Annotated in this window: 418 protein-coding genes, 4 tRNA genes and 6 pseudogenes (2 of these 428 running past the window's edge); 267 read left to right on the forward strand and 161 right to left on the reverse strand. The window is 70.0% G+C overall.

The window, feature by feature from the left end; translation table 11 throughout:
• Positions 1-382 carry the 5' end (the start) of a fumarylacetoacetate hydrolase family protein gene (locus BWO91_RS03425; RefSeq protein WP_079001250.1) on the reverse strand. 521 nt of this gene lie to the left of the window's left edge, so only the first 382 of its 903 coding nucleotides appear in the window; the start codon lies at positions 380-382; its stop codon lies beyond the left edge, outside the window.
• A 180-nt stretch (positions 383-562) separates the two neighbouring features.
• Here BWO91_RS03425 and BWO91_RS03430 point away from each other — a divergent pair, with 180 nt between their 5' ends.
• From BWO91_RS03430 to BWO91_RS03445, 4 genes are read left to right on the forward strand one after another with little or no spacing between them, the layout of a single operon-like run.
• Positions 563-1,852, forward strand: a complete 1,290-nt coding sequence (locus BWO91_RS03430) for an L-fuconate dehydratase (protein ID WP_079003822.1) — start codon at positions 563-565, stop codon at positions 1,850-1,852.
• Entirely contained in the window at positions 1,845-2,798 is a 954-nt protein-coding gene (locus BWO91_RS03435) for an aldo/keto reductase (protein WP_079001252.1), read from the forward strand. Before BWO91_RS03430 ends, BWO91_RS03435 begins: the two co-directional genes overlap by 8 nt.
• Positions 2,798-3,655, forward strand: a complete 858-nt coding sequence (locus tag BWO91_RS03440; protein ID WP_079001253.1) for an amidohydrolase family protein — start codon at positions 2,798-2,800, stop codon at positions 3,653-3,655. Before BWO91_RS03435 ends, BWO91_RS03440 begins: the two co-directional genes overlap by 1 nt.
• 48 nt (positions 3,656-3,703) lie before the next feature.
• On the forward strand, positions 3,704-4,120 hold the full coding sequence (locus tag BWO91_RS03445; protein ID WP_064297148.1) for an RbsD/FucU family protein: 417 nt from the start codon (positions 3,704-3,706) through the stop codon (positions 4,118-4,120).
• Between the two features lie 15 nt (positions 4,121-4,135).
• Here BWO91_RS03445 and BWO91_RS03450 read toward each other — a convergent pair whose 3' ends face one another.
• The 4 genes from BWO91_RS03450 to BWO91_RS03465 form a co-directional block, all read right to left on the reverse strand.
• Positions 4,136-4,546: a hypothetical protein gene (locus BWO91_RS03450; protein ID WP_079001255.1), complete on the reverse strand. Its 411-nt coding sequence runs from the start codon at positions 4,544-4,546 to the stop codon at positions 4,136-4,138.
• Positions 4,543-5,640 (reverse strand): serine hydrolase domain-containing protein, encoded by a 1,098-nt coding sequence (locus tag BWO91_RS03455; RefSeq protein WP_079001256.1) that lies wholly within the window; start codon positions 5,638-5,640, stop codon positions 4,543-4,545. The genes BWO91_RS03450 and BWO91_RS03455 overlap by 4 nt, the downstream gene beginning before the upstream one ends.
• A gap of 25 nt (positions 5,641-5,665) precedes the next feature.
• The gene (locus BWO91_RS03460) at positions 5,666-6,247 is read right to left on the reverse strand and encodes an ArsR family transcriptional regulator (protein ID WP_153303371.1); all 582 of its coding nucleotides are present in this window, start codon (positions 6,245-6,247) and stop codon (positions 5,666-5,668) included.
• Positions 6,248-6,321: 74 nt separating this feature from the next.
• Positions 6,322-7,788 (reverse strand): MFS transporter, encoded by a 1,467-nt coding sequence (locus BWO91_RS03465; protein ID WP_079001258.1) that lies wholly within the window; start codon positions 7,786-7,788, stop codon positions 6,322-6,324.
• Between the two features lie 109 nt (positions 7,789-7,897).
• Here BWO91_RS03465 and lanKC point away from each other — a divergent pair, with 109 nt between their 5' ends.
• The 18 genes from lanKC to BWO91_RS03550 all read left to right on the forward strand — a co-directional run bounded on the left by lanKC (position 7,898) and on the right by BWO91_RS03550 (position 28,980).
• Positions 7,898-10,552, forward strand: a complete 2,655-nt coding sequence (gene lanKC / locus BWO91_RS03470; RefSeq protein WP_079001260.1) for a class III lanthionine synthetase LanKC — start codon at positions 7,898-7,900, stop codon at positions 10,550-10,552.
• Positions 10,521-10,658: a hypothetical protein gene (locus BWO91_RS19580; RefSeq protein WP_153303372.1), complete on the forward strand. Its 138-nt coding sequence runs from the start codon at positions 10,521-10,523 to the stop codon at positions 10,656-10,658. The genes lanKC and BWO91_RS19580 overlap by 32 nt, the downstream gene beginning before the upstream one ends.
• Positions 10,659-10,780: 122 nt before the next feature.
• The gene (locus BWO91_RS03475) at positions 10,781-11,527 is read left to right on the forward strand and encodes an ABC transporter ATP-binding protein (RefSeq protein ID WP_079001262.1); all 747 of its coding nucleotides are present in this window, start codon (positions 10,781-10,783) and stop codon (positions 11,525-11,527) included.
• Positions 11,528-11,529: 2 nt separating this feature from the next.
• On the forward strand, positions 11,530-12,903 hold the full coding sequence (locus tag BWO91_RS03480) for an FtsX-like permease family protein (protein ID WP_167620432.1): 1,374 nt from the start codon (positions 11,530-11,532) through the stop codon (positions 12,901-12,903).
• 97 nt (positions 12,904-13,000) lie between these two features.
• Positions 13,001-15,583, forward strand: coding sequence for an ATP-dependent Clp protease ATP-binding subunit (locus BWO91_RS03485; RefSeq protein WP_079001266.1), 2,583 nt, complete (start codon positions 13,001-13,003; stop codon positions 15,581-15,583).
• Positions 15,584-15,926: 343 nt separating this feature from the next.
• A complete protein-coding gene (gene dnaK / locus BWO91_RS03490; RefSeq protein ID WP_064297153.1) occupies positions 15,927-17,789 on the forward strand; it encodes a molecular chaperone DnaK in 1,863 nt (620 codons plus the stop codon).
• Between the two features lie 2 nt (positions 17,790-17,791).
• Entirely contained in the window at positions 17,792-18,466 is a 675-nt protein-coding gene (locus BWO91_RS03495) for a nucleotide exchange factor GrpE (RefSeq protein ID WP_064297154.1), read from the forward strand.
• Between the two features lie 2 nt (positions 18,467-18,468).
• Positions 18,469-19,464, forward strand: a complete 996-nt coding sequence (locus BWO91_RS03500) for a DnaJ C-terminal domain-containing protein (RefSeq protein ID WP_079001267.1) — start codon at positions 18,469-18,471, stop codon at positions 19,462-19,464.
• A gap of 30 nt (positions 19,465-19,494) precedes the next feature.
• Positions 19,495-19,911, forward strand: a complete 417-nt coding sequence (locus tag BWO91_RS03505; protein WP_064297156.1) for a heat shock protein transcriptional repressor HspR — start codon at positions 19,495-19,497, stop codon at positions 19,909-19,911.
• A gap of 69 nt (positions 19,912-19,980) precedes the next feature.
• The gene (locus BWO91_RS03510; protein ID WP_079001269.1) at positions 19,981-20,625 is read left to right on the forward strand and encodes a hypothetical protein; all 645 of its coding nucleotides are present in this window, start codon (positions 19,981-19,983) and stop codon (positions 20,623-20,625) included.
• Positions 20,626-20,709: 84 nt separating this feature from the next.
• Complete coding sequence (locus tag BWO91_RS03515; RefSeq protein ID WP_079001271.1) at positions 20,710-21,102, forward strand: RidA family protein; 393 nt, start codon at positions 20,710-20,712, stop codon at positions 21,100-21,102.
• A gap of 43 nt (positions 21,103-21,145) precedes the next feature.
• A complete protein-coding gene (locus BWO91_RS03520) occupies positions 21,146-22,345 on the forward strand; it encodes a class I SAM-dependent methyltransferase (RefSeq protein ID WP_079001273.1) in 1,200 nt (399 codons plus the stop codon).
• Positions 22,346-22,538: 193 nt separating this feature from the next.
• Entirely contained in the window at positions 22,539-23,456 is a 918-nt protein-coding gene (locus BWO91_RS03525; RefSeq protein WP_079001274.1) for a DUF817 domain-containing protein, read from the forward strand.
• A gap of 168 nt (positions 23,457-23,624) precedes the next feature.
• Positions 23,625-25,346, forward strand: coding sequence for a sensor histidine kinase (locus tag BWO91_RS03530; RefSeq protein ID WP_079001276.1), 1,722 nt, complete (start codon positions 23,625-23,627; stop codon positions 25,344-25,346).
• 52 nt (positions 25,347-25,398) lie between these two features.
• A complete protein-coding gene (gene clpS, locus BWO91_RS03535) occupies positions 25,399-25,683 on the forward strand; it encodes an ATP-dependent Clp protease adapter ClpS (protein WP_056009029.1) in 285 nt (94 codons plus the stop codon).
• Positions 25,680-26,249 (forward strand): DUF2017 family protein, encoded by a 570-nt coding sequence (locus BWO91_RS03540; RefSeq protein ID WP_079001277.1) that lies wholly within the window; start codon positions 25,680-25,682, stop codon positions 26,247-26,249. Before clpS ends, BWO91_RS03540 begins: the two co-directional genes overlap by 4 nt.
• 52 nt (positions 26,250-26,301) lie before the next feature.
• Entirely contained in the window at positions 26,302-27,507 is a 1,206-nt protein-coding gene (locus BWO91_RS03545; RefSeq protein WP_079001279.1) for a glycosyltransferase, read from the forward strand.
• 9 nt (positions 27,508-27,516) lie between these two features.
• On the forward strand, positions 27,517-28,980 hold the full coding sequence (locus BWO91_RS03550) for an MGDG synthase family glycosyltransferase (RefSeq protein ID WP_079001281.1): 1,464 nt from the start codon (positions 27,517-27,519) through the stop codon (positions 28,978-28,980).
• A gap of 10 nt (positions 28,981-28,990) precedes the next feature.
• Here BWO91_RS03550 and BWO91_RS03555 read toward each other — a convergent pair whose 3' ends face one another.
• Positions 28,991-31,249: a beta-glucosidase family protein gene (locus BWO91_RS03555; RefSeq protein WP_079003824.1), complete on the reverse strand. Its 2,259-nt coding sequence runs from the start codon at positions 31,247-31,249 to the stop codon at positions 28,991-28,993.
• Positions 31,250-31,355: 106 nt separating this feature from the next.
• Between BWO91_RS03555 and BWO91_RS03560 the strand changes: the two genes are divergently transcribed.
• The 3 genes from BWO91_RS03560 to BWO91_RS19585 are packed head-to-tail and all read left to right on the forward strand — an operon-like array spanning position 31,356 to position 33,762.
• Positions 31,356-32,024, forward strand: a complete 669-nt coding sequence (locus BWO91_RS03560) for an ABC transporter ATP-binding protein (protein WP_079001283.1) — start codon at positions 31,356-31,358, stop codon at positions 32,022-32,024.
• The gene (locus BWO91_RS03565) at positions 32,021-32,995 is read left to right on the forward strand and encodes a hypothetical protein (protein WP_079001285.1); all 975 of its coding nucleotides are present in this window, start codon (positions 32,021-32,023) and stop codon (positions 32,993-32,995) included. Before BWO91_RS03560 ends, BWO91_RS03565 begins: the two co-directional genes overlap by 4 nt.
• Entirely contained in the window at positions 32,992-33,762 is a 771-nt protein-coding gene (locus BWO91_RS19585) for a hypothetical protein (protein WP_153303374.1), read from the forward strand. Before BWO91_RS03565 ends, BWO91_RS19585 begins: the two co-directional genes overlap by 4 nt.
• Before the next feature lie 112 nt (positions 33,763-33,874).
• Here the strand turns inward: BWO91_RS19585 and BWO91_RS03570 are convergent, their stop codons facing one another.
• On the reverse strand, positions 33,875-34,876 hold the full coding sequence (locus BWO91_RS03570; RefSeq protein WP_205847569.1) for an ABC transporter substrate-binding protein: 1,002 nt from the start codon (positions 34,874-34,876) through the stop codon (positions 33,875-33,877).
• Positions 34,877-35,167: 291 nt separating this feature from the next.
• Between BWO91_RS03570 and BWO91_RS03575 the strand changes: the two genes are divergently transcribed.
• The gene (locus BWO91_RS03575; RefSeq protein WP_153303375.1) at positions 35,168-35,737 is read left to right on the forward strand and encodes a hypothetical protein; all 570 of its coding nucleotides are present in this window, start codon (positions 35,168-35,170) and stop codon (positions 35,735-35,737) included.
• Positions 35,725-36,564, forward strand: a complete 840-nt coding sequence (locus BWO91_RS03585) for a hypothetical protein (RefSeq protein WP_153303376.1) — start codon at positions 35,725-35,727, stop codon at positions 36,562-36,564. The genes BWO91_RS03575 and BWO91_RS03585 overlap by 13 nt, the downstream gene beginning before the upstream one ends.
• Positions 36,565-36,583: 19 nt before the next feature.
• Here BWO91_RS03585 and BWO91_RS03590 read toward each other — a convergent pair whose 3' ends face one another.
• The 4 genes from BWO91_RS03590 to BWO91_RS03605 are packed head-to-tail and all read right to left on the reverse strand — an operon-like array spanning position 36,584 to position 40,454.
• Entirely contained in the window at positions 36,584-37,387 is an 804-nt protein-coding gene (locus BWO91_RS03590; protein ID WP_079001293.1) for an ABC transporter ATP-binding protein, read from the reverse strand.
• 1 nt (position 37,388) lies between these two features.
• Positions 37,389-38,432 carry a FecCD family ABC transporter permease gene (locus BWO91_RS03595; RefSeq protein WP_240555666.1) on the reverse strand — a complete coding sequence of 348 codons (1,044 nt, stop codon included), beginning with the start codon at positions 38,430-38,432 and terminating at the stop codon, positions 37,389-37,391.
• Positions 38,429-39,499 carry an iron chelate uptake ABC transporter family permease subunit gene (locus BWO91_RS20185; protein ID WP_079001295.1) on the reverse strand — a complete coding sequence of 357 codons (1,071 nt, stop codon included), beginning with the start codon at positions 39,497-39,499 and terminating at the stop codon, positions 38,429-38,431. Before BWO91_RS20185 ends, BWO91_RS03595 begins: the two co-directional genes overlap by 4 nt.
• Before the next feature lie 4 nt (positions 39,500-39,503).
• Positions 39,504-40,454, reverse strand: a complete 951-nt coding sequence (locus BWO91_RS03605) for a siderophore-interacting protein (protein ID WP_079001297.1) — start codon at positions 40,452-40,454, stop codon at positions 39,504-39,506.
• A gap of 121 nt (positions 40,455-40,575) precedes the next feature.
• On the opposite strand from BWO91_RS03605, the gene BWO91_RS03610 reads away from it, so the two are divergent.
• The 4 genes from BWO91_RS03610 (at position 40,576) to BWO91_RS03625 (ending at position 45,161) form a co-directional block, all read left to right on the forward strand.
• Positions 40,576-42,738, forward strand: a complete 2,163-nt coding sequence (locus BWO91_RS03610; protein ID WP_079001299.1) for an ATP-dependent Clp protease ATP-binding subunit — start codon at positions 40,576-40,578, stop codon at positions 42,736-42,738.
• Positions 42,739-42,962: 224 nt separating this feature from the next.
• Positions 42,963-43,940 (forward strand): PrsW family glutamic-type intramembrane protease, encoded by a 978-nt coding sequence (locus BWO91_RS03615; RefSeq protein WP_079001301.1) that lies wholly within the window; start codon positions 42,963-42,965, stop codon positions 43,938-43,940.
• Between the two features lie 87 nt (positions 43,941-44,027).
• The gene (locus BWO91_RS03620; RefSeq protein WP_064295513.1) at positions 44,028-44,447 is read left to right on the forward strand and encodes a hypothetical protein; all 420 of its coding nucleotides are present in this window, start codon (positions 44,028-44,030) and stop codon (positions 44,445-44,447) included.
• Positions 44,448-44,507: 60 nt separating this feature from the next.
• Entirely contained in the window at positions 44,508-45,161 is a 654-nt protein-coding gene (locus tag BWO91_RS03625; RefSeq protein ID WP_079001303.1) for a DUF1345 domain-containing protein, read from the forward strand.
• An 83-nt stretch (positions 45,162-45,244) separates the two neighbouring features.
• Here the strand turns inward: BWO91_RS03625 and BWO91_RS03630 are convergent, their stop codons facing one another.
• Together BWO91_RS03630 and acs are read right to left on the reverse strand one after the other, a co-directional pair.
• A complete protein-coding gene (locus BWO91_RS03630) occupies positions 45,245-45,826 on the reverse strand; it encodes a nitroreductase family protein (RefSeq protein ID WP_079001305.1) in 582 nt (193 codons plus the stop codon).
• A gap of 80 nt (positions 45,827-45,906) precedes the next feature.
• Entirely contained in the window at positions 45,907-48,003 is a 2,097-nt protein-coding gene (acs, locus tag BWO91_RS03635; protein ID WP_071262216.1) for an acetate--CoA ligase, read from the reverse strand.
• Positions 48,004-48,177: 174 nt separating this feature from the next.
• Between acs and BWO91_RS03640 the strand changes: the two genes are divergently transcribed.
• The gene (locus BWO91_RS03640) at positions 48,178-49,119 is read left to right on the forward strand and encodes an NADP-dependent oxidoreductase (RefSeq protein WP_079001306.1); all 942 of its coding nucleotides are present in this window, start codon (positions 48,178-48,180) and stop codon (positions 49,117-49,119) included.
• A gap of 137 nt (positions 49,120-49,256) precedes the next feature.
• On the opposite strand, the gene BWO91_RS03645 is transcribed toward BWO91_RS03640, so the two are convergent.
• The 14 genes from BWO91_RS03645 to BWO91_RS03710 all read right to left on the reverse strand — a co-directional run bounded on the left by BWO91_RS03645 (position 49,257) and on the right by BWO91_RS03710 (position 63,910).
• Positions 49,257-49,598 (reverse strand): hypothetical protein, encoded by a 342-nt coding sequence (locus BWO91_RS03645; RefSeq protein WP_153303377.1) that lies wholly within the window; start codon positions 49,596-49,598, stop codon positions 49,257-49,259.
• Positions 49,599-49,802: 204 nt separating this feature from the next.
• The gene (gene thrC, locus BWO91_RS03650; protein WP_079003826.1) at positions 49,803-51,248 is read right to left on the reverse strand and encodes a threonine synthase; all 1,446 of its coding nucleotides are present in this window, start codon (positions 51,246-51,248) and stop codon (positions 49,803-49,805) included.
• 92 nt (positions 51,249-51,340) lie between these two features.
• Positions 51,341-52,450, reverse strand: coding sequence for a threonine aldolase family protein (locus BWO91_RS03655; protein WP_205847570.1), 1,110 nt, complete (start codon positions 52,448-52,450; stop codon positions 51,341-51,343).
• Positions 52,451-52,603: 153 nt separating this feature from the next.
• Positions 52,604-53,041, reverse strand: a complete 438-nt coding sequence (locus BWO91_RS03660) for a hypothetical protein (protein WP_064295521.1) — start codon at positions 53,039-53,041, stop codon at positions 52,604-52,606.
• Entirely contained in the window at positions 53,038-54,189 is a 1,152-nt protein-coding gene (locus tag BWO91_RS03665; protein ID WP_240555667.1) for an ABC transporter permease, read from the reverse strand. Before BWO91_RS03665 ends, BWO91_RS03660 begins: the two co-directional genes overlap by 4 nt.
• Positions 54,186-55,070, reverse strand: coding sequence for an ABC transporter ATP-binding protein (locus BWO91_RS03670; protein WP_064295522.1), 885 nt, complete (start codon positions 55,068-55,070; stop codon positions 54,186-54,188). Before BWO91_RS03670 ends, BWO91_RS03665 begins: the two co-directional genes overlap by 4 nt.
• Positions 55,071-55,257: 187 nt before the next feature.
• The gene (locus tag BWO91_RS03675) at positions 55,258-56,262 is read right to left on the reverse strand and encodes an aldo/keto reductase family protein (RefSeq protein ID WP_064295523.1); all 1,005 of its coding nucleotides are present in this window, start codon (positions 56,260-56,262) and stop codon (positions 55,258-55,260) included.
• Positions 56,263-56,325: 63 nt separating this feature from the next.
• Entirely contained in the window at positions 56,326-57,033 is a 708-nt protein-coding gene (locus tag BWO91_RS03680; protein WP_079001312.1) for a response regulator, read from the reverse strand.
• The gene (locus BWO91_RS03685; protein WP_079003828.1) at positions 57,030-58,433 is read right to left on the reverse strand and encodes a sensor histidine kinase; all 1,404 of its coding nucleotides are present in this window, start codon (positions 58,431-58,433) and stop codon (positions 57,030-57,032) included. Before BWO91_RS03685 ends, BWO91_RS03680 begins: the two co-directional genes overlap by 4 nt.
• A gap of 133 nt (positions 58,434-58,566) precedes the next feature.
• Positions 58,567-60,000 carry a DUF6421 family protein gene (locus tag BWO91_RS03690; RefSeq protein WP_079001314.1) on the reverse strand — a complete coding sequence of 478 codons (1,434 nt, stop codon included), beginning with the start codon at positions 59,998-60,000 and terminating at the stop codon, positions 58,567-58,569.
• Positions 60,001-60,160: 160 nt separating this feature from the next.
• Complete coding sequence (locus BWO91_RS03695; RefSeq protein WP_079001316.1) at positions 60,161-61,000, reverse strand: ABC transporter permease; 840 nt, start codon at positions 60,998-61,000, stop codon at positions 60,161-60,163.
• Positions 61,001-61,031: 31 nt separating this feature from the next.
• A complete protein-coding gene (locus BWO91_RS03700; RefSeq protein ID WP_079001319.1) occupies positions 61,032-62,093 on the reverse strand; it encodes an aliphatic sulfonate ABC transporter substrate-binding protein in 1,062 nt (353 codons plus the stop codon).
• A 54-nt stretch (positions 62,094-62,147) separates the two neighbouring features.
• Positions 62,148-63,056 (reverse strand): ABC transporter ATP-binding protein, encoded by a 909-nt coding sequence (locus tag BWO91_RS03705; RefSeq protein WP_071262225.1) that lies wholly within the window; start codon positions 63,054-63,056, stop codon positions 62,148-62,150.
• Between the two features lie 131 nt (positions 63,057-63,187).
• Positions 63,188-63,910, reverse strand: a complete 723-nt coding sequence (locus BWO91_RS03710; protein ID WP_240555669.1) for a TetR/AcrR family transcriptional regulator — start codon at positions 63,908-63,910, stop codon at positions 63,188-63,190.
• Here BWO91_RS03710 and BWO91_RS03715 point away from each other — a divergent pair.
• Together BWO91_RS03715 and BWO91_RS03720 are read left to right on the forward strand one after the other, a co-directional pair.
• Entirely contained in the window at positions 63,909-64,295 is a 387-nt protein-coding gene (locus BWO91_RS03715; protein ID WP_079003829.1) for a DUF1304 domain-containing protein, read from the forward strand. The genes BWO91_RS03710 and BWO91_RS03715 overlap by 2 nt on opposite strands.
• A gap of 103 nt (positions 64,296-64,398) precedes the next feature.
• Positions 64,399-65,412, forward strand: a complete 1,014-nt coding sequence (locus BWO91_RS03720; RefSeq protein ID WP_079001323.1) for an NADP-dependent oxidoreductase — start codon at positions 64,399-64,401, stop codon at positions 65,410-65,412.
• 79 nt (positions 65,413-65,491) lie between these two features.
• Here the strand turns inward: BWO91_RS03720 and BWO91_RS03725 are convergent, their stop codons facing one another.
• Positions 65,492-66,589 carry a Glu/Leu/Phe/Val dehydrogenase family protein gene (locus BWO91_RS03725; protein WP_079001325.1) on the reverse strand — a complete coding sequence of 366 codons (1,098 nt, stop codon included), beginning with the start codon at positions 66,587-66,589 and terminating at the stop codon, positions 65,492-65,494.
• 164 nt (positions 66,590-66,753) lie between these two features.
• Between BWO91_RS03725 and BWO91_RS03730 the strand changes: the two genes are divergently transcribed.
• From BWO91_RS03730 to BWO91_RS03740, 3 genes are all read left to right on the forward strand, one after another.
• Positions 66,754-67,674 (forward strand): AEC family transporter, encoded by a 921-nt coding sequence (locus tag BWO91_RS03730; RefSeq protein ID WP_071262228.1) that lies wholly within the window; start codon positions 66,754-66,756, stop codon positions 67,672-67,674.
• A gap of 160 nt (positions 67,675-67,834) precedes the next feature.
• A complete protein-coding gene (locus BWO91_RS03735) occupies positions 67,835-69,427 on the forward strand; it encodes an amino acid permease (RefSeq protein WP_205847571.1) in 1,593 nt (530 codons plus the stop codon).
• 161 nt (positions 69,428-69,588) lie between these two features.
• On the forward strand, positions 69,589-71,169 hold the full coding sequence (locus tag BWO91_RS03740) for a DUF4832 domain-containing protein (protein ID WP_079001327.1): 1,581 nt from the start codon (positions 69,589-69,591) through the stop codon (positions 71,167-71,169).
• 27 nt (positions 71,170-71,196) lie between these two features.
• Here the strand turns inward: BWO91_RS03740 and BWO91_RS03745 are convergent, their stop codons facing one another.
• A complete protein-coding gene (locus BWO91_RS03745) occupies positions 71,197-72,072 on the reverse strand; it encodes an exodeoxyribonuclease III (protein WP_079001329.1) in 876 nt (291 codons plus the stop codon).
• 171 nt (positions 72,073-72,243) lie between these two features.
• On the opposite strand from BWO91_RS03745, the gene BWO91_RS03750 reads away from it, so the two are divergent.
• Positions 72,244-72,942 carry a DedA family protein gene (locus BWO91_RS03750; RefSeq protein ID WP_079001331.1) on the forward strand — a complete coding sequence of 233 codons (699 nt, stop codon included), beginning with the start codon at positions 72,244-72,246 and terminating at the stop codon, positions 72,940-72,942.
• Between the two features lie 90 nt (positions 72,943-73,032).
• On the opposite strand, the gene BWO91_RS03755 is transcribed toward BWO91_RS03750, so the two are convergent.
• The gene (locus BWO91_RS03755; protein WP_079001333.1) at positions 73,033-73,983 is read right to left on the reverse strand and encodes a LysR family transcriptional regulator; all 951 of its coding nucleotides are present in this window, start codon (positions 73,981-73,983) and stop codon (positions 73,033-73,035) included.
• 71 nt (positions 73,984-74,054) lie between these two features.
• On the opposite strand from BWO91_RS03755, the gene BWO91_RS20410 reads away from it, so the two are divergent.
• The gene (locus tag BWO91_RS20410; protein WP_255376692.1) at positions 74,055-74,177 is read left to right on the forward strand and encodes a hypothetical protein; all 123 of its coding nucleotides are present in this window, start codon (positions 74,055-74,057) and stop codon (positions 74,175-74,177) included.
• Between the two features lie 90 nt (positions 74,178-74,267).
• Here BWO91_RS20410 and BWO91_RS03760 read toward each other — a convergent pair whose 3' ends face one another.
• From BWO91_RS03760 to BWO91_RS03780, 5 genes are all read right to left on the reverse strand, one after another.
• Positions 74,268-75,032: a FadR/GntR family transcriptional regulator gene (locus BWO91_RS03760; protein ID WP_064295535.1), complete on the reverse strand. Its 765-nt coding sequence runs from the start codon at positions 75,030-75,032 to the stop codon at positions 74,268-74,270.
• 53 nt (positions 75,033-75,085) lie between these two features.
• Positions 75,086-75,874 (reverse strand): 3-oxoacyl-ACP reductase, encoded by a 789-nt coding sequence (locus BWO91_RS03765; protein WP_194718745.1) that lies wholly within the window; start codon positions 75,872-75,874, stop codon positions 75,086-75,088.
• Positions 75,875-75,956: 82 nt separating this feature from the next.
• Positions 75,957-77,312 carry an aldehyde dehydrogenase family protein gene (locus BWO91_RS03770; protein WP_064295536.1) on the reverse strand — a complete coding sequence of 452 codons (1,356 nt, stop codon included), beginning with the start codon at positions 77,310-77,312 and terminating at the stop codon, positions 75,957-75,959.
• Entirely contained in the window at positions 77,309-78,145 is an 837-nt protein-coding gene (locus BWO91_RS03775) for a gamma-glutamyl-gamma-aminobutyrate hydrolase family protein (protein ID WP_064295537.1), read from the reverse strand. Before BWO91_RS03775 ends, BWO91_RS03770 begins: the two co-directional genes overlap by 4 nt.
• Positions 78,132-79,499: a glutamine synthetase family protein gene (locus BWO91_RS03780; RefSeq protein WP_071262237.1), complete on the reverse strand. Its 1,368-nt coding sequence runs from the start codon at positions 79,497-79,499 to the stop codon at positions 78,132-78,134. Before BWO91_RS03780 ends, BWO91_RS03775 begins: the two co-directional genes overlap by 14 nt.
• Before the next feature lie 251 nt (positions 79,500-79,750).
• On the opposite strand from BWO91_RS03780, the gene BWO91_RS03785 reads away from it, so the two are divergent.
• The 3 genes from BWO91_RS03785 to BWO91_RS03795 all read left to right on the forward strand — a co-directional run bounded on the left by BWO91_RS03785 (position 79,751) and on the right by BWO91_RS03795 (position 85,676).
• Positions 79,751-81,307: an amino acid permease gene (locus BWO91_RS03785; RefSeq protein ID WP_079003831.1), complete on the forward strand. Its 1,557-nt coding sequence runs from the start codon at positions 79,751-79,753 to the stop codon at positions 81,305-81,307.
• A gap of 161 nt (positions 81,308-81,468) precedes the next feature.
• A complete protein-coding gene (pyrE, locus tag BWO91_RS03790) occupies positions 81,469-82,017 on the forward strand; it encodes an orotate phosphoribosyltransferase (protein WP_175116436.1) in 549 nt (182 codons plus the stop codon).
• A complete protein-coding gene (locus BWO91_RS03795) occupies positions 82,017-85,676 on the forward strand; it encodes a hypothetical protein (RefSeq protein WP_079001335.1) in 3,660 nt (1,219 codons plus the stop codon). Before pyrE ends, BWO91_RS03795 begins: the two co-directional genes overlap by 1 nt.
• A 24-nt stretch (positions 85,677-85,700) precedes the next feature.
• On the opposite strand, the gene BWO91_RS03800 is transcribed toward BWO91_RS03795, so the two are convergent.
• Positions 85,701-86,741, reverse strand: coding sequence for a zinc-dependent alcohol dehydrogenase family protein (locus BWO91_RS03800; RefSeq protein ID WP_079001337.1), 1,041 nt, complete (start codon positions 86,739-86,741; stop codon positions 85,701-85,703).
• A gap of 62 nt (positions 86,742-86,803) precedes the next feature.
• Positions 86,804-87,598: an HAD-IIA family hydrolase gene (locus BWO91_RS03805; protein ID WP_071262240.1), complete on the reverse strand. Its 795-nt coding sequence runs from the start codon at positions 87,596-87,598 to the stop codon at positions 86,804-86,806.
• 107 nt (positions 87,599-87,705) lie between these two features.
• Between BWO91_RS03805 and BWO91_RS03810 the strand changes: the two genes are divergently transcribed.
• Together BWO91_RS03810 and BWO91_RS03815 are read left to right on the forward strand one after the other, a co-directional pair.
• Complete coding sequence (locus BWO91_RS03810) at positions 87,706-88,374, forward strand: TrmH family RNA methyltransferase (RefSeq protein WP_079001339.1); 669 nt, start codon at positions 87,706-87,708, stop codon at positions 88,372-88,374.
• Between the two features lie 247 nt (positions 88,375-88,621).
• The gene (locus tag BWO91_RS03815; protein WP_079001341.1) at positions 88,622-88,942 is read left to right on the forward strand and encodes a hypothetical protein; all 321 of its coding nucleotides are present in this window, start codon (positions 88,622-88,624) and stop codon (positions 88,940-88,942) included.
• Between the two features lie 430 nt (positions 88,943-89,372).
• Here BWO91_RS03815 and BWO91_RS03820 read toward each other — a convergent pair whose 3' ends face one another.
• The 3 genes from BWO91_RS03820 to BWO91_RS03830 form a co-directional block, all read right to left on the reverse strand.
• Positions 89,373-91,250, reverse strand: coding sequence for a YhgE/Pip family protein (locus BWO91_RS03820; RefSeq protein ID WP_079001342.1), 1,878 nt, complete (start codon positions 91,248-91,250; stop codon positions 89,373-89,375).
• 70 nt (positions 91,251-91,320) lie between these two features.
• Complete coding sequence (locus BWO91_RS03825) at positions 91,321-91,977, reverse strand: hypothetical protein (protein ID WP_064295550.1); 657 nt, start codon at positions 91,975-91,977, stop codon at positions 91,321-91,323.
• On the reverse strand, positions 91,967-92,662 hold the full coding sequence (locus tag BWO91_RS03830; protein WP_079001343.1) for a TetR/AcrR family transcriptional regulator: 696 nt from the start codon (positions 92,660-92,662) through the stop codon (positions 91,967-91,969). The genes BWO91_RS03825 and BWO91_RS03830 overlap by 11 nt, the downstream gene beginning before the upstream one ends.
• A gap of 143 nt (positions 92,663-92,805) precedes the next feature.
• Here BWO91_RS03830 and BWO91_RS03835 point away from each other — a divergent pair, with 143 nt between their 5' ends.
• A complete protein-coding gene (locus tag BWO91_RS03835) occupies positions 92,806-93,264 on the forward strand; it encodes a DUF3151 domain-containing protein (protein ID WP_314140096.1) in 459 nt (152 codons plus the stop codon).
• 47 nt (positions 93,265-93,311) lie between these two features.
• On the opposite strand, the gene BWO91_RS03840 is transcribed toward BWO91_RS03835, so the two are convergent.
• Positions 93,312-94,064: an HAD-IIB family hydrolase gene (locus BWO91_RS03840; RefSeq protein ID WP_064295553.1), complete on the reverse strand. Its 753-nt coding sequence runs from the start codon at positions 94,062-94,064 to the stop codon at positions 93,312-93,314.
• Between the two features lie 252 nt (positions 94,065-94,316).
• Here BWO91_RS03840 and BWO91_RS03845 point away from each other — a divergent pair, with 252 nt between their 5' ends.
• The 8 genes from BWO91_RS03845 (at position 94,317) to BWO91_RS03880 (ending at position 101,943) form a co-directional block, all read left to right on the forward strand.
• Entirely contained in the window at positions 94,317-95,603 is a 1,287-nt protein-coding gene (locus BWO91_RS03845) for an adenylosuccinate synthase (protein WP_064295554.1), read from the forward strand.
• Positions 95,604-95,636: 33 nt separating this feature from the next.
• Positions 95,637-95,930: a winged helix-turn-helix transcriptional regulator gene (locus tag BWO91_RS03850; protein ID WP_079001345.1), complete on the forward strand. Its 294-nt coding sequence runs from the start codon at positions 95,637-95,639 to the stop codon at positions 95,928-95,930.
• A gap of 42 nt (positions 95,931-95,972) precedes the next feature.
• Positions 95,973-97,088 (forward strand): lactonase family protein, encoded by a 1,116-nt coding sequence (locus BWO91_RS03855; RefSeq protein ID WP_064295556.1) that lies wholly within the window; start codon positions 95,973-95,975, stop codon positions 97,086-97,088.
• A 49-nt stretch (positions 97,089-97,137) separates the two neighbouring features.
• The gene (locus BWO91_RS03860; RefSeq protein WP_079001349.1) at positions 97,138-97,770 is read left to right on the forward strand and encodes a GNAT family N-acetyltransferase; all 633 of its coding nucleotides are present in this window, start codon (positions 97,138-97,140) and stop codon (positions 97,768-97,770) included.
• 192 nt (positions 97,771-97,962) lie between these two features.
• Entirely contained in the window at positions 97,963-99,072 is a 1,110-nt protein-coding gene (locus BWO91_RS03865) for an ABC transporter substrate-binding protein (RefSeq protein WP_064296115.1), read from the forward strand.
• Positions 99,072-100,040 carry an ABC transporter permease gene (locus BWO91_RS03870; RefSeq protein WP_071262276.1) on the forward strand — a complete coding sequence of 323 codons (969 nt, stop codon included), beginning with the start codon at positions 99,072-99,074 and terminating at the stop codon, positions 100,038-100,040. The genes BWO91_RS03865 and BWO91_RS03870 overlap by 1 nt, the downstream gene beginning before the upstream one ends.
• Positions 100,037-100,849, forward strand: coding sequence for an ABC transporter permease (locus BWO91_RS03875; RefSeq protein WP_079003832.1), 813 nt, complete (start codon positions 100,037-100,039; stop codon positions 100,847-100,849). Before BWO91_RS03870 ends, BWO91_RS03875 begins: the two co-directional genes overlap by 4 nt.
• The gene (locus BWO91_RS03880; RefSeq protein WP_079001350.1) at positions 100,846-101,943 is read left to right on the forward strand and encodes an ABC transporter ATP-binding protein; all 1,098 of its coding nucleotides are present in this window, start codon (positions 100,846-100,848) and stop codon (positions 101,941-101,943) included. The genes BWO91_RS03875 and BWO91_RS03880 overlap by 4 nt, the downstream gene beginning before the upstream one ends.
• A gap of 22 nt (positions 101,944-101,965) precedes the next feature.
• Here BWO91_RS03880 and BWO91_RS03885 read toward each other — a convergent pair whose 3' ends face one another.
• Positions 101,966-103,120 carry an AI-2E family transporter gene (locus BWO91_RS03885; protein WP_079001352.1) on the reverse strand — a complete coding sequence of 385 codons (1,155 nt, stop codon included), beginning with the start codon at positions 103,118-103,120 and terminating at the stop codon, positions 101,966-101,968.
• A 127-nt stretch (positions 103,121-103,247) separates the two neighbouring features.
• Between BWO91_RS03885 and BWO91_RS03890 the strand changes: the two genes are divergently transcribed.
• The 3 genes and pseudogenes from BWO91_RS03890 to BWO91_RS03900 all read left to right on the forward strand — a co-directional run bounded on the left by BWO91_RS03890 (position 103,248) and on the right by BWO91_RS03900 (position 105,987).
• The gene (locus BWO91_RS03890) at positions 103,248-103,562 is read left to right on the forward strand and encodes a hypothetical protein (RefSeq protein WP_079001354.1); all 315 of its coding nucleotides are present in this window, start codon (positions 103,248-103,250) and stop codon (positions 103,560-103,562) included.
• A 102-nt stretch (positions 103,563-103,664) separates the two neighbouring features.
• Positions 103,665-104,341, forward strand: a pseudogene (locus BWO91_RS03895) (ABC transporter ATP-binding protein); the annotation flags it as partial.
• 251 nt (positions 104,342-104,592) lie between these two features.
• The gene (locus BWO91_RS03900) at positions 104,593-105,987 is read left to right on the forward strand and encodes an FtsX-like permease family protein (protein WP_240555670.1); all 1,395 of its coding nucleotides are present in this window, start codon (positions 104,593-104,595) and stop codon (positions 105,985-105,987) included.
• An 85-nt stretch (positions 105,988-106,072) separates the two neighbouring features.
• On the opposite strand, the gene aztD is transcribed toward BWO91_RS03900, so the two are convergent.
• From aztD to aztB, 4 genes are read right to left on the reverse strand one after another with little or no spacing between them, the layout of a single operon-like run.
• On the reverse strand, positions 106,073-107,320 hold the full coding sequence (gene aztD / locus BWO91_RS03905; protein WP_079001355.1) for a zinc metallochaperone AztD: 1,248 nt from the start codon (positions 107,318-107,320) through the stop codon (positions 106,073-106,075).
• 28 nt (positions 107,321-107,348) lie between these two features.
• Positions 107,349-108,281 (reverse strand): zinc ABC transporter substrate-binding protein AztC, encoded by a 933-nt coding sequence (aztC, locus tag BWO91_RS03910; protein ID WP_079001356.1) that lies wholly within the window; start codon positions 108,279-108,281, stop codon positions 107,349-107,351.
• A 2-nt stretch (positions 108,282-108,283) separates the two neighbouring features.
• Positions 108,284-109,609 (reverse strand): hypothetical protein, encoded by a 1,326-nt coding sequence (locus BWO91_RS03915; RefSeq protein WP_079001358.1) that lies wholly within the window; start codon positions 109,607-109,609, stop codon positions 108,284-108,286.
• Positions 109,501-110,499: a zinc ABC transporter permease AztB gene (aztB, locus tag BWO91_RS03920; protein ID WP_079001360.1), complete on the reverse strand. Its 999-nt coding sequence runs from the start codon at positions 110,497-110,499 to the stop codon at positions 109,501-109,503. Before aztB ends, BWO91_RS03915 begins: the two co-directional genes overlap by 109 nt.
• Before the next feature lie 50 nt (positions 110,500-110,549).
• Between aztB and aztA the strand changes: the two genes are divergently transcribed.
• From aztA to BWO91_RS03935, 3 genes are all read left to right on the forward strand, one after another.
• Positions 110,550-111,242, forward strand: a complete 693-nt coding sequence (aztA, locus tag BWO91_RS03925) for a zinc ABC transporter ATP-binding protein AztA (RefSeq protein WP_205847572.1) — start codon at positions 110,550-110,552, stop codon at positions 111,240-111,242.
• Between the two features lie 61 nt (positions 111,243-111,303).
• Positions 111,304-111,648, forward strand: a complete 345-nt coding sequence (locus BWO91_RS03930) for a chorismate mutase (RefSeq protein ID WP_079001361.1) — start codon at positions 111,304-111,306, stop codon at positions 111,646-111,648.
• 258 nt (positions 111,649-111,906) lie between these two features.
• Positions 111,907-112,848, forward strand: a complete 942-nt coding sequence (locus tag BWO91_RS03935) for an SDR family NAD(P)-dependent oxidoreductase (protein ID WP_079001363.1) — start codon at positions 111,907-111,909, stop codon at positions 112,846-112,848.
• Positions 112,849-113,053: 205 nt separating this feature from the next.
• On the opposite strand, the gene BWO91_RS03940 is transcribed toward BWO91_RS03935, so the two are convergent.
• Positions 113,054-113,746, reverse strand: coding sequence for a FadR/GntR family transcriptional regulator (locus tag BWO91_RS03940; RefSeq protein ID WP_071262252.1), 693 nt, complete (start codon positions 113,744-113,746; stop codon positions 113,054-113,056).
• A gap of 237 nt (positions 113,747-113,983) precedes the next feature.
• On the opposite strand from BWO91_RS03940, the gene BWO91_RS03945 reads away from it, so the two are divergent.
• The 5 genes from BWO91_RS03945 (at position 113,984) to BWO91_RS03965 (ending at position 119,580) form a co-directional block, all read left to right on the forward strand.
• A complete protein-coding gene (locus BWO91_RS03945) occupies positions 113,984-115,216 on the forward strand; it encodes an aminotransferase class V-fold PLP-dependent enzyme (protein WP_079001366.1) in 1,233 nt (410 codons plus the stop codon).
• 107 nt (positions 115,217-115,323) lie between these two features.
• Complete coding sequence (locus BWO91_RS03950) at positions 115,324-116,622, forward strand: ABC transporter substrate-binding protein (RefSeq protein ID WP_079001368.1); 1,299 nt, start codon at positions 115,324-115,326, stop codon at positions 116,620-116,622.
• A 6-nt stretch (positions 116,623-116,628) separates the two neighbouring features.
• The gene (locus BWO91_RS03955; RefSeq protein ID WP_064294152.1) at positions 116,629-117,609 is read left to right on the forward strand and encodes a carbohydrate ABC transporter permease; all 981 of its coding nucleotides are present in this window, start codon (positions 116,629-116,631) and stop codon (positions 117,607-117,609) included.
• Positions 117,606-118,442, forward strand: coding sequence for a carbohydrate ABC transporter permease (locus tag BWO91_RS03960; protein ID WP_064294153.1), 837 nt, complete (start codon positions 117,606-117,608; stop codon positions 118,440-118,442). The genes BWO91_RS03955 and BWO91_RS03960 overlap by 4 nt, the downstream gene beginning before the upstream one ends.
• 145 nt (positions 118,443-118,587) lie before the next feature.
• On the forward strand, positions 118,588-119,580 hold the full coding sequence (locus BWO91_RS03965) for an NADP-dependent oxidoreductase (RefSeq protein ID WP_079001370.1): 993 nt from the start codon (positions 118,588-118,590) through the stop codon (positions 119,578-119,580).
• 195 nt (positions 119,581-119,775) lie between these two features.
• On the opposite strand, the gene BWO91_RS19905 is transcribed toward BWO91_RS03965, so the two are convergent.
• From BWO91_RS19905 to BWO91_RS03975, 3 genes are read right to left on the reverse strand one after another with little or no spacing between them, the layout of a single operon-like run.
• Positions 119,776-119,916, reverse strand: coding sequence for a hypothetical protein (locus BWO91_RS19905; RefSeq protein ID WP_162852291.1), 141 nt, complete (start codon positions 119,914-119,916; stop codon positions 119,776-119,778).
• 34 nt (positions 119,917-119,950) lie between these two features.
• Positions 119,951-121,993 (reverse strand): YhgE/Pip domain-containing protein, encoded by a 2,043-nt coding sequence (locus BWO91_RS03970; protein WP_079001372.1) that lies wholly within the window; start codon positions 121,991-121,993, stop codon positions 119,951-119,953.
• On the reverse strand, positions 121,990-124,842 hold the full coding sequence (locus tag BWO91_RS03975; RefSeq protein WP_079001374.1) for an MMPL family transporter: 2,853 nt from the start codon (positions 124,840-124,842) through the stop codon (positions 121,990-121,992). The genes BWO91_RS03970 and BWO91_RS03975 overlap by 4 nt, the downstream gene beginning before the upstream one ends.
• 151 nt (positions 124,843-124,993) lie before the next feature.
• Between BWO91_RS03975 and BWO91_RS03980 the strand changes: the two genes are divergently transcribed.
• On the forward strand, positions 124,994-125,680 hold the full coding sequence (locus tag BWO91_RS03980) for a TetR/AcrR family transcriptional regulator (RefSeq protein WP_079001376.1): 687 nt from the start codon (positions 124,994-124,996) through the stop codon (positions 125,678-125,680).
• Positions 125,681-125,682: 2 nt separating this feature from the next.
• Here BWO91_RS03980 and BWO91_RS03985 read toward each other — a convergent pair whose 3' ends face one another.
• The 5 genes from BWO91_RS03985 to BWO91_RS04005 form a co-directional block, all read right to left on the reverse strand.
• Positions 125,683-126,138 carry a VOC family protein gene (locus tag BWO91_RS03985; protein WP_079001378.1) on the reverse strand — a complete coding sequence of 152 codons (456 nt, stop codon included), beginning with the start codon at positions 126,136-126,138 and terminating at the stop codon, positions 125,683-125,685.
• 86 nt (positions 126,139-126,224) lie between these two features.
• Entirely contained in the window at positions 126,225-127,421 is a 1,197-nt protein-coding gene (locus BWO91_RS03990) for an ABC transporter permease (RefSeq protein ID WP_153303378.1), read from the reverse strand.
• An 11-nt stretch (positions 127,422-127,432) separates the two neighbouring features.
• Entirely contained in the window at positions 127,433-128,164 is a 732-nt protein-coding gene (locus BWO91_RS03995; protein ID WP_240555671.1) for an ABC transporter ATP-binding protein, read from the reverse strand.
• Entirely contained in the window at positions 128,161-129,225 is a 1,065-nt protein-coding gene (locus BWO91_RS04000) for a peptidoglycan-binding protein (protein ID WP_079001382.1), read from the reverse strand. Before BWO91_RS04000 ends, BWO91_RS03995 begins: the two co-directional genes overlap by 4 nt.
• Positions 129,222-129,752 carry a hypothetical protein gene (locus BWO91_RS04005; RefSeq protein ID WP_079001384.1) on the reverse strand — a complete coding sequence of 177 codons (531 nt, stop codon included), beginning with the start codon at positions 129,750-129,752 and terminating at the stop codon, positions 129,222-129,224. Before BWO91_RS04005 ends, BWO91_RS04000 begins: the two co-directional genes overlap by 4 nt.
• A 190-nt stretch (positions 129,753-129,942) precedes the next feature.
• On the opposite strand from BWO91_RS04005, the gene BWO91_RS04010 reads away from it, so the two are divergent.
• Positions 129,943-130,605 (forward strand): response regulator transcription factor, encoded by a 663-nt coding sequence (locus BWO91_RS04010; protein WP_064294162.1) that lies wholly within the window; start codon positions 129,943-129,945, stop codon positions 130,603-130,605.
• The gene (locus BWO91_RS04015) at positions 130,605-131,939 is read left to right on the forward strand and encodes a sensor histidine kinase (protein WP_079001385.1); all 1,335 of its coding nucleotides are present in this window, start codon (positions 130,605-130,607) and stop codon (positions 131,937-131,939) included. Before BWO91_RS04010 ends, BWO91_RS04015 begins: the two co-directional genes overlap by 1 nt.
• Here the strand turns inward: BWO91_RS04015 and pnuC are convergent.
• Both pnuC and BWO91_RS04025 read right to left on the reverse strand, forming a co-directional pair.
• Positions 131,870-132,535: a nicotinamide riboside transporter PnuC gene (gene pnuC / locus BWO91_RS04020; protein ID WP_079001386.1), complete on the reverse strand. Its 666-nt coding sequence runs from the start codon at positions 132,533-132,535 to the stop codon at positions 131,870-131,872. The two genes, BWO91_RS04015 and pnuC, sit on opposite strands and share 70 nt — an antisense overlap.
• A 133-nt stretch (positions 132,536-132,668) precedes the next feature.
• Complete coding sequence (locus BWO91_RS04025) at positions 132,669-133,355, reverse strand: GntR family transcriptional regulator (RefSeq protein ID WP_079001387.1); 687 nt, start codon at positions 133,353-133,355, stop codon at positions 132,669-132,671.
• Between the two features lie 181 nt (positions 133,356-133,536).
• Here BWO91_RS04025 and BWO91_RS04030 point away from each other — a divergent pair, with 181 nt between their 5' ends.
• Positions 133,537-133,977 carry an FCD domain-containing protein gene (locus tag BWO91_RS04030; protein WP_079001388.1) on the forward strand — a complete coding sequence of 147 codons (441 nt, stop codon included), beginning with the start codon at positions 133,537-133,539 and terminating at the stop codon, positions 133,975-133,977.
• Between the two features lie 227 nt (positions 133,978-134,204).
• On the opposite strand, the gene purL is transcribed toward BWO91_RS04030, so the two are convergent.
• Entirely contained in the window at positions 134,205-136,538 is a 2,334-nt protein-coding gene (gene purL / locus BWO91_RS04035) for a phosphoribosylformylglycinamidine synthase subunit PurL (protein WP_121291584.1), read from the reverse strand.
• A gap of 241 nt (positions 136,539-136,779) precedes the next feature.
• Here purL and BWO91_RS04040 point away from each other — a divergent pair, with 241 nt between their 5' ends.
• From BWO91_RS04040 to BWO91_RS04065, 6 genes are all read left to right on the forward strand, one after another.
• A complete protein-coding gene (locus tag BWO91_RS04040) occupies positions 136,780-137,238 on the forward strand; it encodes an Asp23/Gls24 family envelope stress response protein (RefSeq protein ID WP_079001390.1) in 459 nt (152 codons plus the stop codon).
• Positions 137,235-137,426: a DUF2273 domain-containing protein gene (locus BWO91_RS04045; protein ID WP_056008790.1), complete on the forward strand. Its 192-nt coding sequence runs from the start codon at positions 137,235-137,237 to the stop codon at positions 137,424-137,426. The genes BWO91_RS04040 and BWO91_RS04045 overlap by 4 nt, the downstream gene beginning before the upstream one ends.
• Complete coding sequence (locus tag BWO91_RS04050) at positions 137,423-137,836, forward strand: hypothetical protein (RefSeq protein ID WP_079001392.1); 414 nt, start codon at positions 137,423-137,425, stop codon at positions 137,834-137,836. Before BWO91_RS04045 ends, BWO91_RS04050 begins: the two co-directional genes overlap by 4 nt.
• Positions 137,833-138,447: a DUF6286 domain-containing protein gene (locus BWO91_RS04055; RefSeq protein ID WP_079001394.1), complete on the forward strand. Its 615-nt coding sequence runs from the start codon at positions 137,833-137,835 to the stop codon at positions 138,445-138,447. The genes BWO91_RS04050 and BWO91_RS04055 overlap by 4 nt, the downstream gene beginning before the upstream one ends.
• Positions 138,444-139,067 (forward strand): hypothetical protein, encoded by a 624-nt coding sequence (locus BWO91_RS04060; protein WP_079001396.1) that lies wholly within the window; start codon positions 138,444-138,446, stop codon positions 139,065-139,067. The genes BWO91_RS04055 and BWO91_RS04060 overlap by 4 nt, the downstream gene beginning before the upstream one ends.
• Before the next feature lie 151 nt (positions 139,068-139,218).
• Positions 139,219-139,437: a hypothetical protein gene (locus tag BWO91_RS04065; protein ID WP_064294172.1), complete on the forward strand. Its 219-nt coding sequence runs from the start codon at positions 139,219-139,221 to the stop codon at positions 139,435-139,437.
• A gap of 75 nt (positions 139,438-139,512) precedes the next feature.
• On the opposite strand, the gene BWO91_RS04070 is transcribed toward BWO91_RS04065, so the two are convergent.
• The 5 genes from BWO91_RS04070 to BWO91_RS04090 all read right to left on the reverse strand — a co-directional run bounded on the left by BWO91_RS04070 (position 139,513) and on the right by BWO91_RS04090 (position 144,929).
• Complete coding sequence (locus BWO91_RS04070) at positions 139,513-140,289, reverse strand: amino acid ABC transporter ATP-binding protein (RefSeq protein WP_276207394.1); 777 nt, start codon at positions 140,287-140,289, stop codon at positions 139,513-139,515.
• Complete coding sequence (locus BWO91_RS04075; RefSeq protein ID WP_231884275.1) at positions 140,286-141,257, reverse strand: amino acid ABC transporter permease; 972 nt, start codon at positions 141,255-141,257, stop codon at positions 140,286-140,288. The genes BWO91_RS04070 and BWO91_RS04075 overlap by 4 nt, the downstream gene beginning before the upstream one ends.
• 2 nt (positions 141,258-141,259) lie before the next feature.
• The gene (locus BWO91_RS04080) at positions 141,260-142,153 is read right to left on the reverse strand and encodes an ABC transporter substrate-binding protein (protein ID WP_205847573.1); all 894 of its coding nucleotides are present in this window, start codon (positions 142,151-142,153) and stop codon (positions 141,260-141,262) included.
• A gap of 1 nt (position 142,154) precedes the next feature.
• Positions 142,155-143,858, reverse strand: coding sequence for an amidohydrolase (locus tag BWO91_RS04085; RefSeq protein WP_079001398.1), 1,704 nt, complete (start codon positions 143,856-143,858; stop codon positions 142,155-142,157).
• A gap of 213 nt (positions 143,859-144,071) precedes the next feature.
• Positions 144,072-144,929 (reverse strand): SDR family oxidoreductase, encoded by an 858-nt coding sequence (locus tag BWO91_RS04090; RefSeq protein WP_079001400.1) that lies wholly within the window; start codon positions 144,927-144,929, stop codon positions 144,072-144,074.
• A 116-nt stretch (positions 144,930-145,045) separates the two neighbouring features.
• Between BWO91_RS04090 and BWO91_RS04095 the strand changes: the two genes are divergently transcribed.
• Positions 145,046-145,417 (forward strand): winged helix-turn-helix transcriptional regulator, encoded by a 372-nt coding sequence (locus BWO91_RS04095; protein ID WP_064294176.1) that lies wholly within the window; start codon positions 145,046-145,048, stop codon positions 145,415-145,417.
• On the opposite strand, the gene BWO91_RS04100 is transcribed toward BWO91_RS04095, so the two are convergent.
• The 11 genes from BWO91_RS04100 to gabT form a co-directional block, all read right to left on the reverse strand.
• A complete protein-coding gene (locus BWO91_RS04100; protein ID WP_079001402.1) occupies positions 145,414-146,667 on the reverse strand; it encodes a four-carbon acid sugar kinase family protein in 1,254 nt (417 codons plus the stop codon). The genes BWO91_RS04095 and BWO91_RS04100 overlap by 4 nt on opposite strands.
• Before the next feature lie 103 nt (positions 146,668-146,770).
• Complete coding sequence (locus BWO91_RS04105) at positions 146,771-147,658, reverse strand: NAD(P)-dependent oxidoreductase (RefSeq protein WP_079001404.1); 888 nt, start codon at positions 147,656-147,658, stop codon at positions 146,771-146,773.
• 180 nt (positions 147,659-147,838) lie between these two features.
• Positions 147,839-149,110 carry an HNH endonuclease signature motif containing protein gene (locus BWO91_RS04110; protein ID WP_079001405.1) on the reverse strand — a complete coding sequence of 424 codons (1,272 nt, stop codon included), beginning with the start codon at positions 149,108-149,110 and terminating at the stop codon, positions 147,839-147,841.
• 132 nt (positions 149,111-149,242) lie between these two features.
• Positions 149,243-149,950: a FadR/GntR family transcriptional regulator gene (locus BWO91_RS04115; protein WP_079001407.1), complete on the reverse strand. Its 708-nt coding sequence runs from the start codon at positions 149,948-149,950 to the stop codon at positions 149,243-149,245.
• Between the two features lie 179 nt (positions 149,951-150,129).
• Positions 150,130-150,831 (reverse strand): phosphoribosylformylglycinamidine synthase subunit PurQ, encoded by a 702-nt coding sequence (gene purQ / locus BWO91_RS04120; protein ID WP_079001409.1) that lies wholly within the window; start codon positions 150,829-150,831, stop codon positions 150,130-150,132.
• A complete protein-coding gene (purS, locus tag BWO91_RS04125; protein WP_064294182.1) occupies positions 150,828-151,088 on the reverse strand; it encodes a phosphoribosylformylglycinamidine synthase subunit PurS in 261 nt (86 codons plus the stop codon). The genes purQ and purS overlap by 4 nt, the downstream gene beginning before the upstream one ends.
• A 105-nt stretch (positions 151,089-151,193) precedes the next feature.
• A complete protein-coding gene (locus BWO91_RS04130; RefSeq protein WP_079001410.1) occupies positions 151,194-152,771 on the reverse strand; it encodes an APC family permease in 1,578 nt (525 codons plus the stop codon).
• Complete coding sequence (locus tag BWO91_RS04135) at positions 152,768-153,664, reverse strand: universal stress protein (protein WP_064294184.1); 897 nt, start codon at positions 153,662-153,664, stop codon at positions 152,768-152,770. The genes BWO91_RS04130 and BWO91_RS04135 overlap by 4 nt, the downstream gene beginning before the upstream one ends.
• A 196-nt stretch (positions 153,665-153,860) precedes the next feature.
• Entirely contained in the window at positions 153,861-155,219 is a 1,359-nt protein-coding gene (locus BWO91_RS04140; protein WP_079001412.1) for a flavin monoamine oxidase family protein, read from the reverse strand.
• Positions 155,220-155,456: 237 nt separating this feature from the next.
• Complete coding sequence (locus BWO91_RS04145) at positions 155,457-156,923, reverse strand: NAD-dependent succinate-semialdehyde dehydrogenase (protein ID WP_079001414.1); 1,467 nt, start codon at positions 156,921-156,923, stop codon at positions 155,457-155,459.
• 146 nt (positions 156,924-157,069) lie between these two features.
• Positions 157,070-158,434 carry a 4-aminobutyrate--2-oxoglutarate transaminase gene (gene gabT, locus BWO91_RS04150; RefSeq protein ID WP_079001416.1) on the reverse strand — a complete coding sequence of 455 codons (1,365 nt, stop codon included), beginning with the start codon at positions 158,432-158,434 and terminating at the stop codon, positions 157,070-157,072.
• Positions 158,435-158,590: 156 nt separating this feature from the next.
• On the opposite strand from gabT, the gene BWO91_RS04155 reads away from it, so the two are divergent.
• Both BWO91_RS04155 and BWO91_RS04160 read left to right on the forward strand, forming a co-directional pair.
• Entirely contained in the window at positions 158,591-160,186 is a 1,596-nt protein-coding gene (locus tag BWO91_RS04155) for a PucR family transcriptional regulator (protein ID WP_079001417.1), read from the forward strand.
• 54 nt (positions 160,187-160,240) lie between these two features.
• Positions 160,241-162,292 carry a bifunctional lysylphosphatidylglycerol flippase/synthetase MprF gene (locus BWO91_RS04160; RefSeq protein ID WP_079001419.1) on the forward strand — a complete coding sequence of 684 codons (2,052 nt, stop codon included), beginning with the start codon at positions 160,241-160,243 and terminating at the stop codon, positions 162,290-162,292.
• A gap of 13 nt (positions 162,293-162,305) precedes the next feature.
• On the opposite strand, the gene BWO91_RS04165 is transcribed toward BWO91_RS04160, so the two are convergent.
• Positions 162,306-163,736: an alanine--tRNA ligase-related protein gene (locus BWO91_RS04165; RefSeq protein ID WP_079001421.1), complete on the reverse strand. Its 1,431-nt coding sequence runs from the start codon at positions 163,734-163,736 to the stop codon at positions 162,306-162,308.
• A gap of 58 nt (positions 163,737-163,794) precedes the next feature.
• On the reverse strand, positions 163,795-164,940 hold the full coding sequence (locus BWO91_RS04170; protein ID WP_240555672.1) for an alpha/beta hydrolase: 1,146 nt from the start codon (positions 164,938-164,940) through the stop codon (positions 163,795-163,797).
• Between the two features lie 262 nt (positions 164,941-165,202).
• On the opposite strand from BWO91_RS04170, the gene BWO91_RS04175 reads away from it, so the two are divergent.
• The 7 genes from BWO91_RS04175 to BWO91_RS04205 all read left to right on the forward strand — a co-directional run bounded on the left by BWO91_RS04175 (position 165,203) and on the right by BWO91_RS04205 (position 173,130).
• A complete protein-coding gene (locus tag BWO91_RS04175; RefSeq protein ID WP_079001424.1) occupies positions 165,203-166,123 on the forward strand; it encodes a phosphate/phosphite/phosphonate ABC transporter substrate-binding protein in 921 nt (306 codons plus the stop codon).
• Between the two features lie 138 nt (positions 166,124-166,261).
• The gene (gene phnC / locus BWO91_RS04180) at positions 166,262-167,257 is read left to right on the forward strand and encodes a phosphonate ABC transporter ATP-binding protein (protein WP_079001426.1); all 996 of its coding nucleotides are present in this window, start codon (positions 166,262-166,264) and stop codon (positions 167,255-167,257) included.
• Positions 167,257-169,014 carry a phosphonate ABC transporter, permease protein PhnE gene (gene phnE / locus BWO91_RS04185; protein WP_079001428.1) on the forward strand — a complete coding sequence of 586 codons (1,758 nt, stop codon included), beginning with the start codon at positions 167,257-167,259 and terminating at the stop codon, positions 169,012-169,014. Before phnC ends, phnE begins: the two co-directional genes overlap by 1 nt.
• Positions 169,011-170,273, forward strand: coding sequence for a TIGR03364 family FAD-dependent oxidoreductase (locus tag BWO91_RS04190; RefSeq protein ID WP_240555673.1), 1,263 nt, complete (start codon positions 169,011-169,013; stop codon positions 170,271-170,273). Before phnE ends, BWO91_RS04190 begins: the two co-directional genes overlap by 4 nt.
• Positions 170,270-171,067, forward strand: a complete 798-nt coding sequence (locus BWO91_RS04195; protein WP_240555674.1) for an HAD family hydrolase — start codon at positions 170,270-170,272, stop codon at positions 171,065-171,067. The genes BWO91_RS04190 and BWO91_RS04195 overlap by 4 nt, the downstream gene beginning before the upstream one ends.
• Before the next feature lie 19 nt (positions 171,068-171,086).
• Complete coding sequence (locus tag BWO91_RS04200; protein ID WP_079001432.1) at positions 171,087-172,214, forward strand: zinc-binding dehydrogenase; 1,128 nt, start codon at positions 171,087-171,089, stop codon at positions 172,212-172,214.
• A 211-nt stretch (positions 172,215-172,425) separates the two neighbouring features.
• Positions 172,426-173,130 carry a hypothetical protein gene (locus BWO91_RS04205; RefSeq protein WP_153303379.1) on the forward strand — a complete coding sequence of 235 codons (705 nt, stop codon included), beginning with the start codon at positions 172,426-172,428 and terminating at the stop codon, positions 173,128-173,130.
• A gap of 12 nt (positions 173,131-173,142) precedes the next feature.
• Here the strand turns inward: BWO91_RS04205 and BWO91_RS04210 are convergent, their stop codons facing one another.
• Positions 173,143-174,081, reverse strand: coding sequence for a phosphoribosylaminoimidazolesuccinocarboxamide synthase (locus tag BWO91_RS04210; protein ID WP_079001435.1), 939 nt, complete (start codon positions 174,079-174,081; stop codon positions 173,143-173,145).
• Positions 174,082-174,175: 94 nt separating this feature from the next.
• Here BWO91_RS04210 and BWO91_RS04215 point away from each other — a divergent pair, with 94 nt between their 5' ends.
• On the forward strand, positions 174,176-174,817 hold the full coding sequence (locus tag BWO91_RS04215; RefSeq protein ID WP_079001437.1) for a PadR family transcriptional regulator: 642 nt from the start codon (positions 174,176-174,178) through the stop codon (positions 174,815-174,817).
• A gap of 90 nt (positions 174,818-174,907) precedes the next feature.
• A complete protein-coding gene (locus tag BWO91_RS04220; RefSeq protein ID WP_079001439.1) occupies positions 174,908-176,482 on the forward strand; it encodes a DHA2 family efflux MFS transporter permease subunit in 1,575 nt (524 codons plus the stop codon).
• A 29-nt stretch (positions 176,483-176,511) separates the two neighbouring features.
• On the opposite strand, the gene BWO91_RS04225 is transcribed toward BWO91_RS04220, so the two are convergent.
• The 4 genes from BWO91_RS04225 to purD are packed head-to-tail and all read right to left on the reverse strand — an operon-like array spanning position 176,512 to position 179,674.
• On the reverse strand, positions 176,512-176,994 hold the full coding sequence (locus BWO91_RS04225; RefSeq protein WP_167620433.1) for a 2'-5' RNA ligase family protein: 483 nt from the start codon (positions 176,992-176,994) through the stop codon (positions 176,512-176,514).
• Positions 176,995-177,011: 17 nt separating this feature from the next.
• Positions 177,012-177,461 carry an MSMEG_6728 family protein gene (locus BWO91_RS04230; RefSeq protein ID WP_079001443.1) on the reverse strand — a complete coding sequence of 150 codons (450 nt, stop codon included), beginning with the start codon at positions 177,459-177,461 and terminating at the stop codon, positions 177,012-177,014.
• 57 nt (positions 177,462-177,518) lie between these two features.
• Positions 177,519-178,397, reverse strand: coding sequence for an alpha/beta fold hydrolase (locus tag BWO91_RS04235; RefSeq protein ID WP_079001445.1), 879 nt, complete (start codon positions 178,395-178,397; stop codon positions 177,519-177,521).
• 11 nt (positions 178,398-178,408) lie between these two features.
• Positions 178,409-179,674, reverse strand: a complete 1,266-nt coding sequence (gene purD, locus BWO91_RS04240; RefSeq protein ID WP_079001447.1) for a phosphoribosylamine--glycine ligase — start codon at positions 179,672-179,674, stop codon at positions 178,409-178,411.
• A gap of 38 nt (positions 179,675-179,712) precedes the next feature.
• Here purD and BWO91_RS04245 point away from each other — a divergent pair, with 38 nt between their 5' ends.
• The 3 genes from BWO91_RS04245 (at position 179,713) to BWO91_RS04255 (ending at position 182,189) form a co-directional block, all read left to right on the forward strand.
• Positions 179,713-180,078, forward strand: coding sequence for a sterol carrier family protein (locus BWO91_RS04245; RefSeq protein WP_064294203.1), 366 nt, complete (start codon positions 179,713-179,715; stop codon positions 180,076-180,078).
• A 21-nt stretch (positions 180,079-180,099) separates the two neighbouring features.
• Positions 180,100-181,101, forward strand: coding sequence for a glycosyltransferase family 2 protein (locus BWO91_RS04250; protein ID WP_240555676.1), 1,002 nt, complete (start codon positions 180,100-180,102; stop codon positions 181,099-181,101).
• Positions 181,102-181,184: 83 nt separating this feature from the next.
• Positions 181,185-182,189: an NAD-dependent epimerase/dehydratase family protein gene (locus BWO91_RS04255; protein ID WP_079001449.1), complete on the forward strand. Its 1,005-nt coding sequence runs from the start codon at positions 181,185-181,187 to the stop codon at positions 182,187-182,189.
• 7 nt (positions 182,190-182,196) lie between these two features.
• Here the strand turns inward: BWO91_RS04255 and zapE are convergent, their stop codons facing one another.
• Positions 182,197-183,342, reverse strand: coding sequence for a cell division protein ZapE (gene zapE, locus BWO91_RS04260; RefSeq protein ID WP_167620434.1), 1,146 nt, complete (start codon positions 183,340-183,342; stop codon positions 182,197-182,199).
• Positions 183,343-183,426: 84 nt separating this feature from the next.
• Here zapE and BWO91_RS20000 point away from each other — a divergent pair, with 84 nt between their 5' ends.
• The 3 genes from BWO91_RS20000 (at position 183,427) to purF (ending at position 186,544) form a co-directional block, all read left to right on the forward strand.
• Entirely contained in the window at positions 183,427-183,954 is a 528-nt protein-coding gene (locus BWO91_RS20000) for a DUF2273 domain-containing protein (RefSeq protein ID WP_205847574.1), read from the forward strand.
• A complete protein-coding gene (gene purM / locus BWO91_RS04270; protein WP_071262413.1) occupies positions 183,902-185,014 on the forward strand; it encodes a phosphoribosylformylglycinamidine cyclo-ligase in 1,113 nt (370 codons plus the stop codon). Before BWO91_RS20000 ends, purM begins: the two co-directional genes overlap by 53 nt.
• 72 nt (positions 185,015-185,086) lie before the next feature.
• The gene (gene purF, locus BWO91_RS04275; RefSeq protein ID WP_064294208.1) at positions 185,087-186,544 is read left to right on the forward strand and encodes an amidophosphoribosyltransferase; all 1,458 of its coding nucleotides are present in this window, start codon (positions 185,087-185,089) and stop codon (positions 186,542-186,544) included.
• 1,052 nt (positions 186,545-187,596) lie between these two features.
• On the opposite strand, the pseudogene BWO91_RS20190 reads toward purF, so the two are convergent.
• Positions 187,597-187,800 (reverse strand): annotated as a pseudogene (locus BWO91_RS20190) (2TM domain-containing protein); the annotation flags it as partial.
• 132 nt (positions 187,801-187,932) lie between these two features.
• Positions 187,933-188,148, reverse strand: coding sequence for a DUF3073 domain-containing protein (locus BWO91_RS04285; RefSeq protein ID WP_064294210.1), 216 nt, complete (start codon positions 188,146-188,148; stop codon positions 187,933-187,935).
• Between the two features lie 207 nt (positions 188,149-188,355).
• Here BWO91_RS04285 and BWO91_RS04290 point away from each other — a divergent pair, with 207 nt between their 5' ends.
• From BWO91_RS04290 to crcB, 4 genes are read left to right on the forward strand one after another with little or no spacing between them, the layout of a single operon-like run.
• Positions 188,356-188,940 carry an HhH-GPD-type base excision DNA repair protein gene (locus BWO91_RS04290; RefSeq protein ID WP_079001455.1) on the forward strand — a complete coding sequence of 195 codons (585 nt, stop codon included), beginning with the start codon at positions 188,356-188,358 and terminating at the stop codon, positions 188,938-188,940.
• Positions 188,941-188,944: 4 nt separating this feature from the next.
• A complete protein-coding gene (locus BWO91_RS04295; protein WP_079001456.1) occupies positions 188,945-189,469 on the forward strand; it encodes a universal stress protein in 525 nt (174 codons plus the stop codon).
• The gene (locus BWO91_RS04300; protein WP_346425819.1) at positions 189,466-189,900 is read left to right on the forward strand and encodes a fluoride efflux transporter FluC; all 435 of its coding nucleotides are present in this window, start codon (positions 189,466-189,468) and stop codon (positions 189,898-189,900) included. The genes BWO91_RS04295 and BWO91_RS04300 overlap by 4 nt, the downstream gene beginning before the upstream one ends.
• Positions 189,897-190,277, forward strand: coding sequence for a fluoride efflux transporter CrcB (gene crcB, locus BWO91_RS04305; RefSeq protein WP_056008696.1), 381 nt, complete (start codon positions 189,897-189,899; stop codon positions 190,275-190,277). The genes BWO91_RS04300 and crcB overlap by 4 nt, the downstream gene beginning before the upstream one ends.
• Positions 190,278-190,346: 69 nt before the next feature.
• On the opposite strand, the gene BWO91_RS04310 is transcribed toward crcB, so the two are convergent.
• Positions 190,347-190,637, reverse strand: a complete 291-nt coding sequence (locus BWO91_RS04310; RefSeq protein WP_079001460.1) for a hypothetical protein — start codon at positions 190,635-190,637, stop codon at positions 190,347-190,349.
• A gap of 59 nt (positions 190,638-190,696) precedes the next feature.
• On the reverse strand, positions 190,697-192,700 hold the full coding sequence (locus BWO91_RS04315; RefSeq protein ID WP_430929536.1) for an APC family permease: 2,004 nt from the start codon (positions 192,698-192,700) through the stop codon (positions 190,697-190,699).
• Positions 192,701-192,961: 261 nt separating this feature from the next.
• Between BWO91_RS04315 and BWO91_RS04320 the strand changes: the two genes are divergently transcribed.
• Positions 192,962-193,468, forward strand: coding sequence for a septum formation family protein (locus tag BWO91_RS04320; RefSeq protein ID WP_240555679.1), 507 nt, complete (start codon positions 192,962-192,964; stop codon positions 193,466-193,468).
• A gap of 87 nt (positions 193,469-193,555) precedes the next feature.
• Here the strand turns inward: BWO91_RS04320 and BWO91_RS04325 are convergent, their stop codons facing one another.
• The 3 genes from BWO91_RS04325 to BWO91_RS04335 form a co-directional block, all read right to left on the reverse strand.
• The gene (locus BWO91_RS04325) at positions 193,556-194,185 is read right to left on the reverse strand and encodes a PadR family transcriptional regulator (protein WP_064294217.1); all 630 of its coding nucleotides are present in this window, start codon (positions 194,183-194,185) and stop codon (positions 193,556-193,558) included.
• On the reverse strand, positions 194,182-195,039 hold the full coding sequence (locus BWO91_RS04330) for a DUF4097 family beta strand repeat-containing protein (protein WP_079001465.1): 858 nt from the start codon (positions 195,037-195,039) through the stop codon (positions 194,182-194,184). Before BWO91_RS04330 ends, BWO91_RS04325 begins: the two co-directional genes overlap by 4 nt.
• A gap of 170 nt (positions 195,040-195,209) precedes the next feature.
• Positions 195,210-195,824, reverse strand: coding sequence for a hypothetical protein (locus tag BWO91_RS04335; protein WP_079001467.1), 615 nt, complete (start codon positions 195,822-195,824; stop codon positions 195,210-195,212).
• A 205-nt stretch (positions 195,825-196,029) separates the two neighbouring features.
• Here BWO91_RS04335 and BWO91_RS04340 point away from each other — a divergent pair, with 205 nt between their 5' ends.
• Genes BWO91_RS04340 through BWO91_RS04350 form a run of 3 tightly spaced genes read left to right on the forward strand, consistent with a single transcriptional unit; the run spans position 196,030 to position 198,346 of the window.
• On the forward strand, positions 196,030-196,305 hold the full coding sequence (locus BWO91_RS04340) for a hypothetical protein (RefSeq protein WP_079001469.1): 276 nt from the start codon (positions 196,030-196,032) through the stop codon (positions 196,303-196,305).
• Positions 196,302-196,697, forward strand: a complete 396-nt coding sequence (locus tag BWO91_RS04345; RefSeq protein WP_079001471.1) for a hypothetical protein — start codon at positions 196,302-196,304, stop codon at positions 196,695-196,697. The genes BWO91_RS04340 and BWO91_RS04345 overlap by 4 nt, the downstream gene beginning before the upstream one ends.
• Positions 196,694-198,346: a hypothetical protein gene (locus BWO91_RS04350; RefSeq protein ID WP_079001473.1), complete on the forward strand. Its 1,653-nt coding sequence runs from the start codon at positions 196,694-196,696 to the stop codon at positions 198,344-198,346. The genes BWO91_RS04345 and BWO91_RS04350 overlap by 4 nt, the downstream gene beginning before the upstream one ends.
• Positions 198,347-198,441: 95 nt before the next feature.
• Here the strand turns inward: BWO91_RS04350 and BWO91_RS04355 are convergent, their stop codons facing one another.
• Both BWO91_RS04355 and BWO91_RS04360 read right to left on the reverse strand, forming a co-directional pair.
• Entirely contained in the window at positions 198,442-199,149 is a 708-nt protein-coding gene (locus BWO91_RS04355) for a response regulator (RefSeq protein WP_079001475.1), read from the reverse strand.
• Positions 199,146-200,804 (reverse strand): ATP-binding protein, encoded by a 1,659-nt coding sequence (locus BWO91_RS04360; protein WP_079001477.1) that lies wholly within the window; start codon positions 200,802-200,804, stop codon positions 199,146-199,148. The genes BWO91_RS04355 and BWO91_RS04360 overlap by 4 nt, the downstream gene beginning before the upstream one ends.
• 199 nt (positions 200,805-201,003) lie before the next feature.
• On the opposite strand from BWO91_RS04360, the gene BWO91_RS04365 reads away from it, so the two are divergent.
• On the forward strand, positions 201,004-202,326 hold the full coding sequence (locus BWO91_RS04365) for a cation:dicarboxylate symporter family transporter (RefSeq protein WP_079001479.1): 1,323 nt from the start codon (positions 201,004-201,006) through the stop codon (positions 202,324-202,326).
• Positions 202,327-202,390: 64 nt separating this feature from the next.
• On the opposite strand, the gene BWO91_RS04370 is transcribed toward BWO91_RS04365, so the two are convergent.
• Positions 202,391-203,056: a YczE/YyaS/YitT family protein gene (locus BWO91_RS04370; RefSeq protein WP_079001481.1), complete on the reverse strand. Its 666-nt coding sequence runs from the start codon at positions 203,054-203,056 to the stop codon at positions 202,391-202,393.
• Positions 203,057-203,119: 63 nt separating this feature from the next.
• Between BWO91_RS04370 and BWO91_RS04375 the strand changes: the two genes are divergently transcribed.
• Positions 203,120-204,562, forward strand: coding sequence for a PLP-dependent aminotransferase family protein (locus tag BWO91_RS04375; protein WP_079001483.1), 1,443 nt, complete (start codon positions 203,120-203,122; stop codon positions 204,560-204,562).
• Between the two features lie 144 nt (positions 204,563-204,706).
• Positions 204,707-207,868 (forward strand): annotated as a pseudogene (locus BWO91_RS04380) (efflux RND transporter permease subunit); the annotation flags it as partial.
• Between the two features lie 899 nt (positions 207,869-208,767).
• Here BWO91_RS04380 and hutH read toward each other — a convergent pair.
• Positions 208,768-210,456: a histidine ammonia-lyase gene (gene hutH, locus BWO91_RS04385; protein ID WP_240555681.1), complete on the reverse strand. Its 1,689-nt coding sequence runs from the start codon at positions 210,454-210,456 to the stop codon at positions 208,768-208,770.
• Between the two features lie 45 nt (positions 210,457-210,501).
• Between hutH and BWO91_RS04390 the strand changes: the two genes are divergently transcribed.
• On the forward strand, positions 210,502-211,254 hold the full coding sequence (locus tag BWO91_RS04390) for an IclR family transcriptional regulator (RefSeq protein ID WP_079001485.1): 753 nt from the start codon (positions 210,502-210,504) through the stop codon (positions 211,252-211,254).
• A 55-nt stretch (positions 211,255-211,309) separates the two neighbouring features.
• Here BWO91_RS04390 and BWO91_RS04395 read toward each other — a convergent pair whose 3' ends face one another.
• Positions 211,310-211,792 carry a hypothetical protein gene (locus tag BWO91_RS04395; RefSeq protein WP_079001486.1) on the reverse strand — a complete coding sequence of 161 codons (483 nt, stop codon included), beginning with the start codon at positions 211,790-211,792 and terminating at the stop codon, positions 211,310-211,312.
• A gap of 150 nt (positions 211,793-211,942) precedes the next feature.
• Between BWO91_RS04395 and BWO91_RS04400 the strand changes: the two genes are divergently transcribed.
• The gene (locus tag BWO91_RS04400) at positions 211,943-212,860 is read left to right on the forward strand and encodes an AraC family transcriptional regulator (protein ID WP_167620435.1); all 918 of its coding nucleotides are present in this window, start codon (positions 211,943-211,945) and stop codon (positions 212,858-212,860) included.
• Between the two features lie 26 nt (positions 212,861-212,886).
• Here the strand turns inward: BWO91_RS04400 and BWO91_RS04405 are convergent, their stop codons facing one another.
• On the reverse strand, positions 212,887-213,501 hold the full coding sequence (locus BWO91_RS04405; RefSeq protein ID WP_064294232.1) for a hypothetical protein: 615 nt from the start codon (positions 213,499-213,501) through the stop codon (positions 212,887-212,889).
• 65 nt (positions 213,502-213,566) lie between these two features.
• Between BWO91_RS04405 and BWO91_RS04410 the strand changes: the two genes are divergently transcribed.
• Entirely contained in the window at positions 213,567-214,052 is a 486-nt protein-coding gene (locus BWO91_RS04410; RefSeq protein WP_071262396.1) for an NUDIX hydrolase, read from the forward strand.
• A gap of 54 nt (positions 214,053-214,106) precedes the next feature.
• Here BWO91_RS04410 and BWO91_RS04415 read toward each other — a convergent pair whose 3' ends face one another.
• Positions 214,107-215,969 carry a glycoside hydrolase family 15 protein gene (locus tag BWO91_RS04415; protein ID WP_276207403.1) on the reverse strand — a complete coding sequence of 621 codons (1,863 nt, stop codon included), beginning with the start codon at positions 215,967-215,969 and terminating at the stop codon, positions 214,107-214,109.
• 244 nt (positions 215,970-216,213) lie between these two features.
• Here BWO91_RS04415 and BWO91_RS04420 point away from each other — a divergent pair, with 244 nt between their 5' ends.
• Positions 216,214-218,481, forward strand: a complete 2,268-nt coding sequence (locus BWO91_RS04420; RefSeq protein ID WP_079001491.1) for a DEAD/DEAH box helicase — start codon at positions 216,214-216,216, stop codon at positions 218,479-218,481.
• Positions 218,482-218,537: 56 nt separating this feature from the next.
• Here BWO91_RS04420 and BWO91_RS04425 read toward each other — a convergent pair whose 3' ends face one another.
• Positions 218,538-220,055, reverse strand: coding sequence for a carboxylesterase/lipase family protein (locus tag BWO91_RS04425; RefSeq protein ID WP_079001493.1), 1,518 nt, complete (start codon positions 220,053-220,055; stop codon positions 218,538-218,540).
• A 67-nt stretch (positions 220,056-220,122) separates the two neighbouring features.
• Between BWO91_RS04425 and BWO91_RS04430 the strand changes: the two genes are divergently transcribed.
• The gene (locus BWO91_RS04430; protein ID WP_079001495.1) at positions 220,123-220,545 is read left to right on the forward strand and encodes a GNAT family acetyltransferase; all 423 of its coding nucleotides are present in this window, start codon (positions 220,123-220,125) and stop codon (positions 220,543-220,545) included.
• Between the two features lie 68 nt (positions 220,546-220,613).
• On the opposite strand, the gene BWO91_RS04435 is transcribed toward BWO91_RS04430, so the two are convergent.
• The 5 genes from BWO91_RS04435 to BWO91_RS04455 form a co-directional block, all read right to left on the reverse strand.
• Positions 220,614-221,705 (reverse strand): Rv2578c family radical SAM protein, encoded by a 1,092-nt coding sequence (locus tag BWO91_RS04435; protein ID WP_079001497.1) that lies wholly within the window; start codon positions 221,703-221,705, stop codon positions 220,614-220,616.
• 47 nt (positions 221,706-221,752) lie between these two features.
• Positions 221,753-222,583 carry an energy-coupling factor transporter transmembrane component T family protein gene (locus BWO91_RS04440; RefSeq protein WP_079001499.1) on the reverse strand — a complete coding sequence of 277 codons (831 nt, stop codon included), beginning with the start codon at positions 222,581-222,583 and terminating at the stop codon, positions 221,753-221,755.
• Positions 222,580-224,283 (reverse strand): ABC transporter ATP-binding protein, encoded by a 1,704-nt coding sequence (locus BWO91_RS04445; RefSeq protein WP_240555682.1) that lies wholly within the window; start codon positions 224,281-224,283, stop codon positions 222,580-222,582. Before BWO91_RS04445 ends, BWO91_RS04440 begins: the two co-directional genes overlap by 4 nt.
• A gap of 45 nt (positions 224,284-224,328) precedes the next feature.
• On the reverse strand, positions 224,329-224,910 hold the full coding sequence (locus tag BWO91_RS04450; RefSeq protein WP_071259786.1) for an ECF transporter S component: 582 nt from the start codon (positions 224,908-224,910) through the stop codon (positions 224,329-224,331).
• Positions 224,911-225,023: 113 nt separating this feature from the next.
• The gene (locus BWO91_RS04455) at positions 225,024-225,974 is read right to left on the reverse strand and encodes a pirin family protein (RefSeq protein ID WP_079001503.1); all 951 of its coding nucleotides are present in this window, start codon (positions 225,972-225,974) and stop codon (positions 225,024-225,026) included.
• Positions 225,975-226,092: 118 nt separating this feature from the next.
• Here BWO91_RS04455 and BWO91_RS04460 point away from each other — a divergent pair, with 118 nt between their 5' ends.
• The 5 genes from BWO91_RS04460 to BWO91_RS04480 all read left to right on the forward strand — a co-directional run bounded on the left by BWO91_RS04460 (position 226,093) and on the right by BWO91_RS04480 (position 229,993).
• Positions 226,093-227,211, forward strand: a complete 1,119-nt coding sequence (locus BWO91_RS04460) for an AI-2E family transporter (protein WP_079001505.1) — start codon at positions 226,093-226,095, stop codon at positions 227,209-227,211.
• A gap of 47 nt (positions 227,212-227,258) precedes the next feature.
• Positions 227,259-227,687 carry a DUF3592 domain-containing protein gene (locus tag BWO91_RS04465; RefSeq protein ID WP_153303381.1) on the forward strand — a complete coding sequence of 143 codons (429 nt, stop codon included), beginning with the start codon at positions 227,259-227,261 and terminating at the stop codon, positions 227,685-227,687.
• 122 nt (positions 227,688-227,809) lie between these two features.
• Positions 227,810-228,424, forward strand: coding sequence for a hypothetical protein (locus BWO91_RS04470; protein WP_064294244.1), 615 nt, complete (start codon positions 227,810-227,812; stop codon positions 228,422-228,424).
• Between the two features lie 142 nt (positions 228,425-228,566).
• Entirely contained in the window at positions 228,567-229,334 is a 768-nt protein-coding gene (locus tag BWO91_RS04475; RefSeq protein WP_079001509.1) for a YcnI family copper-binding membrane protein, read from the forward strand.
• Entirely contained in the window at positions 229,334-229,993 is a 660-nt protein-coding gene (locus tag BWO91_RS04480) for a copper resistance CopC family protein (RefSeq protein WP_079001510.1), read from the forward strand. The genes BWO91_RS04475 and BWO91_RS04480 overlap by 1 nt, the downstream gene beginning before the upstream one ends.
• Before the next feature lie 127 nt (positions 229,994-230,120).
• On the opposite strand, the gene BWO91_RS04485 is transcribed toward BWO91_RS04480, so the two are convergent.
• Positions 230,121-230,780 carry a fasciclin domain-containing protein gene (locus BWO91_RS04485; RefSeq protein WP_064294247.1) on the reverse strand — a complete coding sequence of 220 codons (660 nt, stop codon included), beginning with the start codon at positions 230,778-230,780 and terminating at the stop codon, positions 230,121-230,123.
• Between the two features lie 208 nt (positions 230,781-230,988).
• On the opposite strand from BWO91_RS04485, the gene recQ reads away from it, so the two are divergent.
• From recQ to pip, 4 genes are all read left to right on the forward strand, one after another.
• Entirely contained in the window at positions 230,989-232,983 is a 1,995-nt protein-coding gene (recQ, locus tag BWO91_RS04490; protein WP_079001513.1) for a DNA helicase RecQ, read from the forward strand.
• A 161-nt stretch (positions 232,984-233,144) separates the two neighbouring features.
• The gene (locus tag BWO91_RS04495; RefSeq protein WP_079001514.1) at positions 233,145-235,226 is read left to right on the forward strand and encodes an acyl-CoA dehydrogenase; all 2,082 of its coding nucleotides are present in this window, start codon (positions 233,145-233,147) and stop codon (positions 235,224-235,226) included.
• Between the two features lie 90 nt (positions 235,227-235,316).
• Positions 235,317-236,204, forward strand: a complete 888-nt coding sequence (gene ypfJ / locus BWO91_RS04500; protein ID WP_079001516.1) for a KPN_02809 family neutral zinc metallopeptidase — start codon at positions 235,317-235,319, stop codon at positions 236,202-236,204.
• Between the two features lie 133 nt (positions 236,205-236,337).
• Positions 236,338-237,297: a prolyl aminopeptidase gene (gene pip / locus BWO91_RS04505; protein ID WP_079001518.1), complete on the forward strand. Its 960-nt coding sequence runs from the start codon at positions 236,338-236,340 to the stop codon at positions 237,295-237,297.
• Between the two features lie 87 nt (positions 237,298-237,384).
• Here pip and BWO91_RS04510 read toward each other — a convergent pair whose 3' ends face one another.
• The 5 genes from BWO91_RS04510 to BWO91_RS04530 all read right to left on the reverse strand — a co-directional run bounded on the left by BWO91_RS04510 (position 237,385) and on the right by BWO91_RS04530 (position 241,567).
• The gene (locus tag BWO91_RS04510) at positions 237,385-238,107 is read right to left on the reverse strand and encodes a polysaccharide deacetylase family protein (protein WP_071259758.1); all 723 of its coding nucleotides are present in this window, start codon (positions 238,105-238,107) and stop codon (positions 237,385-237,387) included.
• A gap of 101 nt (positions 238,108-238,208) precedes the next feature.
• Entirely contained in the window at positions 238,209-238,679 is a 471-nt protein-coding gene (locus BWO91_RS04515; RefSeq protein WP_064294253.1) for an adenylyltransferase/cytidyltransferase family protein, read from the reverse strand.
• Positions 238,680-238,827: 148 nt separating this feature from the next.
• Positions 238,828-239,550 (reverse strand): polysaccharide deacetylase family protein, encoded by a 723-nt coding sequence (locus BWO91_RS04520; RefSeq protein ID WP_079001520.1) that lies wholly within the window; start codon positions 239,548-239,550, stop codon positions 238,828-238,830.
• Complete coding sequence (locus tag BWO91_RS04525) at positions 239,547-240,527, reverse strand: glycosyltransferase family 2 protein (RefSeq protein ID WP_079001522.1); 981 nt, start codon at positions 240,525-240,527, stop codon at positions 239,547-239,549. The genes BWO91_RS04520 and BWO91_RS04525 overlap by 4 nt, the downstream gene beginning before the upstream one ends.
• Entirely contained in the window at positions 240,524-241,567 is a 1,044-nt protein-coding gene (locus BWO91_RS04530; RefSeq protein ID WP_071259750.1) for a glycosyltransferase, read from the reverse strand. The genes BWO91_RS04525 and BWO91_RS04530 overlap by 4 nt, the downstream gene beginning before the upstream one ends.
• Positions 241,568-241,795: 228 nt before the next feature.
• Between BWO91_RS04530 and BWO91_RS04535 the strand changes: the two genes are divergently transcribed.
• Both BWO91_RS04535 and BWO91_RS04540 read left to right on the forward strand, forming a co-directional pair.
• Positions 241,796-242,434 carry a hypothetical protein gene (locus BWO91_RS04535; RefSeq protein WP_153303382.1) on the forward strand — a complete coding sequence of 213 codons (639 nt, stop codon included), beginning with the start codon at positions 241,796-241,798 and terminating at the stop codon, positions 242,432-242,434.
• 214 nt (positions 242,435-242,648) lie between these two features.
• A complete protein-coding gene (locus BWO91_RS04540; RefSeq protein ID WP_153303383.1) occupies positions 242,649-248,327 on the forward strand; it encodes a PKD domain-containing protein in 5,679 nt (1,892 codons plus the stop codon).
• Between the two features lie 117 nt (positions 248,328-248,444).
• Here BWO91_RS04540 and BWO91_RS04545 read toward each other — a convergent pair whose 3' ends face one another.
• The 5 genes from BWO91_RS04545 to BWO91_RS04565 are packed head-to-tail and all read right to left on the reverse strand — an operon-like array spanning position 248,445 to position 254,716.
• Positions 248,445-249,380 carry a glycosyltransferase gene (locus tag BWO91_RS04545; RefSeq protein ID WP_079001526.1) on the reverse strand — a complete coding sequence of 312 codons (936 nt, stop codon included), beginning with the start codon at positions 249,378-249,380 and terminating at the stop codon, positions 248,445-248,447.
• On the reverse strand, positions 249,377-250,795 hold the full coding sequence (locus BWO91_RS04550) for a hypothetical protein (RefSeq protein ID WP_071259743.1): 1,419 nt from the start codon (positions 250,793-250,795) through the stop codon (positions 249,377-249,379). Before BWO91_RS04550 ends, BWO91_RS04545 begins: the two co-directional genes overlap by 4 nt.
• Positions 250,782-252,131, reverse strand: a complete 1,350-nt coding sequence (locus BWO91_RS04555) for an oligosaccharide flippase family protein (protein WP_071259741.1) — start codon at positions 252,129-252,131, stop codon at positions 250,782-250,784. The genes BWO91_RS04550 and BWO91_RS04555 overlap by 14 nt, the downstream gene beginning before the upstream one ends.
• Entirely contained in the window at positions 252,131-253,234 is a 1,104-nt protein-coding gene (locus BWO91_RS04560) for a glycosyltransferase family 4 protein (protein ID WP_079001528.1), read from the reverse strand. Before BWO91_RS04560 ends, BWO91_RS04555 begins: the two co-directional genes overlap by 1 nt.
• 39 nt (positions 253,235-253,273) lie before the next feature.
• Positions 253,274-254,716 (reverse strand): polysaccharide biosynthesis tyrosine autokinase, encoded by a 1,443-nt coding sequence (locus BWO91_RS04565; protein ID WP_079001529.1) that lies wholly within the window; start codon positions 254,714-254,716, stop codon positions 253,274-253,276.
• A gap of 251 nt (positions 254,717-254,967) precedes the next feature.
• Here BWO91_RS04565 and BWO91_RS04570 point away from each other — a divergent pair, with 251 nt between their 5' ends.
• The 4 genes from BWO91_RS04570 (at position 254,968) to BWO91_RS04585 (ending at position 258,953) form a co-directional block, all read left to right on the forward strand.
• Positions 254,968-255,603 (forward strand): hypothetical protein, encoded by a 636-nt coding sequence (locus tag BWO91_RS04570; protein WP_167620436.1) that lies wholly within the window; start codon positions 254,968-254,970, stop codon positions 255,601-255,603.
• 161 nt (positions 255,604-255,764) lie between these two features.
• A complete protein-coding gene (locus BWO91_RS04575) occupies positions 255,765-256,916 on the forward strand; it encodes a DUF1972 domain-containing protein (protein ID WP_079001533.1) in 1,152 nt (383 codons plus the stop codon).
• The gene (locus BWO91_RS04580; protein ID WP_197977383.1) at positions 256,909-258,051 is read left to right on the forward strand and encodes a Gfo/Idh/MocA family protein; all 1,143 of its coding nucleotides are present in this window, start codon (positions 256,909-256,911) and stop codon (positions 258,049-258,051) included. Before BWO91_RS04575 ends, BWO91_RS04580 begins: the two co-directional genes overlap by 8 nt.
• Positions 258,036-258,953 (forward strand): hypothetical protein, encoded by a 918-nt coding sequence (locus tag BWO91_RS04585; RefSeq protein ID WP_079001535.1) that lies wholly within the window; start codon positions 258,036-258,038, stop codon positions 258,951-258,953. The genes BWO91_RS04580 and BWO91_RS04585 overlap by 16 nt, the downstream gene beginning before the upstream one ends.
• A 96-nt stretch (positions 258,954-259,049) precedes the next feature.
• Here the strand turns inward: BWO91_RS04585 and BWO91_RS04590 are convergent, their stop codons facing one another.
• From BWO91_RS04590 to BWO91_RS04600, 3 genes are all read right to left on the reverse strand, one after another.
• Positions 259,050-260,261 carry a glycosyltransferase family 4 protein gene (locus BWO91_RS04590; RefSeq protein WP_079001537.1) on the reverse strand — a complete coding sequence of 404 codons (1,212 nt, stop codon included), beginning with the start codon at positions 260,259-260,261 and terminating at the stop codon, positions 259,050-259,052.
• Positions 260,258-261,052: a CDP-alcohol phosphatidyltransferase family protein gene (locus BWO91_RS04595; RefSeq protein WP_079001539.1), complete on the reverse strand. Its 795-nt coding sequence runs from the start codon at positions 261,050-261,052 to the stop codon at positions 260,258-260,260. The genes BWO91_RS04590 and BWO91_RS04595 overlap by 4 nt, the downstream gene beginning before the upstream one ends.
• 415 nt (positions 261,053-261,467) lie before the next feature.
• Positions 261,468-262,979 (reverse strand): sugar transferase, encoded by a 1,512-nt coding sequence (locus tag BWO91_RS04600; protein WP_153303574.1) that lies wholly within the window; start codon positions 262,977-262,979, stop codon positions 261,468-261,470.
• Between the two features lie 518 nt (positions 262,980-263,497).
• Between BWO91_RS04600 and BWO91_RS04605 the strand changes: the two genes are divergently transcribed.
• From BWO91_RS04605 to BWO91_RS04620, 4 genes are all read left to right on the forward strand, one after another.
• Complete coding sequence (locus BWO91_RS04605) at positions 263,498-263,983, forward strand: MarR family winged helix-turn-helix transcriptional regulator (RefSeq protein WP_231884389.1); 486 nt, start codon at positions 263,498-263,500, stop codon at positions 263,981-263,983.
• A gap of 270 nt (positions 263,984-264,253) precedes the next feature.
• Positions 264,254-265,555, forward strand: a complete 1,302-nt coding sequence (locus BWO91_RS04610; RefSeq protein ID WP_079001540.1) for a C40 family peptidase — start codon at positions 264,254-264,256, stop codon at positions 265,553-265,555.
• A gap of 4 nt (positions 265,556-265,559) precedes the next feature.
• On the forward strand, positions 265,560-265,937 hold the full coding sequence (locus BWO91_RS04615) for a DUF1801 domain-containing protein (protein ID WP_079001542.1): 378 nt from the start codon (positions 265,560-265,562) through the stop codon (positions 265,935-265,937).
• A 102-nt stretch (positions 265,938-266,039) separates the two neighbouring features.
• Positions 266,040-267,242 carry an SLC13 family permease gene (locus BWO91_RS04620; protein ID WP_079001543.1) on the forward strand — a complete coding sequence of 401 codons (1,203 nt, stop codon included), beginning with the start codon at positions 266,040-266,042 and terminating at the stop codon, positions 267,240-267,242.
• A 72-nt stretch (positions 267,243-267,314) separates the two neighbouring features.
• Here BWO91_RS04620 and BWO91_RS20550 read toward each other — a convergent pair.
• Positions 267,315-267,689 (reverse strand): annotated as a pseudogene (locus BWO91_RS20550) (iron chaperone); the annotation flags it as partial.
• 36 nt (positions 267,690-267,725) lie between these two features.
• Positions 267,726-268,697, reverse strand: coding sequence for an NAD(P)/FAD-dependent oxidoreductase (locus BWO91_RS04630; RefSeq protein WP_079001547.1), 972 nt, complete (start codon positions 268,695-268,697; stop codon positions 267,726-267,728).
• A gap of 109 nt (positions 268,698-268,806) precedes the next feature.
• Between BWO91_RS04630 and BWO91_RS04635 the strand changes: the two genes are divergently transcribed.
• The 4 genes from BWO91_RS04635 (at position 268,807) to BWO91_RS04650 (ending at position 271,012) form a co-directional block, all read left to right on the forward strand.
• Positions 268,807-269,418 (forward strand): helix-turn-helix domain-containing protein, encoded by a 612-nt coding sequence (locus BWO91_RS04635; RefSeq protein ID WP_064296059.1) that lies wholly within the window; start codon positions 268,807-268,809, stop codon positions 269,416-269,418.
• Entirely contained in the window at positions 269,415-269,843 is a 429-nt protein-coding gene (locus BWO91_RS04640) for a hypothetical protein (protein WP_079001549.1), read from the forward strand. The genes BWO91_RS04635 and BWO91_RS04640 overlap by 4 nt, the downstream gene beginning before the upstream one ends.
• Positions 269,844-269,883: 40 nt before the next feature.
• On the forward strand, positions 269,884-270,399 hold the full coding sequence (locus BWO91_RS04645; RefSeq protein ID WP_079001550.1) for a DUF427 domain-containing protein: 516 nt from the start codon (positions 269,884-269,886) through the stop codon (positions 270,397-270,399).
• Between the two features lie 124 nt (positions 270,400-270,523).
• Positions 270,524-271,012, forward strand: coding sequence for a hypothetical protein (locus tag BWO91_RS04650; protein ID WP_064296062.1), 489 nt, complete (start codon positions 270,524-270,526; stop codon positions 271,010-271,012).
• Between the two features lie 9 nt (positions 271,013-271,021).
• Here BWO91_RS04650 and BWO91_RS04655 read toward each other — a convergent pair whose 3' ends face one another.
• The 3 genes from BWO91_RS04655 to BWO91_RS04665 form a co-directional block, all read right to left on the reverse strand.
• Complete coding sequence (locus BWO91_RS04655; RefSeq protein WP_079001551.1) at positions 271,022-272,011, reverse strand: MBL fold metallo-hydrolase; 990 nt, start codon at positions 272,009-272,011, stop codon at positions 271,022-271,024.
• Positions 272,012-272,234: 223 nt separating this feature from the next.
• Positions 272,235-273,140 carry a LysR family transcriptional regulator gene (locus BWO91_RS04660; RefSeq protein ID WP_071259707.1) on the reverse strand — a complete coding sequence of 302 codons (906 nt, stop codon included), beginning with the start codon at positions 273,138-273,140 and terminating at the stop codon, positions 272,235-272,237.
• Between the two features lie 99 nt (positions 273,141-273,239).
• The gene (locus BWO91_RS04665; RefSeq protein WP_079001552.1) at positions 273,240-273,989 is read right to left on the reverse strand and encodes an NRDE family protein; all 750 of its coding nucleotides are present in this window, start codon (positions 273,987-273,989) and stop codon (positions 273,240-273,242) included.
• Between the two features lie 81 nt (positions 273,990-274,070).
• Here BWO91_RS04665 and coaBC point away from each other — a divergent pair, with 81 nt between their 5' ends.
• Both coaBC and BWO91_RS04675 read left to right on the forward strand, forming a co-directional pair.
• Positions 274,071-275,387 carry a bifunctional phosphopantothenoylcysteine decarboxylase/phosphopantothenate--cysteine ligase CoaBC gene (coaBC, locus tag BWO91_RS04670; protein ID WP_079001553.1) on the forward strand — a complete coding sequence of 439 codons (1,317 nt, stop codon included), beginning with the start codon at positions 274,071-274,073 and terminating at the stop codon, positions 275,385-275,387.
• 19 nt (positions 275,388-275,406) lie between these two features.
• Positions 275,407-276,702, forward strand: a complete 1,296-nt coding sequence (locus BWO91_RS04675) for a M23 family metallopeptidase (protein ID WP_079001555.1) — start codon at positions 275,407-275,409, stop codon at positions 276,700-276,702.
• A 21-nt stretch (positions 276,703-276,723) separates the two neighbouring features.
• On the opposite strand, the gene BWO91_RS04680 is transcribed toward BWO91_RS04675, so the two are convergent.
• Complete coding sequence (locus BWO91_RS04680) at positions 276,724-277,392, reverse strand: SGNH/GDSL hydrolase family protein (RefSeq protein ID WP_079001557.1); 669 nt, start codon at positions 277,390-277,392, stop codon at positions 276,724-276,726.
• A 125-nt stretch (positions 277,393-277,517) separates the two neighbouring features.
• Between BWO91_RS04680 and BWO91_RS04685 the strand changes: the two genes are divergently transcribed.
• From BWO91_RS04685 to BWO91_RS04705, 5 genes are read left to right on the forward strand one after another with little or no spacing between them, the layout of a single operon-like run.
• Positions 277,518-277,922, forward strand: coding sequence for a TOBE domain-containing protein (locus BWO91_RS04685; protein WP_064296069.1), 405 nt, complete (start codon positions 277,518-277,520; stop codon positions 277,920-277,922).
• Entirely contained in the window at positions 277,919-278,734 is an 816-nt protein-coding gene (modA, locus tag BWO91_RS04690; protein ID WP_079001558.1) for a molybdate ABC transporter substrate-binding protein, read from the forward strand. Before BWO91_RS04685 ends, modA begins: the two co-directional genes overlap by 4 nt.
• 52 nt (positions 278,735-278,786) lie before the next feature.
• Complete coding sequence (locus BWO91_RS04695; protein ID WP_079003843.1) at positions 278,787-279,554, forward strand: ABC transporter permease; 768 nt, start codon at positions 278,787-278,789, stop codon at positions 279,552-279,554.
• Positions 279,551-280,627, forward strand: a complete 1,077-nt coding sequence (locus BWO91_RS04700) for a sulfate/molybdate ABC transporter ATP-binding protein (RefSeq protein ID WP_079001560.1) — start codon at positions 279,551-279,553, stop codon at positions 280,625-280,627. The genes BWO91_RS04695 and BWO91_RS04700 overlap by 4 nt, the downstream gene beginning before the upstream one ends.
• A gap of 45 nt (positions 280,628-280,672) precedes the next feature.
• Positions 280,673-281,434 (forward strand): GH25 family lysozyme, encoded by a 762-nt coding sequence (locus tag BWO91_RS04705; RefSeq protein ID WP_079001561.1) that lies wholly within the window; start codon positions 280,673-280,675, stop codon positions 281,432-281,434.
• A gap of 26 nt (positions 281,435-281,460) precedes the next feature.
• On the opposite strand, the gene BWO91_RS19595 is transcribed toward BWO91_RS04705, so the two are convergent.
• The 9 genes and pseudogenes from BWO91_RS19595 to BWO91_RS04745 all read right to left on the reverse strand — a co-directional run bounded on the left by BWO91_RS19595 (position 281,461) and on the right by BWO91_RS04745 (position 286,245).
• Positions 281,461-281,601, reverse strand: a complete 141-nt coding sequence (locus tag BWO91_RS19595; RefSeq protein ID WP_153303386.1) for a hypothetical protein — start codon at positions 281,599-281,601, stop codon at positions 281,461-281,463.
• Positions 281,602-281,854: 253 nt separating this feature from the next.
• Positions 281,855-282,262: pseudogene (locus tag BWO91_RS04710) on the reverse strand (arsenate reductase ArsC); the annotation flags it as partial.
• Entirely contained in the window at positions 282,259-282,858 is a 600-nt protein-coding gene (locus tag BWO91_RS04715) for a TetR-like C-terminal domain-containing protein (protein ID WP_079001564.1), read from the reverse strand. The gene BWO91_RS04715 and the pseudogene BWO91_RS04710, both read right to left, overlap by 4 nt.
• A gap of 42 nt (positions 282,859-282,900) precedes the next feature.
• Positions 282,901-283,359 carry a hypothetical protein gene (locus BWO91_RS04720; protein ID WP_079001566.1) on the reverse strand — a complete coding sequence of 153 codons (459 nt, stop codon included), beginning with the start codon at positions 283,357-283,359 and terminating at the stop codon, positions 282,901-282,903.
• Between the two features lie 227 nt (positions 283,360-283,586).
• Positions 283,587-284,858, reverse strand: a complete 1,272-nt coding sequence (locus BWO91_RS04725) for an HNH endonuclease signature motif containing protein (RefSeq protein ID WP_079001568.1) — start codon at positions 284,856-284,858, stop codon at positions 283,587-283,589.
• A gap of 329 nt (positions 284,859-285,187) precedes the next feature.
• Positions 285,188-285,571 carry a hypothetical protein gene (locus BWO91_RS04730; RefSeq protein WP_205847576.1) on the reverse strand — a complete coding sequence of 128 codons (384 nt, stop codon included), beginning with the start codon at positions 285,569-285,571 and terminating at the stop codon, positions 285,188-285,190.
• Between the two features lie 256 nt (positions 285,572-285,827).
• Positions 285,828-285,900: transfer RNA gene (locus BWO91_RS04735), tRNA-Phe, on the reverse strand.
• A gap of 78 nt (positions 285,901-285,978) precedes the next feature.
• Positions 285,979-286,052, reverse strand: a tRNA-Asp gene (locus BWO91_RS04740).
• Positions 286,053-286,169: 117 nt separating this feature from the next.
• Positions 286,170-286,245 (reverse strand) — tRNA-Glu (locus BWO91_RS04745).
• 291 nt (positions 286,246-286,536) lie between these two features.
• Here BWO91_RS04745 and BWO91_RS04750 point away from each other — a divergent pair.
• Positions 286,537-287,832 carry a M23 family metallopeptidase gene (locus BWO91_RS04750; protein WP_079003844.1) on the forward strand — a complete coding sequence of 432 codons (1,296 nt, stop codon included), beginning with the start codon at positions 286,537-286,539 and terminating at the stop codon, positions 287,830-287,832.
• An 87-nt stretch (positions 287,833-287,919) separates the two neighbouring features.
• Here the strand turns inward: BWO91_RS04750 and BWO91_RS04755 are convergent, their stop codons facing one another.
• The gene (locus BWO91_RS04755; protein ID WP_064294335.1) at positions 287,920-288,411 is read right to left on the reverse strand and encodes an inorganic diphosphatase; all 492 of its coding nucleotides are present in this window, start codon (positions 288,409-288,411) and stop codon (positions 287,920-287,922) included.
• A gap of 129 nt (positions 288,412-288,540) precedes the next feature.
• Between BWO91_RS04755 and tilS the strand changes: the two genes are divergently transcribed.
• The 11 genes from tilS to BWO91_RS04810 all read left to right on the forward strand — a co-directional run bounded on the left by tilS (position 288,541) and on the right by BWO91_RS04810 (position 298,321).
• Positions 288,541-289,548, forward strand: coding sequence for a tRNA lysidine(34) synthetase TilS (tilS, locus tag BWO91_RS04760; RefSeq protein WP_240555684.1), 1,008 nt, complete (start codon positions 288,541-288,543; stop codon positions 289,546-289,548).
• A 62-nt stretch (positions 289,549-289,610) separates the two neighbouring features.
• Positions 289,611-290,162 (forward strand): hypoxanthine phosphoribosyltransferase, encoded by a 552-nt coding sequence (hpt, locus tag BWO91_RS04765; protein ID WP_064294334.1) that lies wholly within the window; start codon positions 289,611-289,613, stop codon positions 290,160-290,162.
• A gap of 154 nt (positions 290,163-290,316) precedes the next feature.
• On the forward strand, positions 290,317-292,335 hold the full coding sequence (gene ftsH, locus BWO91_RS04770) for an ATP-dependent zinc metalloprotease FtsH (protein ID WP_064294333.1): 2,019 nt from the start codon (positions 290,317-290,319) through the stop codon (positions 292,333-292,335).
• A gap of 5 nt (positions 292,336-292,340) precedes the next feature.
• Positions 292,341-293,003 (forward strand): GTP cyclohydrolase I FolE, encoded by a 663-nt coding sequence (folE, locus tag BWO91_RS04775; protein ID WP_079001574.1) that lies wholly within the window; start codon positions 292,341-292,343, stop codon positions 293,001-293,003.
• Positions 293,004-293,007: 4 nt separating this feature from the next.
• Complete coding sequence (gene folP, locus BWO91_RS04780) at positions 293,008-293,811, forward strand: dihydropteroate synthase (protein WP_079001576.1); 804 nt, start codon at positions 293,008-293,010, stop codon at positions 293,809-293,811.
• Complete coding sequence (gene folB / locus BWO91_RS04785; protein ID WP_079003845.1) at positions 293,804-294,193, forward strand: dihydroneopterin aldolase; 390 nt, start codon at positions 293,804-293,806, stop codon at positions 294,191-294,193. The genes folP and folB overlap by 8 nt, the downstream gene beginning before the upstream one ends.
• A complete protein-coding gene (folK, locus tag BWO91_RS04790) occupies positions 294,193-294,753 on the forward strand; it encodes a 2-amino-4-hydroxy-6-hydroxymethyldihydropteridine diphosphokinase (protein ID WP_079001578.1) in 561 nt (186 codons plus the stop codon). The genes folB and folK overlap by 1 nt, the downstream gene beginning before the upstream one ends.
• Entirely contained in the window at positions 294,750-295,229 is a 480-nt protein-coding gene (locus tag BWO91_RS04795) for a DUF3180 domain-containing protein (protein WP_079001580.1), read from the forward strand. The genes folK and BWO91_RS04795 overlap by 4 nt, the downstream gene beginning before the upstream one ends.
• Positions 295,189-295,800 carry a PH domain-containing protein gene (locus tag BWO91_RS04800; protein WP_079001582.1) on the forward strand — a complete coding sequence of 204 codons (612 nt, stop codon included), beginning with the start codon at positions 295,189-295,191 and terminating at the stop codon, positions 295,798-295,800. Before BWO91_RS04795 ends, BWO91_RS04800 begins: the two co-directional genes overlap by 41 nt.
• On the forward strand, positions 295,797-297,611 hold the full coding sequence (locus BWO91_RS04805; protein ID WP_079001583.1) for a PH domain-containing protein: 1,815 nt from the start codon (positions 295,797-295,799) through the stop codon (positions 297,609-297,611). The genes BWO91_RS04800 and BWO91_RS04805 overlap by 4 nt, the downstream gene beginning before the upstream one ends.
• Complete coding sequence (locus BWO91_RS04810; protein ID WP_064294399.1) at positions 297,608-298,321, forward strand: Rossmann-like and DUF2520 domain-containing protein; 714 nt, start codon at positions 297,608-297,610, stop codon at positions 298,319-298,321. Before BWO91_RS04805 ends, BWO91_RS04810 begins: the two co-directional genes overlap by 4 nt.
• A 71-nt stretch (positions 298,322-298,392) precedes the next feature.
• Here BWO91_RS04810 and BWO91_RS04815 read toward each other — a convergent pair whose 3' ends face one another.
• On the reverse strand, positions 298,393-298,890 hold the full coding sequence (locus tag BWO91_RS04815) for a DoxX family protein (protein ID WP_079001585.1): 498 nt from the start codon (positions 298,888-298,890) through the stop codon (positions 298,393-298,395).
• A 217-nt stretch (positions 298,891-299,107) separates the two neighbouring features.
• Here BWO91_RS04815 and lysS point away from each other — a divergent pair, with 217 nt between their 5' ends.
• The 7 genes from lysS (at position 299,108) to BWO91_RS04845 (ending at position 310,359) form a co-directional block, all read left to right on the forward strand.
• The gene (gene lysS / locus BWO91_RS04820) at positions 299,108-300,628 is read left to right on the forward strand and encodes a lysine--tRNA ligase (protein WP_079001587.1); all 1,521 of its coding nucleotides are present in this window, start codon (positions 299,108-299,110) and stop codon (positions 300,626-300,628) included.
• 41 nt (positions 300,629-300,669) lie between these two features.
• A complete protein-coding gene (locus BWO91_RS19600; RefSeq protein ID WP_153303387.1) occupies positions 300,670-300,816 on the forward strand; it encodes a hypothetical protein in 147 nt (48 codons plus the stop codon).
• A gap of 100 nt (positions 300,817-300,916) precedes the next feature.
• Positions 300,917-301,114: a hypothetical protein gene (locus BWO91_RS04825; protein WP_213014309.1), complete on the forward strand. Its 198-nt coding sequence runs from the start codon at positions 300,917-300,919 to the stop codon at positions 301,112-301,114.
• Between the two features lie 78 nt (positions 301,115-301,192).
• Entirely contained in the window at positions 301,193-302,662 is a 1,470-nt protein-coding gene (cls, locus tag BWO91_RS04830) for a cardiolipin synthase (protein ID WP_139205336.1), read from the forward strand.
• 139 nt (positions 302,663-302,801) lie between these two features.
• Entirely contained in the window at positions 302,802-306,341 is a 3,540-nt protein-coding gene (locus tag BWO91_RS04835; RefSeq protein WP_079001588.1) for an SdrD B-like domain-containing protein, read from the forward strand.
• Between the two features lie 179 nt (positions 306,342-306,520).
• Complete coding sequence (locus BWO91_RS04840) at positions 306,521-307,657, forward strand: hypothetical protein (protein WP_079001590.1); 1,137 nt, start codon at positions 306,521-306,523, stop codon at positions 307,655-307,657.
• Positions 307,658-307,830: 173 nt separating this feature from the next.
• Complete coding sequence (locus BWO91_RS04845) at positions 307,831-310,359, forward strand: ATP-dependent Clp protease ATP-binding subunit (RefSeq protein WP_064294324.1); 2,529 nt, start codon at positions 307,831-307,833, stop codon at positions 310,357-310,359.
• A gap of 127 nt (positions 310,360-310,486) precedes the next feature.
• Here the strand turns inward: BWO91_RS04845 and BWO91_RS04850 are convergent, their stop codons facing one another.
• Positions 310,487-311,413 carry a Ppx/GppA phosphatase family protein gene (locus BWO91_RS04850; protein ID WP_064294323.1) on the reverse strand — a complete coding sequence of 309 codons (927 nt, stop codon included), beginning with the start codon at positions 311,411-311,413 and terminating at the stop codon, positions 310,487-310,489.
• Positions 311,414-311,696: 283 nt separating this feature from the next.
• Here BWO91_RS04850 and BWO91_RS04855 point away from each other — a divergent pair, with 283 nt between their 5' ends.
• The 5 genes from BWO91_RS04855 to BWO91_RS04875 all read left to right on the forward strand — a co-directional run bounded on the left by BWO91_RS04855 (position 311,697) and on the right by BWO91_RS04875 (position 320,330).
• Positions 311,697-313,073, forward strand: coding sequence for a glucose-6-phosphate dehydrogenase (locus tag BWO91_RS04855; RefSeq protein ID WP_079001592.1), 1,377 nt, complete (start codon positions 311,697-311,699; stop codon positions 313,071-313,073).
• A gap of 255 nt (positions 313,074-313,328) precedes the next feature.
• Entirely contained in the window at positions 313,329-313,847 is a 519-nt protein-coding gene (locus BWO91_RS04860; protein WP_079001594.1) for an amino-acid N-acetyltransferase, read from the forward strand.
• Between the two features lie 260 nt (positions 313,848-314,107).
• On the forward strand, positions 314,108-319,021 hold the full coding sequence (locus BWO91_RS04865; protein WP_079001596.1) for an ExeM/NucH family extracellular endonuclease: 4,914 nt from the start codon (positions 314,108-314,110) through the stop codon (positions 319,019-319,021).
• Positions 319,022-319,131: 110 nt separating this feature from the next.
• On the forward strand, positions 319,132-319,797 hold the full coding sequence (locus BWO91_RS04870) for a hypothetical protein (protein WP_079001598.1): 666 nt from the start codon (positions 319,132-319,134) through the stop codon (positions 319,795-319,797).
• Positions 319,798-319,922: 125 nt separating this feature from the next.
• Entirely contained in the window at positions 319,923-320,330 is a 408-nt protein-coding gene (locus BWO91_RS04875; RefSeq protein ID WP_079001600.1) for an SseB family protein, read from the forward strand.
• A gap of 171 nt (positions 320,331-320,501) precedes the next feature.
• On the opposite strand, the gene radA is transcribed toward BWO91_RS04875, so the two are convergent.
• Positions 320,502-321,878: a DNA repair protein RadA gene (radA, locus tag BWO91_RS04880; protein ID WP_064294317.1), complete on the reverse strand. Its 1,377-nt coding sequence runs from the start codon at positions 321,876-321,878 to the stop codon at positions 320,502-320,504.
• A gap of 109 nt (positions 321,879-321,987) precedes the next feature.
• Here radA and BWO91_RS04885 point away from each other — a divergent pair.
• The 7 genes from BWO91_RS04885 to BWO91_RS04915 all read left to right on the forward strand — a co-directional run bounded on the left by BWO91_RS04885 (position 321,988) and on the right by BWO91_RS04915 (position 325,524).
• Positions 321,988-322,077: transfer RNA gene (locus tag BWO91_RS04885), tRNA-Ser, on the forward strand.
• Positions 322,078-322,185: 108 nt separating this feature from the next.
• Complete coding sequence (locus tag BWO91_RS04890) at positions 322,186-322,458, forward strand: hypothetical protein (RefSeq protein WP_079001602.1); 273 nt, start codon at positions 322,186-322,188, stop codon at positions 322,456-322,458.
• Positions 322,459-322,597: 139 nt separating this feature from the next.
• A complete protein-coding gene (locus BWO91_RS04895; RefSeq protein WP_079001604.1) occupies positions 322,598-323,563 on the forward strand; it encodes a nuclear transport factor 2 family protein in 966 nt (321 codons plus the stop codon).
• A gap of 198 nt (positions 323,564-323,761) precedes the next feature.
• The gene (locus BWO91_RS04900) at positions 323,762-324,139 is read left to right on the forward strand and encodes a hypothetical protein (protein ID WP_153303388.1); all 378 of its coding nucleotides are present in this window, start codon (positions 323,762-323,764) and stop codon (positions 324,137-324,139) included.
• Between the two features lie 100 nt (positions 324,140-324,239).
• The gene (locus BWO91_RS04905; RefSeq protein ID WP_240555685.1) at positions 324,240-324,743 is read left to right on the forward strand and encodes a GNAT family N-acetyltransferase; all 504 of its coding nucleotides are present in this window, start codon (positions 324,240-324,242) and stop codon (positions 324,741-324,743) included.
• 9 nt (positions 324,744-324,752) lie between these two features.
• Entirely contained in the window at positions 324,753-325,016 is a 264-nt protein-coding gene (locus BWO91_RS04910) for a DUF1653 domain-containing protein (RefSeq protein ID WP_079001610.1), read from the forward strand.
• Between the two features lie 16 nt (positions 325,017-325,032).
• Positions 325,033-325,524 carry an SRPBCC family protein gene (locus BWO91_RS04915; RefSeq protein WP_079001612.1) on the forward strand — a complete coding sequence of 164 codons (492 nt, stop codon included), beginning with the start codon at positions 325,033-325,035 and terminating at the stop codon, positions 325,522-325,524.
• A 13-nt stretch (positions 325,525-325,537) separates the two neighbouring features.
• On the opposite strand, the gene BWO91_RS04920 is transcribed toward BWO91_RS04915, so the two are convergent.
• Positions 325,538-325,855: a hypothetical protein gene (locus BWO91_RS04920; protein WP_079001614.1), complete on the reverse strand. Its 318-nt coding sequence runs from the start codon at positions 325,853-325,855 to the stop codon at positions 325,538-325,540.
• Between the two features lie 71 nt (positions 325,856-325,926).
• Between BWO91_RS04920 and BWO91_RS04925 the strand changes: the two genes are divergently transcribed.
• Both BWO91_RS04925 and BWO91_RS04930 read left to right on the forward strand, forming a co-directional pair.
• On the forward strand, positions 325,927-326,277 hold the full coding sequence (locus BWO91_RS04925; RefSeq protein WP_064294309.1) for a DUF6804 family protein: 351 nt from the start codon (positions 325,927-325,929) through the stop codon (positions 326,275-326,277).
• Between the two features lie 56 nt (positions 326,278-326,333).
• Entirely contained in the window at positions 326,334-327,617 is a 1,284-nt protein-coding gene (locus BWO91_RS04930) for an FAD-binding protein (protein WP_079001616.1), read from the forward strand.
• A 180-nt stretch (positions 327,618-327,797) separates the two neighbouring features.
• On the opposite strand, the gene BWO91_RS04935 is transcribed toward BWO91_RS04930, so the two are convergent.
• From BWO91_RS04935 to BWO91_RS04950, 4 genes are all read right to left on the reverse strand, one after another.
• Entirely contained in the window at positions 327,798-328,460 is a 663-nt protein-coding gene (locus BWO91_RS04935) for a pentapeptide repeat-containing protein (protein ID WP_079001618.1), read from the reverse strand.
• Positions 328,461-328,542: 82 nt separating this feature from the next.
• Positions 328,543-328,848, reverse strand: a complete 306-nt coding sequence (locus BWO91_RS04940) for a hypothetical protein (protein WP_064294306.1) — start codon at positions 328,846-328,848, stop codon at positions 328,543-328,545.
• A gap of 9 nt (positions 328,849-328,857) precedes the next feature.
• Positions 328,858-329,127: a hypothetical protein gene (locus tag BWO91_RS04945; RefSeq protein WP_240555686.1), complete on the reverse strand. Its 270-nt coding sequence runs from the start codon at positions 329,125-329,127 to the stop codon at positions 328,858-328,860.
• A 16-nt stretch (positions 329,128-329,143) separates the two neighbouring features.
• The gene (locus BWO91_RS04950; protein ID WP_079001621.1) at positions 329,144-330,637 is read right to left on the reverse strand and encodes an SDR family NAD(P)-dependent oxidoreductase; all 1,494 of its coding nucleotides are present in this window, start codon (positions 330,635-330,637) and stop codon (positions 329,144-329,146) included.
• Between the two features lie 193 nt (positions 330,638-330,830).
• Here BWO91_RS04950 and BWO91_RS04955 point away from each other — a divergent pair, with 193 nt between their 5' ends.
• Entirely contained in the window at positions 330,831-334,454 is a 3,624-nt protein-coding gene (locus BWO91_RS04955; protein ID WP_079001623.1) for a DEAD/DEAH box helicase, read from the forward strand.
• 63 nt (positions 334,455-334,517) lie between these two features.
• Positions 334,518-336,254 carry a cation:proton antiporter gene (locus tag BWO91_RS04960; RefSeq protein WP_064294303.1) on the forward strand — a complete coding sequence of 579 codons (1,737 nt, stop codon included), beginning with the start codon at positions 334,518-334,520 and terminating at the stop codon, positions 336,252-336,254.
• A 396-nt stretch (positions 336,255-336,650) separates the two neighbouring features.
• On the opposite strand, the gene BWO91_RS04965 is transcribed toward BWO91_RS04960, so the two are convergent.
• From BWO91_RS04965 to BWO91_RS05005, 9 genes are all read right to left on the reverse strand, one after another.
• Positions 336,651-336,890 carry a hypothetical protein gene (locus tag BWO91_RS04965; protein ID WP_079001625.1) on the reverse strand — a complete coding sequence of 80 codons (240 nt, stop codon included), beginning with the start codon at positions 336,888-336,890 and terminating at the stop codon, positions 336,651-336,653.
• A 113-nt stretch (positions 336,891-337,003) separates the two neighbouring features.
• A complete protein-coding gene (locus BWO91_RS04970; RefSeq protein ID WP_079001627.1) occupies positions 337,004-337,987 on the reverse strand; it encodes an SDR family NAD(P)-dependent oxidoreductase in 984 nt (327 codons plus the stop codon).
• Between the two features lie 103 nt (positions 337,988-338,090).
• The gene (locus BWO91_RS04975) at positions 338,091-338,858 is read right to left on the reverse strand and encodes a polyprenol monophosphomannose synthase (protein WP_217634971.1); all 768 of its coding nucleotides are present in this window, start codon (positions 338,856-338,858) and stop codon (positions 338,091-338,093) included.
• Between the two features lie 77 nt (positions 338,859-338,935).
• The gene (locus BWO91_RS04980; protein ID WP_079001629.1) at positions 338,936-339,607 is read right to left on the reverse strand and encodes a class F sortase; all 672 of its coding nucleotides are present in this window, start codon (positions 339,605-339,607) and stop codon (positions 338,936-338,938) included.
• The gene (locus tag BWO91_RS04985) at positions 339,604-340,788 is read right to left on the reverse strand and encodes a glycosyl hydrolase family 8 (protein WP_079001630.1); all 1,185 of its coding nucleotides are present in this window, start codon (positions 340,786-340,788) and stop codon (positions 339,604-339,606) included. The genes BWO91_RS04980 and BWO91_RS04985 overlap by 4 nt, the downstream gene beginning before the upstream one ends.
• Before the next feature lie 2 nt (positions 340,789-340,790).
• The gene (locus BWO91_RS04990; RefSeq protein ID WP_079001631.1) at positions 340,791-341,639 is read right to left on the reverse strand and encodes a DUF4397 domain-containing protein; all 849 of its coding nucleotides are present in this window, start codon (positions 341,637-341,639) and stop codon (positions 340,791-340,793) included.
• Between the two features lie 80 nt (positions 341,640-341,719).
• Positions 341,720-343,750, reverse strand: a complete 2,031-nt coding sequence (locus BWO91_RS04995) for an ArnT family glycosyltransferase (RefSeq protein WP_079001632.1) — start codon at positions 343,748-343,750, stop codon at positions 341,720-341,722.
• Positions 343,747-345,267 (reverse strand): glycosyltransferase, encoded by a 1,521-nt coding sequence (locus BWO91_RS05000; RefSeq protein ID WP_240555687.1) that lies wholly within the window; start codon positions 345,265-345,267, stop codon positions 343,747-343,749. Before BWO91_RS05000 ends, BWO91_RS04995 begins: the two co-directional genes overlap by 4 nt.
• Entirely contained in the window at positions 345,267-345,830 is a 564-nt protein-coding gene (locus BWO91_RS05005; RefSeq protein WP_240555689.1) for a GtrA family protein, read from the reverse strand. Before BWO91_RS05005 ends, BWO91_RS05000 begins: the two co-directional genes overlap by 1 nt.
• 399 nt (positions 345,831-346,229) lie before the next feature.
• Here BWO91_RS05005 and BWO91_RS05010 point away from each other — a divergent pair, with 399 nt between their 5' ends.
• The 4 genes from BWO91_RS05010 to BWO91_RS05020 all read left to right on the forward strand — a co-directional run bounded on the left by BWO91_RS05010 (position 346,230) and on the right by BWO91_RS05020 (position 348,715).
• On the forward strand, positions 346,230-346,592 hold the full coding sequence (locus tag BWO91_RS05010) for a hypothetical protein (RefSeq protein ID WP_064294294.1): 363 nt from the start codon (positions 346,230-346,232) through the stop codon (positions 346,590-346,592).
• Entirely contained in the window at positions 346,589-347,422 is an 834-nt protein-coding gene (locus BWO91_RS05015; RefSeq protein WP_240555691.1) for an SDR family NAD(P)-dependent oxidoreductase, read from the forward strand. Before BWO91_RS05010 ends, BWO91_RS05015 begins: the two co-directional genes overlap by 4 nt.
• Positions 347,423-347,493: 71 nt before the next feature.
• Positions 347,494-347,667, forward strand: a complete 174-nt coding sequence (locus BWO91_RS19605) for a hypothetical protein (RefSeq protein ID WP_153303389.1) — start codon at positions 347,494-347,496, stop codon at positions 347,665-347,667.
• Between the two features lie 58 nt (positions 347,668-347,725).
• Positions 347,726-348,715, forward strand: a complete 990-nt coding sequence (locus tag BWO91_RS05020; protein ID WP_079001634.1) for an SDR family oxidoreductase — start codon at positions 347,726-347,728, stop codon at positions 348,713-348,715.
• A gap of 35 nt (positions 348,716-348,750) precedes the next feature.
• Here BWO91_RS05020 and BWO91_RS05025 read toward each other — a convergent pair whose 3' ends face one another.
• Positions 348,751-350,355 (reverse strand): AMP-binding protein, encoded by a 1,605-nt coding sequence (locus tag BWO91_RS05025; protein ID WP_205847577.1) that lies wholly within the window; start codon positions 350,353-350,355, stop codon positions 348,751-348,753.
• A 72-nt stretch (positions 350,356-350,427) separates the two neighbouring features.
• On the opposite strand from BWO91_RS05025, the gene BWO91_RS05030 reads away from it, so the two are divergent.
• Positions 350,428-351,330: a hypothetical protein gene (locus BWO91_RS05030; protein ID WP_079001636.1), complete on the forward strand. Its 903-nt coding sequence runs from the start codon at positions 350,428-350,430 to the stop codon at positions 351,328-351,330.
• Between the two features lie 2 nt (positions 351,331-351,332).
• Positions 351,333-351,998 (forward strand): TMEM175 family protein, encoded by a 666-nt coding sequence (locus BWO91_RS05035; RefSeq protein ID WP_079001637.1) that lies wholly within the window; start codon positions 351,333-351,335, stop codon positions 351,996-351,998.
• A 133-nt stretch (positions 351,999-352,131) separates the two neighbouring features.
• Here BWO91_RS05035 and BWO91_RS05040 read toward each other — a convergent pair whose 3' ends face one another.
• Both BWO91_RS05040 and BWO91_RS05045 read right to left on the reverse strand, forming a co-directional pair.
• On the reverse strand, positions 352,132-352,905 hold the full coding sequence (locus BWO91_RS05040; protein WP_064294288.1) for a DNA-formamidopyrimidine glycosylase family protein: 774 nt from the start codon (positions 352,903-352,905) through the stop codon (positions 352,132-352,134).
• A gap of 80 nt (positions 352,906-352,985) precedes the next feature.
• A complete protein-coding gene (locus BWO91_RS05045; protein WP_079001638.1) occupies positions 352,986-357,830 on the reverse strand; it encodes an ATP-dependent helicase in 4,845 nt (1,614 codons plus the stop codon).
• Positions 357,831-357,982: 152 nt separating this feature from the next.
• Here BWO91_RS05045 and BWO91_RS05050 point away from each other — a divergent pair, with 152 nt between their 5' ends.
• A complete protein-coding gene (locus tag BWO91_RS05050) occupies positions 357,983-358,552 on the forward strand; it encodes an NUDIX hydrolase family protein (RefSeq protein WP_064294286.1) in 570 nt (189 codons plus the stop codon).
• Between the two features lie 37 nt (positions 358,553-358,589).
• On the opposite strand, the gene BWO91_RS05055 is transcribed toward BWO91_RS05050, so the two are convergent.
• Together BWO91_RS05055 and BWO91_RS05060 are read right to left on the reverse strand one after the other, a co-directional pair.
• The gene (locus tag BWO91_RS05055) at positions 358,590-359,084 is read right to left on the reverse strand and encodes a GNAT family N-acetyltransferase (protein ID WP_064294393.1); all 495 of its coding nucleotides are present in this window, start codon (positions 359,082-359,084) and stop codon (positions 358,590-358,592) included.
• Between the two features lie 109 nt (positions 359,085-359,193).
• On the reverse strand, positions 359,194-360,771 hold the full coding sequence (locus BWO91_RS05060; protein WP_071259610.1) for a DEAD/DEAH box helicase: 1,578 nt from the start codon (positions 360,769-360,771) through the stop codon (positions 359,194-359,196).
• Between the two features lie 478 nt (positions 360,772-361,249).
• Here BWO91_RS05060 and BWO91_RS05065 point away from each other — a divergent pair, with 478 nt between their 5' ends.
• From BWO91_RS05065 to BWO91_RS05135, 15 genes are all read left to right on the forward strand, one after another.
• Positions 361,250-363,268 carry a glycoside hydrolase family 127 protein gene (locus tag BWO91_RS05065; RefSeq protein ID WP_153303390.1) on the forward strand — a complete coding sequence of 673 codons (2,019 nt, stop codon included), beginning with the start codon at positions 361,250-361,252 and terminating at the stop codon, positions 363,266-363,268.
• Positions 363,269-363,345: 77 nt separating this feature from the next.
• Entirely contained in the window at positions 363,346-365,040 is a 1,695-nt protein-coding gene (locus tag BWO91_RS05070; protein WP_079001640.1) for an ABC transporter substrate-binding protein, read from the forward strand.
• Between the two features lie 45 nt (positions 365,041-365,085).
• A complete protein-coding gene (locus BWO91_RS05075; RefSeq protein ID WP_064294392.1) occupies positions 365,086-366,021 on the forward strand; it encodes an ABC transporter permease in 936 nt (311 codons plus the stop codon).
• A complete protein-coding gene (locus tag BWO91_RS05080) occupies positions 366,018-367,013 on the forward strand; it encodes an ABC transporter permease (RefSeq protein ID WP_064294283.1) in 996 nt (331 codons plus the stop codon). The genes BWO91_RS05075 and BWO91_RS05080 overlap by 4 nt, the downstream gene beginning before the upstream one ends.
• Complete coding sequence (locus BWO91_RS05085) at positions 367,010-367,891, forward strand: ABC transporter ATP-binding protein (protein WP_079001643.1); 882 nt, start codon at positions 367,010-367,012, stop codon at positions 367,889-367,891. The genes BWO91_RS05080 and BWO91_RS05085 overlap by 4 nt, the downstream gene beginning before the upstream one ends.
• On the forward strand, positions 367,888-368,766 hold the full coding sequence (locus tag BWO91_RS05090) for an ABC transporter ATP-binding protein (protein ID WP_079001645.1): 879 nt from the start codon (positions 367,888-367,890) through the stop codon (positions 368,764-368,766). The genes BWO91_RS05085 and BWO91_RS05090 overlap by 4 nt, the downstream gene beginning before the upstream one ends.
• Positions 368,763-370,076 (forward strand): alpha/beta fold hydrolase, encoded by a 1,314-nt coding sequence (locus tag BWO91_RS05095; RefSeq protein WP_079001647.1) that lies wholly within the window; start codon positions 368,763-368,765, stop codon positions 370,074-370,076. Before BWO91_RS05090 ends, BWO91_RS05095 begins: the two co-directional genes overlap by 4 nt.
• On the forward strand, positions 370,073-371,563 hold the full coding sequence (locus tag BWO91_RS05100) for an aminopeptidase P family protein (RefSeq protein ID WP_346425820.1): 1,491 nt from the start codon (positions 370,073-370,075) through the stop codon (positions 371,561-371,563). Before BWO91_RS05095 ends, BWO91_RS05100 begins: the two co-directional genes overlap by 4 nt.
• 41 nt (positions 371,564-371,604) lie before the next feature.
• The gene (locus tag BWO91_RS05105) at positions 371,605-372,282 is read left to right on the forward strand and encodes a GntR family transcriptional regulator (RefSeq protein WP_071259600.1); all 678 of its coding nucleotides are present in this window, start codon (positions 371,605-371,607) and stop codon (positions 372,280-372,282) included.
• Between the two features lie 118 nt (positions 372,283-372,400).
• The gene (locus BWO91_RS05110) at positions 372,401-373,597 is read left to right on the forward strand and encodes an NAD(P)/FAD-dependent oxidoreductase (RefSeq protein WP_079001649.1); all 1,197 of its coding nucleotides are present in this window, start codon (positions 372,401-372,403) and stop codon (positions 373,595-373,597) included.
• Positions 373,597-373,947, forward strand: a complete 351-nt coding sequence (locus BWO91_RS05115) for a (2Fe-2S)-binding protein (RefSeq protein ID WP_079001650.1) — start codon at positions 373,597-373,599, stop codon at positions 373,945-373,947. The genes BWO91_RS05110 and BWO91_RS05115 overlap by 1 nt, the downstream gene beginning before the upstream one ends.
• Positions 373,944-375,461 (forward strand): FAD-dependent oxidoreductase, encoded by a 1,518-nt coding sequence (locus tag BWO91_RS05120; protein ID WP_079001652.1) that lies wholly within the window; start codon positions 373,944-373,946, stop codon positions 375,459-375,461. Before BWO91_RS05115 ends, BWO91_RS05120 begins: the two co-directional genes overlap by 4 nt.
• Before the next feature lie 41 nt (positions 375,462-375,502).
• Positions 375,503-376,417: a dihydrodipicolinate synthase family protein gene (locus BWO91_RS05125; protein ID WP_079001654.1), complete on the forward strand. Its 915-nt coding sequence runs from the start codon at positions 375,503-375,505 to the stop codon at positions 376,415-376,417.
• Between the two features lie 55 nt (positions 376,418-376,472).
• Positions 376,473-377,474, forward strand: coding sequence for a proline racemase family protein (locus tag BWO91_RS05130; RefSeq protein WP_064294274.1), 1,002 nt, complete (start codon positions 376,473-376,475; stop codon positions 377,472-377,474).
• 26 nt (positions 377,475-377,500) lie between these two features.
• Complete coding sequence (locus BWO91_RS05135) at positions 377,501-379,030, forward strand: aldehyde dehydrogenase (NADP(+)) (protein WP_079001656.1); 1,530 nt, start codon at positions 377,501-377,503, stop codon at positions 379,028-379,030.
• Between the two features lie 34 nt (positions 379,031-379,064).
• On the opposite strand, the gene BWO91_RS05140 is transcribed toward BWO91_RS05135, so the two are convergent.
• Positions 379,065-379,592: a hypothetical protein gene (locus BWO91_RS05140; RefSeq protein ID WP_240555693.1), complete on the reverse strand. Its 528-nt coding sequence runs from the start codon at positions 379,590-379,592 to the stop codon at positions 379,065-379,067.
• A gap of 73 nt (positions 379,593-379,665) precedes the next feature.
• Here BWO91_RS05140 and BWO91_RS05145 point away from each other — a divergent pair, with 73 nt between their 5' ends.
• The 4 genes from BWO91_RS05145 (at position 379,666) to BWO91_RS05160 (ending at position 381,802) form a co-directional block, all read left to right on the forward strand.
• A complete protein-coding gene (locus tag BWO91_RS05145) occupies positions 379,666-380,139 on the forward strand; it encodes an EVE domain-containing protein (RefSeq protein WP_071259589.1) in 474 nt (157 codons plus the stop codon).
• Positions 380,140-380,336: 197 nt separating this feature from the next.
• On the forward strand, positions 380,337-380,987 hold the full coding sequence (locus tag BWO91_RS05150; protein WP_240555694.1) for a 2-phosphosulfolactate phosphatase: 651 nt from the start codon (positions 380,337-380,339) through the stop codon (positions 380,985-380,987).
• Between the two features lie 9 nt (positions 380,988-380,996).
• Complete coding sequence (locus tag BWO91_RS05155; protein WP_064296381.1) at positions 380,997-381,299, forward strand: DUF427 domain-containing protein; 303 nt, start codon at positions 380,997-380,999, stop codon at positions 381,297-381,299.
• Positions 381,299-381,802, forward strand: a complete 504-nt coding sequence (locus BWO91_RS05160) for a DinB family protein (protein ID WP_079001661.1) — start codon at positions 381,299-381,301, stop codon at positions 381,800-381,802. The genes BWO91_RS05155 and BWO91_RS05160 overlap by 1 nt, the downstream gene beginning before the upstream one ends.
• Before the next feature lie 27 nt (positions 381,803-381,829).
• On the opposite strand, the gene BWO91_RS05165 is transcribed toward BWO91_RS05160, so the two are convergent.
• From BWO91_RS05165 to BWO91_RS05185, 5 genes are all read right to left on the reverse strand, one after another.
• Positions 381,830-382,651, reverse strand: coding sequence for a TspO/MBR family protein (locus BWO91_RS05165; protein ID WP_079001663.1), 822 nt, complete (start codon positions 382,649-382,651; stop codon positions 381,830-381,832).
• A gap of 100 nt (positions 382,652-382,751) precedes the next feature.
• A complete protein-coding gene (locus BWO91_RS05170) occupies positions 382,752-383,318 on the reverse strand; it encodes a DUF1697 domain-containing protein (RefSeq protein ID WP_167620438.1) in 567 nt (188 codons plus the stop codon).
• Entirely contained in the window at positions 383,315-383,839 is a 525-nt protein-coding gene (locus BWO91_RS05175) for a SprT-like domain-containing protein (protein ID WP_079001664.1), read from the reverse strand. The genes BWO91_RS05170 and BWO91_RS05175 overlap by 4 nt, the downstream gene beginning before the upstream one ends.
• A 72-nt stretch (positions 383,840-383,911) precedes the next feature.
• Positions 383,912-385,144 carry a PQQ-dependent sugar dehydrogenase gene (locus BWO91_RS05180; protein ID WP_079001666.1) on the reverse strand — a complete coding sequence of 411 codons (1,233 nt, stop codon included), beginning with the start codon at positions 385,142-385,144 and terminating at the stop codon, positions 383,912-383,914.
• Positions 385,145-385,146: 2 nt separating this feature from the next.
• A complete protein-coding gene (locus tag BWO91_RS05185) occupies positions 385,147-386,001 on the reverse strand; it encodes a spermidine synthase (RefSeq protein WP_071259566.1) in 855 nt (284 codons plus the stop codon).
• Positions 386,002-386,057: 56 nt separating this feature from the next.
• Here BWO91_RS05185 and BWO91_RS05190 point away from each other — a divergent pair, with 56 nt between their 5' ends.
• From BWO91_RS05190 to BWO91_RS05215, 6 genes are all read left to right on the forward strand, one after another.
• Positions 386,058-386,846 (forward strand): LamB/YcsF family protein, encoded by a 789-nt coding sequence (locus BWO91_RS05190; RefSeq protein WP_079001668.1) that lies wholly within the window; start codon positions 386,058-386,060, stop codon positions 386,844-386,846.
• Positions 386,840-387,535 (forward strand): 5-oxoprolinase subunit B family protein, encoded by a 696-nt coding sequence (locus tag BWO91_RS05195; RefSeq protein ID WP_240555695.1) that lies wholly within the window; start codon positions 386,840-386,842, stop codon positions 387,533-387,535. Before BWO91_RS05190 ends, BWO91_RS05195 begins: the two co-directional genes overlap by 7 nt.
• Positions 387,532-388,401 carry a biotin-dependent carboxyltransferase family protein gene (locus tag BWO91_RS05200; protein WP_079001670.1) on the forward strand — a complete coding sequence of 290 codons (870 nt, stop codon included), beginning with the start codon at positions 387,532-387,534 and terminating at the stop codon, positions 388,399-388,401. The genes BWO91_RS05195 and BWO91_RS05200 overlap by 4 nt, the downstream gene beginning before the upstream one ends.
• 237 nt (positions 388,402-388,638) lie before the next feature.
• Entirely contained in the window at positions 388,639-392,130 is a 3,492-nt protein-coding gene (gene rpoB / locus BWO91_RS05205) for a DNA-directed RNA polymerase subunit beta (RefSeq protein ID WP_079001671.1), read from the forward strand.
• Between the two features lie 45 nt (positions 392,131-392,175).
• Positions 392,176-396,057, forward strand: coding sequence for a DNA-directed RNA polymerase subunit beta' (locus BWO91_RS05210; protein WP_079001673.1), 3,882 nt, complete (start codon positions 392,176-392,178; stop codon positions 396,055-396,057).
• A 172-nt stretch (positions 396,058-396,229) separates the two neighbouring features.
• Positions 396,230-397,000, forward strand: coding sequence for a hypothetical protein (locus BWO91_RS05215; RefSeq protein WP_079001675.1), 771 nt, complete (start codon positions 396,230-396,232; stop codon positions 396,998-397,000).
• Between the two features lie 96 nt (positions 397,001-397,096).
• Here BWO91_RS05215 and BWO91_RS05220 read toward each other — a convergent pair whose 3' ends face one another.
• On the reverse strand, positions 397,097-398,092 hold the full coding sequence (locus BWO91_RS05220) for an amidase domain-containing protein (RefSeq protein WP_079001677.1): 996 nt from the start codon (positions 398,090-398,092) through the stop codon (positions 397,097-397,099).
• 261 nt (positions 398,093-398,353) lie between these two features.
• Between BWO91_RS05220 and BWO91_RS05225 the strand changes: the two genes are divergently transcribed.
• The 62 genes and pseudogenes from BWO91_RS05225 to glmM all read left to right on the forward strand — a co-directional run.
• Positions 398,354-399,397, forward strand: coding sequence for a hypothetical protein (locus BWO91_RS05225; protein ID WP_153303391.1), 1,044 nt, complete (start codon positions 398,354-398,356; stop codon positions 399,395-399,397).
• 2 nt (positions 399,398-399,399) lie between these two features.
• Positions 399,400-399,888, forward strand: a complete 489-nt coding sequence (locus tag BWO91_RS05230; protein ID WP_079001681.1) for a DUF6121 family protein — start codon at positions 399,400-399,402, stop codon at positions 399,886-399,888.
• A 128-nt stretch (positions 399,889-400,016) separates the two neighbouring features.
• On the forward strand, positions 400,017-401,342 hold the full coding sequence (locus tag BWO91_RS05235) for a hypothetical protein (protein WP_079001683.1): 1,326 nt from the start codon (positions 400,017-400,019) through the stop codon (positions 401,340-401,342).
• Between the two features lie 132 nt (positions 401,343-401,474).
• Positions 401,475-401,753 carry a hypothetical protein gene (locus BWO91_RS05240; RefSeq protein WP_139205334.1) on the forward strand — a complete coding sequence of 93 codons (279 nt, stop codon included), beginning with the start codon at positions 401,475-401,477 and terminating at the stop codon, positions 401,751-401,753.
• Positions 401,753-404,149, forward strand: a complete 2,397-nt coding sequence (locus tag BWO91_RS05245; protein WP_079001685.1) for a hypothetical protein — start codon at positions 401,753-401,755, stop codon at positions 404,147-404,149. Before BWO91_RS05240 ends, BWO91_RS05245 begins: the two co-directional genes overlap by 1 nt.
• 82 nt (positions 404,150-404,231) lie before the next feature.
• Positions 404,232-404,765 carry a hypothetical protein gene (locus BWO91_RS05250; protein WP_153303392.1) on the forward strand — a complete coding sequence of 178 codons (534 nt, stop codon included), beginning with the start codon at positions 404,232-404,234 and terminating at the stop codon, positions 404,763-404,765.
• 95 nt (positions 404,766-404,860) lie between these two features.
• Positions 404,861-409,381: an FtsK/SpoIIIE domain-containing protein gene (locus BWO91_RS05255; RefSeq protein WP_079001688.1), complete on the forward strand. Its 4,521-nt coding sequence runs from the start codon at positions 404,861-404,863 to the stop codon at positions 409,379-409,381.
• 121 nt (positions 409,382-409,502) lie between these two features.
• Positions 409,503-409,799, forward strand: a complete 297-nt coding sequence (locus BWO91_RS05260; RefSeq protein ID WP_056008215.1) for a WXG100 family type VII secretion target — start codon at positions 409,503-409,505, stop codon at positions 409,797-409,799.
• A 119-nt stretch (positions 409,800-409,918) separates the two neighbouring features.
• A pseudogene (locus BWO91_RS05265) lies at positions 409,919-410,416 on the forward strand (hypothetical protein); the annotation flags it as partial.
• On the forward strand, positions 410,416-411,360 hold the full coding sequence (locus BWO91_RS05270) for a hypothetical protein (RefSeq protein WP_064296719.1): 945 nt from the start codon (positions 410,416-410,418) through the stop codon (positions 411,358-411,360). The pseudogene BWO91_RS05265 and the gene BWO91_RS05270, both read left to right, overlap by 1 nt.
• Positions 411,357-413,003: a hypothetical protein gene (locus BWO91_RS05275; RefSeq protein WP_079001692.1), complete on the forward strand. Its 1,647-nt coding sequence runs from the start codon at positions 411,357-411,359 to the stop codon at positions 413,001-413,003. The genes BWO91_RS05270 and BWO91_RS05275 overlap by 4 nt, the downstream gene beginning before the upstream one ends.
• Positions 413,003-413,551 carry a hypothetical protein gene (locus BWO91_RS05280; RefSeq protein WP_079001694.1) on the forward strand — a complete coding sequence of 183 codons (549 nt, stop codon included), beginning with the start codon at positions 413,003-413,005 and terminating at the stop codon, positions 413,549-413,551. The genes BWO91_RS05275 and BWO91_RS05280 overlap by 1 nt, the downstream gene beginning before the upstream one ends.
• Positions 413,548-414,369 carry a PP2C family protein-serine/threonine phosphatase gene (locus BWO91_RS05285; protein ID WP_064296716.1) on the forward strand — a complete coding sequence of 274 codons (822 nt, stop codon included), beginning with the start codon at positions 413,548-413,550 and terminating at the stop codon, positions 414,367-414,369. The genes BWO91_RS05280 and BWO91_RS05285 overlap by 4 nt, the downstream gene beginning before the upstream one ends.
• Before the next feature lie 10 nt (positions 414,370-414,379).
• Positions 414,380-415,738: an FHA domain-containing protein gene (locus BWO91_RS05290; protein ID WP_153303393.1), complete on the forward strand. Its 1,359-nt coding sequence runs from the start codon at positions 414,380-414,382 to the stop codon at positions 415,736-415,738.
• Position 415,739: 1 nt separating this feature from the next.
• Positions 415,740-417,383 (forward strand): protein kinase domain-containing protein, encoded by a 1,644-nt coding sequence (locus BWO91_RS05295; protein WP_079001697.1) that lies wholly within the window; start codon positions 415,740-415,742, stop codon positions 417,381-417,383.
• A gap of 66 nt (positions 417,384-417,449) precedes the next feature.
• Entirely contained in the window at positions 417,450-418,205 is a 756-nt protein-coding gene (locus BWO91_RS05300) for a hypothetical protein (protein WP_231884419.1), read from the forward strand.
• Positions 418,206-418,313: 108 nt separating this feature from the next.
• The gene (locus tag BWO91_RS05305; protein ID WP_079001699.1) at positions 418,314-423,572 is read left to right on the forward strand and encodes an Ig-like domain-containing protein; all 5,259 of its coding nucleotides are present in this window, start codon (positions 418,314-418,316) and stop codon (positions 423,570-423,572) included.
• A gap of 36 nt (positions 423,573-423,608) precedes the next feature.
• Positions 423,609-424,577 carry an AAA family ATPase gene (locus BWO91_RS05310; protein WP_079001701.1) on the forward strand — a complete coding sequence of 323 codons (969 nt, stop codon included), beginning with the start codon at positions 423,609-423,611 and terminating at the stop codon, positions 424,575-424,577.
• The gene (locus tag BWO91_RS05315; protein ID WP_079001703.1) at positions 424,574-425,953 is read left to right on the forward strand and encodes a DUF58 domain-containing protein; all 1,380 of its coding nucleotides are present in this window, start codon (positions 424,574-424,576) and stop codon (positions 425,951-425,953) included. Before BWO91_RS05310 ends, BWO91_RS05315 begins: the two co-directional genes overlap by 4 nt.
• On the forward strand, positions 425,950-428,400 hold the full coding sequence (locus tag BWO91_RS05320) for a transglutaminase-like domain-containing protein (protein ID WP_079001705.1): 2,451 nt from the start codon (positions 425,950-425,952) through the stop codon (positions 428,398-428,400). Before BWO91_RS05315 ends, BWO91_RS05320 begins: the two co-directional genes overlap by 4 nt.
• Before the next feature lie 37 nt (positions 428,401-428,437).
• The gene (locus BWO91_RS05325; RefSeq protein WP_064296709.1) at positions 428,438-429,079 is read left to right on the forward strand and encodes a hypothetical protein; all 642 of its coding nucleotides are present in this window, start codon (positions 428,438-428,440) and stop codon (positions 429,077-429,079) included.
• 120 nt (positions 429,080-429,199) lie between these two features.
• Positions 429,200-430,675: a hypothetical protein gene (locus BWO91_RS05330; RefSeq protein WP_079001706.1), complete on the forward strand. Its 1,476-nt coding sequence runs from the start codon at positions 429,200-429,202 to the stop codon at positions 430,673-430,675.
• 347 nt (positions 430,676-431,022) lie between these two features.
• Positions 431,023-431,397 (forward strand): 30S ribosomal protein S12, encoded by a 375-nt coding sequence (gene rpsL, locus BWO91_RS05335; protein ID WP_056008169.1) that lies wholly within the window; start codon positions 431,023-431,025, stop codon positions 431,395-431,397.
• Positions 431,397-431,867: a 30S ribosomal protein S7 gene (gene rpsG, locus BWO91_RS05340; RefSeq protein WP_064296707.1), complete on the forward strand. Its 471-nt coding sequence runs from the start codon at positions 431,397-431,399 to the stop codon at positions 431,865-431,867. The genes rpsL and rpsG overlap by 1 nt, the downstream gene beginning before the upstream one ends.
• An 87-nt stretch (positions 431,868-431,954) precedes the next feature.
• Positions 431,955-434,069, forward strand: a complete 2,115-nt coding sequence (gene fusA / locus BWO91_RS05345; RefSeq protein ID WP_064296706.1) for an elongation factor G — start codon at positions 431,955-431,957, stop codon at positions 434,067-434,069.
• 141 nt (positions 434,070-434,210) lie between these two features.
• Positions 434,211-435,401 carry an elongation factor Tu gene (gene tuf / locus BWO91_RS05350; RefSeq protein WP_064296705.1) on the forward strand — a complete coding sequence of 397 codons (1,191 nt, stop codon included), beginning with the start codon at positions 434,211-434,213 and terminating at the stop codon, positions 435,399-435,401.
• A 175-nt stretch (positions 435,402-435,576) separates the two neighbouring features.
• Positions 435,577-437,391 carry a DUF4012 domain-containing protein gene (locus tag BWO91_RS05355; RefSeq protein WP_167620439.1) on the forward strand — a complete coding sequence of 605 codons (1,815 nt, stop codon included), beginning with the start codon at positions 435,577-435,579 and terminating at the stop codon, positions 437,389-437,391.
• 469 nt (positions 437,392-437,860) lie between these two features.
• A complete protein-coding gene (rpsJ, locus tag BWO91_RS05360; protein WP_005050520.1) occupies positions 437,861-438,169 on the forward strand; it encodes a 30S ribosomal protein S10 in 309 nt (102 codons plus the stop codon).
• Positions 438,170-438,193: 24 nt separating this feature from the next.
• Entirely contained in the window at positions 438,194-438,847 is a 654-nt protein-coding gene (gene rplC / locus BWO91_RS05365; protein ID WP_071259511.1) for a 50S ribosomal protein L3, read from the forward strand.
• A gap of 4 nt (positions 438,848-438,851) precedes the next feature.
• Positions 438,852-439,517 carry a 50S ribosomal protein L4 gene (gene rplD, locus BWO91_RS05370; RefSeq protein ID WP_064296702.1) on the forward strand — a complete coding sequence of 222 codons (666 nt, stop codon included), beginning with the start codon at positions 438,852-438,854 and terminating at the stop codon, positions 439,515-439,517.
• The gene (rplW, locus tag BWO91_RS05375; protein ID WP_056008147.1) at positions 439,514-439,813 is read left to right on the forward strand and encodes a 50S ribosomal protein L23; all 300 of its coding nucleotides are present in this window, start codon (positions 439,514-439,516) and stop codon (positions 439,811-439,813) included. Before rplD ends, rplW begins: the two co-directional genes overlap by 4 nt.
• Before the next feature lie 28 nt (positions 439,814-439,841).
• Entirely contained in the window at positions 439,842-440,681 is an 840-nt protein-coding gene (gene rplB, locus BWO91_RS05380) for a 50S ribosomal protein L2 (RefSeq protein ID WP_071259508.1), read from the forward strand.
• Positions 440,682-440,693: 12 nt separating this feature from the next.
• Positions 440,694-440,975 carry a 30S ribosomal protein S19 gene (rpsS, locus tag BWO91_RS05385; protein ID WP_064296700.1) on the forward strand — a complete coding sequence of 94 codons (282 nt, stop codon included), beginning with the start codon at positions 440,694-440,696 and terminating at the stop codon, positions 440,973-440,975.
• A gap of 26 nt (positions 440,976-441,001) precedes the next feature.
• Positions 441,002-441,394: a 50S ribosomal protein L22 gene (gene rplV, locus BWO91_RS05390; RefSeq protein ID WP_056008137.1), complete on the forward strand. Its 393-nt coding sequence runs from the start codon at positions 441,002-441,004 to the stop codon at positions 441,392-441,394.
• Positions 441,394-442,182, forward strand: coding sequence for a 30S ribosomal protein S3 (gene rpsC / locus BWO91_RS05395; RefSeq protein WP_064296699.1), 789 nt, complete (start codon positions 441,394-441,396; stop codon positions 442,180-442,182). The genes rplV and rpsC overlap by 1 nt, the downstream gene beginning before the upstream one ends.
• A 2-nt stretch (positions 442,183-442,184) precedes the next feature.
• On the forward strand, positions 442,185-442,604 hold the full coding sequence (gene rplP, locus BWO91_RS05400) for a 50S ribosomal protein L16 (RefSeq protein WP_064296698.1): 420 nt from the start codon (positions 442,185-442,187) through the stop codon (positions 442,602-442,604).
• Positions 442,604-442,939, forward strand: coding sequence for a 50S ribosomal protein L29 (gene rpmC / locus BWO91_RS05405; RefSeq protein ID WP_064296697.1), 336 nt, complete (start codon positions 442,604-442,606; stop codon positions 442,937-442,939). Before rplP ends, rpmC begins: the two co-directional genes overlap by 1 nt.
• A 2-nt stretch (positions 442,940-442,941) precedes the next feature.
• Positions 442,942-443,262 (forward strand): 30S ribosomal protein S17, encoded by a 321-nt coding sequence (gene rpsQ, locus BWO91_RS05410; RefSeq protein ID WP_056008125.1) that lies wholly within the window; start codon positions 442,942-442,944, stop codon positions 443,260-443,262.
• Between the two features lie 31 nt (positions 443,263-443,293).
• Positions 443,294-443,662 (forward strand): 50S ribosomal protein L14, encoded by a 369-nt coding sequence (gene rplN / locus BWO91_RS05415; protein WP_064296696.1) that lies wholly within the window; start codon positions 443,294-443,296, stop codon positions 443,660-443,662.
• 3 nt (positions 443,663-443,665) lie between these two features.
• A complete protein-coding gene (gene rplX / locus BWO91_RS05420) occupies positions 443,666-444,025 on the forward strand; it encodes a 50S ribosomal protein L24 (protein ID WP_056008121.1) in 360 nt (119 codons plus the stop codon).
• Positions 444,025-444,609 (forward strand): 50S ribosomal protein L5, encoded by a 585-nt coding sequence (gene rplE / locus BWO91_RS05425; RefSeq protein ID WP_056008119.1) that lies wholly within the window; start codon positions 444,025-444,027, stop codon positions 444,607-444,609. The genes rplX and rplE overlap by 1 nt, the downstream gene beginning before the upstream one ends.
• Positions 444,610-444,754: 145 nt before the next feature.
• Positions 444,755-445,153, forward strand: a complete 399-nt coding sequence (rpsH, locus tag BWO91_RS05430) for a 30S ribosomal protein S8 (protein ID WP_064296695.1) — start codon at positions 444,755-444,757, stop codon at positions 445,151-445,153.
• A 6-nt stretch (positions 445,154-445,159) separates the two neighbouring features.
• The gene (gene rplF / locus BWO91_RS05435) at positions 445,160-445,696 is read left to right on the forward strand and encodes a 50S ribosomal protein L6 (RefSeq protein ID WP_064296694.1); all 537 of its coding nucleotides are present in this window, start codon (positions 445,160-445,162) and stop codon (positions 445,694-445,696) included.
• Positions 445,697-445,698: 2 nt separating this feature from the next.
• Positions 445,699-446,058, forward strand: a complete 360-nt coding sequence (gene rplR / locus BWO91_RS05440) for a 50S ribosomal protein L18 (protein WP_064296693.1) — start codon at positions 445,699-445,701, stop codon at positions 446,056-446,058.
• Between the two features lie 38 nt (positions 446,059-446,096).
• Positions 446,097-446,765, forward strand: coding sequence for a 30S ribosomal protein S5 (gene rpsE, locus BWO91_RS05445; RefSeq protein WP_229939737.1), 669 nt, complete (start codon positions 446,097-446,099; stop codon positions 446,763-446,765).
• Entirely contained in the window at positions 446,765-446,947 is a 183-nt protein-coding gene (gene rpmD, locus BWO91_RS05450; protein ID WP_079001710.1) for a 50S ribosomal protein L30, read from the forward strand. Before rpsE ends, rpmD begins: the two co-directional genes overlap by 1 nt.
• Positions 446,947-447,543, forward strand: a complete 597-nt coding sequence (gene rplO / locus BWO91_RS05455) for a 50S ribosomal protein L15 (RefSeq protein WP_079001712.1) — start codon at positions 446,947-446,949, stop codon at positions 447,541-447,543. The genes rpmD and rplO overlap by 1 nt, the downstream gene beginning before the upstream one ends.
• Positions 447,544-447,636: 93 nt before the next feature.
• Complete coding sequence (gene secY / locus BWO91_RS05460; RefSeq protein ID WP_064296691.1) at positions 447,637-448,965, forward strand: preprotein translocase subunit SecY; 1,329 nt, start codon at positions 447,637-447,639, stop codon at positions 448,963-448,965.
• A complete protein-coding gene (locus tag BWO91_RS05465; RefSeq protein WP_079001713.1) occupies positions 448,962-449,570 on the forward strand; it encodes an adenylate kinase in 609 nt (202 codons plus the stop codon). Before secY ends, BWO91_RS05465 begins: the two co-directional genes overlap by 4 nt.
• A 21-nt stretch (positions 449,571-449,591) precedes the next feature.
• Complete coding sequence (gene map, locus BWO91_RS05470) at positions 449,592-450,431, forward strand: type I methionyl aminopeptidase (protein WP_079001715.1); 840 nt, start codon at positions 449,592-449,594, stop codon at positions 450,429-450,431.
• Positions 450,432-450,484: 53 nt separating this feature from the next.
• The gene (locus BWO91_RS05475) at positions 450,485-451,369 is read left to right on the forward strand and encodes an aminodeoxychorismate lyase (protein WP_079001717.1); all 885 of its coding nucleotides are present in this window, start codon (positions 450,485-450,487) and stop codon (positions 451,367-451,369) included.
• 149 nt (positions 451,370-451,518) lie between these two features.
• Positions 451,519-451,740: a translation initiation factor IF-1 gene (gene infA, locus BWO91_RS05480; RefSeq protein ID WP_017885304.1), complete on the forward strand. Its 222-nt coding sequence runs from the start codon at positions 451,519-451,521 to the stop codon at positions 451,738-451,740.
• 80 nt (positions 451,741-451,820) lie between these two features.
• Positions 451,821-451,934, forward strand: a complete 114-nt coding sequence (gene rpmJ, locus BWO91_RS05485; RefSeq protein WP_021759549.1) for a 50S ribosomal protein L36 — start codon at positions 451,821-451,823, stop codon at positions 451,932-451,934.
• A 162-nt stretch (positions 451,935-452,096) separates the two neighbouring features.
• Positions 452,097-452,471: a 30S ribosomal protein S13 gene (rpsM, locus tag BWO91_RS05490; RefSeq protein WP_064296688.1), complete on the forward strand. Its 375-nt coding sequence runs from the start codon at positions 452,097-452,099 to the stop codon at positions 452,469-452,471.
• 41 nt (positions 452,472-452,512) lie between these two features.
• Positions 452,513-452,911, forward strand: a complete 399-nt coding sequence (gene rpsK, locus BWO91_RS05495) for a 30S ribosomal protein S11 (RefSeq protein WP_056008094.1) — start codon at positions 452,513-452,515, stop codon at positions 452,909-452,911.
• A gap of 157 nt (positions 452,912-453,068) precedes the next feature.
• Positions 453,069-454,061, forward strand: a complete 993-nt coding sequence (locus tag BWO91_RS05500) for a DNA-directed RNA polymerase subunit alpha (RefSeq protein WP_056008091.1) — start codon at positions 453,069-453,071, stop codon at positions 454,059-454,061.
• A 44-nt stretch (positions 454,062-454,105) separates the two neighbouring features.
• Complete coding sequence (gene rplQ, locus BWO91_RS05505; RefSeq protein WP_079001719.1) at positions 454,106-454,651, forward strand: 50S ribosomal protein L17; 546 nt, start codon at positions 454,106-454,108, stop codon at positions 454,649-454,651.
• A gap of 94 nt (positions 454,652-454,745) precedes the next feature.
• Positions 454,746-455,759 (forward strand): GNAT family N-acetyltransferase, encoded by a 1,014-nt coding sequence (locus tag BWO91_RS05510; RefSeq protein ID WP_079001721.1) that lies wholly within the window; start codon positions 454,746-454,748, stop codon positions 455,757-455,759.
• Positions 455,749-456,693, forward strand: a complete 945-nt coding sequence (gene truA / locus BWO91_RS05515) for a tRNA pseudouridine(38-40) synthase TruA (RefSeq protein WP_079001723.1) — start codon at positions 455,749-455,751, stop codon at positions 456,691-456,693. Before BWO91_RS05510 ends, truA begins: the two co-directional genes overlap by 11 nt.
• A 176-nt stretch (positions 456,694-456,869) precedes the next feature.
• Entirely contained in the window at positions 456,870-457,316 is a 447-nt protein-coding gene (gene rplM / locus BWO91_RS05520) for a 50S ribosomal protein L13 (RefSeq protein WP_071259493.1), read from the forward strand.
• Between the two features lie 28 nt (positions 457,317-457,344).
• Positions 457,345-457,830: a 30S ribosomal protein S9 gene (gene rpsI, locus BWO91_RS05525; RefSeq protein ID WP_064296683.1), complete on the forward strand. Its 486-nt coding sequence runs from the start codon at positions 457,345-457,347 to the stop codon at positions 457,828-457,830.
• Between the two features lie 25 nt (positions 457,831-457,855).
• Positions 457,856-458,521, forward strand: the 5' end (the start) of a protein-coding gene (glmM, locus tag BWO91_RS05530) for a phosphoglucosamine mutase (RefSeq protein WP_064296682.1). 696 nt of this gene lie beyond the right edge of the window; the window shows 666 of its 1,362 coding nt (coding positions 1-666); its start codon is at positions 457,856-457,858; its stop codon lies beyond the right edge, outside the window.

The raw sequence follows: 458,521 nt of genomic DNA on the forward strand, positions 1-458,521 counted from the left end.
CGACCTCCCAGTCGGTCTTCGTGCTACCTCGCGGGATGCGGACGTCGTCGTTCGGGCCGACGACCGTGTTGGGCGTCTTCAGGAACATGATCGGGATCTCGGGCGGAGCGGATCCGGACTCCGCCGCATGCGCCGCGTAGTTCATCCCGATGCAGACGACCGCGCTCGGCCGGGCGATCGGCGCGCCGATCCGGAGCTCGTCGGCGCCGTCGAGGACGGGGAGCGCACCCGACTCGAGGGCGGCGCGAACCTGATCGACGCCGCCGCCGGCGAGGAACGCTCCGTCGATGTCGGGGGTGATCGATCGGAGGTCGTAGGCGGTGTCGCCCGCGAACACGACGGGGGTCTCCCCGTCCACGGGGCCGAGTCTGGCGAAGCGCATGCTGGTCCTTCCGGTTCCGCCGGTGCCCGCGTGCGGACCCGGCTCCGTAGCCGATAACGTCTGAACTCTACCCTCCACGCCGACCGCCGCGACAGCTCTTTTCGGCTGGAATGAGCGCATTGACAGTCCAGACATCGGATGTCTAAGCTCGGTGGCACCAGCCCGAAGGAGCATGCCGACGTGAGTACCATCATCGGATTCGAGACGCACGACGTCCGGTTCCCGACCTCCACCACCCTCGACGGCTCAGACGCCATGAACCCCGACCCCGACTACTCCGCCGCCTACCTGCGGCTGGTGACGGACGCGGACGACGGCCACGAGGGCCACGGCTTCGTCTTCACGATCGGACGCGGCAACGACGTCGAGGTCGCTGCCATCCACGCCCTCCGCGAGCACCTCATCGGTCGCGAGGTCGAGCCCGTGCTCGACGCCCTCGGAGCCTTCTGGCGCGAACTCGTCTACGACTCCCAGCTCCGTTGGCTCGGTCCCGAGAAGGGCGTCATGCACATGGCGATCGGCGCCGTCGTCAACGCGCTCTGGGACCTCAAGGCCAAACGTGCCGGCCTGCCGCTCTGGCGGCTGCTCGCCACGATGACGCCGGAGGAGCTCGTCGAGCTCGTCGACTTCCGCTACCTGAGCGACGTCCTCACCCCGGACGACGCCCTCGCGATCCTCCGTCGCGCCGAACCGGGACGGGAGGCCAGGATCGAGGCCCTGCTCGCAGCCGGGTACCCCGCCTACACGACCACGCCCGGGTGGCTCGGCTACTCCGACGAGAAGCTCGACCGTCTGTGTCGCGAAGCGGTCGCGGACGGGTTCGCGCAGGTCAAACTCAAGGTCGGCGGGCACGTGGAAGACGACGTCCGTCGCCTCGCCATCGCCCGGAACGCGGTGGGACCCGACATCCGGATCGCGGTCGACGCCAATCAGCGTTGGGACGTCGCGGAGGCGATCGACTGGATGTCCCGACTCGCCCCCTACGACATCGCCTGGATCGAGGAGCCGACGAGCCCCGACGACATCCTCGGCCACGCGGCGATCGCGCGCGGCGTCGCCCCGATCCCGGTCGCGACCGGCGAGCACATGGCCAACCGCATCATGTTCAAGCAGTTCCTGCAGGCCGACGCCCTCCAGGTGCTCCAGATCGACTCCACGCGGGTCGCCGGCGTGAACGAGAACATCACGATCCTGCTCCTGGCCGCGAAGTTCGGTGTCCCGGTCTGCCCGCACGCCGGTGGTGTCGGGCTGTGCGAAGCGGTGCAGCACCTCTCGATGTTCGACTTCATCGCCGTGTCCGGGAGCGAAGATGGACGCATGATCGAATTCGTCGACCACCTGCACGAGCACTTCGTCGAGCCCGTCGAGATCGTCGCCGGGCGGTACCGCGCGCCGCTCGCCCCCGGCGGCGGTTCGGAGATGCTCGCGACGTCGATCGCCGAATTCACCTTCCGGGGCGCCGGTGCCTGACCTGCTCGTCCCGCGGCTCGCGTACGGCGCCGCCAATCTCGGCAACCTCTACCGCGAGCTCAGCGATGAGGAGGCCTGGGCGATCCTCGATGCGGCCTGGGAACACGGCGTCCGCTTCTACGACACGGCTCCGCACTACGGCCTCGGTCTCTCCGAGCGTCGGCTCGGCGCCTTCCTGCGGACGAAACCGCGCGACGAGTACGTCCTGTCCACCAAGGTCGGCCGTCTCCTCGTGCCGAACCCCGCGGGGGAGGGTGCGCTCGATACCGACAACGACTTCGTCGTCCCGGCGACCGTGCGGCGCGAGTGGGACGCGAGCGAGGCCGGCGTGCGGCGCTCGCTCGACGAGTCCCTCGAACGACTCGGACTCGGCCACGTCGACGTGCTCTACCTCCACGACCCCGAACGCAACGATCCGGAGTCCGGGATCTCCGAAGGGATACCGGCGCTCGCCGCACTCCGCGACGAAGGACTCGTCGGCGCGGTCGGGATCGGATCGATGGACGTCGCGTCCCTGCTCGCCGCGGTGCGCACGGGCCTGACCGACCTCATCATGATCGCCGGACGGTACACGCTCGCCGAGCAACCGGCGGCCGACGAGCTGCTGCCCGCCTGTCTGGAACACGGCGTCGGGGTGGTCGCCGCCTCGGTGTTCAACTCGGGCCTGCTGGCCCGCGCCGTGCCGGACCCGGATGGCCGCTACGAGTACGGTGCCGTCCCGCCGGAGGTCTTCGACCGCGCCGTCGACATCGCCGAGATCTGCCGTCGGTTCGACGTCGAACTGCCCGCAGCCGCCCTCCAGTTCCCGCTCCGCCACCCTGCCGTGCGGACGGTCGCGGTCGGCGCCTCGCGGCCGGAGCAGATCATCCAGAACGTGGAGCGCTTCGAGGCACCGATCCCCGAGACCTTCTGGACGGAGCTGCGCACCAGAGGGCTGCTCGGCTGATGCGGACGATCGACGCGCACCTCCATCTGTGGAATCGCGCCGACGGGTATCACTGGCTCGCTTCGGCCGACGAGTCGCTTCGCGAGGACTTCACGCCGGAGCGTGCGGCCGCAGAGCTGCAGGCGGCCGGCGTCGATGCGGCGATCCTCGTCCAGGCCGACGACACCGAGCTCGACACGATGTCCATGCTCAGTGCATCGGACGCTTTCGATTGGGTGGCCGGCGTCGTCGGCTGGGTGCCGATCGACGACGCGAAGCGGGCCGAGGTGCTGCTCGACCGTTGGGGCGCGCATCCACGGTTCCGCGGCATTCGTCAGCTGCTGCACGACGATCCCCGGGACGGCCTGCTCCTGGCCGCCCCCGCCCGCCGGTTGGCGGCGGTCCTCGCGGACCGTGGGCTTCCGCTCGACCTCCCGAACGCCTTCCCGCGCCTGCTCAGCGACGCCACCGGACTCGCGCGGCTGGAGGAGGGGCTGACGCTCGTCGTCGACCACCTCGCGAAGCCGCCGCGCGACGACGAGGCCTTCGAACGCTGGGCGACCGAGCTGGCCGCGGCGGCGGAGCCACCGAACGTGGTCGCGAAGGTGTCCGGCCTCAACCGTGCCGGTCGGCCGTTCGTGGCGGCCGACGTGCGTCGGGCCTGGGACACCGCGCTCGCCTGCTTCGGGCCCGAGCGGTTGATGCTCGGCAGTGACTGGCCGATGACCGTCACGAGCGGCGGGTACGGTGCGGTCTGGCACGAGCTGTCCGGTCTCGTCGACGAATTGTCGCCGTCGGAACGCGATGCACTCCGTGGCGGGACGGCGACGCGCGTCTACCGGCTCGACCCCCGCGGGCCGTCGGCGACGACGGACTGACATGATCGGGCAGACGGATGGACACGGAACCATGACGAGGAGGTCACCATGCTGACAGGGATCGACCCGGTGCTGAGCGGCGAACTGCTGCTGCACCTGGACGCGATGGGGCATTCGGACACGGTGGTGATCGCCGACGCGCACTTCCCGGCCGCTCGACTCGGCGAACGCGTCGTCGTGCTCCCGACGCTGTCGACGCCGGAGGTCCTCCGGGCGGTGCGCACGGTGATCCCGCTCGACGACGAACCCGTGCTCGACCTCATGACGAGTGCCGACGGCACGGTGCTCGACGTCCAGCGGGAACTCATCGCCGCCGCCGGCACGACCGAGGACGCCGTGCGTTTCGTCGACCGGTTCGCCTACTACGACGAGGCCGCCACAGCCTTCCTCATCATCCGCACGGGCGAGACCAGGACCTACGGGAACGTCACGCTGCGGAAGGGCCTCGTGACGCGCACGGCGTGAAGCGGTTCGGTGCGGTCACCAGCAGAGCGCGACGATCGCGACGCCGACCACACCGTAGACACCGGCCTGGACCTGCCGCCGGCGGTCCTTCGGCGCGACCGCGGTCTCGACCGTCGCCCCGTGCTCGTCGAGTGAGCGCTTCGGTTTGGGCGCGTGCCACGGGAGTGACCGCCAGCGCAGGGCGGCTCCGGCGAGTCCGAAGCCGATGATCGCGACGGCGATGACCCACGCCCAGGACCAGACGCCGACCGGCGCGGCGAGGGCGCGCACGAGGGCGAGGATCACGATGCTGTCGACCGCGTCGGCGACCAGCCGGTAGCGCTCGGTCGCCGCCCAGCGTCCCGTACTCCACGCATGCGCGACCTGGAGGGCGAGGAACCAGGCGATGACGAGGGCGACGACGGCGGGTATGAGGATCTCGATCATCGTGCTGCTCCGATCTGCTCGAGGAGGGCGACACCGGCCGCATCGACCGACTCCTGGGTCGCCGAGACGAGGACCACCGTGGTGCCGGTCGCCGGGACGACGCCGACGAAGGAGGCGAAGCCGCCCGTGGCGCCGTTGTGCCAGACGAGGTCCTCACCGTCGATCGCCTTCCGATCGGTGATCCAGGCCCAGCCGATCTCGCGATCGCCGAACGCCGTCTGTGGGGCGAGCGCCCCGATGCCCGGCGCGCTGCCGTCGGCCAGTCGTTCCGCGAAGCGGGCGAGATCCGCCGTGTCCGAGCGGATGCCACCGGCAGGCCCGATCGCCGTGCCGGTCCATGCTGCGGCGGTCCGTCCGCCGGCGGTCTCACCGAGGAGGTCGTGGTCGCCGAGCTCTGCTGCATCGCTCACGGGGCTGGTCGAGTCGAGTCCCATCGGACCGGTGATCCGCTCCTCGAGGAGGTCGGCGTAGCTGGTGCCGGCGGCCGAGCCGAGGGCGGCGCCGAGCAGTTCGAAGCCGAGGTTGGAGTAGGTGCCCTTCGGGGTGTCGAGGGACGCGGACCGCGCCTGTTCGAGCAGCTTCTCGAGGTCCTCTCCGTACGGGTTCGCCGTCGTGAGTGCGAACCACGCTGAGGAGAGGATCGTCGAGAGATCCATCGGCAGGCGTGGCAGACCGGAGGTGTGGGTGGCGAGCTGCTCGAGGGTGACGTCCGCCGCGGGTGCGTCGCCCAGTTCGAGGAGGTCACCGAGCCTGGTGTCCGGGGTGACCTCGCCACGCTCGATCGCGTCGGCGAGCAACAGTCCCGTGAAGGCCTTGCTCACCGACCCGATCTCGAACCGGGCGTCCGGCTGGGCGCCGATCGTCGCGGTGCGGGTGCCGTCCGGGGTGACGACGACGGCCAGCACGGCCTTGCGGTCGGGGCCGGCGAGTTCGCGGACGGTCGCCGCGAGTTCGGCGTCGCCGGCGGCCTCCGCGGGAAGCGTCGAGGGTCCTGGTCGGAATACGAGTCCAGCCGCGAGGGCGACAGCGGTGCTGATGGCGGCGATGACCCAGACCCGTCTGGGTCGGGACGTGCTGCGTGGTGTGGCGGTCATGCGGGGTCCTTCCTGGGGTCGGTGGTCATTCCATGGCGGCGACGGCGACGAGCAGCGGGACGAGTCGCATGGGTGGGACCGCGACCCGTCCGCGGCCGGCGGGTTGCAGCCAGCCGGCGGCGGTCAGGACGCGGACGTGGTGGTAGACCTGGCCGGTCGTCCCGATGCCGTCGAGTTCGCCGAGGTCCGCGAGTGCGGAGGTGCCGTTGGCGACGGCCAGGAGCAGCTGCAGCCGGACGGGGGAGCCGATGGCTGCGAGCCGCGATGCCGCGGTCGCGAGTGGACCGGAACCTGCTGATTCCACGGCGTCGGGGTCGTCGCCGAGCGCGAGGAGGTCGTCGGTCGCTCTGGCGTACTGCCACTGCACGGGTCCGCCGTCGGCGACGACCGAGCCGGTGAAGAGGACCGCCCCGTGCTCGAGCTCGGCCGTGCGCTGTTCGAGCCCGTGGAGCGCCCAGAAGGTGTCGTCGGCATCGCCCGTCGCGGCTGCGGACGCAACCTCATCCGGTCGCTCGGTGGTCGTGTCCTCATCGGCCGGTCGGGCGAACACGGCGGCTTCGAGACGCGCGAGACGTGCCTCGTGATCGCCGGGGTCGATGGTCGTCATGACCCAAGTGTACAAATATCGTAATTACGAAATCAAGCTGATGGACCCTTCGGTCGGCTCACCGGAGCCGTGCATCAGGCCCGCGAGCTGAGCCGCCCCTGCTTCGCGTGCACCGGGATCAGCAGTCCGAGGCCGATGAGCAGCACGAGCACGATCCCGAGGATCCCCCAGAACTGCGCCCCGCCAAGCGTGACGAACAGTGCGAAGGCGGTCGGTGCGAGGAAGGACACGGCGCGGCCGGTCGTGGCGTAGAGGCCGAAGACCTCACCCTCGCGGCCCTCGGGGATGATGCGCGCCAGGAACGAGCGGCTCGCCGACTGTGCAGGGCCGACGAACAGGCACAGCATGAGCCCGAAGATCCAGAAGATCGTCGCGCCGCCCTCGTGGAGGAAGAACACGGCGCTTCCCGCGACGACGAGGCCGATGAGCGACGCGACGATGACGGGTTTCGGCCCCACCTTGTCGTCGAGCAGGCCGATCGTGATCGTCGCGATCCCGGCGACGACGTTGGCGGCGATCGCGAAGATGATCACCTCGCCGGGTGAGAAGCCGAAGGTCCCTGCGGCCAGGACGCCACCGAAGGTGAAGACGCCGGCGAGCCCGTCGCGGAACACGGCGCTCGCGAGCAGGAAGTAGAGCGTCTGTCGGCTGTCGCGCCAGAGTTCCGCGATGCTCTTGGCGAGGACGCCGTAGGAGGCGAAGAACCCGACGTGCGGCCGGGCGACGGCCTGGGGCGCGTGGTACTCGGGCACGGCGAGCAGCACGGGCAGGGCGAAGACCCCGAACCACGCCGCGGACACGAGCATCGCGACGCGGACGTCCATGCCGTCCTCGCCGGTGACGCCGAAGAGTCCGACCTCGGGGGAGATGAAGCCGAAGTACACGATGAGCAGCAGCACGATGCCGCCGATGTACCCCATGCCCCAGCCGAGACCGGAGACCTTGCCGATGGAGGTGGGCGTCGACACCTGGGCGAGCATCGCGTTGTAGTTGACGCCGGCGAACTCGAACACGATGTTGCCGACCGCGAGGAGGACGAGGCCCAGCCAGAGGAAGTCCGGATCGGGGGCGACGAAGAAGAGGAGCGCGGTGACCGCGACGACGACGTAGGTGTTGAAGCCGAGCCAGAACTTCCGTCGACCGGCGGAGTCCGACCGCTGGCCGACGACCGGCGCGAGGATCGCGATCAGCAGCCCGGCGGCCGCGAGCGCCCACCCGAGCGACGCCGACACCGCGGCCTCCTCGCCGAAGGAGTCGCTCGTCAGATAGACGGTGAACACGAAGGTGGTGACGACCGCGTTGAACGACGCCGAGCCCCAGTCCCACAGGCTCCACGCGAAGATGCGACCCTTCCGGCCCGCCTGCGCCTTCACTGCGGCGACCTGCGAGGTGTCGAGGTCGACGGTGGCCGCTGCGGCGTCGGGGGTGACGAGCGGTGGTGGCGGGAAGTTGCGGGGCCGGGATCCGAGACGCGGGGCCTCGTCGCCGTGCCCGCCTGTCCGGCCGGTGTCGTCGGTGCCACCTGGGGGAGTCGTGCTCATGCACTGAGGCTAGTGCCGCGTGGTGAACGGGCGGTAGCGCGGAGAGAGGCCCTTGCGGTCGACCATCTTAAACTCTACATTTGAAATATCAAACAAGGGAGGGCGCTTCGTGGACCAGAGGTATTTCCAGTTCAGTCATCCGGAGCTGCCCTTCTACTCGTCTGCGAAGGCGCAGCAGCGCGGCGACGGGTTCCAGCCACAAGGTATCCCCAACGACTGGCGGCGCTTCCGGCAAAACGGCTGGGAGATGTGCGCTCCACCAGACGTGGACCTACCCGTTCAGGGTTGGAAGATTCACGTCTCCGCGACTCCTGACGCGGCCGCTGAGACGCTGCAGGCCACAGTTGACGTATGTGTGGCGATGAGCGCGTCGTTCAAGTTCGTTCCGACCCGCGACGGTCTCGTGGCACGAAACTCGAAGAGCGCCGACAGGGCTGCGAGCGGAAAGTTCGTGACTGTCTATCCGTGCGATGCTCATCAACTGGATCGCCTGATTGACACCCTCTCCGCATGTCTCAGTGGTCGGCCAGGACCATTCATCCTGAGCGATGTGAGAGTCGGCGACGGTCCGCTGTATCTCCGCTACGGCGGATTCATGCCCCTGATGGTCCCAGATGCAACCGATGAGCCCGTGCTTTCTCTCGTCGGCGATGGGTTCCGACTGATCGCCGACCTTCGCGTGCCGTACTTCGACATGCCTGCCGAGGTTCAAATGACGGACAAAGTACGACACGCCATCAAGATCTTCCGTGAGGTGCCTGCCGAGCAGTCACCTCTCGATGACTATGACTTGCTCACCCCGCTGAAGTTCTCGAACAGCGGAGGAGTCTACGAGGCATCGTCAGGTGGAGGGGCCGTCCGCTCGATCGTGAAAGAAGCAAGGCCTCTTGCTGGCCTAGACGCGCGCGGACGCGATGCAGTCGAACGGCTCAATGTCGAGGGTGAAACGCTGTCGCACGTGGCACATCTTGAGATTGCTCCGCGGCCCATCCGGATGTTCACCGCTTGGGAACACCGCTTTCTCGAGATGGAGCACGTCCCAGGGGAGCCGCTGAGTGCATGGGGGGCGAAAAACTATCCATTCAGTCGGGAACGCCTGGCCAGTGATGAGCAGTCCCGCTTCGTCGATTGTGTGGATCGCATCATGAGTTCGATCGAACGGTGCGTTGCGATGCTTCATCAGCAGGGAGCGGTTGCTGGTGATCTGCACCCCGGCAACGTCCTTGTGCTTGCCGACCTGTCGGTTCGCCTCATCGACCTCGAGGACGGACGGCAACCGAATAGTCGAACGCGGTCGAGCTTCAACGCGCTGGGTTACGCTCCGCCGGACGGGTACACCGCTGCAGAAGCTGACTGGTTCGCAGTGTCACGTATCGCCGCGTCCCTCTTCCAGGTCAACAGGTCGATCGAGATACTCGCCCCAGGTCACTGGTACAGGACTATAGACATGGTCTCGGCGACGTTTGGCTCGAGGGCAGCGGAAATCATCCGTCGCGCTTGTGTCAAACTGCCGCGTGAATTGACGACTCAGGTCGAACTGACACCGGCCGAGTCGCCATCCGTGTGGGACGTTGAACGGCTGGGAGACCCAGTGACGCGTGATCGACTTGCTCAGGGTATTCTGGCGTCCCTCCGTGCAACGTCCGGCGCACTCTTTCCTGGCGATGTGGCCCAAGCCGACCCGTTCGGAACGGTGAACGTTGCGAACGGGGCTGCCGGAGTGTTGCTCTCCCTGGCGCGCGCGGATGTCGACATCACGTCAGACCTCACTGAATGGCTCGTCGCCGCGGCCGATACCTCACCTCCCGATACGAAACCCGGTTTGTTCAACGGCCTTGCGGGCGTCGCTGCAGCACTCAGCGAACTTGGTGCACACGATGCGGCGAAGCGCCATATCGATCGCTCATTGCAGGCGCGAGGCAGGACGCGTAGCCTCAACCTGTTCGGCGGACTCGCAGGGATCGGCCTGTCAGCCGTCGGCGCAGCGCTCGAGTATGAAGACTCGGAGTACTTCGAGATTGCGCTGGAGTGCGCCGCCCGCATTTCGGCACAGCTGTTCTCCGACGGTGAATCCAGCGCATCTGAGGCACTCGACCGTCGGGCAGGGCTGTTGTTCGGATGGTCGGGTATCTCCTTGTTCTTGTCCACGCTCGCGCGACACCACGATGACTTCGGCGCAATGCGACTCGCTATCCGAGCAGTCGAGCGCGACCTTTCTCGGACGCGTTCTTACGCTGATGACCTCGTGGGAATTGAGGACACGGAGAACGGGAGAACACTTCCGTATCTTGCCCGAGGCAGCGCGGGGGTTCTTGTGGCAATCGCGCAATTGCAGGACCGGGTCGACCTCGGTGACGACGTCTCGCTTGTGACAGCGGGACTGCGACGCGCCTGCGCGAGCCACACGTACGCGTTCTCTGGTCTCTTCAACGGCCGTGCGGGGATACTCGCAGCGCTCGCGGCTGATCGCGCTCCGATCGCTACTGACGGCGCTGAATTCCAACGAAGCGCTCTCGCTCACGACGCCTTGTGTTGGAGACGATCGGTGCAGTTTCCCGGAGAGAACTACCTCCGATTGTCCAGCGACTTGGCGACTGGAAGTGCAGGTATCCTCGCCGCGCTCACAGCACAACGTCAAAGAGACCTGTCCTGGCTGCCGCTGATGCAGCAGCCCGGGCTGTTCGAGCGAGCGCAGGGTTCGCTCGGTCTTGATCGGAGAGGAGGTGATGAACATGAACAAGGTTCTCGACCTTCAGCGCCGTGATGCGCATCGCGGCATCGGAACGCTAGGCAGCAACTGGAGCTGGTGGGCCTGCGGCGAAAACCAGCCGGAGAGTTCGGCCAGCCTGTTCGCGTGCGCGGGCGGCTGATGAGGGGGGGGGGGGGGGGGGCTGCTGCGCACACGAGGACATCGAGCGCAGCAGCCCCGATGCTCACGACCGACCTGAGCTGGTGGAGACACCGTGCCTGAACGACGAAAGACACTGCAACGATGAGCCTTGAAGCACGCGATCTCTCCTTCAGCTATTCGCTGCATCGCCGCGACCCGGTCCACGTGTTGCGGGGGGTGAGTCTTTCTGTAGCCGCCGGTGAGTCGTTGGCGGTCGTCGGGCCCTCGGGATCCGGGAAGTCGACACTCCTGCACTGCCTATCTGGTCTCCGAGCTCCGACACGTGGAAGCGTCGTGGCGTTGGGGACGGAGCTGTCATCCCTGACCGAATGGGGTCGTTCCCGATTCCGGCGGCGGTCCGTCGGCTTCGTGTTCCAGGACTACAACCTGATCCCCTCCATCAACGCGCGGGACAACCTCGCGTTGCCCGCGCTCTTCGCCGGTCGCGCAGCCGGGCGTCAGGCGGTCGCAGATGTCGCCGCAGACATCGGACTGTCGTCGCGCCTCCGGCATCGCCCGGACGAGCTGTCAGGCGGTGAACGGCAGCGCGTCGCGATCGGCCGGGTGTTGCTGTCGCAGGCTGAATTGGTCTTCGCCGACGAACCCACCGGTGCACTTGACACGTCGTCAGGACGGGTCGTGCTCGACCTCCTGTTCGGATCGCTCGGTCCCGAACGCACGATGGTGATGGTGACCCATGACCTCGACGCTGCTGCGCGTGCGGATCGTGTGCTGGTCCTCTGTGACGGTTCCGTCCACGCTGAGCTGACGTCCGCCACCCCGGAGGCGCTCTGGTCCGCCATCGAAACGGCCCGCGCGGACAGTGTCCATACGTCCGTGGGAGCATGACGATGGCCGGTCTCGTTCTCCGCACACTCCTGCATCAGTGGCGGGTGTGGATCTCCCTGCTCCTGTTCCTGGCACTCGCGAACGCGCTCCTTGTCAGCGTGGGAGTGCTCGTGGAGGCCGCCGGTCGGCTGCCCGTCCGGGAACAGCGCATCGTCCGGAATCTGAGCACGCCGATGTACGGGATGGCCTCGCTCGCGGTCTTCGTCATCACCTCGAGCGCGGTCTCCTTGGCGGTGCAACTCCAGCGTCGACCGTTCGCGACCTGGAAGCTCGCGGGGATGTCGTCAGTGCGGATCGCCGGCGTCCTTGTATCGCAGCTGATCGTGCTCGGGACCGTGGGCGGAGCGCTCGGGCTGCCACTGGCCCTATTGGTCGCACCGCGGTTCACCGGCTGGGTCCTGCAGGCCAACGCGGTCGCCGCGATCGTCGATGCCCCGGCGAGCACGCTGGTGCTCCTGTCGACCTGGGCACTGCTCATCGGCATCCTGTTGCTCGCCGGTCTGCAAGGTGCCGGCTCGATCCTCCGGGTACCGGCGGTCGACGCGGTCCTGAGCGCGGAAGTCGTCCGCCGTCGCCCGACCGCGTTCAGGCTCGCGCTCAGCCTGGTCATGTCGGCGGCGGTCCTCGCCGTGGCGGCCGGAATGGTCGGTACGGCGAGCGGCGACGTGTCCAGTCGGCTCGGTCTCCTAGTCGGCCTCGCGATGCTCCTGTCGTTGCTGATCATCCCGCTGATCGCGCTGCACGTCTCGCGGATCGCTGCGATGTTCCTCGCGGCGTGGACATGGATCGTCCCACGTCGATGGTCGACGGCTTGGTACCTCGCGCGTCGTGGCTGCGCCTTCCGCTTGGATCGTGTAGGCGTCTCCCTCGTTCCGCTCTACGTCGCGGTCGCCCTCGCGAATTCGATCTACACCGTGTTCGAGACCGCCGATTCCGCCAGGAGGGCGGCCGGGCTTGTGTCCGCCGGCGAGCACGGCATCAACCACTCCGGTGTCTGGACCATTCTCGGTCCGACGGTCGTCCTGGCGATCGCCGGCACCGCGACGGTCGTGGTGATGGCTGCTCGTGAGCGGGTGCACGAGCGGGCGCTGCTGGCTGTGGGCGGCGTCAGTCACCGCTCGATCGTCGGAGCCGGCGTCGTCGAAGCCTTCATGTATGCCGTGACCGCGACGTTCCTCGGGCTCCTGACGGCAGCGGCTGTCTCAGCGGTGGAGGCTGAGGCGTTCGGTCGCCTCGAAGAGGGGGCGCGCCCGGTGCTCGCCGTCGCGCCAGGCCTCGCGGTCGGCGCTGGAGGCTTCTGTGTGCTGGCTGCCGCCCTCGCTTTGCCCGCGGCGCTGGAGCATCGTCGAGCGGCGGTGGACAGGCTCCCTCGCTGAAGGTTCGCTGGGACGAGGATCGTTGCCGGGAATAGCTTCGGGCACCCCGCGTTGGACTTGAGCGTACGACACTCAAGTTTGAATCCAGGAGGTTCACGTGCCCGAAGACTTCACCCAGGGCGGCGCAGCAGCAGACGGCGGATCGTCGTCGTTCGACGACTTCCTCGCCCGATACCTCGAGGGCGAGCGGGCGCGTTCGGCGCGGACCATCGACCTCAGCCGCTTCCTCACCGCGCGGACGCAGGAGATCCTGCAGCGCGCCGGCCGGTTCGCGCTCGAGCGCGGCCAGAACGAGCTCGACGCGCTGCACATCCTGCGCGTCATCGTGAGCGAGGAGCCCGCGAAGGACGCCGTCGCGCGCCTCGGCGTCGACCCGAAGGTCATCGCCAAGGCCGCCGAGCAGCGCCTGCCGCAGGCGTCCTCGCCGAGCGTCAAGGACCCGGCCATCACGCCGTCGGCCCAGCGCGCGCTGTTCCACGCCTACCAGGTGGCCCGCGCCGCCGGGTCGACCTACGTCGACCCCGAGCACCTCTTCTTCGCGCTCGTCATCAACCAGGACTCGCCCGCCGGTGAGGTCCTCGCCCGCGCCGGCGTCACGGCGGAGGCGCTGACCCAGGGCATGCGCCAGACCGTCGGCGACCCCGGCGTCGCCACCGACGACCGGGACGACCGCGATGCGGACGACCTCGACTCGGACACCCCGATGATCGACCGCTTCGGCACCGACCTCACGGCGCTCGCCGCCGGCGGGTCGCTCGACCCCGTCATCGGACGTTCCGAGGAGATCGAGCAGACCATCGAGATCCTCTCCCGCCGCACGAAGAACAACCCCGTCCTCGTCGGCGAGGCCGGCGTCGGCAAGACGGCGGTCGTCGAGGGGCTCGCCCAGGCGATCGTCGACGGCGGCGTCCCGGAGCAGTTGCGCGGCAAGCGCGTCGTCTCACTCGACCTGCCGGCCATGGTCGCCGGAACCCGCTACCGCGGTGACTTCGAGGAGCGCCTCACCGGTCTGCTCGACGAGATCGCAGCCAACCGCTCCGAGCTGATCGTCTTCATCGACGAGGTCCACACCGTCGTCGGCGCCGGAGGTTCCGGCGAGGGCGGCATGGACGCCGGGAACATGCTCAAGCCGCGTCTCGCTCGCGGTGAGCTGCACCTCATCGGTGCGACCACGCTCCGTGAGTACCGCGGGATCGAGAAGGACCCGGCGCTCGAACGCCGCTTCCAGCCCGTGCGCGTCGGCGAGCCGTCGATCGAGGACGCCGTCCTCATCCTCGACGGTCTCCGTCCGGCGTACGAGGAGCACCACGACGTCCGCTTCACCGACGACGCCCTCCGCGCAGCCGTCGAGCTCTCGGCCCGCTACCTGCCCGACCGCGTCCTGCCAGACAAGGCCATCGACCTCGTCGACCAGGCCGGAGCCCGGCTGCGGTTGCGGCTCGGGAAGGCGGTCGACGTGAGCGCCCTCGTCGAGGAGCTCGCGACACTCGAGGCGTCGAAGAACGCCGCCGTGTCGGCCGAGCACTACGAGGAGGCCTCGCGCATCCGCGACGAGATCACCGCCGTCCAGGCGAAGCTCGACGCCGCTTCCAGCGGCCCCGGCGCGCGCACCGACCGCGACGCGGTCGTCGACGAGGCGCAGATCGCCGGCGTCGTGTCCCGTGCCACCGGCATCCCGGTCAGTCGGCTCACGGAGGGTGAGCGGGAACGTCTCGCCGGCCTCGAGGACGAACTGCACGCTCGCGTCATCGGCCAGCACGACGCCGTGACCGCGGTCTCGAAGGCCGTCCGTCGCAACCGCACGGGCATGGGGGACGCGAACCGCCCTGTCGGCAGCTTCCTGTTCCTCGGCCCCACCGGCGTCGGCAAGACGGAACTCGCGAAGGCGCTCGCCGGATCCCTCTTCGCGGACGAGCACTCCGTGATCCGCTTCGACATGAGTGAGTTCGGCGAACGTCACACGGTGTCGCGACTCGTCGGTGCCCCTCCCGGGTACGTCGGGTTCGACGAGGCGGGCCAGCTCACCGAGCGCGTGCGTCGGAACCCCTACTCGATCGTGCTGTTCGACGAGATCGAGAAGGCGCACCCGGAGGTCTTCAACCTGCTCCTGCAGGTGCTCGACGACGGTCGCCTGACGGACGGTCAGGGGCGGACGATCGACTTCCGCAACACGGTCGTCGTCATGACGTCGAACCTCGGCTCCGAGTTCCTGACCTCGCGGTCCGGAGCGATGGGCTTCGTGGCCGGTGGCGCCGACGACCCGACGGGCTTCGGCTCCGAGGAGGCGCTGCGTGCCCGGGTCATGGGCAAACTGCGCGAAGCGATGCGTCCGGAGTTCCTCAACCGCATCGATGAGGTCGTCCTCTTCCGCAAGCTCGACCAGCAGCAGCTGCAGGAGATCGTCGGACTGATGCTCGGCCGTACGACCGAGCGGTTGGCCGCACGCGGTGCGTCTCTCGAGACGACTCCGGAAGCGCTCACCCTCCTCGCGGAGCTCGGCTACGAGCCGGAGTACGGGGCACGTCCCCTGCGTCGCCTCATCCAGCGTGAGGTCGACGACCGCATCGCCGAGCTCGTCGTGGGCGGCGGGGTCGGCGACGGCTCGACCGTGCACGTCGACGCGGTCGGCGGGAAGATCGTCGTCACGGAGCGTTCCGTGGTGGTGGTGGACGCCGCCTAGGCGGGGAAATGGATCGACAGGCTCAGGGACCGGACCTCCGGACCCTGGGCCTGTCGTCACTCCCGGATTGTTCCCCGTCTCGGTCCCTGAGCTTGCCGAAGGGCACCTGGGTCGTGGTCACCCTGGCCATCCGCTGGGAGTTGAGCCAGGCGGACTCAACTTTCTTGACGTCGAAACCAGGCCTCGGTAGCATTGAGTCATCGGGGCTCAAGTCTCGACGTCATACCAGCATCACCCCACCAATCAGCTCGGTGCCGAGCTCGTCGAGTCGGCCGGACGCCATCTGCATGCCGCCCGAGTCGACGAGTTCCGAACCGGCAGCCAACACAAGGAGAACCAACACATGGCACGTGCAGTAGGCATCGACCTCGGTACCACCAACTCGGTGGTCGCCGTCCTCGAAGGTGGAGAACCCACCGTCATCGCCAACGCCGAGGGCTTCCGCACCACCCCCTCCGTCGTCGCATTCACCAAGGACGGCGAGGTGCTCGTCGGCGAGACCGCGAAGCGCCAGGCCGTCACCAACGTCGACCGCACCATCGCGAGCGTCAAGCGCCACATGGGCACCGACTGGAAGTTCGACGTCGACGGCAAGAAGTACACGCCGCAGGAGCTCTCCGCCCGCATCCTCGCGAAGCTGAAGCGCGACGCCGAGCAGTACCTGGGCGACACCGTGACCGACGCGGTCATCACCGTCCCCGCCTACTTCAACGACGCCGAGCGTCAGGCCACGAAGGAGGCCGGTGAGGTCGCAGGCCTCAACGTGCTCCGCATCATCAACGAGCCGACCGCCGCAGCCCTCGCCTACGGTCTCGACCGCGGCAAGGAGGACGAGCTCATCCTCGTCTTCGACCTCGGTGGCGGTACCTTCGACGTCTCGCTGCTCGAAGTGGGCAAGGACGACGACTTCTCCACCATCCAGGTCCGCTCCACCTCCGGTGACAACCGCCTCGGTGGAGACGACTGGGACCAGCGCGTCGTCGACTACCTGATCAAGCGTTTCAAGGACTCGACCGGTGTCGACGTCTCGGGCGACAAGATCGCGAAGCAGCGCCTCAAGGAAGCCGCCGAGCAGGCGAAGAAGGAGCTCAGCTCCTCGATGTCGACCTCGATTCAGCTCCCGTACCTCTCCCTCACGGAGAACGGCCCGGCGAACCTCGACGAGACGCTCTCCCGCGCCAAGTTCGAGGAGCTCACGCAGGACCTGCTCGAGCGCACCCGCAAGCCGTTCAACGACGTCATCGCCGAGGCCGGCGTGAAGGTCTCCGACATCGCACACGTCGTGCTCGTCGGTGGATCGACCCGCATGCCCGCCGTCGCGGAGCTCGTCAAGAAGCTCACCGGTGGTCAGGAGCCCAACAAGGGCGTCAACCCTGACGAGGTCGTCGCCGTCGGCGCAGCCCTGCAGGCCGGTGTGCTGAAGGGTGAGCGCAAGGACGTGCTGCTCATCGACGTCACCCCCCTGTCGCTCGGTATCGAGACCAAGGGTGGCATCATGACGAAGCTCATCGAGCGCAACACCGCGATCCCCACGAAGCGGAGCGAGACCTTCACCACGGCCGACGACAACCAGCCGTCCGTCGCGATCCAGGTCTTCCAGGGCGAGCGCGAGTTCACCCGCGACAACAAGAACCTCGGCACCTTCGAGTTGACCGGCATCGCGCCGGCTCCGCGCGGTGTGCCGCAGGTCGAGGTCACCTTCGACATCGACGCCAACGGCATCGTGCACGTGTCCGCGAAAGACAAGGGCACCGGCAAGGAGCAGTCGATGACTATCACCGGTGGCTCGTCCCTCGGCAAGGAGGACATCGAGCGCATGGTCCGCGAGGCCGAGGAGCACGCTGCGGACGACAAGGCCCGCCGCGAGCAGGCCGAGGTCCGCAACAGCGCCGAGCAGCTCGCCTACTCGATCGACAAGCTCATCAAGGAGAACGACGACAAGCTGCCCGAGGACGTCAAGACCGACGTCCAGGCCGATGTCGACGCCCTGAAGAGCGCGCTCGCCGGTGAGGACGAGGACGCGGTGAAGACCGCGTTCGACAAGCTCAACGAGAGCCAGGTCAAGCTCGGCGAGGCGATCTACGCCCAGGCGCAGGCCTCCGAGTCCGCCGCAGGAACCGAGGCCCCGGCTGAGGAGGCGACCTCCGATGAGGACGTCGTCGACGCCGAGGTCGTCGAGGACGAAGACGACAAGGACAAGAAGTAACCATGACTGACGAGAACCAGAACCAGAACCAGGACGATCCCATCATTCGTGACAAGCGACGGATCGACCCGGAGACCGGCGAGGTTCGTCAGCCTGGCACCGAGGGGGTTGACGCCGACGCGTCGGCCCCCTCGGGCGCACCTGCCGAATCCGCCGACGCCGACGCACCGGCCGCCGACGACGAGCTGACCGTCGAGGACATCCTCAACGCGGCTCCCGAGGAGCCTGTTCAGGGCGGCGACCTCTCCCCGGCCGAGCAGCTCGCTGCAGAACGCCTCGGCGACCTGCAGCGCGTCACGGCCGAGTACGCGAACTACCGGAAGCGCACCGAGGCCGGCCGTGAGGTGGAGCGCGAGCGCACCACCGGCGAGGTCGCCAAGGTCCTGCTCCCGGTGCTCGACGACCTCGACCGCGCTGAGAAGCACGGCGACCTCGAGGGTGACGCCCCCTTCACGCAGATCGCGGCCAAGCTCCGCGGCGCTGCCGAGAAGCTCGGGCTGAAGCCGTTCGGAGCGGTCGGCGAGACCTTCGACCCCAACGTGCACGAGGCCATCTTCCAGCAGCCCACGCCGGGCGCCGAGGGCGAGACCGTCCTCGACGTCGTGGAGACCGGGTACCACCTGGGCTCCACCCTGCTGCGCGCCGCGAAGGTGGTCGTCGCGGTCCCGGCGAGCTAGCCATGGCGAGTCAGGACTGGTTCGACAAGGACTTCTACAAGGTCCTCGGCGTCAAGAAGGACGTGACGCCCGCGGAGCTGAAGAAGGTCTACCGGAAGCTGGCCCGGCAGTATCACCCGGACTCCAACCCGGGTGATGCGAAGGCCGAGGCGAAGTTCAAGGAGATCAGCGAGGCCCACTCGGTCCTCGGCGATCCCGAGCAGCGCAAGGAGTACGACGCCGTCCGCGCCATGGGCGGTGGAGCACGCTTCACCGCTCCGGGTGCCGGCGGCGGCCAGGGCGGCTTCGAGGACGTCTTCGGGTCGATGTTCGGTGGTGGTGGCGGTGGTCGCCAGAGCTACAGCTACCAGCAGACCCCGCAGGGGTACGAGGACATCCTCGGCGGCATGTTCGGCCAGGGTGGCTTCGGCCAGACCACCGGTGGCTTCCGCGGCTACGGCGGACCCACGCCCGGCCGCGACATCACCGCGCACACGACGATCGACTTCATCACGGCCACGCAGGGCGACACCATCTCCCTGCAGACCTCCGAGGGACGCACCATCAAGGTGAAGATCCCGGCGGGCGTGTCGGATGGGCAGAAGATCCGCCTGCGCGGCAAGGGGCAGCCGAGTCCGGACGGCGGCGAACCCGGCGATATCGTGGTCACCGTGAGTGTCCGCAAGCATCCCGTGTTCGAACGCGACGGCCTGAACCTCCGCGTCACCGTGCCGGTCACCTTCGTGGAGGCCGCGCTCGGCGCCACGATCGAGGTTCCGACGCTCGGCGGCGACCCCGTCAAGCTGCGGGTCGCCCCCGGTACGCCGAGCGGTCGCGTCCTCCGCGTCAAGGGCCGCGGTGTCGCGACGACGAAGGGCACCGGCGACCTCCTGGCCGTCGTGCAGATCGTCGTCCCGGCGCACCTCGGCGGCGAGGCCAAGGAAGCACTCGAACGGTTCCACGAGCTGGAGCCGAAGGACAACCCCCGCGACGAACTCATCGCTCGGGCTCGGGGCTAGTAACCAGCAGCACACGGAAGGGCAGGGAGCATGGACGAGCATTCGCCGGTCTTCGCGATCGCGATGGCTGCCGAGCTCGCCGGCATGCACCCGCAGACCCTCCGGCAGTACGACCGGCTCGGTCTCGTGTCGCCGACGCGGACCGCCGGGAAGTCGCGCAGGTACTCGATGCGCGACATCGCCCAGCTCCGTGAGGTGTCCAGGCTCAGTGCCGAGGGCGTCAGCCTCGAGGGCATCTCCCGCATCCTGACCCTGGAGAACGAGGTCAGCTCGCTCCAGGGTCGGGTGCGGGAGCTCGAGCACGCGCTCGCCAACGCCCTGCTGCGGACTCCGGGCAACCGGGTGTTCGCCGCAGGCATGGAGGGGAGCGTCGTCCCGATGCGGAGCGGTACCCGCACCCGTCGCCGGACCGAGGTCGTCGTCTGGCGGCCGTCGCTCTCCGAGTGACCGACGAAAGCGCACTCGTGGTCGTCATCCCACATGGATGACGACCACGGGTGCGCGTAGGGTTGGGGCATGAGCGCGCAGCCCGTGGTGACGAAGCCGGACCCGGCGCAGACCGCACCCGCGACGGCCCGGAGGCGGCGCGGCGCCCGGCTGACCGGACTGACCGCCTACCCGCTCATGTACTTCGGTGTCGTCGCCGGCGTGCTTCCGCTGCTGACGCTCGTCGTGGTCGGCGCCCCGATCCTCGTCGGCGTCCTGCTCGGTGCGGGCGAGGCCGAATGGGTCGACGGCTTCTCGCGCGTGTTCGGGTTCATCCTGCTCTTCCTCACACCGCCGTTCGGTGCCTGGGTGTGGGGGTACGTCGCGCTCGGGGTCGTCGCCTTCCTCGGTGGCATCGCCCTCAGCCTGCGGATCCTGCGGCGTCACGGCGTGCGTCGCGCAGGAGCCGTCACGCACTGGGGCATGTGGGCCACCGTCCCGCTGCAGCTCATCTTCGCGGTCATCAGCCTCGTGATCGTGTTCGGTGCGATCGCGTCCGTCCGCGCCGAGGACGCCAGTGGCCTCGAGACCGTCCGCGCCTTCGGACAGGGCGTCGCCATCGCCACGGTCGTCAACCTCCTCGTCTCCGCCGGGCTCGGTGTCCTCGTCTTCCCGGCCGTCCTCCGGGCCGTGAAGGCGGAGAAGCCGGCTCGACGCGTCCGCCGACGCGGCTGACCACTGGACGGTGTCGGTCCCCGGGAGCAGAATCGCTGCATCAGCCGGTCCAGGCTGTGTCGCCGCTCCAGAAGGGAAGCAGCCATGTCCACGCCGCCGGTCGCCGTCGATCCGCCCTCCATGTACACGAGCCCCGCCTTCGCGCAGGGCATGATCCTCCCGGCCGGCCCGACGCTGTTCATCGGCGGGCAGAACGGCGTCGACGCCGAGGGCACACTCCTCGACGGCCTCGGTCCGCAGACGGAACAGGCGCTCCGCAACGTCCTCACGGTGCTCGCCGAGGCCGGCTCCGGGCCGGAGCACGTCGCGAAGCTCACCATCTACCTCGCGCCAGGGATCGATCCGTCCGACGGCTACGCGGCGACCGCGGCGGTCTGGGGTGGTCGCCGGACCGCGGTGACGGTCGTCTCGGTCGCCCCGGCACGCCCGGGAGCGCTCGTCGAGATCGACGCCGTGGCGGCGGTTCCCGCGTCCTGACCGCGCGAACCTGTGCGCACGACCCGCCGGTTACGCTGAGGGGATGCCCGAGTTCTCATTCGACGCGCTGCGCCGGTTCCCCGATCACGAGGCACCCAACCTCTTCGCCGTCGACGCGACCGATCGGCTCCTGCTCGACGAAGCGGCCGAGGCCCTGGCCGGGCGAGTGCCGACGCCCGGCGAGATCATCGTCGTCGGCGACGCCTACGGGGCCCTGACCCTCGGCGCCATCGCGCTCATAGGGGCGACGGACGTCCGGGTCCACCAGGACGCCGCCGTCGGAGAACGTGCCCTCGCAGCCAACGCCGAACGGCTCGGCATCGACGGCGGCTTCCGCAACCTGCCGCTCGGCGAAGAGCTGTTCTCCGGCGCATCGCTCGTCCTCCTCCAGTTGCCCAAGCACCTCGAGGCACTGCACGAGATCGCCGCCGCCGTGGCTCGTTGGAGCGCCGCAGACGTCCGCCTCCTGGCGGGTGGCCGGGTGAAACACCTGACGCCCGCGATGAACGAGGTCCTCGGTCGGAGCTTCTCGACCGTCACCGCGAGCCTCGCCCGGCAGAAGTCCCGGGTGCTCCGCGCCAGCGACCCGGTGACCGCCGCCGTCGAGGGAGAGCGTGACGAGGCCGACACCACGGCCTCGACCGCGCTGCGCACCGAGCACCATGCCGACATCGGCCTGACCATCGCCGCCGCCGGCGCGGCGTTCGCCGGCACGAAGCTCGACATCGGCACCCGCTTCCTGCTCGAGGCGCTGCCGGAGATCGCGCCCGACGCCCGGACGGCCATCGACCTCGGCTGCGGCACCGGCGTCCTCGCGGTGTCGCTCGCCATCGCCCGACCCGAGCTCGCGGTCATCGCGACCGACCAGTCGGCTGCAGCGGTCGCGTCGACCACCGCGACCATCGCCGCCAACGACGGCGCCGACCGCCGACTGGCCGAGCGCATCACGGTGCTCCGCGACGACGGCCTGTCGATGCAGCCGGACGCGTCAGCCGACCTCATCGTCCTGAACCCGCCCTTCCACAGCGGCACCACCGTGCACACGGGCGTCGCGCACGACCTGTTCGCCGAGGCCGCGCGTGTCCTGCAGCCGGGTGGCACCCTCGCCGTCGTGTGGAACTCGCACCTCGGCTACCGGGCGGCGCTCGAGCGGCTCGTCGGCCCGACGACGCAGCTCGCGCGCAACCAGAAGTTCACGGTGACGATCTCGCGCCCCCGGGCCGCCGGCGGGCCGCGTCCGTAACTCCTGCTGCTTGGACCGCTCGACGAGCACCGGCCGCTCAATCGCCGGCATCGTCGACAGTCCGGACGGGCGTTGCAGGAGTCATGTGCGTCAGGCGGCGTTCCAGAGGCGCTCGATGCGCGACGTCGCAGCCCGCGTCGGGGTGGTCCCGACGTCCCAGGTGCGGCGCCGAATGTGCCCGTATGCTGGCCCGATGTCCGAGCCGCCCACCCCCGCAGACGGAGCGGGTCGCGACGCACGTCGGGCGGACCAGCACGAACTGACCGCGGTCGAGCGCTGGATCGACGACCGGGCCAACCGCCTCCTGCGCGACGCCCCCGACGGTGGTGCGCGGGCGAAAGCCGTCGAGTTCCTCGTCTTCGGGGCGAAACAGGCGTGGGCGTGCATCTTCGGCGCAGCGATGCTCGCCGTGATCGTCGCCGCCCGCCTCTGGTACCCCGACGACGCCTGGCTCGCCCGGAACGACGCGCTCGTCATCGCTGCGATCGTCATCCAGGTGGTCATGATCGCCACGAGGCTGGAGACCGGTCGCGAACTCTGGGTGATCGTCCTGTTCCACGTCGTCGGGACGGGTATGGAGCTGTTCAAGACCGGGATCGGGTCGTGGGAGTACGACGGCGGCGGGGTCCTGCACCTCGGCTCCGTGCCGTTGTACACCGGGTTCATGTACGCGGCCGTCGGGTCGTACATGGTCCGCGTGTACCGGCTCTTCGACTTGCGGTTCGACCGCTATCCACGGGTGTGGCTCACGACGATCATCGCCGCCGGCATCTACGTCAACTTCTTCAGCCAGCACTACGTCGTCGATCTGCGATGGGTGCTGCTCGCTGCCGTCCTCCTCGTGTTCGCACGGACGATGATGCACTTCCGCGTGTTCCGTCGGACGCACCGCATGCCCGTGCTGCTGGCGTTCCTGCTCGTGGCCTGCTTCATCTGGATCGCGGAGAACATCGGGACGATCACGGGCGCCTGGCTGTACCCGAATCAGGAGGACGGCTGGCAGCTCGTCCCGCTCACCAAGCTGGTGTCGTGGTTCCTCCTCATGATGATCTCGGTGGTGATGGTCACCTGGGTGTACCCGCCCAAGCGGCCCGATCACGTGCCGACCTGAGCCGCCTGCTGTCAACGGTTTCGGAGCGCGGTCCGCACACCGGGTAGGGTTCGGGAGTGAGCGGCCCGAGCCCGGTGATCGCTCGTCCCCTTCCGGAGAGCAGCCATGGCCCAGCGTCAGCCCCAGGATCCACGATTCCGTGATCGTGGCGGCGCCCGGCCAGCCCCCATGCAGGCGGGTCACGTTCAAGCCGGCCCGGCCCGGCCCGCCCCGGCTCGACCTGCCGCCGGTCCACGACCCGCGTCGCCGGCCGTCGGCATCTCCGTCCCGGCGGCGGCCGCCGCGCCCCTCCCGCGGACGAACCACCTCTTCGCCGGAGCGCAGTTCGCGTTCATCGCCTCGATCCTGATGCTCGGGCTGTACATCGGCCTGACCTCGACCTGGACCCTGCTGGAGCCCGACTTCCTCATCGGGCTCTCCCTGACGGCCGCGGCCACGTCCCTGCTCTTCGCCGTGCCACCGTCCGGCGCGCTCCGTGGCCTGCTCGTGCTGGTGCCGACCATCGACATCCTCGCCGTCGGCTTCTTCCGCGACACCCTGCCGAACCTGCCGACGTCGGGTCTCCTCATCGTGATCCCGGTCCTCTGGCTCGCGGGTGGGTTCGGGGTCTCGGCCCTGCCCGTCCCGGTCTTCGGAGCGATCTTCGTCTCCCTCATCCCGGTGGCGCGCGCCGGTGCATGGCCGACGACGCCGGGCGGGTGGGGTGCGATCTGCATCCTGCCGGCCCTCGTCCTCATCATGACCGTCACCGTGCATCTGGCCGCGCGTCAGCTCCGCGCCCATGAGGGACGGGCGCGTATCGCCCTCGCCGCGGCGACGGAGGCGGCGGCCATCGCGACGACGGTCTCGGAGTCGGTCGACGCCGCCGTCGCCTTCTTCCGGCCCGACGGCACGGCGGCGCTTCGCAACGAGGCCACGTACGAGCAAGCCGAATTGGCCGGGTTCGACCGGAAGACCCGCGCCGGTGTCCACGTGTACGGACCGGACCGGAAGACTCGGGTGTCGCCCGAGAAGCAGGTCATCAACCGGGCGCTGCGCGGGGAGAGCTTCCGCGGCGAACTGTATTGGATCGGCGAGCCGGGAGACCAGCGCGCCATCATCGGCAACGCGAGACAGGTGCACACCGACGACGGCACCTTCGTCGGCACCATCACGGTCGGGCACGACGTCACCGACCTCGCCAATGCGTTGGCGCTGCGCGAAGCGTTCCTCATCGACGTCTCGCACGAGCTCCGCACCCCGTTGACGTCGATCATCGGCTACCTCGACCTCCTCACCGAGGGACATGACCTCCGGCAGCTCGGACTGGAGCGCGAGGTCTCGACGATCCAGCGCAACGCGGAGCAGCTGTACGCGATCATCGGCGACCTGCTCGCGGCGGGGGACGCCGAGATGCGGGTGCGCATCGCCCTCACCGACGTCGCCGACATCGCCCGGGCGAGCGCGGCCGCGATCCTGCCGCAGGCGTCGGAGGCCGGTGTCGCCGTTCGGGCCGAGATCCCTCCCCACGTGGAACTGGAGGGCGACGGCGGCCGGCTCCGCCAGGTCCTCGACAACCTGCTGTCGAACGCGGTGAAGTACACCCCGCGGGGTGGACGGGTCGCGGTGACCGTCGCGGTGGACGGCGAGACCTGCACCGTCAACGTCGCGGACACCGGCATCGGCATCTCGCCGGACGACCAGCGGCAGCTCTTCGATCGCTTCTTCCGGGCCAGGGAGGTCCGCGACGACGCGCGGCCAGGCGTCGGACTCGGGCTGTCGATCGTGAAGTCCATCACCGAGGCGCATCATGGTTGGATCACCGTGTCCAGCCGCCCGGGCCGCGGCTCCACCTTCACCGTGACCCTGCCGCTCCGCCAGCCGCGCGCCGGCGCACCGTCCGCTTCCTGAGTCGGACCCAGGCAGGGAGGCGCTTCGGCACGCATCGTGGGAGGCTTGGAGGATGGCGCAGATCCTCGACCAGCCGATCGTCGACGAGGCGACCCTCACCATGCAGCCGTGGGTCACCATCGTGTGGAACGACCCGGTGAACCTCATGTCCTACGTCTCGCTCGTGTTCCGCAGCTACTTCGGTTACACGCACGAGGAGGCGGAGCGACTCATGCTCGCCGTGCACCACGAGGGCCGCGCGGTCGTCGCGACCGGCAACCGCGAGGAGATGGAGCGCCACGTCGAGGCCATGCACGGGTACGGGCTCTGGGCCTCGCTCGCGAAGGCCGACGCATGAGCGCCTTCGTCCGTCCGCCCCTCGGACCCGTCGTGCTCCGCCTCGACGAGCAGGAGACCTCGATCCTCGAGCAACTGGCGAGCCAGCTCGTCGACATGCTCGAGGACGCGACGCGCGCCGGGCTGGCGACCGCCGTGGAGCTCGACCCCGCCATGGCGCGACTGGTGCCGGAGGGGTACCGCGACGATCCCGAGGCCGCCGCGGAGTTCCGACGCTTCACCGCCGACGACCTCGTCGGCGGCAAGGTGACCGCGGCGCGGACCGTCCTGGCGGCGCTCACCGCCGACGCGTCCGATGCGGGTCAGCCGACCGAGGTCCCGGCGGGGCACGAGGACGGTGCAGCCGTGACCCTCGAGGGTGAGACGGCCTGGACCTGGCTACGGTTCCTCAACGACACCCGGCTCACCATCGCGGCTCGACTCGGCATCGAGGAGGACGACGCGGAGCCGTTCGACCCGTCCCCGACGACGTCGGACGACGAGCAGGACCCGCAGCTCATGATGGCGATCTACGCCTGGCTCGGGTACCTGCAGGAGTCGATCGTCGCCGTCCTCGACGAAGCCTGAGTCGCGGCGCCGGACACCTCGGACCCTGGTGCCACGGGTAGCCTTGGTGACCATGCACATCCTCGTCTTCAGCGACCAGCACCCCGAGTCGTCCGGCGGGGCCCAGGTCTCGATCCGACTGCAGCGGCGCTTCCTGGAGGCCGCGGGGCACACCGTCACGGTGTGCTCACCGCGGATGCACCAGGCGCACGACGACGACCCGCACTACCTCGACACCCCCTCGATCCCCATCACGCTCGACCGCGAGTACTCGATGACCGTGCCCGGCCGGCTCACCGACCGCTGGCTCGACGCACGCCTGGCCGAGCTGCCCCCGGTCGACGTCGTGCACGTGCAGGCCGACTTCTGGCAGGCGCTCACGGCCTACCGCTACGTCGAACGGCACGGGATCCCGGCGCTCCACACCATGCACAACCGCATGGACGTCGGCATCGAGCAGACCATGCCGGCGCCGGGCCTCGTCGTCGGAGCCCTGTCCTGGTGGCAGCGCAGAGTCCTCCGGCCGCGGCTCTCGACCCTGCCCACGGGCGTCTGGTCCTACCTGCAGGAGTTCGCCAAGCGTGCTGCCGTCGTCATCGCGCCGTCGCACCACTTCGCACGCGTCCTCCGCGAGCAGGGCGTGACCGCCCACGCCGAGGTCCTGTCGACGGGCGTCGACGACGCGGTGCTCGACGAGATCCTCGACGAACGCGCGACCACGCTCCACGTACCGCACCGGCTGCCGTCGTTCGTGTGGATCGGCCGCTTCAGCCAGGAGAAGCGGCTCATGGAGTTCCTCGAGGCGGTCCGGCTCGCGGACGTCGACGCGGTGTTCCGCCTCTACGGGGCCGGACTCCTGCTCGCGAAGGCCCAGGCGTTCGTCGCCGAACACGACCTCGCCGACCACGTCGTCTTCGCCGGACGTGTCTCCTACCCCGACTCGCTGCGCGCCATCGCCGACGCCGATGCGCTGGTGCAGACGTCGATCGGGTTCGAGACGCAGGGCATGACCGTGTTCGAGGCGGCCGCACTCGGCACACCGTCGATCATCAGTGACCCGAACATCGCGGCGGAGCTCCCCGCCGACTCGATGTGGCAGCCGACGGACGGTGGGGTCGAGGCGCTCGCCGAAGCGATCCGCCGCGCCGTCGCCGACGTCGAGGCGGGTACCGCGCCCGTCGTCGCACCGGGCCTCGCCCGCACCCTGCGCCAGTCGACGCAGACCACCCGCCTCATCGCCCTGTACGAGGCAGCCCTGGCGCCGGAGGCCGCGCGCTAGCATCGGCTCATGCGCAGGACATCGAAGCAGCAGCCCGGGCCGGACGGCGTGGAACGCGTCCTGATCCTCTCGGCCGGGGTCGGGTCCGGACACAACAGCGCGGCCGCCGCCGTGGAACAGGCGTGCGCCGGGCGTCCCGACGTCACCGAGGTCGAGGTCCTGGACGTCCTGCAGGCGAGTACCTCCCTGTACCGCGACGTCCTCGGCAAGGGGTACTTCGTGCTCGTCGAGGAGACGCCCTGGCTCGTGGAGTGGGGCTACGACCTCAGCGACGCACCGTTCCGTCGTCGCGGTCCGCTCGACCCCTGGACGCGGGCGAACGCGATGCCGGTGGTGAGCGCGATCAAACGCTTCCGGCCCACGGCGATCATCTGCACCCACTTCCTCCCGGCCCAGTTGCTGGCCTCCCTCATCCTGCGAGGCGCCGTCGACGCCAGGACCGCGGTCGTCACCACGGACTACGACTTCCAGGGGCTGTGGCTGACGAGCGCCTTCCACGCGCTCTTCCTCGCTCGGGAGGAGGGACGGGTCCAGCTGACGGCCCTGGGGCTCCCGCCCGACCGGGTCGTGGCTTCGGGGATCCCCATCGCCGCCCAGCCGAGCGGCCCGGCCGAGCGCGACCCGGCGGCACCGCCCATGTTGCTCATCTCGGCCGGTGCGTCCGGCGGTGACTACGCGCTCGCGGTCGTCCGACAGACACTGCACCTCCGGTCGCCGTTCACCGCCACGATCGTGTGCGGGCGGAACGAGGCGCTGCGGCGGAGCGTCGAGGACCTCATCACGCCCGGCGACGACCGCTACACCGTGCTCGGCTTCACCGACGAGATGCCGCAGCTCCTGCGCCGAGCCGACCTGTTCATCGGCAAGCCCGGAGGACTGTCGGCGTCGGAGTGCATGGCCGCCGGTCTGCCGATGGTGCTCGTGAACCCCATCCCCGGGCAGGAGGTGCGCAACGGCGACTACCTCATGGAGCAGGGCGCCGCCGTCCGGTGCAACACCGCGACGACGATCGGGTGGAAGATCGACGGGATCCTCGGCGAGCCGGGGCGTCTGGCGCGAATGCAGGCCGCAGCCCGACGGGTCGGTCGCCCCGACGCGGCTCGCGACGTCGTCGACCGGCTGCTCGACGGACCGGCGCGACCGTTCGTCGTGACCCGGGCGGCGCAGAAGACGATCTTCGACGCGAGCGCGCGGCGGGTGGTCGCGAGCGAGCTCGAGGGAGAGTCGGCCCTCGTGCGTCTCGTCGACCCGGCGGCGTCCAGCACGGTGGCGCTGCTCCGGGCCGGGGAGCTGGACGACCTGCAGCAGCGCTACACCGGGCCGGACGGCACCCTCGTGCTGCGACGCGACGACGCCGTGCTCTCCGTCCGGCGTGACACGCAGCGTCTGCTCCGCGCCGTCCTCGGACGTGACGACGAGCTGGCCGTGCGGGTCGAGGGCCTCGCCGACCTCGAACCGGCCGGCCCGAGCTGATCGGATCGGGTCAACCGACGGTGTCCGGCAGTCGGGCGGGGTCGTCGTCGAGGCCGCTGTCACCGGACCGCAGCGGGACCGCCGCCGCCCAGGTCGACGGGCTGTGCTGGGCGGCCTGCAGGGCCCAGTCGCCGGCGCGGGCCGACCAGCGGCGGGTGACCGGGTCGCGTTCGAGCGTCGGTGTCGGATCGAGGACGACCCGGACGACGCGTTCCTCGCCCGCCTGCAGGGTCACCTTCCGGAACCCGAGGAGCTGGGCGACCGGTCGATCGAGTGCGCTGTCGGCGGCGTAGAGCTGGACGACGGTCGACCCCTCGCGGTGACCGGTGTTCGTCACGAGGACCTCGGCGGTCCCGCCGGTGTCGTCGAACCGGTGCCCGAGCAGGCGGTGGTCGATCGTCGTGTACCCGAGGCCGAAGCCGAACGGGAAGGCCGGCGTGTGACCCTCCTCGTCCAAGCGTCGCTGGCCCCAGCGGTCGTCGTACACGACAGCTTTCGCCTCGCGGTCGAACGGCGGCAGGTGTGCCGGATCGGTCGGGATCACGAAGGGCAGTCGCCCGCCGGGCTCGACCACGCCGGTCAGGACATCGGCGACCGCTCGACCGCCCTCCATCCCGCCGTACCAGGCGAGGACGAGGGCCGGGACGCGGTCGCGCCAGGCCTCGGTCAGGATGGCGCTCCCGCCGACGAGTACGACGACCGTGCGCGGGTTGGCTGCGGCGACGGCCAGGATGAGGCGTTCGTCCGAGGGCCGGAGGCGGAGCGAGGTGCGGTCGCCGCCGCGCACGAACCGCGACGCCAGGTGCGCGACGCCCGTGATGGCGCTGCGGAGTCGACCCGAGTCCAGGGCCGCTCCGAGGACACCGACGTCGACGCCGCCGGTGACGACCGACTCGCCCTCGTCGTGCTGGTCGAAGCCGACGACGACGACGGCCGTGTCGGCGGCCGCCGCCGCAGCGACCGCGGCCCGTACGTTCCCGGCCGGGGCGGTCGTGATCTGCGTGTCGGGGAGTGCCTCACGGAGCCCCTGCAGCGGCGAGACGGTGGTCGGCGGACGGACGCGCGACGAGCCGTGGTCGCCGAGGTTCGCCCGGTCCGCGAGACGACCGACCACCGCGATCCGACGGGTCGTCGCCGACAGGGGGAGGAGCGGTACGCCGTCGTCGACCGGGCGGTTGGCGAGGAGCACGATCGACTCCTCGGCGACGTGCCGGGCGAGCGCGCGGTGGGCCGAGCCGGCGACGACGTCCGCCGAGGGCTGCGGTTCGGTGCGGGTCGCGGCGTGCAGGAGGGTCGTCCGCAGGATGCGCCTGGCCGAGCGCAGGACGGTGGCGTGCTCGAGGGTGCCGGACCGCAGAGCGGCGGGCAGCTCGTGCGCCCGTCGCAGGCGGAGGGGCATCTCCACGTCCATCCCGGCCTCCAGGCTGCCGACGGCGTCGTGCGTCCCGAAGACCCAGTCGCTCGTCACGAAGCCCGTGAAGCCCCACTCCTCCCGCAGCACCTCGGTGAGCAGCGGACGGTTGACGTCCATGTACTCGCCCCGCACCCGGTTGTAGGCGCTCATGACCGAGTCCGCGCCGGCGTCGATCACGGCTTTGAAGTGCGGCAGGTACACCTCGTGCAGTGCGTGGTCGTCCACCGAGACGTCGACCTCGAACCGCTCGTCCTCCATGGAGTTGAGCGCGAAGTGCTTCACGCACGCCATCGTGTGGACGCGGACGCCGCGGGTCATGGCCGACCCCATCCGGCCGGTCAGCACCGGATCCTCGCCGTAGCACTCCTGGGCGCGGCCCCACGCGGGATGGCGGAGGAGGTTGACGCAGACGGACGCCGAGTAGTTCGCCCCGCGGATCCGCGTCTCCGCACCGATCGCCTCACCCACCTGCTCCTCGAGCACCGGGTCCCAGGTGGCCGCCCGCGCCATCGTCACGGGGAACGCGGTGGACTCGCCGATGACGACACCGCGGGCGCCGTCACTGAACCGGATCCCCGGGATTCCGAGCCGCGGGACGGCTCCGGCCACGAACGGACGCCGGTGGAGCAGCACGGGGATCAGCGGGAGGAGTCGGCGCGGGGAGTCGCCGTCGAGCAGCCCCAGGAGTTCCGCGTCGGTCAGCCGCTCGATCAGTCGTTCGGCGCCTGCGTCGGCGTCGAGGCGTCCGGCGCGGATCTCCCGCACGACCTCGTCGTAGGTGTCGCCCTCGGGTGGTCCGCCTGCGCGGCGCTGCTTCGGCGGACGCGCGTTCCGGCGCCCGGTGACGATTCCCATGCTCTGCATTCTGCACCCTCGACCGGCATGCTGAGCCCCGACAGCCGACCGCACGATCAGCCGCGCGGCGGAGGACACCTCGGCGGGCGCCTGCGAGGATGGGACGATGTCGGGACACGAGGGGGAGTCGGTTGCCGCGCTGCAGCCGCTGATCGAGGCGGACGGCGTCGGAGCGGTGATCGACGGGGAGACCCTGCTGGCGCCCACGGACATCCGGGTCGAGCCGGGGATGGCGCTCGCCGTCCGGGGGCGGAACGGATCGGGCAAGACGACCCTGTTGCGGATCCTCAGCGGACGGCTGCGTCCGTCGAGCGGGACGGCGACGATCGGCGGCCGGACCATCGACGACCGCGACCGCACGGTGCGTCGCTCCGTCTCAGCCCTCATCGGCACCCCGGCCTACGCGCCGGACCTGACGCTGCGTGAACACCTGCGCTACATCTCGACGACGTGGGGTGTGACCGGGCAGGCGGCGGACGACGCAGCCGACGAGCTGCTCGCGGCGTTGCACATCGACACGCTCGCGCGCCGCTTCGCCACCGAGCTGTCCTCGGGGCAGTCGCAGCTGTTCGCCCTGGCGACGGCGCTCGTCCGGCCCTTCGACGTCCTCGTGCTCGACGAACCTGAGCAGCGCCTCGACGCCGAGCGGCGTGGCCTCGTCGCCGACCGCATCCTGCTCGCGAAGGAGCGCGGGGCGGCGATCGTCTTCGCGAGCCACGACGCCGGGCTCGTCGAACGGGTCGCGGACGAGGCGATCACGGTCGAAGCCCCGTGAGCACCGGCTCCGGGCGCATCACGCGCGACGACCGTCGGATCCTCCGCGCCGGTCGGGCGGTGCTCGCCGCGCGCGACGGGCGTCCGCGGCTCACCGATGTCGCGTTCGTCGTCTACGCCGCGCTGCTCGTCGCGCTCATCGTGGGCGCTCCGCTCGTGCGGTTCGCAGTCCTCGGACTGATCGAGCCGGACGCCGCGGGCGTCGTGGCGGCCGTCCGGCCCGGGGCGGTCGCGCTGCTCTCGGCGATCGCGACGATCGTCGTCGTGCTCGGGGGTCGGACGAGGGGAGCGGTCGTGCCGAGGCCGGCGGCGGTGCAGTTCCTCGCCGATTCGCCATTGCCGCGTCGGCTCACGCTGCGTCGTCCTTTCGTCGCCTCAGCGCTCGCGCTCTCAGGGCTCTCGGTCCTCGTGGCCGGGGTGGTCGGCTTGTCGCGACTCCTGGTGCCCGGGGAGCGGGCGACCGTCTCGGCCGGAGTGGCCGCCGACACGGCCTCGGTGATCGGTATGACCGGACCGACCGTGCCCGCCGCCGTGGTGGCGTTCGTGATCGGTGCCGTGGGCTTCTCGCTGCTCCTCGCGGTGGCGTGGCTGCTCGGTCAGCACGGTTCGCGACGGACGGTCGCCGCCGTCGTCATCGTCGCCGGTGTGGGCGGAGTGCTCGGTCTCCTCGTCCCCGGCATGCTGCTCGTCTCCCCGTGGGGTTGGCTGGGGCTCCTCTGGTCGCCGGTCGCGGGCGGTGTCGAGAGCATGGTGCTCGGTGGCGCACTCGCGACGGGGGACTGGGCGGGGCTCTTCACCTGGGGTGGCGGCGGTGGCTGGTTCGCGTCGGTGGGGTGCCGGTGTACTGGTGGCCGGCGGTCGCGCTCGTCGTGCTCGGGTCGGTCTCCCTCCTGCTCGTCCCGAGGGCACTGGACGGACTGCGGAGCGGACCCCTCCTCGACCAGGCGCTGCGCTGGCAGCGGGTCGGGATGATGCTGCAGAGCGGTGACGCCTCGGGTGCCGTCGGCGGGCTGCGAGTCTCCCCGACGAGCGGTCGCCGTGTCCCGCTGCGGATGACCGGGCCGTTCTGGCTCGTCGTCCTCCGGCGGTCGATCGTCGGAGCTCGGCGGACACCCGGGCGGGTCGCCCTCGGTTCCCTCATCCTGGCGGTGTCCGGTGCGGCGGTCGGTCTGTCCTTCGGACTCCCGGACGGTGTGCGGTGGATGCTCGCCGTCCCCGCGGCGTTCCTCGCCTACCTCGCCGTGGGCGTCTGGTGCGACGCCGTGCGGCACGGGGTGGAGAGCGCCGGGACGCCGACGCTCTACGGCCGGAGCCCGCGGTCGCTCGTCTTCGCCGGAGCCGTCGCCCCGCTGCTGGCCGCGGTCGTGATCGGTGGGGTCGGTGCCCTGCTCGGGGTGCTCGCCTCCGCGGCACCGGGCGGGATGACCCTCCTCCAGCCGCTCGGGTGGTGGCTGCTGCTCGCGGTCTGGATCGTCGTGCTCCGCACGTTCGACGCCGCGAAGGGACCGCTGCCGATCCTGCTGCTCATGCCCGTCCCGACGCCGTTCGGCGACGCCTCCTCGCTGAACGTCCTGCTCTGGCAGTCGGACGCCGTCCTGCTGTCGCTCCTCGTCGGCGGTGGGCTGACGGCGCTGGCGCCGGTGGCGCCGGGCGCGGCCGTCGTCCTGCTGGTGGGAGTGCTCGTGATCGTCGCGGCGCTGGGGTTCGCGCGGCTGCGGAAGTTGTCCCGGCCGGCCTGAGCGGCGGCGCGTGCAGCGCGAGAACAGGACAACAGCGCGAGAGCCGGACGGAAGACGCGACTCCGTCCGGCTCTCGCGCGGATCTCCTGCTGTGGTGCTGGTGGGCTGGACTCTACTTCGCGACCTTGGCGGCGGCCTCGGCGAGCTTCGGGACGAGCTGCTCGAGGACGACGGGGATGCTCAGTACGGACGCCGCGCTGTAGGCCTGCGTGAGCTCGTCGGCGGGGTCGAGGACGATCGCGCGACCGTCCTGCACCACGGGGAGGCTCGCGAGGAGCGGGTCGGCGGTGGTGTCCGCTGCGCTGAACCCGATCGGGAGGAGGACGGCGACGTCGGCGTCGAACGCGGACACCTGCTCGGCGGAGACCGCCGCATAGAAGCCGGAGGCATCGAGGTCGAGGACGGCCGGGTTCTGCTGGAAGCCGAGGTCGGCGAGGATGTCGAAGCGACCGTCGCCCTCGAGGTAGGCGCCGTAGGCGTCGCCGAACTTCGTCGCGGCGACGGTGGTGAGCCCCGCGAACTCCTGGTGCAGGTCGGCGGCCTCGTTGATCGACTGCTTCGTGGCCGAGACGAGCGCGTCACCCTCCTGGGTCTTCCCGAGCGCGGCGGCGACCTGCTCGAGCTGGACGTCCCACGGGGTCGCGAACGCGGCGGTCCCCTTGGGTGCGAAGACGGTCGGGGCGATCTCCGAGAGCCGCTCGTACTGCTTCTCGTCACCGGCGGAACGGGTGTTGAGGATGAGATCGGGTTCGAGCGCCTGGATCTGCTCGTAGTTGACGGTGTCACCGCTGTCCTCGATGATCTCGGGGGTCACGTCGCCGAAGAGGTCGGTGGCCCACGGGCCGACGGCCTTGTTGTCGGCGCCGAAGGACTGCCAGTCGTACACGCCGACGGGCACCACGCCGAGGGAGAGCGCCATCTCCGCGTCGGACCAGCCGAGGGCGACGACGGTGAGGTCGCCCGCGGGCTCCGGGACGGTCACCTCGCCGAACATGGTGTCGACGGTGCCGAGCGTGCCGGTGGAGGCGTCGTCGGTGGAGGACCCGGCGGTGCAGCCGGCGAGGGCGAGGCCGGCGACCGCGAGGGCGGCGACGGCGGTGAGGGTGCGGGGCATGCGGCGCATGTTCTGCTTTCCGTTGAGGACGTGGGGTATGAGGTAAGCCTAAGCTTCCCAAGTCACGTCCCGGTAACGCTTGTGCTGGGGCCAGCGCGGTGCGCTGACGTGAGCGCGGGTCACTGACGCGAGCGCGCCCCTCCGGAGACCCGCGGTCACGTCCCCAGGGGTGCGCTCACATCAGCGCACCGCGCTGGCACGCGGACCAGTCCGCGCGACATATGTCCGTGTAGGCATATCTGCTCTGTGGATAACCCTGGACTGGAGTCTGGGCGCGCGTAGCGTCGAGGGATGCCACGGACCTCTCGCTCTCGCTCCGCCTCCACGATCGTTCTCACGGCGGGAGTGCTCGCCCTCACCGCGTGCACCGGACCTGATCCTGCGCCGCCCCCGAAGAGCTCGCCGCCGGTCTTCGAAAACGAGGAACAGGCACTGGCGGCCGGCACCGAGGCTTACGAGAGCTACTTGAGTGTGTGGAACCGGGTCGTCGCAGATGGCGGAGTCGATGCTGCTCGCATCGATGAGGTGACGACCGGAGAGCTCCGAACATTCGAGAACGAGAGCCTGTCCAAGCTCAAGGAGCTCGGATGGACGTTCTCCGGCGCGGCTTCGCTGGAGGTGTTCACGATCAGCGACTGGTACTCGAAACCTGACGCAGCGGGCGTCCTCATCATTGGATCCGCCTGCGTGGACATGACTGGCCTGCACGCAATGGATGGGGCAGGAGAGTCGGTCATCAAGCCTGAACGCCCAGCGAAGCGCACCTGGGCAGTTCATATTGCTCCGGGTGCTGCTGATCAACCGCCCTACGTGCTGGCGAAGCACGAAGTCATCAAGGAGGGGTCCTCATGCGGAGAGTAGGTACTGCGCTGGCCGTCGGGCTCATGCTTGTGGGCGGCGTCGGGTTAGCATCCGCCGCCGTCGCCGCCAGCTGCGATGCTGGCGGGGCCATTTCGGGCGCTTGCATCGGCAACGGTTCGGTCGACATCGGTGGCAGCGTCGAACGCCCTGGCACCGGCGGTGGTTCCGGTGGCGGGACGGGCGGAGACAGCGGTGGTGGCGGTTCGGCCGAGTTGCCACCCGGGGTGACCGACGGTCCTAACGGTGAGCGGACGGTCTGCAGCCTCATGCGGCCGGACGAGTGTTACACCTTCACGCCCGGGGACCTCGGCACCGACCTCGGAGCAGCACCCGCCGCACAGCCCGTCACGATCCGCGACGTCGCCAGCTTCGCCCCCGCCCCACCGACCGTCACCACCGAACCCAACGCCTGGGGTGTCCGCGGGCTCCACACCAACGTCATCGCCGGCGCCTCCGGACACACCCGCACCGGCACCCTCCTCGGCCAGGTCGCGGAGGTGCACTTCATCCCCGTCGGATTCACCTTCGACTACGGCGACGGCGACACGACCACCACCCGGACCGGTGGATCCAGCTGGGCCGCCCTCGGGCTCGCGGAGTTCTCCAAGACCCCCACCAGTCACCGCTACACGACGGTCGGGACCAAGACCATCACCGTCGACGTCGAGTACGCCGCCGAGTACCGCATCGGCGACAGCGGCTGGCTCCCCGTCATCGGGACCCTGCCGATCCCGACCGAAGAACCCCACACGGTCCAGATCGTCCGCAACTCCACCATCGGCGTCGACAAACCCTGCCGACCCGGCACACCCGCCATCGGCTGCTGACGCACGCCAGCACCACGGGTCAGTGCGCGCCCATCAGCGGGATGACGAGCGGCGTGTGCGATTCGGGGTCGTCGATGATCCGGCAGCGGAGCCCGAAGACCTCCTCGACGAGCTCGGCCGTCACGATGTCCGCCGGCGCACCCTGCGCGACCACGTGTCCGTCGCGCATCGCGATCAGGTGCGTCGCGTACCGGGCGGCCTGGTTGAGATCGTGCAGGACCGCGACGAGGGTGCGGCCACCCTCCTGGTTGAGCCGGGTGAAGAGGTCGAGCAGCTCCACCTGATGCGTGATGTCGAGGAAGGTCGTCGGCTCGTCGAGCAGCAGCAACGGCGTCTCCTGCGCCAAAGCCATCGCAACCCACACCCGCTGGCGCTGGCCGCCGGACAGTTCGTCGACGAGGCGACCGGACAGCTCGGTGACGTTCGTCGCCTCCATCGCCGCGAGCACCGCCGCCTCATCGGCCGCCGACCAGCGTCGGAGGATCGACTGGTGCGGGTACCGTCCGCGCGACACGAGGTCGATCACCGAGATGCCGTCGGGCGCGATCGACGTCTGCGGCAGCAGCCCGATGCGTTTCGCGACCTCCTTCGACGGGTAGCGCGTGATCTCCTGACCGTCGAGCACGACGTGCCCCTGGGTCGGCTTCAGCAGCCGGGCGAGGGCACGCAGGAGCGTCGATTTGCCACAGGCGTTCGGCCCGACGATGACCGTGAACGAGTCGTCGGGGATCGCGATGTCCAGTTCGTGGATGATGGTCCGCTGGTCGTAGCCGACCCGGAGGCCTGTCCCGGCGAGTCTGGTGCTGGGGCTGTCGGTCTTCATGTCAGCGCTTTCCCGCCTGCGTGATGAGCAGGGCGATGAGGTAGATGCCGCCGAGGGTCACGGTCACCGCACCGACCGGCAGGGCGGCCGGGGCGATGATCCGCTGAGCCACGACGTCACTCACGAGGAGCAACGCCGCGCCCATGGCGGCCGAGGGGACGAGGGTGATGCCGGCGGACTTCGTCAGTCGCCGGGCGAGTTGGGGTGCGGCGAGGGCGACGAAGATGATCGGGCCGGCGACCGCGGTGACGGTCGCGGTGAGCGCGACGCCGAGCACGAGCAGCAGCAGCCGCGCGCGCTCGACCGGGATGCCCAGGGCGCTCGCGATGTCGTCGCCGAACTCCAGCATGCCGAGTCGGCGGGACATGAGCGCGAGGAGGGGGACGAGGACCGCGACCGCGATCGTCATGGGCACGACGTCCTGCCACCCGAGGTCGGCGAGCGAACCCATGCCCCAGCTCGCGGCCGCGATGGCGGCGTTGAGGTCCGCCCGCAGTTGCAGGTAGTCGTTGAACGCGTTGAGGACGGCACTGATCGCAATGCCGATCACGATGAGCCGGAAGCCCTGGACGCCCCGAGACCACGCGAGGAGATAGACGACGAGCGCCGTCGCGAGCCCGCCGATCAACGCACCGGACACCGTCGCCGCATAGTTCCCGCCGACGACGAGGGTGACGATGAGCGCGCCGGTGAACGCGCCGGAGTTGAACCCGATGATGTCGGGACTGCCCAGCGGGTTCCGGGTGATCGACTGGAAGATCGCACCGGAGAGCCCGAGCGCGATCCCGCCGATGACGGCGATCACGACTCGCGGCAGGCGCCACTCCAACACGATGCGAAGGACGCTCTCCGAGCCCGTGCCGGTGAACGCGGCGAGCAGCTTGTCGAGCGGGATGCGGTACTCGCCCTGGGTGAGCGCGAAGGCGCCGACCCCGACGACGACGGCGACCAGGGCGCCGACGACGACCAGCTCGCGCCGGTGGACCACCCAGCTGACCCGACCGACCCGCACGGTGCGCCGACCCGGCTCGGCGACCGCGGTCACAGCCCCTGCGCCTTCGAACGCCGGATGAGCACGATGAGGAGCGGGGCACCCACGAACGCCGTGACGATCCCGACCGGCATCTCGCCGGGGACGGCGACCCGCCCGACGAGGTCGGACAGCAGGAAGATGATCGGCGCGAACACCATCGTGAACGGGAGCACCCAGCGCTGGTCCGGTCCGACGATGGCGCGGGCGAGGTAGGGCGACATGAGTCCGAGGAAGGCGATCGGTCCGGCCGCCGCGGTGGCCGAACCGCACAACAGGGTGATCGCGACGACCGAGAGCACCCGCGTCCGGAGCACCTTCGTGCCGAGGGAGGTCGCGAGGTCGTCTCCGAGGGCGACGGCGTTGAGCGACCGGGAGACGACGAGCGCGAGGACGACCCCGACGATGAGGAACGGCAACACCCCGAGGAACACGTCCATCTGGCGGTTCTGCAGCGATCCGGCCTGCCAGAAGCGGATCTTGTCGAAGATGTCCGGGTTGCGGATCGTGATGGCGAAGGTCACTCCCTGGAGCGCGGCAGAGAGCGCGACGCCGGCGAGGACGAGGCGGACCGGGGTCGCGCCGGCGCGGCCCCGGGAGCCGATGACGTACACGATGACGGAGGCGAGGCCCGCACCTGCGAAGGACCACCACACGTACGAGCTCAGGTCGGCGGTGCCGGCGATGGCGACGGCGAGCACGACCGCGATGTACGCCCCGGCGTTGACGCCGAGGATGCCGGGGTCGGCGAGCGGGTTCCGCGTGACGGCCTGCATCATCGCTCCGGCGAGGCCGAGCGCCGCACCGACGCCGATGGCCAGGAGCATGCGCGGCAGCCGGAACCCGGTGACGAGGATCGCGTTGGTGTCGTCGCCGCCCTGCGAGAGCGCCCGCCAGACCTCTGCGGCACTGATGGTCCCCGAGCCGATGAAGAGGCTGCCGACGGCGATGGTGGCGAGCACGACGAGCGCTGCGACGAGGAGGAGCCAGCGTGAGGCGGTCGATCGGGCGATGCCGGTCGACGCCTCTCGTGCGCGGGCGGCCGCGGTCGGGAGCCGCAGGCTGTCGAGGTCGGCGCTCACCGGCTCATCGGTTGTCTTCGGCCTTGCCGTGTCGCCAGTAGCCCATGAACGCGACCGACTTGCGGTCGACGCCGCATCCGGAGACGAGGTGTCGGCGGAGCGTCTTGATGGCCGACGCCTCTCCGGCGAGCCACGCATAGAGCGGTGCGCTCTCGAGGACGGGGCCTCCGGTCGCGTTGACCGGTGCTTCCCAGAGCAGCTCGGTGTCGACGTCGACGTCCTCGAGTGCCGGCTGCGTGGCGATCGTGGCGGTGTCGACGCTCGGCGCGAGGCGGCTCGCGATGCGCTCGACCTCGGGGATGAGCAGGGTGCCCACGGGCTGGTCGCCGCGGGGGAGGACGACGACCTCGATCCCGTCGGGCTTCGTGGACAGGGCGGCGATGTCGTCCTCGTGCGGCAGCTCGACGACGGCGATCCCGCGCGCGGTGCTCGGCAGGCGCTCGAGGATCCCGGCGATCCCGGGCAGGGCCGTCTCGTCGCCAGCGAGGAGCACCTGGTCGACGGTGGCCGGCGCGTGCCAGTCGATGCCGCCGGCCGGGACGGCCGACCGGGCGTTCGGGACGTTGACGACGAGCTCGTCGCCGACCTTCGCGTCCATCGCCCAGGTGGACGCGGGGCCGACGCGGCCGTGCAGGGCGATGTCGACGTCGAACTCGGCGAGCTCGGGCCGGACCTCGCGGATCGTGTACGTGCGCATCGGGTGACGCTTGTCGTTGGGCAGCAGTCGCCAGGCCTGGTACCAGTCGTCGTGCATCGGCAGCTCGTCGAAACCGGTGTCGGGCAGCGGGAAGAGCAGCTTGATGCGCTGGTCGTGACGGTTGTCCGCGATGTGCTGGACCTCGGGGCCCGTGAACGTGAAACGCCGATAGCTCGGGCTCACCTGCTCGATGCGCCGGACGACGGCTGCGAGGAGGATGAAGATCGAGTCGGGGGTCTGTTCACTGAGGCGAGGCATCGATAGGTAAGCCTACCCTTCGAAGCGCTGAAGGTCACCCGCCGATCGCACCTTGTCGGCGGGGAGTGGCGGTGGTAAACTTGAGTCAGATTCACTCAAGTTTGAACAGGAGACCGTACCCATGCCAGCAGGCCAGACGCCTCAGCAAGAGGATCAGCGCAGCGCGCTCGAGCAGTACGGCGTCAACCTGACCGAGATCGCCGCCTCCGGCAAGCTCGATCCGGTCATCGGCCGCGACGCCGAGATCCGTCGCGTGAGCCAGGTGCTCACGCGACGCACCAAGAACAACCCCGTCCTCATCGGCGAGCCCGGCGTCGGCAAGACCGCCGTCGTCGAGGGCCTCGCCCAGCGCATCGTCGCGGGCGACGTCGCCGAGAGCCTCAAGGGCAAGCAGCTCATCTCCCTCGACCTCTCCGCGCTCGTCGCCGGCGCCATGTACCGCGGGCAGTTCGAAGAGCGCCTCAAGGCCGTGCTCAAGGAGATCGACGAGTCCGACGGACAGATCATCACCTTCATCGACGAGCTCCACGTGCTCATGGGTGCCGGCGGCGGCGAGGGGTCCGTCGCGGCGGCCAACATGCTGAAGCCCATGCTCGCCCGCGGCGAGCTGCGGCTGATCGGCGCGACCACGCTCGACGAGTACCGCGAGTTCATCGAGAAGGACGCCGCCATGGAGCGTCGCTTCCAGCAGGTGTTCGTGGGGGAGCCGAGCGTCGAGGACACGGTCGCCATCCTCCGCGGTCTCAAGGAGCGGTACGAGGCGCACCACAAGGTCGCCATCGCCGACAACGCGCTCGTCGCGGCGGCCGCCCTGTCCAACCGCTACATCACGTCGCGGCAGCTGCCCGACAAGGCGATCGATCTCATCGACGAGGCGGCCAGCCGACTGCGCATGGAGATCGACTCGGCTCCCGTCGAGATCGACGAGCTCCGACGCAGTGTCGACCGCCTGAAGCTCGAGGAGCTCGCCCTCAAGAAGGAGAAGGACGACGCCTCGAAGGAGCGCCTCGCCCGCCTTCGGGAGGACCTCGCGACCCGCCAGGCCGCGCTCGGCGAACTGCAGGCGCGCTGGGAGCGCGAGCGCGCGAGCCTCAACCGGGTCGGCGACCTCAAGAAGCAGCTCGACGCCGCCCGGAGCAAGGCCGAACGCGCCCAGCGCGAGGGCAAGCTCGAACAGGCGTCCAAGCTGCTCTACGCCGACATCCCGCAGCTCGAACGCGAACTCGCGCTCGCGGAGTCGGCCGAGCAGGACACCGACGGCGAACCCCGGATGGTCAACGACCAGGTGACCGCCGAGGACATCGCCGCCGTCATCGCCGCGTGGACCGGCATCCCCGTCGGTCGCCTGTTGCAGGGCGAGACGGAGAAACTGCTGCACCTCGAGCAGGAGCTGTCCCGCCGACTCATCGGGCAGCACCGTGCGGTCGCCGCCGTGTCCGACGCCGTCCGGCGCACCCGGGCCGGCATCTCCGATCCCGACCGTCCGACCGGCTCCTTCATGTTCCTCGGCCCCACCGGCGTCGGCAAGACCGAGCTGGCGAAGGCGCTCGCCGAGTTCCTCTTCGACGACGAGAAGGCCATGGTCCGCATCGACATGTCCGAGTACGGCGAGAAGCACTCGGTCTCCCGGCTCGTCGGTGCACCTCCGGGGTACGTCGGCTACGAGCAGGGCGGGCAGCTCACCGAGGCCGTCCGTCGACGCCCGTACTCCGTCGTGCTGCTCGACGAGGTCGAGAAGGCGCACCCCGAGGTGTTCGACATCCTCCTGCAGGTGCTCGACGACGGTCGCCTGACCGACGGCCAGGGGCGCACGGTCGACTTCCGGAACGTCATCCTCGTGCTGACGTCCAACCTCGGCTCGCAGTACCTGATGGACGCCTCGCTCTCCCTCGAGCAGAAGGAGGAGGCGGTCCAGCAGCTCGTGCGCCAGGCCTTCAAACCGGAGTTCATCAACCGTCTCGACGACATCGTCGTGTTCCAGCCGCTCAGCGAAGCGGAGCTCGGCCAGATCGTCGAGCTCTACATCGATCGCCTGCAGCGTCGACTGGGCGAGCGTCGGCTGCACCTCGCGGTCACGCCCGATGCGCGTGCGTGGCTCGCGGAGCGCGGCTACGACCCCATGTACGGCGCGCGTCCGCTGCGTCGACTCATGCAGCGGGAGATCGACGACCGCCTCGCGCGGGCGATCCTCGACGGCTCGATCCGCGACGGCGACACCGTCCACGTCGAGCTCGCGAGCGACGGCGACGGCCTCACGGTCGAGCGCGCGGTGGTCCCGGCCTAGCCTGGCTGCTTGCGGCCAGCGCGGTGCGCTGACCCGAGCGCAGCCTATCGACGTGAGCGCACCCCTCCGAAGGGGTGCGCTCACGCGTCTGCCCCGCGCTCGCGCGACAGCACCGCGCTGACAGTGACCCCCGAGTGGGGGAGGAAACCCCTGGTGCCCGACGGATGCCGCGCACTAGCGTGATCCTCGCGGTGGGCCCGGTCGGCGCGCCCTGAGAGGACACGATGTCGCACGCAGCCCCGATCACGACGCCCGAGACCAGCGGCACCGCCGCGCCCCTCTGGCGTCACGCACACGCCCCCGCCTGGTTCTTCTTCGGCGGCCTGGCGCTCTGGCTGTTCCTGCTGCTGGTGCCGCACGTGCTCCTCGGTAACCCGGCGGTGGTCCCCGCGTGGATCCTGCTCGGCTCAGGGCTGGCCGCGTCCACCCTGCTGCTCATCATGGCCCGACGTCTCCAGTCGGGCGACGGCGTCACGACGGCGACGCTCCTCTGGGCGGTGCTGGTCGGAGGCTTCATCGCCATCACGCTCGGCAGCACCTTCGACTCCCTCATCGGCGTCGCCGCGACCGATGCCGGCGAGAACCCGCACGACATCGGGCTCTTCTTCGCCGGGGTCGCCGAGGAACTGGCGAAGATCATCGCCGTCGTGATCGTGGCATGGCGGTTGCCGGTGAAGACCGCCCGGGGTGGTCTCTTCGTCGGCGGTGCCGTCGGCATCGGCTTCGCCGTCCTCGAGAACCTCTGGTACATCGGACAGGGATGGGCGGCCGGCGTCGAAGCATCGCAGAAGCTCGCCGCCGGCTCACCACCCCTCGAGACCATCCTCACGCACCCGGCGTTCCAGGCGGCCGGAGCCGCGTTCGCCCGGACGATCTTCGACCCGGTCGGCCACCCACTGTGGACGGCGCTGCTCGCCGCCGCGGTGTTCGCCGCTGCACGCAACGGACGGTTCCGGATCACCGTGGGGGTGCTCCTGACCTACGTGCTCGTCGCGGTCATGCACGGCCTGTGGGACGGTAACACCGTGCTCTGGGGGCTGCTGTTCCCGGCCATGCCGGTGCTCAAGGTGCTCGTCGTCCCGGCCATGATCGTGCTCGTCGTCGCCTTCGCGCTCATCTGGCGGGCACAGGCCCGTCGGATCAACCGTGACGCCGGCGTCGTGTCGCTCCACGTCCCGCGTCGCGAGCGCAAGCAGGCCTGACCACCGGAGGCGCGAGACCTGCTGGGATCCGGGCATGCCGGGGAGTAGCGTGAAGCGCACCTGATCCGCGACGCCGAGGAGACACCCATGTTGGGACGCAAGACCTTCGAACAGCGAGAGGTCGACCAGGCGAAGACGATGATCGCCGCGCTGGTCGCCGGACGCGAGACGCTGGCCGAGGCCGGCGCGGACCCGGCAGCGCTGGCCGTGGTCGACCCCGAGTTCTTCACCGGCCTCACCCTCGTGCTCGACCGGCCGTTCGTCCACCGGGTGCGCTCGGTGCTCGGGAAAGGTCCCGGGGCCCTCAACGAGCTCGAACTCATCGTCGCGTCGATCCTCGACCACGACCGTGTGTTCACGGTGGGGACCGTGTTGCAGTACGCCGATGGGGCGTCGTTCACCGGCCTCGTCCCGGGCGAGACGATCCGGCTGAGCGCCGAGCAGTTCGAGCGCCTCGCCGTCGGCGTCTTCGCCGAGTTGGAGGAGTTGTTCGTCGAAGCGGTGTGAGGTGCGGCGTCGGCCGCGAGTCTGCGTCACGCACTCCGCGGACGGTGCCACGATCAGCTCGTGAGCTCATCGACGTCCGGACCGATCGCCCTGCGGCACGGCGCGAAACTCCGCCTGATCCTGTCCGCCGTCATCGGCTTGGGCGTCGGGGTGGCCACTGGCCTGACCTGGTTCTGGGCGGGGGCGATCCTGGCCGGCTGGGGAGCCACGTGCGTCGTCTTCATCGTCTCGCTCTGGGCGCGTATCTGGCGGATGGGCCCGGCACGCACGCGCGAGCATGCGACCTCGGAGGAACCCGGACGGACGACGAGCGAGGTCCTCATCGTGCTGGCGAGCGTCGGGAGCCTGGTCGCCCTCAGCGTCGTGATCCTGCAGGCGCGGGCGTCGACCGGCGTCGAACAGGGCCTGCTGGCGGGGTTCTCGGTGCTGAGTGTCGCCATGTCGTGGGCGCTCATCCACACGATCTACACCCTCCGGTACGCACGCATGTACTTCGCTGCTCCGGAGGGCGGCATCGACTTCAACCAGGAGGAGGCGCCCCAGTACAGCGACTTCGCCTACCTCTCGTTCGACCTCGGCATGACGTACCAGGTCTCCGATACGACGCTGCGGTCCAGTGAGCTGCGCCGAACCGTGCTCAAGCACACGCTGCTGTCGTACCTCTTCGGCTCCGTGATCCTGGCGACCGTCATCAACCTCGTCGCGGGGCTGTAGCGGCGCCCTAGGTCCCCGCGAACGACGACTGCGCAGTCAGGCGGACCGGACTGCGCAGCGTGGTGGTGCAGGAACCGAGCGGACTACTCCTGGACGATCACGAGGTCGGCGAGCGGACGACGCTCGCGCGGAGCGGTCTCGCGGTCGCGGAGCATGCCCTCCGGCAGGAGTTCCGGGTCGCCGAGCTCGCCGAGCGCGGTGACGGTGAACGGCAGGAGGCCGTCCGGCAGCGAGAACGCCTCGCGGATGCCGTCGGCGGAGAAGCCGGCCATCTGGTGTGCGAACAGGCCGTCGCTGTGGGCCTGGACGCTCAAGTGCGCCATCGCCTGGCCGAGGTCGTAGATGGCCCAGGGACGCTCGTTCCCCTCGTCGTCGACCGTCTCGGCGACGGCGACGATGAGCGCGCCCGCCTGAGCGGCCCACCCTCGGTTGAACGCCACCAGCTGCTCAGCGATCGCGTCGAACGCGGCGGTCCCCTTAGTGCCGACGATGAACCGCCAGGGCTGCACGTTGTTGGCGCTCGGCGACCAACGCGCGGCTTCCAGGGCCGAGGCCATCTTCGCGGCGGCGACGGGCTCGCTCACGAAGGAGCGGGGGCTCCACCGGTCGGCGAGGACGTCGAGGATGGGGGCGTCGGTCTGGGCGGTACGGGTGACGATGGACATGCGGTCTCCAAGCGGAACAAGGGAAGTGGACAGAGGCTGCGTCGCCATTGACGATGGATGCAACTGCATCGATCGAGGCGCTATTCCCGGGTTCGAGGGGTCCGTGCAGCAGTGACGATCTCGGCGATCCGGTGCGGGGCCGCTTCGTCCTGCAGCGAGGTCGTGTCGCCGAGGGGCCGCTGGTCGACGATGTCGCCGAGCAGACGCCGCATGATCTTCCCCGAGCGGGTCTTCGGCAGGTCTGGGACCACGAAGACGTCGCGAGGCTTCGCGATCGGGCCGATCTCGTTCGCCACGTGGGAGCGCAGTGCCTCGCGGAGTGCCGCAGAGCGATCCAACCAGTACGCCTCGCCGTCGGCCTCGGGCCCGTGGGACCGCGAGGAGGGGATGACGAACGCGGCGATCGCGCTCCCCGTGATCGGGTCGTGCACGCCGACGACGCCGGCCTCGCCCACGTGGGGATGCGACACGAGGGCCGATTCGATCTCGATGGTCGACAGGCGGTGGCCCGAGACGTTGATGACGTCGTCGACGCGCCCGAGGACCCAGATGTCGCCGTCCTCGTCCCACTTCGCGCCGTCGCCGGAGAAGAAGTAGCCCTGCCTCCAGTACTTCGCCCAGTACGAGTCGCGGTAGCGCTCCGGGTTGCCCCAGACCGTGCGTGCGAGCGACGGCCCGAAACGGCTGACGACCAGGTATCCGCCGGATCCGTACGGCACCGTCTCGCCGTCCTCGTCGACGACCAACGCCTCCAGGCCGGGGAGTGCGCGACTGCCGGAACCCGGCTTGATCGTGGTCGCGCCGGGGAGCGGCGCGATGACGGCCGACCCCGTCTCCGACTGCCACCAGGTGTCGACGACCGGGGTCTCGCCGCGCCCGATGCGCTCGCGGAACCACATCCAGGCCTCGGGGTTGATCGCCTCACCGACGGTGCCGAGAAGCCGGAGGGTCGAGAGGTCGTACTCGGCGGGTGGTCCCTCGGGGAACCACGTCATGAGGGTCCGGATGAGCGTGGGTGCCGTGTAGTACGTCGTCACGCCGTAGCGCTCGATGATCTCGAAGTGCCGTGCCTGGTGCGGAGTGTTCGGCGTGCCCTCGTAGATCACCTGGGTGAGCCCGTTCGAGAGTGGACCGTAGATCTCATAGGTGTGTGCGGTGACCCAGGCGAGATCGGCGGTGCACCAGTGGACGTCGTCGTCCTTGGCGTCGAAGATCGCCCAGTGGGTCCAGGACGCCTGCGTGAGATAGCCGCCAGAGGTGTGGACGAGTCCCTTGGGCTTCCCGGTGGTGCCGCTCGTGTAGATGATGAAGAGCGGGTTCTCCGCATCGAACGCCTCGGCCTCGTGGGTGTCGGCGGCGACACCCACGGTGTCGTGCCACCAGACGTCGCGACCGGGGGTCCAAGGCACGTTCGGCGTCTCGTCGCCCGTGCGTGCGACGACGAGCACGTGCTCGATGGACGGCACACCGTCGACGGCGGCGTCGGCGTTCTGCTTGACGGGCACAGCGGTACCCCGGCGGTACTGGCCGTCGGTGGTGATGAGCAGCTTCGCCTCGGTGTCCTCCACCCGGAAGCGCAGCGCCTCGGCGGAGAACCCACCGAACACGAGGGAGTGGATGGCGCCGATGCGCGCGACGGCGAGGGTGGCGATGACCGTCTCGGGGATGACCGGCAGGTAGATGACGACGCGGTCGCCCTGCCCGATGCCGAGTGCCGTCAGGGCGTTGGCGGCCTTCGCGACCTCGCGCTGCAACTCGGCGTAGGTGATGGAGCGGCGGTCGCCCGGCTCGCCCTCGAAGTGGAGGGCGACCTTGTCGCCTCGTCCGGCATCGACGTGGCGGTCGACGCAGTTGACCGCCACGTTGAGCGTTCCCCCGGCGAACCAGGTGGCGGCGGGGACGGTGAGCTCGGGCTCGGGGTCCGTCGGGTCGGACCCGTCGACCGGTCGGGCCGGGTCCCACGTGTGCGCCGTGTGCCACGGGGTGACCCAGTCGAGGCGTCGGGCCTGCTCCTCCCAGAACGCCACGGGGTCGGCGGCCGCGCGGACCCACTCCTCCGGGCCGACGTTCGCCGTCCGGGCGAGGTCGGCCGGCGGGGCGTAGCTGCGGGTCTCGGCGAGGAGGTTCGCGATGGTGGCGGCGGGCGCCGCGGACGTCGATCCATCAGTGGGAGGCATGCTGCAACGCTACGCGGGAGTCCGGTGCCGGTGCCATCCGCGGGTCATGCGGCGTCACGGTCCGGAGGTTCCGAGGGGCTGTGGAGGAGCGTCGGGAGTAGCCTCGGAGGGCCGCCACGATGCGTGGCGGACGTCGATCAGGGGTGCGCAGGCGCATCTCGGGAAGGGAACGACATGGCGACCGTCATCCAGTACCAGGAGCTCGGCTCGGCCGACGTCCTCGACCTCATCGAGGTCCCGACGCCTGAGGCGGGTCCCGGCGAACTCGTCGTCGAGGTGCGAGCCGCGGGCGTGAACCCGATCGACTGGAAGCTCCGCAGCGGCCTCCGCGGCGGCGAGCTGCAGGGCACCCGACGCGTCGGGAGCGACGGCGCCGGCGTCGTCGTCGAGGTCGGCGACGGGGTCGACGGCTGGTCGATCGGCGACGAGGTCGTCGTCGTCAACGCCTCCGGGACGTATGCGACCCACGTCGTCGTCACACCCGACCAGATCATCCGCAAACCGGCTGCCATCTCCTTCGAGGGGGCGGCGGCGATCGGCATCCCCGTGAGCACGGCCTATCAAGCACTGCGCTCGCTCGGCGTGACCGAGGGGACGACCCTCCTGATCCACGGTGGGTCGGGCTCGGTGGGGCACGCCGCCGTGCAGTTCGCCGTGGCTTGGGGAGCGACCGTCGTCGCCACCGCGAGCGAAGGGAACCACGCACGTCTGCGGGAGCTGGGGGCGATCCCCGTCACCTACGGTCCCGGGCTCGTGGAGCGCGTGCGCGAGGCCGCTCCGCAGGGTGTCGACCGTGTGCTCGACGCCGTCGGCACCGACGAGGCGCTCGAGGCCTCGTTCGAGCTGGTCGAGGACCGTCAGCACATCGGCACGATCGTCGTCGGCGCGGAGGCGGCCGACCTCGGGATCCAGGCGTGGTCCGGCGGAAACCCGCTCCCGCTCACGGAGCAGGAGCAGGCCTGGCGGGCGGAGGCGATCCCGGCGGTCGCGTCCCTCGTCGAGCAGGGACGGTTCAGCTTCGAACTCGGCACCGTCCGGCCCCTCGCCGAGGCCGCCGAGGCACACCGCGAGAGCGAGTCGGGTCACCCGAGCGGGAAACTCATCCTGGTCCCCTGAGCGCCCTTCGACAGGCTCAGGGACCGGGGGGATTCGGGCGGGGGTGCCCTTCGACAGGCTCAGGGACCGGGGGCGTCGACCGGATTCCTTCGACAGGCTCAGGGACCGGAGCGGCGCCCCCAGGGCGTGACTCCTCGCTACTCCGGGCCCTCGCCGAAGCTGTCGCCGACGGGCGCGCGGTCGGCGAGGTCGTCCTGGTCGTCGAGGTCTTCGATGGCATCCTCGGTGTCCGCGTCGTCGAGTCCGGCGTCGCCGACGACGTCGTCACCACCGACGCCGTCACCGGCGTTGCTCAGACCGCCGTCGCCGGGGGCCGCGTCGTCGGCCGAGCGGTCGACCGCACCGCCGTCGGGAACGACACCGCCGACCGAGCTGTCGGTCTGGTCCTCACCGGGCACGTGTGCCTGGGCGCCCGGACCGCCGTGGGCGAGGGCGTCGCGCTGGGCGTCTGCTGCTGCTGGATCCATGGGATTGCTCATGAGGGCAGCGTAGAGCGGACGCCGGGTCGTCGCTGGGGCTTGGCTCCGGGACGCCGGACGCCTATCCTCCGTGTTCCCCGCCGGACCGGACGCGGTGTCGACGGCGCGGTCGGATGCCCTTCGACAGGTTCAGGGACCCGCGCGAACTCACGGACCGAGTCGGCTCAGGATCGGGGCCGGGACGGGCTCAGGGACCGGGGTGGGTCAGCGGCCGGTGTGCTGCGCGATGATCGCCTTGATGCGGTCGACGTCAGCCGGGACGATCTCGAAGCGCTGCTCCAGACCCTCGATGCCCTCGAACGCCTCGGGACGCTCCGGCTCCTCGCCGAGCGCCTCGCGGACGATCTCGGCGAACTTCGCCGGCAGCGCGGTCTCGAGCACGAGCATCGGGACGCCCTCGCGCAGGTGGCGACGGGCGACCGTGACGCCGTCGGCGGTGTGCGGGTCGATCGTGACGCCGTAACGCTCGTGCACGTCGCGGATGGTGGCGACGCGGTCGGCGTGCGTGCTGCGGCCAGAGACGAAGCCGAACTCGCTGATCCGCTCGAACTCGGGCGTCCCGGAGAGGTCGAACCCGCCCTCCTCGTCGAGGGACCGGAACAGCTCACCGAGGCGGGTCGCGTCCTGACCGACGAGGTCGTAGAGGAAACGCTCGAAGTTGGACGCCTTCGAGATGTCCATGCTCGGGCTCGACGTGTGGTGCGTCTCGGCCGCCGAGCGCGGGCGGTACACGCCCGTGCGGAAGAACTCGTCGAGGACGTCGTTCTCGTTCGTCGCGACGACGAGCTGGTCGATCGGGAGCCCCATGGAGCGGGCGATGTGCCCGGCGCAGACGTTGCCGAAGTTGCCGGACGGCACCGAGAACGACACCTTCTGGCCCGGACCGTCGGTCGCGAGCAGCCAGCCGTGCACGTAGTACACGACCTGCGCGACGACGCGGGCCCAGTTGATCGAGTTGACCGTACCGACGGCGTGGAGCGCCTTGAACGGAGCGTCCTTCGAGACGGCCTTCACGATGTCCTGGCAGTCGTCGAAGTTGCCCTCGACGGCGAGGTTCACGATGTTGTCGTCCTGGAGGCTGAACATCTGCGCGCGCTGGAAGCCGCTCATGCGGCCATGCGGGCTCAGCATGATGACGCGGATCCCCGTCTTGCCGCGCATGGCGTGCTCGGCCGCGCTCCCGGTGTCGCCGGAGGTCGCGCCGAGGATGTTGAGCTCGTCGCCGCTCTTCGCGAGTGTGTACTCGAAGAGGTTGCCGAGCAGCTGCATCGCCATGTCCTTGAAGGCGAGCGTCGGGCCGTTCGAGAGGCCGAGGAGTTGCAGCTCGGTGCCGCCCTCCTCACCGAGGGTGCGCAGCGGGGTGATGAGCGAGGCGTCGTCGCCGGCGCGGCCGTTCGAGTACACCTCGGCGGTGTAGGTGCGACGGGCGATGTCCTGGAGGTCGGCGGCGGGGATGTCGTTGGCGAACTTCGACAGCACGGCGAACGCGAGGTCGGCATAGGACAGCTCGCGCCACGACTCGAGCTCCTCAGCGGTCAGCTGCGGGTACTCGGCCGGGAGGTACAGGCCGCCGTCCGGGGCGAGCCCGCCGAGGAGGATGTCCGAGAAGTGCTGGGGCAGATCGTGGCCCCGCGTCGACTGATAGTGCATGACCGTCTCTCTCATCCGGTTGGAAGCCCGATCTCCAACCTTGCCATATCGGGGGTCGACGCGCAGAGGCCCGCCGGCATCGTGACCGGCCGCTACGCGCGGGCGAGTTCCTCGCGGATCGCGGCGACGAACGCGTCGATGTCGTCCTCGGTGGTGTCGAACGAGCACATCCAGCGGACCTCGCCCTTCGCGGCGTCCCAGTCGTAGAAGCGGAAGCGTTCCCGCAAGCGGTCGGGGACGCCCGCGGGAAGGGTCGCGAACACGGCGTTGGCCTGGGTCGGCTGGCTGAAGCCGAGTCCCGGTGCCTCGCCGGCCGCGATGAGCGCTTCTAGGGAGCCACGGAGGCGCGCGGCCATCGCGTTGGCGTGGGTCGCGGAACGGAGCCAGAGCCCGTCGCCACCGTCGGCCGCCGGCTCGAGCAGGGCGATGAGCTGCGCCGCACCGAAGCGCATCTTCGACGCCAGCTGCATGTTGAGCTTCCGCAGGTAGACGAGGCCCTCCGACGCCGACGGTTCGAGGACGACGATGGCCTCGCCGAACATGAGCCCGTTCTTCGTCCCGCCGAAGGACAGCACGTCGACGCCGGCATCGGAGGTGAACGCGCGCAGCGGGACGCCGAGGGCTGCTGCGGCGTTGGAGATGCGGGCGCCGTCGAGGTGCAGCTTCATGCCGTGACCGTGCGCGTGGTCGGCGATCGCGTGGATCTCCTCGGGGGTGTACAGGGTGCCGAGCTCGGTGGTCTGCGTGATCGAGACGACGAGCGGCTGTGCGCGGTGTTCGTCGCCCCAGCCCCAGGCCTCGCGGTCGATGAGCTCGGGGGTGAGTTTGCCGTCGGGGGCGTCGACCGTCAGGAGCTTGATGCCACCGACCCGCTCCGGCGCGCCGCCCTCGTCGGAGTTGATGTGCGCGGTCGACGCCGAGATGACGGCACCCCAGCGCGGGAGCATGGACTGCAGGCCGACGACGTTCGCGCCGGTGCCGTTGAAGACGGGGAACACGGCGACGTCACGGCCGAAGTGATCCGCGAAGACCTCGTGCAGCCGACGGGTGTAGTCGTCCTCGCCGTAGGCGATCTGGTGGCCGCCGTTGGCCGCCGCGAGGGCGTCGAGGATCTCGGGGTGGACGCCGGAGTAGTTGTCGGAGGCGAAGCCGCGGATGCTGGTGTCATGCAGAGAATCGGTCACTGATCCATCCTCGCGCATGCCACACGCAGCTTCCGTGCATCGCGGGCCGACTTCCTGCGCGTCCGACCCGGTGTCGTCGGTCTCCCCACCTCAGGAGTGTCTCGGCGTGGCGGCCGGTGCGCGCGGCCGACACGCCGGGACACTCCTGAGTTAGGGGACTGGGAAACGAGGTCAGTCGGCGGCGTGACGCGGGCCGTCGGAGGAGGGGACGCTCTCCTCGGGCACGGCGTCGATCGCGGCGTCGATGTCGGCGTGCGCACCGGGCTCCGGCTCCGCGTCCGGGGTCTCCTGCGCCAGCGCGTGCTCGTAGGCGAGCGCGTGCACGGCGATCGAGGAGGCGACGGCGGCCTGCTGCTCGTCCTCGGCGGAGGGCTGAGCCGGCTGCTCGGCCGCGAGCGCGGCGGCCTGTTCTGGCGTCAGCCGGGCGTCCTGGTCCTCCTCGTCCTCATCGACGAGGTCGAGCACGATGGGGTCGTCGCCGTAGATGTCGCCCGCCGGGTCGCCCGCGAGCGGGGCCGGCGCGGGGAGGCGCTGCTCGGCGTCGAGGAACTGCTTGGCCTCGAAGGCACCCGGGTTGAAGACCTCGTCGATCCCGCCGAGCCCGCTCATGCCTTGAGCGCTTCCGACAGTTTGACCCGGCCGCCCATCTTGAGCAGCGAGTTCTCGTAGATCCGCGAGCCGACGAGGATGACGAGCGCCGCCGTGATCGCGAGGATCAGCAGGGACAGGATCGGCTCCCACCACTGCGCCGAGCCGACGAAGAGACGGACGGGCATGCCCACGGCTGCCGAGAACGGCACGTAGGACATGATCGTCATCACCACCGGGTTGTCGTTGAAGAAGATGACGGCGAAGTACGGGATCATGATCAGCATCGTAATCGGGGTCGTCGTCGAACCGATGTCCTCTTGACGTGAGACCAGGGAGCCGGCGGCGGCGAAGAGTGCGGCCAGCAGGATGAAGCCGAGCACGAAGAACACCACGAACCAGACGACCGGGGTCCCGAGGCCTCCGAGCAGCTCCGTCTGGCCCGTCACCGTCAGCCCGATCACCGACAGCGCAGCGATCGCCAGGATCTGCCCGAACGCCAGGATGCTGTTGCCGAGCACCTTGCCGGCGAGGAGCGCCTTCACGGGGATGGCGGACATGAGGATCTCGACGACGCGGGTCTGCTTCTCCTCGACGACGCTCTGCGCGATCGACGCCCCGAAGGTGGTGGCGGAGACGAAGAACACGAGACCGAACCCGAGCGACACGATGTACAGCAGGAAGCCGGCGGAGCCGTCGGCGTCGGGATCGAGGATGGTGACCTGCGGCTGCGCGCTCAGCTGCATGATGAGCGTGTTGGAGGCCTCGGAGTCGAAGATGACCTGGACGCCGGTGGGGTTGTCGTCGGTGGCCGGTGCGATCGCCGCCTCGACGTCGCCCGACTTCACGAGGGCTTCAGCGGCGGCGACGTCGGCCGCCTCGGTCACGTCGAAGGTCTTGCCGTCGACCAGTCCCGCACCCGCGTTCCCGACGACCGCGACCTTCGTGGTCTCCGAGGCGGTGTTCTTCGCGAGGAACCCGCCGACGACGATGCCGGCGAGGATCACGAGGAGGAGGATGCCCGTCGAGATGAGGAACGTCTTGCTGCGCAGGCGCATCCTGACCTCGCGCTCGGCGACGAGACCGATGCTCTGCACGAGGCTGGGGGAGGCCGGGCCGGAGCGACGACGACCGGCGGGCTGGATCGGGGACTCGGTTGCCGTGGTCACTGGATGACCTCCTTGAAGATCTGGGCGAGGGTGGGTCGGAGGGGGGCGAAGCTCGTGACGTCGCCCTGGGTCAGCGCCTCACGGAGCACGGCCTGCGCCGCCTGGGCGTCGTCGGCGTCGAAGAGGGCGTAGCCGCCGTCGAAGTCGACGACGGAGATCCCCGGGCGCTCGCGCAGCCACCCGGTGTCTGCCGCGGTGAGCAGCTCGTAGCGGTTGCCGGCGTGGGCTTCGCGGAGTGACTCGCGCGAGCCTGAGGCGCGGATCCTGCCACCGGCGATGATCACGAGGTCGTCGCAGAGGCGCTCCACGATGTCGAGCTGGTGACTGGAGAACAGGACGGGGGAGCCGTCTGCGGCGAACTCGCTGAGCACACCGACGACCACGTCGACCGCCATCGGGTCGAGGCCGGAGAACGGCTCGTCGAGGACGAGGACGTCGGGGTGGTGGACGAGCGCCGCGGCGATCTGCGCCCGCTGCTGGTTGCCGAGCGACAGGCTCTCGAGGGCGTCGTTCCGGCGCTCGCCGAGGCCGAGGCGCTCGAGCAGTTCGCCGGCGTTGCGCTTGGCGGCGTGGGTCGTGAACCCGTGGAGACGGGCCAGGTAGACGAGCTGTTCCTCGACCCGCATCTTCGGGTACAGGCCGCGCTCCTCCGGCATGTAGCCGAACCGGCGGCGGTCCTCCGGGGTGAGCGGGGTGCCGTCGAGCGTGACGGTTCCTGCGTTCGCGGCGAGGACACCGAGCAGGATGCGCATCGTCGTCGTCTTGCCGGCGCCGTTCCCGCCGACGAACCCCGTCATGCGGCCGGGGGCGACCTGGAAGCTGACGTCGTCGAGCACCTTCCGCTCGCCGTACGACTTGTCGATGTGGCTGAGTTCGAGCATCGGCCGCCTCCTGTGATCTGCGTGCTGGACCGAGTGTCCTGCGTCGGGTTCTCCCGGTATGGCGATCACGCTACGCGGCGCAGTGTGCCACCGGCATCCGCCGCAGGACGGGTTGACGCGACAACGCCCGGTCCCCTTCTCCGTCGAGTGGGGGATACCGGGCGTCGTGGACCAGCCGAGCGCTGGATCAGGCGGGGCGGGACTCCGGGGAGACCGTCTTCGAGGGGTCGGTCTCGGCGACGGAGCCGATGGCCTCGTCGATGCGGGCGATGACCGCGTCGTCGAGCTTCACACCGGCCGCGGCGGCGTTCGCGGTGACCTGCTCGGGACGCGAGGCCCCGACGATCGCACCGGCGATGTTGTCGTTGTGCAGCACCCAGGCGAGCGCCAGCTGCGCCATGGTGAGGTCGAGCTCGTCGGCGATGGGCTTCAGCTGCTGGACGGCCGTGAGCACCTCGTCGTCGAGGAAGCGCTTGATGGTGTCGGCGCCGCCCTTCTCGTCGGTGGCCCGGCTGCCCTGCGGGAGCTCTGCACCCGGCAGGTACTTGCCGCTGAGGACGCCCTGCGCCACCGGCGACCAGACGATCTGGGAGATGCCGAGTTCGCGCGAGGTGGGGACGACCTCCTCCTCGATGACCCGCCACAGCATCGAGTACTGCGGCTGGTTCGAGATGAGCTGGAAGCCCAGCTCCTTGGACAGGGCGTGGCCGGCGCGCAGCTGCTCGGCGTTCCACTCGCTCACACCGATGTAGAGCGCCTTGCCCGCCCGGACGACGTCGGCGAAGGCCTGCATCGTCTCCTCGAGCGGCGTCTCGCTGTCGTAGCGGTGGGCCTGGTAGAGGTCGACGTAGTCGGTGCCGAGACGCGTGAGCGAACCGTCGATCGACTCCATGATGTGCTTGCGCGACAGCCCGACGTCGTTGTGCCCCTTCGGGCCGGTGGGCCAGTAGACCTTCGTGAAGATCTCCAGGCTCGCGCGTCGTTCGTCCTTGAGGGCGTCGCCGAGCACCTGCTCCGCCGCCGTGTTGGCGTAGGCGTCGGCCGTGTCGAAGGTGGTGATGCCGGCGTCGAGGGCGGCGCGAACGCTCGCCGTGGCGACGTCGTTCTCCACCTGCGAGGCGTGGGTCAGCCAGTTGCCGAAGATGATCTCTGAGATCTTGAGTCCGCTGTTGCCGAGGTATCGAAATTCCATGCTCGTCACGCTACTCCTCGCATCCGACCGACCGCCGGGGTTGCGCGGAGACGGAGCGAACCCTCAGCTGCGCGGTGACGCCAGCCCGTGCTCGTAGGTGTAGATGACCGCCTGGATGCGATCGCGGAGGGCGAGCTTCTGCAGCACCTTCGAGACGTGCGACTTCACGGTCGCCTCGCCGACGAAGAGCGTGGTCGCGATCTCCTGGTTGGACAGGCCCTGGGCGACCAACTGCAGGACCTCGCGCTCGCGCTCCGTCAGCTGGTCGTAGTCGGCGCCGGTCGTCGGCCCGGCCGGGGCGGTGTGATCCTCCACGGCGTCCTCGACGGCGGGGGCCTGCCGGGTGAACCCCTCGATGACCCGGCGGGTGACCGCCGGCGAGAGGAGCGCTTCCCCGCCCGCGATCACCGAAACCGCTGCGACGAGTTCCTCCGGCGAGGAGTTCTTCAGAAGGAACCCGCTCGCACCGGCCCGGAGCGCCTCGGCCAGGTAGTCGTCGCGGTCGAAGGTGGTGAGGATGAGGACCGCGGCGTGCACCTCGGGATCCGCGACGATCCGACGGGTGGCCTCGAGGCCATCCATGCCCGGCATCTGGACGTCCATGCAGATCACGTCCGGCGCGAGCGTCGTCGCGAGCGCGACGGCCTCGGCGCCGTCCGACGCCTCGCCGACGATCTCGATCCCGGGCTGTGAGCCCAGGATGATGCGGAAGCCCGCACGCAGCAGCTCCTGGTCGTCGACGAGGAGGATACGGGTGGGCTGCTCGGTCATGCCTGGTCCTTCGTGGTGGCGGTCTGGGGTCGTCCTGCGGCGGCGGAGGCGAAGCGGGCGTCGGCGATGGACGAGGCGACGGGCTCCATCGCCTGGTCGCCCGGCCGGCCGAGCGGGATGGCGGCCCGGACGAGGAAGCCGCCGCGGGCGCGGGCTCCGACCTCGAGGACGCCGCCCGACGACGCCACGCGCTCCCGCATCCCGATGAGTCCGAGCCCACCGCGGCGGGCCACCGTCGGGACGGTCCCCGTGTTCGTGACCTCGAGCTCGACCGCGTCGTCCAGATAGCGGAGCCTGAGTTCGGCCGTCGCCGTGGTGCCACCGTACTTCCGGGCGTTCGTGAGCGCCTCCTGCGCGATCCGGTACAGGTTGAACGAGACGACGGCCGGGATCGCGACCGGTGTGCCCACGAGTTCGAACCTCGTCGGCAGCCCGTTCGCCGTCGACTCGTCGGCGAGCCGGCCCAGCTGGCCGACGCCGACGGTCGACGGGCTGCTCTCCTCGTCGGTCGGTTCGCCGTGCGCGCGGAGGGTGCCGAGCATCTTGCGCAGCTCGTCGATCGCGCTCCGTGCGCCGAGCTCGACGTTCGTGAGTGCATCCCGCGCGGCCGCCGGGTCGGCATCGAGCACGGTGCGCGCGGCGCCGGCCTGGACCCCCATCACCGAGACGTGGTGGGCGACGACGTCGTGCAGCTCGCGCGCGATCCGCACCCGCTCGAGGGCGACCGCCTGCCGGGCGGAACGGGCGCGCTCCGCCTCGAGCTCGGCCGTGCGCTGCTCGAGCGCCGCCCGCTCCCGGGAGGACTGGTATACGCGCTCGCCGAAGAAGTACGCGGCCCCGAAGTAGAGGATGTTCGTCAGGATCTGGATGAGGATGAACGCCACGAGGGGTGAGAAGAGCCCCACCCGGGAGAGGCTGGGCAGCGCGTCGGGGTCGGTCGCCTGGATGAACATGGAGACGAGCAGCCAGACGAACATGGCGACGATGATGAGCACGCGGACGAGTGCGGCGCGACGTCGGTTCGGGACCCATGCACCGACCGTGTAGATCGCGAGGAACAGGGCGATGTTCGTGAAGAGGACCTCGGGTACGAGCACCGTGCCGCCCACGATGAACATGACGGCGACGACGATCGAGACGGAGCACGGGAAGCGGCGACGGAACGCGAGCGGCGCGGTGATGCCGATCGCCCAGAGGACGGACGCCCACATCGGTGCGGGCTCGGGGTAGAACCCGGCGATCGTGTACAGCGTCAGGCTGAGGAGGGTGCCGACGCCGAGGGCGATGGCGAGGATGACGTCCGATCGCTGTTCCGACGGCGTCGCGGCAGGACGTCGCCACTCGGCGTCGTAGGGGTCGACCGGGCGGTCCTCCTGCTGGTCGACGGCGGGCTCGCTCATGCCGTCCACGCTAGCGCGACGCCCCGCCGAGGACATCCGTCGAGCGACGGAGGGCGCCGCTCCGGGCTCGAACAAGAGCCCGGAGCGGCACTCGGGAGAGTGCTGCTCCGGGCTCCTCCGCGGCACGGTCGGGTCAGGCCGCGGATCGCCCCGTGATCCCGGCGGTCGACGTGATGACGTCCGCCATCTTCTTGCCGAGCGCCTCGTAGAACATCGACAGGGGGAACTCGTCGTCGAGGACCGCGTCGGTGAGTCCGCGCGGCGGTCCGCTGAGGATCTCGTCGGACAGCCCACGCGCCCACTGCGACGCGGGGTGCGGCGTCAGCGTCGTCCGGACGAGCTCGTACGCGGCGAGCCAGTGCGCGGTCTTCGGACGGTCGATCGATCGCCAGTACAGCTCGTCGATGCTCTCGCCGAGCCGCACGACCACGTCGGGGACCTCATCCCAGTCGATCGTGAGCCTCGTGTCGGTCCAGTGCAGCACGCCGTGCTGGTGCATCCACGCGAACAGCAGCTGGCCGCCGACGCCGTCGTAGTTCCGGACGCGCGAGCCGGTGATGGCGAACCGGAAGATGCGGTCGAAGATGATCGCGTACTGGACGAGCTTCGCGTGCTCGAGGATCGCCACGTCCGCCGCGTCGAGGGTCTCGGTCTCCGCGCGGGTCGTCAGTGTGCGCTCCAGCCGCACCGACTCGCGGAACGCCGTGAGGTCGCAGCGCAGCTCCTCGAGGGAGTACAGGAAGAACGGCATCCGCTGCTTGATCATGAACGGGTCGAACGGGAGGTCACCGCGCATGTGCGTGCGGTCGTGGATGAGGTCCCACATGACGAAGGTCTCCTCGGCCAGCTGCTGGTCATCAAGGAGGGACGCGGCGTCAGCCGGGAGCTCGAGCTTGGTGATCTCGGCCGCGGCTCGGACGACCCGACGGTACCGGGCCGCCTCGCGGTCCTGGAAGATCGCGCCCCAGGTGAACGCCGGGATCGCGCGCATCGCGACCGTCTCGGGGAAGAGGACCGCGGAGTTCGTGTCGTACCCCGGCGTGAAGTCGAGGAAGCGGATCGGCACGAAGAGCGCGTTCGTGTAGTCGCCGGCCTCGAGCGCGGCGATGAACTCGGGCCAGATGACCTCGACGAGCACGGCCTCGATGTGGCGGTCGGTCGAGCCGTTCTGCGTGACCATCGGGAACACGACGAGGTGTGCCAGGCCGTCCACTCGGTGCCGCTCGGGGTGGAAGGCGACGAGCGAGTCGAGGAAGTCCGGGACGCCGAAGCCGTCGCGCTCCCAGCGGTCGAAGTCGGCGACGAGGGCGTCGAGGTACTCGGCGTCGTGCGGGAAGTTCGGAGCGAGGGTGCGGACACTCGCGACGATCGTGGCGACGTGCCCTGCCGCCGACTCGTGGTCGCCCGCCTCGGGGATCGAGCCGTCCTTCACCTGGACGGCCTGCAGCGCGGTCGCGGCGGCCTTGAGGTCCGTCCAGGCCGGGTGCCCGACGAGTGTGGCGGCGTCTTCGACGACCTCCGGCTCTCCGACGATGCTCTTCGTGTGGGTGGTGGCGACGTTCGACATGGTGAACCTCCTTCCGCGTGCGCAGGCGTCGCCCGGGGTGGGTGACGATTCCTTCGAGCGTAGGGGCGGAGGGGGTGCGGATTTCTTGCGTCAGGAGCGACTTCGCTGCAACATTCGGCCGTTCACGCCGGGGAACTGCACGGCCGACCGCGGCATACCGCTATCCCCAGCGGCGCTTGATCCAGCGGTCGAGGACACCGACGAGCGCATCGGTGATCGCGCCGAGCAGCGCGAGCACGATGATGACGAAGAAGATGCGGTCGACCCGGCCGTTGTTCTGCGAGTCCACCAGGCGGAATCCGAGTCCCATGGACGAGGCGATGAGCTCCGCCGCCACGAGGAACAGCCACGACTGCGCGAGCGCGAGTCGGAGGCCGGAGACGACCGAGGGCGTCACGGCGGGCAGCTGCACCGTCCGGAACAACGCGACACCGTTCAGGCCGAAGGCGCGGCCGGCCTCGACGAGGTGCTTGTCCACGTGGCGGAGCGCGGCGGAGACCGTCGTGTACACCGGGAAGAACGCGCCGATCGCGATGAGCGTGATCTTCGACTCCTCACCGATCTTCAACCAGAGGATGAGCAGCGGGACCCACGCGAGCGACGGGACGGCGCGGATCGCCGCGAAGGTCGTCGACAGCAGGATGTCGCCGAGGCGCGAGAGCCCCACGACCGCGCCGAGGACGAGGCCGAGGACCGCACCGATGAGGAAGCCGATGAGGACCCGCTGCACCGAGATGGCGACGTCCTGCTGCAGCCAGCCGCGCTGCGCGAGGTCCACGCCGGCCGCCCAGACCTCGGCGGGTGCCGGGAGTTGCGAGGCCGGCACGAGGCCGAGCGCGGTGACGAGCTGCCAGGCTCCGAGGATGACGACGGGGACGATGAAGCCGCCGAGGACGACGACGATCCTGCGGGACCCGAGGACCGCGCGTGCTTCGCGGCCGGACTGGGTCGCCTGGGCACCCGCGGCTGCGGTGGTGCCGAGACCGGCGAACTCGGTCATGCTTTCCTCTCGGGACGGTTCAGGGGCCGGACTACTTCGCGCCGATGGCGGACGGGTCCGCGTCGTCCACGAAGCTCGGGTTGAAGAGGTCGGCCAGGGCGTCGTCGACCTTGTCCTGCGACGACACGTCGCCGGACTCCACGAAGATCGGGCCGATGATCGACAGGACCTGCTCCTGCGCCTCGCCCGGGGCCGGGTCGACGTCGAGGTTCGAGCGCTCCGTGATCACCTTCGTCGCCACGGCGAGGTCGAGGCCCGCGGCGTCCGCGAGGATCTGCGCCGTCTCGTCGGGGTTCGACGCGGCCCATTCACGAGCGTGCTCGTAGGCGTTCACGACGGTCTGCGCGACGTCCGGACGCTCGTCGATGAAGGACTCGGTCGCGGCCAGGATGCCGTAGCTGTTGAAGTCGACGTTGCGGTAGATGAGCTTCGCGCCTGCCTCCTCGGCGCCGGCCATGATCGGGTCGAGACCGGCCCAGGCGTCGACGGAGCCGTTCTGCAGGGCCGCCCAGCCGTCGGCGTGCTGGAGGTTCTCGATCGTGACGTCTGAGGCGGACAGGCCGGCCTCCTCCAGCGCCTGCAGGAGGAAGAAGTAGGGATCGGTGCCCTTCGTCGCGGCGACCTTCTTGCCCTTGAGCTCGGCGACGTCGGTGATCGTCGAGCCCTGGCCGACGACGATCGCCGACCACTCGGGCTGCGAGAAGACGTCGATCGCCTGGATGGCCGACCCGTTCGCCCGGTTCAGGAGCGCGGCGGAACCGGCGGTGGACCCGACGTCGATCGCGTCGGCCCGCAGTGCCTCGTTGGCCTTGTTGGAGCCGGCCGACTGGACCCAGTTGACGGTGATGTCCTGGTCGTCGAGGGCGTCCTCGAGCCAGCCCTGGTCCTTGACGATGAGGGAGAGCGGGTTGTAGGTCGCGAAGTCGATATTGAGCGTGCCGCCCTCGGTGGTGCCGGCGGTGCTGTCGCCGCCGGCTGCAGGAGCGTTCTCGCCCGCCACGCAGCCACTGAGGAGGAGTGCTGCGGCGGCGGTCGCGGCGACGAGGGCCGCGCGCCCGGCGCGGGAGATGGTGAAGCGGCGTCGTGAGGTCATGCGTTGGTCCTTGCTGTGGATCGGTGCGGGATGACGGCGGAGGTGGTGGGTGGCTCAGTACGGGAAGTGCGGGATGGACGGCAGTCGTTGGTCGCCGCGGGCGAGACCGTGGCGGTCGATGCCGAGTCCGTCGAGGAGACGGCCGCGAAGTTCGGCGAGCTCTGCCGACCCGCGGTCGCGCGGGCGGTCGCCGGGGACGGTCACGGTCTGCGCGATGGTCGAACCGGGCTGTCCCTCCTCGCGACCCAGGAGGATGACCCGGTCGGCGAGCTGGAGGGCCTCGTCGACGTCGTGCGTCACGAGCAGGATGGTCGTGGGCGCGGCGAGGTGGATGGCGAGCAGCAGGTCCTGCATCTTCAGCCGGGTGAGGGCGTCGAGGGCGCCGAACGGCTCGTCCAGGAGCAGGACGCCCGGCCGGCGAGCGAGGGCCCTGGCGAGTGAGGCGCGTTGCGCCATGCCGCCGGAGACCTCCCGCGGGCGGTGCTCGGCGAAGTCCGCGAGCCCGACGAGTTCGAGCAGCTCGGCGACGCGGGCACGTCCTTCGGCTGCGGGTGTCCGCTTGGGAAGACCGAGCGCGACGTTCGCCGCGATGGTGCGCCAGGGGAGGAGTCGAGGCTCTTGGAAACCGAAGGCCGTGCGCGGGTCGATGCCGTCGACGGGCGTGCCGTCGATGAGCACGGAGCCGGCGGACGGGTGGTCGAGACCGGCCGCGATCCGCAGCAGGGTGGACTTGCCGCAGCCGCTTGTGCCGAGGATCGCCACGACCTCACCGGCCTCGGCGGTGATCGTGACATCGCGCAGCACGGGCCGTGGGGTGTCGGCACGTTTGCCGACGCCGCTCGCGAAGGTGCGGCCGACCCCGGCGAACGCGACCGTGGAGGCACGATCCGCCGAGCCGACGGGGACGGCGTCGCGGGTGACCGGCGAGCTCGCGGCGAGCGGGCTTGGGGCGGCGTTCGTCATGGGTCTCGGGCTCCAGGGGTGGGGTGCCCGCCATGCTACGCGAGGGTGACGGGTCACTCCCGGTCGCCGAAACAGAGCGTCATATTGGCGTCCGCCGGTGACAGCCGGAGGGTTCCGGTGTTATGCGTCCGCTACCAGCTGCCGACCTGCGCGATGGCGACGTCGAGGATGGCGACGGCCTCCTCCCGGTTGACCCGGGCGAGCAGCAGCGCGCTGACCGACAACGAGGTGAGCTGCCGGGCGGCCGCGGCGAGTTCGTCCGCGTCCGCCTCGGGGCGGGCGAGGGCGAGGGCGTCCGAGACCGCGGTGGTGAGCTCGGCCCGGTAGCCGTCGACGACCTCGCGCAGTGCATCGTCATGGGCCGCGAGGCCGGCCGCGCTGTTGAGGAGGAGGCAGCCGCGGCGGGGGGAGTCGTCGGGCAGGGTCGCGATGACCGTCTGCACGCCGGAGAAGTAGGTGGTGAGCCCGGCTCTGCCGTCCGTCGCCCGCGCGAGGACCGAGAGGCGCGGTCGGATGACGGTGTCGAGGTAGTCCTGCACGGCGGCGTCGAACAGCCCGCGCTTGCTGTCGAAGGCGTGGTAGAGGCTCGACCGTCGCAGACCGGTGGCCGCTTCGAGGTCGGCGAGCGAGGTCGCCTCGTACCCGCGGTCCCAGAAGACGTCGCGCGCCGCCTGGACGACGGCGACGGTGTCGAACTCCTGCGTGCGCCCCATGAGTGCCTCCTCCTGGCTCGGCCGGCCCTCCGGACGGGTGGGTTGTGTACCGAGCGTTCTACTATTATAGTAGACCCATCGGTACAGAATGTCGCTCCGCCCGGACGACTCGACACCGATCTCCCGGAAGGCCCGTCCCATGCTCGTCGTCAGTCTCGTCCTCGTCGGCATCGCCGCCCTCCTGCACGTCTACATCTTCGTGCTCGAGTCGCTGCGCTGGACCGAGCCGGCCACCCGCAAGACCTTCGGCACCTCGGAGCTCGAGGCCGAGACCACCCGAGGGATGGCGTACAACCAGGGCTTCTACAACCTGTTCCTCGCGATCGGCACGATCGTCGGCATCGTCTTCCTGATCACCGGCTCGACCGGTATCGGCGCGGCCCTCGTCTTCGCCTCGGCCGGCTCCATGCTCCTGGCCTCGCTCGTCCTCATCACCTCGGACCGCACGAAGGCACGCGCCGCGATCGTCCAGGGGACCACCCCGCTGCTCGGACTCATCGCGCTCGTCATCGCGCTGGCCGTCTGACACCTCCCATCCCGACGCCCCGGCGTCACCCCGTCCGCAACCCGACGACGTGCTGCGCCCACCCACCGATGCATCGAATCACCGCACCAAGGAAAGGCACCACATGAACACCCCCGCGCTCAGCACCCAGATCCAACTCGTCTCGCGACCGGTCGGGTGGCCGACCGAGTCCGACTTCCGGACCGTCTCCGTCGAGCTCCCGGAGCTCGCGCCCGGCCAGCTCCGGGTCCAGAACCTCTTCCTCTCGGTCGACCCCTACATGCGCGGTCGTATGAACGACGCCCGCTCCTACGTCGCGCCGTACCAGCTCGGAGAGACGATGACCGGCGGAGCCATCGGCCGGGTCGTCGAGTCGGCCGCCGAGGGCTTCTCCGTCGGCGACGTCGTCCTGCACCAGTTCGGCTGGCGCGACCTCGTCCAGGAGGACGCCGGCGGGTTCCGCGTCGTCCCCGAGCTCCCCGGCGTCCCGCTGTCCGCCTACCTCGGCGTCCTCGGCATGACGGCCCTCACCGCGTACGTCGGTCTGCTCGAGGTCGCCAAGTTCCGAGAGGGCGACACGGTGTTCGTCTCCGGTGCGGCAGGTGCCGTCGGCACGATGGTCGGCCAGATCGCCCGTCTCAAGGGCGCGAAGCGCGTCATCGGTTCGGCCGGATCGGCCGAGAAGGTCGCCCTGCTGACGGAGAAGTACGGCTACGACGCCGCGTTCAACTACAAGGACGGCCCCGTCACCGAGCAGCTCGCAGCCGCGGCACCCGACGGCATCGACGTGTACTTCGACAACGTCGGGGGCGAGCACCTCGAAGCGGCGATCGACGCCTTCAACGACGGCGGACGCGCAGCGCTCTGCGGCGTCATCTCGCAGATCAACGACACCGAGCGTGCCGAGGGCCCGCGCAACCTGTCGAACATCGTGACCCGGGGGCTCACCCTCACGGGTTTCACCGTCGGCAACTACACGCAGCACTTCCCGGCGTTCTCCGGTGAGATGGGTGCGTGGTTGCAGAACGGCGACGTCGTCTTCGACGAGACCGTCTACGAGGGCCTCGACCACACGCTCGACGCGTTCCTCGCCCTCATGCGCGGTGCCAACACCGGGAAGATGGTCGTCAAGCTCTGACGCGATCCCTCGACGTCGCCTGACACTGGCGACCGACGGCCCGTCCACCCGCTCCGGGTGGACGGGCCGTTCGCCGTCGTCAGACCGCTGTGAGGACCCCGCCCGCCGCATCGATGCGGGCCATCGCGAGGCGTTCGGCGGCGACGAGCGTCGTGACGCCCTCCGCAGCGGCGTCCCGGTAGATCGACTGCACGGTCCGCCCGATCGCCGACACCCGCTGCTCGATGGCCGCGGCATCGGCGCCCGGTTCGGACGCCATGGCGAGGTAGATCACGCCGCCGGCGTTCGCGACGAAGTCCGGCGCCCACAGGATGCCGCGCTCCTCAAGGGTCACTGCGTCGGCGCGGGTGGCGAGCTGGTTGTTCGCGGCTCCGACCACGGCGCGACACCGCAACTGGCCGATCACCCGGGCGTTCAGGGCGCCGCCGACACCGCACGGCACGAAGAGGTCCGTCTCGACGAGGTGCTCGTCGCCCGGTTCGATCCAGCTGGCGCCGATCTCCTCGGCGAGGGCGCGCTTGCGTGGGTCGACGTCGGTGACGATGAGGCGTGCCCCCTCGGCCGCGAGGCGCCGGGCGAGTCGGCCGCCGACCTGGCCGAGTCCGGAGACCGTCGCCCGGTGGCCCGCGACGAGCGGGGTGCCGAAGACCGTCTCGAGCGTTGCGGTGATGGCCGCGTACACGCCGGCCGCCGTCGCCTCGCTCGGTTCGCCGACACCTCCGCGGTCGGCCGGCAGCCCGCTGACGTGGTCGGTCCGCTCGGCGACGACGGCCATGTCGTCGGCGGTCGTGCCGACGTCCTCCGCGGTGCGGTACGCGCCGCCGAGTGCTTCGACCGCGTCGCCGAGGTCGAGCATCGCGTCGTGGCGCTCCGCGGGGTCGAGGGTCGTGCCGACGGGCAGGTGGATGACGGACTTGCCGCCCCCGTGTGCGAGACCGGCGGCCGCGTTCTTCATCGTCATCCCCGCGGCGAGGCGGAGGGAGTCGTCGACGGCGTCGAGCCAGGACCCGTAGCGCCAGAGTCGCGCGCCGCCGAGGGCCGGCCCCAGGGCGGTGGAGTGCAGGGCGACGCTGATGGTCAGCCCGGAGCGCGGTCCGCGGGTGATGGAGAGGCGTTCGTGGGGGAGGGTGGTGCTGTGCATCGCGTCGCTGGACGCGACCGGGTCGAATGACGTCATCGTCGGATCTCCTCGTGGGTGATTGGTGCGGGCTCCTGGTGGGAGCGGATCGCGGGGCGATGGTGGTGCCCGGCTCTCCTCCCCAGATTCTCCACGCCGGCCGCCCGCTCCACAACCGTCGGCTCGACCGGGCCGGTGGACGGGCTGCACCTAGGCTGGACGGCATGGGTGGAGTGCTGACGGGGTTCGCGATCATCGGCACCGTCATCCTCGTCGGCTACCTCGCCGGGCGTCTCGAGGTCGGGGGCCCGACGACCGGGCATGTGCTCAACCGGGTGGCGTTCTTCGTCACCAACCCGGCGCTGCTGTTCACCGTGCTCGCCACGGCCGACCTGCACGAGGTGTTCAGCAGTTTCATCTGGGTCGCCCTCGCGAGTGCCCTGTCGGCCGCTGCACTCTTCGTGCTGCTGAACGCCGTGTGGCTGCGCAAGGACCTCTCCGTCGCGACGATCGGCGCACTCGGCTCGGGTTACGTCAACGCCAACAACATCGGCATCCCGGTCGCGGTCTACGTCCTCGGTGAGGCCGGCTACGTCGCCCCGGTCATCCTGCTGCAGCTCCTCGTCTTCGCCCCGATCGCACTCACCATCCTCGACGTCAGACAGCGCGGCTCCGTCTCCTTCCTCGGTGTCGTGACGCAGCCCTTCCGCAATCCGATGATCGTCGCGTCGATCGTCGGCGTCGTGCTCAACCTCTTCGGCGTCCGGCTGCCCGAGCCCGTCATGGCCCCGTTCGAGCTCCTCGGCGGCGCGGCCGTGCCGCTCATTCTCATGGCGTTCGGCATGTCACTGCACGGCATGCGGCCGTTGCAGGCCGGCAGCGGACGTCGGGAGATCTTCGTGGCGACGGCGATCAAATCGGTCGTCATGCCCGGGTTCGCCTACCTCATCGCCCACTTCGGTTTCGGGCTGAGCGGCACGCCGTTGTTCGCCTCCGTCGTCCTCGCCGCCCTCCCGGCGGCCCAGAACGTCTACAACTTCGCCAGCCGGTACGAGCAGGGTGTCACGCTCGCCCGCGACACCGTCCTGCTGACGACGATCCTCTCCGTGCCGGTCCTCGTCGTCGTCGCCGCCCTGCTCGCCTGATCCCCCGAACCGGTCCGTCCGGAGCTCCGCTGTCCTCCGAAGCATGGACAGCGATGGCCGGAAAAGCCGAACGATCGCGACTACTCTTGGGCGGGCGCGACTGAGATATACCACCGTCCAGTCCGGCGGAGCCCCGTCGGACCCGACCCGATGGGACGACATGACCGAAGGCACGAACCCAAGACACGAACGTTCCGGAGACTGGGCCGCATCCCGCGAGACCGTCGGCGACGAGATGCTCGCCGTGCAGGACTTCTCCGGCGAGGAGGAGGGGTACCACAAGACCCTCAAGCCGCGGCAGATCCAGATGATCGCGATCGGCGGCGCGATCGGCACCGGACTCTTCCTCGGCGCGGGTGGTCGCCTGAACAGTTCCGGCCCGGCGCTCATCCTCGTGTACGCGCTCTGCGGGTTCTTCGCCTTCCTCATCCTTCGCGCCCTCGGCGAACTCGTCCTCCACCGTCCGTCTTCGGGCTCGTTCATCTCTTACGCGCGTGAGTTCTACGGCGAGAAGATGGCGTTCGGCGCGGGGTGGTTGTACTTCCTCAACTGGGCGATGACCTCGATCGTCGACGTCACCGCGGCCGCGCTCTACATCAAGACCTTCGGCAAGCTGTTCGGTTGGAAGGAACTGGAGGACTTCCCGCAGTGGGTCTTCGCACTCGGTGCCCTCGTCATCGTGCTCGCGCTCAACCTCGTGTCGGTGAAGCTGTTCGGCGAGATGGAGTTCTGGTTCGCGCTCATCAAGGTGTCGGCGCTCGTGATCTTCCTCATCGTCGGCGTCTGCTTCATCGTCTTCGGTGGCCGGACCGACATCGGTGCGGTCGGGTTCTCGGTCATCGGCGACAACGGTGGCCTGTTCCCCGTCGGGGCGTTCGCACCGATGATCGCGATCTCCGGCGTGGTCTTCGCCTACGCGGCGATCGAACTCGTCGGAACCGCTGCCGGTGAGACGGCGGAGCCGAAGAAGATCATGCCGAAGGCCGTCAACACGGTCATCTTCCGCATCGCGATCTTCTACGTCGGCTCGGTGCTGCTCCTCTCGCTCCTGCTGCCGTACACGGCCTACGAGGCCGGCGAGAGCCCGTTCGTCACCTTCTTCTCGCACATCGGGTCGGAGCAGGCCGGTGCGATCTCGGCGTCGGTCATGAACTTCGTGGTCCTGACGGCAGCGCTGTCGAGCCTCAACGCCGGCCTGTACTCGACGGGCCGCATCCTCCGCTCGATGGCCGTCAACGGCTCGGCTCCCGCCTTCACCGGCAAGATGAGCAAGAACGGCGTCCCCTTCGGCGGCATCCTGCTCACGGCGGCACTCACCCTGCTGGGTGTCGGCCTCAACGCGCTCGTCCCGTCGAAGGCGTTCGAGATCGTGCTCGAGATCTCGGCGATCGGCATCATCGGCGGGTGGGCGACGATCATCCTCTGCCAGATCCAGCTGCAGCGCTGGGCGAAGCAGGGCAAGGTCGAGCGGCCGTCGTTCCGCCTGTTCGGGGCACCCTTCACGTCGTATCTGACGCTCGCGTTCCTCCTGTTCGTCCTCGTGACCATGGGCTTCTCCGAGACGGGCCGCTGGGTCCTCGCCTCGCTCATCGTCCTCATCCCGCTGCTCATCGTCGGATGGTTCGCGGCGAAGCCTCGAATCCTGGCTGCCGCGGCCGCACGAGAGGGGCACACGGGCACCTGGCCGGTGGTCGCGGAGCGTCCCGCCATCGATGCGAACAAGCGGAAGCGCGGGGGCGCACCGAAGTCCTAGGCGGGAGCGGGGGCGGCGACCTGATCGGCGTTCCGAGGTGAATCGCTAAGCGATAGTGATCACTTCGACCCGGTTTCGAGCATTCCCTTGCACCTCGGGTGTCGGTTCAGCAGGATGTGGGCAACCTCTTCCGTGCACCACCGGACCCCGTTGGAGTTCCCGTGAACCGTCGTCTCCGTCTCGTCGCCGTGCTCGCCGCGTGCGGCATCGTCGTCGCCACCCCGCTGAGCGCCGCGGCGCAGGCACCTGCCCCGACACCGGCCGACACGGTCGCCTACGAGCCGAGCGATGCGATCATCGCGAATCCCGAGCGCGGCTTCGACCACACGAACAACACGCACTATCACCCCGAGGGGACCGAAGGCGGGCCGGGGTACACGCCGCTCGACGTGGCCACCCTGGCGGCCTACCGCGAGGAGGGCATCACCGAGCTCGTCCGCGTCTTCTACATGGAACGGTTCGTGGCCGAGCCGACCCTCGACCCCGCCTGGCTCGCGCTCGTCCAGGCGGACTTCGACGCGGCTCGCGCCGCCGGCATCTCGATCATCCCGCGCTTCGCGTACCTCGCGGGCGGTGACTGGCCCTACACGCCGCCCTACGGCGACGCGCCGCTCGACATCGTGCTCACCCACATCGAGCAGCTCACGCCGATCTTCCAGGACAACGCGGACGTCATCTCGGTCGTGCAGGCCGGCTTCGTCGGCCTCTGGGGTGAGGGCTACTACACGGACCACTTCGCCGCCGATCCGGCGAACCCCGGTGTGCTCACGGACGAGGACTGGGCGAAGCGTCGCGCGGTCGTCGAGGCGCTCCTCGAGGCGGTTCCCGACGACCGCTCCATCCAGGTGCGGACCATGAACATGAAGCAGAACATCCTCGGTGTGCCGTCCGGGACCGCCGGCGCCATCACCGAGGCACAGGCGTTCGACGGCAGCGCCATCTCGCGCATCGGCCACCACAACGACTGCTTCCTCGCGGCGCCCGACGACTGGGGCACGTACCTGTCCGACCCGATCTCGCTCGATCAGGACTACCTCGCACAGGAGGGCGACTGGGTGCCGGTGGGCGGTGAGACCTGCAACGTGAACCCGCCGCGGTCGGAGTGGGCGACGGCCTCGGCCGAGATGGAACGCTACAACTTCAGCTACCTCAACTGGGACTACCTGCAGGACGTCCTGCAGTCCTGGGGCCAGGAGAACCTCGACACCACCGCGAAGCGACTCGGCTACCGCTTCGTGATGACCGAGAGCTCGGTCGTGGACGGCACGCTCTCGCTGACGGTCCGGAACGACGGGTGGGCGGCTCCGTACAACAGCCGGCCCGCCTACCTGGTCCTGTCGAACGCCGAGCGCACGGTGCTCGTCCCGTTCGGTTCGGACGCCCGCACCTGGGGCGCGGGGGAGACCGTCACGCTCCAGGCGTCACTCGCCGACGTCCCGGCCGGTCGTTACGACACCGCGCTGTCGCTGCCCGCCACGCACGAGTCGGTCGCGACGAATCCGCTCTACGCCGTCCAGACGGCGAACGTCGGCGCCTGGGACGCGGAGACCGGTGTGAACAGCCTGCAGCGTCAGGTGACCGTCGGTGCCGACGGTGTCGTCATGGCCGAACCGGTGGCCGGTGCTGCGGCCAGGCTGCCCGACACGGGCGTCTCGTCTATCGCTCCCGCGGTCCTCGGCGGTGGCGTGGTGGCGCTTGGAGCCCTCGCGCTCCTGCTCGCCCGCCGGCGTCGGAACGCCTGACCGGACTCGGGTGCAGGGGGCGACGGGTCAGCCGAAGATCATCGGTGAGTCGTCGTCCTCTTCGTCCGACAGGGTGAAGTCGAGGTCGACGACCACGGGAACGTGGTCGCTCGGACTGTCGCCTTTGCGCTCGTTGCGGTGGATCGACGCCTCGACGACGTGGTCCGCGAACGCCTGCGAGCCGTAGATGAAGTCGATGCGGAGGCCCTCGTTGCGGGGGAACCGGAGCTGCTTGTAGTCCCAGAAGGTGTAGCCCTCGGGGACGAACGGGCGGACGGTGTCCTGCAGTCCCGCGTCGACGAAGGCGGCGAGGGCGGCGCGCTCCGGCGCGGAGATGTGGGTCGAGCCAGGGCCGAAGCTCGGGTCGCCGACGTCGGAGTCGAGCGGGGCGACGTTCCAGTCGCCCATGAGCGCGAGCGGCAGTTCGGGGTTCTCGGCGAGCCAGGAGCGGGTGTCGGCCTCGAGCGCGGCGAGCCAGCGGAGCTTGTAGTCGTAGTGCGGGTCGCCGACGGCGCGGCCGTTCGGGACGTACAGGCTCCAGAGGCGGACGCCGTCGACCGTCGCGCCGATGGCTCGTGCTTCGAGCGGCAGGCCGTCGGCGTCGAATCCGGGACCGTCCAGCGCGAGGCTCGCCGGCGGCTTGCCGAAGCCCGGCATGTCGGGGAAGCCGATCTGCACGTCCTCCATCGGGAGGCGGCTGGCGATGCCGACGCCGTTCCACTGGCTGAGACCGTGGAGCTCCACCTGGTAGCCGGCCTTCGTGAAGGCCTCCATGGGGAACTGCTCGGGCTTGCACTTGAGCTCCTGCATGGCGAGGACGTCGACGTCCTCACGGACGAGCCAGTCGACCACGCGGCCGACGCGGGTACGGATCGAGTTGACGTTCCAGGTGGCGATGCGCATGCCCCAACGCTATCGGTTTCCGTTCTCAGGAGACCTCCGGCGTGTCGCGCCGGGTGAGGCTCGCCACGCCGGAGCGGTCCTGAGAACGGGCCGGTTCGGTGGAACCGACGGGTGGGGGATTGAGCGGAGGTTCCCAGGGATGGCGAGCGGGTGTCGCGTAGCGTCGAGGGTATGACGACGTCCACCGCCGCCACGTCCAGCCTGTCCGCCGCCTCGACCGGAGGGGACAGCGCCCTCGGAGGGGTCGCCGACTGGGCGGTCGACCTCATGGAGACGTTGGGCGGTCCGGGAGCCGGGCTCGCCATCGCCCTCGAGAACCTCTTCCCGCCGTTGCCGAGCGAGATCATCCTGCCGCTCGCCGGATTCGCCGCCAGTCAGGGCAAGCTCGGTCTTGTCGAGGTCCTCATCTGGACGACGGCCGGTTCCGTGATCGGTGCGCTGGCCCTCTACGCGATCGGGGCGGTGCTCGGACGCGACCGGATGCGCCGACTCGCCGAGCGCGTGCCGCTCGTGCACGTCGAGGACGTCGACCGCGTGGAGGCGTGGTTCCAGAAGCACGGCTCGAAGGCGGTGTTCTTCGGTCGGATGCTCCCGATCTTCCGGAGTCTCATCTCCGTCCCCGCCGGCGTGGAACGGATGCCGGTCCTGCGGTTCACCCTGCTCACCTTCGCGGGCAGCGCCATCTGGAACACCATCTTCGTCCTCGCCGGCTTCTTCCTGGGCGAGCAGTGGCACATCGTCGAGGAGTACGCGGGCATCCTTCAGAAGGTGGTCATCGCGGGCGTCGTGATCGCCGTCGGCGTCGCGGTCTGGCGCGGCGTGCAGCGGTACCGCCGGGAGCGCAGCGGCGTCGGTCGGGCCGAGGGCTGACCGTCCCGCCGGGACCGTTCTCAGGACTCGAGCGGGGTATCCGCGGTCGCCGCCACCGGCGCACCGACGGACTCCTGAGAACGGTCCAGCTCACACCCAGCGGGGCGTGGTGAGTTCCTCGGGCTCCGGCGCGGTATGCGAGGCGGCGACCGACTGTGCCTCCACACGGATCGCGTCGAGGACGGTCCGCACCGCCAGGCGTTCGGCGCGGTCGGGACGCGACAGTGCGACGATCCGACGGGTCGCGTCGAGCCCCGCGAGCGGACGGAGGACGATGCCGCGCTCCGGGCCGCTCGCCGTGTACCGCGGGAGGAGCCCGATGCCGAGGCCCGCCGCGACCATCGCCTCCGCGATGCGGTTGTCGCTCACCCGCTGCACCACTCGGAGCTCGCCGCCCGATTCGGCCTCGATGCTGCGGAGCAGGCGGTCGAGCGGATAGCCGACCGGCACGCCGATCCAGGACTCGTCCGCGAGGTCCGCCGGGGTCAGGACGGTCTGGCCGCTGAGGCGATGCCCGACCGGCAGCACGACGTCGAGCGGCTCGGAGAGCAGCTGCGTGATGCGGAGACCGCGACGGACCCAGTTGCGCTCGCCGCTGATCGCCTGCGCGATGACGATGTCGAAGTCGGCCGCCAGATCGGGGAAGTCCTCGAGGTCGGGGTCGCGGTCGCTCACGACGACCCGCAGGCCGGGTACCGCCTCGAGGCTGCGGAGCACGGCGGGGACGACCATCTGCCCGAAGGTGGGGAAGGTCGCGACCGTGACGGTGCCGATCGGACGGTTGCGGTACTCGTCCCACACGCTCGTCGCCCGCTCGATCGCGACGGCGACGTCTGTGGCGCTGGCCGCGAGTGCCCGGCCGGCGTCGGTGAGGACGAGGCCGCGACCACGCCGTTCGGTGAGCGGCAGGCCCGCCTCGCGCTCGAGGACCTTGAGCTGTTGGGAGACCGCGGACGGGGTGCGGTGTGTGGCCTCGGCGACGGCGTGCACGGAACCGCGCTCGGCCAGTTCCCGCAGCAGGTCGAGTCGGCGGACGTCCATGTAGCGATGCTACCGAATAGCGTCAGTATTGTGCGCTTGTCCTTCATCCCGATCGGACGTTTCATAGAAGCATGACCATCTATCTCGGCATCATCGCCCTCCTCGCTGCGAGTGCGGCCGTCGGATCGGTCGTCGTCGTCAAGCGCGACGGCTACCGTGCCATCCCGGCCCGCACCTACCCGAAGTCCTTCTAGGACCTCGTACCCGCCGGCACGACCGGCGCATCCGACCTCCTCGCGACTCGTCGCCGGGAGGTCGTTCCATGTCCGCGCTGCGACAGGCGCTCAGGCGAGGAAGCCTCGCAGGAGCGCCTCGGAGCCGGCGACGTGCTCGGCCATCGCCTGTGCCGCCTCCTCGGGGTGACCGCGCAGGATCGCCTTGACGATGCGCTCGTGCTGCTCGTCAGAGTGGGCGATGTTCACCGCCAGCAGTGGGATGCCGTTGAGGAGTTCGTTGACCCGCATGCGCGACTCGGCGACGAGCGGCAGCAGGCTGGGCGCTCCCACGAGCTCCGCGATGAGCAGGTGGAGACGGGAGTCGTGGCGGCGGTAGTCGGCGGGCGCCGCATCCCGGCAGTCTCCGAGCGCCTGCCACAGGCGTTCGCGGTCGGCGCCGGACAGCTTGCACTGCGCCGCCTCGCGCGCAGCACCGACCTCGAGGATGCTGCGGAGCGTGAGCGTGTCCTCGATCTCCGCCGCCGAGATCGAGACCCGGCCGGCCTCGGGGGAGTGGGCCCCGGTGATCGCCTCGTCGTCGGGCAGCTCGTCCATGACGAACGTCCCGCCGTAGCGTCCTCGCCGCGAGGTCAGGTAACCGGCCTCGGTGAGCGCGGCGATCGCATCCCGCACGGTGTCTCGGCTGACCCCCTGCATCGTCGCGAGTTCGCGCTCGGCCGGCAGACGACCGCCCGGCTCGATGAGCCCGAGACGGATGGACTGCAGGAGCCGCTGGACGGTCTCCTCGAACGCGTTCCCGGCGCGGCCCGGACGCAGGAGGAGCTCGGCGCTGAGCACCTCGGTCGCCTCGTCGCCCTTCCGCGTCTCGCTCATCGGATCAGTCTATTTCCCCGGGGTCGCGTCCCCCGCCCGGGCATGTCGTCAGCTCATTCCGGCGTCACGTAGGCGGAGGAGATGCCGCCGTCGACGAGGAACGTCGACCCGGTGATGAAGGAGGAGTCGTCGCTCGCGAGGAAGGCGACGGACGCGGCCAACTCCTCGGGCTCGGCGAATCGTCCGAGCGGGATGTGCACGAGTCGCCGCTGCGCGCGCACCGGGTCCTTCGCGAAGAGCTCCTGCAGCAGCGCGGTGTTGACGGGACCGGGACACAGGGCGTTGACGCGGATGCCCTGCCGGGCGAACTGCACGCCGAGCTCGCGGCTCATCGCCAGCACTCCGCCCTTGGACGCCGTGTACGAGATCTGCGAGGTGGCCGAACCCAGGACGGCGACGAACGACGCCGTGTTGATGATCGAGCCCTTCCCCTGCCGCACCATGTGACGGATGGCGGCGCGCGAGCACAGGTAGACCGACTTGAGGTTCACGTCCTGCACGCGCTCCCAGGCCGGGAGTTCGGTCGTCTCGATCGAGTCGTCGTCGGGCGGGGAGATGCCGGCGTTGTTGAAGGCGATGTCGACCGAGCCGTAGGTCTCGGCCGCCGTGTCGAACAGGTGGTCGACCTGCGCCTGGTCGGTCACGTCCACCTGGACGAAGAGCCCACCGACGAGCTCGGCCGCCGCCTGGCCGGTCGTCGGGTCGAGGTCGCCGATGACGACGGTGGCGCCCTCCGCGGCGAAGCGCTTCGCCGTGGCGAGGCCGATGCCGCTCGCGCCGCCGGTGATCACGGCGACCTTTCCGGCGAGCCGCTGGGTGAGGTCGATGGGGGTGATGGTCATGTGGTGCTCTTTCTCTCTGCCCCGCCCTTCGACAGGCTCAGGGACCGGGGATGGTGCTCAGGGGCCGGGTGGTGCGGGTCGTTCAGTCGACGGCGAGGAAGACGTTCTTCGTCTCCGTGAAGGCGAGCGGGGCGTCGGGACCGAGCTCGCGCCCGAGACCCGACTGCTTGAACCCGCCGAAGGGGGTGGAGTAGCGGACGGAGGAGTGGGAGTTGACGGACAGGTTGCCCGACTCCACCGCTCGAGCGGCCCGTATCGCGCGACCGACGTCGCGGGTCCAGATCGAGCCGGAGAGGCCGTACTCCGTGTCGTTCGCGAGGGTGAGAGCGTCGGCCTCGTCCTCGAAGGGCAGGACGGCGACGACGGGACCGAAGATCTCCTCCCGGACGGTGCGGTCGTCGCGGCCGGGCGTCAGGACGGTCGGCGCGAACCAGTACCCCGGGCCGTCCGGGGCGCTCCCGGTGAAGGCGATCGGCGCACCCTCGGGCACGTACGAGCGCACGGCGGCCAGATGCGGAGCGGAGACGAGCGGTCCCATCTCGGTGGCCTCGTCGTTCGGATCGCCGACGACCACACCCTGCACGGCCGGCTCCAGCAGCTCCATGAACCGCTCGTAGACGCTCCGTTGGACGAGGATCCGGCTCCGGGCGCAGCAGTCCTGGCCCGCGTTCTCGAAGACGCCGTAGGGGGCGGCCGCGGCCGCGCGTTCGAGGTCGGCGTCCGCGAACACGATGTTGGCGCTCTTGCCGCCGAGTTCGAGGGTGACGCGCTTCACCTGCTCCGCCGCGCCGGCCATGATGCGCTTGCCGACGGCGGTCGACCCGGTGAAGACGACCTTCCGGACGGTCTCGTTCGTGACGAAGCGCTCGCCGACGACCGACCCGCGGCCCGGCAACACCTGGAACAGGCCCTCGGGCAGACCGGACTCGAGGGCGAGTTCACCGAGGCGGATGCTCGTCAGTGGCGTCCATTCCGCGGGCTTCAGGACCACCGCGTTCCCCGCCGCGAGCGCCGGTGCGAACCCCCAGGCGGCGATCGTCATCGGGAAGTTCCACGGGGTGATGATGCCGACGACGCCGAGCGGTTCGTGGAAGGTGAGGTCGATGCCGCCGGCGACGGGGATCTGCTGACCGAAGAGCCGTTCGGGTGACGCCGAGTAGTACTCGAGCACGTCGCGGACGTGACCGGCCTCCCACCGCGCCTGGGTGATGGGGTGGCCGGAGTTGACGACCTCGAGGCTCGCGAGGTGCTCGCGGTCGGCGTCGACCGATGCGGCGAACCGGCGGAGCGCCTGGGCGCGGTCGGCGGGGCTGACGGCCGCCCAGGACCGCTGGGCGACGGCGGCGCGGGCGATGGCGGCGTCCGTCTCGGCGAGGTCGAGGTGCTCGACCGTCGTGACGACGTGCTCGTTCGCCGGATTGAGGATCGTGTAGCTCACGGTGTGGTGCTCCTGCTCTCGGTGCCGGGTGTGGTGCTGGTGCTGAGTCCTGCGGTGGTCCCGGCGTCGCGGTGTCGTCGCGCGGCGTCCACGAGCCCGGCGAAGAGACGCCGGTCGGCCGTCTCCTCCTCGGGGTGCCACTGCACGGCGAGTCCGAAAGGGACCGTCGGCAGCTCGACCGCTTCGATGACGCCCTCCTCGGTGCGGGCGGTGACGACGAGTCCGTCGGCGACGCGGTCGATCGACTGGTGGTGGTAGACGTGCACGTCGAGCTCGTCGTCGTCCTGCCGGAGCAGCGCGGCCAGCCGCGAGTCGGCTTCGATCGCGACGGTCTTCGGCCCGAAGACGCCCTCGCCGGGCTGGAAGGAGTCGTCGCCGACGAGGTCGGGGAGGTGTTGGATCAGCGTCCCGCCGAGCGCGACGTTCAACAGTTGTGCGCCACGACAGATGCCGAGGAACGGCAGCTCGGCGTCGATCGCCGCCGTGAGCAGCGCCTCCTCCCAGGCGTCCCGGTCGGTCCGTGGTCGACCCGTGCGCGGGTGGGCGGCCTGCCCGTACAGGCCGGGGTCGACGTCGGCGCCACCCGAGACGATGAGGCCGTCGAGCCGCGCCAGCACGGACGCGGCCACGGCACGGGTGACCGGCTGGGGTGGGAGGAGGACCGCGATCCCTCCCGCATCCGTCACGGCGTCGAGGTACACCTTCGGCAGGAAGGACGCCGGGACGTCCCACACACCGGTCTGGGCCTGTTCGAGGTAGGTCGTGACACCGATGAGCGGAGCGCTCGAGACGGGCGGGTCGGTCGCTGGGACGTCCGGGTCAGAGGCGTTCAAAGCCGCGCACCCGCTCCCAGTCCGTCACCGCGGCGTCGAAGGCGGCGAGTTCCACCTTCGCGAAGTTCAGGTAGTGGTCGACGACCTCGTCGCCGAAGGCCTCGCGGGCGATCGTCGACTGCGAGAAGAGCTCGGCCGCCTCCCGGAGCGAGGTCGGGACGCGGGGTGCACCGCCCGTGTAGGCGTTGCCGCTGGTCGGGTCCTCCAGTTCCAGTTCGTTCTCGATGCCGTGCAGTCCGGCGGCGATGAGGGCGGCGACGGCGAGGTACTGGTTCACGTCGCCACCCGGCACCCGGTTCTCGACGCGCATGCCGAGCCCCCGGCCGACGACCCGGAGCGAGCAGGTGCGGTTGTCGTGTCCCCAGGCGACGGCCGTCGGGGCGAAGCTGCCGTCGACGTAGCGCTTGTAGGAGTTGATGTTCGGCGCGAAGAACATCGTCAGCTCGCGCATCGCGGCGAGCTGCCCGGCCAGGAAGTGCCGGAAGAGCTTCGACATGCCGTCGGGCGCGTCGGGGTCCGCGAACACGGCCGAACCGTCTTCGCCGCGGAGGCTGATGTGGATGTGGCAGCTGTTGCCTTCGCGCTCGTCGAACTTCGCCATGAACGTGAGGCTCTTGCCGTGGGCGTCGGCGATCTCCTTCGCCCCGTTCTTGTAGATCGAGTGGTTGTCGCAGGTGACGAGGGCGTGGTCGTAGCGGAACGCGATCTCCTGCTGCCCGAGGTTGCATTCGCCCTTCACGCCCTCGCAGTACATGCCGGCGCCGTCCATGGCGTTGCGGATGTCGCGCAGCAACGGCTCCATGCGGGTCGAGGCGAGGATCGCGTAGTCGATGTTGTAGTCGGTGGCGGGCGTCAGCTTCGTGTAGTCCTTCGCCCAGGCCTCCCGGAAGGTGTCGTCGAAGACGAGGAACTCGAGCTCCGTGCCGACGAACGGGACGAGGCCGCGTTCCGCGAGCCGTTCGAGCTGGGCGATGAGGATCTGACGGGGTGAAGCGACCACCGGGGCGTCGTCGAGCCACTGGAGGTCGGCGGTGACGAGGGCCGTGCCCGGCAGCCAGGGCGCGCGGCGGAGGGTCGAGAAGTCGGGGATCATCGCCATGTCGCCGTAGCCGCGTTCCCAACTCGACATCGCGTAGCCGTCGACCGTGTTCATCTCGACGTCGACCGCGAGCAGGTAGTTGCAACACTCCGCCCCGTGCTCGGCGACGTCCTCGACGAAGAGTCGGGCCGAGACGCGCTTGCCGACGAGTCGGCCCTGCATGTCGGTGAACGCGAGGATCACGGTGTCGATCTCGCGCGCGGCGACGGCCGTCGTGAGCTCCTCGAGCGTCAGGTTTCCTGAGCGTGGGTGCATGGCAGCTCCTCGTTGATCGGGGGGGGGGGGGGGGGGACCCGTCGTCGGCGTTCTACCTCGATGAAGAACTGAAAGGTCGCTAACCCGACCATTACATCACAACGCCTTCAGTGGATCGATGCATTTGCGAGAGGGATTTCCTCACAAAGGTATGTACACGCGACCATTGCGGGCCCTAGAGTCGGGCCAACCGAATCTGAGGACGTTGTGCGAGCCCGATGAGCGCGCAACCCGAGCGACAGGACGCATCGATGGCTGACGACACGCGCAAGATCTCCGGGGTGACCTACACCGCCGCCGGCGAGGGGTACTTCGAGAAACGCAGCCTGAAGCGGTCGGCCGGGGTGTGGGGACTCTGGGGCCTCGCCGTCGCGGCGGTCATCTCCGGCGACTTCTCCGGCTGGAACTTCGGCATCGACTTCGCCGGGTTCGGCGGCATGCTCATCGCCTTCGTCATCCTCGTCGCGATGTACTACGGCATGATCTTCTCGATCGGGGAGATGGCCGCGGCGATGCCGCACACCGGCGGGGCCTACTCCTTCGCGAGAGCGGCGATGGGACCGCTCGGCGGGTTCGTGACCGGCCTCGCGGAGACCATCGAGTACGTCGCGACCACGGCCGTGATCGTGTACTTCTCGGCCTCCTACGCCGACGCCATCACGAGCGAGCTGCTCGGCTTCTCCATGCCGTCGCCCGTGTGGTGGGCGATCCTGTACGTCGCGTTCATCGCACTGAACTCCGCCGGTGCGAGCATCTCCTTCCGCTTCGCCATCGTCGTCTCGATCATCTCCATCGGCATCCTGCTCGTCTTCTCCGCGATGGCGGTCTTCTCCGGCCAGTTCGCCTGGGCCAACCTGTTCGACATCGCCCCCGACGCGGGCCAGACCGAGTTCCTGCCGCACGGCGTCCTCCCGATCCTGTTCGCCCTGCCCTTCGCGATGTGGTTCTTCCTCGGCATCGAGGAGCTGCCGCTCGCGGCGGAGGAGTCCCACAACCCGGTGCGCGACATCCCGAAGGCCGGGTTCTGGGCTCGTGGCACGCTCATCGTGACCGGCCTCCTCGTCCTCTTCCTCAACACCGGCGTCATCGGTGCCGAGGCGACCGGGACGGCAGGGGAGCCCTTGCTCGACGGCTTCCGAGCCATCGTCGGTGACGGTGCGGCGGCGGTCCTCGCGCTCTTCGCCCTCATCGGGCTCCTCGCCTCGCTGCAGGGCATCATGTTCGCCTACGGTCGCAACATGTACTCGCTGTCCCGCGCCGGGTACTACCCGCGGTTCCTCTCCCTCACCGGCAAGCGGCAGACGCCGTGGGTGGCCCTTGTGGCCGGGGCGATCATCGGGTTCGTCGCGTTGCTCATCGTCGACGCGGCCGGCGGATCGGGCGGTGTCGCCGGTGCGATCGTGCTCAACATCGCGGTCTGGGGCGCGGTGCTCGCGTACCTCATGCAGATGATCGCGTTCCTGCTGCTGCGGAGGAAGTTCCCGAACGCCAAGCGGCCCTACCTGAGCCCGTGGGGTGTCCCGGGGGCGGTCATCGCGGCCGTCATCGCCGCGCTCATCTTCGTGGGCTTCCTGCTCAACCCGACGTTCCTCCCGGCGATCATCGCGATCGTCGTCGTCTATGTCGTCATGCTGGTCGCCTTCGCGGTCTGGGGTCGCCACCGGCTCGTCATGTCACCGGAGGAGGAGTACGCGGTCTCGGGCGGCCTGCACGGCGACCCGGAGACCGAGGGCTACGGCGGAGCGACCGAGGCGGAACTGCTCGCAGTCGACCGCCCCGAGGACCCGGGTTCCGGCACGGCGCGTTGACCCCCGGACGCAGCCGCCCCGACGCAGGACGGTGGCGGCGTGGCGTCCTCGAGCCCCGGCGAGTCGTACCGACACGCCGGGGCTCTCGCGCGTCGGGGATGCGGACCGCCCCCATCCGGGCGACTGCGGCGATGGGGGTCACAGCTTGTAGACTCTCCGACGTGACGGACGCACGAGCTCAGCTCATTGACCACATCTCGGCGGAAGCCGTGTTCCACGGTGACTTCACCCTGACGAGCGGCAAGAAAGCGACGTATTACGTCGACCTCCGCAAGGTGAGCCTCGACCACCGCGTCGCGCCCCTCATCGGGCAGGTCATGATCGACCTCATCGCCGACGTCCCCGACGTCTTCGCGGTCGGTGGCCTCACCATGGGCGCCGACCCCGTCGCCGCCGCGATCCTGCACCAGGGTGCCGCGCGCGGACTCACCTACGACGCCTTCGTCGTCCGCAAGGAGCCGAAGGACCACGGCCGCGGCAAGCAGGTCGAGGGCCCAGACCTCCAGGGCAAGCGCGTGATCGTGCTCGAGGACACCTCGACCACCGGTGGATCACCGCTCAAGGCGGCCGAAGCACTCGAGAAGGTCGGAGCCGAGGTGGTCGCCGTCGCCGTCGTCGTCGACCGCGCGACCGGCGCCCGCGAGATCATCGAGGCCGCGGGCTACCAGTACTTGGCCGCGATCGGCCTGGAAGACCTGGGACTCGTCTGATGTCCGGCGACGGAACCGGACGCGGCGAGGCCGGGCTGCCGGAGGAACCCGCGGACGGAACCGACTGGCTGCTCTCGCAGCTCGACGCCGACGACACGGAGGCGATCGAGACGCAGCCCGACACCGACGCGGTCGACGAGCACCCCTCGGCAGCCGTCGCTCCGGCGCCCGCTGACGATGACCGGACCCGAGTCCTGCCGGTCGTCGGCGACACCGATGCCCAGGCCGCTGCTTCGTCGGTGGCTGCGCCGGTCCCGGCCGAGCCCCAGTGGTCCGCGCCCTCCGTGCCCTCCGTGCCGGATGCGCCGGCGGCTCAGACGCACGCTGAACCGACGCCTGCTCCGGTCGAACCGCTGCCCGCTCCCCTCGAGCAGACGACCGCTGCCGCCGAGCCGACCCCCGCCGCGCCGGCCACTGCTCCCGGTGAATTCGCGAGCGAGGCCGAACTCCTCGCCTGGTGGCAGAACCAGGTGCCGAACCCGGCCGACGACACGACAGCGGTCCCCGCACCCCCGGCGCCGGATGCACCCAGCGCGGAGCCCGCCGCACCCGCCACGCCTGCAGCCCCGGCCGACCCGATGCCCGAGGAAGCTCCCGTCCGGTCGGAGGGTCTGCGTCACCCGAACGCCCTCGAGCTCCCGGTCGTCCCGCCGACCCCTGCCCCGGCATCGCCGGTGCCGCCCGCTCGCAACGAGCTGACGGTCGACACCGACTCCGTCCTCCAGCACGCGCCCGCCGGCACCTTCCGGCCCGCGCCGACGAACCCGGTCGTCCTGCCACCCGTCGCCGACGAGCCCTGGAGCCTCGGCGGCAGCGACGACATCGACGCCGACCCAGCAGCCCCCGAGGACGTCTCGACGGCCGTCCTGCCCACGGCCCGAGCACTCGCGGCCGACGACCCGGCGGCCTGGGCCGCGGTCGAGGCGGAGGAGATCGGCGCGACCACCGCCACCTCGTCGCCCGACGGTGGCACTCCCGCCGCACCGCTGCCGCCCGCCGCCCCGCCGGTGACGCCGTCGCCCACCGCCGCGGACCGCGATGTGCCGTCCGGCTCCGCGTCGACACCCGACGCCGAGGTGCAGGACGACGATCTGCCGGAGGGCTCCTGGAGCCTCTCCGAGACGTTCGGCGACGACGTCCTCGGCGGAGAGACCGTCGAGGTCCGTGACACGACGATCGACGCTTCGACGCCCCTCGCCGCACGCCCCGACGAGGCCACGGCCGATGAACCGGCTGCCGACGAGCCAGCTACCGACGACGTCTGGACAGCCGAGCCGGCGCCTGCCGAGGCCTCCACACCGCGGACGGACCCTTTGGCCTGGTTGACGGAACCGTTCGGTGAGACGTTCGGCGCCGCGCCCGCGGCACCGGACGAGCAGCCGTCCGAGGAACCGCAGGCGGAGCCGGTCGACGAGGCGCCCCAGCAGTTCGACTCCGCAGACGAGTCCGGCATCGCCACCGTCACCGAGGAGGCGACGTCCCCGTCCGCGAGCGAGCCGGTCCAGCCGACCGCCGACTCGGACCCCGAGCCCGCATCCGACGGCATCGTCGCTTCCGAGCCGATCACCCCCGCGGCACCGTTCCGCTGGGACACGGTCGCAGCGGCGTCGCCCGCGAGTGCAGCGGAGCCGACCTCGCCAGCCGACGTCCCGTGGCCCGAGACGGTCCCCGACGTCGACGCCGAGCCGCTCGATGAGACGCGGCCGTTCGACAGCCTCGGCGGTCCGGGCTTCTCGGCCCTTGCGGGTGCCGCAGCCGCAGCAGCAGCCGTTCCTCCGGCGCCGACACCCGCCACCGATGCCGAGCCCGGCCGTGATGACGCGCCGGTCGACGACGACGCGACGGACACCGCCGACGTCCCCCCGGCCTTCGGCCCGCCGACCCCGAAGGCCGAGCGTTCCATCACGGAGCTCATCTCCCTCGACGGCGTGCAACCCGAACCCACGGTCAGCCCCTTCGGCACCGCGCCGTTCGTGTGGGACCTCGCGCCGAACGACGCCCTCGACCCGCTCGTACACGCGGCTCCCACGACCCAACCCATCCCGGTCCCGCCGGTGGAGTGGGAGGGCGCCGAGTCGTCAGCCGTGAGCGCGGAGTCCCCCTCGGAGCTCGCGCTCGAGGGCGAGGTGCCCGATGCCGCGTTCATCGCCGGCGACGTCCAGCCCTTCGCTCCGGGCCTCGCCGCCGTCACGCTCGGTCGTCCGCTCGTCGACGGACCCGGTGACGAGTTCGCCAGCTGGACCGACGACGCGACCGAGACCGAGAGCTCCGCGCCGGACGCCGCACCGATCGTCCCCGCCGCGAACGACACGGTCGACCTCTTCCCGACGCTGTCCCTCGGTGGGTTCGATGCAGCCGTCGCGGCCGGTGGCCTCGCCGCCGCAGGGGCCGCAACCGCTGCCGGCGCAGCTTCCGGCATCGACTCGGGCGACGACACCGACGACGCTGAGACCACGGCCGAGCGCGTCGCTGACTCCGCGCCCGCGACGGCACCGACCCCGGTGGCTGAGACTCCTGCTCTCGAGACCCCGACGTTCGCCGTCGACCCGGAAGAGCTCGACGACGAGTTCGACGAGGAGATCGTCGAGTTCGACGCCGCCCCACTCGCTGCGGCGGGCGTGACACCGCTTCCGTCGTTCGTGCCGGACGGGGCCGTCGCCGACGGTGCGACCGATTCCACCACGGATGCCGCCGCGTCGGATGCCCCGCTCGCTGACGAGGTCTCGATCGACCCTGAGCCGATCGGCGAGCCCGAGCCGGTCAGCGAGGAGCTGCGGCTCGAGTCGCTGTTCGACCTCGGACCCGAGACGGATGCGGTCGAGGTCGCCTCGGCCGATGACGCCGCGGCCGACGGTGAGCCGGCTGCCACGCCGCCCGCCGACACCGAGCAGGCCGACGACACGGCCACGGCCGCGCCGTCCGATCAACCAGACGCCACCGCCACGGCGGAGGCGGCCTCGGCACGGTCGCTCGCCGACGCCTTCGCCGCCGAGGGTGGCTGGTCGCTCCAGGCCGACGCGATCGCCGACCCCGATCTCCCGCTCGCCCCCGTCCCGGGCCTCGTCGCCGCCGACGGCACCGATGTCGACGGCACGGATCCCGACGACGACACCGGCGGGTCCCGGCGGAACGGGGCCCACGCCGCCGGAGACGACGACAGCGCTTCACACAGCTCCCCGACGGCTGAGCCGGATGTCGCCTCGGACACCGCGCCCACACCAGTGACCCCCGCCTCGGTGTCCGTCTTCGGCGCACACGCCGCGGCAGTCCCGTCGCAGGGGCCGATCGCGAACGTGCCGCAGACGGCGCCGGCCGCGCTCCCGGGCGAGACGGTCGCGTTCCCGGAACTCGACGGCGCGAGCGCGCTCACGACCCCGGCCGCGGCTGCGGGTATCGTCGGCGCCACCTTGCCACCGCAGGCCACGCAGTCCGCGCCCGACCGCGATCTCCCCGAATACCGCGGAGAGCACGCGGATCAGGGCATCCCGAAGGCGCTGCTCTGGGCGGTCGTCGGCCTAGGCGCCGCCGTGCTGCTCCTGCTCGCGTTCTACTTCGGAACGCTCGTCGGTGCCGCGAAGGCGGCCGGTGCGGCTGCGGACGCCACGATGCCGAGCGTGTCCGCAGGATGGTCGACGGCCGGAGCCCCGGACGCCGTTTGACGATGCACCCGACGTCGTCGCGGGTCAGGCGACGTCGATGACGGTCACACCCGCAGAGCGGTCGCCGGAGGCGAGGGCGACGAGTGCTGCCGGTGCCTCGTTGAGGCCGATGCGGTGTTCGATGAGGTCCTGGGGGCGCAGCGCGCCGCTCGCGACGAGGTCGAGCAGTTCCGAGTAGTCGGAAGCCGGCATGCCGTGGCTGCCGTGCAGTGACAGCTCCTGCGAGATGATGCGCGGCAGCGGGAGTGTCGGTTCGCTCGAGAACAGGCCGATCTGCACCTGACGGCCCATCGGTGCCAGCGCGAGGAGGCTGAGGCGCATCGTGGACTCACGTCCGAGGGCTTCGACCGACACCTGCACGCCCATGGGTGCGGCTTCGGCGATGCGCGCGAGGACGGCGGCCTCGTCGAGACCGCTCGAGTCGATCGTGTGCGTGACGCCGATCGACGCCGCGCGCGCCAGGGCCGAGGCGTCGATGTCGACGGCGATGACCTCGGCACCGAGCGCGACGCCGATCATGGCCGCACTCAGCCCCACGCCGCCGCAGCCGACGACGAGCAGGCGCTCCCCGCTGCGGAGCCCGGCGCGGTGGACGAGCCCGCGGAAGGCCGTCGCGAACCGGCACCCGAGGAGGGCGGCGGCACCGGCGTCGAGGGACTCCGGCACCGGGATGAGGTTCACGTCCGCGTCGTGCAGGGCGACGAGCTCGGCGTAGGAACCCCAGTGGGTGAAGCCTGGCTGCGTCTGGTTCGGGCAGACCTGCCCGTTCCCGGCGAGGCACTGGGCGCAGCGTCCGCACGCGCACACGAAGGGCACCGTGACGCGGTCGCCCACGCGGAACCGCTCGACGGCGGGGCCGACCGCATGGATGCGCCCGACGAGTTCGTGGCCGGGCACGTGGGGGAGGGCGATGCCGTCGTCGTGCCCGAGCCAGCCGTGCGCATCGCTCCGGCAGAGACCCGTGGTCTCCACGCGCACGACGACGCCGGCGTCGGACGGCACCGGATCCGGCACGTCGCGGACCTCGGGCTCGGCGGTGAACTGGTCGTAGACGACGGCGCGCATGGAAGTCCTCGGTGCGTGGCGGGGCGGGAACGGAACGGTGGGGATGATGGTGGCCGAACGGCCTAGATCTCGACCTCGACGGGCTCCGTCACGAGGTCGATGACGCCGCTCAGGATCTCGTTCGGACGGAACGGGTAGCGGTTGATCTCGGCCTCGTCACTGATGCCCGTGAGCACGAGGATCGTGTGGAGACCGGCCTCGATGCCCGCGACGATGTCGGTGTCCATGCGGTCGCCGATCATGCCGGTGTTCTCCGAGTGCGCGCCGATCTTGTTGAGCGCCGATCGGAACATCATCGGGTTCGGCTTTCCGACGACGTAAGGCTCCATGCCGGTGGCCTTCGTGATGAGCGCCGCGATGGCACCGGTCGCCGGAAGCGGACCGTCCTTGCTCGGTCCGGTCGCGTCCGGGTTCGTCACGATGAAGCGCGCGCCTCCGGCGATGAGGCGGATCGCCTTGGTGATGGCCTCGAACGAGTAGTTGCGGGTCTCGCCGACGACCACGTAGTCGGGGTTCGTCTCCGTCATGGTGAAGCCGGCCTCGTGGATGGCCGTGGTGATCCCGGCCTCCCCGATGACGAACGCCGAGCCGCCCGGCTCCTGCTCGGCCAGGAAGGCGGCCGTCGCGAGCGCGGAGGTCCAGATGAACTCCTCGGGCACGTCGAGCCCGGACGCGCGCAGCCGGGCGCTCAGGTCGCGCGGGGTGAAGATCGAGTTGTTGGTGAGCACCAGGAAGGGCGTCCGCTGATCCTGCCACTGCTGCAGGAGCGCGGCGGCACCCGGGAGGGCGTGGTTCTCATGGACCAGCACGCCGTCCATGTCGGTGAGCCAGCATTCGACCTCGTCGCGTCGTGACATGCGTTCCTCCAGGTGCTCCGTGCGGGCTGCGCGAGCGCTGCGCCGCGGGGGTGGCGCGGCGTCGGGCCCGGACCTCCAGTGTGGCACGGCGCGGGTAGGGTTGGCTGGTGCCAGAGACCCCGCTCCACCCGGACGACCCGGTCGCCGGCCCCGATCAGGCCGAGAGCCCGACGGCCGGCGTCGGTCCATGGCAGGGGGAGTGGCCGGACGACCCCTGGTACGACCCCGAGCTGCTGCGCGAGGGCGACACCCGGAACGTCGTCGACCGCTACCGCTACTGGTCGATGGAGGCCATCGTCGCCGACATCGACGACCACCGCCATCCGTTCCACGTCGCCATCGAGAACTGGCAGCACGACATGAACATCGGGTCGATCGTGCGCACCGCCAACGCGTTCGCCGCCGACACCGTGCACATCGTCGGGCGCCGACGGTGGAACAAGCGCGGAGCCATGGTGACCGATCGCTACCAGCACGTCGAGCACCACGTCGACGTCGCGGCGCTCGTCGCCTGGGCGTCGGCGGCCGAGCTGCCGATCATCGCGATCGACAACGTGCCGGGGTCGGTCCCGATCGAGACGTTCCGCCTTCCCGAGCGGTGCCTCCTGCTCTTCGGGCAGGAGGGGCCTGGGCTCTCACCGGAGGCGCTCGCCGCTGCCGACGCGGTGCTCGAGATCACCCAGTTCGGGTCGACGAGATCGATCAACGCCTCCGCGGCGGCAGCCGTCGCGATGCACGCCTGGGTCATGCAACACGTCTCCTTCGACGCGTCTTGATCGGGTTGGCCCCCGTCCGCGGGTGGTTTCGAACGGCACCCGTGTGCGTACCTCAGGAACACCTCAAGATTCCCTCAATTGCCCCCGAGGTCCCCCAAAGTGCCGACACCCCCCGGCATACTGTCTAGCGGAGCAACACTCCACCGCTGAACCCGAATCCCTCCGGCACCCGAAGCCACCGAGGGCCACCGCACGGACCCGAATCCGTGCGGTGCGAATCGGCGGTCACCCGAAGGATGAATCGAAGATGAAGCACCGCTCTGCCCTGGGAGTCTCGCCCGAACGAGGAACCCACCCGTCCAAGGTCCGTGGCGTCGCCGCGCTCGCCGTCCCCGCCGCCCTCGCGGTCGCCCTCATCGTCGGCGTCGCCGCGCCGGCTCAGGCCGACGCCCGGGTCGACGAGGCGTCGAGCTCGATCAGTGCGACGCAGCCCGGCTCGAGCGAGCTCATCGCTCCGGCCGGCGCGTTGTTCGCATCGCTCCTCATCTGGGGGGCCGGAGCCGCCTTCGCGACGCGTCGTCGGATGCTCGCCGAACAGCGCGAGGAGGCGTCGCTGCTCTCCCGCTGAGCAGCGCGCTGCACCCGCAGCTGATCGCCGTGGCCCGAACCACGACGCTCAGCTGCTCCAGACGGAACGCGCCCGTTCCGTCGCACCGGTGGCCGCCGGGAGTCCCCCCACTCCCGGCGGCCTCCGGTGTTTCCGGGGTGTGTCGGCGGGGTCTTCGCACCGGACGAACGCCGGTCCTTCCGGTGGCTCGACGACCGTTCCGAGAATCTGCCGCGTTCCGCGTCATGATCGCGCCTCCGGTCGATCACTCAAGGGAGTGCAACGCTGTCGGGCGGACCCGAACCCGGATCGACGCGGCGCTCAGACGCCGACGTCGAACGATGCCCGACCCGAATGGGCGTCGCACGCAGCAGGCCGACCACACGCGCCGGAGCGTCGTCCGACCCGAGGACGACGCTCCGGCGCGGGCTCCTGCGCGCTCGATGGCTGCCTAGCCGATGAGGCTCGGCCGGAGGTCGCGCAGCGTCCTGGCGTGCGTCATCCGCGTCACGCCGATCGCCGAGAGGCTCAGTGCGATCGCCAGCCAGGCCAGCAGGACTCCGGCGTCCTGCAGGGCGGCGTCCATCCGTCCCCCGTACATCAACTGGCGCATGCCGTCGACGGCGTAGGACATCGGGAGCACATGGTGCAGTGCGGCCAGCGGCGCCGGGAGTGTCTGCCACGGGAACGTGCCTCCGGCCGTGACGAGCTGGGCGACCATGAGCACGAGGCCGAGGAACTGTCCGACGCTGCCGAACCACACGTTGAGCGTCAGGATGATCGCCGCGAAGGTGAGGGACGCGAGCGCCATCATCCCGTAGGTCGCGAGCGGGTTGTGGACCTCGAAGTGCAGGGCGCCGGCGAGGATCCCGAACAGCGCGACCATCTGGATCGTGCCGAGGAGGCCGGGCGTGAGCCAGCCGGCGACGGTCACCTTGATGGGGCTGTGGAGCGCCGTGATCGCGCGCCGCGAGACCGGCTTGACGATGAGGAAGAGCGCGTAGATGCCGATCCAGGCGGCGAGGCTGACGAAGAACGGCGCGAGTCCCGCTCCGTAGGTGCCCGCGCTCGTCACGGAGGAGTTGGTCAGCTTGACCGGGTCGGCGATCGTCTTGGCCTGGAGTTCGCGGGAGTCCGCGGTGGTCGCTGGGATGGCGTCCGCGCCGGACTGCAGACCGTCGCGGAGGGTGACGATGCCGTCACGGAGGGTGCCGAGGCCCGTCTGCAGGGTCGTGAGGCCGGTCTGCAGCGACGCCGCGCCGTCGGCGGCCTGCTGCGTCCCCGAGGCGAGCGCGGGCATCGCGTCACTCAGCGTCCGGGCGCCTCCGGCGACCTGCTGGGCACCGCTGTTGAGCTGGTCGACCTGTGAGACGACGGTCTGGACGCGCTCGTTCGCCGTCGTGGCGTCGGCTGCCACCGGGTCGAGGAGCGCCAGCACCTGGGCGATCTGCTCGGGGGTGAAACCGTTCTCCGCGAGCGTCTGTGAGATCTGGGCGCGGGCCGTGGGGATCGAGTCGACGAGTCGCTGGGCGGCTGCTCCGACCTCGTCACCCTTGCCGGCGAGGGTCGACGTCCCGGACGCGACCTGCTCGGCACCCGAGGCCAGCTGATCGGTCTGCGAGGGCAGGCTGGCCGTCCCCGCGGCGATCTGGGCCGTGCCGGACGCGAGGGTCGCAGCGCCGGCCTGGGCGGTCCCGGCGCCGTCGAAGGCCTGCTGTGCGCCGTCGGCCAGCTGCGTCGCGCCCGAGGTGGCGTCGACGAGCTTCGTCTTGATCGTGTCGAGCGCGATGAGGAACCGGCCGGCGGCCTGGCGGTTCACCGTCTGCACGATGGTCGCTTTGATCTGCTTGACGGCCTGCTCGCCGATGGTCGTCGCCAGGTAGCTGTTGGCGTCGTTCGTCGTGAGCTGCACCGTCGCCTGCTGCGGGGCGTCGCCCGACGCGGAGGTGAGGGAGGTCGAGAAGTCGGCGGGGATCGTGACGCTGAAGTCGAAGGTCCCGTCGTTCACCCCCCGGGCGGCGTCGGCCGCGCTGACCTCGTGCCAGGCGAACGAGCCGTCCTCGATGAGCTGGTCGGCGATGTCGTCGCCGTAGTTCTCCGTCTCGCCGGTCGCGTCGCCGGTGGTGTCGTCGGTCGCCGGCGCACCGGTGTCCTCGACGACGAGCGCCACGGGCACCTGGTCGAGCTTGGCGTACGGGTCCTGGTTCGCCCAGAGGTACAGGCCGCCGTAGAGCAGCGGGACGCACATGAGGGCGACGAGGGCGAGCCGCGACATGGGCGTGGCCCACAGGCGGGACAGTTCGGCGCGGATCATCGCGAAGATCTTCACAGGAGGTCCTTCTGGGGACGGGTGGTGCGGGATGAGGTGGTGGCTGGACGGTGGTGGTGCACGGTGTGCGTCACGACCAGTCCTGCTGGAAGAGGGGGACGAGTTCGTCCGTGGCGTTCTCGGACACCGGGGCGTCCGCGGTGGCGTTGATGGCTGTCGCCGAAGCGTCGCCGGCGATCACGAGGACGCCGTAGCCGCGGGCGGCGAGCTTGCGGGCGAGGTTCCACCACTCGAGCGGGTCGCCGCCGTGGCGGTCGGGGGAGACGAGGACGAGTGCGGTGACGTCCTCCCGGAGGACCGCGAGCTCGGTGAGGAGCCGCACGCGGTCGGTCGGCGCGACGGTCGAGATCGGCTGCTTCGCGAGGTGTGCGAGGTCGAGCGACTCGAGGAACCGCGCGACGGCGAAGGGGTGGCTCGCCCGGCCGGCGAACATGAGCTCCTCGGCGACGACGCCGGAGACCGCGACGCCGCTGGCCGGTTCGGAGACGTCGGGCGCGTCGATGAGGGCGATCACGCGGCGCATCGTCTTGCGGTCGGTCGCTCCGTCGACGAGGACGGTCCCGGTGTCGGGCTTCATCCGGCCGGAGGCGATGAGGCCGAGGACGGTCGGCCGCTGCTCGGTCTCGGCGCGGGCGAAGGTCGCCTCGCCCGTCCGGAAGGAGAGGGAGGTCGGCTCGAGGACGATGCCGCCCTTGCCCTTGGAGACGCCGTCGAGTTCAACGCGCATGGGAGGGCTCCTCGTTCGTGCCGGTGCCGGCGGTGTGCCGGTGGGTGCCTGCGTGTCCGGTGTCGGCGCGGTCGGCGACCGCCGTGGCGTCCTGCCACGACAGACCGACAGCCCCGAGCGTGGCGAGCATGACGAGGCGGCGGCCGGCGCTCGTCGAGAGGCCGGACCGGGTCGCCTCTTCGAGCACCCCGACGGCCGTGCTCTCGACGAGTCGGGCGAGGACGCCGGCGTCGATGTCGGGGCGGATGGAACCGTCCGCGACACCGGCCTCGACGGTGCGGAGGAGGAGGGTCCGAACGGGTTCGAGGGCTGCCGCCGTGACGGCGCGGAGCGGCCCGCGGACGGCGAGCGGCGCCATGATCCGGACGTGGTCCACCTGGGCCCAGAGGACGTCGCCGATGAGCGCGATGGTGGTGAGCGGGTCCTCGCCTCGGACGGCCGTGATCGACGCGGCGACGCGCTCGGCCCCAGCCACGACGACGGCGTTCACGAGCTCGTCGCGCGTGGCGAAGTGTCCGTACACCGAACGGCGGGTGAGGCCGGCGGCGGCCGCGATGGTCTCGAGGCTGGCGTCGGGGTCGCTGCGGAGCGCCAGGCGGGCGGCTTCGAGCAGCGCGAGGCGGTTCTCCGCGGCGTCGCGACGAGGGGCGCGCGACCCGCTAGCAGGCGCTTGGGTGGTGGTCATGACAGCGATCGTACTATCTTGCACAGCGGTGTGCAATATCGATGTCGGAGGATGCGGCGAGCTCTCAGCGAGGGCTGCCAGCTTCCTCCCACGCCGGGCTCCGGGAACGGAGCTATGGTTGAACGATGACCGGTGAGAATCTGATGGCAACCCCTCCGACACTGCTGCCGGACGACAGCGCCACCGATGCCGAGTTCCACGCGGCCGTCGGTTCGATCGAGGCGCTGGCGGACCTCCTCGCGGCCCACCCCCGCTCCTCGCTCGGCTGGGCGCTCCTCGCCGACGCCGTCCACGACCCGCAGTCGCCGATCCCCGGCTACGCGGCCGCGCGGGTCGGGTACCACCGCGGCCTGGACTCGCTCCGTGCCGCCGGCTGGCGCGGTCAGGGCCCGATCCCGTGGTCGCACGCGCCGAACCGCGGGGTGTTGCGCTCGCTCTACGCGCTCCGCCGCTCCGCGAAGGCGATCGGCGAGACCGAAGAGGTCGAGCGTCTCGACGCCTTCCTGCGCGAGGCCGACCCCACCGCGTCGGAGGAGATCGAGTACCTCGTCGCGGCGGCGGCACCGCCGACCTCCGCGATCGTCATCCTCGGCTCCGACTAGCCCTTCGACAGGCTCAGGGACCGGGGCGCGGCTCAGGGACCGGCGCCCTACAGGCCGAGCGACTCCAGGTACGCCGCCGTGTCCTGCCAGCCGTGCACGGCCACCGACGGCACCCCGAGCGCGAGGACCGGGTAGTCGTTGCCGCCCTCGTCGAGACGGTCGCCGACGAAGACCATCTCCTCCAGCGGGATGCCCGTGTGCTCGGCGAGCCGCGTCATGCCGAACGCCTTGTCGACGCCCGCCATGGTGATGTCGACGGAGGTCGAGCCGCCGGAGCGGACCTCGAGGTCGGGGAGCAACGCCTGCACGGCGGCGCGCAGCGACTCCTTCTTCGCGCCGTCGGGGTCCCAGGCGGTCTTCTCGGCGACCGGCGCTGCCTGCCCGAGGGCGGAGAAGGTGATCTGCGAGCCGCGGTCCTCGAGGATCGGTCCCCAGGTCTCGTCGGCCCAGAGGCCGAGTCGCTTGGCCTCGGTCTCGAGCGCGCCCATGGCGCGGGCCTTCTGGTCGTCGGTGAGGTCGTGCTTGTAGACGGTGACCCACGCGGTGCCGTCGAAGCGGTCGTACCGGGTGCCGCAGGTGGGCATGAGGTGCAGTCGGCCGAGGGCCTCGGGCGACGCGGCTCCGAGCCGGTCGAGCACCTGGTTCTGGAACTGCACGATCTGGCCGCCCGAGATGATGCACACCGAGGTGCGTTCGAGGAGCGCGACGAACAGTTCGGCCATGCGAGGGTCGAGCGCGGACTTCGACGGGGCGAGGGTGTCGTCGAGGTCGAAGGCGACGAGGCGCGGCAGGGAGGTCATGGGTTCCGTTCGGTCGGTCGAGAGGACGGTCGTCGAGGGCGATCGGCAGGCAGGACGGCCGCCCGAGGCCTGAACATCCCCTCATGGTATCGAGCGCAGCCCGGGACTCGGTGCCCGTGACCCTCCTCCGGTACGATGGAGGGGTGCGTGCACGAGACGCCCGCCCGCAGAGGGTGGGCGTCCGGCCTGTCAGGGCGTGGTTCCCCAGCGGATCCGCCGGGCACACGAGAATCCGGAAGGGGCGGCATCCAGATGCCAGCAATCGTGATCGTCGGCGCCCAGTGGGGCGACGAAGGCAAGGGGAAGGCCACCGACCTGCTCGGTGACCGCATCGACTACGTCGTGAAGTTCAACGGCGGCAACAACGCGGGGCACACGGTCGTCATCGGTGACGAGAAGTACGCGCTCCACCTCCTGCCGTCCGGCATCCTGACGAGCGGCGTCGTCCCCGTCATCTCCAACGGTGTCGTCATCGACATCGAGGTGCTGTTCCACGAGCTCGAGGCGCTCCAGGCCCGCGGCATCGACGTCTCGCGCCTCCTCGTGAGCGCCAACGCGCACGTCATCACCCAGTACCACCGCACCATCGACAAGGTGACGGAGCGCTTCCTCGGCAAGCGTCAGATCGGCACCACCGGCCGTGGCATCGGCCCGGCCTACGCCGACAAGATCAACCGCGTCGGCATCCGCATCCAGGACCTCTTCGACGAGAACATCCTGCGCCAGAAGGTCGAGGGCGCCCTCGACCAGAAGAACCACCTGCTGGTCAAGGTCTTCAACCGCCGCGCCATCACGGTCGACGAGATCGTGGCCGACCTCCTCGCCTACGCCGAGCGACTCCGCCCGATGGTGGCCGACACCGCGCTCGTCCTGAACGAGGCGCTCGACGACGGCAAGATCGTCCTCTTCGAGGGTGGGCAGGCCACGATGCTCGACGTCGACCACGGCACCTACCCCTTCGTCACCTCCTCCAACGCGACCTCGGGTGGTGCGGCCACCGGCTCCGGTGTCGCCCCGAACCGCCTCGACCGCGTCATCGGCATCGTCAAGGCCTACACGACCCGCGTCGGCGCCGGCCCGTTCCCGACCGAGCTGTTCGACGAGTCCGGCGACTACCTCCGCTCGAAGGGCTTCGAGTTCGGCACGACGACCGGCCGCCCGCGTCGCGTCGGCTGGTACGACGCCCCGATCGCCCGGTACGCGGCGCGCATCAACGGCGTCACCGACTTCGTCCTGACGAAGCTCGACATCCTCGACGACCTCGCCACCATCCCGGTGTGCGTCGCCTACGAGGTCGACGGCGTCCGGGTCGACGAGGTGCCGGTCTCGCAGACCGACTTCCACCACGCCGTCCCGATCTACGAGGAGTTCCCCGGCTGGCAGGAGGACATCACCGGTGTCCGCCGCTTCGAGGACCTCCCGAAGAACGCCCAGGACTACGTGCTGGCGCTCGAGGCGATGAGCGGTTCGCGCATCTCCGCGATCGGTGTGGGTCCCGGCCGCGACGCGATCGTCGTGCGTCACGACCTCGTCGACTGACCCGAGCAGCGAACGACGAGCGTCGAACGCGCCATGGTGGACGAATCCAGTCAGCCGTCCCTGCCCGGGCTGCCACCGGTCGAGGAGCTCACGAGCGGTGAGGTCAAGCCTCGCCCGGCGGTGCGTGCCCAGCGCGACACCGGATCGCTCGACCCACGGGTCCGGCGCGCCCTGGCGACGCTCGACGACGATCCCGACCTCTCGCTCGTCACCCTCGCGAACGCGCTCGGGATCACCCGTGCGACGCTCATCCGGATCGTGCGTGAGGCGATCGGCATGACCCCGAAGGAGTACGCGGCAGGCGTCCGTGCCCGCCGCGCCTCCTGAGCGGGCGCCGATGTCAGACGGCGCAGGTGGGAGACTGTGGGGGTGAGCGACGACAACCCCTACCTCCTGCTCGGTTCCTACACCTCGGAGGCCGACGGCACCGGTGCCGGCATCAGCCTGCTGCGCCAGGACGAGGCGGGCACCCTCCGCCTCGTGCAGTCGTCGGAGGCGCAGTCGCCGTCCTTCCTCACCCTGCACCCGACGCTGCCGATCGTCTACGCCGCGAGCGAGTCGACCGGGGCCGTCGAAGCGTTCAAGCGCTCCGGCGAGTTCGGGCTCGCGCCGTTCGGCAAGCCCATCGAAGCCGGCGACTCCGTGTGCCACGTCGCGACGGTCCCAGGTGCCGACGTCCTCATCGCGAGTTGCTACGGCGACGGTCGGGTCGTGACCGTCCCGCTCGCGGAGAACGCGGCGTTCGCCGGCGACCCGCGTCTCGGCGAGGCGTCCGTCGACCCCTGGGCGTCGCCCACCGCGCTCGCTGCGGAGTCCGCGGACGCTGGCGAGGACGCGCTCACGCTCCTCGCGCTGGAGGCCGCTGTCGGCGAGGCCATGCCGTCCCGACCGTCGCGCGCGCACGCCTCGGCGCTCCTCCCGGACGGCCGCATCGCGACCACCGACCTCGGCCACGACACGGTCCGCATCTGGCAGCTCCGTGGGTCGCGGTTGGTGCTCGACCACACCGTCGTGTTCCCGCGCGGCACGGGTCCGCGACACCTCGTCGTCCACCCGAGCGGGCACCTCCACGTCATCACCGAGTACTCGGTCGAGGTCTTCACGCTCGGTGTCGACGGCACCGACGGGCACTGGCACATCCTCGCGGCGACCGTCGCGACCTCGGAGGGCGTGTCCGAGGGCGACACGGGTGCCGAGATCAGCCTCGCCGCCTCGCGGGAGCAGCTGCACGTCGGCGTCCGCGGGAGCGACCGCATCGCCACCCTGCGGGTCACCGGCGACGGTTCGCGGGTCGAGGCCGTGGCCGACGTCGAGTGCGGTGGGACGATGCCGCGCCACCACCGGGAGTCGGGTCGCTTCCTGCACGTCGCGAACCAGCTGTCGAACTCCATCGCGAGCTTCCGGCTCGACGAGCGCACGGGGGTCCCGACGACACTCCTCGGGACGCTCGACGCCGGTTCGCCCACCTGCCTCATCCTCGCCTGACCGCGAGACCGGTCCTCGCCCGACGCCCGTCACCGGATACGGTGGAGCGGTGACCGCACGACGCCCTGAGCCCCGCCCCATCGACGGCCGGACCATCCGCCTCGAACCGCTTGAACGCGCGCACTATCCGGAGCTGTTCACGGCGATCGCACACCCGGAGGTCTTCGCCGGTGGCTACGGCGGCGGGCCTGCGGGGTTGCCGACGACGCAGGCCGAGTTCGACGCCTTCGCCGACGGCTACTTCACGACCGGCGTGCGCAACACCTACGTCATCCGTCTCGTCGGCGGCGAGCACGACGGGCTCCTCGTCGGCACGTCCACGCTCGGCGACTTCGACGAGCCGGGGGAGGCCGCCCACCTCGGTTGGACGGCGTACGACCCGCGCGTCTGGGGCACCGCCGTCAACGCCGAGACGAAGCTGCTGCTCCTCGGGCTCGCGTTCGACGCGGGCTTCGGCCGGGTCAAGATCCAGGCCGACGAGCGCAACGAGCGCTCGCGCACGGCGATCCTGCGCCTCGGGGCCACGTTCGAGGGCCTCATCCGCCGGGACAAGCAGCGGGCCGACGGCACGTGGCGGACCACCGCGCTGTTCTCCGTGATCGCCGAGGAGTGGCCGGAGGTCCGGTCCGGTCTCGAGGAGCGCCTCGCCAGGAGCCCCGGCCCAGTGGCCCTCCGCGGCTGACGCGGCCCCGGAGCCCCCCCGCCCGGTCCCTGAGCTTGTCGAAGGGCACTGTTCACCTGCGCGACACCGGCAGGCCCCGATCGCGCTACGTCGCGACCCTAGCTTGTCCTCCAGACGACGGACGCGGTATCCGACGGCCCGACAGCACGGGCGGCCGCCGACGTCACTGGAGGAACCGTGAACACCAGGCGTATGACCGCCCTCGCCATCGTCGCGCTCGCAGCGACCGCGCTCACCGCATGCTCCGCCGGGGCGGACACCGGAGCCGGCTCCGACGTCGACGCCAAGACGGCGACCTCCGCCGAGGACTTCGGCGGGATGGACGCGCTCGTCGAGGCGGCGAAGGCCGAGGGCCAGCTGAACGTCATCGCCCTCCCCGACACCTGGGCGAACTACGGGAAGATCATCTCCGCGTTCGAGGACAAGTACGACATCACGGTCAACTCGGCCGACCCCGACGTCTCGAGCGCCGAGGAGATCACGGCCGCGAAGAACCAGCAGGGCCAGGACACCGCTCCCGACGTCTTCGACCTCGGCTCCGCCGTCGCCCTCGACAACCTCAAGCAGTTCGCGCCCTACCAGGTCGCCAACTGGGACGACATCCCGGAGGGTTCGAAGGAGAAGACCGGCCTGTGGGTGTACGACTACACCGGCCTCGTCTCCATCGGCTACGACGCGGACGCCGTCCCCGCACCGAAGTCGCTCGACGACCTCCTCGGCTCCGAGTTCGCGGGCAAGGTCGCGCTGAACGGCGACCCGACCCAGGCCGGTGCCGCCGCAGCCGGCGTCTACCTCGCCGCCCTGCAGTCCGGTGGTTCGGCCGACGACATCCAGCCCGGTGTCGACTTCTTCCAGAAGCTCAACCAGGCGGGCAACTTCCTGCCCCTCGACCCGACCCCGGCGACGATCGCCTCGGGTGAGACCCCAGTCGTGATCGACTGGAGCTACAACAACCTCGCCGCCGCGACCGAGAACGAGGGCCAGCGCAACTGGAAGACCACCGTCCTCCCGGGTTCGGCCGTCGGCAGCTACTACAACCAGGCCATCAACGTGGACGCGCCGCACCCCGCGGCCGCGCGACTCTGGCAGGAGTTCATCTTCAGCCCCGAGGCGCAGAACCTGTACCTCGCCGCCGGCGCGTACCCGTCGACCCTCGCCGCGATGGTCGAGGCCGACACCGTCGACCAGAAGGCGCTCGACGCCGTGGGCGAGATGCCCGCGGACCTCGTGCAGTTCACGCCCGAGCAGACCGAGCAGGCCACCTCGCTGCTCGCCGAGAAGTGGGCGGCAGCGATCTCCTGATGACCACCTCCGCCACCCGGCGGAGTGAGGCGGGGTCGGCACACGCCGGCCCCGCCGTCTCGCTCCCGCCGACCGACGCATCGGACGCTTCGGCCGAACCCGCTGCGGCGCGCCCCCGCCGCCGTCCGCGCTGGGCGCTCCTCGGCCTGACGCCGTTCGCGCTGTACGCCCTGCTCTTCCTCGCGGTCCCGACGTTCCTCGCCCTCGCCACCGGCTTCTTCGACGGCGACGGCGCGTTCACGCTCGACAACCTTACGGCGCTCGCCGAACCGGCGGTCCTCGGGGCCTTCGCCAGCTCCTTCTGGGTCTCCGCCGTCACTGCGGTCGCCGGAGCCGTCGTCGGAGCCCTCGTCTGCTACGCGCTCCTCGCGGTCCGGCCCGACGGACTCATCCGCACCTTCGTCGATGCGGCTTCGAGCGTCCTCGCCCAGTTCGGTGGCGTCATGCTCGCCTTCGCCTTCATCGCGACCATCGGCATCCAAGGCCTCGTCACCGTGTTCCTCAAGGACCGCCTCGGGGTCGACCTCTTCGCCGACGGCGTGTGGCTCTACCAGGTCCCGGGCCTCCTCCTGCCGTACCTGTACTTCCAGGTGCCGCTCATGGTCATCACCTTCATGCCGGCGATGGAGGGGTTGAAGCGGACCTGGTCCGAGGCGAACGCGACCCTCGGCGGCACCCGCTTCACCTACTGGACCCGGATCGCGATGCCGATCCTCGCCCCCTCCTTCCTCGGGTCGCTCCTGCTGTTGTTCGCGAACGCGTTCTCGAGCTATGCGACCGCCGCCGCGCTCATCAGCCAGGGGGCGCAGATCGTGCCACTCCAGATCCGCGGTGCCCTCATCAGCGAGACCGTCCTCGGCCGGGAGAACCTCGCCGGTTCGCTCGCGATCGGGATGATCGTCGTGATGGTCGTCATGATGACGGCCTACTCCGCCCTCCAGGCGCGGACGGAACGGTGGCAGCGATGAGCGCCGTCCGCGACTCGGCCACGCCGTCGAAGCTCGCGAGCCGGATCATCCTCGTCGTCGTCGCGGTGGTGTTCGCCGTCCCGATCCTGTCGATGGTCGAGTTCACCCTGCGCGCCGGGATCGACGGCGGCCACGACCTCGGCCACTGGGCTGCGATCCTCGACCCGGAGAACTCGCGGAAGTACCGGGTGCTCTTCCAGGGCATCGGCAACTCCGTCGTGCTCGCCGCGGTGACCGTGCTGATCGTCGTGGTGCTCCTGCTGCCGACGATGATCCTCGTCAAGCTCCGCTTCCCGAAGCTGCAGCGGGTCCTCGAGTTCGTCTGCATCATCCCGATCACCGTGCCGGCCATCGTGCTCGTCGTCGGACTCGCGCCGGTCTACTCGGTCGTGGCCAGGCTGCTCGGCAGTGCGCCGTGGACGCTCGCGTTCGCGTACGGGATCACGGTGCTGCCGTACGCCTACCGGGCGATCGCCGCGAACCTGCAGTCGGTCGACGTCGGCACCCTCGCCGAGGCCGCGCGCACGCTCGGCGCCGGCTGGGGGACCGTCCTCGTCCGCGTCCTGCTGCCCAACCTGCGTAGCGGCGTGCTGACGGCGTCGGTCATCTCGGTCGCCGTCGTCCTCGGTGAGTACACGATCGCCTCGCTCCTCGGACGCAACACGCTGCAGACCTCGCTCGTGCAGCTGTCGAAGAGCGATCCCTTCGTCGCGGTGGCCTTCGCCCTGCTGGCGCTCGCCTTCGCTTTCGTCCTGCTGTTCATCATCGGCCGCGTCGGATCGATCCGCCGCATCAGGGAGACACCATGACCACCATCGACCAGTCGGCACCGGCAGCGACGCCCGGAGACGGACGCCCGGCCGGCGCGGCGGTGCGGTTCGATCGCGTCGTGAAGGACTACGGCTCGGGTGCCCGTGCCCTCGACGGCGTGAGCCTCGACCTCGCGCCCGGTGAGTTCGTCGCGCTGCTGGGGCCGTCGGGGTGCGGGAAGACGACCGCGCTCCGCAGCCTGGCGGGGCTCGAGGACATCACCTCGGGGAGCGTGCTCATCGACGGGGTCGACGTCGTGTCCGTGCCGACGAACAAGCGCGACCTCGGCATGGTGTTCCAGTCGTACTCGCTGTTCCCGCACCTCACGGTGCTCGAGAACGTCGAGTTCGGCCTGCGCATGCGGAAGGTGCCGGCGGCCGAGCGACGGACGCGTGCCGCCGAGAGCCTCGACCTCGTCGGCCTCGGCCACCTCGCCGCCCGCTACGCCCACCAGCTGTCGGGCGGGCAGCAGCAGCGCGTCGCCCTCGCCCGGGCGTTGGTCACGCGTCCTCGGGTCCTCCTCCTCGACGAGCCGCTCAGCGCACTCGACGCTAAGGTGCGCGTCCAGTTGCGTGACGAGATCCGTCGGATCCAGTCGGAGCTGCGGATCACGACCCTCTTCGTCACGCACGACCAGGAGGAGGCGCTCGCCGTCGCCGACCGGGTCGCCGTCATGCGTGCCGGCGTCATCGAGCAGATCGGGACGCCGGAGGAGCTCTACTCGCGGCCGTCGTCGCCGTTCGTCGCGGAGTTCATCGGCCTGAGCAACCGGATCCCGGGTGTGCTCGTGCCCGGTGGGGTCGAGGTGCTCGGACAGGTGCTCCCGGTGATCGGCGAGCAGCCGGGGGATCGTGCCGTCGTCGCGCTCGTCCGGCCTGAGGACGTCGTGTTCACCGACGCGACGGAGCCCGCGGTCGGGTCTGCTGCGGTCGTGCTCACGTCCAGCTTCCTCGGCCCGGTGCGTCGCACGACCGTCGAGCTGCCGGACGGCACGCTGGTCGCGGTGCAGCACGGCGCGACGGAACGACTGGAGGCGGGGGAGTCCGTCCGCATCCGCTTCGCCGGTCGTCCCGTCCCGGTGCAGACGGCCTGAGGCCCCTCACCGGCGGGGGCGGCTATGCCTTCGCGTTCTGCCGTGGCACGACGACCTGCTTGATGATCAGCAGGATCGACGCCGTCACGGGGATGGAGACGAGGGCGCCGAGCAGCCCGATGAGCGAACCGCCGACCATCGCGCCGATGACGACGAGGGCGCCGGGCACCGAGACCGCCTTGTTCATGACCCGCGGCGTCAGCACGTACGACTCGATCTGCATGTAGACCAGGTAGTAGACGATGACGACGAGTGCCGTCGTCGGTGAGTCGAACAGCCCGACGGTCGCGACGATGACGGTCGCGATGATCGAGCCGACGAGCGGGATGAGCGTCACGAAGAAGATGACGACGGCGAGGATCCCGGCGTACGGCACCCCGACGATGAGCATCATGATGAGCCCGAGGACGGCGTTGATCCCGGCCAGCACCACCATGCCGCTCACGTACCCGCCGATCGAGGCGGTGATCTGGTCGGTGATCGACACGACGCGCGGCCGGGAGCGACGGGGCACGAGCGAATAGAACGCGTTCTTCATCGCCTGCATGGACGCGAGGAAGTAGAGCGCGAGGACGAGGGCGATGAAGCCGCCGAAGAAGCCGTTCGCGATGCCGACGCCGAGGTTGAGCGCGCCGCCCGCCAGGACCACCCACGTCTTCGGGTCGGCGGCCACCCCGTAGAGCCAATCGAGCGCGCCCTGGAGATCGACGCCCGGACCGAGGTAGTCGCTCAGGGACCGGAACCACTCCTGGTCCTGGATGCCGGTGAGGAAGGCGGGGGCGTTGCTCACCAGCTCGACGGCCTGCCGGGTGACGACGGGGATGACGAGGGCCAGGAGGAGCGCGAGCAGGACGGCGAAGGCGGCGAAGACGATCGCGATGGCGAACGGGCGCTTGATGCCTCGTGCCTCGAGTCGGACGACGACCGGGTCGAGGCCGAGGGCGATGAAGAGTCCGACCGCGATGGAGACGAGGATGGTCGACAGCGAGCCGAGGGTGAGGACGAGCAGGATGGCCGCGAGGGCACCGAGTGCTCCGACGAAGCCGATCGCGAAGGGGCGCTGGAGGGTCGTCCTGACGGTGGTCGTCACCTCGGCCGGGCGGTGGGCGCGGAACCGGACACGCTGCTGACGTGCCGCCGGACGCAGCTGCTGGTGGCGATGGGGCGTACTCGTCATGCCGCAAGCGTATTGCCCACCGCCCGTTTGCCCGACAGCTGTCGTGGTACCGGAGGATGAGACCGGGTCCCGCAGGATCACCCGGCTGCGGGATGTGTCGGGTGTTCGCCTTCAGGACGATGGGAACATGTCATCGATCACCCGCTCGCACGCCGTCCACACCCGGGTCACCGCACCGCTGCGGGCGGTCCCGCTGACGGAGCCGATGCCGGGCCGGCGGGACGAGGCCGCGGAGCAGGGAGTGGTCGCCGAGCGCGTCAGCGCCACTGCACACGTCGCCGCGGGCGCTGCCGGGGTCGACCTCACCACCTCGGTCGAGCCGACCCAGACGCCCGCGGCCGCAGCCGGCGGGACCGACGCCGGAACAGGTCTCCGCTTCCTCGGCGCAGGCTGGGCAGCCGACGCGGCGGTCTTCGCCCAGTACCGCCGCCGCGGCAACTGACCGCGAGGTCCACGCCGGGTCCACCTCGCGGATGACCCGGGCGGCGGAGCTTGCATCGCCCGGCCGACGCGCTGCGGGACACCCGCCGCCGACGATGGGAGCATGAACACTTCGATCCTCTCCGCTCGCGGACTCACGAAACAGTACGGGCCGACCGTCGCCCTCGCCGGCGTCGACCTCGACATCCTCCCCGGTGAGTCGGTCGCCATCATGGGTGCCTCCGGCTCCGGCAAGACCACGCTCATGCATGCGCTCGCCGGGATCGTCACCCCGACACCGGCTCGATCGCCTTCAGCACCCCGACGGGCGTCGTCCGCGTCGACCAGCTCGACGAACGCCACCGCTCGCAGCTGCGGCGCGAGTCCTTCGGCTTCGTCTTCCAGCAGGGCCTGCTCATCCCCGAGCTGACCGCCGTCGAGAACGTCGCGATCGCCCTGATGCTCGGCGGTACACCGCGGATCGCCGCCGAGTCGAGTGCGGCAGCGTGGCTCGCCGCCCTCGGACTGGCCGGCATGGAGACCCGTCGGATCGGCGAACTGAGCGGTGGTCAGGCGCAGCGCGTCGCGATCGCCCGCGCTCAGGTGACCGGTGCGCCGATCGTCTTCGCCGACGAGCCGACCGGCGCGCTCGACTCCCGGACCTCCGCCGACGTCATGGGGGCGCTGCTCCACGCGACCACCGGGCAGGGACGCACGCTCGTCCTCGTGACGCACGACGAGACGGTCGCCGCGCGGTGCTCTCGGATCATCCGCCTCGCCGACGGTCGGATCATCGGGCAGCCGGGCGGGGTCGGCGCACCGACCCCGGCGCAGCGGTTCGCGAGCGGGCAGGCACCCGTGCCGCAGCAGGCGCAGCAGCCGTACCCGCCGCAGCAGCCCCCGTACCAGCAGCAGCCCGCCGGGCAGCCGTTCCCGCAGCAGCCGTACCCCCAGCCTGCTGCGCAGCCGTACCCCCAGCCCGCTGCGCAGCCGTACCCGCCGCAGACCTACCCGGGTCAGGCGACCGGTGTCGTCCCGAACGGAGCCCGACCGTGACCGCCGCACTCGGGGTCGCACCGACCCGGATCCCGGTCCCCGCCGGCAGCGGTCGGAGTCCCGTCGTCCGTCTCACCTGGATGCTCGCTCGCCCCGGCGCGCAGAGCCCTGCGACGATCGTGCTCCCGGCGGTCGCGTTCGCCGTGACCACCGCACTCGTCCTCACGGTGCTCGGCGGCGCGATGATGTTCTGGCGGTGGACCGGTGAGACGGCCTTCGTCTACCAGGTACTCAGCGTGCTTGCGCTGGCCCTGCTGCTCGTCCCGCTCGGCTCGCTCGGCGGGGCCGCCGCGCGGCTCTCCGCACGGCGCCGCGACGACCGACTCGCCACCCTCCGACTCCTCGGCGCGACACCCGGCACGGTCACGGCGATGACCGTCCTCGAGTCGGCCGGGGTCGCCCTGCTCGGTGCGTTCGCCGGGATCCTGCTGTACCTCGGCATGCTGCCGCTCGTCGGGCTCATCCCGTTCGGTGGTTCCCCGATCGGGGTCGAGGGCGTCTGGGTCGGTGTCCCGATCATCGCCGCGGTGGTCCTCGGGGTCGTGCTGCTCGCAGCAGCGAGCGCCGCCATCGGGCTCCGCGCCGTGAACGTGAGTCCGCTCGGCGTCCGCACGAAGCAGCAGGCGCCGACCGTGCACTGGCTGCGCATCGTCGTCGGGGTCGTCGTCGTGATCGTCGCCTACGGCATGCTCTCCGTCGTGACGGGGTTGCAGGAGGTAGCCGCCATCATCGCCGTGCTGGGCGTCGGGTTCGCAGCCGGTGTGGGCGTGCTCGGATTGATCGGCCCCTGGGTGGTCGGGATGATCGGCCGTGGGTCGGCCAAGCGTGCCAAGACACCTGAGCGGCTCCTCGCTGCACGCACGATCCTGGAGTCGCCGAAGGCGGCGTGGCGTCAGGTCAGCGGCGTGGCGATGACGAGTTTCGTCGCCGTCGTCGCGGGGACCGGTGTGGCGCTCATGGATGCCGCCGGCGGTTCCGACCTCGACCGCGAGAGCGCCATCCTCATCGACGACATCCGCACCGGCGTGATCATCACGCTCGTCGCGTCGTTCCTCATGGTCGCGTGCTCCGTCGGGGTGAACCAGGCCTCGGCGGTCCTCGACCGCCGCGACCTCTACGTCAGCCTCGACCGCCTGGGGGTGCCGCGGGACGTGATGGAACGGGCTCGCGGTCGCGCGGTCATGCTGCCCCTGCGGGTGGTCGCGCTGGGCTCGGCCGGACTGGGCGTCCTGCTCGTCCTGCCGATGGCCAGCATCAGTGTCATCCTCGCCCCGCTGTCGGTCCTCGTCATCGTCGGGTGCTTCGCCGGTGGCATCGGGCTCGTGTGGGCTGCCCTTCGCGCGACCCGTCCGGTCGTCTCCGGGGTGCTCCGAGCGCCCGAGCGCGTCTGACCGCCCGGCCCGCACGACGAGAGCGCCCGTTCCGTCCCCTGCATGACGCGGGGAGGACGGAACGGGCGCTCTCGGTGAGGTCGGGTCAGCCCGTGACGACCGCGATCTCGTTCGGGACGCCGGGCAGCTCACCCGTCGTGATGTCGCCGGACGCGAGATCCACGGCGTGGATCGACTTCGTCGCCGGGTCGGTCACGTAGGCGACACCGTCCTGAACGACGAGCGCCGGGTGGGCGTCCTGCCACTCGGCCGGCGGCTCCCAGGCGTCGATGACCTCGATGGTGTCGGTGACGGCACCCGTCTGCTCGTCGAGGATGTGCAGCGAACCGTCGTTGCCGAGCACGACGACCTCGTCGTTCGGCCCTCGGGCGACGTCGCGCCAGGTGTAGCCGACGCCCTCCGGCAGGTCGACGATCTTCGTCGTCTTCGCGACCGTGTCGGTGAACGCGAGCTGGCGGAGGTCGTAGCCCTCGGCGTCCGGGTCGCTGTTGTAGTCGCCGACCGCGATGGAGGACGTCTCGCTGACGTACTGGTTGCCCGTGCGCCCGTAGGCGTCCGGCGCCTGGATCTTCGTGAAGACGCCGCTGTCGTAGACGAGCACGCCGTCGCTGCAGCCGAACACGACGACCTCGTCCTTGACGGTGCCTTCACCGTGCACCGACGGGCACTGCTCGTTGCGGGCGATCTCGGTGCGCGAGTCGTCGAGCACGCGGACACCGGTCCGGGCGTCCGAGGTGCCGATCGTGGACAGCACGGTGCCGTCCTCGAGCTCGATGGCGACACCGTGGTGCGCGGCCTCCGACGGGATGGTCTCGGTCTCGGGCAGCTCGTCGGTGGCCTCGAGGAGGTCGGCGCTGTCGAAGATCGTCGTGTCGCCGGAGCCGTCGGCGAACAGGATGGTCTTGTCGGCGTGACGGACGACGTGGCCTGCGGTGTCGGCGGGGAAGACGAGGTCGGTCAGGACCGGGTCGGCCTGCTTCGAGGTGCCGTCCTCGTCCGTCCACGTCCCGGTGTCGAGGACCTGGAAGCCCTTCGTCGTGGTGACGAGCACGTGCCGCCCGTCGCCGGCGGCGTTCACCCGGTTGAAGCCGTCGAGGGGGAGGTCGCCGACCACCTCGAGGGAGGCGGCGTCGAGGACGAGGAGGCCGCCGTCGTAGGTGAGGGTGATCCGACGCTGCGGGTCGGCGGAGGTCGACGCGGTCGCGTCGGGCGCGGAGCCGCTCGCGGTCGAGCAACCGGTGAGGAGGAGGGCCGCGGCGGTGCCGAGGGCGAGGAACGGGACCCGGCCGCGCTTCAGGCGCGATGCCCGGGGACTGCGGTGCTGCTGCTGCATGGTTTCCTATCGGTTCGTGAACGCCCGCTCAGGGCGAGAGTCCGGTGGCGATGCGCTCGGTGTTCGCGCGCATCATGGTGAGGTAGGTGGGGGCGTCGCCCGACTCGGCGGTCAACGACTCGGTGAACAACGGGACGACGGCGACGTCGACGTCCGCCTCGTCGGCGAGCACCTGCACGAGCCGGTCGGGTTGCGAGGAGTCGGCGAAGATCGTCCGGACGCCGGCCTCCTCGATCGCGGTCGACAGCTCGTCGAGGTCCGAGGCGCTGGGGGCCGCGAGCGTGGTGCCGCTCGGGATCACGGCGCCGATGACCTGGAGGTCGTAGCGGGCGGCGAGATACCCGAACACGTGATGGTTGGTGACGAGCTTCCGCTGCTCGGCCGGGATGGCGGCGAACGCCTCGGCCATCTCGGCGTCGAGCGCCTCGAGCCCGGCCGTGTACGTGGCGGCGTTCGCCTGCAGCTCGGCCGCGTCGAGCGTGGGGATCTCCTCGAGCAACGCCTCGGTGACCCCGTCCACGACCGACGTCATCTGCGTCGGGTCGGTCCAGAAGTGCGGATCGGTCGCGCCCGACTCGGTCTCGAGGACGTCGACGAGCGAGCCGGCCTCGACGATCGGCACCCCCTCGTCGGCCGCGGTCTCCAGGTGTCGGGTGAGTCCCTCCTCGAGTCCCAGGCCGTTCGACACGAGCAGCTGCGCACCGGTGATGCGTGCCGCCTGCCGTGCGGAGATCTCGAAGGAGTGCGGATCGGCGTCGGGCGGCATGAGGGTCATGACCTCGGCCTGGTCACCGACGAGTTCACCGACGACGTCGCCGAGGATGTTCGTGGTCACGACGACGAGTGGGCGGTCATCGGCGCTCGCCGCACAGCTCGTCAGGCCGGTTCCGAGCACGAGGCCGGCCGCGAGGACGGCGGTCGTGCGCAGGAGGGCTGTCGTCCGGGGGATGGTCGCTCGCATGGTCAGCGTCCCGTCTCGGCGAGGAACGCCGGTACCGTGTCGAAGGTGAAGGTGCGGGCGATCCGCGCGGCGTCGCCGTAGTCGATCTCGGAGACGGTGCGCGTGCCCGGGGTGTTCAGGTAGGCGCGGTTCTGGTCGACCTCCAGCTGGACGCCCATGGCGAGGTCGGCTGCACCGACGAGTGCGGCCGCGGTCCCCGTCACGGCGCCGGTGGCACCGTCGAGGACGAGGAGGTCGCCGGTCGTCGTGAGGCCCACGACGTGCTGGTCGCGGTCGTCGACGGCGGTGACCAGCTGCAGGGGTGCGGGGGTCGGCAGCAGCGCCCAACTACGTTCGCGGGTGTCGAGCAGCCAGGCGCCGGAGGTGCCGGCGACGGCGGCGACCGTCGGACGGCCGGGACGCGCGTGGAAGGACGTCGCGCGGTCGTCGGCGGCGACAGCCTGTGGATAGGGGATCGCCTCGAACGTGGGGACCGGGTCGGCCTCGCTCGAGCTGCGGTCGACGAGGGCGAGGACCGCGCCCTCCGCGCAGCCGATGACGACGCCGACGTTCGTCGTGATGCTGCCGGCCGGATCGGTGCACCCGGCGAGCACCGCGTCGGCAGCGGTCACGGACGCCGACGAAGGGTCGAGGAGGTCGCCGTCGACGCCATGGAGATGCAGCTTCCCGCTCCCGTCGGTCGCGACGACGGTCTCGCCGATCGGCACGGTGAGCCCGGGAGCACCGGGCGAGGTCCGGATCCGACCGGACTGCGTGATGTCGCCCGTGCCGAGTGCGGCGGTGTCGAGCAGGAGTGTCTCGCCCGAACCGGCGAACCGCACGGCGGTGGTCGTCGAACCGGCGGTGATCGTCGCTGGTCCGTCGCCCTCGATCTCGCCGACGACCCGCGCCTCGGCGCGGTAGTAGTGCTGGTGGTCCTCATGATCGACCGTCCACACACCGGTGTCGATGATCGTCACGGTGCCGGTGGGCTCGGACTGCGCGGCGACGAACCGGCCGTCGCCCGTGAGCGCCGAGATCGGGCCGAGCTCGGCGAGCGTCGTGCGCTCCTCGCTGAGCAGGTCGGTCAGCTCGACGGTGCCGTCGACGTCGGCGGTCGCGAGGTGTAGTTGCGGCTCGGGGAGCTCACTCGCGCCCTCGACGTAGCCGTGTCCGCGCGGTTCGTCCGAGGCCGACGCGGTGGGTGATGCCGACCCCTGCGGCGCGCAGGCGCTGAGGGTCAGTGCGAGGGCGCCGAGAGTGAGCGCGGTGCGTGTGACGCGGGGGAGCCGGTCGTCGGTCGGGCGGGAGCCGCCTGGTCGGATGGTCGGTCGGAGGAGTCGGTGCACGGTGCGCTTTCCAGGTGGGTCGGTTCGGAGAGGTGGTCGTCGGGGTGGTCGAGGTGTCGGTCGGTGGGCCGCCGGAGCCGTCCGACGAGCGCCCGCGCGCCCCAGGACACCGTGGCGAGCAGGATCGAGCAGGCGGCGATGGACGCTCCGGCCGCGGTGTCGCCGTACCAGGAGAGGAGCAGGCCGAGCAGCACGGCGAGGCCGCCGAAGCCCGAGGCGAGCAGCATGATGAGCGGTATGCGACGCGCCCAATGGGCCGCGGCGACGGCCGGCCCGAGGAGGAGGGCCACGACGAGCAGCGTGCCGACGGCACTGTAGGAGGCGACGACCGCGAGGGTCACGAGGCCGACGAGCATCGCGTGGGCGAGTCTCGGCCGGAGGCCCATGGTCTGCGCGACCCGGCGGTCGAAGGCGAGCGCGACGAACGGGCGGTGGAAGGCGACCGCGACGCCCACGGTGACGAGAAGGGCGATGGCGAGGCCCGCCAGGTCCGCGGGCCGGATGGCGAGGATGTCGCCGAAGAGGATCGCCGTGAGGTCCGTGGCGAACGATCTGCTCGACGACACGATGATGACCCCGAGGGCCAGCATGCCGACGAAGAGGAGACCGATCGAGGTGTCGTGGGACAGCCTCCCGCGCCGCGAGACGAGGCTGACGCCGGCGGTCATGACGACTGCGCTGAAGGCTGCGCCGGCGACCGGCGGCAGGCCGAGGAGCGCGGCGGTGGCGACGCCGGGCAGCATGCCGTGGGCCATCGCCTCCCCGAGGAACGCGAGGCCGCGGAGGACGACCCAGGTGCCCACGACACCGCAGACGGCCGCCACCAGCAGACCGCCGACGAGGGCGCGCAGGAGGAAGGCCGCGGTGAACGGCTCGGTGATCCAGGTCATGGTCGAGCACTCTACATGAAAACGATTCTCAATATTGATAGGGTCGTGGCATGCGATCCACGACGAGCACCCCTCGCCCTCCGACGGCAGGTCGACCCGTCGTGTCCGGCATCCGACTCCGCGACGTGACGGCCGAGTACGACGGCGCGCGCGTCCTGCACGGGATCTCGGTCGAGGTCGGCGTGGCCGCCATCACCGTCGTCACCGGGGCGAACGGGGCGGGGAAGTCGACGCTGCTCGCGGTGATCGCGGGCCTGCACCGACCGAGCTCGGGCGGCGTCGACGGCCTCGACGGTCGGTCCGCCGCCTACGTCCCGCAACGCAGTGCCGTGCCCGAGCGCTTCCCGGTCACGGTGCGCGATGTCGCATCGATGGGACGCTGGCCGACGCTGCGTCGCTGGTGGGGTCGACTCGGGGCGAGGGACCGCCGCATCGTCGACGAGAGCCTCGCCCGCCTCGACGTCCTGCACCTCGCCGGACGCTCCTTCGGTGAGCTGTCGGGTGGACAGCGCCAGCGGGTCCTCGTCGCGCAGGCGCTCGCGCGTGAGGCCGACCTCCTGCTGCTCGACGAACCGACCGTCGGTCTCGATCGTGCGGCTGGGCTGGCGATCCGCGAGGTGCTCCGGGCGGAGGCCGACCGTGGCGCGACGGTGGTGGAGGTGAGCCACGATCCGGTCGCGGTCGCCGAGGCCGACGCGCGGCTGCATCTCGAGGCCGGCTGTCTCGTCGAGGCTCCGCGGTGAACCGGCTGGGGATCGCCCGGCGACCCGTCTACCGCCCCGGGCGCGTTGCTAGAGTTTTCGCATGAGCCAGGCCGAGCAGCAACCCGAACCCACGACCGGCGCCGCTGCGGCGGACGACCAGGCGGCCACCGAGCGATTGGGTCGCCTGCGGAGCAGCATCGACAACATCGACGCGGCGCTCGTCCACCTGCTGGCCGAGCGGTTCAAGTGCACCCAGGAGGTCGGTCGTCTGAAGGCCGAGCACGACATGCCCGCGAGCGATCCGGCGCGCGAACAGCGGCAGATCACCCGTCTCCGGGCGCTCGCCGAAGAGTCGCACCTCGACCCGGCCTTCGCCGAGAAGTGGTTCAACTTCGTCGTCGCCGAGGTCATCCACCACCACGAGCGTCTCGCCAACCAGCACTGATCCCGCGTGTTCCCTTCGGCCAGCGCGGTGCGCTGACGCGAGCGCGGGTCTGTGGCGTGAGTGCGGGTCTCCGGAGGGTCGCGCCCACGCGCGTGGCCCGCGGTGAAGCCCGTTCGCGTGCGATCAGGCCCGTCCGCCCACACTCGGCCCGATTCGCTCGCGGTCGCGTCGGCGCACCGCGCTGGCACCTCGGGTGAGCCAGGGCAAGGGGTGACGCTTCTTCGGGCGGTGTCCAGCGTCCTACGCCATCATGAGTCCATGACCTGGAACGCCGACTCCCTGCCCGATCAGACCGGACGCGTCGTCCTCGTCACCGGAGCGAACGCCGGCCTCGGCTTCTGGACGAGTCTCGGGCTCGCACGAGCGGGCGCGGAGGTCGTGCTCGCGTCGCGGAGTGCGACCAAGACCCAGGCGGCGATGCGCGCGATCCGGGTGAAGGTGCCCGACGCCCGGCTCAGCCACCTCCCCTTCGACACCTCCTCGCTCGATTCGGCGCGCGCGGCGGGTGAGCGACTCGCGGACCTCGACCGTCTCGACGCCCTCGTCGCGAACGCCGGGATGGTGCACATGCCGAAGGAGCGGCAGGAGACGGCCGACGGCATCGAGCTGGTCTTCGCGACGAACGTCGTGGGCCACGCCGCCCTGCTCGCCGAAGCCCTGCCGGTGTTGCAGCGCACAGCGGACGCCCACGATTCCGCGCCGCGCGTCGTGCTCCTCGGAAGCCTCTCCACCCTGCTCGTCCGGTTCCACGGCGATGACCTGCAACTCCGCGACGGGTACAGCGGCTGGCAGGCGTACGCCCAGTCCAAGATCGCCCTCTCGTCGCTCGGCTTCGAGCTCGACCGTCGGCTCGCGGCGTCGCACAGCACCGTCCGGGCCCTCGTCGCACACCCCGGCTACTCGGTCAACGGACTCGACCGTCGCGTCCCCGGCGTCAACGAGCCGACCCGTGGGCGACGCTTCTCCGACACCCTGCAGTCCGTCTACGCGCAGAGCAAGCAGCGGGGTGCCGAGCCGACCCTCCGAGCGGTCACCGACGAGGCGGCCGACGGAGGTTGGTTCTACGGTCCCCGGTGGTTGACGAAGGGCGACGCCGTCCGACAGACGCCGGCAGCGATCACGACCGATCGAGACGTCGCGTCGGCGCTCTGGACCGACCTCGAGCGGCTCATCGGGACGCCCATCCTCCCGACCTCGTAACCGCAGCCGTCAGCGCACCGCGCCGGCACGAGCGCGGGGGAATCGGCCCCAGCGCGGTGCGCTCGCGTGACGGCGCCTCAACCGGCGTGACTGCGGGCCATGGCGCCGAGCGCACCCCTCCGGAGACCCGCGCTCGCGCCACAGACCCGCGCTCGCGCCACAGACCCGCGCTGACGTCAGCGCACCGCGCTGGCGCAACCAGAGCTCAGTCGGCGGGGGTGGCCGGCGGTTGGAGGACGCGCAACCACTCCTCGGTCTGGGCGACATGCGCTGATGCCGCCCCGGCGGCCCCGACGGGGTCGCGCGAGATGATCGCCTCGGTCATCGCCCGGTGACCGCGGTTGCTGACCCGACGCAGCTCATCGCCGGCGGGCAGGCTGAAGACGTCGTAGGCACGTGATCGCGACCGGAAGACCTGGAGCAGAGCTGTCAGCGTGGCGTTCCCGGCCGTCCGTGCGATGAGTTCGTGGAACCGGTGGTCAAGCTCGCTCGACTCAGCGGGGTCGGTCGTGCGTTCCATCGCCTCCACGAGCTCGGCGAGTTCGGCGCGCACCTCGTCGCTCGCGCGGGCAGCGGCCTGCGAGGTGGCATGGGTCTCGAGTACCCGCCGCAGCTCGTACATCTGCAGGAGACCGTCGAGGGGGAGGAGATCGACCGTGAGCGACAGGCTGCCGATGATCTCCTCGGGCCGGAGCATCGACACGTAGGTGCCCGAGCCGTGCCGCGACTCGATGATCCCGAGGGCGGCCAGCATGCGGACGGCCTCACGGAGGGACCCGCGTGACACGCCGAGTTCGTCGCAGAGCTCGTTCTCGGCCGGGAACCGCTGCCCCGCCACGAGTCGTCCCGACGCGATCATGTGTCGCAGGCCGTGGAACGCGGTGTCGACTGCGGACATGCGGCTCCTCCTCAGGGGTCGTCCCGCCATCGTAGCGGCCCGTCACCGGTGATCCGCGAGCCGCCGCGGACCATGAGACATCCGATGACTCCACCTTCGAAGACCAAGTCATCCGATGAGTCGATCCGGAAACGACCTGAGCGATCACTTGTAACACGACAGAAACCCAAGTCATCAAACGTTGCCCCTATGGTTATCGGACAATCCACTGCATAATCGACTCGGAGGAACGTCACTGTGGACACTCGCACCATCGCACGGCCAGCGCCGCTCACGCTCGGCGACGGCCGACCGGCAACGGCCGGGTGGACGCTGGATCCGACCAAGCGCCACATCAACCACGGATCCTTCGGGGCGGTCCCGATCGTCGCGCAGGAGCACCAGCAGGCCCTCCGCCGCGAGATGGAGGCCGCACCCCTCACCTGGTTCCCGGCCCTCCCCGCCAAGGTCGGCGCCGCCCGTGTCGGGGTCGCCGACTTCCTCGGGGCGTCGGTCGACCAGCTCGCCATGGTTCCGAACGCGAGCGCCGGGGCGAGCGTCGTCTTCTCCAGCCTCCCCGTGCAGCGCGGCCTCGAGATCATCGTCACCGACCACGGCTACGGCGCCGTCACGATGGGAGCGGAGCGCCTCGCGCGACGCTGGGGCGGCACCGTCCGGACCGCCCGTATCCCGCTCGACGCCGACGCGCAGACCGCCCACGACGCCGTCGTCGCCGAGTTCAGCAACCGCACGGCCCTCATCGTGATGGACCAGATCACCTCGCCGACCGCCCGACTCCTGCCGGTCCAGCAGATCGCCGCCACCGCCCGCGCCGCCGGCATCCCCACGCTCGTCGACGCCGCCCACGTGCCCGGCCTCTACGCCGATCCCATGCGCGACCTCGACTGCGACTTCTGGGTCGGCAACCTGCACAAGTTCGGGTGCGCCCCGCGCGGTGCCGCCGTCCTCGTCGCCCGCAGCCCGCTCGCGCAGGAGCTCTACCCGCTCATCGACTCCTGGGGCTCCCCGTACCCGTTCCCGCAGCGCTTCGACACCCAGGGCACGGTCGACGTCACGAGCTACCTCGCCGCGGCGACCTCGCTCGGGTTCATCGAGGACGTCTGGGGCTGGTCGGCCGCCAGGGACTACATGACCGAGCTCGCCGACTACGCGGTCGAGGTGGTCGCCGACGCCGTGACCGCCATCACCGGCGAGGACAGCCACGTCGACGTGGGCATGCCCGTCAACGCCCTCCGGCTCGTCAAGCTCCCGACCGGCCTCGCGACGACCCACGCGACCGCGGACGGGCTCCGCGACCGCGTCTCCGCCGAGCTCGGTGTCGAGGGCGCGTTCACGAGCCTCGACGGGATCGGCTACGTCCGACTCTCCACCCACGTCTACAACACCCCCGAGGACTTCGAACACTTCGCCGAGCACGCCGTCCCGGTGCTCGCGCGATGGGCCGAGGAGGAGCGCGCTGCCGCGAGCTGAGCGCGGACCCGCCCGACCCGACATCACCACACCTGCACCACCGCACCGGCACCACAGCATCCCCCCCCGCAGCACCCCCACCAGCACCACTCAAAGGAGAAGCGAGCATGAGGAAGTCACGCGCAACGGCCGCCATCGGCCTGTCCGTCGTCACCGGCCTCGCCCTGTCGGCCTGTGCCGGCGGCGCGAGCGACGGCACCGTCACCCTGCAGATGGTCGAGAGCCTGACCAACCCCGCCCGGACCGAGGTCCTGAAGTCGCTCATCGCGGACTTCGAGGCCGACAACCCGAAGATCAAGGTCGAGCTCATCTCGCCGCCGACCGACCAGGCCGACCAGAAGATCACCCAGATGCTGCAGTCCGGCTCCGGCGTCGACGTGCTCGAGGTCCGCGACATCACCGTCGGCCCGTTCTCCACCAACGGCTGGCTCGACGACATGAGCGGCGAGCTCGAGGACTGGAAGGGCTGGGACGACCTCACCGACAACGCGACGAAGTACGCGAAGGGCGAGGACGGCAAGGTCTACTACGTGCCCTACGGTTTCTATGGTCTGAGCCTGTTCTACCGCACCGACCTCATCAAGGAGGCCGGCTTCGACGGGCCCCCGACGAGCTGGGACGACCTCCTCGAGCAGGCCTCGGCGATCCAGGACCCCTCGAAGAACCAGTTCGGCTACGCCTTCCGTGGCGGCACCAATGCGAACAGCAACGTCGTCGCGGCCATCGAGGCCTACGTCGCCGACGACCTCGACACCGAGAACGCGTTCAAGCTGACCAACGGCGACACGATCTTCTCCGCACCGGAGGCGCTCGACGCCGTCAACACCTACTTCGACCTCTTCAAGGAGGCCTCGCCGCCGTCGTCCGTCGCGTGGGGCTACCCCGAGATGGTCGAAGGCTTCTCGAACGGCTCGACCGCGTTCCTCCTGCAGGACCCCGAGGTCATCGCGACCGTCGAGCAGTCCGAGGCGATCACGGCCGATCAGTGGAGCACCGCTCCGCTGTTGACCGGTCCGACCGGCAAGGCCGCGCAGCCCATGGCGACCGCGGGCTGGGGCACGGCGGCGTCGAGCGAGCACAAGGCCGAGGCCGCGAAGCTCATCGAGTTCCTCTCCGAGGACAAGCAGGCCACCACCTTCGCCCAGGAGAACAGCCTCGTCCCGATCGTCAAGAGCGCGGCGGACAGCGACTTCTACAAGACCGGCCCGTGGGCCAGCTACGTCACGATGAACGAGAACCCGGACACCTACCTGAGCGTCACGCAGCCGCGCGGCTCCTCCTGGTGGACCGAGTGGATCCAGAAGTCCGACTCGGAGATCCAGCAGGTCCTCATCGGCCAGCTGACGCCGGAGAAGCTCCTCGCGGGCTGGGACGAGTACTGGACCGAGAAGTGGAAGAGCGAGTAACCGTCCATGACGACCACCACTGACGAAGCGGGTCGCACGCAGCAGCGTGCGACCCCGACACCCCCGGCCGGTCCCTCGCGGACCGCCGGTGGGCGTCGGCGGCGCACCTTCACGGTGCGCCGCGGCTTCGGCCTCCTCGCCTTCCTCGCCCCCGCGTTCATCTTCGTGGCGATCTTCATCTACTACCCGATGATCGCCGGCTCGCAGATGGCGTTCCGTAACTGGAACCTCGCCAACCTCACCGACACCTCGTGGGTGGGCTTCGCCAACTTCCTGGCCGTCTTCGCCGACCCGGCCTTCGGCAGGGTCGTCGCGAACACCGTGCTCTGGGTGGTGGCCTCGATCGTCCCGCAGTTCGTCATCGGCTTCGGCATCGCCCTGTGGCTGCGACGGAGGTTCCGTTTCCGCGGTCTCTACCAGGCGATGATCTTCTTCCCGTGGGCCATCTCGGGCTTCCTCATCGGCATCCTGTTCCGCTGGATGTTCAACAGCGAGTTCGGCGTGATCAACGACCTGCTCCAGAAGGTCGGGTTGATCGACACCCCGATCCCGTGGTTGGCCGACCCGAACACCGCGATGTTCGCCGTCATCGTCGCGAACGTCTGGTACGGCGTCACGTTCTTCGCGATCATGATCCTCGCCGCGCTGCAGTCGGTGCCGGAGGACCTCTTCGAGGCCGCAGCGCTCGACGGCGCGGGCAAGGCGCGCATGCTCTTCCAGATCACGATCCCGTACATCCGTACGACGCTCGCCCTCACGGTGCTGCTCCGGGTCATCTGGATCTTCAACTTCCCCGACATCATCTACGGCATGACGGGCGGTGGTCCGGCGAATCAGACCCACATCCTCACCACCTGGATGATCGCGACCACCCAGCGCGGCGACTACGGCCGGGCCTCCGCGATCGGACTCATCGTCGTCGCGATCCTGCTGGTGTTCACCGCGTTCTACCTGCTGTCCATGCGTGAGAAGAAGGTGAAGGCATGATCGACCAGGAGACCCGGACGGCGAAGGTCGTCAAATTCCTCTTCCTCGGGCTCTGGCTCGTCATCACGGTGTTCCCGCTGTACTGGATCGTCGTCACCTCGTTCAAGAAGCCGGGCGCGATCTTCTCCTACCCGCTGACGTACTGGCCGGAGGTGTTCTCGATCGAGAACTATCTCGGTCTGTTCAGCAAGGCGCAGTTCGGCACCTACGTCGTCAACAGCCTCATCGTGGCGACGATCGCAGCCCTCGTGGCGACCTTCATCTCGATGTTGTCGGCCTACGTGTTGGCGCGGTTCGAGTTCCGGAGCAAGGGAGCGATCCTGCTGGCGTTCCTCGCCACGCAGATGATCCCGTCGTTCATCGCACTCGGCCCGCTCTACCTGCTGATGACGCAGCTCAAGCTCGTCGACAACCGGTTCGGGCTCATCCTCATCTACATCGCGGTGTGCATCCCGTTCTGCACCGTCATGCTCCGAGGGTTCTTCGAGAACATCCCCGACGCCCTCGAGGAGGCGGCCATGATCGACGGCTGCTCGCGGTTCGGCGCGCTCTTCCGGGTGCTCGTCCCGGTGCTGAAGCCCGGGATCGTCGCGGCGTTCATCTTCAACTTCGTGAACTGTTGGAACGAGCTGTTCCTCTCGGTGACGCTCATCAACAGCGATGCGAACAAGACGATCCCGACGGCGCTCAACGGCTTCATCACGAGCTACAACATCGACTGGGGCTCCATGTCGGCGGCCGCCGTGCTGACGATCATCCCGACGATGGTGCTGTTCGCGTTCGCGAGCCGGTACATCGTGCAGGGCCTGACCGCGGGAGCGGTGAAGGGCTGAACCCGCTCATTCGCCCGAACATGGGCGAACCGACGCCCGTTCGCCCATTCCTGGGCGAGCGGGCGTCGTCACGGGCGGCCCTCGGTGAATCTGGAAGCCCGCTGATAGTTTGACGCTCTAGCGAACTGCAGGTGGAAGATGAACCATGTTCGGTTCGAAGCAGACGACGAGGTCACTCCGCTACGCCCGCTACGGCGGGCCCGACGTACTCGAGTTCATCGAGTCCGAGATGCCGCATCCCAGATGGGGCGAGGTCGTGGTCGACGTCCTCGCAAGCGGCATCAACCACATCGAGGCGTTCGTCCGCGAGGGGCACCTCGCCGAGACGGTGCCGATCGAGCTGCCGACGGGACAGGGGAGCGACTTCGCCGGGTTGGTCCGCGAGGTCGGAACCGGGGTCGAGGGCTGGAAACGCGGCGACGAGGTGATCGGGCACGCCGTCCGCGGCGCGCACGCCACTCAGGTCGTCGTCCCGGCGTCGTCCCTCGTCCGCAAGCCGAAGCGCGTGAGCTGGGAGGAGGCCGGCGGGCTCTACCTCGCTGGACTGACGGCGCTGGACACGCTCGACGGGCTGCACCTCAAGCAGGGCGACACCCTCGTCATCTCGGCGGCGGCCGGCGGCGTCGGGAACATCGAGGCGCAACTGGCGAAGTTCGCGGGCGTGCGGGTCATCGGCACCTGCGGTGAGCGCAATCACGACTTCCTCCGTGAACAGGGCGTCAAACCGGTCGTCTACGGCGAGGGCATGGCTGATCGGATCCGCACGCTCGCGCCAGAGGGCGTGACGGCGTTCATCGACAACTTCGGTCAGGACGGTCAAGAGCTCGCGTTCGAACTCGGTGTCCCGCCGGAGAAGTACCGGTCGAGCGAGGATCGGAAGGCCATCGAGCTCGCCGCACTCGAGCCGGACGAGGAGTTCTCGGCGCACGCCACGAAGCAGCTGCAACGCCTCGCGGACTACGCCGCCGACCACGCGTTGAAGGTCGTCGTCTCGGCGTTCTACCCGTTCGACCTGATCATCGACGCGTTCGAGGATCTCGAGCGGTTGCACGCGCGGGGCAAGATCATCGTCGGCATGCGTCCGGCGAACCCGGAGCGCATCGTCAAACAGCGAGACCTGCACGACGCCAGGCCCTGACGACGGTCAGCGCGGTGCGCTGGCCCGAGACGTCGGGTTCCGGCGCCAGCGCGGTGCGCTGAACCGAGATGCACGGTTCCGGCCTAGGCGCGGGTCTCGCGCATGAGCGCGACCCTCCGGAGACCCGCGCTCGCGCGTGTGGGGCGCGCTCGCGTCAGCGCACCGCGCTGGCGACCGGAAAGGAAGGGCGGTCGGCTAGTTGAAGATGAAGCCGAGGACGGTCGCGCCGCCTCCACCGAGGACGAGCGCGACGACGAGGACCCAGGCGATGAGCCGCTGACGACGCTTGCGCTGCTCGCCCCATTCGGCCAGTTCCCGGTCTTCGCTGCTGCTCATCACCCCAGCCTACCGGCGGGGTGCTCGCCCGGCATCAGGTGACGGCCGGGACGAGGGCCTTCACCGACGTGGTCCTCGCCCGGGCGATCGCGAACGTCGTGGCGGCGAGCGATCCGAGGAGCCAGAGGACGAGGCCGACGACGCCGGCCGCTGCTCCCGCGTCACCGATCGCGATCGCCTGCAGACCGCCGAGAGCCGGTGCGATCGGCAGGAACGCGAGGATCTGGTCCAGCACCTGCGGAGCGGTCGCGATGATCCCGGTCGCCAGACCGACGAGCGCGACGATCATCGAGATGAACCGACCTGCACCACCGAACAGGGCGTTCAGTGCCTGGTTGGCGGCGGCGAAGACGAGCCCTGCGAGGACGGCGACCCCGGCGAAGCCGAGCCAGCCGCCCGCGTCGAGGTCCAGCAGCGGTGCGGTGATGACGGCGACGAGTAGGCCCTGCAGCATCCCGATCGCTCCGGCCGGGACGAAGGCCCCGAGCGCGAGCCGCAGCGATGAGCGGGTGGATCCGAACGCCCGCACGGGCACCGGCCGCAGCACGAGGAAGCTCGCGAGCGCACCCAGCCAGAGGGCGAGGACGGCGTAGAAGGGAGCGCTGTTCGTGCCAAAGGACACCGTCGCCGAATCGCCGGCCGAGACCGGGTCGGCGACGACGTCCGCGAGCGTCTGTCGGTCGGAGCTCGTGTAGGTCGGCAGGCTGTCGACCGCGCTCTGCAGACCGGACGCGAGCGAGGTGATTCCGCCGGACAGGGTGCCGGCGCCCGAAGCGAGCTGGTTCGACGCGTCGGCGAGCTGGGTCGTACCGGTCGCCGACTGCGCCGCGCCGTCGGCGAGTGCGGACGCCCCCGTCTGCAGTTGCGTCGTCCCGGAGGCGGCTTTGGACGCACCATCGGCGAGGCCTGCCGCTCCGGCCGCGATCTGCGCCGCCGCGGTGTTGATCTTGGCGATGCCGTCGACGAGTGCGGGCATGCCGGAGGAGAACTGCTTGGTCGTCGTCGCCAGCGATGTGGTGCCGGGATACCCGGTCGAGACGTCGCCGTCGGTGAGGGCGGTGGCGGTGCCGACGGTCGTGAGGATGTCCTTGCACAGCGTCGGGTCGATCGCCGTCAGCGCTGCCGCCTTCACCGGGTCCAGGCAGCGAGCCGCCACGGACGTCGCCGCAGCCTTCGTCGCGTCGGCGACGCGGGAGGTTCCGGTCGCCGCCTCGGCGAGCCCATTGGCCCCACCGACCAGCCCCGGGTTGTCCGCGCTCCCGTCACCCTGCGTCCCGGCGTACAGCGTCGCCGCTCCGCTGGCGAGCTGGCTCGCGCCGCCGCTCAGTTGCGACGCACCGGACGAGAGCTGCGTGGCGCCGTCGGCCAGCGCATCCACCCCGTCGCTCAGCTGCGTCGCACCCGACGACAACTGCGTCGCGCCCGTGGCCAGCTGCGTGGTGCCGTTCGCGAGTTGCTGCGCACCCTGCGCGAGCGAGAGTCCGCCCGTCGAGAGTTGCTTCGCACCGTCGGCGGCCTCACCGAGCTGGTCGTGGAGGGTGTTGAACCCGACGTAGACGTTCTCGAGGTAGGTGGTGGTGAGCTGCCGACCGAGGAGCGAAGCCGCGGTCTGCGTGATCGTCTGGGAGATGGCGTCGTCGACGAGCTTGCTGCGGTCGCTCGTCGTGACGTCGAGGCGGGCGCGCTCGGCGTCGGCGGCGTCGCCGGAGAACGAGGTCGCGGCCTTCGAGAAGTTCTCCGGGATCGTCACGACCGCCGTGTACGAACCGTCGGCGAGGCCGGCCTTCGCGTCGGACGCGTCGGTGATGACCCAGGTGTAGTTGGTCTTCTGGTCGCCGTCGACGAGGCCCGCGGAGAGCTGGCGTCCGAGCGGCACGGTCTGGCCGTCGACGGTGACCGGCTTGTCGTCGTTCACGATGGCGGCGGTCACCTGACCGAGTCGTTCCGTCGGGTTCCACAGGGCCCAGACGAGTCCACCCGCGATGACGAGCGGCACGAGGATGAGGCCGATGATCGAGACGACCGTGATGCCCTTGCCGGAGCGGGCCCGTTCGAGGCGGTTCAGGATGGTGCTCATGCGTCGACCTTCGATTCAGCGATGGCGGTGGGAGTGGACGTGGTGGTGGAGGCGGTGCGGTCGAGGTCGAGCACCTCGGCCGTCGTGGTCGGCAGGACGTCGGCGAGCGAGGACGCGTCAGCGGTGCCGACGACGATCGTGAGCGGCCGGCGCGTGCGCTCCGCGGCCCTGGTCGCCGTCAGGAGGCGCTCGTACAGTCCGCGTCTCGTGTCGTCGTCCGGCACGGTGTCGACCCCGTCGAGGACGATGACGGCGGGGCGTTCGGCCAGCGCCGTGGCGAGTGTCCCGACGGGTTCGCCGTGGTCGAGACGGACGTACGCGACGCGGGACCGCACCGCCCCGGCGCGGACCGGCAGGACCAGACCGGCGACCTTGAGGCGGCCGTGGTCGGGTTCGAGGCGACCGGCCAGTGTCAGCAGGAGGGCGGTGACCGAGACCGGGCGCGTGCCCTGCACCGCGAGCACGCCGCCGACGGCGACGGTCGTGTCGACGTCCTCGTACAGCGGTCCGTCCGCACCGGCCAGGGTGACTCCCGCGGCGGCGATGGCGACCTCGTCACCGTTGCGCCACTCGCGCAGCTCGAGTTCGCGCTGCAGCCCCTCGCCCTCGACGTCGAAGGACGGCAGGATGCGGTCGAGCCACTTCGGCAGGTACCAGGCGTGGTCGCCGAGGAGCGCGAGCACCGCCGGCACGAGGGTCATGCGCACGATGAACGCGTCGACGAAGACGCCGACCGCGAGCCCGAGGGCGATGGGCTTGATGTTCGTGTCGCCCTCGGGCACGAAGGCGGCGAAGACCGCGAACATGATGACGGCCGCGGCGGTGACGACCTTCGCCGAGCCGAGGAAGCCGGTCTCGACGGATCGCTTCGCGAGTCCTGAATGGACGAAGTCCTCGCGCATCCGGGAGACGAGGAAGACCTCGTAGTCCATCGCGAGCCCGAACAGGACACCCATGAGGATGATCGGCATGAAGCTGATCACCGGACCGGTCCTCGCGACGTGGAGGGCCTCGGCGAACACGCCGTGCTCGAAGACGAGGGCCACGACGCCGAACGACGCGGCGACCGACAGCAGGTAGCCGAGGGTCGCCTTGATCGGGACCCAGATGGAGCGGAAGACCATCGTCAGGAGCACGAGCGAGAGGCCGACGACGATGAGGCCGAAGGGGAGGAGGGCGCCGCCGAGGCGGTCGGAGATGTCGATGCCGATGGCCGTGAACCCGGTGACCTGGAGGTCGACGCCGTACTCGTCCTGGAAGTACTGGTGCAGTCCCCGGATCTCGGCGACGAGGTCCTTCGTCGCCTGGGAGTCGGGACTGCCGCTCGGGATGACCTGGATGATGCCGGTGTCGGCCGTCGCGTTCGGGGTGGCGAGCGGGACGGCGGCGACGCCGTCGAGTCCCTCGATCTCCTGCTTGAGGTCGGCCATGAGTCCGAGCGGGTCGGTACTGCCGACGATGCCGCCGGTGACGATGAGCGGCCCGTTGAAGCCCTCACCGAAGTGCTCGGAGACGAGGTCGTACGTCGTGCGGGCTCCGTCGCCCTCCGGCAGCGAACCGGCGTCGGGGAGCGCGAGTCGGAGCGACAGGGCGGGGATGGCGAGGGCGCCCAGGACGGCGACGACGGCGACGATCGTGACGATGGGGAGTCGCGTGACGCCTCGCACCCAGCCGAGGAAGAAGCGGTTGGGGTGCCCTTCGACAGGCTCAGGGGCCGCGGTGTGGTGCTCAGGGACCGCGGTGTGGTGCTCAGGGACCGAGGCCTGTGGGACGTCGACCGGCTCGGCGGCGCCCCGGGCCGCCGCGCGCTTCCTGGCCCGCCTGGCCTTCGGCCGGAGGCGCTCGCCGGCGAAGCCGAGCATGGCCGGGATGAGGCTGAGCGAGATGACGACCGCGATCGCGACGCCGACCGCCGCGGCGACACCCATCGTCGTGAGGAACGGGATGTTCGCGACCGCGAGCCCGAGGAGGGCGATGATGACCGTGAGGCCCGCGAAGATGACGGCGGAACCGGCCGTCGCGGTCGCGCGGGCGGCCGACTCGGCAGGGTCGAGCCCGCTGCGCAGACCGTCCTGGTGTCTCGAGATGATGAACAGCGCGTAGTCGATGCCGACGGCCAGGCCGAGCATGAGCGCGAGCATCGGCGTCGTGGAGGAGATCGGCCCGAAGACCGTCGCCACGAAGATGAGCGCCATCGAGATGCCGACCCCGAGCAGGGCGGTGATGAGCGGCATGCCCGCGGCGAGGAAGGAGCCGAAGGTGAGGATGAGGACGACGAGCGCGACGACCACGCCGACGAGCTCGATGACACTCAACGTCGGGAGGCTGTTGCTGAACAGCTGCCCGCCGAGGGAGGACTCCGCGCCGGCGGGGAGCGCTTTCGCGAGGCTCGCCTCCGCGTCCTCGACGTCACGGATGGTGGCGGCGGTGATGTCGGTCTGCGCCCCGTCGAACTGGATCGAGATGAGCGCCGCCCGCTGATCCTCCGAGACCGCCCCCGTCACGTTCTCGTCGAACGGGGAGACCGCCTGCTCCACCTGCCCGATGTCGCCCAGGGCGGTGACGGCGTCGTCGATCGCCGATCGGACCCCGGCGTCCTCGACGGTGTCGCCCTCCGGTGCGACGACGATGATCTGCGCCGAGGCGCCGGCCACCTGCGGGAAGGTGTGGTCGAGCGAGTCGAGCGCCTCCTGCGACTCCGTGCCGGGGATGGAGAAGGCGTTGTCGGTGCCCTGGTTGAAGAGCAGCGCGCCGCCACCCGCGAGGGCGAGCACGGCGATCCAGAGGATCAGCACGAGCCTGCGGGCGCCGAACGCCCAGCGGCCGAGGGTGTAGAGCAGTGAGGACACGCGTCGCTCCTAGGGAGGTCGGCGCTGCTTGCAGGCGAGCCGACGGAGAGGTTCGGACAGGATCGATACAGCGGTGTATCCGATACACGACTGTATTGGATACAGTGGTGTATCGGCAAGAAGTCGGTCGAGCTGTCAGTAAGGTGTCAGGATGCGCGTGCACGAAGCGGTCGAATCCCCGGGCGACGAAGCGCCGGTCGAGTCCGCGCGTCGGCAGCGGACGCGCGAGCGGCTCGTCGACGCCGCCTACGAGGTCTTCGCCGAGTTCGGCGTGCACGCCGCCTCCGTCGAGCAGATCAGCGAGCGCGCAGGCTTCACCCGCGGCGCCTTCTACTCCAACTTCGACTCGAAGGAGGAGCTGTTCTTCGCCCTCGAGTCACGCGAGAACCAGCTCCGACTCGACCGCCTGGAGGCTGGACTGCAGGCGGTCAGCCCGTCGCTCCTCGACGCAGCGGGCCGCTACACCGAGGGCTCGCTCGAGGCCCTGATCCGTGCCTTCCTCGAGCTCCAGCCCGATGACCGCCGCTGGTGCCTCGTCCAGTCGGAGTTCCGGATGCTGGCGATGCGCGACGCCGACGTCGCCGCCCGCTACCTCCAGCACCAGGAGAGCGCGGGCCGGCAGCTCGCCGCGTGGCTCGACCAGGCGGCCGGACTCGCGCACGTCCGGTTCACGATCCCGACGCCCGACATCGCGAACATCGTCGTCGCCCTCTACGAGTCGGCCATCCAGACGGCCGTGCTCATGGACCCGGACGGCGACGAGGGCTCACCGCGCGAGCTCGCGATGCGCACGCTCCCGGCCATCGTCCGCGCCCTCACCGAGTCGACCGCCGACTGACCTCAGGCCGACTCGCCGGGCCGATCCGGCTGCAGCGCCTGGGCCAGCATGACGATGATGCCGCTCGGCCCGCGCACATAGCTGAGCTTGTAGACGCCCTGATAGTCCGCCACGCCGCGGAGCGGGTGGCAGCCGTGTTTCGCGGCGATGGCGAGCGCCTCGTCGATGTCGTCGACGGCGAATGCGACGCGGTGCATGCCGATATCGTTCGGCAGGGTCGGCTCGGTCTCGATCGCGTCCGGGTGGAGGTACTCGAAGAGTTCGAGACGACCGTGACCGTCCGGGGTCTGGAGCATGGCGATCCTGGCGTGGTTGCCGTCGAGGCCCACGGCCGTGTCGGCCCACTCGCCGCTCACCGTGTCCCGGCCGACCACGGTGAGGCCGAGGTCCGTAAAGAATGCGATCGTCGCCTCGAGGTCGCGGACCGCGATCCCGACGTTCTCGAGTCTGATGTCCATGGGCTGCACGCTACCCGGCCGCGCGGGCCCGATCCAGGGTCTCCTGGAACGGGCCCGCGTCGGAGCGGTTCGTCCTCCGGCCCGACTCAGCCGCTGAGGGCCGAGGTCGGTGGCGTCCTGGCCGCGCGGATCGCCGGGTAGAGGCCGGCGATCGCACCGATCGCCAGGGTCGCGCCGACGCCCGCGAGCAGCACCTCCGGCGGCACCGCCGTCGGCCAGTCGTTCACCGCGGCGACGACACTCGTGACGCCGGTGCCGAGCGCGGCGCCGGCGACCCCGCCGAGGGCGGAGAGCAGGAGGGCCTCGGTGAGGAACTGGGACCGGATGTGGCCCCGCGTGGCCCCGAGGGCGCGACGGAGGCCGATCTCGCGCCGGCGCTCCAGGACCGAGATGACCATCGTGTTCGCGACGCCGATGCCCCCGACGAGCAGGGCGACGGAACCGAGTCCGAGGAGGAGCCCGGTGAAGGCTTGATCTGCGGCCTGCTTCGCGGCAAGGGCGTCGGACGGCCTGGACACCTCCACCTCCTCGGGTGCCGCGGGGTTCACGGTGCGGGGGAGGAGCTCGCGGACCGCCTCGACGCGATCATCGGCGGACCGCTCGTACACCGTGGTCGGTTTGCCGTCGTACCCGAACAGCTCGGCGGCAGCCGTCTCGCCGATCATCGCGGTGGTGTCGAGTTCCGGGGCGAGTTCCAGGGGATCCAGGATGCCCACCACGGTGAAGTACTGCTCGCCGAGCTGGATCTTCGTGCCGACCGTCGTGATGCCGAGACGTTCGGCGGCTTTCGACCCCAGGACGACGGCTGGATAGCTTCCCGTCGCCCGGTTCAGCCACTCGCCGGAGGCGAGCCTCCCACCGACGACGTCGAGCAGGCTCTCCGTGACCGCCACCGCCCCGAGCCCGCCGCTCGACGCGCGGTCGATCAGGCTGTTGCGGTAGACGAGTACGTCCTGCAACGACGCTGCCGAGCCGGCCTGTTCGACGCCGTCGATCAGCCCGACCTTGCCGACGGTGTTCTCGGGGAGAGTGGCCGCCTCGCCGAACAGGTTCTGGCCCGGCTGGACGGTGAGGAGGTTCGTCCCGAGGGCCGAGAGCTGCGCCTGCAGTTTCGCCTGACTGGACGAGGAGATACCGACGACGGCGATCATCGCCGCGATGCCGATCGCGATCCCCAGCGCGGAGAGGACCGCACGCGTCGGCCGAGCCCGGAGACCGGTCGTCCCGAGCCGGAGGATGTCGCGGCCGAGGAGCCGTGACCGGCGGTCGTGGTCGGGGTGCATACCCTGCTCCTTCATGCCGCCCGCCCCGAATCGCTCACGATCCTGCCGTCGCGGATCGCCACCTGGCGGGGGAGTCGCGCAGCGAGTTCGGCGTCGTGCGTGATCACGACGATGGTCGTGCCGGCCTCGTGGAGTTCGTGCAGCAGTTCGACGATGCTCGCGCCGGACACGGAGTCCAGGTTGCCGGTGGGTTCGTCGGCGAGGAGCAACGGCGGGTCGCCGACCACGGCGCGTGCGATCGCGACCCGCTGGCGCTCACCGCCGGAGAGCTGCGTCGGGCGGTGGCCGAGACGATGGCCGAGGCCGACGCGTTCCAGGGCGACGACCGCGCGACGACGGCGCTCGGCCCGGGGGACCCCGGCGTAGATGAGGCCGTCGGCGACGTTGTCGACCGTGGTCGAGCCGTCGGCGAGGTGGAACTGCTGGAAGACGAAGCCGATGCGGTAGGCGCGCAGGGCCGACAGCTTCGCGTCGGCGAGGCGTCCGACGTCCGAACCCGCGATGCGGGCGGTCCCACTGGTCGGTCGGTCGAGCGTCCCGATGAGGTTGAGCATCGTCGACTTCCCGGAGCCGCTCGGTCCGACGATGGCGACGAACTCGCCCTCCTCGATCGTCAGGTCGACACCCGCGAGCGCGAGCGTGGGCGGCTCACCGTACTCGCGGGTGACGCCCTCGAGGTGGATGATCGGTGGGCCGGCCGGCCGCTCGGCTGCGGCGGACGAGGCCGTCATGGTGTCGGTCATGACACCGGCACCACGACGTCGAGACCCTCACGGATCCCGTCACCCGAGACCTCGACCCGACCATCGGCGAACAGACCGGTCGTGACCGGGACCTGACGGTGCTCCCCCTTCCCCTCGACGACCTCGACGCCGAACGTCTTGTCGTCGATCGCGATGAGCGCCTCCACCGGGACGGAGAGGACGTTCTCGCGTCGTTCCGTCGGGAAGCCGACCGTCACGGTCGCGCGTTGCAGATCGGCCGCGGCCGCCGGATCGTCGAGCGTGATGCCGACCGGGATCGTGACCTTCTTCTGTCCGTCGCCATCCGACTCGGTGGGGACGCCGACATCGGTCACCGTGCCGGTGGTGGTCTGCCCGCCGGGAAGGTTGACGTCGACCTTGGTCCCGACGACACCGAGACGCTGATCCGCGAGCTTCAGCGGGACGTCGATGCGCTTGTTCAGGGACGATACGGTGACGATCTTGTCGGACGCGGCGGTGCCGACCGCGGCGTCGATCGAGGCGATCCGGACGTCGCCGGGCATGAAGACCACCGATCCGAGTTCCAGGCGTCCGGTCTCCTCGAGCCCGAGCGCCTCCTGCCACCGTTCGATGGCGCGCGCGGTCGAGGACGCGAACTCGTCGTCCGGCTCGCGGTCGAAGTACCCGAGGGCGGCGAGGCTGGTCTCGAGTTGCCGCACGTCCGGTCCGTCGCTCATCCCGGACTCGAACGACCGCCAGGCGGGCAACGGTCCGTGCAGAAGCGAGACCGGGACGTTGTCGACGGCGTACAGGGTTCCGCCGAGCGACACCGTGCTGCCGGGGGCCGGCACCGCCGTGACGATGCCGGCCCCGCCGCCGATGGTCCGCTGGTCGGCGTAGTCGAGCGTGCCCGTCGCCTGGGTCGTGCCGGCGAGGTCGCCGGCGGTGATCGGCGCGGTGCCCGTTCGGACGGTGTTCGAGGGCTCTTCCTGACTGGTCGCCTCGGCCGAGGAGAGCACGGCGATGCTCGCGACGGCGCCGCCCGAGATCAGGACGGCGCCGACGCAGAGGGCTGCGATGATCCGGCGGCGGTCGGTCATCGGTCCGTCGAGCCGAGTGAGCTGCCGTTGCTCATGTCGAGGCCGCAGGCGTCGAGCACGTCTTCAGGCACGTCGCTCGGAATGTTCATCGCCTCACCCTTCACCGGGTCGGGGACGTCGATGCCGTTCTCGCGGAAGCACTCGGCCATCTGGAGCTGTTCTTCGAACCGGTCCGAGACGGGCACGTCGCCGCCCGCCGGTGCGGGCGGGGCTCCGAGCTTGTCGGTGCACGTCTTGGAAGCAGCGGTGAAGGCTTCCGGGTCCGCATCGCCGAGACTGATCGCGGCGCCGGAGCCGTCCTTGCCGGGGTCGGGCATGTCCACGCCCTCGTCGCGCATGCAGGAGGCGAAGGCGAGCTGCCAGTCCTCGAAGCTCTGAACCGTGGACGGCGTCTTCGAGCCCGGCTCGGATCCGGGTGAGCCCGATGCGCACGCGGCCAACGATCCGATGAGGAAGGGGATCGCGATGAGGGCGGCGAGTCTGCCGGCCGGACGGCGGACGGAACGGGTGATGGTGATGTCGGACATCTGCACTCCTCAGTGGGTGGGGCTGACTGGTGACGACCAGTCCACTCGGCGGCGCGTTGTCCGGGCGTCAAGGAAAACGTTGACGTTCTCTGAACGTCCCGAACGGCACGATAGATAACCGACACTCGGGGGTTGCTCGATCGGCGTCCGTACGATCCCGGAGTCACCACACCCCATCGAGAGGAACATCATGCGCGTCCTGGTTGCCGAGGACGAGGTCTACCTGGCCGAGGCGGTCCGAGCCGGCCTCCGGCAGGAGGCGATCGCCGCGGACGTCGTCCACGATGGCGACGCAGCGCTCGAGGCACTCACGATCAACGACTACGACGTCCTGCTCCTCGATCGGGACCTGCCGGGCACCCACGGCGATGACGTGTGCCGAACGGTGGTCGCCGAGCATCCCGGTGTGCGCGTCATGATGCTGACGGCGGCACGTCGACTCGACGACACCGTGTCCGGCCTCGGCCTCGGCGCCGACGACTACCTGGTGAAACCGTTCGAGTTCCCGGAGCTCGTGGCCAGGCTCCGCGCGCTCGCCCGGCGCACGGCGGAGTCGCGCCCTCCGGTCCTCGAGCGCGCGGGAGTGCGACTCGACCCGTTCCGGCGGGAGGTCTTCCGCGACGGCGTGTACGTGAAGCTGTCGCGGAAGGAGTTCGCGGTCCTCGAGCAGCTGCTGCTCGCCGACGGCGGGGTCGTGAGCGCCGAGACCCTCCTCGAGAAGGCCTGGGACGAGAACGTCGACCCGTTCACGAACACCATCCGCGTGACCATCTCGAACCTCCGCCGACGCCTCGGCTCGCCGTGGGTGATCACGACCGTCCCGGGCGCGGGCTACCGGATCGAGGGCGACTGATGCCCCGTTCCGACGCCGCGGGGTTGCTCAGCCGCCCGAACCGCTTGACGGTGCGCACGCGTTTGACGCTGACGTACGCGTTGCTGTTCACGGTCGCGGGCTCGATCATGCTCGCGCTCATCTACGCCTTCATGCGGTACGTCCCGACGTACGCGATCACCGCGGTGCGGGCCGATGCGGCCATGGACGGCGCGACCTGGCTGCAGGCGACCGTGCCGACCGAGGCCGCCGGGGCGGCCACCTATCAGCCGGTGGAGGGGCTGACCTCGGCGAACGGTGCAGCGGCACTCGTCGTCTCGGACCAGAGCGACATCCTGAACACGCTCCTCGTCTGGTCGCTCATCGTGCTCGTCGTCCTCGCGGCGGCGAGCGCGTGGGGCGGATGGATCCTGTCGGGCCGGCTGCTGCGTCCGCTGCACGAGATCAACGTGGCCGCGCAGCGGGCGGCGACCGGATCCTTCGACCATCGGGTCGCCCTCGCCGGCCCACGGGACGAGATCACCGACCTCTCCGACACCTTCGACCACATGCTCGAGCGGCTCGACCGCTCGTTCCGAGCCCACCAACGGTTCGCCGCGAACGCCTCGCACGAGCTGCGGACCCCGCTCGCGACGACCCAGGCGATGCTCGATGTCGCGGCGACCAGCGACGACCTCGACGAACAGACCGTCAGGGGACTCATCGCCCGACTTCGTGAGACGAACACGCGCAGCATCCAGACCGTCGAGGCCGTCCTCGACCTCGCCGACCTCGAGCACTCGGAGCTGCGGGGTGAGACCGTGGCACTCGGAGAGCTGGCCTCCGAGGCCTGCGTCGCCGCGGCCTCAGCAGCTCGAGCGCGCGGGATCGACTGCACGGCCGAGGTGCAGGACCTCGCGGTCTGGGGTGACGAGGCCATGCTGCATCAGCTGTGCGGGAACCTCCTGCAGAACGCCGTCCGGCACAACGTCGACGGCGGCTTCGTGCACGTCTCGGTGCGCCGGTCGGGCGGGCCGTCGGGCGGTGCGGTCGTCCTCCGGGTCGAGAACTCCGGCGAGTCGATCCCGGCGGACGTGGTCGCGAGGCTCACCGAACCGTTCTACCGCGCCGGCGGCCGGGTCGCGCGCGGTCCGGAGCGGTCACGCGGGCTCGGACTCGCCATCGTGGAGAGCATCGCCGAGGTGCACGGGGCTGCGCTCGAGCTCACCGCGCGGTCGGAGGGTGGGCTGGTGGTGACGGTCACGTTCCCGCCGCACCGCCCGGACATGGATGCGGCGGCGTCAGCTCAGCGCGCCGTGACGACGCGCTCGCCGCGGGCCCACACGAAGAAGCCGGCGAGGGTGAACGCCCCGTAGAACAGGTACATCGACGCCGAGACCCAGTACCCGGCGCCGAACAGGAGCGGCACGCCGACCAGGTCGACCGCGACCCAGATGAGCCAGAACTCCACCCAGCGTTTCGCCATCCCCCAGGTCGCGAGGAGGGATCCCATGAAGATCCAGGCGTCGGCCCAGACCGGCTCGTAGGAACCGAGTGCCCGGAACACGGGGACCAGGAGCAGCGTGCCACCGAACAGGAGGCCGACGAGGACGAGCCGCACCCGCCAGCCGGCCCAGCGGGGTCGGATCACGGCGACCGGACCGGTCGTCGCCTCGACCCGTTCGACCCGTCGCCACTGCACCCAGCCGTAGATCGACACGACGATGAACATGAGCTGGCGGCCCGCCTGTCCCAGCAGGTTGGTCGGGTTCGGCGTGTGGAAGACCGCGCCGAGGAAGACGGTCAGGAGGAGCGCGTTGCCGATGATGCCGACGGGCCAGGCCCAGGCGCGGCGACGCATACCGCCGAGGGCGCTCGCCAGGCCGAACAGGTTGCCGACGACCTCCCGCCAGAGGACCACCTGGTCGCCGACTCGGAACGTCGCATCGAAGAGCCAGAGGAGGGTCCCCACTGCAGTCCTCCGATCGGTCCGTGGCCAGATGATGCGCGGTCACGCGACCGACGGTCCACCGTACAACGTGCAGAGCCGCCTCCCGATCGGGAGGCGGCTCTGTGACGGTCCGCCGTTCGACAGCGTTCGCCGGCTAGCTCTCGGCGGGCAATGCTCCACCGGCGGCGATGACCTGCTCGAGGAAGGCGTCGGTGGCCTCGGCCTGCTTGCGCATGACGCGCTCGGCGTCCTCGGCGCTGCGCGCTTCGGCGGCCGCGACCAGTCCGGTGACGTACGCGGCGAAGATGTCCCACTGGAAGAAGTCGATCGTCGGCAGCGAGGTGTAGGTCACCCGGGTGTTCATCTGACGGGCGACCTGCTGCAGCAGCGAGTTGCCCGAGCGCTCGACCATGAAGTCGGCGAAGGCGGAGGACGACCGGAGGACGTGCTTGTCACGCGCTTCGATGTCCGCGAGCACCGCGTCGCCGAGCTCGCGGAACGCCGCGACGTCCTCGTCGGTGAACTGCGGGATGCTCCACCGCGCGCTGAGCTCGTGGAAGCCGTTCAGGAGGCGCAGTGCTTCCGCGTACTGCTCGGCGGTGGGCTTCGCGACGCGGGTGTACCGCTGCGGGGCGGTCTCGACCAGTCCGATGTCGGCGAGCTTGCTGATCGCTTCGCGGATCGGGGTCCTCGAGACACCGAGCCACTTCTCGAGCTCCTCGTCATTGAGGCGTTCCCCGGGCTCGAGGGTGCCGTCCTCGATGGCGGTCAGGAGCTGCTCGAAGACGATGTCGCGCAGGAGCTTCCGAGGGCTCGTCTCGACGGTTTTGGGAACAGGCATGGGACTCCGATCGTCGAGCTGGGATATGACCAGTTCAGAATACCGATATCCAAGGTGTGTTGGATAGTTTTGTGCCTCATGTGTTGTAGAACATGCCGGATGCACAGGTGTCGTCGGGCGCGCTGAGCCTTGCTATCCTGACGCGCACGGGTTGACCTGGAACGGCAGGAAGGTGGGACGCATGTCGGCGGATTCGGCGGCCAGCAGACCCCGCCATCGGCGGATCCATCTCTTCCAGACGCTCGGGGCGCTGTTGGGCGGTGTGACGCGCGTGACCGTGCCCGTCCTCGAGGACGCCGACCGAGCGGTGCTCGTCGCCGAGTTGGACGAGGTGTCGCGAGTGATCGGCCTGCAGGACCCGGTCGCCTACGCCGACCTCTCGTGGCCGCTCATGGACCATCTCGTCGCCCTCTGCCCGAATCGCATCCTGGTCACGACCGCTCGCGACGCACTCGCGCTGCTGTCGCCGCAGCTGGAGGTCACCGCCGACACCGACTGGCTCGATTGGCCGTCGCTCGCGGTCGACTTCCCGATCCTTCGGGACGCGGTCGCGGAGGGCGACGCGATCGCCGCGGAACTGGCCGTGGAACGACTGTGGGGGATGGCCGCGACGCTTCCGTGAAGCATTCCAAATGCTGATATGCTGAAGTCGTCGCTTGCGACACCACTGCCGGAGACGCCGGTCAGGACATTCGGGTTCCCGGCCTGAGCGCCCGGTGGTGAGTCGGGTGGGTGGGTTTCGGGTATCCGCCCACCCGGCGTATCGAGCCCCATCCAACAACGACACAGCCCCGACAGCGACACAGCCCCCACGCCGTCGGGCGCAGGGGCTGTGTGGAGTCGGGTCGCTCAGCCGATGACCGGGCCGAACCGCTCGGGGAGCACGCTCTTCGACACCCGACGCAGTTCGGAGACCGGGATGGTCAGGACGTCCTGGATCTCGAGGGCGGGCTCGGTCGCGTCGCCGACGGCCGAGGCGTCGGTCACGCCGATGCGGAGCACCGGGTAGCCGCGGCCCTCGCACAGGCCCTGGAACTTGACGTCGTCCTCGCGCGGCACCGAGACGATGACGCGTCCGGTGGACTCGGAGAAGAGCGCCGTCGTGAGGTCGACGCCGTCGCGCGCGAGCAGCTCACCGAGGAAGACCCGGGCACCGACACCGAAGCGCATGACGCTCTCCGCGAGCGCCTGTGCGAGACCGCCGTCGGAGAGGTCGTGGGCGGAGGACACGAGGCCCTCCTTGGCCGCGGCGTGCAGCAGCTCGGCCAGCGTCTTCTCGCCGGCGAGGTCGACCTTCGGTGGCAGACCACCCAGGTGGTCGTGGATCGTCCCGGCCCAGGCAGAGCCGTCGAGCTCGAGTGACGTGGTGCCGAGGAGGTAGAGGTTGTCGCCCTCGTCCTGCCAGCCGCTCGGGATGCGGCGCGCGACGTCGTCGATCACGCCGAGGACGCCGACGACGGGCGTCGGGAAGATCGGGACGTCGCCCGTCTGGTTGTAGAACGACACGTTGCCGCCGGTGACGGGCACGCCGAGCTCGAGGCAGGCGTCCGACAGGCCGGCGACGGCCTCGGAGAACTGCCACATGACCTCGGGGTTCTCCGGCGAGCCGAAGTTCAGGCAGTCGGTGACGGCGGCCGGGACGGCACCGGTGACGGCGACGTTGCGGTAGGCCTCCGCGAGCGCGAGCTGTGCACCCTGGCGCGGGTCGAGCTGGCAGTAGCGGCCGTTCGCGTCGGTCGCGATGGCGAAGCCGAGGCCGGACTCCTCGTCGACGCGGATCATGCCGCCGTCGTCGGGGAAGGACAGCGCGGTGTTGCCCATCACGTAGTAGTCGTACTGGTTGGTGATCCAGCTCTTGTCCGCGAGGTTCGCCGATCCGAGGAGGGAGCGGAACTGCTGCTCCAGCTCGGCAGGGGCGTCGGTGCGGGGGAGGGCCGAGGCGGAGTCGGCCTGCAGTGCGTCGATCCAGGTGGGGTAGGCGACCGGGCGCTCGTAGACCGGGCCGTCGACCGCGACGGTCGAGGGGTCGACGTTGACGATCTCCTCGCCGTGCCAGTTGATGACGAGGCGGCCGGTGTCGGTGACCTCACCGAGCACCGAGGTCTCGACGTCCCACTTGTCGGTGACGGCGAGGAACGCGTCGAGCTTGCCCGGCTCGACGACGGCCATCATGCGCTCCTGCGACTCCGACATGAGGATCTCCTCGGGCGTCAGCGAGGGGTCGCGCAACAGCACGTGCGACAGCTCGACGAACATGCCGCCGTCGCCGTTGGCCGCGAGCTCGCTCGTCGCGCAGGAGATGCCGGCGGCACCGAGGTCCTGGATGCCCTCGACGAGGCTGTCGCGGTAGAGCTCGAGGCAGCACTCGATGAGCACCTTCTCGGCGAACGGGTCGCCGACCTGGACGGCCGGACGCTTCGTCGGGCCGTTCGCGTCGAAGGAGTCGGACGCGAGGATGGAGGCGCCGCCGATGCCGTCGCCACCGGTGCGGGCACCGAAGAGGACGATCTTGTTGCCGACACCCGAGGCGTTGGCGAGGCGGAGGTCCTCGTGACGCAGGACGCCGACCGACAGGGCGTTGACCAGCGGGTTGCCCTGGTACACCTTGTCGAAGTAGGTCTCGCCACCGATGTTCGGCAGGCCCAGGCAGTTGCCGTAGGAGGAGATGCCGGCGGTGACGCCGTGCACGACGCGTGCGGTGTCGGGGTGGTCGATGTCGCCGAAACGGAGCTGGTCCATGACGGCGACCGGTCGGGCACCCATCGAGATGATGTCGCGGACGATGCCGCCGACGCCCGTGGCCGCACCCTGGAAGGGCTCGATGTAGGAGGGGTGGTTGTGGCTCTCGACCTTGAAGGTCACGGCCCAGCCCTCGCCGACGTCGATGACGCCGGCGTTCTCGCCCATGCCGACCATGAGGTTCTTCTTCATGTCGTCGGTGACCTTCTGGCCGAACTGGCGCAGGTAGATCTTGCTGGACTTGTAGGAGCAGTGCTCGCTCCACATGACCGAGTACATGGCGAGCTCGCCGCTCGTGGGACGACGGCCGAGGATCTCGCGGATCTTCGCGTACTCGTCGGCCTTCAGCCCGAGGGCGCCGTAGGGCTGCTCGCGGTCCGGTGTCGCGACGGCGTTCTCGACGGTGTCGGCGACGGCGGAGCTGGTGGGGGTGGTGGTCGTCACGAGGGCAGGACTCCAAAGGAAGTGGTGGGATGCCGGACCCACCAATCTTAGCGGCGTGCAGCGACGAACAGATCCTCGGATGGGCGTCGGAGGTCGACGCCGATTCGTCACGGTGCGGTGCAGGATTCGAGGTCTCTTCATGAGCTTCGAGATCGACCGTGACGATCGGTGCGATGGTTGCGTCCTATCACCAACGAAGCGATCAACCGCTCGCTCGAGACGAACCAGGAAGGGCAACACCATGTCGAACACCACCAACTCCCCGAAGCCCACCGTCACGAAGGGTGTCGTCGGCGAGAACAACGCCGCCACGCAGACGAACACCCACGGCAAGACGGTCATCGACAACGGCGTGGTCGCGAAGATCGCCGGCATCGCAGCCCGCGAGGTCCGCGGCGTGCACGCCCTCGGTGGTGGCGCAGCCCGTGCCTTCGGTGCCATCCGCGACGCCATCGGCTCCTCCGACCTGTCGCAGGGCATCCGCGTCGAGGTCGGCGAGACCCAGGTCGCCGTCGACGTCGTGATCGTCGCCGACTACCCGGTGGACCTGCAGGCCGTCGCGAGCGAGGTCCGCGCCTCGATCATCCGCGCGATCGAGCAGTTCGTCGGCATGGAGGTCACCGAGGTCAACGTGACCGTCAGCGACGTCTTCATCCCGTCCGACGACGAGGACCAGAACGCCGAGGCGCGAGTCCAGTGACCGCCACCAACACCGGCATCCTGATCGGAGCCGTCCTCGCACTCAGCTGGGTCGCCTTCGGGTTCTGGGCGTTCGTGTTCGTCGCGGTCGCGATGGGGATCGGCGCCCTCGTGGCCCGGATCGTCACCGGCCAGACCGACCTAAACGCGATCGTCGACGCCGTCCGCGGGAAGCGCGTCTCGTCATGACCACCGCCGTCCTCGACCGGGGAGTCCCCTCGGTCGCCGAAGCGCCCGTCGTGCACCCGCACGGCGGGCCGGGCCGGACGCGGATCACCGCGAAGGCCCTCGAGCACGTCGCCGTGAACATCGCGGCCGAGTCGCTCGGGGTCCCGGCGGGACGTGTGAAGGTCGAGCTCGCCGACGACCAGGGCGCGCTCGCGCTCATCGTCACCTCGCCGATGCGTGCGATCCCACTGTCGCGCGTCTCGGCCGCCCCCGATGCGCTCCAGCGCTCAGGGGGCTCCATCGTCGAGCGCGTCTCGGCCGCCACCGGTGCCATCGCCGCTCGCGTCGAGCAGCTGTCCGGTTCGAGCGTCTCGCGCGTCTCCATCCGCGTGAGCGGACTCGAGATCGACCAGGAAGGACGCGTCTCATGACCGCCACCGCCACCGCAGCCACGACCCCGGCCGCCGGCCCGACGAGGGTGCTCCGGCGCCTGGCTCGCCGCGAACTGCACTCGCCGCGCTCGACCGCCGCGATCCTCCTCGCGGTCCTGCTCGTGCTCGTCGCGCTCTGGATCGCCGTGGAGACGGTGCTCGCCCTCATCGGCGTCCGCCCGCTCCTCGTCGCCCCGGGTGAGATCCCGGGAGCCGCGGCGAGCCTGCCGTCGACGCAACCGGTCATCCTCGGTGTCGCGGGGGCACTCGTGCTCCTGCTCGGAGTGGTCCTCATCGGGATCGCGCTCGGCCCGGGACGTCGTCACCGCCACCTGTTGTCGACCGGGCGCGTACTCGCGGTCGTCGACGACGAGGTCATCGCGTCGGCCCTCGCGCAGCGCGCTTCGACGACGGCTGCCACGCATCCTGATGGCACCTCCGTGGCCGTCGGGCGGCGGACCGCAGCGATCCGGATCACCCCGGCCAGCGGCATGAGCGTCGACCGGTCCGAAGTCGACCGCGCCGTCGCCGCAGACCTCGACGCGTTCGGCCTGCAGCCGTCGCTCCGGGCGACCACCTCCATCTCGTCGAACGGGAAGGTCGGACAGTGAACTCCACCAACCGCGGACTGAACCGTCTGCTCATCCTCCTCATCGGACTCGTGTTCGTCGTGATCGGGGCGGCGGCGCTCGCCGTCGTCACCGTGCCCGTCGTCGCCGACTGGTGGCGCGACAATCGGGCCGCCGTGCTCGACACGATCGACGGCTGGTTCGCCTGGAACCCGTTCGCAGCGGTGTCCAGCGCGGACGCCGGTCAGACGGCCCCGGTCCTCGTCCCGATCGCCGGGATCGTGCTGCTCGTGGTCGTCGCCGCCCTGCTCATCTCGTTCGTCCTGCGTCAGGGTCGTGGCCGTTCCGGCGTCGTGCATCGCGCGACCGTCGAGCACGGCGACATCGTGCTCGAGACGGACGCCGCGGCCAACGCGCTCGGCGATGCCCTCGACGACACCGAAGCGTTCTCGTCCGTCCGCGTCTCCGCCTGGGACGTGAACCGGGCGCAGGCGCTCAAGGTCGCCGTCACCTGCCGGCGCGGCGTCTCGCCCCGCACGGCGGTGGAGACCGTCAGCACGGCGGTGGAGTCGCTCGACCGCCTGCTCGGCGTCGAGCTCCCCGTCCTCGTCGAGGTCGGTGGCGGCTTCCGCGCCGCCAAGCCGAAGGGCGTCGTCCAGTGACCGTCACTGATCCGGACATGCCGGTGCAATTGCAAGCCCCCGTCCGAATCGGCTGATCCGCAGCCGCGCGTCGCAGAATGCCAGTGTCGCGGGATGAACCATCGGGACACATCAACGCCCCACGGCGATCCGTGGGAGAGGGAACAACATCATGGGTAAGAAGATCCTCCTCATCATCGTCGGCCTCATCGCCTTCGGTGCCTACACGCTCGGCGCGAAGGCCGGACGCACCCGGTACCGCGAGATCAAGCACGCCGCAGAAGAGTTCTGGAACGACCCTCGGGTCGAGAAGGCGCGCAAGAAGGCCGTGAAGAACGCGAAGAAGGCCACGGCGAAGGCTCAGAAGGAAGTCCAGAAGAAGCTCCACTGAGCCCCTTCGCCCGTCCGTCCTCGGGCAGAACGCCGCCCGCTCGCCCCAGTCTGGGAGAGCGGGCGGCGTTCGTGCTCACAACACTTTCGACAGGAACGCGCGTGTCCTGGCGTGCTGCGGATTGGCGAGCACCTCGCGGGGCGCTCCCGTCTCCACGACCACGCCGCCGTCCATGAACACGAGCGAGTCGGCCACCTCTCGGGCGAACCCCATCTCGTGCGTCACGACGATCATCGTCATGCCGTCCTTCGCGAGCCCCTTCATGACGTCGAGGACCTCGCCGACCAGCTCCGGATCGAGTGCCGAGGTCGGCTCGTCGAACAGCATGAGCTTCGGATCCATCGCGAGGGCCCGCGCGATCGCGACCCGCTGCTGCTGACCGCCCGACAGGTGACCGGGGTATGCAGCCGCCTTGTCGCTCAGACCGACCCGGTCCAGGAGTTCCCGGCCGCGCTGCTCGGCGACCGCTCGCCGTTGACGCTTCACCTGCATGGGCGCCTCGATGATGTTCTCGAGCGCCGTCATATGCGGGAACAGGTTGAACCGCTGGAACACCATACCGATGTCGCGCCGCTGCTTCGCCGCCTCCTTGGGCTTCAACTCGTAGAGCTTGTCGCCTCGCTCGCGGTAGCCGATGAGGTCCCCCTCGACGAGCAACCGTCCGCCGTCGACACGCTCCAGGTGGTTGATGCAGCGCAGGAAGGTCGACTTGCCGGAGCCCGACGGCCCGACCAGGCACATGACCTCGCCGCGTCGTACCGTCAGGGAGATGTCCTTGAGGACCGTGTTCGAGCCGAAGGACTTCACCACGCCCTCCGCGCGGACCATGTCGATCGTGTCCGTGATCGTCATCGTCGTTCTCCGCTCTCGCCGTCGGTTGGGCTCTGCTTGGCGCGCGCCTCCGCCTCCTGGACCTGGATGGCCTCGGTCGTGACGGGTGCCCCCGCGTCGATCCGGGTGAGGCCGCGCGCGAACCGCTTCTCCAGGAAGTACTGCCCCACCATCAGGATCGAGGTGAACAGCAGGTACCAGAGCGACGCGACGATGAGCAACGGGATCGGGTTGAACGTCTCGGACGAGATGTCCCGCGATCTCGTGTAGAGCTCCTGCGTGAACGGGACGGCCGTCACGAGCGACGTGGTCTTGAGCATCGAGATCACCTCGTTGCCGGTCGGCGGGATGATGATCCGCATCGACTGCGGCAGGATGACCCGCCGCATCGTCTGCGCCCAGCTCATCCCGAGCGCCGTCGACGCCTCCTCCTGTCCGCGGTCCACCGACAGCAGACCGGCGCGCACGATCTCCGACATGTAGGCGGCCTCGTTGAGTGCCAGCCCGATGACGGCGATCCAGAACGTGTTCAGCGCGGCATCGGTCGGCAGCTGCGCGATCGGCGGGAGGAAGGGCAGTCCGATGTTGAGCGTCGGATAGATCGTCGCGAGCAGGCCCCAGAAGACCAGCTGCACGTAGACCGGCGTCCCGCGGAACAGCCAGACGAAGCCCCACGCGATGGCCTTGAGCACCGGGTTCGGCGACAGCCGCATGATCGCGAGCACGACGCCGAGGACGATGGCGCCGATCATCGAGTACACCGTCAGCTGCAGCGTGATGAGCGCTGCCATGGTGATCCGCCGGTCGAAGACGTACTTGCCGACGGCCGGCCAGTCGTACGCCGGCCGCGTCGCCGCGTCGACCACGAACGCGACGAGCAACAGCACGATGATGACGGCGAACACGTTCCGCCAGGGATGGCGGAGCTTGACGACCTTCAACGGCACCGGGGGCGCGGACGCCGTCCCGGTGATTCTGGAGTCGCTCACGGTCAGCTCGTCGCGCCGTTGATGTCGATCTTGTCGAGGGCGCCGGACTCGACGCCCCACTTGCTCAGGATCGAGCCGTAGGTGCCGTCGTCCATGAGGGACTGCAGGGCGGCCTGGAGGGCCTTGCCGAGGTCGCCACGGTCCTTCGCGATCGGCATGCCGTAGAGGAACGTCGAGTAGACGTCACCGGAGAGTTCGAGCTTGCCGTCGCTCTGCTGGACGGCGTACTGCACGACCGGGGAGTCGGCGGTCATCGCGTCGGCGCGGCCGAGTGTGACTGCAGCCGTGGCCTCGTCCTGCGTGTCGTAGCCGAGGGCCTCGATCGCCGGCTTACCGGCGTCGGTGCAGGCCTGCGACTTGGCGGGGACGTCGTCGAGGGCCTCCGTCGTGCCGTTCTGGACGGCGACCTTCAGCCCGCAGGCGTTGTCGGGGTCGACGGACTTGCCCGCCAGGGTCGCCCACTGGATCCCGGCCGTGTAGTAGTCGATCATGTCGACCTGCTGCTGACGCTCCTTGGTGTCGAAGAACGACGACAGCCCGACGTCGTACTTGCCACCGGTGATGCTCGGGATGATGTTGTCGAACTTCGCCACCTGGTAGTCGGTGGTGAGGCCGAGCTTGCCGGCCATCGCGTCGGCGAGCTCGATCTCCCAACCGATCGGGTCGCCGTTCGCGTCCTTGAACTCATTGGGCGCGTAGGTCGCGTCGGTGCCGAGGATGAGCTTGCCGGCCTGACGGATGTCGTCGGGGAGGAGCGCCTCGGCGGCCTTGTCGACGGTCACCGCGGCGGTGGAGCCGGTGGCGTCGGGCGTGGCGACCTCGTTGTTGACGCAGCCGGTGAGCAGCAGCGCGGCGGCGGCCGTGAGTGCGGCCGGGAGCAGGTATCGGTTCTTCATGTCAGGTTCCTTGCTCGGTTGATGTGGTGGTGGAGGTGAAGACGCGGCGTCCGGCGATCCAGGTCCCGACGGTCCTGGTGTGCGCGATCTCGGTGGTGGGGCCGGCGAACGGGTCACGGTCGACGAGGACGAGGTCTGCGACGGCGCCGACCTCGATCACGCCGGTGTCGTCGCGGTGGTCGATCCGGTTGGACCCGTGCGTGTACGCGGCGATCGCCGCTCGGAGCGTCAGCGACTGTCCTGGGTTGAGCGGTTCGGGGTGGTGGTCGGGATCGTCGGCCGGCAGCGTGCGGTTGACCGCCACATGCAGGGCCTGCCACGGGTCGGGGGTCGTGACGGGCCAGTCCGATCCGGCACAGAGCAGGGTGCCGAGTCGTGCCGCATCGCCGAACGGATACTGCCAGGAGGCGCGTTCGTCGCCGAGCAGCGGCAGGTTCAGCTCGACCATCTGGGGCTCCCACGTGGCCCAGAGCGCCTGCATGTTCATCGTGACGCCGAGTCGGGCGAACCGCGGCAGGTCGTCGGGATGGACGATCTGCACGTGCGCGATGTGGTGCCGGTTGTCGCTCTCGCCGTTGCGCTCCCGCGCGGCCTCGAGGGCGTCGAGGCACTCGCGGACCGCCCGGTCGCCGATCGCGTGGAAGTGGACCTGGAACCCCGCGGCGTCCAGCCTCGTGACCGCCTCGACGAGGATCGCGGGCTCCAGGAAGGAGATGCCGCGTTCGGGCGCGGTGTCTCCGCAGTGACAGGTGCGCAGGTAGGGGTCGATCATCGCGGCGGTCCGGTTCTCGGGGATGCCGTCCTGCATGATCTTGACGGTGCCCGCGGTGAAGCGCCCGGTCGTCGTCCCGAGGGCCGCGGCGCGGCGCGCGATCGCGTCGCGGCGAGCGATGAGTTCGTCGATCTGCTCGAGTCCACGATCCCGGTCCCACCAGAGCGCCCCCACGACGTCGCTCATGAGCAACCCGTCCGCCATCGCCTGCAGGTAGGCGTCGCTCGTATCGGTGTGGCTGCCGTAGTCGCCGACGATCGCGTCCTGCCAGCCGGTGACGCCGAAGCCGTGGAGGGTCTGCTGGGCTGCGACGAGGGCGGCCGCGACGTCCTCGTCGGTGTCGACGGGGACGAACCGGGACACGAGCGAGCGGGCACCCTCGTGGAGCATGCCGTTCGGGGTGCCGTCCGCGTCCCGTTCGATCCGGCCGTCGGCGGGGTCCGGTGTGGTGTGGTCGACGCCGGCGAGGCGGAGCGCCTCGGTGTTCACCCAGGCTCCGTGGTGATCGCGATTCTGGAGGAAGACGGGCCGGTCCGGCACCACTCGGTCGAGCTCCGCGGCGAGCGGGGTGCCGCCGGGGAAGGCGGCCTGTTGCCAGCCGCCGCCGACGATCCACGGGCGCTCGGGGTGGGCCTCGGCGTAAGCGGCGATCGTGGCGAGGTATCCCTCGGGGGTGCGCTCGCCCGACAGATCGCACGCGAGCTGTTCGAGTCCGGCCTCGATCGGGTGGACGTGCGCGTCCACGAAGCCGGGGAGCAGGAGACCGTCTCGGAGGTCTACGATCTCGGTGTCGGGACCGATCGCCGCGTGTGCGTCAGCGTCGAGGGCGACGATCCGGCCGTCGGAGATGGCGACGGCACCGTTCTGCGGCGTGAGCAGGGCGTTCCGGAAGACGGTGCCTCCGGTGAAGACCGTGTCCGCGTTGCTCGTCATATCACCTGCTCGAAGCGTCGGTGGTGCCGTCTGGCCGGCGCGTCATCCTCGGCGCGCTAGCGGTATCGAGAGCATAACCCGGATCGAGGTGACGGATTCGTGCGTCGGATCGCGTTTCTGCAACGGAATCCTTCAGCCGGAGTGTCAGCGCACGCGAACGGGCCCGGAGCGTGCGCTCCGGGCCCGGCTGATTGCAGGAGATGTCGACGCGGCTCAGGCGACGAGCGTGCGCAAGCCCTCGACCAGCGGCGTCGTGGGGTGGCCGATCAACCGACCGAGGTCGCCGCTCGTCTCGGCGAGGAGGCCGTCGCGGGTGTTGCCGTCGAGCGCGACGACGAAGCCCGCGGTGCCCTCGTCGAGACCGGCCGCCAGCAAGGCCTTCATGTGGTCCTCGGGCGAGAGGTCCTGGTAGACGACCTCTCGGCCGACGACCTCGCCGATCGCCTGCGCCAGCTCGGGGTGCGACCACGCGACGTCGCCGGCGAGCTCGTAGGCCTTGCCCTCGTGGCCGTCGGTGGTGAGGACGACGGCGGCCGCCTCCGCGTAGTCGGTGCGAGACGCGCTCGACACGAGACCGTCGCCGACGCTCCCGACGAACGATCCGGTCGCCTTGGCCTGGTCGACGGACTGGCCGTAGTTCTCGGTGTACCAGCCGTTGCGGAGGATGGTGAAGGGGAGACCGGACGCGTGGATGAGCTCCTCGGTCGCCTTGTGCTCGGGGGCGAGGATCAGCGGGGAGGTGTCGGCCCGGAGCGCGCTCGTGTAGACGAGGCGGGCGACGCCGGCGCGCTTGGCGGCGTCGATGACGGCTGCGTGCTGGGCGACGCGCTGGCCGACCTCGCTCCCGGAGACGAGCAGCAGGGTGTCGCCGGCCTCGAGGACGGCGTCGAGGGTGGCCGGGTCGGTGAAGTCGACCTTCGCGGTGCGGACGCCCTGTGCGGCGAGATCGGCCAGTGCCTCGGTCCGGCGGCCGGTGGCGACGATGGTGGCGGGGTCGGTGCCGCGGGCGAGCAGGTGCTCGACGACGAGGTGGCCGAGGTGGCCGGTGGCTCCGGTGACGACGAGAGACATGTGAGGGTCCTTTCGATGGGGTTCGCTGAGGAGGAACCCGCTTCCGATCACATTACTTCCCGATCTGCAGTACCCACTTTGAGGTAAGCTACTGTCCGACGAGTAAGGAATGAGTCATGACGAGCGTGGACACGCAGCTGGGAAGACGCCCTGGATTCACCGACGGCATCCTGCCTGCCGCATGCCCCTCGCGCACGGTGCTCGACCACGTGACCAGCAAGTGGGGCGTCCTCGTCCTCCTGGCGCTGTCCGACGGCACCCATCGCTGGGGTGAGCTGCGACGGGTGGTCCAGGGCATCAGCGAGAAGATGCTGGCCCAGACACTCCGGACGCTCGAGGAGGACGGCCTCGTCGTCCGCGTCGCGCACCCCGAGATCCCGCCCCGTGTCGAGTACAGCCTGAGTGACCGCGGTCGCGACCTCAACGAGCACCTGATGCCCTTGATGGCGTGGATCGACCACAACGCGTCAGAGATCCTCGGGCGCTAGGCGGTCCGGCCGAGCGCGGTGAGGACGTCGACGAGTGTCGACGGGTCGCCGACGTTGCCCGGGACGACCACGTAGAGCTTCTCCTCGTGCTCGGGTGTCACCACACTCCACACCGAGACCCCGGGCAGCACCTGTCCGAGGACGCGAGCGCGTCGTGCACCGAGTCCGACCCGGGCGACCTCGGCGGAGGTGATGCCGCCCTTCGACACGACGACCTCAACCGATCGTCGGAGCGCAGCGGTCGCCGACGTCAGTGCGATCATCACCCGCTCACCGTGGTCGAGCGTGTTGTGCGAGGCGTCCCGTTCCCGCTCGGACGAGATCGCGGCGAACCCCGTCGCGGTGAGTCTCGCTCGAGCGGCCTCCGCCACGGCCCGCCCGGTGGCGACGGCATCCTGGAGGGCGTCGCTCGTGGGGACGATCTCGGCGGGACCGAACGCCGCCTCGACGGGCGCGAGCTGTCGCGTCGCACCGATGATGTGGGAGCCGCAGACGAGGAGCGCGGCGACCGGCTCCGCGACGAGCGGCGAGGGCAGGAGGCCGTCGCTCTCGACGCCCGCGATGGCTGCAGCGAGGGGTGACGCGGACCGGACGACCACGTCGGCTCCGTCGGCCCACGCCGCCGTGATGGCCTGCGCGATGATCCGCACGTCGTCTCCGGTCTCCGCGTCCGGAAGGAGCACCGTTCCGGGAACGGCATCACGGAGAGCTGCACGGAACTCGGCGGCGCCGTCGCGGAGACCCGCCAGGCCGAAGTGGGCGGCCTCCCGACCGGACTGCTCGCGCACGTAGTCCGGCAGGTGTCCCGAGCGGAACGGGAACACGGGGTCCTGGGCGTACTCCGTCTCGTGGGCCGGCAGCGTCTCGTCGCCGATGCGGACGTAGTGGGTGCCGTCGATCGTCGTGCGCCCGCCCTCCGGGAAGGCCGGGACGAAGACGATGACGCTGCGGTCCGCGGTGAAGACGGCGGTCTCGGGGAACACGTGCCCGCGCAGGGTCGAGTCGCCTCGGAGGACGACGTGCACCCGTTCGCCGAGACGGCGTCCCGCCTCCTCCGCCTCGGCTCGAGTGCGTTCGAGGAGCGCCACTGCCTCCCCCTCGGGGACGGCGCGGGTGTTCGTGAGCAGGTAGACCGCGTCGGCTCCGTCGAGAGCCTGCTCGATGAGATCGGCGTCCCATTCGAGGAGGACGTCGACGCCGGACGCCGACTGCGTGCCGGTGGGATCGTCGTCGAGGATGATCGTCTTCATGCGGGGGTCTCCTGGCGGGGTTCGCGGTCAGCTCGGACGATCCCGGGCGCCCTGCGCGGCGTTCCTGGGCCATGCGACGTGTCGTCGTCGAGGATGAGGGTCTTCATGCGTGGGTCTCCTGGTAGGTCTCGATCACGCGGGAGTCGTCGCGTGCGCCGAGGCCCGACGCTGCAGCGGCGAGGAAGCGTTCGCGCGCTGCGTCCAGGACTGGGGTCGCGGCTCCGGCGGCGCTCGCCGCATCGGCGACGAGGCCCGTGTCCTTCACGAAGATGTCGACACGGCTCATCACCGGGGCGTCGGTGTCCTGCAGCATGCGGGGTCCGCGGTCCGACAGCATCCAGGACGCGGCTGCACCGGACTCGACGAGGGGGAGGACCGCCGCCGGGTCGAGTCCGAGTGAGGACGCGAGGGCGAGGGCCTCGGCGGCTGCGGCGATGTGCACGGCGCAGAGGTGCTGGTTGACGACCTTGATCGCCTGGCCGTCCCCGATGGCTTCGCCGACGATCCTGGCGGTGCCGAGGGCGGCGAGTGGTTCGGATGCGGCGGCGGTCGCGCTCGGGGATCCGGAAACGAACATGGTGAGCTCGCCGGTGCTTGCGCGTGCCACGCCGCCGGTGACCGGGGCGTCGACGACCGCTGCGCCCGCGGCTTCGAGACGGTCGGCCTGCTCGACCACGGAGGCGGGGCCGACGGTGCTCATGATGATCCAGGTCTGGCCGGCGGGGTGGGTGTCGGCGATGGCGAGGGTGACGAGTTCGGCGAGCTGGTCGGGCGTCGCGACCATGACCACGACGGTGTCGGCCTGCGGTGCCTCGGTGATGGATTCGACCGCGCTGATCCCGGCGGCGGCCGCGCGTTCCCGTGCGGCGGGGAAGGGATCGACGCCCGTGACCCGGTGGCCGGCCGCGGCGAGCTGGGCGGCCATCGGCAGGCCGATCGCGCCGATACCGACGAAGGTGATGGTGTGTGCGGGCTGTGGCGTCGATGCCATGGCGTCCTCCGGTGGATTGGTTGGACCAATCGTAACCGTGGACGTCGGCCCGGGCAAGCGCCCGGTGGTGGGTGCCCGGCTGCCCGTCGAAACGCCGACGAGGACCGAATCGTTACGGCCATACCTCTCCCGGTCACTGAGCCTGTCGACGTGCCCACGAAGGGGTCTTCGTCGGCGGGGTCAGAACGGCGCCGGGTCGGGCTTTGTCCGGTGGTGCTTCCCGTCGGGTGTCGTCCACTCGAGCACCCCACCGGGCCTGTGGTCGAGGTTCCACCCGGGGAGATGCTTCATCCGGTGATGATGTCGACAGAGACAGGCGAGATTGCCGACATCCGTCGTCCCGCCGTCCTCCCACGCGACCGAATGATCGAGATCGCACGCTCTGGCCCGTCTGCCGCAGCCCGGTGCCCGACAAGTGCCGTCCCGGAGGCGCACCGCCCGTTGGAGATCGGCGGGAACGCGGTACTGGCCCCGCCCGACGGAAAGGACTGCGCCGGTTTCCGGTTGGACGAGGATCCGGGTGAAGCTGGGGGCGTTCACGGCGATACGTGCTGCGGTCTCAGGGTCGATGGGCCCGTAGCCGTCGAGCGTCGCCGGGGCATCGCTCACGCCGGCCATCGTGAGCGCCGGGACCGTGATCTGCACGGTCGGCTTGATGTGCTCCTGCACCTCGATCGGGTGCGGGAGCACCGGGCTGGACGCAACGTCGTCCGGTGTGACGCCGGTGAGGGCGAGCGCCGCCAGGGCGTCGGCCTGCAGTTGTGCGCACGTGCGGGTGTCGCCGGCTGCGCGTGACTCCGCTGCGGCGGCCTCGACGCGCTCGATGATGCCCTGGGCGATGGGCGCCGTGGTGAACAGATGCACCCAGGCCATGCCGTCCGCTGCGGGCTCGAACTCCACCCGACGGTCCGCCTCGGACCGCCGGGCGCGGGCGGTGATCGACTCGGGGTGCAGTCGCTCGCGCAGGATGCGGGCGCGTCTGCGGAGGTTCGCGTTGGTCGACTCTTCCGCAACCGGCAGGACCTCAGCGAGGAACACCGTTCGCCCTGCGGTCGGCACGTCGCCGAGCTGGTCCGTGATGGTCTGCGCATGACGGGCGGAGATACGACCGGCCTCAAGTGAGGCAAGCACAGCCGGCGCTTCGTTGACGAGCAGTTCGGCATCGTTGGTCGCACGCTGAACGGTCCGTTCCGGCGTCCGTGTCGCCATCGCGAGCGCCGCACAGGTCGACCGGCGCGACAGGGCCTGCCGTTCCGCCGGCGGGAAGATCGCCGGAACCGTGGCGTCGGCGAAGGCGTCCGCGTAGGCGGCGGAACGGGCCAGTAGTCGGGCCTCCTCGGCGTCCAGCTTGGCGCGACGCCGCTGGATGTCCGCGTACTGGTCCGAGAACTCCGCGAGGCGCGCGGCGTCTTCGTCGCTCGCGCGGATCGCCGTGGTGCTGGTCTCGGTCATGGAACCAGTCCATCATGGACCACTGACATTCCAGATGGTGAGTCGGCCCGGTTGTGGAAGTGTCCTCGTGGGCCCTTCGACAGGCTCGGGGACCGGTCGAGGTTGGCCGGACGGGGTCGGGGTCGCGACGCGTCAGCTCGCGGCGTCGTCGGCTTCGAGCTGCAACCAGTCCTCGAAGTGCTGGCGCATCGCGCGCCTTGCGGCCTCGGCGTCTCGAGCGCCCAGCGCGTCGACGACGGCGTAGTGGACACTGTCGGTCCGCCGCACCCCGCGCTCGTCCGGCTGCTCCACCTCGAGCGCGCGGAGTCGACGCTGCCGGATCGTCTCGCGGAGCACGTGACTGAAGCCCTCGTGCATGAGTCGGAAGATCGGGTCGTCGACGATGGCGTTCAGTCGGCTGTGGAAGTCGACGTCGGCCTCGAGCGCGGCATCGTGATCCCCGGCGAGCGTCGCGGCGATCATGCGGTCGACGTCGCCGCGCAGCACCGCGACCGCTTCGTCGGTGACGAGCCCGGCCGCCGCCTCGGCGACGGTCTCCTCGAGCATCATGCGCGAGCGGGCGAACTGATCGTCGGACAGGTAGCCCAGCTGACGGGAGATGGTGAACCAGCTGCGGACGAAGTCGTCGCCCGGGGCGTCGATGGAGGTGCCCCGCCCCTGGGTGCGGTGGAGGAAGCCGAGCCGTTCGAGGACGGCGAGCTGCTCGCGGAGGGCGCCGCGGCTCATCTGCAGTGCCTCGCCGAGTTCGCGTTCGGGCGGCAGACGCCGCGCGGAGGTGCCGGGCTCCGGCGTGGCCAGCTCCACGAGCCTCGCCACGAGCGCTTCGAGCGGCTCCGCCATCCTGCCCCCTCGATTGGTCCGACCAGTGTCGATGGTAGCTGGTGGTACTGGCCACCCTTCGACAAGCTCAGGGACCACGGTGTGGGGCTCAGGGACCGGGCGGGGCTCAGGGATGCGCCCATCGACGCAACACGCCCGCCCCGACGGATCGGGACGGGCGTGGAGAGGACGTGTGTTGGCTAGACCGCCTGGAGGGCCTGGACCGCGCTCGTAAAGAAGGCGAGACCGTCGACACCGGAGCGCATGGCGACCGGGGTGTCGGGACCGAAACCGGGCTCGATCGCGTGCTCGGGGTGCGGCATGAGGCCCACGACGTTGCCGGCTGGGTTCGTGAGGCCGGCGATGTCGTCGAGCGAACCGTTCGGGTTCACGCCCGCGTAGCGGAAGGCGACCAGGCCCTCGCCCTCGACGCGTGCCAGGGTCTCGGCGTCGGCGATGTAGCCGCCGTCGGCGTTCTTGAGCGGGATGGTGATCTCCTGCCCCTTCGAGAACTGGTGGGTCCAGGCGGTGTCGGCGTTCTCGACCTTGAGCAGCTGGTCGCGACGGATGAACTGCTGGTGGGCGTTCCGGATGAGGCCACCGGGCAGCAGGTGCGCCTCGACGAGCATCTGGAAGCCGTTGCAGATCCCGAGGATCGGCATGCCCTTGCCGGCGGCGTCCTTCAGCTCGGTCATGATCGGGGACACAGCCGCGATCGCCCCGGCACGGAGGTAGTCGCCGTAGCTGAATCCACCCGGAAGGATGACGGCGTCGACGCCCTGGAGGTCGTGGTCGCCGTGCCAGAGCGCGACGGGCTCGGCACCCGCCATGCGGACCGCACGCTGGGCGTCGCGGTCGTCGAGCGAACCGGGGAAGGTGATGACGCCGATACGGGTCGTCATGCCTCGGAGCCCTCGGGGTAGTGGATGGCCACGACGTCCTCGATCACGGCGTTCGAGAGGATGTCGTCGGCGATCTGCTGCACCGTGGCGCGCGTGGCGTCGGTGATGGGGCCGTCGACCGTGAGTTCGAACCGCTTGCCGATGCGGACATCGGTGAACTCGCTCTTGCCGAGACGCGCGAGGGCGCCGGCGACGGCCTTGCCCTGGGGGTCCAGCAGTTCGGCTTTCGGCATGACTTCTACGACGATGGTCGGCACGGAGGTCTCTTTCGTTGCGACGCGGCGGGGATGCGAACAGTCTAGCGCCGAGCACACGACGACCGTCCGACGGCGGGGCCTCGGACGGTCGTCGTGGTCAGCGGATCATTCCGGGAGGGCGGCGTCCGCTTCGTTCGCGTCGCCGGCGATGCCGCGGGCGAGCGTCTTGTTGCGGAAGAAGTCCGGTCGGAGCTTCGCCTGGATGAGCATGATGACGATGCCCGCCACGATGATGATCATGCCGAGGATGAACACGAGCCCGACACCGCCGATGTTCGACCCGCTGCCGTAGTCGGGGTCCGCGCTCTCGATGATCGTGGTGAAGAAGAGCACGCCCAGGATGAGACCGCCGACGAGCGGGGAGAAGAACTGGAAGAAGAAGTTCCGTGCGCTCGAGAACCACTGCTTCCGGAAGTACCAGACGCACGCGAACGCCGTCAGGCCGTAGTAGAAGCAGATCATCATGCCGAGGGTCGTGATCGTGTCCCAGAGCACGTCCTCGGAGATGAAGCGCATGACCGCATAGAACACCGACGCGACGACACTCGAGACGATCGTCGCGTAACCGGGCGTGAAGAACTTCGGGTGCACCTTCGAGAACTTCGGCGACAGCGCGCCGTAGTGTCCCATCGCGAGCAGGGTCCGCGCAGGCGAGACGAACGTCGACTGCAGCGAGGCGGCCGAGGACGACAGCACCGCGATCGACACGAGGATCGCGAGCGGGCCGAGGATGGGCCCCGCGAGCGAGAAGAACACGTTGCCCTGGATGTCCTCGTTGCCGAGACCGAACTCGCCGTCGCCGACGCCCGCGTAGTTGATGAGCGCGACCGACAGGAACAGGTAGAGGACGACGATGATGATGACGGTCGCGGTGGCGGCCTTGCCCGGCGTCGAGCTCGACCCCTTCGTCTCCTCGCTCATCGTCAGCGTGACGTCCCAACCCCAGAAGATGAAGATGGAGAGCGAGAGGCCTGCGGCGAAGGCGCTGAACGACCCGACGGCGAACGGGTTGAACCAGTCGAGCGAGATCGGGAGGGCGTCGAACGCGTCACCGCCCGCCACGTGCGCGAAGGCGACGATGCCGAACAGCACCATCACGAGCAACTGGAAGCCCACGAGCACGTACTGCAGCTTCTGCGTCGTCTGCATGTCGCGGTAGGAGATGAGCGTCGCCCCGAGCATGAACGCCAGACAGGTGATGACGTTGATGAACGGGTTCGACGTGAGGCCGGCGATGTCGGGGTTCTGGAAGATCTGCGACAGCATCAGGTAGAAGAAGTCGACCGCGATGCCCGCGAGGTTCGAGAGCACGACGATGGTCGCGGCGATGAGGCCCCAACCGGCCATCCAACCGACCCACGGGCCGAACGCTCGCGTCGCCCAGGTGAACGAGGTGCCGGAGTCCGGCATGCGGCTGTTGAGTTCCCGGTAGCCGAAGGCGACGAGCAGCATCGGGATGAAGCCGACGAGGAAGATGGCAGGCACGTGGGTGCCGACCTCCGCGACCGTCGGACCGAGGGCGCCGGTCAGGGTGTACGCCGGGGCGATGCACGAGATGCCGATGACGATCGCACCGATGAGGCCGACGGTGCCGGCGCCGAGGCCTTTCTTGGAGAGGGCGCCCGTCGCGGTCGTCTCGGGGTGGGCGACGTCGCGAGGCGGGGTGGTTTCGGGAGGAGTCATGTCGGGTCTCCGAGGGTCAGCACGGAGTCGCGGGGCACGACCACCATGGGTACGGGGAGCTCACGCAGCATCTTCGCTGCCGTGGAGCCGAGGAAGAGGTGCTTCGGGGTCGCGAGTCGGCTGGAACCGACGAGCACGATCTCCGCGGGCTTCCACTCGAGGTTCGAGACGGCGTCCTCGATACGGGTGCCAGAGGCGATCTCGGTGGTCACGTCGATGTCCTTCGGCAGGTGCTCGGTCGCGTAGGCGAGGACCTCCGCCGCGTGCGACTCGGCCCTTGCGGTCGCCTCGGGGTGCTCGGCGCCTTCCGGCTGGTCGAGCGCGACGAGCGAGACCAGCCGGAGCGGGATGACCGCGTTCTTGGCGACGACGATGGCCGCGTCGAGCAGCTGGTGCGCGCCGGCACGGGTGCCGATCGCGCAGGTGATGCGGCTGACGGTGCCGCCGGTAGGCTGGGCCTCGAGGAGGTCCCGGCTGCCGACCGGAGCGAGGGCGACCGGGACGACCGCCGAGTGCAGGAGCGTGTTCGCGACGCTGCCGAGCGTGAACCGCCCGAGGAGTCCACCGCGAGCCGCACCGATGATGATGAGCCCGCCCTCGAGGATGCGGGAGGCCTCCAAGAGGCCCTCGGCGAACGACTCGTCGTACACGAGGTGCGTCTTGGCGGTGATGTCGGCTGGGACCGCGTCGAGCGCCTCGGCGAGCCAGCGTTCGGCCGTCTCACGGAGGAACCGTTCGTACCCGGGATCGGCCGGGGTGATCGTCGGGCGTTCCTCGTTCGCGAGCACGAGGACGATGTCGAGCCGGGCTCCGGTGGTCCGAGCGATCCGGATGCCGAGCGCGAGCGCGTCGCGTCCCGCCGGCGTATCGGTGTAGCCAACGATGTATCTCATCTGGTGTTCGCTTTCGATCGGGTGCGAGCGTGTGATGGCGGTTCCTGAGCCTGTCGAAGGGCGGGACCGGGACCAGGATGCACGGCGGTGTGCGGGTGTTTCGTTGGTGCAGGGTATCGACGGGGGTGGCCCTTCGACAAGCTCAGGGACCGGAGGTGGTGGGCGGGGAGCGGAGCGGGCCCCGCTCCCCGGATCGCTACGCCTGGTGGCGGGCGATGATCGCCTCAGCGGTGTCGGCGCCCTTGCGGATCGCGCCGTCCACGTGCTGGTAGCCCTCGGCGGCGAGGTCGCTCGTCGACCAGAAGATCGGACCGACCGGCGTCGACTGCATGGCGCCGTAACGCGAGAGGCCGCCGAGGTCGAAGCTCGCCGCGTACGCGCCTCGCGTCCACTCCTCGCTGCCCCAGTCGCTCTCGTAGTAGACGACGGGGGAGAGGGCCTGCTCGCCGTAGTAGTGGGAGAGCGAGGTGAGGATCCGTTCGCGACGCTCCTCGGCGCTCAGCTTGAAGACCTCGTCGGCGCGCTCGTCCGAGACGAACCCGACGAGCGTGCCGCGCGGGTCCTCGTGGTTCGTGTTGTCGTAGGCCTCGTGGACGAGCTCGTACGGGCTGAACGCGGTGGCCGACAGGCCGTCCTCGCGCCAGAACGGCGTCTCGTACACGGCGTGGACCTTGATGACGAGCCCGAGCGACATGTGCTGGTGCATCTGGTGGCTGAGGCGCGGCAGCGGCGGCTGGAAGTCGATGCGGGAGTAGAGGTTCGGCGGAACGGCGACGATCGCGTACCGCGCGTTGACCGTCACACTGTCCGCCTCGGCCGAGACGCCGGTGTCGGACCACTCGAGGCGGCGCACGGGCGAAGACAGGTGGACGTCGTCGCCGAGGGCCTCGGCGAGCTTGATCGGGACCTGCTGCAGGCCGCCGACGACGCGCTTGTCGAGGATGAAGTCGGCCTCGACGAGGTGGGTGAAGCTGCCGGCGGACGCCGCCATGAGGAGCGCCTGCAGGAGCGAGAAGGAGTGGGAGGGCTTCGTGAGCATCGCGGCGGCGATGAAGAGGGCGATGTTGTCGCGCGCCTCGACGTCGTCCGTCTGCTCGGCGAGCCAGGCGCTCCACGAGATGCGGTCGTACTCCTTCGCCCGGGCGTGCGCCCACGGCTCGGTGACGCCGACCTCCTCCACGAGCTCGTCGAGGAGGGTGATGAGTCGCTCCATCTCCGCTGCGGTCGACTCGGCGACGGGGAAGATGTCGCCCGTGAAGCGGGTGCGCACGCCCTCGGCATCGACGTAGACGCTGTCGCCCTCGCGGTAGCGGGAGTAGGTGTCGAGCCCGAGCTCCTCGAGTGTGGCGAGCAGCGCGGTCTGGTCGGGGGAGACCCACTGGCCGCCCAGCTCGAGCATGGCTCCGTCGATATGGTTCGTCCAGAGGCGACCACCGACGCGGTCACGCGCCTCGAGGACGGCGACGGACAGGCCCGCCGCGCGGAGCTTGGTGGCGGCCGTGAGCCCGGAGGCCCCGGCGCCGATGATGACGACGTCGCGTTCGATTGCGCTCATGAGGTGTCTTCCTGTTCGTGGCCCTTCGACGAGCTCAGGGACCGGGGTGGTGCTCGGGGCCGGGTGGTGCTCGGGACCGGGGTGGTGCTCGGGGCCGGGATGGTGCTCGGGTGGTGCTCGGACCCGGCGCCGATAGTCGAGTATGGCGGATCCGGCGGTCGGATGGAACCGAGGATGGCGAGGTCGCCGGTCGGATCGGTGATCGACGACGGTTTCCGTTGTGCCGACCGAGGTGGATCAGCCGATGGGCGTCATGGTGTACTTCGTGTACAGGTACTCGTGGATGCCCTCGAGCCCGCCCTCGCGTCCGATGCCCGACTGCTTGACACCACCGAACGGTGCTGCGGCGTTCGAGATGACGCCCACGTTGAGACCCATCATGCCGGTCTGCAGGCGGCCGATCATGCGCTGTCCGCGGGCGAGGTCGGTGGTGAACACGTAGGAGACGAGCCCGTACTCGGTGTCGTTCGCGAGCCGCACGGCCTCATCCTCGTCGTCGAACGGCACGATCGCGAGGACCGGGCCGAAGATCTCCTCACGGAGGATGTCGGACCCCGGTACGACCCCGGTGACGACCGTCGGCTGGAAGAAGGTGCCCGGTCCGTCGACGGCCTCGCCGCCGGTGAGGACCTCGGCGCCGCGCTCGACGGCGTCGCCCACGAGGGTCTTCGCCTTCGTGACCGCGCGGTCGTCGATGAGTGGGCCGATCGTCACGCCGTCCTCGGTGCCACGACCGATGCGGAACGCGTTCACCTTGTCGGTGACGCGCTTCGCGAACTCATCCGCGACGTCGCGGTGGACGATGAAGCGGTTCGCCGCGGTGCACGCCTGTCCGATGTTGCGGAACTTGGCGGCCATCGCGCCCTCCACGGCCTTATCGAGGTCGGCGTCCTCGAACACGACGAACGGGGCGTTGCCGCCGAGCTCCATGGAGGTGCGGAGGACGTTCTTCGCGGACTGCTCGATGAGCTTCTGACCGACGGCCGTCGAGCCCGTGAAGCTCAGCTTGCGGAGCCGCGGGTCGGCGATGATCGGGCCGGAGACCGCGGAGGAGCTGGAGGTGGTGATGACGTTCACGACGCCGGCGGGGAGCCCGGCGTCCTCGAGCAGCTTCACGAAGTACAGGGTCGTGAGCGGGGTGAGCTCGGCGGGCTTGACGACGACCGTGCAGCCGGCTGCGAGCGCCGGGGCGATCTTGCGGGTCGCCATCGCGAGGGGGAAGTTCCACGGGGTGATGAGGAAGCACGGGCCGACGGGGTGCTGCGAGACGGTCATCATGCCGGTGCCCTCGGGGTTCGACCCGTAGCGTCCGGAGATGCGGACGGCCTCCTCGGAGAACCAGCGGAGGAACTCACCACCGTAGGTGACCTCGCCGTTCGCCTCGGCGAGCGGCTTGCCCATCTCGAGCGTCATGAGGAGGGCGAACTCCTCGCGACGCTCCTGCAGGAGGTCGAAGGCCTTCCGGAGGATGTTGGAGCGGGTGCGGGGAGCGGTCGCCGCCCACTCGTCCTGGGCTGCGACCGCGGCGTCGAGGGCCGCCGTGCCGTCGGCGACCGAGGCGTCCGCGATCGTCTTGATGACGTCGCCGGTGGACGGGTCGCTCACGTCGAGCGTCGCGCCCTCCGTCGCGTCGCGCCAGACGCCTCCGATGAACAGGCCGTTCGGGACCTTGGCGAGCAGATCGGTTTCACGTGCGTCGGTCATGGGGGGAGCTCCTTGGTGGTGTCGGTGCCGTCGGTCACAGTGTTTCAGCGTGCATGCCCCTCGACAAGCTCAGGGTCCGGGGTTGTGCTGCGGGGGCCGCCTCGGTCCCTGCCCTTCGACAGGCTCAGGGACCGGCGGGTGTGGCGTCAGTTCGCGGCGAGCGCCTCGAGGACGACGTCGAGTCCTTCGTCGAGCAGTTCGAGGGGGATGGTCAGCGGTGGGAGGAAGCGGACCACGTTGCCGTAGGTGCCGCAGGTCAGGACGATGACGCCGGCCTGGTGGGCGGCCTTCGCGACGCGTGCCGTGAGGGCGGCGTCGGGCTCGCCGGTGGCCGGGTCCACGAACTCGACCGCCATCATGGCGCCGCGCCCGCGGATGTCGCCGATGCGGGGGTCGGAGGTCTGCGCCGCGGTGAAGCGGTCGACGATGCGGGTTTCGATCGCCCGGGCCGAGGCTGCGAGGTCCTCCTCCTCGTACGCTTCGATCGCCGCAAGGGCGGCGACACAGGCGAGTGGGTTGCCACCGTAGGTGCCACCGAGCCCGCCGGCGTGCGGGGCGTCCATGATCTCCGCGCGTCCGGTGACGGCGGAGAGTGGCAGGCCCCCCGCGATGCCCTTGGCGGTGATGATGAGGTCGGGCACGATGTCGAAGTGCTCGGACGCGAACATCGCACCCGTGCGGGCGAAGCCGGTCTGCACCTCGTCGGCGATGAAGACGACGTCGTTCGCGCGGGCCCAGTCGAGCAGGGCCGGCAGGAAACCGTCCGCCGGGACGATGAAGCCGCCCTCGCCCTGGATGGGTTCGATGATGATCGCCGCGAGATTGTCTGCGCCGATCTGCTTCTCGATCTGGGTGATCGCGCGCTGCGCCGCTTCGGGGCCGGTGAGCCCGCCGTCGCGGAAGGGGTAGGACAGCGGTGCGCGGTACACCTCGGAGGCGAAGGGACCGAAACCGCTCTTGTAGGGCATGGACTTCGCCGTCAGGGCCATCGTCAGGTTCGTGCGGCCGTGGTACGCGTGGTCGAAGGCGACGACCGCCTGCTTCTTCGTGTGGCTGCGGGCGATCTTCACCGCGTTCTCGACCGCTTCGGCGCCCGAGTTGAACAGTGCCGTCCGCTTGGCGTGGTCGCCGGGGGTGAGGCGGTTGAGCGCCTCGGCGACCTCGACGTAGGAGTCGTAGGGGGTGATGGTGAAGCAGGTGTGGGTGAACTCCTGCAGCTGTCGGGTGACGGCCTCGACGACGCGCGGGTTGCTGTTGCCCACACCGGTCACGGCGATGCCGGACCCGAGGTCGATCAGGGAGTTGCCGTCGACGTCGACGAGGACGCCACCGCCCGCGCCGGCCGCGAACACCGGCATCGTCGTGCCGACGCCGGACGCGACCGCAGCGTGTTTCCGGGCCATGAGTTCCTCGGAGATCGGTCCGGGGATGGCGGTGACGAGGCGACGTTCCTGGGGGAGCGAGGGTCCGCCGAGGATGGAGGGCGCGGGGGCTGCGGTGCTGCTCGTCATCGGTACTCCTTCGGCTGCCGCGTCCGGCGGGGGCGCCGAGGTCGTCCGCGAGCAGTGCCACCAGGCTAGGCAGCGGTCCGCATCGGTACAGTCGACAGTCTGTCCATACCAGCGGCTTCAGTTGGACGATCCGGCATTCCTGCGTAGACTCGCGCCATGGCACCGACGCTGCAGGACCTCCTCGACCACCGTGCGCTCGGCCTGAAGCTCGTGGTGGCAGGAACCGAGGGCGCCCTCGACCGGCAGGTCGCCTGGGTCTCCGGGTCGGACCTGCCGGACCCCACGCCCTTCCTCCTCGCCGACCAGGTGCTGCTCACGACGGGCACGCAGTTCGGGACCGCTGTGTCGACGACGCAGGTCGAGGCGTACGTCGCCCGCCTCGCCGACGCCGGTGTCGCCGGACTGGGGTTCGGTACCGAGGTGATCACGGCCGGGACACCGCCGGAACTCGCCGAGGCCTGCGCGGCGCACGGGATGCCGCTCGTCGAGGTCCCGTACCGCACGCCGTTCATCGCCGTCATCCGGTACGCGGCCGACCTCCTCACCGAGGCGGCTCGGGCGAGGGACGCCTGGGCACTGGGCGCCCAGCGCGCGATCGCGTTCGCCGCGCTCCGCCCCAACGCGACGGTCGCCGTCGTCACCGAACTCGCGCGGTCCCTCGGCGCCTGGGTCGTGCTCTTCGACGCGCACGCGACCCCGGTGGCGATCGCGGGCGACGGGCCCACCGCCGCTCCCGAGGCCGAGCGCCTCCTGGAGCGGGTGGCCGGCGAGGCCACCATGCTCCTGAGCCGCGGACAGCGTTCGGGGGCGACGCTCGCGAGCCGCACGCGGACGGTGTCGCTGCAGACCCTCGGCCGACGCGGCGACCTCCGGGGCGTGCTCGCCATCGCCGGGACCGACGGCCCGTTGGACGCCGCGGCCCAGAGCGTCGTGACCTCGGTCGTCGCCATCGCCGGGCTCACCCTCGAGCAGGGCGGCGCACTCGGACGGGCGGGGCGCTCGCTGCGCACCGGTGTCTGGCAGCTGCTCCGCGCCGGACAGGCCGCCGCGGCGCGCGAGGTCGCCGAACAGCTCGGCACGCCGTTGCCGAGCGGAGCTGTTCGTGTCGGCGTCTGCTCCGGGCCGACCGACGGGCGCGAGGCGCTCCTCACCGAGCTGGAACGGGCCGAGACGCTCGGTCCGGGTTCGCTCTTCGTCGCCGAGCAGGACGGACGGCCCGTCCTGCTTCTCGCAGCGGCTGAGGGGGACACCGAGACGGACGTCGATCGGGCGGTCGAGGCGGTGATCGCGGCGGCCCCCGCACGGCGGCTCGGACTCTCCCGATCCCTCGCGCTCGCCGATCTGCCGACGGGGATCGAGCAGGCGGTCTCCGCGCACGAGCACGCCGTCTCCGCAGGCGAGGCCGTCGTGCGGTTCGGGGCGCTCGCCGCGGCAGGGATGGCAGGGTTGCTCGACCCCGTCCGCGCCGCCGCCGTGGCCGAGGAACTGCTCGAGCCCGTGCTCCGCGTCGACCGCGAGGAGGGCTCCGACCTCGTGCCGAGCCTCCGCGGCTGGCTCGAGGCGAACGGCCAGTGGGAGCCCGCCGCGCGGCGACTCGGGATCCATCGACACACGCTCCGCAACCGCATCACCCGGGTGGAACAGGTGCTCGGGCGACCGCTCGACACCTTCGCCGCTCGGGCCGAACTCTGGCTCGCGCTGGCCAGCCTGCCGGACGGGGATGCGTTGCGGTCCCGCGAGGCCGTTCTGTAGCCTCGACCGCACGGCGCGCGTGTGCTCCGTGGAACCACGAAGGGGGCGGCGCGCATGAGGATCCGAACGGTGGTCGCCCGGGTGCCGGTCACGATCGCCCTGGTGCTGGTCGTCCTCGTCGTGGGTGTCGTCGGGCGTGGCCTCTGGGAGTCGACGACGGCGCAACCGTGGTGGGACGCGGTCGCCTACGGCCTGCCCGCCTTCGAGGCCGGGCGCTGGTGGACTCCCGTCACCGGGACGTTCCTCGTCGTGGAGCCGTGGGCCTACGTGTTCGCGGTGATCGGGTTCGCCTGGGTCGGCCTGCTGGAGTGGTGGCGGGGATCGAAGGTCGCGCTCATCACCTTCGCCGCCGGTCAGCTCGTCGCCGTCCTCGCCACCGCCGGGTTCCTCTGGGCCGCGAGTCAACTGCCCTGGCCGTGGGCGGCGAGCCTCGCCGGGATGCTCGACGTCGGTCCCTCCGGCGGGACGATGGCGTGCTTCGCCGCGTGCGTGTCGCTCTTCGCCTCTCCGTGGCGGCAGCGGGGCTGGATCATCGTCGCGTCCTACGCCGCGATCGGGGTCCTCTTCATCGGGTCGCTCGCGGACCTCGAGCACGCCTTCGCGGTGCTCTTCGTCCTCGCGGTGAACCGTTCCTTCCGCATCCAGCGGGCCAGTGTGCGCGAGCGCCGACTGCTCGCGTTCACGACTAGTGTGGCCCTCGGCGTCGTCCAGATCGTCGCCCTACTCGTGCCGACCAACGGCCCGTTCGGTCCGACCGCTCCGGCGGAGGGCCCGTGGCTCGACGTCGCGATCGACACGGTGGTGATCATCGTGGTCGCCAACGGCCTGCGGCTCGGTCGTCGCTGGGCGTGGGTGCTGAGCGTCGTCTGGGCGATCCTCAACGTCCTGGTCGCGGTCCTGTACCTGGCGCTGTCGCCGCTCGATCCCGCCGACCTCCCGATCGACTGGGGCGACACCGACGTGTTCCTGGCGACGTCGGTGCTCTGGCTCGCCTTCCTGGTCTACCTCGTCGCGACCCGCAGCGCGTTCTCATCCCACCGACGCCGACAGCTCGGCGTCGGGCGCAAGCAGCAGCAGGACCTGCCGTCGGCGGACGACGCCCGCGCGCTCATCCGGACCAAGGGCGGCGGCTCGCTCTCCTGGATGGCCACGTGGGACGGCATGGAGTACTTCCGCACCTCGGTGGGCCTCGTGCCCTACCAGAAGCACGCCGGTGTCGCGATCGTGCTGGCCGACCCGCTCGGCCCACCGGATCACCTGCAGGCGAGCGTCGCGGAGTTCGTCCAGGCGGCCGAGCGCGACTCCCTCATCCCGTGCTTCTTCAGTTCCAGCCAGGGGACGAAGGACGCGATGCCCGAGGGATGGCGCGACCTCATCATCGCGGACGACACGATCGTCGACCTTCCCGGTCTCGCGTTCACCGGCAAGGCCTGGTCGAACATCCGCACGGCGCTCAACAAGGCCGAGCGCGAGGGGATGGTCTTCCGGATGAGCACCTACGCCGCCGAGACGTGGGGCGTCCGACAGCAGATCCGCGCCATCTCCGAGGGCTGGGTCGGCGACAAGGGTCTGCCGGAGATGCGGTTCACCCTCGGGACCCTGCAGGAGGCCGACGACCCCGAGGTCCGTCTGGCACTCGCGATCTCGCCGGACGGCGACGTCGACGGCTTCCTCAGCTGGCTCCCGGTCTTCGGCCCCGACGGCGAGCACCGCGGATGGACGCTCGACCTCATGCGGCGCCGCGAGGAGGGCTTCGGTTCGGTCATGGAGTTCCTCATCGCCTCCTCGGCCAAGGTCTTCGCCGAGGAGGGCGCGCAGATCCTCTCGCTCTCGGGTGCGCCGCTCGCACACCGGGTGGAGGACGACGAGGGCCGCATCGCGCACCTGCTGGGTCAGCTCAGCGGCATCCTGGAGCCCGTGTACGGCTTCTCGTCCCTCCACCGGTTCAAGCAGAAGTTCAACCCGCGATCGGAGCCGATCTACCTCCTGTACCGCGACGAGGGCGACCTCACGCGGATCGCGGCGGCGCTCACCCGTGCGTTCCTGCCGGACGCGACCCTCCGGCAGTTCGCCGGCGCCGGCATCGACATGCTCAAGCGCGACTGAGCGAGGCCGGCCCTCAGGCGGTGTCGCCGCCCGGGAGTCCCGCTGCGCCGAGGTGCGTCGCCCCGCGGGACCGCGCTCGCTGCTCGGCGAGGGCGGCGGCGAACTCCGCCTCCCAATCGGGAGCGACCTCGATGCCGAGGCGCCCGGCCTCCTCGAGGGTCAGCTCCTTCGGGAAGCCGTTCGTGTCGGACAGCCGGAACACGTCGTGTCCCGTCATGACCCGCCCGGCGTACCCCTGGACCATCTGGAGCCCTGCGCCCAGCGTGCGTCGGAACGACTGCTCCTCCTTGACGAGGACGGCGACGACCTCATTGCGGGCGGCGGCCACCTCCGGGTAGTCGTCGGCGTACAGTCCGGCGATGACGGGCACGATCTCGCCGAAGAAGTTCTCGTGGAGGTCGAGCGAGAGCGCGAGCCGAATCGCCCGTCGGAGCAGTCGTCGCATGACGTAGCCCTGCTCCTTGTTCGACGGACGCACGCCGTCCACCGCCAGGAAGGTCGCACCCCGCAGGTGGTCGGCGATGATGCGCATCGCGGCGGTCTCGTCCTCGTAGCGTTTCCCGGTGAGCTCCTGGAGTCGCTCGACGATGGGCCACAGGAGCGAGATGCGGAAGACGTCGTCGGAGTCGATCGACGCGGCGGCGATGCGTTCGAGGCCGCCGCCGAAGTCGACGTTGCGTCTGGCGAGTTCCTCGAACGAGCCGTCCTCGCGCCGTCGGTACTGCATGAACACCTGGTTGCCGATCTCCATGAACCGTCCGCCGTCGCTCGCGGGATGCGCGAGGCCGTACGACGGGTCCTGGAACTCGGGGCCGAAGTCGTAGAACACCTCGCTGTCGGGGCCGCACGGGTCGCCGATCGGTGTGCCCTCGAGTGACCCGCCGCGGGACCACCAGTTCTCGCCGCCGTCGTAGAAGAAGATCCGCTCACCGGGCCGCACCCCGCGGGCGTCGCCGTCGGCCTGGGAGCCGATCTCCGCGATCCCGTTGGAGACCCCGCGCTCGGCGAACACCGACGCCCAGATCGAGGCGGCCTCGTCGTCGCGCGGGATGCCGTTCGCGGGATCGCCGATGAAGCAGGTGACGGAGATCCGCTCCGGATCCAGTCCGACGATGTCGACCAGGAAGGTGAAGAACTGCCGGATCTGCGTCTCCTTGAAGTAGTCGCCGAGCGACCAGTTGCCGAGCATCTCGAAGAAGGTGGTGTGCCGGTTGTCGCCGACGTCCTCGATGTCCTGGGCCCGGACGCACGGCTGGCTGTCGGTCAACCGCCGTCCGTCGGGGTGATCCTCACCGAGGAGGAACGGCAGGAGCGCCTGCATCCCGCTGCCGTTGAAGAGGGTGCTCGTGTCGCCGCGCGGTACGAGCGGAGCCCGCTTGATCAACGCGTGGCCGTTCCGTTCGAGGAAGTCGAGGTAGGCGTTCCGGATGTCGTGGGCGTCCATGCCGACACGATTCCAGCTTTCCGGCCCGAGGGGAAGCCGGTGGGCGCGGTGACCCGACTCAGTCCGCGTCGTGGAGTGACCGCAGGGCGGTCACGACGTCGTCGTGCCAGCGGCGGGCCGCCGGGAGCACGCCGCCGAAGATCGGGGTGTCGTGCGTCGCGCCCAGGTACATCGTCCCGCTCGCGTCGACGCCGTCGGCCCGGAGCGCGGCGAGGTAGGCCGCGCCGTCGCCGCGGAGGGGGTCGTACTCGGCCGTGAGGATCACGGCGCGGGGGAGGTCCGCGTGCGACCGGGCGAGGAGGGGCGACGCGTGCGGTTCCTTCGCCTGACGTCGATCGAAGAGGTAGGTCTTCGCGACGGAACGCAGCTCCTTGATCGCGAAGATCCTCGGGATGCCCATCTCCCGCACGGGACGGAGGTCGATGTGGCCGCCGGTGAGGTCCGTGACCGGCACTTCGAGCAGCTGGAGTCGGATGGGCAGCCGGCCGCGTTCGCGGTTCACGAGCGTGAGCGCCGCCGCGATGCTGCCGCCGGCGGACACCCCGGCGACGGCGATCCGCCGCGAGTCGATCCCGAGCGTCGCGGCCTCGGCGAACAGCCACTCGAGCGCCGCGTGGGCCTGTTCCAGCTGGGTCGGGTACCGGTGCTCGGGAGCGAGCGCGTAGTCGACGGCGGCGATGACCACGCCGGCGTCGGCCGCCCGACGACGGAACCCCGCGTCGGTCGTCGGGTAGTCGATCCCGCCGATGCGGAACGCCCCACCGAAGAAGGACAGGACCGCGGGCACCGCCTGGTCTCCGTCGGCCGTGGGCGGGTGATAGAGCCGGATCCGGACGTCGGGGAAGCCGGCGACCGGGATCGTGTGCTCCTCGATGCGCAGCTCCGGGCCCGGGACGCCGACGGTCGCGAGCTCCTTCTTGTCCCAGTTCCGCGCGGCCTTGCGGTGCTGTGCGCGTGTCTTCTTGCGGCGGGGTGCGGCGGTGGTGGCCTTCGCCGTCGGGCTCGAGGGCTTCGCCTTCGGTCCGGTGGCCTTCGGGGAGGTCGCCTTCGGGTCCGCAGCGGGAGCGGGCTTCGGGCGCGCGACGGTGGTCGTCTTCGGCCGCAGGAAGAAGGCCTTCGCCTGCTCGAGTGCGGTCGAGATGAGGTAGGCACGGTGCGTCCGCGCTCGTTCGACGAAGATCGGGTCGAGAGGCAAACGACTCACCTGCCTTGCTGCTCGGATGGGCGGATCCCAGCAGTCTAGGCGGGCTCGGCAGACGACGACCGTGGCTTGCCCGATCGATCCTTCCGCGCGGCTTCACCTCCTGTTCACCGGGAGGCCCGGCCCTGTTCGGGTGCCGCTCGTAACGTGATCACACGTACGGCACACAGCAGTGCCCGCGTCGGTCACTCGCGGTTCCGCTCCACCGGAGCCACGCGCGGAGCGGGCGGGTGCATCGGTCCTTCTGAAAGGTACGTCCCAGCACATGAAGCTCTCCCTCACCCGCGTCGCTGCGCTCGGCGCCGCCGCCCTCCTCTCGATCGGCCTGGCCGCCTGCTCGAGCGCCACCGCCAGCGACACCGGTTCCGCCGCGGCCGGGACCTTTGCGGTCGACGACCAGACCCTCGTCTTCGGCGTCGTCCCCGACTCGGTCGACACGCAGACCAACTACCAGCCGCTCATGGACTACATCGCCCAGGAGACCGGCAAGAAGGTCGAATACCACGAGTCGACCGACTACGCGGCCCTCATCGAGGCGGCCGTCGCCGGCAAGATCGACGTCGCGTCCTTCTCCGGCTTCACCTACGTCACCGCGCTCAACAACGGGGCCAAGATCACGCCGATCTCGTCGATCATCACCGTCGAGGGGCAGGAGCCGGGCTACTACTCCGAGGCGATCGTCCCGAAGGACTCGTCGATCACCAAGATCGAGGAGTTCAAGGGCAAGAAGGTCTGCTTCGTCGACCCGTCCTCGACGTCCGGGTACCTCTTCCCGAGCTACAACCTGCTCGAGGCCGGCATCGACCCCGAGCAGGACATCACCCCGGTCTTCGCCGGCAAGCACGACGTCTCGGTGACGAAGACCGCCGAGGGCGTCGAGTGCGAGGCGGGCTTCGCCGAGGACTCCGAGGTCGAGAAGAACGACGGCGTGAAGGTCATCGACCGCACGATGGTCCCCGGTGCGCCGATCGTCGAGTCCGACTCCCTGCCCGCCGACGTGAAGGAGAAGCTCGAGAAGGCCCTCTCCGAGGTCACGATCGACCAGATCATCGACTCCGGCGTGAAGAGCGCCGACAGCGACGCCTTCCGCGCGACCTTCTACGGCACCTCGCCGGTCGACGACGCGTACTACGACACCATCCGCGACATCTGCAAGAAGACCAACGCCAAGCAGTGCCAGGCCTGATCTGAGCACCGGCACCGCCCTTCGACAAGCGGTTCCTGAGCTTGTCGAAGGGCAGTGACCGGTGCTCCGGTTCCCGGTCACCGAGCCCGTCGCGGTGCGACGTCCGCATCACCACCAACCTCACGAGAGGCAGCAGTCATGAGCGTCACCGAGCAGCAGGCGCGTCACACCGCACCCGACGGAGCGGAACCGCTCGTGCGTCTCCGCGGGGTCACGAAGCGCTTCGACCGGACGGTCGCCCTGCAGCGCGTCGACCTCGACATCCGTCGCGGTGAGATCGTCGTCCTCCTCGGCCTGTCGGGATCCGGCAAGTCGACGCTCCTCCGTCACCTGGACGGTCTCGAGCGGCCCACCGCCGGGTCCGTCTCGGTCCTCGGCGACGAGGTGCCGGCCCTCGGGCAGCGCGCCCTGCGCCGGCTCCGCGCCCGCGTCGGGTTCGTCTTCCAGCAGTTCGAGCTGGTCCCGTCGCTCACCGTCCTCGAGAACGTCCTGACCGGTTCGCTGGCGGGCGTCCGCGGACCACGTCTCGGCATCCTCGGCTACGGCCGCAACCTGAAGATGAAGGCGCTCGGCCACCTCGATCGCGTCGGCCTCCTGGAGCGCGCCTACCAGCGCGCCGACACCCTCTCCGGTGGTCAGCAGCAGCGCGTGGCCATCGCCAGAGCGCTCATGCAGGACCCCGAGATCCTCCTCGCCGACGAGCCCGTCGCCTCCCTCGACCCGGAGTCGAGCGAGCAGGTGATGGCCCTCATTCGTGAGATCGCGATCGACCGTGGACTCACCGTCGTGTGCAGCCTGCACCAGGTCGACCTCGCGCTCTCCTGGGGCGACCGCATCGTCGGTCTCCGGCACGGCGAGGTGGTCCTCGACACCACGACCGACGGCCTGTCGAAGACCGAGGTGATGGAGATCTACGGCCGGGTCGCGACGAGCACCCGTGAGCTGCAGGCGATCGCCGTGGAGTTGGAGACCGACGAGCTGCTCGGCGACCCCGACGACGACCTCCGCGGCCTGCTCGGCGTCGAGGAGCGCGTGGGCGAGGACGAACTCCCCGACGAACCGGAGTGGGAGTTCGACGCCGATGTCGACGGCCGCGAGCCCGACGAGCTCCGTCGACCTGGCAGGACCCGCTGATGGTCGTCACCGCGCCCGCGAAGACGGCACCGCCCGCCGACCGCCCGCCCGGACTCTCCGGACCCGTCCCGGTCGGTCGGCTCCGCCCGCAGACGATCGCCGCCGTGCTCACGCTCGTCGCGCTGCTCGCGTTCTCGGTCTACTCGCTCCTCGAGGTCGGGATCTCGATCCCGAACATGGTGGCGAGCTGGGGCAACGCGGTCAACTTCTTCAACCGGGTGGGGACGATCACGTTCCCGCCGCCCGGGGAACTGCTGTCGCTCACCGCCCTGACCCTGGGGATCGTGATCTCCGGCACCGTCCTCGCTGCGGTGCTCTCCATCCCGGTCGCGTACCTCGCAGCCGCCAACACGACCCCGGGACCGGCCTGGCGCGCAGTCGGTCGGTTCATCGGCGTGCTCAGCCGTGCCGTGCCGGACGTCGTCATCGCGATGATCCTCGTGCTCATGTTCTCGCTCGGATCGCTGCCCGGCATCATCGCGATCGGGCTGCACTCCGTCGGGATGATCTCGAAGCTCTTCGCGGACGCGATCGAGCAGGTCGACGAAGGGCCGCGACTCGCGATCCGGGCAGCCGGCGGCTCGAAGCTGCAGGAGTTCACCTCGGGCGTCCTGCCGCAGGTCCTTCCGTCCTGGGTGGCCACGGTCCTCCACCGCGGCGACATCAACCTGCGCGGTTCGGTCCTGCTCGGCTACGTCGGCGTCCTCGGCCTCGGCCGTGAGCTGTCGCTCGCGTTCAAATCACTCGACTACTCGCTCGGCATCGGACTCGCGATCGTCATCTTCGCGCTGTGCGTCGTCATGGAGATCGTGTCGAGCACCGTGCGCACCGTGATGCTCGGGGTGCAGCCGACCGGACGCGGACTCGGTGACCGCGTCGTGCGTCGGGTGGCCGCGGGTCGGGACGCGCGTCGCGCGGTGAATGGGAGCAGTCGGACGACCGCTGCTCCGAGCGCCGAGTCCCGGATCGCCGCTGCGGCGAAGCGACCCTGGACGCCGGCCCGCGTTCGCGACACCGTCGGTGCCTGGCTCGCCGTGGCGGTGGTGGTCTGGGGCGTCGTCGTGTCCGACATCCAGTGGGGCGACCTCGTGACGTTCTGGGCGAAGGCGCCCGACGTCCTCGCCCGTCTCTGGCCGCCGTCGTTCGGCATGCGCACGACGGAGCAGATGGTCGAGGCGATGTTCGAGACCGTCGCGATCGCCTTCGCGGCGACCCTCATCGCCCTCGTCTGCTCGATCGTCATCGGGTCCCTCGCCGCACGGAACGTCGCCCCGAACCGTGGTGTCCGCACCGGCGCCCGGTTCGCGCTCGTCGGCATCCGCGGCATCCCGGAGCTCATCCTCGCGATCCTGCTCATCGTCGTCACCGGGCTCGGTGCCCAGGCGGGGACGCTCGCGCTCGGCGTCTGCGGGATCGGCCTCCTCGGCAAGCTCATCGCCGACTCCTTCGAGGAGGTCGCGCCCGGACCGGAACGGGCGCTGATCGCCGTCGGGGCGACCCGACCGCAGGTCTACGCCGCCGCGACCCTCCCGCAGGGGGCCCGCGCGCTGGTCGGGCACACCTTCTACACGCTCGACACGAACATCCGCGCCGCGACCATGCTCGGCATCGTCGGCGGAGGCGGCATCGGCTACTACCTGATCCAGGCGGACCAGGGCGGGAACTACGACCAGGTCACGGCCATCGTGCTGATGATCCTCGCGGTGGTCCTCGTCGTCGAGGGCATCGCCATGTGGATGCGGAGGGTGTTCTCGTGAACGGACGACGGATGAGCGGCGGGGTGTCGGCGGCGCGGGTCGGCCTCGGCGTCGGCTCGCTGGGTGCTTCGGCCGATCGCGCCGATGTCGTGATCGTCGGAGGCGGCATCGTCGGACTGTCGGCGGCGCTCGCCGCCGTTGACGCCGGTGCCGAGGTCGTGGTCGTCGAACGCTCGGCCGAAGCCCAGGGCTCGTCGGTCCGCAACTTCGGCCACCTGGCGGCGACGCCGCAGGCCGGGCTCGCCTCGCGCCTCGCCGCGCGTTCGGCCGAGATCTGGCAACGACTCGAGCAGGACGCGGGGCTGTGGGTCCGGCGTTCGGGCACGCACGTGGTCGCCCGGCACCTCGACGAGCTGCGCGTCCTCGAGGACTTCGCGGCGTCCCGTGCCCAGGCGGGTGCCGCGGCCGACGTCCGCCTGTACGACGCGGCCGAGTTCCTGCAGCAGGTGCCGATCAGCGCCGACGACGTGGTGGGCGGCGCCTGGCTGCCGCGCGACCTCCAAGTGAACCCGCGCCAGGCGCTGGGCGCCGTCACGGCGTACCTGGAACGCCGCGGTGTCGAGTTCCGACGCCGGACGACCGTGACCGGACTGCGCTCCGGCTTCGTCGACACCAGCCGCGGCGTGATCGCCGCAGGCCTCACCGTGGTCGCGGTGAACCACGACATCGACACGCTCCTCCCCGAGCTGGCCGAGCGGGCGGTCGTCCGTCGATGCGCGCTCGACATGATTCGGGTGCGCGCCGAGCTCCCGATGCCGATGCCGGCGCCGCTCCTGACCGGATGGTCGCTCCTGCGCTACGCGGGATTCGCCGACTCGCCCGCCATCCCGGCACTCCGGGAGCGACTGCAGCAGGACCACCCCGGGCTCGCTTCGCTCGACGTCAACCTCATGGCGACCCAGCTGCCGGACGGGTCGATCATCCTCGGCGACACCCACAGCCGCGGCGAGGCGGTCTCCCCGTTCCAGTCCGAGCACGCCTTCGACGAACTCCTCCGTGCAGGAAGCGCGCTGTTCGGGACGAGGCTCGACGTCCTCGAACGCTGGCAGGGCGTCTACGCCACCGCCCCGGAGGAGCTGCTCATCGACGAACCGACCCCGGGCGTCCGCGTGGTCGCCGCGACGACGGGCATCGGGATGACGACCGGACCCGCGCTCGGCGAGCTGGCCGTCGCCGAGCACCTCGGCCCGACCTTCTCGCCGGCGCAGCCGACCAGCATCCGTGCCGCATCAGCCCACCTTCAGAAAGGCCTCTCGTGACCAGCATCGATCGACCCCAGCAGGACAGCACCGCGGCGCCCGACCTCGACGACGTGGAGACCGACCTCGACGACCTCGACGAGCTGGAGGACGGGTTCGACGACGCGCACGAGGACGACCTCCTGCTCGAACTGGTGGTCCTGGACCTCGCCGGGACGACGGTCTCGGACGACGGCGTCGTCGAGGACGCCTTCCGCGTCGCCGCCGAGACGATCGGCATCGACACCGAGGACGCGCTCGACGCGGCCATCGAGCTCGTCCGCGACACGATGGGCCAGTCGAAGCTCGACGTGTTCCTCATGCTGACCGACGGCGACGAGGCTCGAGCCGCTTCCGGCAACGCCACCTTCGAAGCGGCCTACGAGCGCCTCGTCGGCGAGGGGCGCGTCGAGGCGATCCCCGGAGCCGAGGACACGGTGCGGCGGCTCCGCGAGCTCGGCGTGGGGGTCGTGTTCACCACCGGGTTCGCCCCGGCGACGCGCGACGCACTCCTCGCGAGCCTCGGGTGGTCCGAGCTCGCCGACGACGCCCTGTCACCCGCCGACGCCGGTCGAGGGCGTCCAGCGCCCGACCTGCCGCTGACGGCGCTCCTCCGGTTCGGTGCGAGCGCCGTCGACACCATGGTCGTCGTCGGCGACACGGCCAGCGACATGCTGTCCGGGGTGAACGCCGGCGCCGGGCTCGTCGTCGGGGTGCTCACCGGAGCGCACGACGAGGAGACGCTGCTCGCGGCGGGCGCCGACGAGATCATCACGAGCATCGCCGAGTTGCCCGCGCTGCTCGGTCTCGACTGAACGACCGACCGGGGGAACCATGCACACGACGCTCACCGCGCACGCGGGCAACGACGTCTTCATCAGACCGTCGCCGATCGCGATGGTCTGGCAGGGGCCTGGGCACCCGCACCAGGCGATGGCGGTGCCCGGGGTGACGCTCGGGCCGGGGGACGTCCTCGTCGAGGTGGAACTGGCGACCGTGTGCGGCTCCGACGTGCACACCGTCCTCGGGCACCGTGACGCCGCCACACCGCTCGTCCTCGGGCACGAACAGGTGGGACGCGTCGTGGCGGTCGGGGGACCGGTCACGGCGGTGGACGGGACCGTCCTCGTCGCGGGGATGCGGGTCGTGTGGTCGGTCGTCGTGAGCTGCGGCGTCTGCGACCGCTGCTCCGCCGGCCTGGAGCAGAAGTGCCGCCGGCTCGCGAAGTACGGGCACGACCGGGTGCACCGCGGGTGGGAGTTGAGCGGTGGGTTCGCGACCCACGTCGAACTCCTCGAGGGCACGGCCATCGTCGTCGTGGGGGAGACGCCGCCCGCCGCCGTCTTCGCGCCCGCGTCCTGCGCGACGGCCACCGCGATCGCCGCACTGGATGCGGCCGGGCACGACCTGCCCGGCACGGCGGTGCTCGTGACCGGCGCCGGGATGCTCGGGCTGACCGTCGCGGCCATGGCGGCCGATGCCGGGGCACGCGTCGTCGTGAGCGATCCGGACCCCGCCCGCCGGCTGCTCGCCGGCCGCTTCGGCGCCATCGCGACGGTCGACCCCACGATCGGCGCCGCCGAGCACCTCGACGCCGCACACCTCGCGGCGGGTGTGGAGGGCTTCCCCGTCGCCATCGAGATGTCCGGCGACGCCCGTGCCGTGGACGCCGCCATCGCGTCGCTGTCGATCGGTGGAACAGCTGTCCTCGTCGGCAGTGTGTCGCCCGGTGCGCCGCTCGGCATCGACGCCGAACGCATCGTCCGACGCCTCCTCACGGTGCGTGGAGCACACAACTACCGACCGCGGGATCTGGCCCGCGCGGTCGACTTCCTCACCGGTGCGTGGCGTCGGTATCCGTTCGCCGAACTCGTCGGCCCGGAGTTCCCCTTGCAGGACGTCGACGACGCGCTCGCCGCAGCTGCGTCGGGCGCCTTCCCGCGCGTCGGGGTGCGACCCTGAACGGACCACGGGGTGCGCTTCGACCTGGCGCGGATCGTCCGATGAGCCTGACGGGGTCCCGACGACGGCTCGGCGACGTCCCGCTAAGGCGGCGTGACCCCTTCGGGCGCCCCCATTCCGGGGGCCGCCGCGGTCGATCCGCCGCGGATTTCCGCCGATCTCGGCTCGTGAATCCCGCCGCATGACCCACCTTGTGGGGTATCCTCGGGCCATGACGGTCACGACTCGCCACCCCGGGGTGGTCCGTGTCGGTGGTCGCCTCATGGTCGTGGATCCCTTCGCGGAACGAGGCGAGCTCACCGAGGGTCAGCAGCGCAGTCACCAGCTGCGGCGGAGGATCACCCTCCTGCTCGGTGCCTTCCTCCTCCTCACGGGCTTCGTCCTCGGTGCGACGGCGGGCGTGCTGGTCGAGTGGTGGCTCGTGCACGACGAACGCTCGTCCGTGTCACTCCCCGGCTTCGACCCGGATTGGGCGCCCGGACTCGACGTCGTCGGCGCCTTGCTCGGTGCGATCCTCGTCGCCGTCCTCCTGCTCGCGTCGGCCGAGCGACGCAACCGCCGCCGCCGACTGGACGGCGGACACCAGCCGTCGCGGTGGATCGATCCGCTCAACGATCACCTCATCGGGCTGAGTGACGACCTTCCGTGGACCTCGCTCTGGACGCTGACGCGCATGTACGCCACTGCGGAGCGGCTGCAGCGGGAGCTCGTGGAGCGCAGCGGCACACGCAGCGAGGTGGGCAGTGACGATTCATGCGATCTCGTCGAGGCACGGCTCGCGGCCGACGACGCACGCGACGCGCTCGAGAAGACGGCCACGCTCATGGGTGTCATCGTGCCGGAGGGGCCGCTGCCCGATGCGCAGGCCATCCTGGCCGACAGCGCTCGGCTCCGTGCCCGTCGGAAGACGAGCTGACCGGTACCTCGATCAGCGACCGGTGCCGGTGAGGCGCTCGAGGAGTTCGCGGTAGCGGGCGGCCGTCTGCGTGACGATCTCGGCAGGCAGGGTCGGTGGTGTGGGCGTCGAGGCGTCGTCCTGGTCCCAGTTGTGGGCCAACCAGTTGCGGACGATCTGCTTGTCGAAACTCGCCATCCGTGCGGTGGGGTCGTCGCTCGTCAGGTAGACGTCGCGGTCCCAGTATCGGCTGGAGTCGGAGGTGAGCACTTCGTCGCCGAGCGTGATGACGCCGGTCGCCGGGTTGCGGCCGAACTCGAACTTCGTGTCGGCCAGGATGACGCCGTGACGCTCCGCCGTGAGCGATGCCGTCTCGTAGATGCCGAGTGACAGCTCCTTCAGCGCGACCGCGTCGTCCTCGCCGATGAGTTCGACCATGCGGCTGAACGAGATGTTCTCGTCGTGCTCGCCGAGCGGCGCCTTGTACGCGGGGGTGAACAGCGGCTCGGGCAGGCGATCGCCGTCGCGCAGACCCTCGGGCAGCGGGATGCCGCAGACGGTGCGGTTCGCGACGTACTCCTTCCAGCCGGAGCCGGTGAGGTAGCCGCGGACGACGCACTCGACGGGGAACATGTCGAGCTTCCTGACGAGCATCGCGCGCCCGGCGAACTCCACCGGGATGCTGGACACTGCGACGCCCGCGGCGTCGAGCTCATGATCGGGCACGAGGTGGTTCGGCACCTCGCGGAGCTGGTCGAACCACCAGAGGCTCAGGCTGGTGAGCAGATCGCCCTTGCCGGGGATGCCCGGCTCGAGGACATGGTCGAAGGCGCTCACCCGGTCGCTCGCGACGACGAGCAGGAGGTCGTCGGGGCCGGCGGCCGGCTCGTACAGGTCGCGGACCTTGCCCGAGTAGACGTGTTTCCAGGCGTTGATCTCCGAGGGTGCGCTCACTCCTTCATTATCGCGCATGGCCTCCTCTCTGGCCGATCGTCGGCCTTGCGTCAGCGTCGACGGAAGCGTATATTCCATGTGGAATAGTTCGAGCGGAACGATGCTGGGGGTCATGGGCAAGGTCAAGCCGCTCGGTCCGCTCGCCGTCGCCGCGCTCGGGTATCTGGCCGAGCGACCCATGCACCCCTACGAGATGTACCAACTCGCGCTCCATCGCCAGGAGGACCGCGTCGTCAAGGTGAGTCCCGGCTCGCTCTACCGCGCCGTCTACGGACTCGAGGCCGACGGCCTCGTGCTCGCTTCCGGGACCGACCGCGAGGGAGCCCGACCCGAGCGCACCACGTTCGAGATCACCGACCTCGGTCGGCATTTGCTGGGGGAGCGGCTGCGCGAGCTGCTCAGCACCCCCACGAACGAGTACCCGGAGCTCGGGCTCGCGCTGTCCGAGGCCCACGAACTGGGCGCCGAGGAGGTGCGGATGCTGCTCGAGACCCGTATCCTCCGGCAGGAGGCCGAGCTCGCCGACCTCGATCGCCGCATGACGTGGGCGCTCGAACGCGGGATCCCGCGCGTGTACTGGATCAACGTCCCCTACTCGGCCGCCATGGTGCGCGCCGAGATCGCCCACCTCGAATCGCTCCTCGCCGAGATCGCCGACGGTGCACTCGCCTGGCACGTGCCAGGGACCCGTGCGCCACTCCACGAGCAGGCGGCGACCCCGCCCGTGTCCGCTCAGCCGACACCCTCCACCTGAACCTCCGGGACGACCGACCAGTCCGGCCGGCGGTCCCGCTCATCCTCGCGTCCCGAACGCGAACCCGTCCTCCATGCAGAAAGGGACATCATGTCCGCATCCCCCACGCCGCCGCCCGCCGGCGTCCCGTCTCCTGCGAAGGGGGCCGTGCGCCCTTGGCCGGCGCTCTGGTCCCTGGTCATCGGCTTCTTCATGATCCTCATCGACACGACCATCGTGTCCGTGGCGAACCCCGCGATCATGCGCGGCCTCGACACCGACATCAACAACGTCATCTGGGTCACGAGCGCCTACCTGCTCGCCTACGCCGTGCCGCTGCTCATCACCGGTCGTCTCGGCGACCGCTTCGGCCCGAAGAACCTCTACCTCACCGGTCTCGTCGTCTTCACCCTCGCCTCGCTCTGGTGCGGCCTGTCGGGCTCCATCGAGATGCTCATCGTCGCCCGCGTCGTGCAGGGTCTCGGTGCGGCGCTCATGACGCCGCAGACGATGGCCGTCATCACGCGCATCTTCCCGCCGGATCGCCGTGGCGCGGCCATGGGTCTCTGGGGAGCGACCGCCGGTGTCGCGACGCTCGTCGGCCCGATCCTCGGCGGCGTGCTCGTCGACGGCTTCGGGTGGGAGTGGATCTTCTTCATCAACGTGCCCGTCGGTGTCATCGGCTTCATCATGGTCTGGCGCAACGTCCCCGCGCTCGCCACGCACCCGCACAGGTTCGACGTGCTCGGGGTCGTCCTCAGCGGACTCGGGATGTTCCTCCTCGTGTTCGGGATCCAGGAGGGCCAGAGCTACGACTGGGGCACGATCACCGGTCCGATCACCGTGTGGAGTCTCATCATCGCCGGCGTCGTCGTCCTCGGCCTGTTCGTCGTGTGGCAGGCCGTCATGAAGGGTGAGCCGCTGCTCCCGCTGGCGTTGTTCCGCGATCGCAACTTCTCGGTCGGCAACCTCGCGATCTCGACGATCGGGTTCACGATCACGAGCATGTCGCTGCCGCTCGTCTTCTTCTACCAGACCGTCCGCGGCCTGACCCCGACGCAGTCCGCGCTCATGCTCGTCCCGATGGCCGTGCTCTCCGCCGGCCTCGCGCCCGTGGTCGGACGGGCGATCGACCGCGTGAACCCGAAGTGGTTCGCGCTCGCGGGGCTCCTCCTGCTGGCCCTCGCGCTCGGCTGGTACTCGATCCTGCTCACGCCGGAGCAGCCGATCCTCATGCTGCTCCTCCCGAGCGCCGTCCTCGGTCTCGCCAACGGCTTCATGTGGGGCCCGGTCTCCAATCTCACCACCCGGGGGCTCCCGCAGCACCAGGCCGGCGCCGGCTCAGGTGTGTTCAACACGACCCGTCAGATCGGAGCCGTGCTCGGCAGCGCCGCAATCGCCGCGCTCATCCAGGGACGTCTCGCGGCCGAGCTGCCCGCCGCTCCCGGTGGGGCGACCGGAGGCGTGAGCGAGGTGACGGGCGGCGAGCTGCCCGAGTTCCTGCACGCCGGCTTCACCACCGCGATGGCCCAGTCGCTGCTCCTGCCCGCAGCGTTGGCGCTCGTGGGCGCCGTCGTGGTGCTGTTCTTCCAGAAGCCGAAGGCGGCGTCCTGGTCGACCCCGGAGACCCAGCACGGTCAAGCGACCGCAGCGGCCGAGGCGGCGAGTCGCGCAGCCGCTGAGTGACGCGTTCGGAGCGACGACACCGGGTCGGCTCAGGGATCGACGAGGTCGCTGACCGTCCTGGTGCCGCCGTTCCAGAATCGGAGGCCGAGGACCCGTCCGTCCGGGTACGGGCCGATCGCAGCCAAGGTGTCGAGCGCTGTGGCCGTCTGCTCCCGGGTCAGCCGACGGGAGAGCGTGACGTGCGGCGTCCAGAACCCCGGCCGAGTGTGGTCGAAGGCGCCCTGGACCAGCGCGGCGATCCGGTCGTGCAGCTCGAGCAGAGCCACCCCTGGGACGACACCGAGCGCGAGGACCGCGCCCGACCGACGAGGGAAGAACAGCGGGGCGCCGAGGCGGACGGGGAACGGTCGGAAGTCGGGTCGTCCCTGCAGCTCCAGCGTCGCCCCGGCGGCCAGGGTGACGTGCGGACGGTTGCTGGCACCCTGATGGGTGGACAAGCTCGGCAGGCCGGCCTCGGCCAGGGCACGCCATCGAGCCCGGACGGCCGCGTCGAGCTCGTCGTCGAAGGTCACGTCGACACTGTCCGTCATCAGTCGGTCGGCACCGGCCAGACGTCGTCGAGCGTCGCCGGGTCGTCGGGGAAGATGCCGCTGTAGAGCTCCGGCGCTTTGGCGAGGAGCTTGGACCGGTGGGAGCGATGGACGTCGGCCCGCCCGAGCCACGGCGGCAGCTCGAAGTCGTCCGCCTCGTAGGCTTCGAGGTCGTCCGGGGCGTCGGCGAGTGCCAGCAGGGTCTTCTCGAGGCAGGTGTCGGCGCGACCTCGGCCGACCCAGACCGCACAGGTGGCGACCTGGTAGTCCATGAGCGCGGGCCGATACCCTCGCCACATCGCCGTCACCGGATGATGCTGCCAGCCGTACCCCGGGACGATGAGCGCCTTCATCACCTGCAGCGTCTCCACCCGCTGCTTGCCCAACCGCTTGTCGTCGAGGACCTCGGCACTCGCCAGGAAGTCGGGGTAGGGGAGGAACGTCTGCACCCTCCCAGTCAACACGGCGGCAGCGCCCGTCGACAGGGCTTGCGGTCCTGGACCGCCTCAGTCGACGGGGAAGAACGGGGAGACGGCTGCGGCGAAGGATCGCGGCTGCTCCACCCAGGGGTAGTGTCCGCACCCGTCGAGCACGATCGCCTGGCCGAGGGGGAACCGCTGCGCGAGGGCGACGACGGGCGCGAGTCCCGTCAGGCCGTCCTCGGAACCCGCGACCACGAGCACGGGTGCCGTGACGGTTCGGAGGGCGTCGCGGATGTCCTCGACCTCGTCGATCGTGGGGGTGTGCACGAACGCGTCCTGCGCGGCCGGGTGCCAGGCGCCCAGACGCTCGTGTTCGCGGGCGGTGTCGTCCCACTCGCCCCAGGCGATGGGCGCCACCGCCGGGAACAAGCGGTTCCCCGACGCGGAGTCCGGCGCCGCGAGCAGCGCGGGCAGCGCCTCGAGGAAGCCGGGGTACCAGTCCTCCGCCGCGTGCCGGGCGATGATCTCCGCGCTGTCGTCGTCCGTGTCGACGAGCCAGGTGGCGGGTGGCGTGATGAGGCACAGGCGGTCGAGCCGGTGCGGGTAGCGCGCGGCGTAGCTCACGGCGACGCGGGTACCGGCGGAATGCCCGAGGAGTTCGACGCGGTCGACGTCCAGCCAGCGACGCACGGCCTCGACGTCCTCGGCGAGTTCCGGCCAGCTGGCCGCAGCGGTCGACGATCCGCTCTCGGACCGTCCGACCCCGCGCTGGTGCAGCAGGATGAGGCGACGCCTGGTGCTCAGGCCCGCGAGATCACCGAGGTAGACCGGGTGACGCGCCGGACCGCCGGCGAGGACGACGAGGGGCGGCAAGGCGTCGTCGCCGATCACGTCCACGTGCAGCCTGGTGCCGTCGTGACTCTCGACGACGGCCGACGACCCGGTTCCCGCTGCTGCGCTCATCCGGGCCGCGATCAGGAGACGCGTGCGGCGATGTCGGTGCGGTACTGACCGCCCTCGAGCTCGATGCGCGACAGCGCCTCGTACGCACGTCCGCGTGCCTCCGGGAAGGAGGATCCGAGCGCCACGACGTTGAGGACGCGGCCGCCGGTGGCGACCAGGCCACCGTCGACGTCGGCCGTGGCCGCGTGGACGAGGTGGACCCCCTCGACGGCGACGGCGGCGTCGAGGCCGGTGATGCTCCGGCCGGTGACAGGCGTTTCGGGGTAGTTCTGGCTCGCGAGCACCACGGTCACCGCGCTCGCCTCGGCGAACGCGGGCCGTGGCTGCTGGTCGAGCGTGCCGGTGGCCGAGCCGAGCAGGAGCGCCGACAGCGGGGTGACGAGCCGGGGGAGGACGACCTGCGTCTCCGGGTCGCCGAAACGTGCGTTGAACTCGATCACGCGGATTCCGCGTTCCGTGAGGATGAGCCCGGCGTAGAGGAGCCCCTGGAACGGGTTGCCCTCCGACGCCAGCTGCCGTACGACGGGGACGGCGACGGTCTCCAGGACCTCGTCGACGAAGGCCGTCTCGCTCCCGAAGCGGTTGTCGAGCCAGGGCAGCGGGGAGTAGGCGCCCATCCCGCCGGTGTTCGGGCCGGCGTCGCCGTCGAGCAGCCGCTTGTAGTCCTGCGCGGGGGAGAGCGGGAGCACCGTCTCGCCGTCGGTGATGAAGAAGAGGGAGACCTCCTGGCCGTCGAGGAACTCCTCGACGAGGACGCCGCCGTAGCCCAGCCAGTTGGTGGCGTGCTGGATGGCCGCGTCGCGGTCGTGGGTGACGAGGACGCCCTTGCCCGCCGCGAGGCCGTCGGCCTTGACGACGTACGGAGCACCGAAGTCGTCGAGCGCGGCGATCGCTGCGTCGAGGTCCTCGGCGCGGACCGCGCGACCGGTGGGCACGCCGGCTTCGTCCATGATCCGCTTCGCGAAGGACTTCGAGCCCTCGAGCGCGGCCGCCGAGCGGTTGGGGCCGAAGACCGGGATGCCGGCGGCGCGCAGCTTGTCGGCCACGCCGGCGACGAGCGGGGCCTCGGGCCCGATGACGACGAGGTCGACCGCTTCGTCGCGGGCGAAGTCGCGCACGATCGAGGGGTTCTCCTGGTCGATGCCGACCACGGTCACGTCGCCCGCGATGCCCGCGTTGCCGGGGGCGGCGATGATGTGGTGCCCGGCCTCTTCGGAGAGGAGAGCCTTGATGATGGCGTGCTCGCGAGCACCGGAACCGAGGACGAGGATCTTCACCCGTCTAGCTTAAGGCGCAATGGCCTAGCCTCGAATGCATGGCCAGACCCAGGATCACGGACGCCGTCGGTCGCGCTGCCCTGGAGCAGGCGCTCGGGGACGCACCGGCGTCGCGCACGGACACGGCGACCGCGGTCCGCTACCTGTTGGAGCTCCTCGTCGAGCGGGCACCCGGCAACACCGTCGAGGTGCGGGTGCCGCCGTTCGGCGCAGTGCAGTGCATCGAGGGCCCCCGCCACACCCGAGGCACGCCGCCGAACGTCATCGAGATGGATGCGCCGACCTGGCTCGCCCTCGCCTCAGGCCGCATCGACTGGACCACGGCGATGGCGGGCGGCACGGTGCACGCGTCCGGCCAACGCGCGGACCTCACGGGCCTCGTGCCACTGCTGCTGCCGCGCTGACGTTCCGGGTACATTGGTGCGGTGACCTCCGACATCGAAGCCCCTGCCGAGACGACGCTCGACGCGACGATCGTCATCCCCACGTACAACGGCGAGATGTACCTCGAACAGATCCTCTCCGCCATCGAGGCCCAGGAGTACGACGGCACCTTCGAGACGCTCGTCATCGACTCGGGTTCCACGGACCGCACGCTCGACATCGTCGCCGCCCACCCGGACGTCCGGCTGCATGTCATCCCGAACAGTGAGTTCGGCCACGGCCGGACCCGCCAGCTCGCCGCTCGCCTCGCCCGCGGGAAGTATGTCGCGTACCTCACGCACGACGCCATCCCCGGCGACTCGCGATGGCTCCATGAGCTCACCGCGCCGCTCGACCCCGACGGCATGGACGTCGTCGCCGTCATGGGCAAGCAGATCGCCCGCCCGACCTGCTTCCCGCTGTTGAAGTACGAGATCCACGACGTCTTCCACAACTTCGGGCCCGACTTCGGTACGACCGTCTTCGCGAACGACGGCTTCGCCGACGGCAACGGCGGACTGCTCGACGCCCTCGCGTTCTACTCCGACGTCAATTCGGCGACCCGCCGCGAACTCCTGCTCGGCGACATCCCGTACCGCGACCTCCCGTACTCCGAGGACATGGCGTTCGGCGCCGACATCATCGCGGCCGGCCTGCGGAAGGCGTACGCGCCGCGGGGCTGGGTCATCCACTCGAACGACCTCACCCTCGACGAGTACCGCAAGCGCATCTTCGACGAGACGACGGCGCTGCGTCGGATCGGCAAGCCCGTGGCGCGGCTCCGGCGGTCCCGGCAGATCGGCTACACCGTCGTCGGCGCCATCCGTGATGCGAAGCGGATCGTCCGCGACAAGGAGTACGGCTGGAAGCGCCGGGCGTATTGGTTCGTGATGAACCCCGCCTACCACGCGGCCAAGTGGAGCAGCTACTACACGGCCTCACGCGTCGACCTGAACGACGAGGCCGCCATGCGGGCCGGGTCGCTGGAGCACAGTCGCAAGTAGCCCGCACGCGACGCTCGACTCGGGCCCGCTGCTCCCGGCGAACCGGGGTGGTGCATCACCGCCTCGTGCGCTGTGATGGAGGCATGAGCACGAAACGACTGTTGGTCCTGGGCGGTACCGAGTTCGTCGGGCGAGCGGTCGTCGACGAGGCCGTCGCCGCCGGCTGGGAGGTCACCGTCTTCCATCGCGGCACGAACCGGTCCTCCCCGTCGGACGCGATCACGGTGCTGCACGGCGACCGGACGCTGCCCGGCGGACTCGACGCGCTCCGGGTCGGGTCGTGGGACCTCGCCGTCGACACCTGGTCATGGGCTCCGGTCGCCGTCCGCGACGCGGCCGCGCTGCTGGCCGACCGGGTCGGGAGCTACGTCTACGTCTCGAGCCGTTCCGTCTACGCCGACCCGCTTCCCGCCGGAGCTTCGGAGGACGCGCCGGTCGTCGACGGATCGGCGCACGACGAGGGCTTCGCGGACTACGCCCGTGCCAAGCGCGGCGGTGAGATGGCCGCCGTGCAGGCGTTCGGTGACCGAGCGGTTTTGGTGCGAGCGGGCCTCATCCTCGGCCCGCACGAGAACATCGGGCGGCTTCCCTGGTGGCTGGCGCGGATCGCCGAGGGCGGTGCGGTGCTCGCCCCCGGCGCCGCCTCCGACCCCATCCAGTACATCGATGCGCGGGATCTCGCGGCCTTCCTCCTCACGGCCGGTTCGACGGGCGCGAGTGGTGCGTTCAACGTCGTGAGCGAGCCGCGGGCGGCCACGCTGGGCGATCTGCTCGACGCCTGTATCGCCGCGACCGGGTCAGGCGCGACCCTCCGCTGGGTGGATCAGGAGCGGGTGCTCGCGGCCGGGATCCAACCCTGGACCCAGCTCCCCGTCTGGCTTCCGACCGGACCCCACGCGGACGCGATGCATCACGGAGACGTCTCGCGTGCGCTCGCGGCGGGTCTCCGTCGTCGTCCGCTCGCCGAGACCGTCGCCGACACCTGGGGTTGGCTGCAGGCCCTCGGCGGTGTGGCGCCGCAGCGTCCGGACCGCCCCGTCGTCGGACTGGACCGTGCCCTCGAGCGGGCCGTGCTCGCCGGAAGCTGAGCGCCTGTCAGCGGACCTCGCGGAGGAGGGCGAGCCGACTGCGCGTCCTGACCGCGTCGCGGGCGAAGCCGCCCGGCCCGAGGGCGGGGTCGGTCACGAAGGTCTCCCGGTCGGTGGCGGCCACGACGTGGAGTTCGACGCCGAGATCGCACAGGGCGTCGATGAGCAGGACGAACCGGGCGCGCGCCTCCCTGGTGAGGGCATGGGATTCGGGCAGGGCGTCGAGCACCCACCGGTCGTAGTCCGCCGCCCAGGCGAGGTAGTCGCCCACGGAGGTCGGACGTTCGATGAGTTCGGCGCTGGCGAACCACACCCTGCCGTCGCGCGCGGCGGCCGCGTGGAACGTGTGGCCACTGATCGTCAACGTCGTCGCCTCGCCCGGCCCCGGTCGATGGAGGCCGAGGGTCGCGAGGCGGGCGTCCGCGGCCTCGCCGGCGATGGACCAGCTGCCACGGGCGAAGCCGTCGCGGTGACTGACCGGCGAACTGCGACGGTGGTCGGTCGAGCCGGCGAGTTCGAGCACCTGCATGTTCGCCTCGATCAGGGCGATGCCGGGCTCGAAGACGTGATGGTACGCCGGGTCCGGCAGGAGGTCCTGCGGCCGGAAGTTCGAGCTCGTCAACAGGGTCACCCGTCGGGCGAAGAGGGCTTCGAGCAGCCGGATCATGAGGGTGCCGTCGCCGGGATCGTGCACATGGAACTCGTCGAAGAGCACGACGTCCACGTCGGCGAGCAGCTCGTCGACGGCTTGCTCGACCGCGTTCGTCACCGCTCCCGCCGCCGCCCGGGACGCGGCGCCCGGCTCGCCCGTCGCGCGGGCCGCGTCGGCGGCCTCCGCGCGGACCCGGTGGATCGCGGCGTGCAGCCCGCGGAAGAAGGAGTGGAAGTGGACGCGACGCCGCCGCTGCGTCAGGAGCGCTGCGAAGAACGCGTCGAGGAGCCAGGTCTTGCCCCGCCCGGCCGCACCCCACAGGTACAGGTGTGCGGGTCGATCGTCGGCGATCCGGAGCGATGCCAGGCGCCTCGCCACCTCCAGCTGCTCCGGCTCGAGCGTGAACCCGGCGTCGGCGGCGGCGGACTCGACCGCCGAGAGCAGGGCGTCGCCGGGAGGGATCGGAGCGGGATCGGTCGTCTCGGTCCCCGTCGTGTCCACCGCTCGATCGTACCCGTCGGCTCGTCGACCGCGGCCGTTCACCATCGGTTCACGATGCCCAGGATCGTGGGGGAGAATGGAGGCATGACAGACGCCACCGGGCAGCCAGCACCGGAAGCTCAGCACCCATCCGAACCGACCGGTCCGACGCCCTCGACCGAGCCCGACACCGAGGTCGCGACCGTGTACTCCTCCGGTTCGGTCTCGGTGCGCCGGTCACCCCGCTACTGGCGGTTCCTCGTCATCGGTGCCTTCGTCGGTGTCATCGCCGCACTCATCCTCACCTTCGCATTCCCGGGGAGCGCCGACTACTCGCTCACCCAGGTGTTCGGCTTCCTCCTGCTCGTGTGCGTCGTGGTCTTCGGCGCGATCGCCCTCGTCGTCGGTCTCCTCATCGACCGCTCCATGGCGCGACGGACGCGGATCGTCGCAGCGGATAGAGTTGACGTGCATCCAGCCGGGACCCCCGCGGCCGACGCGGAACCTGCCGGTTCCGTCAGTGCCGAGCCAGGTGAGTCCGGCCCCCGAATCCACCCATCGCAGAAGGTTCAGGACGGTCATGACCTCATCCACCAGCTACCGGGAGGCCGGTGTCGACACGGCGGCCGGTGACCGCGCCGTCGAGCTCATGAAGGCCGCCGTCGCGAAGACGCACGGCCCGGAGGTCTTCGGCGGCTTCGGCGGGTTCGCCGGCCTGTTCGACGCCTCGGCCCTCACGGCCTTCCGTCGGCCCCTGCTCGCGACGTCGACCGACGGCGTCGGCACGAAGGTCGCGATCGCCCAGGCCATCGACAAGCACGACACCATCGGCCAGGACCTCGTCGGCATGGTCGTCGACGACATCGTCGTGGTCGGTGCGAAGCCGCTCTTCATGACCGACTACATCGCCTGCGGCAAGGTCCACCCGGAGCGCATCGCCTCCATCGTCGCGGGCATCGCCCGGGCCTGCTCCGACACCGGGACGGCGCTCATCGGCGGCGAGACCGCGGAGCACCCCGGACTCCTCGGGGTCGACGACTACGACGTCGCCGGCGCCTGCACCGGTGCGGTCGAGGCCGACGCCATCCTCGGTGAGCACCGCGTCGAGGACGGCGACGTCGTCCTGGCGCTCGCCTCCTCGGGCCTGCACTCGAACGGCTTCTCCCTCGTGCGGCACATCCTCGCCCAGGCGGGCGTCGGGTACGCCGACCACAGCGACGAGCTCGGCACGACGTTCGGCGAGGCCCTCCTCGAGCCGACGCGGCTCTACACCCTGCCCCTCCTGCGGCTGCTCGACTCCCCGGCCTTCGCGGGTGGCGTCCACTCGCTCAGCCACGTCACCGGCGGCGGGATCGCCGCCAACCTCGCGCGCGTCCTGCCCAAGGGGTCCTGGGCCGAGGTCGACCGCTCCACCTGGAGCCCGTCACCGGTGTTCCGCACCCTGAGCGAGCTGGCCGGATCCTCGCTCGAGTCGAGCGAGGGCACCTGGAACCTGGGCGTCGGGTTCTTCGCCGTCGTCTCGCCGGCGGTCGCCGACGGCGTCACGGCCGCCCTCGAGGCCGACGGGATCGCGACCTGGCAGGTCGGCACCGTGCACCTCGGCGACGACGCCGCAGACCTCAGCGCGTTCGAACAGGGTGCCAAGGGGGTCGACGGCGGCGCCGTCCGCCTCGTCGGCGCCTACCGCGACTAGTCCCACCGCTCTCCGGCCCACCTTCCTCCGTTCCGCCACTCGCCCAGCACGAACCCCAAGGAGTCCCCACGCATGTGCGGCATCGTCGGCATCGTCTCAACCGAGCCTGCCAACCAGCAGGTCTACGACAGCCTCCTGCTCCTCCAGCACCGCGGTCAGGACTCCACCGGCATCGCCACCGCCGACGGCAGCACCTTCCACATGGTCAAGGCCAAGGGCCAGGTGCGTGAAGCCTTCCGCACCCGCGACATGCGCTCGCTCCTCGGCAACATGGGCCTCGGCCACGTGCGCTACGCGACGAAGGGCGACGCCGCCAACGAGAGCGAGGCGCAGCCGTTCTACGTGAACGCGCCCTACGGCATCACGCTCATCCACAACGGCAACCTCACGAACACGCGCGAGCTCAGCAAGGACCTGTTCCACGTCGACCGTCGTCACGTGAACTCCACGAGCGACACCGAGCTGCTGCTCAACGTCCTCGCGACGGAGCTGCAGGGTCAGATCAGCGGCCTCGACCTCGATCCCGACCAGGTGTTCAACGCCGTCGAGAACGTGCACGAGCGGGTCGAGGGCTCCTACGCGACGATCGCCCTCATCGCCGGTCACGGCCTGCTCGCCTTCCGCGACCCGTTCGGTATCCGCCCGCTCATCCTCGGCAAGCGCCAGACGGGCATGGTCGGCAACGACTGGGTGGTCGCCTCGGAGTCGCTCGTCCTCGAAGCCGGCGGCTACGAGATCGTCCGTGAGATCGCCCCGGGAGAGGCCGTCTTCATCACCGCGTCGGGTGAGCTGTACTCGCGGCAGTGCGCGAAGAACCCGCGGCTCGTGCCGTGCTCCTTCGAGTACGTCTACCTCGCGCGCCCCGACTCCGTCATGAACGGCATCTCGGTCTACGAGGCCCGGCTGCGTCTCGGCAACCGGCTCGCCGACACCATCGCCGAGTACACGCCGATGGGCGACATCGACGTCGTCATGCCGATTCCGGACTCCTCCCGTCCAGCGGCCATGCAGGTCGCGCAGAAGCTCGGCATCGAATACCGCGAGGGCTTCTACAAGAACCGGTACGTGGGGCGCACCTTCATCATGCCGGGCCAGGCGCAGCGCAAGAAGAGCGTCCGTCAGAAGCTCAACGCGATGGGCTCCGAGTTCAAGGGCAAGAACATCCTCATCGTCGACGATTCGATCGTCCGCGGGACGACGTCGAAGGAGATCGTCGACATGGCGCGTCTCGCCGGTGCCAACAAGGTGACCTTCACCTCCGCCGCACCGCCGGTCCGCTACCCCCACGTGTACGGCATCAACATGCCGTCCCGCCAGGAACTCGTCGCACACGGTAAGAAGATCCCCGACATCGCGCGTGAGTTGGGCGCTGACAACCTCATCTACCAGGAGGTCGCCGACATGAAGGCCGCCATCCTCGAGGGCTCCGGCATCAGCGACCTCGAGATGAGCTGCTTCACCGGCGAGTACGTCACCGGTACGGTCTCCGAGGAGTATCTCGAGTGGGTGGAGCGCTCGCAGCTCTCCTGAGCCCTGCCTGAACGACGAAGCGCGCGAGCCCCGAGGGGATCGCGCGCTTCGTCGTTCAGAAACCGACTGCTACTCCGGCGTACCGGGCTGCTCGAGCGGCGCCGGCGTGGCCGCGGGGCCGCCTTCGGCTTCGTCGTGCGCGGCTTCGCCGGTGCCTTCGCGGTGGCCGTCTTCGCTGCGGCGCCCGTCGTCTTCGTCGTCGGTGCCTTCGCGGCTGCGGTCTTCGGCGTCGTGGTCTTGGCCGCTGCCGCCTTGGGCGTCGTCGAACCGGTGGTGGCGCGCGTCGAACTCGTCTTGCGGACGGTGCTCCCCGCGGCCGTCGCCGTGGTCGTCTTCGCGGCGGGCTTCCGAGCCGTCGTCGAACGCGTCGTCGTCGACCGGCTGGTCGAGGTGCGTGGCGCGCTCACGGCCGCGGCCGGTGCGGTGGCCGACACGGTCTCGTCGCGTCCGGTCGTGTCTGCGGCTCCGGTCTCGTCGCTCGCGAGGCGCGCCTCGGTCTCGTCGGCGGCGGCTGCGACGGTCTCTGCGTCGCCGGTGGACGTCGACTCCAGGACGATCGACTCGGCCGGTTCGGCGGAGGTGTTCGCTGCGGCGGCGGCCTCGGGCGCGCGGTCGGTGCCGGAGAAGACCGCGGCGAACTGCTCGGTCGGGGTGGGCTCGGCGGCGCGCACCCAGTCCGAGGTGGGCTCCGCGGCCGGAGCCTCAGCGGTCGGAGCCTCGGTCGACGGTGCCTGGTAGGCGCCGTACTGCTGCGTCGCCTGGGAGCCCTGCTGGGTCTGCGTCGTGCCGTATCCGCCCGTCTGGCCACCGGCATACTGCGAGGTGTCGTAAGCGGTGGTCTGTCCGTACTGTGCGGGGTCGTACACCGGCGCCTGGCCGGTCTGGCCCGCCTGGTAGGGGTGCTGCTCGTACCCGCTCTGACCGGCGTACGGTGCCTGCGTGGGGTTCGGCTGCGAGGCGGCCTCGCGAGCGGCAGCGCGCTGCTGCTGCTGGTTCACGAGGCGCGCGACCTCGGCGTCGATGGCGTCCTCGGTGATGTGCTTGGACGGACCGTAGGCGTCGAGCCCGACGAAGACCAGGGCGATGCCCATCACGAAGATCGGCCAGATCGGCCAGAAGTACCCCCAGGCGCCGGTGAGGAGCCAGATGACGATCAGGAGGACGGAGACCGCACCCCAGACGGCGAGAAACTGCTTGAAATCGTGCTGCGCCTTCAGGCGCTTCTTGGCGGCAACGCGGAGTTCGTCGGTGTTCATCCGTCCAGGCTAGTCTCCGCCCAGTGAGAACTCCATTTGCCGACATTCGTCTGGGAGATCACCCGGCCGAGACGTGCCGGAGCGATGGCGAACCGCTGATGCAGACGCGCCGGAACGGTGGGAAGGACGCGCCTACGCGCCCTTCGCCTCACCGTCGGCGTACTTCTCGGCGTACTCAGCCCACTTGGCGATCTCGTCGTCGTAGCTCTCGTCGACGCCCGTGCCCGGGTGGTCGACGGAGTGCCCCGTGAGCTCGCGCTCGAGCGCGTTGTAGTTCACGTCCGGGCTGAACGACTTGAGCTCACGAGCGATCTTCGTGTGCTTTGCCTTTTGACGGCCACGACCCATGCGAGACCCCCTCATGATTTTCTGACCGGCCGCGCTTGCGGGGCGTCCGGGGCTTTCGCCTACCAGGGAACGATAAAGACTAGCGTTGAGCTTACCATGCCGCCCGTGGACGGGGCGCTCGTACGGGGACGGTCCGGCGCGCACCGCTGCCGACACCGCGACGGAACGGGGCTGGGCCAGCACGCCGAGTGGTGGGACGATGGACCCATGACCGGAACCCTGCACATCACCGGAGATGCGGACGCCGACCGCTTGTTGTCGACCGACCCGCTCGCCCTGCTCGTCGGCATGCTGCTCGATCAGCAGGTGCCGATGGAGACCGCGTTCGCCGGCCCGCTGAAGATCAGCGACCGCCTCGGTTCCTTCGACGCGGCCACCATCGCGCGGGAAGAACCCGAGGCGTTCGCCTCCCTCTTCAAGACGAGTCCGGCCGTGCACCGGTTCCCGGGTTCCATGGCCGGCCGGGTGCAGGGGCTCTGCGCCGCGATCGTCGACGACTGGGACGGCGACGCGGAGGCGATCTGGACGCGCGACGCGCCAGACGGCCCGGAGATCCTGAAGCGCCTGCTCGCCCTGCCGGGGTTCGGTGAGCAGAAGGCGAAGATCTTCCTCGCGCTGCTCGGCAAGCAGTACGGGCTCGACGCGGCCGACTGGCGGAAGGCCTCGGCGCCCTACGGCGAGGACGGCAGTCTGCGGTCCGTCGCCGACATCGTCGACCCGGAGTCGCTCGCTCAGGTGCGGGCGGCGAAGCAGGCGGCCAAGGCCGCCGCGAAGCGCGCGAAGGAGGAGTGACGACATGAGCGGAGAGCAGCGGGCCACCGCCATCGTGGTCGGTGTCACGCCGGGGCAACCCGACACCGTGCTCGTCGAGGCGGCGTCGTTCGCGCAGGCCTTCGCCTGCCGGCTCGTCCTCGCCCACGTCGACGCGAGCCGCTTCGTCGTGGTCGAGAACGTCGACGGCACGGTCACCTCGCTCCCGTTCGACGCCGATCTGCACGACTTCGACCCGGAGCCCGCCGATCCCGGCCTGGAGGCGACGGCGCACCGTCTCCTCGACGACACCGGCGTCGTGTGGGAGATGACCCAGCTCGCCGGTGACCCGGCGTGTGCCCTCGGTCGACTCGCCGATTCGGTGTCCGCCCGGGCGATCATCGTCGGGACCCGGGAGCGGGGCCTCCGGAAGGGCATCCTCGAGTTCTTCAACGGTTCCGTCGCCGCGACGCTGGCCCATCGGCAGGCGCGTCCGGTGATCGTGGTCCCACTCGCGCCGAGCGCCACCGACGAACCACTCTGGGACGCCCCCGCCGGCGACCTGCGGTGACGGCCGCTCCGACGGGGACACGGGCTCCGCACCTCCAACCCGCCACGATCGCGATGGTCGCGCTCGGTGGCGCGATCGGGACGGGCGCCCGCGAGGCGATCTCCCTCGCGGTCCCGCCGATCGGTGGTGTCCCGGTGGCCATCCTCGGCATCAACGTCGTCGGCGCCTTCCTGCTCGGTCTCCTCCTCGAGTCGCTGCTCCGACGCGGGCCCGACGTAGGCCGACGACGCGATCTCCGCCTGTTCTTCGGCACCGGCGTCCTCGGCGGCTTCACGACGTACAGCGCGCTCGCGGCCGACAGCAGTGTCCTCCTCATCGAGGGCAGCGCGCTCGTGGGGGTGCTGTACGCGGTGGGGAGCGTCGTGCTGGGCGTCGTCGCGAGCTGGGGCGGCATCGTCCTCGCTCGACGGATCGGCGGTGGCCGCTCATGACCCCCTGGCTGTTCCTCGCGATCGCGGCGGCCGGCGGTGTCGGCGCCGCTGCCCGCTTCGTCGTCGACGGCCTCATTCGCTCCCGCGTGGGTGGCGCGTACCCCTGGGGGACGACCGTCATCAACGTCAGCGGGTCGCTCCTGCTCGGCCTCGTCACGGCGCTGGCCCTCGGCGGGGTCGTCGACGAGGCGTGGCGGCTCGTCCTCGGGGGTGGGCTGCTCGGTGGGTACACGACGTTCAGCACCGCGAGCATCGAGACCGTCCGGCTGCTCCACGACGGACGTTCCCGGGCCGGACTGACGAACGCGTTGGGCATGCTCGTCGCGTCGGTCGTCGCAGCCCTGGTCGGCTACGGGCTCGGTTCGTTGCTCGCCTAGCCGCCCGTTCGTCCAAATATGGGCGAATGAGCGTTCGTTCGCCCGAAGATGGGCGAAGGAACACGGCGGCTATGCCTCGAAGCGGCGGTTGTGCCGGAGGTTCAGCACGATCGGGATCCCGAGGGCGACGACAAGCAGCAGGATGCTCCAGAAGCCGATCTCCGACCACAGCAGGAAGACCCCGAAGACGCCGAGTCCGCCCGACAGCCCGCGCAGGATGATCGTGAACTGCGGGAGTCGCTGCGGGCGGCCCTGCCACATCGGCAGCGGCGAGTCGGGGTTCGCGGCGATGAGGCGGACCATCGACAGCGTCCCGAAGACGGCCGCGAGGAACAGCAGCGAGAGACCCCAGGTGAACATGTCCCCAGTCTGTCAGTCTGCGACAACTCCCTCACGCCGTCGCGGGAGCGCGTGGCCGATCAGGAGCGGGGCTGCCCCGTGTTGCGGTCGATGTGCGGCTTCCGCTCGATCGGCTTCTTGACGCGGACGATCTCGCCACGTCGTTCCTGGCCGGGCAGCGGCCGTGACCGACGTCCGTAGATGAGTTCCGAGGAGTCGAGCAGCCACGGCACGAGGGCGACGGTCACGCCGTGGACGAGCATGATCTGGTTGCGGATCCGCGACGCCCGCCGGTTGTGGAGGAGGCTCTCCCACCAGTGCCCGACGATGTACTGCGGCATGTAGACGGTCACGACCTCGGCGCCGTGCTCAGCACGGTGCGCCTTGATGTACTTCGCGAGCGGCATCGCGAACTCGCGGTACGGCGACTCGAGGATGACGAGCGGAACGTGGATGTTCTGTTCGATCCACTGCTGTTCGAGGAGCTTCGTGGCCTCGGGGTCGATCGACATGTGGACCGCTTCGAGGCTGTCGTGCTTCGCGGCGATCGCGTAGTCCAGCGCCTTGAGGATCGGCTTCTGCATCTTGCCGACGAGGACGATCGCGTGGTCGCCGGTCGCGCCGAAGGTCGTGGTCGGGTCGACCTCGACCTCCTTCTCCACGTCGCGGTAGTAGCGGTTCACGCCGAGCATGAGGATGAAGAGGATCGGCATGAGCACGAAGACGAGCCAGGCGCCGTGGGTGAACTTCGTGATCGTGACGACGATGAGGACGCTCGCGGTGAGCAGGGCGCCGAACGCGTTGATCGCGAGTCCGCGGTAGACGGAGCCGCGGTTGTCGCAGCCCTCCCGCAGCATCCGCAGCCAGTGCTTCACCATGCCCGTCTGGCCGAGCGTGAACGACACGAACACCCCGATGATGTACAGCTGGATGAGCTGGGTGAGGTTCGCCTGGTAGACCACGAGGATCGCGCATGCGGCGAGACCCAGGATGATCATGCCGTTCGAGAACACGAGGCGGTCGCCGCGGGTGTTGAGCGACTTGGGGGCGTAGGAGTCGCGCGCGAGGACCGCACCGAGCAGCGGGAAGCCGTTGAAGGCCGTGTTGGCTGCGAGGAGGAGGACGCACGCGGTCGCCGCCTGGATGAGGAAGAACGGGATGCTGTTCGCGCCGAAGACCGCGGTCGCGACCTGTGCCATGAGGCTCGGCTGCGGCGTCGTCGCGCAGTCCGCGAACCCCTCGAGGTGACAGGCGTTCTCGGCGTAGTGCACGCGGGAGATGAGGGCGAGTGCGGTGAGGCCGACGAACAGCACGATCGCGGTGCCGCCCATGAGGACCAGCGTCTTCTGGGCGTTCTTGATCTGCGGGCGGCGGAACGCGGGCACACCGTTCGAGACCGCTTCGACACCGGTGAGTGCCGAGCAACCGGAGGAGAAGGCGCGCAGGAGGAGCAGGATGAACGCCGCCTGGGTGAGGCTCTCACCCTGCACGGTGAACTCGGCGCTCGAAGCGACCGGGGCGTCGCCCATGAAGGTGCGGGCGAGTCCTGCGACGATCATGACGAGCACGCTCGCGATGAAGAAGTAGGTGGGGATCGCGAAGGCCTTGCTCGACTCCCGGACACCACGGAGGTTCACGGCCATGAGGACGAGGACGAATCCGACGGCCAGCTCGACGCGCCACGGGTTCAGCCCGGGGATCGCGGAGATGATGTTGTCGACGCCCGAGGCCACCGAGACGGCGACCGTGAGGACGTAGTCCACCAGGAGAGCGGAGGCGACCACGAGGCCGGCCTTCTCGCCGAGGTTCCGGTGGGCGACCTCGTAGTCGCCACCACCCGACGGGTACGCCTTGATGAGCTGGCGGTAGCTCGCGACGACCACGACGAGGAGGATCACGACGCACGCCGCGACCCACGGCGCGAAGCTCAGGAAGGCGAGCCCGCCGAGCGTCAGGATCATGAGGAGTTCCTGCGGCGCGTACGCCACACTCGACAGAGCGTCGCTCGCGAAGATCGGCAGTGCGAGCCGTTTGGGGAGGAGCTGGCCCTCCAGGTTCTCGGTCGGCAGCGGGTCCCCGATCAACCAGCGTTTTGCCGATCGTGGTTCTGTCCCGGGCTCTCGACCCTCAGTTGTCACGAGCGGCGATATTACTCCTTCGGGAACCGGAGTCAAGCGGGGATGAGCTGGATGGACAGGCATCGTCACCCGACCGTGACGCAGTGTTCATCGACCGGGGGAGTGGCGGACCCGGATGGTCGACCAATATCCTGATCGACGGCTGTTGCCTGGCTGTGAGCCCGGACAGTCGCTCGTGATCGACCACCCACCTCAAGGACCCTCATCGTGACCGCTCGCCGTCCTCTCCTCCCGCTCGCCCTGGCCGCCCTCGCCGCGACCCTGACGCTCTCCGGGTGCAGTGTCGTGGAGGGCATCCTCCCGAAGCCCGCCGAGACCCGGGACGCGCAGTCCGGCGAGATCGTCGGTGGAGGTACGACGGACGTCTTCACCCTTTCGGTCGGCGACTGCCTGAACGACGAGTCGTCGTCCGACGAGGTCACGGAGGTGCCGACCGTGCCCTGTTCCGAGCCCCACCAGTACGAGGTGTACGGCGAGGTCACGCTGACCGGCGACGAGTGGCCCGGCGAGGAGGCCGTCACACAGCAGGCCGACGACGGTTGTTACGCGCAGTTCCAGGCGTTCGTCGGGATCGTCTACGAGGACTCCAACCTCGAGTTCAACTACTACACGCCGACCGAGGCCAGCTGGAACGGGGTGGACGACCGGCTCGTCACCTGCGTGATCTACGACTCCGCGGCGACCACGGGGTCGCTGGCCGGGGCCGCACGGTAGCTCGACCGCACGCGCCGCGCCGACGGAACCGCCCGACTCCAGCAAGGGGTCGGGCGGTTCCGTGTCTCGGCTCGCGTGGCGGGGCGGTCAGCCCTGCAAGCGCTCCCGCAGGCGGTCGCGGACGGCGACGAGGTCGGCACGCAGGGCCGACACGGTGTCATCGTCCAGCGCGCCCCCACGGGCGACGTGCTCGCGGAGTTCGGCTCGGACCGCCTGTCGGAACTCGTTGATCGACACGTCGGTCTCGTGGAGCGCCAGGCGACCCTGCACCTTCTGATCGGCGCTCTCCTCGGCGGTCGACGTCCAGCTCGGACCGGGCTTCGCGGACTGCTTCGCCTCGCGCGCTGCGGAGGCGAGATCGGCCCGGAGGCTCTTCATGGCCGCCGTGACCCCGCTGCGGACCTCGTCGGCGATACGGCGGACGGAATCGGTGAGCTGGTCCTCGATGCCGTCGAGCTCACCCGCCCGTGCCGCGAGCTCGGCCCGGCCCGCCTCGGTGATCTCGTAGACGGTCTTCCGGCCGTCACTCGTCTTCGTGACGAGTCCCTCCTCCTCGAGCTTCGCGAGGCGCGGGTAGATGGTGCCGGCGCTCGGGCTGTAGGTGCCGCCGCTCCGGTCGGTGAGCGCCTGGATGAGTTCGTAGCCGTGCTTCGGCGACTCGTCGAGCAGGCTCAGGAGGTACAGCCGCAGGCTGCCGTGGGCGAAGACGGGGCTCATGCGCCTGCCTCGCTCCCTGCGGTGGTGGCCGCGCCCGCCGGCTCAGCAGCCGGGCGGCGGAGGACGGTCACCGCGCCGCCGACGGTGTTCATGCGCACCTCGGCGAACTGTCCGGACAGGGCGCCCGTGTGCGAGTTGTACCCGCCACCGCGCAGTCCCTTGAGGACGACGCCGTCGATCGCCAGGCGGCCGCCGACCGAGTTCGCCGTGTAGCGTGCGGCGAGTTCCTCGTCGAGGCGGACCGTGATCGCGCCGCTCACGGTGTTCAGGTCGAGCTGCTCGCACGCACCGTGGATGTCGAGGAGCAGGTCGGAGGAGACGCCGTCGATCGAGGCGCGCGTGATGTCGCCGGAGACGGTGACGTCGCCCGAGACCGTGTGCGCCTGGATGCGACCCGTGTGGTTCTGGACCGTGAGCTCGCCGCTCACGGAGTTGAGGTCGAGTCGTCCGGTCATCCGGTCGGTCACGAGGTCGCCGGACACCGTGTTGAGCTTGGCGTCCGCGGTGAGGCCTGCGACCAGTCCGCTGGCGCTCACGACGCCGAACGTCAGGGCGATGTCGCGGGGGACGAGGACGCTGACCTGGGCCGTGGCGCGGTTGGCGCCGAAGTTCGAGAACACTTCGAGGAAGTTGTCCCACCGCAGCTGCGGGTGGTCGATCTCGGCGACGTCGCCGTCGATGGTGATCTTGAGGTCCTTGCCGGTGACGGCCCCCACCTCGATGCGGGCGCCGGGCTCGTCGTGTCCGATGATGTCGACCTGGCCGCCGATGAGGCCGACCTTGAGCCGTCTCACGAGTTCGAGGTCGATGATGCGGCTCTCGCCGGGAGCGATGATCCACTTCTCCTGTGCCATGGTGCGGTTCCTTCCGAGTGATCGCGATATATCGCGTTGAACTGGACTTCACGATATATCGCGTTTCGGCGCGTGGCAACCCCTGGAACCTCCGGGATCACCCGGAGTCGACCCTGGGATCGGCTGCCGCCCGATCGCGGCCCCGCACGTCCGGCCGGACCGGCCGCCGCTCAGTACCAGGGAGCGATGGCCAGGTCGTCGGGGACGGACCCCTCGTCGACCGGCGGCCCACTGCCGTCGAGGCAACTCGATCCGGCGGGGACCTCCGAGTGCGCCGACCACGGGTCGTCGGCCTCGGCATGGAAGGGCACGTAGCCGACGAGCTTCGAGGACGGGGGCCTCACCACGGCCTCGAGCGCAGCGGTGAAGTCGCCGAACTCCTTCGTGGCGAACACCGTCGCTCCCTCCAAGCCCGACGACCGATCCAGCTCGCAGGAGACGGCCACCGGCCGCCAACCGGCTTCGCGCAGCTGGACCAACATGGCGGTGGCGGCAGGCCAAGCGGGCCCACTCGGTCCTGGTTCCGCGGTCACGTCCGACGGCCAGAGGCCATCGACCGTGATCGCCCCGCGTTGCACGCTGACATTGGCGGAGGTGTCTGGAACCTGCGGCCCGCTGACGCTGCCGTCCGTGAAGAGCGGATCATCGGCAAGGGCTGCGAGCCGGGCGTCGTCGGTCCCGTCAGCCACGACAGGTTCCGCCGACAGGCCGCATCCCGTGCAACAGAGCGCGGCGACGAGGATGCTCAGCGACACGGTCGCGAGGCGGCGATGGATCTGCTGCATGACGGCCCCTTCCGCGGCGCCCGGGCGGACGCGTCACCCTCACCGTAACCGACGCCCCGGCGTGCGCCACGTCCGACGCCCGACGGGTGATGGGTAGTGCTGCCCATCGTCTTCCGGTGCTGGCGGGGACAGGGTGGAACCATCGGATCAGGCGCATCACCGGGATCGACCGGCAAGCGCGAACAGCATCGGAGAGCGGGGACCCATGAGTGGCACGATGCAGGTGGACGACGCGGGCCTGACGGCGGTCGTCCAGACGGTGGGTCGGGCGGCCACGAGCGCGACGGGGATGTTCTCCACGTGCCTCGACACGTCGTTCCTCGACGAGCAGGTGGCCGCGAACGCCGCCGCCTTCGAACTGACGTGGCGGACCGAGATGACGGAGGCGGGCAAGACGCTCGACGACTTCGCACGGTGGATGCAGCACGTCGCGGACACCATGGCCAGCACGGACGCGGCCCTCGCCGAGGACGCCTCATGACCGCGCCGTCGCCACAGGCTCCGCCACCCACGGTGGTCCCGTCCGATCGCCGTGACGCGTCCGAGCGGGCCGCGACCGGCGCTCGGGTCGCGTCGCTCGCCGCGGAACTCCGCGGGGCCGGTGTCCCCGCCGGCGTCACCGAACAGGTCGCGAGCGTGGTCCGCACGGCCGGTCTCGACGCCGTGATCGACCTCGGTGCCGGCATGCTGACGGACGAGCAGGCGGGGGTCGTCCTGCTCGACGCCCTCCTCGACGCGCGTCGTCGAGGTGCCGGCAGCGCTGAGACCGCCGCCGAGCTGCGCGCGGTCGCCGGATTGCAGACCGTCGTCCGGCAGCTCCTCTCCGGACTCGCCACGACCACCCGTACCGCCGGGATCGGAGACCGCTCGTGAACCTCTCCGAACTGCGCACCAAGAGTTCAGCCGAGATCGACGTGCTCGCCACCTTCATCGGTTCGCTGAGCGGCGACCCGATGAGCTTCATCACCTCGATCGGATCGTTCGTCGATCGCGCGGTCGGGCTCATCCCCAGATCCTCCACGTTCGCGGACACCCCACCGCCGGGTGATCCGGCCACCATCGACGGGCTCGCGGAGCAGTACGAGCACGCGGCGCTCGCCGCCGAGACCATCCAGACCACGCTCTCCACCGTCACGGTATCGAGCCTGCCGGACGCCTTGGTCGGGGTGACCGGCGCGAGCGCGGCACACGTCCTGGCGTCCGTCGACACCCTCGTCGGCTGCGAGATCGAGGGGCTCCGGACCGGGGCCACCGGTTTGCGCGACTACGCGGACGCCATCACCGCGGCCCGCAGCGCTCACCATCCGGGTGCGGACACCATCCGCGACGGTCAGCGGACCATCGGGAACATCTCCGTCAACCCATGGGCGATGACCAACCCGATCACCGGAGCCGGAGAGGTCGCCGGGGTGATCTCGGACCTCATCCGCGGGGCCGGCCAGATCCTCGACGGCGTGTCCGTCTGCCACGACGCCTACGACGACGCATGGGCGGCCGGTGAGGCGCTGCAGCGGGCACTGTCGGACTCCGAGGGCCACGCCGTGCTCGCGGGCGTCGAGGTGCCCGTGGGTCAGACACGGCTGGACGGCCTCGTCTCGCGGACGCAGTTCCCGAACGGCGACCCGGACGGTTCGGTCCTCTCCGAGACGGAATGGGCGAACTACGTCCAGAACTGGAACGCGATGAGCGACGACGAACGCGAACGCATCCTCGCGGCGATGGAGGAGTCCGGCGATCCCGCCGTCAGCGCCCTCCTCATGAGCGCGATCGCCACCGGCGCCGGCATTTCCTCCGTGCTCGCCCTCGCCGACGCGATCAAGAACGCTCCGCCCGGCGAACGTCAGCGCATGATCGACGAACTCACGAACCTCGGCGTCGGCGACAACGGGGACGCCACGGTGAACGGCGAGACCTTCGACCAGTACAACAACAAGACGTGCGGATCGACGACGCTCATCACCCTGGCCGCCCAGTCCGATCCGTTCCTCGCGTACTGGCTGCGGACCGGCGAGCTCCTCGACGGACATGTGCCCGACTACCTCCGGGGACTCGACCTGGCCGACGCGGCCGGTCTGGAGACCGAGGATCGGATGACGTTCCTGCAGCAGGCCGTCCAGGACCGCGCGAACGACCTGTTCCCCGGCCCGGTCGATTACCCGAACGTCGCGGGTACGGCACCCGGCGGCGCGGTCGACGAAGCCGACCGCACCGGCACCGACTACCACATCGACTGGACCAACCTCCTGGGTGGCGACTCCGGCAGAGGGGCGGCGCTCACCGAGGCGGCGGTCGCCGCGAACGACGGGACCCCCGTCCCGCTGCTCGTCGGCCCCGGTGACAACACCATCCCGCAGCACTATGTGCTCATCATCGGCTTCCACGACGGCGACTACGAGATCTACGATCCGTCGACCGGCGAGACGAACTCCGTGGATGAGGACATCATGCTGAACGGCTCGGATGAGCCGGTCACGGGCTTCGCGAACTGGAACCAGATCTACGCCGTCGTGAACCCGAGCTGACCCGTCGACAAGCTCAGGGACCGGGTGGGGTGGCTCGGGGACCGGGTGCGGCTCAGGGGGCCGGGGTGCGCGACCGGGTGGGGACCGACGTCCGCTCACCGCCAGCGGTACTCGAGCTCCGGGCGCCCAGGCGTGCCGTAGCGCGGCGAGCGCTCGACGGCGCCCGTCTCGGCGAGGTACTCGAGGTAGCGCCTGGCCGTCACCCGCGACAGGGACCCGGCGGCCGCCGCCTCGCTCGCCGAGAGCGGTCCGGCCGCCTGCCGGAGGAGGTCCGAGACCAGACGCAGGGTGTCCTCCGAGAGCCCCTTCGCCAACTGCGGACGGGAGGACGGCGCTCGCAGCGTGGCGAGGGTGAGGTCCACCTCGTGTTGGCTCGCGACCGAGCCCTCCGCCGACATCGTGTGCCGGAAGGAGCGGTACGCCTCTAGCTTGTCGGCGAACGCGGGGAACGCGAACGGCTTGATGAGGTATTGGACGATGCCCGCCGAGACCGCCGCCCGGACGATCCGGAGATCACGGGCCGCGGTGATGGCGATGACGTCGACGTCGACACCCGCCGTCCGGATGCGTCGGCACAGCTCGAGACCGTGCGCGTCCGGCAGGTTGAGGTCGAGCAGGACGAGGTCGATCCGGTCGTCGGGGGAGCGACCGGCCGCAGTGGCCCGAAGCGCCTGCATCGCGGTGGCCGCATCGCCCGCCACACCGGCGAGCTCGAAGCCCTCCACGCGGCGCAGATAGGACGCGTGGGCCTGCTGGGCGATCGGTTCGTCCTCGACGACCAGGACCCGGATGTGCCCGCTCATGTGCCTGCCTCGTCCCGGACCCCGACCGCGGCCGGCAGCGTCACGACGAACGCCGAGGACGGCTCGCGGACGACCTCGATCGTGCCGCCCAGCCGCGTCACGGCCTGCTGGACCAGCGCGAGACCGAACCCCCGACCGTAGCGGCCGGGCTCCTTCGTCGACCAGCCGCGCGCGAACGCGAGGTCGAGGGTCTCCGGGGGCAGGCCCGGTCCGCTGTCGGTCACCTGGATCACGAGCTCCGTCGTCTCGGCGTCGGCGGACCGCTCGGTACCGAGCTCGTCCGGTAGTCCCTGTCCGAGGTAGACCTCCACCCACGGGCGCTGGCCGGACGCCGCGTCGATCGCGTTGTCGATGAGGTTGCCGAGGATGGTGACGATCACCGCCGGGTCGACGCGCACGCGTCCGAGCGCGGGGTCGCTCTCGAGGTGCAGCTCGACCCCCTGCTCGGCCGCCTGCGCCGTCTTGCCGAGCAGCAATGCCGAGATCACCGGCTCGTGCTCCGCCGCGAGCACGCGGTCGGTCAACCGCTGACTGGCCCCGAGTCCCTGCGCCGCGAGGTCGAGCGCCTCCTCCCGCCGGTCGAGCTCGATGAGCGAGACGATCGTGTGCAGCCGGTTCGCGAACTCGTGGGTCTGCGAGCGCAGGGCGTCGCTCATCGTCCGCATGGACGCCAGTTCGCCGCTCAGGTGTTCGATCTCGGTGTGGTCGCGCAGCGTCATCACCCAGCCACGCGGGTGCGGGCCCACCGTCTCGCCCGGACCGACCGCCGACTCCTGGTTCACGACGAGCACGTGCTCGCGCGTGAGGTGGATCTCGTCGACGGCCTGACGCCCGCTCGCGAGGAGCTCACGCAGGCCGGCGTCGATCGGCAGCTCGTCGACCGGCACCGCGCCCGGGGAACGCTCACCGAGCGGCAGCCCGAGCAGTTCGGCCGCCTGGTCGTTGACGAGCACGAGACGGCGGTGTCGGTCCACGAGGACGAGCCCCTCGCGCACCGAGTGGAGCACCGATTCGTAGTAGTCGAACATCCTGGCGAGGTCCTCAGGTCCGCGCGACCCGGTGACCCGCGCGAGGTAGCGGCGGAGCGTCCAGGAGCCGATCGCGCCGATGACGAGCACGAGCAGGGCCGTCCCGAGCAACCACGGCACCCGGGTCTCGAAGGTCTCCGACACGTTGCTGACCGTGACGCCCGCGGCGACGAGGGCGACGACCTCGCCGGCGCCGTCACGGATGGGTGCCACGGCGCGGACCGAGGGGCCGAGCGTGCCCGTGTACGTCTCGGTGAAGGTCCGTCCCTCGAGCGCCGGTCCGATCGTGCCGATGAACGGCTTGCCGATCTGGTCGCGCTCACGGTGCGTGTACCGGGTGCGGTCCGGAGCCATGATCGTCACGAAGTCGACGCCGGTGTCGCGCATGAGCGCCTCGGCGTACGGCTGGAGCGCGTCCGACGGGCGCTCCGAGCCGAGCTGCGCGACGACGTAGGGGTTGTCCGCGACGCCGTTCGCGACGTCGAGGCACTTCGCGACCGCGCGGTCCTCGGTCTCGGTACGGGCCTGGAACCAGAGCAGGACACCGGCGACGAGTGTCATCGCGACGACCGCGACGAGCTGAACGAGGAAGAGCCGCGAGGCGATGCTCCTGGACCGACCGGCCATCGCGTCACCTCCGTCTGCTCCGTCGCGTCGACCCCTCAAGTATCGGGGGTGACGAGGGCCTCAGGCGTCGCCGACCGCGACCAGTACGACCACAAGCGGTCACTACGACCACAACCCGGCCGATCCGCCGACGTGGTCGCAGCATGGGTCGATCGACCACCCGCTGCCGCACTGACGCGGCCGACGAAACGGATCCGGAATGGCAATGACGCTCTCCTCCCTGAAACGGCTGGACAAGACCCACTACCTCTACCTCGCGGTGATCGTCGCGGTGCTCGCCGGCATCGTCGTCGGCCTCGCCGCCCCGGAGTTCGCGAAGGGACTCAAACCCATCGGCGACGCCTTCGTGGCGCTGATCAAGATGATGATCGCCCCGGTCATCTTCTGCACCATCGTGATCGGCGTCGGGTCCATCGCGAAGGCCGCGACCGTCGGCAAGGTCGGCGGGCTCGCGCTGCTGTACTTCATCGTGATGTCGACCTTCGCGCTCGCGATCGGCCTCGTCGTCGGCAACCTCATCCAGCCGGGCGCCGGCTTGAACCTCGCCGAGACGAGCTATCCGGTGGAGGGGGAGGCCAAGAGCACGACCGAGTTCATCCTCGGCATCATCCCCACGACGCTCGTGTCGTCGCTGACCGGCGGCAACATCCTGCAGGTCCTCTTCGTCGCCCTGCTCGTCGGCTTCGGCCTGCAGAAGATGGGCGCGACGGGTGAACCGATCCTGCGCGGTGTCAAGCTCATCCAGGCGCTGGTGTTCCGGGTGCTCGCGATGATCATGTGGATCGCGCCCGTCGGCGCCTTTGGCGCGATCGCCGCCGTGACCGGGTCCGCCGGTGCGAGCGCGCTCGTGGGGCTCGCCACGCTCATGATCGCGTTCTACATCACCTGCGCGTTGTTCATCGTCATCGTGCTCGGTGGCGTCCTGCGCCTCGCGACGGGCTTCAACATCTTCAAGCTCATGAAGTACCTCGGCCGTGAGTACCTCCTCATCGTCGGCACCTCCTCCTCCGAGGCTGCGCTGCCGCGACTCATCGCGAAGATGGAGCACCTCGGTGTCTCCAAGCCGGTCGTCGGCATCACCGTCCCGACGGGCTACTCCTTCAACCTCGACGGCACCGCGATCTACCTCACCATGGCGTCGATCTTCATCGCCGACGTCATGGGTGTCCCGATGAACCTCGGGGAGCAGATCTCGCTCCTCGTGTTCATGATCATCGCGTCGAAGGGCGCCGCGGGCGTCACCGGCGCCGGTCTCGCGACCCTCGCCGGCGGCCTGCAGGCCAACCGACCCGACCTCGTCGACGGGGTCGGCCTCATCGTCGGCATCGACCGCTTCATGTCGGAGGCGCGTGCGCTCACGAACTTCACCGGCAACGCGGTCGCCACGATCATCATCGGCACGTGGGTGAAGGAGGTCGACCGGGTGCAGGTCGGCGAGGTCCTCTCCGGTCGCTCGCGGTTCGACGAGGCGACGATGAGCGTCGACGACCACACGGGCGCAGTGGCGGTGGCGAAGCCCTGAGGCATCGGCACGTCGACAGGCTGAGGGACCGGACAACCCGGTCCCTCAGCCTGTCGAAGGGTGCTCAGTTGGCCGGGGAGTCGACGATCGGCTTCGACGGCGGGGTGTCGCCCTCCAGCACCGCCTCGTCCACGGCGGTGGTTGATCGCTCCGTCCGCGGAGCGATCCGGAACAACGGGATCGTGTAGCCGCAGATGGGGCCGATGAGCACGGCGAAGAACACCGTTCCGATGCCGACGTTCCCGCCGAGCAGCCACCCGATGCCGAGGACGACGAGCTCCACACCCGTGCGCCCGACCCAGATCGGCCACCCGGTGACACGGTGGATGCCGGTCATGAGGCCGTCCCGCGGGCCGGGGCCGAAGTTGCCGCCGATGTAGAGGCCGGAGGCGACGCCGAGGAGGAGCAGTCCGCCGGCGAACAGCAGGATGCGCGCCCACAGGTCGAGGTCCGCGGGGATGAACGCCAGCCCGATGTCGGCCGAGGGCCCCACGAGGAGGACGTTCAGGACGGTGCCGACACCCGGCCGCTGCTTGAGGGGGATCCAGGCGAGGAGCACGAGCCCGCCGACGATGATCGTGATGAGTCCGAAGCTCAGGCCCGTCCGCAGGTTCAGTCCCTGAGTGAGGACGTCCCACGGGGCGACCCCGACGGCACCGCGCACGATCATCGCGATGGCGATGCCGTACAGGAAGAGGCCGATGAGGAGTTGGAGCACACGACGGGTCATGGTGGACAATCCAATTGCACGATTGGCTTTGGCGCTAGAGGCCAATCCGGGTATCGTGGTTCAATGGCTTCCATCACCCTGAGTGCCCGATCGCTCGCCGCCCTGCTCGGGCAGTGGAAGACCGCTGCGCCCGCATACCGCGGTCTCGCCGACCGCATCCGACTCCTCGTCCTCGACGGACGCATCCCGGTCGGCACCCGTCTGCCGGCCGAGCGGGAACTGGCCGATCGGCTCGCGCTGAGCCGCACCACGGTCACTGCGGCGTACCGCGAACTGCGCGAGGCGGGCTACCTCCGCAGCATCCGCGGTTCTGGCAGCGTCACCCTCCTGCCGTCGGCACCCACTGCGCTGGCACCAGTGCCACAGGGCGGGTTCCTCGACTTCAGCAAAGCGGCCGTCCCGCCGTGCCCGGAGATCATCGACGCCGTGTCCACCGCCGCCGCAGAACTGCCGCGGTACATGCACGACTTCGACTACGACCTGGTCGGCATGCCCGAGCTGCGGCAGGCCATCGCCGACCGCTACACCGCGCGCGGGCTGCCCACCGACCCCGACGAGATCATGGTGACCGTGGGGGCTCAGCACGCGATCGCCCTCATCGCGCGCACCCTGCTCAGCCGAGGTGACCGCGTCCTCGTCGAGATGCCGAGCTATCCCCACGCCTACGAGGCACTCCGGGCGGCCGGGGCCAGGCTCGGCGCGGCGACCGTCTCCTCGGAGACCGGCTGGGACGTCCGCGAACTCGAGCAGTGGTTCGAGCGCACGAGCCCCGCGATGGCGTACCTCATGCCGGACTTCCACAACCCGACCGGGGCGTCGATGCCGCTCGAGACCCGCCGACGGGTCGCCGCAGCCGCCGAGCGGCACGGGACGGTGCTCGTGATCGACGAGACCACGGCGGAACTCGATATCGACCGGCCGACGGACCAGGGGCTCGACGGCACGCCGTTCGCCGCTCTCGAGGGTGCGCCGGCGTCGATCATCACGATCGGTTCGGTGGGCAAGACGATCTGGGGCGGGCTCCGCATCGGGTGGATCCGGGCCGAGCGCGGCACGATCAGGAAGCTCGTCTCGGCACGCTCGCTGGGCGACCTCGGCACGCCGATCCTCGACCAGCTGACCGTCCAGCAGTTGATGCCGGCGATGGACGGCATCGTCGCCCGGCGCGGGGTCGCGCTCGGCGAGACCCGCGACCGGCTCGTCGACCTCCTGGCCGACCGCCTCCCCGAGTGGACCGTGCCGCGGGTCGACGGTGGGATCGCCACCTGGGTGAACCTCGGCGAAGCAGCGTCATCGCAGCTCTCGCTCGCGGCGCGGAGTCACGGGCTCGTGATCGTCGCGGGGCCGCGGTTCGGCATCGACGGTGCGTTCGAGCGCTACCTGCGCATCCCGATCAGCTATCCGTGGGCCCAGACGGAGCAGGCGGTCGAGCTGCTGACGCAGACGTGGCACTCCGCGATGTTCGGGCACGTGCCGGCCCTGGACTACCTCGAAGACGTCGTCTGACCTGGAGTGCTGAGGGCCGGACGCTGCTCCACAGGCAGTTGATGCCCGGGTGGTGTCCACCCCTCGCCCGAGACCGCCGTCGGGCGGGTGCGCGGTGACATACTTGCAGAGTCGGCACCTCTCGCATCAACCGAAAGCGGCTCCGTGCACCTGCTCTCCGTCCTCAGCATGAAGAACCGCGCGTTGATCGCGCTCGTCACCATCGTGGCCGCCGTGTTCGGCGTCCTGGCGGTGGGCGGCCTCAAGCAGGAGCTCATCCCGTCGGTCCAGTTCCCGCAGCTCGCGATCATCACGAGCTACCCGGGTGCGGCACCCGAGGTCGTCAACGACGACGTCTCGACCCCGATCGAGACCGCGATCCAGGGCGTGCCCGGTATCGAGTCCACCTCGGCGACGTCGAGCACGAACTCGAGCCTCATCAGCGCGACCTTCACCTACGGCACGGACCTCGCCACCGCCGAGCAGAAGATCACCCAGGCGATCAACCGCATCAAGTCGACCCTGCCCGACACCGTCGACCCGCAGGTGGTCAGCGGCAGCATCGACGACCTCCCGGTCATCCAGATCGCCGTGTCCGGCGCGGCCGACCAGGACTCCCTGGCCGAGGTGCTCTCGAGCTCCGTGGTCCCCGACATCAAGGACGTCGACGGCGTCCGCGACGCGGCGATCGTCGGCGAGGTGGGCAAGCGGGTCACGATCACCCCCGACGACGCCAAACTGGCCCTCGCGGGGCAGACCAGCCGGGTCATCGGTACGACACTGCAGCAGAACGGCTCCCTGCAGCCCGCGGGCGACATCACCGAAGGCGACAAGACGTTCTCCGTGCAGACGGGCACGAAGCTCACCTCGGTCGCCGACATCGCCGCCCTGCCGATCACGGGCGCCTTCGCCGCCGACGGCTCCGTCCTGACCATCGGCGACGTCGCGACGGTCGCCCTGAGCGACGACCCGATCACGTCGATCTCGCGCGTCGACGGCGAGCCGGCGCTCACCATCGCCGTCACGAAGCTGCCCGCGGCGAACACCGTCGAGGTCTCGCAGGGCGTGCGCGACATCCTCCCCGAGCTCGAGCGCACCATCGGGTCCGATGCCAAGCTCACCGTCGTCTTCGATCAGGCGCCCTACATCGAGCAGTCGATCGAGTCACTGACGACGGAGGGGCTCCTCGGTCTGGTCTTCGCGGTCCTCATCATCCTCGTCTTCCTGCTCGACGTCCGCGCGACGATCGTGACCGCCATCTCCATCCCGACCTCGGTGCTCATCACCTTCATCGGTCTCCAGGTGGCCGAGTACTCGCTCAACATCCTCACGCTGGGTGCGTTGACGATCGCCATCGGGCGCGTGGTCGACGACTCCATCGTCGTCATCGAGAACATCAAGCGGCACCTCTCGTTCGGCGACAACCGCACGGGCGCGCAGCGCGCCGGATCGATCCTGAGCGCCGTCCAGGAGGTCGCCGGAGCCATCACCGCGTCGACCGTCACCACCGTGGCCGTGTTCCTGCCCATTGCCTTCGTCGGCGACGTCACCGGCGAACTCTTCCGACCCTTCGCCCTCACCGTCACGATCGCGCTGCTCGCGTCGCTCCTCGTCGCGCTCACCATCGTGCCGGTGCTCGCCTACTGGTTCCTGCGGGCTCCGAAGGCGCAGCGGCTCGCGGCCGCTGCCGCAGCAGAGGAGGCGTCGGCCGACGCGAACGCCGAGCCAGTGCGGAGCCGACGGGAACGCCGAGTCAGCGTGCAGGACGAGGACGACCTCGCGAAGCCGTCGAGGCTCCAGCGGGCGTACCTCCCGATCATCCACTGGACGCTGAAGCACTCGGCCGTCACCCTGCTCTTGTCGCTGCTCGTGCTCGGCGGCACGATCGCGCTAATCCCCTCGATGAAGACGAACTTCCTCGGCGACTCGGGCCAGAACACGCTGACGGTCACGCAGACCCTGCCGGTCGGCACGAGCCTCGACGCCCAGGACGCGGCGGCGAAGCAGGTCGAGACGAAGCTGCGCGACATCGACGGCATCGACACCGTCCAGCTCTCGATCGGGTCGAGCGGAAGCTCCCTGCGCGACGCGTTCTCGGGTGGCGGCGGTGGAGCCATCACCTACTCGATCACGACCAGCGAAGACGCCGACCAGACGGCACTCCAGAAGACGGTCCGCAAGGACCTGTCCGGCCTCGACGACGTCGGCGAGATCGAGGTCGCCGCGTCCGCGGGCTTCGGTGGGTCGAGCGACATCGAGATCGACATCACCTCCGCACGGCAGAGCGACCTCGCGGAGGCCGCCGACGCGATCCAGCAGGCCGTCACCGGCCTCGACGGCATCGACCAGGTCACGAGCAACCTCAGCGAATCGCGACCCTACGTCCAGGTGGCCGTCGACCGCGACGCCGCTGCCGCTGCAGGGTTCAGCGAGGTCGCGCTCGGGGCGTACGTCTCGCAGCTCATGCAGCCGACGACGGTGGGCTCCATCGTCATCGACGACACCACGCTCACCATCTACGTCGACGCCCAGGACCCACCGACCACCGTCGACGCCCTCGCGGCGACGGAGATCCCCACCGCCACCGGCCCGAAACGCCTCGACGCTCTCGCGACGGTCTCGCAGGTCGACGGACCCGCGACGATCTCGACCGTCAAGGGGCTTCGCTCGGCCACGATCAGCGCGACTCCGGGCAGCGACAACCTCGGCACCGCCAGCGCCGAGGTGCAGACGGCGATCGACGACGTCAAGCTGCCCGCCGGCACCACGGCGACACTCGGGGGTGTCACGGCATCGCAGAGCGACGCCTTCGGCCAGTTGGGCCTCGCGCTCCTCGCCGCGATCCTCATCGTGTACGTCATCATGGTCGCGACGTTCCGTTCGCTGCGGCAGCCGCTCGAACTCCTGGTGTCGGTGCCGTTCGCCGCCACCGGTGCGATCGGCCTCCAGGTGATCACCGGCGTGCCGCTCGGTGTCCCGTCCATCATCGGCGCGTTGATGCTGATCGGTATCGTCGTGACGAACGCGATCGTCCTGGTCGACCTCGTGAACCAATACCGGCGACGCGGCATGACGGTGGTCGAGGCGGTCGAGCACGGCGCGGCACGCAGACTCCGCCCGATCCTCATGACGGCACTCGCGACGATCTTCGCGCTCACCCCGATGGCGCTCGGTGTCACCGGGCACGGCGGGTTCATCTCGCAGCCGCTCGCGATCATCGTGATCGGCGGGCTTGTTTCGTCCACCGTGCTGACGCTCGTCGTCCTGCCGTCCCTCTACAACCTCGTCGAGGGGTTCCGCGAGCGTCGCGAGCAGCGGCGGGTTGCAGCCGTGCCGAAGCCGACAGCGCGCACGGTCGCCGCGATCGAGGGTCCGCGGGTCGCGACGGTCCCCGCTGAGGAACCGGCCCTCGTCGGCGCCGGTGGTGGAAGTGCTGCAACCGTGGCCACCGCGCCTGACGCGTCCGTTCCGTCGGCCACGGCGGACGCGGCTTCGGCGGACGCGGTTCCAGATGCCGCCGCTCCCGCTGGTGCGGAACCGACGGAGGAGGCCCCGATCGATTCGGTTCCCGCGGACGCTGGACCGGCCGATGCGGTTCCCACGGACTCGGGTGCGGCACCCGAGACGCAGGTCGCTGCGCCGAGTGAGCCGGCGGTGGATCGACCGATGACGCGCCCGGCTGCGCACGAAGCCCACGAAGCCCACGAAGCCCACGAAGCCCACGAGGTGCACGGGGCGCATGTGGCGACGGGTGACGAGCTGCCGCGCACCGAGGCGATCACCCTCCCCGGCATGGTCTCCGACGCCCCTGCGGACGAGGTCGCGCATTCCGGCGAGCACGCCGCCCCAGCGGCGGAGCCTGAGCCGGACGCGCAGGCTGATGCGGACGCGCAGGCTGATGCTGATGCGGTCGCTGAGCCTGAGTCGGTCCTGGAGCCGGGGCCAGCGGCGGAGTCCGAGCTCCCTGCTGAGTCTGAGCGAGCTACCGAGTCCATGCCGACGCCCGACACCGAGTCGACGCCAGCCGCTGAGTCGGCGTCCGATGCCGATACGGCACCCGCTACCGAAGCGTCATCGGGCACCGAACGGCCGAAGCGCCGCCGCGCGCAGTGGCCGTGATCGACCACCTGCCGCTGGGTCGCTGAGCTGCGGCTCGCGCGGATCGACACGAAGCCCTCGGGAACGCCGTCACCGGCGCCCGAGGGCTTCGTCGTGTGACGCCCGACTCAGCGGAGATCGCCGACCGCGCCGGTGACCGCCCGCACGACCCCACCCGACTGCACCAGTGCGGTGACCGCCTCGATCTCGGGGGAGAGGAACCGGTCGGGACCGGGACCCGTGACCTGCTCACGCACCCGGCGGAGCACCGCCCCGGTGCCGACGGCCGGCTCGAGCGGGCCGCGCAGGTCGAGGCCCCGGGCTGCCGTCATGACCTCGATCGCCAGCACCCGGCTGAGACCGTCGATCGCCCTCCGGAGCTTCCGCGCCGCCGCCCAACCCATCGAGACGTGGTCCTCCTGCATCGCGGAGGACGGGATCGAGTCGACGGACACCGGGTGCGCCAGGCGTTTCAGCTCACTCACGATGCCGGCCGCCGTGTACTGGGCGATCATGAGGCCCGAGTCGACACCGACCTCGTGTGCGAGGAACGGCGGGAGGCCGTTGCTCCGGCTCCGGTCCAGGAAACGGTCGGTGCGGCGCTCCGACATGGACGCGACATCGGCGACGGCGATCGCGAGGAAGTCGAGCACGTAGGCGACCGGGGCACCGTGGAAGTTCCCATTCGACTCGACGCGTCCGTCCGGTGTGAGCACCGGATTGTCGACGGCACTCGCGAGCTCACGCTCGGCGACCATCGCGGCGTGGTCGACGGTGTCCCTGGCGGCACCGTGCACCTGCGGGGCACAGCGCAGTGAGTAGGCGTCCTGCACCCGGGTGCACTCGGGACCCCGGTGGCTCGCGACGATCGGGGAGCCGTCGAGCAGCAACCGCAGGTTCGCGGCGCTCTCGGCCTGACCCGACTGCGGGCGCAGGGCCTGCAGGTCGGCGGCGAACACCGCGTCCGTGCCGAGCAGGCCCTCGACGCTCATCGCCGCGGCGACGTCGGCGGTGCGCAGGAGCATCCGCAGGTCGTCCACGGCGAGCGCGAGCATCCCCAGCATGCCGTCGGTGCCGTTGATGAGCGCGAGCCCCTCCTTCTCGGCGAGCTGTACCGGGACGAGGCCGGCGTCGGCCAGGGCGTCGGCTGCAGGACGACGGCGTCCGTACGAGTCGGTCACCTCGCCCTCGCCCATCACCGCCAGCGCGCAGTGCGCGAGGGGCGCGAGGTCGCCGGAGCAGCCGAGCGACCCGTACTCGCGCACGACCGGGGTGATGTCGGCGTTCAGCATCGCTGCGTAGGCGCGGACCGTCTCCACCCGCACCCCGGTGCGGCCCGTCATGAGCGTCGAGAGCCGCAGCGTCATCAGGGAACGCACGACCTCCCGCTCGACGACGTCACCGCTGCCGGCGGCGTGCGAGCGGACGAGACTCGCCTGCAACTGCGAGCGGCGTGCCGGCTCGATGAACGTGGTCGCGAGCGCACCGAACCCGGTCGAGATCCCGTAGTGGGGCTCGGGGTCGGAGGCGAGCGCTTCGATGATCCGACGGGATGCGGCGACGTCGTCGAGGGCCTCGCCGTCGAGGTCGATCCGAGCGCCGTGCCGAGCGACGGCGACGACCTCGTCGATCGACAGCGGTCCGGTGCCGAGGGAGACCGAGGTCAGACCGACGGGCTCGGGATGCGGGCGACCGGAGGTCGTCGGATCGCTGGTGGTCGGGGTCGCGCCGGGCTGGATGTCCATGTTCCGATCGAACACCCGGACGCCGACCGCGGCGGTGCGCGTAGAGTCGTCCGTGTCTGGGATGACAGACATGGGCGACCAGGCGGCCGCGTTCGAGCCGCAGAGACGAGGTCAACGGTGAGTCAGGTCCCGGCAGCCGACGCCACTCTGCGCGTGCTGAGCCATCTCGCCGGAGCCCGCGGCCCGCTTCCGGCCGCGGCCATCGCCTCGGCACTCGACCTCCCGCGATCGACGGTCTACCACCTCCTCAGCGTGCTGCAGGAGCACGGCTTCGTGGTCCACCTGCCCGAAGCCCGTCGCTACGGGCTCGGGGTCGCCGCCTTCGAACTCTCCGGCGGGTACGCCCGGCAGGAGCCGCTCAGCATGCTCGGGCGCCCACTGCTCGCCGAGCTGGTCGACCGGGTGGGTGAGAGCGCGCACCTCGCCGTGCTGCACGGCCGGGATGTGCTCTACATCGTGGACGAGCGTGCCCCGCGTCGGCCGCACCTCGTCACCGATGTCGGGGTGCGCCTCCCGGCTCACCTGACCGCCAGCGGCTGCGCGATCCTCGCCGCGCTCCCGGCCGGCCAGCTGCGCGCCCTGTTCCCCGACCAGGCGGCGTTCGTCGACCGCACCGGCCACGGGCCGAAGCGGTACCGGGAGCTCCGACAGGTCCTGGCACAGACGACCCAGGACGGCTATGCGCGCGAGGCGGGCGGGGTGACGCTCGGTCTCGGGAGTGTCGGGGTGGTCGTCCGCGACCACACGGGGTGGCCGGCGGCGGCGATCGCGGTCACCTACGACGCCGATGCGGGACTCGATCCGGCGTGGCTGGCCCGCGAGATCCAGCCGGCGGCCGCCGAGCTGTCGCGGCGGATCCGAGGTCGCTGAGCGCTCAGCGGTGCGGGCGGAGCGTGCGGGCGGTGCGGCGGCTCAGGAACCGTGGTCAGGCGACCGAGCGCAGGATGAGCTCGAGCAGTGCGGTCGCATACGCGTCGGGCGCCGTCGCGGCGCTGAACCGTCGCAGTTCGCCGCCGAGCTCGACCACGACGGAGTACGCCTCGGCGTCGCCCAACGACAGGAGGACGTCGAGTTCGTCGTCGAGCGTCGGCTCGCCGTCGGTCGGCGCAGCCGGGGACACCGCGCGTTCGAGCGACCGGAACGAGCCGCGCAGTAGGGCACGCAGCTGGTGTTCCGACGGCAGCCAGAGCGTCTCCTCCTGATCGACGGAGTCCAACGCCCACTCGGTCGTGCCGTTGAAGCCGAAACTGCGGCCACCCGGGTGCTCGTGCACCTCGACGGTCATCTCGCTCACCGTGAACACGTCGCCGGCGAGCTCGCCGCCGTCGATGGTGAAGCGGTCGCCGGGTTCGGGGGTCCAGCGCAGGCCGGCGGTGCGGAGCGCTCGGGCGAGGTCAGCGGAGATCATCAGTCCAGTATCGCCGACCACCGTGCGATGCGGCTGGCAACCCCTCGATTCGGACGGAACCCTGTGCGAGGGTGGATGGACTCTTCGAAGGGTCCGATGATGCCCGCACCTGATGATGGCCTATCCGGTCGGTTTCCTGCGCGCGGCCGCGTGACCACACGACGGTTCGAGGGGACGACCGGGATGCAGGAGGCGTCGGGCGCGCTGCGATTCGTGGACGTGGACCCCGATCGGTTCTCGATGACGGTCGACTCGGTCGTGCTCGGCGAGTACGTCCTCCATCGCAACACAGTCGGGCCCGGGACGTTCGACGTCCTCGCCGACGCCTACGGGCTCGATGAGCCGGTCGCGACGATCGTGATGCTCATCGAGGGTGCGGCCAGCCTGGTCCACGGCCGACAGCAACTCGACCTGCTCCCCGGGACCGGAACGCTCACGGAGGGCGCCGAGACGTATCGGACGACGATCCACGACCACGCGACCTATCTGTACGTGTTCGTGCCGATGCGTGCGCTCCGCCGCCTCGGCATCGCCCCGACGAGCGCCCTCGGCCCGCTGGCGCCGTCGCCGCTGCTGCGGGGGAGCGCCGCGTTCCTCGTGGAGGTCATCTCCGCGTTCGAGCCGATCGGCGGCGCCGCGCAGCTCAGACTCTGCCGGGTGATCGACACGATGCTCGCGACGCTCTACGCGGAGAACGACCTCTTCCGGGCCGAGGGTGAGGCCGGACGGGTTCCGCTCCGGCTCCGGATCATCGAGCACATCGCCGCGTCCTTCGCCGAGCGGGAGCTGCGACCGGAGACGCTGGCGCGTCGCTTCAACATGTCGACCAGGTCCCTGCAACGGGTGTTCGAGGGCTCGGGAACGAGCGCCGCGGGCGAGATCGCCGAGCGGCGGGTGCAGCTCGCGCTCGCCCTCCTCTCGGACCCCGATCACCGAGGCCTGTCGATCGCCGAGGTCGCGGCCCGCTGCGGCTACCACTCGCAGGCGCACCTCCGTCGAGCGGTCGTCGCGCACACCGGTCTCAGCCCGAGCCAGTTCCGGGAGCAGACGAAGGCGGAGGACGCCTGACGTCGCAGCGTCGTCAGGCCGCCGGATCAGCCTGCGGTACGCCTGCTTCGACGCGGGGCCGTCAACCAGGGACGCAGCAGCCTCGTGACGAGCGGCAGGAGCCAGTAGGTCATGATCGGCGTCAGGATGAGCGTCGAGATCAGCACGTGGAGGAACACGCCGAGCGGTTCCCAACCGGGCACGAGCGCCGTGACGAGGAGGGTGAAGACGAGGTTGAGCGGGAAGAAGCCCAACCAGATGCTCACCGCCTGCTTCCAGCGCGGCGGTGCGGGCGGGATCGGATCCGGGTCGCCGGAGAGCTCGGCCTCCTCGACGCGGAGGATGCCGTCCGGTGCGTCGAACCACCCCTCGATCCCGCTGCGCCGTTCGACGCGGGACTGCTCCATGAACTCGCGGCCGCTCGAGAGCCACCAGGCGCGTTCCTTCGACTCCTCCCAGTCGGTGAGCGTCTGTTCGTCCGCGAAGCGGTAGAGCATGTACCAGACGTCGCTCTCGGCTCCCGCGCGCACCCAGCCGGAGCCGAGGAAGCCGGGGTACCGGTTCGCCAGGTTGATGCCCGCCTGGACCCAGATGGTGGCCTCGGAGATCGACGCCGGGTTGACGCGTCGCTCGATCGAGACGGTGATGGGATCGTGTTCCATACGCCCAGTAGACCGCACTCGTGTTTCGATCTCGTGTCCCACCGCAGCCCCCGTAGAGTCGAGGCATGGCGACTCCTGACTTCGTACTGGCCCTCCGCGAGCGGATCGGGCACGCGCCCCTCTGGTTGACGGGGGTGACCGCGGTCGTCCTGCGCGGTCTCGGGACGCCCGAGGCCGAGGTCCTGCTCGTCCGGCGACAGGACAACGGTGCGTGGACACCGGTCACGGGGATCATCGACCCGGGTGAGGAACCCGCGGTGGCGGCGGAGCGCGAGGTCCTCGAGGAGGCTGCCGTCGTCGCCGTCGCCGAGCGTCTCGCCCAGGTGCAGGTGCTCCCGCAGAACGTCTACGACAACGGCGACATCACGCAGTACATCGACCTCGTGTTCCGATGCCGCTATGAGTCGGGCGAGCCGTATCCGGCCGACGGCGAGAACTCCGAGGCGCGGTGGTTCCCGCTCGACGCCCTGCCCGAGCAGGTCTCGCAGAACTTCCGCACCCGGATCGCGCTCGCCGCCTCCGACGAGCGCGAGGCCCGCTTCACCCGCTGACGTCCCTCCACCTGCCCGCGAACTGTCACTTGAGGTCAGTTCTGTGGCCCCGGACTAGCCGTTGGTGACAGTTCGCGGGCTGGCGGGGGTGGCGGTGGCTGCGGCGATGGCGTCGGCGGCTCGGACGAGGGTGAGGTGCGAGAGCGCCTGCGGGGTGTTACCGACCTGCCGCGCCTGCTGCACGTCGTACTCCTCGGACAGCAGGCCCAGGTCGTTGCGGAAGGACAGCAGCCGGTCCATCAGCTCGCGGGCGTCGTCGAGTCGGCCCGAGGCCGCGTACTGCTGCACGAGCCAGAACGAGCACGCGAGGAACGGGTGTTCATCGCCCGGCAGACCGTCGACCCCGCTCGTGGTGCGGTAGCGCAGGAGGAGACCGTCCTGGAGGAGGTCCTCCTCGATGGCGGCCACCGTCGCGAGCATGCGCGGGTCGTCGGGCGCCACGTAGCCGATCTGCGCGAGGACGAGCAGGGACGCGTCGACCTCGGTCGTCCCGGCGTGCTGGACGTAGCACCCGCGTGCGTGGTCGACGTTCTCGCGCTCGATCGTCTCGCGGAGCGTCTCGCGCAGGGCCTCCCAGCGTTCGACGGGCCCGTCCAGGCCGTGCTCGCGGACCGCGCGGACGCCGCGGTCGAGCGCCGCCCAGATCATGGCGCGCGAGTGGGTGAAGTGCTGCTCGTCGCCCCGTACCTCCCAGATGCCACGGTCGGGGCGGTTCCAGTGCTCCTCGAGGACGCCGAGCAGGGCGCGCTGGAGGCTCCACGAGAAGTCGTCGTCCGCGAGACCGACCGCGCGTGCCTCGTCGAGGGCGATCATCACGGACCCGAAGACGTCGCCCTGGTACTGCGTGTAGGCGCCGTTGCCGACGCGCACCGGGGCGGCACCGAGGTAGCCGGGGAGGCTGTCGAGCTCCTCCTCCACGAGGTGGCGTTCGCCCGCGAGGCCGTACATGATCTGCAGATCGTTCGGATCACCGGCGATAGCCCGGAGGAGCCACCTGCGCCAATCGTGCGCCTCCTCGGTGAAGCCGTGCTGCATGAGGGCTTCGAGGGTCAGCGAGGCGTCGCGCAACCAGACGTAGCGGTAGTCCCAGTTGCGGACGCCCCCGAACGACTCCGGCAGGCTCGTGGTCGCGGCTGCGACGATGCCGCCGGTGTCCTCGTGCGTGAGGGCGCGGAGGACGAGCAGCGACCGCACGACCGCCTCCTCGTACTCGGCCGCGGGATCGCAGCGGGACGCCCAGTCGCGCCACCAGGCGATCGTGTGGTCGATCCGCTGACCGACGTCGACCGGGTCCGGCACTTCGCGGTGCGAGGGGTACCAGGTGAGGGTGAGGTCGACGGTGTCGCCCGCGGACACCTCGACGGTCGCCGAGTGGGCGTGATCGGAGGCCGTCAGGTGCACGCCGCGGACCACGACGGCATCGGGGCCGGCGACCGCGACGATCCCGGATCCATCCGGGAGCTGCCGCACCCAGGGGATCGCGTCGGCGTACCCGAAGCGGAGGCGCACCTCGACGTCGACCGCGACGGTGCCGCTGAGTCCTTCGACCCGGCGGACCACATCCGCCCGGCGGTCGCCGTGGGGCATGAGGTCGGTCACGCGCACCTGGCCGTCGGGGGTCGTCCAGACGGTTTCGAGGACGAAGGTGTCGTCGAGGTAGGCGCGGCTCGCCGTCGCCCGAGCGTCGGCGGGCCGGACCGTCCAGCATCCGTGGTCCTCGGTGCCGAGCAGCGCGCCGAACATCGACGGCGAGTCGAAGCGGGGGAGGCACAGCCAGTCGATGCTGCCTTCCGACGAGACGAGCGCGGCGGTGTGGCAATCACCGATGAGGGCGTAATCCTCGATGGGGCTGGGCATGCACCCATGCTGCCACGCCGCCGTGCGCGTGCCTGGGAGTGATGCTCCGTGACTTCTCAGGAGGGATCGGGTAACGTAGGTGAGTCGGCTCGAGACACCGCGTTTGTACCGCGGAGGGTTATGTCAGTCTGGTGGGCCGGTTTCGTCGGAGAGAACTCCGCGAACACACACATGATGTGGACGGCCCCGGCCAGTGATCGCCCGGGTATGAGCATGCCGCAGCGCAGCCGAGGTTTCGGATGGCGCTGTGTGAGTCATGCAGGTTGTTCATGCGAACGAGTTATAACCCGGAAAGCATTTCTCCATGCCCAAGAACAACACCCCCGCCGGCAAACGCCCGGCCAAGAACTTCGACCCCAAGTCCAAGTACGGCGAGAACAAGCGGCCCTTCGGCTCACGCCCCGGCGCGAAGTCCGGCAGCAAGAGCGAAGGCCACCGCGGCTACCGTCCCGACGCCGGTGGAGCGCCGCAGAAGTCTCGCTGGAACGCAGACGAGCGTGCCGAGCGCGCCGCCCGCTTCGAGTCTGAGGAGCGCGGCGACCGCGCACCCCGCGGCGACCGCAACGAGCGCCCCGCGTACAACCGTGGTGGCGACCGCAATGAGCGTCCTGCGTACAACCGTGGTGGCGACCGCAATGAGCGTCCTGCGTACAACCGTGGTGGCGACCGCAATGAGCGTCCTGCGTACAACCGTGGTGGCGACCGGAACGAGCGTCCTGCGTACAACCGTGGTGAGCGGACTGAACGTCCGTCCTACGGCGACCGGAACGAGCGTCCTGCGTACAACCGTGGTGGTGACCGGAACGAGCGTCCTGCGTACAACCGTGGCGAGCGGTCCGAGCGTCCGTCCTACGGCGATCGGAACGAGCGCCCGTCGTACAACCGCGGCGAGCGGACCGAGCGTCCATCCTACGGTGACCGGAACGAGCGCCCGTCGTACAACCGCGGCGAGCGGACCGAGCGTCCCTCGTACGGCGACCGGAACGAGCGTCCTGCGTACAACCGTGGTGAGCGGTCCGAGCGTCCCTCGTACGGTGACCGGAACGACCGTCCCGCGTACAACCGTGGTGGCGACCGCAACGAGCGCCCGGCCTACAACCCGGGTGAGCGCACGGAGCGTCCCTCCTACGGCGACCGCACCGAGCGTCCGTCCTACGGGGACCGCCCGGCTCGCCAGGGTGACCCGCGTCAGGCGAACCGCACCGACCGCCCCGCGCGTTCGTACGATGACCGCCCCAAGCGGTCCTTCCACGACCGCCCGAAGCGCTCGTTCGACGACCGCGGCGCGTCCGACGCCGGCCGTGGCAGCGACTACTACCCGAAGCGCGACGCCGGCTCCTACACGCCCCAGGACGACGTGGTACTCGAGCGCCTCGAGGCCGACGCGATCCAGGCCGGCGACGTCGAGGGTGTGACCTTCGAGAGCCTCGGCCTCGGCGGCAACATCGTCCGTGCGCTCGCCGAGCTCGGCGCCGACAGCCCGTTCCCGATCCAGGCGGCGACCATCCCGGATGTCATCGCGGGCCGCGACGTGCTCGGACGTGGCCGCACCGGCTCCGGCAAGACCATCGCCTTCGGTGCCCCGCTCGTCGAGAAGCTCATGGAGAACGGCGGCGGCAAGAACCGCAAGCCGGGTCGCAAGCCCCGCGCCCTCATCCTCGCCCCGACGCGTGAGCTCGCCCTGCAGATCGACCGCACCGTGCAGCCCATCGCGCGCGCCGTCGGCCTCTTCACCACGCAGATCTACGGCGGTGTCCCGCAGGGTCGCCAGGTCGGCGCACTGCAGCGCGGCGTCGACATCATCGTCGGTACGCCCGGTCGCATCGAGGACCTCATCGAGCAGGGTCGCCTCGACCTCTCGCAGGTCACCGTGACCGTCCTCGACGAGGCCGACCACATGTGCGACCTCGGCTTCCTCGAGCCCGTGCAGCGCATCCTGCGTCGCACCGCGCCCGACGGCCAGAAGCTCCTCTTCTCCGCCACCCTCGACAAGGGTGTCGCAGCCCTCGTCAACGAGTTCCTCCCGAACCCGTCGGTGCACGAGGTCGCCGGTGAGGACCAGGCGTCCTCCACGATCGACCACCGCGTGCTGGTGGTCGAGCACAAGGGCAAGGACCGCCTCATCGAGGAGCTCGTCAACCGCACCGAGAAGACCCTCGTGTTCGCCCGCACCCGGGCGTACGCCGAGCGTCTCGCGGAGCAGCTCGGCATGGCGGGCATCCCCGCCGTCTCGCTCCACGGCGACCTCAACCAGGCGCGCCGCACGCGCAACCTGGAGAAGCTCACCTCGGGTCGGGTCAACGTGCTCGTCGCCACCGACGTCGCCGCCCGCGGTATCCACGTCGACGACATCACGCTCGTCGTGCAGGCCGACGCCCCGGACGAGTACAAGACGTACCTGCACCGTGCCGGCCGCACCGGTCGTGCCGGCAAGATCGGTCGCGTCGTCACGATCATCCCCAAGGCCCGTCGCCGCAGGATGACCGAACTGCTCGACCGCGCTGAGATCGAGGCCGCGTTCGACGACGCCGCCCCCGGCGACCAGCTCGTCGAGGACATCGCCACCGCGTAGTCCGCACCGCAGCAGGAACGCCCGCCGAGCTCACGCTCGGCGGGCGTTCTCGCGTGTCAGGGGGTGAGGGCCGCCCGCTCGTCGTCGCGCGGGGCGAGGACGACGGCGTCGTCGACCCCGTCGAAGGTCCGGACCGGGCGGGTGGCGTCCCAGCGCTGCCAGCCCGGGTCGCCTGCCTTCGCGAACGCGACCCAGGCGTCGTGCATCGCGGTCGCGAGCGACTGCGGGGCCGAGCGGCCAGCCATCCGGACGGCCTCCGGGGAGTCGAGGTGGTCGAAGACGAAGCCGATCTCCATCGCGTGGGCCGCACCGAGCTCACCTTCGCCGTCCCCGCCGACCGGGCTCCGCCAGGCGAACTCGTACACCCAGGTGTCCGAGCCGTTGTCGGCGCGTGCGTCCGCGAGTTGATTGAGCGGGACGCGGAGCAGGATGTCGGTCGCGATCGCCCCGAGGATCTCCCCGGACTTCGCTTTCGGACGGTTGCGGCGGAAGGTCCGCACGGCCGAAGCACTGACCCCGAAGCGCAGCCGCGCCGCGAACAGCTGGAGACGCGTGATCCGCCGGGCGATACCGGTCGGGACGAGGAACAGGCGGTGTTCCTCGGTCGTCGTCCCGATGAGCACGGGGATGTCGGCGGAGCCGCCCGACACCAGGGCGTCCAGCGGACTCAGCGGCGCGAGTGGTGACGACGTCGTGATCGAGAACCCCGGACCGCCGGTCAGTGGGTTGCCGCCACCCATGACCCGTTCCTGGGCCCCGACGAGTCCCTCCGGCGGCACTCGGCGGAAGCCGGCTCGGGTGGTCGGGACGCCGAGGTCCTTGCCCATGAGCTTCGAGATCCGGCCGGAGCGCTCTCGGGGTTCCGAGCGCAGCGGGCCGCTCTGGATGATCGCCCGTCGCATCACGGACGAGGCGTCCGGGTGCGCGAGGAGTGCCGCTACCGAGGCTCCGCCCGCGGACTCTCCGAAGACGGTGACGTTGTCGGGGTCACCGCCGAAGCGGGCGATCTCGTCCTGCACCCACGTCAACGCGGCGAGTTGGTCGGCGAGACCGAGGTTCAGCGGGACGTCGTCGAGTACCGAGAACCCCTCGGACCCGAGGCGGTAGTTGACGGAGACGAGGACGACGCCGTCGCGCGCGAACGCGGTGCCGTCGTACGAGTCGAGTGCGTTGGAGCCGTGTACGAGCGAGCCGCCGTGGATCCACACCATGACCGGGAGCGGGGTGTCGGACCGCTCGGCCGGGGTCCAGATGTTGAGGTTCAGGATCTCATTGCCCGGCACCGTCACGGTGGCGAGCAGCTCGCCGACCGCGCCGGCGTAGGGCGGCTGCGGGGCGGTCGCACCGGGACGGGTCGCATCGCGGGGGTCCTCCCAGGGGACGACCGGCTGGGGGAGTCGGAAGCGGTCGTCACCGAACGGAGCTGCCGCGTACGGGATACCGAGGAATCGGGAGACACCGGCTTCGGTGAGCCCGGTGATCGGGCCGCTGCCGGTGGCGATGGTGACCGGTGTCGATCCGTCAGGCGCCGGGATCGGTTCGCCGGTCGGTTCCAGGCCAGGGTCGATGCTCATACGGGTCCGTTCGTCGATGCTCGGGTGACCAACTGTATCGACGCCGCGTGTGCGGAAGACTGGGCTGATGCAGATCCGTCCCTTCACGCCGTCCGACACCGAGGCCGTCATCGCCCTCTGGCACACCGTCGGGCTCACCCGACCGTGGAACGACCCGGCGAAGGACATCGAGCGCAAGTCGACGACGCAGCCCGAGCTGTTCCTCGTCGCGGCGGATGCCGACGGCGCCCTCGTCGGCACCGCGATGGTGGGGTACGACGGCCACCGCGGTTGGGTGCACTACCTGGCGGTGTCGCCGGCCCAGCAGGGCGGCGGGCTCGGACGGCAGCTCATGACCGAGGCCGAACGCCTGCTCACCGAACTCGGGTGCCCGAAGATCAACCTCATGGTCAGGACGGGCAACGACCGGGTGATCGGCTTCTACGAGGCGCTCGGGTACGGCACCGACGAGGTCGCGCTGCTCAGCAAGCGGCTCATCCCCGACGCCTGACGTCGGTTCGTTCGCCCATTCTTGGGCGAGGGAGTCCTCGTTCGCCCGAGAATGGGCGAACGAACGGGTCAGAAGAGGGTCGGCTGGACCTGCAGGCCGGTCGTGACGAATTCCGGGGCGCGCTTGCGCAGCTCGGCCCGCTCGCCGTACCCGTCGCGCAACATGCCGAGCGCCGACGAGCGGACACCTCCGGTAGCGGGGTCTTCGGTGCCGCGCTCGAGCCCGTGCTCGCGGATCATCGGGCGGATGCGCGCGGCGAGCCACTTCCGGTACTCCTTCGGGGCGTAGGTGCCGTCGGCGTACATCGAGGTGTAGCGGTCGACGAGCTCGGGGTGCTCCCGCGACAGCCACTGCATGAACCAGGGTTTGACGCCGGCTTTCAGGTACAGGGTCGAGAAGAGGACAGTGCTCGCGCCCGCCTCGCGGATGCGCGACAGGGCGAGGTCGAGGTGGTCGACGGTGTCGGTCAGGTAGGGGAGGATCGGCATCATGAAGACCCCGACGTCGAAGCCGAGGTCGGCAGCAGCGCGGACGGTCGCGAGTCTGGCCGCCGCGGTCGGGGTTCCGGGTTCGATCGATTGCTGGAGCTCGTCGTCGTAGATGGCGATCGACATGGCGAGGTCGACCGGTACGCGTTGAGCGACCTCGGCCAGAAGGGGCAGGTCTCGCCGGAGCAGGGTGCCCTTCGTCAGGATCGAGAACGGGGTCCCCGAGTCGGCGAGGGCGTTGATGATCCCCGGCATGAGCCGGTACTTGCCCTCGGCGCGCTGATACGGGTCGGTGTTCGTGCCGAGCGCCACCGGGTGCCTGCCCCAGCTCACCTTCCCGAGCTCCTTCTCGAGGACCTCGGCGACGTTCACCTTGACGATGAGCTGCGAGTCGAAATCCTTCCCGGCGTCGAGGTCCAGATACGAATGCGTCGGTCGGGCGAAGCAGTACACGCAGGCATGGGAGCAGCCCCGATAGGGGTTGATGGTCCACCCGAAGGGCATCACGGACTGACCGGGCACGCGGTTGAGCGCGGACTTCGCGAGCACCTCGTGGAAGGTGATCCCGGCGAACTCCGGCGTCTGGACGCTGCGCACCAGATTGTTCAGCTTCGCGAGGCCAGGCAGCGCCGACGTCGTCTCAACCCCGAGTTCCTGTCCGCTCCACCGCATGCCTCCATTAGAACATATGTTCGACTCATCAGGATGACTCCGGACGGTCAGTTCCGGGCGACGGGACCGGGCCCGGCGGCGAGGCTCCACCAGAGGAGGGCGGCGCTCACGAGCCAGAAGGCGACCATGAAGCACCAGTCGCGGGTGCGGAAGGGGATGCGGGTCCGCTCCGTGCGCTGCGGATGGGCACCGAAGGCGCGGGAGTCCATGGCGAGCGCGACCCGCTCCGCATGACGGATGGCACCGGCCAGCAGCGGCACGACGGTGCCGGCGGCGCGGCGGACGGCGGCGATCGGTCCGCGACCCTCGGCCATCCCGCGGACGCGGTGGGCGGAACGGATGACCTCCAGCTCGTGCCCGAACCGCGGCACGAACCGGTAGGCGGCGAGCGCCGTGTACCCGATCCGGTAGGGCACGTGCAGCTGCTGGATCATCGCGCGGACGAACTCCGGGCCGGTCGAGGTGAGGCCGCCGATGCAGGCGAGGACGAGGAGGGCCGCGAGCCGCAGGGCCGTCGCGAGGCCGACGAGCAGCGCCCCGAGGAAGAACCGGTAGTCGCCGACCTGGAACAGCAGGACGGATCGGTCGACGCGGCTCGGGTCGGTCCACAGGCCGAAGCTGAACGACATGATCGCGACGATGAGCGGCAGCGCCACGAAGAGCAGGAGGGCGACCGTCCGCGTCAGGCTGGCTCCGACGAGGATGACGACGACCGCGAGGGCGATGAACAGCGCCGGCGTGACCGGGTCCCTCGTGAACGCCAACAGGATCATCGCCGGCAGCGGAGCACCGAGCTTCGCCAGCGGGTTCAACCGGTACAGGAATCGACCGGCCGGTGCCGTGCTCGAGGCGTACGGGTCGATCGTCGTGGCGCTCATCGGGCGGCCGCCCCGGGCAGGTCGTCGAGTCTCGACACGTGCCGCCAGTCGGGGTGGTTCGCCAGCGAGCGCATCGCCTGGGCGAGCGGCGGTGGCCGGAGCCCCGCGCGGCGCAGGAGCTCGTCGTCGCCGAGGACCGCGGCGGTCGTGTCGTGGGCGAGCAGGCGACCGTCGGCCATGACCGCGACGTGACTCGCGTGATCGGCGACGAGCTGGAGGTCGTGGGTCACGACGAGGACCGTGGTGCCCTGCGCGTTGAGGCCGGCGAGGAGGTCCAGGAGCTCGTTCGCCCGCGCCCGGTCCTGACCGAAGGTCGGTTCGTCGAGCGCGAGCACCGGAGCTCCGGCGATGAGGGCGCTCCCGACGGACAGTCGACGCTTCTGACCACCGGAGAGGAGGAACGGGTGCACGTCGCGTGCGGACTCCAGGCCGAACCGCCGCAGCAGGTCGTCGACGCGCCGCTCGATCCCGGTGTCGTCGACGCCCCGGATCCGCAGGCCGTGCGCGAGTTCGTCGTGGACGGTGTGGGCGATGAACTGGTGCTCGGGGTTCTGGAAGACGAAGCCGATGTGTGCCGCGATCGTCCGCACCTCGCTGCGCCCCGGGTCGATCCCGCCGACGTCGATGCGCCCGCGGGGAGGTCGGACCACCCCGGCGATCGCCTGGAGCAGCGTCGTCTTGCCGGCGCCGTTCGTCCCGATCACGGCCAGGAAGTCGCCCGCAGCGACCTCGAGGCTCACCTCGTGGAGGATCGGGGTGCGCCGGCGGCCCCGACCGCGTTGGACGCCGAGCCGGTCGACGCGGACCGCCATCGAGCACTCGGCGGTGACCGGGGCGACGGGTGCGGTCGGCGGCGTCGGCAGTGTGGTCGCGTCGAGTGCGGCGGTCAGCTCGGCGGGTGTCAGGGGGAGGTCCGGCAACGTGACACCGGCCGACCGCAGGCGCAGCGCGGCGAGCGTCGCGACGGGGAGCCAGACGCCCATCGCGAGCAGGTCGTCGAGGTGCCCGAGCAGGACCTCGCGGGTCGGGCCGTCGAAGGCGAGCCGCCCGTCACGATCGAGGACGACGACCCGGTCGACGAGGTCGATGGCGGCGTCGAGGTTGTGCTCGACGAGCAGGATCGCGTGCCGCTTCCCGGCGTCGCCCGGTCCGGAGACGAGTGAACGGAGGGCGGCGTAGACCTCCTCGATCCCGGCCGGATCGAGGTTCGCCGTCGGCTCGTCGAGGACGAGGAGGTCGCTGCCCATGGCCAGGGCGCAGGCGATCGCGAGTCGCTGTCGGCCGCCGCCCGAGAGCCGGTCGGGGTTCTCGGTCCGGCGCTCCCAGAGCCCGACCTGCCGGAGCGCCCGTTCGGCGCGGGACAGCACCTCCTCGACGGGGAGCAGGAGGTTCTCCGGGCCGAAGCACACCTCGTCGAGGACCGTTCCGGTGACGATCTGCGCGTCGGGGTCCTGGAACACCATCGCCACGTGCTCGCTCAGCTGCGCGACCGTCGAGGTGGCCGTGTCGAGCCCGCCGGTGATCACAGCACCCTCGAACTCGGCCGGGACGGCGTGGGGGACGAGGCCGTTGAGCGCTAGGGCGAGCGTCGACTTCCCCGAGCCGCTCGGCCCGAGCAGCAGGACCACCTCACCGGGTGCGACCTGGAACGACACGTCGTCCGGGGTCCACTCCTCGCGCTCGTCGTGACGGATGCGCACCCGCCGGACAACGGTGGCGGGGTGCGTCGGCGGTGCGGGGTCCACTCAGGCCCGCGTGCCGGCCGAGCCGCGGTCGCGCTGCAGAGGTTTCGCGATGGACCGCCCCACACCGGCTCTCGCGAGGGCCGCTGCGACCGCCCGCCCGAGCGCGGTGAAGGCGATCGGGCTCAGGACGAAGAGCGCGATGTAGACCGTCTGGGCGAGGGGCGCGAAGTGCTCGATCCCGAGGACGACGAGCACGGAGCCGCCGAAGACGAGTCCAGCGATGCCCGCGGCCAGGTAGAAGACCCAGGCCTTCCAGACGCGGTAGCGCGACACGGCGAAGGGGATCTCCTGCAGGAGCCCGATCGCGAGGCCGGTGCCGAAATAGCGGAAGAACCACTGCGGGCTGAACGCCGCGGAGACGAGGCCTGCGGTGAGCCCGGTCATGAGGGCCACGCCACCTCGTCGGAGGAGCGCCTGCGAGACGACGCCCGGCAGGAAGTACACGCCGATGATGAGGCCGTAGAGCACGGGGGCGGTCGCGGAGATCGTGCCGCCGACGTACCCGGAGACGACGAAGACGAGGCCGCCTCCGACGCCGATGGCGGCGCAGGTCAGCAGCAGTCGCGTACTCAGACGTTGCATGAGCCCACCTTCACGAGCAGCCGATCTCCTGAGGACAGCCTATCCTTTATCGGCCCGTCGAGACGCCGACGGACACTGCTCGGAACGGGGTCCCGAGCACCCGATCCGGGCGATCAGATCGAGCGTCGGCGCGGGGTCAGCCGGACGTTCGGCAAGGGCGGCGCCGGGATGCGGTCCGTGCCGTGGCCGGCGACCGAGCCGAAGCGCGGCGACCCCGCCTCCCAGTCCTCCCGGGCGGACGCGATGTCCTCGTGAGTGCGACCGACGAAGTTCCACCACATGACCAGCTCCTCCGGGAACGGCGTCCCTCCGAGGAGCACGAAGCGGGCACCGGTCGCGCTCCGGAACTCGAGGCGATCGCACCCGGGCGCCAGGTAGAGCAACGGGCCCGAGTCGAGTTCGACGCCGCCGACCTCGAGCACCCCGTCGAGCACCAGGACGCCGTGCTCGAAGGCCGGATCCACCGGCACCTCGACGACGGTGTCGGCCTCGAGCGTCACGTCGGCACCGAGCAGGGGCGAGTGGACGGTCGCGGTCGACGTCGCCCCGCCGAGCGTGCCGACGAGGACGGTCGCCTCCAAACCCGGAGCGCGGTGGACGGGCAGGTCCGTGTGCTGCTCGAACGCCGCCGGCACCGAGGCGGCGGCCTCCGGGAGCGCCACCCACAGCTGGAGGCCGTGCATGGCGGCCGCTTCCTCGCCCACCGAGAACTCGGAGTGCGACACGCCCCGGCCGCTCGTCATGAGGTTGAGCTCGCCCGGGCGGACGACCACGTCGCTGCCCACGCTGTCGCGGTGGCGGATGTCGCCGACCAGCGGCCACGTCACGGTCTGCAGGCCGGTGTGCGGATGCGGCAGGACGCGCATCAGCGAACGGTCCTCGTCGAAGCGGTCGAGGAAACACCAGGCGCCGATCATCGGCAGCTCGCGCTGCGGGAGGGTGCGGTGGACGCTCAGGCCGCGGACGCCGCCCAGGGGGACCTCGCGGGCCTCGAGGAGTCTCGTCCCGGATCCGTCAGGTGCGTGGCAGACGCTGGGGACCGGGTCGGCGTCGAGTCTCGTCATGAGCGCCTCCTTATCACGGACAACGCTACTCCCGCTCGGCCTGACCTCGGCCCGCACCGACGTGGTTGACTGGGCGCGGGGCCCGTCCGGCTCCGCCGCTGCCGAGATTGGGGATCCCATGGGCCTGTTCGACAAGCATGAGGACGCACCGGAGCCGCTCGCCCGCGGCCTCTGGCACGACCGCATCGGCACGCTCGCGACCCGGAGTGTCCAGACGCTCGCCATCGTCGCGGTCGCCGCGCTGATCGTCTTCGCGCTGACCCAGCTCTCGCTCGTGATGATCCCCGTCGTCATCGCACTCATCCTCGCCTCGGCGATCTACCCGCTCATGCGGTGGATGCGATCGAAGGGGCTCCCGTCGATCCTCGCCACCTGGATCGCCCTCGTCTCGATCCTCGTCGTCCTCGGCGGCATCGGGTGGCTCATCGTCTGGGCCGTGCGCAGCCAATGGGACGACCTCGTCGACTCCGCCTCGAAGGGCTTCGGTCAGCTGCAGGACTGGCTCGGCACCCTGCCGTTCGACATCGACGAGAAGCAGATCGAGGACGCCAAGCAGACCGCGGTCGACTTCCTCACCTCGAGTCAGTTCGGCAGCGGGGCGCTCGCCGGCGTCTCCGCGACGGCGAGCTTCCTCACCGGTCTGGTGCTCATGGTCGTCGTCCTGTTCTTCTTCCTCAAGGACGGGCCGCGGCTGTGGGAGTTCCTGCTCCGCCCCTTCACCGGAACCGCATACGACCGTGCCAAGCGCATCGGCGGCAAGACGGTGGACACCCTCGGCGGGTACGTGCGCGGCACGGCGACCATCGCGGCCGTCGACGCGATCGGTATCGGTATCGGCCTCGCGATCATCGGGGTCCCCCTCGCCCTCCCGCTCAGCGTCATCGTGTTCCTGACCGCCTTCATCCCGATCGTCGGTGCGACCGCCGCGGGCATCCTCGCGGCCCTCGTCGCGCTCGTCGCCAACGGTCCGGTCGCCGCCCTCATCGTCGTCGGCGTCGTCGTGCTCGTGAACCAGCTCGAGGGCAACTTCCTCCAGCCCGTCGTCATGGCCCGCTCGCTCAAACTGCACGCCCTCGTCGTCCTCCTCGCCCTGACGGCCGGCACCATCCTCGGCGGCATCGTCGGCGCGGTCCTCGCCGTCCCGATCGCCGCGGTCGCGTGGGGCATCATCGGCGTCTGGAACGGTCCGGACCAGCCGGCCGAGCCCATGCGACAGAAGCGACCCGAGTCCGTCTGAGGGAGGCCGTCCGGGTCGTGGGTCCGCCCGCCGGATAGCATGTGATCGTGGACCCCCACGATCTCCTCGGCCTCGTCCTCGAGGTCTTCACCTGGATCGGCTTCGGCAGCGCCGTCGTCGTGCTGCTCGTCATGCTCATCGCGCGGGCCGCGGACGGCAGCTGGGTGGAGACGCACGGGGTCATCGTGGACCTGCCGGACGACGCGGACGGCGGGCAGGGGCGCGAGGTCCGCTGGATGACCGAGTCGGCCGAGCTGTACTCACGACCCGTCACGGACGCGGAGTTCGACGCTCTCCGCGACCCCGAGGAGCCGAACGTCTTCTACGCCCGCCGGGAACCGTCGCGCGCACGCTTCCGCCGGACGGCCGATCACACGAGAGCGCTCCGACTGCTCTTCGGCGTGACCTTCGGCATCGGCGTCGTCTGCTCCATCGCTTCGATCGTGCTGCTGTTCGTCGCCGACACCGGGGCCTGAGCACTCTCTCCGGTCCCTGAGTACCTGCTCCCCGGTCCCTGAGCCTGTCGAAGGGCGGCGCTCGGGTAGGCTGTGAGCACGAGCGTCGACACCTGGTCCGCTCGTTCTCCCGGAGGCAGCGCATGACGGAACGGTGGGCCCGTGTCGCCCGCGGCACCGCCGCAGCCGCGTTCGCCACCTTCGCCGCCGCCCTCTCGCACACGATCGGTGGGGCCGCCGCGCCGTCCGCGTTCGTGCTCCTGGTCGGTGGAACCTTCGCCGTCCTGGTCTGTGTCCTCCTCGCCGGCCGCCGTATCACCGCACTCGGGGTCGTCGCCTCCGTGCTCGTGAGTCAGCTCGGCTACCACGCGCTCTTCACCCTCGTCCCGAGCACCGTCAGTGCCACGGTCGCCTCCGGCGGCGCGGCGGGCCCCGCCGACTGGCACCGGCACGGGGTCGTCGAACTCGCGACCGGCGGCGTCACCACGGCACACTCGCACGGCGACACCACGATGTGGGCGGCGCACCTCGTCGCGGCCGTCGCGACCATCGCCGCCATCCTGTTCGCCGAACGCGCGACGCTCGCCGCGCTCGCCGCGCTGACCGTCCGGATCCTCGCCCGCCGTGCAGCACCGACCCACCTCGTCCCCGCGCCCCGTCGGGTGCGCTGGGTCCGGGTCAACCGTCGCCCCCGCAACCTCGGGGTGGTCCTGCTCCACCTGCGACACCGCGGTCCGCCGGCGCTCGCCGCCGCCTGACCGACGCATCACCGTCCGACCGGGACGGGTGCCGTGCGTGGCCGGGTCGGCCCAGCGCAGCAGCACCCTTCGGCGCGCCATCCGGCGTGACCATCCCCATTCCGCACGCTCGACGCCGTGCGGATCAGTCGACAGGACGATCATGAACGCAACCACCCCCCGCCCCACCTTCCGCAAGCCCGCCGTACTCGGTGCCGTCGCCATCGGCGCCGGAGCGCTCCTCGCGGTCGGCGCACCGCTGGCAGCCAGCGCCCACGTCAGCGTCACGCCGACCTCCACGGCCGCCGGCTCCTACACGGTGCTGAGCTTCGCCGTCGGTCACGGCTGCGACGGCTCGCCCACGACGAGCCTCTCTTTCGAGATCCCCGAGGAGATCAACGCCGTGACGCCGACGGTCAACCCGAACTGGACCATCGACAAGCAGCTGGCCCCGCTCGCGAAGCCCATCACCGACAGCCACGGTGAGCAGCTCGCCGAGCGTGTCGGCACGGTCGTCTACACGGCCAAGACGCCGCTCGCCGACGGGTACCGCGACACCGTCTCCTTCCAGGTCCAGCTGCCGGCCGACGCCGAGGGCAAGACGCTCGTCTTCCCGGTGACGCAGACCTGCGAGGTCGGCCAGACCGACTGGACCGACGTCGCGAAGGACGGTCAGACCGAGGACGACCTCGAGTCGCCGGCGCCGGTCGTCGTCGTGACCGCTGCCGAGGCCGGCGACCACCACGGTGGCGCCGCCACGGACGACGACGGTGACGGCGACCACACCGAGGCCGCCGCCGCGACCGACGCCGGCAGCACCGACGTGCTGGGCCGCGTGCTCGGCATCGCCGGTCTCGTCGTCGGTGCCGCCGGCATCGTCATCGCTGCCTCCGCACGCCGCGCAGCGTCCGACGCGAAGCGCCAGGCCTGATGACGGTCTCCCGCCGTCGCCGTCTCGTCGGCACCGCTGCGACCGCGTTCCTCGCGGTCGCAGCGGTGCTCGCCGTGGCCCAGCCGGCCTCAGCGCACAACAGCATCATCTCGACGACGCCGGCCGAGGGGTCGACGATCACGGAGCAGCCGGAGCAGCTCGTCATCACGACGAACGACAACCTGCTCGACCTCGGGGACGCCGGCCAGTCCAACCAGATCCAGGTGACCGGTCCCGGTGACGAGCGGCTGTATTACGGCACCGCCTGCGCAGCCGTGAACGGCCCGGCGCTCGTCATGCCGCTGCAGCTCGGGCAAGCCGGCGAGTACACCGTCGTCTGGCAGCTCGTCTCGACCGACGGCCACCCGCTGTCGGGCAGCTACACCTTCGAGTGGGCGCCGGCCGAGGGCCAGGAACTCGCGACGGGGAGCGCGAAGCCCGCGTGCGCGACGGGCGGTGCCTCCACGGTCGAGCCCTCGTCGGAGGCGGGCGGTGTCGAGCCGCAGTCGTCATCCGACGGCGGCTTGAGCGGTGATGTGTGGTGGATCGTCGGCGCGATCGGCGTCGTCCTGATCGCCGGCATCGGCGTGCTCCTCGTGACCCGGCGGAAGCCGGAGCACGTCTCGGACGACCAGGGCACGGACACCTCCGCACCCTGAGCCGTACCCCGCCCGGACTCTGAGCTTGTCGAAGGGTCCCCACACAACGGAACAGCCCCGCCATCCTCGAGAGGATGACGGGGCTGTCGCTGTTACCGGTGTAGCGTGCGGGTGAACCCGCGGTCGGCTACTTTGCCGGCGGCATCAGCACCGAGTCGATGAGGTACACGGTCGCGTTGGCGGTCTTGACGCCACCGCAGATGACCTTGGCACCGTTGACGGTGATGTTGTCACCCGAGCCCTCGACCTTGACGGTTCCACCCTCGACGGTGGTCTGCTCACCGTCGATGTCGGACGGAGCGATCTGGCCGGGGATCACGTGGTACGTGAGGATCGAGGTCAGCGTCGCGGCACCCTCAGGCGTCTTGAGGCTGTCGATCGTCGCGGCGTCGATCTTCTTGAACGCGTCGTCGACCGGGGCGAAGACGGTGAACTCGGAGCCGTTCAGCGTGTCGACGAGGTTGACGTCGGGGTTCAGCTGGCCGGAGACCGCAGCGGTCAGCGTGGTGAGGAGCGGGTTGTTCGACGCGGCGACGGCGACGGGGTCGGCCGACATGCCGGCGACGGAGCCTGCACCGTCCGGGACAGCCTCGGCGTAGGCGGCGCAGCCCGAGCCGACGAGGTCCGCTGCGGGGTCGGAGGTCATGCTCGACTCGGAGGGAGCGGAGCTCGGCTCCATCGACGAACCGCTGTCGGAGCTGGAGCCGCTGGAACAGGCGGCGAGGCCGAAGGTCGCGACGGCGGCGAGTGCGAGCACTGCCATGTGGTTTCGCTTGATGGTACGCATGTGATTCTCCTTTGATGAGGTTTGGACCGGTTGTCGAGTGCCTCTCAGAACCGGCCCTCGATGACACTTCGGAGCCCCCTCGGGGGTGGTTTGGAAAAAGATCCGATCGCGACTCGGACGGGGTCGCGCATTAAGAGGAGCGAAATTCTTCGGATCCGTTCCTGTGGAGGGGCACCGGGGTGTCAGCCGCTGCGGCTACGATCGACGGATGAGCTGGAGCACCGAACCCGACTGGATCCCGGACGACGCGGACGCTCCCGACGACTTCGACGCCCCGCCGCCCGACGACGCGTATCTCGGCGGTGGCGTCGCCTGGGGGAGCGGTGCTGTCAACTCGGCTCCCGCCGCTCCGCCTGTGGTGGCGGTGCGTGCGGCAGGCCAGAAGTTCGCCACGGCGCAGGAGGCACTCCACACGGTCTTCGGGTACGACGCGTTCCGCGGTGAGCAGCAGCAGATCATCGAGCAGGTCGCCGGCGGCGGCGACGCGGTCGTCCTCATGCCGACGGGTGGGGGCAAGAGCCTCTGCTACCAGATCCCCGCCCTGCTCCGGCCGGGCACCGGCATCGTCGTCTCCCCACTGATCGCCCTCATGCAGGACCAGGTCGACGCCCTCCTCGCCGTCGGTGTCCGCGCCGCGTTCCTCAACTCGACCCAGGATCCGGCTGAGCGCTCCCGGGTCGAACAGGCCTACCTCGCGGGCGAGCTCGACCTCCTCTACGTCGCGCCCGAGCGTTTGAGCTCCGAGGCGACCCGGCGCTTCCTCGGCCAGGGCACCATCGCCCTGCTCGCGATCGACGAGGCGCACTGTGTGTCGCAGTGGGGGCACGACTTCCGTCCCGACTACCTCATGCTCGGCGAGCTCGCCGAACGCTGGCCCGACGTCCCGCGCATCGCACTCACGGCGACCGCGACCGAGGCGACGCACCAGGAGATCACGCAGCGGCTCCACCTCGGCGAGGCGAAGCACTTCGTCTCGAGCTTCGACCGCCCGAACATCCAGTACCGGATCGTCGGCAAGAACGAGGTCCGCAAGCAGCTCGTCGCGTTCGTGAAGGAGCAGCCGGCCGGCACCGCGGGGATCGTCTACTGCCTGAGTCGGAAGACGGTGGAGCAGACGGCACAGCTGCTGCGCGACAACGGGGTGGACGCCGTGGCGTACCACGCCGGACTCGACGCCTCCGTGCGTGCCGCGGCGCAGTCGCGCTTCCTCCGCGAGGACGGCGTCGTGGTGGTCGCGACCATCGCCTTCGGCATGGGGATCGACAAGCCGGACGTCCGCTTCGTCGCCCACGTCGACCTCCCGAAGAGCGTCGAAGGCTACTACCAGGAGACGGGCCGCGCGGGGCGAGACGGCGAGCCGTCCATCGCTTGGCTCGCGTACGGTCTGCAGGACGTCGTCCAGCAGCGGCGCATGATCGCCGAGTCGCCGGGCGACCTCGCGCACCAGCGCAATCTCAGCGCCCACCTCGACGCGATGCTGGCCCTCTGCGAGACCGTCGACTGCCGCCGGGTCAACCTGCTGCGCTACTTCGGTCAGCCCTCCACGCCGTGCGGCAACTGCGACACCTGTCTCGAACCCCCGGTCACCTGGGACGGCACCGTGCCGGCGCAGAAGCTCCTCTCGACGATCGTGCGCCTGAAGCGCGAGCGCAACCAGTCCTTCGGTGCGGGGCAGATCATCGACATCCTCCGCGGCAAGCGCACCGACCGCGTCGCCCAGCAGCGGCACGACGAACTCGCGACCTTCGGCATCGGCGAGGACCTCAGCGACCAGGAATGGCGCGGCGTCGTCCGTCAGCTGCTCGCACGCGACCTCCTGGCCACCGTCGGCGAGTACGGCACGCTCGGCCTCACCGAGGGGAGCGCCGAGGTGCTCGCGGGGAACCGGCCGGTCGCCATGCGTCGCGAGCCGGAACGCGCCGCCCGCTCCTCGTCGAGGTCGTCCTCCCGCTCGTCGAGCGCGAACGCCGAGCTCGAGCCCGCCGCGGCCGAGCTGTTCCAGGCCTTGCGTGCCTGGCGAGCCGGGGTGGCGAAGGAGCAGGGCGTCCCCGCCTACATCGTCTTCGGCGACGCGACTCTGCGGGAGGTCGCGACGGCGAAGCCCGACTCGCTCGGCGCGCTCGACGGCATCAGCGGCATCGGCGCGAAGAAGCTCGACGCCTACGGGCGAGCGCTCATCGAGGTCGTCGCCGCCAACGCCTGACGCCGCTCCTGAGAGCCAGCTGCGACAGCTGTGGGGGAGGACCAAGTCGATCGACGACGATCGGGCGGGCCCTTGTCCACATCCCACAGGCGCTTTCACCCATCGTTATGACAGTCCTACCATTGTGGGAGGTTTTCATGGGTGAAAGGCAGGACAGAGCGATGGTCGACACAGCGATCCGGACGAGCGTCAGCGGGAGCACGGCAGCGACGGTCGAGGTGGCGCCGTCCGACGCGCGGATCGACGTCCCGGCGCTGGCGCACCAGCTGCTCGGCACCTGGCCTGAGGCCCGTCTCGCGTCCCGGGCGCTCGCCGCCAAGCCGGAGATGCAGCGCATCGAGGGCCAGTCGATGGACGACCATCGCGACCGCGTCTTCCACCAGCTCAAGCTCCTCGTCGAGAACGGTCAGGTGCACAAGGCGTTCCCGAAGCGCCTCGGCGGCGCCGACGACCACGGCGGCAACATCGCCGGGTTCGAGGAGCTCGTCCTCGCCGACCCGTCCCTCCAGATCAAGTCCGGTGTGCAGTGGGGGCTCTTCGGTGCGGCGATCCTGCACCTGGGCACCGAGCCGCACCACGACGCGTTCCTGCCCGGCGCGATGAACCTCGACGTCCCCGGCGCCTTCGCGATGACGGAGTCCGGTCACGGCTCCGACGTCGCCTCGATCGCGACCACCGCGACGTACGACCCGGAGACCCAGGAGTTCGTCATCGACACCCCGTTCCGCGCGGCGTGGAAGGACTACCTCGGCAACGCAGCGGTCCACGGGAAGGCGGCGACGCTGTTCGCGCAGCTCATCACGAAGGGCGTGAACCACGGTGTGCACTGCTTCTACGTGCCGATCCGCGACGACGAGGGTGCGTTCCTCCCCGGGATCGGCGGCGAGGACGACGGTCTGAAGGGCGGGCTCAACGGCATCGACAACGGCCGGCTCCACTTCACCGGCGTGCGCGTGCCGCGCACCAACCTCCTCAACCGCTACGGCGACGTCGCCGAGGACGGCACCTACTCCTCGCCGATCAAGAGCCCCGGGCGTCGCTTCTTCACCATGCTCGGGACGCTCGTCCAGGGCCGGGTGTCCCTCGACGGGGCCGCCACGTCGGCCTCCGCGCTCGCCCTCCAGATCGCGATCACCTACGGCAGTGAGCGTCGGCAGTTCAACGCGGGCAGCGACACCCAGGAAGAGGTCATCCTCGACTACCAGCGCCACCAGCGTCGGCTCCTGCCGCGCCTTGCGACGACGTACGCGCAGATCTTCGCCCACGACCGACTGCTCGTGAAGTTCGACGAGGTGTTCAGCGGCAAGGCCGACTCGGACGACGACCGTCAAGACCTCGAGACGCTCGCGGCGGCCCTCAAGCCGCTGTCGACCTGGCACGCGCTCGACACGCTCCAGGAGGCGCGCGAGGCATGCGGTGGCAACGGCTTCCTCGCGGAGAACCGCCTCACCGGCCTGCGCGCCGACCTCGACGTCTACGCGACGTTCGAGGGCGACAACAACGTGCTGCTGCAGCTCGTCGCCAAGCGACTCCTCACCGACTACAGCCGGAAGTTCGCGAAGGTCGACGCCGGTGCGCTCGCCCGCTACGTCGTCGAGCAGGCGACCGACCGCGCCGTCCACAGCAGCGGACTCCGGAGCCTTGCGCAGACCGTGAAGGACTTCGGGTCCACCGCACGCTCGGTGAGCCAGCTGCGCGACACGAACGTCCAACGCGAGCTGCTGACCGAGCGCGTCGAGTCGATGATCGCCGAGGTCGCGACCAAGCTGCGCGGCGCGAACAAGCTCTCGAAGCAGGCCGCGTCCGACCTGTTCAATGCACACCAGAACGAGCTCATCGAGGCGGCGCGCGCCCATGGCGAGCTCCTGCAGTGGGAGGCGTTCACCGAGGGTGTCGAGCAGATCCAGGATCCCGGGACGAAGCAGGTACTGACCTGGGTGCACGACCTCTTCGGGCTCTCGCTCATCGAGAAGCACCTCGCCTGGTACCTCATCCACGGGCGCCTCTCGCCGCAGCGCGGCCAGGCCGTCAGCGCCTACGTCGACCGCCTCATCTCCCGGCTGCGTCCGCACGCCCTCGATCTCGTCGAGGCGTTCGGCTTCGCGCCCGAGCACGTGCGGGCACCCATTGCGACGGGCCAGGAGGCGCAGCGTCAGCAGGAGGCCGCCGACTACTTCGCCGCCCTCCGCGCCTCGGGCGACGCGCCCGTCGACGAGAAGACGCTCACGAAGAAGCAGCGCTGACCGCAGCCGGCTGACGGGAGGCAGATCGTCGTCGGCGCAAGGGTCCGGCGACGATATGCCTCACCTCGCGCTGCGCGGTAGGGTGCCGACATGACGTTCAACGACAACGCCGACATCAGCGGGAACAAGGTCAAGCGACGGGGCCGCACGACCGGCATCGCCGTCGGTGGCGGCGCGGTCGGCGTCATCGTGATCGCCCTCATCTCGCAGTTCCTCGGGGTCGACGTGTCGGGCATCCTCGGTGGCGCGGGTGTCGGCGGGGGCCAGCAGGAGGAGACCCAGCTCTCCGACGAGTGCCAGACGGGCGCCGACGCGAACGCGAGCGTCGACTGCCGCATGGGTGGTGCTTACTCGTCGCTCGACGCCTACTGGGCCGAGGAGCTGCCCGCGCTCGGTGCCGACTACACCTCGCCGGCCGATTTCATCATCTTCGATCAGCAGACGAACACGGGTTGCGGGGCCGCCACGAGCGCCACCGGCCCGTTCTACTGCCCTCCGGATCAGACCATCTACATCGACACCAGCTTCTACGCTGAACTGCGCGACCGCTTCGGGGCGTCGGGCGGACCGCTCGCCGAGATGTACGTCGTCGCCCACGAGTGGGGGCACCACATCCAGGCGCTCGCCGGCATCATGGACCGCGCCGATCGCAGCGGTACCGGGCCCGCCTCCGACTCCGTACGGATCGAGGTCCAGGCCGACTGCTTCGCCGGTGCCTGGGTCGCCGCGGCGTCGGACACGGAGGACGCGAAGGGGGTCGCCTTCCTGAAGCCCGTGACCCAGCAGGAGATCGACGACGCGCTGAGCGCCGCGGCGGCCGTCGGTGACGACCGCATCCAGGAGGCCGCGACCGGCCAGGTGAACCCCGAGGCCTGGACCCACGGCTCCGCCGAGCAGCGTCAGCGCTGGTTCATGACCGGGTACCAGTCCGGTCCGTCCGCCTGCGACACCTTCTCGGTGTCCGCCGACCAGCTCTAGCCCGCGAGGGGTCCCGAATGGTCGGTTCAGCGCGTGCCGAGGGGACCATTCGGGACCCCTCGCGAGCTGTGGGGCGATGGGTGCGGCATGCTAGGTGAGACACATGTCGTGAACGCAGGAGGAAGTGGACCGCATGGCTGAGCTGTATCCCGAGATCGAGCCGTACGAGACCGGCATGCTCGACGTCGGCGACGGGCAGTCGCTGTACTGGGAGACCTCCGGCAACCCCGACGGCAAGCCCGTCGTGTTCCTCCACGGTGGCCCTGGCGGCGCGACGAGTCCCGTCCACCGTCGGCTCTTCGACCCGAAGCGCTACCGCATCGTCCTCGTCGACCAGCGCGGCTGCGGCAGGAGCACGCCGCACGCGAGCGACCCGGCGGCCGACCTGTCGACGAACACGACCTGGCACCTCGTCGCCGACCTCGAGGTCCTCCGCAAGGCGCTGAAGATCAAGCGCTGGATGGTGTTCGGCGGGTCCTGGGGGTCGACGCTCGCGCTCGCCTACGCCCAGAAGCACACGAAGCGCGTCACCGAGCTCGTGCTCCGCGGCATCTTCACCCTGCGCGACGCCGAGCTCGACTGGTTCTACGAGGGTGGTGCCTCCGCGGTCTTCCCCGACCTGTGGGAGGGCTACCTCGAGCCGATCCCGGTCGGCGAGCGCCGCCACCTCATCGAGGCCTACCACCGGCGGCTGTTCGACGAGGACCCGGCCGTCCACGGGCCGGCGGCCGTCGCTTGGTCGCGGTGGGAGTCGTCGACGATCACGCTGCTCCCGCAGGCGGAGACCGTCGCGCGCTTCACCGACCCGCACTTCGCGGTGGCGTTCGCGCGCATCGAGAACCACTTCTTCACGAACAAAGGCTGGTTCGAACCTGAGCAGCTCATCCGGGACGCAGGCAAGCTCGCCGGAGTCCCCGGTGTGATCGTCCAGGGCCGCTACGACATGTGCACGCCGGTCTTCACCGCGTGGGACCTGCACCGGGCGTGGCCGGAGGCGGACTTCTCGATCATCCCCGACGCGGGGCACGCCTTCGACGAGCCGGGCATCCTGTCGGCGCTCATCGACGCGACGGACCGGTTCGCGAAGGACTGAGGGGCTGTTCCGGTCGCTGATGACGCCCTTCGACAGGCTCAGGGACCGGCGGCGGCTCAGGGGCTGGGGAGCCGGAGCCGCTGGCGGCTATTCCGTGAAGCGGGCCCGGCGGACGGCCTTGCCCTCGCGCAGCGCTTCGCCGAGCGAGCGGCCGACGAGACCCTCGCGGGCGAACCCGCTCAGCAGCTCGGCTGCGAGCGCACCGCGGTCGACCTCGGGTTCCGGGCCGTCGTCGACGCCGTCGGCCGGGCCGGCGAATCCGTCGTGGGCGAGCAGGATCGAGCCCTGGTGGCAGTGCCGGACGGCGTGGGCGACGCGCTCGTGCTCGCCGACGTCCTTGACGTCCCAGGCGGTCGCGGTCCACAGCACGGTCTGCAGGCCGGCTCGTTTGACGGCCTGCCACGTCTCGATGCTCTGCGCGCCGTAGGGCGGCCGGAACCACTCGATCGGCTGGCCGCTCAGCTGCTCGAGCTCCTGTTTGGCGGCGAGGGTGCGCCGGTAGGCGACCTCTTCGGAGAAGTCGGTGAGGCGAACGTGGTCGTCGCCGTGCAGCGCGAGTTCATGCCCACCGGCGACGATGCGTTCGAGGAGCTCCGGGTACTTCCGCGCGCGGCCGACGAGGACGAAGAACGTCGCGGTCGCTCCGGCCTCGGCGAGGGCGTCGAGGACCCCCGGCGTCCCGTCGGGACTCGGGCCGTCGCCGTACGTGATGACGACCGTGCGCTCGTCGGTCGCGACGCCGACGATCGAACCGTGGACGGGCAGCGAGCCGGTGAGCCGGGCGAGCAACGCCTGCCGAGCCTTCGTCATGTGTCCACCGCCCTGTGAGTCGATCCGTCCAACAGTACCTCGCTGTCGTGGCGAACGGGAGCGTGGCCGCGGCGGCGGAACGGGCGCGGGGAGGGCGGGTGTCAGGCCTGGACGAGCGTCGTGTCGAGCTCGCGCTGCTCCTCGAGCTGGGCGAGGGCACGGCGGAGCGCCGTACTCGAGGTGCTCATCGTGTACGGGAAGTAGACGACCTCGACGCCGACCTTGGCGAACTCCGCTTCGAGCCGGAGGCCCTCGGCGGTCCCGCGCCAGTCGTCGCCCTTGAAGAAGATGTCGAACCGGAGCGCGTCCCAGGCCTGGAGCTTGTCGTCCCAGGTCTCCTCGACGGCCTCGTCGACGAAGCCGATGTGGCGGACGATCTCGAGACGCTCCGTCAGCGGGACGACGGGCTCGATGCGCTTGCGGGTGCGGAGCAGCTCATCCGAGACGACTCCGGCGATGAGGTAGTCGCACGCGCTCTTGGCGTGGCGAAGGATGTTCAGGTGACCGACGTGGAAGAGGTCGAAGGCCCCTGCGGCGTAGCCGACGCGTCCGACGGTGCTTCGATCGGTCATGCTGTCGCCCCCTGGCGTGCTCGTGTGGTGTGCGCACGGAGCCGGCTGGATCGACTCCGGTGCTCGGCGCGTCCATCGGGCCACTTGCGAGCCTATGAGGGGCATCACGGCTTGCCGAGTCCACTTTCGAGTGGCACCCGGACAGGGCTCAGGACGAGAAGACGGCGCTCTTGACCGGTCGACCGTGCTCGAGCGCATCGGCGAGCGACCGACCGACCCAGCCTCGCGCCCGGAACTCGGCGAGCAGGGTCGCGGTGAGCGCCCCGCGGTCGACCTCGGGCTCGGCTCCGTCGTCGACACCGTCGGCCGGTCCGGCGAAGGCGTCGTGCGCCAGCAGGATCGTCCCCGGGCGGCAGTCGGCCAGGGCGTGGGCGACGCGCTCCTCGGCGGCGACGGCGCGCGCATCCCAGGTGGTCGCCGACCAGAGCACGGATTCGAGGTCGGCCCGGCGGATGGCACGCCAGGTCGCGAGATGCTGAGCCCCGTACGGTGGCCGGAACCATCGGACGGGCGTACCGGCGAGGTCCTCGAGCTCGTGCTTCGCGTCGACGGTGCGCCGGGTGACCTGCTCAGCTGTGAACGCCGTGAGACGCCGGTGGTCGACACCGTGCAGGGCGATCTCGTGCCCCTCCGCGGTGATCCGCGGGATGAGCTCCGGGTGACGGCGAGCGCTGCTCAGCAGGACGAAGAACGTGGCGGTCGCCCCGGCGTCGGCGAGGGATCGGAGGACGCCGTCCGTACCGACCGGGTGCGGCCCGTCGTCGTAGGTCAACACGACGGTGGGGGTCGAGGTCTCGACCTCGACGATCGAGCCCAGGGCCGGTAGCGACCGCTTCACGCGATCCTTGAGCCGTGATCCGAGACCGCTCATGATCGCTCGTCCCGCGCGTACTCGCGGAAGACCACGCCGAAGGCGCCGACGAACATGCCGCCACCCTTCCGGATGGCTCGCGCGCCGCGCGCCCGGTGATGGAGCGAGCCGGTGAGCGTCCCGAACACGGAACGTGCGACACCGACCGCGGCCCGAGCGGCACCACCCACCGCCGCGACCACACGGATCCGCGCTCGGTCACGGCGCCCCGACGCGAAGTACCGCTCCACCGTGATCCTGGTGTTGCCATGGCTCCACGCGCGCTGCAACGCCCAGCGCTTCGTCGCTCGGTCCCGTTCGACGAAGTCGTGGGTGACGGACTCGTTGCACCAGACGATCCGCCCGCCCCGCCGGACGAGGTGCTTGCTGAAGAGCGTGTCCTCGCCACCGCCGAGCTCGAGTTTCGACTCGAACCGCACGCCGAGTGCGCGGACCTGGTCGAGGTCCAGGAGCAGGTTCCCGGCGGCGGCCTCGCCGATGACGGTGCCCGTCGGGCGCTGCACGCGGTCGAAGAACCCGCCCGCGACGACCCACGGGTCGGTGCCCTCCGGCAGGTGCGACTGCACGCGACCCATGACCGCCGCAGCGCCCGTCGCCCGCCACGTCTCGACGATGGGCAGCAGCCAGTGCTCGCCCGGTTCCTCGTCGTCGTCGATGAAGACGAGGAGCTCGGCCGGGTCCGCCTCGGAGAGCGCCCGGTTCCTCGCCGCCGCGATGCCCGGTGTCGATTCCACCACGTAGCGGACGCCCGCCGTCGACCCGGCGACCTCCCTGGCGCTCGCCGCGGGGTCGTTGTCGATCACGAGCACCTCGGTGCTCACGACCGCCGCGTCGGCATCGCGGAGCCACCGGGTCTGCTCCAGCACCTTCGGCAGGCTCCCGGCAAGGGCTGTCGGGCGTCGGAAGGTGAGGATGCCGACGACGAGGCGGACCTCGGCAGTACGGGCGTCGGGCCTGCCTGCGGACGACCCGGTCATCGCGCGGCCCCGGCCGTGGGCGCCGGAGCTCCGCGTCGGGCGGCGATGGCCCGTCGGTAGGCCTCGACGTGTCGTGCGGCTCCGAGATCCCAATCACGGTCGACGAACGTCACCGGACCGCGCGCTGTGGCGCGGACGTGTTCCATCGCCGAGAGCAGTGCCTCGGCATCGAGCTCGCCGGAGAACCGATGGACCCAACCGGGCCCGACCTCGGCTTCGAGGAGTCGGTTCACGGCGTTGTCCGGCACGAGCACCGGGCGGTCCAGCGACAGGGCGGCCAGCGTGCTGCCGGAGTTGTGCATGAACCGGTACGGGAGGACCACGAGCTCCGACGAGGTCGCGATGTCCACGAGTTCGTCGTCACCGAGGAAGTGGAGGTCGAGCAGGACGTCGTCCTCCCGGCCGGCCAGCGAGGTGAGGGTGTCGGCGAGTTCCGCCGTCGACGGCTTGCCGCCGACGCGGAGCGAGAGTCCGCGGGTCGTCGACACCGCGGAACGGAACGCCTCGATGAGGGTTTCGACACCCTTGTAGCGGCGGATCAGCCCGAAGTACCCGAACCGGCCGTCCTGCTGTGCAGCGCGCGGGTGACGGGCGAACCACTCACGGTAGTGGCCGTGCGGGATCAGGATGGACGGTTGGTCCTCGGGCAGGGTCGTCGTCTCGTTGAGCGTGATCCGGAAGTCCGTGCGTCGGTCGATGAGGCGGAGCAGCGTGATCTCGACCCGCGAGATGTCCTGCGGGAGTTCGACGTTGTGCACCGTCCTGACGATCGGGGTCCGGGTGACCGCGAGCCGGACGATGAGCAGCACGGTGAGGCACTGGCGGAGGAACTGCTTCAGCGGGGTGTGCCCCGACACGAGGATCTCGGGCCAGTGGATGTGGAACGCGTCGTACCGCCCGAGGAGCGCGCCCTTCCAGGTGAAGTTCTGCACCGAGACCCCGGGGACCGCGCGGAGATGGTCGGCGAGCATCACCAGATACGGGTTCGTCGTCGGGCGTGGCACGGGGAACTGCTGCAGGACGGTCAGGTGTCCGCTCATGAACCCTCCAGGGGTCGGTGCTCGGGTGCATCGGTCGCGCTCGGCGTTCGTCGGTGCCTTTCGGTAGCCGAGGGTTCGCTGCGAGATCGGGGAGGCGTCGGGTGGTGTGAGCCATTGTGACATGAGCGGCGGCCGGGGTCGCGAGCCGGACGAGGCCGCGCACGGAGCCGAGGCAGTACACTCGGGGCATCGAGCGCCGGGTGGCCGTCGTCGAGGAGAGGTACGGGCGTGAGCGAGCCGGCAGCAGAGCAGCAGACCCCCACGTCGAGCACGCCCGACCCGCGGCGCCGACGCCGGATGGTCGTCATCTCGGTGCTCGCGGCGGTCGTCGTCGCGGTGGTGGCCGTGGTCGTGGTGTTCGCGGTGAACGCCAACCGCGTCGGCACCGGCGACGTCGTGAACCCGCCCGCCATCACGGGCACGCCCACGCCGAGCCCCATCATCACCGACCCGGCCGAAGCCCTCCCCGAACGTGACCCGGTCGCCGGTGACGCACCTGTGGAGATCGTGCCCGGCGTGACCGTCTCCTTGGGCGACTTCGAGGCGGTCGACGGCGAAGCGAAGGCCCCGGGCGAGACAGCCGGACCCGCGGTCCGGTTCACGGCGACGATCGAGAACGCCACCGACGCCAGCATCGATCTCAGCTCGGTGGTCGTCACAGCGTTCTCCGGAGCCGACCGGGTGCCGGCGGAGCCACTCACCGAACCCGGCGCCGCGCCCTTCGACCCGGAGGTGGCGGCGGGGGACACCGCGACGGCCACGTTCGTCTTCACGGTGCCCGTCGAGCAGCGGGACGACGTCACGATCCTGGTCGATTACCAGGCAGGCGTCCCCGCGGCCGTGTTCCAGGTCACCGCTCCCCGCTGACCCGATCCGGATCCGCGCTGACCCCCGCAGGATCCCCGTGAAATCGGACCTGTTTTGGGGGTGACGCCCCTGATGCCCCCCGCGTTATGGTTCACGAGCGAGGCACCCCTGCACCTGGCCGGCGATCGTGGATCCGAAACACGATCGCACCCCTCGGCCCGTCCGCGGAGTTCTGTCGCGCCCCGAGCCCGCCTCCAGCGAAACCCGAGAACCCGTGTCCAGATTTCTGCGATCCCAGGATCGACCGAGCGCGCACGCGCCGAGCCGTAACGACGCCCGCGGCGTCCCGTCCAAGTTGAAGAAGCCCGTGGCGCTCGGCGTGATCGGCGCGGTGTTCGCCGCGCTGCTCACGTTCACCGCGACGGCGGCTCCGGCGGTGGCCGACACGGTCCCCCAGGGCGCCGGCGAGGCATCGACGGTCTCGGCGGACGCGCTGCCCACGGTGCAGATCAACAAGACCGTGTGGTCGCAGGTCGTCGTCGGGAACACCGTCTACGCGGGCGGCACCTTCACGAAGGCTCGTCCGGCCGGCAACGCAGCCGGCGTCGGCGAGGTCGACCGCACCTACCTGCTCGCGTACGACCTCACCACCGGCGTGCTCATCAACTCGTTCGCTCCGGTCCTCAACGCCGAGGTCAAGGCGGTCACAGCCTCGCCTGACGGCAAGACCCTCTACGTCGCCGGTAGCTTCACGAAGGTCAACGGGCAGGATCGGACGCGGATCGCCGCGTTCGACACGGCGACCGGCGCCCTCAAGTCCTTCGCCCCGGCACTCAACTACATCGCCTACAGCGTCGCAGCGACGAACAGCACGGTGTACGTCGGTGGCGGATTCACCAACGCCGGCGGCCAGACCAGGAAGGGAGCGGCGGCGTTCACGAACGCCGGTGCCCTCCTGCCCTGGGCGCCCGTCACCGAGGGCGGCGTCGTCCGCGCCCTCGCGATCGCGCCCGATCAGTCCAAGGTGATCCTCGGCGGAGCGTTCACGACGCTCAACGGCAGCAGCAACCCCGGCTACGGCCTCGGCGCCGTGGACGCGACCGCCGGTGCGCTCCTCCCGTGGAACGTCAACGGCCTCATCCGCAACGGCGGCGCCAACGCCGCGATCTACTCGCTCACGAGCGACGCGAACAACGTCTACGGCACCGGCTACGTCTTCGGCTCCGGGGGCAACCTCGAGGGGGCCTTCAACGCCGGCTGGGCGAACGGCGACATGAACTGGGTCGAGGACTGCCACGGCGACTCCTACTCGGTCGCCTCGCACGGCGACGCCGTCTACATCGCCGGCCACCCGCACTACTGCGGGAACATCGGCGGCTTCCCGCAGACCCAGCCGTGGACCTTCCAGAACGCACTGGCGTTCTCGAAGACCACCACCGGCACGGCCACGGCAGACCCGTACGGCTACTACAACTACGCCGGTCAACCGACGCCGAGCATCCTGAGCTGGTTCCCGGACTTCACTCCCGGTACCGCGACCAACCAGAACCAGGGTCCGTGGAGCGTCGCGGCGAGCACGAACTACGTCGTCTACGGCGGGGAGTTCCTCGCCGTCAACAACAAGTCGCAGCAGGGACTGGTCCGGTTCGCGACGAAGGCGGTCGCACCGAACCTCGAGGGTCCGAAGCTCAAGGGGAGTGCGTTCCCGGTCACCGCTGTCTCGCTCGCCAGCGGCACCGTGCGCGTCTCCTGGAAGACGAACAACGACCGCGACAACGAACTCCTCAAGTACGAGCTGATCCGCAACAACCAGACGGCGACGCCGATCATGACGAAGTCCGTGCGCTCGACCTTCTGGAAGGTCAGCAACCTCATGTACACCGACAGCGGCCTGACGCCGGGGACGACCGTCAACTACCGCGTCAAGGTGACCGATCCGCTCGGCAACTCGACGATGAGTGACAACGTCCCGGTGACCGTGTCCGCCGACGGCTCCACCTCGGCGTACGCGCAGGCCGTCCTCGCGTCCGGTCCCACGTCGTTCTGGCCGCTCGGCGAGGCCAGCGGCACCACCGGCTACGACTGGGCCACCGGCGACGACCTGACGCTCACGAGCAACACGACGCGCGGGACGGCGGGTTCGATCATCGGCTCGAACACGACCGCGACCACGTTCGCCGGCACGAGCGACAGCGCAGCCTCGACCACGACGGCGCAGCACGCACCGAACACCTTCACCGCTGAGACCTGGATCAAGACGACCACCGACCGTGGCGGCAAGATCCTCGGCTTCGGCGGGAACTCCACCGGGACCTCCGGGAACTACGACCGCATGATCTTCATGAACAACGACGGGCGCCTGATGTTCGGTGTCTACCCGGGCACCGTCCGGACCGTCCAGTCCTCGAAGGCGTACAACGACGGCGAGTGGCACCACGTGGTCGCGACGCTCGGCGCCAACGGCATGCAGCTCTTCGTGGACGGCAAGAAGCTCGACAGCCGCACCGACACGACGAGCGGCCAGGACTTCACCGGCTACTGGCGGGTCGGCGGCGACAACCTCGGCGGTTGGCCGGGCTCGCGCTCGAGCGACTACTTCGCCGGCGCGATCGACGACACCGCGATCTACCCGACGGTCCTCGACCGCGACACGATCGTGAACCACTACGTGGCCTCCGGCCGGACCTCGCCGGTCCCGGCTGCTCCCACCGACGCCTACGGTGCAGCGGTGTTCAACCTCGACCCGACGTCCTACTGGCGCTTCGATGAGACGACCGGCACCACGGCGAAGGACTCCGGCCGGAACGACAGCCCCGCCACCTACTACGGTGCCGTCGGGAAGGACCAGAACGGTGCGCTCGCCGGCGTCGCCGGGAACCGCTCCGCACAGTTCGGTCCCGATGGGGCAGGTGTCGCCAGCGACACCGCTTACTCCAACCCGACGAGCTACGCGCTCGAGGCCTGGTTCAACACCACGACCACCAACGGTGGCAAGATCGTCGGCTTCGGTTCCAACCAGCAGGGCGGTTCCGGCGGCTACGACCGGCACATCTACATGGAGAACGGCGGCCAACTCACCTTCGGCACCTGGACCGGTCAGACCAACACGATCACGACCCAGTCCGCCTACAACGACGGGGCCTGGCACCACGTCGTGGCACAGCAGTCGTCGGCGGGCATGAAGCTCTACGTCGACGGTGTCCTCCAGGGGACCAACCCGCAGACGAGTGCCCAGGACTACACCGGGTACTGGCGCGTGGGCTCCGACACGACGTGGGGTGGAACGGCCGGCACCTTCACCGGACGCATCGACGAGGTGGCCGTCTACGCGCAGCCGCTCACCGCGGCGCAGGTCACCCAGCACCACGACCTCGGGCTCGGCATCCTGCCGAACGTCGCTCCGACCGCCGGCTTCGCCGTCACGAACACCGACCTCACCGCGCACCTCGATGCGTCGAGCTCGGTCGACTCCGACGGGACCATCGCGTCCTACGCCTGGGACTTCGGCGACGGCACTACCGGCACCGGCGTGACGACCGATCACACCTACGCCGCGGCCGGCACCTACACGGTGACGCTCACGGTGACCGACAACCGCGGCGGAACCGGGACCCTGCAGCACCCGGCGACCGTCGTCGCACCGAACGTCGCCCCCACGGCGTCGTTCACCGCGACCGTCGCGAACCTGGGGGTCCAGTTCGACGCCTCGGCATCGAGCGACTCCGACGGAACGATCGCCTCGTACGCCTGGAACTTCGGCGACGGCACGACCGGGACCGGCGTCAACCCGAGTCACACGTACGCCTCGGCGGGCTCCTTCACCGTCCACCTGACGGTGACCGACGACAAGGGGCTCCTCGGAGAGACGAGCCAGGCGGTCGTGACGACCGTCCCGGTGAACCAGCCCCCGGTCGCCGCCTTCACCCCGACCGCATCGGGCCTCACGGTCACGGTCGACGGTTCGGCGTCGAGCGACCCGGACGGGACGATCGCCTCCTACGCGTGGAACTTCGGTGACGGCGCGACCAGCACGGGTGCGACGGCGGCACACGCCTACGCCGCCGGTGGGACGTACACGCTCGCGCTGACGGTCACCGACAACGGCGGGGCCAGTACGACGACCTCGCAGGCCGTCACGGTGGTGGCTCCGCCCGCGGCGACCGTCTTGGCGAAGGACACCTTCGCCCGCTCGGTCACCGGCGGATGGGGTTCCGCCGACGTGGGAGGCGCCTGGACCCTCGACGCGGCGTCCAACTACTCCGTGGCGGGTGGCAGCGGTCTCATCTCGACCGCAGTCGGCCTCACGCGGACAGCCAAGCTGACCACGGCCGGCGCCACGGACACCGAGACGCAGGTCCGCCTGTCCTTCGACAAGAGCTCGACCGGCGGCGGGAACTACGCCTCGGTCATGGGTCGCGTCGTCGGCGCCGACAGCTACGCCGCGCGGATCTGGATCCGGAACAACCAGGGCGTGCAGCTCCAACTGATGAACGGGAACACGATCCTCAAGGCGGTGAACATCGACGGTCTGACCTACTTGCCCGGTACCCAGCTGCAGGTCCGGTTCCAGGCCGTCGGGACCTCGCCGACCGAGCTCAAGGCCAAGGTCTGGGCGATCGGATCGACCGAGCCCACCGCCTGGCAGCTGACGGCCACGGACAGCACCGCTGCCCTGCAGGCGGCCGGCTCGGTGAGCCTCCGCTCGTACATCTCGGGCACCGCCACCGGCGGCACCGTGGTGACGCGCTTCGGCAACCTGATCGCGCAGCCCTCCGGCTCGGTCACGGCGCCGCCGGCGAACGTGCCGCCCACCGCGGCGTTCACGCAGGCGGCGACGTTCCTGACCGCCTCCTTCGACGCTTCGACGTCGACCGACTCGGACGGCTCCATCGCGTCCTACGTCTGGGACTTCGGGGACGGCACCTCGGGGACGGGCGTCACCGCGAGTCACACCTACGCGGCTGCAGGGGCGTACCCGGTGAAGCTCACCGTGACCGACAACGCGGGAGCCTCCGCCACCAAGACCAGCACGGTCACGGTGCAAGCGCCGCCGCCGAACGTCGCACCGACCGCCGCCTTCACGACGAGCGTGACCGGCCTCGCCCTGACGACCGACGGATCGGGATCAACCGACACCGACGGCACCGTCACCGGGTACACCTGGGACTTCGGAGACGGAGCCACCGCCACCGGAGCGACCGCGAGCCACACCTACGCGGCCGACGGCACCTTCACGGTGACGCTGACCGTGACCGACAACGCCGGCGCCACCGCGGCGACCCAGAAGCAGGTCACCGTGGCAGGAACGGTCGTCGTGCCCCCGGTCACCCCGGCCACCGCGCAGGACGCCTTCGAGCGTCCGGCCGGTGCCGGGTGGGGGACGGCCGAGGCGGGTGGCGCCTGGACGCCGGCGAACAACCCGTCCGCGTTCAGCCTCGCCGACGGCAAGGCCTTGATCACGACCCCGGCCGGCCAGACCCGGGCCACCACGCTCAACGGCGTGAGCCAGACGAGCTCCGACAGCAGCGTGAAGGTCTCGTTCGATCAAGGACCGACCGGCGGCGGCAACTACGTCTCGGTGATCGGCCGTCAGGTCGGCTCGGCGAACTACGCGGCGCGGGTGTGGATCCGCTCGAACAGCGGGGTGCAGCTGCAGCTCCTGCAGGGCGGCACCACCCTGTCCGCCGTGAACATCGCCGACCTGGTGTACGTTCCCGGCCAGCAGCTGCAGGTCCGTCTGCAGGTGTTCGGCACCTCGCCCACCACGGTGCGTGCGAAGGTCTGGGCGGCCGGGACGACCGAACCGACGAACTGGCAGCTGACGAGCGTCGACTCGACGGCGGCGCTGCAGGCTCCCGGCACCGTCGGACTGAGCCAGTACATCTCGGGCACCGCGACCAACGGGCCGATCATCGCCCGGTTCGACGAGTACCTCGTCAAGCCGACGGTCTAGTCCACCGCGGGTGAACGGCCGGTCGTCCTTCGGGACGGCCGGCCGTTCGACGTGCGGGGAGGCGTCCACGCGCAGCGGCGACGCCGAGGCGATGGCCTGGCTGCGTGACCGCGTGCGTCAGCGTCCGCGCGCGGCGGCCTTCGAGAGCCGGAGCCCGTCGACGACCCCGCGGACGCCCGCACGGAGGGGGCTGCGGGTGCTGAGGAACTGCCGACGACCGCCCTGCAGGAGCACGGACCAGGCCACGGGGATGGTCGAGCGTCTCCAGGCCCGCACCTCGGCCGGCGAGAGATGTTCGGCCGCGTAGACGAGACGGTTCCGGATGTTGAAATAGTAGTAGGTCGTCGACTTGGCACGCGCCGAGGCGGCGTCCGAGCGGTCGTGGGTGCCGCCCTCGTCGTGGACGGCGGTGGCCTCCTCGACGACGGCCAGCGAGCCGCCGACGGCGACGACGCGGTGCGACAGGTCGACATCCTCCCAGTAGAGGAAGTAGGCGTCGTGGAAGCCGCCGGTGCGCGCCCAGAGTTCCGTGCTGAGCATGAGGCAGGCACCGCTCAACCACGGCGCCACGGCTGCCCCGGGGTGGTCCTCGCGTCGTCTCCGCGATCGGATCGTCCCGTCGTGCAGATACAGGTCCACCCCGTCGAACCACAGGCTGCCGTCCGGTCGCTCGATCCGCGGAGCGAGCATCGTCATCGGCTGCTCGGCGCAACGATGCGAGAGCACGTCGAGCGCCTCGGGCGTGAGCGACGCGTCCGGGTTGAGGAGCAGCACCTGCTCGACGCCGAGTTCGATCGCCCGGGCGACACCGAGGTTCATGCCGGCGCCGAATCCGAGGTTGTCGTCGGGCAGGATGACGTCCCAGCGTTCCGCGTCGGCGAGCCGAGTGACGGCGTCGCGGGCTGCAGGGGAGGAGTAGTTGTCGACGACGACGGTCCGGAGGCCGGGTACGGCGCGGGTCAGGGTCGCGAGGTGCTGCTCGAGGAGTGCGGGGTCGCCGTAGTTCACGACGACGATGCCGATCCGCTCGGGTGAACGCACGGGTCCGGTCATGCTGCGTCCCCCCGACGGTGCTCGGACGCGAGGGTCGCCTGGTGTCGTCCCGCACCAGGGCCGTCGGTGCCGACCTTCAGGATGAGGGCGAGCCCCAGGAACAGGGTGAGCGTCGGGACGGAACTGTAGAGCGGACTGAAGAAGAGGTCCCAACAGGTCCGCACCCCCAGGAAGATGACGACCGCGCTCGCGTTGCGCCGTGCGATGCCGTGCCCGAGGCCGTAGATGGTGAGCCAGGCGATCAGCACGGCCAGGGCGAGCCCGATGAGGCCGAAGCGGACCCAGAGGTCGCCGATGGTGGAGTGGACCTCGAACCCGGTGCCGAACATGAAGCGTTCGACGTAGCCGTTGTTCGGGTCGTACCCGATGGAGGCCATACCGGTCTTGGCGACCAGCACGTCGCTCAGAGAGGCGTAGGTGCCGCTCCCGTACCCCGCCGGCTGATGGAGGAAGAGGGCGGCGGTCGCGGCGAGCTCCGGCCGTCCGCCGAGCAGGATGGATCCCGACTGATCGAGTTGCGCGACGGTGCGACTCTGGGTCTCCGCGCCGAACACCCCGTCGAGGAGCAGGGCCTGGCCGACGTTGAACACGAACGCCGCGGCGATGCCGATCCCGATGATGACCCGTGCGGTCGACGCCTTGCGGCTCCTGCCGGCGGAGCGCATCTGCCAGGCGACGAGGCAGAGGGTCAGGAGCAGGATCGCGAACAGCGACCGCGAGTCGTTGAGGATCGACACGGCTGCGAGGGCGGCGACGACGGCGACCTCGATCCAGCGGCGGCGGGTCGCCAGGGCCAGTCCGAGCAGGATCACGGTCAGCGGGACCGAGTACTGGAACTTCCACACGTTCGTCATGTACGCGGTACCGCCCGGGCCGGCGATGACGGCTCGGACGAGCAGTCCGAGGCCGTAGAACACGATGATGTGCGACGGCGTCAAGACCGTCCGGGTCCAGACGATGCACGCGACCGACACGAGTGGGCCGAGGAGCACGATGGTCGCACCGATGGCGACGCCCTGGCCGGTCTGGTGGTCGTCGGCCATCGCAGCCGTGAGCCAGAGCCCCGACACCGCTGCAGCGACCCCGCCGAGGAGCAGGGGCACTCCGCCACGGTACCTCCGGAGCTCGCCCATCCAGAGGGGGAGCAGGATCAGGGCCACGCCGAAGCCCACGGTGAAGCCCTGGAAGACCTGGAGGCGAGCGCCGAGGAGCACGAGGAACACGATCGCGATGATGCGGTGGACCGTCGCCATGGTCGGATCGGCCGGCGGTCGCAGGACCGGGAGCGGTTCGAGCCGCTCGTCCGCGGGTGCTCCGACGGTGCCCCGCGATACGCGCCGCGGGCGGGCCGCACGCCACCGCGGGCTTGCGGTCCCCGTCGGGCCCGCCGTCGTCTTCGGGTCAGCGAGCGACATCGACGGGCTCCGCTTCCGTCGCGAGCCGGCGTCGCTTCGCGAGGTCGCGCTGGACGTACCAGAGGTTCGGGACGACCTGGCAGATCGCGACCGCGACCGCGGATCCGACGATGGGACCTGCGGCCCCGAGGACGGGGATGAGCACCCAGGAGAGGCCGAGGTTGAGCGGCACCATGAACAGGATGGGGAGGACCTGGAACTGGAGCCCCTTCGCGTCCGTCATGTACATCCCGACCGGGTACTTCGCGGCCTGGAGGGCGACGAACACGACGTAGGAGACGAGGATCGGCCAACCGAGGGTGATCTCGCCGTCGGAGACGAACCCGGCGATCCACGGGGAGATCGCCGCGAGGACGACCGCGAGGGCGAGCCCGCCGCCGAGGAACCACAGCGTCGGGACGAGCGGCGACTCGACGCGCTTCGCGGACCGCGCCTTGGCATAGATCGGCCACAGGGCCAGCCCGGCCGCACCGATCGTCTGGATGACGAGCCCGAACAGCTGGGTCGCGAGGTTGTACTGGGCGAGTTCCGGTCCGGTCGTCAGGTGGCTGAGCAGCAAGCGGTCGGTCTGCATGGCGATGGGCAAGGCGATCATCTGGACGACCATCGGCCAGGCGAGGGCGAACGCGGGGACGCCCGGAGCGCTGCGGAGCTTGGGCACCTCCTTCATCGCCTGCCAGACCTGCGGCCTGATCGAGCGCGCGGCGAGCACCAGGCAGACGGCGGCGACGACGCCGCTCGCCGCGTAGGAGAGGACGGCGACGAAGGAGCCGCCGTCGAACCCGGTGACGACGAAGAGCCACACGCCGAGGAAGATCGCCGGAGCGGCGATCGCCTGCGTCGCGACCTGGGTGCTCGTCTTGCCGACTCCGATGAGGATGCGTTGACCGACGGTCATCGGCAGGACGAGTCCGAACGTCGCGAGGCAGAGGAACGCCGCGACGCTGCCGCCGTCGGGTGCGAGGCCGTTGCCGAGGATCGCCGGCCACAGGTCGAGGACGGTGATGAGGATGGCGACGAGCATGATGACCGCGCCCGACACGGTGAGGATCCGGAACGCCGTCACGATCGAACGCCGCACCTGCAGGTCGCGCTTCGGGTCGTCGGATCCGGCGATGGCGTTGATGACGACGGCGGCGATGCCGAGGTCGGCGAACGGCAGCAGGGCCGGCAGGCTCGTCAGCAGCCCGTACTGGGCGTAGGCGCCGGAGCCGAAGTGTTCGATGATCATCCGGCTCGTGAAGATGCCGAGGACGCCGGAGAGCCCCATCACGAAGATCTTCGCGACGGCCGTCTGGCTGACGGAGGCCCAGATGCCGCCCCTGCCGCGCGCCATCAGCGATCACCGCCGGCGTCACGGAACAGCCAGGTGTCGGCGGCGAGACGGCCGTCACGGGCGGGAAGGTCCGCGAGCACGTTCTCCGGGGTCCGGGTGCTGGCGAGCGTCGCGAGCAGGGCTTCGGCGAGCGCCACCGCGTCGTCCCCCGGCTCGATGACCCGGTGGCCGTGCTCGTCCAGCCAGCCCGCGACGCCGGTCTCGGTCGTGGTCACCACGAGGCAGCCGGCGGCGAGGCCCTCGACGATCGGCAGGCCGACCTGCTCGCGCCAGTCCGGACGTGGCTGAGAGGGCAGGACGAGTGTGCGGCTCGCGGCGAGGGTGTCGAAGATCACGGAGCGTGCCGGGTCGCGGTGGAAGGTGACGGACGGGTGGCGGTCGCTGAGCGCGGTCGCTGCGGGCTCGAGCTCGCCGGAGCCGAGGATGACGAGGGAGGCGCGCGGTTCGCGCTGCAGGACGGTCGACCAGGCTTCGACGAGCAGGGGGAAGCCCTTCCGCTCGACGAGGGCTCCGAGGAAGACGACCTGCAGGGGGTTCCGGACGATGTCGCTCCGCTCGGGCATGGGCGCGGGCAGGGCTTCGATGACCGTGGACTCGAGGTCGCGTCGCGCCGGCAGGACCCGGGCGTGCAGATCGCGGGCACCGGTCGTCCCGTAGACGATCCGGTCGAGACGACGCCACACCCGACCGGCGGCCCAACGCTGCGCCCGGAGTTTGACGCGCGATCGGAGGCGGGCGGGGCGGGCGGACATCGGGTCGAGGTTCTCGATGGCGTACGTCACCACGAGCGGCCGTGTTCCACGGAGGCGTGCGCGCAGGTCGAGGGCGATCAGGGTGCTCAGGGTGGCGATGGCGGTGGACAGTTGGAGCGGCTCGTTGACCTCGAGCGCGGTCACGCCGGAGCGTATGAGCAGCCGTGCTGCGGCCATCGGCTCGGCCTGGACGAGCTCGACGCCCGGGGCGACGCTCGGGTCGAAGTCGTAGCGGCGGCGACGGTAGACGATGCTCGCAGGCGCCAGTTCACGGGCCCGTTCGAGGTGCGCGGTGCGGACGACCTCGTACAGCCTGGCGCGGCGGTGGCTCAGGCGAGCGGGTGTTGGCATCGTTCCTCGGTCCCTTCGGGCGCGTCGTCGGGCAGCGGCTCAGCGGCCGGCCATGGACGGCGTGCGCGCCGCGTCGTTCGCGGCGGGGGTGGCCCCTCCCGCAGCGGGTGGGCCGAGTGGGACGGTGTCCGGAGCCGAGCGGTACGAGTTGTAGCGGTAGTAGGAACTCGTCTCGTCCTGCTTGAGGCCGTTGAGGACCAGCCCGATCGTGCGGGCGTTCGCGCCGTCGAGGGTCTCGAGCGCGCGGTGGAGCTGCTGGCGGCGGGTCGACTTGTAGCGGGAGACGACGATCGCACCGTCGGTCATGTGCGTGAGCCAGAGCGGGTCGGTGACCGGGATGATCGGCGCGGTGTCGATGATGACGAAGTCGTACGACTCCTTGGCGCGGTCCACCAGCTGGCGCATCGCGTCGGAGGCGAGGAGCTGGCTCGGGTTCGGCGGCACCCCGCCGGAGGCGAGGACGTCGAGGTTGCCGCGACCCCAGGACTGCACGGCCTCGTCGAGGGTGATGTCGCCCACGAGGACACTGGTCAAGCCGACCTCGCCTTCGATCTGGGTGTAGCCGGCGATCGAGGGGCGGCGGAGGTCCGCGTCGATGAGGAGGACGCGCGGCGCGCGTTCGGTCATCGCGAGGGCGAGACCGAGCGCGACGGTGCTCTTGCCCTCACCGGGGAGTGCTGAGGTGACGATGACGGAGGTGATCCGTTCGTCGACGTCGGCGAAACTGAGGTTCGTCGCGAGGCTCCGGAAGCCCTCGGCGATCATGCCGTTCGGGTTCCGCATCATGGCCTGCGTCGGCAGCTCGCCCTTCCGTGTGCGGGAGACCGTGGTGAGGACGGGGGTGTCGGAGACCTGCTGCAGCTCGCGCAGCGACCGGATCCTCGTGTCGAGGAGCTCCCGGCCGAACGCGTACAGGACGCCGATGAGCAGGCCGCCGAGTCCGCCTCCGGCGACGAGGAGTTTGGTGTTGGGCGCGAAGGCGAAGATGGGGAGCTTGGCCGGCGCGATGATCGTGAGCTGGACGGCCGGGCGGTCCTGATCGTCCCTCGGGGAGATGCCGTCCACCGCGGAGGACAGGGAGTTCGCCACGGCGGCGGCGATGCTCTGCGCCTGGTCGGCGCTCGTCGACACTGCGGAGATCTCGACGATCACCGTGTTGAGGGGCGCGTCGGCGGTGACCGCTTCCGCGAGGTCCTGGACGCTCATGTCGAGACCGAGCTCGTTGATGACCGGCTCGAGCACGATCGGGGAGGACGCGAGGACGGCGTAGGACTGCACGAGGTTCTGCACGTAGGTGGATCCCTGGACCAGTTCGGTCGTGGAGTTGCCGGCCTCGGTGGTCACGAACACGCTCGTCGTGGAACGGTACTGCGGTGCCATCGTCTGTGCGAAGACGTAGGCTCCGGTCGCGCCGACGAGTGCGAGCACCACGATGACGATCCACTGCTTGCGCAGCGTTGCGATGTAGTCGCCGAGATCCATCTGACTCCCCCTGGTTTGTTGACACCCAACACCTCAGCGTACCGACGATTTCCCGGTTTATCAGGGGAAAGACGCCCCCACTCAGGGGGGTACGGGCCGTTTGATGACCCCCAGTCCGAGGGTGTCAACCCCCGCGGATGACCCCCGTTCGACGGGGTTCAGGGCGGTCTCCTTCGGTGTCGGTCAAGGGGGTGTGGCGCTCACGCTACGATTGTCGGAATTCTTCCCCCGAGCGAAAACCGAAGGACGTCATGGCGCGGATCCTCGTAGTGTGCAGTGCCAACGTCTGTCGCTCCCCGCTCGCGGAACAGCTCCTCCAAGCCCGGTTCTCGACCATTCCCGGCTTCGACCGCCTCGTCTGCTCGAGCGCCGGCATCGAGGTCAGTCGCGGGCACGAGATGTGCGCTGACGCGGCCGCGATCCTCGGCCTGCCGGCGGAGGGGCCGAAGGCGTCAGCTCATCGTGCACGCCGCGTCACCAAGTCGATGATCGGTGGTGCGGGGCTCGTGCTGACCGCGAGCCGCGCCGAGCGCTCCGCCCTCGCCAAACTCTCTCCCGAGGCCCGTTCAAAGGTCTTCACCCTCCGCGAGGCGGCAGCGCTCGCCGAAGCGCCCGACCAGGCGATCGCCACCTGGCGACCCGGTGCCGGCACGACGGCCGATCAGCGTCTGTCCGACCTGGCGGCCCTGCTCAACGCCCGTCGAGGTCTCGCTCCTGCTCCGAAGCCGGAGCGCACCGGGCTGTTCGCGCGACTCGGGAGCGACGTCGACCCGCTCGACATCGCCGACGGACACAACCTCGGCAAGCGGGCGCACCGGGCGACCCTGCGGTCCGTCCAGCGCTCGGTCGAGCGGTTCGGCGCCGCTGTGGAAGCCCTCGCGCGGTAGCGGTTCGAGGGTCATCACTACCCCTGTCTTTGGGGGTACGCAGGGCGCGATTTTCCCGTTTTCCGACGAATGTTGGGCGGTAGGCTCTTCAGCATTCCAGCCGAGACACGCTCCGTGTCCGCGTCGCCCGAACGGCGCCTGGAGCGATGAGGAGAAGCTCGATGGGGGACAACGCTGCACGGCGTCAGGGGCAGCCGACGGTTCGGATCCTCGGCACGCACGGGATCCCGGCGGCCTACGGAGGGTTCGAGACGGCAGCCGAGAACATCGCCGTCTTCCTCCGGGATCAGGGCTGGCGCGTCATCGTGTACTGCCAGTCCGACGGCGACGGGCCGATCGTCGAGGACGACTGGCGCGGCATCGAACGCGTGACGATCCCCGTCGGTCCGGACGGGTGGAAGGGCACCTCGCTGTTCGACCTGAAGTCGATCGGACACGCCTCGCGGTTCGACGACGTCTGCCTCACGTTCGGCTACAACACCGCCGTCTTCAACGTCCTGCAGCGTCTCAAAGGCATCCCGAACGTCATCAACATGGACGGCATCGAATGGTCACGGGCGCGCTGGGGGTTCATGAAGCAGGCGATCCTCTACGTGAACGAACGCATCGCGTGCTGGGTCGGGAACACGCTCATCGCCGACCACCCCGAGATCGAGACCTACCTCGCGAAGAAGGCGAAGCGGTCGAAGCTCACGACGATCACCTACGGCGCACACCGTGTCGACTCGGCACCCGTCGCACCGCTGACGGCCCACGGGCTGACGCCGGGGGAGTACCTGACGCTGATCTGCCGCCCGATCCCGGAGAACACGATCCTGGAGCTCGTGCAGGCGTTCTCGGCCGAACGGCGTGGCGTCACCCTCGCCGTCTTCGGCACCTACACCCCGGAGACGGACCCGTACCACCGCGCCGTCGTCGACGCCGCGAGCGACGAGGTCGCGTTCGTCGGGTCGGTCTACGACCCCGACGAGCTCGCCGCCCTCCGATTCCACGCGCTCGGCTACCTCCACGGGCACACCGTGGGCGGCACGAACCCCTCGCTCGTCGAGGCGATGGCCGCCGGGAACGCCGTGATCGCCCACGACAACCCGTACAACCGATGGGTCGCCGGCGACGGCGCCCTCTACTTCACCACCGCCCGTGACGCCGCCGCACGGATCGGCGAGCTGCTCCAGAACCCCGCCCGCCGTGCCGCCCTGTCCTCCGCCGCGTCCGCGCGGCACGCCGAGGAGTTCACCTGGGAGCACGTCGCCGGCCAATACGAAACCGTCCTGCAGACCTATCTTGGAGGTGCACGTGTCGCACGTGTCTGAAACGAACGCCCCGGCCGCGGAAGTGCCCATCGAGACGGCCCGCGTGCGGGTCGGTGTGATCGGGCTCGGCAAGATGGGCCTCTCCCACCTCGCCATGATCAAGGCCCACCCGTGGGTGAGCGTCGATGCGGTCGTCGACTCGACCGGCTACATCCTCGACGTCCTCGGCAAGTACACCGGCCTCAAGACCTTCACCTCGGTGGATGAGATGCTGGCCGCGGTCGAGCTCGACGCGGTCATCATCGCGACCCCGACGAAGTTCCACGCACCCATGGTGAAGTCGGTGCTCGAGCGTGGTCTCCACATCTTCTGCGAGAAGCCGCTCAGCCTGAGCGCGGCCGACTCCGACGAGCTCGCGGCACTCGCCGAGCGTCGCGGCGTCGTGACCCAGGTCGGGTACCACAACCGCTTCGTGGGTGCGTTCCGCGAGGTCAAGCGTCTGCTCGACCTCGGTGCCATCGGTCGCGTCACGCACATCCAGGCGGAGGCCTACGGTCCCGTCGTGTTGAAGTCGCGCGGCTCGACCTGGCGGAGCAACCGCAACGAGGGCGGTGGCTGCCTCTACGACTACGCCGCCCACCCCGTCGACCTCCTCACCTGGTACGCCGGCGAGCCGATCGGCGTCGGGGGCACGGTCCTCGGCAGCGTGTTCTCCGAGCACACCGAGGACGAGGTCTTCTCGACCCTCTTCTTCGACGCCGGCGTCAGCGCGCAGCTCTCCGTCAACTGGTCTGACGAGTCCTACCGCAAGATGACCACGCAGATCACCATCACCGGGACCGCCGGTCGGATCCACGCCGACCGCCAGGAATGCCAGGTCTACCTGCGCGACACCGCGCCCGAGATCGAGGGCTACGAGACCGGCTGGAACGTCAAGTACACCACCGAGCTCACCGACGAGGTCTGGTACTACCTGCGGGGCGAGGAGTACAGCGCACAGCTGGACCACTTCGTCACCCGGGTCGTCGAGGGCGCCGTGCTGGGGACGAACTCCTTCACCAGCGCGGCCGCCACCGACCACGTCCTCGAACTCCTCACCATCGACGCGGCGGCAGGCCCGTCCACCCGAGCCGCGACGGCCGCACCCGCTCCCGTCGCGAAGAAGAAAGGCCTCCTCCCATGGCGACGAGCGTAGAGACCCAGACCGGCGCGGCCGCGACAGCTGCCCCGAAGCTTCCCCGGCTCCTGTTCGGAGACAACCAGTTCTTCGGCGTCAACCACATGTCGGAGGAGAAGGCGCGCGCCCAGGCCATGCGCTTCCAGGACACCGGCGCGATCATGGACGTGCTCGACGTCGCGTACGACGAGGGCATCACCTCGTTCATGTGCACCACACACGACCGGATCGCCGAGGTCGCGGAGCGGGTACGGCTCGACCCGACGCGGTACGCCGACTTCACGTTCCAACCGTGCATGCCGTACGCGCACAAGTACGCGGACGCCGTCACGGAGAACGGCATGCTCGGTGCGCTCAAGCGCTTCCTGCCTGAGGAGGGCCTGATGAACGCCGCCCTGCGTGGCGGCAAGGCGTTCGCCACGAAGGACGTCGAGGGCATCATCACGCTGCTCATCGACGCCGAGATGGCGATGTTCCGAGGCGTCGAGACGCCGGTGATCTGGCTGCAGAACGTCGTCGTCGACCTCCTGCTCGGTCTCGGGTTCAAGGACGCGTTCGCCATCTTCGACCACCACGTGCGCACGAAGTACCGCGCGCAGCCCGGGTTCATCACGATGAACCTGCCCCTGCTGCTCGACGCCTTGGACGAGGCCGGCCTCGACAACCCGATCGTGTGCTCGAACATCAACAAGATCGGCTTCCGCATGTCGGGAGGGATCGAGGGCTACCAGCGGGTGCTCGAGGGCCGCCGGTTCCGTGCCGTCGCGATGTCCGTCTACGCGTCCGGTGCGATCCCGCCGCGCGAGGCGATCGAATGGCTCTCCGAGCAGCCGAACATCGAGTCGATGGTGTTCGGCGCCTCCAGCCGGCAGAACATCCAGAGCACGCGACGCCTGGTCGACGAGTTCTTCGGGGTGTGATCCGGCACGAGTCCGGCTGACGCGAGGAACGGCCCCTGGCATGCCAGGGGCCGTTCCTCGTGTCAGCCGGTGCGTTGCCCGTCGGGGACCTCGCCGTCAGACGCGGACGCGACGGACGGACTCGATCACCTGGATGATCTCTGATCGATAGCGCTCCGGGGAGAAGTGCTCCTGCGCCGAGCGGCGGGCCCGGTCGGCGATCCGTGCGCTCCGGTCCGGATCGTCGAGGAGCTCGGCGACCGCTGCGGCCATGGCCTCGGCGTCACCCGCCGGCACGAGCAGGCCGGTCGCGCCGTCCTCGATGCTCTCCAGGTGACCGAGCGCTGCTGATGCGACGACGGGTCGCAGCGCCAGCTGGGCCTCGACCACGGCATTGCCGAAGGGTTCCCGGAGCGAGGGGGCGACGACGAGGTGCGCGCGCTCCAGCGCCGGCCAGATCGGCGAGACGTAGCCCGAGAAGGTGACCGCGCCCCGGAGGTCCGGTCGGTCGGCACGGTCCCGGAGCTGCTGCTCGAACCACTCGTACCCCTCGAACGGCGTACCCGCGATCTCGATCCGCACGTCGCGTCCGGCGCGGCGTAGGATCCCGACCGCGTCGAGCGCGATGTCGGGCCCCTTCCGCGGGGAGAGCCTGGCCACGATCGCGAGTCGATGCGGTTCGGAACCGATCGGCGCCGGCAGGGGATCGACATCCGGGCCGGCGACGCCGTTGAAGACGAGCCGGACCTTCCCGGCGAGTCCTGGAGCGGCCGTGGTGGTCGCCTCGACTGCTGCACGGCTGATGACGATGAGCGCGTCGGCGAGGATCAGGGGCGAGTTCAGGGCGAAGCGGACCAGTCTGCCGTCCGCGGTCTCCGCCTCGTGCACGTGGCAGACGACCGGTGTGCGCGTCAGGCGTGCGGCGAGGATCCACCACGGAAGCGTCACGGTGTTGACGTAGACCGCGGTCGGGGCGATCTCCTCGATGACCTTGCGCAGGAAGCGGACGGATCGCAGACCGTCCATCGCGAGCGAGGCGACGCCGCCCAGCGAGGCGTTGGCCCGACGCAGGACGGGGAAGGGGACGAACCGGACCTCCGCGCCGCGGCCGAGCAGCCTCGGGACCAGCTTGCCGTCGGCGGGGAGGGCGACGATCACCCGGTACCCGCGCTCGACGAAGGCGGTGATGCTTTCGAGCATCTGCAGGTCGGACCCGTAAACGTCACCCGATGGATTCGCGATGAGGACCGTTCGCCCGGCGTCGGTGGCCGAGGTGCCGGCGAGCTCGTGAGCGTCCAGGGTGGTCTCCGATGCGTCGATGGCGGTCACCGGCCGAGTGCGACGGGCTGCCCGCCGGATGCGGTCACGACGGAGCCGAGCCGTTCCATGTCACGGAACCACTTGACCGAGGCGAGCAGCAGGTGACCGCCGTTGGCGAGGAACATGAGGGTGTAGGCGGCGAAGAACACCTGCGGGGCACCGAGGAGGACGAAGACCAGGCAGAGGAAGCCGTAGTCGGTCGGGATGACGAGCAGCGAGCGCAGGACGGTGCTGTGACCGTTCTCCGGAGCCGGATCGGCACCGTAGACCCGCTTGAGCTGCTCGTTGAGGATGATCGCGAAGAACGCGACGGCCGCCACGACGCAGTAGCCGATGGGGACGAGCAGCAGCGCTGGCGTCGGCAGCTCGAAGAACCGGAACGCGCTGATGAGGACGGCGAGGTGCAGGGAGGAGATCTTGGTCGCGTCGATGACGTGGTCGAGCCACTCACCGGACGGTGACCCACCGCCGCGGAGTCGCGCGACCTGGCCGTCGGCCGAGTCGAAGGCGTACCCGATCGCGAGACAGAGCCACACGCCGACACCGAGACCGATGCTCGGGGGCAGGGTCGCGAGCATGACGATGCCGCTGAACGTGAAGACCGCGCTGATCACGGTGACCATGTTCGGCGTGAGACCGAGCTGGTACGCCGCCGCGGCGAGGTAGCGACCCGCCTTGCGGTTGACGTAGATCGAGTACGCCGGAGCGCCTCGCGTCCGCTTCTTCTGTGCACCGGCGAGACGGGCGACGATGTCGGAGTACCGCTCGGCGACGTCGGGGTCTTCCGTGGGCTGAGTCATGGGGGCAGTTCGGGTCATGCCGGTCCTTGTGTTCTCATGTGGGCGCTGCAGGCGATCGCTGATTCGGGTGAGCGGTCGTGAGCGGTCGGGCGACGAAGGCGCGCCCGGATTCGGGTGTTCCGCGACCGGTCGGGTACCGGGACGCGGGGATCGTGGCGAGGCGCGCACGGTGCCGGACGTGATGCGTCGACGACTCGGGTAAGTCGTCGCTGCAGTGCGTCGCGGGCGGGTTCGGGTGTGCGGGTCTTGCCAGTGAGCAGCTGTGCGATCGAGCCGTTTTCGGGTGACTCGCCGTGCGACTGCGGGCGGTGATGGTGACGACTGTATCGAAGTGTTGCCCCCTCTGGAAGGGGATTTGTCCTCTTTTCGCAGGACACCCCTCGCTTTGGGGGCATCACCGACAGAAGTCCTGACATCAGTACGCGCCGACCGGTTTGAGCACGACCTTGACGGTCTGCCACATGATCATCAGGTCGCCCGTGATGGACCAGTTCTCGACGTAGTAGAGGTCCAGGCGGACGCTCTCCTCCCACGTCAGGTCGGAACGTCCGGAGACCTGCCACATGCCCGTGAGGCCCGGCTTGATGTGCAGACGCCGGTGGACGTCCTTCTCGTACTCGGCGACCTCGCTCGCGAGCGGCGGCCGGGGCCCGACGAGACTCATGTCGCCGGTGAGGATGTTCCACAGCTGTGGCAACTCGTCGAGGGAGTACTTGCGCAGGATGCGACCGACGCGGGTGACGCGCGGGTCGTTCCTCATCTTGAAGAGCACGCCGTTGCCCTCGCTCTGCGCCAGGAGGGCTGGGAGGGCGGCTTCGGCGTCGGTGATCATCGACCGGAACTTGAACATCGTGAACCGCTCACCGTTGCGCCCGACGCGCTCCTGGCGGAAGAGCACGGGACCCGGGCTGTCGAGCTTGACGGCGAGGGCGATGAGCGCCAGCAGCGGCGAGATGAGCAGCATCCCGAGGCTCGTGAGGCCGATGTCGAGCGCCCGCTTCATGATGTGGTGACCACCCTCGAACTGTGGGATCTCCACGTGGATGAGCGGTAGCTCCTCCACCGGGCGGAAGTGGATGCGCGGCCCGGCCACGTCGGTGAGACGAGCCGCGAGCACCAGTTCGGTCGCCGTGCCCTCGAGGTCCCACCCGAGGCGACGGACGTAGTCGCTGCCGCCGTCGACGGGGCCGGCGATGATGACCGCGTCGGCGGTGAGGTTCGCGGCGGCCTGGGCGACGCCGTCGATGTGCGCGATGACCGGGACGGAGGTTCCCCGGCTCGAGAACGGCTCTGCCGTCTCCTGGTCGACCACGGCCGCACCGACGACGGTGTAGCTCATGCTGTGCTGCTTGGCGACCTGTTCGAGGACGTACGCGACGTCGTCACGCCGGCCGACGACGACCGTCCGTGCGGTGTACTCGCCGACGCGACGACGGCTGAGCAGCCATCTGCGCCACATCCAGCGGGAAGCGAGGAGCGCGAGTGTCCCCGCGGGGAGCGCGAGGATGAAGTAGCCCCGGGCGATGTCGATCTTCAGGATCAGGAAGACGATGGCGAGGATGCCGAAGGCGAACGCGCTGGCGTTGACGACGCGCTTGTACTCGGCGACACCGGAACCGATGATGCGGCTGTCCCGGGTCCTGGTGAAGCCGAGGAAGGCGAGCCAGACGAGCACGATGACCCCCGACAGCAGGATGTAGAGCTGCTGGGCCTCGGGGCCGACCGGGTCGTCGCCGAACCGCACGACGAAGGCGGCCGAGACGGCGAAGAGTGCGATGACGCTGTCAGTGAGGATGAGCCAGCGACGGTAGCGCTTCGACCACTCGCGCTGCGTCAACGAGGTGACCGCGGCGGGAGACGACTGGGCGCCGAGCGCTGCGGTCCGACGGCGGCGCAGGCCGATGGGGGTCGCGATCGGCGCGCTCATCGGGAACGGGCTCTCGTTGAGTTCCGCGCTCACGCGTGCACCCGTCCTTCGGGACGGTGCGCGGGAGTGGCCTCGGTCCGCGCGTGCGGAGCGGCCTGTCGGAAGGACCGACGGCGGTTCGGGTACGTCGTCATGGGGTGTTGTCCGATGGTGGGGTTCGGGTGCGATTCTGGTGTGCGGTGCACATGGGCGGTTCGGGCCGCCCGCGGAGAACGCGACGTCACTCGTGTACCCACGATCGACCGGTGAACCCGGTCGAGATGAGCGTCCCCCTTGGATATCCCTCAACTGTAGAAAGCGGGGGTCATCGGCGGATCCCCCACTCCAGGGGGGTCACCGCCCCCAATGCTGGGGGTGTCAGGGGTCTCCGACGCGCGATTCCGTCGTCATCGGCCGAGACGACGACGGACCTCGTCGGTCGCTCTCGCCGCTGCCCGGTGGGGGACAGCACGGTCCGCCCACGTCACGCCGGTGATGGGTGGCGGCTCGGCCGCACGCTCAGCGACTACATTGGTGCCATGGATGGAGCGCGCGCGACCGATGGCGCGATCGCCGACGCCGCCCGCGATCCCATGGCCGATTGGCCGACCGGGCGCCTCCTCTCCACGGCGTCGCGACTGATCGAGCACACCTGGCAGCAGGCCCTCGACGGCATCGGGGTGACCCACGCCGGGCTCATCGTGCTGCACTTGCTCGACAGCGGGCCCGCCAGTCAGAAGGAGCTCGCCCGTCGGGCCCGCGTGCAGAACCAGACGATGTCGCGCACGCTCGACCGACTGGAGCGGGCCGGCCACATCGAGCGCATCGCCGCGGTCGACGACCGTCGCCGTCACGTGGTGAGCCGGACGACTGCGGGTGATGAGGCCTGGCTCGCCGCACACCGGCTGGAGGCCGACGTCTTCCCGGAACTCCCCGACGAGTCGGCGTTGCGGTCCCAGCTGCTCGCGATCATCCGTTCGGGCGAGTCCGCCCGTTGGTCGCCCGAGGACGTCGAACCCGCCTGACCTGTGGCCCGACGCGCCCACCCCGGTCGCTGAGCTTGTCGAAGTGCCCTCGGGGAACCTGCGTGATGCGGGTGTCCGGTCTGGGCTGCCCTTCGGGTGTCCGCTCAGAGGCACACCCAGGCACGGCCGTACCCCGTCCGGGGGGATTCGAGCTGGTGCTCCGGGACGAGAGTGGCTAGTGTGATCAAAGTTTCTATTGTGACTGTTGTGACAGGATGACGGCCGCGACCCGCCGAGGTCGCCGTGATCGTGTCGTCGGACTGGAGAATGATGACCCCCGCACGAACGCCCGGTGCGCAGTACGGCCGCCGCCGTCCCTGGCTGGCGATGGCCCTCTCCGTCGGCGTCGTCACCGCGTCACTCACCGTCGGTGCACTACCGGCCCATGCGGACGACTACCCGAGCTGGGCCGACGTCGAAGCGGCCAAGTCGAGTGAGTCAGCGAAGGCCGCCGAGATCACGAACATCACCGCACTCATCACCTCGCTACAGGAGCAGTCCGACGCCGCGTTCCGCACGGCGCAGATCGCCGCCGAGGCCTATCGTCAGGCGCAGGACGCCGTGACCGAGGCGACCGCCCGCGAGTCGGCCCTGCGCGAGCAGGCCGAAGCCGCTGCGGCCGCTGCCAAGGTCTCGAAGCAGCGCGCCGGTGCGCTCATCGCGCAGCTGTCGCGCGGCGGCGGCGGCGACGTCTCGCTCGACCTCGTCCTCGGCGCGGGGAAGTCCGACGACCTGTTGTCCCGACTGTCCGTCATGGACAAGCTGGGCGAGCGGAACGCCGCGAGCTACGCCGAGGCGGTGACCGACCGCAACGCGGCGAGCGGGCTGACCGACCAGGCGGAGGTCGCGAAGACCGAACGCGAACGCCTCGAGGGCGAAGCGCAGACGAAGTACGACGAGGCGGAGAGCGCCTCGGCGGCGGCATCCGCCGCCGTGGCGGCCCAGGAGCAGCAGGCCGACCAGCTCTACGCGCAGCTCGCCTCGTTGAAGAACACCACCGCCGAGACCGAGCGCGGGTACGCGGCCGGCGAGTCCGCTCGTCAGGCGGCGGAGGCGGCGGCAGTCGCTGCGGCTGCCGCCGCGGCCAACACCCCTCCCGCCTCGGGCGGCGGTTCATCCGGCGGCGGCGGATCGAGCGGCGGCGGCGGCGGTGCGTCCAGCGGCGGTGGCGGTGGCGGCGGCTCGGTCGCACCTCCGGACTCCGCCGGCGTCGAGTCGGCGATCGCCTTCGCGCTCGCCCAGGTCGGCAAGGGCTACCAGCTCGGCGGTTCCGGCCCGAACGTCTGGGACTGCTCGGGGCTCACCCGCGCGGCCTACGGCAGCGGCATCGGGACGCATTCGGCGACGAACCAGTACTACACGATGCAGTCGCAGGGACGCCTCGTGCCCTACAGCCAGAAGCAGCGTGGCGACCTCATCTTCTGGTCGAGCGGCTACGACTACTACCACGTCGCCATCTACCTGGGGAACGGCCAGATCGTCGAGGCGGCCAACGAGCGGGCCGGCACCCGTGTCGGCGGCATCTGGGGCTCCGGCGACGTCGCACCCTACGTCGGTCGCCCGACGGGTTGATCCCATGAGCTCCGCCGAGGTCGACGCCTACCTCGCGTCCCTCACGCACCAGCTGAAACCGGCGGTCGTCCGTCTGCGCGAGGCGATCATGGCCTCGGACACGGGGTTCTCGGAGCACCTGAAGTGGAAGGCGCCGAGCTTCGTCTACGACGGTGAGGACCGCGTCACCTTCGCGCTGCACCCGGCGAACCGTATCCGGATCATCCTGCACCGGGGCGTGCATCAGCGCGACGACGCCGACGCCTTCCGGTTCGACGACCCCTCCGGTCTCGTGGTGTGGGCTGCGCCGGACCGCGGTGTCGTCACCTTCTCGACCATCGATGCGGCGGCCGCCGCCGAACCCGCCCTGCTCGAACTGATCGGGCGCTGGGTGCGGGCCTGACACCCGTCGACGAGCGCAGGGGCACGCGGTCGGCGAGCCGTCGTATGATCGACTGCCGAGCGGGCGACAGCGCACCGACGGACCGGTGGTGAAGGAGGCCTCGTGCGCAGTGCCGTGCTCGGCGTCGTGCTGCTCGTCATCGGGACGATCGCGGTCCTCACCGGCGTCCTCCCCGCCCCGGAGGCCCTCGGCATCGCCGACCGCGTGTGGCCGATCCTCCTGTTCGTCGTCGCGATCACCGTCGTCGCCGAACTCGCTGCCGACGCCGGCCTGTTCACCCTCGTCGCCTCGCGGCTCGTGCGCTGGGGTCGGGGGAGCACCTGGTTGCTCTGGTTGCTCGTCGTCGCGCTGGCCACGCTCAGCACCGTCTTCCTCTCGCTCGACACCACGGCCGTCCTCCTGACGCCGGTCGTCATCACGCTCGCGCGGCACGCGGGGCTGTCGCCGGTGCCGTTCGCCCTGACCACCGTCTGGTTGGCGTGCACGGCGTCGTTGCTGTTGCCGGTGTCGAACCTCACCAACCTCCTCGCTGAGCACGCGATCGACGAGGCCGCCACGGCGTCGGGCGGCGGCCCGCTCGGTCCCGGTGGTTTCGCAGCGCTCATGGTCGTCCCCGCGATCATCGCGGTCGTGGTCCCGTGCATGGTCCTCGCGATCGTGTACCGCCGCCAGCTCGCCGGTGCCTACACGGTGGACGTGGAGGCGCAGGACGACGACCGGGTGCTGCTGTGGACGTCCGGGCTCGTGGTGCTGGTGCTCCTGCCACTGCTGGTGTCGGGTATCCCGGTGTGGATGTCGGCGGTCGGCGCGGCGGTGATCCTCGTCGTCGTGTTCCTCATCCGGCGTCCGGCGGCGTTGCGTCCGGCGCTCGTCCCGTGGCAGCTCGTCCTGCTCGCCTCAGGACTGTTCCTCGTGGTCGAGGCGGCTCACGCCCTCGGGCTCGCGCGGGCGCTCGCGTCCATCGCGGGGACCGGCGACTCCCTCCTGGCGCTCCTGCAGCTGGCGGGGGTCGGCATGGCGAGCGCCAACCTCGTCGACAACCTCCCGGCGTACCTCGCATTGGAGCCGGTGGCCGGCGATCCCGTGCGGTTCGCCGCCCTGCTCGTCGGCGTGAACGCGGGCGCGCTCATCACCCCGTGGGCCGCCCTCGCGACCCTGCTCTGGCATGCGCGGCTCACCGCGGCGGACGTCGAGTTCGGTTGGGGTCGGTTCATCGCGCTCGGATTCGTGGTCGCCCCGCTGACGGTGGCCCTCGCCACCGTCGGGCTCTGGCTGGCCCAGGGTGCCGGCGCCGTACTGCCGTGACTTCCCAGCGCCGCCCTCGTGCTCGTGGCGTGCGTCGGCCGCCCGGCGCCGCTCCAACAGCTCCATGACGATCCGGTCGATGAGGTCGAAGGGGATCGGCCGGCTGAACGGGAACTGCAGGGTGTCCGTCGCCGCCCGGTAGTCGGCGACGGCGTTCTGGAGGGGGCCGTCGAACGGGGGGATCGAGTAGAGGGCGATGTGGTGTTTCCAGGCGCCGAGGTACAGCAGGTAGCGGTCGTCGAGCATGAACGTCGGCATGCCGTACCGGATGGCCTCGGTGACTCCAGGCACGATGCGGTGGACGCGGAGTCGGATCTCCTCGATGGCGTCCGCGGCGTCGGCGGGTTGCGCGGCGAGGTAGTCGTCGATCGTGGTGGGTGCACCCGGCATGTCTCTCCTCGTCGGAACGGACACGGCACGGGAGCCGTCGGGCCCCCGTGCCGTCATCGTCCCACGTCCGAGTCTCGCGCGACAGGGGTGGTTCTACCGCTTCGCGAGGGCGCGCCGCACGTCCTCCTGGACGAGGTCGGCGTTCATGATCGCGCCGGCCATCGATCCGGCCGCCGCCGCCTGGAGGACCTGCGTACGCAGGTTCGTGACGTCGCCGGCCGCCCAGACGCCCGGCACCGAGGTGGCACCCAGCTCGTCGACGCCGATCGCGTCGCCGAACTCGGCTCCGCGGGGGTGCGGTCGCGTGTGGAGCCCGAGACCGGTGAACGCTTCGGCGCGCACCCGGTTGAACGGGGCGACGGCCAGCGCCTCGACGGGGACGGTGCGGCCGTCGTCCAGGCGCACGCCGACGAGCCGGTCGTCGGCGATCTCGAGCCGCTCCACGACACCGTCGACCACCTCGATGCCGCGCGCCGCGAACGCCGCCTCCTGCTCCGCCGTGAAGGCGCCCGCGGTGTTGCGGAGCACGACGACCCGGTCGCTCAGCTGCCGGAACAGCTGCGCCTGGTGGGCTGCGGCCTCCGCGTTCGTGCCGAGGACACCGATCACGCGGTCCTGGACCTCCCAGCCGTGGCAGTAGGGGCAGTGGAGGGCGTCGCGGCCGAACCGCTCCCAGAGGCCGGGGATGGGCGGGAGCTCGTCGGCGGTGCCGGTGGCGATGAGGAGGCGGCGGCCTCGGACGATCGCGCCGTCCGCCGTCGTCACGGTGAACCCGTCATCGTCGCGCCCGGCATCGACGACCTGACCGTCGACGACGCGGACGCCGTACGACGCCACCTCCGCGCGGCCGAGGCGGAGGAGCTCGCGAGGCGGGGTGCCCTCTCGGGTCAGGAAACCGTGGACGCCGTCGGCGGGTGCGTTCCGGGGCTCGCCGCCGTCGACGACGATCACGGACCGTCGTGATCGTCCGAGCATGATGGCTGCGCTGAGCCCGGCGGCGCCCCCGCCGACGATGACGGCGTCGACGAGGTCGGTGGTGGTTGCTGGAGTGACGGGAGTGTTCATGGATCGTTCCGTTCGTTCGACGTGCTGGGAGGTGTCCAGGGTGCGCCGACTGGTGCCGAACTGGCAAGAACCCTTGCTGAAGCGGCAATGTGCGAGCGAGAATCGACCCATGGCGCATGCACACGACGAGCAACGGTCCATCGACGGTGTCCTGGATGCCGTCGGGCCGAGGCTGCGAGCCATCCGGCAGCATCGCGGCACCACCCTCGCCGCATTGTCGGCGGAGACGGGCATCTCGGTCTCCACCCTCTCCCGGCTCGAGTCCGGCCAGCGCCGACCGAACCTCGAGCTGCTCCTCCCGCTCGCCAAGGCGCACCAGGTGCCCCTGGACGACCTCGTCGGTGCTCCGCAGACGGGGGACCCCCGCGTCCATCTGAAGCCCGTCCAGCGGCACGGCCAGACGATCGTGCCGCTGACGCGTCGATCGGGCGGCCTCCACGCGTTCAAGAGCATCATCCACGGCGGCGACGGCCCGCAGACGCCTGAGACGCAGAAGGTCCACGAGGGCTACGAGTGGCTCTATGTCCTCAACGGCCGGTTGCGGCTCCTCCTCGGCGACCAGGACATCGTGCTCACCGCGGGTGAGGTCGCCGAGTTCGACACCCGCGTCCCGCACTGGTTCGGCCGGGCCGAGGCCGCAGGGGTGGAGTTCCTCAGCCTGTTCGGCAAGCAGGGTGAACGGATGCACGTCCGCGCGACGTCGACGAGGAGGAGCGCGTGATCGGACGTGATGACGAGGAGGGTGCCCGCCCACCCGAGGACGACCGGCCGTTCGCGGAGCAGCTCCTCGAACGCCGCGGTTTCGCGATCACGGCGGCCCTGTTCGTGATGCTCGGCGGGCTCGTCGTGCCGTTCGTCGGCTGGGTGGCCGGCATGGTCATGCTGTGGCGGTCGCGCGCCTGGACGACCAGGCAGAAGGTCTGGGCCACCGGCGGACCAGTCCTCGCGAGCGCCGCGGTACTGCTCGTCCTGGCCCTCCTGAGCGCGAACGGGAAGTCGACGGATGCCGGCGTCGGTGGCTCCCCGGTGATCCCCGTCGTCTACGACCTCGGGTCGACGGCTGTCGTGCTGCTGTTGGTCGGCTACGCCGCTGCCGGCACCTGGTTGCTCTGGCTGGCGCTCCGGCCCGTGGGCCGGCGCGCCTGATTCGCGGTCGTCGTTCAGGTGGACCGGGCAGCATGGGGAGATGCCCGACTCCTCGCGATTCCGCCGCCCCCTGCCCGTCCAGCCCGGACCCGGTGAGGAGTCCGTCTGGGAGTACCCTCGTCCGCCGCGGGTCGAGCCGCGCGACGAGCGCGTCGTGATCCGGTTCGGTGGCACGGTCATCGCGGAGTCGACGGCCGCCGTCCGGGTCCTGGAGACGAGCCACCCGCCGGTGTACTACGTGCCGGCGGCGGACTTCTCGCCCGGGGTCCTGGTGCCGGTCGACGGGACGACCATGTGCGAGTTCAAGGGCGAGGCCCACTACCTCGACGTGCGGGTGGGCGACGAGGTCGCCGATGCCGCGGCGTGGACCTACCCCGATCCACGCCCGGGATACGCGCCGCTGTTCGGCATGATCGCGGTCTATCCGGGACGCATGGACGCCTGCGAGGTCGACGGGGTGCCGGTGCAGGCGCAGGAAGGCGACTTCTACGGCGGATGGATCACGCCGGGGATCGTCGGGCCGTTCAAGGGCGCCCCGGGCACGCGCGGCTGGTAGAAGACGCCGCCGCCCTACACCCGCTCCTCCGTCGCGCGCAACGCCCTGGAGCACCCTGCACCCGCATGCCACGCTGAGCGCCAAGCGCTGTCGACGACGAGGCGCGCAGGAGGCGGTCGAAGCCATGGACGTGTTCGATGAAGCAGCGGACCCGGGTTGGTCCCTCCTCCGTGTCGTCCCGCTGTTCGGCCTCGCCGTCAGCGTCGGTGCGGTCGCCGGTGCGGCCCTCGCGGCCGGTGCGGAGCTCTTCGGGGCGGTCGGGACCGTCTCGATGCATCCGGCCGATCTCGGTGGGATCGCCGTCCTCGTCGGCGGACTCGTCGGTGGGATGCTCGCCGCCGTCGGGGCGGTCGGCGCACTGCTGGCGCTTGGCATCCTCGACCACTGGGGCGAGCGGGGCCCGGTCCACCGGGCCTGGATCGCCGGTGGTGGTGCGGCCTTCCTCGTCCTGATCGTCGGCGGCCTCATCGCCGCACCCATCGGACTCGCCTCGACGATCGGGGTCGTCGTGTTCGCGGTGCTCGCCGCCGGAGTGGCGGCCGGCGGTGGGCTCTACGCCTTCGAACGGGCGCTGGCGCGTCGTCGAGCCGGGTGGGTCGGCCTCAGCCGGTAGCGCGGACGGTCAGCCGGCGAGCTGCTGGAGGCGCGCCCGGTGCCAGTCGGTCTGCGTGAGGGCCGAGACGCGCAGGAGACCGGTCAGTGCGTCCCATCCGGCCGACCAGCCGATGCGGGAGGCGATGGTCCACACGCTCGCGTCGGGGTCGTCAGCCAGGACGGCGCGCACCTCGTCGGCTCGCCGCAGATGGTGCGCGGCCAGCTCGTCGCAGCGGTCCGCGAGTCCCGTGAACCGGAAGCCGTGTCCGGGGACCACCTGATCGCCGTCGTAGCCGCGGACGCGGTCGAGCGACGACAGGTAGGCCGTCACCGGGTTCTCCGAGGTGCGCGCCCCGAGGCCGAGGCCGGAGAAGATCGTCGGCAGCACGTGGTCGCCCGTGAAGAGGTAGCCGCGGTCCTCATCGCGGAGGGTGAGGTGACCCGTCGTGTGGCCGGGTGTGTGCAGGACCCTGATCGAGCGACCGGGGAGCGTCAGCAGCTCGCCGTCCTCGAGCGTCCGGTCCGCGCGGGTGTCGCCGAGGTGCCCGGCGGGTGCCGTCGCACCGGTGGCCCAGGGGCGCACGGTCGTGTCGTCCGCCGGGACACCCCACTCGTCCAGTGCTGCAGCGAGATCGGCGGGGCCCGGCGGCGTGGAGCCGGCCGCCTCGTCCTCGAGGCGGTGCATGAGGACCGGTGCGGCGAGCTCGTCGCGGAGGGTGCCGGCGAGGCCCAGGTGATCGGGGTGCAGGTGGGTCACGACGACGCCCGTGAGCGTCGTCACCCCGATGCCGCGGAGCTCCTGCAGCAGATGTTCGCGGCCCTCGGGGGTGTCGGTTCCGGGGTCGACGACGATCGCGCGACCGTCGGTGCCGAAGAGGACCGAGCAGAGGGTGAACGGATTGCCGGGGTCGCCGGTCGGGACGGCGATGACGACCGTGTCGGCGTCGAGGTGCTCCGTCGCAGGGATCCGGCCGTCGCGGAAGGCGGCAGCCTGGGATTCGCTCGATGAGGTGATCATGGTGCTGCTCCGGGTGGTGTCGGGGGACGGACCAACCCTAGTCGTGGGGCCTGTCGGGTTCAGTACGATGGGTGCATGACCGTCAACGACATCCTCATCGGCGTGATCGCCTTCATCACCGTCTTCGGCGGCATCGGCATGGTCGGAGCGCTCGTCGCCATGGCCAAGTCCGGTTACCACGGCTGATCCTCCCCGGAGGAGGCTCGGCCGGTTCCGCCGCGGCTCAGCGGGCGACGGCCTCGTCCGTGGCACGCTGTACCGCCGCGAGCGCTGCCGCGACGGCCGAACGCTGCAGTGAGCCCTTCCTCGCCGTCGCGACGATCTTCCGTTCGCTCATCCCGGCGATGGGTTTCCGCACGACGTCCGTCCGCGAGCCGATCGCGATGTCCGGAAGGACGGCGATCGACAGCCCGGCCGCCACGTGGTCGATGACGACCTCGTAGCTCGTGAACCGTCCCGCCACCTTCGGCTCGAACCCCGCGCGACGACAGATCAGCGGGACGAGTTCGCCGAGGTAGGTGCCCGGGGCGTCGAGGGCCCACGACTCCCTCTGCAGCTCGCTGAACGTGACCTGCTCCTGTGCTGCCAGTCGGTGGTCGAGCGGCGCGATGAGCAGGAGGGGGTCGGTGGTGAGCGGCACGCTGTGCACCGAGGGGTCGAGGAGGAACCCGTCCTCCTGATCGACGGTGATCACGACGTCGCAGGTTCCCCGCTGGACCGCCGTGGTGCTCTCGTGCGGTTCGACCTCGATGAGTTCGACCTCGAGGCGCGGGTACTGCCGCGCGAGGGAGCGGGCTGCGGGGATGAGGATGGGGGCGATGACGCTCGCGAACCCGGCGATGCGGAACCGACCGGACGGCTCGGACTCGACCTCGGCCAGCTCGACCTCGATGGCGTCCATCTGCGCGAGCAGGGCCCGAGCGCGCTCGACGAGCAGCGCACCGGTCGGCGTCAGGGTGAGCGTCCGGCCACGTCGTTCCAGGAGCGCGGCGCCGGTCTCGGCCTCGAGGACGGAGAGCTGCTGCGAGACGGTCGAGGGGCTGAGGTCGAGCTCACGGCCGACGGCGCGGATCGTACCGAGGCGGTCGAACGCCTCGAGCAGTCGCAGTCGCACGGGGTTCAGGGCCATGTTGCAACAGTATCGAGCGCGCCAGGGCGCCCTCCACACGGGTCGCAGTCCGATCCGGGTCCCGTGGCTCCCGGAGGGTGCTGACCGTCACCGTCCGGTTCACTCCCAGACGAGCGCCTCCGGCAGATGGCCGGGCTCGGCGAGTCGGGCGTTCCGGAGCATCGCGCCGTCGGGGCCGAGCGAGAGCGTGGTCACCGAGAGCGAGGCGAGGCGCAGACCGTCGTGGTCGTCGATGCGGACGATCGCCTCGTCGGCGTCGGCGGGGACGCTCGTCGTGGAGCGCAACGTGCGCAACCACGGCTCCCAGGACGCGGCCGTCGCACCGTCCAGCGGCCCGATGGGCGACGGGGCCTCGAGGAAGGCCGGCCGCCACCGGTGGACCCGGGGGACGTCGAGGTGGTCCGGGCCTTCGTGCGTCACGAGGTGGAGACCGGGTGCGACGTCGATCGACCGGAGCGAGGCGCCGTCCCAGCTCGTCACGGTGACGCGGTCAGGACGCAGCTCCACGAGGTTCCAGGACCGGGCACTGCGGGCGTCGTCCGCGTCGACGCCGGTCGTGACGGCTTGCAGGGGGAGGACGCCCCGCGAGGTCCACCCGGCGGCGGGCATGTCGAGGTCCTCGCGTCGGTTGAGGACCACCGCCGCCCGGGGGCCGCCTGAGGCGCCGTCGTTCGTCGCCAGCCACGCGCCGCCCGCTTCGCGGTCGTGGATGCCGCGGACGCCGTCACCGAGTCCGGGCCACCACGCGCCGGGTGGATCCCAGGCACGCCCCGGCTGCTCGTCTCGCAGCCCGAGGACGGCGATCGGCCACGCGCGCCCCGGCTCGAAGTCGATGATGACGGTGCACACGCTGGTTCCTCCTCGGGCCGGCCGGACTAGGACAGACTAGACGAGGACCCGGCGCGGGAGCGCCGGAAGCGAGGAGGCGGCATGGGCGTGCAGGATGCATCGCGGGAGGCGGCGGGGCGCACGGTCGTCGTCGGGATCACAGGCGGGATCGCCGCGTACAAGGCGGTCGGCGTCGTCCGCGGGTTCGTGCTCGCGGGCTTCGACGTCCACGTGGTGCCCACCGAGAGCGCCCTCCGTTTCGTCGGCCTGCCGACGCTCGAGGCGATCAGCCGGAACCCCGTCACGACCTCGCTGTACGACGGCGTCGCCGAAGTCCGGCACGTCGCCCTCGGGCAGCGCGCGGAGCTCATCGTCGTCGCACCGACGACGGCCAACACCCTCGCGAAACTCGCGGCGGGACTCTCCGACGACCTCCTCGGCACCACCATCCTGGCCAGCCGGGCGCCGGTCCTGCTGGCGCCGGCGATGCACACCGAGATGTGGCAGCACCCGGCGACGACCGCGAACGTCGCCCTCCTGCGATCGCGCGGGGTGGCCGTCATCGGGCCGGCGCACGGCGCGCTGACCGGCGGCGACACGGGGCCGGGACGCATGAGCGAGCCCGACGACATCGTGGCCGCCGGCTTGGCGCTGCTCGCCGGACGCACCGGTGGAGCGGACGCGCACCCGGACGACCTGCGCGCCGAGCGTGTCGTCGTCTCGGCCGGTGGCACCCGTGAGCCGCTCGACCCGGTGCGGTTCCTCGGCAACCGGTCGAGCGGTCGGCAGGGACTCGCCATCGCGCAGGCCGCCGCCGAGCGCGGGGCGGACGTGGTGCTCGTCGCGGCGCACCTGGACGCCGACGTCGCGGCCGAAGCGGCTGCGGTCGACGGTCTGCGGGTCGTTCCGGTCGGCACCGCAGCGGAACTCGCGGTCGCCGTGGAGGACGCGGCGGCCGACGCGACGCTCGTGGTCATGGCGGCCGCCGTGGCCGACTACCGCGCCGCCGAGATCGCCGAACGGAAGATCAAGAAGGACGACACCGGCGACGAGCTCACCCTGCGACTCGTCCGCAACCCCGACGTGCTCGCCGGACTCGCCGCGGCCCGGGTGCCGGGACGGATGGTCGTCGGGTTCGCCGCGGAGACCGCCGCCGACCGCGAGGAGCTCCTGGCCCTCGGCCGGACCAAGGTCGCGCGCAAGGGCGCCGACCTCCTCGTGCTCAACCGCGTGGGGTGGACCGACGGCTTCGGCACGCCGGACAACGAGGTCGTCGTGATCGACGGCGCCGGCGAGGTGGTCGGCGAGGCGACCGGCTCGAAACGCGGCATCGCCGAGCGGCTGCTCGACCTCGTGCTCGCCCACCGGTCGGAGCCGGTTCGTTCCCAGGCGGGCGAGCCTCCCCCCGAACGGGGCTGAGCACTGCCACGATGGCACCATGCCACGCCTCCGTCCCGCGCGCCGTCGCGCCTCCATCGCCGCGGCCCTCGCCGGAGTCATCGTCCTCTCGATGGGTCTCGCGCAGCCGGCCGCCGCTGCGGAGTACCCCAGCTGGGAGGATGTCGAGGCGGCCCGTTCGAGCGAGTCCTCGAAGCAGTCGGCCATCGGTCAGATCGAGGGGCTCGTCCAGCAGCTGAAGACCGCTGCGGCGCTCGCCGAAGCCGAGGCCGTCCTCCGTGCCGACGAGTACGAGGCCGCTCAGCTGGCCGTCGACGAGGCGAGCTACCGTGCCCTCTCGCTCCGTGAGCAGGCCGTCGCAGCGACGACCGCGGCGCAGGCCTCCAAACGCCAGGCCGGCGCGCTCGTCGCCGCGTGGTTGCGGTCGGGGAACGTCGACCTCAGTACCGCCGCGTTCCTCGACGGCCAGGAGCCGGAGTCGCTCCTCGGACGCTTGAGCACGATCACGAAGCTCAGCGAGTCCACGGACGGCACCTACGACCGGGCGAGGACCGATGCGAACACGGCGTCGCTCCTCACCGAGCAGGCGACCATCGCCGAGGCCGCCCTCGGCGAGCTCGCCGCGGCAGCCGAGACCGCGCTCGGCGACGCGGTCGCGGCCCGCGCCGACGCCGAGACCGCCGTGTCCGAGCAGCAGGAGTACCTCGCGACGCTCGAGGCCCAGCTCGTGGTCCTCAAGGAGAACCGCGCAGCCACCGAGGCCGACTACCGCAAGGGCGAGGAAGTCAAGGCGGCCGCGGCCGCCGCTGCTGCAGCCGCGGCGGCTGCGGCTGAGGCTGCACGGGCGGCTGCCGAGGGCGCTGCGAACGCCGGCGGTGGCGGAGGCGGCGGCGGCGGTGGCGGCGGTGCCTCGGGCGCCGTCGGGAGCCAGGGATGGGCCTTGCCGATCTCCGGCCGGATCACCGACAACTACGGACCGCGACCCGGTCGCCCCGTGCCCGGCGTCAACCCGTTCCACTCGGGCACCGACATCGGAGCGGGTTGCGGGCGAGCGGTCTACGCCGCGAACGCCGGCACGGTCGTCTACGCCGGCTGGCTCGGCACCTATGGCAACTGGGTCCTCGTCGACCACGGCGGCGGCGTCATGACCGGATACGCGCACAACAGCAGCATCCTCGTCGGCGAGGGGCAGTGGGTGTCCGCCGGTCAGAACATCTCGCTCGTCGGGACGACGGGTGCCTCGACCGGATGCCACGTGCACTTCGAGGTCAGGATCGGCGGTTCGCGCGTCGACGCCGTCCCGTTCATGGCGGACCGGGGCATCCGGCTCGGCTGAGCCGCGACCCGGATCGAGGCGTCAGAGTCCGAGGCGCTCGAGGTCGGCGTCCATGCGGCGAGCCATCTCCGCGTACCCCTCGTCGTTCGGGTGGAGGCCGTCTGCGGCCATCCACTCCGGGTGTCCCTCGATCCAGTGCGACGCCCCGGGGATGGTGTCGGCGTCGATCTGCTGCGCGGCGTCGGCCACCCAACCGATGATCGTCTCGATCGACTGCGGTCGCTCGTCGGTGTACCAGAACGGTTCGACGACGATGAAGCGGGCCTCCGGAAGGGCGTCGCGAAGGCGATGCAGGTCGGTCGTGATCTGTTCGTGGATCCGGTCGGCGGCATCGTCGAAACTGAACGCGTCGTTGAGGCCCATCGTGACGAACACGATGTCGGGCTGCTCGGCGATGATGAGGGAGGGCAGGTCGCCGCTGCCGTCGCCGAAGCGGTCGCGATGGTTCACGAACCCGAGGCCGTTGACGCTGGGGTTGAACTCCCGCCAGCCGCGTTCCTCGCTGACGACGGTGGACCAACGGTTGGCCGGGTCGCTCGCTCCGGTGCCGAGGGTGTACGAGTCGCCGTAGAACGCGACGAGCGGTCCGTCGCCCGTGGCGCCGCCGGTCCCGGAGCCGGGGGAAGCGCAGGCGACGAGGCCGGTGGCGAGGGCGAGCAGGGTGACGGCGGCGAGCAGTCGTGATCTCATACGGATGCTTCGGAGCGGTGGGCGTCGCGGAGGGTCGAAGCGCCGGTCGACTGCCGACGGCCCGGAACGCGGATGCGGTTACGGCTAGGTCGTATCAACGCGAATGCGTGCACTAGCCTGTCTCCATGCCGCAGATCCGTATCCGAGACGCCGCCCTGTTCCTCGGGGTCAGTGACGACACCGTCCGTCGCTGGATCGACCAGGGCGCACTCGTCAGCGCGAAGGACGAGGCGGGCCGAGCGGTCGTCGACGGCCTGTCGCTCGCTCGGCTGGCCCGGGAGAACGCCGTCCTCCCCGTCGACCCCTCGGAGATCGGACGCTCGGCACGCAACCGCTTCGTCGGCATCGTCACCGACATCACGATGGACACGGTCATGGCGCAGGTCGAACTGCAGTGCGGCCCGCATCGGGTGGTGTCGCTCATGAGCAGTGAGGCCGTACGTGAACTCGGCCTCGAACTCGGCTCCACGGCCATCGCCGTCGTGAAGGCCACGACGGTCCTCATCGAGACCCCGAAGGCGAGCTCATGAACCGCACCGCACCGCGCCGATCCTTCCGACTGCTCAGCGCACTGGCCCTCGGCACCGGGGTCCTGCTCGCCGCGTCCGCGTGCGCCGCACCCGCGGCGACGCCGACACCCACCGCCTCGGCCACGACGGACCAGCTCAGCGGCTCCATCACGGTGTACGCGGCCGCCTCGCTCAAGACGACCTTCACCGAGCTCGCGGAGGACTTCGAGGAGGCGCACCCCGGTACGACCGTCGAGCTGACTTTCGCCGGGTCCTCCGACCTCGTCACGCAGCTCACGAACGGTGCTCCCGGCGACGTGTTCGCCTCGGCGGACGAGAAGAACATGGCGAAGCTGACCGATGCCGACCTCGTCGAGGGTGACCCGGTCGACTTCGCGACCAACGTCCTGCAGATCGCCGTGCCCCCGTCGAACCCTGCCGGTGTGAAGACGTTCGCCGACCTCGCCCGCCCGGACGTCAAGACGGTCGTGTGTGCGCCGCAGGTCCCCTGTGGAGCGGCCACGGTCACCGTCGAGGACGCCACGGGTGTCGCGCTGAGCCCGGTCAGTGAGGAGTCGTCGGTCACCGACGTCCTCGGCAAGGTGACCTCGGGCGAGGCCGATGCCGGGCTCGTCTATGTGACCGACGTCATCGCGGCCGGCGACGCCGTGCGGGGCATCACCTTTCCCGAGTCGTCGAAGGCCGTCAACACCTACCCGATCGCGCCCCTGTCAGGGAGCGCGAACCCCACGGTCGCGGCGGCCTTCGCGGCCTACGTCGTGAGCGCCGAGGGACAGCGGGTGCTCGCCGACGCCGGCTTCGGCGCACCGTGACCCCGTGAGGGAACTCGGCTCGGGGGTGCCCCGCTGGATCGTCGTCGTCGCCATGGTCGGCGCGGCGTTCGTCCTGCTGCCGCTCGTCGCGATCGTCCTGCGCGTGGACTGGGCGGACTTCGGTGCACTCGTCACCTCCGAGTCGTCGGTCGCGGCGCTCGGGCTGAGTCTGCGGACGTCGTCACTCGCGACGGCCCTCTGCATCGTGTTCGGCGTGCCCCTCGCCCTCGTCCTCGCTCGCACCCGGTTCCCGGGGCAGCGTCTGCTGCGGTCGCTCGTCCTCCTCCCGCTCGTGCTCCCACCCGTCGTCGGCGGGATCGCCCTGCTCTACACCTTCGGTCGGCTCGGCCTGCTCGGACCGGCGCTCGCGGACGCCGGGATCGACATCGCGTTCTCCACGACCGCCGTCGTCCTCGCCCAGACCTTCGTCGCCCTGCCGTTCCTCGTGTTGAGCCTGGAGGGGGCGATCCGCACGACCGGCTCGCGGTACGAGGCCGTCGCCGCGACGCTCGGTGCACGTCCCACCACGGTCTTCCGCACCGTCACGCTGCCGCTCCTCGCACCCGCCGTCGTGTCGGGCGCGATCCTGTCGTTCGCGCGGGCCCTCGGCGAGTTCGGTGCGACCCTCACCTTCGCGGGCAGCCTGCAAGGGGTCACGCGGACGCTGCCGCTCGAGATCTACCTGCAGCGCGAGACCGATCCCGACGCCGCGGTCGCGCTGTCGCTCGTCCTCGTCGTCGTGGCCGTGCTCGTCGTCGGCGTGGCGGGGGCACAGGGGTCGATCCGCCGTGGACGGATCGTCGCCGGAGTAGTGCGATGACCGGGGCGGCCCTGGAGTTCCGAGCGACGCTGCGTGAACGCGACTGGGAGCTCGCCGTCGACCTCGCCGCGGGGGAGACCGTCGCCGTGCTCGGACCGAACGGCGCCGGCAAGTCGACGCTGCTCGCCGTCCTCGCCGGGCTCCTGCGTCCGGACACGGGTCACGCGACCCTCGCCGGTCGCGAGCTGTTCGCGGTCGGTGGATCGGGTCGGGACCGGTGGTCGCCGCCGCATCGGCGGGGGATCTCGCTCCTGGCGCAGGAGGCGCTGCTCTTCCCGCACCGCTCCGTGCTCGACAACGTCGCCTACGGCCCGCTGGTCGCCGGAGCGTCGCGCGGCGAGGCTCGGGACATCGCCCGACGACGACTCGCGGACGTCGAGGCGTCCGAGCTCGAAGGGCGCCGTCCTGCCGAGTTGTCCGGCGGTCAGGCGCAGCGGGTGGCGCTCGCCCGCGCGCTGGCCCCGGACCCGGCACTCCTGCTCCTCGACGAACCGATGGCCGCGCTCGATGCGACGGTCGCACCCCACCTGCGCCGCATGCTCCGTGAGCAGTTGCACGGACGGACGACCGTGCTCGTGACGCACGAGGTGCTCGACGCGTACACGCTCGCGGACCGGGTGATCGTCCTGGACGCCGGGCGCATCGTCGAGCAGGGGCCGACGGCGGAGGTGCTCGAGCGGCCGCGGACGGCGTTCACCGCGGACCTCGCGGGACTCGAACTGTTGTCGGGCGTTCGCACGGCACGCGGGATCCGTCTGCGGGACGGGGCGGAGGTCGAGGTCGACACCTCCGCGGAGGCAGACCCGATCCCGGTCGGGGTCGCCGTCGCCTGCGCGTTCCGACCGTCCCGCGTCGAGGTCCGAGAGGCTGACGGGTCTGGCAGCCCGAGTGCGTCAGGCGCCCTCCGCGCGATGATCACCGACCTCGAACCCCGCGGTGACGTCGTCCGGGTCCGCTCGGCGGTCATCACCGCCGACGTCGCCGTGCAGCAGCTCGCGGCCGCGGGGTGGTCGACGGGGGACGTCGTCGACTTCGTGGTCGACCCGCGGGCCGCGGTCCTCTACCCGCGCTGAGGCGTCCTGCTCCGGGACACGTCCGAGACGTGACAGAGTGAGTCGATGAACCGATTCTGGAGGCGCTGGTGGCCGATCGTCGTCGGGGCGGCCGGCACGCTCGCCATCGGCGGGATCTGCGCGGCACTCGTCGCCATGGGGCTCGTGCGGCCGAACGCGATCGTGGCCGCCTCGTATGCGGTGCGCGGTGTCGACGTCTCCTCGTACCAGGGCGAGGTCGACTGGGACGTCCTCGCGGCTCAGCCCATCGACTTCGCGATCATGAAGGCGACCGAGGGATCAGGTGATCAGGACGAACGGTTCGCCGCGAACTGGGCGGGCGCGCAGCGGGCGGCCGACGAGAGCGGCTTGCTCATCGGGGCGTACCACTTCCTGAGTTTCGACAGCCCGGCCGAGACGCAGGCGCAGAACATCTTCGACACCGTGCCGGTCACCGCGGGGGCTCTCCCGATCACCATCGATCTCGAGTGCTACGCCGACTACTGCCGGACGCCACCGAGTGCTGAGCGGGTCGCCGCCGTGCTCGATCCGCTCCTCGCCGCACTCGAGGAGCACTACGGTCGGCCGCCGATCATCTACGCCACCATGCGGTATTACGACGCGTTCCTCGCGGGTGCGTACGAGCGGAACCCGATGTGGATCCGCTCGGTCGTCACGCCGCCGGTCCTGTCGGACGGGCGGTCGTGGGACCTCTGGCAGTACACCAGCCGGGAACGGATGCCCGGGTACGTCGGCAAGGAGGAGTTCATCGACGTGAACGTCTTCGACGGTTCACGGGATGACCTCCAAGCACTCGTCGGACCCTGAGCCGCGGCGTCCAGAGGCGCCTCGGGTTACGGCGCGGGAGCGGGACCGGTGGTCGGCTCGGCGACGGGGAGGAACGTGTCCTCGCCGTCGACCTCCTGCTCGATGGAGTCCTCGGTGGTCTCGTGGTCCTCGGGGAGGTTGTCGTCGTTCGCTGCGTGCTTGCTCATACGACCACGATACGACGGGTGTCGCGCCGTGCGATGGGGTTGCGCGTCGCAGGCGTCCTCAGGAGGCGAAGGCGAGTGAGCGGGCCGTGAGTTCTGCGGTCAGGAGGTCGACGGCCTTCGGGCCGACGCCGTGGATGCGGAGCAGGGCGGCGGGGGAGACCCTCGTGAGCTGCTCGAACCGGGTGAAGCCGTGCGCGCTGAGTGCTTCGTGGGCGACCGAGCCGATGGTGGCCGGGAACTCGGATGCCTCGGCGGGCACGAGTTCGACGAACAGTGCTGCGATCCGCTCCTCGATGTCGTCGCGGATGCGGCGGACGGCCTCGATGCCTTGCCCGGCCGGATCCTCGAGTTCCCAGTCCTCGTAGCGCTTGCCGGGGAAGATCGGGCAGGCGTCGCCGCAGCCCATCGTGATGACCGCGTCGGACGCCCGGACGGCGTCGGTCGTGAGGATGCGGGGCACGGCCGCGGTGATGTCGATGCCGTGCTCGGCCATCGCCTCCACCGCCACGGTGTTGATCCGGTCCTTCGGCTCGCTCCCGGCCGACAGCACCTCGACCCGGTCACCGGCGAGGGCACCGAGGTAGCCGGCTGCGATCTGGGAGCGACCGGCGTTGTGCACGCAGACGAAGAGGACGGTGGGGGTGGTGGTCGTGATGGTCATGGCGTCTCCTGGGGGTGGCGTGAGCCGAGTGCGGACGAATGGTCGAGCAGCTCCACGAGGGCAGCGTAGCTGGTGGCGGGGTCGGCGCCGCGGGTGAAGCCGCCGACGAGCTCGAGTGACACGAAGCCGTGGAGGGCCGCCCGGACGATGCGTCCGGCGTCCGTCATCGCCACGCTGTCGAGACCGCGCCCCGCGAGTACGCGTTCGACGAGCATCACGAGCTCGCGGTCGGCCGGCTCGCCGGTGTCGGCACGGACGTCCTCGATCGAGAACGCGAGGGTGTACCGACCGGGATAGGCGAGGGCGAAGCGCCTGTACCCGTCCGCCAGCGCGGTGAGGGCGGGGGTCCCGCTCAGGCTGGTCGTCGCGATGTCGAGCCCGCTGGCCAGTTGGGCGAGGGCGAGCTGGGCGACGGCGGCGCGGAGGTCCTCGGTGCTGCGGACGTGTTTGAGGAGGGCCGGTGCCGAGGTGTCGAGCTCGCGGGCCAGGGCGGCGAGTGTGAGGGCGTCGGCTCCGTGCGTGTCGGCGAACTCGGCGGCTCCGACGATCACCCGTTGGCGGGAGAACTTGGTCCGGGAAACGGGTGCATCGGTCATCGGATCGAGCCTAACGGCACGCGGCCCTGCTGCCGCGCGGCCTCAGACCGTCGGCGGTGTGGCTTCGTGGTGGGGCGCGCCGTGCGTGCGGCGGTCCTCCTTCATCGCGGCTTCCGCGAGGTGGCGTCGGCCGCCGGCCAACTCGTTGCGGACCTCCGCCTCGAGCGTGCGGAACGGCTCCCAATAGTTACCGTCGTAGTCCTCGACGATCTGGAACGTCCAGCGTCCGTCGATGACGTTGCGTCCGACCAGCTCGGTGTCGATCCGGTCGGCGAGGGCGTCGTGTCCGGCTTCGCGGAGGGCGTCCGCGGCTTCGCCGAGCGCGAGGTCCGCTTTACCCGTCAGGCGATGGAAGCCGTAGAGCATGCCGCGCGCCTGCTCGACGACTTCGAGCGCCTCGGTCACTTTGCCGACCGCTTCCACGGTGGCGTCGTCGACCCCTTCGGGGACTCGGTGGGCGTCGTCGGGGCCGTCGGTGGTGCGATCGTCTGCAGAACTCATGTCACCAGTCTGTCCCGATCGGCCCCGGATGTCTGGGGCTTGCGGACGGAGGTGCACGATGTGAGCCGGCGGACGTCCTCACGTGCATCGATCTGGCTCGACCGGACTGCCCTTCGACAGGCTCAGGGACCGAGTCGTCTCCGGTGGACTTTTCCCGCTCACTGAGCGAGTCCACCCCGGTTACTGAGCCTGTCGAAGTGCCCACGAGAAACCCGTCGTCGGCAGGGTCAGAACGGCGCCGGGTCGGGCTTTGTCCGGTGATGCTTCCCATCGGGTGTCGTCCACTCGAGCACCCCACCGGGCCCATGGTCGAGATTCCAACGCGGCAGGTGCTTCATCCGATGGTGATGTCGACACAGGCAGGCGAGATTGTCGACATCTGTGGTGCCTCCGTCGTCCCAGGCGACGGAATGGTCGAGGTCGCAGGCTCTGGCGCGTCTGCCGCAGCCCGGTGCCCGACAGGTGCCGTCCCGGAGGCGCACCGCGCGTTGGAGGTCGGCGGGAACCCGGTACTGGTTCCGCCCGACGGACAGCACGGATCCCGTTTCCGGCTGGACCAGGATCCGGGTGAAGCTCGGTGCGTTCACCGCGATACGTGCGGCGGTCTCGGGGTCGATGGGCCCGTAGCCGTCGAGCGTGGCTGGGGCATCGCTCATGCCGGCCATGCTCAGCGCCGGGACCGTGATCTGCACAGTCGGTTTGATGTGTTCCTGGACCTCAAGCGGGTGCGGGAGGACCGGGCTCGACACGACGTCGTCCGGTGTGACGCCGGTGAGCGCGAGGGCGGCGAGAGCGTCGGCCTGCAGTTGTCCGCAGGTGCGGGTGTCGCCGGCGGCGCGCGACTCAGCCGCCGCGGCCTCAACCCGCTCGATGACGCCCTGGGCGATCGGGGCCGTGGTGAACAGGTGCACCCACGCCATCCCGTCCGCTGCGGGTTCGAACTCGACCCGGCGGTCGGCCTCGGAGCGGATCGCTCGGGCGGTGATCGACTCGGGGTGGAGCCGCTCGCGCAGGACGCGGGCGCGCCTGCGGAGGTTCGCGTTGGTGGACTCTTCTGCAACCGGCAGGACCTCGGCGAGGAACACCGCCCGCCCGGCGGTCGGCACATCACTGAGTTGGTCGATGATCGTCTGCGCATGCCGCGCCGAGATACGCCCTGCCTCGAGCGAGGCGAGCACGGCCGGCGCTTCGTTCACGAGGCGTTCCGCGTCGTTGCTCGCACGCTGCACGGTCCGCTCGGGCGTGCGGGTCGCCATCGCGAGCGCCGCGCAGGTCGAACGGCGCGAGAGCGCCTGGCGTTCCGCCGGCGGGAAGATCGCCGGGACCGTGGCGTCTGCGAAAGCGTCGGCGTAGGCGGCGGAGCGGGCGAGGAGCCGGGCCTCACGCGCGTCGAGGGCTGCCCGCAGCCGTTGGATCTCTGCGTATTCGTCCGAGAACTCCGCGAGTTGCGCGGCGTAGTCGTCGCCGACGCGGGTCGCGGTGAGGGTGGTCTCGGTCATGGGACAAGTCCACCATGGACCACTGACATTCCAGATGCCGAGTCGCACCGGTTGTGGCTGTCGCTCGTGTGCCCTTCGACAAGCTCAGGGACCGTGGGAACAGCGCCGGATTCGTGAGCTTCGTCGTGTGTCTTTCGACAGGCTCAGGGACCGGGGAAGGGTGCCGGACTCGGGAGGTCGCGCGTGTGCCCTTCGGCAGGCTCAGGGGTCGAACTTCGCCGAGCGTGCTTTCCGGTCACTGAGCTCGTCGAGGTGCGGAGGCTCCTCGTTGCTCAGGGACCGGGAGGGGGCGCTCAGGGAGCAGAGGAGGCTGGCCCATCCCGGGTGCGCTAGTAGTTCAGGCAGCGATCCGGATCCTCGGTCTCCGGAGGATCGCCCTGATACAGGGTGAAGAAGTTCTCGGCCGGACCGGACAAGGACCCGCGGGCGTGGACGCAGAGACGTGCGAGATCATCGTCGCTCCGGACGTCGGAGGTGATCCGGGACGTATCGCATGCACCGCCACCGGGCTCCAGGATCAGGTCGCGATTGGTTCCCTCGTTGTCCACCATCCAGGTCCCGGAGAAGTCGATCGGCTCGACCGCACGGGGGTCGTCGTCACGGCTGCACTGAACCTGCGAGGGCCAGGCAGTGGCCTCGAACGTTCCGTCGTCGGCGAGCTCGAGCCGGGTGTCCCCGCTGCGCCAGGTGCCGACGGCTGCATCGCGCGGCAATCCGTACCTCGTGTCCGAGCAGGCGACGAGTGACGTGCCGAGCATGACTGCGAGCACGGAGGCTGCTATCCAGAACGCGCTTCGGGACGTCGCCCGCGGTACCTGGTCGGTCGCTCGGTGTGCCGGTCTCGATTCCACGCTGCGAGTCTGGCCGTCCTGGCAGGGGAGTGGCAACTCGGGCGGGGCATGCGGTCCGGCGTCGGGTACCCGGGCAAAAAAAGAACCCCCACCATGTAGAAGCTAGGTGGGGGTTCCGTGGCTCCGACGGGCGTCGATCCCGTGACCTCACGATTTTCAGTCGTGCGCTCTACCAACTGAGCTACAGAGCCGAGTACATCAGCTGCACGAACGGCGACGATGTCTCAAAAGCAGAAGCCCTCCCTTGCGAGAGGGCTTCCGACCTTTTGCGACCCTGACGGGACTTGAACCCGCGACCTCCGCCGTGACAGGGCGGCACGCTAACCAACTGCGCTACAGGGCCATACATGTTGAATTGCTGGTGATACGAACTGCGGTGATGCTGGTGTTCCTCGGTGCTTCTCGCAGTCGCGCAGACTCACTATACCTGAATCTGTGCGGCTGTTTTTCCAGTAGTCGGTGGTGACCCCAACGGGATTCGAACCCGTGCTGCCGCCGTGAAAGGGCGGTGTCCTAGGCCGCTAAACGATAGGGCCGCGAAGCCCTGAAGCTTCATGACTACCGAGCGACAAGCATACGGATGAAACCGCCGAATCCAAAATCGGGTTCGCGGAGCTGCGGTCGGCACTCCATGCCGGATGTGGCGACAGGCGCCGAATGACCACTGCACGGCCCCCGGCCGGGGTTAGCCTCTGGCGTGGACCACTCCCGGATGCCGCGGCCGACGGGAGTGTCCGCGACCGGTCCCGACCCCCGTCGGGCTAGCGTGGACAGTGGTACCGATGTGACCGATGTGACTGCAGCGAACCGAGATGGGCCCCTACTTCATGAGCAAGAAGCTTGCCGGCGCTTGGCGCCGAAGCCGGACGACCAACGCCGGATCGGCGTCATCCGTGCGGTGGCGAGGACGCCTCACCGCCGCCATCGTCATGTCGCTCGCGATCGTCGGCTCGTTCGGCGTCGCCGGTCCGGCGTCGGCAGCCGACTACCCCTCGTGGGACGACGTCCAGGCGGCGAAGGGCAACGAGGCCGCCAAGGCCGCCGAAGTCACGAACATCAAGAACTTCATCGTCCAGCTGCAGGACGAACTGCAGGTCGCCCAGGACGAGGCCGAGAAACGCGGCACGGAGTTCCAGGCCGCTGAGGAGGCCTTCTTCGAGGCGGACGCCCGGGCCACCGCGATCCAGTCGCAGGCCGACGCCAAGACGACCGAGGCCGACACCGCCACGAAGCAGGCCGGTCGGGTCGCCTCGCAGCTCTACCGGTCCGGCGGCGCCGACCTCAGCCTGAGCCTCTTCCTCGACGGCGAGAGCAAGGGCGCGACCGACCTGTTGTCGAAGCTCGGCAACATGAACCAGGTCGCCGAGCACAGCAACGGCGTCTACGAGCAGGCGGTCGCCGCACGCAACACCGCGGCTGCGCTCGGTGAGCAGGCCGGTGTCGCCCGCGACGAGCGTGAATCGCTCCGACAGGCGGCTCAGACGGCCATGGAGGCGGCCCAGGCGGCTGCGTCCGCGGCGGCGGCGAAGCTCGAGAAGAACCAGGAGCTGATCGTCACGCTCAACGCGCAGCTGACCGCGTTGCAGGACACGACGGCGAAGACGGTCAAGGAGTTCGAGGCGGGCGAGGCGGCGAGGAAGGCCGCCGAGGCTGCGGCAGCGGCCGCGCGTGGCGAGAGCGCCGACGGCGGTCAGCTCAGCAGCCAGGGCTGGGCGATCCCGGCCTCCGGCAGCATCTCGGGCACCTACGGTTACCGCGATCCGATCTCCACGGGCGGCGGCAGCTCGGGCAGCTTCCACCGCGGCACCGACATCGCGGGCGGCTGCGGGATCCCGATCTACGCGGCTACCTCCGGCACCGTGACCTACGCCGGTTGGTACGGCACCTACGGCAACTTCATCCTCATCGACCACGGCTCCGGCGTCTCGACCGGCTACGCGCACATCGTGAACGGCGGCATCCAGGTCGGCGTCGGCTACCAGGTCTCCGCCGGACAGGTCATCGCCTACGTCGGCACGACCGGCGCTTCGACCGGCTGCCACCTGCACTTCGAGGTCCGCATCAACGGCAGCGCGATCGACGCGCAGCCGTTCATGGCCGACCGCGGGGCGCCGCTCGGCTGATCGAGCGCAGCGACCCGCACGACGAAGCGGCCGGCACCCGAGGGTGTCGGCCGCTTCGTCATGCGGTGTGCGGAGGTCCGCAGGGGGTCAGTGCCCCTCCGCCTTGAGCTTGTCGAAGCCCGCGAGGATGATCTTCTCGGCCGCGGCGGCGTCGCCCCAGCCGTCGATCCGCGCCCACTTGCCGGGCTCGGTGTCCTTGTAGTGGACGAAGAAGTGCTCGATCTCGTCGCGCGTCGCCTGCGGGATGTCGTTCAGGTCCTGGATGTGCGACCAGCGCGGGTCCTTGTACTGCACGGCGATGACCTTGTCGTCGCCGCCGCCGTCGTCCGTCATGTGCAGCACACCGACGGGGCGGACCTTGATGCCGACGCCCGGGAAGGTCGGGAAGTCGAGCAGGACCAGGACGTCGACCGGGTCGCCGTCCTCGCCGAGGGTGTTCTCGAAGAAGCCGTAGTCGGCGGGGTAGACGAAGCTCGTGAACAGGACGCGGTCCAGGAAGACCCGACCGGTCTCGTGGTCGATCTCGTACTTGTTGCGGCTGCCCCGCGGGATCTCGATGACGGCGTCGTACTCGGCCATAAGCCTGCTCCTTGCGCGGTTGGATGACGTGGAGTCGGCGCGGTCGCCGACGAGGACCAACCATAACCGATGCGTCCCGGAGCGAACGGCGTGGGGAGGCGCTCGGCGCGGTGCAATAGCGTGGTCCGCGTGAACGACGTCCGACCCCCGCTCCACCCGTCCGTCGCCGCCCTGCGGAAGGCGGTGCGCGATGCGCTCGCGGGCACGGCGCCAGCGGCGTCGCGTGACGTCGCCGGTGCCGACCTGCTCGTCGCGCTGAGCGGCGGTGCCGACTCGCTCGCGCTCGCCGCCGCGACCGCGTTCGAAGCCGGAAAGGTCGGTCTGCGGGCCGGCGCCGTGATCGTCGACCACGGATTGCAACCGGGCTCGGCCGACGTCGCGGCGCGTGCCGCGGACCAGGCGCGTGCCCTCGGGCTCGACCCCGTCCTCGTCCGCGTCGTCGAGGTGGGCTCCGAGGGTGGACCGGAGGCCGCGGCACGGGCGGCCCGGTACACCGCGCTCGACGCCGCCCGGGTCGAGGTCGGTGCGTCCCTGGTGCTGCTCGCGCACACCCTCGACGACCAGGCGGAGACCGTGCTCCTCGGCCTCGCTCGCGGGTCGGGCACGGGTAGCCTCCAGGGCATGGCGCCCGTCTCCGGTGCACTCCTCCGGCCGCTGCTCGGGATCCGACGCTCCCAGACCCGCGAGGCGTGCGCGGCCGAAGGACTCGAACCGTGGCACGACCCGCACAACACCGACGACGCCTACGCGCGGGTCCGGGTCCGGGAACGGGTCCTGCCGGTGCTCGAGACGGAGCTCGGGCCGGGGATCGCTGAAGCCCTCGCCCGCACCGCCGACGCCGCTCGCGAGGACGCGGAAGCGTTCGAGGAGATGATCGAGGAGACCATCGAGGAGCTCGTCGAGCACGCCGAGGCCGGGATCTCCGTCAGCGCCGGGGCACTCGCCGCCAATCCGGCGGCGCTCCGCCAGCGCATCATCCGGTACATCGTGCAGAGCGAGTTCGGCGTCTCGCTCACGAGGTCGCAGACGATCGAGGTCGCGCGGCTCGTCACCGATTGGGCGGGCCAGGGGCCGATCGACCTGCCAGGCCTGACGGCGTCCCGGCACGCGGGACGCATCGTCTTCGCGGCCCGCTGACCAACGGGCTCTCCGAGCAGGAGGCGCACGGGCGTCCCGGTCATCTCGCATACACTCGACGCATGGAGCAGAGCGACATTTCCGACGACCTCACGACCATCCTCGTCACCGAGCAGGAGATCCGCGACAAGCTCGCCGAACTCGCCCGGCAGATCGAGACCGACTACGCCGGGAAGGACGTCCTGCTCGTCGGCGTCCTGAAGGGTGCGGTCATGGTCATGGCCGACCTCGCGCGCGAACTCCGCATCCCGCTCTCGATGGACTGGATGGCCGTCAGCTCGTACGGCGCCGGCACGAAGTCGAGCGGTGTCGTCCAGATCCGCAAAGACCTCGACGCGGACCTCACCGGCCGCCACGTCCTGATCGTCGAGGACATCATCGACTCCGGCCTCACCCTCTCCTGGCTGCTCGAGAACTTCGCCTCGCGAGGAGCCGCGTCCATCGAGGTCTGCGCGCTCCTCCGCAAGCCCGAGGCCGCCAAGGTGCACGTCGAGTGCAAGTACGTCGGTTTCGACATCCCGAACGACTTCGTCGTCGGGTACGGCCTCGACTTCGACGAGAAGTACCGCAACCTCCGCGACGTCGGCGTCCTCGCCCCGCACGTCTACGCCTGAACCACTCCACCGTCCTCACACCGCACCCCTGTTAAGCCCACGGCAAACACAGGGGAGGCATCCAGCGGCGAGGGGGTAGCCTGATTCGCGACGCGGCTCCGCCCGTCGACCCCTCCTGCAGAAAGGGAACGGGCCAGCCCCGGCCTCTCAACTTATGAACGTCAAGCGTCTCTTCAAGGGTCCCATCCCGTACCTCATCATCGCCGCCCTGGTCTTCTGGATCGGCATCAGCCTGATGAGCATGAACGGCTTTCGTGAGGTCTCCACGCAAGAGGGTCTCGCCTTCCTCGAGAAGGGGCAGGTCAAGGAGGCCGTCATCACCGACGGCGACCAGCGCGTCGACCTCACGCTGACGAAGGCCGACGACGAGTTCGGCAAGCAGGTGCAGTTCTACTACGTCGGCGCCCGTGCGGCCGACGTGGTCGAGGCCGTCGACGCCGCAGACCCGTCCGGTGGCTACAACGACAAGGTGCCCCAGCCCAGCTGGCTCCTGTCGATGCTCGGACTCCTCCTCCCGCTGCTCCTCATCGGTGTCTTCTTCTGGCTGATGCTCTCCGGCATGCAGGGTGGCGGCAACAAGGTCATGCAGTTCGGCAAGTCCAAGGCGAAGCTCGTCTCGAAGGAGTCGCCGAAGGTGACCTTCGACGACGTCGCCGGTGCCGACGAGGCGATCGAGGAGCTCGAGGAGATCAAGGACTTCCTCAAGGAGCCCGCGAAGTTCCAGGCCGTCGGCGCGCGCATCCCGAAGGGCGTCCTGCTGTACGGCCCTCCTGGAACGGGCAAGACGCTCCTCGCCCGCGCCGTCGCCGGTGAAGCCGGTGTGCCGTTCTACTCGATCTCCGGTTCCGACTTCGTCGAGATGTTCGTCGGTGTCGGTGCGAGCCGCGTCCGCGACCTCTTCCAGCAGGCCAAGGAGAACTCGCCCGCGATCATCTTCGTCGACGAGATCGACGCCGTCGGTCGCCACCGCGGCGCCGGCATGGGCGGCGGTCACGACGAGCGCGAGCAGACCCTCAACCAGCTCCTCGTCGAGATGGACGGCTTCGACGTCAAGACGAACGTCATCCTGATCGCCGCGACCAACCGTCCCGACATCCTCGACCCCGCGCTGCTGCGCCCGGGCCGCTTCGACCGCCAGATCGGCGTCGACGCCCCCGACCTCGCCGGTCGCAAGAAGATCCTCGAGGTGCACGGCAAGGGCAAGCCGCTCGCCGCGAGCGTCGACCTCGAGGTCGTCGCCCGCAAGTCGCCCGGCTTCACCGGTGCCGACCTCGCCAACGTCCTCAACGAGGCCGCACTGCTCACGGCGCGCTCCAACGCGCAGCTGATCGACAACCGCGCACTCGACGAGGCCATCGACCGCGTCATCGCCGGCCCGCAGCGCCGCACGCGCGTCATGCGCGAGCAGGAGAAGCTCATCACCGCGTACCACGAGGGCGGTCACGCGCTCGCTGCAGCGGCGATGAACAACACCGACCCCGTCACGAAGGTCACGATCCTTCCGCGCGGCCGTGCCCTCGGTTACACGATGGTGCTCCCTCTCGAAGACAAGTACTCCGTCACGCGCAACGAGCTGCTCGACCAGCTCGCCTACGCGATGGGCGGCCGTGTCGCCGAGGAGCTCGTGTTCCACGACCCGACCACGGGTGCGTCGAACGACATCGAGAAAGCCACGGGCATCGCTCGCAAGATGGTCACCGAGTACGGCATGACCACCGACGTCGGCGCCGTCAAGCTCGGGCAGTCCTCGGGCGAGATGTTCCTCGGCCGCGACATGGGCCACCAGCGCGACTACTCGGAGGAGATCGCGCAGCGCGTCGACGCTCAGGTCCGCGAGCTCATCGAGGCCGCACACGACGAAGCCTGGCAGGTCATCACGACCAACCGGGCCGTGCTCGACCGCCTCGCCGCCGAGCTGATGGAGAAGGAGACCCTCGACCACGTCCAGCTGGCCGAGATCTTCAAGGACGTCAAGAAGCTCCCGCCGCGCCCCGTCTGGCTGTCCAGCAAGAAGCGTCCCGTCGGGTCGGGTTCGGCCGTCGGTTCCGCATCGTTCACCGCACCCATCGACTCCGGTGCGGCCGATGGTGGAGTGAGTTCGGAGCCCGAGCCCGAGGCTCCCGCGAAGCCCAAGCGCACCCGCGCGACGAAGCCGCGACCGGCGACCGCCTAGCCCGCATGACCCACGGCGAGCACACCGCGGACGACGCGGTCGCAGCCGCGCAGGCCGAGCCCGATCAGGCCTCGGCCTCGCGGTCGTCGGTGGACCGCGAACGGATCGCCGCAGCGGTCCTCGAGATCCTCGAGGCGATCGGCGAGGACCCCTCCCGCGACGGCCTCTCCGACACCCCCTCGCGCGTCGCCGACGCGTACGCGGAGTTCTTCGGCGGCGTCGGCCAGGACGCCGGCGTGCACCTGGCCCGCCCCATCCCGATCGAGGAGGGCGCGACCAGCGACGTCGTGCTCGTCCGGGACATCGCCTTCCGTTCCGTGTGCGAGCACCATCTGCTCCCGTTCCTCGGCACGGCGCACATCGCCTACCTGCCCGACGAACTCGTCATCGGCCTCGGTGCCCTGCCGAAGCTCGTCGACACACTCGCCTCGCGCCCGCAGGTCCAGGAGCGGCTGAGCGAGCAGATCGCCGACACCCTCGTCGAGCGGCTCGCGCCTCGCGGCGTCCTCGTCGTGCTCCAGGCCGCGCACGGCTGCGTTTCGATGCGCGGATCGCGCCAGCTGACGAGCACCACCGTCACCATCGCCAGCCGTGGAGCCCTGGCCGATCCGGCCGCGCGGGCCGAGCTGATGGTCCTGATCGGCGCGTCCGCCGACCAGGCGGGGTGATCGCATGTTCCAGATCATGGGCGTCGTCAACGTCACCCCCGACTCGTTCAGCGACGGCGGCCGGTACCTCGACGTCGACGACGCCGTCGCCCACGGGCTCGAGCTCATCGCGGCCGGCGCCACCATCATCGACGTCGGCGGCGAATCGACGCGGCCCGGTGCCGCCCGGGTCGACACCCGCGAGGAGCAGCACCGGGTCGCACCCGTCATCGCGGCGTTGGCCGCCGCTGGTGCGCGAGTGAGTATCGACACGATGAACGCGGACACCGCCAGTGCCGCGGCCGACGCCGGTGCCTCGATCATCAACGACGTCTCCGGTGGCCTCGCCGACGACCGGATGCCGGGCGTGATGGCGGCGTCCGGTCTCGACTGCGTCATCAGCCACTGGCGCGGGCACTCGGCCGACATGGCGAGCCGCGCAACGTACACCGACGCGGCGGTCGACGTCGCTCGGGAACTCGACGACCGGGTGACGACCCTCCGCGGTCAGGGTGTCGACCCCGGCCGGATCGTCGTCGATCCGGGCCTCGGGTTCTCCAAGCACGCCGAGCACAACTGGCGCATCCTCGCCCGACTCGACCTGCTGCGCGAGCTCGGGTACCCGGTGCTGGTGGGCGCGTCCCGCAAACGGTTCATCGGAGCGCTCCTCCCCGAGGACGCCCCGATGGAGGCGCGCGATCTGCCGAGCGCCGTGGTGAGCGTGCTGGCCGCGCAGGCCGGAGCCTGGGGCGTGCGCGTCCACGACGTCGCCGCCACCAGACTCGCTCTCGATACCCTCGATGCATGGCAAGGTGGAGCCGATGACTGATTCGATCACCCTCACGGGCCTGCGGGCGTTCGCGCACCACGGCGTCTTCGACTTCGAGCGCGAGGCCGGACAGGAGTTCGTCATCGACGTCACCGTGTCGCTGGACCTCCGCCCGGCCGCCGGCGGCGACGAGCTCGGCGCGACCATGCACTACGGGGAGCTCGCCGAAGCGGTCGTGGCGGCCGTCGAGCGCGACCCGGTCGATCTCATCGAGACCGTGGCCGAGCGCATCGCCGACGTGGTGCTCGCGAACGAGCGCGCGGAAGCGGTCCGGGTCACCGTGCACAAACCGAGCGCCCCCATCACGGTGCCCTTCGCGGACGTGGCGGTGACGATCGAGCGCACCCAGGCCGACCGTACTGCGACCGGGCGGGCCGTCTGATGGTCTCGCGCACACCGATCCACGACCCCGCCCGTCGGCCCGGACCGCCGAAGCCTCGCGCCGTCTGGGCCGTCGTGGCCATCGGGGCCAACCTGGGGGACCGCCGCGCGACGATCGCACAGGCGGTGGAAGACCTCGCCGCCGTCGACGGGGTGCTCGAGGTGCGCCCGTCGCCGCTCGTCTCGAGCGCGGCCGTCAAGCCTGCCGGCGTCGACGAGTCGGCTCCCGCCTACCTCAACGGTGTCGCGGCCGTCCGCACCCGCCTCCAGCCGCACGCGCTCCTCGACGAACTCCAGCGGATCGAACTCGCGCACGGCCGCGTCCGCGAGGAGCGCTGGGGCGACCGGACGCTCGACCTCGACCTCATCGCCTACGACGACGAGACGATCGACGACGATCGCCTGACGGTCCCGCACCCGCGAGCCGCCGAGCGCGGGTTCGTCGTCGTGCCCTGGCTGCTCCTCGACCCCGAAGCGACGCTGCCCGGCGTCGGCCGACTCGACACCCTCGCGGCCGCCAAGGACGGCTCCGTGGTCCCCGACGACGGCAGGCACCCGTGACCCGCACCACCGCGACACCGCTCATCGTCCTCGCCGGGGTGGGCGTCGTCGTCGGCTTCCTCGTCGAAGTCGCGATGGTCTCCGGCGGACGCGCGTCGATCATCCCACCCGTCACCCTCGCGGTCTCGCTCGTGGCGGTCGCGATCATCCTCATCGCCCTGTCCTGGCCGATCCGCCGTAGCACGACCGGTCGCGCCACCCGCCGGATCGACCCGTTCCGCGCCATGCGGGTCGCCGCGCTCGCGAAGGCCTCGAGCCATGCCGGCTCCCTGGTGGCGGGGGCGACGGTCGGCATACTGCTCTTCGTCCTGACCCGCCCGATCCTGCCCGCGATAGGCTCGTTGTGGCTGGTGATCGCGTCCATCGTGGGATCGGTCGCACTCGTCGTCGCCGCCTTGGTGGCCGAGTGGTTCTGCACCGTTCCGAAGGATGATGATGACGACGCCGCACCCGGGGGAGCCCCGTCCCACACCTGATCAGCCCGCTGAACGGCCGCTGATCGAGACGCCGCTGGAGGAGCTGTCGTCGCCGGAGACGGTCCACGCCGGTCCCGCGGAGCAGAGCGGCAAGCGGCTCGAGCTGCCCGATGCCGAGTGGCGCCGCGTGAGTCGCAAGCTCATCGCCGTCGAGTTCATCTCCGAGGGTGCCGGCCTCGTGCTCGTCACGGCGGCCGTGGTCTTCGTCGCGCTCGTCTGGGACTGGACCTGGATCTGGTGGCCGTTCGCCGCCTTCGCCGTGATCTCCCTGATCGCCGCGGCGTTCATCCCGCGCCGGATCCGATCGATCGGGTATCAGCTGCGCGCGGACGACCTGTTGTTCCGCCGAGGGATCATGTGGCAACGCTTCGTCGCCGTGCCGTACGGGCGCATGCAGCTCGTCGACATCAACCGCGGGCCCCTCTCGCGCGCGTTCGGCCTCGCCGACCTCAAGTTCGTGACCGCCTCCGCCTCGACCGGAGTGGTGATCAACGGGCTGCCGGAAGCCGAGGCCGAGGGGCTGCGCGACCATCTGGTCGCCGTGGCGGAGAGCCGGCGGACCGGACTGTGAGCGAGCACCAGGCGGCAGGACCGCCGGAGCGGTTCGAGGCTCCGGCCACGGGTCCTCGGGTGAAGCCGACGGCCGAGGCGATCGTCCCACGGGTGGCCGGACAGAGTCTCGTCGACGGGCAGTGGCACCGGTTGCACCCGGCGACGCCGTTGCTGCGCGGCGGGATCGCGTTCGTCGCCATCCTCGGCATCGTCATCGCGAACCTCCGCGAGCGCCTCATCGAGTTCTTCATCCCCGCTCCGGGGATGGAGCAGCCGACCGACCCGATCGACTACATCCTCAACCACGGCTTCGTCGGGTGGGTGCTCCTCGCGATCGCCGTCGGGCTCATCGTGGTGATCGCCGTGTTCTGGTTCTCCTGGCGCATGCACACCTTCCGGGTCACCGACGAGGCGGTGGAGGTGCGCAGCGGCATCCTGTTCCGCACGAACCGCAAAGCCAAGCTCGACCGCATCCAGGGCGTCTCTATCGAGAAGCCGCTCCTCGCCAGGCTCATCGGGGCCTCGCGCATCAACGTGAGCGTCGCGGGCCAGGACGCGAACGTCAAACTCGAGTACCTGTACGGTGTCGACGCCGACGGCCTCCGCCGGGACGTACTCACGCTCGCGAGCGGGGTGAAGCTCGCCGAACGCCGGCAGTCCGCAGCAGCCGTCGACCCGGCCGACCCGACCCTGCCGCCGCAATCGGTGCCCGACGGCGCCGGCGGGGTGTCCCGGTTCGTCACCGAGCGCGTCGACGACTTCATCTCGCCCGAACTCGACCCGGAGGAGGCGGTGCCGGACTCCGTCGTGCGCCTGACGCTCGGGCGCCTGGTCGGGTCCACGCTGCTCAGCCCGTTCACCGTGATCGCCCTGATCTCGGTCGTGGTCGGTGTCGTGCTCCTCGTCAACGGCCTGGACTGGGCCTGGTTCTGGCTCGTCCCCATGGTGCTGAGTCTCGGGGCCTTCGTCTGGTCGAGCGTGACGAAGTCGCTGCGCTACAGCATCGCCGCGACCCCCTCGGGCGTCCGCATCGGCTTCGGGCTCTTCTCGACGACCAACGACACCGTCCCGCCCGGCCGGATCCACGCGATCGAGGTGTCGCAGCCCATCATCTGGCGGCCGTTCGGCTGGTGGCGGGTGCGGATCAACAAGGCCGGCCTGTCGCTGGAGCAGGCCGCTCGCGGTGCGACGAGCAACACGGTGTTGCCGGTCGGGTCGCTCGTGGACGCCGCGCAGGTCGTGGAGTTGATGCTCGCGGGCCGCATCGACGGCAGCGCCTGGGCGCCCCTGCAATCGGCCCTCGCCACACGCGACGGCGTCGGTTTCGTGGGCTCGCCCCGTCGCTCGCGATGGATCAACTGGTTCTCCTGGCGTCGTACCGGCTACGCCCTGCGGGACGGGATGCTGCTGTTCCGGCAGGGGGTGGTCTGGCGCAAACTCCACATCCTCCCGCTTGCACGCCTGCAGAGCATCCGGATCGACCAGGGGCCGCTCCTGCGCGCGCTCGACCTCGCCTCCGCGACCGCGCACACGGTCCCCGGCCCGGTGATCGCCAAGCTTCCGGCCATGGCCCGCGACGAGGCGGTGCGGATGTTCGACGCGGCGTCGGCGGCGATCGTGGTCGCACAGTCGAACGATCGCAGCCACCGGTGGGCGAGTTTCGACCCTGAGCACCAGCCGTCCGAGGCGCAGGCGACGGCCCCCTACCTCGATGAGCCGACGGCGCAGTCCGCGTCGGCGACGCGGCCGGACGCCGAGCCGTGGCAGGAGCAGCGGCCGACTCCGTCCGTCCCGCTCCCGACGACCGACCACGACCGGAGGACCACGTGAGCGCGGAACGACGGAGCGCCAGACTCGGCATCGGGATCATCGGGAGTGGTCGCGTCGGCCCGGTCATCGGAGCGGCGCTCGGGGGAGCCGGACACGCGATCGTCGGCATCACCGCGGTGTCGGAGGAGAGCCTCGAACGGGCGAACGCCCTGTTGCCGGACGTCCCGGTGCTCGATCCGACCGAAGTGGTCGAGCGGAGTGAACTCGTCGTCATCGCCGTACCGGATGCGCAACTCGCGTCGTTGGTCGAAGGGCTCGCGGCGGTCGGTGCGTGGCAGCCGGGTCAGCTCGTCGCCCACACCTCGGCTCGGTTCGGGACCGCAGTCCTCGCTCCCGCCGCGAAGGCCGGCGCCATCCCCTTGGCATTGCACCCCGCGATGGTGTTCACCGGGACGAGCCTCGACCTCGCCCGGCTCCACGAGACGTCGTTCGCCGTGACCGCACCGGCCCCGGTCCAACCGATCGGGCAGGCGCTCGTGGTCGAGATGGGCGCGGAGCCCGTGATCATCGCCGAGGCCGATCGAGCGGCCTACGCCGAAGCGGTGGAGACGGCCGCGAGCTTCTCCCGCGCGGTCGTGCAGCAGGCGACGGGTCTGCTCCAGGACATCGGCGTGGAGAACGCCGGCGGCTTCCTGTCCTCGCTCGTGCGGTCGTCGGTCGACGAGGCCCTGCGCGGTGCGACCACGCCCGACGTCGACGAGCTGCTCTAGCCGGGTGGACGGACCACCGCCCGCCCACCCGAGTCGGGGCGGGCGGGCGGGTCCGAGTCAGCCGACCCGTGTCAGCGGCTGCGGCGGCGACGGATCAACGCGTCGACGGCGAGTCGGCCCGGGCCCGCGAGGGTGAGCGCGAGCGACGCGAGTGCGAGCAGCATGACGTACTCGAAGCCACCGTCGGCGGCGTAGAACCCCGCCGGCAGGTGCACGAGCACCATCGCCACGGCCATCGTCACCGCGAGCAGGGCTCCCACGATGCGCGTGCCGAGGCCGACGATGAGCAGCAGGCCACCGACCACCTCGAGACCGGCGACGACGACCGCCGCGACCTCGGGAGCCGGGATCCCCATGCCGCCGAACCCGGAGGCGACGCCAGGGATCGAGTCGACGAGGAACTTCTGGAGCCCGTGCGCGATGAAGACCACGCCGAGGGCCAGGCGCAGGAGGAGGAGACCGGCGTCGATCCCCGCCTGTCCGCGCGGCGCGGCGGGGGAGGCCGGGACCGGTGGGACGGTGGTGGCGTCGCGGTGGTCGGTGTGCTGGTGGTCGGAGAGCGTCGTCATGACGAGCCTTTCGAGTTCGTTTCCGGCGTCGGTGCCCCCGATCGGGACTCCTGTCCTTCGAGCCAAGCACGGCCCGGGTACCCGGCGATGTCCTCCGAATGGTTGTTCGCAGACCCTTGTCAGGCCGTCGATAGCCGGTTCATAGGAAGCCGGCCGTGCGCGCGGCCCGCACGGTCCCCGGTAAACTCCAGTGACCGCACGAGGAGAATCCCACCGCATGACTGACACGACGCCAGAGCCGATCGACGACGCAGCAGAGCAGGCAGAGCTCTCCGAGCAGAAGGCCGTCCGGCTCGCGAAGCGCCAGCGCCTCATCGACGAGGCGACGTCGGGTGCCGGTGGCGCCTACCCCGTCACCCTCCCCATCACCGACACGATCCCGGCGGTGCGCGCCCGCTTCGGTGAGCTCCAGCCCGATGAGGCCACCGGCGTCACCGTCGGCGTCGCGGGCCGCGTCGTGCACCTGCGCAACACCGGCAAGCTCTGCTTCGCCAGCCTCCAGTCGGGCGACGGCAGCCGCATCCAGGCGATGGTGAGCCTCGCCAGCGTCGGCGACGAACAGCTCGCGGCCTGGAAGGAGCTCGTCGACCTCGGCGACCACGTCTTCGTCTCCGGCGAGGTCATCTCCAGCCGCCGCGGCGAACTGTCGATCATGGTGGCCGAGTGGACCATCGCGGCGAAGGCGATCCTGCCCCTGCCGAACCTCCACAACGAGCTCAACGAGGAGACGAGGGTCCGGAGCCGGTACCTCGACCTCATCGCCCGCGACCAGGCGCGCAAGAACGTGCTCGACCGGGCCAAGACGGTCGCGAGCCTCCGCCAGACCTTCACGGAGCGCGACTTCGTCGAGGTCGAGACGCCGATGCTCCAGGTCATGCACGGTGGAGCCTCGGCCCGCCCGTTCGTCACCCACTCGAACGCGTTCGACACCGAGCTCTACCTGCGCATCGCGCCCGAACTGTACTTGAAGCGCGCCGTCGTCGGTGGCATCGACCACGTCTACGAGATCAACCGCAACTTCCGCAACGAGGGCGCCGACTCCACGCACAGCCCCGAGTTCGCCATGCTCGAGGCGTACGAGGCCTACGGCGACTACGGCACCATGGCCGACCTCACGCAGACCCTCATCCAGAACGCCGCGCTCGCGACGAGCGGGAGCCACGTCGTCACCTGGGCCGACGGCACGCAGTTCGACCTCGGTGGCGAGTGGGACCGCATCTCGATGTTCGAGAGCCTGTCGGCCGCGGCGGGTGTCGAGATCACTCCGCAGACGCCGATCGAGGAACTCAAGGCGCTCGCCGAGCGTGAAGGCGTCGAGGTCCCGCACCCCATCCACGGCAAGTACGTCGAGGAGCTGTGGGAGCACTTCGTCAAGGGTGGCCTCGAGCGCCCGACCTTCGTCATGGACTTCCCCGTCGACACGAGCCCGCTCGTGCGCGCCCACCGCTCGATCGAGGGCGCCGTCGAGAAGTGGGACCTCTACGTCCGCGGCTTCGAGCTCGCCACCGGCTACTCCGAACTTGTCGACCCGGTCGTGCAGCGCGAACGGTTCATCGAGCAGGCGAAGCTCGCCGCGCAGGGCGATGTCGAGGCCATGCGTCTCGACGAGGAGTTCCTGCGGGCGCTCGAGTTCGGGATGCCGCCGTCCGGCGGTATGGGGATGGGCATCGACCGTCTCCTCATGGCGCTGACCGGTCTCGGCATCCGCGAGACGATCCTCTTCCCCCTGGTCAAGTAGCTGCCACCCGGCAGCACGACCACCGACAGTCAGGCGCGACGATGAGCATGATGGACCCCGGCGACCACCAGGACCCGAAGAAGCAGGGGCCGACGACGGCGCGCATCACGATCTGGATCGTGGTCGGCGGGATCGGCCTGTACCTCGTCGTCAGCGGTCTGTGGGGCGCTCTCGCCGGAGGCTCCTGAGCCGGGTGCGCGCCCGTTCGGGATCGCGCCACCACGTCGTTCCGGTCTCTGAGCCGGCTCTCCGGTCCCTGAGCCTGTCGAAGGGCGGTACGATTGACGGGTGATCGAAGACTACTGGCTCAACGCGCTCTGGTCGCTGCTGCCCACCGTGGTCGTCGGCATCATCTTCTGGGTCGTCATGCGCGCCATCCTGCGGTCCGACCGCAACGAGCGCAAGGCGTACGCGCAGGTCGAGGCGGAGCAGCGCGCGAAGCTCGGTCTCCCGCCGGTCGAGCCCTCCGGCCCCCGCGAGGTCTGACCCGCACGTATCACGTGGCGAGGTCGCCCCACAGCTGTCCGGCATGGTCAGTAGGCTGGAGCCTCGGCAGCTGAGCGGATGGGCGACATGACGATCGAGTTCTCCTGGAACTGGCTGGGCATCACGGCCCTCGTCCTGGACTTCATCATCCGTGTCATCGCGGTGATCGTCGTCCCGCGCAACCGGCGCCCCACCGCGGGGATGGCCTGGCTGCTCGCGATCTTCCTCATCCCGTACGTCGGTGTCATCGCCTTCCTCCTCATCGGGAACCCGAAACTCCCGCGGGCGCGCCGGCGGAAGCAGTACGACATCAACGTCTACATCCGCCAGACGACGCGCGACCTCGTCAAGGCGAACCTGACGTCGAACGCGCCGGCCTGGTTCCGCTCGGTCGTGACGCTCAACCGCAATCTCGGATCGATGCCGCTGCAGGGCGGGAACACCGCGAGTCTCATCGGTGACTACGAGGCATCACTCCACGCCATGGCCGAGGAGGTCGACCGCGCCGAGCAGTTCGTGCACGTCGAGTTCTACATCCTCACCTGCGACCGCACGACGAAGCCGTTCTTCGACGCCCTCGAGCGTGCGGTGGCCCGCGGTGTCACGGTCCGAGTGCTGCTCGACCACTTCGCGAGCTGGCGGACCCCCGATTACAAGCACACGCTGAAGCGCCTCACCACGATGGGTGCCCAGTGGGCGCTCATGCTGCCGCTCCAGCCGTTCAAGGGCAAGTTCCAGCGTCCCGACCTCCGGAACCACCGCAAGATGGTGATCGTCGACGGCGCGGTCGCGTTCATGGGCTCGCAGAACATGATCGACCGGAGTTACAACAAGCCGGGCAACATCAAGCGTGGTCTCCAGTGGCAGGAGCTCATGACGCGGGTGGAGGGCCCCGGGGTCGCGGGGATCAACACGATCTTCCTGAGCGACTGGTACAGCGAGACGGGCGACGTCCTGTCCCACGAGGTCGGCCTGCTCGAGGCCCGACCGGTTGGGGACCTCGAACTGCAGGTCGTACCGAGCGGGCCGGGGTTCGACGGCGACAACAACCTCAAGTTGTTCCTCACCCTCATCTACGCGGCGCAGCGGCGCATCGTCATCACGAGTCCATACTTCGTACCCGACGAGTCGTTGCTCGCAGCGGTCACGACCGCCGTCCAGCGCGGTGTGCCGGTCGACCTGTTCGTCTCGGAGATCGGCGACCAGGCGATGGTGTGGCACGCGCAGCGCTCCTATTACGAGGCGCTCCTGCGGGCCGGCGTGCGGATCTTCCAGTACCCGGCGCCGTACATCCTGCATGCGAAGCACTTCACGATCGACGACGACGTCGCCGTGATCGGATCGAGCAACATGGACATGCGTTCCTTCGGCCTCAACCTGGAGGTCTCGCTGATGGTCCGCGGTCGCGAGTTCGTCCAGGAGATGCGGGGCGTCGAAGACGGATACCGGGAGATCAGCAAGGAGCTGACGCTCGCGGAATGGTTGAAACAGCCGCTGCGGTCGACGGTGCTCGACAACCTCGCGAGGCTCACCTCCGCGCTCCAGTAGGCGTCACCCGTCGCCGCACCGACGCCCCGATCATCCGACAGCTGCCCGTCTTCGTCCGGAGCTGTGGATATCCCAGATATCAGTCGACCACATTGTGTAACGTGTGACCGCCCCCTCTCGTCAAGAAGGTCGGACCCACGTGAACACCATCCTCTTCCGCAGGGCGCTCGGCGCCCTGTCCGTCGCCGCCGTGACCGGGGGCGCGCTGCTCCCGGCCGCGACGCCTGAACCCGCGGCCGCGCCGGCGCCCGACATCGTCTCGGCCGCCACCGACGTCTCGGACCGGGCGCTCGGGCTCACCACCGTGCTCCAGCGGACCGCCACCGGCAGCGTCCCGTTCGACGCCGAGCCGGGGCCCGGGCTCGACGTCTCTCCGGACGACCCCGTGCTGCGTTCCCACGACGCGGTCACCTACACGATCGAGGTGCAGCTGCGCGGTGCCGCCGAGGACGACCGGGTGGTCGTCCGTCAGCGCCTACCCGAGGGACTCCGATGGCCGCCCGTCGCCCAGCTCCCGGGGTACTGTGCCGCGGGCTCGACCGTCAGTGACGATCGCTCGGTCGTCGACTGCGTGCGGACCGACGTCCTGCCGAACTCGGTGAGCGCGATCGACCTCACGGCCGTGCTCGCATCCTCCCCGCCGAACGGCACGGTCATCACCGCGCCGCAGAGCGGGATCGAGACCATCGCGATCGACGCGGCCGACGGCTCGGAGATCCGTGCCAGCACGACCGCACCCGATCTCGTCGTCAGCAGTGCTCCCCGCGTCAACGTGGGTGTGAAGCGCGGTCCGATCGTCGCCGACGTCACGGAGCGCGACGGCACGCGAGGCTGGTACGTCGCGCACGACACCGCCCTCTCGGTCACCGGGTTCGGCACCGACGAGGGCCGTGGCGCCCGCGGGTCCGGCAACGTGGTCGAGGACGTGACCTTCCGGATCGACCTCGGCGGGTATCCGGCCGGCACCCGCCTGGCCACGGTGAACCCCGAGGGACGACCGGTCTCGAACAGCTGCCTCGTCGGCGCCTTCGACACCGCGGTCTTCCCGAAGGCCGGCGGCGGGGGCACCGACGCGGTCACGGATTCCGGGACCTGGTCCTGCGAACTCGAACCCGATGGTCGTTCCGCGCTCGTCACCATCAGCGGCGCCGATCTGAGCGGCGACCACATCCCGACCCGGTCCGCCTCGGGCGCCGCGATCACCGCGCAGGGTTTCCTCGCGATCGGCCGGTTCGGCGTGTTCGTGCCCGAGTCCGTGGTGCCGTCGAACGGCTCCCTCCCGGTGCGGCTCGACCTCACCGACCTCGACGTCCGGGGTGTCACCGCCGACGGGACACCCCTCCCGAACGCCCCCGAACCGCTCACCGACAACGCGGCCAACGCGACGATCGCCCAGCGCACCGGTGGCGGCGAGCACACGACGCGCTACGTCGACCGCCGGACGGAGAACCGTCTGGTACCGGGGCAGAGCACGGCCGGCTCCGGAGACGGGCCCGTCGCTGGCGGACAACGCTTCGAACAGACGGTCGCCTGGAACAACACCACGACGAGCCCCCTCACGGGAGCGGTGCTCTGCGCGGTCTTCGACCCGGCCACGCAGCGCGTCGGTGAGCGTCCCGGAGGCGGTGCCCCGGCCGAGTCCCGGACCACCGGTGGGCCCGTGATCGTCGAGTACGGCACGACGCCGAGCGTCGACACGACGGCCGACGCGGAGACCCGCCAGGCGCAGATGGACGCGACCACCTGTGAGGACGCCGACGACACCTGGGTCTCGGACCCGTCGCTCGTCGACACCGAGGACATCACCAGGGTCCGTCTCCGCCCGGTCGACGGTGTGCTCCCGCCCCGGACGGGCGTCACCCTGTGGGTACAGCTCCAGGCGGTGCCGGGCCTCGAGGTGGGCACCCGTCTCACCGAGACCTACAGTGTGAAGTCCTCCGGCAATGGGGAGGACCGTGAGTCGGCGAGCTCCTGGGTCGAGGACGGCTGGTGGCACGGACGGTATCGCGCCACCGACGACAACGCCCAGTACCCGCGAGGCGATCAGCTGGTCGCCGCGAACGCGGCGGTCGCTCTGAACAAGCGCGCGACCTCGCCCCAGGTCGCTCCCGGCGCACCGGCCCCCATCGCCGCCGGCTCCCCGATCACCTTCGAGGTCCGGCCGGAGATCGTCACGCCGGACGGCGTGGCCGACCGGGCTGCGGGTGTCACCGTCTCGGACTCCCTACCGGCCGGCTTCGTCTTCGACGCCGGATCGGCGACGCCGCCCGCGACGACCGCTGTGGCGCAGCCCGATGGGAGCACGCTCCTCACCTGGGACCTCGGTCGGATCAGGAAGGGCGCGGAGCCGGTGATCACCTACACCGCGATCTCGGATCGCTTCGTGGTGGGCCAGTTCCTCAATCGCGCGATCGTCGCGAGTCCCGACGACCCCGGATCGCTGTCGGACTTCCCGGCGGACGCCGGCAGACTCGACGCCCACTACTCCTGGCAGTCGATGGTGGTCAGCACCCCCTCGGGGCTGCAGATCGACAAGCACGTCGCCCGGTCCGTCGTCGAGTTCGGCGACGCGGTCGAGGTCGACGTCGTCTTCGGGAACATGAGCGCCGGCGCCGTGCAGCGCGAGGTCCGGATGATCGACGTCCTCCCGTACCCGGGCGACGAACGCGGCTCGACCGGGCAGGGCGTCCTGGCTGGTCCGGCCACGTCGGACGGAGCGGACCTCCGCTATACGGCGGCCCCCGGTGACGCGGTCGCGAGCCACGTCGACCCCGTCGTCGACGACGGCTTCGGCACCCTGCCGGACGGAGCACGGTGGTGCGCGGCGGACGAGTTCGGCACGACCGGGTGCCCGGCGTCCATCGGAGCGGCGACCGCGATCGAGGCCACCGTCGCCGAGCTCGCGCCGTTCGCGCCGGTGGTCGTCGACTACGAGCTGACGACCACCGGTGCCGCGGTCGACGCCCGGTTCGTGAACGACGCCGTCGTGCACTCCGCGACGCAATCCCTCGGCGCACAATCGCCGCAGGTCGCGGCCCGGTTGGTGAGGTCGGCGCTCGGGGAACGCATCTGGTGGGATCTCGATGCGAACGGGCTCGACGACGACGGGCTCGACGGGACGCCGGGGCCTGGTGTCGCAGACGTCGAGCTCGAACTGACCGGCACGGACAAGCACGGTGAGCCCGTCACCCGGACCGCCACGACCGACGCCGACGGCCGGTACCGGTTCGATGCGCTCCGCTCCGGCGCCTACCGGATCGACGTGCGACTCCCGGACGACCTGGTGGCCGATGCCACGTCGCCTCGGGTCGGCGACGACGATCTCCGGAACTCCGCGATCGACCCGGCGGAGTGGGTCATGTCGGACATCGTGATCGCGGACCCGTCGCCGAGTGGAGCCGACGGCGAGGATCTCCGTTGGAACGGAGGGCTCATCGCGACCGAGCCCGGGACCGGCCCGGATCCTGAGGGGCCGGGCGTGACGCCGGGTGGATCGGAGGGCTCGACCGGTCGGGACACCGCGAGTCCGCTCGCCGTCACCGGCGTCGGGCTCACGACCGGGGCACTGCTCGCGGCCGGCCTGCTCGTCGTCGCCGGTCTGCTCGTCCTGGCACTGCGGCGGACGCGACGGCTCGTCGCATCGGAGCAGCCGACGGACGGCCCGGTCACGACCGAGTGACGAGGCCGTGAGTCGGGCCGCGGGATCGATGTCCCGCGGCCCGACCCGGCTCCGAATGTCCGCAGAATCGACCCCGGACCGAGGGGTGGGCGCTCCCTATACTGGGGTCAAGTCAGGCCCACGACGGCGTCGCCTGCTCCCGGTCGACCCTTCGCCTGACGCGATCGAAGGAGGCATCAGTGCACCACACCGATATTCCGACCCGCTCCGACATCGTCGAGCTCGCCACCGCTCGCGAGCCCGGCAGCGTGTCGATCATCCTCGCGACGAGCACCAACCCCTCGGATACGAGCCATATCCGCCTGGACCTCAAGAACCAGGTGAAGGTGGCGGTCGAGCAGCTGACGGCCGCGGGAGCAGACCGGGCGGCGATCGCGGCGTTCACGCAGACGGTCGACGACCTCCAGGAGGATCCGGACTTCCTCCGCTACCTGTCCTCGAGCCTCGCGCTCTACATCAGCCCGAGTCTCACGCGCTACTTCCGCGTCCCGAACATCCTCCAGTCCTGCACGGAGGTTTCGGACCGCTTCTTCATCAAGCCGTTGATGCGTGCGCTCACCTTCCCGCAGTCGGCCTACGTCCTGGCGCTCGCGCAGAGCGGTGTGCGACTCGTGGCCGTCTCGCGCGATCTCCCGGCCACGAGCATCGAACTCGAGGGTGTCCCCGCCGACGTGGCCGCGGCCGCTGGTGTCGACTCGATCCGTGGTCGCGGTTCCGACGGACGCAGCCCCCAGGGACGCATCCAGGGCTCCGAGGGACAGAAGGTCCGGATGCAGGAGTACGCGCAGGCGATCAACAAGGCGTTGTCGCCCGTGCTCGCCGGTTCGAAGGAGCCGCTCATCCTTGCGGGCGCCGAACCGATGACGGGGATCTTCCGGTCCGTCTCGAGTTACAAGCACCTCGTGAAGCCCGAGATCGAGGGCAACCAGCAGGAGCGCTCCGACGAGCAGCTCGCCGCAGCAGCCCGCCCGATCCTCGACGAGCTGTACGCCGCCGAACTGCGCGCGCTGTGCGAGGAGTTCGGCACCCGCGCGTCGAACGGTCGTGCCGTGACCGACCTCGGCGACGTCGCACGTGCCGCGACGGCGAACGCGGTCGACACCCTGTTCGTCGACATCGACAGCAACCTGCCTGGCACGGTCGACGAGACCACCGGTGTCGTCACGCTCGCCGATGACGCCGACGCGACGAACTACGGCGTGATCGATGAGATCCTCCGCCGGGCGCTGCTCTCCGACGCCCGGATCCTCGCCGTCCGTGCCGACGACGTCCCCGGTGGGGGCGCCCTCGCGGCGACCGTCCGGTTCGCGGTCTGACCGAGCCGCGATCAGCCGACACCCGCAGCGCACGTGCCCGGTGCACGTGCGCTGCGGCGTTCCCGGTGGCCGCGCATCACGCCCACGGCGAACAGGGGCGAAGAGAGCTGCGGCGGTCGTTACGCTCCTACTAACGGCATCACCACCCTGCCCGGTGCCGGAGGAGAGTGATCATGTTCGAGAGATTCACCGACCGTGCGCGTCGTGTCGTCGTCCTGGCCCAGGAAGAGGCCAAGATGCTCAACCACAACTACATCGGGACCGAGCACATCCTGCTCGGCCTCATCCACGAGGGAGAAGGAGTCGCCGCCAAGGCGCTCGAGTCCCTCGGGATCTCCCTCGATGCCGTGCGCGAGCAGGTCACCGACATCATCGGCACCGGCCAGCAGCAGCCGACGGGACACATCCCGTTCACGCCGCGCGCCAAGAAGGTGCTGGAGCTGAGCCTGCGCGAAGCGCTGCAGCTCGGCCACAACTACATCGGCACGGAGCACATCCTGCTCGGCCTCATCCGCGAGGGCGAGGGCGTCGCAGCCCAGGTCCTCGTGAAGCTGGGCGCCGACCTCAACCGTGTGCGCCAGCAGGTCATCCAGCTGCTGTCCGGCTACCAGGGCAAGGAAGCAGCCCCGGTCGGCGGCAACCAGAGTGAGCAGCAGGCGCAGGGCGGGTCGCAGATCCTCGACCAGTTCGGCCGCAACCTCACGCAGGCCGCGCGCGACAACAAGCTCGACCCGGTCATCGGTCGCGACAAGGAGATGGAGCGGGTCATGCAGATCCTCTCCCGTCGCTCGAAGAACAACCCGGTCCTCATCGGTGAGCCCGGCGTCGGCAAGACCGCCGTCGTCGAGGGTCTCGCCCAGGCGATCGTCAAGGGCGATGTCCCGGAGACGCTGAAGGACAAGCAGCTGTACTCGCTCGACCTCGGCTCGCTCATCGCCGGTAGCCGCTACCGCGGTGACTTCGAGGAGCGCCTGAAGAAGGTCACCAAGGAGATCCGCACCCGCGGCGACATCATCGTCTTCATCGACGAGATCCACACGCTCGTGGGCGCCGGTGCCGCCGAAGGCGCGATCGACGCGGCCTCCATCCTCAAGCCGCTGCTCGCCCGCGGTGAGCTCCAGACCATCGGTGCCACCACGCTCGACGAGTACCGCAAGCACTTCGAGAAGGACGCCGCACTCGAGCGTCGCTTCCAGCCGATCCAGGTCATGGAGCCGTCGCTGCCCCACACGATCAACATCCTCAAGGGGCTGCGCGACCGGTACGAGGCACACCACAAGGTGTCCATCACCGACGGCGCGCTCGTCTCGGCGGCGAACCTCGCCGACCGCTACATCTCCGACCGCTTCCTGCCCGACAAGGCCATCGACCTGATCGACGAGGCCGGCGCGCGCCTGCGTCTGTCGATCCTCTCGAGCCCCCCGGAGCTGCGCGAGTTCGACGACAAGATCGCCGGCGTCCGCGAGGCCAAGGAGACGGCCATCGAGGAGCAGGACTTCGAGAAGGCGGCGTCCCTCCGCGACGAGGAGAAGAACCTGCTCGGCGAGCGTCTGCGCCTCGAGAAGCAGTGGCGCTCGGGCGACGTCAAGACGACCGCCGAGGTCGACGAGGGCCTGATCGCCGAGGTGCTCGCCCAGGCGACCGGCATCCCCGTCTTCAAGCTCACGGAAGAAGAGTCCTCGCGACTCGTCTTCATGGAGAAGGCGCTGCACCAGCGGGTCATCGGTCAGGAGGAGGCCATCTCGGCGCTCTCCAAGACCATCCGCCGCACGCGTGCCGGCCTCAAGGACCCGAAGCGTCCCTCGGGCTCGTTCATCTTCGCCGGCCCCACGGGTGTCGGTAAGACCGAGCTCGCGAAGGCGCTCGCCGAGTTCCTGTTCGACGACGAAGGCGCGCTGATCTCCCTCGACATGTCGGAGTACGGCGAGAAGCACACGGTCTCGCGACTGTTCGGTGCTCCTCCCGGGTTCGTCGGCTTCGAAGAGGGCGGCCAGCTCACCGAGAAGGTGCGCCGCAAGCCGTTCAGCGTCGTGCTCTTCGACGAGATCGAGAAGGCCCACCCCGACATCTTCAACTCGCTCCTCCAGATCCTGGAAGAGGGCCGGTTGACGGATGGTCAGGGTCGCGTCGTCGACTTCAAGAACACCGTCATCATCATGACCACCAACCTCGGTGCTCGCGACATCGCCGGTGGTCCGGTCGGCTTCCAGATCGAGGGCAACGCCTCGACCGGGTACGACATCATGCGCGGCAAGGTGAACGAGGAGCTGAAGAAGCACTTCAAGCCCGAGTTCCTGAACCGTGTCGACGACATCATCGTGTTCCCGCAGCTGTCGAAGCCGGAGCTCCTGCAGATCGTGGACCTGTTCACGAAGCGTCTCTCGGAGCGTCTGCTCGACCGCGACATGACGATCGAGCTCACGCTGCCGGCGAAGGAGCGCCTCATCGAGGTCGGTTTCGACCCGACCCTCGGTGCTCGTCCGCTGCGTCGTGCGATGCAGCGCGAGGTGGAAGACCAGCTCAGCGAGCAGATCCTCCACGGCGAGCTCAACGCCGGCGACCACGTGCACGTCGACTTCGTGAACGGCGCGTTCGCCTTCACGACCTCGGCTCGCGGTGAGTCGGTCGGTGCCGGCGTCAACGCGCAGGCGTCGCTCGGTACGGGTTCGGCCACGCCGGACCTCGCGATCACGGGCGAATAGCCCCGAGTCACCGAAGGCCCCCACTCCGCGGAGTGGGGGCCTTCGTCGTGCCGGGACGTGTTCGTTCGCCCATCCTCGGGCGATTCGGCGCTCACGCGCCCGAACCTGGGCGAGCGAACGATGGCGGTCAGCCGAGGCGGTCGAGGTACCGGAGGATGATGCCCTCGCGGAGCGCCCAAGGGGAGACGTCGAGCTCGCGGACGCGGAAGGCGGCCATCGCCTCGGACAGGACGATCCCGCCGGCGACGATCTGGAAGGTGCGGTCGGCGGTGATCCCGGGGAGCGCGGGGCGGGCCTCGGCCGGGATGCGGGCGAGCCGGGGGATCCAGTCGTCGAGCTGGCTGCGCCGGAGCAGCGACCGTTCGGTGCCTCCGATGCCGTCGGCCACCGATCCGGCGAGGCGTGCGAGGGAGCGGATGGTCTTGGACGACCCGACGACGTGATGGGCGTCGGGCTCCTCGGCGAACGCGGGGAGCGCTGCGGTGAGCACCTCGCGGGCGTGTAGGCGGAGTGCCTCCTGCTGTGCGGCGGTCGGCGGGTCGTCGTGGAGGAAGCCCACGGTGGAGCGGCCGGCGCCGAGCGGGAGGGAGATCGCGACATCGGGATACTCGTCACCGCCGGCTGCGATCTCGAGCGAGCCGCCGCCGATGTCGAGGAGGAGCATCTCGCCGGCCGACCAGCCGTACCAGCGGCGGACGGCGAGGAAGGTGAGCTTCGCCTCGTCGTCACCGGAGAGGACCTGCAGGGCGATGCCGGTCCGTTCCTCGACGAGGGCGAGGACCTCCGGCCCGTTCGTCGCCTCACGGATGGCCGAGGTCGCCATCGAGAGCAGTTCGTCGAGGCCGCTCTCGCGGGCGATCGCTGCCGCTGCACCGATCGACTCGAGGATGACGGCGACGCCCTCATCGCTGATCGATCCGTCCGGGGTGAGGTATCGCATGAGCCGCAGCACCGACTTGTGCGACGACTGGGGGATCGGCCGCGCTCCTGGGTGTGCATCGACGATGAGCAGGTGGACGGTGTTCGATCCCACGTCGAGGACTCCGAGTCGCATGCGCTCACAGTACTGCCTGCTCGCCTGCGTCCGTTGTGGTCGGTCGCCAGCGCGGTGCGCTGACGTGAGCGCGGGTCCAGTGCGTGAGCGCGGGCCTCCGGAGGGGCGCGCTCACGCGCTGGACCCGCGGTGAGGCCGATCCCGCGCCACTCGCGTCGGCGCACCGCGTTGACGCCCAGAACCCTGCGCTCGCGTCGGCGCACCGCGCTGGGCCGGGGTGGGGTGGACCTCGGGAGGACGCAAGGCCGCGCGACCTCGTCGGCGCACCGCGTAGGATCGCCGCATGACCGCCGCCACCTCGGAATCCTCCGCCCCTCGAACCCTCGTGATCCTCGGCGCCGGGGGCGATCTCACGGCCCGACTCCTGCTGCCCGGACTCGCGTCGCTCCTCGCCTCCCCGCGTGGCGAGGCGGTGCGCCTCATCGGAGTCGACCGCTCCGAGTCGAGTGATGAGGCCTGGCGGAAGCGCGTCGAGACCGCGTTCGCCGACGCCCCGTCGAAGCTCGCCGAGACGATCGTCGCCGAGACCACCTACGTGCAGGCCGACGTCTCCGACCCGGCGTCACTCGAACAGGTCCTCGCGGCGGCCGGACCGAACGTCGCCCTCTACTTCGCGCTGCCGCCCGCCATCACTCTGCTCGCGTGTAAGGCGCTGCGGAAGCTGGAGCTCCCCAAGGGCATCATGCTCGCCCTCGAAAAGCCGTTCGGGACCGACTACGCCTCCGCCCGCTCGCTCAACCGCCTGCTCCAGCACCTGGTGCCGGAGGAGCAGGTGTTCCGCGTCGACCACTTCCTCGGCAAGTCGACGGTCCTCAACCTGCTGGGCCTCCGCTTCGCGAACCGCATCTTCGAACCGCTCCTCTCCGCCGACAACGTCGAACGTGTCGACATCGTCTTCGACGAGCAACTGGCGCTCGAGGGTCGCGCCGGGTACTACGACCGCGCGGGCGCCCTGATCGACATGATCCAGAGTCACCTGCTCCTCGTCCTCGCGTTCGCGGCCATGGAGCCACCGGCGAGCGTCGATGCCGAGGATCTACGTGGCGGCATGGCCCAGGTGCTGCGGGCGACCCGACCGTGGAAGACGAATGGCACGGAGAGCCGACGTGCACGCTACGGCGCCGGGACGATCGGCGACCGCGAGCTGCCCGCCTACGTCGACGAGCAGGGCGTGGACCCGTCGCTCCACACGGAGACGCTCGCCGAGATGACCCTCGCGATCGACAACTGGCGTTGGGCCGGTGTCCCGTTCGTGCTGCGGTCCGGGAAGGCGCTGGCGGACACCCGTCAGGAGATCGTCTTCACCTTCAAGCCGGTGCCGCACCTCCCGTCCGGCCTGCACGGGATGAAGACCCCGGCGCGGCTCCGCATCGGCCTGAAGCCGGCGTCGCTCGACCTCGACCTGATGATCAACGGTGAGGACGACCCCTTCGAGCTGGACCCGGTCGCCCTCCACGCCGAACTCCAGGCCGGGCAGCTCAGCGCCTATGGCGAGGTCCTGTCGAGCATCCTTGAGGGTGATCCCACCCTGTCGGTGCGCGGTGACGTCGCCGAGCAGTGCTGGCGGATCGTCGCGCCGGTCCTCAAGGCGTGGCGCAAGGACGAGGTGTCGATCGACACCTACCCGGCCGGCACCGCGGGTCCGAGGTCCTGGCGCTGATCCCGACCTCGTGATCCGATGTCGTCACTCCGGTGTCCGGCGTCCGGCGCCAGCGCGGTGCGCTGACGTGAGCGCGCCCCACTGGACCGAGCGCGCCCCTCTGGAGGCCCGCGCTCGCGCGGCTGGGTAGCGCTCACGCCGCTTCGGCAGCGCTCGCGCGAGCGCACCGCGCCGGCGCCCACCAACCCGCGCGCGGTCCGGAGCACCGCGCTGGCGTCAGTAGACTGCTCGGAGGTTCTGACAGGAGGAGGCGGGATGGTCGAGCGGGCTCAGCAGGGGTATGTCGTCCGTCGAGCCCGCACGAGCGACGTCCGCCGCATCCAGGCGCTCGTCGAACCACTCGTGCAGCAGCGCATCCTCCTCGGCAAGGACGACGTCGTGTTCTACGAAGCCGTCCAGGAGTTCCGCGTCGCCGAGACGCCCGACGGCGAACTCATCGGCTGCGGCGCGCTGCACGTCATCTGGGAGGACCTCGGCGAGGTCCGCACCCTCGCCGTCTCCGCCGACCACCTCGGTACCGGGGTCGGCCACGCGCTCGTCGAGCGCCTCGAACACGACGCGATCGAGCTCGGCCTGCGTCGCCTGTTCTGCCTGACCTTCGAAACCGGCTTCTTCACGAGACACGGCTATCAGGAGATCGGCGAGGAGATCGTCCCACCCGAGGTCTACGCACAGCTCGTGCGCTCGTCGGACGAAGGTGTTGCGGAGTTCCTCGACCTCGCGCGGGTCAAGCCGAATACGCTCGGTAACACCCGGATGCTCAAGCTGCTCTGAACCACAGCTTGAAGGTTGGCGCTCGTCGGAGCGACCGGTGAGACCGTTCACATCGCCGAGCTGATCAGCACTTTCTCCGATTCCTGGCGCGAACCCGCTGCTCACATGAGCAGGCCCGGATTTACGTGCCGTTCACATTCGCGGTGGTTTTCCGTCACGCATGTCGGTTAGCTTGTGAGGCACTACCCATCGTCTGTGCCTCGAATGGGGGGTGCGTTGTCGCGCGCTCCGAACGAGGACGGCCCTCGATTCGGAGCCACATGTCGTTCAAACACCCGTGGAGGCTGTCCGCCTTCGCCGCCCTTGCCGGGCTCGTCGCCGCACCCCTCGTGGCGACACCAGCCGTCGCCTCGACCGACGGCCTCGGCGTCGTCATCAACGAGGCCTACCTCTCGGGCGGGAGCGCGAACGCGCCCTACCTGAACAAGTTCGTCGAGCTCTACAACCCGAGCGACGCGGCAGTCGACGTCAGCGGCTGGTCGATCCAGTACCGCAAGCTCGACGGCGTCGGCGCCTCCTCCACCGTGGTGCCCCTCACCGGCTCCATCGCGGCCGGCGGCTACTACCTCGTGTCGGGCTCCTCCAACGGTGCCAACGGCGTCGCGCTGCCGACCCCCGACGTCACGAGCACCCTGAGCCCCCAGGGCCAGAACGGAACGCTCGCGCTCGTCGCCTCGACCACAGCGGTCACGCTCCCGACCGGGTCGGTCACGGGTGACCCCGCCATCGTCGACCTCCTCGGCTACGGCACGTCGAACACCTTCGAGACGGCCGCTTCACCGTCGCCGTCGGGCAACAGCGTCCCGAAGTCGATCGCGCGCACCGCGTTCGCCGACACCGACAGCAACGCCGCCGACTTCACGCTCAGCGACACCGTCACCCCGCAGAACAGCGCCGGCGACACCCCGGTCGACCCCGAGCCCACCCCGGAGCCGACCCCGGAACCCACCGACCCGACCACCCCGGTCGAGCCCGGCACGGCGACGATCGCCCAGATCCAGGGCACCGGCGCCGCGAGCACGATGGTCGGCCAGACGGTCACCACCACCGGCTTCGTCACCGCGAGCTTCCCGACCGGTGGCTTCAACGGCTACTACCTGCAGACCGCGGGCACCGGTGGAGCGATCGACCCCGCGACGCACCTCGCGTCCGACGGTGTCTTCGTCTACTCGCCGACCACCGTCGGTTCCGTCACCGTCGGCCAGTACCTGCAGGTCACCGGCGTCGTGGACGAGTACTACGGCCTGACGCAGCTGAAGGTCACGGACGCGGCCGCCGTCACGGCACTGGACGCCACCGGCGTCACCGCACCGACCGCCGCGAGTGTCGCCTTCCCGGCGACCGACGAGGAGCGCGAGCGCCTCGAGGGCATGCTGCTCGCCCCCGCCGGCGACTACACGGTCACCGACAACTACAGCACGAACCGCTACGGCGAGATCGCGCTCGCGGCGTCGACGACGCCGTTCGTCACGCCGACGGTCCTCGGTAAGCCCGGTTCCGCTGAGGCGCTCGCCGCCGCGGCACGGGTCCCGGCGGAGAAGGTCGTCCTCGACGACGGCGCGACCGTCGACTTCTCGAAGGCGGAGAACACCGGCACCCCGCTGCCGTACCTCTCGACCACCGCGCCCGTCCGGGTCGGTGCCGCCGTCGACTTCACCGCTCCGGTCGTCTTCGACTTCCGCAACAGCAACTGGAAGTTCCAGCCCACGCAGCAGCTGACCGGTGCCAACACGGCGACCGTGCAGCCGGCCACGTTCGAGAACACCCGCTCCACCTCACCTCGCGGTGTCGGTGGCGACGTGTCCCTCGCGACCTTCAACGTCCTCAACTACTTCGCCACCACCGGCGACTCCCGCACCGGGTGCACCTTCTACACCGACCGTCAGGGCGGCAAGACCACGGTGAACAACTCCGACGCCTCCGGTTGTGGCGTCCGGGGGGCGGCGACGGCCGAGAGCCTCGCCCGTCAGCAGGCGAAGATCGTCTCCGCGATCAACGCCCTGGACGCCGACGTCGTCTCGCTCGAGGAGATCCAGAACTCCGCCTCGATCGGGCTCGACCGCGACGACGCCCTCAAGACGCTGACCGCGGCGCTCAACGCCGATGCCGGCGAGGGCACCTGGACGTTCGTCCCCTCGCCCGCGAAGGTCCCCACGGACGAGGACGTCATCCGCACGGCCTTCATCTACAAGTCGGCCACCGTCGAGACCGTCGGTGAATCGCGCATCCTGCTCGACTCGCCCGCGTTCGACAACGCCCGTGAGCCCGACGCGCAGGCGTTCAAGCCCAAGGGGGCGGACGACGCCGCGACGTTCCTCGTGATCGCCAACCACTTCAAGTCGAAGAGCACCTCGGCAGCGGCCACCGGAGACAACGCCAACACCGGGCAGGGCGCCTTCACCGGCGACCGCACGCGTCAGGCCAAGGCCCTCGTGACCTTCGCGGACACGGTCTCGAAGGACGTCGGCACGAAGAAGGTCTTCCTCGTCGGAGACTTCAACTCCTACGACGCCGAGGACCCGCTGGACGTGCTCCGCGACGCCGGCTACATCAGCCAGGAGGCCAAGACCGGCGAGTACACCTACGCGTACGAAGGCGCGGTCGGGTCCCTCGACCACATCTTCGCGTCGCCGGAAGCCGACCAGAGCGTCACCGGTGCCGACGTGTGGAACATCAACTCCGTCGAGTCGATCGCCCTCGAGTACTCCCGCTACAACGCGAACGTGACCGACTTCAACGTGCCGGACATGTTCCGCTCAAGCGACCACGACCCCGTGATCGTCGGCATCAGCGCCGACGCGAGCGAGTCCGCGACCGTCAACCTGCTCAACATCAACGACTTCCACGGTCGGATCGACGCCAACACGACGAAGTTCGCGGGCACGATCGAGCAGCTCAAGGCTATGTTCGCGCCCGACCAGACGGCGTTCATCTCCGCTGGTGACAACATCGGCGCCTCGCTCTTCGCCTCGTCGGCGCAGCAGGACCAGCCGACGATCGACGTGCTGAACGCGCTCGGTCTGAAGGCCTCCGCGGTGGGCAACCACGAGTTCGACCAGGGCTACGGCGACCTCGTCGACCGCGTCATGGCCGACGGGAAGAACGCGGCCTGGCCGTACCTCGGTGCCAACGTCTACGAGAAGGGCACGAAGCAGCCCGCGCTCCAGGAGTACACGATCCTCGACATCGACGGGGTGAAGGTCGCCGTCGTCGGCGCCATCACGCAGGAGACGCCGACGCTCGTGTCGCCCGCCGGCATCGCCGACCTCGACTTCGGTGACCCGGTCGAGGCCGTGAACCGCGTCGCGGCTCAGCTGACCGACGGCGACGAGTCCAACGGTGAGGCGGACGTCATCGTCGCGGAGTACCACGAGGGTGCTGGAGCCGGCACGCCGGACGGCGCGACCCTCGAGCAGGAGCTCGCCGAACAGAGCGCCTTCACCGAGATCGTCACCACGACGAGCGCGGACGTCGACGCCATCTTCACCGGCCACACGCACAAGCAGTACGCGTGGGACGCTCCGATCCCCGGCGTGACCGGCAAGACCCGCCCGGTGCTCCAGACCGGCAGCTACGGCGAGTTCATCGGTCAGATCACGCTGACCGTCGACCGCGCGTCGGGTGACGTGACCGCCTACACGGCGAAGAACGTCGCACGCACCACGGTGGCGGAGGCCGACCTGGTCAAGCAGTTCCCCGCGGTCGCGACGGTCAAGACGATCACCGACAAGGCCCTCGCGGTCGCGGCGGAGATCGGCAACCAGAAGATCGGTGAGGCGACGGCCGACATCACCCGCGCGTTCAACAACGGGGTGAAGGACGACCGCGGCGCCGAGTCGACGCTCGGTGCGCTCGTCGCCGACTCCCTCCGCGCCTCGCTCTCGAGTGCCGACCGGGGCGGAGCCGACATCGGCATCGTCAACCCGGGCGGCATGCGTGAGGAGATCCTCGCGGGCGACATCACGTACGCCGAGGCGAACGCGGTGCTGCCGTTCCTCAACAACCTGTGGACGACCTCGCTCACGGGTGCGCAGTTCAAGACCGTGCTCGAGCAGCAGTGGCAGCTCGACGCGGCCGGGAACGTGCCGTCCCGTCCGTACCTGCAGCTCGGACTGTCGTCGAACGTGCAGTACACGTTCGACCCCACGAAGGCCCAGGGACAGCGCATCACGAGCATCACGGTGAACGGCGCTCCGATCGACCCGAGCAAGAGCTACCGGATCGGCTCCTTCAGCTTCCTGCTGCAGGGTGGCGACAACTTCCGAGAGTTCGCGAACGGCACGGACACACGTGACTCCGGTCTCGTCGACCGCGACGCGTGGATCGCCTACCTGACGGCGAACAGCCCGGTGTCCCCGGACTTCGCCCGCCAGAGCGTGCAGGTCACGAACGCGCCGACCGCAGCGGTCGCCGCAGGGAAGACGGTCTCGTTCGACGTCGCGAAGCTCGACCTCACCTCGACCGGCAGCCCGGTGAACACCTCGCTGACGATCGAGCTGAACGGCTCGCCGATCGGGACGGCCCCGGTCACCGCGGGGGCCGCGACGGTGTCCTTCACCGTCCCGGCGGGTACCGCTGACGGCGCGGCGACGGTGCGCCTCACGGCACTCGAGTCGGGGACGACGCTGACGGTGCCGCTCACGGTCGCGACGCCGCCGGTGGTCACGCCGCCGACGCCCGCACCGGAGTCCGCGCTCATCCAGGCGCTCAAGGACCTCATCAAGGCGATCACCGACTTCATCATCGGCAAGCTCGCCACGATCCACGTCGGCAAGGAGTACGCCGGCACCTGGGTGAGCGTCTGGCTGCACTCCGACCCGATCCTCGTCAGCGACGGCCTCGTGCAGGTCGATGCGGACGGCAACGTGCAGGTCACGGTTCCTGAGGACGCGCCGGTCGGTGCCCACCGACTCGTCGTCCAGGACGCCGACGGCAACGTCATCGGTTGGCAGGACATCGTCGTGCAGGCCGCGGCGGTCGACCCCGGCACCGACCCGGGCACCCAGCCCGGTGCAGGTGGCGGGAGCGGTTCGGGAACGGCCGGCGGAAGCCAGGACGGCAGCCTGAGCAAGACCGGTGCCGAGCCGTGGGGGAACGCGGCGCTCGCCGCGCTGCTCCTCGTCGGTGGTCTCGCGCTCGTGATCGCCCGTCGTCGCTCGGCGCAGCAGCTCTAGGCGCTCGCACCGCCCAGCACCATCCCGATGCCCCGTCATCGGTCGGACCACGGTCCGCACCGACGGCGGGGCATCGGGCGTTTCCGCGCCACTGCACTTAATCTGTGAGCATGTCGAGCCTCACGAATCCCCGCGGACCGGAGCGGCCCGCCGTCTACTGGCGACGCAGGCTGATCGTGTTCGGTGTCCTGCTCGCCGTCATCGTCCTGGTCATCGTGCTCATCGTCCGTCTCGCGTCGGGTCCGGGCGCCGAGAACACGGCTGCGACGTCGACCCCGACGCCCACCGCGACCTCCGCGCCGACGCCGGCCCCTGGGGCGTCGACGGCCGCGCCGATCGATGAGGCCGCGACCACCGACCCCGGTTCGGCGGCCGCATGCACCGCTGACCAGATCCGCGTCGAGGCCGTCGTGAACGGGACAAGCTTCGCGGCGGACGAACTCCCGCAGCTCTCGCTCAGCGTGACGAACACCGGCTCGGCCGCGTGCACGATGAACGCCGGTACGAGCCAGCAGGTGTTCACCGTTTCGAGCGGTGAGGAACCGTACTGGACGTCGACCGACTGCCAGACGGCACCGAGTGACCAGCAGGTGCTCCTCGAGCCGGGGAAGACGGTCTCGTCGAACCCGCCGATCACCTGGGACCGCACGCGGTCGGCGCCCGACACCTGTGATCAGCAGCGCGACCCGGTGCCCGCCGGCGGCGCCTCGTACCACCTGAACACCTCGATCGGTGGCTTCGCCTCCGCCGACAGTGCGCAGTTCCTGCTCAACTGACCGAACCTGCTCGCCGAGCCGTCCCGGTCCCCGAGCCGCCCTCCCGTTCGCTGAGTCGCCCCCGGTCACTGAGCCTGTCGAAGTGCTCGACCCGTGGCCCCGCACCGGCCTGCGACAATGGACGTATGGCGAAGCAGAAGCGACCCGAGTTCCGTTCCGAGCCCCTGGCCGCGGCCCTCGCCGCCGGCGACATGGTGGCCGTGGCACTCGCGTTGCGGAACGGCCGGTTCGTCGTCCCGCTCATGAAGCCGGGCAACCCCGACAAGCCGACGGAGACCGGCGAGGTCTGGATGTTCCGTCAGCCTGAGACCGCGAGGCTCGCGCTGCTCCTCTTCTCCGATGCGAAGAACAAGCCGGCCGCCCTGCCTCCTTACGTCGGTCTGCACGACGGTGTCTGGCTCGCGAGCTTCCTCCGCACCTACGGTGACGACATCGAGACGGTGCTCTTCGACGTCGCCGGCCCGCACTCGCTGCAGGCGTCGCCGGAGGAACTGCTGCGGGTGCTCGAGCTCGAGGCGCCGGCCGCCGAATAGCCCGACCCCGACCGCAGGTCGTGCTCTCGGCGGCGTCTGCGGTTCACAACTCCTGCACGTCGTCCTCCGAACCCCGGCAGGTCCCGTTCTGGGGCCCTGCGGGACCAGTCCGCAGGAGTTGTGAGCAGCACGCCCCCGGGCCTGGTTCGTGGAGCAGGCGGGTGGGCGCGCTCAGAAGGCGGCGTCGAGTTCGCGTTCGCGTCGGGCGGGCCGTGCGGCCTCGGCTGCGGTCTTCGCGATGCCCAGCACCGACTTGAGGTCGTTGCTGACGTCGGAGTTGAGCAGCAGCTTGTAGCCGAGGCGGTTGCCCTCCGAGCCGCGTTGCTTCGCGACGCTCACCGGGCGCACTTCGCCGCTGAGGCTGATCTCGCCGTAGGCCGCGAGGTCGCGGGGGAGGGCGAGGTCGCGGATGACGGAGACGAGGGCGAGGGCGATCGCGAGGTCGGCCGCCGGTTCGCTGATCTTCACGCCGCCGACGGTCGAGATGTAGACGTCGTGGTCGGTGAGGTCGTAGGAGTAGCGGCCGTGCAGCACGGCGAGGATCATCGCGACACGTGAGGGATCGACGCCGTTGGTGACGCGACGGGGGTTCGGTGCCTGCGTCTTGTTGATGAGCGCCTGGACTTCGACGGGGAGTGCACGGCGTCCCTCCATGACGATGGTGACGCAGGTGCCTGCCACGGGTTCGTTCTGGCTGAGGAACAGGGCGCTGGGGTCGGGGACCTCGGCGATGCCGTCGCCGGCCATCTCGAAGCAGCCGACCTCGTCGGTGGCGCCGAAGCGGTTCTTCTGTGCGCGGAGGAAGCGGAGCGCGGTGTGGCGGTCGCCTTCGAACTGGCAGACGACGTCGACGAGGTGTTCGAGGAGCCGGGGGCCGGCGATGGACCCGTCTTTCGTGACGTGGCCGACGAGCAGGATCGGGAGGTCGCGTTCCTTGGCGATGCGGGTGAGGACGGCAGAGACCTCGCGGACCTGGCCGGGTTGTCCGGCGAGGCCGTCGGACTGCGAGGAGGAGACGGTCTGGACGGAGTCGACGATGAGGAGCTTGGGCTGCACCTGATCGATGTGGCCGAGGATGGTGGCGAGGTCGGTCTCGGAGGCGAGGTAGAGGTCGTCGTGAAGCGCGCCGGTGCGTTCGGCACGGAGGCGGACCTGGCTGACCGACTCCTCGGCGCTGACGTAGAGGACGCGGGCGCCGGTCTTCGCCGCGCGGGATGCGACCTCGAGCAGCAGGGTCGACTTGCCGACGCCCGGCTCGCCGGAGAGGAGGATCGCGGCGCCGGGGACGATGCCGCCGCCGAGCACCCGGTCGAACTCGGCGATGCCGCTCGACCAGCGTGGTGCTTCGTCGGCGCTGGCCTGGGTGATGGGGCGTGCGGCGCGCTCGTCGGTGGCGCGGATGGGCGTCAGCTTGCCGAGGACACCGGTGGGAGCCGAGGCTTCGACGACCGTTCCCCACTGCTGGCATTCGCCGCATCGACCGGCCCACTTGGCGGTGGTCCAGCCGCATTCGGTGCAGCGGAATGCGGGGGAGGGTGCCTTGGCCATGCGGCCAGCCTAAGCGCGGCCGCCGACACCGCCGGCCCTCCGCGCCGCCTGTGGATGACCGGCATCGCTCAATTCGCGTCGGCGCTCGTCTTCTATTACACTCGACCCCGGTACCGTGTCCGAGCGGCCGAAGGTGCAACTCTCGAAAAGTTGTGTGCTTGAAAGAGCACCGTGGGTTCAAATCCCACCGGTACCGCCACGAAGAAGCCCCCTCCATCCCTGAGCAACACCGGGACGGAGGGGGCTTTTCGTCGTCATGCTCGTCATGCCGGTCCGCCGGCGGGCACGGGCGGCATAGCATCGAAGCGTGCAGACGGGGGAAGATGCGGAGTTCGAGGTCGAGCCTCGCTGGAAGGAAGAGGTCGTCTACTGGGAGGGGGCCGAGGGCTTCGTCTTCGACGCCGGGTGGGGCGTGGATCCGCCCGTGCTCTACATCCCGTTCCCAGAAGAGTGGGACGCCGTCACCGCGCCATGGATGCATGGCCGACGCGATGAGATCGTGGAACGGCTACGTCGACACTCCCGGCACCGGATCGAGGCTGGGCCTTATCCCGGGTCAGGGCGCCGGGTTACACGCTGAACGGCCGCGATGGCGGATAGGGCGGCCCGGTCGGCAGGACGACCCCCAGGCACCGACCCCAGAACTGAAGGACACGGATTCCCAGCGAAGCCCAGAAACACCTCACCTGAGGTTCAGAACGCCGTCGCACCCTGATGTCATGACCAGATCGCGTGCCTTCGTCGTCCCCCTCGTCCGTACTGCCGCCGTCCTCGCCGGCGTCTCACTGCTCGCGGGCTGCCAGGCCACCTCGGCAGCCGTGCCCGATCCCTCGTCCTCGGTCTCGCCGGCACGGAAGGGAAGTGCCGACGGCGGCTCGACGGGCGACCGCAGCGACTCGAAGACCGAGCAGAAGAACCTCGCCGCCGTGCTCGAGCTCTACACCGACGCCTTCCCGGACCCCGCCTCCTCGAAGGCGGTGGCCACGACCGACAAGCTGGTCACGGCCGACGCCATCGCGCACGGTTCCGGGCAGAAGTCCGGTCCGAGCGGCGTCCTGGCCGAGTTCACCGCCGACCGGACGCGGGTCCCGGGCGCGCAGGCGGTCGTGAAGCACACCGCGGCCGACGGCGACCTCGTGGCCGTGCACTACCAGGTCGCCTCCGACCCGGCCGACGAACGGACGGGCGAGGCCGCCGTCGACCTGTTCCGGGTGCGGGACGGCGCCGTGGTGGAGCGCTGGGCGTTCGATCAGCCCATCTCGACCGGGACGCCGGCGAGCGGGAACACCAACACGATGTTCAGCGACCTCTACAGCCCCGCGAAGCCCGCTGTCGCGTCGTCGGAGTCGCAAGAGGAGCAGAACCGGACGTTCGCCGTCAACGCGTATAACACGCTGTTCCGCGACCAGGACGTCTCGATCCTCGACAAAGCGTTCGACCCCGCCTACCTCCAGCACAACCCGGTCGCACCGAACGGCACGGCAGCGCTCAAGTCGTTCTTCTCGGGATCTGCGACGTTCCCGCCGCAGGAGTCGGTCATCTCGCTGAGCGACGGCGACCTCGTCTGGACGTTCTCGCAGAGCGTCGGCGCGAAGGCCGACGACCCCGTTCTGGCGGCGGACATCTTCCGCGTCGACGACAAGCTCATCCGCGAACACTGGGACGTGGTGCCGACCGCCGGGTGAGTCACTGCAGTGGCGTATCCGGGGTGCGGTCCTCGGGTCGCAACGCGACGTCCCGATGCGGTCGCCCGCTCGACGTCTGCGCCGATTACCGCACGCTCGGCCTTCCGCTCCACCCCTGGCGGTCTCCGGCGGCACACCGCTAGGGTCGGGAACGGTCCCGATCCGGGACCGTCGAACGACGAACGAGAGGTCTGCAGGATGGCGAAACGACCAGGGGGAGTGACCATCGTCGCGGTGATCGTCTGGATCCAGGGCTTCTTGAGTGCCCTCGGCGGCGCGCTCCTGATGATCGGAGCGAACACGCCGAACGGCAACCTCCAGGGGATGCAGGTCGCCGGCCTCGTCTCGCTGATCCTCGGGATCATCACCATCATCGTCGGCGTCGGCCTCCTGCGGGGGAGCGGTGTGGCGAGGGTGCTCACGACGATCGTCCTCGTGCTGTCGATCGCCAGCGCCGTCTACGCGATGATCACCACCGGCAACGTCGCGACGCAGATCATCAGCCTGCTGCTCGCGGTCATCGGCCTGATCCTCCTCTACACGAAGGCCGCTTCCGACTACTTCCGCTCGGCCTGAGCAGCGGGCACAGCCCTCTCCCGTCGCGATGCCCGCTTCGCCCACAGTCGCAATCCGCCCCTACGAGGCGTCTGACGAATCCTCGTGGGTGCGATGCCGGGTGCTCGCTTTTCTGACGACCCAGTACTACGACGACGTGTGGCCTCGCCGCCCGGACATGTCTGCACCGTCGTTCGGGCTGGTCGCGGTGGATGCGGAGGGGCGCGTGATCGGCTTGCTGGACGTCAGTGTCGACGCTGACGCCGCGACGATCGATTCGATCGCGACATATCCCAGTCACCAGGGCGCGGGGATCGGCACAGCACTCCTCGAAGCAGCTGTGGAGCGGCTGGCCGATGAGGGTGTCTCGAGTCTCGACGCGTGGACCCGAGAGGACCCGGCCGCGAACGGCTGGTACCGGCGCAATGGCTTCTCCGAGGCGTTCCAGTACCTGCATGTGCACCTGGAAGACGGGGACGATGCCGACGGGTTTACGACGCCGCCCGGGCTCAGCAGCCCGGTTCGCGCGTTCGTCCATGCGAGCATCGAGCGCGAGCAGGAGCTCAGGGAACGCTTCGCTCGGGTGTACGTGTGCCGCCAATATGTCCGGAAACTCGCTGGCTAGAATCGGGACATGAGTGACGACAGCACGGCCATCACCGACGACGGCGAGTCCTTCGGCGTCGAGCCCGGCACCTACCGGCACTTCAAAGGTGCGCGGTACGAGGTCATCGGCGTCGGACGACACAGCGAGACCGAGGAGCCGTACGTCTTCTATCGGACGACCACGACGCCGCCGACGTCGTGGGTGCGACCGCTCGCGATGTTCGTCGAGCCCGTCTCACGCGACGGCTACGAGGGACCGCGCTTCGCCCGCGTCGAGGACGACGCAGACTGACCTGAGGGAGCACCGCATGACCGACACCGATCACACACGACCCGAACCGGCTGACGAACGCGACCTGCTGGTCGAGCGGATCATCCACGCGCCGCGATCGGCCGTCTGGGCAGCATGGACCGACCCCACGACGCTCGGGCAGTGGTGGGTGCCGGCGCCGGCGGTGTGTCGAGTCGTCGAGCTCGAGCTGCGACCAGGTGGGTCCTTCCGCTCCGAGTTCAGTGAGGACGGCGTCGACTTCGTGCCGCAGATCACCGGATGCGTGCTGGAGGTCGTTCCGGAGCAGCGACTCGTCTGGACGACGGCGCTGACCGCAGGCTGGCGGCCCGCCGAGCAGCCGTTCATCTCCGCCGTGATCGACCTCGCCGACCACCCCGACGGCACCCGCTACCGAGCGACCGCACTCCACAGCGGGGTCGCCCAGCGCGATGAACACCTCGAACTCGGCTTCCACGCCGGCTGGGGGATCGTCACGGACCAACTCGCCGCGCTCGTGGAGCAGCGCTGAGCCAGCCCTCCGGTCAGGCCGACTCCGGATCGGTCGATGCGTCGGGTTCGGACGTCAGGATCATGCCGCTCGGCGTATAGGAGGAGTCGAGCAAGGCGCGCACCCACGCCTGGTTGACCGGCGGCTCCGCCTGCGCGAACCGGAACTGCAGCGGGACGTCGCTCGTGATCCAGAGACTCACGCGCCCACCGCCGTCCACAGCGCCCTTCGTCCATTCGACGAAGAAGGACTCCCGACGACGCAGCTTGTTCCCGATCGCCGCCCTGAGATGGGCGAGCACGCGGTCGTCGAAGTCGTAGTGACTTCCGGCACCGTAGATGAGAACGCCCATGCAGTGATTGTGCCGCATCGGCCCCGCCGCACCGCTCGGCGACGCCCCGCCGCTCCACGTAAACTCGTGGGATGCCGAGTCCGACCCCCGCTCCCGCACCCTTCGCCCTTCGCCCGGCGCTCATCCCGGGCATCATGGGTGCGGTCGCGCTCATGTTGGGCCTCGCGCTGCTCGAGCTCGACGCCTTCACGATCGTGCTGTTCGTGGTGAGCATCCTCGCGCTCATCATGGCCGTGTTCGCTTGGCAGGCCAAGCAGCCGCTCTGGATGATCCCGACGCTGCTCGTCGCGATCGTGTGGAACCCGGTCCTCCCGCTCCCGTTCGGCGGCATCCCCTGGATCATCGCGCAGTTCCTCGGCGCGGTCGTGCTCGTCGCCGTCGGTGTCCTGCTCGAGAACAAGCACGCCGCTCCGCCCGCCTGACTGGAAATGTTTCGGGAACGCCTGCGGGTCGTCCCGGCTCTGGCAAGCTTGCGCTCATGACGCTTGAACGCAACTGGGCCGGCACGCACACCTTCGCAGCGCCGCGGATCGTGAACGCCACGTCGATCGATGAGGTCCGCGCACTCGTCGCCGAGGCCGCCAGGACGGGCACGCGTGTCCGCGCCCTCGGCACCCGACACTCGTTCACCGACCTCGCCGACTCCGACGGCACGCTTATCACGGTGCTCGACATCCCCGCCGACCCGGTGTTCGACGAGGCTGCCGGCTCGGTGACGATCGGAGCCGGGACGCGCTACGGGATCGCCGCCGCCTGGCTCGCCGAACATGGCCTCGCCTTCCACAACATGGGCTCGCTCCCGCACATCTCCATCGGCGGCGCGATCGCGACCGGCACCCACGGATCCGGCAACGACAACGGCATCCTGTCCTCAGCGGTGAGCGGCCTCGAGTACGTCGACGCCACGGGCGAACTCGTCCACGTGCGTCGCGGGGACCCCGGCTTCGACGGCCTCGTCGTCGGGCTCGGCGCGTACGGCATCGTGGTGCGCGTGACGGTCGACGTGCAGCCCGCCTACCGCGTGCGTCAGGACGTCTACCGCGACGTCCCGTGGGATGCCGTGCTCGCCGACTTCGAGGGCGTCACCGGCGGTGCCTACAGCGTCAGCATCTTCACCAACTGGCTCGGCGACACCGTCGAGCAGATCTGGTGGAAGACCCGCCTTGTCGCCGGCGACGACGAACTGCCCGTGGTCCCTGAGTCGTGGCTCGGTGTGCAGCGGGACTCCCTGACCGCCGGCAACCTCGTCGAGACGGACCCCGACAACCTCACCCTGCAGGGCGGTGTCCCCGGCGACTGGTGGGAGCGGCTGCCGCACTTCCGGCTCGAGTCGACGCCGAGCAACGGTGACGAGATCCAGACCGAGTACTTCATCGACCGCGCTGACGGACCCGCTGCGATCACGGCCCTGCGTGCGCTCGGCGACCGCATCGCCCCGCTGCTGCTCGTGACCGAACTGCGCACGGCCGCGCCGGACAAGCTCTGGCTGAGCGGCGCCTACCACCGGGAGATGCTCGCCGTGCACTTCACCTGGCGCAACCTGCCCGATGAGGTCCGAGCGGTGCTGCCCGCGATCGAGGAGGCGCTCGCACCCTTCGACGCCCGCCCGCACTGGGGCAAGCTCAACCTCCTGACCGCCGAGCGCATCGCCGAGGTCGTGCCGCGACTCGCCGACGCGCGGGACCTCTTCGAGGAGCTCGATCCCGCCGGAACCTTCTCGAACGCGCACTTGGAGCGCATCGGGGTCCGTCTGCCCCGGTAGCGGGTGTCGGTGGAGCGGGTGCCAGCGCGGTGCGCCGGCGCGAGCGCGGTGCGCTGGCGCGAGTGCGGGGGAAGCGGCGTGGGCGCGGGGTACACGCGTGAGCGCGGGTCTCCGGAGACCCGCGCCCACGCGCCAGACCCGCGGTGACGTCAGCGCACCGCGCTGGCGCAACCCGGGAGGTCAGTCCTCGACTCGGATGCCGAACTGCTCGGCGAACATCGCTGCGAGCTCTCCGACCTGGAACGGCGTCATCGTCGCGCCCCGCAGGTGCTCGATGCCGGCGATGCGGCGGAGCTCGAGCGTCCGGAGGTCGACGTCCGTGAGCCTCGCCCGCGTGACGTCGAGACTGTTGAGCGTGCAGTCGACGAACCGGACCCGGGTGGCCGTCGCATCGGCGAGGTCGAGTTCGTCGATCGTGCAGTCCTCGAACTGGACGTCCTGCAGCACGGCCCCGCGCAGGTTCACGAACCCGAGCTTGCATCCGGTGACCCGCACCGACTGCCAGTTCGCGTCGTAACAGTCGGCGGAACCGACCCGGGACCCCTCCAGCTCGATGTCGCGCAGGCGACTTCGAGGGGCGAGGAGGATGGGCGCGTCCCACCGCTCGAGCCGGGAGTCGAGGAACGACGCCGCCCGGAAGTCGGTCTGGTCGGCTCGAATGCCGGCAAGCAGGGACTCGGAGATCGTGATGCCCGAGAGGTCACGGTGCGACAGGTCGAGGTCGGCGATCCGCAGGCCTTCGACACTGTCGTGCGCGTCGAGGGCGCCCTCGTCGCCGTCGGTCAATCCGATGAGACGGACGGGGTCGAGCCGTGGTGCCGTCGTTCCGGTGCGTTTCGCCATGCCGTGTTCTCCCGATGCCCGTGCGTGAAGGGGTGATCCGGCCAGCCTAGGGGCGGCCGCCGACGGGTTTCCGAGCCACCGCTCAGCTCGCTGTGAACCGACCTGGGAGGAACGGCAGGAGCGGCGCGCGATAGACGAGCGACGTGTCGACGCCGGCGGTCAAGGTGGTCCGGGCCGCGCCGTACCGCCAGACCCGATTGAAGAGGAAGACCTCGAAGGAGACCTCCGTCCCGCCGAGTCGCCAGCTGCCCGTACCCCACTGGGCCGGCTGGCCTCGCCCGTCGAACACCACCGTCGGACGCTGGAACGCGCCGTACCAGGGACGTCGGAGCGTCACTTCGACGCGATGCTGCGTCGGCGACGGGTCCTGGGTGACTTCGCTGCTCATCGGCCCAGCCTAGGCTGAGCGGCGGCGTTCCCGTGGTGCCGGCGCAGGCGGGACGGGCTTCGCCGCGATGACGTCGGCGTCGGCGATCACGACCGGTCCGCGCTTGGTCTCGACCGTGCAGCCCGTGTCCGACCGCTCGACGAGCTCGCCGAGGGCGTCGGTCGCACCCGCCTCGGCGCCCTCGGGCAGTGCGAAGCGCACGACGACCCGCGAACCGAGCGGTGCCTCCCGGAGGAAGCGGACGGCCGCCGGACCGATCATCGCCGGGTCCTCGACCACGACCGCGAGTCGAAGCTCACCAGGAGCTCGGGCGGTAGTCCTTGAGGAAGACGCCGAACAGGTTCTCGCCGGCCTCGCCGCGGACGATCGGGTCGTACACCCGCGCCGCGCCGTCGACGAGGTCGAGCGGGGCGTGGAAGCCCTCCTCCGCCAGCCGCACCTTGGTCGGGTGCGGGCGCTCGTCGGTGATCCAGCCGGTGTCGACACTCGTCATGAGGATGCCGTCGGTCTCGAACATCTCCCGCGCGCTCGTCCGGGTGAGCATGTTCAGCGCGGCCTTCGCCATGTTCGTGTGCGGGTGGCCCGGGCCCTTGTAGCCGCGACCGAAGACGCCCTCCATCGCGGAGACGTTGACCACGTAGGTGCGTGGGAAGTCGGACGCCGCCATCGAGGCACGCAGGCGGCTGATGAGGATGAACGGGGCGGTCGCGTTCGCCAGCTGGACCTCGAGCATCTCGATGGGCTCGACCTGGTCGACGTTCTGCACCCAGCTGTTGCTGTGGTCGACGTCGGGGACGAGTCCGCCGGCGTCGATCGCGGTGCCGGCGGCGAGCCGTTCGAGCGAGGACGACCCGGCCGTCATGGCCGCTTCGGTGAGCGCATCGGCTTTGGCCGCCGCTGCGGCGAGGATCGGGTGGGCGGACACCGACGCCGCGAGCGACAGCGGGTGTGCGTCGTTCGTGTGGCCGAAGGTGACGAGCTCGGGCAGTGGGCCGTCCGGCAGCGGGGCGAGCTCCGCGTCGACGAGCGGCTGGTAGGCGCCCTTCGTGCGGCGGACCGTCTGCGCGGCGTTGTTGATGAGGATGTCGAGCGGACCCTGCTCGGCCACGGAATCCGCGAGGGCGATGACCTGGGCCGGGTCGCGGAGGTCGATGCCGACGACGCGAAGCCGGTGCAGCCAGTCGGCGCTGTCGGAGAGCGCGCTGAAGCGGCGGACGGCGTCGCGCGGGAACCGCGTCGTGATGGTGGTGTGTGCTCCGTCGCGCAGGAGTCGTAGCGCGATGTACATGCCGATCTTCGCGCGGCCACCGGTGAGGAGGGCGCGCTTGCCGGTGAGGTCGGTGCGGGCGTCGCGCTTCGCGTGGCTCATCGCCGCGCACTGCGGGCAGAGCTGGTGGTAGAAGGCGTCGACCGTCGTGTAGGGCTGCTTGCAGATGTAGCAGTTGCGCGGCACCAGCAGCTCGCCGGCGGTCGGAGCCGTCGTGGTGGTGGCGAGCGGGATGCCCCGGGTCTCGTCGTCGATGCGGTCGGGGGCGCCCGTCGCGGTGGCGGCGATCACGGCGCGGTCGGCGTCGGCGATCCGGGCCCGACGGTCGAGCCGGCGTTCCTTCTTGACCGCCTTGAACATCTTGGCGGTGGCGCGGCGCACCTGGAGGTAGTCGGGGTGCTCCTCGTCCATCGTCGCCATGGTCTGGAGGACGCGCAGCGTGACCTCGAGATCGGTGGGATCGATGCCCGCGTCGTCGCCGGGAGCGTGGTTCGCAGGCTCGTCGTGGGGGAGAGAGGTCATTACCTCATTCTACGAGCCGCCGGACGTGCCTCGGTCGGAGCTGTGGTCAGCGCGGGGCGCTGGACCGACCGCGACCCACAGACGTGAGCGCGCCCCTCCGGAGGGGCGCGCTCACGTCGCAGACCCGCGCTCGCGTCAGCGCACCGCGCTGGCTCGAGGGAGGGGTGTCCGTCGTGCGTGAGACCATGGGGCGATGACTCCCGAGCCCGCACCACTGGTCGACGTGGCCGACCTCGTCCGGCTCGTCGGGCGGGTGGCGTTCGACCGCGGCCGGGTCTACGCGAGAGATGGCCGGGTCACCGCCGCCGACTGGGACCCCGACAAGCGTCGGCTCCACGGGATCGTCGAAGGCTCCACCGATGTCCCGTACGCCTGCATCATCGACCTCGGCGACGACACCGGTGGGTTCGCTCGGATCGAAGGCAGCGCGTGCTCCTGCCCGCTCCGCGGTGACTGCAAGCACATCGTCGCCACCCTGCTGCACAGCAACGCGGCCCACCTCCGGGCCGAGGGTCGCTCCGACCGGTGGGTGGCACCACAACGGCCGCCTTCCGGGAAGGAGGCGTCCTGGCGCTCCGACCGACGTTGGACCGCGCCCATCAACGACCCCGTGCTCGACGAACCGGCCGAGCACCGGCCGATGTACGCCCTCGACGAGCTCGGCGACCTCCCTGACGCCTGGCGTCCGGAGGCGGAACGACGAGCAGCGCGATGGACCCCGAGTCCGCAGATGCCGCCGGCACCGCCCAGCTGGCGGAACCGACTCGACTCCCTCGCCGGCGATGCCGGTCGTGCCACGGTGCCGACGGCCATGGGGCTGCAGTTCGAGGTCCGCGAGAGCATCCCGCGCACCGCCGAACGCTGGCGCGGGCCGACCTCCCGAACGGCCGACGGCCCGCCCGACCCCCGGCACCCCCGCCGCATCGCCGTCCGACCCGTCGTCAAGAAGGCCGGCGGCGGCTTCGTGAAGTCGACGATCTCGTGGACCTCGTTCACGCACCAGGGCCACCGGCTGTCGCTCGATCCGGCGCACCAGCAGTGGTTCACGCAGTTCCAGGCGCTCCTGCGTGCCACCCGTCCGCCGGCCGGTGCCTACGCCGGCGCCGCCGACTCGGACTGGCTCGTCCTCGACGACTTCGGCAGCCCCGTCCTCTGGCATCTGTTCGAGGAGGCGGCCCAACTCGGGATCGAACTCGTCGGTACGCGCAAAGGCACGGTCGCCCTCGGCACCACCGCCGCCATCCGGCTGGACGCCGCGCACGACGACGAGGGCGTGGTCCTCCGATCCGTCGTGACGATCGACGGTACCGACGTCGACGCGGCCACGAGCGGAGCCCTCGGCGACCACGGGCTCTACCACTACACGCTCGAACCACAGCAGGCGATCGTGCTCGCCCCGCTCGCCGAACCGCTGACGGACGAGGCCCGCGGACTGCTCGGGCCTGGCGAGCCGGTCGTCGTCCCCGAGGCCGAAGTGCCGGAGTTCCTCGAGCACTACGTCCCACGACTCCGCCGCAGCATCTCGCTGAGTTCGACGGACGGCACCGTGGCTCTGCCCGAGATCGTGCCGCCGGTCCTCGTCCTCACGGCTTCCTTCGAACCGAAGCAGACCCTGCGCCTCGCCTGGTTCTGGCAGTACGCCCCGGCGCAGCGCGTCCCGATCGGTGGCGGCACCCCGGCGCTCGCCGCAGGACGACCACTCGTGTCGACGGTGCCGCACGGTGCGCTCTCCGACAACGCAACCGACTCCGCCGCAGCGGAGGTCCTCCGCGACGAACGCGCGGAGCGGGCCATCCTCGACCGGGTCGGCGCCGCCATCGCCGCCGCGGCGGAACCGGAACGCCGGGCGCTCGCCGCGGGCTCGTTCGACGAGCTCACGACTCCGGGCGTCTGGCCGCCCCGGCCGCAGGTCCTGACGGAGTTCGACGCGGCACTCGTCACCGAGCGCACCCTCCCCGTCTTCGAATCGCTCGACGACGTCCTCGTCGAAGTGTCCGGCGACCGCCCCGAGTACCGGGAGCTCACGGGCACGCCCCACATCTCGGTCACCACGGTGGAGACGGAGCAACGCGACTGGTTCGACCTCGGGATCGTCATCCACATCGGCGAGTACAGCGTCCCCTTCGAGCCCCTCTTCAAGGCCCTCTCGAAGGGGCGCACCAAGCTGCTCATGGTCGACCACACCTACCTGTCGCTCGAGCACCCCGCCTTCGACCGCCTGCGCGAGCTACTCACCGAGGCGGCCGCGCTCAAGGAGTGGGAGACGAAGCCGAGCATCAGCCGCTATCAGGCGAGCCTCTGGGCCGACTTCGAGGACCTCGCCGACGAGACCGAGCAGGCCGTCTCCTGGCGCGAGGCTGCAGCCGGACTCAACGCGATCGAAGCGGTCCCCGACACCGCCTTGCCGTCGGGACTCCACGCAGACCTCCGGCCTTACCAGGTCGAGGGCTTCCGCTGGCTCGCATTCCTCTGGCAGCACGGACTCGGAGGCATCCTGGCCGACGACATGGGCCTCGGCAAGACGCTGCAGACCCTCGCCCTCGTCGCCCACGCGCGCGAGACCACCGGGACCACGGCACCACCGTTCCTCGTGGTCGCCCCGACGTCGGTCGTCTCCAACTGGGTCGCCGAGGCCACGCGCTTCGTGCCCGACCTCGTCGTCCGCAGCATCACAGCCACGCAGGCGAAGGGGAGCGCGTCGATCGCGGACCTCGCGGCGGGCGCCGACATCGTGGTCACGAGCTATGCGCTGTTCCGGCTCGACGCAGCGGCGTACCAGGCGGTCGACTGGTCGGGGCTCATCCTCGACGAGGCGCAGTTCGTGAAGAACCACCGCGCCAAGCTGCACGAGTGCGCGGTCGACCTCAGAGCACCGTTCAAGCTCGCGATCACCGGCACGCCCATCGAGAACACGCTCATGGAGCTGTGGTCGCTGCTGTCGATCGTCGCGCCGGGCCTGTTCGCGTCGGCGCCGCGCTTCACCGAGCACTACGTCAAGCCGATCGGCAAGGGTCTCGACTCGAGTCGGCTGCAGACCCTGCGCCGACGCATCCGTCCGCTGCTCATGCGACGCACCAAGGAGATGGTCGCGCCCGAACTGCCGCCGAAGCAGGAGCAGGTGCTGCGGATCGAACTCGCGCCGGCCCACCGCAAGCTCTACGACCTCGTCCTCCAGCGCGAACGACAGAAGCTCCTCGGACTCGTCGACGACCTCGACCGCAACCGGTTCATCGTGTTCCGCTCGCTCACCCTCCTCCGCATGCTCAGCCTCGACGCGAGTCTCATCGACGCCGAGGAGCACGCGGGCATCCCCTCGAGCAAACTCGACGCACTCCTCGAGCAGCTCGACGACGTCGTCGCCGAGGGCCACCGGGCGCTCATCTTCAGCCAGTTCACGAGCTTCCTCGGCACCGCTGCGCGTCGGCTCGAGGAGCAGGGCATCGCGTACGAGTACCTCGACGGGTCGACCCGTCGTCGGGGTGAGGTCATCGACCGCTTCCGCACCGGCGACGCCCCCGTGTTCCTCATCAGCTTGAAGGCCGGCGGGTTCGGCCTCAACCTGACCGAAGCGGACTACGTCTTCCTGCTCGACCCGTGGTGGAACCCGGCCGCAGAGGCGCAGGCCATCGACCGCACGCACCGCATCGGCCAGACCGAGAACGTCATGGTCTACCGGCTGGTCGCCGCCGACACGATCGAGGAGAAGGTGATGGCGCTGCAGGCGAAGAAGTCCGAGCTCTTCGCCGCGGTCCTCGACGACGACGCGGTGTTCAGTCAGGCCCTCACCGCGGAGGACATCCGGGGCCTGCTCGAATAGTCTCCCGGCACCCACGACAGCCGTCGGGGTGTGGCCGGCCGAGCGACCGATAGCCTGATCGCTATGGAACTCGGGGTGTATGCGGTCGTCGGCATCGCGGTGATCGTGGCCGTCGCGGCCTTCTCCCGCAAGCTCGGTGTCGCCGCGCCGATCATCCTCGTGATCGTCGGTGTCGGGCTCTCGTACCTCCCGGGCGTCCCGGAGATCGAGGTCGAACCGGAACTCGTGCTCGACGTCGTCCTGCCGCCGATCCTCTACGCCGCGGCGATCAGCGTTCCGATCATGGACTTCCGCCGCAACCTCGCCACCATCACGAGCCTGTCCGTCGTGCTCGTCATCGTCACCGCCTTCGGTGCCGGCTTCCTCCTCTTCAGCCTCCTGCCGGACCTCAACCTGGCCGCCGCCATCGCCCTCGGCGCGATCATCAGCCCGCCCGACGCGGTCGCGGCGACGTCCATCGGACGCCGTCTCGGCCTCCCGCCCCGCCTCCTGACGGTGCTCGAGGGTGAGGGGCTCGTGAACGACGCGACCGCGCTCGTGCTCCTCCGATCGGCGAGCGCTGCGGCGGCCGGCGGCATGCTCACGCCGTGGGCGACGGTCGGCGACTTCGTCTACGCGGTCGTCCTGGCGATCGTCGTCGGCTTCATCGCCGGGTACGTCACCGTCTGGTTGCGCTCGAAGCTCAACGACTCCGTCCTCGACACCGCGATCTCCATCGCCGTCCCGTTCGTGGCGTTCATGCCGACCGAGGCGCTCGGCGGGTCCGGCGTGCTGGCCGTCGTCATCGCCGGCCTGTACACGGGGCACGCGAGTTCGGCCGCGTTCTCGGCGCAGGCGCGGATCAGCGACCGCATCAACTGGCGGACCATCCAGTTCCTGCTCGAGAACGCCGTGTTCCTCCTCATCGGCCTCGAGATCCGCACCCTCATCGGCGCTGTCGACGCCGAGATCCTGTCGGTCGAGGAGTCCATCGGGATCGGTCTCGTCGCGACGGCCGCGCTCATCGCGCTGCGGTTCCTGTGGGTGGGCCCGCTGGTGCTCGGGCTCCGTGCACGAGAACGCTGGGCGGAACGCCAGACCCTGCAACGGTGGCTGTCGATGGGGTACTCGGAACGGTTCCCGAGACAGAACCGCCGATGGCACCGGCGGCGGCGGCGGGAGCGCGCCTACGAGCGGCAGCGCGCCGACCTCGAGCAGTTGCGGTTGGAGCAGATCGACTGGCGAGGTGGCGTCATCCTCAGCTGGTCGGGCATGCGTGGCGTCGTGACGCTCGCCGCCGCACAGTCACTGCCGCAGAGCACCCCGTACCGCGAGCAACTCGTCCTCATCGCCTTCACGGTGGCCGTCGTGACGCTCGTCGTCCAGGGCGGCACGTTGCCGTGGCTCATCCGGCTGCTCAAGGTGCAGGGGATCGACGAGTCCGAGGACCGCCGCCAGCTCGCGACCCTCCTCGACGAGATCAGCTACGCGGGCATCAGCGTGCTGGAGGATCCGGCCTCGGCGGTCGGCATCGAGGAGGAGATCGACCCCGATCTGCTCGAACGCGTCAGACAGTCCACGTTCCTGCGGGCGGAAGCCGCCTGGGAACGCTCGCGCGAGTCGGTCTCGCCGAGTGAGACGCACGCAGAGACACCGCACCGGCTCTACCGCCAGCTCCGCCTCGCCGTCGTGCAGGCCGAACGCGAGCGGCTCCTCGACGCCCGGGCGCGCGGCGCGTACCCGTCGCGCATCCTCGCCGAGGCGCAGACGATGCTCGACATCGAGGAGACGCGCCTGCGTCCGCCTCGCGCCGACCACTAGAGCTGGGCGACCTTACTCAGGAGTCCTCCGGTACGCCGCCCGGGAAACGGATCGACGCGCCGGCGAACTCCTGAGAAAGGGTCGGTGGGGTCAGGAACTCGGGCCGGGGTTGGTGATGTTGGCGACGCGCTCCGCCTCGCGCTCGGCCGTTGAGGCTGCTTGACCGTTTTCAGGAGTCCTCCGGCGCGCCGCCCGGGGAACGGATCGACGCGCCGACGAACTCCTGAGAAAGGGTTGGTGGGGTCAGGAACTCGGGCCGGGGTTGGTGATGTTGGCGACGCGCTCCGCCTCGCGCTCGGCCGTTGAGGCTGCTTGACCGTTCTCAGGAGTCCTCCGGTGCGCCGCCCGGGAAACGGATCGACGCGCCGGCGAACTCCTGAGAAAGGGTCGGTGGGGTCAGGAACTCGGGCCGGGGTTGGTGATGTTGGCGACGCGCTCCGCCTCGCGCTCGGCCGCAGCGTCGCGTTCGGTCTCCGAACCGGGGTTCGTGATGTCGGCCTCGCCGCTCGCCGCCGGGTCGTCCTCGGTGACGTGCGGGCCGGGGTTCGTCGTGGACGCCACGCGCTCGGCCGCCGCGTCGTCGACGGCCTCGTCGTGCGGGCCCGGGTTGTTGATGTCGGCGTTCTGGTCACTCATGAGGTGCTCCTTCCGAGATCCGCCTGGGCGGTCTCCGTCTCGCGCATCGTCGCGCTGATCCGCTCTCACGGTAGGTCCGTGGGCGGGTGGCTGCAAGGGGTGGCGCCGGCCGATCAGTCGCGAGCGGCGAAGGCGTCGACCCCGGTGAGTTCGGCTGAGAGCGCCCAGAGTCGGGCCGCCTCCTCCGGATCGGTCGCATGGTCGGCGACGCCGGAGGCCGGGGAGACCGCGGTCTCCGCCGGGCCGGCGATGTCGCAGTCCTCGCAGAACACCCCGCCGAGGCCGTCGAGCGACGGCGAGGTCGCGGCCCACACCTCGGTTGCGGCGCCCTGCTCGGGCGACTTGAAGCCCGAGACGAGGAGGTTGCCGTCGGCGTCGACCCAGCCGAGCGCCATCATCTCCTCGCGCGGCAGGTGCCGCTGCAGCGGCGTGAGGATGCCGCCGGGGTGGACGGAGAACGCGCGGACACCTTCCTCGGCACCGAGCGTGTCGAGCTGGAAGGCGAAGAGCGCGTTGGCGGTCTTCGCCTGCCCGTACGCCTCCCACTTGTCGTAGCCGTGCTCGAACTGGACGTCGTCCCAGCGGATCCCGGAGCGCTTGTGGCCGCTGGAGGACAACGCGGCGACCCGCGATGACCCGCCCTTGACGATGGCGGGCCAGAGGCGGTTGACGAGGGCGAAGTGGCCGAGGTGGTTGGTCGCGAACTGGAGTTCCCAGCCGGGACCGACGCGCGTCTCGGGAGCCGCCATGACGCCGGCGTTCGTGATGACGAGGTCGAGGCCCCGGCCCGTGGCGAGGAAGCGGTCGGCGAACGCCTCGACGCTCGCGAGGTCCGCCAGGTCGAGTTCGTCGACCTCCACACCGTCGATGCCGGCGAGCTCCTCGCGAGCGGTCTCCGGGCGCCGCGCGGGGACGATGACCTGGGCACCCGCGCCGACCAGGGCACGGACGGCCTCGCGGCCGATACCGGAGTAGCCGCCGGTGACGATGGCGAGCTTGCCGGTGAGGTCGATGCCCTCGAGCACCTCCGCCGCGGTGCTCGAGTGGCCGAAGCCGGAACCGATGGGGTGCTGCGGGGTGCGCGTGCGATTGGTCATGCCCTCACGCTACGACTCCGGGGAGGGCGGCGGAACCGGAAGGACCTGGGAAGATGTGCAGCCGTCGTCGGCCCGTGGTCGTGGCCGCCCGCACCACCTGGTCTCAGCGGGTGGACAGCACGCGCACGGATGGGAGCGGGTGGCCGTGCAGCAGTGCGCGGACCTCCTGGAGGCGACGACGCACGCCCCACATCGTGACCTTCTTGAGCGACTCGGAGACGATGCCGCCGCTCATCTTCGACTCGCCCGACACCCGCTCGGTGAAGACGATGGGCGTCTCCACGACCCGGAGCCCGCGCTGCAGCGCACGCCAGAGGAGGTCGACCTGGAAGCAGTACCCCTGTGACGCGACGTCGGCGAGGTCGATGCGGCGCAGGGCCTCGCTGCGGAACGCGCGGAACCCGCCGGTCGCGTCGGCGACACCGATCCCGAGGGCGAGTCGCGTGTAGAGGTTGCCGCCGCGACTCAGCGCGAGCCGGTGGGCGGGCCAGTTCTCGACGACGCCACCCGGGACCCAGCGTGAGCCGAGCGCGAGGTCGTGATCGTCGAGGAGCGCGATGAGGCGGGGCAGGTCCTCGGGGTGGTGGGATCCGTCCGCGTCCATCTCGACGACGACCTCGTACCCCCGGGCGAGCGCCCAGGCGAAGCCCGCGAGGTACGCGCCGCCGAGCCCGTCCTTCACGGCCCGGTGGAACACGTGCACCTCCGGGTGCTGCGCGGCGAGCTGTTCGGCGAGGAACCCGGTGCCGTCGGGGGAGGAGTCGTCCACGACGAGGATGTCGACCCCCGGGACGGCGAGCGTGCGGTTCACGATCGGCTGCAGGTTGTCGAGTTCGTTGTAGGTGGGGATGACGACGAGTGAGCGGTTCACGTCGGTTCCTTTCGGGTCGGTGGGAATGGTTCGGAGCGGGGCCGCGCCGCGACGGGCGCGCGGAGCAGGGAGCGGCGCTACGGGGTCGTGCCGACGAGCGACGCGAAGACGACGTAGTTGTTCGCGTAGGTGTTCGCGGCGTCGTCGAAGGGGCCGTTGCAGGTGATGAGCCGGAGCTGCGCGTCGGGCGTCGGCCCGTAGACCTCCTCGGTGGGGAAGGTCTTCTTCTCGACGTCGATGGCGCGGTCCACGGCGTACGTGGCGGTCGAGCCGTCGGACATCGTGACCGTCACCTGGTCGCCCGCCACGAGCTGCTTGAGGTGGACGAACACCGCCTCGCGGAGGGTCGTGTCGAGGTGACCGGCGATGACCGCGGGCCCCACCTGGCCGGGCATGACGCCGGCGCGGTACCACCCGGCGTCCTCCCACTCGGCGGGTGGCAGGAGGACACCCGACGCATCGCGTTCGAGCGGTTCGACCGCCGCGTCGACCCCGATGGACGGGATCTGCACCCGGCTCACGCTCAGCGCGCTGACATCGGCCGCCGGCGCCTGGGCGACCGGGTCCTGCTTCGCGCCGGCGGCGCCACGGTCGGCCGCCTCCGAGGAGGTGATGGGGCCGTCGGCGGCGTTCGGCGAGGTCGGCTTCTGCCCGGCGTGCGTCGTGGCGCAGCCCGAGAGGGCGAGCGCCGTGAGGAGCGCTCCGGCGGCGGCGAGCGTGCCGATCCGACGGCGCTGTGCGCGGATCATGAGGTGGCTCCTTCGGTGAGCGGTGGACACCCGTCCAGCTCACCGGTCGTGAGCATCATCGGTGCGAGGGCTGCCCAGGCGGCGCCGAAGTAGCTCGGCACCTCCTGCGCGAGTTCGTCGGCGGCCCGGAGGTCGTCCGCCGACTCCGGCAGGTTGCCCACGGCGGCGCGCGCGGCCGCTCGGGCCTGGAGGGCGAGCGGGTGCACGTCCGAGGTCAGCGGTGATCCGCCGAGATCGGTCTCCGCACGCGGCTCCTTCGAGCGCGCGAGGGTCGAGGCGAGGCGGGCGGCCGTCGCCCGGTCGGCGGTGTCGCATGACTCGGCGTAGCGGATCGGGAGCCGGGCCGCGTCGTAGCCGTAGCGGACGCTCTGCCCGGTCCCTGCCGCACCCGGCATGGCGTCGACGGTGCCGTCGGCGTGCACCTGGGCCCAGTCGGGCGGGAGCGGGCTCTCGTCGAGCAGGGTGGTCGTGACCGCCGCGGAACCCGCCTGCAGTTCGGCCCACCGCGGGTCACCGGTCGCCGCACCCAGCACCGAGAAGGCGACGGGGGAGGCGTAGGACGGGTTGTACGCGTAGGGCTCGGTCGCAGCGGCCCAGACACCGGGCAGCAGGATCCGGCCCGCGGCGGTCTCGGCGGTCATGCGGTCCGCGATCACACCGGCGAGCGTGACCCCGGCCTCGGTGAACCGCGGCTCGTCGAACCGGGTGCCGGCGACGACGAGCGCGCGGGCGGCGTCGAGGTCCGCATCGCTGGCGGGTTCGTCGTCGACGACCTCGCCATCGCGCCACTGCCAGGCGAGCAGCCCGTCGGGCCGCTGCAGGTGCTGCTCGGTCCAATCCCAGATCTCGGTGAAGGACTGCTCGTCCCCGACCCCGGCCGCGACGAGCAGTCCGTAGGCCTGCCCCTCGCTGACCGTGTCGTCACCCTGGTCCCGGCGCACGACGCGGCCGTCGTCGACCCAGTCGGTAAGGAAGGCGTCGGCGGCCTCGGTGGTGGTCCGGTCCGTGACCGTCGAGGTCGGGCCAGGCTGTCCGTCGGCGTCGGTCGCGTCGGGTGACGCCGCGGTCGGGTCCTGGAGGAGGTTCGCCGGGAACCCGGTAGCCAGCGAGGCGATCACGGCGGTCGCGGTGACCGCGGCGACCGCGGTCGCGGCGACGCCGATCGTCTTCTTGGCGCTCATGGTCAGCTCACCGCCGTCCCGAGGTCGCGCACGAGCCGGGCGAGCTTCGCGTCGAGGTCGTCGAGGATGCCCCGCAGCGTCGACGACTCCTTGGCGAGTCCACCACCACCGGTCTCCACCGGACCCTCGGGGGCGTCACCGGCCGCTGAGCTGTCGAGGACGGGCATGAGGGTGACGCCGCCTGCGGCGTTGTCGAGCACGAAGAGCGTGCTCACGGTGCCGGGTGCGAGGTTCACGGAGGCTTCGGCCGCCTGCTTGCCGCCGGTCAGCTCGAGATCCCACGGGCCGGCGGGGACGCTCGCATAGTCGGTCGCCGTTCCGGTGGTGGCGCCCTTCGCGATCGGCATGCCGGTCGAGGTGCTGACGTCGACGCTCGTGACGTCGGTCGACGCCTGGATCAGCCGGATGCGCGCCGCACCCTCGGCCGGACCGGTGAGGTCGTCCTCGAACACCTTCGTCTGCAGGTCCTTGTTGGGACCGTAGGCGGCTACGGTGGCCGCCTCCCCGGCGGTGATGGTCACGTTGGTGCTGATGACCGGCTTCGTGCTGTCGGGCGACCCGGCGGGCACCATCGACACCACGTAGGTGCCGGCGGCCAGATCGGTGTAGGGGGAGACCTGGCCGTAGGCGACGTCGTCGAGTTCGAACACGGTCGCGCCGCCGGAGAGTGCCGACAGCTTGACGTCGACGGTCTTGGTGTCGGCCGAGAGGTGGCCGACGCGGATCCAGCCGGAGCCTGAGGCCTCGGTGGTGGCGGCGCTCGCGGCGGTGGTGCCGAAGCCGATGAGCGCTGCCGTCGCGACGGCGGCGAGGCCGCTGAGGGCGAGTCGCCTGGTGGTGGTGGTTCGCATGGTGGAACTCCTGTTCTTCGGGTGGGTCGGGGTTTCGGGTGGCCCGGGCGTCCGGCTCGAGCCGGTGCTCGGGAAGGTGGTCAGCGGACGACGTCGGGTTCGACGACCGAGTAGGTGACCCGCACGCCGGCCGCCGTCTGCTCGACGCGGTCGGCCGCGTAGTCGCCCTGGATCGAGCGGATGGAGTCGGCCAGACGGCCGTCGCCCACCTCGGTGCCGGTGCGGAGCACCATCGTCCGACGCACGTCGCCCGTCTCGCCGTCGAGCACCGGAGTGCTCTCGAGCCTGACCGGCGTCGTGGCGAGTACCTGGCCGAGCGCCAGGAGGGCGCGGGAGTCGAGCTGGCCGTCGCTGAGGGTCTGCGCGGCCTCCGCCGAGACGCTGAGCGAGGGGTTCAGCAGGAGCTGCGCACCGAGCGCCGCCCGAGCCGCCGTGCGCCCGGCAGCCTGTTCGGCCGCCGCGTCGAGACCGTCGGCGTCGATGCGGCGGACCTCGACGGCCTGCGTCCCGGAGCCGAACGTCGCGACGAGCTCGGAGTTGTCGATCGCACCCTTCACCTCGGGGAAGGTGGTCGGGAAGGTCCGCATCGAATCGGTCGTGACGATGTAGTCGGCGTCGCGCCAGCCGTTGGGCGACTGGGCCTGGACGGCGGAGTCGGTGTCCATCTTGTAGTACCAGATGACGTTGTCACGATCGAAACCGCTCTCGACGAGGTCGACCCACATCGCGTCGTCGACGATCACGCGGGACTCCTTCGGCACATTGGTCTGGACCCACTGCTGGGCCTGCCGGACCGGCTTGTCGAGGTCGGCGAGGAGGAAGCCGCGGAGCTGGGTCGCCGTGTTGGGGACGGCGACGACGGCTGCAGCGAGCACCGCGGCGACCCAGACGGCTCCGGCCGCACGTCCGCCGAGGAGACGACGGCGCTGTGCTCCGGCCTCGACGGTCGAGCGGCGACGGAACCGGCGGATGGCGGCGCCGGTCACGCCCATGATGAGGATCGCCATGAACGGCAGCAGCATGATGACGTACGGCACCGGCAGGTAGCCGCCCGGGCGCAGCATGAACAGGCCGAGGAAGACGGTCATCGCGGCGATGACACGCAGTCGCGAGATGAAGAGCCCGGCGACGGCGGCCACCGCTCCGGCGACGAGGAATGCCGCGTCCAACTGCCACCACATGCCGAGGGTCTTCGCCGACAGGCTCTCCGGGTCGAACAGCGACCCGCTCGTGACGCGGGATCCGAGCTGGAAGAAGACGCCGCCGAGGAGGCTCACCCGGTCAGGGCCGGGGATGAGTTCGCCCTTGATGGCGGCGAAGAGCACGTAGGTGAAGCCGATGACGACGACGATGGTCGCGGCGACCGGCAGCGTGTACCGGCGGGTCTCCTTCCGAGCCGCGCGCCACATGGTCCAGGCGAGGAAGGGCAGGGCGAGCAGGAAGGTCTCCTTGCTCAGCACGGCGATGCCGAACGCGGCGGCGGAACCCGCGAAGCCGAGGAGCTGGTGCTTGCGGCTCGTCGCGAGGATGAAGGCGCCGAGGAGCCAGGGCACCGCGACGTTGTCGAGGTAGACGGTGCGGTGGAACTGCACGGCGAGCGGCGAGATCGCGAACACGAGCGCGGCGAGGGCGGCCATGGCCCGGCTGAGGTGCAGGCGGCGGGCGAGGACCCACACGAGCACGACGGCGATGAGCGTCGCGACGAGCATGGCCTCACGTGCCGCGATCACGGCGATGTCGTAGCGGTCGAACGCACCCGTCAGCCCCGTGTAGGCCGCGATCTGCAGCCAGCCGAGCGGCGGGTGGTCGTACCAGTAGGTGTAATGGGCGAGTTCGCCGAGCTTCAGCACGCTCCACGCCTGGGCGGTGTAGGTGCCCTCGTCGTCGATGCGCTGCGGGGATCCGCCCATATTCATGGCCTGTACGACGGCGGCGATGGCAAGCACGGGCAGGAGGAAGGCCAGGGTGCGACCGTGGCGCGAGAGCCAGCGGCGCACGACGCCGGGGCCTCGCTTCGTCGGTGGCCCGGAGGCGAGCCAGCTGAGGCGGTCGCTCTCCAGGTGGAGCTCTGGTCGGCCTGGGGCGGCCGGGCGTTCGAGGATGCCGGTCATCGGGTTGCTCCGTTCTGGAGGACGAGCTCGGGCGCGCGGTCGGGCAGGTCGACGGAGACGGGTGCGGCCTCGGTGGCATCGGCGACCTCCTCGCTGCGATGGGCGCCGGTGTGCTCCGTCTTCTCCCAGGAGTGGTCGCCCTTCCACTCGCGGAAGACGGAGCGGACGGCGGCCAGGCCGAGGAAGATCTGGTACGGGAAGGTGCCGAGGATCAGCCGGGCGTAGTCACGGAGGCGGACCTTCTGGCCGTAGAGGCGACCGAACTCACCGAGCCCGGAGGCTTCCACCGCGAGGGTGACGATCGTCGGCGCGAGCGGGATGAAGGTGAGGAGGGCGATCGGCGCGGGCACCTTCGCGAACAACACCAGCAGGACGGAGACGGGGATGAGGAGGCCGGTCGCCGCCTGGAGGAACGGCATCGACAGCAGGTAGCGGGCGAACATGCGCTGACGGAACGTCGGCAGCTTGCGCCACTCGCCCTTCTTCAGGACCTGCAGAAACCCCTGGTTCCAGCGTGTGCGCTGCTTGTAGAGCGACTGCAGGGTGCCTGGGGTCTCCTCGCGGGTGACGACCTCGGGGCTGTAGGCCACGACGACCGTTGCACCGGCGCTCGAGAGTCGGACGCCGAGCTCGCAGTCCTCGGCGAGGCAGCCGTCGTCCCAGCCCTCCGACCAGTCGAGCCAGGTCTTCTTCACGAACACCGTGTTGCCGCCGAGCGGGATGAAGCGGGAGTTCGCGTGGAAGTGCAGGCGCGACCGGAACCAGAAGTAGTACTCGAGCACGTTCCGGAGCGACCACCAGCTGGACTGGAAGTTCATGAGCTGCACGCCGCCCTGGACGACGTCGGCGCCGCTCTCCGAGAAGCGCGAGTCCACGAGCGTGAGCAGGCGCGGATGCACCTCGTCCTCGGCGTCGAACACGCCCACGACGTCGCCCCGGGCGATCTGCAGCGCCCGGTTGAGGGCCTTGGGCTTGTTCTTCGGCACGCTGTCGTCGACGACCACTGTGATGAGGTCGGGGTGCCGTGCGGCGGCCTCGCGGACGACGCGCTCGGTCCCCGGGTCATCGTGGCCCACGATCGCGATGATCTCGAAGTCGGGGTGGTCCTGTTCGGCGAGGCGGTCGAGGGTCTGACCCATGACCTCCTCCTCATGCCGACCGGGGACGAGCAGGGTGAAGGAGTGCTCGGCGGGCAGCGGGACCGCGGCGAACCCGGTGTTCTTCAGGTGGCCGGTCGACCGCCAGGCGTGGAGCATCCAGTAGAGCGTGGTGACGGCGATGATCGTCAGCGCGGCGGCGAACAGCAGCATGGTGCCGTAGCCGAGCCATTCGCCGATGCTCCAGGAGCCGGGGTCGGCCGCCGTCATCGGGTCCACCAGGGTGCCGCGGTTCGGCAGCGGTTCCGTGGGTGCCGCGGGTTGGGGGGTCAGCAGGGGAGCGGGCTCGTCCGCGGATGCGAACGGTCGGGAGGGGATGAGCGCGAGCGCTTCGAGCAGCGGTGCGAGTGCGGGTGCCATCAGGACAGGCCTCCAGAGGTCGGCAGTGCGTGGGTCGGTGCGGATCGACGAGTGGTCGTGGTGCGCGGTGCGGCGGCGGGTGCCGGCGCGGCCGGGCTCGAAAGGGAGGTTTCCTGCGACGTCGTGCTTCGACGGCGACTGGTCGCCGAATCGGCGGGTCGGAAGACGACGAACCGATAGGCGAGGAAGCGGAACACCATGCCGAGGACGAGTCCGACGCCGTTGCCCGCGATGTTGTCGGCGAGCGGGGTGGTGTAGCCGAGGACGTAGTGCGAGACGAACAGACAGCCCGCGGCGATCCCGAGGCCGAGGACGTTCATGAGCGCGAAGAGGGCGCCCTCCTTCCACACCGCGCGGCGGTGCTCGGTCCGGAAGGTCAGCGCCCGGTTGCCGAGCCAAGCGACGACCGTGGCGACGGCGACGGAGATCACCTTCGCTCCGATCGGCTTGTCGTCGAGCACGGTGAACCGCAGGAGGTTGTACACACCGACGTCCACGACGAACGCGGTGCCGCCGACGAGGCCGAAGGTGACCAGCTGGGAGACGAGCTTGGGCAGTCGCAACGGCTGGCGTGCACGGCGTGGACGTGTTCCCGGAGCGACGGATCGTTCGGGAAAGGACGGCTGGCTCGGGTGCACGACGGAAGATTCGGGCTTCACGGTCATGCACGCCGTTCGGGGGCAGTGGGAAGCGCGGTTTGGTCGAGGCGGCCGCAGCTCAGGGCTTTGCCAGGTTCATGAAACAGGGCCGAAATCCCTTGATTTCCCGCGGAAGTTGACGTACTCGCGAGGCCGTGGGGGACAACACCGCGGACCCCTGAACTGGGCTGCCGCCCGCCCGTCAACCGGCACGACGGCGATCCCTCGGTCGCCTACGATGGGGGCAACGCCCGGTGTGCTCGGGCGTCGCGTCGCCCTGATTCCCGGGTGCGCGAGGACGACCGGCACAGAGGGAGACATCTGGTGGGAAAGCTGATCTACGGGAGTTCATCGCGTGAGCTCGAACTCGACGACCGGATGCTCGCGCATGTGAAGTCGATCGCGGTCATGAAACTGCGGCGCAACGAGTCCTTCACGATCTCCTGGCCGCGCTCGCTCGAGACCGGTGGCGGACGCGTGACGATCTGGGTGCACCCGTCGATCTCACTGCAGTTCGAGTTCGACCAGGAGCAGCGTCCCGAGCTCAACCGCAGCTGGCTCGAGTCGATGATGCAGGACGCCAACAAGACCGGCGACCTCGCGATCGGCCGTGAGGTCCCCGACATCGACGAGCGGGCGCGCCCGACCAACGTCAGCGAACCCCGCCCCCGGAAGTCCTCCGCGTGAGCGATCGGATGATCGTCCTCACCGGTGCGAGCGACGGCATCGGCGCTGCGGCTGCGAAGGCGTTGACGGACGCGGGCGAGCAGGTCGTGGTGGTCGGGCGGTCACCGGAGAAGACGGCGGCCGTCGCGCGACGGATCGGCGCCGCATCGTTCATCTGCGACTTCGCCGAGCTGGCACAGGTTCGCCTCCTCGCCGAGCATCTCCTCGAGCAGTACCCGCGGATCGACGTCCTCGCCAACAACGCCGGCGGCATCTTCGGTGCCGATCGCCGGGTCACGACGGACGGCCATGAGCAGACGTTCCAGATCAACTACCTGGCACCCGCGCTCCTCACCCATCTCCTGCTCGACCGCCTCGTCGAGTCCGAGGCGACGGTCATCAACACCTCGAGCGTCGCCAACCGCCTGTTCGGGAAGCTCGACCTCGACGACCTCGACGCCGAACGCTCCTATTCGCCCACGCGCGCCTACGGCAACGCGAAGCTGGCGCAGATCCTCTTCACGAAGGAGCTCGACCGCCGGTACGGCCCGCGCGGCCTGTCCGCGGCGGCGTTCCACCCGGGGGTCATCTCGACGAACTTCTCCAGCTCGCCCGACGGCGCGATGCGGTTCCTCTATGCGAACCCGCTCGGGCGTCGCCTGCTGAACACCCCCGAGGAGGGCGCCGACACGCTCTTCTGGCTGGCCGAGAGTCAGCCGGGACTCGACTGGACCTCGGGCGGCTACTTCGCGAAGCGGAAGCCCGCACGCACGAACAAGCTCGCCGCCGACGTCGCCCTCGCCCGCGCGCTCTGGGAACGGACCGAGGAGATGTTCGCCGAGCACCGCTGAGCGGTCCCGCCGGTTCACCGCAGCGGCTCCCGCGTCCCCGGGTCGTGGTGACGGGAGCCTAGGCTGGTGGGATGCGATGGAACGAATGGACGACGGCGCTCGTCGTCGCCGGGGTCCTCGCCCTCGCCGCGGTGCTGATGCTCCTGATCCTCGGACCCGAGGCGCCTGTCGTGTGGGGACTCGTCTCCGGGGTGCTGCTCGCCCTCGTCGTCGGTGCCATGGCGTTCGTCAAGCGCGAGCGCTGATTGGGGCGATCCTGGGAAGGCCTGGGCGAGTCGGGCGACGGTGCGCGAGGATGGACCAATGACGACGAAGCGCATCCTGTTCATCGGCGGCAGCGGCATCATCTCCTCGGCCTCGGTCGCCAGAGCGGTGTCGCTCGGCCATGACGTCACCGTCCTGAACCGCGGCCTGTCCCACGTCCGCCCCCTCCCCGAGGAGGTCGAGCTGCTCCGCGCGGACGTGCGCGACACCGACGCGGTGACCGAGACGCTCGGCTCGCGTGAGTTCGACGTCGTGGCGCAGTTCACCGCGTTCACGCCACCGCAGGTGCAGGCGGACATCGACCGCTTCGCCGGGCGGATCGGCCAGTACGTGTTCATCAGCTCCGCATCCGCATACCAGAAGCCGCCACAGCGCCTGCCCGTGGTCGAGTCGACGCCGCTCCGGAACCCGTTCTCCCAATACGCGCGCGACAAGATCTCCTGCGAGGACGTCCTCGTCCACGCCTACCGCGGGCAGGGGTTCCCGGCGACGATCGTGCGCCCGTCGCACACCTACGACCGCACGCTCATCCCGACGATGGGCCGACGCACCGACCTCGACCGCATGCGCGCGGGCAAGCCGGTGGTCGTGCACGGCGACGGGACGACCCTCTGGACCATCACCCACACCGAGGACTTCGCGGTCGGGTTCGTCGGCCTGCTGGGTCGTCGCGACGTGCTCGGCGAGGCCTTCCACATCACGGGTGACCACGCACCGAGCTGGAACGACATCACCCGGTGGATCGCGGAGGCGGCGGGCGTGGAGGCCGACATCGTGCACGTGCCGTCCGACGTCATCGCGGAGGTCCACCCACCGCTCGGGCCGACGCTCCTCGGCGACAAGGCGTTCCCGATGGTCTTCGACAACACCCGCATCCGCAGTCTCGTCCCGGAGTTCCGGCCCACCATCCCGTTCTGGGACGGCGCGGCGGAGATGGTCGCGTTCCACGACGCGAACCCGCACTGGCAGCCGGCCGAACCGGAGCTCGACGCGGCCTTCGACCGGATGGTCGCCGCCGTCGGGCGCTGAGCCCGTCGACAAGCTCAGGGGCCGGCGGGTGCGGCTCAGAGACCGGCGGGGGTGGCCTCCGCGGCCCGGAGGTCCTTCCGGAGGATCTTGCCCGACGCCGACTTCGGGATGGCGTCGACGAAGGCCACGCGCCGGATCTTCTTGTGCGGGGCGACCCGCTCCGTGACCCACGCCATGAGCGCCTCGGCCGTGACGTCCTGGCCCGCTTGCAGGACCACGAAGGCCTTCGGCACCTCCTGGCCCTCATCGTCGAGCACCCCGATGACGGCCGCGTCGGCGATCGCCGGGTGGCCGAGCAGCAGCGCCTCGAGCTCCGCCGGGGCCACCTGGTAGCCGTGGTACTTGATGAGCTCCTTCAACCGCTCGATGATGCGCACGGTGCCATCACCGCGGACCGTCGCGATGTCGCCGGTGTGGAGGAAGCCGTCGGCCTCGAGGGTTTCACGAGTGGCCTCCTCGTTGCCGAGGTACCCGAGCATGACGTTCGGCCCCGCGCAGAGCAGCTCGCCCGCCGCGCTCTCCTCGTCCGAGCCCTCGGCCGGGTAGTCCACCTCGGCGCCGGTCTCGGGATCGACGATCCGGCACTGCATGTTCGGCAGCGTCGTGCCGACGCTGTCGAGCGACGCCCCCTCGGCCTGGAACGCGATCGCGTGGCTGACCGGGCTGAGTTCCGTCATGCCGTAGCCCTGCCGCATCCGACAGCCGAGGCGCTCCTCCACCGCCCGCCCGAGCGTCGCGTCCAGCGGTGCCGCACCCGAGAAGATCGTGTGGACGCTCGAGAGGTCGAACTCGTCGACGAGCGGGTGCTTCGCGAGTGCCACCGCGATCGGCGGGGCGATGAACACGTAGCTGCACCGGAAGTCCTGGATGATCCGGAGGAACTCAGCCAGGTCGAACCGCGGCATGGTCACGAGGGAGGCCCGCCGCGACAGCGCGAGGTTGAGCAGCACCGTCATGCCGTAGATGTGGAAGAACGGCAGGACCGCGAGGATCCGGTCGTCGGCGACCATGCCGAGCTGCGGGATCGACTGCTGCACGTTCGCGACGAGGTTCCGATGCGAGAGCATCACGCCCTTCGGCCGACCCGTCGTGCCGGAGGAGTAGGGCAGCACCGCCACGTGCGTGGCCGGGTCGAACGAGACGTCCGGCGCGGGGAGGCGGCGCATGAGGAGGTCGCTCAGCGACGCGTGCCCCTCCGCGCCGTCGAGGACGACGACGCGGTCGGAGGGGATGCCGCAGGCGCTCGCCGCAGCCCAGGCCTGGGGGAGCAGCGGCGAGACGGTGAACAGCATCGTCGCGCCGGCGTCGCGCAGCTGCGCCTCGATCTCCTCGGCGTTGTAGAGGCCGTTCACCGTCGTCGCCGTCGCGCCCGCGCTCAGGATGCCGTGGAACACGGTCGCGAAGGCGGGGACGTTCGGCGCGTGGAGGGCGACGACGTCGCCGACCCCGATGCCGGCCGCCGCGAGGGCGCCGGCCAGGGCGTTGATCTGGCCGATGAGCTGTCGATAGCTCGTCTCGGCGCCGGTCGTGCCGTCGCGGAGGGCGATGCGGTCGAGGTCGCTCGGGGCGATGCCGCCGAACAGGGCGTCGTAGACACTCACGTCGGGGATCTCGACGTCGGGATGCGGGCTGGTGAACACGAGTGATCTCCTTCGAACACCGGTGATGGTGGAGTGAGTCTATCCACGCCGGGTGCTCGTTAGGCTGAACCCGTGAACGCGTCCCGCCCCATCCTCGGTCTCCTGCTCGACGTCGACGGCCCCATCGCCAGTCCGATCACTCGGACGATCAACCTCCCGAGCATCGCGCAGGACCTCGCGACGCTCGCGAACGCCGGGGTCCCGATCGCCTTCAACACCGGGCGGAGCGACGCGTTCCTCCGCGAGGTGGTCGTCCCACCGCTCCTGGCCGCCGGGCTCGCGGACGACGTCCGGCTCTACGGCATCTGCGAGAAGGGTGCCGTGTGGTTCGGCTTCTCGGCGGCCGGGGTCGACGAGCTGAGCCTCGATCAGGACGTCGCGATGCCGGAGGGCTACGGCGATGCCATCGAACGCCTCGTCGACGAACGGTACGCCGAGACGGTGTTCTTCGACCACACCAAGCGCGCAATGGTCTCGGTCGAGCAGCACGTCGAGGTGCCGGCAGCGGACTACGCCCTCGTGCGGAAGCACTTCGACGACGACGCCCGAGCCGAGCTCGCCCGACGCGGGTTCGGCGTCGATCACGCCCCCGGCCGCTACCCGGACGACGCCGGCCTCGTGCAGTACCGCATCGATCCCACGATCATCTCCACCGACATCGAGTCGGTCCGGCTCGGCAAGGACCTCGGCGCCGAGCGCGCGCTCGAACTCCTCGAAGCCGACGGTGGTGCGCTCCCACTCGCCTGGCGCACGGTCGGCGACTCCCGGAGCGACTACGCGATGGCCGACTGGTTGTTCGAGCACGGGTACGACGTCGTGCACGTGGACGTCCGTCCCGCCGACGGCGTCCCCGAGAAGCCCTACCCGGTGCTGACCCACCCGACGCTCATCCACGACGAGGCCGGCGCGGCCTTCCTGGCCCGCTGGGTCGCCATGGTGCAGGGGACCGCGACCGACGACGCCGACGTGAGCTGACCATGGTCGGCGACGAGGGACGTCCGACGGGCCGCCGTCGACCCGGTCCGACGACGGAGCGCGGGCTCGACCGCGTCGTCAACTTCAGCGACGCCGTCGTCGCGATCGCGATCACGCTGATCATCCTCCCGCTCGTCGACCTCGCCCAGGAACACGACGACGGCTCCGTGGTCGCGTTCTTCGGCCACAATTGGACCGGCCTCGCCGCGGCCGCGCTGAGCTTCGTCGTCATCGCCAACTTCTGGCGCGACCACCACCGCCTGTTCGAGCGCACCGCCGGATACTCGACGCGGCTCGTGACCCTGAACTTCGTCTGGCTCGCCGGGATCGTGTTCCTGCCGCTGCCGACGGTGCTCCTCTTCGACGGGACGGGCGACGACCGCGGAGCCCCCACGCTCTACATCGCGACGATGCTCGTCTCGATGGTCGCGGTACGACTCCAGCAGGTGGTCGTCGAGCGGGACGGGCTGCTCAGCGAGGAAGCGGCAGCTGCGCCCCGCCAACCATGGGTGCTCGTGTGGTTCCCGACCGGCCTGATGCTGCTCGCCGGCGTCCTGGCCGCGACAGTGCCGGGGCTCGGCGCCCAGGCGCTGTACCTCCTGCTGCTGTCGATCCCGATCGGGTGGATCGGCAGTCGGCGGCACCACCGGGGCGACCCCGGTTCCTGAGCCCGTTCCGGTCCCTGAGCCTGTCGAAGGGCGGGGTGGGGCCGTCGGGGCTGCACTTCGACAGGCTCAGTGACCGGGGATTGTCGCTCGGTGACCGGCGGGGCGGCTCGGTGGCCGGCGCTGCGCCGTCGGGTCAGGTCTGGCAGTGGGGACACCAGTAGGTGTCGCGGAGGGCGGTCGGGTCGGCGCCGAGCTTGCCCCGCTGGATCCGGGTGCCGCACCGCAGGCAGCGCTGGCCGTCGCGCCCGTACACCCAGGTCTTCCGGCCGGGCCTCGTGTCGCCCGTCGTGACCCGGTTGCGGCGGTCGCGGTTGGCGTTGATGAGCCGGTAACCGAGTCGGACGGCACCCGGCAGGTCGACCTCGGCGGTGGGTCGCGTCGGCAGGACGCCGCGGATGAAGCACAGCTCGTTGACGTACTCGTTGCCGAGTCCGGCGAGGTTGCGCTGGTCGAGCAGCGCGACGTGGATCTCGCGGCCGTCGGCCTCGAGGTTGTGGATGGCACGCTCCTCGTCCCAGTCCGGACCGAGGAGGTCGGGACCGAGCCAGCCGAAGCGCTCCTCGTCCTCGCGGGAGGGGAACACCTCGACGAGGCCGAGTTCGAACCCGACCGTCACCCAGTGCTGCGTCGACACGATCGCGCGCGCCTTCCAGGCCGGCCGCCGCCAGTGCTCGCCCGGCTGGTAGACGTGCCACAGCCCCTCCATCTTGAGGTGCGTGTGGAGGGTGTGGTCGCCGATGTGGTGCAGGAGGTGCTTGCCGCGGGGGATGACGTCGTGGACGACGTCGCCCCGGAGGTCGACGGTCGCGAAGGCGGGCACCCGCAGATCGAAGCCGGTGACGACCTCGCCGGCGAGCGCCTGCCGCAACCGGTGCGCGGCTTGGAAGACCGTGTCACCCTCTGGCATGAACCGCTCCGTCCGTTCCGGCTACGGTGCCACCGGCAGGGTGTCCGGCGCAACCCGTGGCGGAACGGTAGCGCGCAAGTTCACCCACGCCGGAGCCGCAATCCACGTGGTGTCTCGACGAACCCGGCGTCGCGGAGGGCGTGGCCCGTCGGGGTGCCGATCACGAAGGCGCCGTTGACCTGCTCGATGCCGAGCTTCTCGATGCGACCCGCTCGCACCGTCGCCGCCAGGGAACGCGCCCCGGCACGGAGCTGGTCGTCGTCCTCCGAGAACACGAGCGCCGTCTTGCCGCCGCGTTCAAGGTAGTAGACCGGTGCTCCGTCGACGAGGACGACGAGCGCACCCGCCTTCCGACCCGGGCGGTGTTTCACCCCGGTGACCTCCTGCCCCGGCCACCCGAGGGCGGCGCCGTACGGGTTCGCCGGGTCGGTCGCGGCGAGGGTGACGGCGTCGAGCGGCGGTTCGTCATCGGTCCGGATGAATCCGCGCAGGCGGTCGACGGTGCCCGAGGAGGCGAACTGGGCCCCGCCGAGGCGCTCCACGAAGTACCCGCGACGGCAGCGGCCGTTCTCCTCGAACTGCTTGAGCACGCGGTAGGCGAGGGCGAAACCGCCCGTCACCCCCTCCGCGACGACGGAGCCGCGCGTCACGACGCCGTAGCGCTCGAGCAGGGTCTCGCCCGTGGCGACGGCACGGATGGTGGCGTCCTGCTCGGCCAACGGCAGGATCGACCACCGTCCGCCGAGCGTCTGACTCGCCCGCGTCGACATCGAGGGACGTTGCAGGTTGCGCCCGCGGTACAACTTCGATCGCGGGGTCTGCCGTTGCACCCGGTGCGCCGAGTTCCCCGAACCGGAGCCGACGAGCGTGCGGAGTGGGGAGAAGGTGTCATTGGTGACGAGCCCGGCCCACACGAGCTCCCAGAGGGCGTCGACGAGAAGTTTGTCGTCCGTCGAGCCGACCGACTCCGCGAGCTGCCGGAAGAAGTACGCACCGCCCCCACCGAGCGTCGCGAGCAACTCGGTCTGCAGGGCGTCGGGGGTGTGCGGCGTCGGAGCGAGCGGCAGCGTGAGTGGTGCCGTGTCGGCGAGGTGGAGCGCGACCCAACCGTCGTTGCCGGGGATCGACCCGCTGCCCGACCACACGACCTCGCCCGTCGCGGTGAGCTCGTCGAGCATCGCGGGACTGTAGTCGGCGACGCGCGAGGGCAGGATCAGCGACTCCCAGGCCGACGCCGGGATGGGCGCACCGGCGAGCTGGTCGATGACCGTCGCGACGCCGTCGACACCGCGCAGCGTCCCGCCGAGGTGCTGCCACACCGGCAGGAATCGGGCGAACGCCTGCTGCTCGACCGGCTCGACCTCATGCCGCAGAGCGGCCAGCGATCGGATGCGGAGCTTGCGCAGCACGCCGGCGTCGCACCACTCCGTCGCGTCGGTGGGGCCGCGGTCGGTGTCGTCGCCCTCGCCCACCTGCTGCCGGCCGGCGGGGAGGAACTCGCCCTTGACCACGCGTCCGGCGTCGGCCAATCGGGCGAGCGTGTGCTGGACCACCGCCGTCCCGAGACCGAAGCGCCTGGCCGTCTGTCCGGTCGTGAACGGCCCGTGCGTGCGCGCGTGGCGCGCGAGGAGGTCGCCCAGCGGGTCGGCGACCGGCTCGGTGAACGCGACGGGTACGCCGATGGGCAGCGGGGTGCCGAGGGCGTCGCGGAGTCGTCCGGCGTCCTCGATCGCGGCGAAGCGCTCTTCGCCGGCGATCGGGACGCGGATGACGCGCTTCGAGCGTTCGAGTTCGGCGACGGCGGCCGCCGAGCGAGCCGGATCCGGGGACCAGGCTTGCGGGTCGTCGCCGCGACTCGCCTCGCCGTCGGTGGAGACGGTGACGCCGTCGAAGGTCGTCCGGGCTGCGATCTCGTCGATGGTGAGCGGGCCGAGCATCCGCAGCGCGTCGGCGACGCCCTCGACCCCCTTGAGTCGTCGCTCGGGGTCGAGACGCTGCAGCTCGAGCGCGGTCTGTTCGATGACACCCGGGTCGAGCAGCTCGCGGAGTTCCACGCGGCCGAGGAGTTCGCCCAGCATGGTGCTGTCGACCGCGAGCGCGGCGGCCCGGCGCTCGGCCAACGGGCTGTCGCCCTCGTACATGAACGCGCCGACGTAGCCGAACAGGAGTGAACGGGCATAGGGCGAGGGCTGATCCGTCGTGGTCTCGACGATGCGGATCGCGCGCGACTGCAGCTCGCGCGCGAGGTGGTCGAGGGCCGGGAGGTCGTAGACGTCCTGCAGACACTCGCGGAGCGTCTCGAGGATGATCGGGAACGTCGGGTACTGCTTCGCGACCTCGAGGAGCTGGGCCGAGCGCTGGCGCTGCTGCCAGAGCGGCGAGCGTTTCTGCGGCGAGTAGTTCGGGAGCAGCAGCGCACGGGCGGCGCACTCGCGGAACCGTGAGGCGAACAGCGCCGAGCCACCGACCTCCTGCGTGACGAGGGCGTCGAGCTCCTCTGGTTCGAAGACGAAGAGCTCGGCTCCCGGCGGCTCGCTCTCGGTGTCGGGCAGGCGGACGATGATGCCGTCGTCGCTCGCCACCGCCGAGCCGTCGACCCCCAGACGCTCCTGCACCCGGGCTCCGACCGCGAGCGCCCAGGGCGCGTGCACACGGAGGCCGTAGGGGGAGTGGAGGATGACCCGCCAGTCGCCGAGTTCGTCGCGCGAGCGTTCGACGACGAGCGTCGTGTCGTTGGGGACGACGCCCGTGGCTTCGCGCTGCTCACGGACGTAGGCGACGAGGTTGCTGATGGCCCGCTCGTCGAGGCCGGCTGCCTCGAGACGTGGGGTGGACCCCGTGCCGGTGGTGTCGAGCTCGCGCACGAAGGCGCCGATGGCGCGACCGAGCTCGGCCGGGCGACCGATGCCGTCGCCCTTCCAGAACGGCAGTCGCCCCGGCTGGCCGAACGCCGGGGTCACGAGCACGCGGTCGTGGGTGATCTCCTGGATGCGCCAGCTCGTGGCGCCGAGGGCGAAGACGTCGCCGACGCGGGACTCGTAGACCATCTCCTCGTCGAGCTCGCCGACGCGCGCGCCGGCGCCGGACTCGCCGACCATGAACACGCCGAAGAGCCCGCGGTCGGGGATGGTGCCGCCGCTCGTGACGGCGAGGCGCTGGGCTCCCGGCCGACCGGTCAGGACCCCGGCGTCGCGATCCCAGACGATCCGCGGGCGCAGTTCCGCGAAGGCGTCGGAGGGGTAGCGTCCGGCCAGGAGGTCGAGTGTGGCCTCGAAGGCCGAGCGGGGCAGGGAGGCGAACGGGGCACTGCGCTTGACCGTCTCGAACCAGTCCTCCACGCCGAGTTCATCGAGCGCGACCGCAGCGACCGTCTGCTGCGCGAGGATGTCGAGTGGATTCGAGGGGACCTCGATCGCCTCGATGAGCCCGGCCTCCATCCGCTCGGTCGCGACCGTGGTGCTGATGAGGTCGGCGCGGTGCTTCGGGAACAGGACGCCTCGGGAGACCTCGCCCACCTGGTGGCCGGCGCGGCCGACCCGCTGCAGGCCGCTCGCGACGCTCGGCGGTGACTCCACCTGGATGACGAGGTCGACCTCGCCCATGTCGATGCCGAGCTCGAGGCTCGAGGTCGCGACCACGCAGCGCAGGCGTCCGGACTTGAGGTCCTCCTCGATGCCCGCGCGCTGCTCCTTGGAGACGGAACCGTGGTGGGCGCGTGCGAGGAGGGGGATGTCGTCGTCGCTCTCCTCGGTGGCAGGCCGGGCCGCTGCGGCCGCGACGCTCGTCGATCCGCGGGTCTGTCCGCTCTGGGCCATGAGCTGCGCCGGTGGACGCCCTGCACCGGGGGTCGTGAGCGTGGCGTCGCTGAGTCGGGCCTCGTTGATCTCGTTGAGCCGGGCCGTGAGCCGCTCCGCCAGACGACGGGAGTTGGCGAACACGATGGTGGATCGGTGCGCGAGCACGCGGTCGACGATCGCCTCCTCGACGTGCGGCCAGATGCTGCCGACGCGGTCTTCGCCGCCGCCGTCACTGTTCGGGGTGTAGCCGGTGAACCCGCCACCGCTGCCGTCGTCGTCGGCCTCGCCGGGCGTCCGCATGCCGGCGTCGGGGTCGGTCATGTCGTCGACCGGGACGACCACGTGCAGGTCGAAGGTCTTCGCGGCCGGCGGGGCCACGATCTCGACCGGTGCGCGGCCCCCGAGGAACCGTGCGACCTCCTCGGCGGGGCGCACCGTGGCGGAGAGCCCGATGCGCTGCACCGGCTTCTCGAGCATGGCGTCGAGCCGCTCGAGCGACACCGCGAGGTGCGCGCCGCGCTTCGTCGAGGCGACGGCGTGGATCTCGTCGATGATGACGGTGTCGACCGTGCGGAGGGTCTCTCGCGCCGCACTCGTGAGCATGAGGAAGAGTGACTCGGGGGTGGTGATGAGGATGTCCGGTGGCTCCTTGGCCATCGCCCGGCGGTCGGCGGAGGGGGTGTCGCCGGAGCGGACGCCGACACTGATGGTGGGTGGTTCGGTGCCGAGGCGGCGCGCCGCCTGGGCGATGCCGACGAGCGGCGTGCGGAGGTTGCGTTCGACGTCGACGCCGAGGGCCTTCAGTGGCGAGATGTAGAGGACGCGGGTGCCCCGGGAGCGCTCGCGCTGGGCGGCGGCGGCCTCCGCCTCGTCGGCCTCGAGCCCGGTGAGCGGGACGCCGGACCGTGGCCGCACGGCGTGTTCGGCGATGGCCTCGGAGAGCAGACGGTCGATCGACCAGAGGAACGCGGACAGGGTCTTACCCGAACCGGTCGGAGCGACGACGAGGGCGTTGGCGCCGCGGGAGATCGCGTCCCAAGCACCCGCCTGCGCCGGCGTGGGCGCGACGAACGCCCCCTCGAACCAGTCGCGCGTCGCGGGGGAGAAGCGCTCGAGCACCTCGGTCATGGGTTCCATCATCCTGCACCCCACCGACACCGCGACCGGCGTCGCGCGCAGTCGCGTGGCCCCGTATGATCCCGCCAGGCGTCGGGCGCGGTGTCCGGTCGAACCGCCGCCCGCCTGGATCGCCGCTCGGCTCCATACGGTATGAAGGAGCTATGAGCGTTCGCACCCCTGATCCCAACCCGGAACCCGATCTCCCCGGCAATTCCAATCCGGGCTGGCTGTCGGACGTCGAACTCGAGGAGATCCGCCGCCGGCTCCCGCTGCTGTACGTGGAGGCCGTGCCGGTCCGCGTCGACGGCTTCGGCGTCGTCACCGAGGTGGGCGTCCTGCTCCGGGCCACGGCGCTCGGCGAGATGACCCGCACGCTCGTCTCCGGTCGCGTCATGTACGGCGAGACGATCCGCGACGCACTCTTCCGTCACCTGGAGAAGGACCTCGGTCCGATGGCGTTCCCGTTGCTCCCCGCCTCGCCCGTGCCGTTCCAGGTGGCCGAGTACTTCCCGTTGCCCGGATTGTCGCCGTACTCCGACGACCGGCAGCACGCCGTCGCGTTGGCGTACGTCGTCCCGGTGACCGGTACCTGCGAACCCCGCCAGGACGCGCTCGAACTCACGTGGATGACGCCCGAGGCGGCGTCCTCCGACGCGATCGCCGCCGAGATGGAGGGCGGCCGCGGCACGCTCCTCCGCGCGGCCCTCGCCTCCGTCGGCCGGCTCCGCTAGCCCTTCGACAGGCTCAGGGGTCGGGGACCGGGGTGCGTCAGCGGGTGTAGCGGACCTCGTCGATCATCTCGCCGAGGAACGGCTCGGTCTTGGCTCCACCGTCGAGCACGAACCCGTTGCGCTGGTAGAAGCGGTGCGCACGCGGGTTGTCCGCGGCGACCCACAGGAACGACGGCTGACCGTCGGGGATCGCGGCGTCGAACAGCTGCTGACCGATCCCAGTGCCGTGCCACGCGTCCAGCAGGTAGATGAAGTACAGCTCGCGCTCGCGGGGTGCGTCCTCATCGCGGGCCGGACCCGAACCGGAGAACCCGACGATCTCGCCGTCGACGAGGGCGGCGAAGTGCGTGTACTCGGGGCCCTGTGCGGCCCAGTGGGTCCAGAGCTCGGCCATGCGACGCGGCGACAGCTTCGCGAGCGTCGCAGCGCTGATGAGGTGGTCGTAGGTCTCGTGCCAGGTGGTGGCGTGGACGCGTCCCAGCGACTCGGCATCGACGTCGCGGACGGGGCGGACGACTGCGTTGACGTTCATGGTGGAACCGTATCCCGAGCGCCCCCGTCTCGCGAAATCGAGCGGGTCCGCGAACCGCGAAGCGCCGCCCACCCTGCGGTGGACGGCGCTTCGTTCGAGCGGTTCGCTGCTAGTTGCCGCTGGACGCGCGACGGTTGGTCCGGGGACGCGAGGACTCGGCGGGAGCGCCTGAGTTCGCGGCGTAGCCGGTGCTGTAGTGCGTGCGGCTGCCACCGGTGGCGGCACCCGCACGGGCACCGCCCGAGCGACCGGCGCCGGAGCGCTGTCCGCCCTGACCACCGTTGCCGCCGGCGGGACGACCGCCACGACGACCGCCGCCGCCCTGGCCTCCCTCGCGGGGAGCGCTGTCGCGGCTCGCGCCGGCACGGGCGCCGTCGCGGTCGCGGTGACCGTTGCCGAGGCCGTTGCCGTCGCGGGCTGCGCGCTTGCGCTGCGCGTTGGCGCCCTGTGAGCGACCGCCGCCACCCTGCTGCTGCACGGCCGCGCGCGGCGCCGGCTTCACGTAGGGGGCGACGTCGCCGATGAGCTCGAGGACCGCCGGGGAGGTCGCGGTGACCGCCTGCGGGGTGACGGTGATCTCGGCCTTGCGGAGGAGCTTCTTGAGGTCGTCCATCTGGCCGGGGATCGCGAGGGTCACGACGTCACCGGCGCTGCCCGCGCGAGCCGTTCGGCCCGAGCGGTGCAGGTACGCCTTGTGCTCGGTCGGCGGGTCGACGTGGATGACGAGCTCGACATCGTCGACGTGCACACCGCGTGCGGCGACGTCGGTGGCGACGAGGACCTTGGCGGTGCCGGCGCTGAAGGCCGCGAGGTTGCGGTCGCGGGCCACCTGCGAGAGGTTGCCGTGCAGGTCGACCGCGGGGATGCCGGAGTCGGTGAGCTGCTTCGCGAGCTTCTTGGCGTGGTGCTTCGTGCGCATGAAGAGGATGCGACGGCCGCTACCCGAGGCGAGGGCCTGGATGAGGTCCTTCTTCGACTCGACCGAGGGGGTCGTGAAGACGTGGTGGGTCATCGCGGCGACGGGCGAGTTCGCCTCGTCGACGGAGTGGAGCACCTCGTTCTGCAGGAACTTGCGGACGAGCTTGTCCACGCCGTTGTCGAGCGTCGCGGAGAACAGCAGACGCTGCCCGCCGCGAGGCGTCTTGTCGAGGATGCGCGTGACGACCGGCAGGAAGCCGAGGTCGGCCATGTGGTCGGCCTCGTCGAGGACCGTGATCTCGACGGCGTCGAGGTTCACGAAGCCCTGCTTCATGAGGTCCTCGAGACGGCCGGGGCAGGCGATGACGATGTCGACGCCGGCGCGGAGCGCCTCTTCCTGACGCTTCTGCGAGACGCCGCCGAAGATCGTGGTGGTCTTCAGCGAGTAGGCGTCGGCCAGCGGCTGCATGACCGCGGCGATCTGGGTGGCGAGCTCGCGGGTCGGGGCGAGGACGAGTCCGAGCGGGCGACCCGGACGGCGCTTGCCGCCGGCGAGGGCGCCGCCGAGACGGGCGACCATCGGGATGCTGAAGGCGAGGGTCTTGCCGGAGCCGGTCTTGCCGCGGCCGAGGACGTCGCGTCCGCCGAGGGTGTCGGGGAGCGTGTCGATCTGGATGGGGAACGCACTCGTCTTGCCGTCCTTCGCGAGGGAGGCGACGAGTGGTGCCGGGACGCCGAGGGCGTCGAAGGTGATGGTTGCTTCGGTCATGGGTGTGTGTCTCTTTCAGGCACGGCCACGAGCTTCGATGACGGCTGCCGGCGCACTCGTGTGCGGTAGCGGGCACTGCCGGGATGACCACGCACGTGATGACTCACGTGGATGGTACGGCGTGCTTCCGTCGGCGTCGTCGCTGGTGGGAGGTGGCGAAGGCGCAGGTCGCGCATCCGTTCGCCGTATGAAGTGTCATCGACCCTGGCATGCACCGCTGGGTGCCGTGCAGGGGAGAGAGGGAGCGTTCTACGACGCAAGCGAGTACCGCACCGGATGGCGCGATCGCACGCAAGTTCCTCAAGCGTAGCGCATCAGGCGAGGAGTCTGCTGGGAGTGGCGCGTTACGGCTGTGTTTCCATCTCCTGGAATCGGTCGTCGGCGCTTGACAGTCCGCTGGAGCGGGTGAGTAATGTGTCACCCACCACAAACCCGGATCCGTGTACTGTGTCACACGGTACAGAAAGGCCTGTCGCCCATGAGCTTCGACGAAGACGCCCGAGCAGCGAGCACCGCGGTGCGCGCGGGAGGCCACTACGCCGCCGTCGCACCGATCGCCGGAGTCCGCATCCCGCTGGGCGCCGGACAGGTCACGCTGGGCGACGGCGAACTCGGTGCGTGGCAGCGTCGGAACCGGGGTGCCACCGTCCCGCACTCGATCGAGCAGCTCCGCCTCGCGGGCAACCTCGACAACCTCGCCCGGATCGCCGACCCCGGCGACGGCACTTCACGCTTCCGCGGGCGCTACCCGTTCCTCGACACGGACGTCTTCAAGACCCTGGAAGGCCTCGCCTACCTGCTCGCCGAGGACGAGGCCGTCGGCGCGGCACCCGGCGATGTCCGCGACTTCTACGAGGAGGCCGTCGGCGTCATCGAAGCCGCGCAGCGGGAGGACGGGTACCTCAACTCCTACTTCCAGGCTCCGGAGATCGAGAAGGAACCCTGGGAGGACCTCGCCTGGGGCCACGAGTTGTACAACCTCGGGCACCTCATCCAGGCGGCGATCGCCGCGAAGCGTCGTCTCGGCGACGACCGTCTGCTGAACGTCGCCCGGGCCTTCGCCGACCTCGCCGTCGAACGGTTCGGACCGGACGGCGACCCGCAGGTGTGCGGGCACCCCGAGGTCGAGATGGCCCTGGTCGAGCTGTTCCGTGAGACCGGCGTGCGGTCCTACCTCGAGCTCGCGACCGCGTTCGTCGACCGCCGCGGCCACGGCACGGTCGAGCTCCGGGTCTTCCCCGCCGAGTACTTCCAGGACTCGGCCCCACTGCGCGACCTCGACTCCGTGACCGGACACGCCGTCCGCATGGCGTACCTGGCCGCCGGAGCGACCGACGTCGCCCTCGAACACGGCGACCAGGAACTGCTCGCGTCGCTGCAGCGGCTCTGGGACGACATGGTGGAGACGAAGCTCTACCTCACGGGCGGCCTCGGGAGCCGACACTCCGACGAGGCGATCGGCGACCGCTACGAGCTGCCGTCCGAACGCTCCTACAGCGAGACGTGCGCCGCGATCGCCGTGATGCAGTGGGGCTGGCGCCTGTACCTCGCGAACGGGTCGGCGGCCGTCCTCGACACCGTCGAGACCGTCCTCTACAACGCCTACGCCGCCGGCCTCTCCGCGGACGGCACGGCCTTCTTCTACGACAACCCGCTGCAGCGTCGCCCCGACCACCTGCAGCGGTCGGGGGCGGAAGCGGACGGCGAACTCCTCAGGCGGAGCTGGTTCGGGTGCCCGTGCTGCCCGCCGAACATCGTGCGCTGGATCGCGGAGCTGCAGGACCACCTCGCGACGTCGACTCCCGCCGGTGTCGAAGTCGCGCACCTCACCGCGGCGTCGATCACGACCGAGCGGCTCTCCGTCACCGTCGACACCGCGTACCCGTGGGACGGAGCGGTCACCGTGACGGTGGACACCGCCGCCGACGACGAGGTCGAGCTCGCGATCCGCATCCCCGCGTGGGTCGTCGGAGGTTCCATCCGCGTGGGTGGATCGGCCGCGCCGCTCGAACCCGTCGACGGATGGATCCGGGTCCGGCGCTGGTGGCGTGCGGGCGACACCCTGGAACTCGACCTCCCGATGCCCGTCCGGGCGCACGGCGCGCACCCCTCCGTCGACGCCCTCCGCGGCTCGATCGCCTTCGCCCGCGGACCGATCGTCTCCTGCGCCGAGCAGCAGGACACGACGGCGGACCTCGACCTCCTGCGGTTCTCCGGAGCCGACGCGGATCTCGCGGTCGTCGAGCACCGTCGGATCCTGGCCCGGGAGGGGATCGACGCCGTCGCACTCCTCGTCCCGGCGGCCGTCGACGCTCCCGCTCCGGCCGTGCTCTACCCGGTCCTCTCCGGTGCGCCCGAGGCCGAGCCCGCCGCGGCACCGCTCGTCGATGTCGCGACGACAGCCGCGGCGACGCAGACCACCGCGACCCTCATCCCCTACGCCCTCTGGGGCAACCGCGAACCGGGCGCCATGCGCGTCTGGTTCCGCGCCCGCTGACCTCCTCCCGTCCCCGACCCCGCTCCACCCTCTCCACCCGCGGGCGACCCGCCCGATCGACACGAAAGCAGAGCGTCATGAAGCAACGATTCTCCATCCCCGCCCTCGCGGCGGCGGCCGTCCTCCTCCTCGCGGGGTGTACCTCCGCGGGTTCGGGCTCGGGAGGTGACGGACCGTCCAGCACCCCGGTGAAGGGCGGCACGGTCGACGTCCTCTTGAACGCGGACTTCTCGCACCTCGACCCGGTCCAGGGCTTCGACGGCGGCGTGAACAACTTCTACCGTCTGATCTACCGCACGCTGACGACGCAGTCCACGGGCGAGGGCGCCAAGGGCACCGAGATGGTCCCCGACCTCGCGACCGACCTCGGCACGGTGAGCGACGACGGCCTCCAGTGGACGTTCACGCTCAAGGACGACCTGAAGTTCGAGGACGGCACGCCGATCACGAGCAAGGACGTGAAGTTCGGCGTCGAGCGCTCCTTCGACCCGGCCATCGCCGTCGGATCGCCCTACGCCCGCCTCACGATCGCCGGCACGGACTCGTATGAGGGCCCGTACATCACGGGTGACCTGCCGTCCATCCAGACGCCGGACGACCAGACCATCGTCTTCACGCTCAAGGAGCCGTTCGCCGACTTCGCGAGCGTCGTCGGGCAGAACAGCTTCACACCCTTCCCCGCCGACACCGAGCGGGTGACGACGGCGAGCCTCGACAAGATGCCGATCGCCTCCGGCCCCTACAAGGTCGACAGCTACGAGCGCGGTTCGCAGCTGAAGCTCGTCCGCAACGACTCGTGGGACCCGAAGACGGACGACGTCCGCAAGGCCTACCCGGACGGCTTCGACTTCACCTTCGGTCTCGACGCCTCGACCATCGACGAGCGCATGATCGCCGGCCAGGGTGACGACGCGAACGCGATCGCCGGGTCCGTCCAGGCGGCCTCCATCTCCCGGATCCAGACGCCGGCCCTCAAGGCACGCACCATCGCCGGTCTCCAGGGCTGCACCACGTACATGGGTCTGAACACGACCAAGCCGAACATGGACAACCCGCTGGTCCGCCAGGCCATCGCCTACGCCATCGACCGCGAGTCGGTGAAGGACGCCTCGGGCGGGTCGCAGCTCGCGGACATCGCGACCACCATGCTGCCGCCCACCGTCGCCGGTCACACCGAGTTCGACCTCTACCCGAGCAAGGACAACGCCGGCGACCCGGAGAAGGCCAAGGAACTCCTCGCCGAGGCGGGCCTGCCCGACGGCTTCTCCTTCACACTCGACATCCGCAGCCAGCCCAAGATGCAGGCGCAGGCCGAGGCGGTGCAGCAGGCGCTCGCGAAGGCCGGCATCACGGTGAACTTCAACCTCATCGACACCTCGACCTACTACGAGGTCATCGGCACGACGTCGCAGCAGAACGACGCCGCCATCACCGGCTGGTGCCCGGACTGGGCCTCAGGCTCGACCTTCCTGCCGCCGCTCTTCGACGGTTCGCAGATCTTCCCGAAGGGCAACTCGAACATCGCGCAGCTGAACGACCCCGCCGTCAACGAGCGCATCGCCGAGATCCGCGCGATGACCGACACCGACGAGGCCAACGCCGCCTGGGGCGCGCTCGACGAGCAGATCCAGAAGCTCGTACCGACGGTGCCGCTGCTGTTCGAGAAGACGGTCATGGTCGTCGGAGCCAACGTCGCGGGTGCGTACTCGCACGCCGGGTACTCCGGTGGCATCGACTACGTGTCCGTCGGCCTGTCCTCGGCCGGCGAGTAGTCGGAAAGCCGGTAGCCGCAGATGTCGTCGTCCGTTCCCAGTGAGCTGACCACCGTCGCCGAGGAGGTGGGTGCGCCGGTCGGTGCGCCCACCCCCGCGCGGCGGGTGATCGCCACCCTCCGTTCCAGCCCACCGGTGCTGCTCAGCGTCGCGTTCATCGTGCTCGTCGTGCTGCTCGCGATCCTCGCCCCACTGATCACCGCGATCAGCGGCTGGGGTCCGTACACCTTCGACAAGTCGGCGGTGGACTCCGACCTCGGCGGCGTGCCGATCGGCAACCTCGGCGGGATCTCCGCCGAGCACTGGTTCGGGGTCGAACCCGGGAACGGACGCGACATCTTCGCGCGCATCGCCTTCGGTGCGCAGGTGTCGCTGTCGATCGCCGTCTCGGCGACCATCGTCACCACCGTGCTCGGCGTGGTGCTCGGCATGCTCGCCGGCTTCTACGGCGGGTGGGTCGACCAGGTCGTCTCCCGCGTCATGGACTTCCTCATGGCGTTCCCGTCGCTCATCTTCATGATCGCGCTCCTGTCGGCCCTGCCCGCCGGCAACCGACCGGTCCTGCTCGTCGTGGTGCTGAGCCTCTTCGGCTGGCCGTACACCGCCCGGGTGGTGCGCGGTCAGGCGATGTCGCTGCGGACGAGCGAGTTCGTCGAATCGGCGCGTGCGTCGGGCGCCGGGGGCATCCGCATCGTCTTCCGCGAGATCCTGCCGAACCTCCGCGGCACCATCATCGTCCTGGCCACCCTCGCCGTTCCCGGTTACATCGGCACGGAGGCTGGCCTCTCCTTCCTCGGCGTCGGCGTCACCCCGCCCACGCCCAGCTGGGGCCAGATGATCGCGACCGCGGTCGGCTGGTACGCGGTCGACCCGATGTACTTCCTGATCCCCGGCACCTTCCTGTTCCTCACGGTGCTGTCCTTCACCGTGCTCGGCGACCGCCTGCGCAAGGCCCTCGACTCGGGAGACGCCGCCTCATGACCCTCTACCTCCTGCGCCGCATCGCGTCGGCGATCGGCATCCTGCTGCTCATCAGCCTCTTCACCTACGCCATCTTCTTCCTGCTGTCGCCCGACCCGGCGGTGCAGATCTGCGGCAAGACCTGCACCCCCGACCGCATCGACCAGATCCGGGCGCAGCTCGGGCTCGACCAGCCGTTCTGGCAGCAGTACCTCGAATTCATCCGGGGGATCGTCATGGGCCGGAGCTACGGGGAGGGTGCCTCGGCGGTCTCCTGCGCGGCGCCGTGCCTCGGCTTCAGCTTCCAGACGAACGAGTCCGTCATGGACATGATCACCGCGCGCTTCCCCGTGACCGCGACGGTCGCGATCGGTGCGGCGGTCCTCTGGCTGCTCGTCGGCGTCAGCGGTGGCCTGCTCAGCGCCGTCAAGCAGGGGACCGGCTGGGACCGTGGGGCGATGATGGTCGCGCTCGCCGGCATCAGCCTGCCGAACTACTTCCTCGCGCTCCTCCTGCAGTACGTCCTCGTGGTGCAACTGCAGATCCTGCCGTTCCCGCAGGCCGTACCGTTCGCCGAGGACCCGGTGCGCTGGTTCCAGAACTACCTCATGCCGTGGATCGTGCTCGCCCTCGGCTACGCGTCGATGTACGCGAGGCTCGTCCGGTCGAACGTCATCGACACCCTCGGTGAGAACTTCATGCGGACCGCCCGGGCGAAGGGCCTGCCCGCGCCGCTCATCCTGCGCCGCCACGCGCTGCGCCCGGCGCTCACCCCCGTCGTCACGCTCTTCGGCATGGACTTCGCGGGCCTCCTCGGTGGCGCCCTCATCACCGAGACGGTGTTCGGACTGAACGGCGTCGGCAAGCTCGCCGCCGACTCGATCGCGAAGAACGACCAGCCGGTCATCATGGGCGTCACCCTCCTGGCCGCGTTCTTCGTGGTCATCGGCAACGTCGTGGTCGACGTCGCGTACACGTTCCTCGACCCGAGAGTGAGAGTGAAGAGCGCATGAGCCCCACCGTCACCAGGACCATCTCCCTGCCCGTCCCCGGGGCGGCGCTGCTCGAGGTCGACGACCTCACGGTCACCTTCCCGACCACCTCCGGTGACGTCGACGTGGTGCGGAAGGCGTCGTTCACGGTCCAGCACGGCCAGACCCTCGGCATCGTGGGCGAGTCCGGCTCCGGCAAGTCCATGACCTCGCTCGCGATCATGGGGCTGCTCCCGAACGGCGGGCGCACGACCGGCAGCGTCCGACTGAGCGGACACGAGCTCGTCGGTCGCAGCGACCGCGAGATGCGTCGCGTGCGCGGCGACCGGATCGCGATGGTCTTCCAGGACCCGCTCTCCTCGCTCAACCCGTACTACACCGTCGGGCTGCAGATCGAGGAGGCGTACCGCGCCCATCGCGGCGGTTCCCGGAAGGCCGCCAGGGCCGTCACGATCGAAGCCCTCGAACGGGTCCGCATCGCGGACGCCTCCCGGCGCGTCGACCACTACCCGCACCAGTTCTCGGGCGGCATGCGGCAGCGCATCATGATCGCCATGGCGCTCTGCCTGGAACCCGACCTGCTCATCGCGGACGAACCGACGACAGCACTCGACGTCACCGTCCAGGCGCAGATCCTCGACCTCCTCTCCGAACTGCAACGGGAGACCGGCACCGGCATGATCTTCATCACCCACGACCTCGCCGTGGTCAGTCAGGTCGCCGACGACGTGCTCGTCATGCGTGGCGGCGACCCCGTCGAGATGGGCACCGCCGAGCAGATCTTCTCCCGGCCGCAGGCGCCGTACACCCGCGCACTGCTCGACGCCCTGCCGCGGATCGACGACCCGTTCACCGAGCGGCCGACGGCACCCGCCACGACCGGAGAGGGACGGGCATGAACGACGCACCAGTGCTCCTGCAGGCCACCGGGCTCACGAAGGACTTCACGACCAGGGGTGACGGGGCGTTCCGCGCACGCACCACCCGGTTCCGCGCCGTCGACGACGTCGGGTTCGCCGTCCGCGCCGGCGAGACGCTCGGCATCGTCGGGGAGTCGGGCAGCGGCAAGTCGACGACCGCGCGGATGATCGCGAAGCTCATCGAACCGACCGCCGGCACGATCACCTTCGACGGCGAGGACGTCACCACCGCGCGTGGCCCGGCGCTCGCCGCGTTCCGGACGAAGGTGCAGGTCGTCTTCCAGGACCCGTTCTCCTCCCTGAACCCCCGGCACACCGTCGAGCGCATCGTGTCGGCACCGCTCGACTACCAGGGCATCACCCCGAAGCAGGGCAAGCGCGCCCTCGTGCGCGACCTGCTCGACCGCGTCGGCCTGAACCCCGACCACCTCCAGCGCTATCCGCGGCAGTTCTCGGGCGGCCAGGCCCAGCGCATCGGGATCGCCCGGGCGCTCGCCGTCTCCCCGAAGCTCGTCATCTGCGACGAGGCGGTGTCGGCGCTCGACGTGTCGGTGCAGGCACGCATCATCGACCTGTTGCGGGACCTGCAGGCCGAGCGCGGCCTGAGCTACCTGTTCATCGCGCACGACCTCGCCGTCGTGCGGCAGATCGCCCACGACGTCGCCGTCATGCACCGGGGCAAGGTGGTCGAGCAGGGTGACCGCGAGGCGATCTTCGACCACCCGCAGGACGACTACACGAAGACCCTGCTCGCCGCCGTGCCCTCCATCGACCCGAGCTGGGAGGCCGCGCGTGCCACCATGCTCGGACAGGAGCGGACGCACGGATCGACCGCCGGAAGGACAGAGGCATGACCCACCGCACCACCACCTCCCTGCTGCCGGGGATCCACGTGACCGACCACACGGTCGACGTCCCGCTCGACTGGCGGCGCCCCGACGACGGCCGCACGATCAGCCTGTTCGCCCGCGAACTCGTCGACCCTCTGCGTCGCGACGAGCAGCTCCCGGTCCTCGTGTTCCTCCAGGGCGGACCGGGCGGCAAAGGCCCGCGTCCGGTGTCCAGGGACGGCTGGGTCGCCGAGGCCCTCCGCACCTTCCGGCTCGTGCTGCTCGACCAGCGCGGCACCGGCCGGAGCACCAGGATCGACGGCCGGTCCATCGCGGCCGTCGGTGACGCTGCCGCACAGGCCGAGTACCTGGAACGCTTCCGGGCCGACTCGATCGTCGACGACGCCGAGTACCTGCGCCGCACCGTCTTCGGTGGCCGTCGCTGGTCGACGCTCGGTCAGAGCTACGGCGGGTTCCTCACCCTCACCTACCTCTCGCGAGCCCCGGAGGGACTGGCCGCCTGTTACGTCACGGGCGGTCTGGCAGGCATCCACCCGTCGGCGGCTGAGGTCTACCGCCGCACCTATCCGCGCGCGGAGCGCAAGAACCGGGCCTTCGCCGAGCGGTACCCCCAGGACGTCGACACCGTCGCGCGGATCGCCGACCGACTCGCCGCCGATGAGGTGCTCCTGCCGGACGGCGACCGCCTCACCGTGCGGCGCTTCCAGAACCTCGGGATCGACTTCGGGATGAAGCCCGGTTACGAGCGTCTCCACTGGCTGCTCGACGAGGCGTTCGACAGCGGCGACCGCTTGAGCGACACCTTCCTGGCGCAGGTCTGGGGGAGGACGTCCTACGTCGACAACCCCCTCTTCATCGCCCTGCAGGAGAGCATCTACGGTGCCACCGGCTCGGGGGCGACCGCGTGGGCGGCGCAGGCCGAGCGCGATGCACGGCCGGCGTTCGCCGAGACGGCCAGGCCGCTGCTGTTCACGGGCGAGATGGTCTACCCCTGGATGTTCGAGGAGATCCGCTCGCTCCGACCCTTCCAGGGCGCGGTGGAGCGACTAGCGGCCAAGGCCGACTGGGACCCGCTGTACGACCCCGCTGTCCTGGAGGCGAGCACGGTGCCGCTCGCCGCGGCCGTGTACTACGACGACATGTACGTGGACGCGCAGCTGCAGTTGGAGACGGTCGACGCGGTCGGCGGGGCGACCGCCTGGGTCACGAACGAGTACGAGCACGACGGGATCCAGGACGCCGCCGTGGTGCGCCGCCTGTTCTCGATGGTGGACGAGCGCGGCGGCCGTCGCGCGGATGAGGAGCAGGCATGACCGACACACAGCAGCAGGCACCCGAGCAGACGGCGGGCCTCGCGCCGGCGACCACGGAGGCACCCGCCACGTCCATGCCGCGCCCGGCGAACCCGGACCCGAAGCTGCCCCGTCTGGCCGAGGTGCCGGCGTTCAGCGAGTTCCTCAGCACCGGCTGGGGCACCCCCGACCGCACGCCGCCGGTCGAGCCCGGGATCGCCGCAGCCGCAGCCGAGCACCGTCGTCGGTTGAGCGAGGCATTCGTCGGGCGGACGCTCGTCGTCGCCGCCGGTCGCGCGCCCGTCCGGGCCAACGACTCGAACTACGACTTCCGCCCCGACAGCGACTTCTTCTGGCTCACCGGCTGCTCCGCCGAGGACGCGGTCATCGTGCTGCGTCCGAGTGGCACCGGTCACGACGCGACGTTGTACATCCCGGCACCGGCGCACCCGGGCGAGACCGGGTTCTTCGCCGACGCCAACCACGGCGAACTCTGGGTCGGTTCGGCGCCGGGGCCGGCCGACTGGTCCGCGGTCCTCGACCTCCGGGTCGAGGTGCTCGCCGCGCTGCCCGACGCGCTCCGAGGCGTCGAACGACCACTCCTCGCGGGGACCCTGACCTCGCGGCATCGTGCGCTCGAGCCGCTGACGGTCGCGCCGGAACTCGGCCGCGTGCTCTCGGAACTGCGCATGATCAAGGACGACTGGGAGATCGCGGAGCTGCGGCGGGCGGTCGACGCGACCGTCGGCGGGTTCTCCGCCGTGATCCGGGAGCTGCCGACGGCCCTCGCCGGCGGCGGTGAGCGTTGGCTCCAGGGGACCTTCGACCGGCACGCCCGCACCACGGGGAACGGCCCCGGCTACTCGACCATCGTCGGCAGCGGTGCGCACGCACCCACGCTCCACTGGGTGCGCTGCGACGGCCCGGTCCGCCCCGAGGACGCGATCCTGCTCGACATGGGCGTGGAGACGCGTGCGTTCTACACGGCGGACGTCACCCGCACCTTCCCCGTCTCGGGCACCTTCAGTCCGGAGCAGCGTCGCGTCCACGACCTCGTCGAGGCGTCCCACCGCGCCGGGATGGCCGCCGTCCGCCCGGGCCGCGACTTCACCGACTTCCACCACGCGGCCATGGAGGTCATCGCGCAGGGACTCCACGACTGGGACCTCCTGCCGGTGTCCGTCGACGAGGCTCTGAGCCCGGTCGGGCAACAGCACCGGCGGTACCTCGTGTGCGGCATCGGTCACCACCTCGGTCTCGACGTGCACGACTGCGCGAAGTCCTCCTACGAGGCCTACCAGGGTGGCTCGATGGCCCCCGGCATGGTCCTCACGGTCGAGCCGGGGCTGTACTTCCACGCCTTCGACGAGACGGTTCCACCGGAACTGCGCGGCATCGGCGTCCGGCTCGAGGACGACCTCCTCGTGACGGCCGACGGCGCCGAGGTGTTGTCGGATGCGCTGCCCATCGACGCGTCGGGCATCGAAGCGTGGATGCGCGCCCAGTAACCTGAGCGGACCGTGGTGGGAGACGAAGGATGGGAGTCGCGATGAGCATGTCGGCGATCCGACCGGCCGAGGAACGGCTGAGCCTGCGGGCGCAGGTGGAGCGGGCGGTGTCCGCGGCGATCATCTCGGGCGAGCTCGCGCCGGGGACGATGATCTCGGTACCGACGCTGGCGGTGCAGTTCAACGTCTCGGCGACGCCCGTCCGTGAAGCGATGCTCGATCTCGAGAAGCGCGACTTCGTGGAGGCGGTCCGGAACAAGGGGTTCCGTGTCACGGTCGTCAGCGAGGCCTCGCTCCGCAACACGGCGCAGATCCGCCAGCTCCTCGAGCCGCCCGCGATGGCGGACCTGGCGGAGGTCTTCGACCACGGGTCGCTGCCCGAGCTCCGGCAGCAGGCTGACGACATCGTGGCCGGTGCCCGCGACGGCGACCTGACCCGGTACCTCGAAGCCGACCAGGCGTTCCACCTCGCGCTCACCGCGAAACTCGGCAACCCGCTGCTCGTCGAGCTCGTCGCGGACCTCCGCGGACGTACCCGCCTCGTGGGGTTGGCCGCCATGCTCGATTCGCAGCAGCTCGACCGCTCGGCCGTGGAGCACCACGAGCTCCTCGACGCCCTCGAGCGGGGTGACGGGGCCGCCGCTCGCGAGCTCATGCACCGACACATCGGGCACACCACCGGCTGGTGGGCCGGCAAGCCGGAATCCGACGCCGAGTAGCCCCTGGCGTGCGTGCGCGGACCTCGACCAGGATCCGCGATCGCGCACGCTTGCCTGTCGAGTGAATGTGTGACACATTACTGAAAGCCCTTCCTTGCACCGACCGAAAGGACCGCCCATGACCCGCATCGTCATCGTCGGCGCCGGCATCGTCGGTGCGGCCTGCGCGCGGATCCTCGCCCGCCGCGGCGCCGAGGTCGTCGTATTGGACCGTTCGGCGGCCGCCGGCGGTACGAGCGGCTCGGGGGAGGGGAACCTGCTCGTCTCCGACAAGGGGCCCGGCCCCGAACTCGACCTCGCCCGGTACGCTTCACGCCTCTGGCCCGTCGTCACCGCCGAACTCAGTGCCGAACTCGGACCGGCCTTCCCGAGCATCGAGTTCGAGCGCAAGGGCGGCATCGTGGTCGCCACCACCGAGGCCGGCGCGCAGCCGCTGCTCGACTTCGCCGCCGCCCAGCGCGCGGCCGGTGTCGACGCCCGGCCCCTCACCGAGGACGAGCTGCTCGCGGCGGAGCCGTCGATCACCCGCTCCTCCACGGCGGCCGTCCACTATCCCGAGGACGCACAGGTCCAGCCCGTCATCGCCACGGAGGCCCTGCTCGCCTCGGCCCGGCGGGCGGGCGCGATCGTGCGCACCGGCGTCACCGTGACGGGCGGCGTCCGGAGCGCGACCGGTCGCCTCACGGGTGTCCGGACCTCCGTGGGCGACGCCTCGGGCGATGCGGTCCTCGTCTGCGCCGGACCGTGGTCGGCCGAGCTCGGCGAGGTGCTCGGGGCACCCGTCCCGGTCCGTCCCCGTCGCGGCATGGTGCTCGTCACCACCCGCATGCCGCACCGCGTGCACCACAAGGTCTACGACGGCGACTACTTCGGGGCCACGCAGTCGAGCGACGCCTCGCTCCAGACCTCGAGCGTCGTCGAGTCGACGGCTGCGGGCACCGTCCTCATCGGATCGAGTCGGCAGCAGATCGGGTTCGACGCGCGCCTCGACGTCGACGTGCTCCGCGAGGTCGCGGCGAAGTCGCTGCGCCTCTTCCCGTTCCTCCGCGACGCCTCGGTCATGCGCAGCTACGGTGGCTTCCGGCCGTACATGCCCGACCATCTCCCGGTCATCGGCCCCGACCACCGCCTGGACGGCCTGTGGCACGCGACGGGCCACGAGGGCGCCGGCATCGGGCTGGCCCTCGCGACGGCCGAGCTCATCGGCGCCCGCCTGCTCGGCGGATCGGCCGACCTCGACGACGCCCCGTTCCAACTCGACCGCCCGGGGCTCGCCCCGCACCTGCGCGTCGACCGGCCGGCGGAGGTGGCCTGATGGTCTCGAGACGACTGCCCGCGACGAGCGATCGGATCCTGCCCGGCACGGAGGACGCGCTGCGCATCGACCTCGACGGGACGCCCGTCGACGGACTCCGCGGCCAGACGATCGCCGGTGTCCTGTTGGGTTCCGGCGTCCTCGCCTGGCGCCGCACCAGCAGGGCCGGGAAGCCGCGCGGCGTCTTCTGCGGCATCGGGGTCTGCTTCGACTGCATCGTCACGGTGAACGGCCAGCGGGACGTCCGTGCCTGCCAGCGTCGCGCCGCGGACGGCGACCGCATCGAGACGCAGCAGGACGCCCTCCCGGAACCCACGACGGAGAACGACCCGTTCGGGGACCGGACATGAGCGCCCGGCAGCGGGAGGTCGTCGTCGTCGGTGCAGGTCCCGCCGGCCTCCAGGCCGCGCTCGCCGCCCGGGCCCTCGGTGCGTCCGTCACCCTGCTCGACGCCTCGGACGAGCTCGGCGGTCAGTACTGGCGGCACCTGCCGGCCAGCCGGCCGTCTGCGGCCGAGGCCTCGCTGCATCACGGGTTCGAGCGCTTCGTCGCCATGCGCGCGGCGCTCGACGCCGACGACGGCTGCACGGTGATCACCGAGGCGCAGGTGTGGGCGATCGACGTCGACCGCGCCGCCGCCGACCACGGCTCCGACGACGTCTCCAGGGCGACCGGCCTGCGTCTGCACGTCCTGGTCGGACCGCCGGACGGCACCGACCGCACGGCGCTCACCCTCCGGCCGGACGCGCTCGTCCTCGCGACCGGCGCCCATGACCGCACGCTGCCCTTCCCCGGCTGGGACCTCCCCGGCGTGTTCTCGGCCGGTGCCGCCCAGGCCCTCGCGAAGGGCGAGCGGGTCACCGTCGGTCAGCGGGTGGTCGTGGCCGGTGCCGGACCGTTCCTGTTGCCGGTGGCCGCGTCCTTGACCGCGACCGGATCACGCGTCCTCGGCGTCTACGAGGCCACGACCGTCGGCGGACTCGCCAGGGGCTGGCTCCCCAAGCCCTGGCAGCTGCTCGGCGTGACCGGGAAGGCCGGTGAGCTGCTCGGCTACGTCGGCGGCCACCTCCGTCACCGGATCCCGTACCGCGTCGGCCACGCGGTGGTCGCTGCGCACGGCACGGACCGGGTCGAGCGCGTGACCATCGCCGCCGTCGACGCCGACTGGTCGCCGATCCCCGGGACCGAGCGCACGGTCGAAGCGGACGCCGTCTGCGTCAGCCACGGGTTCACCCCACGGCTCGAGCTGCCCGTCGCGGTCGGCTGCGCGCTCACCGAAGCCCGGTTCGTCCAGGTCGACGACGAGCAGCGCACGAGCGTCCCGGCCGTCTTCGCGGCGGGGGAGATCACCGGTATCGGTGGTGTCGACGCCGCGCTCGCCGAGGGCGCGATCGCGGGACACGCTGCCGCCGGCGGACTCCACGGCGCCTCCGGCATCCGTGCCGCCGTGAGCCGACGCGACACGTTCCTCGCCTTCGCCGACCGGCTCGAACGCGCCCACGGCATCCGCGCCGGCTGGAGCGACTGGCTCGACGACGACACCACCATCTGCCGCTGCGAGGAGGTCGACTACCGCTCGTTGCGCACGACGGCGACCGCCACCTGCGCGACCGGCCTGCGCTCCCTCAAACTCAGCACGCGCGCCGGGCTCGGGATCTGCCAGGGGCGCATGTGCGGTCGCACCGTCGAGGAGCTCCTCCACCGCGTCGCAGCCGAATCCGGCGGCAGCGGCCTCATCGACGGCGTCTCGAGCGACCGCCGGCCCATCGCCTCCCCGCTGCGCATCGGCGAACTCGCCGCGCAGGCACCGGGACACCCTCCCCACGAACCGCCGTCGACCCCGACGGCCGAACACCCAGGATGACCGACCGGTCTCCGCACCATTCCCTCGGAAAGGAACCACCCATGGCCAAGCAGTTCGACCTCGGCGGCGTCATCGTCGCGACCACCCTCGCGTTCAAGGAGGACGCCTCGGCGCCCGCAGGCCTCGCCGTCGACTACGACCGCTTCGCCGAGCACTGCAACTGGCTCATCGAGAACGGTTGCCGAGGCGTCGGCCCGAACGGCTCGCTCGGTGAGTACTCGTCACTCACGGACGCCGAGCGTCGCAAGGTCATCCAGGTCGCGGTCGACACCGTCGGCGACCGCGGCCTCGTCGTCGCCGGGGTGCACGGCGTCGGCTGGCACCAGGCCCAGCAGTGGGCCGAGTACGCGAAGGAGGACGGCGCGGACGGCGTCCTGCTCCTGCCGCCCACCATCTACCGGGCGAACGACGACGAGGTCATCGAGCACTACAGCCGCGTGGACGAGGTCGGCCTGCCGATCATGGCCTACAACAACCCCATCGACACCAAGGTCGACCTCACGCCCGACCTGCTCGTCGAACTCGCCAAGCTCGAGCACGTCGTCGCCGTGAAGGAGTTCTCGGCCGACATCCGTCGGGTGCTCGAGATCCAGGACAAGACCGACCTCGACGTCATCGCGGGAGCGGACGACCTCCTCTTCGAGTCCCTCGTCGCCGGTGCGGTCGGCTGGTTCGCCGGCTACCCGAACGCCTTCCCGCGCGAGGCCGTCGAGCTGTACACACTCGTCACCTCCGGTCGCGTCGACGAGGCCCGCACCCTCTACCGCGAGCTCGTGCCCGTCTTCGGGTGGGACTCGAAGACGGAGTTCGTCCAGGCCATCAAGCTGTCGATCGACATCGCCGGCGAGAGCTACGGTGGTCCGACGCGTCCGCCGCGCGGTCCGCTGAACGCGCTCCAGACGGAGCAGGTCACGACGCATACTCGTCGCGCGCTCGACTACCTCGCGGCACGCTGAGCCTGGTGGCCGACGCGACACCCCGACCACGACCACCAGTCCTGAGAGGCACACCATGAAGTCCTCCCGCATGATCAGTGCGGTCGACTCGCACACCGAGGGCATGCCGACCCGCGTCGTCACCGGCGGGGTCGGCGTGATCCCCGGCGCGACCATGAACGAGAAGCGCCTCCACTTCATGGAGCATCTCGACGACCTGCGGCTCTTCCTCATGAACGAGCCCCGCGGTCACGCGGCGATGAGCGGGGCGATCCTGCAGCCGTCCACGCGTGCGGACTGCGACTGGGGCGTCGTGTACATCGAGGTGTCCGGCTGCCTGCCGATGTGCGGGCACGGCACCATCGGGGTCGCGACGGTCCTCGTGGAGACCGGCATGGTGGAGGTGGTCGAGCCGGTCACGACGATCCGGCTCGACACCCCCGCCGGACTCGTGATCGCGCGGGTCGACGTCAGCGACGGGCACGCCGACCGTGTGACGATCGAGAACGTCCCGAGCTATGTCGACCGCCTCGACGCCACGATCGAGGTGCCGGGCCTCGGCACCGTGCCGTACAGCCTCGCGTTCGGCGGCAACTTCTACGCGATGGTCGACCTCGACGACGTGGGCCTGCCCTTCGACCGCGACCGTCAGCAGGACATCCTCGACACGGGCCTGCGGATCATGGCGGCGATCAACGAGCAGGCGCCGCCCGTGCACCCCGAGATCGCCGGCCTCGACCACTGCCACCACGTCGAGTTCATCGCGCCGGGATCCGACGCCGTGCTGTCCCGGCATGCGATGGCCATCTTCCCGGGGTGGTTCGACCGCTCGCCCTGCGGCACCGGAACCTCGGCCCGCATGGCCGAGCTCTGGGCCCGCGGTGAGCTGCCGCTCGACCAGGACTTCGTCAACGAGTCCTTCATCGGTAGCCGGTTCACCGGCCGGCTGATCGCCGAGACGTCGGTGGCCGGCCGGCCGGCCGTCATCCCGACCATCTCCGGTCGGGCCTGGGTCACCGGTATCGGCTCCTACCTCCTCGACCCCGCCGATCCGTTCCCGACCGGCTTCCAGTTCTGAACCACACCACGATCCCGGAGGATCACATGACGACCACGCCAGCCCCCGACGCCCCCATCGCGGAGACCACCCACGAGCAGCTCGAGGAGGTCCTCCGGGGAGCCGCCGCGGCTGCACCCGCGTGGGCCGCGACGCCGGCGGACGCCCGTGCGAGTGCGCTCGTCGCCGTCGCCGACGCCCTGCAGGCCCACGCGGACGAGCTCGTCCCGGTCGGCATGGTCGAGACGGGGCTCGCCGAGGCCCGGCTCCGCGGCGAGCTCCTCCGCACCGCCGTGCAGCTGCGGTTGTTCGCGGAGACGATCGTCGACGGCTCTTACCTCGACGTCCGGATCGACGAGGCCGACCCGGATTTCGCGCTCGGCGCGCGCCCGGAACTCCGCCGCGTCCTCGTGCCGCTCGGCCCGGTCGTGAACTTCGCGGCGAGCAACTTCCCCTTCGCCTTCTCGGTCGCCGGTGGTGACACCGCGTCGATCCTCGCGGCCGGATGCCCGGTGATCCTCAAGGTGCACGACGGGCACCCGCGGCTCTCGCTCGCGACGGCGGCCGTCGTCGAGGCCGCGCTCCGGGCGTCCGGGGCTCCTGACGGCGTCTTCCAGACGATCATCGGCCAGGAGGCCGGCGTCGTCGCGCTGCAGGACGAGCGCGTCCGGGCCGGCTCCTTCACGGGCTCCCTCCGGGCGGGTCGGATCCTCGCCGACCTCGCGGCGGCACGCCCCGTCCCGATCCCGTTCTTCGGCGAGCTCGGCAGCGTCAACCCCGTGTTCGTGACGCAGACCGCCCTCGACGAGTCCGCAACGGCCATCGCGACGGGATTCGTCACGAGTGTCGCGGGCTCGGCGGGTCAGCTGTGCACGAAGCCCGGCTTCGTCTACCTGCCGGACGGCGCGGGGCTCGACGAGTCGATCCGTGAGGCTGCTGCCGCGGTCCCCGAGCACCGACTCCTGAACGACCGCATCACGGCCGGGTACCAGGCGAGGCGCGACACGATCCTCGGCACCGACGGTGTGCGGATCATCGCCGAGGGGTCGCTCCGGGTCGACGAGGACGGCGACGGCTGGGCGACCCCCACGATCATCGCCGTCTCACTCGACGCGCTGCGGGCCGGTCGGGACGCCCTGCTCGACGAGGCCTTCGGTCCGTTGTCGATCCTCGTCGAGGTCCCGGCCGGAACAGCGCTCGCACCGCTCGTGCCGGAGTTCTGCGAGGGCAATCTGACGGCCACCCTGCACGCCGGTGCCGACGAGACGAGCGACGACCTCGTGGAACTCGTCCAGCAGCTCTCGGCGCACGCCGGACGGGTGCTGTTCGGCGGTTGGCCCACCGGCGTCGCGGTCACGCCCGCCATGCAGCACGGCGGACCGTGGCCGGCGACGACGAACGACTCGAGCACCTCGGTGGGGACGGCCGCGATCACCCGTTTCCTGCGGCCGGTCGCGTTCCAGAACATGCCGGACCGGTTCCTGCCCGAGGTGCTGCGATCGTCGGCCACCGGCGTCCCGCGGACGATCGCACCCGCGGGCGAGTCGACGCACTGGGGCGAGGCGGCTCAGCGCTGACGCGCGGCCGGCCGGTCTCCCGGACGGCGAGGCGTCAGATGGCGCCCTCGACCGTGGCGCCGACCTCGTCGTCCTCCTCGTCGCCGGGGAGCGGCGGGTCGTAGGCCCAGCTCGGCGCGAGCGCCTTGATCCGCGCACCGCGCCACTGCCATGTCGCCCACAGCGGGTACCAGTAGAGCGGGGCGATCGCGCCGGTGATCACGAGTCGGTCGCGGTACAGGGTCTTCGTCGGGTCCTGCTTGTCGCGGGCCACCGCCATCTGGTGGTCCCACCCGGCGAGCTTGCTGAGCGGCCCGCTGACCGGGTCGCCCTGGTCGTGGAGGATGCGGGTGCCGTCACGGCGCTCGATGAACTCGAGGTCGATGACCTGGTCGCCGACCGGGATCGCGCCGGCGGCCTTCACGCGCACGCGGTGCGCTCCCGGCTCCCAGATGGTGGGGAACCCGTCGGCGTCGAGCGCCTCGAGGCCCATGACGGGGCTGTAGAGCTCCCGCAGGACCGCCGGGGAGCGGAGTGCCCGCCAGGCGACGTCGACATCACAGTCCAGGACGAGTTTCAGCATCACGCGCATGCCTCAGTGTCGCATGTGCGGCTCGGCGGCTGCAGGGGGTGCGCCGGTAGGGAAGACTGTGCCTATGGCGATCCGGTACTGGCTGGGCGTGATCCAGCGGGATCACGTCGTCCTCGGCGTCCGGCAGGGCTTCGTGCAGATCAACCACGGGCAGCGCGGTGGTCTCGACCAGATGCGCGAGTCCGACGGCTTCGTGTACTACTCGCCGAGGGTCAGCACCCCGGACGGCGCGCCGCTCAAGGCGTTCACCGCGATCGGGCGGGTCTCCGACGACACCGTCTACCAGGCGGCCGTGCCTCGACCGGACGGAGCCGATTGGCGGCCCTGGCGGCGGAGTGTCGACTGGTACCCGGACGCGGTCGAGGCGCCCATCCGTCCGATGCTCGCGCTCCTCGACTTCACGAGCTTCACCCGGAACTGGGGTGTCCAGCTCCGTCGGGGGTTCCTCGAGCTGAGTCGTCACGACTTCGAGCTCATCCGTACCGAGATGCGTCCGCCCCACCCCGACGACCGTCGCTTCCCCACCGCCTCCCGCTGACCCCCTCCTGCCCTTGCGCCAGCGCGGTGCGCTGACGTCACCGCGGGTCTGGCGCGTGAGCGCGCCCCTCCGGAGGCCCGCGCTCACGTCCGATGACCCGCGCTCGCGTCAGCGCACCGCGCTGGCCACCACCCCCACCGAGGTCTTCGGACGCAACAGTCGTGGGGCGGGTGGGTGCGCCTGGATACGATGAACGGGTGAGTACCGCAGCCGCCACCCCGCCGCCCGTCCACCCGCCGCTCGCCCAGACCAAGTACCAGGTCAGGTTCGACTGGGGCGTGGCAGGAGCTGGCCGGGTCGAGGCGGCGGACGTCGCGGTCGTCGTGGACGTGCTCCACGCGACGACCTCCGTCGAGCGGCGCGTGAGCGGTGGGGAGACCGTCGCCGTCGCCGAACTGGACGACCGCGGGGAGACGGCTCAGATCGCGACCCTGCTCGCCGACGCGGGTGCGACGGTCGTCGCCGGGTGCCTGCGCAACCGGTCGGCGGTCGCGGACTGGATCATCGCGAAGCAGGCCGAGCTCGGTCGGCGCACGAGCATCGTCGTCATCGCGGTCGGCGAACTCGACGACACGGCCGAGACCCGGTTCGCCGTCGAGGACCTCTTCGGGGCCGGTGCCGTGATCGAGGCGCTGGGGCTCCGCGGCATCGACTTCACCTCACCGGAGGCCGCTGCCGCCGCCGCCGCGTACGAGGGCCTGCGCAACGGCGTCGGGCACCTGCTGTCCGCGTCCGCCACCGCCCAGCAGCTCGCGCAGGCGGGTGCCACGCAGCACGTCCAGGCGGCACGCGAGGTCGACGTGTCAAGCGTCGTCCCGGTCCTGGACGGAGCCGTGTTCCGGGCGTAGTCTCGGCGCATGCGCGCACTCCTCGGAACCACCGTCCTCGCCGAAGCCCCCGAATCGGAGCTCATCAAGATCGAGGGCAACTGGTACTTCCCGCCGTCGAGCCTCAACCGCGAGCGCTTCGTCGAGACCGACACCCAGTACCACTGCCCGTGGAAGGGCGACGCCCAGTACTGGGGCGTCACCGACGGCGGCGAGGTCAAGCCCGATGTGGCCTGGTCGTACCCGACCCCGTATCCGACCGCGTTCGACCGCGTCGGCAAGGACTTCTCCGGCTACGTCGCCTTCGGGAACGAGGTCCAGGTCGTCGACTGATGGCCGACTGGGGCGACCGCCCGCAGCCGCCTGAGCGCGGTGGGGAGCGCGAGACGATCGAGGGTTTCCTCGATCTGCAGCGCGCGAGCATCGTCTGGAAGGCGCGCGGACTCACCGACGAGCTCGCGGCCAAGCGGCTGCTGCCGAGCATCACGACGGTCTCGGGCGTCATCCGACACCTCGCCGATGTCGAGCGCAGCTGGTTCCGCGAGGACATGGACGGGCAGTCGGACGTCCCAGCGCGGTGGACCGACGACGATCCCGACGGCGAATGGCGCGTCACGGCCGAGGACAGCCTGGCCGAGATCATCGCCGACTACGAGGCGGCCTGTGCGGAGTCCCGCGAGGTGGCGTCGCGGTATCAGCTCGACGACGTCTGCCTCGGCAACGACCAGCGGTTCACACTGCGGTGGATCGAGCTCCACATGATCGAGGAGACGGCCCGGCATCTCGGGCACGTCGACGTCCTCCGCGAACAGCTCGACGGCCGCACGGGCGAGTAGCGCCGCGGCCGTCGAGCGAGCCGAGCGTCAGTCGACCACGAGCGCTGCTCGGTCGCGTCCCCGTGAGACGCGGACGACCACGGTGACGACGGCTACCACGACCGCGACGATCAGCGCCGTGACCCCCGCTTCGGTCGACAGCAGTTCACCGGTGAAGCGGCCCACGGCCACCCACGCCAGCCCCCAGCAGAGCGACAGCATGGGGGCGATGCGCCCACGTCCGACGACCGCGAGCAGGATCCCGACCGCGCCGGCGACCGCGAGGACGATAATCGCCCAGACACCGGCGGCCGGGCCGTCCGCGCTCCCGATCCCGGATCCGACGAGCGCCGCGGTGATGTTCGCCGCCGTCGCGACGCACACCCACCCGAGGTAGAGGCCCATCGTGCCGTCCGTGATGATGGCGTCGACCATCCCGGCCGGCCTGGTGCGGAGCACGATGACGAAGATGCGGGCCAGGACACCCAGGAGGGCGACGATCACGAACACGCTGAGGATCAGGAAGCCCGCCTGCACCACGAGGATCCACGCCGCGTTCAGCAACAGGCTCGCCACGACCCAGTAGCCGAGACGACGGTGCCGCTCGCGGGTCGTCTGCGAGGGCAGGAACTGCCAGACCGCATAGGCGACGAGCCCGAGGTAGATGACGCTCCAGATGGAGAACGCAGGTCCGTCCGGTGCGATCGGCGTCGACGAGGCGCTCAACGCGCCGTTCGCCGCGTTCTGGACCTGCGTGCCCCCGGCGGCTCCCGACCCGATGTAGGAGCCGATGATCGCGAGGACCGCGCTGACGGCGACGGCGATCTGCCGGACGCGGTCCGCGGTGGTGGGTGAGTCGATGCCGGTCATGACGCGTGCCTCCAGAATTGTGCAGCTAGCTGATCAATTCAGCGTACGCCACCGTCGGGCACCTCGCGGGGGCTTGCGCCGACGCCGCGGATCAGCCTGCTCAGAGGAGCTTCCGCAGCGTCCGCAGGTTTCGCGTGGTGACGTACGGTTTGAACCGGGCCTTCGAGGACTCCTTCGCGAAGGCGGTGTCGGTGCTCGACCCCTTCGGGACCTCCCAGTAGAGGACGCCGTCGCCGGGTGCGACGCGGTCGGGCTGCTCCCCGGCTGCCGCCGAGAACGCGAACAGTGCGTCGAGCGAGCTCTGTTCGGAGGAGAACATGACGTACGGCTGGACCTCGTCGGCCTCCGTCCAGGGGTAGGCGTCGACGATGTCGGCGAGTGCGTGCTGATGCGTGAGCACGATCCACGCCTCGTAGCCGAAGGCCTCCGCGAGCGCCCGCTCGATTCGCCGTTTCAGCGCGCCGCGTGCATCGTGCGCCGTCTCGCCGGGCTCGTGCTCCGGGTCGTCGAAGACGACGTTGCCGCTCGCGAGGACGGTGCGGACTCCCGTGAACCCGGCCGATCGGAACACCTCGGCGAGGTCCGCGGAGCGGATCGTGACGCCGCCGACGTTGACCCCGCGCAGGAGTGCGATCCAGCTGTCGGCGGGAACCGCGGTGCTGGTCATGACCCGATGCCCGGCTCGGGCTGGGTGGAGCCGTCGAACGCGGCCGCCCGACGCCGCATGGCCGGCGTGACCTCCCGGTGCACCCAGCTGAGGAGGAAGCGTTCGTCCCAGGAACGCGAGCACTTGCCACACGAGGTTGCCCGGCTCGGGCGCCGATGCCGGTAGAGGACATGGCCCGAGGGGCAGGTGCCGACCCACGGGGCGAGTTCGTCGGCCGTCTGGCCCTCGTGGAGACGCGAGCCCTCGTAGCCGATCTCCTCGGCGACCTTGCGCCACTTGGGTCCGTGCCCGGCGCGCGCCCCGGCGAGGGCGTGCGCGACCTCGTGGAGGAGGATCTGGTGGATCTCGTCGTCGTCGTAGCGTGCAGCGAGATAGCGCGAGACGGTGATGCGCTTCGTCGTGAAGTTGCACAGGCCGGCGCGTCGCTTGGCGTTGTCGAAGCCGAAGGTCCAGACCGTCGGGTCGAGGTGCAGCACGATGAGCGCCTGTGCCCACGCCGTGACCCGACTGAGTTCTGCCATGCCTGGATGGTACTCCCGGCGACCGACACCGGACCGCAGGAGCGGGACGACCCTCCGGTGTGGCGGTCGCCCTCAGCGGGCCGCGAGCGGGGCGAGGGGGAGTTCGACGATCCGGTCGTCCTCGGTTCCGGGCGAGCCCCGGCCGTCGGTGTTGTTCGTGAGGATCCAGGCGGTCCCCGGCGGGCCGGCGACGACGTCGCGGATCCGTCCGAACTCGCCGACGAGGTAGGGCACCGCGTCGATCACGCCCACGAGCGCGCTGCTCCCCGCCGGGACGTGCACGCCGTCGGTGATGCCGTACAGGCGCTCGCCGCGGAGCGAGGCCATGAAGATCGTGTCGTCGATGATCGCGAGACCGCTCGGGCTCGCGTCCTCCGTGGCCCACTGCGCGACCGGGTCGATCATGCCCTGGGCTCCGGCGATGCCCTCGGCGACCGGCCAGCCGTAGTTCCCACCGGGGGTGATCCGGTTGAGCTCGTCCCAGGTGTTCTGGCCGAATTCGCTCGCCCACAGGCCGCCGTCGCGATCCCACGCGATGCCCTGCGGGTTGCGATGGCCGAGGGAGTGGACGGGCGACCCCGGGAAGGGGTTGTCGCCCGGTACCGCGCCGTCGGGCGTGAGCCGCAGGATCTTCCCGCCGAGGCTGCTCACGTCCTGGGCCAGGCTCCGGTCACCGGCGTCACCCGTGGTGGCGTAGAGCATGCCGTCCGGTCCGAACGCGATGCGTCCGCCGTTGTGGTTCCCGGCCCGGGGGATGCCGACGAGGACCTCCTCGACGCCGCCGAGCGCGTACGACCCTGCCGCTCCCGTGAGCGGGAACCGCACGATCCGGTTGTCGGACGACGTCGTCAGGTAGGCGTAGAGCCAGGTTCCCGCGGTCTCCGATCCCGCCGGCGTGAGGGCGGCGAGCCCGAGCAGCCCGCCCTCGCCTCCCGCGGCCACCCCGGGGACCACGCCGACCTGCCGCACCGCGCCGCCGCTGACGACCTCGAGGATATCGCCCGCGTCGCGCTGGCTCACCAGCGTGCTGCCCGAGACGAGTCGGACCATCGACCAGGGCGCGTCCAGGCCGCCGACGACCGTGGTGGCCTCACCGGTCGGGGCGACCGGCCCGGTGGGAACCGCGGATGTGGGCGTCGATGCGGACGCACTCGGCGCGGGGGAGGGGGAAAGGGAGGCCGTACCCGGTGATCGTGGCTCCCCGTCGGTGCAGGCCACGAGCGCCAGGGCGGTGGCGGCGAGCAGGGTGGTGAGCGAGGCGGGCGCACGCAGGCCCCGTCGTCGCGGCGTCTGCGTGGTGGCCATGGTCAGCCCTTCGTCTGGAAGATGCCCTGGGCGGGGTTCGGGGAGGGGACGGCGGTCGTGTCCGTGACGACCTGTGCCCCCGCGATGAAGGCGCGCAGCTCGGCGCCAGCCACCGCCTTGGCGGGGTGGGGTCCGGCCGCGAGGAGCCTCGGCAGGAAGTCGAGTGGGAGCGCGGTGTTCGAACCGACGAGGACGACGTTCCCGAAGCGGCGGCCTTTGAGGATCTGCGTCTCCGCGAGGGCGGCGACGTGTGACACGGAGTCGGCGAGCGTCGCGGCCTGTCCGCGGGCGAAGGCGAGTCCGCGGCCGTCGGCGACGTTCACGACGATGACGCCGGTCGGCGACAGCAGCTCGACCGCCGAGGCGTAGAACTCCGTGCTCGTGACGTGGGCCGGCGTGTTGGCGCCGCTGAAGATGTCGACGACGACGAGGTCGACGGTGCCCCGGAGCCCCGGCGGCAGCTTCGCGACGATCTCGCGGGCGTCGCCGTAGCGGACGCGGATCTGGGCGCGCTTCGACCAGGGGAGGTGCTCGCGCACGAGATCGATGAGTTCGCGCTCGAGCTCGACGACCTGCTGCCGCGAGCCCGGCCTCGTCGCCTCGACGTAGCGGGGGAGGGTGAGCGCGCCGGCGCCGAGGTGTACCGCCGTGATCGGCTGACCGGGATCGGCGATCTCGTCGATGATGTGACCGATGCGCTGGATGTACTCGAAGAAGAGCTCCTCGGGCTGATCGAGGTTGACGTGCGACTGCGGCGTGCCGTCGACCACCAGCTGATAGGTGCCCGGCACGAAGCGGTCGGCCTCGATCCTGGCCAGGTATCCGCTGACGCCGAGTCGTACCTGTGCCTCGTCCATACCCCCACCCTAGACTTTCCCGCAGGCGTGGGAGGCGGAGCGGAAGGGGTGCGGCCGTGGCGCAGGTGGACCTCAACAGCGACCTCGGCGAGGTCTGGCGCGGCGTGCCGACCGCCGACGACGACGCCATGTTCGCCCTCATCACGAGCGCGAACGTCGCCTGCGGCTTCCACGCCGGGGACGACGCGTCCATGCGCGACGCCGTCCGCCGCTCGACGGCCCACGGGGTGTCGTTGGGAGCCCACCCCTCCTACCGGGACGAGGCGGGCTTCGGGCGCCGCGACCAGGACGTACCCGCCGAGGTGCTCGAAGCGGAGGTCTTGGAGCAGCTCCGCGCCCTGCAGCGAGCGGTCGACGAGGTCGGCGAAGCCGACGGGACCGCCGTGGGGCTCGCCTACGTGAAGCCGCACGGCGCCCTCTACAACCGGATCGCGCACGACCGGGTCCAGGCGCGGGCGGTCGTCCGCGCGGTGGTCACGGCCTCCGAAGAGCTCGGGCGACCACTTCCCGTGCTCGGGATGCCCGGCTCCGTGATCGGACGCGAGACCCTCGCCGCCGGGCTCCGCTTCGTCGCTGAAGCCTTCGTCGACCGCGGCTACCGCTCCGACGGTTCGCTCGTCCCGCGTGATACCCCCGGGGCACTGGTCACCGATGAGACGGCCGCCGCCCGCCGCGCCGTCTCCCTCGTCCTCGACCGACGCATCACCAGTGTCGACGGTGCCGGCGTCGAACTCGACGCGGTCTCGCTCTGCGTGCACGGCGACACCCCGGGAGCCGTGTCGCTCGCCACGGCGGTCAGGACCGCCCTGCTGGACGCCGGCGTCGCACTGGTCGCGCCGTGGTGAACACGGACACCTCATCGGGACCCGTGCTCCGAGCGATGGGGGAGGAGGCCGTACTCCTCGAACTCGGATCGCTCGAGGACGTGCTGCTCGTGCACCGGGCGCTCGCCGCGTCGCGCCCGGCGGGGCTGGTCGACCTCGTCCCGGCCGCCCGGACCGTGCTCGCCGTGACGGACGCGCGGGGTCCGGCGCTCGCCGCGGTGGGGACCTGGTTGCTCGCGACCGCTGAACGGGCGCTCGCACCCGGCGCGGGAGGCTCGGCGGTCGCTGTCGAGGAGGAGCTGGCGCGGCCGGACGTCGTCATCCACGTCCGCTACGACGGACCGGACCTCCGCGAGACCGCGGAGCTGCTCGGCATGGAGGCAGCGGATCTCATCGCCTGGCACACCGCTCGCGCATGGACCGTCGCCTTCAGCGGCTTCGCGCCGGGATTTGCCTACCTCGTCCCGGAACGGGAGGACGAGATGATCGGCCGGCCACTCGAGATCCCGCGCCTGAGTGTGCCGCGGACGACCGTCCCCGCGGGTTCGGTGGCGCTCGCCGGAACGTTCAGCGGCGTCTATCCGCGTGCCTCCCCGGGCGGGTGGCGCATCATCGGGACGACCGACGCCGTCCTGTGGGAAGATGCAGCGGACCCGCCCGCCCTTCTCGTCCCCGGCGGCCGGGTGCGCTTCGTGCAGGTCGCCGCATGATGGGCGGGACGCTGCTCGTGGAGGCGGCGGGACCGGCGACCACCGTGCAGGACCTGGGTCGACCTGGGGCCGCGGCCCTCGGGGTCAGCCCGTCCGGCGCGCTCGACCGCGGCGCCCTGCGCCTCGCCAACCGTCTCGTCGGCAACCCGGAGGGCCGTGCGGCGCTCGAGGTCGTCCTGGGCCCGTTCGTGGCCGTCGCCGAGGTCGACCTCTGGATCGCCGTGACCGGTGCGTGGGGTCCGATCACCGTCGACGGCAGGCGGTCCGACGGGCACCGCGCCGTCCGCGTACAGGCCGGCTCCCGGCTCGAACTCGGCGCGGCGACCCACGGGCTCCGGTACGTCCTCGCCGTCCGCGGCGGCTTCGACGGCCCGCGGCTCCTCGGCTCGCGGTCGACGGACACCCTGGCCGGCCTCGGCCCGGCACCGGTCGTCGCCGGCGATCGACTCCCGGTCCTCCCCACCCCGCGCCGCCGCGTCCCTCCGCTCGACATCGCCCCGTGGACGCGGCCCGACGCCGGGGAGCGTCTCGTGCGGATCTCGCCGGGGCCCCGCCGGGACTGGTTCGACGACGCCTCCCTGCGGCGCCTCGTCGAGCAGCCGTGGACCATGACGGCCGACGCCGATCGCATCGGGATGCGCCTCGACGGGCCTCCGCTCGAGCGACTCGATCCCGGTCGGGAACTGCCGAGCGAGGGCATGGTCGCCGGGGCGGTCCAGGTGCCGCCGAGCGGTCTGCCGACGATCCTGTCGGCCGACCACCCGGTCACCGGCGGGTATCCGGTCGTCGCGGTCGTGCGTGCCGCGGACCGAGACCTCCTGGCGCAACTCCGGCCCGGTCAGCGTCTGCGGTTCAGCACGGGTTGACGGGAACACCGGGGTCGACGCGGCGGTTATACCGGAAAGTCGAAAACTCGTCAAGGAAAGAGTAGACACGCCGAAGATTCCGGCATATAGTTGTTCTTTGCGCTCCCAGAATCTCTATGCCTTCATATTGCGGTCGGCTGGTGTGCGGGTCCAACCCGCCACATGTTCTCTTTCTGGTGAGTAACTCCACTGACGACCAGTAACTCGGCCCCCAACAGGCCTCCGGAGGTTATCCCCTTGGCTGCTGCGCGCAACGCAACCACCAACTCACCCAAGAACGGCCGCGGAGCATCCCGCCTCTCGTTCGCGAAGATCACCGACACGCTCACGGTTCCAGACCTCCTGGCTCTGCAGACCGAGAGCTTCGACTGGCTGGTCGGCAACGACGTGTGGAAGGCACGCGTCGCAGAAGCCACCCAGGCCGGCCGACAGGACCTGCCCACGAAGAGCGGCCTCGACGAGATCTTCGAGGAGATCTCGCCCATCGAGGACCTCGGCGAGACGATGCAGCTCTCCTTCGCCAACCCGTACCTCGAGCCCGAGAAGTACTCCATCGACGAGTGCAAGGAGCGCGGCAAGACGTACGCGGCCCCGCTCTACGTCGAGGCCGAGTTCATGAACCACCTCACCGGTGAGATCAAGACGCAGACGGTCTTCATGGGCGACTTCCCGCTCATGACCGAGCGCGGTACCTTCATCATCAACGGCACCGAGCGTGTCGTCGTCTCGCAGCTCGTCCGCAGCCCGGGCGTGTACTTCGAGTCGGCTCAGGAGAAGACCTCCGACAAGGACATCTTCTCCGCTCGCGTCATCCCGAGCCGCGGTGCCTGGCTCGAGTTCGAGATCGACAAGCGCGACCAGGTCGGCGTCCGCATCGACCGCAAGCGCAAGCAGTCCGTCACCGTGTTCCTCAAGGCGCTCGGCATGACGAGCGAGGAGATCCTCGAGGAGTTCAAGGGCTACGAGTCGATCGAGCTCACCCTCGAGAAGGACACGATCCTCACCAAGGAGGACGCGCTCCGCGACATCTACCGCAAGCTCCGTCCGGGCGAGCAGGTCGCAGCCGAGGCCGCGCGTGCGCTCCTCGACAACTTCTACTTCAACTCGAAGCGCTACGACCTCGCGAAGGTCGGCCGGTACAAGATCAACAACAAGCTCGGTCTCGACAAGCCGCTCAGCGACTCCGTCCTGACGACCGACGACATCGTCGCCACGATCAAGTACCTCGTCGCCCTGCACCGCGGAACGGCCACCCTCCCGGGTGTCCGCAACGGCAAGCCCGTCGACCTCCGTCTCGACACGGACGACATCGACAACTTCGGCAACCGTCGCATCCGCGCCGTCGGCGAGCTCATCCAGAACCAGGTCCGCACCGGTCTGTCCCGCATGGAGCGCGTCGTCCGCGAGCGCATGACCACGCAGGACATCGAGGCCATCACGCCGCAGACCCTGATCAACGTGCGCCCCGTCGTCGCCGCGATCAAGGAGTTCTTCGGAACCTCGCAGCTGTCGCAGTTCATGGACCAGAACAACCCGCTCGCGGGTCTGACCCACAAGCGTCGCCTCTCGGCGCTCGGCCCCGGTGGTCTGTCGCGTGAGCGTGCAGGCGTCGAGGTGCGAGACGTCCACCCGTCGCACTACGGCCGCATGTGCCCGATCGAGACCCCGGAAGGCCCGAACATCGGCCTCATCGGTTCGCTCGCATCGTTCGCGCGGATCAACTCGTTCGGTTTCATCGAGACCCCGTACCGTCGCGTCGTCGACGGCCGGGTCACCGAGGACATCGACTACCTGACCGCGATGGAAGAGGACAACTACATCGTCGCGCAGGCCAACGCTCCGCTGAAGAGCGACGGCCACTTCCAGGAGGACCGCGTCCTCGCCCGGAAGAAGGGCGGCGAGGTCGACCTCATCCCGTCCGAGGAGATCGGCTACATGGACGTCTCCCCGCGCCAGATGGTGTCGGTCGCGACCTCCCTCATCCCGTTCCTCGAGCACGACGACGCGAACCGCGCACTCATGGGTGCCAACATGCAGCGTCAGGCCGTCCCGCTCCTCATGTCGGACTCGCCGCTCGTCGGTACCGGTATGGAGGGCTACGCAGCCATCGACGCGGGTGACGTCGTCACCGCCGACAAGGCCGGCGTCGTCCAGGAGGTGTCGGCCGAGTCCGTCACCGTCCAGCTCGACGAGGGTGGCACGCAGACCTACTACCTGCGCAAGTTCGACCGCTCCAACCAGGGCACGAGCTACAACAACCGCGTCATCGTCTCCGAGGGTGCACGCATCGAGGCCGGCGAGGTCATCGCCGACGGCCCCGCCACGGAGAACGGCGAGCTCGCGCTCGGCAAGAACCTCCTCGTCGCCTTCATGACGTGGGAGGGTCACAACTTCGAGGACGCGATCATCCTCAGCCAGAACCTGGTGAAGGACGACGTCCTCTCCTCGATCCACATCGAGGAGTACGAGGTCGACGCCCGCGACACCAAGCTCGGCAAGGAGGAGATCACCCGTGATCTCCCGAACGTCAGCCCGGAGCTGCTGAAGGACCTCGACGAGCGCGGCATCATCCGCATCGGTGCCGAGGTCCGCCCCGGCGACATCCTCGTCGGCAAGGTCACGCCGAAGGGTGAGACCGAGCTCTCCGCCGAGGAGCGCCTGCTCCGCGCCATCTTCAACGAGAAGAGCCGCGAAGTCCGCGACACCTCGCTGAAGGTCCCCCACGGTGAAGCCGGCACGATCATCGCCGTCAAGGTGTTCGACGCACAGGACGGCGACGACGAGCTCGGCTCGGGCGTCAACCAGCGTGTGGTCGTCTACATCGCCCAGAAGCGCAAGATCACCGAGGGCGACAAGCTCGCCGGCCGTCACGGCAACAAGGGTGTCATCGCGAAGATCCTGCCCGTCGAGGACATGCCGTTCCTCGAGGACGGCACGCCGGTCGACGTCATCCTCAACCCGCTCGGCATCCCCGGTCGAATGAACTTCGGTCAGGTCCTCGAGATCCACCTGGGGTGGATCGCGAAGCAGGGCTGGAACGTCGAGGGCAAGCCCAGCTGGGCCAAGAAGCTCCCGGCTGCCGCGCACTCGGCCGAGCCGAACACCAAGGTCGCGACCCCGGTGTTCGACGGCGCCTCCGAGGAGGAGATCGCCGGTCTGCTCGACTCGACCAACGTCACCCGCGACGGCGACCGCCTCATCGGTTCCTCCGGAAAGGCGCGTCTGTTCGACGGCCGCTCCGGTGAGCCGTTCCCGGCACCGGTCTCGGTCGGCTACATGTACATCCTCAAGCTGCACCACCTCGTGGACGACAAGATCCACGCGCGTTCGACGGGTCCGTACTCGATGATCACGCAGCAGCCGCTCGGTGGTAAGGCTCAGTTCGGTGGACAGCGCTTCGGTGAGATGGAGGTCTGGGCCCTCGAGGCCTATGGAGCCGCGTACGCGCTCCAGGAGCTCCTGACCATCAAGTCCGACGACATCCTCGGCCGCGTCAAGGTGTACGAGGCCATCGTCAAGGGCGAGAACATCCAGGAGCCGGGTATCCCCGAGAGCTTCAAGGTGCTCATCAAGGAGATGCAGTCGCTGTGCTTGAACGTCGAGGTCCTCTCGGCCGACGGCACCGCGGTGAGCCTGCGCGACACCGACGACGACGCGTTCCGCGCCGCCGAGGAGCTCGGGATCAACATTTCCTCCAGGTTCGAGTCGTCGTCCATCGACGAGATCTAAGCCTGACCACTGTAGAGACTGACGAAACCTTTCATAGGAGATACATTGCTCGACGTCACAACTTTTGACGAGCTTCGCATTGGTCTGGCCACCGCAGACGACATCCGTGCCTGGTCGCACGGAGAGGTCAAGAAGCCCGAGACCATCAACTACCGCACCCTCAAGCCCGAGAAGGACGGTCTGTTCGGTGAGCAGATCTTCGGTCCTTCCCGCGACTGGGAGTGCGCCTGCGGCAAGTACAAGCGGGTCCGCTTCAAGGGCATCGTGTGCGAGCGCTGCGGTGTCGAGGTCACGAAGTCGTCGGTGCGCCGTGAGCGCATGGGCCACATCGAACTCGCCGCCCCGGTCACGCACATCTGGTACTTCAAGGGTGTCCCCTCGCGCCTCGGCTACCTGCTGGACATGGCGCCCAAGGACCTCGAGAAGGTCATCTACTTCGCGGCCTACATGGTCATCGATGTGGACGAGGACGCACGTCACCAGGACATGCCCGGCCTTGAGAACGAGCTCCGTCTCGAGATCAAGACGCTCGGCGACCAGCGCGACTCGCGCATCGCAGACCGCCTGAAGAAGCTCGAGGACGACCTCGTCGCCCTCGAGGAGGAAGGCGCCAAGAGCGAGCAGAAGCGTCGCACCAAGGACGCCGCCGAGAAGGAGATGAGCCAGACCCGTAAGTCCTACGACGAGCAGATCGCTCACCTCGAGCGCGTCTGGGAGGACTTCCGCAACCTCAAGGTCGGCGACCTCAAGCCCGAGGACTCCGTGTTCCACGAGCTGCAGGACCGCTTCGGCCTGTACTTCGAGGCCTACATGGGTGCCGAGGCGGTCAAGAAGCGCCTGCTGTCCTTCGACCTCGCGGCCGAGTCCGAGCTGCTCCACCACCAGATCGCGGAGGGCAAGGGTCAGAAGAAGATCCGCGCCATCAAGCGTCTGCGCGTGGTCAACTCGTTCCTCATCACCGGTAACTCGCCGGCGGCGATGGTCCTCGACGTGGTCCCGGTCATCCCGCCGGAGCTCCGCCCGATGGTGCAGCTCGACGGTGGCCGCTTCGCGACCTCCGACCTCAACGACCTCTACCGTCGTGTGATCAACCGCAACAACCGTCTGCGTCGTCTGCTCGACCTCGGGGCTCCCGAGATCATCGTCAACAACGAGAAGCGGATGCTGCAGGAGGCCGTGGACGCACTGTTCGACAACGGTCGTCGTGGTCGCCCCGTCACCGGTACCGGCAACCGTGCCCTGAAGTCCCTCAGCGACATGCTGAAGGGGAAGCAGGGTCGATTCCGCCAGAACCTGCTCGGCAAGCGCGTCGACTACTCGGGCCGTTCGGTCATCATCGTCGGCCCGCAGCTGAAGCTGCACCAGTGTGGTCTGCCCAAGCAGATGGCGCTGGAGCTCTTCAAGCCGTTCGTCATCAAGCGCCTGATCGACCTGAGCCACGCTCAGAACATCAAGGCCGCGAAGCGCATGGTCGAGCGCAGCCGCCCCGAGGTCTGGGACGTGCTGGAGGAGATCATCCGCGAGCGTCCCGTGCTGCTGAACCGTGCGCCAACGCTGCACCGTCTCGGCATCCAGGCGTTCGAGCCTCAGCTCGTCGAGGGCAAGGCCATCCAGCTGCACCCGCTCGTCTGCGCCGCGTTCAACGCGGACTTCGACGGCGACCAGATGGCTGTCCACCTCCCGCTCTCCGTCGAGGCCCAGGCCGAGGCGCGCATCCTGATGCTCGCGTCGAACAACATCCTGAAGCCGTCCGACGGCCGTCCGGTCACCCTGCCCACGCAGGACATGATCATCGGTCTCCACCACCTGACCACCCTCAAGGAGGGTGTCGAGGGTGAGGGCCGTGCATTCTCGTCCGTCGCCGAGGCCATCCTCGCGAAGGACCAGGGCTCGCTCGACCTCAACGCCAAGGTGCGCATCCGTCTGACCGACGTGACGTTCGCCGAGGGCACGGGCCCTGAGGGCTACGAGGGCTCGGGTGTCGCACTCGTCGAGACGACCCTCGGTCGCGCACTCTTCAACGAGGCGCTGCCGGCGGACTACCCCTACGTGGAAGACGTGGCGGACAAGGGCAAGCTGTCCTCGATCGTCAACGACCTCGCGGAGCGGTACCCGAAGACGGTCGTCGCGGCCACGCTCGACAACATCAAGGACGCCGGTTTCCACTGGGCGACGCGTTCCGGTGTGACCGTTGCGCTCAGCGACGTCCTGACCCCGCCGAACAAGCGCGAGATCGTGCAGGGCTACGAGAAGCAGGCCGCCAAGGTCCAGAGCCAGTTCGACAAGGGTCTGACCACGGATGCCGAGCGTCGTCAGGAGCTCATCAAGATCTGGACGGAGGCCACCGAGAAGGTCGCCGAGGCCATGCGCGCGAACTTCCCGGCGGACAACACCATCAACCGCATGGTGTCGTCGGGTGCTCGTGGTAACTGGCTGCAGATCCGCAACATCGCGGGTATGCGAGGCCTGGTGAACAACCCGAAGGGTGAGATCATCCCTCGCCCGATCATCTCCTCCTACCGTGAGGGCCTGTCGGTCGCGGAGTACTTCATCGCGACCCACGGTGCTCGTAAGGGTCTGGCCGACACGGCGCTCCGTACCGCCGACTCGGGATACCTCACGCGTCGTCTCGTCGACGTCTCGCAGGATGTCATCATCCGCGAAGACGACTGCGGCACGACCAAGGGTCTCGAGCTCGCGATCGCGAACGTCGACAGCTCCGGTGAGCTCGTGCGCGACCCGAACGTGGAGAACTCCGTGTTCGCCCGTTCGCTGGCCGCTGCTGCGGTCAATCCGAAGGGTGAGGTCGTCGCCGAGGCCGGCGAGGACGTCGGTGACGTGCTCATCGACAAGCTCGTCTCCGCGGGTGTCGAGAACATCAAGGTGCGCTCGGTCCTGACCTGCGAGTCGACCGTCGGTGTGTGTGCAGCCTGCTACGGCCGCTCGCTCGCCACGGGCAAGCTCGTCGACATCGGCGAGGCCGTCGGCATCATCGCGGCCCAGTCGATCGGTGAGCCCGGTACCCAGCTGACGATGCGTACCTTCCACACGGGTGGTTCGGCATCGGCGGACGACATCACGCAGGGTCTGCCTCGCGTGCAGGAGCTGTTCGAGGCTCGTACCCCCAAGGGTGCGACCCCGATCGCCGAGGCCGCCGGTCGCATCACGATCGACGAGAACGACAAGGCTCGTAAGGTCATCCTGACGCCCGACAACGGCGACGAGCCGGTCGTCTACCCGGTGCTGAAGCGCGCGGTCCTCCTCGTCGAGGACGGACAGCACGTCGAGCTCGGTCAGAAGATCCACGTCGGTGCGGTCGACCCCAAGGAGGTTCTGCGCGTGCAGGGCGTCCGCGAGGTCCAGAAGCACCTCGTCGGTGGCGTCCAGGGCGTGTACCGCTCGCAGGGTGTCCCGATCCACGACAAGCACATCGAGGTCATCGTGCGCCAGATGCTGCGGAAGGTGACCGTGGTCGACCACGGCGACACCGACCTGCTGCCCGGCGAGCTCGTCGACCGCCTGCGCTATGCCGAGCTCAACCGCTCGGCCGTGTCGGAGGGTCGTCGCACCGCATCGGCTCGCCAGGAGGTCATGGGTATCACCAAGGCGTCCCTCGCGACCGAGTCGTGGCTGTCGGCCGCTTCCTTCCAGGAGACCACGCGTGTCCTCACGCAGGCCGCGATGGAAGGCAAGAGCGACCCGCTGGTCGGCCTCAAGGAGAACGTCATCATCGGTAAGCTCATCCCGGCCGGTACCGGCCTGGCGCGCTACCGCAACGTGACGGTCGAGGCCACCGAGGAGGCGAAGGCGGAGCGTTACCCGAACCGCATCTTCGGTGAGGACGGCGCGTTCAACGAGTCCGACCTGAGCTTCGTCGACTTCGACAGCTTCAGCTCCGACGACTTCACCCCGGGTAACTACAACTAGGGCTGAACGACTCACCCGGAGGGCCCGTCCCGATCGTTTCTCGATCGGGACGGGCCCTCCGTCGTTCGTTCGCCCATTCCTGGGCGAACAAGCGCTCGTTCGCCCAGGAATGGGCGAACGAATCGAGTACCGGTGAGTTGTGTGGCGGGTCTCCGCACGACATGCTGGTCCGATGAGTGATCAGCCCGAGCAGCCCACCGGCCAGTTCCAGCCGCTCGAGCCGGACGCGACTCCGGCGCAGCCAGACGTCCGCTACGGTGCTCCGGCACCCCGGCGGAAGCGCAATCGCGTGGTCATCGGTTTGAGCGTGCTCGCCGGTGTGCTGGCGATCGCGCTCGTCGTGGTCATCGGGCTCCTGGTCGTCGGCCCGGGCGGTACCCCTGCCGCCGACTCGACCCGTACACCGAGTGCGACGGCGACCGCCGGCTCCTCTCCTGCTCCGACCGCGACGGACGCCGCCGAGACGCCCGCGGCGCCGGTGCGTCCGACCGAGTGCACGCAACTCTTCCCGGCCGGCTACATCGACTCACTGACCTCGGACGGCTTCCTCGCGCTGAATCCGGAGTGGTCACTGCCGGAACTCGCCACCGACTTCTTCGGTTCGAACGACAGCGCACTCGTGGCCGTGATCTCCTCGAACACCGACCGTCTGAACTGTGCCCTGGTGAAGGCGAGCGGTGGCGGCGACGTCGGCATCACCACCAACGTCCTCTCCATCGACGCTGCGACCCAGGCGTCGGTGGTCGCGCGCATGAACGAGGCCGGTTTCACCTGTTCCGAGGAGACCGGAGGCACGATGTGCTTCACCGAGGTCTCGGAGGACGCCGGGACGTACGGCGAACGTCACTTCGTGCGGGACGGCACGTGGATCGCCACGAGATGGTCGAACACGACCATCAGCGGCTGGACACAGGCGATCGTCTCGACGCTCTTCCCCGCCTGACGGCCGGGCGACCGTTCTCAGGAAGTGCACGGCGCGCCGCGCAACCACGGGCTGGAAACGCCGCCGGACTCCTGAGAAAGGGTCGGAGAACGGTGGCTAGGCGATGCTCCAGTAGTACACGGAGGCGCCGGGGTGGATGACGGTGATCGCCTCGTCCACGGTGCGGTAGTCGGTGTCGTCGGTGTGTCCCGCGTAGTACACCTGGGTGCCGGCGTCGGTGGTCTCGACCTTCGACACGATGCCCGTGTGGTCGCGGTCCCCGCTGTTGTCCCAGTCGAACTGCACGATGTCACCGACCTTGACCTGGTCGCGCTGCGTGTCGTCGAGAGCGGTGGCGAGGTCGGGGTGCTCCTCGACGTAGTTCATGAAGAACGTCGAGCTGACCCAGGCCTTCGAGAAGTCGAAGTCGTCACCGGTCCCCTCGGCCCACCAGTCCTCGTCCATCGTCCACCCGCGTTCCAGCAGACTCTGGCTGGCGAAGTTCGCGCAGTCGGTGTCGACCAGGGAGCCGTATTCAGCCAGGTTGTAGTCGTTCCAGTGCGTGAACACGTAGGCCATCTGCGCGTCGACGGGGCTCGTGATGTCGTAGCTGTAGCTCAGCGCATCACCGTCGACCCGGAGCTCGTCCGCGTAGACGGCGATGCCGACGTCGGCGGGGGAGAAGCGGGTGGCTGCCGGCACGGCGACGGTCACCTCGGTGCTCGTCGCCGACAGGATCCGGGCTTCCTCCTCGCCGAACACGACGCGGGTCACGCCGTCCACGTCGACACCGCTCACGGTCAGGGTGCTCCCGCCTGCGACGGATCCGGTCGTGGCGGAGATCGCGGTGACCGCCGTGGCGTTGACCGTGGAGGCCGGGACCGTGGACGTCGTCCCGCCCAGAGCCTGCGCGGCCGGCTCGGATCCGGTCGCGTCGGAGTGCTGCAGCGCGATCGGGGTGATCACCGCGGTGGCGAGGAGGAGGACGGCTCCGGCAGCGGTGCCGGCGACCACGCGTCGCGCGCGCAGGGGGAGGGCGCGGTAGCGGGAGGAGAGCCGCCTGAAGGGGGAGCGGGAATCGACGTGACGGTCGTGGGGGAGTTGCTCGGGCATGGGGCCTTTCCGGGGGATACGCCGTGGGGGATCGGCGTCGCGGGATCGGCAGTGATCCGACAGATGGCTGTTCGAGCTCCCACCCAACCGCACGGAGCTGAGGGGACCGTTTCCTCCGGATATGAATCGGACCTGAATCGGGTCGACAGGAGTGAGCGAGTCCCGGCGAGGTTGCCGGGCATCCGCGTCCCGGCTTGCTACCGTGGCGAGCGGAGCGCCGTGAGGGCGCTCCTGAACTGGCTTCCGCCGAAGGAGTACGCGATGAGCACCCAGAACCCCGAGCCCGGATCGCCCACCGACCCGAGCACTCCGGCGGCTGCCCAGACCGCGTCTGGCTCCGCGCGTCCCACGACCGCGGCCGAACAGCCCGCGGCCGAACAGCCCGCGGCCGAGCGGCCCGTGGCCGAGCGGGACATCCTCTCCGAGGACACCGTGCAGCAGGACACCATCACCACGGCGGACGGCGTCGGGGCGGACCCGGTCGTCGACGACCGCCGGGTCGCAGACCGCGCAGACACCGCCTCGGACGCCGGGGTGCGCGAGACGCGTCCCTACCAGCCGCACACGCCGCAGCGTGCGTACTCGAACATCGACTTTGACGACGACGACGCCGCCGGTACCCCGACCTCGACCACCCGGCAGGCCGACACCGGTGCCCACCCGTACCCCGCCGCCGCATACGAGCCGGTCGCCCGCTCCGGCGCGACCGCGACCGCCGCCGCCGCGGAGACCGAGCAGCAGCAGGCCTTCCCGCTGTACGTCCAGGCGCCGTCCGAGCCGGAGGTCCGCGGCAACCGCGGCTTCGGCATCCTCATCGGTCTCCTCGGTACCATCATCTTCGCCGGCCTCTACGCGGCCGCTGTCGCGGGCCTTCAGCTGGTGCTGGAAGGCGACGGCACGTTCGTCGAGAACCTCATCCAGATCGCCACCAGCTGGCCGTTCCTCATGGCCGCCGCAGGCTTCTTCCTGGCCTGGGTCGTCACCGCGACCATAGTGAACCGTTCCGGCTGGGTGCACTGGGTGCTCGGCGGCTTCATCATCGGCCTGGTCGTCTTCCTCGCGTGGGTCGGCGGGTTCCTGATCCAGGAGCGCGCGTGGACGCTCAGCATCGACGAGATCCTCGCCGAGGTCACCGGTGTCGCCTTCACCTTCGGGCCGGTCCTCGCCTTCGTCGTCGCCCGTGAGATCCCCGTCTGGCTCGGTGGTTGGATCGCGGCACGCGGACGCAAGGTGCGCGAGGCGAACCTCGAGGCCCGCGCCGAGTACGAGCGCGTCCTCGAAGCCGGACCGACGACCGCCCGCTGAGCATGACCGGTGACGCGGACGGAGCACGTGGCCCCTGGTGGGTCGCCCCGTTCGCAGCGGTCACCTACGTGGCGCTCGTCGTCTGCGCCTTCGGGTTCATCAGCCTGCTGGCGGACCTCGACGTCGTGACCGACCGGGACGCCGGCCCGCTGACCGGTCCGCTCATGGTCGTGGTCGCCACGATCGTGGTCCTCTGGGCGATCATCCGTGAGACGCGCCGCACACCGCTGCGCGTCTCGGTCGGCTCCGCGGTCCTCGCGGGGCTCCTCGCCTGGCTCGCCTACGGGGTGAGCGGCGGCGTGTTCGACGCGATCGCCAGCCGGGACGGAGCGGACGCCGCCGCCTTCGCGGTGACGACGCTGACCGGACCGTTCTCGGTCACCGTGGGTGTGCTCGCGCTCGTCATCGTCCTCGCGGCCGCCGCTGTCGCGACGTCGTCGACCGGGCGGCGCCCGACCCCGCGCTGGCCCTGGGAGCACGACGCGCGGTGAGCCGATGCGACGTCCACCCGGGGCCGCTCGCGAGGTGCGCCGCCCGTCCCTCCCCACGAGGGCGACGGCGTAGGCGATAATCGATCCGTTGCCGTCGTCGGCCGACGGCGCTTGGGGAGGAACCACCGATGAGATCACCCGACCTGACCGACACCGGTCTGGATCTCGACCTCGCGGGGACCGCCGACGACGTCGTCGCCCTTGTCCAACGTGCGGTCGCCGCCTCCGGTGAGGATGCTCAGCAGACCAGGCACTACGTCGCGATCGACGGTGGGACGAGCGCGGACATCCGGTTGCGGGTCGTCTCGGTCGACGACCCCGCGCCACTGCTCGCGTTCGCGATCACGACCGCCCCGTCCGCGCGCGGTACGGCGGCGGCGACCTTCATCATGCAGCACGGCGTCCAGAAGCGCCGGCGTCAGCGCTCGTTGCTCGGACAGGAGCCGTTCCTGAGCTTCCTGCGCGCGCTCGCCGAGCTGGTCTCGGAGTCCGATCCCGGCGCGTCCGCCACCCTGCGCGTGCACGGCACGCGCACCGAGCTCGCTCCGCGTCCGGCGGAAGCACCGACCAGCGCAGACGCTGGGCCTGCGGCGACACTCGCGAACATGCCCGTCATGGGCGGAGCGGTCTCCGCGGGCTGGTCTCAGACGGTGACCGACGCGTCGACCCCGTCCCCTGCCACGGCTCCCGACGTCGCGATCCCGAGGGATGCCGATCCGGCGCCGGCCTCCGACACACCGGCAGCCGAGCCTCCGGCCCCCGAACCCGCCGTTCCCGAGGCACCGGTGATCGGGGTCCCGACTCCCGCCACAGGGGCTCCCGAACCACAGTCGACCCCGTCGAGTTCCGCGCCCGTGCCGTCGCCGGTCGTCGTCGAGCCACCGACTCCTGCAGCACCGCTCCGTGAGCCGCAGGCAGCGCCCGCCCAGACGCGCGCGCCGGCCGCGTCGACGTCCTCCGTCCCGCCCGAGCTGCAGATCACCGTTCCCCCGGGTCTGATCGCCGGCGCTCCGATCGCACCGGAAGCGACCGACGCGCCCGCCGGTGCCTCGGCGCGCGCCACCGAGCAGGCGCCGGCCCATGCCGACCTCGGCGCGACGGTCGTCTCCGCATCGCTGCGAGCGGGGGACTTCGCGCTCGAGCTGCCCGACGGCGAGCGCATCCCGCTCCACGGGCCGATCCTGCTCGGACGCAACCCTGCGGCGCGGCCGGAACAGCCTGATGCCGAGCTGCGCTCGCTCGTCGACCCGCGCATGTCCGTCTCGAAGACGCACACGGTCGTCGTACCCGGACGACGGTCGCTCCGCGTGACGGACCTGCACTCCACGAACGGCACGACGATCACGGACGCGTCCGGCGCGGTCACCGTCTGCCAGCCGGGCGAGGCCTACGTCGCGGAAGCCGGGTCGACCATCGGGATCGGCGAGTTCCCGATCCGCGTCGTCGTCGGCTGACGGGCCTCCGGGGCATGGGGAGTGCTCCCCATCGTCGTCACCCGCGCTCTCGGTTACGCTGAACGACGTACCCGCTGAGGAGCCATCGGCGGGCGGCGCAGGTCCACTGCGCCGGTGTCACGAAGGGGAATGATGAGCGAGCAACCACTCGTCGTCGACGGGGACCAGATCCTGGCCGTCGCCGCACCATTGACACCCAGCGGGTCCGGCCTGCCGCAGAACGTACCGCTCGACTTCTCCGGCAGCTGCAGCAGCACGGTGACCGCCGCGGCGGAGAGCTTCGCGATGTACATCTCCGTGCACGTGGCCCTCGCCGGCGGAGCGATGGTCGAGGCCGGTCGCGCGGCGAGCGACATCGTGACCGCCTGGGAGCAGACCGACGCACAGCTGAACCCGGGAGGAGAGGGCTGATGGCCAACTGGACTGCTGACGATCCGGGGCGGATCGACTCTGGCGCGCTCGGCACCACTGCGACGACCATCCAGACGACCGAGACGAGTCTGACCGAGGCACGCACGGTCGCGGTCACCGCTCAGGGTGGCATCTCAGACGCCATCTGGAGCGGCGACGCCGCGACCGCCTGGGTGTCCTCCCTCTCGACCCCCATCGGCAAGATCGACGCGATCACCCCGGCGATGGCTGCGGTGCGCGACGCGATCGCCACGTACACGACCACGGTCGACGACATCAAGACCCGTGCGACGAGCTACACCGAGATGATCTTCCAGGCCAACATCTCCGCCAACCAGACCTATCTCGACCCGATGGGTGGGCCGACGCCCGAGCAGCAGATGCAGCGCGACCAGGTCCACCAGGCGGCCGTCGCCGATCGGCAGAGCGCGCAGCGCCTCCTCGACGCCCTGTCGGAAGAGCGCCAGGCCGCCGACGATGCGCTCGCGTCGGCGCTGTCTTCACCGGGTGGTGACAACTGGGACCGGCAGCAGGCCGCCCTCGCGGCCATCGGCATCACCTCCGCATCCGACCTCACCCCGTCCGCCGTCGCCCGCGGCATGGCGGAGATGGCGGCCGAACTCGGGAACGGCACGTTCGAGACCGATCTCGCGGCACAGCTGCAGTCGCTGTACGCGCTCTACGGCAACGACCCGTCCGTCATGGCGCAGATGAATCTGGCGCTCGGCGGCGAGGACCTCATCTCGCTCATCAGCCGGATCGACGACGCCGGTGCGAACGGATGGATGACCCCGGCAGCGGCGCTGCTCCTTGCACAGTCCGTCCGCGGTGGTCTGTCCGTCGGATCCCAGCGTTGGACTGACGCGGTCGGCCAGAACTTCGCGCAGGAGCTCTACGACGGTTCCGCGTCCGTTCATGGCACGGAGAGCTGGACGAGCCTCGCGTTCCTGTTCGGCGACGAACAGGACAACCCGATCGGAGAGACGACGACGGTCGGTCTCGCGAACATCGCCGACGAGATGGAGCGCGGTCTGCCCGGCGCGCACGAGGGCATGTACGGACCCGCACAGGGCGTCATGGGCCCCGGCGGCTTCCTCAGCCTCGCCGAGGCGGAGCAGGCCGGCTACGACGTCAACCGCCTGGGCGACTGGACCTCGCGGGTCTTCAGCACGCTGGGTGAGTACCCCGAGGCCGCCATGGACTGGCTGACCTCGACGGAGCAGGACCCGTACCGCGACGCGCCGCTGTACCCGGACGAGCCCTACGGCTCCGACGACCTCGGGGCGAACCGCCTGGAGTACTGGTACGGGCGTCGCGATTCGAGCCTCGACGGGTTCGAGGGCGTCCTCGCCCTCTGGGAGGGCGCACAGTCCATTCCGGGCGGTCCGGCGGACGGAAACGCCTACATCCCGGAGGCCTGGGATCAGGCGTCGACGCTGAGTCATGACGTCATCGCCCGGCTCATCGGCGAGCCTCGTGCGACCGAGGATGCCGCCGGCTACGTCGCCGGCAACCCACACTTCGTCAGCGAGAACCTCAGCGAGCTGGGGAGCATCAAACTGGTCGAAGCGCTCGCCCCGCAGATGCCCGGACTCGTCGAGTACCCGATGGTGGGAGGCCAGAACCCTGATGGTGTCACCGATCCGACGACGTCGATCAACCCGTTCGGCATCGAGGGCGACCCGCGGGTGTATGCCAACCTCTCACCCGAGGCCCTCGCTCGGATCCTCGGACTGGCCGGGAGCAACGGCGGCGGTGCCGAGGCGCTGCAGGCCGTCGTCAACGATTACCAGAACACCGTGCTCGGCGCCGCGGAGCTCGGTCTCTACAACCCGGTGGACGCCGCCACCCGGGTGTCGACGTTGCAGGCCGTGCTCGACGGCAGCACTGCCGGAGTCGACCTCGGTGAAGCCACCCGCCACGACGAGGCCGTCCAATCGGCCATCGGTGTCGTCGAGACCGGTGTCGGCATGTTGCCGATCCCGGGGCTCGACAAGCTCGTGGGGACGCTCGGTGACGCGATCGCCGAGAAGATCGCCAGCGAGGGTATCGGGTACATCCGTGGCCAGTTGACGGATGCCGCGACTGGTGCGGCGGGCGATGCCTGGGCGGGCTCGCACGACGATCTGCTCACACAGCTCGAAGACGGCGGCGATGCACGTTTCCGCGCGACCCAGATCGGGGTAGCCCAGACGCTCATGGAACTCTCGCCGCCGGACGGGCTCGTCCCTCCGACGACGGACGACGCAGAGGTCTGGTGGGACTGGGTGCAGGACAACCGGGAAGCGCTCGACGACATCATCGACCCCGCCTCCGGAAGCACCCGCACCCTGGCCTCCATCGCCACCAACGCGTCGAACGCGTTCGACGCGTACCAGGCGGATGCGGAGGGTTGATGCGCGGGTGATCGGTGCGGTCACCCTTGCAACCCTGGCTCTCGGCTCACTCGCGGCCTGCACACCGATGGATGACGAGCCGGTGCCCGCTCCGACGGTCGTCTGGGCGTCTGCGGCGCCGCAGGGACCCCTCGAAGCGGACCCGTGGGTCGTGGCCGTCCGCGCCTCCCTGGAGGCGCAGGCGATCGCGATGAATCGCAACGACTTCTCGCTCTCCGAGCTCACCACCACCACCGGGTACGACCTGCGGTCCCGTCTGTACGGTGCCGCTCGCGACCGGGTGACGAACAGCGGCGGCACCGAGATCCTGCCCGGCCCGCTCCCGTTCGCTCCCGTGGAGGTGACGGGCGGACCGGACGAGGAGAACACGTCCGTTCGCGGCTGCGTCGCCGAGCGATGGGCGAGCGAGGCGGGAACCGCACCGGCTGCTCCGGGTGCGCGCGGCATCGAGTACCGGCTCGAGCAGGTGGACGGTGCCAGGATCGTCACGTCGACGGTCAACCTCCCCGAGCTCGACTGCTCGAACGTCGAGCTCGCGGTGGCACTCTTCGATCCGCTGCCGGAGCCCTCGACGGTCGACGATCCCGAACAGATCGTCCGCCCGACCCGCGATTGATCGCGAGCGGTGCCGCGTTCAGTCGCCCGCCCCGCTTCCGTCGCTAGGCTGATCGGGGTCGCGCCGAGCGACCCGCACCTCCAAGGGGATCCTGCATGCGCATCAAGCTGACGTTGACCAGGCCGTCGGGCTCGTCCGCCGACATCGTCGTGACGACGGACGCGGCGGCGAGCATCGCGGAGGTCGCGTCGACCATCGCGCGCGTCGACCCGCAGGGGCCCGACTCCGCGAACGCCGACTTCACGCTGCACGCCCGCCTTCCCGGCTCGACCGAGACCCTCCCGCTCCCGCCGGAGGCCCCGATCGGCGAGGCGTGGGTCGGTTCGGGTGCCGTCATCGAGCTCGCCGACGCGGGCGTCTACTACTCCGCGGCGCGCACCGGTCAGGCGCCGGCCGTCGCGGTGGTGCGGGTCCTCTCCGGCGATGACGCCGGCCGTGAGTTCACCCTGCCGGCCGGCAGCTGGACCATCGGTCGCGAGGCGAGCTGCGACATCGTCCTCGACGATCCGCTCGTCTCGAAGCGGCACGCACGCCTCGAGGTCGGCGGCGAGATCGAACTCGTCGACCTCGGCGCGGCCAACGGCATCGTCGTCGACGGTGGCATCGTGCCTCGACTCAAGGTCATCGAGCCGGAGCGCGTGCTCATCGGCGACACCGAGGTCGAGATCGGGTTCGCCGGGACCGTCGGCCGTGCGGGCGTCGTCCCGAAGGCCGGGCCCGTGTACTTCAACCGGTCGCCGCGGGTCGAACAGCGCTACGCGGGGGAGACCTTCCCCGCCCCCGAGCCGCCGACCGAGCGTGAGAACCAGCCGTTCCCGCTCCTCGGCATGCTGACGCCGATGCTCCTCGGCGGCGCGATGTACTTCTTCACGAAGAACCCGCTGTCGCTCATCTTCATCGCCATGACGCCGCTCATGCTCATCGGCAACTACTTCACCGGTCGCGGGCGCAACAAGCGGAAGCTCAAGCAGCAGATCAAGATCTTCGACGAGCGGCTCGAGTCCCTCGGCAAGCAGCTCGCGGCCGAGCGGGAGATCGAGCACGACGTCCGCATGCGCGAGGCACCGTCCACCTCGGAGGCGCTCAAGCACGCGCTCACGCGTGGGCCACTGCTGTGGACCAGGCGCCCCGAGCACTGGTCCTTCCTGAACCTCCGGCTCGGCGTCGGCACGATGCCGTCGAGGAACGAGGTCTCGGCGAAGGCCCGCGACAGTTTCCTGCCGGAGTTCCAGGAACGGCTCGAGAAGCTCAAAGACCAGTACGCGACCGTCGCCGACGTCCCCATCATCGACAACCTCTACGACGCGGGCGCGCTCGGCATCGCCGGTTCACCGCAGACCGCCGGGGGAGCGGTGAACGGCATCCTCGTGCAGCTCACCGCCCTCCACTCGCCGGCCGAGGTCGTCGTCTCGGCGATCGTCTCGCCCGCGTGGTCGAACGCCCTCTCCTGGGTCAAGTGGCTCCCGCACGCGTCGTCGCCGAACAGCCCGCTCGACGTCGGCCACCTCGCCGACAGCGTGTCGAGCGGCAACCTGCTCCTGGCAGCGATCGAGGAACTCGTCCAGACCCGCCTGCAGGCGGCCAGGGCCGGCGACGCCCGACGCGGAGCCATCTCCGAGAAGCAGGCCGCCCAGGAGCGCGGCGCCGAGATCGGGACCAAGAGCTCCAACGACACCGGCACGAAGTCCCCGATCCCCGCGATCGTCCTGCTCATCTCCGACGACGTCGGCGTCGACCGCGCACGCCTCGTCCAGCTCGCCGAGATCGCGGCGGACGCGGGCGTCTTCCCGATCTGGATCGCCGACGACGTCGTCTCGCTGCCGGCCGCCTGCCGCACCTTCCTGCAGGTCCCGGAGGCCGGCGCCGGCGTCGACGCACCGGCGACGGTCGGCATGGTCCGCCTCGGCTACTCCGTCGACGACGCCCGCCCGGAGTTCGTCGACCCCGTGACGGCCCTCGACTACGCCAGGCGCATGGCGTCCGTGATCGACGCCGGTGCCCTCGTCGAGGACTCGAGCGACCTCCCGCGGTCGGTGTCGATGGTGACGCTGCTCGGGCCGGAGCTCACGACCTCGAGCGACGCCGTGGTCGACCGCTGGCGGCAGAACTCCTCGATCCACGACCGCACGCCCGGGCTCCCGCCGAAGCCCCGCCGGGCGGGCCAGCTGCGCGCGACCGTCGGATCGGGCGGTGTCGACGCCATGCACCTCGACCTCCGATCCCAGGGCCCGCACGCCCTCGTCGGCGGGACGACGGGTGCCGGTAAGAGCGAGTTCCTACAGGCCTGGGTGCTCGGGATGGCGGCCGAGTACAGCCCCGACCGCGTCTCGTTCCTCTTCGTCGACTACAAGGGCGGCTCGGCCTTCGCGGACTGCGTGACGCTCCCGCACTGCGTCGGACTCGTCACCGACCTCAGCCCGCACCTCGTCCGGCGGGCGCTCACGAGCCTCCGCGCCGAGCTGCACTTCCGCGAGCACCTGCTCAACCGGAAGAAGGCCAAGGACCTCCTCGAGCTCGAGAAGCGCGGCGACCCGGATTCGCCGCCCGCCCTCGTCCTCGTCATCGACGAGTTCGCGGCGCTCGTCGGCGAGGTCCCGGAGTTCGTCGACGGCGTCGTCGACATCGCCCAGCGCGGTCGCTCGCTCGGGATCCACCTCATCATGGCGACCCAGCGACCCGCCGGTGTCATCAAGGACAACCTGCGCGCCAACACCAACCTCCGCGTCGCGCTGCGCATGGCCGACGAGTCCGACAGCCAGGACGTGGTCGGCGTCAAGGACGCGGCGCACTTCGACCCGGGCGTGCCTGGGCGTGGCATCGCGAAGACCGGCCCCGGCCGCCTGAGCATCTTCCAGTCGGGCTACGCGGGCGGTTGGACGAGCGACGAGCCCAAGCGCTCCGACATCGAGGTCCGTGAGCTCCGGTTCGGCGGCGAGACGCGTTGGGAGGAGCCCCGCGCGGCCGACGCCGAGGAGGAGCGCGACCTCGGCCCCACCGACCAGCAGCGGCTCGTCGCGAGCATCATCGCCGCAGCCGACCGTGCGTCCATCCCGGCGCCGCGACGACCCTGGCTCGACGAGCTGGCACCCGTCTACGATCTCAGCAAGCTCCGTCAGCGGTCCGACGCCGAACTCCTCATCGGTGTCGCCGACCTCCCGGACTCGCAGGAGCAGCGTCCGGTCTACTTCCGGCCGGACGTCGACGGCCACATCGCCGTGTTCGGCACCGGTGGCTCGGGCAAGAGCACCGTCCTGCGGACCCTCGCGACGGCGGCCGGCATCACGCCGCGTGGCGGTCCGGTCGAGGTGTACGGCCTCGACTTCGGCGCGGGCAGCCTCCGCATGCTCGAGGCCTTGCCGCACGTCGGATCGATCATCCCCGGCGACGACCAGGAGCGCGTCATCCGACTGCTCCGCCGGATCAAGGAGATCGTCGACGAGCGCAGCGTCCGGTACGCCGAGGCGAACGCGTCCTCCATCACCGACTACCGCCGCGTCTCGGGTCGCAACGACGAGCGCCGCATCCTCCTGCTCGTCGACGGCTTCCAGTCCTTCCGGCAGGAGTACGAGACGACGCTCGGCCTGTCCTCCTGGTACACGCTGTTCCAGCAGCTCATCACCGACGGCCGGCAGCTCGGCGTGAACATCGCGTTCTCGGCCGACCGCCCGGGCTCCGTCCCGACGAACATCAGTTCCGGTGTGCAGCGGCGTGTGGTGCTGCGCCTCGCGGACGAGACCGGCTACCAGCTCCTCGGGGTGCCGAAGGACATCCTCGGCCCCGAGTCGCCCGCCGGCCGGGCGATCGTCGACGGACTCGAGGTCCAGGTCGCGATCCTCGGTGGTTCGCCGGTGCTGTCGGACCAGTCGGTCGCGACGGTCCGGCTCGCGGAGGCCATGTCCCGCGCGGGAGCCACGATCACGGCCCCGCCGATCGGCGCACTGCCGAAGGAGATCGAGGCGCGCGAGCTGCCTGAGCGCGTCGGCGACCGCCCCGTACTCGGCATCGGCGACGCCGACCTCGCACCGATCGGCTTCGACCCGACCGGCGCGTTCCTCGTCGGCGGCCCTCCCGGCAGCGGTCGGACGAACGCCGTCGCATCCCTGGTCGGCGCCATGCGACGCTTCGATCCGGCGACGCGCTTCGTCTATTTCGGCTCCAAGCGCTCGGAACTGCTGCGGGAGCTTCGCTTCGACGAGTCGGCCGTCACCCCGGAGACGATCGCCGAGCAGGCGAAGGCGCTGTCCGCGGCGATCGCGGCCGAGACGGTGACCGGCCGGACGGTCGTCGTCATCGAGACGCTGTCGGACTACCTCAACGGCATCGCCGACCCACCGCTGGTGGAGCTCATCAAGGCCATCAAGCGCAGCGACCATCTCGTGATCGCCGAGAACGAGGTGTCGGGATGGTCGTCGTCCTGGCCGCTCATGGGTGAGATCAAGAGCGCCAGGCGGGGCATCCTGCTGCAGCCGGAGCAGATGGAGGGCGATCTCGTCCTCCGGACGACCTTCCCCCGGCTCGCACGCAAGGACTTCCCGCAGGGGCGCGGAATGTACGCGAACCGCGGTGCGCTGTCGCGCGTGCAGCTGCCGATCGCGCCCGAGTTCCGCGTCGCCTGAGCGGCGTCGTCCCCGGATGGGGACTGCATGGGGAGTGCTCCCCATGTGCTCCCGCGAGGCGTTGTGGTTACATGATGAAGGCACCGACGGTGCCGGTGACCACAACGAAGGAGCAAGACTCATGGCCAACATCAACGTCAACTACAGCGAGATCAAGCAGGCCGCCGTCAACCTGACGACGGGTAAGGGCGAGGTCGAGACCACGCTCAACCGCCTCCAGACCCTCATCAACAACCTCGTGTCCTCCGGGTTCCAGACCGACACCGCGTCCGGCACCTTCAACGAGACCTACACGGCCTTCACGCAGAGCGCGACGGTCACGATCCAGCACCTCGACAAGCTGTCGGGCTACCTCAACAACGCTGTGACCACGCTCGAGCAGACCGACGCAGCGCTCGCTGCCGGCGCCGGCCAGTAGTCACCACCGTCGGCTTCGCTCTGCGCGCCCTCCCGACCACGTGTCGGTGAGGGCGCGCGGTTTTTCCGGCGAAGGCGACCCACGGCGACAGCGAGGCAGCATCACCCGACGAGGAGCGAGCAGTGTACGGCGACACCCAACAGATCCGCCTCCGCGCGACGGAGCTCCGAACCCTCGCGACCGAGGTCCGTGGCCGTGCCGGAGACCTCCGCTCGGCGGCCGAGCTCGCGTGGACCTCCACCGCGGCGGAGACCTTCATCGAGCAGCTCGGCACCCGGGCGGTCTCGCTCGAGAACTCGGCGACGCAGCTCGACGACGCCGCTGACAAACTCGACGCGCACGCGACCGCCGTCGAACACGTGAAGCAGCTCATCGAGGACGCCGCGCGCTGGGTGGGCGACCGCTGGAACGACGCGGTGAACCTCGTCTCCGGTGCGGTCGAGACCGTGAAGGACGGTGCCGCGAAGGTGTTCGAGTTCTTCGGCCAGGAGGTTCCGGACTTCCTCGTGCACCAGGCCAAGGACATCGTCGCCTCCACGCCATCGCTGCCGACCCCCGGTGACCGCAGCTGGTTGGACCTTGCAGACCTCTACCGCAGCCGAGGATGGACCCCCTGATGCCCATGACCCGTACCCGCCCGGCTCCGGCCGCGGCGGCCTTCCTGCTGACCGCCGACGAACTCCACGTCCTGGAGCACCGCACCCCGCACATCGTGCTGCCACCCGCCTTCCACAGCGAATGGGGTTCGGAGGTGTCGTCCGCCGACGTCCGTGAGCGCGAGCAGCGAGCCGTCGCGCGGCTCCGGGAGCGGCGACTCCTCGCCCGCGGCGACGACAGCCTCCCGGACGACCTCACCGCCGACGTCGATCCCGATTTCGCCGCCTTCCTGTCGATGCCGCAGTTCGCGACGGCGGCCGTCGACGCCTCCTGCTGGACCCTCGACCGGACCGCGATCCAGTCCGTCTCCGTGATCGGCGCGCACGCCCTGGCGCTGTTGCGGACGCAGCGGGTCGACCACTCGGACGCGTCCGTCGTCGAGCACGGCACGGCCGCGCGCGACGAGGACGCCGTCGAGATCCGCGCCTTCGACACCGCCGGGCTGGCCCAGCAACTCCTGCGGCCCCTCTCCGCGCTCCACGACGTCCCGGATGTGCGGGGTCGTTCGACCGACGTGGTCGTCCTCCCGCTCGCGGACGCCGAGGCGCTCGTCCTCGCGCTCCGCCAGGACCGACCGGACGTCGTCGGCGCGGTCGTCGAACAGCTCCACAGCCCGGAGGCCGCTGTGCTCCTCGGCGGTGTCGCGCGGCGGATCGACGGCGGCTTCCGGCTCGATGCGCTCTCCCGGAGCGGGGAGCCCATGAGACGGTGGACGGACACCTGGCTCCGCGGTGCCGACGGCTGGGTCGCCGTGTCGGTCGACACGCCGGACGTCGAAGCGGCGGGTATGGACCCGACCACCGTCGCCGAGGGGACCCGGGTCTCGATCCGGGCCGTCCGTCGCGCGGACATCGTCGCCGAGGTGTTGGCGATCGCCGCGACCATCCAGGGAGCACGCGCATGAGCGGGATCACGGTCTCCGGCGGTACTGGAGGCGTCGGCGCGAAGCTCGACGACATGCGGCTGCAGGCACGACAGCTGTCCACGCTGTCGACCGAGCTGATCGGGCGCTCGGGAACCGCGGCCGCGAAGGCGGTCGACGGCGACCTCCTCGAGTCGATCATCCTGTCACCGGTCACCGGGGCCGCCGCGGAAGGCGCCATCGTCCTCGCCTCCGGTTCCCTCCTCCTCGTGGCGACCGAGACCGGCGTCTCCGCCGTCTTCCTCGAGGGCGCCGTCGTCGCCTACGAGACCGCCGACCAGCTGATCGCCGCAGCGACGGTCGCCCTCCACAACGGTGTCGCCTTCGTCGTCGGCGTCCTGGCGGTGCCGGTCGGCGTCGTCGTCGCGGCGGGCGCCGCAGTGGTCGGCGGGGCGTGGATGCTCGGCGTCGCCGGTGGCAACGTGGTCCTGGAGGGCGTGGAGTCGCTGGTCGACGGCGCGCAGCAGACCATGGACCAGATCGGCGACAACCCCTGGCTGCTGCTCTCGCCGGCCGGTGTAGCCGGACTCTTCGCGACCAACTCGATCTCGGCGTACTCACCGCAGGACGTGATCGACCGTACGGCCAAGACCTACTCGGAGGCGCTCGAGAACCTCCAGGAACTGGCGGCGCTCGGGAACACCGTGCTCGGCGAGAACGCCTGGCTCGTCGACGTCCTCACGGACGGGGCACCCGGCCTGCTGACCGGTCTCGCGTTCGTCGGCAACGTGATCCCCGGGTTCAACGTGCTGATGACCGCGTTCACCGGGCAGGTCTGGCCACCGCTCACCTACGAGCAGGCGGTGGCGGCGATCGCGGGCGGCGGGAACCGGTTCGGGCTCTTCGAGGACGGCTCCGCCAGCCTGTCGGTCGGACACGATGGAAGCCCCCGGGGGATCCCGGTCCTGCACGGAGACGTCCGCGGCATCGGTGACCTCATGGGAGGGTCCAGCGCCATCGACAGCATCGGCGGCGAGGAGTTCAGCGACATCAGGATCGTCGAGACGGCCGGCCCACCCAAGTCGTTCATCGTCCAGATCCCGAGCACGATGGTCTGGAACCCCGACGCCGGGTCGGCTGCGAACGACTCGACATCCGACGTCGTCGCGATGCAAGGTGAGCAGACCGCGCTGGCGGCGGCGGTCCTCGATGCGATGCGCGCCCAGGGCATCTCGCCGACCGATCCGGTCATGCTCGAGGGCTTCAGTCTCGGGGGCATCACGGCCGGCCTGATCGCTTCCGACCCGTCTGTGCCGTTCAACATCACCCATGTCGTCACAGCGGGTTCGCCCATCGCGCGCTACGACATCCCCGACGACGTCGAGGTGCTGTCGCTCGAGTTCGAGGAGGACCCGGTCGCGCGCCTGGACGGCCGTGAGAACCCGGACAGCGCCAACTGGACGTCTGTCCAGGGTGACGCCCCCCGGCTCGTCGATCCGGAGAGCGGCGAACTGGAACCGCACGAGCCGGGCATCGCGTCGTCGCACAGCTCGCGCCGGTACGAGCAGTTCGCCGACGAGGTCAGCCGCGCCGGTGATCCGAGTGTCGACGCGTTCCTCGATTCTGCGGGAGGATTCTTCAGCGGCGAACAGACCGTTGTGGACTATCACGGAAGGCGGAACTGATGCATCGGATCCTCAGTGTCGTGGTCGTCTCCGTCGTGCTGACCGGCCTGCTCGCCGGTTGTGCGCTGCTGCCCGGCGCCCGGCGGCCCGCGTCGACCGGGGCGCCCGGGCCTTCGTCCGAACAGGCGCGATCGACCGATGAGGCGATCGCGGCCATCGAGGAGGTGACGGGTGTGGCGGCGCGGATCTCGCCGGCCAACGACGGTTCCACGCGCTATCTCGCGGTCAACCTCGAGTTGGATGAGACCTACGATGCCGGTGTCGTCCCCGAGCGGCGTGCGAACCGCGACGCGGCGCTGCTCGACTTCGTCCTCGCCCAGGTCTGGTCGCAGACCGAGGACGCCCCGGAGCGCTTCGTGACGCTCAGGGTCAACGGTGCCGGTCGCGACACGGCGTGGGTGACGGACACCCTGACGACGCTCGGCGTCGCGACGATCCCCTACGGCGGCGACGTCGTCTCCTTGCGTGGTGTCGATCTCGACGACCGATACGGCACCTGGCCCGGCGAAGTCCCAGCGCTTCCGGACGACCTGGCAGGAGAGGGATGACGACGATCGAGACCGCGCGGTCCACGCACACCCTGCGCAGCGAGGGGCGGACCGACACCGGGCTGGTCCGACGCCTGAACGAGGACGCGTTCTACGCCGGCGCGCCCGCCTTCGTCGTCGCGGACGGCATGGGCGGGCACGAACGCGGCGAGGTCGCGAGCCGTGAGGTCGCGGCGGCGCTCGAACGTGGCATCCCGATCGGCATCCCGACGACGACCGAGGCGGTCGTGACCACGATCGTCGCCGCCAACGCGGTCATCCGCGGCATCCCCACGCCGAACGGGGTCATCGGCACGACCGTCGCGGGCCTCGCGCTCGTGGCGCTGTCGCCGCAGACCGACCTCCATTGGATGGTGTTCAACGTGGGGGACTCCCGGGTGTACACCTGGGCCGACGGCGCACTCCGTCGGATCACCGTCGACCACTCGGCCGTGCAGGAACTCGTCGACGCCGGCTCCATCACGGAGGCGGAGGCGCGCGAACACCCCGATCGCAACATCGTGACGAAGGCGATCGGCGTCGAGGCCGGCATCGACCCGGACGTCTGGCTCCTTCCCGTCGTCGGGCGGCAGCGGTTCCTGCTCTGCTCCGACGGGCTCACCGGCGAGCTGTCCGACGAGCGGATCGCCGAGGTCCTGTCGCAGGGCTTCGAGGGAGCGGCAGACCGCCTCGTGGAGCTCGCGCTGGCCGCCGGTGGGCGGGACAACGTGACCGCACTGGTCGTCGACGTCGTGTCGACCTCGCTGATGTCCAGCGGCCCCGGCTACGATGACGCGGGTGGTCTCGGGTATCTTGAAGAGACGATGCCGCGAGGCTAGAGGAGTGGCCGTGTACTCGTACGAAATGGAACCGGCCGAGGTCCGCCGTTGGCTCGCTGTGGCGGGACCCGGCAGGCTGGTGCTGGTCGACGCCCAGGGCGACGACTCCGCCGCTGCAGCATTCGCCGCAGACCTCCCGGGCGACGCGTCGCTGTCGTTGATCGTCGACCGCCTCGCCGCCGGCGGTCTCTCGAACACGCCCGCGTTCGCCGCGGCCGTCTGCGACGGATCGGGAGCGACGGTCATCGTGCGCGGGCTCGCCGCGGCCGTCGTGACGAGCGCCGCCGGGACCGAGACGGTCCTGGGCGCCCGCGCCACCACCTGGGTCGAGGAACACCACGCGGACGCGGTGAGCGTCACGCTCCGGAGCGACCAGCCGAACCCGTCCGGCGTGCGACTCCCGCTCGGGTCGGGAGCCGTCTGGACGACGTCCATCACGGCGACCCTCGACGAGGAGTCCACGGCTTCCGTCGCCGCTCCGACCAGCGACGAGCGCCGGTCGACCGAATCGTCCACCGATGCGCCGACGGCGGCGGAGCAGCTCGCGGCCCCGCCCGTCCCGGCTCCCGCCGAGCCCGCTGCGTCCGCGGCGACCTCGGACGACGCGGACGACGGGACGGACGGCGACGAGGCGACCCCGGTGGCGCACATCGAGCCGGCGCAGTCGCTCCACGTCGTGCCGTCCGTCTCCGACACCCAGTTCTTCCACGACGAGGACGACCCGGACGAGACCCCCTCCACCCCGGAGGAGCCCGTCGACGAGGGCTATGACTTCCTGTTCGGCCAGACCGTGCTCCGACCGGTCGGTGCGGCGGCGGTCGACGAGGCCGGCGACGCGGAACGCGCGGCGGCCGAGGAGTCGGCGCACCAGCAGGCGGCAGCCACCGCGGTCGCCGCGCCGGAACCCGCGGCAGCCGGACCATCGGACCTCGGCGACCACGACGGCCACACGATCCTCGCCGAGGACCTCGCCGCGCTGCGTGCGCGTCGAGCGGCCGAGACCCCGCCTGCCCGGTCGTCCACGCCGTCGGCGACCCCACTCACGTATCTCGAACTCCCCGGCGGCACTCGCCAATCGCTCGCCTCGCCCGTCGTCCTCGGCCGGGCGCCGAGCGTCTCGCAGGTCCCGGCGTCCGTCGTCCCGACACTCGTCACGCTCACTGGCGACGACATCTCGCGGAGCCACGTGCGCGTCGCGGTCGAGGGCGGCACGGTCGTCGTCACCGACCTCCACTCGCGGAACGGCACGCAGGTCGTCCTGCCCGGTCAGGCACCGCAGTCCCTCCGACCAGGGGAGCCGACACCGGTGATCGTCGGGACCGTCATCGACCTCGGCGGCGGCGTCGCGCTGCGCGTCCGAGAGGGCTGACGTGCGCCGTTCACCCTCGCAACCGCCGGCCATCCCCGGGCTGCGGTTCGAACGACAGCTCGGAGCGGGTGGGTTCTCCGACGTCTTCCTGTACGAGCAGCAGTTGCCGAGGCGTCAGGTCGCCGTCAAGGTGCTCCTCGCCGAGCACCTCAGCGAGCAGACCCGTGAGGCCTTCGTCGCCGAGGCGAACCTCATGGCGCAGCTCTCCGCGCACCCCTACATCGTCACGATCTACACGGCGGACGTCGCCCCGGACGGACGACCATACCTCGCGATGGAGTACTGCGCGGGGCCGAGCCTCGCCGAGCAGGCGAAGCTGCGGCGGTTCGCCGTCGCCGATGCGCTGCGCACCGGCGTCCGCCTGGCCAGTGCGGTGGCGACCGCCCACGCGGCCGGCATCCTCCACCGCGACATCAAACCGGCCAACGTGCTCACCAACGCGTACGGCTGGCCGGCGCTGACCGACTTCGGCATCTCACAGGCCGTCGAACTCGAGGTTCCGACGAACGCCGGCCCCGGGCGCCCTGGCGACGTCGGTTCCACCGGTGCCTCGGGCACGCAGACGGTCGGTCTCTCCATCCCCTGGTCGCCGCCCGAGATGTTCGAGGACGAGCCGCATCCGGACGTGCGGTCCGACGTGTTCTCCCTGGCGGCGACGGTCTACACGCTCCTCGCCGGGCGGACGCCGTTCGAGATCCCCGGGCAGTCGAACGGTGCGGCCGACCTCATCAGCCGGATCGAGCGCGGGACCATCACGCCGCTCGGGCGCGACGACGCACCGGCTTCCCTCGTCGCGACGCTGCAGAAGGGCCTCGCGAAGGACCGCGCCAACCGTTTCGAGAGCGCCGTCGACTTCGCGCGGGCGTTGCAGCGCGTCGAGATGGAGCTGGCGTACGCGCCGACACCCATCGACATCCCGAACCTCGTGCAGCCGCAGTCGCAGGCCCCCCGACCGGACACGTCCAGCAGTGCGTCGGACGAGACGCGGGTCCGACAGGTCCCGACGGTCGAGGCCCAGCCACGTCCCGGCGTGCCGAGTGTGCAGCCTCCGGTCGGCGACGAGACGGTGGTCCGCTCGGCGGGACCGCTCGTGCAGCCGATCCAACCGTCGGCGCCGATCACCGTCGGAGCGGCCTCGGCGCCTTCCGAGACGATCCGCCGCGACCGCCTCGAGACCGCCGCCGCAGGTCCGGCGGAGGACCCCGATGCCGGTACGGACGGACGAGGCGGACGTCGCCGACTGACCCGCCTCCTCGTCGTGGGCGGCGTCGCGGTGCTCGCGGTCGGTGGGATCGCGGCCGGGATCATCTGGCAGGGCGCGGCCGCCGACCCGAAGCCGACCGCCGCCGCGACCGGGGCGCCGATCCAACTGAGCGACGTCCCCTCGCCGAAGCCGTTCGGGGTGAACATCAGCGAGGACGGCAGCGTCGTCACGTTCATCTGGGACAACCCGGATCCGCAGGACGGCGACTCGTACATCTACCAGGTGACGAGCAGCGGCAAGAACTCGCCGAAGGTACCGACCTCGACGTACGCGGTCGATCTGAAGCCGAGTGCTCCGGGCGCGCAGTTGTGCATCGAGGTGGTGATCGTCCGGGGCGGCGTCACCTCGCCCGATCCACTCGAGATGTGCTCGCAGCAGTAGCGGGACGGACGCGTCGGACGGACGCACGGGGAGCGACACGATGACAGATATCAGGGGGACTGGGCGATGAGCATGGACGAGGCGACGGACACGACGACGACGAAGACGGCGGTGCGCGTCGAGTTCTGCGGCGAGGAGTACGCCGTGGACGCACGCAAGCCGTTCCTGATCGGGCGCGAGGGCGACCTCGTCGTCGACGAGAACCCCTTCCTGCACCGCACCTTCCTCAGTGTCACCTTCGACGCCGGGCTCTGGTGGCTCACGAACATCGGGAACACCCTCTCCGCGACGGTGACGGACACCACCGGCAACGTGCAGGCGTGGCTCGCGCCCGGCGCGCGGCTCCCGATCGTGTTCCCCGAGCTGCAGGTGCTGTTCAGTGCGGGGACGACGACCTACGACTTCACGATCACCTCGGATCTCGAGTACTTCAGTCCGTCGCAGCTCTCGACGACCACCGCCGGGACCACGACCGTCGGTCCGATCCACCTGACGAGCAGCCAGCGCCTCCTCATCGTCGCCCTGGCCGAGGACGTCCTGCGTCAGGCGTCGCCCGGCCGCGGTGAGATCCCGGCGTCTGCGGCCGCCGCCGCCCGCCTCGGCTGGAGCCAGACCACCTTCAACCGCAAGCTCGACAACGTCTGCGACAAGCTCGACAAGTTCGGGGTGCAGGGGCTGCGCGGCGGACCAGGCAAGCTCGCGACCGGACGTCGCGCACGACTGGTCGAGTACGCCGTCTCGACCAGGCTCGTCGACGCCAGCGACCTGCCGCTCCTCGACCATGCCGACCAGGCGGGCGTCGACGGGGGACGACCAGCCTGAGGTTGACCCCCGCAACCGTTTTCCAGACGGCACTTGTTTGTTAGAGTGACTCCGCGTTTGCAGCGCGGTGCGTGGACCGTGCCTTGACCGAACATCACCTGGGGGATCGTGAGCAACTGGAGCGCCTGGCTGCGCAAGCGCAAGACCGCGGCCTCCATCACGGCACTGTCGGTCCTCGTCGCCGTACCGGTGACCGCTGCACTCATCCACCAGGGCTTCCCCGTCACCGAGGTCGACCTCGAGTCCCGCGACGTCTGGGTCACCAACGGTGAATCCCTGCTCGCCGGGCGCCTCAACGACCAGATCTCCGAACTCGACGGAGCGGTCTCGACGGCCTCCAACAACGCCGACGTGCTGCAGGACGGCGACGACGTCTTCCTCCAGGACAAGGCGCTCTCCTCGCTCGAGCGCATCGACCCGGCGTTCACGAGTCTCATCCAGCGCGTCTCGCTGCCGACCGGCGCGACGGTGCACTACGGCGGCGACCGACTCTCGGTCGTGGCGGGGGAGACCGGCAAGCTCTGGTCCGTCGACGCCGCTGGGGAACTCCGGTTCGACCCCACGGAGACGAAACCGATCGTCTCCATCGGCAAGGCCGGTCAGGCGGTCGTCACCTCGACGGGCACCATCCTCGCGGTGGCACCGGCGAAGGGGATCCTCTACCGCATCCTGCCCGACGGCACGAAGACCGAGTCGAAGCTCCCGAAGCTCGACGAGTACCAGCTCAGTGCGGCCGGTGAGCAGGCGGTCATCCTCGACCTGAAGTCCGGCGACCTCGTGAAGCAGGACGGCTCCATCGTCGAGCTGCCCGGCAAGCCCTTGAAGATCCAGGAGCCGTCGGCCTCCGACGACGCGGCCGTCATCGCGACCGGCGACTCCCTCGTGCGCATCCCGCTCGGTGGCGGCGACCCGGAGGTGCTCGACGCGGACGTCGTCACCGAGGCGACGAGTGCGGCCGAGGTCACGGCCCCGGTCAACCTCGACGGCTGCATGCACGGTGCGTGGGCCTCCTCCAGCCGGTATGCCGCCGAGTGCGCCGACAAGAAGCCGGTCATCGCCGACATCAACCCGGAGACCGTCGGGCAGCAGCTCGTCTTCCGGGTGAACCGCTCGGTGATCGCGCTCAACAACGTCCAGACCGGCAACTCCTGGCTCGTGCAGGCGAACATGCGCCTCGTCGACAACTGGGACGAGGTGACGCCTCCGCAGGAGGAGGACGGCGAGGACGGCGACGAGAAGGCGTCAGAGCAGTCCTTCGAGGACACCCTGGCCGAACGGACCGAGGAGAACCGGCCGCCGATCGCCCGCGACGACGCGTTCGGCGTCCGCCCGGGCCGCGCGACGGTCCTGCCGCTGCTCGACAACGACTCCGACGCGGACGGCGACGTCCTGACCATTCAGAACTTCGGCGACATCGGTCCCGAGACCGGCAAGCTGGAGTACATCGACGGCAAGCGGGCATTGCAGTTCACGCCCGCAGAGGGCTTCGTGGCCGGGACGACGTCGTTCCGGTACTCGGTCAACGATGGACGGCCGGGTGGCGTGGCCGAGGCGAACGTGAGCATCGCCATCAAACCGCCCGAGGTCAACGAGCCGCCCACGTCCCATCGCGAGGCCGCCGTGTCGGTCGAGGCCGGGCAGACGGTCACCTACAACGTGCTCGCCGACTGGCGCGATCCCGACGGTGACGACATCTTCCTCCAGTCGGCCTCGCCGGCGTCCGGCGACCTCGTCCGCTTCACCCCGGACGGCTTCGTGACGTTCACGCACGCCTCGCCCGAGATGGGCCCGCGCGACGTCAAATTCGTCGTGTCCGACGGCGTCACCTCGGCGGAGGGGACGCTCAAGGTCGACGTGCAACCCGCCGGCGCCCTCAGCCCCATCGGTACACCGGACTTCGTCTCGACCTTCGTCGGCGAGTCCGCACAGGTCCTGCCACTCGCGAACGACCAGTCACCGAGCGGTGCGCCCCTCGGTCTCATCGGTGTCGAAGCCCTGCAGGGCGGACTCGTGTCGTCGCCGAGTCTCGAGAAGCAGTCGGTCACCGTCTCGTCGAACGAGCCGGGCACCTACTACCTGAAGTACACGCTCGGTGCCGGCATCGCCTCGAGCATCGGGCTCATCCGCGTCGACGTGCTGGAGAAGCCCACCGACGTGCAGCCACCGGTCGCCGTGAAGGACGAGGGCTACCTGCGACCGAACGAGACGATCACGATCCCGGTCCTCGCGAACGACGAGTCGCCGGGCGGTCAGGTGTTGGCGCTCCAGTCCGTCGACGTGCCGGACGAGTCCGCCTCCCTCTCCGTCGAGGTCCTCGACAGTGCCGTGGTGCGCGTCTCCTCCTCGGCACCGCTCGAGGGACAACTGCAGTTCACCTACACGGTCTCCGACGGGACCTCCTCGGCGACGGCGGCGGTCACCATCGTCCCGGTGCCGCCGCTCCCGAAGCACCAGGCGCCGGTCGCGAGCGACGACGCCGTCGTGGTGCGCGCCGGCGACATCGCGAACGTCGCCGTGCTCGACAACGACTACCACCCCGACGCGGCCGTGATGTTGGTCGACCGCGAGCTGGTCGACGTGCCGACCGCCGGCCTGGCCTTCGTCGACGACGACGAGGTGCGGTTCCAGGCGCCGACCGAGCCCGGCACCTACACCGCCACGTATCGCGTGTACGACACCTTCGGCGAGGCCGACACGGCCACGGTGACCTTCAACGTGGTCGGCGAGGACAAGAAGAACAACCAACCGCCCGTCCCGCAGCTGCTCACCTCCCGGGTGTTCGCCGGTGCGACGGTCCGCGTGGACGTCCCGCTCGACGGTCTGGATCCGAACGGCGACTCGGTGGTCCTCGACGACATCGCCTCCGCGCCCCTCCTCGGTCGCGTCATCGAGCAGGGGAGCACCTGGTTCGTCTACGAGGCGGCCCCGGACTCCTCCGGCACCGACACCTTCCAGTACCGGGTCAAGGACACCTACGGCGCGGTCGCAGTGGGCACGATCAAGATCGGCGTCATCGGGCGTCCCGAGGTCGACGGGCAACCGAACGCGGTCGACGACTACATCGAGGTCCTCCCGGGCAAGGTCGCCTCCGTGCCGGTGCTCTCCAACGACTCCGATCCGAACGGCTACAAGCTCAAGCTCGAACCGAAGCTGCTCTCGGTGGACGACGGCCTCACCGCCGAGGTCAGCAAGAGTCGCGTCGTGATCGAGGTGCCGGACGAGGAGGCCTTCTTCACCGTCCGATACCAGATCACCAACGGCAAGGGCGGGATCGACAGCGCCTACATCCAGGTCAAGGTCACGAAGGACGCGAAGCCCCAGTTCCCCGAGGCCGACGACCACGTCCTCGAGGACGCCGACATCGTCGGGAAGAAGACCGTCGACATCGACGTGCTCGACGGTGCGCAGAACCCCGGGGGGCTCGTGGACGACCTGCAGCCGAGCCTCGAGGGTGCGAACGCCCCGTCCGGCGAGGTGCGCGACGGTGGCACCATCCGGGTCACCCTCACCGACCGACGCCAGGCGATCGCCTATCGGTTGACGGATCCCGTCACCCAGCTGAGCGGCGCGGCGTTCATCATCGTGCCGGCGGCGACCGACGGTGAGCCGCCGCGGATCAAGAGCCCTCTGCCCGAGCAGATCGTCAAGGTCAACGAGACGCGGACCTGGAAGCTCTCGGAGATCACCGAGTCGCCGTCCGGGAAGCCCGTCACCATCGCCTCCGAGGGCAGTGTCGTGAACTTCCGGAGCAACGGCACGTCGAGCTACGTCGACGACGCCACGATCACCTTCACCCCGGCCAAGGACTATCGCGGACCGGCGTCGGTGAGTTTCGAGGCGACCGACGGCCGGGACAGCAAACTGCTCACCCTGCCGATCACGGTGGGTGACCCCGACCTCGAGGACGTCCCGCCGACGTTCACGCCGCCGACGGTGACGATCGAGGCCGGAGAGGCACCCATCACGGTCGACCTGCGGGCGTCGAGCGACCACCCGAACCCGAAGATCCTCGCAGCCCTCACCTACCAGGGCTTCGGCGGGACCACAGCGGGCGTCCAGGGGAACCTGTCGGGCTCGCAGGTGACGATCTCCGCCCCGCAGGGCACGCAGCCCGGCACCTCGGCGACGCTCACCTTCACCGTGAACTACAAGGAGTACTCCGTCCCGGGGTCCGTCAACGTCCGCGTCGTGTCGTCGACGAGGCCGCTCCCGCGTGCCATCGACGACCGCGTGGAAGAGGGCCGCAAGAACAAGGCCGAGTCGATCAACGTGCTCGCCAACGACTACAACCCGTTCCCAGACACGCCGCTCAAGATCCTCGACGCCACGGTCGAGAGCGCCCCGGCGGGTGGAGCGACGGCCACGGTGTCCGGGAGCTCGGTCACCGTCACGCCCGGTTCGTCCAAGAGCGGGACCGTGAGCGTCATCTACACGGTCCAGGACGCGACGAACGACCCCAACCGACGAGTGCAGGGCCGCATCACCGTCATCGTGAAGGACGTCCCCGATCCGCCGTCGCTCAGTCTGAAGAGCGCGAAGAGCGGCAAGATCACCGTCGTCGTCGGCGGTTCGCCCGCGAGCAACGGCGCGCCCATCGAGTACCACGCGGTGAAGTGGAGCGGCGGCGGGGAGAAGCAGTGCGCCCCGGGGAACGACTGCACCTTCGACGTCACGAACGGGCAGAGCTACACCTTCTCCGCCTACGCGCACAATGCCGTCGGCAACAGCGCGGACTCCGAGACGGTCACGGCCACCGCCTACGGCGTCCCGACCGCGCCGCAGAACGTGTCGCTGCGGGCATCCGGAGATGCCCCGGCGACCCTCACCATGCAGTGGGCGAGGCCAGCGGATGACGGTGGACAGGTCACGAGCTACAGCTGGCGGATCATGAGCGGTTCGAGCACCGTGAAGACGGGGACGACGGGGAGCACCAGCGATTCCGTCGGCGGCATCGGCGCGGGCACCTATCAGGTGTACGTGTCCGCGACCGGGCCCGGCGGAACCGGCCCGGAGGGCGGACCGGCGGAGGCCACGGTCAAGGATCCGCCGCCGCCGAAGCCCAGCGGCTCCCTGTTCAAGTCCGGGGGCGCGCATGCCTGTCAGAGTGGCGGCACCGGCTGCTACGACGTCGGTGTGAACTACCAGAACGTGCCCCAGGGCAATTACACCGTGGACATCACCCGCGATGGACGCGCGATCGGCACGTCCATGAACGTGACCGTCGGTGGTAACGGGAGCTTCACGCACCACAACCATCTCGGCGTCATGACCGGCGGCGAGACCATCGCCGCGACGTTCCGGAACAACGCCACCGGTGAGACGTTCACCATCGGCTCGATGTCCGGCTCGGCCTGGAACAACCTCTAGAACCACAACGACCTTCACTTCACGGAGAGCACACCCATGACTGTCACGCAGGAACAGGCCACCTGGTTCGCCGATGCCTTCGGCAAACTCGTCGGCAACGTCGAACAGGCCATCCTCGGCAAGGAGCACGTCATCAAGCTCGTGGTCACGGCCATGCTCTCGGAGGGCCACGTGCTCCTCGAGGACTACCCGGGCACCGGCAAGACCGTGCTCGCCAAGGCCCTCGCGAACACGCTCGACGGCACGAGCTCGCGCATCCAGTTCACGCCCGACCTCCTGCCGTCCGACGTCACCGGTGTGACGATCTACGACCAGGGCAAGGGGATCTTCGAGTTCCACAAGGGACCGATCTTCGCCTCCATCGTGCTCGCGGACGAGATCAACCGCGCCTCGCCGAAGACGCAGTCGGCGCTCCTCGAGGTCATGGAAGAGGGCATCGTCACGATCGACGGCACGAGCTACGAGGCCGGCAAGCCCTTCATGGTCATCGCGACGCAGAACCCGATCGAGCAGGCCGGGACGTACAAGCTGCCCGAGGCGCAGCTCGACCGGTTCCTCATCAAGACGACGCTCGGCTACCCCGACCGCCAGACCTCGGTGAACCTGCTGCTCGACGCCTCCAACCGGGCCCGCGCGACGAAGGTGCAGCCGATCATCGCCTCCAGTGCGGTCATCACCATGGCGCAGCTCGCTACCGAGGTGCACGTCGACGGCAGCATCCTCGAGTACGTCGCCGACGTCGTGGCGGCCACGCGGGACGACCAGGACGTCGCGCTCGGCGTCAGCATGCGTGGTGCCCTCGCGCTCGTGCGCGCCGTCAAGACCTGGGCGATCTCGCAGGGACGGACGTACGTCACCCCTGACGACGTCAACGACCTCGCGCAGGCCGTCCTCGCGCACCGCATCATCATCGACCCCGAGTCCGACTTCGCCGGCGTGACCGCGCAGGACGTCGTCGCCCGGGTCCTCGTCAGCATCGCTCCGCCGGCGTACCGCGCAGCATGAGTGAGACCCTCGAGCAGCGCGCCGCCGCCGCGCCGGACGGATCCGACCCGGTCCGCACGGCGACGGTCGGCGCGCCTGCCGAGACGAGCCCGGACGGCCCCGACGCGCACGACGACGGTGGGCCGGTCCCGGCCCGACGGCCGAACCCGGTCCGCGGCCTCGTCGACGGCGTGGGCGCCGTCGTCGTGCCCTGGGTCAGGGTCGCCTGGACGGCAGCGCAGCCTGTGCTCGCTGTGGTCAGCGGCCTCGGCTGGGTCGTCCTGGCGATCGGCGTCATCGCGACCGTCGCAGGCTTCATCCTGGGGTGGGCGGAACTCGTCTTCCTCGGCTTCGTGCCGTTGGCCGCGTTGCTGGCCTCCGTCGCCTACCTCTTCGGGCGGTCGACCTTCCGCATCTCCATCCATCTGAACCCCAGCCGGGTCACCGTCGGCGAGCGCGCGATCGGGCAGGTCCTCATCGCCAACCCCGGCAACCGCGCCACGACACCCACCCGCCTCGAGGTCCCCGTGGGCTACGGCCTGGCGGAGTTCGCGATCCCGGCCATCCCGAAGGACGGCGAGCACGAGGAGTTGTTCGCCGTACCGACGAACCGGCGAGCCGTGATCCCCGCCGGGCCCGCTGTCTCGGTCCGCGGCGACCAGCTCGGTCTGTTGCGTCGCGAGGTGCGTTGGACGGAGCCGGTCGAGCTCTTCGTGCATCCCGAGACCACGCGCCTCCACCCGACGGCCGCCGGTCTCATCCGCGACCTCGAAGGCCTCGTCACGAAGACCATCACCAACAACGACATCTCCTTCCACGCCCTCCGCGGATACGTCGCCGGCGACGACCGCCGTTACATCCACTGGAAGTCGTCCGCGAAGACCGGCCAGCTCATGGTCCGGCAGTTCGAGGAGACGCGGCGGTCGCAGCTCACCATGGTGATGACGACCGACTCCCGCTACTACGCCGAGGACGAGGACGAGTTCGAGTTGGCGGTGTCGCTCACCGCGTCCATCGCCACCCAGGTGATCCTCGACCAGGTGCCGATCAGCGTCGTGACCGATCGACTCGCGCTCCGGACCCACACGGTCACGTCCTTCCTCGACGACAGCTGCCGGCTGCAGCTCGCCGAGGGCACCTTCGACACCCCGCGCACCTTCGCCCGGGAGACCACGAAGCGCCTGCCGGCACCGAGCGTCGTCATCATCGTCGCCGGTTCGCGACTCGAGGCACAGGAGTACCGGGGGATCCAGCGTCTCTTCGGTCCCGACGTCAACGTGTTCGGCATCCGCGTCGAGCGCGGCGCTCGAGCCAGCATCAAGGACGTCGCCGGGATGAACGTCATGACCGTCGGGGCGCTGAGCGACCTCGCCAAGGTCATGTCGAGGGCCCTGTGAGCGGGGTCGACGAGCGCACGACGGTGCGCCCCGGGCGCGTTCCCGGCTCGGCGGCGGACGTCGACGTCCAGGGCATCGTTCCGACCTTCACCGCGCCCTGGCCGTTGCCCGGCCGTTCCTGGATCGACCTCGCGGTCGTCTTCGTCCTCGCGGCCCTCGGCCTGCTCGGCTTCGGAGCGGCGCTCAGTGGCACCGGGTTCCTCCTCGCGGGCCTCGGAGGCCTCGCGCTCGGCATGGCGGTGGGCGTCGCCTCCCACGCCCTCCGGCTGAACGCCCTCCTGACCGGCCTCTCGACCGTCCTCGTCTTCTACGTCTTCGGCAGTGCCCTGGCGATGCCGTCCGTGGCGACGTTCGCGGTCCTCCCGAACCTGCGGACCCTGGGCGGGATCAGCATCGGCGCGGTGTTCGGGTGGAAGGACTTCGTCACTCTGCAGACCCCGCTGAGCGCGCCCGCGTACATCATGACCCTGCCCTACGTCGCAGGGCTGCTCGTCGGCGTCGTCTCCGCCGTGCTCGCCGTCCGCTGGCTGCCGCGCCGTCCGCAGGTCGCCGTGCGCTGCGCGATCGTGCTCGTCGGCCCGACCGTGCTCTACGCCCTCGGCGTCCTCCTCGGCACGCAGACGCCCTTCCTGGCGGCCGTCCGCGGGATCGCGTTCGCGCTCATCGCCCTCCTCTGGCTCGGCTGGCGGCCGGGTGCCGGTCGTGGCGAGAACGCGGCAGCGTCGACCACCGCCGTCCTCCGTCGCAAGAAGATCATCGGCACGGCGGTCCTCGCCGCGGTCGCGGTCGTCGTCGGCGGCGGTGCGGCCGTCGTCGCCTCGCCTCCCACGGACTCACGGTTCGTCCTCCGCGAGGTCGTCACCCCGCCGTTCGACCCCCTGGAGTACCCGAGCCCGCTCGCCGGGTTCCGCGAGTACACGAAGGACCTCGCCGAGACGAAGCTCTTCACCGCGACCGGCCTCGAGCCGGGGGATCGGATCCGTCTGGCGGCCATGGACAGCTACGACGGCCGTCTGTGGACCGTCTCCGGGCCCTCCACGGCGACCGACGGTTCCGGTGCCTTCGAGCTCGTCGGCGACCACCTCCCCGCACCCCAGCTCATGACACCGGGGAGCGACCGGCGGGTGTCCATCGACGTCACCGGCTACGACGACATCTGGGTGCCCAGCGTCGGGTACCCGAGCGCGCTCACCCTCGACGGCAAGGCGGCGGAGCGATCCGAGGACATCCGCTACAACGCCGAGAGTGGCGCGGCCGTCATCACCTCGGGCATCGGCACGGGCGACGACTACGAGGAGCGGACCACGACGCAGGCGGTCCCGAGCGACACGGCCCTCGCGACGACGCCGACCGCAGCGGTCGAGCTGCCGCCCGTCACGAACATCCCGGACATCGTGGTCGCGAAGGCCTCGGAGTTCGTCGGCGCCGAGACGACCCCCATGGCCCAGCTGCGGCGGATCGAGCAGACGCTCCGCACCACCGGGTTCCTCAGCCACGGGCTCGCCTCGGACAGCTCTCCGTCGCGCGCCGGTCACGGTGCCGACCGGATGTCGGAGCTGTTCACCCGCACACCGATGGTTGGCGACGAGGAGCAGTACGCGTCGGCGTTCGCGCTCATGGCACGCTCGCTCGGCTACCCCGCGCGGGTCGTCATGGGCTTCGCACCCGAGGTGACCGAGGGCCAGGGTTCGGTGCAGGTCGTCGGGGATGACGTGACGGCGTGGGTCGAGGTGCCCTTCGAGGGCTACGGCTGGGTGGCGTTCTCGCCGACCCCGGATGAGACCGAGATCCCGCAGGACCAGGACCCGAAGCCGAAGACCGAGCCGCAGCCGCAGGTGCGTCAGCCGCCGCGCAGCGACAACCTCGACGACAGCCTCCTCACCGAGGCCTCGATCGACGACGGCGACGACAAGGACAAGAACGACGGACTCGTGATCCCGGAATGGGTGTGGTGGCTCGCGCTGATCGTGGGTGTCCCGGTGTCGCTGTATTTCATCCCGCTCCTCGCCATCACCGGCGCGAAGCGTCGGCGGACGAAGCGTCGCCGCGCGGGCGGTGGTGATCGCAGTGCGGCCGGTGCGTGGGACGAGCTGATCGACCGCTACGCCGAGCTCGGGTACACGGTGCCTGCGGCCGCGACGCGGTCGACCACGGCGTCGGTGCTCGGAGCCCAGGAACCGGAGGGCGCGACCACGCTCACCGCGCTCGCGGGGACGACCGACGACGTCGTCTTCTCCGGTCGTGACGTGGACGACACGACGGCCGACGAGCTGTGGCAGCGGTCGGAGGCCGAGGCGTCACGGGCGCAGGGAGCGCTCGGCTGGTTCGCCCGCCAGCGGAGCCGGTTCCGCTACCGAGCGAAACGCGGTCTCGTGAGTCGACTGCAGCCGTCCGGTTCGCTCGCACGGCGAGCAGCACGCGACCAGCGCGCCACCGGAGGTCGCTGAGGTCGATGCGGCTAACGAGGCACTACCCTCGGTGAGTATGGAGCGCTCGCTCGAGACCAGTGTGAGCCAGGCCGTCGACGCCTGGCTCCGGTGGTTGCCGCGCTGGCACCCCGCCGCACACCGTGGACGCACCCGGATCTGCCGCCGGTGCATCGGATCCCCGATCCTCCGCGCAGCAGGCCTCGTCGACGACGTGCCGCACCAGGTGCAGCACGGCCTCGCCACCCGGATGAAGGCCCTCGTCGACCACGCGGTGGCGGAGTACACCGAGCGGAACCTCCCCGTCCTCCGTGCCGAACTGCGTGCTGCCGACCTGCGCGAGGCGCAGCGTTCCTACCGTCCGGGGGAGGGGCTCGACCCGGAGTTCGACGGGCTGCAGCTCGACCCCGATCCGGATCCCGAGCAGCCCTACCTCTTCACCCTCGCGGAGCTCGGCGAGTCCCAGGCGAGGACCGTTCCACCACCCCCGCCGTTGTCCGACGACGCGAAGGAGGCGCTGCGCACCGAGATCGCCCTCGCCGACCAGTGCGCGAACGAGACAGGACGCCGCATCTGCGAACTCCTCGTCGGGCACCGGCTCGCCATCCACGACGCCGTCGAGCGATACGTCGAACCGCAGGTCGCCGCACTCCTCGACGACCTCGCGCTCGAGCTCGATTCCCCCACCTCGCCCTGGTAGTCGTCGGGGCTCACCCGGACGCAGGAGGGGAGATCTCCCCATCGTGCTGTCCGACACCCGTCACTATACTTTCGAGCACTTGTCATCAGCACGATCCATGCTCATTGGGGGCGCAACACCATGACCGATCCCGGAGATCAGAACCCGCAGCAGCCCCAGTGGCAGCGACCGCCCGCCCAGCCCGACCCGCAGCAGGGATGGCAGGGCAACGGCCCGCAGCAGTCGGGTTCGGGCCAGCAGCAGGCGGGCCAGTACGGACAGCAGTCGCCGTACGGGCAGTCGCCGACCCAGCCGTCCGGGCAGTACGGGCAGCAGTCCGGCCAGTATGGTGAGCAGCCGTCCGGCCAGCACAGCCAGCAGACGGGCCAGTACGGCCAGCAGTCCGACCAGTACAGCCAGCAGACCGGTCAGTACGGTCAGACGGCGCAGTACGGCCAGCAGCCGACCGAGCAGTTCGGTCAGCAGGGCACCGGTCAGTACGGCCAGCAGCCCACGGGACAGTACGGTCAGCAGCCCACCGAGCAGTACGGTCAGGCGCCCTACGCGCAGGGCGCCGGCGGGTATGGCGGCGGCCAGCAGCCGCCGAAGAAGAAGCTCTCGAAGAAGGGGCTCACCGGCATCATCGCCGGCGGCAGCGCCCTCCTCCTCATCATCGTGGGTGGCGTCGTCGGTGTCACCGTCGGCAACGCGCTCCACGCCCCGCAGGTGACGGTCGAGAGCTACCTCGACGCCCTCAAGTCGGGTGACGCCGAACAGGCGCTCAAGCTCTCCGGCACCGAGGTGTCGGCGGCCGACGTGCTCCTGACGGACGACGCGTACAAGGCCGCGTCCGGCAAGGTCTCCGGCTACACGATCGGGAAGACCACGACCAACGGGAACACCGCGACCGTCCAAGCCCGCCTCACCCAGGGTGGCGAGAGCGTCGACCAGGAGTTCACGCTCACCAAGGTCGGCAAGGACGCCGTGCTCTTCGACAAGTGGAAGCTCGAGGCTCCGGAACTCAGCACGGTCCAGGTCGACGTGGTCGCCCCTGAGGACGCGGTGGCGACGGTCGGCGGTGTCGACCTCACCGACGTCGAGCCGATCGCCGAGGGGTCGTACCAGCTGCGTGCACTCCCCGGCACCTACGACGTCGCCCTCAGCGAGAGCGACTGGTACACCGCCGAGGCGACCACCACGACGGCCGTGGGCTTCGGTCAGGCCGCGGAACCCGCGACGCTCGCCGTCGCCCTCACCGACGCCGGGACGACCGCCGTCGAGGAGGCCGTCAACGCGTACATCGACGGCTGCGGCGCCGCGACGGAGCTCGCCCCCGAGGGGTGCCCCTTCGAGATCCGCAACGACACCGGCTTCACGCCGTCCGGCGTGACCTGGAAGTTCGACACGCGCCCGACCTTCACGGTCGGCGAGTTCTCGGGCGGCGGCTGGGCCGTCGACTCCGAGACCGTCGGGCGCATGTCGATGACGTGCACGCTGACCGACCCGGCCACCGGCCAGACCGGCCCGGGCTACAGCATCAACCCGGTCGACTTCATCGTCGGCGGCACGGTCGAGGGCTTCACCGACGAGGGCGCGACGTTCGTCCCCTTCCCCTAGACCGACAGCTGTACGACCCCTGGGAGCACTGCTCCCGGGGGTCGTCGTCGTTTGACCACAGGCCCTCCGCGGGCTAGTCTTGGTTGGGTGTGCGCGCTGTCGTGCGCTCTCGTGCTGTCCACGTTCTCCGGAGCCTGGCTCGGGGGAGCGGACAGCAGTCTTGCACCATCGGGTTGATCCCCGCCGGGCTGGTCCCGGTTGCAGATCGCCCCCACGGCATACCCACCACTTCAGTGACGCGCACTCGCGCGTCACCGGTGGGTCCATACGACCTCGTGGTCCGGGAGACCGGTCCACGAATGCTGCAGTACCACTGTCACCGTGCAGTCATCATCAAGGAGCAAGTAGTGCCAACCATTCAGCAGTTGGTTCGGAAGGGCCGCAGCCCCAAGGTCGTCAAGACCAAGGCGCCCGCCCTGAAGAGCAACCCCCAGCAGGCCGGCGTGTGCACCCGCGTGTACACCACCACCCCGAAGAAGCCGAACTCGGCGATGCGCAAGGTCGCCCGCGTGAAGCTGCGCAACGGCACCGAGGTCACCGCGTACATCCCCGGTGAGGGCCACAACCTCCAGGAGCACTCGCTGGTCCTGGTCCGTGGTGGTCGGGTGAAGGACCTCCCGGGTGTCCGTTACAAGATCGTCCGTGGCGCCCTCGACACGCAGGCCGTCAAGAACCGCAAGCAGGCTCGCAGCCGCTACGGCGCGAAGATGGAGAAGAAGTAATGCCTCGCAAGGGTCCAGCTCCGAAGCGTCCCGTCGTCGCCGATCCCGTCTACGGCGCCCCCATCGTCAGCCAGCTCGTCAACAAGATCCTGCTGGACGGCAAGAAGGGCCTCGCTGAGCGCATCGTCTACGACGCACTCGAAGGCGTCACCGCCAAGAACCAGGGCGACGCCGTCGTCACGCTCAAGAAGGCGCTCGACAACGTCCGCCCGACCCTCGAGGTGCGTTCGCGCCGCGTCGGTGGTTCCACCTACCAGGTGCCGGTCGAGGTCAAGCCTCACCGCGCCAACACCCTCGCCCTGCGCTGGCTCGTGAGCTACGCGAAGGGCCGCCGTGAGAAGACGATGACCGAGCGTCTCCAGAACGAGATCCTCGACGCATCGAACGGTCTCGGTGCAGCCGTCAAGCGTCGTGAAGACACGCACAAGATGGCCGAGTCGAACAAGGCGTTCGCGCACTACCGCTGGTAGTCGCCGCCCGATGCGAGGGCGGACGATCCGTCCGCCCTCGCACACCTGAGTGAATCAGCTCACCCCTACCTATCCCCGGAGGACCCCGTGGCACAAGACGTGCTCACCGACCTGAACAAGGTCCGCAACATCGGCATCATGGCCCACATCGATGCCGGCAAGACCACCACCACCGAGCGCATCCTGTTCTACACGGGCGTCAACCACAAGATCGGCGAGACCCACGACGGTGCGTCGACGATGGACTGGATGGCGCAGGAGCAGGAGCGCGGCATCACCATCACGTCCGCCGCGACGACCTGCTTCTGGAACAAGAACCAGATCAACATCATCGACACCCCCGGCCACGTCGACTTCACGGTCGAGGTCGAGCGTTCGCTCCGCGTCCTCGACGGCGCGGTCGCGGTGTTCGACGGCAAGGAGGGCGTCGAGCCCCAGTCCGAGACCGTCTGGCGTCAGGCCGACAAGTACGACGTCCCGCGCATCTGCTTCGTCAACAAGATGGACAAGCTCGGCGCCGACTTCTACTTCACCGTCGACACGATCATCAGCCGTCTCGGCGCGAAGCCGCTGGTCATCCAGCTGCCGATCGGTGCCGAGTCCAACTTCGAGGGCGTCGTCGACCTCGTCGAGATGCGTGCGCTGACCTGGCGCGGAGACGCCAAGGGTGACGTCGAGATGGGCGCCAAGTACGCCATCGAGGAGATCCCGGAAGACCTCAAGGAGAAGGCGGCCGAGTACCGCACCGCGCTCCTCGAGGCCGTCGCCGAGACCGACGACGCACTCATGGAGAAGTACTTCGGTGGCGAAGAGCTGACCGTCGCGGAGATCAAGGCCGCGATCCGTCACCTCACCATCACGAGCACCATGTACCCGGTCCTCTGCGGCTCCGCGTTCAAGAACCGCGGCGTCCAGCCGATGCTCGATGCGGTCATCGACTACCTCCCCTCCCCGCTCGACGTCCCGGCCATCGAGGCCCACGACGCGCGCGACGAGGAGAAGGTCGTGGAGCGTCACCCCGACTCGACCGAGCCCTTCACCGCGCTCGCGTTCAAGGTCGCGGTGCACCCGTTCTTCGGTCGCCTGACCTACGTCCGCGTCTACTCGGGTCGTCTCGACTCCGGTGCGCAGATCATCAACTCGACCAAGGGCAAGAAGGAGCGCATCGGGAAGATCTTCCAGATGCACGCCAACAAGGAGAACCCGGTCGACTTCGTCACCGCCGGTCACATCTACGCGGTCATCGGCCTGAAGGACACCACCACCGGTGACACCCTGTCCGACCCGCAGCACCAGGTCGTCCTCGAGTCGATGAGCTTCCCGGAGCCCGTCATCGAGGTCGCGATCGAGCCGAAGACCAAGGCCGACCAGGAGAAGCTGGGCACCGCGATCCAGAAGCTGGCCGAAGAGGACCCGACGTTCCGCACCGAGCAGAACACCGAGACCGGCCAGACGGTCATCAAGGGCATGGGCGAGCTCCACCTCGACATCCTCGTCGACCGCATGAAGCGCGAGTTCAACGTCGAGGCCAACGTCGGCAAGCCGCAGGTCGCGTACCGCGAGACCATCAAGCGCAAGGTCGAGAAGTACGGCTACACGCACAAGAAGCAGACCGGTGGTTCGGGTCAGTTCGCGAAGATCCAGTTCGATCTGGAGCCGATGGACGTCACTCCGGAGACGACCTACGAGTTCGTGAACGCCGTGACCGGTGGTCGCATCCCGCGCGAGTACATCCCGTCGATCGACGCCGGTTTCCAGGACGCCCTGCAGGTCGGTGGCCTCGCCGGCTACCCGGTCGTGGGTGTCAAGGCGATCATCACCGATGGTGCGGCGCACGACGTCGACTCCTCGGAGATGGCGTTCAAGATCGCAGGCTCGATGGGTCTCAAGGAGGCCTACTCGCGTGCCAACCCCGTCCTCCTCGAGCCGCTCATGGCGGTCGAGGTGCGTACTCCCGAGGAGTACATGGGCGACGTCATCGGAGACCTCAACTCGCGCCGTGGACAGATCCAGTCCATGGACGACGCCACCGGCGTCAAGGTCATCCGTGCCAACGTGCCGCTCTCCGAGATGTTCGGCTACATCGGCGACCTCCGGTCGAAGACCTCCGGTCGTGCCGTGTACTCGATGACGTTCGAGAGCTACGCGGAGGTCCCGAAGGCTGTCGCCGACGAGATCATCCAGAAGAACAAGGGCGAGTAGTCACTCACTCTCTCTTCACCGCGGTCCGGCCGGGTGTGCGAACACCCGGGCGGATCGCGTAACATGAATACACATCCCTGCAGTGCGTCGGGCATCGAATGGTGCCCGGCGTCCCGCACAACGTCCTGAGGAGGACTCACAGTGGCAAAGGCCAAGTTCGAGCGGACCAAGCCGCACGTCAACATCGGTACGATCGGTCACGTCGACCACGGCAAGACCACGCTCACCGCGGCGATCTCGAAGGTCCTGGCGGACAAGTTCCCGTCCGCGACCAACGTGCAGCGCGACTTCGCGTCGATCGACTCCGCGCCGGAAGAGCGTCAGCGTGGTATCACGATCAACATCTCGCACGTCGAGTACGAGACCCCGAAGCGCCACTACGCGCACGTCGACGCCCCCGGTCACGCCGACTACATCAAGAACATGATCACCGGTGCTGCGCAGATGGACGGCGCGATCCTGGTCGTCGCCGCCACTGACGGCCCGATGGCTCAGACGCGTGAGCACGTGCTGCTCGCCAAGCAGGTCGGCGTGCCCTACCTGCTCGTCGCGCTGAACAAGTCCGACATGGTCGACGACGAGGAGATCCTGGAGCTCGTCGAGCTCGAGGTCTCCGAGCTCCTCGCCTCGCAGGGCTTCGCTGAGGACGCACCGGTCGTCCGCGTCTCGGGCCTCAAGGCGCTCGAGGGCGACGAGAAGTGGGTGCAGAGCATCCTCGACCTCATGGACGCCGTGGACGCCAACGTCCCCGACCCCGTGCGCGACAAGGACAAGCCCTTCCTCATGCCGATCGAGGACGTCTTCACGATCACCGGTCGTGGAACCGTCGTCACGGGCCGCGCCGAGCGTGGCACGCTCGCGATCAACTCCGAGGTCGAGATCGTCGGCATCCGCCCGACGCAGAAGACGATCGTCACGGGTATCGAGATGTTCCACAAGCAGCTCGACGAGGCATGGGCCGGCGAGAACTGTGGTCTCCTGCTCCGTGGCACGAAGCGTGAAGACGTCGAGCGCGGCCAGGTCGTCGTGAAGCCGGGTTCGGTCACGCCGCACACGAACTTCGAGGGCACCGCGTACATCCTGTCCAAGGATGAGGGTGGGCGTCACAACCCGTTCTACGCGAACTACCGTCCGCAGTTCTACTTCCGCACCACCGACGTCACCGGCGTCATCACGCTGCCCGAGGGCACCGAGATGGTCATGCCCGGCGACACCACCGACATGACCGTTGAGCTGATCCAGCCCATCGCCATGGAGGTCGGCCTCGGTTACGCCATCCGTGAGGGTGGCCGCACCGTCGGCGCCGGCACCGTCACCAAGGTGCTCGCGTAAGCATCCGCTGACGCGAACCCCTGATCGACCTCAGGGTCGACACGGTTCCACACGAAGGGCCCGGAGCATTCCGCTCCGGGCCCTTCGTCGTGCGTGCTGTCGGCCGCTCAGGGCCCGGCCACTCATATGTAAGATATCGGTCGACCCATTCTGTATCGAGCCGCCCGAGGTGACCGTGTCCCGTTCGTCCATCCGTCCACGTCGTCTGTCGCGCCCACGTGTCCTGATCCCGGGCGTCTTCGTCCTGTCCATCCTGCTCGGCATCGTCGGAGCCACCGTGTCGGCGGCGGTGGAAGCCATGTCCGTCCGGGACGATCTCGCTTCGGTCCTGCCTGAGATCGAGGCGATCCGAGCGGGCGTCGATGGCGTCGGCACCGACGCGATCGATCCCGACGGCGTGCAGCGTGCCGGCGATGCGGTCGAGCGGGCCCTGGCGTCGACGCAGCGGCCTGACTGGTGGCTCGCGGAACGCGTGCCCGTCTCCGGGGCCAACTTCGAGGCGGTGCGCACGGCCGTCGAGGCGGCGCACGTCGTCGTCGACGAGGTCGTCGAGCCGGTCCTCGGCCTGTCCCTCGACGGACTGGCGGTCGACGGACGACTGGACGCGGCGCGGGTGGGGAGCATCGCCCGCACCTCGGCGCGTGCGCTCGAGCGACTCGAGGAGCAGGTGGCGCGCCTCGACCGCCTCGACCACTCGGTGCTCCTCCCGCAGGTGGCGTCGGCGCTGGTCGGGCTCGACGGTCCGCTGCGCGAGGCGTCGCCGCTCGCTGCTCGGCTCGCACCGGTGCTTCGCGCGCTGCCCGGGTTCCTGGGGGAGGACGGGCCGCGAGACGTGGTCGTCCTGTTCCAGAACTCGGCGGAGAGCCGAGCCCTCGGGGGCATCGCGGGAGCTTCGGTGCTCGTGCACATCGAGGATGGGGTGCTCAGCGTGACGAGGGCCCTCGGCGGCGCGGACTTCGTGTCGCACGCCGATCCGGTGGTGCCCCTCCCGGCCGATGCCGACGCGCTCTACCGGACCGAGGGATACGCTACCGCGGGCACCTCCATCCATGAGGTGACGGCGAGGCCGGACTTCCCCTACGGTGCGCAGGTGGCCTCGAGGCTGTGGCAGGAGAGTCAGGGCGTCACGCCCGATCTGGTGCTCGCCGTCGACCCGGTCGCGTTGTCCCACCTGTTGCGAGCGACCGGCCCCGTGGTCCTTGCCGACGGTACAGAGCTGTCGAGCGACACGGCGGTCGACGAACTCCTGAACGGCGTCTACCGGGATCATCCCGGTCTCAGCGACGAGGCGAACCGGGCGCAGGACGCCACCTTCACCGCCGTCGTCCAGGCGCTCACCTCGCAGCTGCAGGCGGGGTCCATGTCGGTCCCCCGGGCGATCGGCGGCTGGGTGCAGGCGGTCGACGAGCGGCGTCTGCTCGCCTGGAGTCCCGACCGCGTCGAGGAACGGGCGTTGGTGCTCGCCGGGGTCGGCGGCGGCTTGCCCGAGCGCTCGTCCCGTTCGGTGCCGTTCGGGCTGTACCTCTCGGACGCGGTCGGCTCCAAGCTCGAGTACTACCTCCGACAGCAGATCCGTGTCCGTGCGGGCTCGTGCGACGTCGATGGGACGCGCACAGTGATGGTCGCGTCGGAACTCTCGAACACGATCGACACGGAGTCGGAGCTCGACACGGAGGCGTTCGACTACATCGCGGGGTTCCACGAGCGTGAGGGGCTCCCTCGTGGTTGGATGCGCCTGCGGTTCATGGCCTACGCGCCCGACGGTGCCGACATCCGCTCGGTTCGCGTGGACGGCACCGAGGTCCCGTACACGGCCGGATCGGACGACGGACGCCCGGTGGCCTACATGGTGGTGACGATCGCGCCGGGCTCGACGGTGACGCTCGACGTCGATGCGGACGTGTCCGGTGCGACGGTCGACGCCGTGCGGTTCCTGGGCACTCCGGGGGTGCGTCCGGTCGAGGTCGACAACGTCGTCGAGCCCTGCTGAGCAGCGGCGCCTCGGTGCTCGGAACGCCCGAGACTGGGCGGATCCTGACCATCCGACGCCCGCGACACGCCCGGGTTGCACGCATGGTGGATCCGTGGCAAACTAGTCCAGTTCAGTACTTCGGACGAGCGTGCCTGTGCGCGCTCCGGCGGATCACTGCCAGGTAGTGCATAGGAGCTCCCAGACGCGGCAACGCGACAGGGATCGAGCCTAGGCCGCGGGTAGCAGAACACCAATCACTTCATCGCAATCCAGGTCGTAGCAGTGCTACGCCCAGCGCCGACCACGAGTCGGGGTGGAACCCGGTGGATGACCACGAGGGTCGCAAGACACGAGTGGTCGTTGACAGCAGAACAGTGGTGCGACACCAGTAGTGCCAATGGCGTGGAGCAACCGAACGTTGCAAAGCGCACGATATGCGTCCAATACGGAGCGATCCGCATGACGCGAGACAGAGAGTGAGTCACACATGGCGGGACAGAAGATCCGCATCCGACTGAAGTCGTATGACCATGAGGTCATCGATACTTCGGCGCGCAAGATCGTCGACACGGTCACCCGTGCAGGCGCAACCGTCGTCGGCCCGGTGCCGCTTCCGACGGAGAAGAACGTGGTCTGCGTGATCCGTTCGCCGCACAAGTACAAGGACAGCCGGGAGCACTTCGAAATGCGCACCCACAAGCGTCTGATCGACATCATCGACCCGACCCCGAAGGCCGTCGACTCGCTCATGCGTCTCGACCTGCCGGCGGACGTCAACATCGAGATCAAGCTCTGAGCTCGGTAGAGACGGAAGGAAGACATGTCTAACACGAAGACCAGCAAGGGTCTGCTCGGCACCAAGCTCGGCATGACCCAGGTGTGGGACGAGAACAACAAGCTCGTCCCCGTCACCGTCATCGAGATCACGCCCAACGTGGTCACGCAGGTTCGCACCCCCGAGGTCGACGGCTACGACGCCGTGCAGATCGCGTACGGCCAGATCGATCCCCGCAAGGTCAGCAAGCCTGACGCGGGTCACTTCGACAAGGCCGGCGTGACGCCGCGTCGCCACCTCACCGAGGTCCGCACCGCCGACGCATCCGAGTACTCGCTCGGCCAGGAGCTCACCGTCGACGGTGTCTTCGAGGCCGGCCAGAAGGTCGACGTCGTCGGCACTTCGAAGGGTAAGGGTTTCGCCGGTGTCATGAAGCGTCACAACTTCAAGGGCATGGGCGCATCTCACGGTGCTCACCGCAACCACCGCAAGCCGGGCTCCATCGGCGCCTCCTCGACCCCGAGCCGTGTCTTCAAGGGCATGCGCATGGCCGGTCGTATGGGTGGCGAGCGCGTCACCGTGCTGAACCTCCGGGTTCACGCCATCGACGCCGAGAAGGGCCTGCTGCTCGTCAAGGGTGCCGTTCCCGGCGCTCGTGGCCGTATCGTATTCGTCCGCACCGCAGTGAAGGGAGCGTAGTTCCATGGCTATCGCTACTCTCGACGTGCTCGACACCAAGCTCAAGAAGGCCGGCACCGTCGACCTTCCTGCCGAGGTGTTCGACGTTCAGACCAACATCCCGCTCATCCACCAGGTGGTCGTCGCGCAGCTCGCTGCCGCCCGCCAGGGGACGCACAAGACCAAGCGCCGCGGCGAAGTGTCCGGTGCCGGCCGCAAGCCGTTCAAGCAGAAGGGTACCGGTAACGCTCGTCAGGGCTCCATCCGTGCACCTCAGATGACCGGCGGTGGCATCGTCCACGGTCCAGTGCCCCGCAACTACGCACAGCGCACCCCCAAGAAGATGATCGCCGCGGCTCTCCTCGGCGCCCTCTCCGACCGCGCACGCGGCAGCCGCCTGCACGTCGTCGACTCCCTCTCGATCGGTGAGAAGCCGTCGACGAAGGCCGTGTCCGAGTACCTGACGAACGTCGCTTCCTCGAAGCACGTCCTGATCGTCCTCCAGCGCGACGACGAGCTCAGCCTCCGCAGCGTCCGCAACCTGCAGAACGTGCACGTGCTGTCGTACGACCAGCTGAACGCATACGACGTGCTCGTCTCCGACGACATCGTCTTCACCAAGGCCGCCTTCGAGGCATTCGTCGCCAGCAAGACCGGCAACACGGCCGCAACCGAGGAGGTCTCGGCATGACCGCGATCAACAAGGACCCCCGCGACGTCATCTTCGCGCCGGTCGTCTCCGAGAAGAGCTACAGCCTGATCGACGAAGGTAAGTACACCTTCCTCGTCGACCCGCGCTCGAACAAGACCGAGATCAAGCTCGCCATCGAGAAGATCTTCGGTGTCGAGGTCGCTTCGATCAACACCCTCACCCGTCAGGGCAAGACCCGTCGCACCAAGTTCGGCACCGGCAAGCGCAAGGACACCAAGCGCGCCATCGTGTCGCTCAAGTCGGGTTCCATCGACATCTTCACGGCTGTTGGCTAAGACGGCCGGGAACGAAGAGGAATAAGAAATGGCTATTCGTAAGTACAAGCCCACGACTCCTGGTCGTCGCGGTTCGTCTGTCGCGGACTTCGCGGAGATCACCCGCACCACGCCGGAGAAGTCGCTGCTTCGTCCGTTGTCGAAGTCCGGTGGTCGCAACAACCAGGGCCGCATCACGACGCGTCACATCGGTGGTGGCCACAAGCGCCAGTACCGTCTGATCGACTTCCGTCGCAACGACAAGGACGGCGTCAACGCCAAGGTCGCTCACATCGAGTACGACCCCAACCGCACCGCGCGTATCGCGCTGCTCCACTTCGTGGACGGCACCAAGCGCTACATCCTGGCTCCGAACAAGCTCAGCCAGGGCGACGTGGTCGAGTCGGGTGCCGGCGCGGACATCAAGCCCGGCAACAACCTGCCGCTGAAGAACATCCCCACCGGTACGGTCATCCACGCGATCGAGCTCCGTCCCGGCGGCGGCGCGAAGATGGCCCGCTCCGCGGGTGCATCGGTGCGTCTCGTCGCGAAGGACGGCCCGTACGCGCAGCTCCGTCTGCCGTCCGGTGAGATCCGCAACGTCGACCTGCGCTGCCGCGCCACCATCGGTGAGGTCGGCAACGCCGAGCAGTCGAACATCAACTGGGGTAAGGCCGGCCGTAAGCGCTGGCTGGGCGTCCGCCCGACCGTCCGTGGTGTCGCGATGAACCCGATCGACCACCCGCACGGTGGTGGTGAGGGCAAGACCTCCGGTGGACGTCACCCGGTCAGCCCGTGGGGCCAGAAGGAAGGCCGCACGCGCCACCCCAACAAGGAAAGCGACAAGCTCATCGTTCGTCGTCGTACCGCCGGCAAGAAGCGTAAGTAGGAGTAAGAGAAGATGCCACGCAGTCTCAAGAAGGGCCCCTTCGTCGACGACCACCTGCTCCGCAAGGTCGTCACGGCGAACGAGGCCAACAACAAGAACGTGATCAAGACCTGGTCGCGTCGATCGATGATCATCCCGGCGATGCTGGGTCACACCATCGCCGTCCACGACGGTCGCAAGCACATCCCGGTGTTCGTCACCGAGACGATGGTCGGGCACAAGCTCGGCGAGTTCGCGCCCACCCGCACCTTCCGTGGACACGTGAAGGACGACAAGAAGGGCCGTCGCCGCTAACGCGGTGACGTGAAGGAGGAAGAGAAATGGTGGAGTCGATCGCCCGCGTGCGACACATCCGCGTCACCCCCCAGAAGGCCCGTCGTGTCGTCGCGCTCATCCGTGGCAAGCAGGCTCAGGAGGCCTTGGCCATCCTGAAGTTCGCACCACAGAGCGCCAGCGAGCCCATCTACAAGCTCGTTGCCTCGGCCATCGCGAACGCTCGCGTCACGGCCGACAAGGACAACGTGTTCCTTGACGAGCAGGACCTGTACATCGCGAAGGCGTACGTCGACGAGGGTGCAACCCTCAAGCGTTTCCGTCCCCGCGCACAGGGCCGCGCGTTCCGCATCCTCAAGCGCACCAGCCACATCACCGTCGAGCTCTCGACGCCTGATGAGACTGCCGGCGCTGCCAAGGCCAAGAAGGTGAGCAAGTAATGGGTCAGAAAGTCAATCCATACGGCTTCCGTCTGGGAATCACGACCGACCACGTGTCGCGTTGGTTCTCCGACAGCACGAAGAAGGGTCAGCGTTACAGCGACTTCGTCGCGGAAGACGTCAAGATCCGCCGTCTGCTGGCGACCTCGCTCGACCGCGCTGGTGTCAGCCGCATCGAGATCGAGCGCACCCGTGACCGCGTCCGCGTCGACATCCACACCGCCCGTCCGGGCATCGTGATCGGTCGCCGTGGCGCCGAGGCCGAGCGCATCCGCGCCGACCTCGAGAAGCTCACGAAGAAGCAGATCCAGCTGAACATCCTCGAGGTCAAGAACCCCGAGGCCGACGCTCAGCTCGTCGCGCAGGGCATCGCCGAGCAGCTCTCCGCACGTGTGGCATTCCGCCGCGCGATGCGTAAGGGCCTGCAGGGCGCTCAGCGCACGTCCACCGTCAAGGGTGTCCGCATCCAGGTGTCCGGCCGCCTCGGCGGCGCCGAGATGAGCCGTTCCGAGTTCTACCGCGAAGGCCGTGTGCCGCTGCACACCCTCCGCGCGAACATCGACTACGGCTTCTACGAGGCGAAGACCACGTTCGGCCGTATCGGCGTGAAGGTCTGGATCTACAAGGGCGACATCACCAACAAGGAGCTTGCTCGCGAGCAGGCCAACCAGAAGTCGACGCGTCCGGAACGTCGCGACGGTGGCGACCGCCCCCGTCGGAACGCCGGTCCGAGCAGCGCCCCCAAGGCAGCTGCCGAGGCGCCCGCCGCCGCAGGAGTTGAGGCATAACCATGTTGATCCCACGCAAAGTCAAGCACCGGAAGCAGCACCACCCCGGCCGTTCCGGCCAGGCGACCGGTGGCACCAAGGTGTCGTTCGGTGAGTTCGGTATCCAGGCCCTGACGCCCGCTTACGTGACCAACCGTCAGATCGAGTCCGCTCGTATCGCCATGACGCGTCACATCAAGCGTGGCGGAAAGGTGTGGATCAACATCTACCCCGACCGTCCGCTGACCAAGAAGCCCGCCGAAACCCGCATGGGTTCCGGTAAGGGTTCGCCCGAGTGGTGGGTCGCGAACGTCAAGCCGGGTCGTGTGCTGTTCGAGGTCGCCGGAGTCGATGAGACCCTGGCCCGCGAGGCGCTGACCCGTGCAATCCACAAGCTGCCCCTCAAGGCACGCATCATCAAGCGCGAGGAGGGCGACGCATAATGGCGATCGGATCCAAGGAGCTCACCCCCGTCGAGCTCGACACCTTTGAAGACCAGCGCCTCATCGAGGAGCTCCGCAAGGCCAAGGAAGAGCTGTTCAACCTGCGCTTCCAGTCGGCCACGGGGCAGCTCGAGAACCACGGCCGCCTGCGCGCCGTGAAGCGCGACATCGCTCGCATCTACACGGTCATCCGTGAGCGCGAGCTCGGCATCCGGGCCACGCCGACCGTCGAGGTCGTCGAGGCCAAGGCCGAGAAGAAGACCAAGAAGGCCAAGGCCGCACCGAAGTCCGAGGACACCGCTGCAGCCGACGCCGAGACCACGAAGGAGGCCTAGACATGGCTACCGCTACTGACAAGGCCCCCGAGGGTCACGAGTCGGCCGAGCACGACGTCAAGGACGCCGCTGCTCGTGGCTACCGCAAGACCCGCCGTGGTCTGGTGACCAGCGACAAGATGGAGAAGACCATCGTCGTAGAGGTCGAGGACCGCGTGAAGCACCCGCTCTACGGCAAGGTCATCCGCCGCACCTCCAAGGTCAAGGCTCACGACGAGGCGAACTCCGCCGGCATCGGCGACCTCGTCCTGATCAGCGAGACCCGCCCCACCAGCGCCACCAAGCGCTGGCGTCTGGTCGAGATTCTCGAGAAGGCCAAGTAGGCCTCGCGGCTTACTGAGAGGAAAGCGAACAATGCTTCAGCAAGAATCACGAGTCAAGGTCGCCGACAACACCGGCGCCAAGGAGCTCCTGACCATTCGCGTGCTCGGTGGCTCCGGCCGCCGCTACGCGGGCCTCGGTGACACCATCGTCGCGACCGTCAAGGACGCGATCCCCGGTGGCAACGTCAAGAAGGGCGACGTCGTCAAGGCGGTCATCGTCCGCACCCGCAAGCAGACCCGTCGTTCCGACGGTTCGTACATCAAGTTCGACGAGAACGCCGCTGTCATCCTGAAGGCTGACGGGGACCCCCGTGGTACCCGCATCTTCGGACCGGTCGGTCGCGAGCTTCGTGACAAGAAGTTCATGAAGATCGTCTCGTTGGCGCCGGAGGTTATCTAAGTCATGGCAAAGATCAAGAAGGGCGACCTGGTTCAGGTCGTCTCCGGCCCGAAGCAGGACCGCGGTGGTTACCGCGGCAAGCAGGGTCGCGTCATCGAGGTCCTGGCGGACAAGAACCGGGTGATCGTGGAGGGCGTCAACTACGTCACGAAGCACTCCCGTGTCGGCCAGACCCAGCGTGGAACGAAGACCGGCGGCATCGAGACCGTCGAGGCTTCGATCCACATCTCCAACGTCGCGCTCGTCGACCCGGAGACCAAGGGCCCGACCAAGGTCGGCCACCGCAACGAGGAAGTCACGAAGGACGGCGTCACCAAGACGGTCCGCGTTCGTTACGCCAAGAAGTCAGGTAAGGACCTGTAATGACCGACACAGAAGTGGCGACTGGCAAAATCCAGCCCCGTCTCAAGCAGAAGTACCGCGCTGAGATCCTTCCGCAGCTGCAGAAGGACTTCGGCTTCACGAACGTGCACCAGGTGCCCGGACTCGTGAAGGTCGTCGTCAACACCGGTGTGGGCGAGGCCGCTCGCGACAGCAAGGTCATCGACGGCGCTGTTTCGGACCTCACCAAGATCACCGGCCAGAAGCCGCAGGTCACCAAGGCACGCAAGTCCATCGCGCAGTTCAAGCTGCGCGAGGGTCAGCCCATCGGCGCTCACGTCACGCTTCGTGGCGACCGCGCGTGGGAGTTCCTCGACCGCCTGCTGAGCCTCGCTCTTCCGCGTATCCGCGACTTCCGCGGTCTCTCGGACAAGCAGTTCGACGGCAACGGCAACTACACCTTCGGTCTCCAGGAGCAGTCCATGTTCCACGAGATCGACCAGGACAAGATCGATCGTGTCCGCGGCTTCGACATCACCGTCGTGACCACGGCCAAGAACGACGACGAGGGTCGCGCGCTGCTCAAGGCGCTCGGCTTCCCGTTCAAGGCGGCTGAGTCCAAGTAGGCTGAGCTTCTGCCCGGTCCTCGGTGTATGTCGAGGACCGGGCTTCCGCCCGTTCGGGGCACTCCTGCCCAGAACGGTTCAACCACCACAGGTCGGCACCCTTGCACAGGATGTCGAAACCTGGTGAACAAAGGAAACACTCGATATGACCATGACAGATCCGGTCGCAGACATGCTGACCAGACTGCGCAATGCGAACTCGGCGCACCACGACACCGTGTCGATGCCGCACTCCAAGCTCAAGGTGAACATCGCCGAGATCCTCAAGTCCGAGGGCTACATCTCCGGCTGGGAGGTCGCTGACGCGGCCGTCGGACAGACGCTCTCACTGAGCCTCAAGTTCGGCCCGAACCGCGAGCGCTCCATCGCCGGCATCAAGCGCGTCTCGAAGCCCGGCCTCCGCGTCTACGCGAAGTCGAACGAGATCCCCAAGGTCCTCGGCGGCCTCGGCGTCGTCATCCTGTCCACCTCCAGCGGCCTCCTCACGGACCGCCAGGCCGAGAAGAAGGGCGTGGGTGGGGAAGTCCTCGCCTACGTGTGGTAGCCAGTCATGTCTCGTATTGGAAGACTCCCCATCGACATCCCGGCAGGCGTCACCATCGACGTCGCCGGTCAGAACGTCACCGTCAAGGGCCCGAAGGGTGAGCTCCAGCTCACCGTCGCGAGCCCCATCGAGGTCAAGCTCGAAGACGCACAGCTGCTCGTCACGCGTCCCGACGACGAGCGCAACTCGCGCTCGCTCCACGGCCTGACCCGCACGCTCATCGCGAACCAGATCATCGGCGTCACCCAGGGCTACACCAAGGGCCTCGAGGTCGTCGGTACCGGTTACCGCGTCGCTCAGAAGGGCAGCGCCGTCGAGTTCGCGCTCGGCTTCTCGCACCCCGTCACCGTCGAGCCGCCGGTCGGCATCACGCTGACCGTCGAGGGCAACAACAAGCTCACGGTCGCCGGTATCGACAAGCAGGCCGTCGGCGAGGTCGCCGCCAACATCCGTAAGATCCGCAAGCCCGAGCCGTACAAGGGCAAGGGTGTGCGCTACGCCGGCGAGATCGTGCGTCGCAAGGCCGGAAAGGCTGGTAAGTAACCATGGCTCGTCCAACGAAGACTGCCGCACGTGGCCGTCGCCACACGCGTCTGCGCAAGAAGGTCGAGGGCACCGCGGTCCGTCCGCGCCTCGTCGTCAACCGTTCAGCCCGTCACGTGTTCGTGCAGGTTGTCGATGACACGAAGGGTCACACCCTCGTCTCCGCCTCGACCATGGAGGACACCCTCCGGACGTTCGACGGCGACAAGACCGCCAAGTCGCGCAAGGTCGGCGAACTCATCGCCGAGCGTGCCAAGGCAGCCGGCATCGACGATGTCGTATTTGACCGTGGAGGCAACCGCTACGCAGGTCGCGTGGCAGCAATTGCCGATGGTGCTCGAGAGGGCGGATTGAACCTGTGAGCGAAGACAACAAGCAGCAGCAAGAGCCTGTGGCGACCGTGGCCGAGGCCCCGGTCGAGACCGCGGCATCGACGGCGCCCACCGGCGACCGCGAGCCGCGCGAGGCGCGCCGCGGAGGCCGTGAGCGCAACCCCAACCGCGACCGCGGTAGCCGCGACAGCGACAAGAGCCAGTTCCTGGAGCGCGTCGTGACCATCAACCGTGTCTCGAAGGTCGTGAAGGGTGGTCGTCGCTTCAGCTTCACCGCCCTCGTGGTCGTCGGTGACGGCAACGGCATGGTCGGCGTCGGCTACGGCAAGGCCCGCGAAGTCCCGCTCGCGATCGCGAAGGGCGTCGAAGAGGCGAAGAAGAACTTCTTCCGCGTCCCGCGCGTCGGCTCGACCATCCCGCACCCCACCCAGGGTGAGGCAGCAGCCGGTGTGGTGCTCCTGCGCCCCGCCGCCGCTGGTACCGGTGTCATCGCCGGTGGTCCCGTCCGCGCCGTCCTCGAGTGCGCCGGCATCCACGACGTGCTGAGCAAGTCGCTCGGTTCGTCCAACACGATCAACATCGTCCACGCGACCGTCACGGCGCTGAAGCAGCTCGAGGAACCTCGTGCCGTCGCAGCCCGTCGTGGTCTCGAGTTCGACCAGGTCGCTCCGGCCCGCCTGCTCCGTGCAGAGGCAGAGGCCGTTCAGGCGGCCGCTGCTGCGAAGGTAGGTGCCTGATGGCCCAGCTGAGGATCACCCAGATCAAGGGCAGAATTAGTGAGAAGCAGAACCAGCGCGACACGCTTCGCAGCCTGGGTCTCCGTCGCATCGGTGCTGTCGTCGTCCGTCCGGACAACGCGCAGAACCGCGGCTACGTGAACACTGTTGCTCACCTCGTACAGGTTGAGGAGATCGACTAATGGCTGAGAAGAACGAAACCACTGAGGAGAAGGCCCCCAAGGCCGCTGCCAAGGCAGCTCCGAAGGCGGCTGCCGCGAAGGCCGAACCCAAGGCGAAGGCGGCCCCCAAGGCCACCGCAGCCAAGAAGCCCGCGAAGGACGAGCCCGCTGAGAAGCGCGAGCAGGTCCTGAAGGTGCACCACCTCCGTCCCGCCGCCGGTGCCAAGAAGTCCCGGATGCGCGTCGGCCGCGGTGAGGCGTCCAAGGGTAAGACCGCCGGTCGCGGTACCAAGGGTACGAAGGCGCGTTACAACGTCAAGGTCGGCTTCGAGGGTGGGCAGATGCCGCTGCACATGCGCACCCCGAAGCTCCGTGGCTTCAAGAACCCCTTCCGCGTCGAGTACCAGGTCGTGAACCTGGAGAAGCTCGCCGAGCTGTACCCGAAGGGTGGCGACGTCACCACGGTGGACCTCGTCGCCAAGGGTGCCGTCCGGAAGAACGAGAAGGTCAAGGTTCTCGGAAACGGTGACATCTCGGTTAAGCTGAATGTCGCGGTTGACAAGGTCTCCGGCTCAGCTGAGCAGAAGATCGTGGCAGCCGGGGGCAGCGTCAAGTAGCCCTCGGCCGGCTCCGCACAGGAGCTCACTCGGGTGGCCGGCATCATGCCGGTCACCCGGGCCGACCCCGCAACATCTCACAGGAGGCCCCTTTTGTTCAGCGCCATCGGCCGGATCTTCCGGACCCCGGATCTTCGTCGCAAGATCGGGTTCACACTCGGGATCATCGCCATCTACCGGCTGGGGTCCTTCATCCCCGCTCCGTTCGTGAACTTCCCGAACGTGCAGCAGTGCCTCGCGAACCAGCAGGCCGCCGGCGCATCAGGCCTCTACGAGCTCGTCAACCTCTTCAGTGGTGGCGCGCTCCTCCAACTCTCCATCTTCGCGCTGGGCATCATGCCCTACATCACCGCGTCGATCATCGTCCAGCTCCTCCGCGTGGTCATCCCGCACTTCGAGACGCTGCACAAAGAAGGCCAGGCCGGCCAGGGCAAGCTGACGCAGTACACGCGGTACCTCACGATCTTCCTCGGCATCCTCCAGTCGACGACGCTCATCACGGTCGCCAAGAGCGGTGCACTGTTCGGCAACCAGGGCGGCGTCTGCGCCGACCTCATCACCGCCCAGGGCGGCACCTGGTACGGCATGCTCCTCATGGTCGTCACCATGACCGCGGGCACCGGCCTCGTCATGTGGATGGCCGAGCTCGTCACCGAGCGCGGCGTCGGCAACGGCATGTCGCTCCTCATCTTCACCTCGATCGCAGCCACGTTCCCGGGCTCGCTGGCCGCCATCTGGACCGCGAAGGGCCCGGAGGTCTTCCTCCTCGTGCTCGCTGTCGGCCTCGTGATCGTCGGACTCGTCGTCTTCGTCGAGCAGTCGCAACGTCGCATCCCCGTGCAGTACGCGAAGCGCATGGTCGGACGCCGGACGTACGGCGGCAACAACACCTACATCCCCATCAAGGTCAACATGGCCGGTGTGGTGCCCGTCATCTTCGCGTCGTCGATCCTGTACCTGCCGGCCCTCATCGCGCAGTTCAACCAGCCGACGACCGGCACTCCGGCGCCCTGGGTCCTGTGGATCCAGCAGTACCTCACCAAGGGTGACCACCCGCTGTACATGCTCATGTACTTCCTGCTCATCGTCGGCTTCACCTACTTCTACGTCGCGATCACCTTCAACCCTGAAGAGGTCGCCGACAACATGAAGAAGTACGGCGGGTTCATCCCCGGCATCCGTGCCGGACGCCCGACGGCCGAGTACCTCGACTACGTGCTGACCCGCGTGACCCTGCCCGGATCGATCTACCTGGGGTTGATCGCCCTCCTGCCGCTCATCGCGCTGGCCCTGGTCGGTGCGAACGCGAACTTCCCGTTCGGTGGGGCCTCGATCCTCATCATCGTGGGTGTCGGACTCGAGACGGTCAAGCAGATCGACTCGCAACTCCAGCAGCGCCACTACGAAGGGCTCCTGCGTTGAGCGCGGCGGCCGGCAAGCCCCGTCTGCTCATCGTCGGTCCTCCGGGATCCGGCAAGGGCACCCAGGCGGCCTTCCTCGCGGAGCGCTTCGACATCCCCGCGATCTCGACGGGCGACATCTTCCGCGCGAACATCAAGGAGGGTACGGCGCTCGGGAAGCAGGTCCAGGCGATCGTGAGCGAGGGCGGGTACGTCCCCGACTCCTTGACGAACGAGATCGTCCGCGACCGGCTCCACCAGCCCGACGCCGTCGAGGGCTTCCTGCTCGACGGGTACCCGCGGACCACCGACCAGGTCGTCGCGCTCGACGCTCTGCTCGCTGAGAACGACGCGAGCCTCGACGCCGTCGTGCAGCTGCAGGCCGACACGGAAGAGGTCGTCTCACGACTCCTCAAGCGTGCCGCCGAGCAGGGTCGCACCGACGACACGGAGGAGGTCATCCGCCACCGGCTCGACCTCTACGCACACGAGACCGCGCCGCTGATCGAGGTCTTCACGGCCCGGGGGCTCGTCGTGGCAGTCGACGGTCTCGGCGACGTCGACGACGTCACTGCGCGGATCGACGCGGCCCTCGCCGCTCGCGGCATCATCGTTCCGGCCGTCTGACGCACCGACGCATCCACCACGGTGTTCCGGAAGTCGATCTACAAGACCCCTGACCAGATCCGCGCCATGATCGCGCCGGGACTGGCCACCGCGGCTTCGCTCGATGCGGTGCGTGCGCTCGTCGCCCCCGGGGTGACGACGCTGCAACTCGACGCGGCTGCCGAGGCGGCGATCGTCGCGGCCGGCGGGCACTCCAACTTCAAGCTCGTCCCCGGCTACCGGCACACGGTCTGCACCTCGGTCAACGAGGACGTGGTCCACGGTATCCCCGGGTCGCGCGTGCTGCAGGCGGGCGACATCGTGTCGATCGACAGCGGCGCCGAGATCGACGGCTGGAACGGCGACTCCGCGATGACCATCGTGCTCACCGATCCCACGCGCCCGGAGCTCGTCACCGAGCGCGAGCGCCTCTCGGCGGTGACGGAGGGCTCGCTGTGGGCCGGGATCGCCGAACTCGCGACCGCCCGACACCTGAACCAGGTCGGTGCCGCGATCGAGGAGTACGTCGAGGACCACTCACCCGAGGGCAAGCCCTACGGCATCCTCACGGACTACGTCGGGCACGGCATCGGACGCACGATGCACGAGGCACCGCCGGTGTTCAACTACCGGGTCCGTCAGCGCGGACCCGAAGTGAAGCCCGGACTCGTGGTGGCCATCGAACCCATGGTGGTCGCCGGGAGCCCAGACACCTTCGTCCGCGACGATGAATGGACGGTCGCCACGCTGGACGGTGGCTCGGCGGCGCACTGGGAGCACAGCGTCGCCGTGCACCGCGACGGCATCTGGGTCCTGACCGCTCACGATGGCGGGGCCGCGGCCCTCGCCGCCTTCGGCGTCACCCCGGTCCGTCCAGCCTGACCGCCCGCCAGGTCGCCGGCCGGACCTCGTCCGTCCCGGTAGAGTTGCTCGGCATGAGCGTGCCGATCGTGTTCCTTCTCGACGTCCTCCCTGCAGACACCGTCCTCGACGACGCCGACCTCGCGGCCACGATCACGCCGGCCGGCGACGGGTCCGGCGTCTTGAGCGTCTTCGATCTGGGTCCCGCGCGGGGGGACGGGATCTTCGAGACGATCGGTGTCGTCGGCCGGCACCCGCAGTCGGTCGAGGCGCACCTCGATCGGCTGACCGAGTCGGCGGCGATCCTCGATCTGCCCGCGCCGAACCACGCTCAGTGGCGAGTCGCCATCGCCCGCGCGGTCGCGGAACTCCCCGTCGTCGATCAGAGCGCCGTCCGACTCGTCGTGACGCGGGGGAGTGGCGGACGCCCGACCGCGTGGGTCTCGGCGACGCCGGCTGACGGGTTCCCCGAGCGCGAGAACGGCATCGAAGTCGTCCTGCTCGACCGAGGCCTCGCGAGCGACGTGCAGCAGCGTTCGCCGTGGCTGCTCGCCGGTGCCAAGACACTGTCGTACGCGGTCAACATGGCCGCGCTCCGTGAGGCGCACCGTCGCGGAGCTGACGACGTGCTCTTCGTCAGCAGCGACGGCTTCGTCCTCGAGGGCCCGACCTCCACCGTGGTCGTGCGGATCGACGGGACCTTCGTGACGCCGCCGCCGTCGAGCGGCATCCTCCCCGGGACCACGCAGCTCGCGCTCTGGGCCCATCTCGAGGAGCAGGGGCTCGCGCACGAGTACCGGATGCTGACACCGGAGGACGTGCTCGACGCGGAAGCGGCGTGGCTGCTCTCCAGCGTCCGACTGGCAGCGCCGGTGCGTGCGGTGGACGGACGTGCGCTGGCGATGGACGCCGGTCTCACGACGCAGATCAACGACGCGCTGCTCTCCCGCACCGACTGAGAGGTCGTGGCCGACGTTGAGTTGGCGAAACCCGGAAACATAGCATAGAATCGATCTTTGGTGCTTTCTGCATGCCTTCGGCGAGCCGACATCCGCACCGCAATCCATCCGCACGACCAGTGCGACTCAACCTGAGCGACAGTGAGGCTATGGCCAAAAAAGACGGCGTCATCGAGATCGAGGGCCAAGTGGTCGAGGCTCTGCCCAACGCGATGTTCCGCGTTGAGCTGACCAACGGACACAAGGTACTTGCCCACATTTCGGGCAAAATGCGTCAGCACTACATCCGCATCCTCCCAGAGGACCGCGTGATCGTGGAACTGACCCCCTACGACCTGACCCGTGGTCGGATCGTCTACCGCTACAAGTAGGTCGCGCTGTAAGTAACGGCCGGACGCGCCTCCACCACCCGGTGGTGGGCCCGGCACGATGACAGCGAAAAGAGAGAACTATGAAGGTCAAGCCCAGCGTCAAGAAGATCTGCGACAAGTGCAAGGTCATCCGTCGCAACGGCCGCGTCATGGTCATCTGCGAGAACCCGCGCCACAAGCAGCGCCAGGGTTGATCTCAGAGGACCTGCAGCACGCAGCCCTGAGCAACACAGCACCACCCCTCTAACGGCAGTTCCAGATCCCGCAGCACATCGTGCACCGCGGGTGACACCTCGGGTCGGAGGCCCGAGCACCGGAACTGCTCCACACCTCCACAACTCCTAGGAGAAGCCACCATGGCACGTCTCGCCGGCGTAGACATCCCACGCGACAAGCGCGTGGAAGTTGCACTGACGTACATCTACGGTGTTGGCCGCACGCGGTCACTCAAGACCCTCGCCGACACCGGCATCAGCGGAGACATCCGCGTGAAGGATCTCACCGATGACCAGCTGATCGCCCTGCGCGATTACATCGAGGGCACCTTCAAGGTCGAGGGTGACCTCCGCCGTGAGGTCGCCGCCGACATCCGCCGCAAGGTGGAGATCGGGTCCTACCAGGGCATCCGTCACCGTCGTGGACTTCCGGTCCGCGGCCAGCGCACCAAGACCAACGCGCGCACCCGCAAGGGCCCGAAGCGCACCGTCGCCGGCAAGAAGAAGGCTCGCTAGGCCCCGCCTAGTCGCCTCGTCATAGGACTCAGGAGATATTCATGGCAGCACCAAAGTCGGCCGTTCGGAAGCCGCGTAAGAAGGAAAAGAAGAACATCGCCGTGGGCCAGGCCCACATCAAGTCGACGTTCAACAACACGATCGTCTCGATCACCGACCCCTCGGGCGCGGTCATCAGCTGGGCTTCGTCCGGTGGCGTCGGCTTCAAGGGCTCGCGTAAGTCGACCCCGTTCGCCGCACAGCTCGCCGCCGAGTCGGCTGCGCGTCAGGCGCAGGAGCACGGCATGAAGAAGGTCGACGTCTTCGTCAAGGGACCCGGCTCCGGCCGCGAGACCGCGATCCGTTCGCTCCAGGCCGCGGGCCTCGAGGTCGGCTCGATCAACGACGTCACGCCTCAGGCACACAACGGTTGCCGCCCCCCGAAGCGTCGCCGCGTCTAATTCCTTCGGTTCACCGGCCGTGATCCGTCCGTAGCGATCGTCCGATCGCCGCGGACGGATCACGGCATGGTCCTGGTGACCAGGGCCAGCGAACACCATTCACTACCTCGCCAACGCAAGTGTCATATAGCGGACACTTAGCCGAAAGGAATCCATAGTGCTCATCGCACAGCGCCCTACGCTCACCGAAGAATCCATCTCGGAGTTCCGCAGCCGGTTCATCATCGAGCCGCTCGAGCCAGGCTTCGGGTACACCCTCGGGAACTCGCTCCGTCGCACCCTGCTGTCGTCCATCCCGGGTGCAGCCGTCACCAGCATCCGCATCGACGGCGTGCTGCACGAGTTCAGCACGATCCCCGGTGTCAAGGAAGACGTCACCGAGATCATCCTGAACATCAAGGGCCTCGTCGTCTCCAGCGAGCACGACGAGCCGATCACGGCGTACCTCCGCAAGACCGGCGCAGGCCAGGTCACCGCAGCGGACATCTCGGCTCCGGCCGGCGTCGAGGTCCACAACCCGGACCTCGTCATCGCGACCCTCAACGACAAGGCGAAGTTCGAGCTCGAACTCACCATCGAGCGTGGCCGTGGCTACGTGTCGGCCACGCAGAACCGCAACGAGTTCAGCGAAGCCGGTCAGATCCCCGTCGACTCGATCTACTCGCCCGTCCTCAAGGTGACCTACCGCGTCGAGGCGACTCGTGCCGGTGAGCGCACCGACTTCGACCGCCTGGTCGTCGACGTCGAGTCGAAGCCGGCCATCACGCCGCGCGACGCCATCGCGTCGGCCGGTCGCACGCTGACCGAGCTGTTCGGCCTGGCTCGCGAGCTCAACACCGCCGCAGAGGGCATCGAGATCGGCCCCGCGCCGGTCGACGCCGTGCTGCCGGGTGAGCTCTCGATCCCGATCGAGGACCTCGACCTCTCCGTGCGCTCCTACAACTGCCTCAAGCGCGAGGGCATCAACAACGTCAGCGAGCTCGTCGCGCTGTCGGAGACGCAGCTCATGAACATCCGCAACTTCGGACAGAAGTCGGTGGATGAAGTTCGCGACAAGCTCACCGAAATGGGCCTCTCCCTGAAGGACTCGGTTCCCGGGTTCGACGGCGCCCACTTCTACAGCGGCTACGACGACGAGACCGTCTCCTAGCACGCGATCCACCTGACGACTTTCCAACCTGAAGAGAGACAAGAATGCCTACTCCCACCAAGGGACCCCGCCTCGGAGGCGGACCTGCCCACGAGCGTCTCCTGCTCGCCAACCTCGCTGCTGCGCTGTTCACCCACAAGCGCATCCAGACCACCGAGACCAAGGCGAAGCGCCTGCGTCCGCTCGCTGAGCGCCTGATCACCTTCGCGAAGCGCGGCGACCTGCACGCCCGCCGTCGGGTGCTCGCGACCATCACCGACAAGAGCGTCGTCCACGAGCTCTTCACGGAGATCGCGCCCCTCGTCGCCGACCGTCAGGGTGGCTACACGCGCATCATCAAGACCGGTTACCGCAAGGGCGACAACGCTCCGATGGCCGTGATCGAGCTCGTCCTCGAGCCCGTCACGCCGAAGGCGAAGCCGGCCAAGCAGTCCGCGAAGCACGCCGCAGCGCCGGTCGACGAGGCTCCGGCCGAGGAGACCCCCGCCGAGGTCGAGGCCGACGCAGAGGCGACGGAAGCCGTCGAGGCGACCGAGACCGACGGCGAGTCCGTCGACGCCGACGAGGCTCCCGCGAAGGACGCCAAGTAGGTTCAGCGACACACGAACGGAACCCCGCCCTCCACCTGGAGAGCGGGGTTCCGTCGTCCCTGGCGGCGCTGCGACGGTGTCCTAGGCTGGAGACATGAGTACCACTCCCGCCGTTCCGGCCGGCCAGCCGGCCCTGCCGCAGCACCCCGACGTCGACCGATGGCGTCCGGCGGTCCGCGCGGACATCGACGACATCGTGGCGCTGTGCGGCGCCATGGATCCGTTCGACAACCCCCACCGGGTGACGAGCCGCGACGAGATCGCGGACGAGTTCGACCACGCGTGGATCGACATGGCTGCGGACAGCCTGCTGGCGATCGCCGCCGACGGCACGCTGGTCGCCTACGCGATGGTGATCCTGTCGCCCTCACGAGACGTGTCCGTCTATTCGTACGTCTTCGGCGGCGTGCATCCCGCATGGCGTGAGCGGGGGATCGGCCGAGCGGTGCTCGCGTGGTCGATGGAACGGTCCGAGCAGCAGCTGGCTTCCGTGGAGACGGGTGCTCCAGCTTCGTCCCGTGCCTACGTCGACGAACGGAACCCGGGGGCGGCGCGGCTGTTGGAGCGGTTCGGCTTCGCCGTGGCGCGGTACTTCACGATCATGGAACGCGATCTCTCCGCGCCCGTCGACGAGATCGACGCGCCCGACGGTGCCCGGCTCGAGGCGTACCACCCGGACGTGGCCGAACGCACGAGAGAAGCTCGGAACGACTCGTTCCGGGATCACTGGGGCAGCCTGGAGACGGTCCCGGCGATGTGGGAGCAGTTCGTCGGCGGGTCCCACTTCCGAGCCGACCTGTCCGTGGTGGCGATGGACGACGACGGACGGGTCGTCGGCTTCACGCTGGCCGAGGTGGACGAGGACAGCTGGTCCGCGCAAGGGTTCACCAGCGCGTACATCGCCCTCGTCGGGACCGTGCGCGACTGGCGTGGCCGACGACTCGCACCGGCACTGCTCGCCACGGCGCTTCGTCGGATCCAGGCAGCCGGCCTCGAGCGGGCGACGCTGGAGGTCGACACGGCCAGCCCCACGGGTGCACTCGGGCTGTACGAACGACAGGGCTTCGTCGCGACGACGCGTGATCTGGCGTACGTCCGTGAGCGCTGAGCAGGTCGCGGCAGCGGACGTCCTCCCGACCCAGCGGTTCCGGCTCGCCATCGCGTACGACGGCACGGACTTCGCCGGATGGGCGAAGCAGCCGGGGCTCCGGACGGTCGAGGGAGTCCTGGAGGAGGCGCTGTATCGCGTGCTCGGCAAGACCGTCCCGCCGATGCCACGGTTCGTGGTGGCCGGACGGACTGATGCCGGCGTGCATGCGGCCGGTCAGGTGGCGCACCTCGACCTCACCGAGCCGCAGCTCGCGAAGATCACGCGATTGCAGGGGCGCCACGCCGAGTTCCACGACGGTACGCCGCGGAACGAGACCGCGAGCTCCCTGCTCGTGCGTCGACTGAACGGCGTGCTCGGGATGGACCGCGACGTCGTGATCCACACGGCGGAACCGGCGTCGGAGGGCTTCGACGCGCGCTTCTCGGCTGTCTGGCGTCACTACCGCTACCGCCTCGCGGACGCCGACGTCCGCAAGGACCCGATCCTCCGGCGGACGACGAGCTGGACGACGGCGTCGCTCGACGTCGAGCTGCTCCACCGGGCGGCCACCTCGCTCGTGGGGCTCCACGACTTCCAGGCGTACTGCAAACCGAGACCACGCGCGACGACCATCCGGACCCTGCAGTCCTTCAGCTGGGAGCGGGACGAAGCGGGCGTGCTCGTGGCGAGCCTCACCGCCGACGCGTTCTGCCACAGCATGGTGCGGGCGCTCGTCGGCGCCTGCGTCGCCGTGGGGGAGGGGCGCATGTCGCTCGACGAGGTCGTCCGGCTCCGCGACGGCGGGCGGCGGGAGGTCGACTTCCGGGTGATGCCGGCGCGCGGGCTCACCCTCGTCGAGGTCGGTTACCCCGAGCCGGGGCTGCTGCACGCGCGGGCCGCCGAGACCCGTCAGCGGCGGAGCCACGAGCACGTGGAAGCGAGCGCCGAGTGAGGTTCCCGGTGGGAATTGACCGCCGGGACGTCGTCGCGTAGACTTTCCCGTTGGTGCCTGCGCCTTCTGCGGCGCGGTACCCGAAGTTGAGCCCTCCACCTCGGGCGTTCCGTTCGGAACACCCAACAGGAGCGGGATTCACGAACGACCAACTCCGACCAGAAAGCAGCACTATTGTGACGCGCACGTATTCCCCGAAGGCCAGTGAGATCACGCACGACTGGGTCGTCATCGACGCCACCGACGTGGTCCTCGGCCGCCTGGCCAGCCACGCTGCAGCGCTCCTGCGCGGCAAGCACAAGGCGACCTTCTCCCCCCACATGGACGGTGGCGACTTCGTCATCATCATCAACGCCGACAAGGTGGCCCTCACCGGCGCCAAGCTCCTGCAGAAGAAGGCCTACCGCCACTCCGGTTACCCGGGCGGGCTCTCGGCCGTCACCTACGCCGAGCTCCTCGAGAAGAACCCGATCCGCGCCGTCGAGAAGGCGATCCGCGGCATGCTGCCGAAGAACACGCTCGGCCGCGACCAGCTGAAGAAGCTCAAGGTCTACACGGGCAGCGAGCACCCGCACGCCGCTCAGCAGCCCAAGCCGTTCACGCTCGACCAGGTCGCCCAGTAAGCACCGGACAAGAAAAAAGGATTACACAGTGGCGAACATCGCAGATTCCATCGAAGAGACCCCGCAGAGCTACTCCACCGAGTCGGCTCCTGAAGCAGCAGTCACCGCGCCTCGCGCCGTGCTGAGCGTCCCCGGCGCAGCCGTCGGCCGTCGCAAGCAGGCCATCGCCCGCGTGCGTCTCGTCCCCGGCAGCGGCACCATCACGGTCAACGGCCGCACGCTCGAGGACTACTTCCCGAACAAGCTGCACCAGCAGCTCATCAACGACCCGTTCACCGTCCTCGACCTGGCCGGCGGCTACGACGTCATCGCACGCATCTCCGGTGGTGGCCCCTCGGGCCAGGCCGGCGCGCTGCGCCTCGGCATCGCTCGCTCGCTGAACCAGATCGACGAGGAGAACAACCGCGCCACCCTGAAGAAGGCCGGCTTCCTCTCCCGTGACGCTCGCGTCAAGGAGCGCAAGAAGGCCGGACTCAAGAAGGCCCGTAAGGCTCCGCAGTTCTCGAAGCGCTAAGCGCTCTCAGGACAAGCGAAGCTCGATGCCTCAGCTGTTTGGTACCGACGGCGTACGCGGACTCGCGAACGCCGACCTGACGGCAGACCTCGCTCTCGGCCTTGCCCAAGCCACCGCAGTGGTGCTTGGGCAAGGCCGTAGTGCTGAGGCCCGCCGTGCCGCCGGGAAGCGCCCGGTCGCCGTGCTCGCACGCGACCCGCGCATCTCAGGCGAGTTCCTGTCCGCCGCCGTCGCGGCGGGCCTGGCGTCCTCGGGCGTCGACGTGCTCGAGGCCGGCGTGCTGCCCACGCCCGCGACGGCGTTCCTCATCGCCGACATCGACGCCGACTTCGGCGTGATGATCTCCGCCTCGCACAACCCTGCGCCCGACAACGGGATCAAGATCTTCGCCCGCGGCGGCACGAAGCTGCCCGACGCGGTGGAACGCCGGATCGAGGAGTACCTCGACCGCCCCAAGCTCAGCCCGACCGGCGCCGATGTCGGCCGGATCATCCGCTTCGCCGACGCCGAGGACCGCTACGTCCTCCACCTGCTCGGCAGTCTCCCGAACCGCCTGGACGGCATCCATGTCGTCCTCGACTGCGCGCACGGCGCGGCTGCGGGAGTGTCGCCGGAGACCTTCCGCGACGCCGGGGCCAAGGTCACGATCATCGGCAACGACCCCGACGGCATGAACATCAACGACGGCGTC

It is taken from the genome of Plantibacter flavus (genome assembly GCF_002024505.1).
Taxonomy (GTDB): Bacteria; Actinomycetota; Actinomycetes; order Actinomycetales; family Microbacteriaceae; genus Plantibacter; species Plantibacter flavus_A.

Bases quoted from the DNA above. Each gene is read 5' to 3' on its own strand.
- BWO91_RS04100 (WP_079001402.1), bottom strand. From the start codon at position 146,667: ATGAAGACGATCATCCTCGACGACGATCCCACCGGCACGCAGTCGGCG.
- BWO91_RS05110 (WP_079001649.1), top strand. From the start codon at position 372,401: ATGACCCGCATCGTCATCGTCGGCGCCGGCATCGTCGGTGCGGCCTGC.
- BWO91_RS05270 (WP_064296719.1), top strand. From the start codon at position 410,416: ATGCCCATGACCCGTACCCGCCCGGCTCCGGCCGCGGCGGCCTTCCTG.
- BWO91_RS04000 (WP_079001382.1), bottom strand. From the start codon at position 129,225: ATGACCGACCGCCGCCGGATCATCGCAGCCCTCTGCGTCGGCGCCGTC.
- BWO91_RS04950 (WP_079001621.1), bottom strand. From the start codon at position 330,637: ATGACCTCTCTCCCCCACGACGAGCCTGCGAACCACGCTCCCGGCGAC.
- BWO91_RS03800 (WP_079001337.1), bottom strand. From the start codon at position 86,741: ATGCGCGCCGTCGTCTACGACCAGTTCACCGCCGAGCCCGAGGTCCGC.
- BWO91_RS04570 (WP_167620436.1), top strand. From the start codon at position 254,968: ATGGCGCGGATCCTCGTAGTGTGCAGTGCCAACGTCTGTCGCTCCCCG.
- BWO91_RS05070 (WP_079001640.1), top strand. From the start codon at position 363,346: ATGAAGCAACGATTCTCCATCCCCGCCCTCGCGGCGGCGGCCGTCCTC.
- BWO91_RS04720 (WP_079001566.1), bottom strand. From the start codon at position 283,359: ATGAGTTCTGCAGACGATCGCACCACCGACGGCCCCGACGACGCCCAC.
- BWO91_RS04875 (WP_079001600.1), top strand. From the start codon at position 319,923: ATGGCGAAGCAGAAGCGACCCGAGTTCCGTTCCGAGCCCCTGGCCGCG.
- BWO91_RS04395 (WP_079001486.1), bottom strand. From the start codon at position 211,792: ATGATCTCCGCTGACCTCGCCCGAGCGCTCCGCACCGCCGGCCTGCGC.
- BWO91_RS05095 (WP_079001647.1), top strand. From the start codon at position 368,763: ATGACCCACCGCACCACCACCTCCCTGCTGCCGGGGATCCACGTGACC.
- BWO91_RS04160 (WP_079001419.1), top strand. From the start codon at position 160,241: ATGAGGATCCGAACGGTGGTCGCCCGGGTGCCGGTCACGATCGCCCTG.
- BWO91_RS04595 (WP_079001539.1), bottom strand. From the start codon at position 261,052: ATGACTCAGCCCACGGAAGACCCCGACGTCGCCGAGCGGTACTCCGAC.
- BWO91_RS03620 (WP_064295513.1), top strand. From the start codon at position 44,028: ATGTTGGGACGCAAGACCTTCGAACAGCGAGAGGTCGACCAGGCGAAG.
- BWO91_RS04855 (WP_079001592.1), top strand. From the start codon at position 311,697: ATGACCGCCGCCACCTCGGAATCCTCCGCCCCTCGAACCCTCGTGATC.
- BWO91_RS03985 (WP_079001378.1), bottom strand. From the start codon at position 126,138: ATGGACATCAGACTCGAGAACGTCGGGATCGCGGTCCGCGACCTCGAG.
- BWO91_RS04005 (WP_079001384.1), bottom strand. From the start codon at position 129,752: ATGTCCGACATCACCATCACCCGTTCCGTCCGCCGTCCGGCCGGCAGA.
- cls (WP_139205336.1), top strand. From the start codon at position 301,193: ATGGGCGACATGACGATCGAGTTCTCCTGGAACTGGCTGGGCATCACG.
- BWO91_RS05330 (WP_079001706.1), top strand. From the start codon at position 429,200: ATGACCGATCCCGGAGATCAGAACCCGCAGCAGCCCCAGTGGCAGCGA.
- BWO91_RS04365 (WP_079001479.1), top strand. From the start codon at position 201,004: ATGGCAATGACGCTCTCCTCCCTGAAACGGCTGGACAAGACCCACTAC.
- BWO91_RS05085 (WP_079001643.1), top strand. From the start codon at position 367,010: ATGAGCCCCACCGTCACCAGGACCATCTCCCTGCCCGTCCCCGGGGCG.
- BWO91_RS04080 (WP_205847573.1), bottom strand. From the start codon at position 142,153: ATGAAGAACCGATACCTGCTCCCGGCCGCACTCACGGCCGCCGCCGCG.
- BWO91_RS03865 (WP_064296115.1), top strand. From the start codon at position 97,963: ATGACCGCCCTCGCCATCGTCGCGCTCGCAGCGACCGCGCTCACCGCA.
- BWO91_RS05115 (WP_079001650.1), top strand. From the start codon at position 373,597: ATGGTCTCGAGACGACTGCCCGCGACGAGCGATCGGATCCTGCCCGGC.
- BWO91_RS03675 (WP_064295523.1), bottom strand. From the start codon at position 56,262: ATGGAATTTCGATACCTCGGCAACAGCGGACTCAAGATCTCAGAGATC.
- BWO91_RS03745 (WP_079001329.1), bottom strand. From the start codon at position 72,072: ATGCGCATCGCCACCTGGAACGTCAACTCGATCCGTACCCGCGTCGGC.
- BWO91_RS03700 (WP_079001319.1), bottom strand. From the start codon at position 62,093: ATGACCTCACGACGCCGCTTCACCATCTCCCGCGCCGGGCGCGCGGCC.
- BWO91_RS04210 (WP_079001435.1), bottom strand. From the start codon at position 174,081: ATGCGCGATAATGAAGGAGTGAGCGCACCCTCGGAGATCAACGCCTGG.
- BWO91_RS05130 (WP_064294274.1), top strand. From the start codon at position 376,473: ATGAAGTCCTCCCGCATGATCAGTGCGGTCGACTCGCACACCGAGGGC.
- BWO91_RS03875 (WP_079003832.1), top strand. From the start codon at position 100,037: ATGAGCGCCGTCCGCGACTCGGCCACGCCGTCGAAGCTCGCGAGCCGG.
- rpsH (WP_064296695.1), top strand. From the start codon at position 444,755: ATGACCATGACAGATCCGGTCGCAGACATGCTGACCAGACTGCGCAAT.
- rplO (WP_079001712.1), top strand. From the start codon at position 446,947: ATGGCTGAGAAGAACGAAACCACTGAGGAGAAGGCCCCCAAGGCCGCT.
- BWO91_RS05120 (WP_079001652.1), top strand. From the start codon at position 373,944: ATGAGCGCCCGGCAGCGGGAGGTCGTCGTCGTCGGTGCAGGTCCCGCC.
- BWO91_RS04340 (WP_079001469.1), top strand. From the start codon at position 196,030: ATGAGTGGCACGATGCAGGTGGACGACGCGGGCCTGACGGCGGTCGTC.
- BWO91_RS04870 (WP_079001598.1), top strand. From the start codon at position 319,132: ATGTCGAGCCTCACGAATCCCCGCGGACCGGAGCGGCCCGCCGTCTAC.
- BWO91_RS03730 (WP_071262228.1), top strand. From the start codon at position 66,754: ATGGGTGGAGTGCTGACGGGGTTCGCGATCATCGGCACCGTCATCCTC.
- BWO91_RS03950 (WP_079001368.1), top strand. From the start codon at position 115,324: ATGAGGAAGTCACGCGCAACGGCCGCCATCGGCCTGTCCGTCGTCACC.
- BWO91_RS03480 (WP_167620432.1), top strand. From the start codon at position 11,530: ATGGCCGGTCTCGTTCTCCGCACACTCCTGCATCAGTGGCGGGTGTGG.
- BWO91_RS04555 (WP_071259741.1), bottom strand. From the start codon at position 252,131: ATGGCGCGCGGCAGGGGCGGCATCTGGGCCTCCGTCAGCCAGACGGCC.
- BWO91_RS05055 (WP_064294393.1), bottom strand. From the start codon at position 359,084: ATGAACGTCAACGCAGTCGTCCGCCCCGTCCGCGACGTCGATGCCGAG.
- BWO91_RS04800 (WP_079001582.1), top strand. From the start codon at position 295,189: ATGACGACGCCGCACCCGGGGGAGCCCCGTCCCACACCTGATCAGCCC.
- BWO91_RS04605 (WP_231884389.1), top strand. From the start codon at position 263,498: ATGGATGGAGCGCGCGCGACCGATGGCGCGATCGCCGACGCCGCCCGC.
- BWO91_RS04530 (WP_071259750.1), bottom strand. From the start codon at position 241,567: ATGAGCGGACACCTGACCGTCCTGCAGCAGTTCCCCGTGCCACGCCCG.
- BWO91_RS03960 (WP_064294153.1), top strand. From the start codon at position 117,606: ATGATCGACCAGGAGACCCGGACGGCGAAGGTCGTCAAATTCCTCTTC.
- rplN (WP_064296696.1), top strand. From the start codon at position 443,294: ATGCTTCAGCAAGAATCACGAGTCAAGGTCGCCGACAACACCGGCGCC.
- BWO91_RS05170 (WP_167620438.1), bottom strand. From the start codon at position 383,318: ATGACCAGCACCGCGGTTCCCGCCGACAGCTGGATCGCACTCCTGCGC.
- BWO91_RS05285 (WP_064296716.1), top strand. From the start codon at position 413,548: ATGACGACGATCGAGACCGCGCGGTCCACGCACACCCTGCGCAGCGAG.
- folK (WP_079001578.1), top strand. From the start codon at position 294,193: ATGGTCTCGCGCACACCGATCCACGACCCCGCCCGTCGGCCCGGACCG.
- BWO91_RS03720 (WP_079001323.1), top strand. From the start codon at position 64,399: ATGAACACCCCCGCGCTCAGCACCCAGATCCAACTCGTCTCGCGACCG.
- BWO91_RS03610 (WP_079001299.1), top strand. From the start codon at position 40,576: ATGCCAGCAGGCCAGACGCCTCAGCAAGAGGATCAGCGCAGCGCGCTC.
- BWO91_RS03450 (WP_079001255.1), bottom strand. From the start codon at position 4,546: ATGATCGAGATCCTCATACCCGCCGTCGTCGCCCTCGTCATCGCCTGG.
- BWO91_RS04645 (WP_079001550.1), top strand. From the start codon at position 269,884: ATGCCCGACTCCTCGCGATTCCGCCGCCCCCTGCCCGTCCAGCCCGGA.
- rpmJ (WP_021759549.1), top strand. From the start codon at position 451,821: ATGAAGGTCAAGCCCAGCGTCAAGAAGATCTGCGACAAGTGCAAGGTC.
- BWO91_RS04430 (WP_079001495.1), top strand. From the start codon at position 220,123: ATGCAGATCCGTCCCTTCACGCCGTCCGACACCGAGGCCGTCATCGCC.
- rpsM (WP_064296688.1), top strand. From the start codon at position 452,097: ATGGCACGTCTCGCCGGCGTAGACATCCCACGCGACAAGCGCGTGGAA.
- BWO91_RS05160 (WP_079001661.1), top strand. From the start codon at position 381,299: ATGGCCGACTGGGGCGACCGCCCGCAGCCGCCTGAGCGCGGTGGGGAG.
- BWO91_RS04655 (WP_079001551.1), bottom strand. From the start codon at position 272,011: ATGATCACCTCATCGAGCGAATCCCAGGCTGCCGCCTTCCGCGACGGC.
- BWO91_RS03970 (WP_079001372.1), bottom strand. From the start codon at position 121,993: ATGAGCACCATCCTGAACCGCCTCGAACGGGCCCGCTCCGGCAAGGGC.
- BWO91_RS05185 (WP_071259566.1), bottom strand. From the start codon at position 386,001: ATGGACGAGGCACAGGTACGACTCGGCGTCAGCGGATACCTGGCCAGG.
- BWO91_RS04990 (WP_079001631.1), bottom strand. From the start codon at position 341,639: ATGCGAACCACCACCACCAGGCGACTCGCCCTCAGCGGCCTCGCCGCC.
- rpsG (WP_064296707.1), top strand. From the start codon at position 431,397: ATGCCTCGCAAGGGTCCAGCTCCGAAGCGTCCCGTCGTCGCCGATCCC.
- rpsC (WP_064296699.1), top strand. From the start codon at position 441,394: ATGGGTCAGAAAGTCAATCCATACGGCTTCCGTCTGGGAATCACGACC.
- BWO91_RS04965 (WP_079001625.1), bottom strand. From the start codon at position 336,890: ATGAGTGACCAGAACGCCGACATCAACAACCCGGGCCCGCACGACGAG.
- BWO91_RS03655 (WP_205847570.1), bottom strand. From the start codon at position 52,450: ATGCGCGAGGATGGATCAGTGACCGATTCTCTGCATGACACCAGCATC.
- BWO91_RS03845 (WP_064295554.1), top strand. From the start codon at position 94,317: ATGCCAGCAATCGTGATCGTCGGCGCCCAGTGGGGCGACGAAGGCAAG.
- BWO91_RS04070 (WP_276207394.1), bottom strand. From the start codon at position 140,289: ATGACGATCACGGACACGATCGACATGGTCCGCGCGGAGGGCGTGGTG.
- BWO91_RS05020 (WP_079001634.1), top strand. From the start codon at position 347,726: ATGACGACGAAGCGCATCCTGTTCATCGGCGGCAGCGGCATCATCTCC.
- BWO91_RS05050 (WP_064294286.1), top strand. From the start codon at position 357,983: ATGAGCGTTCGCACCCCTGATCCCAACCCGGAACCCGATCTCCCCGGC.
- modA (WP_079001558.1), top strand. From the start codon at position 277,919: ATGAACCGCACCGCACCGCGCCGATCCTTCCGACTGCTCAGCGCACTG.
- BWO91_RS04165 (WP_079001421.1), bottom strand. From the start codon at position 163,736: ATGGACGCCCACGACATCCGGAACGCCTACCTCGACTTCCTCGAACGG.
- BWO91_RS04700 (WP_079001560.1), top strand. From the start codon at position 279,551: ATGACCGGGGCGGCCCTGGAGTTCCGAGCGACGCTGCGTGAACGCGAC.
- BWO91_RS03755 (WP_079001333.1), bottom strand. From the start codon at position 73,983: ATGGACGTCCGCCGACTCGACCTGCTGCGGGAACTGGCCGAGCGCGGT.
- BWO91_RS04330 (WP_079001465.1), bottom strand. From the start codon at position 195,039: ATGGCACAGGAGAAGTGGATCATCGCTCCCGGCGAGAGCCGCATCATC.
- BWO91_RS03530 (WP_079001276.1), top strand. From the start codon at position 23,625: ATGCAGGCGGGTCACGTTCAAGCCGGCCCGGCCCGGCCCGCCCCGGCT.
- BWO91_RS03885 (WP_079001352.1), bottom strand. From the start codon at position 103,120: ATGACGAGTACGCCCCATCGCCACCAGCAGCTGCGTCCGGCGGCACGT.
- BWO91_RS03460 (WP_153303371.1), bottom strand. From the start codon at position 6,247: ATGACGACCATCGACCCCGGCGATCACGAGGCACGTCTCGCGCGTCTC.
- BWO91_RS03590 (WP_079001293.1), bottom strand. From the start codon at position 37,387: ATGAAGACCGACAGCCCCAGCACCAGACTCGCCGGGACAGGCCTCCGG.
- BWO91_RS04140 (WP_079001412.1), bottom strand. From the start codon at position 155,219: ATGAGCGCAATCGAACGCGACGTCGTCATCATCGGCGCCGGGGCCTCC.
- rplF (WP_064296694.1), top strand. From the start codon at position 445,160: ATGTCTCGTATTGGAAGACTCCCCATCGACATCCCGGCAGGCGTCACC.
- purF (WP_064294208.1), top strand. From the start codon at position 185,087: ATGTGCGGCATCGTCGGCATCGTCTCAACCGAGCCTGCCAACCAGCAG.
- BWO91_RS04015 (WP_079001385.1), top strand. From the start codon at position 130,605: ATGCCCCGTTCCGACGCCGCGGGGTTGCTCAGCCGCCCGAACCGCTTG.
- BWO91_RS03605 (WP_079001297.1), bottom strand. From the start codon at position 40,454: ATGCCTCGCCTCAGTGAACAGACCCCCGACTCGATCTTCATCCTCCTC.
- BWO91_RS05230 (WP_079001681.1), top strand. From the start codon at position 399,400: ATGACCGGTGACGCGGACGGAGCACGTGGCCCCTGGTGGGTCGCCCCG.
- BWO91_RS05060 (WP_071259610.1), bottom strand. From the start codon at position 360,771: ATGACCGAAGCAACCATCACCTTCGACGCCCTCGGCGTCCCGGCACCA.
- BWO91_RS03840 (WP_064295553.1), bottom strand. From the start codon at position 94,064: ATGACCTCCCTGCCGCGCCTCGTCGCCTTCGACCTCGACGACACCCTC.
- BWO91_RS03465 (WP_079001258.1), bottom strand. From the start codon at position 7,788: ATGAGCACGACTCCCCCAGGTGGCACCGACGACACCGGCCGGACAGGC.
- BWO91_RS03575 (WP_153303375.1), top strand. From the start codon at position 35,168: ATGCCACGGACCTCTCGCTCTCGCTCCGCCTCCACGATCGTTCTCACG.
- BWO91_RS04485 (WP_064294247.1), bottom strand. From the start codon at position 230,780: ATGCGTACCATCAAGCGAAACCACATGGCAGTGCTCGCACTCGCCGCC.
- folE (WP_079001574.1), top strand. From the start codon at position 292,341: ATGACCCACGGCGAGCACACCGCGGACGACGCGGTCGCAGCCGCGCAG.
- BWO91_RS05105 (WP_071259600.1), top strand. From the start codon at position 371,605: ATGAGCATGTCGGCGATCCGACCGGCCGAGGAACGGCTGAGCCTGCGG.
- BWO91_RS05165 (WP_079001663.1), bottom strand. From the start codon at position 382,651: ATGACCGGCATCGACTCACCCACCACCGCGGACCGCGTCCGGCAGATC.
- BWO91_RS04970 (WP_079001627.1), bottom strand. From the start codon at position 337,987: ATGACCAATCGCACGCGCACCCCGCAGCACCCCATCGGTTCCGGCTTC.
- BWO91_RS03645 (WP_153303377.1), bottom strand. From the start codon at position 49,598: ATGAGCAATCCCATGGATCCAGCAGCAGCAGACGCCCAGCGCGACGCC.
- BWO91_RS04215 (WP_079001437.1), top strand. From the start codon at position 174,176: ATGGGCAAGGTCAAGCCGCTCGGTCCGCTCGCCGTCGCCGCGCTCGGG.
- aztD (WP_079001355.1), bottom strand. From the start codon at position 107,320: ATGCAGCAGCAGCACCGCAGTCCCCGGGCATCGCGCCTGAAGCGCGGC.
- BWO91_RS04290 (WP_079001455.1), top strand. From the start codon at position 188,356: ATGACCGGAACCCTGCACATCACCGGAGATGCGGACGCCGACCGCTTG.
- BWO91_RS03870 (WP_071262276.1), top strand. From the start codon at position 99,072: ATGACCACCTCCGCCACCCGGCGGAGTGAGGCGGGGTCGGCACACGCC.
- BWO91_RS04205 (WP_153303379.1), top strand. From the start codon at position 172,426: ATGACGGTCACGACTCGCCACCCCGGGGTGGTCCGTGTCGGTGGTCGC.
- BWO91_RS04695 (WP_079003843.1), top strand. From the start codon at position 278,787: ATGGTCGGCGCGGCGTTCGTCCTGCTGCCGCTCGTCGCGATCGTCCTG.
- BWO91_RS05260 (WP_056008215.1), top strand. From the start codon at position 409,503: ATGGCCAACATCAACGTCAACTACAGCGAGATCAAGCAGGCCGCCGTC.
- hutH (WP_240555681.1), bottom strand. From the start codon at position 210,456: ATGTCTGTCATCCCAGACACGGACGACTCTACGCGCACCGCCGCGGTC.
- BWO91_RS05100 (WP_346425820.1), top strand. From the start codon at position 370,073: ATGACCGACACACAGCAGCAGGCACCCGAGCAGACGGCGGGCCTCGCG.
- BWO91_RS03515 (WP_079001271.1), top strand. From the start codon at position 20,710: ATGTCCACGCCGCCGGTCGCCGTCGATCCGCCCTCCATGTACACGAGC.
- BWO91_RS04860 (WP_079001594.1), top strand. From the start codon at position 313,329: ATGGTCGAGCGGGCTCAGCAGGGGTATGTCGTCCGTCGAGCCCGCACG.
- BWO91_RS04865 (WP_079001596.1), top strand. From the start codon at position 314,108: ATGTCGTTCAAACACCCGTGGAGGCTGTCCGCCTTCGCCGCCCTTGCC.
- BWO91_RS05200 (WP_079001670.1), top strand. From the start codon at position 387,532: ATGATGGGCGGGACGCTGCTCGTGGAGGCGGCGGGACCGGCGACCACC.
- BWO91_RS04495 (WP_079001514.1), top strand. From the start codon at position 233,145: ATGGTCGACACAGCGATCCGGACGAGCGTCAGCGGGAGCACGGCAGCG.
- BWO91_RS19585 (WP_153303374.1), top strand. From the start codon at position 32,992: ATGATGCTGCAGAGCGGTGACGCCTCGGGTGCCGTCGGCGGGCTGCGA.
- BWO91_RS03555 (WP_079003824.1), bottom strand. From the start codon at position 31,249: ATGGGAATCGTCACCGGGCGCCGGAACGCGCGTCCGCCGAAGCAGCGC.
- BWO91_RS04985 (WP_079001630.1), bottom strand. From the start codon at position 340,788: ATGAGCGCCAAGAAGACGATCGGCGTCGCCGCGACCGCGGTCGCCGCG.
- BWO91_RS03765 (WP_194718745.1), bottom strand. From the start codon at position 75,874: ATGACCATCACCCCCATCGACCTCACCCAGCGGCTCGCCGGAAAGGTC.
- dnaK (WP_064297153.1), top strand. From the start codon at position 15,927: ATGGCACGTGCAGTAGGCATCGACCTCGGTACCACCAACTCGGTGGTC.
- BWO91_RS03540 (WP_079001277.1), top strand. From the start codon at position 25,680: ATGAGCGCCTTCGTCCGTCCGCCCCTCGGACCCGTCGTGCTCCGCCTC.
- BWO91_RS04815 (WP_079001585.1), bottom strand. From the start codon at position 298,890: ATGACGACGCTCTCCGACCACCAGCACACCGACCACCGCGACGCCACC.
- BWO91_RS04110 (WP_079001405.1), bottom strand. From the start codon at position 149,110: ATGACCGAGACCAGCACCACGGCGATCCGCGCGAGCGACGAAGACGCC.
- BWO91_RS04200 (WP_079001432.1), top strand. From the start codon at position 171,087: ATGCACACGACGCTCACCGCGCACGCGGGCAACGACGTCTTCATCAGA.
- aztB (WP_079001360.1), bottom strand. From the start codon at position 110,499: ATGACCTGGATCACCGAGCCGTTCACCGCGGCCTTCCTCCTGCGCGCC.
- rpsJ (WP_005050520.1), top strand. From the start codon at position 437,861: ATGGCGGGACAGAAGATCCGCATCCGACTGAAGTCGTATGACCATGAG.
- BWO91_RS04685 (WP_064296069.1), top strand. From the start codon at position 277,518: ATGCCGCAGATCCGTATCCGAGACGCCGCCCTGTTCCTCGGGGTCAGT.
- rplV (WP_056008137.1), top strand. From the start codon at position 441,002: ATGGTGGAGTCGATCGCCCGCGTGCGACACATCCGCGTCACCCCCCAG.
- folP (WP_079001576.1), top strand. From the start codon at position 293,008: ATGTTCCAGATCATGGGCGTCGTCAACGTCACCCCCGACTCGTTCAGC.
- rpsK (WP_056008094.1), top strand. From the start codon at position 452,513: ATGGCAGCACCAAAGTCGGCCGTTCGGAAGCCGCGTAAGAAGGAAAAG.
- BWO91_RS04220 (WP_079001439.1), top strand. From the start codon at position 174,908: ATGTCCGCATCCCCCACGCCGCCGCCCGCCGGCGTCCCGTCTCCTGCG.
- BWO91_RS04235 (WP_079001445.1), bottom strand. From the start codon at position 178,397: ATGAGCGCAGCAGCGGGAACCGGGTCGTCGGCCGTCGTCGAGAGTCAC.
- BWO91_RS05220 (WP_079001677.1), bottom strand. From the start codon at position 398,092: ATGCCCGAGCAACTCCCCCACGACCGTCACGTCGATTCCCGCTCCCCC.
- BWO91_RS05215 (WP_079001675.1), top strand. From the start codon at position 396,230: ATGAGTGATCAGCCCGAGCAGCCCACCGGCCAGTTCCAGCCGCTCGAG.
- clpS (WP_056009029.1), top strand. From the start codon at position 25,399: ATGGCGCAGATCCTCGACCAGCCGATCGTCGACGAGGCGACCCTCACC.
- BWO91_RS04435 (WP_079001497.1), bottom strand. From the start codon at position 221,705: ATGCGGTGGAGCGGACAGGAACTCGGGGTTGAGACGACGTCGGCGCTG.
- BWO91_RS19595 (WP_153303386.1), bottom strand. From the start codon at position 281,601: ATGAGCAAGCACGCAGCGAACGACGACAACCTCCCCGAGGACCACGAG.
- BWO91_RS05135 (WP_079001656.1), top strand. From the start codon at position 377,501: ATGACGACCACGCCAGCCCCCGACGCCCCCATCGCGGAGACCACCCAC.
- BWO91_RS03680 (WP_079001312.1), bottom strand. From the start codon at position 57,033: ATGACCGAGCAGCCCACCCGTATCCTCCTCGTCGACGACCAGGAGCTG.
- BWO91_RS04130 (WP_079001410.1), bottom strand. From the start codon at position 152,771: ATGACTCCTCCCGAAACCACCCCGCCTCGCGACGTCGCCCACCCCGAG.
- BWO91_RS04095 (WP_064294176.1), top strand. From the start codon at position 145,046: ATGACGAGCGTGGACACGCAGCTGGGAAGACGCCCTGGATTCACCGAC.
- BWO91_RS04050 (WP_079001392.1), top strand. From the start codon at position 137,423: ATGACCACCGCCGTCCTCGACCGGGGAGTCCCCTCGGTCGCCGAAGCG.
- BWO91_RS04155 (WP_079001417.1), top strand. From the start codon at position 158,591: ATGGCACCGACGCTGCAGGACCTCCTCGACCACCGTGCGCTCGGCCTG.
- pip (WP_079001518.1), top strand. From the start codon at position 236,338: ATGGCTGAGCTGTATCCCGAGATCGAGCCGTACGAGACCGGCATGCTC.
- BWO91_RS04405 (WP_064294232.1), bottom strand. From the start codon at position 213,501: ATGGAACACGATCCCATCACCGTCTCGATCGAGCGACGCGTCAACCCG.
- BWO91_RS03880 (WP_079001350.1), top strand. From the start codon at position 100,846: ATGACCACCATCGACCAGTCGGCACCGGCAGCGACGCCCGGAGACGGA.
- BWO91_RS05300 (WP_231884419.1), top strand. From the start codon at position 417,450: ATGAGCATGGACGAGGCGACGGACACGACGACGACGAAGACGGCGGTG.
- BWO91_RS05235 (WP_079001683.1), top strand. From the start codon at position 400,017: ATGAGATCACCCGACCTGACCGACACCGGTCTGGATCTCGACCTCGCG.
- BWO91_RS03965 (WP_079001370.1), top strand. From the start codon at position 118,588: ATGTTCGGTTCGAAGCAGACGACGAGGTCACTCCGCTACGCCCGCTAC.
- BWO91_RS04920 (WP_079001614.1), bottom strand. From the start codon at position 325,855: ATGGGCGTTCTCATCTACGGTGCCGGAAGTCACTACGACTTCGACGAC.
- rplQ (WP_079001719.1), top strand. From the start codon at position 454,106: ATGCCTACTCCCACCAAGGGACCCCGCCTCGGAGGCGGACCTGCCCAC.
- rplC (WP_071259511.1), top strand. From the start codon at position 438,194: ATGTCTAACACGAAGACCAGCAAGGGTCTGCTCGGCACCAAGCTCGGC.
- BWO91_RS05315 (WP_079001703.1), top strand. From the start codon at position 424,574: ATGAGTGAGACCCTCGAGCAGCGCGCCGCCGCCGCGCCGGACGGATCC.
- BWO91_RS03455 (WP_079001256.1), bottom strand. From the start codon at position 5,640: ATGACCGCCACACCACGCAGCACGTCCCGACCCAGACGGGTCTGGGTC.
- BWO91_RS03795 (WP_079001335.1), top strand. From the start codon at position 82,017: ATGTCCGGCGACGGAACCGGACGCGGCGAGGCCGGGCTGCCGGAGGAA.
- BWO91_RS04425 (WP_079001493.1), bottom strand. From the start codon at position 220,055: ATGAGCATCGACCCTGGCCTGGAACCGACCGGCGAACCGATCCCGGCG.
- acs (WP_071262216.1), bottom strand. From the start codon at position 48,003: ATGCCTCCCACTGATGGATCGACGTCCGCGGCGCCCGCCGCCACCATC.
- BWO91_RS05310 (WP_079001701.1), top strand. From the start codon at position 423,609: ATGACTGTCACGCAGGAACAGGCCACCTGGTTCGCCGATGCCTTCGGC.
- BWO91_RS04915 (WP_079001612.1), top strand. From the start codon at position 325,033: ATGACCGACACCGATCACACACGACCCGAACCGGCTGACGAACGCGAC.
- BWO91_RS05275 (WP_079001692.1), top strand. From the start codon at position 411,357: ATGAGCGGGATCACGGTCTCCGGCGGTACTGGAGGCGTCGGCGCGAAG.
- BWO91_RS04065 (WP_064294172.1), top strand. From the start codon at position 139,219: ATGGGTAAGAAGATCCTCCTCATCATCGTCGGCCTCATCGCCTTCGGT.
- BWO91_RS04755 (WP_064294335.1), bottom strand. From the start codon at position 288,411: ATGGCCGAGTACGACGCCGTCATCGAGATCCCGCGGGGCAGCCGCAAC.
- BWO91_RS04610 (WP_079001540.1), top strand. From the start codon at position 264,254: ATGACCCCCGCACGAACGCCCGGTGCGCAGTACGGCCGCCGCCGTCCC.
- BWO91_RS05125 (WP_079001654.1), top strand. From the start codon at position 375,503: ATGGCCAAGCAGTTCGACCTCGGCGGCGTCATCGTCGCGACCACCCTC.
- BWO91_RS05040 (WP_064294288.1), bottom strand. From the start codon at position 352,905: ATGCCAGAGGGTGACACGGTCTTCCAAGCCGCGCACCGGTTGCGGCAG.
- BWO91_RS03685 (WP_079003828.1), bottom strand. From the start codon at position 58,433: ATGAGCGAGCCCGCCGTCGACCAGCAGGAGGACCGCCCGGTCGACCCC.
- BWO91_RS03525 (WP_079001274.1), top strand. From the start codon at position 22,539: ATGTCCGAGCCGCCCACCCCCGCAGACGGAGCGGGTCGCGACGCACGT.
- BWO91_RS03815 (WP_079001341.1), top strand. From the start codon at position 88,622: ATGAAGCACCGCTCTGCCCTGGGAGTCTCGCCCGAACGAGGAACCCAC.
- BWO91_RS04090 (WP_079001400.1), bottom strand. From the start codon at position 144,929: ATGTCTCTCGTCGTCACCGGAGCCACCGGCCACCTCGGCCACCTCGTC.
- recQ (WP_079001513.1), top strand. From the start codon at position 230,989: ATGAGCTGGAGCACCGAACCCGACTGGATCCCGGACGACGCGGACGCT.
- BWO91_RS19905 (WP_162852291.1), bottom strand. From the start codon at position 119,916: ATGAGCAGCAGCGAAGACCGGGAACTGGCCGAATGGGGCGAGCAGCGC.
- infA (WP_017885304.1), top strand. From the start codon at position 451,519: ATGGCCAAAAAAGACGGCGTCATCGAGATCGAGGGCCAAGTGGTCGAG.
- BWO91_RS03710 (WP_240555669.1), bottom strand. From the start codon at position 63,910: ATGGGACGGGCCTTCCGGGAGATCGGTGTCGAGTCGTCCGGGCGGAGC.
- BWO91_RS04285 (WP_064294210.1), bottom strand. From the start codon at position 188,148: ATGGGTCGTGGCCGTCAAAAGGCAAAGCACACGAAGATCGCTCGTGAG.
- BWO91_RS04255 (WP_079001449.1), top strand. From the start codon at position 181,185: ATGAGCACGAAACGACTGTTGGTCCTGGGCGGTACCGAGTTCGTCGGG.
- purQ (WP_079001409.1), bottom strand. From the start codon at position 150,831: ATGACGACCCGTATCGGCGTCATCACCTTCCCCGGTTCGCTCGACGAC.
- BWO91_RS03640 (WP_079001306.1), top strand. From the start codon at position 48,178: ATGGCGACCGTCATCCAGTACCAGGAGCTCGGCTCGGCCGACGTCCTC.
- BWO91_RS03935 (WP_079001363.1), top strand. From the start codon at position 111,907: ATGACCTGGAACGCCGACTCCCTGCCCGATCAGACCGGACGCGTCGTC.
- rplW (WP_056008147.1), top strand. From the start codon at position 439,514: ATGACCGCGATCAACAAGGACCCCCGCGACGTCATCTTCGCGCCGGTC.
- BWO91_RS04420 (WP_079001491.1), top strand. From the start codon at position 216,214: ATGCCCAAGAACAACACCCCCGCCGGCAAACGCCCGGCCAAGAACTTC.
- BWO91_RS04030 (WP_079001388.1), top strand. From the start codon at position 133,537: ATGTCGGCGGATTCGGCGGCCAGCAGACCCCGCCATCGGCGGATCCAT.
- BWO91_RS04375 (WP_079001483.1), top strand. From the start codon at position 203,120: ATGGCTTCCATCACCCTGAGTGCCCGATCGCTCGCCGCCCTGCTCGGG.
- lysS (WP_079001587.1), top strand. From the start codon at position 299,108: ATGACTGACACGACGCCAGAGCCGATCGACGACGCAGCAGAGCAGGCA.
- BWO91_RS04355 (WP_079001475.1), bottom strand. From the start codon at position 199,149: ATGAGCGGGCACATCCGGGTCCTGGTCGTCGAGGACGAACCGATCGCC.
- BWO91_RS03495 (WP_064297154.1), top strand. From the start codon at position 17,792: ATGACTGACGAGAACCAGAACCAGAACCAGGACGATCCCATCATTCGT.
- BWO91_RS03570 (WP_205847569.1), bottom strand. From the start codon at position 34,876: ATGCCCCGCACCCTCACCGCCGTCGCCGCCCTCGCGGTCGCCGGCCTC.
- thrC (WP_079003826.1), bottom strand. From the start codon at position 51,248: ATGCACTATCAGTCGACGCGGGGCCACGATCTGCCCCAGCACTTCTCG.
- BWO91_RS04850 (WP_064294323.1), bottom strand. From the start codon at position 311,413: ATGCGACTCGGAGTCCTCGACGTGGGATCGAACACCGTCCACCTGCTC.
- BWO91_RS03670 (WP_064295522.1), bottom strand. From the start codon at position 55,070: ATGCTCGAACTCAGCCACATCGACAAGTCGTACGGCGAGCGGAAGGTG.
- BWO91_RS03735 (WP_205847571.1), top strand. From the start codon at position 67,835: ATGACCGAAGGCACGAACCCAAGACACGAACGTTCCGGAGACTGGGCC.
- BWO91_RS04675 (WP_079001555.1), top strand. From the start codon at position 275,407: ATGCCACGCCTCCGTCCCGCGCGCCGTCGCGCCTCCATCGCCGCGGCC.
- BWO91_RS03705 (WP_071262225.1), bottom strand. From the start codon at position 63,056: ATGACGAACGCCGCCCCAAGCCCGCTCGCCGCGAGCTCGCCGGTCACC.
- BWO91_RS04040 (WP_079001390.1), top strand. From the start codon at position 136,780: ATGTCGAACACCACCAACTCCCCGAAGCCCACCGTCACGAAGGGTGTC.
- phnE (WP_079001428.1), top strand. From the start codon at position 167,257: ATGGTCGTCACCGCGCCCGCGAAGACGGCACCGCCCGCCGACCGCCCG.
- BWO91_RS04440 (WP_079001499.1), bottom strand. From the start codon at position 222,583: ATGAGCGCCACGACGATCGACCCGTACGCCTCGAGCACGGCACCGGCC.
- BWO91_RS04295 (WP_079001456.1), top strand. From the start codon at position 188,945: ATGAGCGGAGAGCAGCGGGCCACCGCCATCGTGGTCGGTGTCACGCCG.
- BWO91_RS04930 (WP_079001616.1), top strand. From the start codon at position 326,334: ATGACGCTTGAACGCAACTGGGCCGGCACGCACACCTTCGCAGCGCCG.
- BWO91_RS03440 (WP_079001253.1), top strand. From the start codon at position 2,798: ATGCGGACGATCGACGCGCACCTCCATCTGTGGAATCGCGCCGACGGG.
- BWO91_RS04475 (WP_079001509.1), top strand. From the start codon at position 228,567: ATGAACGCAACCACCCCCCGCCCCACCTTCCGCAAGCCCGCCGTACTC.
- BWO91_RS04450 (WP_071259786.1), bottom strand. From the start codon at position 224,910: ATGCAACGTCTGAGTACGCGACTGCTGCTGACCTGCGCCGCCATCGGC.
- BWO91_RS04455 (WP_079001503.1), bottom strand. From the start codon at position 225,974: ATGACGAGACTCGACGCCGACCCGGTCCCCAGCGTCTGCCACGCACCT.
- rpsS (WP_064296700.1), top strand. From the start codon at position 440,694: ATGCCACGCAGTCTCAAGAAGGGCCCCTTCGTCGACGACCACCTGCTC.
- BWO91_RS03520 (WP_079001273.1), top strand. From the start codon at position 21,146: ATGCCCGAGTTCTCATTCGACGCGCTGCGCCGGTTCCCCGATCACGAG.
- BWO91_RS05510 (WP_079001721.1), top strand. From the start codon at position 454,746: ATGAGTACCACTCCCGCCGTTCCGGCCGGCCAGCCGGCCCTGCCGCAG.
- BWO91_RS03830 (WP_079001343.1), bottom strand. From the start codon at position 92,662: ATGACCACCACCCAAGCGCCTGCTAGCGGGTCGCGCGCCCCTCGTCGC.
- BWO91_RS03760 (WP_064295535.1), bottom strand. From the start codon at position 75,032: ATGAGCGAGACGCGGAAGGGCGACGAGGCGACCGAGGTGCTCAGCGCC.
- BWO91_RS03750 (WP_079001331.1), top strand. From the start codon at position 72,244: ATGACGACGTCCACCGCCGCCACGTCCAGCCTGTCCGCCGCCTCGACC.
- BWO91_RS05065 (WP_153303390.1), top strand. From the start codon at position 361,250: ATGAGCTTCGACGAAGACGCCCGAGCAGCGAGCACCGCGGTGCGCGCG.
- BWO91_RS04955 (WP_079001623.1), top strand. From the start codon at position 330,831: ATGACTCCCGAGCCCGCACCACTGGTCGACGTGGCCGACCTCGTCCGG.
- BWO91_RS04960 (WP_064294303.1), top strand. From the start codon at position 334,518: ATGGAACTCGGGGTGTATGCGGTCGTCGGCATCGCGGTGATCGTGGCC.
- BWO91_RS20410 (WP_255376692.1), top strand. From the start codon at position 74,055: ATGACCATCTATCTCGGCATCATCGCCCTCCTCGCTGCGAGTGCGGCC.
- rpmC (WP_064296697.1), top strand. From the start codon at position 442,604: ATGGCGATCGGATCCAAGGAGCTCACCCCCGTCGAGCTCGACACCTTT.
- BWO91_RS05225 (WP_153303391.1), top strand. From the start codon at position 398,354: ATGAGCACCCAGAACCCCGAGCCCGGATCGCCCACCGACCCGAGCACT.
- BWO91_RS03955 (WP_064294152.1), top strand. From the start codon at position 116,629: ATGACGACCACCACTGACGAAGCGGGTCGCACGCAGCAGCGTGCGACC.
- BWO91_RS05240 (WP_139205334.1), top strand. From the start codon at position 401,475: ATGAGCGAGCAACCACTCGTCGTCGACGGGGACCAGATCCTGGCCGTC.
- BWO91_RS04010 (WP_064294162.1), top strand. From the start codon at position 129,943: ATGCGCGTCCTGGTTGCCGAGGACGAGGTCTACCTGGCCGAGGCGGTC.
- BWO91_RS03585 (WP_153303376.1), top strand. From the start codon at position 35,725: ATGCGGAGAGTAGGTACTGCGCTGGCCGTCGGGCTCATGCTTGTGGGC.
- BWO91_RS04345 (WP_079001471.1), top strand. From the start codon at position 196,302: ATGACCGCGCCGTCGCCACAGGCTCCGCCACCCACGGTGGTCCCGTCC.
- BWO91_RS03725 (WP_079001325.1), bottom strand. From the start codon at position 66,589: ATGACGTCATTCGACCCGGTCGCGTCCAGCGACGCGATGCACAGCACC.
- BWO91_RS05090 (WP_079001645.1), top strand. From the start codon at position 367,888: ATGAACGACGCACCAGTGCTCCTGCAGGCCACCGGGCTCACGAAGGAC.
- BWO91_RS03995 (WP_240555671.1), bottom strand. From the start codon at position 128,164: ATGACCGACACCATGACGGCCTCGTCCGCCGCAGCCGAGCGGCCGGCC.
- coaBC (WP_079001553.1), top strand. From the start codon at position 274,071: ATGGGCGTGCAGGATGCATCGCGGGAGGCGGCGGGGCGCACGGTCGTC.
- BWO91_RS05280 (WP_079001694.1), top strand. From the start codon at position 413,003: ATGCATCGGATCCTCAGTGTCGTGGTCGTCTCCGTCGTGCTGACCGGC.
- BWO91_RS04520 (WP_079001520.1), bottom strand. From the start codon at position 239,550: ATGAGCGGTCTCGGATCACGGCTCAAGGATCGCGTGAAGCGGTCGCTA.
- BWO91_RS03715 (WP_079003829.1), top strand. From the start codon at position 63,909: ATGCTCGTCGTCAGTCTCGTCCTCGTCGGCATCGCCGCCCTCCTGCAC.
- BWO91_RS04360 (WP_079001477.1), bottom strand. From the start codon at position 200,804: ATGGCCGGTCGGTCCAGGAGCATCGCCTCGCGGCTCTTCCTCGTTCAG.
- BWO91_RS05325 (WP_064296709.1), top strand. From the start codon at position 428,438: ATGGAGCGCTCGCTCGAGACCAGTGTGAGCCAGGCCGTCGACGCCTGG.
- BWO91_RS04680 (WP_079001557.1), bottom strand. From the start codon at position 277,392: ATGAGATCACGACTGCTCGCCGCCGTCACCCTGCTCGCCCTCGCCACC.
- BWO91_RS03660 (WP_064295521.1), bottom strand. From the start codon at position 53,041: ATGAGCGGGCTCGGCGGGATCGACGAGGTCTTCAACCCGGGTGCCTTC.
- BWO91_RS03695 (WP_079001316.1), bottom strand. From the start codon at position 61,000: ATGACCGAGTTCGCCGGTCTCGGCACCACCGCAGCCGCGGGTGCCCAG.
- BWO91_RS03785 (WP_079003831.1), top strand. From the start codon at position 79,751: ATGGCTGACGACACGCGCAAGATCTCCGGGGTGACCTACACCGCCGCC.
- BWO91_RS20000 (WP_205847574.1), top strand. From the start codon at position 183,427: ATGACAGACGCCACCGGGCAGCCAGCACCGGAAGCTCAGCACCCATCC.
- rplR (WP_064296693.1), top strand. From the start codon at position 445,699: ATGGCTCGTCCAACGAAGACTGCCGCACGTGGCCGTCGCCACACGCGT.
- BWO91_RS03835 (WP_314140096.1), top strand. From the start codon at position 92,806: ATGGCAACCCCTCCGACACTGCTGCCGGACGACAGCGCCACCGATGCC.
- BWO91_RS05035 (WP_079001637.1), top strand. From the start codon at position 351,333: ATGGTCGGCGACGAGGGACGTCCGACGGGCCGCCGTCGACCCGGTCCG.
- BWO91_RS04895 (WP_079001604.1), top strand. From the start codon at position 322,598: ATGACCAGATCGCGTGCCTTCGTCGTCCCCCTCGTCCGTACTGCCGCC.
- BWO91_RS04470 (WP_064294244.1), top strand. From the start codon at position 227,810: ATGACGGAACGGTGGGCCCGTGTCGCCCGCGGCACCGCCGCAGCCGCG.
- BWO91_RS03930 (WP_079001361.1), top strand. From the start codon at position 111,304: ATGAGCCAGGCCGAGCAGCAACCCGAACCCACGACCGGCGCCGCTGCG.
- hpt (WP_064294334.1), top strand. From the start codon at position 289,611: ATGGAGCAGAGCGACATTTCCGACGACCTCACGACCATCCTCGTCACC.
- BWO91_RS03890 (WP_079001354.1), top strand. From the start codon at position 103,248: ATGTCATCGATCACCCGCTCGCACGCCGTCCACACCCGGGTCACCGCA.
- BWO91_RS04460 (WP_079001505.1), top strand. From the start codon at position 226,093: ATGGGCCTGTTCGACAAGCATGAGGACGCACCGGAGCCGCTCGCCCGC.
- BWO91_RS04550 (WP_071259743.1), bottom strand. From the start codon at position 250,795: ATGTCGCTCGCTGACCCGAAGACGACGGCGGGCCCGACGGGGACCGCA.
- BWO91_RS05145 (WP_071259589.1), top strand. From the start codon at position 379,666: ATGGCGATCCGGTACTGGCTGGGCGTGATCCAGCGGGATCACGTCGTC.
- rpsQ (WP_056008125.1), top strand. From the start codon at position 442,942: ATGGCTACCGCTACTGACAAGGCCCCCGAGGGTCACGAGTCGGCCGAG.
- BWO91_RS04935 (WP_079001618.1), bottom strand. From the start codon at position 328,460: ATGGCGAAACGCACCGGAACGACGGCACCACGGCTCGACCCCGTCCGT.
- BWO91_RS03615 (WP_079001301.1), top strand. From the start codon at position 42,963: ATGTCGCACGCAGCCCCGATCACGACGCCCGAGACCAGCGGCACCGCC.
- BWO91_RS03510 (WP_079001269.1), top strand. From the start codon at position 19,981: ATGAGCGCGCAGCCCGTGGTGACGAAGCCGGACCCGGCGCAGACCGCA.
- BWO91_RS04615 (WP_079001542.1), top strand. From the start codon at position 265,560: ATGAGCTCCGCCGAGGTCGACGCCTACCTCGCGTCCCTCACGCACCAG.
- BWO91_RS04995 (WP_079001632.1), bottom strand. From the start codon at position 343,750: ATGACCGGCATCCTCGAACGCCCGGCCGCCCCAGGCCGACCAGAGCTC.
- BWO91_RS05000 (WP_240555687.1), bottom strand. From the start codon at position 345,267: ATGGCACCCGCACTCGCACCGCTGCTCGAAGCGCTCGCGCTCATCCCC.
- BWO91_RS04370 (WP_079001481.1), bottom strand. From the start codon at position 203,056: ATGACCCGTCGTGTGCTCCAACTCCTCATCGGCCTCTTCCTGTACGGC.
- aztA (WP_205847572.1), top strand. From the start codon at position 110,550: ATGCGATCCACGACGAGCACCCCTCGCCCTCCGACGGCAGGTCGACCC.
- BWO91_RS04910 (WP_079001610.1), top strand. From the start codon at position 324,753: ATGAGTGACGACAGCACGGCCATCACCGACGACGGCGAGTCCTTCGGC.
- BWO91_RS05155 (WP_064296381.1), top strand. From the start codon at position 380,997: ATGCGCGCACTCCTCGGAACCACCGTCCTCGCCGAAGCCCCCGAATCG.
- BWO91_RS04725 (WP_079001568.1), bottom strand. From the start codon at position 284,858: ATGACCGAGACCACCCTCACCGCGACCCGCGTCGGCGACGACTACGCC.
- purM (WP_071262413.1), top strand. From the start codon at position 183,902: ATGACCTCATCCACCAGCTACCGGGAGGCCGGTGTCGACACGGCGGCC.
- BWO91_RS03940 (WP_071262252.1), bottom strand. From the start codon at position 113,746: ATGTCCGCAGTCGACACCGCGTTCCACGGCCTGCGACACATGATCGCG.
- BWO91_RS03545 (WP_079001279.1), top strand. From the start codon at position 26,302: ATGCACATCCTCGTCTTCAGCGACCAGCACCCCGAGTCGTCCGGCGGG.
- BWO91_RS04115 (WP_079001407.1), bottom strand. From the start codon at position 149,950: ATGGCGGAGCCGCTCGAAGCGCTCGTGGCGAGGCTCGTGGAGCTGGCC.
- BWO91_RS04565 (WP_079001529.1), bottom strand. From the start codon at position 254,716: ATGGATCTCGGCGACTACATCGCAACGCTGCGCAAGCAGTGGATCGTC.
- BWO91_RS04410 (WP_071262396.1), top strand. From the start codon at position 213,567: ATGGCGACTCCTGACTTCGTACTGGCCCTCCGCGAGCGGATCGGGCAC.
- BWO91_RS04515 (WP_064294253.1), bottom strand. From the start codon at position 238,679: ATGACCGATCGAAGCACCGTCGGACGCGTCGGCTACGCCGCAGGGGCC.
- BWO91_RS04310 (WP_079001460.1), bottom strand. From the start codon at position 190,637: ATGTTCACCTGGGGTCTCTCGCTGCTGTTCCTCGCGGCCGTCTTCGGG.
- BWO91_RS03825 (WP_064295550.1), bottom strand. From the start codon at position 91,977: ATGCGCGTTGAACTCGACGGCGTCTCCAAGGGCAAGGGCGGCATCGTC.
- BWO91_RS04525 (WP_079001522.1), bottom strand. From the start codon at position 240,527: ATGACCGGGTCGTCCGCAGGCAGGCCCGACGCCCGTACTGCCGAGGTC.
- BWO91_RS03505 (WP_064297156.1), top strand. From the start codon at position 19,495: ATGGACGAGCATTCGCCGGTCTTCGCGATCGCGATGGCTGCCGAGCTC.
- BWO91_RS03780 (WP_071262237.1), bottom strand. From the start codon at position 79,499: ATGCACCCACGCTCAGGAAACCTGACGCTCGAGGAGCTCACGACGGCC.
- rplP (WP_064296698.1), top strand. From the start codon at position 442,185: ATGTTGATCCCACGCAAAGTCAAGCACCGGAAGCAGCACCACCCCGGC.
- BWO91_RS04925 (WP_064294309.1), top strand. From the start codon at position 325,927: ATGCCGAGTCCGACCCCCGCTCCCGCACCCTTCGCCCTTCGCCCGGCG.
- BWO91_RS04900 (WP_153303388.1), top strand. From the start codon at position 323,762: ATGGCGAAACGACCAGGGGGAGTGACCATCGTCGCGGTGATCGTCTGG.
- radA (WP_064294317.1), bottom strand. From the start codon at position 321,878: ATGGCCAAGGCACCCTCCCCCGCATTCCGCTGCACCGAATGCGGCTGG.
- BWO91_RS04560 (WP_079001528.1), bottom strand. From the start codon at position 253,234: ATGCCAACACCCGCTCGCCTGAGCCACCGCCGCGCCAGGCTGTACGAG.
- BWO91_RS03560 (WP_079001283.1), top strand. From the start codon at position 31,356: ATGTCGGGACACGAGGGGGAGTCGGTTGCCGCGCTGCAGCCGCTGATC.
- BWO91_RS04545 (WP_079001526.1), bottom strand. From the start codon at position 249,380: ATGACCGGACCCGTGCGTTCACCCGAGCGGATCGGCATCGTCGTCGTG.
- BWO91_RS05175 (WP_079001664.1), bottom strand. From the start codon at position 383,839: ATGGCAGAACTCAGTCGGGTCACGGCGTGGGCACAGGCGCTCATCGTG.
- BWO91_RS04085 (WP_079001398.1), bottom strand. From the start codon at position 143,858: ATGACGAGCAACGCGGACACGGTCTTCACCGGAGGCACCGTCTTCCGG.
- BWO91_RS04705 (WP_079001561.1), top strand. From the start codon at position 280,673: ATGAACCGATTCTGGAGGCGCTGGTGGCCGATCGTCGTCGGGGCGGCC.
- phnC (WP_079001426.1), top strand. From the start codon at position 166,262: ATGAGCGTCACCGAGCAGCAGGCGCGTCACACCGCACCCGACGGAGCG.
- BWO91_RS04940 (WP_064294306.1), bottom strand. From the start codon at position 328,848: ATGAGCAGCGAAGTCACCCAGGACCCGTCGCCGACGCAGCATCGCGTC.
- BWO91_RS03850 (WP_079001345.1), top strand. From the start codon at position 95,637: ATGGTGGACGAATCCAGTCAGCCGTCCCTGCCCGGGCTGCCACCGGTC.
- BWO91_RS03690 (WP_079001314.1), bottom strand. From the start codon at position 60,000: ATGTCGAACGTCGCCACCACCCACACGAAGAGCATCGTCGGAGAGCCG.
- BWO91_RS19600 (WP_153303387.1), top strand. From the start codon at position 300,670: ATGAGCATGATGGACCCCGGCGACCACCAGGACCCGAAGAAGCAGGGG.
- BWO91_RS05245 (WP_079001685.1), top strand. From the start codon at position 401,753: ATGGCCAACTGGACTGCTGACGATCCGGGGCGGATCGACTCTGGCGCG.
- BWO91_RS04335 (WP_079001467.1), bottom strand. From the start codon at position 195,824: ATGCAGCAGATCCATCGCCGCCTCGCGACCGTGTCGCTGAGCATCCTC.
- BWO91_RS04585 (WP_079001535.1), top strand. From the start codon at position 258,036: ATGGCGACGAGCGTAGAGACCCAGACCGGCGCGGCCGCGACAGCTGCC.
- BWO91_RS03630 (WP_079001305.1), bottom strand. From the start codon at position 45,826: ATGTCCATCGTCACCCGTACCGCCCAGACCGACGCCCCCATCCTCGAC.
- BWO91_RS04575 (WP_079001533.1), top strand. From the start codon at position 255,765: ATGGGGGACAACGCTGCACGGCGTCAGGGGCAGCCGACGGTTCGGATC.
- BWO91_RS04980 (WP_079001629.1), bottom strand. From the start codon at position 339,607: ATGATCCGCGCACAGCGCCGTCGGATCGGCACGCTCGCCGCCGCCGGA.
- BWO91_RS05140 (WP_240555693.1), bottom strand. From the start codon at position 379,592: ATGCTGAAACTCGTCCTGGACTGTGATGTCGACGTCGCCTGGCGGGCA.
- BWO91_RS04650 (WP_064296062.1), top strand. From the start codon at position 270,524: ATGGACGTGTTCGATGAAGCAGCGGACCCGGGTTGGTCCCTCCTCCGT.
- BWO91_RS04600 (WP_153303574.1), bottom strand. From the start codon at position 262,979: ATGAGCGCGCCGATCGCGACCCCCATCGGCCTGCGCCGCCGTCGGACC.
- BWO91_RS03500 (WP_079001267.1), top strand. From the start codon at position 18,469: ATGGCGAGTCAGGACTGGTTCGACAAGGACTTCTACAAGGTCCTCGGC.
- BWO91_RS04245 (WP_064294203.1), top strand. From the start codon at position 179,713: ATGGCCAGACCCAGGATCACGGACGCCGTCGGTCGCGCTGCCCTGGAG.
- BWO91_RS04105 (WP_079001404.1), bottom strand. From the start codon at position 147,658: ATGGCATCGACGCCACAGCCCGCACACACCATCACCTTCGTCGGTATC.
- ypfJ (WP_079001516.1), top strand. From the start codon at position 235,317: ATGACGTTCAACGACAACGCCGACATCAGCGGGAACAAGGTCAAGCGA.
- BWO91_RS04630 (WP_079001547.1), bottom strand. From the start codon at position 268,697: ATGAACACTCCCGTCACTCCAGCAACCACCACCGACCTCGTCGACGCC.
- BWO91_RS04325 (WP_064294217.1), bottom strand. From the start codon at position 194,185: ATGAGCCCCGTCTTCGCCCACGGCAGCCTGCGGCTGTACCTCCTGAGC.
- BWO91_RS05255 (WP_079001688.1), top strand. From the start codon at position 404,861: ATGCGCATCAAGCTGACGTTGACCAGGCCGTCGGGCTCGTCCGCCGAC.
- BWO91_RS04480 (WP_079001510.1), top strand. From the start codon at position 229,334: ATGACGGTCTCCCGCCGTCGCCGTCTCGTCGGCACCGCTGCGACCGCG.
- rplB (WP_071259508.1), top strand. From the start codon at position 439,842: ATGGCTATTCGTAAGTACAAGCCCACGACTCCTGGTCGTCGCGGTTCG.
- BWO91_RS04145 (WP_079001414.1), bottom strand. From the start codon at position 156,923: ATGACCGACGCACGTGAAACCGATCTGCTCGCCAAGGTCCCGAACGGC.
- BWO91_RS04635 (WP_064296059.1), top strand. From the start codon at position 268,807: ATGGCGCATGCACACGACGAGCAACGGTCCATCGACGGTGTCCTGGAT.
- BWO91_RS03990 (WP_153303378.1), bottom strand. From the start codon at position 127,421: ATGCACCCCGACCACGACCGCCGGTCACGGCTCCTCGGCCGCGACATC.
- crcB (WP_056008696.1), top strand. From the start codon at position 189,897: ATGACCCCCTGGCTGTTCCTCGCGATCGCGGCGGCCGGCGGTGTCGGC.
- rplE (WP_056008119.1), top strand. From the start codon at position 444,025: ATGACCGACACAGAAGTGGCGACTGGCAAAATCCAGCCCCGTCTCAAG.
- BWO91_RS04510 (WP_071259758.1), bottom strand. From the start codon at position 238,107: ATGACGAAGGCTCGGCAGGCGTTGCTCGCCCGGCTCACCGGCTCGCTG.
- BWO91_RS03550 (WP_079001281.1), top strand. From the start codon at position 27,517: ATGCGCAGGACATCGAAGCAGCAGCCCGGGCCGGACGGCGTGGAACGC.
- BWO91_RS03980 (WP_079001376.1), top strand. From the start codon at position 124,994: ATGCGCGTGCACGAAGCGGTCGAATCCCCGGGCGACGAAGCGCCGGTC.
- BWO91_RS04135 (WP_064294184.1), bottom strand. From the start codon at position 153,664: ATGAGATACATCGTTGGCTACACCGATACGCCGGCGGGACGCGACGCG.
- gabT (WP_079001416.1), bottom strand. From the start codon at position 158,434: ATGACGAGCAGCACCGCAGCCCCCGCGCCCTCCATCCTCGGCGGACCC.
- folB (WP_079003845.1), top strand. From the start codon at position 293,804: ATGACTGATTCGATCACCCTCACGGGCCTGCGGGCGTTCGCGCACCAC.
- aztC (WP_079001356.1), bottom strand. From the start codon at position 108,281: ATGCGAGCGACCATCCCCCGGACGACAGCCCTCCTGCGCACGACCGCC.
- BWO91_RS03445 (WP_064297148.1), top strand. From the start codon at position 3,704: ATGCTGACAGGGATCGACCCGGTGCTGAGCGGCGAACTGCTGCTGCAC.
- rpmD (WP_079001710.1), top strand. From the start codon at position 446,765: ATGGCCCAGCTGAGGATCACCCAGATCAAGGGCAGAATTAGTGAGAAG.
- BWO91_RS04660 (WP_071259707.1), bottom strand. From the start codon at position 273,140: ATGGCCCTGAACCCCGTGCGACTGCGACTGCTCGAGGCGTTCGACCGC.
- BWO91_RS03475 (WP_079001262.1), top strand. From the start codon at position 10,781: ATGAGCCTTGAAGCACGCGATCTCTCCTTCAGCTATTCGCTGCATCGC.
- BWO91_RS05180 (WP_079001666.1), bottom strand. From the start codon at position 385,144: ATGGCCACCACGCAGACGCCGCGACGACGGGGCCTGCGTGCGCCCGCC.
- BWO91_RS04750 (WP_079003844.1), top strand. From the start codon at position 286,537: ATGAGCAAGAAGCTTGCCGGCGCTTGGCGCCGAAGCCGGACGACCAAC.
- rplX (WP_056008121.1), top strand. From the start codon at position 443,666: ATGGCAAAGATCAAGAAGGGCGACCTGGTTCAGGTCGTCTCCGGCCCG.
- rplD (WP_064296702.1), top strand. From the start codon at position 438,852: ATGGCTATCGCTACTCTCGACGTGCTCGACACCAAGCTCAAGAAGGCC.
- BWO91_RS05080 (WP_064294283.1), top strand. From the start codon at position 366,018: ATGACCCTCTACCTCCTGCGCCGCATCGCGTCGGCGATCGGCATCCTG.
- BWO91_RS04845 (WP_064294324.1), top strand. From the start codon at position 307,831: ATGTTCGAGAGATTCACCGACCGTGCGCGTCGTGTCGTCGTCCTGGCC.
- BWO91_RS05475 (WP_079001717.1), top strand. From the start codon at position 450,485: ATGAGCGTGCCGATCGTGTTCCTTCTCGACGTCCTCCCTGCAGACACC.
- BWO91_RS04715 (WP_079001564.1), bottom strand. From the start codon at position 282,858: ATGACCGATGCACCCGTTTCCCGGACCAAGTTCTCCCGCCAACGGGTG.
- BWO91_RS04025 (WP_079001387.1), bottom strand. From the start codon at position 133,355: ATGCCTGTTCCCAAAACCGTCGAGACGAGCCCTCGGAAGCTCCTGCGC.
- BWO91_RS19580 (WP_153303372.1), top strand. From the start codon at position 10,521: ATGAACAAGGTTCTCGACCTTCAGCGCCGTGATGCGCATCGCGGCATC.
- BWO91_RS04055 (WP_079001394.1), top strand. From the start codon at position 137,833: ATGACCGCCACCGCCACCGCAGCCACGACCCCGGCCGCCGGCCCGACG.
- BWO91_RS19605 (WP_153303389.1), top strand. From the start codon at position 347,494: ATGCGATGGAACGAATGGACGACGGCGCTCGTCGTCGCCGGGGTCCTC.
- BWO91_RS05045 (WP_079001638.1), bottom strand. From the start codon at position 357,830: ATGACCGAGGTGCTCGAGCGCTTCTCCCCCGCGACGCGCGACTGGTTC.
- BWO91_RS03805 (WP_071262240.1), bottom strand. From the start codon at position 87,598: ATGTCACGACGCGACGAGGTCGAATGCTGGCTCACCGACATGGACGGC.
- ftsH (WP_064294333.1), top strand. From the start codon at position 290,317: ATGAACGTCAAGCGTCTCTTCAAGGGTCCCATCCCGTACCTCATCATC.
- BWO91_RS04175 (WP_079001424.1), top strand. From the start codon at position 165,203: ATGAAGCTCTCCCTCACCCGCGTCGCTGCGCTCGGCGCCGCCGCCCTC.